402 protein-coding genes, 6 tRNA genes, 1 other RNA gene, 6 pseudogenes, 1 CRISPR repeat array and 1 riboswitch (1 of these 417 running past the window's edge) are annotated in these 461,373 nt (G+C 52.1%); of the genes and pseudogenes, 164 read left to right on the top strand and 251 right to left on the bottom strand.

Annotated elements, in window-relative coordinates; all coding sequences use genetic code 11:
• The 3 genes from hypF to OGW44_RS23830 form a co-directional block, all read right to left on the bottom strand.
• On the bottom strand, nt 1-1,213 hold the 5' portion of the coding sequence (gene hypF / locus OGW44_RS23840) for a carbamoyltransferase HypF (RefSeq protein ID WP_185654481.1). Its footprint begins 1,028 nt before the window's first position; the window shows 1,213 of its 2,241 coding nt (coding positions 1-1,213); it begins with the start codon at nt 1,211-1,213; its stop codon lies beyond the left edge, outside the window.
• 94 nt (nt 1,214-1,307) lie between these two features.
• Nucleotides 1,308-1,853 carry an electron transport protein HydN gene (hydN, locus tag OGW44_RS23835; RefSeq protein ID WP_003037366.1) on the bottom strand — a complete coding sequence of 182 codons (546 nt, stop codon included), beginning with the start codon at nt 1,851-1,853 and terminating at the stop codon, nt 1,308-1,310.
• 145 nt (nt 1,854-1,998) lie between these two features.
• Entirely contained in the window at nt 1,999-3,012 is a 1,014-nt protein-coding gene (locus OGW44_RS23830; RefSeq protein WP_185654480.1) for a LacI family DNA-binding transcriptional regulator, read from the bottom strand.
• A 264-nt stretch (nt 3,013-3,276) separates the two neighbouring features.
• Between OGW44_RS23830 and ascF the strand changes: the two genes are divergently transcribed.
• Together ascF and OGW44_RS23820 are read left to right on the top strand one after the other, a co-directional pair.
• Nucleotides 3,277-4,731 carry a PTS cellobiose/arbutin/salicin transporter subunit IIBC gene (gene ascF, locus OGW44_RS23825; protein ID WP_185654479.1) on the top strand — a complete coding sequence of 485 codons (1,455 nt, stop codon included), beginning with the start codon at nt 3,277-3,279 and terminating at the stop codon, nt 4,729-4,731.
• A 22-nt stretch (nt 4,732-4,753) separates the two neighbouring features.
• Nucleotides 4,754-6,178: a 6-phospho-beta-glucosidase gene (locus OGW44_RS23820; RefSeq protein WP_185654478.1), complete on the top strand. Its 1,425-nt coding sequence runs from the start codon at nt 4,754-4,756 to the stop codon at nt 6,176-6,178.
• An 83-nt stretch (nt 6,179-6,261) separates the two neighbouring features.
• On the opposite strand, the gene OGW44_RS23815 is transcribed toward OGW44_RS23820, so the two are convergent.
• Entirely contained in the window at nt 6,262-6,726 is a 465-nt protein-coding gene (locus OGW44_RS23815; RefSeq protein ID WP_016157319.1) for an OB-fold putative lipoprotein, read from the bottom strand.
• A 270-nt stretch (nt 6,727-6,996) separates the two neighbouring features.
• Between OGW44_RS23815 and OGW44_RS23810 the strand changes: the two genes are divergently transcribed.
• Nucleotides 6,997-7,236: a SymE family type I addiction module toxin gene (locus tag OGW44_RS23810; RefSeq protein ID WP_016154182.1), complete on the top strand. Its 240-nt coding sequence runs from the start codon at nt 6,997-6,999 to the stop codon at nt 7,234-7,236.
• Nucleotides 7,237-7,310: 74 nt separating this feature from the next.
• On the opposite strand, the gene hycI is transcribed toward OGW44_RS23810, so the two are convergent.
• The 9 genes from hycI to hycA form a co-directional block, all read right to left on the bottom strand.
• The gene (hycI, locus tag OGW44_RS23805) at nt 7,311-7,781 is read right to left on the bottom strand and encodes a hydrogenase maturation peptidase HycI (RefSeq protein WP_016154183.1); all 471 of its coding nucleotides are present in this window, start codon (nt 7,779-7,781) and stop codon (nt 7,311-7,313) included.
• Entirely contained in the window at nt 7,774-8,184 is a 411-nt protein-coding gene (locus tag OGW44_RS23800) for a formate hydrogenlyase maturation HycH family protein (RefSeq protein ID WP_003037385.1), read from the bottom strand. The genes hycI and OGW44_RS23800 overlap by 8 nt, the downstream gene beginning before the upstream one ends.
• Nucleotides 8,181-8,948 (bottom strand): formate hydrogenlyase subunit HycG, encoded by a 768-nt coding sequence (gene hycG, locus OGW44_RS23795; protein WP_049040387.1) that lies wholly within the window; start codon nt 8,946-8,948, stop codon nt 8,181-8,183. The genes OGW44_RS23800 and hycG overlap by 4 nt, the downstream gene beginning before the upstream one ends.
• On the bottom strand, nt 8,948-9,490 hold the full coding sequence (hycF, locus tag OGW44_RS23790; RefSeq protein ID WP_016154185.1) for a formate hydrogenlyase subunit HycF: 543 nt from the start codon (nt 9,488-9,490) through the stop codon (nt 8,948-8,950). Before hycF ends, hycG begins: the two co-directional genes overlap by 1 nt.
• 9 nt (nt 9,491-9,499) lie before the next feature.
• Nucleotides 9,500-11,209, bottom strand: coding sequence for a formate hydrogenlyase subunit HycE (gene hycE, locus OGW44_RS23785; protein ID WP_016154186.1), 1,710 nt, complete (start codon nt 11,207-11,209; stop codon nt 9,500-9,502).
• A 17-nt stretch (nt 11,210-11,226) separates the two neighbouring features.
• On the bottom strand, nt 11,227-12,150 hold the full coding sequence (locus OGW44_RS23780) for a respiratory chain complex I subunit 1 family protein (RefSeq protein ID WP_016157320.1): 924 nt from the start codon (nt 12,148-12,150) through the stop codon (nt 11,227-11,229).
• Between the two features lie 2 nt (nt 12,151-12,152).
• Nucleotides 12,153-13,979 (bottom strand): formate hydrogenlyase subunit 3, encoded by a 1,827-nt coding sequence (gene hycC, locus OGW44_RS23775; RefSeq protein ID WP_185654477.1) that lies wholly within the window; start codon nt 13,977-13,979, stop codon nt 12,153-12,155.
• Nucleotides 13,976-14,587, bottom strand: a complete 612-nt coding sequence (hycB, locus tag OGW44_RS23770; RefSeq protein ID WP_049040386.1) for a formate hydrogenlyase subunit HycB — start codon at nt 14,585-14,587, stop codon at nt 13,976-13,978. Before hycB ends, hycC begins: the two co-directional genes overlap by 4 nt.
• A gap of 141 nt (nt 14,588-14,728) precedes the next feature.
• Nucleotides 14,729-15,187, bottom strand: a complete 459-nt coding sequence (hycA, locus tag OGW44_RS23765; protein ID WP_016154190.1) for a formate hydrogenlyase regulator HycA — start codon at nt 15,185-15,187, stop codon at nt 14,729-14,731.
• A 198-nt stretch (nt 15,188-15,385) separates the two neighbouring features.
• Here hycA and hypA (OGW44_RS23760) point away from each other — a divergent pair, with 198 nt between their 5' ends.
• The 6 genes from hypA (OGW44_RS23760) to flhA all read left to right on the top strand — a co-directional run bounded on the left by hypA (OGW44_RS23760) (nt 15,386) and on the right by flhA (nt 21,359).
• A complete protein-coding gene (hypA, locus tag OGW44_RS23760) occupies nt 15,386-15,757 on the top strand; it encodes a hydrogenase maturation nickel metallochaperone HypA (RefSeq protein ID WP_019077546.1) in 372 nt (123 codons plus the stop codon).
• A 53-nt stretch (nt 15,758-15,810) separates the two neighbouring features.
• On the top strand, nt 15,811-16,683 hold the full coding sequence (hypB, locus tag OGW44_RS23755; RefSeq protein WP_016154192.1) for a hydrogenase nickel incorporation protein HypB: 873 nt from the start codon (nt 15,811-15,813) through the stop codon (nt 16,681-16,683).
• On the top strand, nt 16,674-16,946 hold the full coding sequence (hypC, locus tag OGW44_RS23750; RefSeq protein ID WP_003037411.1) for a hydrogenase 3 maturation protein HypC: 273 nt from the start codon (nt 16,674-16,676) through the stop codon (nt 16,944-16,946). The genes hypB and hypC overlap by 10 nt, the downstream gene beginning before the upstream one ends.
• Complete coding sequence (gene hypD / locus OGW44_RS23745; RefSeq protein WP_019077547.1) at nt 16,946-18,067, top strand: hydrogenase formation protein HypD; 1,122 nt, start codon at nt 16,946-16,948, stop codon at nt 18,065-18,067. The genes hypC and hypD overlap by 1 nt, the downstream gene beginning before the upstream one ends.
• The gene (gene hypE, locus OGW44_RS23740) at nt 18,064-19,074 is read left to right on the top strand and encodes a hydrogenase maturation carbamoyl dehydratase HypE (RefSeq protein WP_016157324.1); all 1,011 of its coding nucleotides are present in this window, start codon (nt 18,064-18,066) and stop codon (nt 19,072-19,074) included. Before hypD ends, hypE begins: the two co-directional genes overlap by 4 nt.
• Nucleotides 19,075-19,280: 206 nt before the next feature.
• Nucleotides 19,281-21,359, top strand: coding sequence for a formate hydrogenlyase transcriptional activator FlhA (gene flhA, locus OGW44_RS23735; protein ID WP_185654476.1), 2,079 nt, complete (start codon nt 19,281-19,283; stop codon nt 21,357-21,359).
• A 106-nt stretch (nt 21,360-21,465) separates the two neighbouring features.
• Here the strand turns inward: flhA and OGW44_RS23730 are convergent, their stop codons facing one another.
• Entirely contained in the window at nt 21,466-21,810 is a 345-nt protein-coding gene (locus tag OGW44_RS23730; protein ID WP_003825888.1) for a nitrous oxide-stimulated promoter family protein, read from the bottom strand.
• 188 nt (nt 21,811-21,998) lie between these two features.
• Between OGW44_RS23730 and OGW44_RS23725 the strand changes: the two genes are divergently transcribed.
• The 4 genes from OGW44_RS23725 to sitD are packed head-to-tail and all read left to right on the top strand — an operon-like array spanning nt 21,999 to nt 25,436.
• Nucleotides 21,999-22,916, top strand: a complete 918-nt coding sequence (locus OGW44_RS23725) for a metal ABC transporter substrate-binding protein (RefSeq protein ID WP_019077550.1) — start codon at nt 21,999-22,001, stop codon at nt 22,914-22,916.
• Nucleotides 22,913-23,728 (top strand): iron/manganese ABC transporter ATP-binding protein SitB, encoded by an 816-nt coding sequence (sitB, locus tag OGW44_RS23720; RefSeq protein ID WP_019077551.1) that lies wholly within the window; start codon nt 22,913-22,915, stop codon nt 23,726-23,728. Before OGW44_RS23725 ends, sitB begins: the two co-directional genes overlap by 4 nt.
• 2 nt (nt 23,729-23,730) lie before the next feature.
• On the top strand, nt 23,731-24,588 hold the full coding sequence (sitC, locus tag OGW44_RS23715) for an iron/manganese ABC transporter permease subunit SitC (RefSeq protein WP_016154199.1): 858 nt from the start codon (nt 23,731-23,733) through the stop codon (nt 24,586-24,588).
• Nucleotides 24,585-25,436: an iron/manganese ABC transporter permease subunit SitD gene (gene sitD / locus OGW44_RS23710; RefSeq protein WP_016154200.1), complete on the top strand. Its 852-nt coding sequence runs from the start codon at nt 24,585-24,587 to the stop codon at nt 25,434-25,436. The genes sitC and sitD overlap by 4 nt, the downstream gene beginning before the upstream one ends.
• 108 nt (nt 25,437-25,544) lie before the next feature.
• On the opposite strand, the gene OGW44_RS23705 is transcribed toward sitD, so the two are convergent.
• Together OGW44_RS23705 and OGW44_RS23700 are read right to left on the bottom strand one after the other, a co-directional pair.
• Entirely contained in the window at nt 25,545-26,342 is a 798-nt protein-coding gene (locus OGW44_RS23705) for an EAL domain-containing protein (protein ID WP_149381261.1), read from the bottom strand.
• 231 nt (nt 26,343-26,573) lie between these two features.
• Complete coding sequence (locus OGW44_RS23700; protein WP_185654475.1) at nt 26,574-27,176, bottom strand: helix-turn-helix domain-containing protein; 603 nt, start codon at nt 27,174-27,176, stop codon at nt 26,574-26,576.
• 456 nt (nt 27,177-27,632) lie between these two features.
• On the opposite strand from OGW44_RS23700, the gene OGW44_RS23695 reads away from it, so the two are divergent.
• The 12 genes from OGW44_RS23695 to mutS all read left to right on the top strand — a co-directional run bounded on the left by OGW44_RS23695 (nt 27,633) and on the right by mutS (nt 41,886).
• Nucleotides 27,633-28,418, top strand: coding sequence for a winged helix-turn-helix domain-containing protein (locus tag OGW44_RS23695; protein ID WP_137380304.1), 786 nt, complete (start codon nt 27,633-27,635; stop codon nt 28,416-28,418).
• Nucleotides 28,418-28,930 (top strand): YqeJ family protein, encoded by a 513-nt coding sequence (locus tag OGW44_RS23690; protein WP_016154204.1) that lies wholly within the window; start codon nt 28,418-28,420, stop codon nt 28,928-28,930. Before OGW44_RS23695 ends, OGW44_RS23690 begins: the two co-directional genes overlap by 1 nt.
• A 916-nt stretch (nt 28,931-29,846) precedes the next feature.
• Nucleotides 29,847-30,407 carry a fimbrial protein gene (locus tag OGW44_RS23685; protein WP_047357877.1) on the top strand — a complete coding sequence of 187 codons (561 nt, stop codon included), beginning with the start codon at nt 29,847-29,849 and terminating at the stop codon, nt 30,405-30,407.
• An 83-nt stretch (nt 30,408-30,490) separates the two neighbouring features.
• Nucleotides 30,491-31,156 carry a fimbrial biogenesis chaperone gene (locus tag OGW44_RS23680; protein ID WP_223952813.1) on the top strand — a complete coding sequence of 222 codons (666 nt, stop codon included), beginning with the start codon at nt 30,491-30,493 and terminating at the stop codon, nt 31,154-31,156.
• A gap of 33 nt (nt 31,157-31,189) precedes the next feature.
• A complete protein-coding gene (locus tag OGW44_RS23675; RefSeq protein WP_103928523.1) occupies nt 31,190-33,694 on the top strand; it encodes a fimbria/pilus outer membrane usher protein in 2,505 nt (834 codons plus the stop codon).
• A 29-nt stretch (nt 33,695-33,723) separates the two neighbouring features.
• Nucleotides 33,724-34,902: a fimbrial protein gene (locus tag OGW44_RS23670; protein WP_185654474.1), complete on the top strand. Its 1,179-nt coding sequence runs from the start codon at nt 33,724-33,726 to the stop codon at nt 34,900-34,902.
• A gap of 68 nt (nt 34,903-34,970) precedes the next feature.
• Nucleotides 34,971-36,158, top strand: coding sequence for an HD-GYP domain-containing protein (locus OGW44_RS23665; protein ID WP_047414275.1), 1,188 nt, complete (start codon nt 34,971-34,973; stop codon nt 36,156-36,158).
• 69 nt (nt 36,159-36,227) lie between these two features.
• Nucleotides 36,228-37,004: a winged helix-turn-helix domain-containing protein gene (locus tag OGW44_RS23660; RefSeq protein WP_047414277.1), complete on the top strand. Its 777-nt coding sequence runs from the start codon at nt 36,228-36,230 to the stop codon at nt 37,002-37,004.
• On the top strand, nt 37,001-37,474 hold the full coding sequence (locus OGW44_RS23655; RefSeq protein ID WP_047414279.1) for a FidL-like protein: 474 nt from the start codon (nt 37,001-37,003) through the stop codon (nt 37,472-37,474). The genes OGW44_RS23660 and OGW44_RS23655 overlap by 4 nt, the downstream gene beginning before the upstream one ends.
• Before the next feature lie 24 nt (nt 37,475-37,498).
• The gene (locus OGW44_RS23650; protein WP_047414281.1) at nt 37,499-38,173 is read left to right on the top strand and encodes a Crp/Fnr family transcriptional regulator; all 675 of its coding nucleotides are present in this window, start codon (nt 37,499-37,501) and stop codon (nt 38,171-38,173) included.
• Nucleotides 38,174-38,309: 136 nt separating this feature from the next.
• A complete protein-coding gene (locus OGW44_RS23645) occupies nt 38,310-38,915 on the top strand; it encodes a hypothetical protein (RefSeq protein WP_104651269.1) in 606 nt (201 codons plus the stop codon).
• 409 nt (nt 38,916-39,324) lie between these two features.
• Nucleotides 39,325-41,886, top strand: a complete 2,562-nt coding sequence (gene mutS, locus OGW44_RS23640) for a DNA mismatch repair protein MutS (protein WP_047414286.1) — start codon at nt 39,325-39,327, stop codon at nt 41,884-41,886.
• 79 nt (nt 41,887-41,965) lie between these two features.
• On the opposite strand, the gene rpoS is transcribed toward mutS, so the two are convergent.
• Both rpoS and nlpD read right to left on the bottom strand, forming a co-directional pair.
• Nucleotides 41,966-42,958: an RNA polymerase sigma factor RpoS gene (gene rpoS / locus OGW44_RS23635; protein ID WP_000081498.1), complete on the bottom strand. Its 993-nt coding sequence runs from the start codon at nt 42,956-42,958 to the stop codon at nt 41,966-41,968.
• Between the two features lie 62 nt (nt 42,959-43,020).
• The gene (nlpD, locus tag OGW44_RS23630) at nt 43,021-44,103 is read right to left on the bottom strand and encodes a murein hydrolase activator NlpD (protein ID WP_230330220.1); all 1,083 of its coding nucleotides are present in this window, start codon (nt 44,101-44,103) and stop codon (nt 43,021-43,023) included.
• Between nlpD and OGW44_RS23625 the strand changes: the two genes are divergently transcribed.
• On the top strand, nt 44,006-44,233 hold the full coding sequence (locus OGW44_RS23625; protein WP_225622947.1) for a hypothetical protein: 228 nt from the start codon (nt 44,006-44,008) through the stop codon (nt 44,231-44,233). The two genes, nlpD and OGW44_RS23625, sit on opposite strands and share 98 nt — an antisense overlap.
• Nucleotides 44,234-44,265: 32 nt before the next feature.
• On the opposite strand, the gene OGW44_RS23620 is transcribed toward OGW44_RS23625, so the two are convergent.
• From OGW44_RS23620 to cysD, 10 genes are all read right to left on the bottom strand, one after another.
• Entirely contained in the window at nt 44,266-44,892 is a 627-nt protein-coding gene (locus tag OGW44_RS23620) for a protein-L-isoaspartate(D-aspartate) O-methyltransferase (protein ID WP_003034172.1), read from the bottom strand.
• Nucleotides 44,886-45,647 (bottom strand): 5'/3'-nucleotidase SurE, encoded by a 762-nt coding sequence (gene surE, locus OGW44_RS23615; protein WP_016154207.1) that lies wholly within the window; start codon nt 45,645-45,647, stop codon nt 44,886-44,888. Before surE ends, OGW44_RS23620 begins: the two co-directional genes overlap by 7 nt.
• Nucleotides 45,628-46,677: a tRNA pseudouridine(13) synthase TruD gene (truD, locus tag OGW44_RS23610; RefSeq protein ID WP_185654473.1), complete on the bottom strand. Its 1,050-nt coding sequence runs from the start codon at nt 46,675-46,677 to the stop codon at nt 45,628-45,630. The genes surE and truD overlap by 20 nt, the downstream gene beginning before the upstream one ends.
• A complete protein-coding gene (gene ispF, locus OGW44_RS23605; protein ID WP_016154209.1) occupies nt 46,674-47,153 on the bottom strand; it encodes a 2-C-methyl-D-erythritol 2,4-cyclodiphosphate synthase in 480 nt (159 codons plus the stop codon). Before ispF ends, truD begins: the two co-directional genes overlap by 4 nt.
• Nucleotides 47,153-47,863 carry a 2-C-methyl-D-erythritol 4-phosphate cytidylyltransferase gene (gene ispD / locus OGW44_RS23600; protein ID WP_016154210.1) on the bottom strand — a complete coding sequence of 237 codons (711 nt, stop codon included), beginning with the start codon at nt 47,861-47,863 and terminating at the stop codon, nt 47,153-47,155. Before ispD ends, ispF begins: the two co-directional genes overlap by 1 nt.
• An 18-nt stretch (nt 47,864-47,881) precedes the next feature.
• A complete protein-coding gene (gene ftsB, locus OGW44_RS23595; protein WP_003034163.1) occupies nt 47,882-48,193 on the bottom strand; it encodes a cell division protein FtsB in 312 nt (103 codons plus the stop codon).
• A 215-nt stretch (nt 48,194-48,408) separates the two neighbouring features.
• Complete coding sequence (locus OGW44_RS23590) at nt 48,409-48,732, bottom strand: DUF3561 family protein (RefSeq protein ID WP_016154211.1); 324 nt, start codon at nt 48,730-48,732, stop codon at nt 48,409-48,411.
• A gap of 47 nt (nt 48,733-48,779) precedes the next feature.
• Entirely contained in the window at nt 48,780-49,385 is a 606-nt protein-coding gene (cysC, locus tag OGW44_RS23585) for an adenylyl-sulfate kinase (RefSeq protein WP_019077557.1), read from the bottom strand.
• Nucleotides 49,385-50,812 (bottom strand): sulfate adenylyltransferase subunit CysN, encoded by a 1,428-nt coding sequence (gene cysN / locus OGW44_RS23580; RefSeq protein WP_016154213.1) that lies wholly within the window; start codon nt 50,810-50,812, stop codon nt 49,385-49,387. Before cysN ends, cysC begins: the two co-directional genes overlap by 1 nt.
• 9 nt (nt 50,813-50,821) lie before the next feature.
• Nucleotides 50,822-51,730 (bottom strand): sulfate adenylyltransferase subunit CysD, encoded by a 909-nt coding sequence (gene cysD, locus OGW44_RS23575; RefSeq protein WP_003034152.1) that lies wholly within the window; start codon nt 51,728-51,730, stop codon nt 50,822-50,824.
• Nucleotides 51,731-51,984: 254 nt separating this feature from the next.
• On the opposite strand from cysD, the gene OGW44_RS23570 reads away from it, so the two are divergent.
• Complete coding sequence (locus tag OGW44_RS23570; protein ID WP_019077559.1) at nt 51,985-53,031, top strand: aminopeptidase; 1,047 nt, start codon at nt 51,985-51,987, stop codon at nt 53,029-53,031.
• Between the two features lie 34 nt (nt 53,032-53,065).
• Nucleotides 53,066-56,629: direct repeats of the CRISPR family, unit length 29 nt; unit sequence CGGTTTATCCCCGCTGGCGCGGGGAACAC.
• Between the two features lie 46 nt (nt 56,630-56,675).
• On the opposite strand, the pseudogene OGW44_RS23565 reads toward OGW44_RS23570, so the two are convergent.
• The 11 genes and pseudogenes from OGW44_RS23565 to cysJ form a co-directional block, all read right to left on the bottom strand.
• Nucleotides 56,676-56,729 (bottom strand): annotated as a pseudogene (locus tag OGW44_RS23565) (type I-E CRISPR-associated endoribonuclease Cas2e); the annotation flags it as partial.
• A 9-nt stretch (nt 56,730-56,738) separates the two neighbouring features.
• Nucleotides 56,739-57,653, bottom strand: coding sequence for a type I-E CRISPR-associated endonuclease Cas1e (gene cas1e, locus OGW44_RS23560; protein WP_185654472.1), 915 nt, complete (start codon nt 57,651-57,653; stop codon nt 56,739-56,741).
• On the bottom strand, nt 57,650-58,309 hold the full coding sequence (gene cas6e / locus OGW44_RS23555; protein WP_049268523.1) for a type I-E CRISPR-associated protein Cas6/Cse3/CasE: 660 nt from the start codon (nt 58,307-58,309) through the stop codon (nt 57,650-57,652). Before cas6e ends, cas1e begins: the two co-directional genes overlap by 4 nt.
• Nucleotides 58,309-59,031 carry a type I-E CRISPR-associated protein Cas5/CasD gene (cas5e, locus tag OGW44_RS23550; RefSeq protein WP_185654471.1) on the bottom strand — a complete coding sequence of 241 codons (723 nt, stop codon included), beginning with the start codon at nt 59,029-59,031 and terminating at the stop codon, nt 58,309-58,311. The genes cas6e and cas5e overlap by 1 nt, the downstream gene beginning before the upstream one ends.
• Before the next feature lie 9 nt (nt 59,032-59,040).
• Nucleotides 59,041-60,099 carry a type I-E CRISPR-associated protein Cas7/Cse4/CasC gene (gene cas7e, locus OGW44_RS23545; protein WP_049268521.1) on the bottom strand — a complete coding sequence of 353 codons (1,059 nt, stop codon included), beginning with the start codon at nt 60,097-60,099 and terminating at the stop codon, nt 59,041-59,043.
• A gap of 14 nt (nt 60,100-60,113) precedes the next feature.
• Nucleotides 60,114-60,719, bottom strand: coding sequence for a type I-E CRISPR-associated protein Cse2/CasB (gene casB / locus OGW44_RS23540; protein WP_053090388.1), 606 nt, complete (start codon nt 60,717-60,719; stop codon nt 60,114-60,116).
• A complete protein-coding gene (casA, locus tag OGW44_RS23535; RefSeq protein WP_185654470.1) occupies nt 60,712-62,274 on the bottom strand; it encodes a type I-E CRISPR-associated protein Cse1/CasA in 1,563 nt (520 codons plus the stop codon). Before casA ends, casB begins: the two co-directional genes overlap by 8 nt.
• Before the next feature lie 18 nt (nt 62,275-62,292).
• Nucleotides 62,293-64,980: a CRISPR-associated helicase Cas3' gene (gene cas3 / locus OGW44_RS23530; RefSeq protein WP_185654469.1), complete on the bottom strand. Its 2,688-nt coding sequence runs from the start codon at nt 64,978-64,980 to the stop codon at nt 62,293-62,295.
• A 191-nt stretch (nt 64,981-65,171) separates the two neighbouring features.
• Nucleotides 65,172-65,906 (bottom strand): phosphoadenosine phosphosulfate reductase, encoded by a 735-nt coding sequence (gene cysH, locus OGW44_RS23525; protein ID WP_185654468.1) that lies wholly within the window; start codon nt 65,904-65,906, stop codon nt 65,172-65,174.
• A gap of 15 nt (nt 65,907-65,921) precedes the next feature.
• Nucleotides 65,922-67,634: an assimilatory sulfite reductase (NADPH) hemoprotein subunit gene (gene cysI, locus OGW44_RS23520; protein WP_046274900.1), complete on the bottom strand. Its 1,713-nt coding sequence runs from the start codon at nt 67,632-67,634 to the stop codon at nt 65,922-65,924.
• Nucleotides 67,634-69,433, bottom strand: coding sequence for an NADPH-dependent assimilatory sulfite reductase flavoprotein subunit (cysJ, locus tag OGW44_RS23515; RefSeq protein WP_185654467.1), 1,800 nt, complete (start codon nt 69,431-69,433; stop codon nt 67,634-67,636). Before cysJ ends, cysI begins: the two co-directional genes overlap by 1 nt.
• Before the next feature lie 305 nt (nt 69,434-69,738).
• Between cysJ and queD the strand changes: the two genes are divergently transcribed.
• From queD to OGW44_RS23495, 4 genes are all read left to right on the top strand, one after another.
• Complete coding sequence (queD, locus tag OGW44_RS23510; RefSeq protein ID WP_016154218.1) at nt 69,739-70,101, top strand: 6-carboxytetrahydropterin synthase QueD; 363 nt, start codon at nt 69,739-69,741, stop codon at nt 70,099-70,101.
• An 81-nt stretch (nt 70,102-70,182) separates the two neighbouring features.
• Complete coding sequence (locus OGW44_RS23505) at nt 70,183-71,454, top strand: FAD-dependent oxidoreductase (RefSeq protein ID WP_185654466.1); 1,272 nt, start codon at nt 70,183-70,185, stop codon at nt 71,452-71,454.
• Nucleotides 71,445-71,705, top strand: coding sequence for a ferredoxin family protein (locus OGW44_RS23500; protein ID WP_075847512.1), 261 nt, complete (start codon nt 71,445-71,447; stop codon nt 71,703-71,705). The genes OGW44_RS23505 and OGW44_RS23500 overlap by 10 nt, the downstream gene beginning before the upstream one ends.
• Nucleotides 71,706-71,721: 16 nt before the next feature.
• Complete coding sequence (locus OGW44_RS23495) at nt 71,722-72,297, top strand: glycerol-3-phosphate responsive antiterminator (protein ID WP_016154221.1); 576 nt, start codon at nt 71,722-71,724, stop codon at nt 72,295-72,297.
• A 50-nt stretch (nt 72,298-72,347) separates the two neighbouring features.
• Here OGW44_RS23495 and OGW44_RS23490 read toward each other — a convergent pair whose 3' ends face one another.
• The 5 genes and pseudogenes from OGW44_RS23490 to OGW44_RS23470 all read right to left on the bottom strand — a co-directional run bounded on the left by OGW44_RS23490 (nt 72,348) and on the right by OGW44_RS23470 (nt 77,662).
• Nucleotides 72,348-73,202, bottom strand: a complete 855-nt coding sequence (locus tag OGW44_RS23490) for an electron transfer flavoprotein subunit alpha/FixB family protein (protein WP_016157339.1) — start codon at nt 73,200-73,202, stop codon at nt 72,348-72,350.
• Nucleotides 73,199-73,981 carry an adenine nucleotide alpha hydrolase family protein gene (locus tag OGW44_RS23485; protein WP_016157340.1) on the bottom strand — a complete coding sequence of 261 codons (783 nt, stop codon included), beginning with the start codon at nt 73,979-73,981 and terminating at the stop codon, nt 73,199-73,201. Before OGW44_RS23485 ends, OGW44_RS23490 begins: the two co-directional genes overlap by 4 nt.
• Nucleotides 73,959-75,317, bottom strand: a pseudogene (locus OGW44_RS23480) (MFS transporter); the annotation flags it as partial. The gene OGW44_RS23485 and the pseudogene OGW44_RS23480, both read right to left, overlap by 23 nt.
• Before the next feature lie 45 nt (nt 75,318-75,362).
• Entirely contained in the window at nt 75,363-76,817 is a 1,455-nt protein-coding gene (locus OGW44_RS23475) for an FAD-binding oxidoreductase (protein WP_185654465.1), read from the bottom strand.
• A 59-nt stretch (nt 76,818-76,876) separates the two neighbouring features.
• Complete coding sequence (locus tag OGW44_RS23470; RefSeq protein ID WP_016154226.1) at nt 76,877-77,662, bottom strand: SDR family oxidoreductase; 786 nt, start codon at nt 77,660-77,662, stop codon at nt 76,877-76,879.
• Nucleotides 77,663-77,980: 318 nt separating this feature from the next.
• On the opposite strand from OGW44_RS23470, the gene OGW44_RS23465 reads away from it, so the two are divergent.
• Together OGW44_RS23465 and OGW44_RS23460 are read left to right on the top strand one after the other, a co-directional pair.
• Nucleotides 77,981-79,279, top strand: coding sequence for an MFS transporter (locus tag OGW44_RS23465; RefSeq protein ID WP_103284164.1), 1,299 nt, complete (start codon nt 77,981-77,983; stop codon nt 79,277-79,279).
• A gap of 26 nt (nt 79,280-79,305) precedes the next feature.
• A complete protein-coding gene (locus OGW44_RS23460; protein WP_185654464.1) occupies nt 79,306-80,784 on the top strand; it encodes an FGGY-family carbohydrate kinase in 1,479 nt (492 codons plus the stop codon).
• Between the two features lie 52 nt (nt 80,785-80,836).
• On the opposite strand, the gene queE is transcribed toward OGW44_RS23460, so the two are convergent.
• The 3 genes from queE to OGW44_RS23445 form a co-directional block, all read right to left on the bottom strand.
• Complete coding sequence (queE, locus tag OGW44_RS23455; RefSeq protein WP_185654463.1) at nt 80,837-81,508, bottom strand: 7-carboxy-7-deazaguanine synthase QueE; 672 nt, start codon at nt 81,506-81,508, stop codon at nt 80,837-80,839.
• A gap of 71 nt (nt 81,509-81,579) precedes the next feature.
• Complete coding sequence (locus OGW44_RS23450) at nt 81,580-82,269, bottom strand: N-acetylmannosamine-6-phosphate 2-epimerase (RefSeq protein WP_016154230.1); 690 nt, start codon at nt 82,267-82,269, stop codon at nt 81,580-81,582.
• A complete protein-coding gene (locus OGW44_RS23445) occupies nt 82,269-83,825 on the bottom strand; it encodes a maltose/glucose-specific PTS transporter subunit IIC (protein WP_016157348.1) in 1,557 nt (518 codons plus the stop codon). The genes OGW44_RS23450 and OGW44_RS23445 overlap by 1 nt, the downstream gene beginning before the upstream one ends.
• A 165-nt stretch (nt 83,826-83,990) precedes the next feature.
• Between OGW44_RS23445 and OGW44_RS23440 the strand changes: the two genes are divergently transcribed.
• Nucleotides 83,991-84,815, top strand: coding sequence for a MurR/RpiR family transcriptional regulator (locus OGW44_RS23440; RefSeq protein ID WP_049040365.1), 825 nt, complete (start codon nt 83,991-83,993; stop codon nt 84,813-84,815).
• A gap of 60 nt (nt 84,816-84,875) precedes the next feature.
• On the opposite strand, the gene eno is transcribed toward OGW44_RS23440, so the two are convergent.
• From eno to rlmD, 5 genes are all read right to left on the bottom strand, one after another.
• Nucleotides 84,876-86,174, bottom strand: a complete 1,299-nt coding sequence (gene eno / locus OGW44_RS23435) for a phosphopyruvate hydratase (protein ID WP_003034129.1) — start codon at nt 86,172-86,174, stop codon at nt 84,876-84,878.
• Between the two features lie 87 nt (nt 86,175-86,261).
• Complete coding sequence (pyrG, locus tag OGW44_RS23430) at nt 86,262-87,899, bottom strand: glutamine hydrolyzing CTP synthase (protein ID WP_016154233.1); 1,638 nt, start codon at nt 87,897-87,899, stop codon at nt 86,262-86,264.
• Nucleotides 87,900-88,123: 224 nt separating this feature from the next.
• The gene (mazG, locus tag OGW44_RS23425; RefSeq protein ID WP_049040397.1) at nt 88,124-88,915 is read right to left on the bottom strand and encodes a nucleoside triphosphate pyrophosphohydrolase; all 792 of its coding nucleotides are present in this window, start codon (nt 88,913-88,915) and stop codon (nt 88,124-88,126) included.
• A gap of 130 nt (nt 88,916-89,045) precedes the next feature.
• Nucleotides 89,046-91,280, bottom strand: coding sequence for a GTP diphosphokinase (gene relA / locus OGW44_RS23420; protein ID WP_016154235.1), 2,235 nt, complete (start codon nt 91,278-91,280; stop codon nt 89,046-89,048).
• Between the two features lie 100 nt (nt 91,281-91,380).
• Nucleotides 91,381-92,679 (bottom strand): 23S rRNA (uracil(1939)-C(5))-methyltransferase RlmD, encoded by a 1,299-nt coding sequence (gene rlmD, locus OGW44_RS23415; RefSeq protein ID WP_016157350.1) that lies wholly within the window; start codon nt 92,677-92,679, stop codon nt 91,381-91,383.
• 57 nt (nt 92,680-92,736) lie between these two features.
• On the opposite strand from rlmD, the gene barA reads away from it, so the two are divergent.
• Nucleotides 92,737-95,484 (top strand): two-component sensor histidine kinase BarA, encoded by a 2,748-nt coding sequence (gene barA, locus OGW44_RS23410; protein ID WP_047357900.1) that lies wholly within the window; start codon nt 92,737-92,739, stop codon nt 95,482-95,484.
• A 59-nt stretch (nt 95,485-95,543) separates the two neighbouring features.
• On the opposite strand, the gene OGW44_RS23405 is transcribed toward barA, so the two are convergent.
• The 8 genes from OGW44_RS23405 to syd all read right to left on the bottom strand — a co-directional run bounded on the left by OGW44_RS23405 (nt 95,544) and on the right by syd (nt 103,947).
• On the bottom strand, nt 95,544-96,686 hold the full coding sequence (locus OGW44_RS23405; protein ID WP_016154238.1) for a glycerate kinase: 1,143 nt from the start codon (nt 96,684-96,686) through the stop codon (nt 95,544-95,546).
• A gap of 81 nt (nt 96,687-96,767) precedes the next feature.
• On the bottom strand, nt 96,768-98,108 hold the full coding sequence (gene gudD / locus OGW44_RS23400) for a glucarate dehydratase (RefSeq protein ID WP_016154239.1): 1,341 nt from the start codon (nt 98,106-98,108) through the stop codon (nt 96,768-96,770).
• A gap of 20 nt (nt 98,109-98,128) precedes the next feature.
• Nucleotides 98,129-99,469, bottom strand: a complete 1,341-nt coding sequence (locus OGW44_RS23395; protein WP_181627440.1) for an enolase C-terminal domain-like protein — start codon at nt 99,467-99,469, stop codon at nt 98,129-98,131.
• A gap of 2 nt (nt 99,470-99,471) precedes the next feature.
• Complete coding sequence (gene gudP, locus OGW44_RS23390) at nt 99,472-100,824, bottom strand: galactarate/glucarate/glycerate transporter GudP (RefSeq protein WP_016154241.1); 1,353 nt, start codon at nt 100,822-100,824, stop codon at nt 99,472-99,474.
• A gap of 365 nt (nt 100,825-101,189) precedes the next feature.
• Nucleotides 101,190-101,639, bottom strand: coding sequence for a flavodoxin (locus OGW44_RS23385; protein ID WP_047499385.1), 450 nt, complete (start codon nt 101,637-101,639; stop codon nt 101,190-101,192).
• A 19-nt stretch (nt 101,640-101,658) separates the two neighbouring features.
• Nucleotides 101,659-102,441 carry a tRNA pseudouridine(65) synthase TruC gene (gene truC, locus OGW44_RS23380; RefSeq protein WP_019077582.1) on the bottom strand — a complete coding sequence of 261 codons (783 nt, stop codon included), beginning with the start codon at nt 102,439-102,441 and terminating at the stop codon, nt 101,659-101,661.
• Nucleotides 102,441-102,770, bottom strand: a complete 330-nt coding sequence (locus tag OGW44_RS23375) for a YqcC family protein (RefSeq protein ID WP_016154244.1) — start codon at nt 102,768-102,770, stop codon at nt 102,441-102,443. Before OGW44_RS23375 ends, truC begins: the two co-directional genes overlap by 1 nt.
• Nucleotides 102,771-103,401: 631 nt before the next feature.
• Complete coding sequence (syd, locus tag OGW44_RS23370) at nt 103,402-103,947, bottom strand: SecY-interacting protein (RefSeq protein WP_016157357.1); 546 nt, start codon at nt 103,945-103,947, stop codon at nt 103,402-103,404.
• A 68-nt stretch (nt 103,948-104,015) separates the two neighbouring features.
• Here syd and queF point away from each other — a divergent pair, with 68 nt between their 5' ends.
• The 5 genes from queF (at nt 104,016) to xni (ending at nt 110,508) form a co-directional block, all read left to right on the top strand.
• Nucleotides 104,016-104,864: an NADPH-dependent 7-cyano-7-deazaguanine reductase QueF gene (gene queF, locus OGW44_RS23365; RefSeq protein ID WP_185654462.1), complete on the top strand. Its 849-nt coding sequence runs from the start codon at nt 104,016-104,018 to the stop codon at nt 104,862-104,864.
• Nucleotides 104,865-104,977: 113 nt separating this feature from the next.
• Nucleotides 104,978-106,342 (top strand): nucleotide 5'-monophosphate nucleosidase PpnN, encoded by a 1,365-nt coding sequence (gene ppnN / locus OGW44_RS23360; protein ID WP_003840366.1) that lies wholly within the window; start codon nt 104,978-104,980, stop codon nt 106,340-106,342.
• A 562-nt stretch (nt 106,343-106,904) separates the two neighbouring features.
• Nucleotides 106,905-108,194 carry an HAAAP family serine/threonine permease gene (locus tag OGW44_RS23355; protein WP_016154247.1) on the top strand — a complete coding sequence of 430 codons (1,290 nt, stop codon included), beginning with the start codon at nt 106,905-106,907 and terminating at the stop codon, nt 108,192-108,194.
• A gap of 53 nt (nt 108,195-108,247) precedes the next feature.
• Nucleotides 108,248-109,615 (top strand): L-serine ammonia-lyase, encoded by a 1,368-nt coding sequence (locus tag OGW44_RS23350; RefSeq protein WP_185654461.1) that lies wholly within the window; start codon nt 108,248-108,250, stop codon nt 109,613-109,615.
• Between the two features lie 137 nt (nt 109,616-109,752).
• Nucleotides 109,753-110,508 (top strand): flap endonuclease Xni, encoded by a 756-nt coding sequence (gene xni, locus OGW44_RS23345; RefSeq protein WP_016154249.1) that lies wholly within the window; start codon nt 109,753-109,755, stop codon nt 110,506-110,508.
• Nucleotides 110,509-110,599: 91 nt separating this feature from the next.
• Here the strand turns inward: xni and fucO are convergent, their stop codons facing one another.
• From fucO to OGW44_RS23310, 7 genes are all read right to left on the bottom strand, one after another.
• A complete protein-coding gene (gene fucO / locus OGW44_RS23340; RefSeq protein WP_046276144.1) occupies nt 110,600-111,748 on the bottom strand; it encodes a lactaldehyde reductase in 1,149 nt (382 codons plus the stop codon).
• 27 nt (nt 111,749-111,775) lie between these two features.
• On the bottom strand, nt 111,776-112,423 hold the full coding sequence (fucA, locus tag OGW44_RS23335; RefSeq protein ID WP_003034062.1) for an L-fuculose-phosphate aldolase: 648 nt from the start codon (nt 112,421-112,423) through the stop codon (nt 111,776-111,778).
• 141 nt (nt 112,424-112,564) lie between these two features.
• Nucleotides 112,565-113,563 (bottom strand): LacI family DNA-binding transcriptional regulator, encoded by a 999-nt coding sequence (locus OGW44_RS23330; protein ID WP_016154251.1) that lies wholly within the window; start codon nt 113,561-113,563, stop codon nt 112,565-112,567.
• 66 nt (nt 113,564-113,629) lie between these two features.
• Nucleotides 113,630-115,210, bottom strand: coding sequence for an FGGY-family carbohydrate kinase (locus tag OGW44_RS23325; RefSeq protein WP_016157360.1), 1,581 nt, complete (start codon nt 115,208-115,210; stop codon nt 113,630-113,632).
• A gap of 53 nt (nt 115,211-115,263) precedes the next feature.
• Nucleotides 115,264-116,214, bottom strand: coding sequence for an ABC transporter substrate-binding protein (locus OGW44_RS23320; protein ID WP_016157361.1), 951 nt, complete (start codon nt 116,212-116,214; stop codon nt 115,264-115,266).
• 73 nt (nt 116,215-116,287) lie between these two features.
• Entirely contained in the window at nt 116,288-117,271 is a 984-nt protein-coding gene (locus tag OGW44_RS23315; protein ID WP_003034055.1) for an ABC transporter permease, read from the bottom strand.
• Between the two features lie 3 nt (nt 117,272-117,274).
• Nucleotides 117,275-118,774 (bottom strand): sugar ABC transporter ATP-binding protein, encoded by a 1,500-nt coding sequence (locus tag OGW44_RS23310; protein WP_019077590.1) that lies wholly within the window; start codon nt 118,772-118,774, stop codon nt 117,275-117,277.
• A 463-nt stretch (nt 118,775-119,237) separates the two neighbouring features.
• Between OGW44_RS23310 and fucI the strand changes: the two genes are divergently transcribed.
• The 4 genes from fucI to fucR all read left to right on the top strand — a co-directional run bounded on the left by fucI (nt 119,238) and on the right by fucR (nt 123,741).
• Nucleotides 119,238-121,013: an L-fucose isomerase gene (fucI, locus tag OGW44_RS23305; RefSeq protein ID WP_075847504.1), complete on the top strand. Its 1,776-nt coding sequence runs from the start codon at nt 119,238-119,240 to the stop codon at nt 121,011-121,013.
• A gap of 99 nt (nt 121,014-121,112) precedes the next feature.
• Nucleotides 121,113-122,531, top strand: a complete 1,419-nt coding sequence (fucK, locus tag OGW44_RS23300) for an L-fuculokinase (RefSeq protein ID WP_185654460.1) — start codon at nt 121,113-121,115, stop codon at nt 122,529-122,531.
• Nucleotide 122,532: 1 nt separating this feature from the next.
• A complete protein-coding gene (fucU, locus tag OGW44_RS23295; RefSeq protein ID WP_103766718.1) occupies nt 122,533-122,955 on the top strand; it encodes an L-fucose mutarotase in 423 nt (140 codons plus the stop codon).
• A gap of 57 nt (nt 122,956-123,012) precedes the next feature.
• The gene (gene fucR / locus OGW44_RS23290; protein WP_185654459.1) at nt 123,013-123,741 is read left to right on the top strand and encodes an L-fucose operon activator; all 729 of its coding nucleotides are present in this window, start codon (nt 123,013-123,015) and stop codon (nt 123,739-123,741) included.
• A 35-nt stretch (nt 123,742-123,776) separates the two neighbouring features.
• Here fucR and rlmM read toward each other — a convergent pair whose 3' ends face one another.
• The 4 genes from rlmM to OGW44_RS23270 form a co-directional block, all read right to left on the bottom strand.
• Entirely contained in the window at nt 123,777-124,877 is a 1,101-nt protein-coding gene (gene rlmM, locus OGW44_RS23285) for a 23S rRNA (cytidine(2498)-2'-O)-methyltransferase RlmM (RefSeq protein WP_003034040.1), read from the bottom strand.
• Nucleotides 124,870-125,265 carry a DUF423 domain-containing protein gene (locus tag OGW44_RS23280; RefSeq protein ID WP_003034037.1) on the bottom strand — a complete coding sequence of 132 codons (396 nt, stop codon included), beginning with the start codon at nt 125,263-125,265 and terminating at the stop codon, nt 124,870-124,872. Before OGW44_RS23280 ends, rlmM begins: the two co-directional genes overlap by 8 nt.
• Nucleotides 125,266-125,283: 18 nt before the next feature.
• Nucleotides 125,284-126,201, bottom strand: coding sequence for a glycine cleavage system transcriptional regulator GcvA (gene gcvA / locus OGW44_RS23275; RefSeq protein WP_016154260.1), 918 nt, complete (start codon nt 126,199-126,201; stop codon nt 125,284-125,286).
• 363 nt (nt 126,202-126,564) lie between these two features.
• Nucleotides 126,565-126,792, bottom strand: a complete 228-nt coding sequence (locus tag OGW44_RS23270; protein ID WP_016154261.1) for a YgdI/YgdR family lipoprotein — start codon at nt 126,790-126,792, stop codon at nt 126,565-126,567.
• Nucleotides 126,793-126,984: 192 nt separating this feature from the next.
• Here OGW44_RS23270 and csdA point away from each other — a divergent pair, with 192 nt between their 5' ends.
• Together csdA and csdE are read left to right on the top strand one after the other, a co-directional pair.
• The gene (csdA, locus tag OGW44_RS23265) at nt 126,985-128,190 is read left to right on the top strand and encodes a cysteine desulfurase CsdA (RefSeq protein WP_101700181.1); all 1,206 of its coding nucleotides are present in this window, start codon (nt 126,985-126,987) and stop codon (nt 128,188-128,190) included.
• Complete coding sequence (gene csdE, locus OGW44_RS23260) at nt 128,190-128,633, top strand: cysteine desulfurase sulfur acceptor subunit CsdE (protein ID WP_016154263.1); 444 nt, start codon at nt 128,190-128,192, stop codon at nt 128,631-128,633. Before csdA ends, csdE begins: the two co-directional genes overlap by 1 nt.
• A gap of 45 nt (nt 128,634-128,678) precedes the next feature.
• On the opposite strand, the gene tcdA is transcribed toward csdE, so the two are convergent.
• Together tcdA and mltA are read right to left on the bottom strand one after the other, a co-directional pair.
• Nucleotides 128,679-129,485 (bottom strand): tRNA cyclic N6-threonylcarbamoyladenosine(37) synthase TcdA, encoded by an 807-nt coding sequence (tcdA, locus tag OGW44_RS23255; RefSeq protein ID WP_019077596.1) that lies wholly within the window; start codon nt 129,483-129,485, stop codon nt 128,679-128,681.
• Between the two features lie 39 nt (nt 129,486-129,524).
• Nucleotides 129,525-130,622: a murein transglycosylase A gene (gene mltA, locus OGW44_RS23250; RefSeq protein WP_019077597.1), complete on the bottom strand. Its 1,098-nt coding sequence runs from the start codon at nt 130,620-130,622 to the stop codon at nt 129,525-129,527.
• 205 nt (nt 130,623-130,827) lie between these two features.
• Here mltA and OGW44_RS23245 point away from each other — a divergent pair.
• From OGW44_RS23245 to OGW44_RS23235, 3 genes are all read left to right on the top strand, one after another.
• Nucleotides 130,828-130,904, top strand: a tRNA-Met gene (locus OGW44_RS23245).
• Nucleotides 130,905-130,939: 35 nt separating this feature from the next.
• Nucleotides 130,940-131,016, top strand: a tRNA-Met gene (locus OGW44_RS23240).
• A 34-nt stretch (nt 131,017-131,050) separates the two neighbouring features.
• Nucleotides 131,051-131,127 (top strand) — tRNA-Met (locus OGW44_RS23235).
• A 74-nt stretch (nt 131,128-131,201) separates the two neighbouring features.
• On the opposite strand, the gene amiC is transcribed toward OGW44_RS23235, so the two are convergent.
• Nucleotides 131,202-132,455 (bottom strand): N-acetylmuramoyl-L-alanine amidase AmiC, encoded by a 1,254-nt coding sequence (gene amiC, locus OGW44_RS23230; protein ID WP_016154266.1) that lies wholly within the window; start codon nt 132,453-132,455, stop codon nt 131,202-131,204.
• Between the two features lie 235 nt (nt 132,456-132,690).
• Here amiC and argA point away from each other — a divergent pair, with 235 nt between their 5' ends.
• Nucleotides 132,691-134,022, top strand: a complete 1,332-nt coding sequence (argA, locus tag OGW44_RS23225; RefSeq protein WP_008785703.1) for an amino-acid N-acetyltransferase — start codon at nt 132,691-132,693, stop codon at nt 134,020-134,022.
• Between the two features lie 46 nt (nt 134,023-134,068).
• On the opposite strand, the gene recD is transcribed toward argA, so the two are convergent.
• The 12 genes from recD to rppH all read right to left on the bottom strand — a co-directional run bounded on the left by recD (nt 134,069) and on the right by rppH (nt 152,423).
• Nucleotides 134,069-135,889: an exodeoxyribonuclease V subunit alpha gene (gene recD, locus OGW44_RS23220; protein WP_137379803.1), complete on the bottom strand. Its 1,821-nt coding sequence runs from the start codon at nt 135,887-135,889 to the stop codon at nt 134,069-134,071.
• The gene (gene recB, locus OGW44_RS23215) at nt 135,886-139,431 is read right to left on the bottom strand and encodes an exodeoxyribonuclease V subunit beta (protein ID WP_185654458.1); all 3,546 of its coding nucleotides are present in this window, start codon (nt 139,429-139,431) and stop codon (nt 135,886-135,888) included. The genes recD and recB overlap by 4 nt, the downstream gene beginning before the upstream one ends.
• The gene (ptrA, locus tag OGW44_RS23210; protein WP_053390052.1) at nt 139,424-142,312 is read right to left on the bottom strand and encodes a pitrilysin; all 2,889 of its coding nucleotides are present in this window, start codon (nt 142,310-142,312) and stop codon (nt 139,424-139,426) included. Before ptrA ends, recB begins: the two co-directional genes overlap by 8 nt.
• A 179-nt stretch (nt 142,313-142,491) precedes the next feature.
• Nucleotides 142,492-145,860 carry an exodeoxyribonuclease V subunit gamma gene (gene recC, locus OGW44_RS23205; RefSeq protein WP_185654457.1) on the bottom strand — a complete coding sequence of 1,123 codons (3,369 nt, stop codon included), beginning with the start codon at nt 145,858-145,860 and terminating at the stop codon, nt 142,492-142,494.
• Between the two features lie 12 nt (nt 145,861-145,872).
• A complete protein-coding gene (locus OGW44_RS23200; RefSeq protein WP_047359086.1) occupies nt 145,873-146,196 on the bottom strand; it encodes a prepilin-type N-terminal cleavage/methylation domain-containing protein in 324 nt (107 codons plus the stop codon).
• Nucleotides 146,181-146,588, bottom strand: a complete 408-nt coding sequence (locus tag OGW44_RS23195) for a DUF2509 family protein (protein ID WP_137367389.1) — start codon at nt 146,586-146,588, stop codon at nt 146,181-146,183. The genes OGW44_RS23200 and OGW44_RS23195 overlap by 16 nt, the downstream gene beginning before the upstream one ends.
• Nucleotides 146,585-147,148 carry a prepilin peptidase-dependent protein gene (locus OGW44_RS23190; protein WP_185654456.1) on the bottom strand — a complete coding sequence of 188 codons (564 nt, stop codon included), beginning with the start codon at nt 147,146-147,148 and terminating at the stop codon, nt 146,585-146,587. Before OGW44_RS23190 ends, OGW44_RS23195 begins: the two co-directional genes overlap by 4 nt.
• Nucleotides 147,139-147,609, bottom strand: coding sequence for a prepilin peptidase-dependent protein (locus tag OGW44_RS23185; protein ID WP_016157377.1), 471 nt, complete (start codon nt 147,607-147,609; stop codon nt 147,139-147,141). The genes OGW44_RS23190 and OGW44_RS23185 overlap by 10 nt, the downstream gene beginning before the upstream one ends.
• Nucleotides 147,610-147,792: 183 nt before the next feature.
• Nucleotides 147,793-148,587: a thymidylate synthase gene (gene thyA, locus OGW44_RS23180; protein ID WP_003033990.1), complete on the bottom strand. Its 795-nt coding sequence runs from the start codon at nt 148,585-148,587 to the stop codon at nt 147,793-147,795.
• 6 nt (nt 148,588-148,593) lie between these two features.
• Nucleotides 148,594-149,469: a prolipoprotein diacylglyceryl transferase gene (gene lgt / locus OGW44_RS23175; RefSeq protein ID WP_003825606.1), complete on the bottom strand. Its 876-nt coding sequence runs from the start codon at nt 149,467-149,469 to the stop codon at nt 148,594-148,596.
• A gap of 164 nt (nt 149,470-149,633) precedes the next feature.
• Nucleotides 149,634-151,880 (bottom strand): phosphoenolpyruvate--protein phosphotransferase, encoded by a 2,247-nt coding sequence (ptsP, locus tag OGW44_RS23170; protein WP_016157379.1) that lies wholly within the window; start codon nt 151,878-151,880, stop codon nt 149,634-149,636.
• Between the two features lie 12 nt (nt 151,881-151,892).
• The gene (gene rppH / locus OGW44_RS23165) at nt 151,893-152,423 is read right to left on the bottom strand and encodes an RNA pyrophosphohydrolase (protein ID WP_003825602.1); all 531 of its coding nucleotides are present in this window, start codon (nt 152,421-152,423) and stop codon (nt 151,893-151,895) included.
• 684 nt (nt 152,424-153,107) lie between these two features.
• Here rppH and mutH point away from each other — a divergent pair.
• From mutH to OGW44_RS23145, 4 genes are all read left to right on the top strand, one after another.
• Nucleotides 153,108-153,803 carry a DNA mismatch repair endonuclease MutH gene (mutH, locus tag OGW44_RS23160; protein ID WP_016157380.1) on the top strand — a complete coding sequence of 232 codons (696 nt, stop codon included), beginning with the start codon at nt 153,108-153,110 and terminating at the stop codon, nt 153,801-153,803.
• A gap of 75 nt (nt 153,804-153,878) precedes the next feature.
• On the top strand, nt 153,879-154,592 hold the full coding sequence (locus tag OGW44_RS23155; protein WP_016154277.1) for a TerC family protein: 714 nt from the start codon (nt 153,879-153,881) through the stop codon (nt 154,590-154,592).
• 144 nt (nt 154,593-154,736) lie between these two features.
• Nucleotides 154,737-154,955 carry a lipoprotein YgdR gene (gene ygdR, locus OGW44_RS23150; protein WP_000758660.1) on the top strand — a complete coding sequence of 73 codons (219 nt, stop codon included), beginning with the start codon at nt 154,737-154,739 and terminating at the stop codon, nt 154,953-154,955.
• Nucleotides 154,956-155,061: 106 nt separating this feature from the next.
• Nucleotides 155,062-156,102 (top strand): NADP(H)-dependent aldo-keto reductase, encoded by a 1,041-nt coding sequence (locus OGW44_RS23145; protein ID WP_185654455.1) that lies wholly within the window; start codon nt 155,062-155,064, stop codon nt 156,100-156,102.
• Between the two features lie 100 nt (nt 156,103-156,202).
• Here OGW44_RS23145 and lplT read toward each other — a convergent pair whose 3' ends face one another.
• Nucleotides 156,203-157,408 (bottom strand): lysophospholipid transporter LplT, encoded by a 1,206-nt coding sequence (lplT, locus tag OGW44_RS23140; protein WP_016154279.1) that lies wholly within the window; start codon nt 157,406-157,408, stop codon nt 156,203-156,205.
• Nucleotides 157,401-159,560 carry a bifunctional acyl-ACP--phospholipid O-acyltransferase/long-chain-fatty-acid--ACP ligase gene (gene aas, locus OGW44_RS23135; protein ID WP_016154280.1) on the bottom strand — a complete coding sequence of 720 codons (2,160 nt, stop codon included), beginning with the start codon at nt 159,558-159,560 and terminating at the stop codon, nt 157,401-157,403. The genes lplT and aas overlap by 8 nt, the downstream gene beginning before the upstream one ends.
• Before the next feature lie 597 nt (nt 159,561-160,157).
• Here aas and galR point away from each other — a divergent pair.
• On the top strand, nt 160,158-161,186 hold the full coding sequence (galR, locus tag OGW44_RS23130; RefSeq protein WP_016157382.1) for an HTH-type transcriptional regulator GalR: 1,029 nt from the start codon (nt 160,158-160,160) through the stop codon (nt 161,184-161,186).
• Between the two features lie 13 nt (nt 161,187-161,199).
• A complete protein-coding gene (locus OGW44_RS23125; protein WP_008785715.1) occupies nt 161,200-162,210 on the top strand; it encodes a LacI family DNA-binding transcriptional regulator in 1,011 nt (336 codons plus the stop codon).
• Between the two features lie 51 nt (nt 162,211-162,261).
• Here OGW44_RS23125 and lysA read toward each other — a convergent pair whose 3' ends face one another.
• A complete protein-coding gene (lysA, locus tag OGW44_RS23120) occupies nt 162,262-163,518 on the bottom strand; it encodes a diaminopimelate decarboxylase (RefSeq protein ID WP_016154282.1) in 1,257 nt (418 codons plus the stop codon).
• Between the two features lie 118 nt (nt 163,519-163,636).
• Here lysA and OGW44_RS23115 point away from each other — a divergent pair, with 118 nt between their 5' ends.
• On the top strand, nt 163,637-164,572 hold the full coding sequence (locus OGW44_RS23115; protein WP_016157385.1) for a LysR family transcriptional regulator: 936 nt from the start codon (nt 163,637-163,639) through the stop codon (nt 164,570-164,572).
• Here OGW44_RS23115 and OGW44_RS23110 read toward each other — a convergent pair.
• Nucleotides 164,544-165,251: an aspartate/glutamate racemase gene (locus OGW44_RS23110; protein WP_185654528.1), complete on the bottom strand. Its 708-nt coding sequence runs from the start codon at nt 165,249-165,251 to the stop codon at nt 164,544-164,546. The two genes, OGW44_RS23115 and OGW44_RS23110, sit on opposite strands and share 29 nt — an antisense overlap.
• 137 nt (nt 165,252-165,388) lie before the next feature.
• Here OGW44_RS23110 and OGW44_RS23105 point away from each other — a divergent pair, with 137 nt between their 5' ends.
• A complete protein-coding gene (locus OGW44_RS23105; RefSeq protein WP_065554331.1) occupies nt 165,389-165,715 on the top strand; it encodes a cupin domain-containing protein in 327 nt (108 codons plus the stop codon).
• 144 nt (nt 165,716-165,859) lie between these two features.
• On the opposite strand, the gene kduD is transcribed toward OGW44_RS23105, so the two are convergent.
• From kduD to OGW44_RS23085, 4 genes are all read right to left on the bottom strand, one after another.
• Nucleotides 165,860-166,621, bottom strand: a complete 762-nt coding sequence (kduD, locus tag OGW44_RS23100; RefSeq protein WP_046276126.1) for a 2-dehydro-3-deoxy-D-gluconate 5-dehydrogenase KduD — start codon at nt 166,619-166,621, stop codon at nt 165,860-165,862.
• Nucleotides 166,622-166,678: 57 nt separating this feature from the next.
• Nucleotides 166,679-167,515, bottom strand: coding sequence for a 5-dehydro-4-deoxy-D-glucuronate isomerase (gene kduI, locus OGW44_RS23095; protein WP_016154287.1), 837 nt, complete (start codon nt 167,513-167,515; stop codon nt 166,679-166,681).
• Nucleotides 167,516-167,999: 484 nt separating this feature from the next.
• Entirely contained in the window at nt 168,000-169,178 is a 1,179-nt protein-coding gene (locus tag OGW44_RS23090; RefSeq protein WP_016157388.1) for an acetyl-CoA C-acetyltransferase, read from the bottom strand.
• A 102-nt stretch (nt 169,179-169,280) separates the two neighbouring features.
• On the bottom strand, nt 169,281-170,165 hold the full coding sequence (locus OGW44_RS23085) for a LysR family transcriptional regulator (RefSeq protein WP_185654454.1): 885 nt from the start codon (nt 170,163-170,165) through the stop codon (nt 169,281-169,283).
• A gap of 101 nt (nt 170,166-170,266) precedes the next feature.
• On the opposite strand from OGW44_RS23085, the gene OGW44_RS23080 reads away from it, so the two are divergent.
• Together OGW44_RS23080 and OGW44_RS23075 are read left to right on the top strand one after the other, a co-directional pair.
• Nucleotides 170,267-170,722, top strand: coding sequence for a multidrug/biocide efflux PACE transporter (locus OGW44_RS23080; protein WP_016154290.1), 456 nt, complete (start codon nt 170,267-170,269; stop codon nt 170,720-170,722).
• 142 nt (nt 170,723-170,864) lie between these two features.
• Nucleotides 170,865-172,094, top strand: coding sequence for an amino acid permease (locus OGW44_RS23075; protein ID WP_016154291.1), 1,230 nt, complete (start codon nt 170,865-170,867; stop codon nt 172,092-172,094).
• Between the two features lie 53 nt (nt 172,095-172,147).
• On the opposite strand, the gene rcnR is transcribed toward OGW44_RS23075, so the two are convergent.
• Nucleotides 172,148-172,420, bottom strand: coding sequence for a Ni(II)/Co(II)-binding transcriptional repressor RcnR (gene rcnR, locus OGW44_RS23070; protein WP_003825567.1), 273 nt, complete (start codon nt 172,418-172,420; stop codon nt 172,148-172,150).
• A gap of 119 nt (nt 172,421-172,539) precedes the next feature.
• Between rcnR and OGW44_RS23065 the strand changes: the two genes are divergently transcribed.
• Entirely contained in the window at nt 172,540-173,421 is an 882-nt protein-coding gene (locus tag OGW44_RS23065; RefSeq protein WP_185654453.1) for a nickel/cobalt efflux protein RcnA, read from the top strand.
• Nucleotides 173,422-173,466: 45 nt separating this feature from the next.
• On the opposite strand, the gene OGW44_RS23060 is transcribed toward OGW44_RS23065, so the two are convergent.
• From OGW44_RS23060 to OGW44_RS23030, 7 genes are all read right to left on the bottom strand, one after another.
• Nucleotides 173,467-174,849 carry an amidohydrolase family protein gene (locus OGW44_RS23060; RefSeq protein ID WP_016157391.1) on the bottom strand — a complete coding sequence of 461 codons (1,383 nt, stop codon included), beginning with the start codon at nt 174,847-174,849 and terminating at the stop codon, nt 173,467-173,469.
• A 12-nt stretch (nt 174,850-174,861) separates the two neighbouring features.
• Nucleotides 174,862-175,812, bottom strand: a complete 951-nt coding sequence (locus tag OGW44_RS23055; protein ID WP_016154295.1) for a carbamate kinase family protein — start codon at nt 175,810-175,812, stop codon at nt 174,862-174,864.
• A gap of 26 nt (nt 175,813-175,838) precedes the next feature.
• Complete coding sequence (locus tag OGW44_RS23050; protein WP_016154296.1) at nt 175,839-177,389, bottom strand: permease family protein; 1,551 nt, start codon at nt 177,387-177,389, stop codon at nt 175,839-175,841.
• Nucleotides 177,390-177,506: 117 nt separating this feature from the next.
• Nucleotides 177,507-178,925, bottom strand: coding sequence for a YlbE family protein (locus tag OGW44_RS23045; RefSeq protein WP_016154297.1), 1,419 nt, complete (start codon nt 178,923-178,925; stop codon nt 177,507-177,509).
• Nucleotides 178,925-180,472, bottom strand: coding sequence for an acyl-CoA synthetase FdrA (gene fdrA / locus OGW44_RS23040; RefSeq protein WP_016157393.1), 1,548 nt, complete (start codon nt 180,470-180,472; stop codon nt 178,925-178,927). The genes OGW44_RS23045 and fdrA overlap by 1 nt, the downstream gene beginning before the upstream one ends.
• Nucleotides 180,450-181,349 carry an oxamate carbamoyltransferase subunit AllH family protein gene (locus tag OGW44_RS23035; RefSeq protein ID WP_488225890.1) on the bottom strand — a complete coding sequence of 300 codons (900 nt, stop codon included), beginning with the start codon at nt 181,347-181,349 and terminating at the stop codon, nt 180,450-180,452. Before OGW44_RS23035 ends, fdrA begins: the two co-directional genes overlap by 23 nt.
• A gap of 15 nt (nt 181,350-181,364) precedes the next feature.
• On the bottom strand, nt 181,365-181,970 hold the full coding sequence (locus OGW44_RS23030; RefSeq protein WP_016157395.1) for an ankyrin repeat domain-containing protein: 606 nt from the start codon (nt 181,968-181,970) through the stop codon (nt 181,365-181,367).
• A gap of 391 nt (nt 181,971-182,361) precedes the next feature.
• On the opposite strand from OGW44_RS23030, the gene OGW44_RS23025 reads away from it, so the two are divergent.
• Nucleotides 182,362-183,291, top strand: a complete 930-nt coding sequence (locus OGW44_RS23025) for a LysR substrate-binding domain-containing protein (protein WP_286454304.1) — start codon at nt 182,362-182,364, stop codon at nt 183,289-183,291.
• A 42-nt stretch (nt 183,292-183,333) separates the two neighbouring features.
• Here the strand turns inward: OGW44_RS23025 and OGW44_RS23020 are convergent, their stop codons facing one another.
• From OGW44_RS23020 to pgaA, 6 genes are all read right to left on the bottom strand, one after another.
• Nucleotides 183,334-183,606 carry a GNAT family N-acetyltransferase gene (locus OGW44_RS23020; RefSeq protein WP_016157396.1) on the bottom strand — a complete coding sequence of 91 codons (273 nt, stop codon included), beginning with the start codon at nt 183,604-183,606 and terminating at the stop codon, nt 183,334-183,336.
• Nucleotides 183,607-183,617: 11 nt separating this feature from the next.
• A complete protein-coding gene (gene yjdI, locus OGW44_RS23015; protein WP_016154303.1) occupies nt 183,618-183,848 on the bottom strand; it encodes a 4Fe-4S mono-cluster protein YjdI in 231 nt (76 codons plus the stop codon).
• Nucleotides 183,849-183,930: 82 nt separating this feature from the next.
• The gene (gene pgaD, locus OGW44_RS23010) at nt 183,931-184,437 is read right to left on the bottom strand and encodes a poly-beta-1,6-N-acetyl-D-glucosamine biosynthesis protein PgaD (RefSeq protein ID WP_016154304.1); all 507 of its coding nucleotides are present in this window, start codon (nt 184,435-184,437) and stop codon (nt 183,931-183,933) included.
• Nucleotides 184,434-185,768 (bottom strand): poly-beta-1,6-N-acetyl-D-glucosamine synthase, encoded by a 1,335-nt coding sequence (gene pgaC, locus OGW44_RS23005; RefSeq protein WP_075847468.1) that lies wholly within the window; start codon nt 185,766-185,768, stop codon nt 184,434-184,436. The genes pgaD and pgaC overlap by 4 nt, the downstream gene beginning before the upstream one ends.
• Entirely contained in the window at nt 185,765-187,786 is a 2,022-nt protein-coding gene (gene pgaB, locus OGW44_RS23000; RefSeq protein WP_016157399.1) for a poly-beta-1,6-N-acetyl-D-glucosamine N-deacetylase PgaB, read from the bottom strand. The genes pgaC and pgaB overlap by 4 nt, the downstream gene beginning before the upstream one ends.
• A 9-nt stretch (nt 187,787-187,795) precedes the next feature.
• Complete coding sequence (pgaA, locus tag OGW44_RS22995; protein WP_075847466.1) at nt 187,796-190,258, bottom strand: poly-beta-1,6 N-acetyl-D-glucosamine export porin PgaA; 2,463 nt, start codon at nt 190,256-190,258, stop codon at nt 187,796-187,798.
• Nucleotides 190,259-191,218: 960 nt separating this feature from the next.
• On the opposite strand from pgaA, the gene OGW44_RS22990 reads away from it, so the two are divergent.
• Complete coding sequence (locus OGW44_RS22990; RefSeq protein ID WP_185654452.1) at nt 191,219-191,755, top strand: GNAT family N-acetyltransferase; 537 nt, start codon at nt 191,219-191,221, stop codon at nt 191,753-191,755.
• Between the two features lie 228 nt (nt 191,756-191,983).
• Here OGW44_RS22990 and vexE read toward each other — a convergent pair whose 3' ends face one another.
• From vexE to actS, 12 genes are all read right to left on the bottom strand, one after another.
• Nucleotides 191,984-193,966, bottom strand: coding sequence for a Vi polysaccharide transport protein VexE (vexE, locus tag OGW44_RS22985; protein WP_185654451.1), 1,983 nt, complete (start codon nt 193,964-193,966; stop codon nt 191,984-191,986).
• Between the two features lie 19 nt (nt 193,967-193,985).
• Complete coding sequence (vexD, locus tag OGW44_RS22980; protein ID WP_016157402.1) at nt 193,986-195,290, bottom strand: Vi polysaccharide ABC transporter inner membrane protein VexD; 1,305 nt, start codon at nt 195,288-195,290, stop codon at nt 193,986-193,988.
• A 22-nt stretch (nt 195,291-195,312) separates the two neighbouring features.
• On the bottom strand, nt 195,313-196,008 hold the full coding sequence (gene vexC / locus OGW44_RS22975; protein ID WP_016157403.1) for a Vi polysaccharide ABC transporter ATP-binding protein VexC: 696 nt from the start codon (nt 196,006-196,008) through the stop codon (nt 195,313-195,315).
• 25 nt (nt 196,009-196,033) lie between these two features.
• Entirely contained in the window at nt 196,034-196,828 is a 795-nt protein-coding gene (vexB, locus tag OGW44_RS22970) for a Vi polysaccharide ABC transporter inner membrane protein VexB (RefSeq protein ID WP_185654450.1), read from the bottom strand.
• 9 nt (nt 196,829-196,837) lie between these two features.
• On the bottom strand, nt 196,838-197,905 hold the full coding sequence (vexA, locus tag OGW44_RS22965; RefSeq protein ID WP_016157405.1) for a Vi polysaccharide ABC transporter protein VexA: 1,068 nt from the start codon (nt 197,903-197,905) through the stop codon (nt 196,838-196,840).
• A gap of 45 nt (nt 197,906-197,950) precedes the next feature.
• Nucleotides 197,951-199,687 carry a Vi polysaccharide biosynthesis glycosyltransferase TviE gene (tviE, locus tag OGW44_RS22960; RefSeq protein WP_016154314.1) on the bottom strand — a complete coding sequence of 579 codons (1,737 nt, stop codon included), beginning with the start codon at nt 199,685-199,687 and terminating at the stop codon, nt 197,951-197,953.
• Entirely contained in the window at nt 199,687-202,182 is a 2,496-nt protein-coding gene (gene tviD / locus OGW44_RS22955) for a Vi polysaccharide biosynthesis protein TviD (protein ID WP_181547482.1), read from the bottom strand. Before tviD ends, tviE begins: the two co-directional genes overlap by 1 nt.
• A 29-nt stretch (nt 202,183-202,211) precedes the next feature.
• The gene (gene tviC, locus OGW44_RS22950) at nt 202,212-203,252 is read right to left on the bottom strand and encodes a Vi polysaccharide biosynthesis UDP-N-acetylglucosaminuronic acid C-4 epimerase TviC (protein ID WP_049041951.1); all 1,041 of its coding nucleotides are present in this window, start codon (nt 203,250-203,252) and stop codon (nt 202,212-202,214) included.
• A gap of 2 nt (nt 203,253-203,254) precedes the next feature.
• A complete protein-coding gene (gene tviB, locus OGW44_RS22945; protein WP_181547480.1) occupies nt 203,255-204,532 on the bottom strand; it encodes a Vi polysaccharide biosynthesis UDP-N-acetylglucosamine C-6 dehydrogenase TviB in 1,278 nt (425 codons plus the stop codon).
• Between the two features lie 256 nt (nt 204,533-204,788).
• Entirely contained in the window at nt 204,789-205,316 is a 528-nt protein-coding gene (locus OGW44_RS22940; RefSeq protein WP_046274927.1) for a Vi polysaccharide biosynthesis protein TviA, read from the bottom strand.
• 1,242 nt (nt 205,317-206,558) lie between these two features.
• Nucleotides 206,559-206,632: transfer RNA gene (locus tag OGW44_RS22935), tRNA-Gly, on the bottom strand.
• A 79-nt stretch (nt 206,633-206,711) separates the two neighbouring features.
• Entirely contained in the window at nt 206,712-207,470 is a 759-nt protein-coding gene (gene actS / locus OGW44_RS22930) for an amidase activator ActS (RefSeq protein WP_016157411.1), read from the bottom strand.
• A gap of 166 nt (nt 207,471-207,636) precedes the next feature.
• On the opposite strand from actS, the gene idi reads away from it, so the two are divergent.
• On the top strand, nt 207,637-208,185 hold the full coding sequence (gene idi, locus OGW44_RS22925; protein WP_019077626.1) for an isopentenyl-diphosphate Delta-isomerase: 549 nt from the start codon (nt 207,637-207,639) through the stop codon (nt 208,183-208,185).
• An 85-nt stretch (nt 208,186-208,270) separates the two neighbouring features.
• Here idi and lysS read toward each other — a convergent pair whose 3' ends face one another.
• The 5 genes from lysS to xerD all read right to left on the bottom strand — a co-directional run bounded on the left by lysS (nt 208,271) and on the right by xerD (nt 214,486).
• Nucleotides 208,271-209,788, bottom strand: a complete 1,518-nt coding sequence (gene lysS / locus OGW44_RS22920; protein ID WP_005123357.1) for a lysine--tRNA ligase — start codon at nt 209,786-209,788, stop codon at nt 208,271-208,273.
• 9 nt (nt 209,789-209,797) lie between these two features.
• Nucleotides 209,798-210,896, bottom strand: a protein-coding gene (gene prfB, locus OGW44_RS22915) for a peptide chain release factor 2 (protein WP_100250065.1) whose coding sequence is annotated in 2 segments (ribosomal slippage) — nt 209,798-210,820 and nt 210,822-210,896 — 1,098 coding nt in all. Because the reading frame shifts where the segments join, the coding sequence is not laid out codon by codon here.
• Between the two features lie 217 nt (nt 210,897-211,113).
• On the bottom strand, nt 211,114-212,847 hold the full coding sequence (gene recJ, locus OGW44_RS22910) for a single-stranded-DNA-specific exonuclease RecJ (RefSeq protein WP_016157413.1): 1,734 nt from the start codon (nt 212,845-212,847) through the stop codon (nt 211,114-211,116).
• A 5-nt stretch (nt 212,848-212,852) separates the two neighbouring features.
• A complete protein-coding gene (gene dsbC, locus OGW44_RS22905; RefSeq protein ID WP_047357820.1) occupies nt 212,853-213,566 on the bottom strand; it encodes a bifunctional protein-disulfide isomerase/oxidoreductase DsbC in 714 nt (237 codons plus the stop codon).
• Nucleotides 213,567-213,589: 23 nt separating this feature from the next.
• A complete protein-coding gene (gene xerD / locus OGW44_RS22900) occupies nt 213,590-214,486 on the bottom strand; it encodes a site-specific tyrosine recombinase XerD (protein ID WP_046274931.1) in 897 nt (298 codons plus the stop codon).
• A 113-nt stretch (nt 214,487-214,599) separates the two neighbouring features.
• Between xerD and fldB the strand changes: the two genes are divergently transcribed.
• Nucleotides 214,600-215,121 carry a flavodoxin FldB gene (gene fldB, locus OGW44_RS22895; RefSeq protein ID WP_016154347.1) on the top strand — a complete coding sequence of 174 codons (522 nt, stop codon included), beginning with the start codon at nt 214,600-214,602 and terminating at the stop codon, nt 215,119-215,121.
• Nucleotides 215,122-215,221: 100 nt separating this feature from the next.
• On the opposite strand, the gene OGW44_RS22890 is transcribed toward fldB, so the two are convergent.
• Together OGW44_RS22890 and sdhE are read right to left on the bottom strand one after the other, a co-directional pair.
• Nucleotides 215,222-215,629, bottom strand: a complete 408-nt coding sequence (locus tag OGW44_RS22890; protein ID WP_016154348.1) for a protein YgfX — start codon at nt 215,627-215,629, stop codon at nt 215,222-215,224.
• On the bottom strand, nt 215,610-215,876 hold the full coding sequence (gene sdhE, locus OGW44_RS22885; RefSeq protein ID WP_016154349.1) for an FAD assembly factor SdhE: 267 nt from the start codon (nt 215,874-215,876) through the stop codon (nt 215,610-215,612). The genes OGW44_RS22890 and sdhE overlap by 20 nt, the downstream gene beginning before the upstream one ends.
• Before the next feature lie 257 nt (nt 215,877-216,133).
• Here sdhE and ygfZ point away from each other — a divergent pair, with 257 nt between their 5' ends.
• Entirely contained in the window at nt 216,134-217,114 is a 981-nt protein-coding gene (gene ygfZ / locus OGW44_RS22880) for a tRNA-modifying protein YgfZ (protein ID WP_019077629.1), read from the top strand.
• A 79-nt stretch (nt 217,115-217,193) separates the two neighbouring features.
• Here ygfZ and trhA read toward each other — a convergent pair whose 3' ends face one another.
• Together trhA and yqfB are read right to left on the bottom strand one after the other, a co-directional pair.
• Nucleotides 217,194-217,853, bottom strand: coding sequence for a PAQR family membrane homeostasis protein TrhA (gene trhA / locus OGW44_RS22875; protein ID WP_016154351.1), 660 nt, complete (start codon nt 217,851-217,853; stop codon nt 217,194-217,196).
• A 163-nt stretch (nt 217,854-218,016) separates the two neighbouring features.
• A complete protein-coding gene (yqfB, locus tag OGW44_RS22870) occupies nt 218,017-218,328 on the bottom strand; it encodes a N(4)-acetylcytidine aminohydrolase (RefSeq protein ID WP_101700204.1) in 312 nt (103 codons plus the stop codon).
• 52 nt (nt 218,329-218,380) lie between these two features.
• Between yqfB and OGW44_RS22865 the strand changes: the two genes are divergently transcribed.
• The gene (locus OGW44_RS22865) at nt 218,381-219,109 is read left to right on the top strand and encodes a MurR/RpiR family transcriptional regulator (protein ID WP_003838265.1); all 729 of its coding nucleotides are present in this window, start codon (nt 218,381-218,383) and stop codon (nt 219,107-219,109) included.
• A 120-nt stretch (nt 219,110-219,229) separates the two neighbouring features.
• Nucleotides 219,230-220,663, top strand: coding sequence for a 6-phospho-beta-glucosidase BglA (gene bglA / locus OGW44_RS22860; RefSeq protein ID WP_185654449.1), 1,434 nt, complete (start codon nt 219,230-219,232; stop codon nt 220,661-220,663).
• 94 nt (nt 220,664-220,757) lie between these two features.
• Here the strand turns inward: bglA and OGW44_RS22855 are convergent, their stop codons facing one another.
• The 8 genes from OGW44_RS22855 to OGW44_RS22820 form a co-directional block, all read right to left on the bottom strand.
• Nucleotides 220,758-221,501, bottom strand: a complete 744-nt coding sequence (locus tag OGW44_RS22855) for an SDR family oxidoreductase (protein WP_046274935.1) — start codon at nt 221,499-221,501, stop codon at nt 220,758-220,760.
• A 61-nt stretch (nt 221,502-221,562) separates the two neighbouring features.
• Nucleotides 221,563-224,436 (bottom strand): aminomethyl-transferring glycine dehydrogenase, encoded by a 2,874-nt coding sequence (gene gcvP, locus OGW44_RS22850; protein WP_185654448.1) that lies wholly within the window; start codon nt 224,434-224,436, stop codon nt 221,563-221,565.
• A gap of 176 nt (nt 224,437-224,612) precedes the next feature.
• Nucleotides 224,613-225,002, bottom strand: a complete 390-nt coding sequence (gcvH, locus tag OGW44_RS22845; protein WP_003026965.1) for a glycine cleavage system protein GcvH — start codon at nt 225,000-225,002, stop codon at nt 224,613-224,615.
• Between the two features lie 25 nt (nt 225,003-225,027).
• Nucleotides 225,028-226,122, bottom strand: a complete 1,095-nt coding sequence (gene gcvT / locus OGW44_RS22840; RefSeq protein WP_016157417.1) for a glycine cleavage system aminomethyltransferase GcvT — start codon at nt 226,120-226,122, stop codon at nt 225,028-225,030.
• A 452-nt stretch (nt 226,123-226,574) separates the two neighbouring features.
• Nucleotides 226,575-227,777 carry an FAD-dependent 2-octaprenylphenol hydroxylase gene (ubiI, locus tag OGW44_RS22835; RefSeq protein WP_016154357.1) on the bottom strand — a complete coding sequence of 401 codons (1,203 nt, stop codon included), beginning with the start codon at nt 227,775-227,777 and terminating at the stop codon, nt 226,575-226,577.
• Nucleotides 227,778-227,916: 139 nt separating this feature from the next.
• Nucleotides 227,917-229,095, bottom strand: coding sequence for a 2-octaprenyl-6-methoxyphenyl hydroxylase (gene ubiH / locus OGW44_RS22830; RefSeq protein WP_016154358.1), 1,179 nt, complete (start codon nt 229,093-229,095; stop codon nt 227,917-227,919).
• Nucleotides 229,092-230,417 carry a Xaa-Pro aminopeptidase gene (gene pepP / locus OGW44_RS22825; RefSeq protein WP_185654447.1) on the bottom strand — a complete coding sequence of 442 codons (1,326 nt, stop codon included), beginning with the start codon at nt 230,415-230,417 and terminating at the stop codon, nt 229,092-229,094. The genes ubiH and pepP overlap by 4 nt, the downstream gene beginning before the upstream one ends.
• Nucleotides 230,418-230,441: 24 nt before the next feature.
• Nucleotides 230,442-231,020, bottom strand: a complete 579-nt coding sequence (locus OGW44_RS22820; RefSeq protein ID WP_016157420.1) for a YecA/YgfB family protein — start codon at nt 231,018-231,020, stop codon at nt 230,442-230,444.
• Nucleotides 231,021-231,187: 167 nt separating this feature from the next.
• On the opposite strand from OGW44_RS22820, the gene zapA reads away from it, so the two are divergent.
• From zapA to OGW44_RS22805, 3 genes are all read left to right on the top strand, one after another.
• Entirely contained in the window at nt 231,188-231,517 is a 330-nt protein-coding gene (zapA, locus tag OGW44_RS22815; RefSeq protein WP_006686880.1) for a cell division protein ZapA, read from the top strand.
• Nucleotides 231,518-231,558: 41 nt separating this feature from the next.
• A non-coding RNA gene (gene ssrS / locus OGW44_RS22810) (6S RNA) lies at nt 231,559-231,742 on the top strand.
• A gap of 19 nt (nt 231,743-231,761) precedes the next feature.
• The gene (locus OGW44_RS22805; protein ID WP_047414432.1) at nt 231,762-232,358 is read left to right on the top strand and encodes a 5-formyltetrahydrofolate cyclo-ligase; all 597 of its coding nucleotides are present in this window, start codon (nt 231,762-231,764) and stop codon (nt 232,356-232,358) included.
• Between the two features lie 382 nt (nt 232,359-232,740).
• Here OGW44_RS22805 and serA read toward each other — a convergent pair whose 3' ends face one another.
• Together serA and rpiA are read right to left on the bottom strand one after the other, a co-directional pair.
• A complete protein-coding gene (gene serA / locus OGW44_RS22800; RefSeq protein ID WP_016154363.1) occupies nt 232,741-233,973 on the bottom strand; it encodes a phosphoglycerate dehydrogenase in 1,233 nt (410 codons plus the stop codon).
• 270 nt (nt 233,974-234,243) lie between these two features.
• Nucleotides 234,244-234,903, bottom strand: coding sequence for a ribose-5-phosphate isomerase RpiA (rpiA, locus tag OGW44_RS22795; RefSeq protein WP_016154364.1), 660 nt, complete (start codon nt 234,901-234,903; stop codon nt 234,244-234,246).
• Nucleotides 234,904-235,073: 170 nt separating this feature from the next.
• On the opposite strand from rpiA, the gene argP reads away from it, so the two are divergent.
• The 5 genes from argP to scpC all read left to right on the top strand — a co-directional run bounded on the left by argP (nt 235,074) and on the right by scpC (nt 241,613).
• Complete coding sequence (gene argP, locus OGW44_RS22790; protein ID WP_003825477.1) at nt 235,074-235,967, top strand: DNA-binding transcriptional regulator ArgP; 894 nt, start codon at nt 235,074-235,076, stop codon at nt 235,965-235,967.
• Between the two features lie 226 nt (nt 235,968-236,193).
• Complete coding sequence (scpA, locus tag OGW44_RS22785) at nt 236,194-238,338, top strand: methylmalonyl-CoA mutase (protein WP_185654446.1); 2,145 nt, start codon at nt 236,194-236,196, stop codon at nt 238,336-238,338.
• The gene (gene meaB, locus OGW44_RS22780; protein ID WP_047357829.1) at nt 238,331-239,326 is read left to right on the top strand and encodes a methylmalonyl Co-A mutase-associated GTPase MeaB; all 996 of its coding nucleotides are present in this window, start codon (nt 238,331-238,333) and stop codon (nt 239,324-239,326) included. The genes scpA and meaB overlap by 8 nt, the downstream gene beginning before the upstream one ends.
• 10 nt (nt 239,327-239,336) lie before the next feature.
• The gene (gene scpB, locus OGW44_RS22775; protein WP_049041966.1) at nt 239,337-240,122 is read left to right on the top strand and encodes a methylmalonyl-CoA decarboxylase; all 786 of its coding nucleotides are present in this window, start codon (nt 239,337-239,339) and stop codon (nt 240,120-240,122) included.
• Between the two features lie 24 nt (nt 240,123-240,146).
• Nucleotides 240,147-241,613 carry a succinyl-CoA:acetate CoA-transferase ScpC gene (scpC, locus tag OGW44_RS22770; RefSeq protein ID WP_185654445.1) on the top strand — a complete coding sequence of 489 codons (1,467 nt, stop codon included), beginning with the start codon at nt 240,147-240,149 and terminating at the stop codon, nt 241,611-241,613.
• Here scpC and srsR read toward each other — a convergent pair.
• The 3 genes from srsR to argO form a co-directional block, all read right to left on the bottom strand.
• Entirely contained in the window at nt 241,610-242,506 is an 897-nt protein-coding gene (srsR, locus tag OGW44_RS22765) for a LysR family transcriptional regulator SrsR (protein WP_016154369.1), read from the bottom strand. The genes scpC and srsR overlap by 4 nt on opposite strands.
• Before the next feature lie 186 nt (nt 242,507-242,692).
• Nucleotides 242,693-243,415, bottom strand: a complete 723-nt coding sequence (locus tag OGW44_RS22760) for an oxidative stress defense protein (RefSeq protein ID WP_185654444.1) — start codon at nt 243,413-243,415, stop codon at nt 242,693-242,695.
• A gap of 93 nt (nt 243,416-243,508) precedes the next feature.
• Nucleotides 243,509-244,144 carry an arginine exporter ArgO gene (gene argO / locus OGW44_RS22755; protein ID WP_003027005.1) on the bottom strand — a complete coding sequence of 212 codons (636 nt, stop codon included), beginning with the start codon at nt 244,142-244,144 and terminating at the stop codon, nt 243,509-243,511.
• 200 nt (nt 244,145-244,344) lie between these two features.
• On the opposite strand from argO, the gene dctP reads away from it, so the two are divergent.
• Entirely contained in the window at nt 244,345-245,391 is a 1,047-nt protein-coding gene (dctP, locus tag OGW44_RS22750) for a TRAP transporter substrate-binding protein DctP (RefSeq protein ID WP_185654443.1), read from the top strand.
• A gap of 41 nt (nt 245,392-245,432) precedes the next feature.
• Here dctP and OGW44_RS22745 read toward each other — a convergent pair whose 3' ends face one another.
• From OGW44_RS22745 to tkt, 11 genes are all read right to left on the bottom strand, one after another.
• Entirely contained in the window at nt 245,433-246,293 is an 861-nt protein-coding gene (locus tag OGW44_RS22745; RefSeq protein WP_019077645.1) for a small-conductance mechanosensitive channel MscS, read from the bottom strand.
• A 191-nt stretch (nt 246,294-246,484) separates the two neighbouring features.
• Nucleotides 246,485-247,564, bottom strand: coding sequence for a class II fructose-bisphosphate aldolase (gene fbaA / locus OGW44_RS22740; RefSeq protein WP_003027029.1), 1,080 nt, complete (start codon nt 247,562-247,564; stop codon nt 246,485-246,487).
• 89 nt (nt 247,565-247,653) lie between these two features.
• On the bottom strand, nt 247,654-248,817 hold the full coding sequence (gene pgk / locus OGW44_RS22735; protein WP_003027032.1) for a phosphoglycerate kinase: 1,164 nt from the start codon (nt 248,815-248,817) through the stop codon (nt 247,654-247,656).
• A gap of 39 nt (nt 248,818-248,856) precedes the next feature.
• The gene (gene epd / locus OGW44_RS22730) at nt 248,857-249,885 is read right to left on the bottom strand and encodes an erythrose-4-phosphate dehydrogenase (protein ID WP_016154379.1); all 1,029 of its coding nucleotides are present in this window, start codon (nt 249,883-249,885) and stop codon (nt 248,857-248,859) included.
• A 287-nt stretch (nt 249,886-250,172) separates the two neighbouring features.
• Nucleotides 250,173-250,883 carry a nucleoside/nucleotide kinase family protein gene (locus OGW44_RS22725; protein ID WP_047414447.1) on the bottom strand — a complete coding sequence of 237 codons (711 nt, stop codon included), beginning with the start codon at nt 250,881-250,883 and terminating at the stop codon, nt 250,173-250,175.
• Nucleotides 250,880-251,389: an MltR family transcriptional regulator gene (locus OGW44_RS22720; RefSeq protein WP_016154381.1), complete on the bottom strand. Its 510-nt coding sequence runs from the start codon at nt 251,387-251,389 to the stop codon at nt 250,880-250,882. Before OGW44_RS22720 ends, OGW44_RS22725 begins: the two co-directional genes overlap by 4 nt.
• 15 nt (nt 251,390-251,404) lie before the next feature.
• On the bottom strand, nt 251,405-252,376 hold the full coding sequence (gene glpX, locus OGW44_RS22715) for a class II fructose-bisphosphatase (RefSeq protein WP_185654442.1): 972 nt from the start codon (nt 252,374-252,376) through the stop codon (nt 251,405-251,407).
• Entirely contained in the window at nt 252,373-253,650 is a 1,278-nt protein-coding gene (locus OGW44_RS22710; RefSeq protein ID WP_016154383.1) for a zinc-binding dehydrogenase, read from the bottom strand. The genes glpX and OGW44_RS22710 overlap by 4 nt, the downstream gene beginning before the upstream one ends.
• Nucleotides 253,651-253,674: 24 nt before the next feature.
• Nucleotides 253,675-255,054, bottom strand: a complete 1,380-nt coding sequence (locus OGW44_RS22705; protein ID WP_016154384.1) for a PTS mannitol transporter subunit IIBC — start codon at nt 255,052-255,054, stop codon at nt 253,675-253,677.
• A gap of 27 nt (nt 255,055-255,081) precedes the next feature.
• Nucleotides 255,082-255,525: a PTS mannitol transporter subunit IIA gene (gene cmtB, locus OGW44_RS22700; protein ID WP_016157436.1), complete on the bottom strand. Its 444-nt coding sequence runs from the start codon at nt 255,523-255,525 to the stop codon at nt 255,082-255,084.
• Nucleotides 255,526-255,840: 315 nt separating this feature from the next.
• Nucleotides 255,841-257,832 carry a transketolase gene (gene tkt, locus OGW44_RS22695; protein WP_016154386.1) on the bottom strand — a complete coding sequence of 664 codons (1,992 nt, stop codon included), beginning with the start codon at nt 257,830-257,832 and terminating at the stop codon, nt 255,841-255,843.
• Between the two features lie 279 nt (nt 257,833-258,111).
• On the opposite strand from tkt, the gene loiP reads away from it, so the two are divergent.
• Nucleotides 258,112-258,870, top strand: coding sequence for a metalloprotease LoiP (gene loiP, locus OGW44_RS22690; protein ID WP_016154387.1), 759 nt, complete (start codon nt 258,112-258,114; stop codon nt 258,868-258,870).
• 111 nt (nt 258,871-258,981) lie between these two features.
• Here loiP and speB read toward each other — a convergent pair whose 3' ends face one another.
• From speB to yqgG, 4 genes are all read right to left on the bottom strand, one after another.
• Nucleotides 258,982-259,902: an agmatinase gene (gene speB, locus OGW44_RS22685; protein WP_016154388.1), complete on the bottom strand. Its 921-nt coding sequence runs from the start codon at nt 259,900-259,902 to the stop codon at nt 258,982-258,984.
• Nucleotides 259,903-260,044: 142 nt separating this feature from the next.
• The gene (speA, locus tag OGW44_RS22680; protein WP_016154389.1) at nt 260,045-262,021 is read right to left on the bottom strand and encodes a biosynthetic arginine decarboxylase; all 1,977 of its coding nucleotides are present in this window, start codon (nt 262,019-262,021) and stop codon (nt 260,045-260,047) included.
• 8 nt (nt 262,022-262,029) lie between these two features.
• Complete coding sequence (gene yqgB, locus OGW44_RS22675) at nt 262,030-262,161, bottom strand: acid stress response protein YqgB (protein WP_049041971.1); 132 nt, start codon at nt 262,159-262,161, stop codon at nt 262,030-262,032.
• 91 nt (nt 262,162-262,252) lie between these two features.
• The gene (gene yqgG / locus OGW44_RS22670) at nt 262,253-262,390 is read right to left on the bottom strand and encodes a small protein YqgG (RefSeq protein WP_269149342.1); all 138 of its coding nucleotides are present in this window, start codon (nt 262,388-262,390) and stop codon (nt 262,253-262,255) included.
• 538 nt (nt 262,391-262,928) lie between these two features.
• On the opposite strand from yqgG, the gene metK reads away from it, so the two are divergent.
• From metK to ruvX, 8 genes are all read left to right on the top strand, one after another.
• Entirely contained in the window at nt 262,929-264,083 is a 1,155-nt protein-coding gene (metK, locus tag OGW44_RS22665) for a methionine adenosyltransferase (protein ID WP_003027071.1), read from the top strand.
• Between the two features lie 398 nt (nt 264,084-264,481).
• On the top strand, nt 264,482-265,876 hold the full coding sequence (gene galP / locus OGW44_RS22660; RefSeq protein ID WP_016154390.1) for a galactose/proton symporter: 1,395 nt from the start codon (nt 264,482-264,484) through the stop codon (nt 265,874-265,876).
• 77 nt (nt 265,877-265,953) lie between these two features.
• Nucleotides 265,954-266,451, top strand: a complete 498-nt coding sequence (locus tag OGW44_RS22655; protein ID WP_016157438.1) for a SprT family zinc-dependent metalloprotease — start codon at nt 265,954-265,956, stop codon at nt 266,449-266,451.
• Between the two features lie 94 nt (nt 266,452-266,545).
• Entirely contained in the window at nt 266,546-267,253 is a 708-nt protein-coding gene (endA, locus tag OGW44_RS22650) for a deoxyribonuclease I (protein ID WP_016154392.1), read from the top strand.
• A gap of 75 nt (nt 267,254-267,328) precedes the next feature.
• The gene (gene rsmE / locus OGW44_RS22645) at nt 267,329-268,060 is read left to right on the top strand and encodes a 16S rRNA (uracil(1498)-N(3))-methyltransferase (RefSeq protein WP_016154393.1); all 732 of its coding nucleotides are present in this window, start codon (nt 267,329-267,331) and stop codon (nt 268,058-268,060) included.
• 12 nt (nt 268,061-268,072) lie between these two features.
• On the top strand, nt 268,073-269,020 hold the full coding sequence (gene gshB, locus OGW44_RS22640) for a glutathione synthase (RefSeq protein ID WP_016154394.1): 948 nt from the start codon (nt 268,073-268,075) through the stop codon (nt 269,018-269,020).
• A gap of 176 nt (nt 269,021-269,196) precedes the next feature.
• The gene (locus OGW44_RS22635; protein WP_170975110.1) at nt 269,197-269,760 is read left to right on the top strand and encodes a YqgE/AlgH family protein; all 564 of its coding nucleotides are present in this window, start codon (nt 269,197-269,199) and stop codon (nt 269,758-269,760) included.
• On the top strand, nt 269,760-270,167 hold the full coding sequence (gene ruvX / locus OGW44_RS22630; protein WP_185654441.1) for a Holliday junction resolvase RuvX: 408 nt from the start codon (nt 269,760-269,762) through the stop codon (nt 270,165-270,167). Before OGW44_RS22635 ends, ruvX begins: the two co-directional genes overlap by 1 nt.
• A 5-nt stretch (nt 270,168-270,172) precedes the next feature.
• Here the strand turns inward: ruvX and OGW44_RS22625 are convergent, their stop codons facing one another.
• Nucleotides 270,173-271,153 (bottom strand): type IV pilus twitching motility protein PilT, encoded by a 981-nt coding sequence (locus OGW44_RS22625; protein WP_185654440.1) that lies wholly within the window; start codon nt 271,151-271,153, stop codon nt 270,173-270,175.
• A 17-nt stretch (nt 271,154-271,170) separates the two neighbouring features.
• Between OGW44_RS22625 and OGW44_RS22620 the strand changes: the two genes are divergently transcribed.
• The 5 genes from OGW44_RS22620 to hemW are packed head-to-tail and all read left to right on the top strand — an operon-like array spanning nt 271,171 to nt 274,477.
• On the top strand, nt 271,171-271,875 hold the full coding sequence (locus OGW44_RS22620; RefSeq protein WP_101700213.1) for a YggS family pyridoxal phosphate-dependent enzyme: 705 nt from the start codon (nt 271,171-271,173) through the stop codon (nt 271,873-271,875).
• Between the two features lie 18 nt (nt 271,876-271,893).
• A complete protein-coding gene (locus OGW44_RS22615) occupies nt 271,894-272,460 on the top strand; it encodes a YggT family protein (RefSeq protein ID WP_016154401.1) in 567 nt (188 codons plus the stop codon).
• Nucleotides 272,457-272,747, top strand: a complete 291-nt coding sequence (gene yggU / locus OGW44_RS22610; protein WP_005123286.1) for a DUF167 family protein YggU — start codon at nt 272,457-272,459, stop codon at nt 272,745-272,747. Before OGW44_RS22615 ends, yggU begins: the two co-directional genes overlap by 4 nt.
• Before the next feature lie 7 nt (nt 272,748-272,754).
• A complete protein-coding gene (locus OGW44_RS22605) occupies nt 272,755-273,348 on the top strand; it encodes an XTP/dITP diphosphatase (protein WP_185654439.1) in 594 nt (197 codons plus the stop codon).
• On the top strand, nt 273,341-274,477 hold the full coding sequence (gene hemW / locus OGW44_RS22600) for a radical SAM family heme chaperone HemW (protein ID WP_185654438.1): 1,137 nt from the start codon (nt 273,341-273,343) through the stop codon (nt 274,475-274,477). Before OGW44_RS22605 ends, hemW begins: the two co-directional genes overlap by 8 nt.
• 257 nt (nt 274,478-274,734) lie before the next feature.
• Here hemW and ansB read toward each other — a convergent pair whose 3' ends face one another.
• The 4 genes from ansB to trmB form a co-directional block, all read right to left on the bottom strand.
• Entirely contained in the window at nt 274,735-275,781 is a 1,047-nt protein-coding gene (gene ansB, locus OGW44_RS22595) for an L-asparaginase 2 (protein ID WP_016154404.1), read from the bottom strand.
• Between the two features lie 188 nt (nt 275,782-275,969).
• Complete coding sequence (locus OGW44_RS22590) at nt 275,970-276,689, bottom strand: YggN family protein (protein WP_016157447.1); 720 nt, start codon at nt 276,687-276,689, stop codon at nt 275,970-275,972.
• Between the two features lie 49 nt (nt 276,690-276,738).
• Nucleotides 276,739-277,065 (bottom strand): YggL family protein, encoded by a 327-nt coding sequence (locus OGW44_RS22585; protein ID WP_016154406.1) that lies wholly within the window; start codon nt 277,063-277,065, stop codon nt 276,739-276,741.
• Complete coding sequence (gene trmB / locus OGW44_RS22580) at nt 277,065-277,784, bottom strand: tRNA (guanosine(46)-N7)-methyltransferase TrmB (RefSeq protein ID WP_016154407.1); 720 nt, start codon at nt 277,782-277,784, stop codon at nt 277,065-277,067. The genes OGW44_RS22585 and trmB overlap by 1 nt, the downstream gene beginning before the upstream one ends.
• Before the next feature lie 160 nt (nt 277,785-277,944).
• Here trmB and mutY point away from each other — a divergent pair, with 160 nt between their 5' ends.
• From mutY to OGW44_RS22560, 4 genes are all read left to right on the top strand, one after another.
• A complete protein-coding gene (gene mutY / locus OGW44_RS22575; protein WP_032932009.1) occupies nt 277,945-278,997 on the top strand; it encodes an A/G-specific adenine glycosylase in 1,053 nt (350 codons plus the stop codon).
• Between the two features lie 27 nt (nt 278,998-279,024).
• Nucleotides 279,025-279,300 carry an oxidative damage protection protein gene (locus tag OGW44_RS22570; protein ID WP_016154409.1) on the top strand — a complete coding sequence of 92 codons (276 nt, stop codon included), beginning with the start codon at nt 279,025-279,027 and terminating at the stop codon, nt 279,298-279,300.
• Nucleotides 279,301-279,394: 94 nt separating this feature from the next.
• A complete protein-coding gene (mltC, locus tag OGW44_RS22565; RefSeq protein WP_016154410.1) occupies nt 279,395-280,480 on the top strand; it encodes a membrane-bound lytic murein transglycosylase MltC in 1,086 nt (361 codons plus the stop codon).
• A 210-nt stretch (nt 280,481-280,690) separates the two neighbouring features.
• Nucleotides 280,691-281,947: a nucleoside permease gene (locus OGW44_RS22560; protein WP_016157449.1), complete on the top strand. Its 1,257-nt coding sequence runs from the start codon at nt 280,691-280,693 to the stop codon at nt 281,945-281,947.
• Between the two features lie 55 nt (nt 281,948-282,002).
• On the opposite strand, the gene OGW44_RS22555 is transcribed toward OGW44_RS22560, so the two are convergent.
• Nucleotides 282,003-284,138, bottom strand: a complete 2,136-nt coding sequence (locus tag OGW44_RS22555) for an ornithine decarboxylase (RefSeq protein ID WP_185654437.1) — start codon at nt 284,136-284,138, stop codon at nt 282,003-282,005.
• A gap of 468 nt (nt 284,139-284,606) precedes the next feature.
• On the opposite strand from OGW44_RS22555, the gene OGW44_RS22550 reads away from it, so the two are divergent.
• The 4 genes from OGW44_RS22550 to OGW44_RS22535 all read left to right on the top strand — a co-directional run bounded on the left by OGW44_RS22550 (nt 284,607) and on the right by OGW44_RS22535 (nt 287,842).
• Nucleotides 284,607-285,314, top strand: a complete 708-nt coding sequence (locus tag OGW44_RS22550; protein WP_016157451.1) for a DUF554 domain-containing protein — start codon at nt 284,607-284,609, stop codon at nt 285,312-285,314.
• A gap of 105 nt (nt 285,315-285,419) precedes the next feature.
• Nucleotides 285,420-285,495: transfer RNA gene (locus OGW44_RS22545), tRNA-Phe, on the top strand.
• A gap of 625 nt (nt 285,496-286,120) precedes the next feature.
• A complete protein-coding gene (locus OGW44_RS22540) occupies nt 286,121-287,197 on the top strand; it encodes a methyl-accepting chemotaxis protein (RefSeq protein WP_137380011.1) in 1,077 nt (358 codons plus the stop codon).
• A gap of 48 nt (nt 287,198-287,245) precedes the next feature.
• A complete protein-coding gene (locus tag OGW44_RS22535) occupies nt 287,246-287,842 on the top strand; it encodes a dienelactone hydrolase family protein (RefSeq protein WP_101700269.1) in 597 nt (198 codons plus the stop codon).
• A 54-nt stretch (nt 287,843-287,896) separates the two neighbouring features.
• Here the strand turns inward: OGW44_RS22535 and OGW44_RS22530 are convergent, their stop codons facing one another.
• From OGW44_RS22530 to OGW44_RS22520, 3 genes and pseudogenes are all read right to left on the bottom strand, one after another.
• Nucleotides 287,897-288,064: a VasL domain-containing protein gene (locus tag OGW44_RS22530; RefSeq protein ID WP_019077655.1), complete on the bottom strand. Its 168-nt coding sequence runs from the start codon at nt 288,062-288,064 to the stop codon at nt 287,897-287,899.
• 162 nt (nt 288,065-288,226) lie between these two features.
• Nucleotides 288,227-288,400: pseudogene (locus OGW44_RS22525) on the bottom strand (IS3 family transposase); the annotation flags it as partial.
• A 111-nt stretch (nt 288,401-288,511) separates the two neighbouring features.
• Complete coding sequence (locus OGW44_RS22520; protein WP_049268881.1) at nt 288,512-289,099, bottom strand: MarR family winged helix-turn-helix transcriptional regulator; 588 nt, start codon at nt 289,097-289,099, stop codon at nt 288,512-288,514.
• Nucleotides 289,100-289,282: 183 nt separating this feature from the next.
• Between OGW44_RS22520 and OGW44_RS22515 the strand changes: the two genes are divergently transcribed.
• From OGW44_RS22515 to OGW44_RS22505, 3 genes are read left to right on the top strand one after another with little or no spacing between them, the layout of a single operon-like run.
• Entirely contained in the window at nt 289,283-289,522 is a 240-nt protein-coding gene (locus tag OGW44_RS22515) for a thioredoxin domain-containing protein (RefSeq protein WP_016154483.1), read from the top strand.
• 8 nt (nt 289,523-289,530) lie between these two features.
• Entirely contained in the window at nt 289,531-290,271 is a 741-nt protein-coding gene (locus OGW44_RS22510; RefSeq protein ID WP_049268884.1) for a hypothetical protein, read from the top strand.
• Nucleotides 290,272-290,312: 41 nt separating this feature from the next.
• Nucleotides 290,313-290,849 carry a redoxin domain-containing protein gene (locus tag OGW44_RS22505; protein ID WP_049268885.1) on the top strand — a complete coding sequence of 179 codons (537 nt, stop codon included), beginning with the start codon at nt 290,313-290,315 and terminating at the stop codon, nt 290,847-290,849.
• Nucleotides 290,850-291,008: 159 nt separating this feature from the next.
• Here the strand turns inward: OGW44_RS22505 and OGW44_RS22500 are convergent, their stop codons facing one another.
• From OGW44_RS22500 to OGW44_RS22385, 24 genes and pseudogenes are all read right to left on the bottom strand, one after another.
• On the bottom strand, nt 291,009-292,349 hold the full coding sequence (locus OGW44_RS22500) for a VasL domain-containing protein (RefSeq protein ID WP_185654436.1): 1,341 nt from the start codon (nt 292,347-292,349) through the stop codon (nt 291,009-291,011).
• A 1-nt stretch (nt 292,350) separates the two neighbouring features.
• Entirely contained in the window at nt 292,351-292,794 is a 444-nt protein-coding gene (gene tssE, locus OGW44_RS22495; protein ID WP_047414982.1) for a type VI secretion system baseplate subunit TssE, read from the bottom strand.
• Nucleotides 292,794-293,327 (bottom strand): type VI secretion system lipoprotein TssJ, encoded by a 534-nt coding sequence (gene tssJ / locus OGW44_RS22490; RefSeq protein WP_185654435.1) that lies wholly within the window; start codon nt 293,325-293,327, stop codon nt 292,794-292,796. Before tssJ ends, tssE begins: the two co-directional genes overlap by 1 nt.
• A complete protein-coding gene (gene tssG, locus OGW44_RS22485) occupies nt 293,302-294,390 on the bottom strand; it encodes a type VI secretion system baseplate subunit TssG (protein ID WP_185654434.1) in 1,089 nt (362 codons plus the stop codon). The genes tssJ and tssG overlap by 26 nt, the downstream gene beginning before the upstream one ends.
• Nucleotides 294,351-296,117 carry a type VI secretion system baseplate subunit TssF gene (gene tssF / locus OGW44_RS22480; RefSeq protein WP_185654433.1) on the bottom strand — a complete coding sequence of 589 codons (1,767 nt, stop codon included), beginning with the start codon at nt 296,115-296,117 and terminating at the stop codon, nt 294,351-294,353. The genes tssG and tssF overlap by 40 nt, the downstream gene beginning before the upstream one ends.
• Nucleotides 296,118-296,139: 22 nt before the next feature.
• Nucleotides 296,140-297,738: a type VI secretion system protein TssA gene (gene tssA, locus OGW44_RS22475; protein ID WP_185654432.1), complete on the bottom strand. Its 1,599-nt coding sequence runs from the start codon at nt 297,736-297,738 to the stop codon at nt 296,140-296,142.
• Nucleotides 297,735-301,151 (bottom strand): ImcF-related family protein, encoded by a 3,417-nt coding sequence (locus OGW44_RS22470; RefSeq protein ID WP_185654431.1) that lies wholly within the window; start codon nt 301,149-301,151, stop codon nt 297,735-297,737. The genes tssA and OGW44_RS22470 overlap by 4 nt, the downstream gene beginning before the upstream one ends.
• 4 nt (nt 301,152-301,155) lie before the next feature.
• Entirely contained in the window at nt 301,156-302,307 is a 1,152-nt protein-coding gene (locus tag OGW44_RS22465) for a KPHS_23130 family T6SS system protein (RefSeq protein ID WP_049268750.1), read from the bottom strand.
• Between the two features lie 6 nt (nt 302,308-302,313).
• A complete protein-coding gene (locus OGW44_RS22460; RefSeq protein ID WP_072034040.1) occupies nt 302,314-302,580 on the bottom strand; it encodes a PAAR domain-containing protein in 267 nt (88 codons plus the stop codon).
• Between the two features lie 162 nt (nt 302,581-302,742).
• Nucleotides 302,743-303,759: a putative type VI secretion system effector gene (locus tag OGW44_RS22455; RefSeq protein WP_075848605.1), complete on the bottom strand. Its 1,017-nt coding sequence runs from the start codon at nt 303,757-303,759 to the stop codon at nt 302,743-302,745.
• 20 nt (nt 303,760-303,779) lie between these two features.
• On the bottom strand, nt 303,780-306,563 hold the full coding sequence (locus OGW44_RS22450) for a T6SS effector BTH_I2691 family protein (RefSeq protein WP_075848603.1): 2,784 nt from the start codon (nt 306,561-306,563) through the stop codon (nt 303,780-303,782).
• 38 nt (nt 306,564-306,601) lie between these two features.
• Complete coding sequence (locus tag OGW44_RS22445; RefSeq protein ID WP_185654430.1) at nt 306,602-307,570, bottom strand: DUF4123 domain-containing protein; 969 nt, start codon at nt 307,568-307,570, stop codon at nt 306,602-306,604.
• Nucleotides 307,571-307,580: 10 nt separating this feature from the next.
• Nucleotides 307,581-309,953: a type VI secretion system Vgr family protein gene (locus OGW44_RS22440; RefSeq protein WP_075848600.1), complete on the bottom strand. Its 2,373-nt coding sequence runs from the start codon at nt 309,951-309,953 to the stop codon at nt 307,581-307,583.
• A 44-nt stretch (nt 309,954-309,997) separates the two neighbouring features.
• On the bottom strand, nt 309,998-310,450 hold the full coding sequence (locus OGW44_RS22435; RefSeq protein ID WP_077249795.1) for a putative T6SS immunity periplasmic lipoprotein: 453 nt from the start codon (nt 310,448-310,450) through the stop codon (nt 309,998-310,000).
• Nucleotides 310,447-310,977, bottom strand: coding sequence for a type IV secretion protein Rhs (locus tag OGW44_RS22430; RefSeq protein WP_077249794.1), 531 nt, complete (start codon nt 310,975-310,977; stop codon nt 310,447-310,449). The genes OGW44_RS22435 and OGW44_RS22430 overlap by 4 nt, the downstream gene beginning before the upstream one ends.
• Complete coding sequence (tssH, locus tag OGW44_RS22425; RefSeq protein WP_075848598.1) at nt 310,970-313,594, bottom strand: type VI secretion system ATPase TssH; 2,625 nt, start codon at nt 313,592-313,594, stop codon at nt 310,970-310,972. Before tssH ends, OGW44_RS22430 begins: the two co-directional genes overlap by 8 nt.
• A 162-nt stretch (nt 313,595-313,756) precedes the next feature.
• Nucleotides 313,757-314,248, bottom strand: a complete 492-nt coding sequence (gene tssD, locus OGW44_RS22420) for a type VI secretion system tube protein TssD (protein WP_003024437.1) — start codon at nt 314,246-314,248, stop codon at nt 313,757-313,759.
• A gap of 16 nt (nt 314,249-314,264) precedes the next feature.
• Complete coding sequence (locus OGW44_RS22415; protein WP_075848596.1) at nt 314,265-315,929, bottom strand: OmpA family protein; 1,665 nt, start codon at nt 315,927-315,929, stop codon at nt 314,265-314,267.
• Nucleotides 315,930-315,932: 3 nt separating this feature from the next.
• On the bottom strand, nt 315,933-316,574 hold the full coding sequence (gene tssL / locus OGW44_RS22410) for a type VI secretion system protein TssL, short form (protein WP_075848594.1): 642 nt from the start codon (nt 316,572-316,574) through the stop codon (nt 315,933-315,935).
• A gap of 5 nt (nt 316,575-316,579) precedes the next feature.
• Nucleotides 316,580-317,917, bottom strand: a pseudogene (tssK, locus tag OGW44_RS22405) (type VI secretion system baseplate subunit TssK).
• 23 nt (nt 317,918-317,940) lie between these two features.
• Nucleotides 317,941-319,470 carry a type VI secretion system contractile sheath large subunit gene (tssC, locus tag OGW44_RS22400; protein WP_016157464.1) on the bottom strand — a complete coding sequence of 510 codons (1,530 nt, stop codon included), beginning with the start codon at nt 319,468-319,470 and terminating at the stop codon, nt 317,941-317,943.
• A gap of 65 nt (nt 319,471-319,535) precedes the next feature.
• A complete protein-coding gene (gene tssB, locus OGW44_RS22395; protein WP_075848592.1) occupies nt 319,536-320,033 on the bottom strand; it encodes a type VI secretion system contractile sheath small subunit in 498 nt (165 codons plus the stop codon).
• Nucleotides 320,034-320,504: 471 nt separating this feature from the next.
• Nucleotides 320,505-322,367, bottom strand: a complete 1,863-nt coding sequence (gene gss / locus OGW44_RS22390; protein WP_075848635.1) for a bifunctional glutathionylspermidine amidase/synthase — start codon at nt 322,365-322,367, stop codon at nt 320,505-320,507.
• Between the two features lie 153 nt (nt 322,368-322,520).
• On the bottom strand, nt 322,521-324,809 hold the full coding sequence (locus OGW44_RS22385; RefSeq protein ID WP_131341419.1) for an FdhF/YdeP family oxidoreductase: 2,289 nt from the start codon (nt 324,807-324,809) through the stop codon (nt 322,521-322,523).
• A gap of 218 nt (nt 324,810-325,027) precedes the next feature.
• Here OGW44_RS22385 and yghU point away from each other — a divergent pair, with 218 nt between their 5' ends.
• The gene (yghU, locus tag OGW44_RS22380; RefSeq protein ID WP_075848590.1) at nt 325,028-325,894 is read left to right on the top strand and encodes a glutathione-dependent disulfide-bond oxidoreductase; all 867 of its coding nucleotides are present in this window, start codon (nt 325,028-325,030) and stop codon (nt 325,892-325,894) included.
• A 50-nt stretch (nt 325,895-325,944) separates the two neighbouring features.
• Here the strand turns inward: yghU and hybG are convergent, their stop codons facing one another.
• From hybG to yghX, 11 genes are all read right to left on the bottom strand, one after another.
• Nucleotides 325,945-326,193: a hydrogenase maturation factor HybG gene (gene hybG / locus OGW44_RS22375; RefSeq protein ID WP_003024459.1), complete on the bottom strand. Its 249-nt coding sequence runs from the start codon at nt 326,191-326,193 to the stop codon at nt 325,945-325,947.
• Nucleotides 326,194-326,223: 30 nt separating this feature from the next.
• Entirely contained in the window at nt 326,224-326,565 is a 342-nt protein-coding gene (hypA, locus tag OGW44_RS22370) for a hydrogenase maturation nickel metallochaperone HypA (RefSeq protein ID WP_016157467.1), read from the bottom strand.
• Nucleotides 326,558-327,046, bottom strand: coding sequence for a hydrogenase-2 assembly chaperone (hybE, locus tag OGW44_RS22365; RefSeq protein ID WP_016154490.1), 489 nt, complete (start codon nt 327,044-327,046; stop codon nt 326,558-326,560). The genes hypA (OGW44_RS22370) and hybE overlap by 8 nt, the downstream gene beginning before the upstream one ends.
• Complete coding sequence (locus OGW44_RS22360) at nt 327,039-327,533, bottom strand: HyaD/HybD family hydrogenase maturation endopeptidase (RefSeq protein ID WP_016154491.1); 495 nt, start codon at nt 327,531-327,533, stop codon at nt 327,039-327,041. Before OGW44_RS22360 ends, hybE begins: the two co-directional genes overlap by 8 nt.
• Complete coding sequence (gene hybC / locus OGW44_RS22355; protein ID WP_003024476.1) at nt 327,533-329,236, bottom strand: hydrogenase 2 large subunit; 1,704 nt, start codon at nt 329,234-329,236, stop codon at nt 327,533-327,535. Before hybC ends, OGW44_RS22360 begins: the two co-directional genes overlap by 1 nt.
• A complete protein-coding gene (gene hybB / locus OGW44_RS22350; RefSeq protein WP_016154492.1) occupies nt 329,233-330,411 on the bottom strand; it encodes a Ni/Fe-hydrogenase cytochrome b subunit in 1,179 nt (392 codons plus the stop codon). Before hybB ends, hybC begins: the two co-directional genes overlap by 4 nt.
• Nucleotides 330,401-331,387, bottom strand: coding sequence for a hydrogenase 2 operon protein HybA (gene hybA / locus OGW44_RS22345; RefSeq protein WP_003828357.1), 987 nt, complete (start codon nt 331,385-331,387; stop codon nt 330,401-330,403). Before hybA ends, hybB begins: the two co-directional genes overlap by 11 nt.
• A gap of 2 nt (nt 331,388-331,389) precedes the next feature.
• Entirely contained in the window at nt 331,390-332,508 is a 1,119-nt protein-coding gene (hybO, locus tag OGW44_RS22340) for a hydrogenase 2 small subunit (RefSeq protein WP_016154493.1), read from the bottom strand.
• A gap of 189 nt (nt 332,509-332,697) precedes the next feature.
• On the bottom strand, nt 332,698-332,985 hold the full coding sequence (locus OGW44_RS22335; RefSeq protein WP_016154494.1) for a DUF2623 family protein: 288 nt from the start codon (nt 332,983-332,985) through the stop codon (nt 332,698-332,700).
• An 85-nt stretch (nt 332,986-333,070) separates the two neighbouring features.
• Nucleotides 333,071-334,711 (bottom strand): methyl-accepting chemotaxis protein, encoded by a 1,641-nt coding sequence (locus OGW44_RS22330; protein ID WP_047499232.1) that lies wholly within the window; start codon nt 334,709-334,711, stop codon nt 333,071-333,073.
• A 214-nt stretch (nt 334,712-334,925) separates the two neighbouring features.
• Complete coding sequence (yghX, locus tag OGW44_RS22325) at nt 334,926-335,813, bottom strand: YghX family hydrolase (protein WP_075848588.1); 888 nt, start codon at nt 335,811-335,813, stop codon at nt 334,926-334,928.
• A gap of 155 nt (nt 335,814-335,968) precedes the next feature.
• Here yghX and OGW44_RS22320 point away from each other — a divergent pair, with 155 nt between their 5' ends.
• Nucleotides 335,969-337,009, top strand: coding sequence for an aldo/keto reductase (locus OGW44_RS22320; RefSeq protein ID WP_053388758.1), 1,041 nt, complete (start codon nt 335,969-335,971; stop codon nt 337,007-337,009).
• Between the two features lie 68 nt (nt 337,010-337,077).
• Here OGW44_RS22320 and OGW44_RS22315 read toward each other — a convergent pair whose 3' ends face one another.
• Nucleotides 337,078-337,581: an ESA_00282 family adhesion-associated protein gene (locus tag OGW44_RS22315; protein WP_016154498.1), complete on the bottom strand. Its 504-nt coding sequence runs from the start codon at nt 337,579-337,581 to the stop codon at nt 337,078-337,080.
• Between the two features lie 104 nt (nt 337,582-337,685).
• Here OGW44_RS22315 and OGW44_RS22310 point away from each other — a divergent pair, with 104 nt between their 5' ends.
• Nucleotides 337,686-338,090: a hypothetical protein gene (locus OGW44_RS22310; RefSeq protein WP_016154499.1), complete on the top strand. Its 405-nt coding sequence runs from the start codon at nt 337,686-337,688 to the stop codon at nt 338,088-338,090.
• A 1-nt stretch (nt 338,091) separates the two neighbouring features.
• Nucleotides 338,092-338,499 carry a hypothetical protein gene (locus tag OGW44_RS22305; protein ID WP_016154500.1) on the top strand — a complete coding sequence of 136 codons (408 nt, stop codon included), beginning with the start codon at nt 338,092-338,094 and terminating at the stop codon, nt 338,497-338,499.
• Nucleotides 338,500-338,570: 71 nt separating this feature from the next.
• Here the strand turns inward: OGW44_RS22305 and exbD are convergent, their stop codons facing one another.
• Entirely contained in the window at nt 338,571-338,996 is a 426-nt protein-coding gene (exbD, locus tag OGW44_RS22300; RefSeq protein WP_016154501.1) for a TonB system transport protein ExbD, read from the bottom strand.
• Between the two features lie 6 nt (nt 338,997-339,002).
• The gene (exbB, locus tag OGW44_RS22295; RefSeq protein WP_016154502.1) at nt 339,003-339,737 is read right to left on the bottom strand and encodes a tol-pal system-associated acyl-CoA thioesterase; all 735 of its coding nucleotides are present in this window, start codon (nt 339,735-339,737) and stop codon (nt 339,003-339,005) included.
• A 250-nt stretch (nt 339,738-339,987) separates the two neighbouring features.
• On the opposite strand from exbB, the gene metC reads away from it, so the two are divergent.
• Both metC and yghB read left to right on the top strand, forming a co-directional pair.
• Nucleotides 339,988-341,175: a cystathionine beta-lyase gene (metC, locus tag OGW44_RS22290; RefSeq protein WP_016157474.1), complete on the top strand. Its 1,188-nt coding sequence runs from the start codon at nt 339,988-339,990 to the stop codon at nt 341,173-341,175.
• A gap of 131 nt (nt 341,176-341,306) precedes the next feature.
• The gene (gene yghB, locus OGW44_RS22285) at nt 341,307-341,966 is read left to right on the top strand and encodes a DedA family general envelope maintenance protein YghB (RefSeq protein WP_016154504.1); all 660 of its coding nucleotides are present in this window, start codon (nt 341,307-341,309) and stop codon (nt 341,964-341,966) included.
• 77 nt (nt 341,967-342,043) lie between these two features.
• Here the strand turns inward: yghB and OGW44_RS22280 are convergent, their stop codons facing one another.
• Complete coding sequence (locus tag OGW44_RS22280; RefSeq protein WP_029139662.1) at nt 342,044-342,943, bottom strand: AraC family transcriptional regulator; 900 nt, start codon at nt 342,941-342,943, stop codon at nt 342,044-342,046.
• Between the two features lie 195 nt (nt 342,944-343,138).
• Here OGW44_RS22280 and yqhD point away from each other — a divergent pair, with 195 nt between their 5' ends.
• The 3 genes and pseudogenes from yqhD to OGW44_RS22265 form a co-directional block, all read left to right on the top strand.
• Nucleotides 343,139-344,302, top strand: coding sequence for an alcohol dehydrogenase (gene yqhD, locus OGW44_RS22275; RefSeq protein ID WP_104651870.1), 1,164 nt, complete (start codon nt 343,139-343,141; stop codon nt 344,300-344,302).
• Between the two features lie 306 nt (nt 344,303-344,608).
• Nucleotides 344,609-345,436 (top strand): 2,5-didehydrogluconate reductase DkgA, encoded by an 828-nt coding sequence (dkgA, locus tag OGW44_RS22270; protein ID WP_016154506.1) that lies wholly within the window; start codon nt 344,609-344,611, stop codon nt 345,434-345,436.
• Between the two features lie 88 nt (nt 345,437-345,524).
• A pseudogene (locus OGW44_RS22265) lies at nt 345,525-345,665 on the top strand (hypothetical protein); the annotation flags it as partial.
• An 85-nt stretch (nt 345,666-345,750) separates the two neighbouring features.
• On the opposite strand, the gene OGW44_RS22260 reads toward OGW44_RS22265, so the two are convergent.
• A complete protein-coding gene (locus OGW44_RS22260; protein ID WP_003024532.1) occupies nt 345,751-347,922 on the bottom strand; it encodes a YgiQ family radical SAM protein in 2,172 nt (723 codons plus the stop codon).
• 199 nt (nt 347,923-348,121) lie between these two features.
• On the opposite strand from OGW44_RS22260, the gene OGW44_RS22255 reads away from it, so the two are divergent.
• On the top strand, nt 348,122-349,597 hold the full coding sequence (locus tag OGW44_RS22255; protein WP_080859500.1) for a TrkH family potassium uptake protein: 1,476 nt from the start codon (nt 348,122-348,124) through the stop codon (nt 349,595-349,597).
• Between the two features lie 16 nt (nt 349,598-349,613).
• Here the strand turns inward: OGW44_RS22255 and ftsP are convergent, their stop codons facing one another.
• From ftsP to OGW44_RS22235, 4 genes are all read right to left on the bottom strand, one after another.
• Nucleotides 349,614-351,026, bottom strand: a complete 1,413-nt coding sequence (gene ftsP, locus OGW44_RS22250) for a cell division protein FtsP (RefSeq protein ID WP_016154508.1) — start codon at nt 351,024-351,026, stop codon at nt 349,614-349,616.
• A 71-nt stretch (nt 351,027-351,097) separates the two neighbouring features.
• Nucleotides 351,098-351,835 carry a 1-acylglycerol-3-phosphate O-acyltransferase gene (gene plsC, locus OGW44_RS22245; RefSeq protein ID WP_049268740.1) on the bottom strand — a complete coding sequence of 246 codons (738 nt, stop codon included), beginning with the start codon at nt 351,833-351,835 and terminating at the stop codon, nt 351,098-351,100.
• A 195-nt stretch (nt 351,836-352,030) separates the two neighbouring features.
• Nucleotides 352,031-354,289 carry a DNA topoisomerase IV subunit A gene (gene parC, locus OGW44_RS22240; protein ID WP_185654429.1) on the bottom strand — a complete coding sequence of 753 codons (2,259 nt, stop codon included), beginning with the start codon at nt 354,287-354,289 and terminating at the stop codon, nt 352,031-352,033.
• 118 nt (nt 354,290-354,407) lie between these two features.
• Nucleotides 354,408-354,803, bottom strand: a complete 396-nt coding sequence (locus tag OGW44_RS22235; RefSeq protein ID WP_016154511.1) for a YgiW/YdeI family stress tolerance OB fold protein — start codon at nt 354,801-354,803, stop codon at nt 354,408-354,410.
• Between the two features lie 152 nt (nt 354,804-354,955).
• Between OGW44_RS22235 and qseB the strand changes: the two genes are divergently transcribed.
• The 4 genes from qseB (at nt 354,956) to OGW44_RS22215 (ending at nt 357,997) form a co-directional block, all read left to right on the top strand.
• Nucleotides 354,956-355,615: a quorum sensing response regulator transcription factor QseB gene (gene qseB / locus OGW44_RS22230; RefSeq protein ID WP_047358644.1), complete on the top strand. Its 660-nt coding sequence runs from the start codon at nt 354,956-354,958 to the stop codon at nt 355,613-355,615.
• Nucleotides 355,612-356,961, top strand: a complete 1,350-nt coding sequence (gene qseC, locus OGW44_RS22225; RefSeq protein WP_053388755.1) for a quorum sensing histidine kinase QseC — start codon at nt 355,612-355,614, stop codon at nt 356,959-356,961. Before qseB ends, qseC begins: the two co-directional genes overlap by 4 nt.
• 109 nt (nt 356,962-357,070) lie before the next feature.
• On the top strand, nt 357,071-357,652 hold the full coding sequence (locus OGW44_RS22220) for an NAD(P)H-dependent oxidoreductase (protein WP_016154514.1): 582 nt from the start codon (nt 357,071-357,073) through the stop codon (nt 357,650-357,652).
• Nucleotides 357,653-357,682: 30 nt separating this feature from the next.
• The gene (locus OGW44_RS22215; RefSeq protein WP_016154515.1) at nt 357,683-357,997 is read left to right on the top strand and encodes a putative quinol monooxygenase; all 315 of its coding nucleotides are present in this window, start codon (nt 357,683-357,685) and stop codon (nt 357,995-357,997) included.
• A gap of 100 nt (nt 357,998-358,097) precedes the next feature.
• Here the strand turns inward: OGW44_RS22215 and parE are convergent, their stop codons facing one another.
• From parE to nudF, 5 genes are read right to left on the bottom strand one after another with little or no spacing between them, the layout of a single operon-like run.
• Complete coding sequence (parE, locus tag OGW44_RS22210) at nt 358,098-359,990, bottom strand: DNA topoisomerase IV subunit B (protein ID WP_003024571.1); 1,893 nt, start codon at nt 359,988-359,990, stop codon at nt 358,098-358,100.
• Between the two features lie 28 nt (nt 359,991-360,018).
• On the bottom strand, nt 360,019-360,600 hold the full coding sequence (gene yqiA / locus OGW44_RS22205) for an esterase YqiA (RefSeq protein ID WP_003024575.1): 582 nt from the start codon (nt 360,598-360,600) through the stop codon (nt 360,019-360,021).
• Nucleotides 360,600-361,427 carry a 3',5'-cyclic-AMP phosphodiesterase gene (gene cpdA, locus OGW44_RS22200; RefSeq protein ID WP_016154517.1) on the bottom strand — a complete coding sequence of 276 codons (828 nt, stop codon included), beginning with the start codon at nt 361,425-361,427 and terminating at the stop codon, nt 360,600-360,602. Before cpdA ends, yqiA begins: the two co-directional genes overlap by 1 nt.
• 24 nt (nt 361,428-361,451) lie before the next feature.
• The gene (locus OGW44_RS22195; RefSeq protein ID WP_016154518.1) at nt 361,452-361,874 is read right to left on the bottom strand and encodes a DUF1249 family protein; all 423 of its coding nucleotides are present in this window, start codon (nt 361,872-361,874) and stop codon (nt 361,452-361,454) included.
• Nucleotides 361,871-362,503, bottom strand: a complete 633-nt coding sequence (nudF, locus tag OGW44_RS22190) for an ADP-ribose diphosphatase (RefSeq protein WP_016154519.1) — start codon at nt 362,501-362,503, stop codon at nt 361,871-361,873. The genes OGW44_RS22195 and nudF overlap by 4 nt, the downstream gene beginning before the upstream one ends.
• Nucleotides 362,504-362,702: 199 nt before the next feature.
• Here nudF and tolC point away from each other — a divergent pair, with 199 nt between their 5' ends.
• The 3 genes from tolC (at nt 362,703) to OGW44_RS22175 (ending at nt 366,172) form a co-directional block, all read left to right on the top strand.
• Nucleotides 362,703-364,181 carry an outer membrane channel protein TolC gene (gene tolC / locus OGW44_RS22185; protein ID WP_088583064.1) on the top strand — a complete coding sequence of 493 codons (1,479 nt, stop codon included), beginning with the start codon at nt 362,703-362,705 and terminating at the stop codon, nt 364,179-364,181.
• A 147-nt stretch (nt 364,182-364,328) separates the two neighbouring features.
• Complete coding sequence (locus OGW44_RS22180; protein WP_016154521.1) at nt 364,329-365,006, top strand: DUF1190 family protein; 678 nt, start codon at nt 364,329-364,331, stop codon at nt 365,004-365,006.
• Between the two features lie 5 nt (nt 365,007-365,011).
• Nucleotides 365,012-366,172 carry a glutathionylspermidine synthase family protein gene (locus OGW44_RS22175; RefSeq protein WP_019077698.1) on the top strand — a complete coding sequence of 387 codons (1,161 nt, stop codon included), beginning with the start codon at nt 365,012-365,014 and terminating at the stop codon, nt 366,170-366,172.
• 85 nt (nt 366,173-366,257) lie between these two features.
• Here the strand turns inward: OGW44_RS22175 and ygiD are convergent, their stop codons facing one another.
• Nucleotides 366,258-367,046 carry a 4,5-DOPA-extradiol-dioxygenase gene (gene ygiD, locus OGW44_RS22170; RefSeq protein ID WP_185654428.1) on the bottom strand — a complete coding sequence of 263 codons (789 nt, stop codon included), beginning with the start codon at nt 367,044-367,046 and terminating at the stop codon, nt 366,258-366,260.
• Nucleotides 367,047-367,193: 147 nt separating this feature from the next.
• Here ygiD and zupT point away from each other — a divergent pair, with 147 nt between their 5' ends.
• Nucleotides 367,194-367,967: a zinc transporter ZupT gene (zupT, locus tag OGW44_RS22165; protein ID WP_016157488.1), complete on the top strand. Its 774-nt coding sequence runs from the start codon at nt 367,194-367,196 to the stop codon at nt 367,965-367,967.
• Nucleotides 367,968-368,032: 65 nt separating this feature from the next.
• On the opposite strand, the gene OGW44_RS22160 is transcribed toward zupT, so the two are convergent.
• Nucleotides 368,033-368,209, bottom strand: coding sequence for a hypothetical protein (locus tag OGW44_RS22160; RefSeq protein ID WP_016154525.1), 177 nt, complete (start codon nt 368,207-368,209; stop codon nt 368,033-368,035).
• 397 nt (nt 368,210-368,606) lie between these two features.
• Here OGW44_RS22160 and assT point away from each other — a divergent pair, with 397 nt between their 5' ends.
• The 3 genes from assT to dsbI are packed head-to-tail and all read left to right on the top strand — an operon-like array spanning nt 368,607 to nt 371,787.
• Nucleotides 368,607-370,403, top strand: coding sequence for an arylsulfate sulfotransferase AssT (assT, locus tag OGW44_RS22155; protein ID WP_016157489.1), 1,797 nt, complete (start codon nt 368,607-368,609; stop codon nt 370,401-370,403).
• 23 nt (nt 370,404-370,426) lie between these two features.
• Complete coding sequence (locus tag OGW44_RS22150; RefSeq protein ID WP_019077701.1) at nt 370,427-371,095, top strand: thiol:disulfide interchange protein DsbA/DsbL; 669 nt, start codon at nt 370,427-370,429, stop codon at nt 371,093-371,095.
• 14 nt (nt 371,096-371,109) lie between these two features.
• Nucleotides 371,110-371,787, top strand: coding sequence for a protein-disulfide oxidoreductase DsbI (gene dsbI / locus OGW44_RS22145; protein WP_185654427.1), 678 nt, complete (start codon nt 371,110-371,112; stop codon nt 371,785-371,787).
• 83 nt (nt 371,788-371,870) lie between these two features.
• On the opposite strand, the gene ribB is transcribed toward dsbI, so the two are convergent.
• Nucleotides 371,871-372,524, bottom strand: coding sequence for a 3,4-dihydroxy-2-butanone-4-phosphate synthase (gene ribB / locus OGW44_RS22140; RefSeq protein WP_016154529.1), 654 nt, complete (start codon nt 372,522-372,524; stop codon nt 371,871-371,873).
• A gap of 106 nt (nt 372,525-372,630) precedes the next feature.
• Nucleotides 372,631-372,780, bottom strand: a riboswitch (FMN riboswitch).
• A gap of 132 nt (nt 372,781-372,912) precedes the next feature.
• Here ribB and ubiK point away from each other — a divergent pair.
• Nucleotides 372,913-373,209: a ubiquinone biosynthesis accessory factor UbiK gene (gene ubiK / locus OGW44_RS22135; protein WP_003024618.1), complete on the top strand. Its 297-nt coding sequence runs from the start codon at nt 372,913-372,915 to the stop codon at nt 373,207-373,209.
• A 34-nt stretch (nt 373,210-373,243) separates the two neighbouring features.
• Here the strand turns inward: ubiK and glgS are convergent, their stop codons facing one another.
• The 4 genes from glgS to OGW44_RS22115 form a co-directional block, all read right to left on the bottom strand.
• Complete coding sequence (glgS, locus tag OGW44_RS22130) at nt 373,244-373,450, bottom strand: cell surface composition regulator GlgS (protein WP_019077704.1); 207 nt, start codon at nt 373,448-373,450, stop codon at nt 373,244-373,246.
• 307 nt (nt 373,451-373,757) lie between these two features.
• The gene (hldE, locus tag OGW44_RS22125) at nt 373,758-375,191 is read right to left on the bottom strand and encodes a bifunctional D-glycero-beta-D-manno-heptose-7-phosphate kinase/D-glycero-beta-D-manno-heptose 1-phosphate adenylyltransferase HldE (protein WP_016154530.1); all 1,434 of its coding nucleotides are present in this window, start codon (nt 375,189-375,191) and stop codon (nt 373,758-373,760) included.
• A 59-nt stretch (nt 375,192-375,250) separates the two neighbouring features.
• Complete coding sequence (gene glnE, locus OGW44_RS22120; protein ID WP_137380602.1) at nt 375,251-378,091, bottom strand: bifunctional [glutamate--ammonia ligase]-adenylyl-L-tyrosine phosphorylase/[glutamate--ammonia-ligase] adenylyltransferase; 2,841 nt, start codon at nt 378,089-378,091, stop codon at nt 375,251-375,253.
• Nucleotides 378,092-378,216: 125 nt separating this feature from the next.
• Entirely contained in the window at nt 378,217-379,518 is a 1,302-nt protein-coding gene (locus tag OGW44_RS22115) for a CYTH domain-containing protein (RefSeq protein WP_047414043.1), read from the bottom strand.
• A gap of 241 nt (nt 379,519-379,759) precedes the next feature.
• Here OGW44_RS22115 and OGW44_RS22110 point away from each other — a divergent pair, with 241 nt between their 5' ends.
• Together OGW44_RS22110 and OGW44_RS22105 are read left to right on the top strand one after the other, a co-directional pair.
• Nucleotides 379,760-380,380 (top strand): TIGR04211 family SH3 domain-containing protein, encoded by a 621-nt coding sequence (locus OGW44_RS22110; RefSeq protein ID WP_016154533.1) that lies wholly within the window; start codon nt 379,760-379,762, stop codon nt 380,378-380,380.
• A 61-nt stretch (nt 380,381-380,441) separates the two neighbouring features.
• Nucleotides 380,442-381,677 (top strand): multifunctional CCA addition/repair protein, encoded by a 1,236-nt coding sequence (locus tag OGW44_RS22105; protein ID WP_185654426.1) that lies wholly within the window; start codon nt 380,442-380,444, stop codon nt 381,675-381,677.
• Between the two features lie 52 nt (nt 381,678-381,729).
• Here OGW44_RS22105 and bacA read toward each other — a convergent pair whose 3' ends face one another.
• Nucleotides 381,730-382,548 carry an undecaprenyl-diphosphate phosphatase gene (gene bacA, locus OGW44_RS22100; protein WP_016154535.1) on the bottom strand — a complete coding sequence of 273 codons (819 nt, stop codon included), beginning with the start codon at nt 382,546-382,548 and terminating at the stop codon, nt 381,730-381,732.
• A gap of 86 nt (nt 382,549-382,634) precedes the next feature.
• The gene (gene folB, locus OGW44_RS22095; protein ID WP_003828442.1) at nt 382,635-383,003 is read right to left on the bottom strand and encodes a bifunctional dihydroneopterin aldolase/7,8-dihydroneopterin epimerase; all 369 of its coding nucleotides are present in this window, start codon (nt 383,001-383,003) and stop codon (nt 382,635-382,637) included.
• 106 nt (nt 383,004-383,109) lie between these two features.
• Here folB and plsY point away from each other — a divergent pair, with 106 nt between their 5' ends.
• Nucleotides 383,110-383,727 carry a glycerol-3-phosphate 1-O-acyltransferase PlsY gene (plsY, locus tag OGW44_RS22090; RefSeq protein WP_016154536.1) on the top strand — a complete coding sequence of 206 codons (618 nt, stop codon included), beginning with the start codon at nt 383,110-383,112 and terminating at the stop codon, nt 383,725-383,727.
• A gap of 31 nt (nt 383,728-383,758) precedes the next feature.
• Here plsY and ttdR read toward each other — a convergent pair whose 3' ends face one another.
• The gene (ttdR, locus tag OGW44_RS22085; protein ID WP_016154537.1) at nt 383,759-384,700 is read right to left on the bottom strand and encodes an L-tartrate utilization transcriptional activator TtdR; all 942 of its coding nucleotides are present in this window, start codon (nt 384,698-384,700) and stop codon (nt 383,759-383,761) included.
• A 212-nt stretch (nt 384,701-384,912) separates the two neighbouring features.
• On the opposite strand from ttdR, the gene ttdA reads away from it, so the two are divergent.
• The 10 genes from ttdA (at nt 384,913) to ureG (ending at nt 392,988) form a co-directional block, all read left to right on the top strand.
• Nucleotides 384,913-385,821, top strand: a complete 909-nt coding sequence (gene ttdA, locus OGW44_RS22080) for a L(+)-tartrate dehydratase subunit alpha (protein WP_016154538.1) — start codon at nt 384,913-384,915, stop codon at nt 385,819-385,821.
• Complete coding sequence (gene ttdB / locus OGW44_RS22075) at nt 385,818-386,423, top strand: L(+)-tartrate dehydratase subunit beta (protein ID WP_016154539.1); 606 nt, start codon at nt 385,818-385,820, stop codon at nt 386,421-386,423. Before ttdA ends, ttdB begins: the two co-directional genes overlap by 4 nt.
• Nucleotides 386,424-386,471: 48 nt before the next feature.
• On the top strand, nt 386,472-387,935 hold the full coding sequence (locus OGW44_RS22070; protein WP_049283285.1) for an anion permease: 1,464 nt from the start codon (nt 386,472-386,474) through the stop codon (nt 387,933-387,935).
• 123 nt (nt 387,936-388,058) lie between these two features.
• Nucleotides 388,059-388,883: an urease accessory protein UreD gene (locus OGW44_RS22065; RefSeq protein ID WP_200084175.1), complete on the top strand. Its 825-nt coding sequence runs from the start codon at nt 388,059-388,061 to the stop codon at nt 388,881-388,883.
• 10 nt (nt 388,884-388,893) lie between these two features.
• Nucleotides 388,894-389,196, top strand: coding sequence for an urease subunit gamma (locus tag OGW44_RS22060; RefSeq protein ID WP_016154542.1), 303 nt, complete (start codon nt 388,894-388,896; stop codon nt 389,194-389,196).
• A gap of 9 nt (nt 389,197-389,205) precedes the next feature.
• Complete coding sequence (locus OGW44_RS22055) at nt 389,206-389,526, top strand: urease subunit beta (RefSeq protein WP_016154543.1); 321 nt, start codon at nt 389,206-389,208, stop codon at nt 389,524-389,526.
• A complete protein-coding gene (ureC, locus tag OGW44_RS22050; RefSeq protein WP_019077710.1) occupies nt 389,519-391,222 on the top strand; it encodes an urease subunit alpha in 1,704 nt (567 codons plus the stop codon). The genes OGW44_RS22055 and ureC overlap by 8 nt, the downstream gene beginning before the upstream one ends.
• Before the next feature lie 9 nt (nt 391,223-391,231).
• The gene (gene ureE, locus OGW44_RS22045; RefSeq protein ID WP_016157501.1) at nt 391,232-391,690 is read left to right on the top strand and encodes an urease accessory protein UreE; all 459 of its coding nucleotides are present in this window, start codon (nt 391,232-391,234) and stop codon (nt 391,688-391,690) included.
• A complete protein-coding gene (locus OGW44_RS22040; protein WP_075848568.1) occupies nt 391,690-392,361 on the top strand; it encodes an urease accessory protein UreF in 672 nt (223 codons plus the stop codon). Before ureE ends, OGW44_RS22040 begins: the two co-directional genes overlap by 1 nt.
• A 9-nt stretch (nt 392,362-392,370) precedes the next feature.
• Nucleotides 392,371-392,988 carry an urease accessory protein UreG gene (gene ureG / locus OGW44_RS22035; RefSeq protein ID WP_016154547.1) on the top strand — a complete coding sequence of 206 codons (618 nt, stop codon included), beginning with the start codon at nt 392,371-392,373 and terminating at the stop codon, nt 392,986-392,988.
• Between the two features lie 48 nt (nt 392,989-393,036).
• Here ureG and tsaD read toward each other — a convergent pair whose 3' ends face one another.
• Nucleotides 393,037-394,050 carry a tRNA (adenosine(37)-N6)-threonylcarbamoyltransferase complex transferase subunit TsaD gene (gene tsaD, locus OGW44_RS22030; protein ID WP_003024694.1) on the bottom strand — a complete coding sequence of 338 codons (1,014 nt, stop codon included), beginning with the start codon at nt 394,048-394,050 and terminating at the stop codon, nt 393,037-393,039.
• Between the two features lie 235 nt (nt 394,051-394,285).
• On the opposite strand from tsaD, the gene rpsU reads away from it, so the two are divergent.
• The 3 genes from rpsU to rpoD all read left to right on the top strand — a co-directional run bounded on the left by rpsU (nt 394,286) and on the right by rpoD (nt 398,496).
• Nucleotides 394,286-394,501 carry a 30S ribosomal protein S21 gene (gene rpsU, locus OGW44_RS22025; protein ID WP_001144069.1) on the top strand — a complete coding sequence of 72 codons (216 nt, stop codon included), beginning with the start codon at nt 394,286-394,288 and terminating at the stop codon, nt 394,499-394,501.
• 240 nt (nt 394,502-394,741) lie between these two features.
• Nucleotides 394,742-396,487 carry a DNA primase gene (dnaG, locus tag OGW44_RS22020; protein ID WP_003828467.1) on the top strand — a complete coding sequence of 582 codons (1,746 nt, stop codon included), beginning with the start codon at nt 394,742-394,744 and terminating at the stop codon, nt 396,485-396,487.
• A 164-nt stretch (nt 396,488-396,651) separates the two neighbouring features.
• Nucleotides 396,652-398,496 (top strand): RNA polymerase sigma factor RpoD, encoded by a 1,845-nt coding sequence (rpoD, locus tag OGW44_RS22015; RefSeq protein ID WP_016154549.1) that lies wholly within the window; start codon nt 396,652-396,654, stop codon nt 398,494-398,496.
• 45 nt (nt 398,497-398,541) lie between these two features.
• On the opposite strand, the gene mug is transcribed toward rpoD, so the two are convergent.
• Nucleotides 398,542-399,048: a G/U mismatch-specific DNA glycosylase gene (mug, locus tag OGW44_RS22010; RefSeq protein ID WP_075848566.1), complete on the bottom strand. Its 507-nt coding sequence runs from the start codon at nt 399,046-399,048 to the stop codon at nt 398,542-398,544.
• Nucleotides 399,049-399,173: 125 nt separating this feature from the next.
• On the opposite strand from mug, the gene OGW44_RS22005 reads away from it, so the two are divergent.
• The 4 genes from OGW44_RS22005 (at nt 399,174) to OGW44_RS21990 (ending at nt 401,918) form a co-directional block, all read left to right on the top strand.
• Nucleotides 399,174-399,249: transfer RNA gene (locus OGW44_RS22005), tRNA-Ile, on the top strand.
• Nucleotides 399,250-399,365: 116 nt separating this feature from the next.
• On the top strand, nt 399,366-400,160 hold the full coding sequence (locus OGW44_RS22000; RefSeq protein WP_000008560.1) for a hypothetical protein: 795 nt from the start codon (nt 399,366-399,368) through the stop codon (nt 400,158-400,160).
• A gap of 114 nt (nt 400,161-400,274) precedes the next feature.
• A complete protein-coding gene (locus OGW44_RS21995; RefSeq protein ID WP_024199121.1) occupies nt 400,275-400,496 on the top strand; it encodes a helix-turn-helix transcriptional regulator in 222 nt (73 codons plus the stop codon).
• 105 nt (nt 400,497-400,601) lie between these two features.
• Nucleotides 400,602-401,918 carry a YagK/YfjJ domain-containing protein gene (locus OGW44_RS21990; protein ID WP_001817012.1) on the top strand — a complete coding sequence of 439 codons (1,317 nt, stop codon included), beginning with the start codon at nt 400,602-400,604 and terminating at the stop codon, nt 401,916-401,918.
• Nucleotides 401,919-402,505: 587 nt separating this feature from the next.
• On the opposite strand, the pseudogene OGW44_RS21985 reads toward OGW44_RS21990, so the two are convergent.
• From OGW44_RS21985 to OGW44_RS21960, 6 genes and pseudogenes are all read right to left on the bottom strand, one after another.
• Nucleotides 402,506-402,838: pseudogene (locus tag OGW44_RS21985) on the bottom strand (transcriptional regulator); the annotation flags it as partial.
• A gap of 404 nt (nt 402,839-403,242) precedes the next feature.
• A complete protein-coding gene (locus OGW44_RS21980) occupies nt 403,243-404,544 on the bottom strand; it encodes an McrC family protein (RefSeq protein ID WP_163424166.1) in 1,302 nt (433 codons plus the stop codon).
• The gene (locus OGW44_RS21975) at nt 404,541-406,523 is read right to left on the bottom strand and encodes a DUF8426 domain-containing protein (protein WP_001491271.1); all 1,983 of its coding nucleotides are present in this window, start codon (nt 406,521-406,523) and stop codon (nt 404,541-404,543) included. The genes OGW44_RS21980 and OGW44_RS21975 overlap by 4 nt, the downstream gene beginning before the upstream one ends.
• A gap of 29 nt (nt 406,524-406,552) precedes the next feature.
• Nucleotides 406,553-409,801, bottom strand: a complete 3,249-nt coding sequence (locus OGW44_RS21970) for a type I restriction endonuclease subunit R (RefSeq protein ID WP_000061339.1) — start codon at nt 409,799-409,801, stop codon at nt 406,553-406,555.
• Nucleotides 409,798-411,120: a restriction endonuclease subunit S gene (locus tag OGW44_RS21965; RefSeq protein WP_001151819.1), complete on the bottom strand. Its 1,323-nt coding sequence runs from the start codon at nt 411,118-411,120 to the stop codon at nt 409,798-409,800. Before OGW44_RS21965 ends, OGW44_RS21970 begins: the two co-directional genes overlap by 4 nt.
• Nucleotides 411,120-413,480 (bottom strand): type I restriction-modification system subunit M, encoded by a 2,361-nt coding sequence (locus tag OGW44_RS21960; protein ID WP_024199119.1) that lies wholly within the window; start codon nt 413,478-413,480, stop codon nt 411,120-411,122. Before OGW44_RS21960 ends, OGW44_RS21965 begins: the two co-directional genes overlap by 1 nt.
• Nucleotides 413,481-413,639: 159 nt before the next feature.
• Here OGW44_RS21960 and OGW44_RS21955 point away from each other — a divergent pair, with 159 nt between their 5' ends.
• Entirely contained in the window at nt 413,640-417,464 is a 3,825-nt protein-coding gene (locus tag OGW44_RS21955; protein ID WP_249219966.1) for an RNA-directed DNA polymerase, read from the top strand.
• Between the two features lie 112 nt (nt 417,465-417,576).
• On the top strand, nt 417,577-417,753 hold the full coding sequence (locus tag OGW44_RS21950; protein ID WP_163424167.1) for a hypothetical protein: 177 nt from the start codon (nt 417,577-417,579) through the stop codon (nt 417,751-417,753).
• 4 nt (nt 417,754-417,757) lie between these two features.
• Here the strand turns inward: OGW44_RS21950 and OGW44_RS21945 are convergent, their stop codons facing one another.
• From OGW44_RS21945 to OGW44_RS21920, 6 genes are all read right to left on the bottom strand, one after another.
• Nucleotides 417,758-419,065: a tyrosine-type recombinase/integrase gene (locus OGW44_RS21945; protein WP_000774774.1), complete on the bottom strand. Its 1,308-nt coding sequence runs from the start codon at nt 419,063-419,065 to the stop codon at nt 417,758-417,760.
• Between the two features lie 508 nt (nt 419,066-419,573).
• Nucleotides 419,574-419,897 carry a DUF1889 family protein gene (locus OGW44_RS21940; protein ID WP_071524484.1) on the bottom strand — a complete coding sequence of 108 codons (324 nt, stop codon included), beginning with the start codon at nt 419,895-419,897 and terminating at the stop codon, nt 419,574-419,576.
• A gap of 113 nt (nt 419,898-420,010) precedes the next feature.
• Complete coding sequence (locus OGW44_RS21935) at nt 420,011-421,822, bottom strand: diol dehydratase reactivase subunit alpha (protein ID WP_016157509.1); 1,812 nt, start codon at nt 421,820-421,822, stop codon at nt 420,011-420,013.
• Nucleotides 421,823-421,832: 10 nt separating this feature from the next.
• Nucleotides 421,833-422,261, bottom strand: coding sequence for a diol dehydratase small subunit (locus OGW44_RS21930; RefSeq protein ID WP_016154578.1), 429 nt, complete (start codon nt 422,259-422,261; stop codon nt 421,833-421,835).
• Nucleotides 422,262-422,263: 2 nt separating this feature from the next.
• On the bottom strand, nt 422,264-422,848 hold the full coding sequence (locus OGW44_RS21925; RefSeq protein ID WP_016154579.1) for a propanediol/glycerol family dehydratase medium subunit: 585 nt from the start codon (nt 422,846-422,848) through the stop codon (nt 422,264-422,266).
• An 11-nt stretch (nt 422,849-422,859) separates the two neighbouring features.
• Nucleotides 422,860-424,527, bottom strand: a complete 1,668-nt coding sequence (locus OGW44_RS21920) for a propanediol/glycerol family dehydratase large subunit (protein ID WP_016157510.1) — start codon at nt 424,525-424,527, stop codon at nt 422,860-422,862.
• A 391-nt stretch (nt 424,528-424,918) separates the two neighbouring features.
• Between OGW44_RS21920 and OGW44_RS21915 the strand changes: the two genes are divergently transcribed.
• From OGW44_RS21915 to OGW44_RS21900, 4 genes are read left to right on the top strand one after another with little or no spacing between them, the layout of a single operon-like run.
• Nucleotides 424,919-425,347, top strand: a complete 429-nt coding sequence (locus tag OGW44_RS21915) for a GlcG/HbpS family heme-binding protein (protein WP_003828504.1) — start codon at nt 424,919-424,921, stop codon at nt 425,345-425,347.
• A gap of 22 nt (nt 425,348-425,369) precedes the next feature.
• Nucleotides 425,370-426,533 carry a 1,3-propanediol dehydrogenase gene (gene dhaT, locus OGW44_RS21910; RefSeq protein WP_016157511.1) on the top strand — a complete coding sequence of 388 codons (1,164 nt, stop codon included), beginning with the start codon at nt 425,370-425,372 and terminating at the stop codon, nt 426,531-426,533.
• 16 nt (nt 426,534-426,549) lie between these two features.
• Complete coding sequence (locus OGW44_RS21905; protein WP_016157512.1) at nt 426,550-426,903, top strand: glycerol dehydratase reactivase beta/small subunit family protein; 354 nt, start codon at nt 426,550-426,552, stop codon at nt 426,901-426,903.
• The gene (locus OGW44_RS21900) at nt 426,904-427,434 is read left to right on the top strand and encodes a cob(I)yrinic acid a,c-diamide adenosyltransferase (RefSeq protein WP_016157513.1); all 531 of its coding nucleotides are present in this window, start codon (nt 426,904-426,906) and stop codon (nt 427,432-427,434) included. It begins immediately after the preceding gene.
• Here OGW44_RS21900 and dhaR read toward each other — a convergent pair.
• Together dhaR and OGW44_RS21890 are read right to left on the bottom strand one after the other, a co-directional pair.
• Nucleotides 427,412-429,337 carry a dihydroxyacetone kinase operon transcriptional regulator DhaR gene (dhaR, locus tag OGW44_RS21895; protein WP_016154585.1) on the bottom strand — a complete coding sequence of 642 codons (1,926 nt, stop codon included), beginning with the start codon at nt 429,335-429,337 and terminating at the stop codon, nt 427,412-427,414. The genes OGW44_RS21900 and dhaR overlap by 23 nt on opposite strands.
• 92 nt (nt 429,338-429,429) lie before the next feature.
• Entirely contained in the window at nt 429,430-430,527 is a 1,098-nt protein-coding gene (locus OGW44_RS21890) for a glycerol dehydrogenase (protein ID WP_016157514.1), read from the bottom strand.
• 561 nt (nt 430,528-431,088) lie between these two features.
• On the opposite strand from OGW44_RS21890, the gene OGW44_RS21885 reads away from it, so the two are divergent.
• A complete protein-coding gene (locus tag OGW44_RS21885; RefSeq protein WP_185654425.1) occupies nt 431,089-432,747 on the top strand; it encodes a glycerone kinase in 1,659 nt (552 codons plus the stop codon).
• 65 nt (nt 432,748-432,812) lie between these two features.
• On the opposite strand, the gene cfa is transcribed toward OGW44_RS21885, so the two are convergent.
• Entirely contained in the window at nt 432,813-433,967 is a 1,155-nt protein-coding gene (gene cfa / locus OGW44_RS21880) for a cyclopropane fatty acyl phospholipid synthase (RefSeq protein ID WP_032931831.1), read from the bottom strand.
• 67 nt (nt 433,968-434,034) lie between these two features.
• Here cfa and OGW44_RS21875 point away from each other — a divergent pair, with 67 nt between their 5' ends.
• The gene (locus OGW44_RS21875; protein ID WP_016157517.1) at nt 434,035-434,883 is read left to right on the top strand and encodes a helix-turn-helix domain-containing protein; all 849 of its coding nucleotides are present in this window, start codon (nt 434,035-434,037) and stop codon (nt 434,881-434,883) included.
• On the opposite strand, the gene OGW44_RS21870 is transcribed toward OGW44_RS21875, so the two are convergent.
• Nucleotides 434,884-435,657: a siderophore-interacting protein gene (locus OGW44_RS21870; RefSeq protein WP_088583066.1), complete on the bottom strand. Its 774-nt coding sequence runs from the start codon at nt 435,655-435,657 to the stop codon at nt 434,884-434,886.
• 234 nt (nt 435,658-435,891) lie between these two features.
• On the opposite strand from OGW44_RS21870, the gene OGW44_RS21865 reads away from it, so the two are divergent.
• Nucleotides 435,892-436,566 (top strand): PadR family transcriptional regulator, encoded by a 675-nt coding sequence (locus OGW44_RS21865; RefSeq protein ID WP_185654424.1) that lies wholly within the window; start codon nt 435,892-435,894, stop codon nt 436,564-436,566.
• A gap of 53 nt (nt 436,567-436,619) precedes the next feature.
• Here OGW44_RS21865 and OGW44_RS21860 read toward each other — a convergent pair whose 3' ends face one another.
• Nucleotides 436,620-438,140, bottom strand: a complete 1,521-nt coding sequence (locus tag OGW44_RS21860) for a methyl-accepting chemotaxis protein (RefSeq protein ID WP_016157520.1) — start codon at nt 438,138-438,140, stop codon at nt 436,620-436,622.
• Nucleotides 438,141-438,570: 430 nt separating this feature from the next.
• Between OGW44_RS21860 and ygjG the strand changes: the two genes are divergently transcribed.
• The gene (gene ygjG / locus OGW44_RS21855; protein WP_049259762.1) at nt 438,571-439,950 is read left to right on the top strand and encodes a putrescine aminotransferase; all 1,380 of its coding nucleotides are present in this window, start codon (nt 438,571-438,573) and stop codon (nt 439,948-439,950) included.
• 90 nt (nt 439,951-440,040) lie between these two features.
• Here the strand turns inward: ygjG and OGW44_RS21850 are convergent, their stop codons facing one another.
• Nucleotides 440,041-440,373 (bottom strand): tRNA-binding protein, encoded by a 333-nt coding sequence (locus OGW44_RS21850; protein ID WP_016157522.1) that lies wholly within the window; start codon nt 440,371-440,373, stop codon nt 440,041-440,043.
• Nucleotides 440,374-440,582: 209 nt separating this feature from the next.
• On the opposite strand from OGW44_RS21850, the gene ebgR reads away from it, so the two are divergent.
• The 4 genes from ebgR (at nt 440,583) to OGW44_RS21830 (ending at nt 446,810) form a co-directional block, all read left to right on the top strand.
• Nucleotides 440,583-441,566 (top strand): transcriptional regulator EbgR, encoded by a 984-nt coding sequence (gene ebgR / locus OGW44_RS21845; protein WP_016157523.1) that lies wholly within the window; start codon nt 440,583-440,585, stop codon nt 441,564-441,566.
• Between the two features lie 206 nt (nt 441,567-441,772).
• A complete protein-coding gene (gene ebgA, locus OGW44_RS21840; protein ID WP_104651988.1) occupies nt 441,773-444,865 on the top strand; it encodes a beta-galactosidase subunit alpha in 3,093 nt (1,030 codons plus the stop codon).
• The gene (locus OGW44_RS21835) at nt 444,862-445,311 is read left to right on the top strand and encodes a beta-galactosidase subunit beta (RefSeq protein WP_047358669.1); all 450 of its coding nucleotides are present in this window, start codon (nt 444,862-444,864) and stop codon (nt 445,309-445,311) included. Before ebgA ends, OGW44_RS21835 begins: the two co-directional genes overlap by 4 nt.
• A gap of 65 nt (nt 445,312-445,376) precedes the next feature.
• The gene (locus OGW44_RS21830) at nt 445,377-446,810 is read left to right on the top strand and encodes an amino acid permease (RefSeq protein ID WP_016154598.1); all 1,434 of its coding nucleotides are present in this window, start codon (nt 445,377-445,379) and stop codon (nt 446,808-446,810) included.
• Between the two features lie 210 nt (nt 446,811-447,020).
• Here OGW44_RS21830 and OGW44_RS21825 read toward each other — a convergent pair whose 3' ends face one another.
• From OGW44_RS21825 to OGW44_RS21805, 5 genes are read right to left on the bottom strand one after another with little or no spacing between them, the layout of a single operon-like run.
• Nucleotides 447,021-448,079, bottom strand: coding sequence for a glycoside hydrolase family 130 protein (locus OGW44_RS21825; RefSeq protein ID WP_075848545.1), 1,059 nt, complete (start codon nt 448,077-448,079; stop codon nt 447,021-447,023).
• A complete protein-coding gene (locus tag OGW44_RS21820) occupies nt 448,063-449,646 on the bottom strand; it encodes an alpha-glucosidase (RefSeq protein ID WP_075848543.1) in 1,584 nt (527 codons plus the stop codon). Before OGW44_RS21820 ends, OGW44_RS21825 begins: the two co-directional genes overlap by 17 nt.
• Before the next feature lie 11 nt (nt 449,647-449,657).
• Nucleotides 449,658-450,485, bottom strand: a complete 828-nt coding sequence (locus tag OGW44_RS21815) for a carbohydrate ABC transporter permease (RefSeq protein WP_016157527.1) — start codon at nt 450,483-450,485, stop codon at nt 449,658-449,660.
• Nucleotides 450,486-451,352: a carbohydrate ABC transporter permease gene (locus OGW44_RS21810; protein ID WP_016154602.1), complete on the bottom strand. Its 867-nt coding sequence runs from the start codon at nt 451,350-451,352 to the stop codon at nt 450,486-450,488.
• Nucleotides 451,353-451,361: 9 nt separating this feature from the next.
• Nucleotides 451,362-452,648 (bottom strand): ABC transporter substrate-binding protein, encoded by a 1,287-nt coding sequence (locus tag OGW44_RS21805; RefSeq protein ID WP_047358956.1) that lies wholly within the window; start codon nt 452,646-452,648, stop codon nt 451,362-451,364.
• 178 nt (nt 452,649-452,826) lie between these two features.
• Here OGW44_RS21805 and OGW44_RS21800 point away from each other — a divergent pair, with 178 nt between their 5' ends.
• The 4 genes from OGW44_RS21800 to OGW44_RS21785 all read left to right on the top strand — a co-directional run bounded on the left by OGW44_RS21800 (nt 452,827) and on the right by OGW44_RS21785 (nt 458,511).
• Nucleotides 452,827-453,873 carry a LacI family DNA-binding transcriptional regulator gene (locus tag OGW44_RS21800; RefSeq protein WP_185654423.1) on the top strand — a complete coding sequence of 349 codons (1,047 nt, stop codon included), beginning with the start codon at nt 452,827-452,829 and terminating at the stop codon, nt 453,871-453,873.
• 25 nt (nt 453,874-453,898) lie between these two features.
• Nucleotides 453,899-455,287 (top strand): phosphohexomutase domain-containing protein, encoded by a 1,389-nt coding sequence (locus OGW44_RS21795; protein WP_049040408.1) that lies wholly within the window; start codon nt 453,899-453,901, stop codon nt 455,285-455,287.
• Complete coding sequence (locus OGW44_RS21790) at nt 455,284-456,351, top strand: ABC transporter ATP-binding protein (protein WP_104651985.1); 1,068 nt, start codon at nt 455,284-455,286, stop codon at nt 456,349-456,351. Before OGW44_RS21795 ends, OGW44_RS21790 begins: the two co-directional genes overlap by 4 nt.
• Before the next feature lie 141 nt (nt 456,352-456,492).
• Nucleotides 456,493-458,511, top strand: a complete 2,019-nt coding sequence (locus tag OGW44_RS21785; RefSeq protein ID WP_049268718.1) for an oxidoreductase — start codon at nt 456,493-456,495, stop codon at nt 458,509-458,511.
• Between the two features lie 56 nt (nt 458,512-458,567).
• On the opposite strand, the gene rlmG is transcribed toward OGW44_RS21785, so the two are convergent.
• Complete coding sequence (gene rlmG / locus OGW44_RS21780; RefSeq protein ID WP_065554284.1) at nt 458,568-459,704, bottom strand: 23S rRNA (guanine(1835)-N(2))-methyltransferase RlmG; 1,137 nt, start codon at nt 459,702-459,704, stop codon at nt 458,568-458,570.
• Nucleotides 459,705-459,787: 83 nt separating this feature from the next.
• Between rlmG and OGW44_RS21775 the strand changes: the two genes are divergently transcribed.
• On the top strand, nt 459,788-460,288 hold the full coding sequence (locus OGW44_RS21775; protein ID WP_016154609.1) for a M48 metallopeptidase family protein: 501 nt from the start codon (nt 459,788-459,790) through the stop codon (nt 460,286-460,288).
• A gap of 72 nt (nt 460,289-460,360) precedes the next feature.
• The gene (locus OGW44_RS21770) at nt 460,361-461,359 is read left to right on the top strand and encodes a Gfo/Idh/MocA family protein (RefSeq protein ID WP_185654422.1); all 999 of its coding nucleotides are present in this window, start codon (nt 460,361-460,363) and stop codon (nt 461,357-461,359) included.
• Nucleotides 461,360-461,373: the final 14 nt, after the last annotated feature.

Below are 461,373 nucleotides of genomic sequence, written 5' to 3'. Positions count from 1 at the left end.
AGGTATTTTTCAGATCTGCGCCCAGGCAAAGCATCGGCGGCACGTCGTGAAATCCTGGCGGCAGCGCCACCGCATCCGGCACGTAACCCCGTGAACGACGCAGCATCTCCCCACTGTCGCGTACCACAGAGTCATCCATCCGCTGCACAATTTCGCGGTTATGCAACAGGAAACCATCGGCAATTTCGTGTAAATCTTCCAGCGCCTGCGCGTTGGTAATAGCGGGCGGTCTGCCGCTGAGATTGCCGGAGGTCATTACCAACGGACACTTCATCTCTTGTAAGAGCAAATGCTGCAACGGATTCGCTGGCAGCATGACGCCCACTTCCGTTAACCCTGGCGCAATGCCCTCGCTCAATGCTGCGATATAGCGTTTCTGCACCAACACGATCGGCGCGGCTGGGGTTGTCAGCAAACGATGAGCGGGTTCAGGCAGTCCGTCATCACCGGGCAGCATCACTGCCAGAGGTTTTGCCGGACGGTGTTTGCGCAGCCTGAGCAGCGCTACGGCGTCATCATTTTGTGCATCGCACACCAGATGAAACCCACCAATCCCTTTAACGGCCACAATACCGCCTGCTTTCAGGCGCGATACTGCCGCCTGCAACGCCTCTTCTTTCTCCGCCCGCTCACCCGCGCTAAACCATTCGAGGTGGGGACCGCATGCCGGACAGGCAACGGGCTGGGCATGGAAGCGACGGTCGTATGGATCACGATACTCTTTATCGCATTGCGCACAGAGTGGGAATGACGCCATCACGGTAAACGGGCGATCGTAGGGCATGGCGCGGATAATCGTAAAGCGCGGGCCACAGTGGGTGCAGTTGATAAAGGGATAACGATAGCGGCGTTCGCCGGGGGTGTTCATTTCAACCAGACATTCTGGACAGGTCGCGGCATCCGGAACGATTTGCGTATTCATCGTGCCGCCAGCACTTTGCCGAATCGAGAAATCGGCAGGCGGCTGCGTCCAGGCGAACGGTTCGCTCTCAACGCTGTCAATGCGCGCCAGCGGCGGGCAGTGTTGATGCAATTGCGCAATAAACTCTGCCGGATCTTCCTGTATACGCACAACCACACCGTCACCGTCGTTACACACATCGCCATGTAACTGTAACCGCTGCGCCAGTTGCCAGACGTAGGGGCGAAATCCGACGCCCTGTACCTTACCGCGAATACGCAGCTGTACGCCGGAGTGGTTGTTTATTGTCATGATGAATTCCCGCGGTATTGTATCCCTGAAATGTCCGTTTGCCGGATGGCGGCTTCGCCTTATCCGGCACGTATTTTACGCGGATTTTCAGATATCAGAACAGCAAAGATGCCGTGGAATCCAGCGCCGCGCGACGGCGTTTTTCAGCGCTCAGTTGCTCAAGCTTATTGCGATCCACATAAATCAGCGCGTGAGTCGGGCAGACTTCCATACAGGCAGGGCCGGCCTCACGATGGTGGCACAGGTCGCACTTATTGGCTTCGGCTTTTTCTGCCCGGACGTTCAGACCTGCCCCGCTGTTACGAACAACCGGACGCACGACCACTTCCATTGCGCCATAAGGGCAAGCCACAACGCAGGTTTTACACCCAATGCAGCGCTCCTGCATCACGTGAACAAAGCCTTTATCACGGCTGATTGCACCGTTCGGACAGACGTTAGCGCACGGCGCGTCTTCACACTGGCGGCACAGCGTCGCCGTGGAGACATTAACGCCTTTGATGACGTGAATGCGGGGTAAAAAGGTTTCAGGGGTCAGCGATGCGCAGTCCTGGTTATCCTGATGGGATACCACGCAGGCCACTTCACAGGTACGGCAACCAATGCATTTATTGGCGTCTGCAATGATGAAACGGTTCATCAATTTCTCCAGCAATGACAGATTATCTGCCGAAGCATTCATAAATCGTGCCAGAATTTAATTAACTGTTATTAAAGGTTTTTTATTTTGATGAATGCAGAGAAGCCGTGTCATCGTCACTAGTGACGATGACAAATGACAGCCGTCAGCGCAAAACGAGCGGCGCAACAGAGTCGCGTTGAATGAGTTCACCGGTGAAGGTTTTTGGCGGCGTAAACGCCCCGTCATCCAGCATAAAGATCAGGCGGCCTATCGTTTCCTGGATCATTTCCGTTACCGGGATTTTGACGCTGGAAAGCGCCGGAATAGTGTATGGCGCGATGGCGATATCGTCGAAGCCAATCACCGACACCTGAGCAGGGACGCTCACGCCATGCGCATGCAACTGCTTTATCGCACCGATCGCCATATCATCATTGCTGGCCACCAGCGCGGTAAAATTGACCTGACGCGAAAGCAAAGTATCGACTCCCGCTGCGCCGCAGGCTGGCGTCCATTTCCCTTTAACAATCAAATCATTATTAAGCGGAATGCCATGATGTGCCAGCGCGTCTTTATAGCCTGAAAGTCGCTCCACGCCGGTAGGCGAATCCATCGAGCCGGTAATAAAACCAATCTCTTTGTGCCCGGCGGCAATGAGCTGAGTAACGGCGTTAAAACTGGTTTGCTTTTGATCGCACCACACGCAGTGGCTGGTATTTTTCCGCAGCCGCCGATTAAGCACCATAATCGGCTGGGCGTGGGCGTCAATGATATCGTCTATCTCATCCACGCTAAGAAAACGCGGATAGATCATAATCGCGTCACAGCGCAGGTCGAGCAGGTACTGGATCGCCTGACGCTCTTCCTCTGCGCTGTGCTTACCGTCAGCCAGCAACAACTGGCGTCCCTTATCTTCCGCCATCCGCGCGGTATGAAACAGCAGTTCGCTGAAATAGACGCCGTGATAAAGGGTGTTAGTTACCACCAGACCAAGCGTCTGCGTGGTTTTCGCTGCCAGACTGCGTGCCAGCAAGTTAGGGCGGTAACCACTCTCTTCAATGGCCTTAAACACGCGGTCTCTGGTTTCCTGGCTGACATAGCCATTCCCGGAAAGCACCCGGGAAACCGTCGCTTTCGATACCCCGGCACGCTTCGCCACCTCCAGCATCGTGGTCATATTACTCATCCCTTTTCTCTCAATGTGACGCAGTGTACTGCACCGTTTCGCCGCTGTCCTTGCTGCTAAATTGCAAACGCTGACATCTGGTGATCGGAGTCACAATTATAAAAAACGATCAAAATTAAACCTTGCCCATTGAGTTTAATTTAAACATGATTTTGTGGAACCGGTTTCCTATCTGCGTTTCATCAACCCAGAAAAGCGACCAACGTGAACGGATAAAACATAACGTACTCTACTGATAAAACAGGATTAAATCCGATGTCCAAAAATTATGCAGCGCTGGCGCGCTCGGTTGTGACGGCTCTGGGAGGCGTGGACAACATCACAGCAGTGACCCACTGTATGACCCGTTTGCGTTTCGTTATCCAAGATGACTCGCAGGTCGACAGCACGACGCTGAAGACGCTCCCTGGCGTGCTCGGCGTGGTGCGCAGCGATAACCAGTGCCAGGTGATCATCGGCAACACCGTTTCGCAGGCGTATCGCGAGGTAGTCAGCCTGTTACCTGCCAATATGCAACCTGCAGAGCCGCAAACCAAACCTCGGCTGACGCTGAAGCGGATTGGCGCGGGGATCCTCGACGCGCTGATCGGCACAATGTCCCCGTTGATCCCGGCTATTATCGGCGGATCAATGCTCAAGCTGCTGGCAATGATCCTCGAAATGACCGGCGTGCTGGTAAAAGGATCGTCCACGCTCACTATTCTGACCGTAATCGGCGACGGCGCCTTCTTCTTCCTGCCACTGATGGTCGCCGCCTCAGCAGCCATAAAATTCAAAACCAACATGTCGCTGGCAATCGCCATCGCAGGCGTACTGGTGCATCCCAGCTTCATCGAACTGATGGCGAAGGCCGCGCAGGGTGAGCACGTTGAGTTTGCCCTGATCCCGGTGACGGCGGTGAAATACACCTACACGGTGATCCCGGCGCTGGTCATGACCTGGTGTCTGTCCTACATCGAACGCTGGGTCGATCGCATCACTCCGGCGGTAACCAAAAACTTCCTTAAACCGATGCTAATCGTGCTGATCGCCGCCCCACTCGCCATCGTCATCATTGGCCCGATCGGTATCTGGATCGGTAGTGCAATTTCAGCACTGGTTTATACCATTCACGGCTATCTCGGCTGGCTGTCGGTGGCCATTATGGGCGCATTGTGGCCGCTGCTGGTGATGACCGGTATGCACCGCGTCTTCACGCCAACCATTATTCAGACCATTGCCGAAACCGGAAAAGAAGGCATGGTGATGCCGTCAGAAATTGGCGCCAATTTGTCGCTGGGTGGTTCATCGCTGGCAGTGGCATGGAAAACCAAAAACCCGGAACTGCGTCAGACGGCGTTAGCGGCAGCCGCCTCGGCCATCATGGCAGGCATTTCCGAACCCGCGCTGTATGGCGTGGCGATCCGCCTGAAACGCCCACTGATTGCGAGTCTTATCAGCGGCTTTATCTGCGGTGCCGTTGCCGGAATGGCCGGACTGGCGAGCCACTCCATGGCGGCTCCAGGCTTGTTCACCAGCGTACAGTTTTTCGATCCAGCCAATCCGATGACCATCGTTTGGGTGTTTGGCGTGATGGCGCTGGCGGTCGTGCTTTCCTTTGTATTAACACTGCTCCTCGGCTTTGAAGATATTCCCGTCGAAGATGCAGCCGCGCAGGCCAGAAAAAACCAGGCCGCGCAACCAGGCAATATCAATAGAGCCAGCATTTGACTGGTATGAACTGAGGTTAACTATGTCTGTTTTTCCGCAAGGATTTTTATGGGGCGGCGCACTGGCCGCCAACCAGTCTGAAGGGGCATACCAGGAAGGCGGCAAAGGGCTGACCACCGTCGATATGATCCCCCACGGCACAAACCGCATGGCCGTCAAACTGGGTCAGGAAAAACGCTTTACACTGCGGGATGACGAATTTTATCCCAGCCATCAGGCAATCGACTTTTATCATCGCTATAAAGGAGATATCGCGCTGATGGCGGAAATGGGGTTTACGGTTTTTCGTACTTCCATCGCCTGGAGCCGTCTCTACCCCAACGGCGACGAGCTGACGCCTAATGAAGAGGGTATCGCGTTTTACCGGGCCGTGTTTGCCGAGTGTAAAAAATACGGTATTGAGCCGTTAGTTACGCTGTGTCACTTCGATGTGCCGATGCATCTGGTCAGCGAGTATGGCTCCTGGCGTAACCGCAAAATGGTGGAGTTCTTTACCCGCTATGCCCGTACCTGCTTCGAGGCCTTTGACGGTCTGGTGAAGTACTGGCTAACGTTCAACGAAATCAACATTATGCTGCACAGCCCTTTTTCTGGCGCCGGACTGGTGTTTGAAGAAGGAGAGAATCAGGATCAGGTGAAATATCAGTCCGCCCACCACGAACTGATTGCCAGCGCTCTGGCAACTAAAATAGCCCATGAAATTAATCCGCAAAACCAGGTCGGCTGTATGCTGGCGGGCGGTAATTTTTATCCTTATTCCTGTAAACCGGAAGATGTGTGGACCGCGCTGGAAAAAGACCGCGAAAACCTGTTCTTTATTGATGTGCAGGCGCGTGGGGCTTACCCCGCTTACTCTGCCCGTGTGTTTCGCGAAAAAGGCGTGGTGATAGAAAAAGCGGCGGGAGATGACGATATCCTGAAAAACACCGTCGATTTCGTCTCGTTTAGCTATTACGCATCGCGCTGCGCCTCCGCTGAAATGAATACTGGCAATACCAGCGCCGCTAACGTGGTGAAGTCGCTGCGTAATCCGTACATTGCCGCCAGCGAATGGGGCTGGGGCATCGACCCACTCGGCCTGCGCATCACCATGAATATGATGTATGACCGCTACCAGAAGCCGTTGTTTCTGGTGGAAAACGGGCTGGGGGCGAAAGATGAGAGCGATGCTAACGGCGAAATCAATGACGACTATCGCATTAGCTATTTACGCGAGCACATTCGCGCCATGGCAGATGCTATTGAGGATGGCGTGCCGCTGCTGGGCTACACCACCTGGGGCTGTATCGATCTGGTTTCAGCCTCAACCGGTGAGATGAGCAAACGCTACGGTTTTGTGTATGTGGACCGCGATGACGCGGGCAACGGCACGTTAGCGCGTAAACGCAAAAAATCGTTCTGGTGGTATAAGAAAGTGATTGCGAGCAACGGGACCGATCTGGAATAACAATGTTGCCGGATAACGGATGACGCCGCCATCCGGCAACACGTATTATTCAGAATATATATACCCGCTGTCTGTTATCATTTTTATTGTACAACTTTAGGATTTTGCAGCAGCGGCAAAGGCGCTTCGCCCAACGCGTGGACCTGACCAATAATTGTCGCGCTCCGGCCAATCTGTAATGACTCAACATTCGTACTATTATGGGAGCCAAACTGGAACTGAATCACGTTGTTCGTTTTATTATTTTCGTCTTTCAGGCTGACAAGATAAGAATAAGCATTGGAAATACCATTAACCTTACGAATATCAATGACCACGCCCCGCAGCTTCACCCATTCACCAAGATAGTCCTTATTGGCTTTAACAGGATTTAAGGTATAGGGCGCGACAAAATCAGCGACGGACAAGGTTGGCATTGACGCAGCTGATGACTCCCCCGGTTGAAATAATCGGTCTCCCGCAGAGAAGAACGCGTCAGCCGCCGTCTCGCACCCGCTAAGAAGAGAGGAAATAATAATTAAATTTACCAAACGTATACCTGAACGCATAAATAACTCCTGTATATTAATTTCCCATATATTCAAATTCTAAATAATTCGAGTATATAACCTCCCTGAACAACGCCGAAATATAATATAACTCCCGTATTAGTAAAAGAAGAGAATATTCCCCCCCAGCTATTATCAACTTCTCATCCGTTCATTATTTGCATTCTATTTTCTGGATCTGCCTTCCAGTTTCGGGTTTGCCCTCCCGCCTTTTTACTGGCATTTTATTCAGTAGTTTTCCATCTCTTTATTTGTAACAAGGGAGTGTTTATGTCTGGTAAAAATGGCAATGCAGAAGCGGTTATCAACAAGCCATTACGTCATTTTAAAGTCAGCTATGTCAGAGTTCGGCATGAAGATCGCAAGACCGGTTTTACACGACGTATAAGCCGTCATGCTTCACTCACGATGAACGGAGACTGGCTGGAACAGGCGGGGTTCCCAACGGGCACGTCAGTAAAAGTATCGGTTACGCAGGGGAAATTAATTATTGAACAAGCAGGTGAATAGTCTGTTTCGAGGGTGTCGACGTTATCCGGATGGTGGTAATGCGACACACCATCCGGTATTCAGTGCCCTCAGGCTCAGGCTTCCGGTGCCTCTAATTCAGCGAACCCACCGTGTCCTTCCCACCCGGCTAATCGCTGATAGACGGTATCTACCGCATCTTTGATCGGCTGTGTCATCGGGTAGTAAAAACCGACAATATCCGGCTGGATACCAAGGAAAATCACCTCGCCAACGTCGTCTTTCAGCTGATCGACCAGGTAGTTCAGCGGCATGTTGTGGGTGGTCATCATGAACATCTCGGCAATATCATCAGGATCGATAATGCGGATTTCACCCGGATTTAGCCCCATGTCGGTAGCATCCACAATCAACAGACGCTGCGGGCGCAACTCACGGATGGCGACGATGTCGTTTTCCGGCGCGCTACCGCCGTCGATGACAACCCATTGACCTTGAGGATTTGCAGCACACATTTCGGCCAACAGCGGCCCCGCGCCGTCATCGCCCATCATGCTGTTACCCACACATAATAAAACGTCAGTCACGATGTCTCCTCACCATCAGATAGATGGCGCTTTCCTGGTGGATATCGTGAAGCATGCTAAGCATCAGCTTGCTCCACTCCTGCTGCTGCGGAGTCTGCACGGCACGCGCATCATCGAACGCGCGCGCCAGCATCTGCACATGGTTGAAATCGATGACGATCTCGCCGTACTTCGGCACGCCTTCCATTTTCCGGCGGGCTTCACTGCCTTCGGCAAGCGTGGCAATCCACGCCAGATATTCATCCCACGGACAGGTTAACGCCGCTTCCAGGCAATCGATGATCCCAAGGTGGTGACCAATCGCCAGGCTGTAATAGACAACCTGCTGCGCCTCAGCGGGCGTTGCATCGTTCTCATCAATAAACTTACGGCTCAGTTGACTGAACACCACCGTTTCACTCATCGGATACGCGCCTCTTCGACAACATGATTAAGATGCGTGACGATCTCGGTCAGACGCGGATCGTTTTCCGCTTCCAGCCAGCGCGCCACCTGATGCTCGCCCTGCCCTAACTGCGTCATATAGTCATCAGCAATCTGGCGACCGTAACGGTAGCCCGCCAGACGGCGTGCTTCACGATCCACCTTCACGCGCAGCGGCTGAACCATGTTCGGATGCAGAATTTCAGCCGGCTGTTCGTCCAGTTCACCTGGCGCACGCGCGTGAATTTTTTGTTCCAGCAGACCCAGCGCCATTGCAAAACCGTACAGCGTAGCCGCAGGCGTTGGCGGACAGCCAGGAATATACACATCCACCGGTACGATTTTATCCGTGCCGCCCCATACGCAGTATAAGTCGTGGAAGATACCGCCGCTGTTACCGCAGGCACCGTAAGAGATACAAATTTTCGGATCTGGCGCAGACTGCCAGGCGCGCAGCGCCGGAGAGCGCATGGCACGCGTTACCGCGCCGGTAAACAGCAGGATATCCGCATGGCGCGGTGATGGTACAACTTTGATACCAAAACGTTCGGCATCAAACAGCGGAGAAAGCGTAGCGAAGATTTCGATTTCACAACCGTTGCAGCCGCCGCAGTCCACACGGTAAACGTACGCTGAACGCTTGATGCTTTTAAGCAGCGACGCTTTCATGCTGGCAATGGATTCATCCACCGTCATCGGTACCGGAATACCGTTGGCGTCACGTGGGCCTAATAAATTGCTCATCAGCTGGCCTCTTTCATATGGCGAGTCAGTTCAATACGGTCAGACGGCACCAGGCATTTCTGGCGCTTACAATCCGGGCAGGTCTCAAAGCTTTCACGGTGGTTTTCCGCACGGCTGTCGCCGTTGTGCTTAAGTAGCGCAATGGCGTAATCGATCTCTTTTTGTACCGCAAACGGGCGGTTACATACGCGACAATTACACAGCGCAAAGCGGGACTGCTGCAGGAAATCCTCTTTCTTCCACACCGCCAGTTCATACTCCTGCGACAGCTTGATTGCCGCCGTCGGGCAGACTTCTTCGCAGCGGGCGCAGAAGATGCAACGGCCGAGGTTGAACTGCCACGCCAGCTCATGGGTGACCAGATCGGTTTCTACCGTCAGCGCGTTCGACGGGCACGCATTCACACAGGCCGCACAGCCAATGCACTGCTGCGGATTGTGTTCCGGTTTGCCACGGAAGTTTTTATCGACCGCAATCGGCTCCAGCGGATACGACGATGTCGGCGCCCCGGTTTTGATGACTTTTTTGATAAAGGTAAACATGGCGATTCCTTATTTCAGCGGCGAGTTTTTACGCTCGATGCTGTAGCGCTCAAGTTCTTTGTACGGCACGACTTTGCTCTTCTTCTTACGCACATCGACCACGGTCATACGGTCGGTACAGGAGTAGCAAGGATCGAGGCTACCGATAATCAGCGGGGCATCGGAAACGGTGTTGCCACGCAGCATGTAGCGCAGCGTCGGCCAGTTGGCGTAAGTCGCCGCGCGACAGCGCCAGCGATACAGTTTCTGGTTGTCGCCAGTCATACTCCAGTGGATGTCATCCCCGCGCGGCGCTTCAGCAAAGCCCAGCGCAAAGCGGTGTGGAATGTAGGTAAAACCTTCCACAGCCAGCGGGCCGCCTGGCAGGTTGTCCAGACCAAAGTCGATCATATTCAGTGCGGTGTAGACTTCATTGATACGGACTTTCAGACGAGAAATAACGTCGCAACCCTGCTCACTGTGAACTTCCATCGGCAGCAGGCCATAGCCCACAAACGGGTGATCGGCGCGGGTGTCACGCGCATGGCCGCTGGCGCGTACCATCGGGCCGACGTTACTGAAGTCACGGGCAATCTCCGGATCCAGACGGCCAATACCTACGGTACGCTGTTCCATGTTCGGCGTGCTGAGCAGCATATCGACCAGTTCCTGCACGTCACGACGCATCTGCTGCGCCAGTTGACGGGTCTGGATCATATCCTCTTTCAGCAGATCACGACGAATACCGCCGATCAGGTTCAGACCGTAAGTTTTACGTGCCCCGGTGAGGATCTCCGCCATCTTCATGGAGGTTTCACGCACGCGGAAGAACTGCATAAAGCCGGAGTCAAAACCGGTAAAGTGACAGGCCAGGCCGAGGTTCAGCAGGTGCGAGTGCAGGCGTTCAACTTCCAGCAGAATGGCGCGGATCATCTGCGCACGTTCCGGCACGACGATGCCCATCGCGTTCTCGACGGAGGTGGTATAGGCGGTGCTGTGCGCAAAGCCGCAAATGCCGCACACGCGGTCGGACAAGAAGGTCACTTCGTTGTAACCCATGCGGGTTTCCGCCAGCTTCTCCATGCCGCGGTGGACATAGAACAGACGGTAGTCGGCGTCGATGATGTTCTCGCCGTCAACAAACAGACGGAAGTGACCGGGTTCATCAGAGGTGACGTGCAGTGGGCCAATCGGCACTACATTATTTTTCTTGTCTCCCAGTTCGTTGATGAACTCGTAGGTTTCAGCATCGGTAGTCGGCGCGGGGCGCTGGCGATAATCCATGCTGTCTTTACGCAGCGGGTAGAGTTCGTCCGGCCAGTCATCCGGCAGTACCAGACGACGCTCATCGGGCAAACCAACCGGGATCAAACCGTACATATCGCGCACTTCGCGCTCGCCCCAGACCGCAGCAGGCACGCGCGGCGTGACGGACGGGAACTCCAGCTTATTGGCATCGACTTCAACGCGCACGGTAATCCAGCACTTGGTACCCTGCTCCATCGACAGCACGTAGTAAACGGCATAATGACCGCACAGCTGACGTTCGTCGTTACCAAACAGCACGGACAACCAGCCGCCCTGTTTGTAGTACAGGAACTCCACCACTTCCGGCAGGTAGTTCACCTTGACGGTGATCGTCAGCTGATCTTTGGTCTGCCAGGCTTCATCCAGCACGACGCCCGGGAAGGCCTGGTGCAGCGCCGCGAGATATTGTTGACCTAATTTTTCTTCAGACATGCTCAAACTCTCTTAAATCACGCCACCAGCAAGGAGACGAACGCTAAAAACGCAAACCCAAAACCGGCCCAGGTCACGCGTGAAGTGGCGCAAAAACGCAGACGCGCCATGCTGTTTTCGAACAGGGCGATGACCAGCACGCCGAGAACCAGTTTGACGACGGCAATCACCAGCGCCAGCAGCAGCCCACCCAAGGTGAAGGTTTCCATCTGTCCCCACGGCAGGAACACGCCAACGAACATTTGCAGAACGACCAGTTGCTTAAGGCTAATGCCCCATTTCAGCACCGCAAAACCGCTGCCGCTGTATTCGGTCAATGGACCTTCCTGCAGCTCCTGCTCTGCCTCTGCCAGATCGAACGGAAGTTTGCCCATTTCGATAAAGGTGGCGAAAGCACAGGCGCACAGCGCCAGAATCAACGGAATGCTGCGTGCAGCTGGCCAGTGATAAATGGTATCGGCGATATTGCTGATATGCGTTGAGCCAGCAACCTGCGCCGCTACCCACAGACCCAGCAGCAGGATAGGTTCAACCAGCACGCCGAGCATCGCTTCGCGGCTGGCGCCAATAGCGGTAAACGGGCTACCGGTATCCAGGCCCGCGATAGAGAAGAAGAAGCGGGCGATGGCGAACAAGTAAATTAAGGTGATCAGATCGCCCAGTTGCGGCAGTGGTGAGCCAACGGTCACTACCGGCAACGCGGTGGCGATAGTCAGCATCACACCCACCATCACAAACGGCGTCAGGCGGAAAACCCAACTGGAATCTGCAGGCGCAATGCTCTGACGGCCCAGCAGTTTGATGATGTCGCGGTATTCCTGCAAAACGCCCGGACCGCGGCGATTGTGCAAACGCGCACGTGCCACGCGGGTAATACCGGACAGCAGCGGCGCAACGGCAAACAGCACCAGCGCCTGAATTAACGGATATAAAACACTCATTCTCAGGCTCCTCGTGAAACCACAATCACCACCAGTACCGCCAGCTCAATCAGCGCCAGGCGACGGAACAGCACCGGTGCAGCCGCATTCTGCCAGCCCGGAACCAGTGATACCGGATTCAGCCATTTGCGCAGTTTGAGTACCGGTGCAAAGGCTTCTTTCACCGGCATGGCAAAACCGTGTGCGGTAATGACCATTGACTGCTCGTGATCGTAACCACACACCCATGCCGCACCGCGTGAACGCGATGGCAGACGGTTGCCTTTGAAAATCGTCATGATGATGAACGGCAGCAGCGGACATGCGATCAGCAGCAGCGTGATCATTGGCTGAGAAACGGTGGTGTTCGCGGTTTCCAGCGGCAGCGGAACGGCAGCGGAGATCATCGGCAGCAGCCACGGCGCAGCAACGCCCCCAATCACGCAGCAGATAGCCAACGCGACTACGCTAACGCCCATCAGGATTGGCGCGCAGCAGGCATTTTCAGCTTCCTTCGTGCGCGGTGCGCCAAGGAACGTAACGCCATAGACTTTCGCCATACACATCACCGCCAGCGCGCCGGTAATCGCCAGTCCTACCGCCAGCAACGGTCCTAACAGACGACCGACAAACGCGCCGCTGTTGCCAAGCTTAAAGAAGGACTGGTAGATAACCCACTCACCGGCAAAACCGTTCAGCGGCGGCAGTGCGGCCATCGCCATCAGGCCAACCAGCATCGCCAGAGAGATAACCGGCATACGTTTACCGATACCGCCCAGTTTTTCGATATCACGATGACCGGTACGGAACCAGATGCTGCCTGCGCCCAGGAACAGAACGCTTTTGAACAGGCTGTGGTTTACCAGGTGGTACAGACCGCCGGTCAAACCCAGGGCAATCAGCGCAGGTTGATTCAGGGAAATTCCGGTTACGCCTGCGCCCAGACCCAGCAGAATAATGCCGATGTTTTCCAGCGTGTGGTATGCCAGCAGACGCTGAATGTTGTGTTCCATCAGCGCATACAGACCGCCGACAAATGCGGTGATCATTCCCAGCACCAGCAGCGTAATGCCCCACCACAGCGGCGCGTTACCGCCCAGCAGCGACAGGGAGAGAATACCCAGCAGACCCACCTTCATGACAACGGTAGAGAACAGCGCCGCAGCCGGTGCGCTGGCGTTGGCGTGTGCCTGTGGCACCCATCCGTGCAGCGGAATAATCCCGGCCAGCAGGCCAAAACCCGCCACGCCCAGCAGCCAGATATCAGACCCGAGCGGCAGCTCCTGAGTGCGCAGGTCAAGCAGGCGCAGCTCCAGGGTGCCGTAGCGTTGCCACACCAGGTAGCAGGCAATAGCCAGCAGTAGCGTGCCGACGCGGCCCAGCGCAAACCACAGTTTGCCCTCTTTGCTGCAGCCGGTGAGGAACACGGCACACAGCGCCATGATTTCCGCCATCACCACCAGCGTTCCGAGGTTGCTGGCAACCACCGCACATACCGCCGCGGCCATCAGCAGATTCACCAGCAGCCCGTTGGCTTTTACCTGCGGATGACGATGCCAGTCAATGTTGTACAGGCTGACAAACAGGCCGCACAGGCCCAGCGTAATCAGCCAGATAGCGTTCAACGGGGTAATTTGCACACTGTGACCAATAAATGGCATCACACCGCTTAAAGCCAGGGCATTAGTCAGTACGGTGAAACCCGCAGCCGCTGTACACAGGCTGCCAACCGCACCGCCAACCCCGGCAATCCAGCCGCTCAGCGGTTTATGAAATGAAAACAGAAATGCCAGAACCGCAGCCGCCGTAAACCAGGCTACGCCGCTGTTAATCAGTGAAATTGCGCTCATTTTGCATCCCCACTCTGAGCCTGCTGAAACAAGGTGAGATCGCCGAAGTCGGTATTGAAAGTCAGCTCACGCTTACGTTTGCTGGCGCGGGTAATATCCACGTTACTCACCAGGTGCAGGGCTTTGGTCGGGCACATGCGTACGCAGGCCGGACCAAGCTCGTCAAAACTACACAGATCGCATTTCACCGCGATGGCGCGAATACCCGGAACCCAGTCCAGCAACGTGCTTACGCGGGCAGGCGCTGGCGGAGCCGGAGGCGCTTTTGGCGTATTGGCGTTTGCCGGGATATGCAGCGGACGGCTACCGGAAAACTCAATCGCGCCAAACGGACAGGCGATCCCGCACAGTTTGCAGCTTACACACAGGCTTTCATTCAGCTGCACGGCACCATCAACGCGATTAATCGCATTAACCGGACAAACGGTGGCGCAAGGCGCATCTTCGCAATGGTGGCAAAGCTGCGGGGCGGATTCTTTTTCATTTAACATCACTTTCAGGCGCGGCATTGACTGCAGGCCATGCTGGCGATGTGTCTCTGAGCAGGCGGCTTCACAGGTGTGGCAGCCGATGCAAAGAGTGGAGTCAGCAATTACAAAACGATTCACCAGGCATTCCTCAGGTGATAGTCATTTTTGACGAAAACATGTCTGGAAAATGTCATTTCGACATTTTTCGACATGCCCATTCCCTAAACGTCGTGACGCAGTATGAAAGTGCATCATGACAAAAGTGGGCACACCCAAGGCTTAAGCCGGGCTATGTCCCTCAATCAGCTGGCTTAAATTCACCGGCATATTGTTTTCAACCGCGGTATAGAGGCTGTCGTAGACGGTGGCGATTTTTTCGAGATAGTGCTCCAGCACCTGCTCGCGATCGCGGTTGCTGATACGCTCATCGACTTTACCGTCGATGGTCAACTCAGCCTGTGCAATCAGTTGCTTATCATCACCGTCTTTCGTTTCAACGTAGTACTCGATGGTGTGGCTGTTAAAGCCGTCCGCCAGCGTGACGTAGATAGTGAAGTGTTCAAAAAGGACGAAGCAGAGATCCTTGTCCGGTGCGCAGCTCATTGCATGATGCAAACGCGCTTTTGACAGGGTGATCCCCTGAACCAGCGAGTTGCAGTAAATACGCCACTGGTCCTGTAGGCGACGATGCCGTTCAGCGATGTAATCGGCTTTTTCGCTTATTTCCCAAATAGTCATGTCAGGTTACCCGTTTAGCAGAGATGAACAGCTTTAAGCACATTTCATGCCAAAATTAAAAACCTTAATTTTCATATAGATAAAAAATCAAAAAGCGGTGACGACATGTCATTTCGTCATCGTCGTCATTGTCACGATCGAAAAAATTCAAGCTGGCATGTTTATTGCTTTTAATACGGCAACTTCATAGGAGGCGGTATGCACGAAATAACCCTCTGCCAACGGGCACTGGAATTGATTGAACAACAGGCCACGCAATACGGTGCACAGCGAGTAACTGGGGTCTGGCTCAAAATTGGCGCATTTTCTTGCGTAGAAACCAGCGCTCTCGCCTTTTGTTTTGATCTGGTATGCCGCGGGACCCTTGCAGAAGGTTGTAAACTCCACCTCGAAGAACAAGAAGCCGAATGTTGGTGCGAATCTTGTCAGCAATACGTCACCTTACTGACGCAACGCGTGCGCAGATGTCCGCAATGCAACAGCGATATGCTGAGAATTGTGGCCGATGACGGCTTACAGATTCGACGTATTGAAATAGATGAAACTCCAGCCTCGGATGCCGACGCCTAAGCGTCATCATCCGGCAACTGAAGTATCGCAAGTAATAAGATCAGGAGTGAGCGATGTGTACGACATGTGGTTGCGCTGAAGGCAACCTTTATATAGAGGGTGATGAGCATAATCCCCACTCGGCGTTTCGCAGCGCGCCATTTGCCCCGGCGGCTCGTCCGGCACTGAATATTACCGGGGTGAAGACCTCCAGTTTCACACCGAGCCAGACCGAAGAAGGCGATTTGCATTACGGTCACGGTGAAGCAGGCACCCACGCGCCAGGCATGAGTCAGCGCCGGATGCTGGAAGTGGAAATTGACGTGCTGGATAAAAACAACCGTCTGGCCGAGCGCAACCGCGCCCGCTTTGCTGCCCGTCAACATCTGGTATTAAACCTTGTCTCAAGCCCAGGCTCCGGTAAAACCACGCTGCTGACCGAAACGCTGATGAAGCTCAAAGACAGCGTGCCTTGCGCCGTCATTGAAGGCGACCAGCAGACGGTTAACGATGCCGCCCGTATTCGCGCCACAGGTACGCCCGCCATCCAGGTCAACACCGGTAAAGGTTGCCACCTTGACGCACAAATGATTGCTGACGCCGCGCCACGTTTGCCGCTTGAAGACAACGGCATCCTGTTCATTGAAAACGTCGGGAACCTGGTTTGCCCGGCTAGCTTCGACCTCGGCGAACGCCATAAAGTGGCGGTGCTTTCCGTCACCGAAGGCGAAGACAAGCCGCTGAAATACCCGCATATGTTTGCCGCCGCGTCGCTGATGCTGCTCAACAAAGTAGACCTACTGCCGTACCTCAATTTTGACGTAGAAAAGTGCATCGCCAGCGCCCGGGAAGTGAACCCGGAAATTGAGATTATCCTGATTTCCGCCACCAGTGGCGAAGGCATGGACCAATGGCTCTCCTGGCTGGAGACGCAGCGATGTGCATAGGTGTTCCGGGTCAAATCCGCACCATTGATGGCAACCAGGCCAAAGTCGACGTTTGCGGTATTCAGCGCGACGTCGACCTGACGCTGGTCGGAAGCTGCGATGAACACGGTCAACCCCGTCTGGGCCAGTGGGTACTGGTCCACGTCGGCTTTGCCATGAGCATCATTAATGAAGCTGAAGCGCGCGACACGCTCGACGCGCTGCAAAACATGTTTGACGTTGAGCCGGATGTCGGCGCGTTGTTGTATGGCGAGGAAAAATAATGCGTTTTGTTGACGAATACCGCGCACCAGAACAGGTGATGCAGTTGATAGAGCACCTGTGTGAACGTGCCGCACACCTCCCCTACACTGCTGAACGCCCGCTGCGCATCATGGAAGTGTGTGGTGGTCATACCCACGCTATCTTCAAGTTCGGTCTCGACCAATTGTTGCCCGACAACGTCGAGTTTATTCATGGCCCGGGCTGCCCGGTTTGCGTTCTGCCGATGGGCAGAATCGACAGCTGTGTGGAAATCGCCAGCCATCCGGAAGTGATTTTTTGCACCTTTGGCGATGCGATGCGTGTTCCGGGTAAACAAGGTTCTTTGCTACAAGCCAAAGCGCGCGGCGCGGATATCCGCATCGTCTATTCACCGATGGATGCGCTGAAGCTGGCGCAGGAAAACCCAACGCGTAAGGTTGTGTTCTTTGGCCTGGGTTTTGAAACCACAATGCCAACCACCGCCATCACCCTTCAGCAGGCAAAACAGCGTGACGTGCAGAACTTTTACTTTTTCTGCCAGCACATCACGCTTATCCCTACGCTGCGCAGCCTGCTGGAACAGCCGGACAACGGCATCGACGCCTTCTTAGCGCCGGGCCATGTCAGCATGGTGATTGGCACTGATGCCTATAATTTCATTGCTTCAGATTTCCATCGTCCGTTGGTGGTCGCCGGTTTCGAACCGCTCGATCTGTTGCAGGGCGTGGTGATGTTGATTGAACAGAAGATTGCCGCGCATAGCCAGGTCGAAAACCAGTATCGCCGCGTGGTGCCGGACGCCGGTAACCTGTTAGCGCAACAGGCCATCGCCGAAGTGTTCTGCGTCAATGGCGATAGCGAATGGCGCGGTCTGGGCGTCATTGAATCCTCTGGCGTTCACCTGACGCCAGACTATCAGCGCTTTGATGCCGAAGCGCATTTCCAGCCAGCGCCGCAGCAGGTGTATGACGATCCGCGCGCGCGTTGCGGCGAGGTATTGACCGGCAGATGCAAACCGCATCAGTGCCCGCTATTTGGCAAAACCTGTAACCCGGAGACCGCGTTTGGCGCCCTGATGGTCTCCTCAGAAGGCGCATGTGCCGCCTGGTATCAGTATCGTCAGCAGGAGTGTGAAGCATGAACAGCGTACAACTCGCCCACGGTAGCGGCGGTCAGGCTATGCAGCAGTTGATCAACAGTCTGTTTATGGAGGCTTTTGCTAATCCGTGGCTGGCGGAACAAGAAGATCAGGCCCGTCTGGATCTGGCGCAACTGGTTGCAGAAGGCGATCGTCTGGCGTTTTCAACCGACAGCTATGTTATCGATCCGTTGTTCTTCCCGGGTGGCAATATCGGCAAGCTGGCCATCTGCGGTACGGCTAACGACGTGGCGGTCAGCGGCGCGATCCCTCGCTACCTCTCCTGCGGTTTTATCCTCGAAGAGGGTTTGCCGATGGAGACGTTGAAAACCGTCGTCAACAGTATGGCGGCGACCGCGCGTGAAGCAGGCATCGCCATCGTGACCGGCGATACCAAAGTCGTGCAGCGCGGCGCTGCAGACAAGCTGTTCATCAACACGGCCGGAATGGGGGCGATCCCCGCCAACATTCACTGGGGCGCACAGACCCTCGGCCCAGGCGATGTGCTGCTGGTCAGCGGTACGCTTGGCGATCACGGCGCAACTATCCTTAACCTGCGCGAACAGCTGGGTCTTGATGGCGAACTGGTCAGCGACTGCGCGGTATTGACACCGCTTATCCAGACGCTGCGTGATATTCCCGGCGTGAAGGCGCTGCGTGACGCGACCCGTGGCGGCGTAAATGCGGTAACGCATGAATTTGCCGCCTCATGCGGGTTTGGTATTGAGCTGTCTGAAGCGGCCCTGCCCGTGAAGCCCGCGGTGCGTGGCGTTTGCGAACTGCTGGGTCTGGATGCGCTTAACTTTGCTAACGAAGGCAAGCTGGTGATTGCCGTTGAGCGTCAGGCTGCTGAAACGGTGCTTGCCGCGCTGCGCGCACATCCGTTAGGACGCGATGCCGCAATGATTGGTGAAGTGGTAGAACGCAAAGGTGTGCGTCTTGCCGGACTCTACGGCGTGAAACGCACTCTCGATTTACCACACGCCGAACCATTACCTCGTATATGCTAACAGCCGGTTGGCAGCAAGCTGTAGGCCGGGTAAGACGCATTTGCGTCGACATCCGGCCTTAACGCTGCAATATCACCTGATGGCGTTTTGCCGATCGGGTCTACGGTTCGTGTAGCAGGACCAGTCCGGCAATAATTTACGACTTATACCTATAATTCATTTACCGTTTTCGCACCGTTCTGCGGTGCTTTTCCTGGAAAAGCAATATGTCGTATACACCGATGAGTGACCTCGGACAGCAAGGCCTGTTCGATATTACTCGTATATTATTACAGCAGCCCGACCTGCCGTCTCTCAGCGAGGCGCTTTCGCAACTGGTCAAGCGTTCAGCGCTGGCCGACTGCGCGGCTATTGTCTTATGGCAGGCACAAACGCAGCGTGCGCGTTATTTTGCGACGCGTGAAAATGGTAACCCCATCGATTATGAAGACGAAACGGTGCTGGCGCATGGCCCGGTACGCCGTATTTTGTCTCGCCCCGATGCGCTGCACTGCAACTATCACGAGTTTAACGAAACCTGGCCACAGCTGGCCTCTGGCGGGCTGTATTCTAAATTTGGTCACTACTGCCTGCTGCCGCTGGCGGCAGATGGACGAATCTTTGGCGGTTGCGAATTTATCCGTAACGAAGACCAACCGTGGAGTGAAAAAGAGTACAACCGGCTGCAGACCTTCACCCAAATAGTCGGCGTCGTTGCTGAACAAATTCAAAGCCGGGTCAGCAACAATGTCGATTACGATCTCCTGTGCCGTGAGCGTGATAACTTTCGCATCCTGGTCGCCATCACCAATGCTGTGCTCTCCCGCCTGGATATTGATGAGCTGGTCAGCGAAGTCGCTAAAGAGATCCATCACTACTTCGACATTGATGCCATCAGCATCGTGTTACGCAGCGATCGCAAAAACAAGCTCAGCATTTATTCCACTCACTATCTGGATGAACATCATCCGGCACACGAACAAAGTGAAGTGGACGAAGCCGGCACGCTCTCTGAACGGGTCTTCAAAAGTAAAGAGATGCTGCTGATTAACCTGAGCGAACGCGATACCCTGGCCCCTTACGAAAGAATGTTGTTCGAAACCTGGGGCAACCAGCTACAGACTCTGTGCCTGCTGCCGCTGATGTCCGGCAATAATATGCTCGGCGTACTTAAGCTGGCGCAATGTGAAGAGAAAGTATTCACCACCGCCAATCTCAAACTGCTGCGCCAAATCGCAGAACGCGTGGCGATCGCCGTGGATAACGCCCTCGCCTACCAGGAGATCCACCGCCTGAAGGAGCGGCTGGTCGATGAAAACCTGGCGCTGACTGAACAACTCAACAACGTGGAAAGTGAGTTCGGAGAAATCATTGGCCGCAGCGAAGCGATGTACAGCGTACTCAAACAGGTCGAAATGGTGGCGCAAAGCGACAGCACTGTCCTGATTCTTGGTGAAACCGGGACGGGTAAGGAGCTGATTGCACGAGCAATTCACAACCTGAGCGGACGTAACGCCCGTCGGATGGTGAAAATGAACTGCGCGGCAATGCCTGCCGGATTGCTGGAAAGCGATCTGTTTGGCCATGAGCGTGGCGCATTTACCGGGGCCAGCACGCAGCGGATTGGACGCTTTGAACTGGCGGACAAAAGTTCGTTATTTCTCGATGAAGTTGGCGACATGCCGCTGGAGCTTCAGCCCAAGCTGCTGCGCGTTCTGCAGGAGCAGGAGTTTGAACGTCTGGGCAGCAATAAGCTGATCCAGACCGACGTTCGCTTGATCGCTGCCACTAACCGCGATCTGAAAAAGATGGTCGCCGATCGCGAGTTTCGTAACGATCTCTACTATCGACTGAACGTCTTCCCGATCCATCTACCGCCGCTGCGCGAGCGCCCGGAAGATATTCCGCTGCTGGTGAAAGCCTTCACCTTCAAAATTGCCCGCCGGATGGGGCGCAATATCGACAGCATTCCCGCCGAAGCCCTGCGTACGCTGAGCAACATGGAATGGCCGGGTAACGTGCGCGAGCTGGAAAACGTCGTAGAACGCGCGGTTCTGCTCACCCGGGGCAACGTGCTGCAACTGTCCTTGCCGGATGTAATCGCTATGGCGCCGTCTACGCCGCCGGTGGCGACCGAAGTCGCGCAGGATGGCGAAGATGAATACCAGCTGATAATGCGCGTTCTGAAAGAAACCAATGGCGTTGTCGCCGGTCCTAAAGGCGCGGCACAAAGACTGGGGTTGAAACGCACAACGTTACTCTCGCGCATGAAGCGCCTGGGCATTGATAAGGACGCACTGGTTTAACGGATTATTGCCCGATAGCGCTACGCTTATCGGGCCTACGCCACTGGTGCGTTTGTCTTTGTCGGCCGGAAAAGGCGCAGCCGCCACCCGGCATAGAATAGCTAAATCACTTCTTCCGCTGGTATTTCTCGGGTAACTCCGGCACCGGACGTTTGTCATCAATCAGATGACGCACGGTCAGGATCGGATGACGCCAGAGCATTCTGGGTCCAGCCCAACGCATAATTTGCTTCATCTCTTCGCGTTTAGCGGGCTGGTAACAGTGCACCGGACACTGTTTGCAGGCCGGTTTTTCCTCACCAAATACGCATTTATCCAGGCGCTTTTGCGCATAGGCAAACAACGCATCGTAATGCCCCGGTTCATCTGAAGCCTGCGGACACTGGCTCTCATACAGCGAGATCATTCTCTGGATCGTCATTTTCTCACGTGCAATACGTTTGCCGGACATGATGCCTCCACAATTAAGTTGCATAAATAATACACCTTAACTAAGCGCAGGACTATTCCCTGCCGGTGATACATTCCTTAGCACCCTACGCAAATAAGAATTATTTTCATTTGTTTATGCCATGTGCTATATAACATAGCAAAGGCTATATTCGATGATAAATTAACCACTTTGTTGTGAGGGATACTATGCCGCATCTGCCCCATCTGAAGTCATTTCTCCTTGCCAGCGTGTTAACGGCGCTTACGCTGTCACCTGCCTGGGCGAAAGAAAAGTTCAAAGTGATAACCACCTTTACGGTAATTGCCGATATGGCAAGCAACGTGGCAGGTGACGCGGCGGACGTCAGTTCCATCACCAAACCCGGGGCAGAAATTCACGAATATCAACCCACACCGGGGGATATTAAACGGGCGCAGGGCGCACAGCTTATTCTCTCCAACGGCCTTAATCTCGAACTATGGTTTGCCCGCTTCTACCAAAATTTGTCCGGCGTACCGGAGGTCATGGTCTCAAACGGCGTGCAGCCAATGGGTATCAGCGAAGGGCCATACAACGGCAAACCGAATCCGCATGCCTGGATGTCAGCGGAGAACGCGCTTATCTACGTGGATAACATTCGCGATGCGTTGATGAAATACGATCCCGACCATGCCGCAACCTACCAGAAAAATGCGGAGAATTATAAAGCGAAAATCCAGCAGACTCTGGCGCCACTGCATGCAGAACTGGCGAAGCTCCCTGCAGATAAACGCTGGCTGGTCACCAGCGAAGGCGCATTCTCTTACCTCGCGCGTGATAACGGCCTGAAAGAGCTGTATCTATGGCCGATCAATGCCGATCAGCAAGGCACGCCCAAGCAGGTACGCAAAGTGATCGATGCGATCAGAAAACATCAAATCCCTACCGTATTTAGCGAAAGCACCGTGTCCGACAAACCTGCGCGTCAGGTCGCCCGCGAGTCTGGCGCGTATTACGGCGGCGTGCTGTATGTCGATTCGCTCAGCGCTGCCGATGGTCCGGTACCGACCTATCTGGATTTACTACGCGTGACGACAGAAACCATCGTCAGCGGCATCAACGACGGGTTAAGGAGCCAAAAATGAGTCAATCTGCGATTACCGTGAATCAGGTTACGGTGACGTATCGCAACGGCCACACCGCGCTGCGGGATGCCACTTTTCAGGTTCCGGGCGGCTCAATTGCCGCTCTGGTCGGCGTAAACGGTTCGGGAAAATCAACGCTTTTTAAAGCGCTGATGGGTTTTGTCCGGTTGGCGAAAGGGGAAATATCGATTCTGCAACAACCGGTTAATAAGGCGCTCAAACAGAATCTTATCGCCTATGTCCCCCAGTCAGAAGAGGTGGACTGGTCGTTTCCGGTACTGGTGGAAGATGTAGTGATGATGGGCCGCTTTGGCCATATGGGGTGGCTGCGTCGACCAAAACAGATCGACCACGACTGCGTGGATGCGGCGCTGGCGCGGGTAGATATGCTGGACTATCGCCATCGCCAGATAGGTGAACTGTCCGGCGGGCAGAAAAAACGCGTTTTTCTGGCAAGAGCCATCGCACAGGACGGGCAGGTTATTTTACTGGATGAACCCTTCACCGGCGTGGATGTGAAAACCGAGGCCCGGATCATCGATCTGCTGCGTGAACTGCGTGATGAAGGCCGGACCATGCTGGTCTCTACCCATAATCTGGGATCCGTAACCGAATTTTGCGATTACACGGTGATGATTAAGGGCACGGTGCTGGCAAGTGGGCCAACCGAAACCACCTTTACCCACGAGAATCTCGAGCTGGCATTCAGCGGCGTTCTGCGTCACGTCGCGCTGAGCGGCGGTGAACAACACGTGATTACCGATGATGAACGTCCGTTTATTTCGCGACGCGCGGCAAGCGAGGGGGAGTAATCATGAACTGGCTGACGGAGCCGTTTGGCTACCAGTACATGCTCAACGCCATGTGGGTTTCGGCGATGGTCGGCGGCCTGTGCGCATTTCTCTCCTGCTATCTGATGCTCAAAGGCTGGTCGCTGATTGGCGATGCGCTGTCGCACTCGATCGTTCCAGGCGTGGCCGGAGCCTATATGTTAGGGCTTCCCTTTGCGCTGGGCGCATTTCTTTCCGGTGGACTGGCGGCGGGCAGCATGCTGTTTCTCAATCAGCGTTCACGCCTGAAGGAAGATGCCATTATCGGGCTGATTTTTTCGTCCTTTTTCGGTATCGGGCTGTTTATGGTGTCGCTTAATCCGATGTCGGTGAACATCCAGACCATTATTCTGGGTAACATCCTGGCGATTGCGCCGGAAGATATTCTGCAACTGGCGATCATCGGCGTGGTTTCGCTGACCATTTTGTTTTTGAAGTGGAAAGATCTGATGGTGGTCTTTTTTGATGAAAACCACGCTCGGTCTATCGGTCTGAATCCGGGTCGGCTGAAACTGTTGTTTTTTACGTTGCTCTCCGTTTCCACGATCGCCGCACTGCAAACCGTCGGCGCCTTTCTGGTGATTTGCCTGGTGGTTACGCCCGGTGCGACGGCCTGGCTGCTGACCGATCGTTTTCCTCGCTTGCTCACCATCGCCGTGGCGCTCGGCAGCCTGACCAGCTTTTTCGGCGCCTGGCTAAGCTACTGGCTGGACGGTGCAACCGGCGGAATTATCGTCGTTCTGCAAACGCTGCTGTTCCTGCTGGCATTTGTCTTCGCACCAAAACACGGTCTGCTGGCAAATCGCCGCCGCGCCCGTCTGGTGAACAAGGAGCAAGTATGATCTTAACAACGCTGCTGGAACCTTTTCAGTTTAGCTTTATGGTTAATGCGCTGGTCATCTCTACCATCGTCGCTGTGCCCTGCGCGCTGTTGTCGGTATTTTTAGTACTCAAAGGCTGGGCGTTGATGGGCGATGCCATGAGTCATGCCGTTTTCCCAGGGATTGTACTGGCGTGGATTGCGGGCATTCCGCTGGCAATTGGCGCGTTTATCGCCGGTCTGTTCTGCGCGGTGGCGACCGGATACCTCGACGATAACAGCCGCATTAAGCGCGACACCATCATGGGTATTGTTTTCTCCGGGATGTTTGGTGCGGGTCTGGTGCTGTACGTCTCTATCCAGTCAGAAGTCCATCTCGATCATATTCTGTTCGGCGACATGCTGGGCGTATCTTTAAGCGATATCATGCAAACCGCGGTTATTACTCTGGGGATCGCGCTTATCATCGGACTTAAATGGAAAGATTTGCTGCTGCATGCGTTCGACCCACATCAGGCAAAGGCCAGTGGGCTTAACACCGCACTGCTGCATTACGGCCTGTTGTGCATGATCGCCCTGACGATTGTCGCCACGCTAAAATCGGTAGGGATTATTTTGTCAATTTCATTACTGATTGCACCTGGCGCCATCGCGATTTTAATGACGCGGAAATTTTCCCACGCCTTATGGCTGGCGGTGGCGATGTCGGTCATTACCTCATTTATGGGCGTGTACCTGTCATTTTTCATCGACAGCGCGCCGGCTCCCACCATCGTCGTACTATTTTCCCTGCTGTTTGTGATTACCTTTATTTATGCAACCCTGCGCGATAGGCGTTTAGAGAATCAGCTTCAGCTGCAGGATCCGTAAATTATGGGTCAGCTAATGTTCTTGATATTAATATAGCCTCCGCCAGGAGGTTATATTATCGGCAGATTACAGCATCGTGATGATACGTTTAAATAAACGGATTATAGATTACTCTAACGTGAACAACGGTTGTGGCTTGCCAATGTGGTATCCCTGTAACCACCCGACATTCATGTGTTCCAGGTGCATCTGGATTTCGGCACTTTCAACAAACTCGGCGACAACCTGCATACCTTTCATTGCCGCAACCCGGCAGAAAGATTCGATGATATAGCGACTAACCTCACATTTTATAATCCCACGAACGAAAGACCCATCAATCTTCAAAATATCTGCTTCAATGTTCATCAGGCGTTCATAGCTTGCAAACCCGGCACCGAAGTCATCAATCGCGATCCGACATCCCAATTGACGTAGTAAGCGTAGTGTATCCGCCGTGTGTTCTTTATCTGACAGGGTATCAGCCTCGGTTATCTCAAAAATAATCCGTTGCGGAATCACCACATATTCCTGCAACAACGCAGTTATCTTTGCAACGATACCTGAACGACATAGCGTCACTGGCGCCAGGTTAATGGAAAAACAACTCAGCGGATGGTAGCGCATGTACTTCAGGGTGTTCTCAATAACCCAAAGATCGATATCGGGTGCTAACCCTGTGTCGCGTGCAACCGACAGAAAATGGTCAGGGGAAATAAACTCCCCGTGCTCATTGAGCATGCGGATCAATATCTCATGATAGGATTCATCACCACGAGTACTGACGATAGGCTGGGCCAGCAGGACAAAGGTATTGTGATCCAACGCGTTTTGCAGTGCAGCGCGAACATCCGTTGTATCGGTAGTAGGGTTGCCAAACAGTCGGCTATGCTGTGCCTCAAGGTTTTCCGGCCTGCCGTTGGTCATTGGCGATATGACTTTTGTTATTATTGGAGGGAACATCATATTCATATCAAATTAATAAATAAATACTAATTTATAGATAAAAATGGACATTCCGCGTAGCTGGCATCAGCGGTGAAGAAAAAGACAAAAACCAACATACTGATAATCAACAAAAATCACAAACCCAGTTTTTTCATTATCATTCCAGCTGAGTGCAAAAAAAAAACACGTCAGATGCTTTTAATGTTTACTTTAACATACAAAAAAAGAGAGTTTGCCTCGCTTCATAATTATTTTTCCGTCACTCACTAACTCCTGCAATACTTTGTGGATAGCACTGCGTGAGATATGATTTCGAGCGAGAATGAATGTATACACAGATGTGTTTTCACGCATCTCAGGCTCCATCGACCAAATATATTTCAGGTGCTCAATAATCAATTCACGGATAGTGCGATGCGATTGCAATTTTTCTCGCTGAAAATAGCGTTGCAGATGTAGCGTTAAAATATCAAATGCATGTTTCCAAAGATTCTTCGCAGTGAACAAAAGTTCGGCATTGGTTGCACTCATCGCCCACATTTCACAATCGGTATCACAACGTAAATAGTGTCCGGCAACTTCCGTACGCATTTGCGGCAAGCCGAGGATGGCCGGTGCAGATATACTTACCATCACTAAATCATTTTCCACACGATGAACAGAGATGGCCCCTTTCTCCAGAAACAAGATATTTCCATCACTCTTCAGATCAATACGCTGGCGTTTTTTGCGTAAGGACAGCCAGGCATTATCTGACTTTTTCATTTCATCACCAACAAGCACTACAGCATTTTCAATATCTTTCTGGAACATGGGACTCTCTACCGCAAATTATGGCTTTGTCAAAACGAGGGTGGATTTTTACTCAACACGAAAAATAAATGTCAGCTCACCAACAAGCTGACATTTATTCCCATCTACATCTACCACCGGCATTCCCTGGTGCCGTTGACGCGTTCAGACTCATGCTGTTTTCGCGTGGTGGCGCCAGGCAGTATATGACGCTGTCCATAAAGAATTAATGGCAATCATCTTTGTCGTTGTTATTTCATCTTTCTGTTCTTTTCAATGTAGCCAAAAAGATACAATACATTGATTTATATATAGTTTATTTTCATTAAAAAGTTATCATTGTTGTTATATTATGATACGAAATTGAAACACTTCGCGGTTCTCGCTGCAGGGTCGGGTCCATACTGGTGGTCTTTATGGACTAAGTGGTATCATGACTCGCCAACCGCCTGGCGCACCAGCAAGAGTAGAAACATCATGTCTGAGACTGGCAATGTCAGTTATCTGATTGAAAAAATAATAATATTTACGCCAGCTACACAATCTCTGGCGCGGATAGATCAACCCAATCAGCGGATAAAACTCAAACACTCGGCGTCATTATGTCTTTTATTACTTATTCAACATCGCGGGCAAGTGGTTTCCCAAAACGAACTACTGGAATTCGGCTGGGGTAAAAATCACCGCCAGGTGAGCTTCAACGCCTTTTATCAAAGCATTCTCTCTTTGCGCAAAAGTTTGCTGCAGCTGGAACTGGAGCAACCGCTTATCACCACAATCCCCCGCAAAGGGCTGATCATCCAGGAAGAGTTCAATATTCAGGTGATTGAAACTCCGGAGGAGAGCGTATCTTTTACAGCAGAACCCTTAGTGCCGGATGTCGCCATAGAAGAACGGTCAGATGACACAGCGCGCCAACCTTTGATCACCACTGCTGAAATGGTAATACTTGCTATTACCCTGATAATTTGTGTGCTTATAATGTATCCGTGGCAAACCAGTGATAACTATTTCTCCGGCTATATCACCGCAGACAAAGCCCCTACTGACTGTCAGTATTATTTTAATAATGATGCCAGTAATTTCTCCCGACATACGGCATTTATCAACAAAAATCCTGGGCTGTGTCAGAGCCATAAATTTATCTATATCACCACCTACCCTGAATCCAAAAAACTATCCGTGCTTGTATGTCGCTCACCGATGAAAAATAGGCAGGAAAACGCCTGTCAGTCGGTTTATTACCCACGGTATGATAGCTAATGAATTTTTATTCCCGAACGCCCCGCATCCAGACAGGTATTATCCTGTTGCTTTGTTTTGCTGCGCTAATTGTTACCGCCGTCTACCGGTACAGTAAAAACAATGGTCAGTTACATAATCTGACCTGTCGGTCTGCCATCGAGATTGTACGCAATACAAGCTCATTCCGAGGGATCATTGATATCAAAACCGGCGGCAGCAAAGGTATTGTGAATATTGATGGCATTATCAAAGATGCCGAAAATAATGAGCAGACCGTGCAACGCATGGTACTTTTTACACAATCCAGCTACGGCTCAAGCCCGGTTTGGATTTCGCAGAAAATCCAAATCTCCAATCGCGAAACAGCACCCGCCAGTCTCATTCAGGAACTCCTCCCCGACTTCTTCCTGACCAACACCAGCGTATCCAACGTCGATTTTTTTGCGCTGAATAGAGAGACGTATTTGATTACCAAAGAGGGGATCCCCTATCTGTACTGCCAGAATTATGCGTTGCCGGAAAATGAATAATCAGTAAGCGAAGATTAAAAAAAGCAAAAACGATTTGAAAGAGTCACTTGATACGGACTTCACGAACCACACGCCAATGATGTCTTGGTGTGTTAATGCTGATTCATAAAGATTATTTCCTCTCATAATATAAAAACCCTATTCTAACCTACACTACCATAACTCGCTGATTATGCGAACATTGTTACCCTGCTCGTCCAGCGTTATAACTCTCTGGTTTTCCAATAATCCCTTCCCTCTCTGACCGCCAGTAACAAATGTCACCGACAGTTGTATATTGATGCAACGATGATTTTATAGCTCGGGCGACTTTTCAGGCGCAGAGTTAGCGGTGAAATTTGACAGTGTGCCAAGCTGATATTCTGCAATGCGGCACAATCATCCGGTCAGACAGGTATTGAGCATGTTCATAACCCGATTGATTGCCCTGCCCGGGAGTCCACTTTAGCCCAGGGCCGACACAGCAATTGTATCTAACACGTTTATTTTATTAAGTTTTTGATAACAATTAGTTAATTAATTTATTCATTCGCCTATTCCGCTGTTCTGCAAAAACGTCATTTGCAGCTTTTGTCCATCATCTAACCAGTAATTACTTTCTTAACGCTAGCCTCTTCATCCCCTCGCTCATGATATAAATTTATAAAAAACATTAAAAATAGCGTTTTAATCTTAAAAAAATAATTTAATCGATATTTACATTTACCAAATATGCAAACAATGGTCTTATATTCCAACCTTACAGCGTGACGCGAAATGTTGTTCTGCAACCGAATGCGCCACTCCAGAGAAGGTGAAATGAATCATCAACATCTGTTCAGATGCCAGGGATGATGTAGCGCGAACCAGGGAGCAGGGAAAAAGTTTCACGCTACTGACAAAAGTAAATTTGATTATGAAAATGGGATATACACAAATGTTTAACAAAACATTCATCGTAGCGGCATTGATGGTTTCCAGCTCTGCATTTGCAGCTGAATCAACCGGCGTAGCGGGTGGCACTATTACCTTTAACGGTTCAGTGTCCGATACCACCTGTAACGTAGTGACCAATAACGGTTCAGACTTCACGGTAAACCTTTCCCCTATTGCTGTGGGTGATATGGGCACCACCGCCGGTGTTGTTAAAACCAACGCCAAAGACTTCACCATGAATCTGAAAAACTGCTCTGCGGCATCGGACGAAGCTAAAACGCTTAAAATCACTTTCAGCAGCAGCAACCTGTCGGATGATGCTAAATACCTGAAAAACTACAGCGACAATGGTGCCGAGGGTGTGGGTATTGCGCTAACCAAAGACGGTAACACTGCCGTACCGTTTGATACCGCTTTCGATACTGGTCTGAGTTCCGCTGACGCTGCCACCGAAGATGGCGTCACACTGACCATGTATGCCAACTACTACAACTACGGTGGCGCGGCCGTAACAACCGGTAAAGTGGTTACTGACGCAACTTATTCCTTCAGCTACGACTAACTCATTCAGCCGGGGTCTCCCCGGCTCTCCTCTACGACATTATGAAAACTCTGATATTTTTTCTTGCGGCTACGTTCATTTCCATGAATGCCAGCGCAAGCGTTGTGATCAACGAAACGCGTGTTATTTATCCGGCCAGCGCCAAATTTGTGTCGGTGCAACTGGTAAACGACAGCGAACAAACCCATCTGGTGCAGTCCTGGATTGACGAGGGCGATGCTTCCGCCGCGCCGGAGAAAGTCAAAGTGCCGTTTTCTCTGCTGCCTCCGGTCGTAAAAATGAGCGGACACGCCGGACAGGCTCTGAAAATCTCGGCGATGAACACCCATTCGCTGCCAAAAGACCGCGAAAGTGTGTTCTGGCTTAACGTTCTGGATGTCCCTCCCGTCCCTGAAGGGAGTGGAGATAGCTACCTACAAGTGGCCATTCGCAATCGTATAAAACTGTTCTATCGTCCGGATCAACTGAGCGATCTCGACAGCAGCGTGGCGGAGAAAATTACCGTTTCGACTTCTGGCGGTCACACTTGCCTGAAGAATAATTCGCCATATTACATGACCATCCCTCAGGTCGTGACCTGGCAGGGGGGCGAGCTAAAGCAAAGCCGAAAAGATAATTTACTGGCTGAGACTGCGTTTATACCGCCGTTTGGCTGCGCGCTGGTGTCCAGCAAAATTCAGTCCGGTGGGCAATATCGCCTTACCTGGCTTGATGATTATGGCGCAAAGAGATTCAGCACTATCCACTGATATCCCAGATAAATGACTCCAGGTTCAATTCTGATGAAAAACAGTTCTCTGTTTCGTATAAGTTTGCTAGTTCACTCTGTCAGCCTCGCGATATTTTCATACGGCGCGTTGGCGGAGGATTTTAATAGCAGCCTGCTGGTAGGTAATTCAGCAGATATGGACTGGAGTAATTCTCGGCTGGTTATGACGCCGGGGGCTTATGATTTGGATGTTTATGTGAATAACGTCTGGCGCGGGAAATTTAATATTTCCGTCGCTAATGACGATAAAGGTACTCTGCTTATTAATAAAGACGACGCATCTCTACTGGATATTCAGGGGCTGGATGATATTGTAAATAAAAGCACCGCTGAAAAGCTCGACGTTAATACCCTGCTACACGGAGGGAAAAGCGCCCTGATACCCGGCACACTGCGTCTGGATTTAGAAGTACCTCAGGCTTTCGTAAAAGAATATAGCCGTAACTGGGTGTCACCGCAAAAATGGGATCAGGGAATTAATGGCCTGTATACCAATTACAATTTCAACTATTACAATTTTCACGGCCTGCAGAATGGCTATAGTGACAGCGATAATCTGTATTTATCGCTGAACAGCGGACTAAACATGTATGGCTGGCATTTTCTCGATAGCTCATCGTGGATGCGCTACAGCGCAATGAACAAAGGTAGCTGGATAAATACCACGCGTTTTGTTGAAAAACCAATTGCGGCAATCGATTCGGTACTGCGCATTGGTCGAAGCTATACGACGTCTGATTATTTTGACACGGTCCGTTTTCGTGGGGTGACACTGAATAAAAGTCGTCAGATGTTACCGGACAGCGAAAACGTTTATATGCCAGTGATCGAAGGTGTTGCAACCAGTTCAGCGGTGGTCAGTATCTCCCAGGATGGTCATATCATCCACCAAATCAATGTCCCACCAGGCCCCTTTGCCATCCGCGATCTGATGCCTACCGGCTCACGCAGCGATTTATCCGTCGAGGTAAAAAACACCGGCGGCAACATTGAGCGCTTCATTGTGCCATTCTCCTCGATCCCGGATATGCAGCGCCCCGGCAGCAGCGACTATCAGATTAACGTCGGGGCGGTGGACATGCGCAACGTCGACGATAGCAGCCATTTTACCCAGGTGAGCTATTCACGTGGGGTGAATAACTACCTCACCGCGTCAGCGGGCGGGATCTGGAGCCAGAATTATCAGTCTCTGCTTCTGGGAGGAGCGGTTTCCATCCCCTACGCTGGGTCACTCTCGGCTTCCGTGGAGGAGTCGCAGTATCGTCTGCCTGGCGATAGCCGTCGCCACGGAGAAAAATACGCGCTGTCCTGGAGTAAATACTTCCCGACCCGCACCAATATTTCGCTGGCTTCGTATTATTACCGTACTCAGGATTACGCTTCTTTTAGCGATTATATCCTGACCAAATCCAATATTAAGGATTATGGCGGAACGGGCACCTCAACGATCAACAGCAAACAAGCCTTTAGCGCCAATATTAATCAGCCGCTGGGGGAACAATTTGGAAGACTGTCGCTTTCAGCCTACTGGCGCGATTACTGGCGCGGTCAGAAAAGTAGCCGTCAGTACAACCTGACCTGGAGCAATGCCAGTCACGGCGTCAACTACTCGGTTTCGCTGCGCCGCTCGGAGGTTACGCAGTCCTATTACGACTATGAAACCAATTATGAAGGCGACCTGGTGAGCGCGTTGCGTTCACGCGGTAAGACGGAAAACAACCTCTATTTTTCTGTCACGATACCGATGTCGATATTCGGCAGCGGCGGCAGCCTGTCTTCTCATGCCAGCGTGCAGAACGGCAAATATTCCTCTTCTGACGTCAGCATGAGCGGGAATATGCATGATGTTGACTACAGCCTGATGCTGAGCCACGACAGTGACAACGATTCGCGGGCAGCCGATCTCTACACCAGCTGGAAAAATGACTATACCAGCATGAACAGCGGCGCGACCCTGGCCCGTGAATATCGCCAGCTAAGCTTGGGTGCCAGCGGCAATCTGCTGGCATGGAAGGGTGGGCTGCTGGCGTCTCCTCATAACGGACGTAATTTTGTCATTATTGAAGCGCCAGGAGTGGTGAACGCGGTCGTTAACGGCGATACCTCCGCACACACCAACAGCAAAGGTATCGCCCTCATCACCAGCGCGACACCGTACCGACAGAATAATTTCCATCTGGAGCAGGATGGAACCCAAAAAAGCGACGTCGACCTTGAAGGTAATTTACTCAATGTGGCGCCGTACGAAGGCAGTATCAGCTGGCTGAAGTACAAAACTGACACGCGCAGACTCTTCACTTTTGATGTGCAAACCGCGGAAGGGGGTCAGTTGCCGTTTGGCGCGGTTGTCAGCGGTGCCGGGAATGAAGAAGTCGGCTATGTCGCACAGGGGAGTCAGATTTTTATTAAGTCAGAGACGCTTCCCGCCAGCCTGAAAGTGAATATCAGCAAAGGCAAAACTAAAAAATTCTGCACTATTTCCCAGCCTGCAGAGCATGCTGAAAATATTTGTCGCTAACTCAGTTTTCTCAGCTAACAGAATCAATCATGAAAAAATTATTTTATCTTATGGTTACGGCCATAATACTGACCGCACTCCCAATATTATCTGCACAAGCACAGTCGCAGGCTCAGTCTCGCGGTGTAACAGGCGATACCTGCCGTAATTCCGGCATACTTTTTACCAGCGTCGCAGAATCGGATAAGTCGCTAAATCTTTCATCGGCTTTCGTGAATTCAAACGTCGTTGAATATTCCTATACCACCAGTTGGTCGGGTAGTATGACCTGTACTTACGGGAATATTGGGATCGGTGGTCTGGCGCAAGACCACTTATATTATTTTACCGGTTTCAACGGTTCTCCTGTTTATTTGAATTTCAACAGTGCGGATGGTGAAAGTAGCTACTGGATAAAATTAACGGCCACCATTAGTGGCGATACCAAAGTGACTGTCAGCGGTATCGTGGGCATTCACTCTCTGTCATATCAGACACAATATACGCTGCGGGCGGAATTAATGTCGGCTCCGCCTGTGGGCATGGAAAGCTATACCAAAACCACAACCAGCGGCGCACTGTCGGTCATACCTGCGGTGATGAGCGGTACCGGAAGCGGCTCCAGCTCACCGTTCCTTTCCAGCAAAACATATGCTTATCGCGCCTGGTCCAATATGATGTCTGAAACCGCACGCAAAAGCTGGAATACCGATTATTTTATTGCTTATGAGAAGCTGACGATTCAGTTTGAGCCAAAAGAAACAACCTGCAATATGACGCGGGACATGAGCGTGAAATTACCCCCTGCTCCGTTTAGCGTCCTGAAAAAAAATGGAAAGGCAACTGGTGCCGATTTCACGATCCCGCTGAAGTGCGGCAACCTGGCCGGAATTAAAACATCTACCCGCAATGTTAAGGCCTGGTTATCCAGCAATGATTTAGTCAGTTCTGATACCAGCTACCAGATAATGGTCAACGATGAAACCACGGCGGGAGGGGTAGGTATTGCCATTCGTAGCCGGATGTTTATGGGTGACTATGATGAGGTGCAAATATCCAGTAGCAATAATATGGAACATGCTTCGCAAATATTAGATATCGCTAAAGATGATGATATAAGCAATACGCAATACATTTATCTTCATGCTTATTACAAAGTTTATAACGCATCAGCATTATCAACCGGTAGCGTGGTGGCGACTGCGCAGATAATGTTTGGCTACGATTAACCCCCCTATTTTACTGTGGCCCAGACGGGCTACAGTAAGTTTTTAATTTAATTCTCTTAAAGGATTTTATGAAAATATCTGTTCAAACCGTGCTTGATCTTTTGCACAGCATTATGCACCCGCTTTCTCCTGAACTGGTGCATCATTTGCAACGCACGGGTCTCATTTGCTGGTATCTCGGGAATCGAGCCGGTTTTGACAGTGCAGCCATCAATAACGCCTGGCTTGCGGGTATGTTGCACAATATCGGGGCGCTGAGCAAAGTGCACCCCTTCAGTGGCGCCCATGGTAAAGCCTTTATTGAAGAGCATGGACGACTTGGCGCCTCAATGATGTCCGGCGTACGTTTTTTACAGCCAGTGACCGCAATTCTTGAAACGCGCCACGCGGATGCCTTGGGTTACACGCAGAATACAATGCTAAATACCTGGCATCTGGTGCATCTGGCCGATGAGTTTGAGCTGTGGCTGCGCGGGATTGAAGGTGACTATGTGGCCCAACGGCATAATATTGTTTCCGGTTTTCTGGCCAGTAGCCCACTATGGCCATCGTGCCTGGTCGAGGCGCTACAGGATGCCAGCCATGAGGATGGTTTCTGGTTTCGCCTGAGTTCGCCCTCATTACAACAGGTGCTGCGCGTTATCAGCCCGCTCAATGATGTGGTGCTGGATCACCATGATTTTCTGGAGGTCTGCCTGCTGATTTCGAATATCGTCGATAAATACAGCAGCTTTACGCAGACTCACAGTACCAGCGTGGCTCACGTGGCGGCGAAGCTTGCGGAGCTGTACGGCTGCGATCGCTACACCCAGGATAAAATCCGCATCGCGGGGTACCTGCACGATATTGGCAAGCTGGGTATTCCACTGGAAATCCTCGAGAAGCAGGGAAAGCTGGAGCCGGACGAGTACGCGCAAATGAAGCGCCACAGCTATAAGACGCTGGAGATGCTACATCCCATTGAGGAGCTGGGTGAAATCGTACACTGGGCGGCAAGACATCATGAACGCCTCGACGGCAGCGGCTATCCTTTTCGCCTGGGTGCGGCTGCGCTGGATATCCCTTCGCGTATTATTGCTGTGGCTGATGTTTTCACCGCGATGACCGAGAACCGCCCCTATCGTCAGGGGATGTCCAGCGAAAAAGCATTGATTATTCTGGAGGAAGAGGCGTCAAATTTTCGTCTGGATCGGGACATTGTCGATCTGCTAAGCCATAATATTGCAGTGCTCAGACCTTTGGTTGCGATGTACTAAGCCAGGCATAACCCGAAATCGCAGCCGCGCAGAATGCATATTGTATAAATTTACCGAAAGAAAACGCGAATGAAATATTTGATAGCCAATAGAGTCATTTACGATAGCGAGAGCGGGGAACTTGTGGTCAAGGAACCCGGAAACGAGCAAAGTAAAAGGCTAACAAATACCGCTAACCGTATTCTTTCGTTACTGATTGCGTCGCCAGGCCGGGTACTTGAACGCGATTATCTTCTGGATAAAGTCTGGGAGGAAGCGGGCCATCCGGGTTCCAGTTCATCGCTGAGCCAGTACATTAGTATCCTCAGAAAAACATTAACATCCTTAATATTCATTGAGGAAATTATTGTAGCCGTACCCAAGGTGGGCTTTTACTTCTCACCAGAAATCGCCGTTGAACTGCAGAATGATGAAGAAATGGTGAGTACCACACCTCTTCCGGTATCCCTGCGTAAGGCGGCAACGAAGGATAAAAAAAACCTCTGGCTGATTGCGGCTATCGCGTTTTTGCTGCTGGCCAACCTTTGGATACTCAGCCAGAAACAGGGTTCACCGCGTTTTGCAGCCGAATACAGTATTGGTGAAATCGGGAACTGCAAATTTACTGCCTATGAAGATTTATCGGAGGAAGTTGACCCTCAGGTCATGAATATTATCCGTCAGCTACAGCCTGAACTTGAGCTAAAGTGCGCCCGGAAACCCGCGCAGATTATGGTTTATTTTCAACCCAGTGTTCTTTACGGTAGTCATGGTCGGTTTTTCTACTCTTATTGTCCAACAGATAAGGCAACAGCAAAAATTGTCTATTGTGAGAACCATTATGCTTTTAACTGGAAATTAAAATGAAGCTGATGACAACCTTAGTGCTGGCAGTGGTCGCGTTGATTTGTCTGTTAACATGGCAACTAAGCCTGCGATCGGGTGTTTATTTTGACAAACGCTGCTTTGCGAATATCACCTATGTTGACGCTTCGGATCACGCTCTCTTATTCAAAGGAAATATCACGTTTGAATTTAACAAGAACGAAACGGGCGTATTTAATCTTTCCGGCAACATTGACTATCAGGGGCGTCAATATCGATTGTCGCGTTATATAACATTTACCTATCATAACGTCAGTGGGAACCAGTATCGTATGAATACGACGACAAAAGATATCATGGCTCACGATAATGTGCCGGAAGACATTACCCTGCTGACAACAAAAATATTTGGGATGGAAGGGGAATACGTTATCTCCTTAGACAAAAAAGACAATAACTATATTACGATTGCAAATACCTTATCACCCTTAATGAACTGTGTGATTCAATAACAGGGATAGTGTTATACATTCACTATGAAAAGAAATAATTGTGTCAATTGTGAAGAGTGCGGTTTTGCAGAACTGTGCTCCGCCTATCTGTTCAGGCAGAAAGATCCATTGTTTATCCGCAATCTGGAGACAAAAAAGAAGATTGCCAGAGGTGAATATATTTATCGTCGGGGAGAGAAAATAGACGAGCTGTATGCCCTACGTAGCGGGGCCGCTAAGGTTTACGATGCGCGCGGGCAGCTGATGGGGATCGTTTTGCCAGGACAGGTGATGGGCGTGGAGGAGCTGCACATCGGGTACAGTCAGCAGGATATTCAAGCCGCAACGGAAATAGAAGTTTGCGTACTGAGAAGCGATCATTTCTACGAAATGAGCCAGCTGATGCCAGGGTTTACAGATTTTATTGTCAGGATCCTGTCACGTTCGGCGCAGGAAAAACAGCAATTTATTTCAGTATTGACCAAAAGTGATACCTTGCAGAAGGTTCAATATTTCCTGCAACTGTTGTCTCGCACTTATAAAGAGTATGGCTTTGAGCATCTCAACCTTGAGTTACCGATCAGTAAGAAAGAACTGGCCCAGGTTCTGGGCATTTCGATATCCACCTTGTCGCGTGCCCTGGATAGCCTGAAGGATCAGGGGATTATTTCCATGCTAAATAAAAAAGAGATAACGCTAATGGTGTCAGACAAAAAATAGCGTCTGAATGAGGATGTTCTTGTAATTTCTTAGTTTCATCTCAAAAAATCAGTAAATCATTTATTGTCCAGTGTATCCCTTTGAGGAAAGCACCGGACTCATTTTTCTTAAAAACAAAGAGTTAAGGTTTTTCCCAATGTCGTTTGTCGTATTCTCTGATGATATTTTTTTTACCCGGTCTGCGGGAGGGCTGATGCCAATAGATAGCCTGCGCGAAGAGAACTTATGTATTATTGATATTGAATCTTTCTTCAGCTTGCATGATATTAAACATCGTGTTTGCAATGAACTGACCGACGGCTATTCTATCATTTTTGTAAAAGGCCGTGGAATGTTATCAAAGGTGCTTTCATCACTGGAGGGTATCTCCAGAACCGCCTCTGTAACGGAGTTTATCCGGTATATTAATGAAGGCCGAAGATATACTGTCTATCATATACTCACCATAATTGATTCTTTGCGGGAGCTACGTAACCTTACCCATACCGAGATTTCCGTAGCCTGTGCGTTACGCCGACAAATAAATATTACTGCCACATCCCAACTTCTGCACTGCTCAACGAAAGCAGTGTATCAGCGGGTATCTGCCTTGGCTCAGAAAATGAACCTCAGATACGGTACTCAAATCCAGTATTTCTTGTACCGCGAATATACCATTGAGGAACTCCAGCAGATAAATTGCATGAAACATCGTCCTGATACCAGTGTATTCCAGAATAATGGATCGACCCCACATCTGTAAGCAGATTCGATCCTCACGACGAGGCCTGTCTAATGGCCTCCGGACTGAGGTATCGCCCCGGTTGTCGTACAGGTTGAATCACTACGGATTTAACAGACACCTCAGAGTCATTTATGGACTTATCTTTGTCGCCAGGCTTCATCATTTCTACCGCTTTAAACGAAAGTAGCTTTCCCTCTTGTTTTCCTGCCATAAAGACTCCGTTATCATGCACCTTATGCAGTCATGAACATCAAGGTAGGTTACTCTGTATATGCCCATATTTTACCCAGGTATAGGTTGGCAAGGCACACTTTAACCCACCTTTAAATGTAGGATTTCATGATATTCGATGAGACAACGTGAAACTTAACGATAACCAAAAAATCACTAACTCATTAAAAATTAAGAAAATGGACATCATAAACCAATGAGTACAATAGAAAACTTAGACTCCCACACCCCCATGATGCAGCAGTATCTCAAGCTGAAAGCTCAGCACCCGGAAATACTGCTGTTTTACCGCATGGGCGACTTTTACGAACTGTTTTATGACGATGCGAAACGCGCGTCTCAGTTGCTTGATATATCCCTGACCAAACGCGGCGCATCTGCAGGCGAGCCAATCCCGATGGCAGGCATTCCTCATCATGCGGTAGAAAACTACCTCGCCAAGCTGGTCAATCAGGGTGAGTCCGTTGCTATTTGTGAACAGATTGGCGATCCGGCGACCAGCAAAGGCCCGGTTGAGCGCAAAGTGGTACGTATTGTCACACCAGGCACCATCAGTGATGAAGCGTTGTTGCAGGAACGCCAGGACAACCTGCTGGCCGCCATCTGGCAAGACAGTAAAGGGTACGGCTACGCTACGCTGGATATCAGCTCCGGGCGTTTTCGTGTCAGTGAACCCGCTGACCGCGAAACCATGGCCGCGGAATTGCAGCGCACCAACCCCGCTGAATTGCTGTATGCCGAGGATTTTGCCGAAACCTCACTGATAGAAGGACGTCGCGGCCTGCGCCGTCGTCCGCTGTGGGAATTTGAAATTGATACCGCCCGTCAGCAGTTAAATCTGCAGTTCGGCACGCGGGATCTGATTGGCTTTGGCGTGGAAAACGCCCCACGCGGATTATGCGCTGCCGGCTGTCTGCTGCAATACGTAAAAGATACCCAACGCACCTCGCTGCCGCATATTCGTTCCATCACCATGGAGCGTCAGCAGGACAGCATCATTATGGACGCCGCCACACGCCGCAATCTGGAAATCACCCAGAACCTGGCGGGCGGGGTGGAAAACACGCTGGCTTCAGTACTCGACTGCACCGTGACACCGATGGGTAGCCGTATGCTCAAGCGCTGGCTGCATATGCCGGTCCGCGACACCAAAATCCTCATCGAGCGCCAACAGACCATCGGCGCGCTGCAGGATACCACCAGCGAATTACAACCCGTGCTGCGTCAGGTAGGCGATCTGGAACGTATTCTGGCGCGTCTGGCCCTGCGTACTGCGCGCCCGCGCGATCTGGCCCGTATGCGTCATGCCTTCCAGCAATTACCCGAACTGCGCGCACAACTGGAAAACGTAGACAGTGCCCCTGTGCAGATGCTGCGCGAGAAAATGGGTGAGTTTACTGAGCTGCGTGAACTGTTGGAACGTGCCGTCGTGGAAGCTCCGCCAGTGCTCGTACGTGACGGCGGCGTCATTGCCCCAGGCTACAATGAAGAGCTTGATGAGTGGCGAGCGCTGGCTGATGGCGCCACGGACTACCTCGACAGACTGGAAATCCGCGAACGCGAACGCACCGGTCTGGACACGCTGAAAGTAGGATTTAACGCCGTGCACGGCTACTACATTCAGATCAGCCGTGGGCAAAGTCATCTGGCGCCAATTAACTACGTACGCCGCCAGACATTGAAAAACGCCGAACGCTACATTATTCCGGAACTGAAAGAGTACGAAGACAAAGTTCTGACCTCAAAAGGCAAAGCGCTGGCGCTGGAAAAACAGCTGTATGACGAACTGTTCGACATGCTGCTGCCACACCTGGCTGATTTGCAACAGAGCGCCAGCGCGCTGGCGGAGTTGGACGTGCTGGTCAACCTCGCGGAGCGTGCTTATACCCTGAATTACACCTGTCCGATCTTCACCGATAAACCCGGTATTCGTATTACCGAGGGACGCCATCCGGTGGTTGAACAGGTGCTGACCGAGCCGTTTATCGCCAACCCGCTTAACCTCTCGCCTCAGCGACGGATGCTGATCATCACCGGCCCAAACATGGGGGGTAAAAGTACCTATATGCGCCAGACTGCGTTGATTGCGCTACTGGCCTATATCGGCAGCTACGTTCCGGCACAGAAAGTCGAGATCGGGCCTATCGATCGTATCTTTACCCGCGTGGGCGCGGCGGATGATCTGGCATCAGGTCGTTCCACCTTCATGGTAGAAATGACCGAAACCGCCAACATTCTGCATAACGCGACCGAGAACAGTCTGGTGCTGATGGATGAGATTGGACGCGGTACCTCCACCTACGACGGCCTGTCGCTGGCATGGGCATGCGCAGAAAATCTGGCAAATAAAATCAAAGCATTAACTTTATTTGCGACCCATTACTTCGAACTGACGCAGTTACCGGAGAAAATGGAGGGTGTCGCTAATGTGCATCTGGATGCGTTAGAGCACGGCGATACCATCGCCTTCATGCACAGCGTGCAGGATGGCGCGGCGAGCAAGAGCTATGGTCTGGCAGTCGCTGCCCTGGCTGGCGTACCGAAAGAGGTGATCAAACGCGCGCGGCAAAAACTGCGCGAACTGGAAAGCATCGCGCCAAATGTTGCCGCAACCCAGGTCGACGGTACGCAGATGTCACTGCTGTCAGTACCGGAAGAAACGTCACCCGCCGTTGATGCGCTGGAAAACCTCGACCCGGATTCGCTAACGCCTCGCCAGGCGCTTGAGTGGATCTACCGGTTGAAAAGTCTGGTGTAGTAAAAAGAGCCCGATAGCGTTAGCCCTAAAGAAAAAGGCCAGTCTCAATGAGACTGGCCTTTCTTGATAGAACTTGTGCTTACTCGCGGAAAAGCGCTTCGATATTCAGTCCCTGAGTCTGCAGAATTTCACGCAGACGACGCAGACCTTCAACCTGAATCTGGCGAACACGTTCACGAGTGAGACCAATTTCACGGCCCACATCTTCCAGTGTCGCAGCTTCGTACCCCAGCAGACCAAAACGACGTGCCAGCACTTCACGCTGTTTGGCGTTCAGTTCGAACAGCCATTTGACGATGCTCTGTTTCATATCATCGTCTTGCGTGGTGTCTTCCGGACCGTTTTCCTTTTCATCGGCCAGAATATCCAGCAACGCTTTTTCGGAATCGCCACCCAGCGGGGTGTCTACCGAGGTAATACGCTCGTTGAGTCGGAGCATACGGCTGACGTCATCAACCGGTTTATCCAGTTGTTCAGCAATCTCTTCTGCACTCGGTTCGTGGTCCAGTTTATGCGACAACTCACGCGCGGTACGCAGATAGACGTTCAGCTCTTTTACAATGTGAATCGGCAGTCGGATCGTACGGGTTTGGTTCATAATCGCCCGTTCGATCGTCTGGCGGATCCACCAGGTTGCGTATGTTGAGAAGCGGAACCCACGTTCCGGGTCAAACTTCTCGACGGCACGGATAAGCCCTAAATTGCCCTCTTCAATCAGGTCCAGCAATGCCAGACCACGATTGCCATAACGACGAGCAATTTTCACCACCAGACGCAGGTTACTTTCAATCATGCGACGGCGAGATGCGACATCTCCACGCAGTGCGCGACGCGCAAAATAAACTTCTTCTTCGGCTGTTAACAGTGGTGAATAACCAATCTCACCAAGGTAAAGCTGAGTCGCGTCCAACACACGCTGTGTGGCCCCCTGCGATAACAGCTCTTCTTCAGCCAGGTCGTTATCACTGGGTTCCTCTTCACTCAAGGCTTTTTCATCAAAAGCCTCTACTCCGTTCTCATCAAATTCCGCATCTTCATTTAAATCATGAACTTTCAGCGTATTCTGACTCATAAAGGTGGCTCCTACCCGTGATCCCTAACGGAACTAGCACGTGAAAGCCTGGTTCCGCCTAATTATCGCTGCGGTAAATAGCGCAGCGGGTTTACGGATTTCCCCTTGTAACGAATTTCAAAATGCAAGCGTGTTGAACTGGTTCCGGTGCTACCCATGGTAGCTATTTTCTGCCCCGCCTTGATTTCTTGTTGTTCCCGGACCAGCATTGTATCGTTATGGGCGTAGGCGCTCAGGTAATCATCGTTATGTTTGATGATAATAAGATTACCGTAACCACGCAGCGCATTACCGGCATAGACGACGCGTCCATCTGCGGTCGCGACAATAGCCTGTCCTTTGCTGCCTGCAATGTCGATCCCTTTATTGCCACCTTCGGTAGCCGCAAAGTTTTCGATCACTTTGCCGTCAGTCGGCCAGCGCCAGGTAGAGATTGGCGAGCTAGTCGACGTTGAGCTTGCAGTTGATTCGGTTGTGCTAACTGCTGGAGCCGTTACAGGCGCTGTGACCACAGTCCCAGCAGGCTTGTTGTTCGGCAACATTTTGTTAGCACTTTGTTCACCTGAATCCTCAGAATACGTAATTGTTGGTTTCGAAGCAACAGCAACGGTGGAATTTTGTGCAGGGTTGGTCACAACTCCTTGCTGTGCTGCATCCGCCTGGGTGATGGCATTGCCACCGGTAATCGGTGCACCAGACGCGTTGCCCACTTGCAGAGTTTGACCGACATTCAGGCCATACGGGGCCGGAACGTTATTGCGTTGTGCGAGGTCACGGAAATCGTTCCCGGTTATCCAGGCAATATAGAAAAGGGTATCGCCTTTCTTAACAGTATAGGTACTGCCGCCCGTGTAGCTACCTTTCGGAATATTCCCATACTTACGATTGTATACAATACGACCGTTTTCCATCTGCACAGGCTGTTGAGCAACAGGCTGGATTTGCGTTGGCTGTGTGGTTGGTTGCTGCACCGACTGGATCTGTGGCGTCTGCTGTACCGTCGACGTCGAGCCCATTTTAGGTGGAGGCGTAATCAGCATGCCAGAACTGGTGTTCGTTGATGCACTACCGTTAACCGAGCTGACCGGCGCTGGTGGATTCGAGGTGTTTGAACAACCTGCCAACCATAGTGAAACCAGTGACAATGCCGCAATGCGGCGAACGGTAAATTTGTGGCTTCCCGCGCTCATTTATCCCCCAGGAAAATTGGTTAAAACCAGTGACGTAATCACCGTGCAAGGCACCGTCACAATACGCTTACTCTTTCGAGAATAACCAGGAAAACTCCAGGTATTCAGCAGCGCTATCTACGCAAGCTCCCCTTTCACTAAGGGAACGAAACGTACGGCCTCCACGGTATCGATAATAAATTCGCCTCCCCGACGACGCACCCGCTTCAGAAACTGGTGCTCATCGCCCACGGGTAAGACGAGAATGCCGCCCTCATCCAGTTGCATCATCAATGCGGTGGGGATCTCGGGCGGCGCTGCCGTTACAATGATAGCGTCAAACGGAGCTCGCGCCTGCCAGCCTTGCCATCCATCACCATGACGGGTCGAAACATTATGTAAATCAAGCTGCTTCAGGCGGCGACGCGCCTGCCATTGCAAACCTTTAATGCGCTCAACGGAGCACACATGATGCACCAGGTGCGCCAGAATCGCCGTCTGGTAGCCAGAGCCAGTACCAATTTCCAGCACCCGAGACTGCGGCGTTAGCTCAAGCAGTTCGGTCATTCGCGCAACCATATAAGGCTGCGAAATCGTCTGCCCCTGACCAATCGGCAGGGCAATATTGTCCCAGGCCTTATGTTCAAACGCCTCATCAATGAATTTTTCACGCGGCACGGCGGCGAGCGCATCGAGGACAAGCTCATCTCTGATGCCCTGCGCACGTAATTGTTCAAGAAGAGTGTGTACGCGTCTGCTTACCATTGCGTGTCGACTCCCACGCTGTCTAACCAGTCAGAAACCACTTCATGCGCGCCGTATGCGGTTAAATCGACATGCAGCGGCGTGATAGAAACATAGCCTTCATCGACGGCTGCAAAATCCGTATCCGGCCCGGCGTCGCACTTTTCGCCCGGTGGCCCGATCCAGTACAGCGTATTACCGCGTGGGTCCTGCTGTGGAATAACCTGATCCGCCGGATGGCGACTGCCGCAGCGCGTGACGCGAATACCTTTAATCTGATCGAGCGGTAAATCCGGCACGTTGATATTCAAAATGCGACCGGTGCGCAGCGGTTCACGACTCAGCGCCCGTAAGATACGACAGGTTACTGCGGCAGCAGTATCGTAGTGTTTATGGCCATCAAGTGAGACAGCCAGCGCCGGGAACCCCAGATGACGACCTTCCATTGCCGCCGCAACGGTACCGGAATAGATAACATCATCACCCAGATTAGGACCCGCATTAATACCAGAAACGACAATGTCCGGACGCGGACGCATTAATGCGTTCACGCCCAGATAGACGCAGTCGGTGGGCGTACCCATTTGTACGGCGATATCGCCGTTATCATAGGTAAAGGTGCGAAGTGAGGATTCCAGCGTCAGCGAGTTAGACGCGCCACTGCGGTTACGATCCGGGGCAACCACCTGTACGTCAGCAAACTCACGCAGCGCTTTCGCCAGCGTTTGTATACCGGGTGCGTGGACCCCATCATCGTTACTCAGCAATATACGCATAATCACCCATTGTGTTAATAAGTTCCCTTACAACACTGGTGGCGAAGCTACCTGCCGGTAGCCAGAAGCGTAACTCGACGGTTACGTCATCCCACCAGTTCCAGCTTAATTGTTGTGGATACAGCAACATAGCGCGACGCGACGCGTCGACTTTCTCGCGCAATAACAGAGACTGCAGCGCGGTTTCATCAGCAACAGCGGCTTTTTCAAACGCCAGTGCGTCGCGCTGAGTTCCCCACTCACCGCTGCCCGGTAATGCCGCTGTGATCATCAATTCTTTCTCATCGACGCGACGCTGTAATTCAGTGTGTTCTTCATGTGTGGCGACAAACCAGCTTCCGCGTCCGGATAATTGTAGCGCATCGCCGTCAACAACTTGATTAAAGTCTGTTTTTTTCAAGCGTTCACTGACTATCTGATTAAACAACGCGCTACGGGCCGCCGACAACCAAAAACTGCGTTTATTGCGATCGCGCACCGGCGCATCGCTTTGTGCCCAGCGCAGCGCCCCTTGCAGGTTGCTGCCGCCGATACCAAAACGCTGAGCGCCAAAATAGTTAGGTACGCCGCGTTCGCTAATCGCCTGCAAACGCGCTTCAACGTCATTTCGCTCGCTCACTTCACGCAACACCAGCGTAAATTCGTTGCCTTTCAGCGCTCCTAAACGCAGCTTACGCTTGTGGCGCGCGTACTCCAGAACTTTACAGCCTTCGAGCTCAAATTTGCTTAGATCAGGCATTGCATTGCCCGGTACACGCGCGCACAGCCACTGTTCCGTGACCGCATGCTTATCTTTCTGCCCGGCAAAGCTCACTTCACGGGCGTGAATTTTCAGGAATTTCGCCAGCGCGTCAGCCACAAAACGGGTGTTACAACCGTTTTTCAGGATGCGCACCAAAACATGCTCGCCTTCGCCATCCGGTTCGAAGCCTAAATCTTCGACGACAACAAAATCTTCCGGATTCGCTTTCAGGACGCCATGGCCCAGAGGTTTGCCATGGAGATACGTCAGATCGTCAAACACTGTCATTTCGGTGCCTTAATGAGTAACGCCACCGCTTCACAGGCAATCCCTTCCCCACGCCCGGTAAAACCGAGTTTTTCCGTGGTGGTCGCTTTCACGTTAACATCATCCATATGGCAGCCGAGATCTTCGGCAATAAACACGCGCATTTGCGGAATGTGCGGCAGCATCTTCGGCGCCTGAGCAATAATCGTCACATCCACATTACCAAGCGTATAGCCTTTGGCCTGAATACGCCGCCAGGCTTCTCGCAATAATTCACGACTATCGGCACCTTTAAAGGTCGGGTCGGTGTCAGGGAAGAGTTTACCGATATCCCCCAGCGCAGCCGCGCCCAGCAGAGCATCGGTTAGCGCGTGTAACGCCACATCGCCATCAGAATGCGCCAGCAATCCTTTTTCATACGGGATGCGCACACCACCAATGATAATTGGGCCTTCTCCGCCAAAAGCGTGTACGTCGAAACCGTGTCCAATTCGCATTATGTCTTCTCCTGGTGGGTAGTCCGGGTCAGATAAAATTCGGCCAACGCCAAATCCTCTGGACGCGTTACTTTAATATTATCAGCCCGTCCTTCAACGAGCTGAGGATGTAAGCCGCAATATTCCAGCGCCGAGGCCTCATCCGTAATGGTTGCGCCTTCGTGGAGCGCACGGGTCAGGCAATCGTGCAACAGCTCGCGAGGGAAAAACTGCGGCGTCAACGCGTGCCATAAATCGGTGCGATCGACCGTATGGGCAATGTCTGTTCGGCCCGGCTCCGCGCGCTTCATCGTGTCGCGTACTGGTGCCGCCAGGATCCCGCCGGTGCGGCTGGTCTCACTGATTGCCAGCAAACGGGCTAAATCATCCTGGTGCAGACACGGACGCGCGGCGTCATGCACCAGTACCCAACTGGCCTCACCTGCGGCTTGCAAACCGGCAAGGACAGAATCGGCACGCTCGTTGCCGCCATCCACTACGGTAATTTGCGGATGCGCGGCGAGTGGAAGTTGGGCAAAGCGGCTGTCGCCTGGGCTGATAGCGATAACGACTCGCGTCACCCGGGGATGAGCCAGCAGCGCATCAACCGAGTGTTCAAGAATGGTTTTATTGCCAATAGAGAGGTACTGCTTAGGACACTCTGTTTGCATTCGGCGGCCAAACCCGGCAGCCGGCACCACGGCGCAAACGTCCAATAAAGTGGCTGCCATGTTAAATCCCTGGACGGTTTATCGATTGTTTTGCCCTGCAGTCTGAGCGCGTTTAGACGCGTCAGGCACCAGACGATAAAAGGTTTCGCCCGGCTTAGTCATACTGAGTTCGTTGCGCGCGCGCTCCTCAATAGCCTCTTGTCCGCCATTGAGATCGTCAATTTCGGCAAAGAGCTGATCGTTACGTGCTTTAAGTTTCGCGTTCGTAGCTTGCTGCGCAGCAACATCATCGTTGACGCGACTATAGTCATGTATGCCGTTCTTACCGAACCACAGCGAATACTGCAGCCAGACCAATAAAGCCAGCAACAGCAGCGTTAGTTTACCCATCCTGCCCCCTGAAAAACGGCATTAACATCCCATAACTTCCGCAGACAACTTTACATCAACGGTCGGGAATGCCGCGACAACGCGGGCAAATGTACCACATTTGCCCGTTGTTACGTATACCCCGTGTAAGGAGAACATAATCTCATTGTTGGTTACGGTTTGAATTATGACCAGAGAGTGAACAACATCAGCGATTGTTAAAAAAAGGCGTTTGCCTAACCCAACAACCACAGAAATAGCGCGCCAAACATCGCCCCAACCACCAGCAGGGTGCAGGTAATGCTCAACAACAACAGCCCCTTCAATAGGGAGTGCAGCGCAATACCCGCGACAATCGCCACGGGCAGCAATGCGAGGAAAAAGGGCCAGGTATAAATGAAGAAAAAGAGTGTGTTAGGGCCATAAATCAGAAACGGAATCCCCAGCGCCAACAGCCACGCGATAAAACCGACCACGGCACCCGGTAGTGACCAGGTGGTTTCATCGTCGGCGGCGAAGGTATCTGACTCTGTAATAGTAATGTTATGGCTGTTACGCATATCTAATCCTGTGACCGTGACTGACCGGGCATACAAGCTCGGGTGTCTCAGGATCTGATAATATCTTCCTGCCTCAGCAGGTCTAATAATTGGGGTACCAAATTTGTTACCAATTGTTCACCATCAAGGTGAATCTCTGGCGATTCAGGCGCTTCGTATACGGAATCAATTCCGGTGAAATTGCGCAACTCACCCGCCCGCGCTTTTTTATACAGCCCTTTTGGATCGCGTAATTCGCACGTTGCCAGCGGTGTATCCACAAAAACCTCAATAAAACGCCCTTCGCCAACGCGTTCACGGACCATTTTGCGTTCGGCGCGATGTGGAGAGATAAAGGCGGTCAACACCACAAGACCCGCATCCACCATCAGGTTAGCCACCTCGCCAACCCGACGAATATTCTCCTTACGATCGGCATCGCTAAACCCAAGATCGCTGCACAGGCCGTGGCGCACGTTATCGCCATCCAACAAATAGGTACTCACTCCCAGCTTGTGCAACGCCTCTTCCAGCGCCCCTGCTACCGTAGATTTACCGGAACCAGACAGCCCGGTAAACCACAGCACAACACCACGATGACCGTGGCGTTGTTCCCGCTGTTGCGGTGTAACAGGATGGGCATGCCAGACGACGTTTTCGTCATGCAGCGCCATTATTTTCCTCCCAGCAGATCGCGCGCGCCCCAGTGCGGGAAATGGCGACGCACCAACGCATTAAGCTCCAGCTCAAACGCGCTGAACTGAGAAGCCGCGGTGTGCTCCTGGACGATTGGCTCACGTACCAGCCCCGCGCCAACGGTAACGTTGGTCAGGCGGTCAATGATAATCAGCCCGCCCGTAACCGGATTCTGCTGATAGGTATCCAGCACCAGCGGCTCATCAAAAGTCAGATTAACCAGACCGATGCCGTTTAGCGGCAACGCTTCAACATCACGTTGGGTCAGGTTATTAATATCAATCTGGTACTGCACGTTATCAACGCGTGCGCGGGTCTTCTTACCGGCGACTTTGATGTCGTAGCTCTGCCCAGGCGACAACGGTTGTTCCGCCATCCACACCACATCAACGGCAGCGCTTTGTACCGCAGGTAACGCTTCACCGGCATCAAGTAGCAGGTCGCCACGGCTGATATCGATCTCATCTTTCAATACCAGGGTGATCGCTTCACCCGCATGCGCTTCCTGTAAATCGCCATCAAAGGTTACGATCCGCGCCACGCTCGACTCAACGCCGGATGGCAGCACTTTGACGCGTTGCCCTACCTTCACACTACCGGAGGCCAGCGTCCCGGCATAACCACGAAAATCCAGATTCGGTCGGTTCACATACTGCACCGGGAAGCGCATCGGCTGAGTATCAACTATGCGTTGGATCTCAACGGTTTCCAGTACTTCCAGTAGCGTCGGACCGCTGTACCACGACATGCTGGCGCTTTGTGAAGCCACGTTGTCGCCTTCCAGCGCAGAGAGCGGCACAAACCGGATATCCAGGTTGCCCGGCAACTGTTCAGCAAAAGTAAGATAGTCTTCGCGAATGCGGTTAAATGTCTCTTCGCTAAAGTTCACCAGATCCATTTTGTTGATCGCCACCACCAGGTGTTTGATCCCAAGTAGCGTGGAGATAAAGCTGTGACGACGGGTCTGATCCAGCACGCCTTTACGCGCATCGATCAGCAGGATCGCCAGGTCGCAGGTCGACGCACCGGTCGCCATGTTGCGAGTGTACTGCTCATGGCCGGGAGTATCCGCAATAATAAATTTACGCTTCTCGGTAGAGAAATAACGGTAAGCCACGTCGATGGTGATGCCCTGCTCGCGCTCGGCTTGCAAGCCGTCAACCAATAACGCCAAATCGAGCTTTTCGCCCTGAGTACCGTGACGTTTACTGTCGTTGTGCAGCGATGAAAGCTGGTCTTCATAAATCTGACGCGTGTCGTGCAGCAGGCGACCAATCAGGGTGCTTTTCCCGTCATCCACGCTACCGCAGGTTAAAAAACGCAGCAGGCTTTTGTGTTGCTGGGCGACCATCCAGGCTTCAACGCCGCCTTCATTAGCAATTTGTTGTGCAAGTGTCGTGTTCATGGCGGCTCCTTAGAAATACCCCTGACGTTTCTTCAGCTCCATGGAGCCCGCCTGGTCGCGGTCAATCACGCGGCCCTGACGTTCACTGGTGGTTGAGACCAGCATCTCTTCGATGATTTCCGGCAGCGTCTGCGCATTCGACTCCACCGCGCCTGTTAACGGCCAGCAGCCGAGCGTACGGAAACGCACCATGCGTTTTTTAATCACTTCACCCGGTTGCAGATCGATTCTGTCGTCATCAATCATCATCAGCATGCCGTCGCGTTCCAGCACCGGACGCTCCGCCGCCAGGTACAGCGGCACGATGTCGATATTTTCCAGCCAGATGTACTGCCAGATATCCTGTTCAGTCCAGTTGGAGAGCGGGAATACGCGAATGCTTTCGCCTTTGTTAATCTGTCCGTTGTAGTTATGCCACAGTTCCGGACGCTGATTTTTAGGGTCCCAGCGATGAAAACGATCGCGGAAAGAATAAATGCGCTCCTTGGCACGCGATTTCTCTTCGTCACGACGAGCGCCACCGAACGCGGCGTCGAAACCGTATTTGTTCAACGCCTGCTTCAACCCTTCGGTTTTCATAATATCGGTATGCTTGGCGCTACCGTGAACAAACGGGTTGATGCCCATCGCCACCCCTTCCGGGTTTTTATGCACCAGCAGTTCACAACCGTAGGCTTTCGCCGTGCGGTCACGAAACTCGTACATCTCGCTGAATTTCCAGCCGGTATCAACGTGCAGCAGAGGGAACGGCAACGTGCCAGGATAAAACGCTTTACGCGCCAGATGCAGCATTACGCTGGAATCTTTGCCGATGGAATACATCATCACCGGATTCGAAAACTCGGCGGCCACCTCACGAATAATATGGATGCTTTCCGCTTCCAGTTGCCGCAGGTGGGTAAGTCGTTTTTGATCCATAACCGTTCCTATGTAATGCCGTTATTTTGCTAACGATGCTCAGATAACCTGACTATAGGGAGGGCAAGAGGGCGAATGAAATTACGAATTGGAATGAGTAGTTCCTCAAAGGAATAACGATCCGGAAAAGCAAATATCAAAAAGTGCTTAAGCTACCGAATTTCGGGCATTTAGGAGCAAATGAAATTGTTTTACCTCGATCACGGTTTCATACTAGCGGCTAAAAATTTCTGCTTGGTATTTAAGGACTCATTATGTTTTCCGCAACGCGCCCCCTTCTTGCAATCCTGGCGCTCGGCGCGTGCTTTATCCTTCCCGCACAGGCAACATCTTCCAAACCTGGAGATATCGCAAATACCCAGGCTCGATATATCGCAACGTTTTTCCCAGGCCGCGTAACGGGCTCTCCGGCAGAAATGTTGTCTGCTGATTATATCCGTCAGCAATTTCAGCAGATGGGCTACAGCAGTGATATTCGAACGTTTAATAGCCGTTATGTTTATACCGCCAAAAATAACCGTAAAAACTGGCATAACGTCACGGGAAGTACCGTTATTGCCGCACATGAGGGTAAAGCGCCACAGCAGATTATTATCATGGCGCACCTCGACACCTACGCCGCGCAGAGCGACGCCGATTCCGATGCCAATCTGGGTGGATTGACCCTGCAAGGTATTGATGACAACGCCGCAGGACTTGGCGTGATGCTGGAACTGGCGGAAAAACTCAAAGACGTGCCGACGCAGTACGGCATTCGATTTATCGCCACCAGCGGCGAGGAAGAAGGCAAACTGGGCGCGGAGAACATCCTGAAGCGAATGAGCGCCGCCGAGAAGAAAAATACGCTGCTGGTTATCAACCTCGATAACCTGATCGTCGGCGATAAGCTCTATTTCAATAGCGGTAAGAAAACCCCGGAAGCGGTGCGAAAATTGACGCGTGACCGGGCGCTGGCCATCGCGCACAGCCGCGGTATCGTAGCCAGCACCAATCCGGGACTGAACAAAAACTATCCGAAAGGTACTGGATGTTGTAACGATGCAGAGGTCTTCGACGATGCGGGCATTGCCGTGCTCTCCGTTGAAGCAACCAACTGGAGTCTGGGCAAGAAAGATGGCTATCAACAGCGCGCCAAAAGCGCCTCGTTCCCGGCAGGCAACAGCTGGCACGATGTGCGACTGGATAACCAGCAGCATATCGATAAAGCCTTACCGGGCAGGATAGAGCACCGTAGCCGCGACGTGGTACGCATTATGCTCCCGCTGGTGAAAGAACTGGCAAAGGCGGGTAAATCCTCGTAACCCATCCAGCTCCATAATATTTCTGCTTTCAAAGTGGATTATCCCCGCTGGCGCGGGGAACACTCGATACTGTCCATAATGATGACCGGGTAATGCGGTTTATCCCCGCTGGCGCGGGGAACACTGATGGTTATTTTTGTCGGATGGGACCGTTTTCGGTTTATCCCCGCTAGCGCGGGGAACACCGCACGTATGCGTATTCATCCGCCGTAATCTGCGGTTTATCCCCGCTGGCGCGGGGAACACAATCTTTGAACGCTTCCCCTCTAGCTGAGCGACGGTTTATCCCCGCTGGCGCGGGGAACACGTGCTCGCTCCGTTACCTCGCTTTGTGCCTCGTGGTTTATCCCCGCTGGCGCGGGGAACACTGTGAATTACCGTGATATGACCATGGGATTAACGGTTTATCCCCGCTGGCGCGGGGAACACTGTGAATTACCGTGATATGACCATGGGATTAACGGTTTATCCCCGCTGGCGCGGGGAACACCCACCAACTCGGCGGCGCTCACTGTTCATAGCCGGTTTATCCCCGCTGGCGCGGGGAACACTTAGAGTCAAGTTTGACAGACTCGTTAATAAACGGTTTATCCCCGCTGGCGCGGGGAACACTGGGGAAAGGTCGGGCTGTTGTTGTTGTGGAACGGTTTATCCCCGCTGGCGCGGGGAACACATCACCACCGTAAAATTGAAGCCATTGGGGGACGGTTTATCCCCGCTGGCGCGGGGAACACCTCTCTGTGTTGCCAGCGGAAACGCGCGCGCGCGGTTTATCCCCGCTGGCGCGGGGAACACGCGAGATTGATAGTGGTTGTCATTTTAAATTCCGGTTTATCCCCGCTGGCGCGGGGAACACAGCGGCTGCCCACGGAAACAGTCGTATTTCCCCGGTTTATCCCCGCTGGCGCGGGGAACACTGATCAGCGCCATCAGCGTTAAAGCAATAAACCGGTTTATCCCCGCTGGCGCGGGGAACACACGATGCTCACGCTTGATTTCGATATCACCGGCGGTTTATCCCCGCTGGCGCGGGGAACACTCGTCGGTTTTTGTTTGCTCACTGTTTGTCTCCGGTTTATCCCCGCTGGCGCGGGGAACACTGGATGCAACCGCGACGGATTCAAGCCGCCTACGGTTTATCCCCGCTGGCGCGGGGAACACTCATTGGTCCCAATTAGCTCTTTTTGCAGCACCGGTTTATCCCCGCTGGCGCGGGGAACACGGTTAGCCGCTGACAGATAGCGCAATAGGTAGCGGTTTATCCCCGCTGGCGCGGGGAACACCGGCGTGGTTTGCTGCGTCAGAAATAAAATCCCGGTTTATCCCCGCTAGCGCGGGGAACACTGACGCCAGATACCTTTGGTAATGCCGAGTTTCGGTTTATCCCCGCTGGCGCGGGGAACACGGCCATAACCAGGCATGGATTGCCCGCCAGGGCGGTTTATCCCCGCTGGCGCGGGGAACACCAATGCAGTTTATGCTAAATCGGCGCGGGCGCCGGTTTATCCCCGCTGGCGCGGGGAACACCGTTAACAATAATGTTTATACTATTCATGCAGCGGTTTATCCCCGCTGGCGCGGGGAACACTTAAAACCAAGGGCATCGACTTTAATATTTTGCGGTTTATCCCCGCTGGCGCGGGGAACACCGGAACCGGTGGTAATGGAATGTTCGGCCAGCCGGTTTATCCCCGCTGGCGCGGGGAACACCCATCCACCACCAGCACGAGGAACCGCTCTTCCGGTTTATCCCCGCTGGCGCGGGGAACACACGGGGAGCGCCCGGGGCAATCACCTCGCGTGCGGTTTATCCCCGCTGGCGCGGGGAACACAACCAGGATGTTTTTATTTTATTTTCAGGTATCGGTTTATCCCCGCTGGCGCGGGGAACACGGTTACAAGCCCTGTCATCCGTAACGAGATCTCGGTTTATCCCCGCTGGCGCGGGGAACACACTGGCAGGTATCACCACGGCCAAACCACGCCCGGTTTATCCCCGCTGGCGCGGGGAACACGTGCGCGTAGGCTCAGTAAAAATAATACCGTCCGGTTTATCCCCGCTGGCGCGGGGAACACTTTACGAAGGCGTTTAAGAAATAAAGTGAGATCGGTTTATCCCCGCTGGCGCGGGGAACACTAACACCACCGCCTTTGTTATCGAAACTGGTTCGGTTTATCCCCGCTGGCGCGGGGAACACATCCGCAATACGCTCTAATGCATGCTGATAATCGGTTTATCCCCGCTGGCGCGGGGAACACGGCTATCCGCGTCGTGACGATGAATCCCGGCGCGGTTTATCCCCGCTGGCGCGGGGAACACCGCTATTAACGGAACGTGCGATGTAATAAATCCGGTTTATCCCCGCTGGCGCGGGGAACACTGATAGCCTCCCAATTTACGCGGTGTTTCGCCCGGTTTATCCCCGCTGGCGCGGGGAACACTGCCGGAAGGTTACAGCTATTCGCCCGAATCGCGGTTTATCCCCGCTGGCGCGGGGAACACGGTACAGGTTCGTTGCTCGCTCCGTTACCTCGCGGTTTATCCCCGCTGGCGCGGGGAACACCAATGCAGTTTATGCTAAATCGGCGCGGTCGCCGGTTTATCCCCGCTGGCGCGGGGAACACTTCGATGATTATTTATTTGGAGCGTTTTCGGTTTATCCCCGCTGGCGCGGGGAACACACAAAAAAACCAATAATCGAAATCACAGCAACCGGTTTATCCCCGCTGGCGCGGGGAACACAAATCGGTATTGCTATATCATTATTTTTAGGGCGGTTTATCCCCGCTGGCGCGGGGAACACTCGTTCCAGCTAACCAGCCCGTTTTGCTTGCCCGGTTTATCCCCGCTGGCGCGGGGAACACAGTATCTTTGGTGCTCGTGACGTTTGCTGGACCGGTTTATCCCCGCTGGCGCGGGGAACACATAGTTGTACCAGGTTAGGCCGCGTTGCGTTTCGGTTTATCCCCGCTGGCGCGGGGAACACAGCCCGTTCAATGGTGCCACGCAAACGGTGAGCGGTTTATCCCCGCTGGCGCGGGGAACACTTCTGCTTCTTGTTCTGTACCGGAAAAAAATTCGGTTTATCCCCGCTGGCGCGGGGAACACTTGAAAATCCCGGCTATTTGTGAACGATTCAGCGGTTTATCCCCGCTGGCGCGGGGAACACGCAAAAAACTAAAACCCGTCGTAGCAGCAGAATCGGTTTATCCCCGCTGGCGCGGGGAACACAAGACGATGAGCACCCCATACTGTTTTATCAACGGTTTATCCCCGCTGGCGCGGGGAACACATGCGTCTGCCTGGTGCGCCCCTGGCGTGATGCGGTTTATCCCCGCTGGCGCGGGGAACACTATGAGAGCGTGTAGCGCCCGGTTATGGCCTGCGGTTTATCCCCGCTGGCGCGGGGAACACTATTGACCAGACAGGCAAGATAACCGGAACGGCGGTTTATCCCCGCTGGCGCGGGGAACACTCATCCGCCATGCTCCTGATTTCGTCGAATGGCGGTTTATCCCCGCTGGCGCGGGGAACACACCGATTGCCTCTAACCAAATATCGGGATCGTCGGTTTATCCCCGCTGGCGCGGGGAAGTGAGGTATCGCCAACATAAACACCTGCGCGAACTTCTAATAACCAGACAGCCAGACGACCGCGCAAACGAGCAGGAATATTTTCGGTGACAACAACAAGCATACTCATGCGCTACCCCCTGTGACCTGCATCGCCCAATGAAACAGGCTCAGGGATCGCCGGAGGCTGGGCATCTGCAAAAGGTTTAGGGATTTCAATTTCCCCGGCAGCCAGTACTTCCTCAATCAATGGGATGATCCGCGCCAGCGTTTTCTGGCTGCGGAATATATCCCGACAGGCCAGACGAACCTCTTTATCTGGACTGACTGGCGCACGGGCAGCAATCTCGAAAGCAACCGGAACAACACCATCAAATTTGACGATATCAGCAATGTCATACACAAAAGAGAGCGGCTTACCGGAATGCACAAAACCAAAAGCAGGTGCGTAACCTGCGGCTAATACCGCGGCTTCGGTAATACCATAAAGGCAGGATGTGGCAGCACTAATACACTGATTAACCGTGTCGCCCTTTCCCCAGTCTTTAGGATCGTAACGTCGACCATGCCACTTCACACCGTAGCGCTCTGCCAGCAGAGCATAGCTCTGGCGTACCCGCGCGCCTTCGATGCCGCGGAGTTGTTCAACGGAGCGACGGCTGGGAGCAGGCTCACCAAAACGCAATTCGAACATTTTACGCACTACTTTCAGCCGGAGTTCTTCATCCAGCGCCAGCTTTGCCTGATACAACAGTCTGTCTGAACGCGCGCCTCCCGGCTGTCCGCAGGCGTAAAGTCGTACACCTGCTTCACCAACCCATACCAGTAAGGTACCTGTGGTTGCCGCCAGTCGCACCGCGGCATGAGAAACGCGCGTGCCTGGCTCCAGCATAATGCAGGCTATCGATCCCACCGGAATATGCGTTCGTATTCCCGTTTTGTCGATCAGCACGAACGCACCGTCGATCACATCAATCTGCCCGTATTGCAGAAAGATCATTGAGGTACGATCTTTCATTGGGATGGGGCTCAGCGGTAGCCAATTCATTGTTCCCCTCGCCGAATCAACATCAGACCGCAGCCTAGCGCTTTGCTTTTACCAAACCCATTCCTGAGAGCGTGAGAGAAACGCGTCACATCGTCTACCCGTAACAGTCCCGCAAAATCAACGCTACCAAAACTGATAGGACGTTCCCCGGTCAGTCGACTGAAACGTTGTTGCTGGTAACTCACCACGTAATCCTGCTTATCAGGAAGCATGAAACCATGCTGTTCCCCCTGACGGCGTAGCCAGTTATTCGCCGCGATGATTTGCAGTGGCCAGTGTTGTTCAGCAGGTATCCCTTTCTGCTTTGCCTGGTATTTGGCATCCATCATCACGTCGCTACGCTTACCGGATCGGGTGATAACGGGGTTCGCGCGTAGCGAAAAATACAGAAACATGCCTTTTGTCAGATGTGGCTGAAACGGTTTACTCTCTACGGCAAAAATATTATGCCCATCTAGAGGTGGAACATCCGACTGCACATAAAAACGCTCACCCCGTTCTGCAGACTCATGGCGAAACAGAAAACGGCGTTCATCCTGATGAGAAAAAAGCTGCCAAAGCCATTGATGACTGGCATAGGGGCTGGCGCTCTGCCACTTCTGCATCATTTCAGGCGTTAGCTTGCCGAGGTCCAGCGTTACGCGTGACAGAAACATTATTTTTCCTCCCTGAGCTGGCCTGCAAACTGACTACGCGTAGTAAACTGCCAGCGTACTTTACTGAGTGGCTGATCGCTTCTCTGAACGGAAATAGCAGGCACAACGCCCTGCGGCTCGCCTTCCCAATAGCAAAGATCGGACGCGGTAGTGATTGCCGCCAGTTCCGGGCAAATCAACGCCTGCTCTGCCTGGTAAAAAACGTGGGCCAACGTTCCGTCCAGTATCAGCGGCGCCAGCGGCAGGGCTGGAGGACAAGATTTTCGCCCCAGATACAGAGGAAATACAGGCTCCTCCAGCGCAGCTGCCAGTTTTTCCAAAACTATCGGTGCCCCTTCAGTTTCCTTAACAGCAATATGAAACAGCGCATCGCACCGATATTCGCGGGTGGTGATCATCGGATTGTTGAGATCTTCCTGCCCCAGAACCAGCTCATCACGCCGAGTGAAATAAATGCGCTTTCTGTTCTCTTTTGGTACTTCGACAGTGTGATAGTCACGCAGCCATTGCTCGCGGGAAGAAAACGGTCGTATGGCAAAATGGTAGTGTCGGTTAAACTCATCCAGATGAGCAGCCTCACGCCGGATACCACAGGCGGCAGCAAGCAATCCCAATAATGCTGAACGACTGGGCACAGCGTTGCTGTGCCTCACCTCGCCCACGGCGGCTTCGCCCCAGGACATCAACGGCGCGTAAAGTTGAAAAACAAGATAGCGGGACATCGCAACTCCTTACTGGCTGACAAACTCCAGCAGTTCCTGGAGCGAACCTTCGCCCGATTCCACATTCATCTCGTAGTGGCGCTCCCCCTCACGTGACCCGTAAGCGCGTTCAAACTTCTGCCGCTGCTCTTTCAGGCGTTGAATGGCCTGTGTCTGCTGATCTTCTCCACGAACAGGATTAAAGAAAGCGACTGAAAGCGCGCGAGGCTGCTGGCGTCCCATTTCCACCAGTGCGTAAGATGCGTAAGCACGCGAGGCAAAGCTGTTCTGATTTCCGGTTGGCGAGACGGTGAGCGCCGTTTCGGCCAGCGCCTTAAGGGTTCGCGCGACCAGGGCTTTATCACCATTGAGGTTTTCCAGTAACAGGTCGCGACTGATGCAAATATAAGAATAGAATAACGCAGAGGCGAAGCCCTTCTCACCCATATGCGCCGACCCGGCGTCATCCTCTTTACGGTTCAGATCGTCCACTGCCGTAAAGAAATCCTCTTCAACCGTAACGGCGCTGACGCCAAGAGCATGAGCCACCTGGCAAGCGGCTTCAACGTTAAACGCCGGGCTGGACGCCAGCATGCGACCAAACAGCGCGATATCAACGCCGCTGGCAGTTTCACGTAACAGCTTCAGCTCGCTCACTTCCGGTTCACGTTTATCCGCAATCAGCGTTTCAACCAGTTGGTTTATATGCCGGTATTCATCCGGACTGATATGCACCAGTTGTTCGATATTCAGGTTCTCTTCCGCCTTCGCATTTTTATCGGCTTTTAATTTGCCGAACTGGCTGGCTATTTTTCCAGCGGCGGAAAGCGCCATCTTTTCTGCAACTCCACCAGCCAGCAGATGTTTATAAATCTCACTGCCCAGACGGCGAGTACGGGTGCCAATATGTCCACTAAGAGCGCTTTCAAAAACTTCCGAGGTACGCCATGCGCGCTTGAGACTTTGTGAGGAGACCCGAAGACGCTCTACCCCGCCCATAATGGCGGTTTTCGGACGTCCGGTATCATCACGGTTCAGGTTAGCGGGGGCGTAAGCCGTCAGAATATGCAATTGAATAAATGTCGTCATGAGTGAAATCCTTTTTATTTGTTCCTGGGAGATTTTTCGCCAGCCTGCAGATATTCACTGGCCCAGCGTACGGAGAGGCGCTTAAAAGGGTTACTTTCAGCCGCCAGATGTGCTTCTTTCGCCTGCCATTCACGCATCCATAAGAAAACCCCGTCAGCCAGCGACACAAGGTTAACGCCCTGGTCACCGCGCAGTTTTACCGCACGAATCAGTTGACTGGAGAGTTCCGCCGGGGTTCTGACCGCCAACAGGCGATCGAAACGCTGACGTGAAAGGCAGGGGCCGCTTTTAATCTCTTCACCAAGCTGGCGGGCGAAAGAGCCGGTGGCGTTGTCGTGATGGGCATGGGCCGCAATGCCTGTAAAAATGGCTAATGCCAGTTTGTCGCTGGCCTGCTTTTCTACGTCCGTCAGCGCACGGTTCAGATGATGAAAAGCCTGGCTGGTGAGCGCCCCATACGGTAAAACCGCATGACGCAGCTCTGCTCGCCAGGCCCGACCATTGCCTGTAAAAGCAGCATCGACGCTATTGCGTTCCTGCAAACTCCGAAACCAACGGCGAATAATGCCAGGCGCACCGTCGATAATAATCAGCTCTTTTCCGGTGTTAGTTTCAAACATTCGCCTGCTCCTTATGTTCCATAGCGAGCTCCTTCAGTGTTTTCAGGCTGGTGAGTTTTTTGACATTCTTGATAAGACTGAGCCGGGCAGACAAAATTCGTTGCAAATCAGCCGTATTATCGGGGTTGGTAAAAGCGCTCTGGTCGAATATTTGTAGCAACCCGCGTTGCAGGTTCTCTCCCCACTCCCGCAGCGCGGCGCGCGCCTGAGGCTGAAGAGAAGAAGGATGTTGGCTTAACGTCTGCCATAGCTGACGAAATCCTGGCTCGGTCTGCTGCCAGAAGGCGATATCCACCATACTGAAATCCCCTTTCGCCTCTTTAGGACTCCCGAACCAGGCCTGTTTAAGCGCCTGAACGAGAAGAGGTCGAACGGAGATCGCCAGTTCGAGTGCAATTGAAAGCAGGTCTTTAAAGCTTTCCGCTTCATCGGCAAATAGCGCGATCAGAGGTAAACGATGCTCATACCAACAGCGCGCCTTGGCTTTATCCATATCAAAACCAAAGCACCATAATCCGGTAGCTCCCGGCTCTGGATTCTCGAGCACAACGCGTGCAGGGATCGTGCAATTCAGTTTATCTTCCGTCTTCATCGCCAGCCCCAGCCAGTCTTTATAGACCAGACCACCAGGTTGTCCCTTGAGCGCCAGCATCGATGACGCCGCGTCTTTCAGCGCTTTTCGATACGGTGAAAGCGGGTGAACCCAGCCGTCATACTGCACGCCGTAGTTTTTGCTGCGGATCTGGCTGAGCAATGCAGGATGAGGCTCACCGCACAAATCACACTCGCCGCTTTGCGTATGGCTGAAATCAATTTCCAGCCGTCGCGGCATGCCCCAATAGGCCTGGAGCGGATGTGCATTTTCGGGCGTCACCCTATTTTTTGACGTTTCACTACTGCGGGTTGCGGCCAGCCACGGGAAAATCAGAGCCAGTTGCTCATCCTGCCATTGCTGCTGCCCAGGCATAACATTCAGCCAAAGTTTGCGCCACAGCGGCTCATTTGGCTGAACTGGCATTAACAGCGTCGTCAGCGGTCCACCGCCGCGCATGCTGGTACGCCCCCCGGCTCCGTCCTCAGGGGAGTTGGTCTGAACGGTATAAAGCGCCATCACTGCACAGTGCGGGCAAAAATGCCGATAAATACGACGTTTTACGAAGTGATCTTTATTTAACTTAACAGTGTTGCCGCCGGGAGCATCAATCAATAACCTGGCGATTGCGCTATTTTTAACATCCAGCCCAGAAAAATCCTGCAAAAAAGCGGGTTTCTGTGGGCCAAACTGCATGGCAACCGCCACGCGTTCCAGCGCTTTTTGCCAGCGGTCCGGATCGATACCATCTTCCCAGATATCCTCCCACTGTTCTTCATCCTCCGGCGCGAATACCGTTTGTAGCAGGCCAATCAATAACTGATATGCCGCCCCCTGAAAATCTGCGCGCGGCCACGCCAGTTCGATAATGTCATTATCAGCCAACTCGCCTGGCGAAATTTTTCGCCGCTGCCCCTGCCTGTCGATAACCGGCAGCCAGGGCTCCGTGATAAGTGAAAACATGATTCCTCCTGAAATAAATTACTGCAAATGCTGGCTCGATAACCCCCACGCCTTGCTATAAACTGCCGACGCGTCCCCCTCTGTAAGTAGCAGCACCTGTGCATTCGGGTTGTGAATTTCGTGGCGAAAATGTTCGAGTTCTTCCCCCTGCAAACACGGCGCGTTAGCAGCAATTTTCTGCCATAGCGTTTCCCGCAACGAGAGGCGACTTTGTTGCCAGGAAAACGGTTCCAGCCGGGCGTAGGATTGCAGCGATCCTCCCTCTGCCCGCCAGGCAAGAAACAAATCGACGGTGGGCTCGCTTAATCGGGTGGAAAGTTCCACGTCGTCACTCCATCCCGCCATGCTTGCGGTACGGTGATAGCCTGTTTCCCAATCCAGAATGTTTTGCTTTGCGGCAGCCTTCACACTGAGATCTTTGCCGTAAACGTTATCCTCCTGAGCTTGCAGGCCAACGGGCGCGGCTATCCATGCTTCGTATACGCTTTCCACCAGTTCGCGCGCATCTTCCGGCATGCGAATCTCCCCTTTGTCGCGCAATATTGCCTGTGTCCGCCACAGGCAAGCGTGGTCTTCGTAGACATAGCCTGTACCTTTGAGATGTTCACCCAGCCAGCCACTTTCCGCTTCCGGTTGCCACTCCGGCGCCAGAATGTGCAACGCTGGAGACAGACGACCATCTGGCATCTGCCCGGTTAGCGCCCCGTGTCGATCGCGAATATGGCGCTGTAAACGTCCTGCGCGCTGAATCAATAAATCGACCGGGGCCAGGTCGCTAATCATGACGTCGATATCCAGATCCAAACTCTGTTCCACAACCTGTGTTGCGATCAGCACTTTGCCGCGCCGCAACGTTGGTGTGCTTGATTTTCCGAACCATTCCAGCGCCCGATTTTCTATTGCCATACGATCGATAAATGCAAAACGACTGTGGAACAACAGCAGGTTTTCTGGTGGAACAAGCCCGCTATCCAGCAACTGGCGATAGACGGTAATCGCGTCATCCACCGTGTTACGGATCCAGCAGATGCATTGCCCGCTTTCAACGGTGCGGAGGATCAGTTCGCGGGCGCTGTCCGGATCGTTGAGCCACTGCACCGCAACGCGACGAGCCACTTCAGGACGCGTGGGAATATAGCGTTCAGATACCCCCTGCGAACTGAGATGCGAAAGCCAGGGATAGCCTGCATTTTGATCGGCAATAACGGGAGCACCGTTAATACCGCGCTGGAAAGCATTCAGTAACGTATGGCGTAAAGACGAGGGCAGCGTGGCGCTCAGGATGATGACGCTACCGCCCTGAGCCGCATGAAAGGTCAGTAGCCCTTCCAGCAGACGCACCATATAGCTGTCATAAGCATGTACTTCGTCCAAAAGCAGGATCTTGCGATACAGCCCGAGCAAACGTAGAGACTGATGACGAAATGGCATGGCGGCCATTAATGCCTGATCGAGAGTTCCGACCCCCACCTCAGCCAGCAGCGATTTCTTGCGTGAATCAGCAAACCAGATATTGCAGGTACTGCTGGCAGCCTGTTCATCCGGTATATAGGCAGATTGTCCGGCATTCCGCGATGACCACAGGGAATGCGTGAAGGCCTCCGACATGCCGCTTGAGCCATGCGCCAGCACCAGCGACGGGCGTTGCTCTGCTACAAATAACGCGCGATAAGCCGTTGCCAGCCGTTGAAACATGGCGTTTGAGGTTGCCATAGTCGGCAGTCCAACGTACAGGCTGTCACCTTTCCCCTGAGCCATTAACCGCTGGGTGAGGATCAGCGCCGCTTCCGTTTTGCCTGCACCGGTCACATCCTCCAGTACAAAAAGTTGTGGGCCTTCGGCTGAAATCGCTATGTCCATAGCGCTTTGCTGAAGCGGCGTTAAGTGCTGAATAAACGGGAACAGATCGGCCGGATTACGGTGGGTATCTACCGAAGAAAGCTGAGGAAGTTGCGCCAGCGCGTGCGTGGCCTGTGCTAAGGCCCTCTGCCAGTACGCGCTATCTGGCATAACGGTACTGACCAGTGGAAAATCATGTTGGTTCGATCCCATCCAGTCCGCAAGCGTTGTCAGTCCAGCCAGCAGCCAGCTTTGTTGACAGAGTTTTTTACGCCAGATTTTGTCGCAAAACCGGTCGGGGAAATCAGTGACATTGAGGAGAGAAGAGAGCGCCGCCATCCATTCTTCGGCAGCCACTTTGTCTTCGGGGGTAAAAGCAACGCTTCCTTTGACATCCTTTAATGGCGGAAGACCATGATGACCGGTGACGACGTTGAGCCAGATATCCAGCGTTCTTTCACTTTCGCGTGTTAACGCAGGTAACGCATTGGGCCATGCTTTTCTCAACCCCTGCCAGAACCAGTATCCCAGCGAGTCGTGTCGTTCAGGATAGCCAATCCCGCTGATACCGGGCACCAAATCCGGGTAAGACGTCTTATTGAGCTGCTGAAAACCCCGCGCGAATTTCCCTATATCGTGGAGCCCCAGTATCCAGGCAAACCAGCGCGCAGCCTCTTCCCGGGAGAAACCTAATTCGGCAAAGATATCTGCCGCATGAAAGCGATTGCGCATCACCATTTGCCAACCGCAGGCCGCCACATCCAGACAGTGATAGGGCAGCAAATGGTATGCATCCCCCTGGTCGTGAATATTTTCCTTTTTACTGGTTTTTCCCCAGTAAGCAAAATAAGGTGCGTAATTAGCCATTTATTAATAACAAGTCCGAATCCAAATATATTAAGAGAATTACAGACTAAGAAATAATATCGGTGATCAGAATCACACCTTAACGCGCAAAATAAAGTATTTATGCAAGATAATAATAAATATGAATAAGATGAATTATATAAATAAGCACCAGAAATATTTCCCTCTATTTTCCGGTGCTGATGAGACTATCACCCCTCGTGCAATCCGCACTCGCGCTTCAATCCGAAGAACCGCGTCTCTTCTTCCGCCATACCCGGCTCCCATTTGCGGGTGGTATGGGTATCACCAACTGACAGATAGCCCTGATCCCACAGTGGATGGTATTTCAGGCCGTGCTTTTGCAGATACTGGTAAAGGGTACGGTTGTCCCAGTCGATGATCGGCAGCACTTTAAACACGCCGCGCTGGATAGCCAGCACCGGCAAATGCGCCCGACTGCCCGACTGTTCGCGGCGCAGACCGGCAAACCAGGTTTGCGCATTGAGTTCTTTAAGCGCGCGGTTCATCGGCTCGACTTTGTTGATCTCATTGTATTTCTCAATGCCTTCAACGCCCTGCTCCCACAGTTTGCCGTAGCGCGCTTCCTGCCAGGCCGCGCTCTCCTTCGCCCGGTAGACTTGCAGATTAAGCTTGAGCTTGTCCGTTAACTCATCAATAAACTGGTAGGTTTCCGGGAACAAATAGCCGGTATCGGTGAGGATCACCGGGATATCCGGGTGAATCTGATTCACCAGGTGCAGGCTTACTGCCGCCTGGATACCAAAGCTTGATGACAGTACATATTCACCAGGCAGGTTTTCCAGCGCCCACGCCACGCGCCCTTCGGCGTCCAGCTTTTCGAGCTGTGCGTTGGTTTCCGCCAGCGCCAGAATGCGGTCGACTTTTGGCAGGTCATTAAGGGCGTTTAGATCGAGTACGGACATAATTACCTCTCGTGGTTACTCCCAGAAATCCCGGGCGGGATCGAGCACCGGGCGAATGATGCCCGCACGCACCGTAAAATCACCGAAGCCTTCACCCGCTTCGCGCTCTTTCGCCCAGCGACCAACCAGTTCGTCAACGGAGTCGAGAATTTCCGATTCCGTAATATTTTCGCGATACATACGCGGAATGCGCGTGCCCATGCGGTTACCGCCAAGGTGTACGTTGTAGCGCCCCGGGGCTTTACCCACCAGGCCCAGTTCCGCCAGCATCGCGCGGCCGCAGCCGTTCGGGCAGCCTGTAACGCGCATCACGATATGCTCGTCAGGAATGCCGTGTTTTTCGAGAATAGCTTCCACTTTATCAGTGAACGATGGCAGGAAACGTTCGGCCTCCGCCATCGCCAGCGGACAGGTCGGGAACGACACGCAGGCCATCGAGTTTTCACGCTGCGGCTTCACCGCATTCATCAATCCGTGATCGCGCGCCAGCTTCTCGATCTTCGCTTTTTGGCTTTCCGGCACACCAGCAATGATCAGGTTCTGGTTGGCGGTGATGCGGAAATCCCCTTTGTGGATCTTCGCGATCTCCAGCAGGCCGGTTTTCAGCGGACGGCCCGGATAATCCAGGATACGGCCGTTTTCAATAAACAGCGTCAGGTGCCAGTTATTGTCGATCCCTTTTACCCAACCAATACGATCGCCGCGACCGGTGAACTCGTACGGGCGGATAGGCTCAAATTTAATACCCGCGCGACGCTCCACTTCCTTTTTGAACGTGTCGATACCAACGCGTTCAAGCGTGTATTTAGTTTTGGCGTTTTTACGATCGGTACGGTTACCCCAGTCGCGCTGCGTTGTCACCACAGCTTCTGCTACCGCCAGGGTGTGCTCCAGCGGCAGATAGCCGAACTCGCTCGCGGTGCGGGCGTAGGTTTTCTTATTGCCGTGCTCAATCGACAAACCACCGCCGACCAGCAGGTTAAAGCCCACCAGCTTGCCGTTTTCGGCAATCGCCACGAAGTTCATATCGTTGGCGTGCAGATCGATGTCGTTCTGCGGCGGGATTACGACCGTGGTTTTAAACTTACGCGGCAGATAGGTTTGGCCGAGGATCGGCTCTTCGTCGGTGGTCGCTACCTTCTCCTGATCCAGCCAAATTTCTGCATAGGCGCGAGTACGCGGCAGCAGATGTTCGGAGATCTTCTTCGCCCATTCATAGGCTTGGGCGTGCAGCTCGGACTCGTACGGGTTAGAGGTACACAGAACGTTACGGTTCATGTCGTTGGCGGTCGCCAGCGCGTCCAGCCCGACCGAATGCAGCATCTGGTGTACCGGCTTAACGTTCTTCTTCAGAATGCCGTGAAACTGGAAGGTCTGACGGTTGGTCAGACGAATGCTGCCGTAAATTGTGTTGTCATGGGCGAACGTGTCGATCGCCTGCCACTGTTTGGTGGTGATCACCCCACCCGGCAGACGGCAGCGCAGCAGCATCGCGTGACGCGGCTCCAGCTTTTGCTCGGCTCGTTCGGCGCGGATATCGCGGTCATCCTGCTGGTACATACCGTGAAAACGGATCAGCAGGAAGTTATCGCCTTTGAAGCCGCCGGTCAGGCCGTCGTTTAAATCTTCGGCAATCGTACCGCGCAGATAGTTGCTTTCCAGCTTCATACGCTCAGCGTCGGACAGCTTGCCTTCGACCACCAATGGTCCTGGGTATTTTTCGCTCATTAGTAGACATCTCGCTGATAACGGCGCTCAATGCGCAGCTCACTTAAAAATTCATCCGCCGCTTCGATATCCATAGCACCGAATTCGGCAATCACTTCCAACAAAGCCTGCTCAACGTCTTTCGCCATGCGATTAGCGTCGCCGCAGACATAAATGTGGGCACCGTCGTTTATCCAGCGCCACAGTTCCGCACCTTGTTGGCGCAGTTTATCTTGTACGTAGACTTTTTCTTTTTGATCGCGCGACCAGGCGAGATCGATGCGGCTCAGTACGCCCTCTTTGACGTAACGCTGCCATTCCACCTGGTACAGGAAATCTTCGGTAAAGTGTGGGTTGCCAAAAAACAGCCAGTTTTTGCCTTCGGCTCCGTCAGCCGCACGCTGCTGCATGAATGCACGGAACGGCGCAATCCCCGTGCCTGGTCCAATCATAATCACCGGTGTCTGCGGGTTAGCCGGCAGGCGGAAGTTATCGTTGTGTTCGATGAACACGCGCACCTCGCCCTCTTCTTCCACGCGATCGGCGAGGAAACTGGACGCGCCACCAGCACGGGCACGACCTTCAATGTCATAACGCACCACGCCCACGGTGACGTGCACTTCGCTTTCCACTTCCGCCTGGGAAGAGGCAATAGAATACAAACGCGGCGTCAGCGGGCGCAGAAGATCAACCAACGTTTGGGCATCCAGCTGCGCCGGAGAGAAACGCACCATATCGACGATTGGCGTGGTTGCGGCGTAATGCTGCAACTGTGCCTTATCACCCACCAGCGGCAGCAGGGATTCGCTACGGGTTAAAGTGGCATAGTTCTCGACGATATTGCCGGTGTTAACCGTCAGCTCGAAATGCCACTGCAGCGCTTCGGTGAGCGACAGGGTTTTGCCGTCAACCGTGACCGGCTCATCTCCTTTCAGCCACAGCAATTCAACCAGCTCTTTGACCAGCTCAGGATCGTTCTGATACCAGACTCCTAAGGCATCGCCCGGCTGGTAGCGCAGGCCGGAATCGCCGAGATCGATTTCAATATGGCGCACATCTTTTTCCGAGTCGCGACCAGTGATTTTCTGATTCACCGCAAGCGACGCCGTCAGTGGCGCTTCTTTGGTGTACGGGCTGGTGTGTACTTCGTTTACCGCACCGCTCGCAGCAACTTGCACAGACGATGCCGCAGGGGCACGCGCTTTCAGGACATCAACCAGACGGGCACGCCATTCGGCTGCCGCGCCCTGGTATTCGACGTCGGCATCCACGCGGTCAAGCAAGCGTTCACCGCCCAGCTCAGCCAGTTTTGCATCGAAGTCTTTTCCTGACTGACAGAAAAACTCGTAAGAAGTGTCACCAAGACCAAACACGGCAAAAGCGGTGTTATCAAGCTTCGGCGCTTTTTTCGAGAACAGGAATTTATGCAACGCTACGGCTTCTTCCGCCGGTTCACCTTCCCCTTGCGTCGACGCCACTACGATCAGCAATTTCTCATTGGCGATTTGTTTGAATTTATAGTCGCCAGCATTGGTGAGAGTGACGTTGAGCTTTGCAGCGATCAGATCATCGCGCAGGGCTTCCGCCACACGACGCGCATTACCGGTTTGCGAGGCGGAGATAAGCGTAATGCCAGGCATTTCAGCAGCAGGCGCAGGAGTCGCCGCATTGCTGCCTGGCTGCTGATTCAGCACGCCCCAAAAATAGCCAGAAACCCACGCAAGCTGTGCGGGAGTGAAATCGGTCGTGGCCGCCTGAAGGCGTGCCAGTTGCTCCGGGTTTAGCGGTAGCAGAGCGGAAGGTGGGGCCTGTGTCGTCATGCGTTGTCATGTTCCAGTAAGCAAAGCGGATTTAAGCAATAAAACCCAAACTGAAGATAAGGTTAACGGCGGGGATAGTAACAATTAAAGAAGGGATAGAAATAACAAATAACCAAATGAACTAACCTGTTTTAGTTATAGTTATTAACAGCAAAACAGATTGGATAACCATATGATATATCAATAATTATTAAATATTACCATCATGAATAGGTCGTTCTGATACTCAGCGCCCTTTTAACTAATGATAAAATTCGCTCTTTACGGTACCCTACGGCGGTTTTTCGCATTCTTGAGAGTAAAAAATGTCCACCACCTTGTTTAAAGATTTCACCTTCGAAGCCGCTCACCGCCTGCCGCATGTACCGGAAGGGCATAAGTGTGGCCGCCTGCATGGTCACTCATTTATGGTGCGTCTTGAAATTACCGGTGAAGTCGATCCGCATACCGGTTGGATCATGGATTTTTCTGAGTTAAAAGCCGCGTTTAAGCCAACTTACAACAGACTCGATCACTACTATCTGAACGATATTCCTGGCTTAGAAAACCCAACCAGTGAAGTACTGGCCAAATGGATTTGGGATCAGGTTAAACCGGTTGTCCCTCTGCTGAGTGCCGTAATGGTGAAAGAGACCTGCACAGCAGGCTGCGTGTATCGCGGGGAATGATTGTATCGTCTGTGGCAACGGTCAATTTTCCTTAACTAACACTCTGTTAGGGTTATGTGCTCTGGATATCTGGAGCACAACATGTCTGACGATTTCGATATTATTATTATCGGTGCAGGGATAGCGGGCACCGCTTGTGCTTTACGCTGCGTGCGAGCAGGACTGTCAGTTTTGCTTATTGAACGCGGCGAGCTTCCCGGCAGTAAAAACCTTTCCGGCGGGCGTCTGTATACTCACGCGCTCGGTGAACTTCTTCCCCACTTCCAACATTCAGCCCCACTTGAACGCCGAATTACCCAGGAAAATCTCTCGCTGTTAACTCGCGATGGCGCAACGACGTACTCCAGCCTGCAACCGGATGGAGACTCATGGAGCCTGCTGCGCGCCCGCTTCGACCCGTGGTTTGTCCCCCAGGCCGAGGCCGAAGGCGTACAGTTTATCAGCGGTGTGACGGTCGAGGCGCTCCATATCGAAGAGGGCAGAGTCTGCGGCGTTATTGCCGATAACGAGACGCTGCGCGCCCGTTATGTGGTACTGGCGGAAGGGGCAAACAGCGTACTGGCCGAGCGCTACGGATTCCTGCCGCGTCCCTCGACAACCGCAATGGCATTAGGCATTAAAGAGACTTTGGCGCTGGATAAATCGTTACTTGAGGAACGTTTCCGCTTATCCAATGACGAAGGCGCGGCAATGCTGTTCAGTGGCAATATTTGTGGCGAACTTCCCGGCGGCGCGTTTCTCTATACCAATCAGGAGACGCTCTCTCTGGGCGTGGTTTGTCCGCTCTCCTCTTTGGCACAAAGCGATGTCCCGGCGGCTGAACTGCTGGAGCGGCTCAAGACGCATCCGGCGTTACATCCGCTGCTCAGAGGCAGCGAAACGCTGGAATATGGTGCGCATCTGGTTCCAGAAGGCGGGTTGCACAGCCTGCCCGTACAATATGCAGGAGAAGGCTGGCTGCTGGTGGGCGATGCGCTGCGCAGCTGTGTGAATACCGGTTTCTCCGTTCGCGGCATGGATATGGCGCTCATTGGCGCTCAGGCGGCGGCGCAAACATTGATTAACGCCTGCCGGAAACGCGAGCCGCAAAATCTGTTTCCGGCTTATCACCACGACATCCAGCACAGCCTGCTGTGGGACGTTCTGCAACGTTACCGGGATGTTCCGGCGTTGCTCCAGCGCCCCGGATGGTATCGTCAATGGCCCATGCTGATGGAGGCTATTTCCCATGAAATCTGGCATCAGGGCGACCGCCCGGTAGCCCCGCTGCGCCAGATTGTCTGGCGTCAGTTTCGTCGTCACGGCCTGCGTCATCTGGCAGGCGATATCATCAGGAGCTTACGATGTCTGTAGCCCGTAACGTCTGGCGTCCCGCCGACATTTCACATATTGTTCCTGCGACCGTTGTTGACAGCGAAACGGCACAACGGCTGATCGCATCCTGCCCCGCCGGACTGTTTTCTCTTACGGCGGAAGGTGAGCTACGGGTCAGCTTTCGCGGCTGCCTGGAGTGCGGCACCTGTCGACTGCTGTGTGATGAAAAAACGCTGCAACAGTGGCGCTACCCCGCGTCCGGCTTTGGCATCACTTACCGATTTGGATAATTTAATAGGATAATTTATGCCCCTGTTACACCTGCTCCGCCAGAATCCTGTCATTGCCGCGGTGAAAGACAACGCCAGTCTGCAATTAGCCATCGATTCCGAATGCCAGTTCATCTCTGTTTTGTACGGCAATATCTGCACCATCAGCCATATCGTGAAGAAGATTAAAACTGCCGGTAAATACGCATTTATCCACGTTGATCTGCTGGAGGGCGCGTCTAATAAAGAGGTGGTGATCCAGTTTCTGAAGCTGGTCACCGAGGCCGACGGCATCATCAGTACCAAAGCGTCGATGCTGAAAGCGGCGCGGGCAGAGGGCTTTTTCTGTATTCATCGCCTGTTTATCGTCGACTCCATCTCCTTTCACAACATTGATAAGCAGGTCGCACAGTCGAACCCGGACTGTATTGAAATCCTGCCGGGATGCATGCCAAAAGTGCTGGGATGGGTGACGGAAAAAATACGCCAGCCGTTGATTGCCGGTGGTCTGGTTTGCGATGAAGAGGACGCTCGCAATGCGATGAAAGCTGGTGTAGCAGCGCTTTCAACTACCAACACCGACGTCTGGACGTTAGCGAAAAAGCTGCATTAACCCGAGCCGCCGGATAGCGGTGTAAACACCTGACCCGGCATCCCCCTGAATTAATTTTCTGCGATGGCTGCCAACGCCTCCAGCACCGGCAGCCAGTCATCCACAATCCCGACATCCGCCTGTGAAAAGACCGGCGCTCTGGCGTCACTGTTTATCGCCACCACAAACCGGCTCTGACGAACCCCGGCCATTAGCGCCGCCGCGCCGGATGCCCCCGCGACAATGCAGACATCCGGCGCAAGCAGATGCCCCGATATCCCAATCACGCGCTCAGCGTCAAAACCACCGTTCATCACCCGTGCACGGCTGTATCCCACTTCGGCACCAAACTCCTTACCAAGAGCGGTAATTTTTTCGGCATCGGCGTCACTTCTTCCCTGCCCTACCACCAGCACACGCCCGGCCTGCAACAAAGGATGAGCTGTAACACGGTCGATGCTTTCTACGCTATCCAGCCAGCCCGGAGGTGTGGTGGAGGCAATCCGGCGCTCCACCATCGCTGGCAGCGCGTTGCCCGACGCGCTCGTTTCCGGTTGTCGCGCCAGTGAAAGGCACAAGGGACGCGCGGTGATTTGTAGCCGGGCCGTCAGCGCATTCCCCCAGTGGGATTTCGTCACCAGCCCCTGTTGCGCATCCAGCGTCTGCACCTGGCAAACGCTGCCGCCGTGCAGACGCCAGGCCAGCCGCGTCGCAAGCTCATCCCCCAGCGCACCCGCCGGAAAAATCAGGATGTCGGCTGGCGTCAGCAACCACTGCGTCGCCAGCGCGTCCAGCACCTGCTCCGCCACGTCCGGCATCGGGTCTAGAGTCCAGCGTTCCAGTTCTGCTGCATTAAGCGCGTTTTCTGCAATCCAGCCTGCCAGTGCAGCGCATTCACCCGATTCCGTAATCACAACGATCTTCATGGCTGCATCCTCTGGCGCAAATAATCATTCCACAATATCCGCGCTTTTTCCTGCGCCGTCGCGCCGTCGATAAGCGTGGCGCTGCGCCGCTGCGCCGGTCGCGCCAGCTTCTGACATTGCACGTTCGGAGTTTCATCACTGGACGCTGGCTGACGTAAAATTGCCGCTTTTGCCGCCGCCAGACGCTGACGCATTCCGGGGACGGGAAGCGCAACTTCACCACATTGCCTGACGGCAATCACTGCCGGAAGCCGCACCCGGCAGCGGCGTAACCCGGTTGTCGTTCGCTGTTCGACAACAACAAAAGGCGGCGTCAGCGTAAAACGCTCCACCTGGGTAAAGCAGGGCCAGGCCAACATTTCAGCCATCAAAAATGGCGTTTGCCCGTTCTGCCCTTCGCTACTCTGACAGCCAGTGATAATCAAATCCGCGCCGTGATGACGCTGCCAGTCAGTTATTTGCCGGGCAATGAATTCCGGCGCAAAGCGCAGATCCGCCGTCGTTTCCAGCAACACCGGCTTATCAAAACCCAGCGCGGCAAAATAGCGCAACCAATGAATAGCACGCTCATCGCTAATGCTTAGCGCGGTTAACGTCATATCACAACCTTCACGACGTTGCGCCAGCAGTAATGCCGCAGCCGCCTGCTCATCGGCACCAGGAGAACAGCGCAGCAGCGCGGTGTCCGGGCCACGGGTATCTTCCGTCGCCGCCAGCCAGTCTTTTTCCGCCAACATGCCGGAGTCTGGTTCGGCCTTAAACGCGAACAGAATGTTCATTTGCTCCTCCCTGTCTTTTCTCCACGCTTCCGGCCGCCACCAACGGCAATGCCTTCGTTTCCGGTGCCCATAGCCAGGTCACCACAAATCCAATGAGGAGCACGCCAGCCAGCAGCAGCAACGTGACCTGCATCCCCCATTGCGCCAGCGTCCAGGGCAGCAGGCCGGTGCTGATTGCCGCGCCAAGTCTGCTCATCGACGTCGCAAAACCCACGCCCAGCGAGCGGATATCCGTCGGGAAGCTTTCAGCAGGCAGGATCCCTACCAGATTACTGACCGCAGAAATTGTGGTGCTGAACAGGACAAAAAGCAGCAAAGTTAACGAGCTACCGGACGGCAGAAAAGCCATCACCACCAGCGTGGCAGCCAACAGAAAAAAACTCCCAAGCAGAAACCGGCGGTGCGCCAGCAGATGTGTTAATACCAGCCCCAGCAGTGCGCCAACGATTAACAACGCATTCAGCAGCAGGCTGGCGGTGAGCGCATCCTCCAGGCCGAGGGTCCCGGCAATGGTAGGCAGCCAGGTGTAGATAACAAACCACGGGATCACCAGACAAACAAAAAACACGCTGTTAAACGCGGTTCGCCGCCAGTAGAGGGGGGAAAAGAGCGTTTTGATATGTTTCCCGGACGCCGCAGAAACCTCGTCGCCGAGCAATACGTGCGCCCCAAAATATCGGTGAACAATAGCGTGGGCTTCCGCGAAACGCCCCTGGCGCAGCAGCCAGCGAGGCGATTCCGGCGTCCCCCAGCGAAGCAGGGTAATCAATAGTGCGGGAAGCGCCGCCGACGCCAGCAGCCAGCGCCAGGCATCCGGGCTTTCGGTAATAAAATAGTGCCCCGCCAGGCTTGCCAGCACATAGCCGATGGTCCATACCACGCTAAAAGCCCCCAGCAACACTCCCCGGTGTCGTCGTGGAGAAAATTCGGCCAACAGAGTGTGCCCTACGGAATAATCGCCTCCCAGCCCAATCCCAATCAGAATACGTAACACAATGAGCTGCTCTGGCGAAGTGGCGAAAAGCTGTAAAAAAGAGGCGATGGTGATCAGCACAAAGCTGAAAGTGAAGATCTTCTGTCGACCAATGTGGTCTGAAATCCAGCCCAACACCAGACTACCGAGAAACAACCCGAGCAGCGCCGAGCCGCCAATCATCCCGGTCATAAACGGCGTGAGCTGCATGGCAGGTGTTAACTGAATAATGGCATAGCCGACAACACCAAGAACATAGCCGTCGGTAAGGTGAGCACCAAAGGTCAAGGCGGCAATACGACAGTGAAAACCGTTAAGCGGTAAATCGTCCATTCGCACCGGTGAAGTGTTCATTTCTACCCCTGTCCGGTAAAATTGTGGCTTCCCGATCAGGAAGCCAGCTGATGTTTATTTCTCAATCGGGTAGATCGTTCCCGTGTTCATAATGCCGTTTGGATCAAACTGACGTTTCAGACCTTCCAGCAGCGGCCACGCGCTGCCATGTTCCAGCTTGCTCCAGTGAACGCGGTGCTTACCAATGCCGTGGTGATGTACCATTGAGCCGCCAAGACGGATCGTCTCTTCGCAAATAATCTTGTTAAGCGGGTTGTGGTACTTATCAATCTCCTCTTCCGGCTTGCAGTCCACCACGTTGTAGTCATACACAAAGTACATGTTGGTACCGTTGATATAACTATGGGAAGAGTGACCGCCCAGCATGGTGATGTCATCCGCGTGTGGGAATTCAGTACGAATACGATGGATCACGTTTTCGTAAATTTGATGGATGCAGCTCCAGCTGCCGGAAACTTCCGTCGTAAAGCCCATATTGCCGGTTTTCAGGATCTGTACGCGTTCAGCAGCCACTTTTTCCGGGCCCCAGTTCAGATGGTTAAACCAGTTCTCAATCAGCTTGCTGTCCACACGCTTACACTGTGGATAACGCGCGACGATCTCCGCAATGCCCTCGCCAGTAGCTTGCGCCATTCGCGGATTGCCCTCAGCCATGAAGATCAACACGCATTTCCCGTCAGCGAAGTGAGTGAAGTGCTGGGTACCATCCTCGACGTCATACAGGCGTGCAATCGAAGGACGGTAGCCTTCCACCATCACTTCACGCAGGATGTCGAAACCGATTTTCATATCGTCCAGAATGTAGCCGTAAAAAAGGTTATTTTCCGGCGTGAACTTGAAGATTTTCACTGTTACTTCAGTGATATAGCACAGTGCGCCTTCGTTCCCAATGATGATGTGGCGAATGTCCGGCCCGGCAGCCCGGCGTGGCACGTTCTTGATGCGGGTTACCGTGCCGTCCGGCAGCACCGCCTCCAGCCCCACGACCATATCTTCAATGGCACCGTAAAGAGTGGAGAACTGCCCGATGCTGCGGGTTGCAACCAGGCCGCCCATCTGCGCCAGCGGCTTAGACTGCGGCGAATGCCCGGTGGTATATCCTTTTTCGCGCAATGCATTTTCCAGAATCTCAAGCGGCACGCCGCATTGAGCGGTCGCCTGCATATTTTCAATATCAATGCTTAGGATCTGGTTCATCCCTGTCCCGTCAAGGACCACAGAGTCTTTGACGACGGTTTCCAGACCCCCTTCCGTCGCGGATGCCCCGGTACGCGGAACCCCATTGATTTTATGTTGGTCCATAAACGCCAGAACGCGGGAAACCTGCTCTGTCGAACCGAGTTTTACCACTGCCGCCGGAATGGGCAGCGTGTAAACGCCGTGAATGTCGGCATATTTACGAAAGCGGTCAATACTGTTTTTCTTTAATACCGTTTCATCGGTAATTACGCGTTCGGACCCAACAATTTCTTTTAACTGGTCAACAATCGCTTCGCGAAATAAAGGCATAGCTATTCCTTCCTGATAATTAGCAGAACAATTAATAATACAGAAACTATAGGTAGATATTAGCGAACTAAATAACCGCCATCGACGACCAGTAAATGACCGTTAACATAATTAGAAGCCTGACTGGCAAGGAATATCGCAGCCCCCATTAAATCCTGGGTATCGCCCCAACGATTAGCCGGGATATGATCCAATACGCGCTGATTCGTTTCCGGATTGCTGCGCGTAGCCAGCGTAATATCCGTTGCATAATATCCCGGTGCGATACCGTTAACCTGAATATTATATTGCCCCAATTCATCGCAATACGCCTTGGTAAAACCAGCAAGCGCATGTTTTGTCGCTGAATAAGCCGGAGACCACTGTCCGCCAAGATAAGAGAACAAAGAACAGATATTTATAATTTTACCGCTGTTTTGCGGAATCATAATTTTTGCCGCTTCGTAGCTCAGTTCAAACGCCGCCGTCAGGTTGACGTCAATCATCGGATCCCAGTCCGCACGACCAAAGTCCAGTACCTTATTCAGCTTACAAATTCCGGCGTTGTTCACCAGAATATCAACGGTGCCAAAACGCTCGCAGCAGGCGGCAATAATCTTCTGCGGGGCACCTTTCTCGGTGATATCCACCTGCATGAATTCAACTTCAACACCCTGTTTCTCAATGATTTCCTTCGTTTCACCGTTATCTTTTACAAAACTTGGGATAAACAGATTCGCCCCGGCTTTCGCCAGCGCCATCGCAAAAGCCTGACCCAGACCGCTGTTGCCACCCGTTACGATCGCCGTTTTCCCTTTCAGGGAGAAAAAATTCATTGAGAATGCATTGAGAGATTCGATTGACATAGCTGGCTCCAAATTCCTTTAGGCAAAAAAAAAGAAAGGCAACTTCCCCCGCTAGAGGGAAGTCACCTTTCTCATTATCTCTGGTAACTGGAATGAATTTTTAGCATAACGAGAAAATATCTAACGTGATCAAAATCACAGATGTTTTGTTCATTCTGTATTGATGACTAAAAACAAGAAGCGTGATTATTCTCACACTATAACCCACACTTCCATGTTATTTCTAAGCGCAATTACTAGAGACCTGAGAAAAGTAATCCACCTGAAAGGGCGGTTTACTTTTCTCTTTTTTTTGTCTGCATAAAATGAGAGCCCGATATGCAACAATCCTCATATCGCCGTTGGATAACACTCGCCATTATTAGTTTCAGCGGTGGCGTTAGTTTTGATTTAGCCTATTTACGTTATATCTATCAAATTCCCATGGCAAAATTCATGGGATTTAGCAATACCGAAATTGGATTAATAATGAGTACCTTTGGCGTTGCCGCTATTATTCTGTATGCGCCCAGCGGCGTTATTGCCGATAAATTCTCCCATCGCAAAATGATCACTTCAGCCATGATAATTACCGGCTTGCTCGGTCTGCTGATGATGACCTATCCACCGCTGTGGGTCATGCTCTGTATTCAGGTCGCCTTTGCCATCACGACAATCCTGATGCTGTGGTCGGTATCAATTAAAGCCGCCTCGCTGCTGGGGGATCACAGTGAACAAGGGAAAATCATGGGCTGGATGGAAGGCCTGCGCGGTGTCGGCGTCATGTCGCTGGCGGTATTTACCATGTGGGTCTTTTCTCGCTTCGCACCGGATGACAGCAACAGCCTGAAGGCCGTGATCCTGATTTATAGCGTGGTTTACATCCTGTTGGGAATTTTGTGCTGGTTCTTCGTGAACGATGGCAACAGCCGCAGCCACGGTGCGAAAGAGGATAAGCAGGCGTTTCAGCTCAAAGATATCATCGCCGTGCTGCGTATCAGCACCACCTGGTATTGCAGCATGGTTATTTTTGGCGTCTTTACGATCTACGCCATTCTCAGCTACTCCACCAACTATCTGACTGAAATGTACGGCATGTCGCTGGTCGCGGCGAGCTACATGGGGATCGTCATCAACAAGATCTTCCGGGCTATCTGTGGGCCACTGGGCGGCATCATCACCACCTACAGCAAAATTAAGTCGCCAACGCGCGTGGTGCAACTGCTTTCAATTGTCGGCGCCGCTGCGCTGATTGCCCTGCTGGTGACGAACTCAAATCCGCAGTCCGTAGTTATGGGGATCGGCCTGATTCTGCTGCTGGGCTTCACCTGCTACGCCTCGCGCGGGCTTTACTGGGCCTGTCCCGGCGAGGCCAGAACCCCTTCTTACATCATGGGAACCACCGTAGGGATCTGCTCGGTGATCGGTTTTCTGCCCGACGTGTTCGTCTATCCGATTGTCGGCCACTGGCAGGATACGCTCCCAGCGGCACAAGCCTATCGCAATATGTGGCTGATGGGACTGGCGGCGCTGTGCATGGTCATCCTCTTCACGTTCTTATTGTTTCGCAAAATTCGCACCAACAACGCCGCACCGGAAAAGATAACCTCACTGGCCGCAGAAACCTCCGGCGAGTGAAGATGGAAAATTAAAGGAGAATGACAATGTCAAAGAAATACATCATTGGAATTGATGGCGGAAGTCAGAGTACCAAGGTTGTGATGTACGATCTGGAAGGTAACGTGGTGTGTGAAGGAAAAGGTCTCCTGCAACCGATGTTTACTCCCGACGCCGATACGGCAGAGCATCCGGACGACGATTTATGGGCTTCATTGTGTTTTGCTGGCAAAGACTTAATGAGCCAGTTCGCGGGAGATCCAAAAGACATTGTCGGGATTGGTCTGGGCTCCATTCGCTGCTGTCGCGCATTGCTCAAAGCAGACGGCACGCCCGCTGCGCCATTGATCAGCTGGCAGGACGCGCGCGTCACCCGCCCCTATGAGCACGCCAATCATGATGTGGCTTACGTCACCTCATTTTCAGGTTATTTGTCACATCGCTTAACCGGTGAATTTAAAGACAATATCGCCAACTACTTTGGTCAGTGGCCGGTGGATTACAAAACCTGGACATGGAGCGACGACCCGGAGGTGGTGAAGAAATTCAATATCCCGCGCAGGATGCTGTTCGAGGTGCAGATGCCGGGAACCGTGCTCGGGCACCTGACGGATGCAGCGGCGAAAGCGACCAGCTTCCCCGCCGGATTACCGGTGGTTTGCACCACCAGCGACAAACCGGTAGAGGCCCTGGGCGCAGGATTGCTGGACGACGAAACCGCGGTGATCTCATTAGGCACCTATATCGCCCTGATGATGAACGGCAAAGCGCTGCCCAAAGATCCAATCGCTTATTGGCCAATTATGTCTTCGATTCCGCAAACGCTGCTCTACGAAGGCTATGGCATTCGCAAAGGGATGTGGACGGTCAGTTGGCTGCGGGATATGTTGGGGGAATCACTAATCCAGGATGCGAAAGCACAGGATCTGTCGCCGGAAGATTTGCTGAATAAGAAAGCGGCCAGCGTACCACCCGGTTGCAATGGCCTGATGACCGTCCTGGACTGGCTGACCAACCCGTGGGAACCGTTCAAACGTGGGATCATGATTGGCTTTGACTCCAGCATGGACTACGCCTGGATTTACCGCTCTATTCTGGAGAGCGTTGCGCTGACGCTGAAAAACAATTACGACAATATGTGTAACGAAATGAATCACTTCGCTAAACAAGTTATCATTACGGGCGGCGGTTCAAACAGTGATCTATTCATGCAAATCTTTGCCGACGTGTTCAATCTTCCAGCAAGACGGAATGCCATTAACGGTTGCGCCAGCCTGGGCGCGGCAATTAACACGGCGGTAGGGCTTGGTCTCTATCCGAACTATGAGACCGCGATAGAAAAAATGGTTCGGGTGAAAGATGTATTCACACCAATAGAAAGCAACGCCAGACGCTATGACGCGCTGAACAAAGGGATTTTCCGCGATTTAACCCAGCACACCGATGTGATCCTGAAAAAGTCGTATGAAGTACTGCATGGCGGCCTGAATAACGTCAATTCGATTCAGAGCTGGTCTAACGCATAAGGTTATCCGGCCTGCATGTAGCACTCAATGCAGGCCGATAAACCCATTATCATCAGGCGATATTCAGATATTTATGGGTCTGCATCGACAGACGCCAGTTACGCGCGATACAGGTATCAATACACAAACGCGTAGCATCTTCTTTCTGGCTGATTGGCTGTAAGGCGATGATACGCGGTTTGTCGTCGCTCAACGTAGCCAGCAGTTCATCCAGCGCTTCAATATCGCGAACGCGACCAACCGGATGTTTGATTTCATTCGCACGCTCCAGCGCCTGCGACAGCACATCATAACCGCCGCGCATATTCACCTTCGGCGATACGGTCACCCAGGTATTCGGCGTACAGCGCACTTCGTGGGTACCGCTGGTTTCAATCTGGCAGCTAAAGCCGTTCTTTTCCAGCAGGTCTGTCAGCGGCACCAGGTCATGAATGCAGGGCTCGCCACCGGTTATCACCACGTGACGGGCGGTATAGCCCTGACGCACAATGACCGCCAGCAGATCCTCGCTGCTCGCCGCGCCCCATTTATCGCTCTCTTTGGTCTTAGCCAGGATGCTGTACAGGGAAACTTCCCGATCCTCAAGCTTATCCCAGGTGTGTTTGGTATCGCACCAGGCACAGCCAACCGGGCATCCCTGTAAACGAATAAAAATGGCGGGGACGCCGGTAAAGTAACCCTCACCTTGCAGGGTCTGGAACATCTCGTTAATCGGGTACTGCATAGCGCTCTCAATATGGGGATAAACGATAATTATCGCAGATCCCCGCCAAAGTATCATGCCCCATCGATGCTTTACGCGGCGATCGCCGCGGCAAAGCGTGCCGTAATCTGCTGCGGACGCGTGATAGCCCCTCCAACCACCACGGTATGGGCACCTAATGCCAGGCAACGTGCAGCACGTTCCGGGGTATCGACGTTTCCTTCCGCCACGACCGGTATGCTGACCGCAGCCAACACCTCACGTAAAAAACCGCAGTCGTTTTCCGCCAGCACATGCCCGACAGTGTCAGCGGTATAGCCGTAGAGCGTAGTGCCCACGCAGTCAAACCCCAGACGCTCGGCGGTCACCGCCTCGTCTACAGTGGCGATATCCGCCATCAGCAGTACGGACGGGTAGCGAGCGCGGACTTGTGCGACCAGTTCTTCCAGCGTTTGCCCACCAGGGCGCGGGCGCGCTGTCGCGTCCAGAGCAATAATTTCCGGCTCAACGGTCATCAACTCATCCACTTCCTGCAGGGTGGCCGTGATAAACACATCACTACCCGGATAATCGCGCTTGATAATCCCAATCACCGGCAGTGAGACGATCTCTTTGATAGCGCGAATATCCACCACGCTGTTCGCACGGATACCTACCGCACCGCCCTGTGCTGCCGCCAACGCCATACGCGACATAATAAATGGACTGTGCAGAGGCTCATTTTCCAGCGCCTGACAGGAGACGATTAATTTACCTTTCAGGCAATCCAGTACAGTTTTCATTACGATAAGATCTCTTCGACTTCGTTTTTAATGATGGTGACATGCGGGCCATAAATCACCTGAACACCTTTACCGCGAATAATAACGCCACGTGCTCCGGTCGCTTTCAGCGCCGCTTCATCTACCTTGCTGCTCTCTTTCACCGTCACGCGTAAGCGTGTGGCGCAACAGTCCACCTCTTCCAGATTCTCTTTGCCTCCCAGCCCAGAGATGACTGCCGCAGCGCGTTCACTTTGAGGCAGACCGGATTCAATTGGGGTTACGTTTTCACGCCCAGGTGTCAGCCAGCCAAAGCGGTTAATCAAATAGCGGAAGGTAAAGTAGTAAAGGAAGAACCACGGTATCCCCACCATGGGAACGTACATCCAGTTGGTTTTAGCTTCCCCTTGTAAGACGCCGAAGAGGAGGAAATCGATAAGCCCACCCGAAAAAGTTTGCCCAATAGTGATATGTAAAATATGAGCCATCATAAACGCCAGGCCATCGAAGAAGGCGTGAATGACATATAACACGGGAGCCACAAAGAGGAAGGAGAACTCGATAGGCTCAGTGATCCCCGTCAGGAAAGAGGTCAGGGCTGCCGACAACAGCAGGCCGGCGACAAGCTTTCTGTTCTCCGGCTTGGCAGTGTGGTACATCGCCAGGCATGCGCCAAGCAGGCCAAACATCATGGTAATGAATCGCCCGGACATAAAGCGCGAGGTGCCCGCATAGAACTGCTGCGTATTCGGATCGGCAAGTTGGGCAAAGAAAATCCGCTGCGTACCTTCAACCAACTGGCCGTTGACGATTTCGCTACCGCCAAGCGCCGTCGTCCAGAACGGCAAATAAAAGATATGGTGTAAACCCAGTGGGCCAAGCATACGCAGGATGAAGCCGTACAATAGTGTCCCCAGATAACCCGTCGCATCCACCAGACCACCCAGCCCAAAAATGAGTTTCTGGAAATGCGGCCAAACCACTGTCATGACAGCCCCCACGACAATCGCGGCAAGGGAGCTAATAATCGGTACAAAGCGCGAACCGCTGAAGAAACCAAGGAACTGAGGTAGTGAGACTTTATTGAAACGGCTATGCAGCGCGCAGGTGACAAGACCAATAACCACCCCACCAAACACGCCCGTTTCCAGCGTCTGAATACCCAGCGTCATCCCCTGGCCAACGGCACCCGGGTTCTCGTGCGCCAGTGTCCCGTTGAGGGTCAATAAGGCATTGATAGTGGCATTCATCACCAAAAATGCCAGCAATGCCGCCAGCCCGGCGGTACCTTTATCCGTTTTCGCCAGTCCTACAGCGACACCCACTGCGAACAACACCGAAAGATTGGCAAACACAATAGAACCGGCGCTGGTCATGATTGTGAAGATTGCCTGCAACCAGTCGACATCCAAAAACGGATAAGCCGTCAATGTGTTTGGATTCGACAGTGCGCCGCCAATCCCTAACAACAGTCCCGCGGCGGGCAATACCGCAATCGGCAGCATGAAGGATTTGCCGAAGCGCTGCGCTTTTTCAAACCATGCACCCGATGAGGCGCCGCTAAACATTTGCATCATTTTTTCATCTCCCCGACTAGTGATGAAAATTTTTACCATAATTATTTTTATAAATGAAAATCATCATCAAAAACCAGGAAGCCGATCATACTTTTTTAAAATGACTGGCATCTCTCCCCTGCTTTCCGCCACACTATCAGCAGAGAAACGCATTAAGGATTTTGCATGTCAGAAAATGAAAACCTGCTGCTGAGATTGCGCCAGAGCGTTGACGGATATAGCCGAACACAACAGAAGCTGGGAGAGTTTGTGCTAAGCGATCCGGCAAAAGTTGTCTACCTGACGATTACCGAACTGGCGCGTGAAAGCGACACCAGCGAAGCTAGCGTCACACGGCTGTGCCGTACGCTGGGGTGTAAGGGCTATAACGAGTTCAAAATGGCGCTGGCACTCGATCTCCAGCAAGAACAGCCGGTAGAGCACAGCGGGGATGAAATTGACAATGTGGTCAATGAATCCGTGCAAGCACTGCAGGACACCGCAAAATTACTCGACAGAGCATTACTTGAAGCAGCCGCTCTTGCGCTGCATCAGGCGCAGTCGGTACAGATTTATGGCGTAGCGGCCAGCGCCATTCTGGGGGAGTATTTACATTACAAACTCCTGCGCTTGGGCAAACCCGCACAAATGTTCAGCGATATGCATCGCGCAGCCATGAACGCCACAACGCTAAGCAAAGACACGCTCGTGGTGGCGATTTCCAGCTCAGGCTCCACGCGCGATCTGCTGCATGTCGTTAAACTGGCGCGTAAGCAAGGCGCGCGCGTACTGGCGTTGAGTAATACGCCGCGCAGTCCGTTGGCTTCGCTGAGTGATATTCAACTGGTCGCAGCCAAACCAGAAGGTCCGTTGAGTGCTGGTGCGCTAAACGCCAAGGTGGGAGTGATGCTGTTGGTAGAACTGCTCACCACGTCACTGATTGCTCTGGATGAAAAGTACAGTGATGTGAGCCAGAAAACCGCCAGTGCGACCTTACCGCTACTGCTTTAGTTTAGCGGCATAAAAAAACCCGCCGCAGCGGGTTTTTACGTTAAGAGTTAAAGAACAGGATTACGCCTGACCTTTGATCTCTTTACGACCGTTGTACGGCGCTTGTTCACCCAGAGCTTCTTCGATACGAATCAGCTGGTTGTACTTAGCAACGCGATCAGAACGGCTCATAGAACCGGTTTTGATCTGGCCTGCAGCGGTACCAACAGCCAGGTCAGCGATGGTAGCGTCTTCAGTTTCGCCAGAACGGTGAGAGATGACAGCGGTGTAGCCAGCGTCTTTCGCCATTTTGATCGCAGCCAGAGTTTCGGTCAGAGAACCGATCTGGTTGAATTTGATCAGGATGGAGTTAACGATGCCTTTTTCGATGCCTTCTTTCAGGATCTTGGTGTTGGTTACGAACAGATCGTCACCAACCAGCTGGATTTTGTCGCCCAGAACTTTAGTCTGGTATGCGAAACCGTCCCAGTCAGACTCGTCCAGACCATCTTCGATGGACACGATCGGGTACTGTTTGGTCAGTTCTTCCAGGAAGTGGGTGAATTCTTCGGAGGTGAATGCTTTGTTGCCTTCGCCAGCCAGAACGTATTTACCGTCTTTGTAGAATTCAGAAGCTGCACAGTCCATCGCCAGGGTGATGTCTTTGCCCAGCTCGTAGCCAGCTGCTTTAACCGCTTCAGCGATTACAGCCAGAGCTTCAGCGTTGGAACCCAGGTTCGGCGCGTAGCCGCCTTCGTCACCCACTGCAGTGTTCATACCTTTAGCTTTCAGAACTTTAGCCAGGTTGTGGAACACTTCAGAACCCATACGTACGGCTTCTTTCAGGGTTTTAGCGCCAACCGGCTGAATCATGAACTCCTGGATGTCAACGTTGTTGTCAGCGTGCTCACCACCGTTGATGATGTTCATCATCGGAACCGGCATGGAGTATTTGCCCGGAGTACCGTTCAGTTCAGCGATGTGTGCATACAGCGGCAGGCCTTTAGCAGCAGCAGCTGCTTTGGCGTTCGCCAGGGACACAGCCAGGATGGCGTTTGCACCGAAGTTGGATTTGTTTTCAGTACCGTCCAGATCGATCATGATCTTGTCGATGCCAGCCTGATCTTTAGCATCTTTACCCAGCAGAGCCTGAGCAATTGGGCCGTTAACAGCTGCAACAGCTTTCAGTACGCCTTTACCCATGAAACGGGATTTGTCGCCGTCGCGCAGTTCCAGTGCTTCGCGGGAACCAGTAGAAGCACCTGACGGAGCTGCTGCCATACCAACGAAACCACCTTCCAGGTGTACTTCGGCTTCAACAGTCGGGTTACCACGGGAGTCGATGATTTCACGACCGATGATTTTAACGATTTTGGACATTAGATTTTCCTCAGTACAAGTTAAACTAAAACTCCAGACAAACAATGCACCCGGATGGGTGCATTGCCGTTCTAACTTTTTTACTTCTTACTTCGCCTGACGCTTCTGATGTTCACTGGCGGCTTTCACAAAGCCGGCAAACAGCGGGTGCCCATCACGTGGCGTGGAAGTAAATTCCGGGTGGAACTGACAGGCCACGAACCACGGATGATTCGGTACCTCAATGATCTCGACCAACTGATCATCACCGGAACGGCCTGCAATACGCAGACCCGCAGCTTCAATCTGTTTCAACAGCATATTGTTGACTTCGTAACGGTGGCGATGGCGTTCAACAATTGTCGGCGCGCCGTACAGCTGACGAACCAGGCTATCGTCGCTCAACTGACACTGCTGGGCGCCAAGGCGCATTGTGCCGCCCAGATCGCTCTTCTCGGTACGGACTTCAACGTTGCCGTCTTCATCGCGCCATTCGGTAATCAGGGCCACCACCGGGTACTTACAGTCTGGCACAAATTCCGTGGAGTTGGCGTTATCCATACCCACTACGTTACGTGCAAACTCAATCAACGCAACCTGCATACCCAGGCAAATACCCAGATAAGGAACATTGTTTTCACGCGCAAAGCGCGCTGTCGCGATCTTACCTTCAACACCACGGTAGCCGAAGCCGCCAGGGATCAGGATTGCATCAAGACCTTTCAGGATCTCAACGCCGCGCGTTTCGACATCTTGCGAATCGATCAGCTTAATGTTGACGGTGACACGATTCTTCAGACCACCGTGCTTCAATGCTTCGATAACTGACTTATAGGCATCCGGCAGTTCAATATACTTGCCGACCATACCGATAGTCACTTCGCCTGCCGGATTCGCTTCTTCGTAGATAACCTGTTCCCATTCTGACAGATTAGCTTCCGGACAGTTCAAGCTGAATCGTTTACAAATATAATCGTCAAGGCCCTGGGATTTCAACAGGCCTGGAATTTTATAGATGGAATCGACATCTTTCATTGAAATAACGGCTTTTTCTGGCACGTTACAGAACAATGCAATTTTTGCACGTTCGTTGGCCGGAACCGCGCGATCGGAACGACAGATCAGAATGTCAGGCTGGATACCAATCGACAGCAACTCTTTTACCGAGTGCTGAGTCGGTTTAGTTTTGACTTCACCGGCAGCGGCCAGGTAAGGAACCAGAGTCAGGTGCATGAACAGCGCGTGTTCACGACCGATATCTACCGCTAATTGGCGAATCGCTTCCAGGAATGGCAGGGATTCGATATCACCGACCGTACCGCCGATTTCAACCAGAACGACGTCATGACCTTCGCCACCGGCAAGGACACGCTCTTTAATCGCGTTGGTGATGTGCGGGATAACCTGTACGGTTGCACCCAGATAGTCGCCACGGCGCTCTTTGCGCAGGACATCGGAGTAAATTCGACCGGTAGTGAAGTTATTGCGGCGAGTCATTTTGGTACGAATGAAACGCTCATAGTGACCCAGGTCCAGGTCGGTTTCAGCGCCGTCTTCAGTAACGAACACTTCCCCGTGTTGGATTGGACTCATAGTACCTGGATCGACGTTGATGTACGGATCCAGTTTCATCATGGTCACGTTGAGGCCACGAGCCTCAAGAATGGCTGCCAGGGAGGCTGCGGCAATGCCTTTACCCAGAGAGGATACGACCCCGCCGGTCACAAAAATATAGTTCGTTGTCATGCTGGACCTGAGAAGTTAGGGTGAAACGATGGAATTACCAAGACGGGAAAGTAGTATACCCGAACATGACGAGCGCCACAAACTTTCATTATTCCTCCTCTTCACCAGGCTCACATAAACATCGGGAGTGAGAAAATAGCCCCTTTGGGGTAAATGTTTTTGACGTAAATCAAGCGCTTGTTATTTAAAAAATCACACAAATCGCCCTTGACCGACGAAATCCCTTAGAGATCAATTTCCTGCCGTTTTACCTGTTGCCAGACTTCTTCCATAGTTTCCAGATCAACACCAGTCATTTCCAGACCCCGAGCCGCTACAATTCGCTCAACCTCACGAAAACGGCGCTCAAATTTCTCGTTCGCTTTTTGCAATGCGATCTCAGCTTTAGTGCCTAAATGCCGAGCCATATTGACCGTCGCAAACAACAGGTCGCCCATTTCCTCCTCCAGTTTAGCCTGGTCGACAACAGCCTGCTTCGCCTCAAACATGACTTCATCGATCTCTTCGTAAACCTTGTCGACAACCGGTCCTAATGTTTTCCAGTCGAAGCCAACATTAGAGCAGCGTTTCTGGATTTTTTGGGCGCGCATTAACGCCGGTAAACTACGGGGAATATCGTCGAGTGCGGAATGCTGCGCCTTCTGGGCGCGTTCTTCGCTTTTGATTTGCTCCCAGCGGGTCAACACCTCAGTGCTGTTACTGGCAGAAACATCAGCAAAAACATGTGGGTGGCGACGCTCAAGCTTATCGCTGATGGCGGCGCAAATATCATTGAAATCGAAACGTCCTTCTTCCTGCGCCATCTGGGCGTAAAACACCACCTGGAACAGCAAGTCACCCAGCTCTCCACGCAGGTCGTCGAAGTCTTCCCGCGCAATTGCGTCCAGCACTTCATAGGTTTCTTCGAGGGTGTAAGGGGCAATAGTGGCGAATGTCTGCTCTTTATCCCAGGGACAACCGTTTTCCGGGTCGCGCAGGCGCTGCATAATACCGAGCAGTCGGTCGATTTGATTCATTGGAATATCCTGAAATTTCAATACGCGAGGCCAGATAAGACGACAGCCGATATCCGGCAACATGGCAATGCCTGATGGCAACGCTAACGCGCCTCACCAGGCATGCAAACTTATCTGGCCTATAAAATAATTAATTACCGTGCAGACGACGTGCGTCGATCACATCCGGCACCTGGTTCAGCTTGCCAAGCACGCGCCCGAGCACCTGCAGGTTATAGATTTCGATGGTCATATCGATGGTAGCCAACTGCTGTTTGGTATCACTCCGGCTGGCAACCCCCAGCACGTTCACCTTCTCGTTGGCAAGAATCGTGGTGATATCACGTAATAAGCCGCTGCGATCGTTAGCCTGGACGCGAACCACCAGCGAATATCCTGCCGAGTAGCTTTCGCCCCAAACCGCATCAACAATACGTTCCGGCGCATGGGAGCGCAGCTCGGTCAACTGTTCGCAATCCGCCCGGTGCACGGAAATACCGCGGCCCTGAGTGATAAACCCGACAATTTCATCGCCTGGAATCGGCTGGCAGCAGCGCGCGATGTGGTGCATCAGGTTACCCACCCCTTCCACCACCACGCGACCATCGTCTTTACGGCGACTCTGCGGCGCCTGCGTTTTCTGCTGAAGCTGTTTCAGCGCGGCGGCATCCTGTTCGGCTGCGCTCGGCTTATTAAACTGCGCCTGCAGGAAGTTCACCATCTGGTTGAGGCGAATGTCCCCCCCACCAATCGCCGCCAGCAGCTCATCCAGCTCATTGAAGCTGTAGCGCGGCAGCAGGTGCTTTTCCGCTTCTTTCAGGCTAATGCCTAAATGCGCCAGCTCATCGTCGAGGATCTGGCGGCCAGCAAGGATGTTTTTGTCGCGGTCCTGTTTACGGAACCAGGCGTGGATCTTCGAACGCCCCCGACTGGTGGTGACATAGCCGAGGTTAGGGTTCAGCCAGTCGCGGCTTGGGTTGGGCTGTTTCTGGGTGATAATTTCAATTTGATCGCCCATCTGCAGCTGGTAGGTAAACGGTACGATGCGTCCGCCAATTTTCGCGCCAATGCAACGATGCCCCACATCACTGTGAATATGATAAGCAAAATCGAGCGGTGTGGAGCCCGCAGGTAAGTCCACAACGTCGCCTTTTGGCGTAAAGACGTACACTCGGTCATCAAAGACCTGGCTACGGACTTCATCCAGCATTTCGCCAGAGTCCGCCATCTCTTCCTGCCAGGCGATCAGCTTACGCAGCCATGCAATACGATCTTCATGACCAGAACGCGCCACGCCGGAAGCAGTGCCCTCTTTGTACTTCCAGTGTGCCGCAACGCCCAGTTCGGCATCTTCATGCATCTGTTTCGTACGGATCTGAATTTCAATGGTTTTGCCGCCCGGTCCCAGCACAACCGTATGAATTGACTGATAGCCGTTGGGTTTCGGGTTAGCGACATAGTCATCGAACTCATCCGGCAGATGGCGATAGTGAGTATGCACTATCCCGAGCGCGGCATAGCAGTCCTGTAAACGCTCCGCCACGATACGCACCGCGCGCACGTCGAAAAGTTCATCGAAGGCCAGCTGCTTTTTCTGCATTTTGCGCCAGATGCTGTAGATGTGTTTCGGACGTCCGTACACTTCGGCTTTGACGCCTTCCGTTTTCATCTCTGAGCGCAAATGACCGACGAACTCATCAATGTAATGCTCGCGATCGATGCGACGTTCGTGCAGCAGCTTGGCAATACGTTTGTATTCAGCCGGGTGCAGGTAACGGAAGCAGTAATCTTCCAGTTCCCATTTTAATTGCCCGATACCCAAACGGTTGGCCAGCGGCGCATAGATATTGGTGCACTCTTTTGCCGCCAGAACGCGTTCATCTTCCGGTGCGTCCTTCACTTCACGCAGATGTGCAATCCGCTCCGCCAGCTTGATGACCACACAGCGGAAATCATCCACCATTGCCAGCAGCATGCGGCGAACGTTATCGACCTGTTCGGAAGAGACTGAATCGGTATGAGTGGCCTTAAGCTGGCGTATTGCCGCCATATCCCGCACGCCGTGGATAAGATGAACAATGGATTTGCCCACGCTCTCGCGCAGGATGTCTTCACTGACCACGTTGGCATCTGCCAGAGGGAACAGCATTGCTGCGCGCAGCGTGTCGATATCCATGCTCAACATGGAGAGTATTTCAACCATCTCCACGCCACGCCACAGCAGCAGATCCGCATCCGGATGCCCCTGTGTCTGCTGCTGGCAGTACGCCCAGGTTTCGGCTAAGCGTTCACACGACTGCTGGCTGGAGATCCCCAGACTCGCGATCCATTTCTTTGGATCAAACTCACCAGCTTTATTTATATGTGCACTTCTTACCGCAACCATTGTCCTCTCCTTAAGGGGCCTGGCCTGTCGAAGTCGACAAGCCATACCCATTGTCTTTCACGCTGCATTACCACCCGAAATCCAATGGGTACAAAATTTATTACATACGCTCAAACAGGACCATTGATTCCAGGTGTCCAGTGTGCGGGAACATATCAAGCATCGCCAGTCGCCGTATGGCATATCCCGCGTTGAGCAAAGCGTCGCTGTCACGAGCCAGCGTTGCCGGGTTACAGGATACATAAACAACGCGTATAGGTTCTAATTTTATAATATGTTGCATCACACCTGCAGCCCCCGCACGCGCAGGATCGAGCAATACTTTGTCGAATCCGTTTTTCGCCCACGGCTGCCGGGTAACATCTTCCTCAAGGTTTTCATGAAAGAATGTCACATTGTGTAATCCGTTATTCAGCGCGTTTTCCCGGCCTTTTTCCACCAGCGCCGGTACCCCTTCCACCCCCACCACGTTTGCAGCCCGGGTTGCCAACGGCAGGGTAAAATTACCCATTCCACAGAACAGATCGAGAACGCGATCTTCAGGTTGCACATCCAGCCATTCGAGCGCACGGGCCACCATTTGTTGGTTTACCCCTTCATTGACCTGAATAAAATCACGCGGGCTGAAGGTTAACCGTAGTCCATTTGAGTCATACCAGGGCGACTCTTCTGATATTGATTCCAGTATCTCGCTTTGCGGGGCCAGAAACAAAGACAGCCCCTGAGAATGCGAAAAGCATTCCAGTTTTTCTTTATCCTGAACACTTAATGGCGCCGTGTGGCGCAAAATCATCAGGGTTCCGCTCCCCGCCTGCACCAGCTCGACATGACCAAGATGGCGTAACCCTTGCAGACTTTCCAGACACGCCCGGATGTGGGGCAAGAGCGCTTCAAGCTGGGGCACCAAAATAGGGCATTGTTTAACATCGATAATGTCGCTGGATGCGGATTTGCGAAACCCCATCTGCAATTTTTGTTCTTTTGGCCGATAATTCAGGCTCAACCTGGCGCGACGACGATAGCCCCACGGGGTATCAGCTATAACATCCGACACTTCACATTTCATTAAACGCGACAACGCCGCGCTTTTGCTACGCTGCTGCAACGAGATGCTGGCATGCTGCTGCTGGCAGCCGCCGCACACGCCAAAATGCGGGCAACGTGGCACTTCACGCTGCGGACTGTCGTTTAAACGTCGTTTTACTTGCGCGCGGGCGAACTGTTTTTTATCTTCGGTAATCACCACCTCGGCGCTTTCCTGAGGTAGCAATTCCGGTATAAACAACGCCTTTCCGTTATGGCGAGCAACGCCCTGGCCGAAAGGATCAAGGTCATTGACGGTAACGGTTATGATCTGACGCGTCGTCACGCGTCGTTTTGCAGAGTAGAATTGCGCCATCGACGAGATATTTCTCTATTTAACAGTGTGACCCTAATTGTCCCATAACGGAACTCCATGACCAACTACAGCCTGCGCGCACGCATGATGATTCTGATCCTGGCCCCGACCGTCCTGATTGGTTTGCTGCTCAGTATCTTTTTTGTTGTGCATCGCTATAACGACTTGCAGCGTCAACTGGAAGATGCTGGCGCCAGCATCATTGAGCCACTCGCGGTCTCCAGCGAATATGGCATGAATCTGCAAAACAGAGAATCCATCGGCCAACTTATCAGCGTGCTGCATCGTCGCCATTCCGATATCGTGCGGGCAATTTCTGTCTATGACGAGAATAACCGGCTGTTTGTCACATCCAATTTTCATCTCGATCCGTCTGAAATGCAGCTGGCAACCGGTTCACCATTTCCCCGTAAGCTGAGCGTCACCCGGCTCGGGGATATCATGATCCTGCGAACGCCAATTATATCGGAAAGCTATTCGCCGGATGAATCTGCCGTCAGCGACGCCAAAAATACGGAAAATATGCTGGGGTATGTGGCGCTTGAGCTGGACCTCAAGTCAGTAAGATTGCAGCAGTATAAAGAGATCTTTATCTCCAGCGTAATGATGTTGTTTTGTATCGGTATTGCGTTAATTTTTGGCTGGCGTCTGATGCGCGACGTGACTGGCCCGATTCGCAATATGGTAAATACCGTTGACCGAATACGTAGAGGACAGCTCGACAGCCGCGTCGAAGGTTTCATGTTGGGCGAGCTGGATATGCTCAAAAATGGCATCAACTCGATGGCGATGTCACTTGCGGCCTACCATGAAGAGATGCAGCACAACATCGACCAGGCCACCTCTGACCTGCGCGAAACGTTGGAGCAGATGGAAATCCAGAACGTCGAACTGGATCTGGCGAAGAAACGCGCCCAGGAAGCGGCGCGTATTAAGTCTGAGTTTCTGGCTAACATGTCGCATGAGCTGCGTACGCCGCTGAATGGCGTGATTGGCTTCACCCGCCTGACGCTTAAAACCGAGCTCAACACGACGCAGCGCGATCACCTGAATACGATTGAACGCTCGGCCAACAATCTGTTGGCCATCATCAATGATGTGCTCGACTTCTCCAAACTTGAGGCGGGCAAACTGATTCTGGAAAGCATCCCATTCCCGCTACGTAGCACGCTGGATGACGTCGTCACGCTGTTAGCGCACTCATCCCATGATAAAGGGCTTGAGCTGACGCTAAATATTAAGAATGACGTGCCGGACAACGTCATCGGGGACCCGCTGCGCTTACAGCAGGTAATCACTAATCTGGTTGGCAATGCCATCAAATTTACCGAAGGCGGCAATATCGACATTCTGGTCGAGAAACGCGCCCTCAGTAACACGAAAGTGCAAATTGAAGTGCAAATCCGCGATACCGGAATTGGCATCCCTGAGCGCGATCAGTCACGCCTGTTCCAGGCCTTCCGCCAGGCCGATGCCAGTATTTCCCGCCGCCACGGCGGGACCGGACTGGGCCTGGTCATTACGCAAAAGCTGGTCAATGAAATGGGCGGGGATATCTCCTTCCACAGCCAGCCGAACCGGGGCTCCACGTTCTGGTTCCATATCAGCCTCGATCTCAACCCTAACGTTCTCGTGGATCGCTCAACCACGCACTGTCTGGCCGGAAAGCGGCTGGCCTACGTTGAACCTAACGCCACAGCCGCGCAATGCACGTTAGATATCTTGAGTGAAACGCCGCTAGAGGTGATTTACAGCCCTTCATTCTCCGGGCTGCCGAAGGATCATTACGATATTCTGCTGCTTGGCATACCGGTCACTTTACGCGAACCGCTCACTATGCAGCATGAGCGGCTGGCAAGCGCAGCGGCGATGACCGACTTTTTGTTACTGGCTCTGCCTTGCCATGCGCAGATCAACGCTGAGAAATTAAAGCAGGGCGGCGCGGCGGCGTGCCTGTTGAAACCTCTTACCTCAACCCGCTTACTGCCAGCGTTGACAGAGTATTGTCAACTGAACCACAGCGCGGCTCCGCTACTGTTAGACGAGAGCAAAATTGCGATGACCGTCATGGCGGTGGACGACAACCCGGCGAACCTCAAGCTGATTGGCGCACTGCTGGAAGATAAAGTGCAGCACGTCGTGCTCTGCGACAGCGGACATCAGGCAGTGGATCGCGCCAAACAGATGCAGTTTGATCTCATCCTGATGGATATTCAGATGCCAGACATGGACGGTATTCGCGCCTGCGAACTGATCCACCAGCTTCCTCATCAACAACAGACGCCGGTCATTGCGGTCACCGCGCATGCCATGGCTGGGCAAAAAGAGAAGCTGCTCAGCGCCGGAATGAACGATTACCTGGCGAAGCCTATCGAAGAAGATAAGCTGCATAATCTGCTGTTACGCTACAAACCCGGCGCGAGCTCATCGCTGAGGGCGCTCGCTGTTGAACCGGTCGTCAATCCGAATACCACGCTCGACTGGCAACTGGCGTTAAGGCAAGCCGCCGGTAAAAACGATCTGGCGCGGGATATGCTGCAAATGCTGCTCGATTTTCTGCCCGAAGTGCGTAACAAAATTGAAGAACAGCTGGTAGGTGAAAACCCTGAAGGACTGGTGGATATGATCCATAAACTGCATGGCAGTTGCGGTTATAGCGGCGTTCCCCGCATGAAAAACCTGTGTCAGCTGATTGAGCAGCAATTACGTAGCGGGAGCAAAGAGGAAGAGCTGGAGCCTGAGTTTTTAGAGCTTCTGGATGAAATGGATAACGTTGCGCGCGAAGCGAAGAAGTTGTTAGGGTAAAGATCTGATTGCCGGATGACGACGCTCACGCGTCTTATCCGGCCTTCATGCCACATCATTCAACGTAATTGCTGACCCGCTTTCAGGGTCGCGGCCACGTTTCGCGCCGTCATTCGCACATTCTCACTCGCGTTCTTCAGCGCCTCATCCAGCGTGCAAACGGTATAAATAACGCTAAAAACCGCATCCAGCCCATGCTCGTGTACAACACCGACATCAGCCGTCAGGCTGCCGGCAATGCCAATAACCGGTTTGTTGTAACGCTTTGCCACCTTCGCCACGCCAACCGGAACCTTACCGTGAATGGTCTGGCTGTCGATACGTCCTTCACCCGTGACCACTAAATCCGCATCCGCAACGCAGTCGTCGAGGTGTAACGCATCCGTCACGACCTCAATACCGCAGCGTAACTGCGCACCGCAAAACGCATACAGTGCCGCCCCCATACCGCCAGCCGCGCCACCACCCGCCAGTTCCAGCACGTTGACGTCCAGATCGCGGGCAATGAGTTGCGCATAATGCGTGAGCGCCCGATCAAGACGAAGAATCATCTCCGGCGTCGCCCCCTTTTGCGGACCGAAGACCGCAGAGGCCCCCTCTTCACCGGTCAACGGATTAGTCACATCGCAGGCCACTTCAATACGGCACGCGGCAAGACGCGGGTCTAGCTGAGAAATATCAATCCGGGCGAGTGATTCAAGGCCAGTCCCGCCATGAGCAATATCGTTATTTTGCGCATCCAGTAATTTTGCTCCCAGCGCTTGCACCATCCCGGCACCGCCATCATTGGTGGCGCTGCCGCCAATGCCGATAATGATATGTTCAACGCCCGCGTCCAGCGCATGACGGATTAGCTCCCCGGTTCCCCAGGAGGTCGTTTTCAGCGGATCGCGTAAACCTGCGGGAACCTGCTCCAGTCCGCTGGCGGCCGCCATTTCGATAAACGCCGAACGCTCATCCCCGGATAAACCATAAAATGCCTGAATCGTTTTACCCAGAGGGCCGGTAACATCAACATGCACAAGGTGGCCTTGCGTTGCGGCAACCATCGCTTCGACCGTTCCCTCACCGCCATCCGCGACCGGGATCTTCACGTAATTCGCCTCAGGCCAGATCTCACGAAATCCCAGCTCAATAGCCGTTGCCACTTCAAGCGCACTCAAACTTTCCTTATAGGAATCCGGTGCGATTACTATTTTCATAAAGCATCCTTACGCATGTTGACTGTGTTAAGCATACACCAGGAGAAAAACCGCCCCTTTGTGGGAGCGGTCCCAGTTCGCTTAGCGTACCATGCACGGACGCTTATTATCAAACGTCCAGTTCGGGATCAGATACTGCATTCCCATGGCATCATCGCGCGCTCCCAGTCCATGTTGCTGATACAGCTCGTGAGCTTTCATAACCTGATCCATATCCAGCTCCACGCCCAGACCCGGCTTCGCCGGTACCTGCACCATGCCACCTTTGATTTCAAACGGCTCTTTAGTCAGGCGTTGATTGCCTTCCTGCCAGATCCAGTGGGTATCGATAGCGGTAATTTTGCCCGGCGCCGCCGCCGCAACATGAGTAAACATCGCCAGCGAAATATCAAAGTGGTTGTTAGAGTGCGAGCCCCAGGTCAGCCCAAACTCATGACACATCTGCGCAACGCGGACAGAACCCTGCATAGTCCAGAAGTGCGGATCCGCCAGCGGGATATCCACGGACTGCAACGACAGCGTATGTCCCATCTGACGCCAGTCGGTGGCGATCATGTTGGTGGCGGTCGGCAAACCGGTAGCACGACGGAATTCCGCCATGACTTCACGGCCTGAGAACCCCTGCTCGGCACCGCACGGATCTTCCGCATAAGCCAGCGATCCTTTCAGGTACTTACCAATTTTAATCGCTTCATTCAGCGACCACGCGCCATTGGGATCGAGCGTGACACGTGCCTGTGGAAAGCGTTTCGCCAGCGCCACAATAGATTCCGCTTCTTCTTCCCCGGCCAACACCCCGCCTTTCAGTTTGAAATCGTTGAAACCATATTTCTCATATGCCGCTTCCGCCAGGCGTACCACCGCATCCGGGGTCATCGCCTCTTCATGACGCAGGCGATACCAGTCGCATTTCTCATCCGGCTGGCTCTGATACGGCAGCGGCGTCGCGTTACGGTTACCGACGAAGAACAGGTAACCCAGCATTTCAACTTCGCTACGCTGCTGACCGTCGCCCAGCAGAGATGCGACGTTAACGCCCAGATGCTGACCCAGCAGATCCAACATGGCCGCTTCGATCCCGGTAACCACATGAATAGTGGTACGTAAATCGAAGGTCTGCAAACCACGGCCACCAGCATCACGATCGGCAAAGGTATTGCGGACCGCATTCAGTACGTTTTTGTATTCACCTAACGTTTTGCCCACCACCAGCGGAATGGCATCTTCCAGGGTCTGACGAATTTTTTCGCCGCCGGGAATCTCACCCACGCCGGTATGACCGGAGTTATCTTTGATAATCACAATATTACGCGTGAAGAACGGGGCATGTGCGCCGCTCAGATTCATCAGCATGCTGTCATGGCCCGCAACCGGGATCACCTGCATCGCGGTTACGACTGGGGTAGTAAATTGTGCGCTCATAATTAAGTCCTTATTCAAAATTAGTGGCGGCCGAAAACGGGACGTTTACGGTCAAAAGTCCATCCAGGGATCAGATACTGCATCGGGCCTGCGTCATTACGCGCGCCGCCGGGCAGCGCCTTATAGGCTTCATGCGCTTTCTGTACCTGATCCCAGTCCAGTTCCACGCCCAGGCCGGGCGCGTCGGGTACCGCAATTTTTCCGTGTGTAATCTCCAGCGGATTTTTGGTCAGGCGGCAATCGCCCTCCTGCCAGATCCAGTGGGTGTCGATCGCCGTTGGGTTGCCCGGCGCAGCGGCACCGACGTGGGTGAACATCGCCAGGGAAATATCAAAATGATTGTTAGAGTGGCAGCCCCAGGTCAGTCCCCAGTCATCGCATAACTGTGCCACGCGCACCGCGCCGGAAAGGGTCCAGAAGTGCGGATCGGCCAGTGGAATATCTACCGAGTTGAGCATCACCGCATGGCCCATCTCACGCCAGTTGGTGGCTATCATATTCGTTGCTACCGGCAGACCGGTTGCACGGCGAAACTCGGCCATCACTTCGCGGCCGGAAAAACCCTGTTCTGCGCCGCACGGATCTTCGGCGTAGGTCAGAACATCGTTCAGCCCTTTACACAAGGAGATAGCTTCATCCAGCAGCCAGGCACCGTTAGGATCGACCGTAATACGCGCATCCGGGAAGCATTGTTTCAACGCGCGAGCGGTGTCGATTTCCTGCTCGCCAGGCAGCACACCGCCTTTGAGTTTGAAATCTTTAAAGCCGTAGCGATCCTGCGAAGCCTGAGCCAGACGCACCACCGCCTCACTGTTCATCGCCTGCTGGTGACGCAGGTGATACCACTCATGGTTGCCCGGCGTGCTATCCAGATACGGCAGATCGGTTTTGCTGCGATCTCCCACGTAGAACAGATAGCCGAGCACGGTGACCGCATCGCGCTGCTTGCCTGGCCCTAACAGTTCGCAGACCGGCACGTTCAGCGCCTTGCCCAGCAGGTCGAGCAGTGCGGCTTCCAGCGCGGCCACCGCATTAACCCGCAGTTCAAAGGTCCAGGCACCTTTGCCAAAGGTGTCAAAATCAGCGGCCTGGTTGCCTTTATGCACCTGCTGAACCACCTTATTCAGGCGCGCGACTTCCTGGCCCAACACTTGTGGAATCGCGTCCACAAGCGTCTGATAAATCACTTCGCCGCCCGGTGCTTCACCGACGCCAGTATTTCCGGCGTTATCGGTGAGCACGACGATATTGCGGGTAAAGTATGCGTTATGCGCCCCGCCAATATTGAGCAGCATGCTGTCATGACCGGCCACCGGGATGACCTTCATATCGGTAATAATGGGACTCGATTGTGTTGTCATCATCATTGCCCTGCGACAGGTTTCAGTTCGATACGTTTAATATCACCCACCAGCACCAGATAGCTCACTACAGCAATCAGCGCATGCACCCCGACGTAAATCAACGCACCGTTAAACGAGCCAGTGGTACCTACGATGTAGCCGATAGCAATTGGCGTAACGATACCGGAGATGTTGCCAAACATATTGAACAGACCGCCGCTCAAACCGCTGATCTCTTTTGGCGCAGTATCGGCCATCACCGCCCATCCCAACGCACCGATACCTTTGCCGAAGAAGGCCAGCGCCATAAAGCCGATGATCATCCACTCCACGTTGACGTAGTTACAGAACACCATCACCATCGACAACAGCATACCCAGTACGATTGGCGTTTTACGGGCGATATTCAGCGAACCGGTACGGCGCATCAGCCAGTCGGAAATAATGCCGCCGAGCACGCCGCCTGCAAATCCGCAAATGGCCGGGACCGAGGCAACAAAACCGGCTTTCAAAATCGACATACCGCGTGCCTGTACCAGATAAACCGGGAACCAGGTGATAAAGAAGTAGGTCAGCGCGTTTATGCAGTATTGGCCGATATAAATACCGATCATCATCCGTGAGCCCAGCAGTTGCTTGATCTGCCCCCACTTCACGCTGAACGGCACTTTGGCTTTGGCTGCCGCCTGATCCATATTGATCAGCGCTCCGCCTTCGGCAATATAGTCCAGCTCTTTTTGGTTTACGCCCGGATGCTGGTTCGGTTCATGAATCACCTTCAGCCAGATAAAGCTGATAACAATCCCGAGACCGCCCATAAAGAAGAACACATGCGACCAGCCCACTTCGTGGGTCAACCAGCCCATGATTGGCGCGAAGATCACGGTGGCAAAGTACTGCGCCGAGTTAAAAATAGCGACCGCCGTGCCCCTTTCCTGCGCCGGGAACCACGCCGCCACAATACGACTGTTGCCAGGGAAGGATGGCGCTTCGGCTAACCCCACGAGGAAGCGCAGGGTAAACAGCGCAACGATAATGCCGAAGCCGCTGAAGATATCGACGAAGCCCTGCAGCAGGGTAAACATGGACCAGATAAAAATGGACCAGAAGTAAACACGTTTTGAACCGAAGCGGTCGAGCAGCCAGCCGCCGGGGATCTGACCGATAACATAGGCCCATGAAAAAGCGGAGAATACATACCCCATCCCTACCGCATCCAGACCAATATCTTTGGCCATCTCCGAGCCGGCGATGGATAAGGTGGCGCGATCGCCGTAGTTGAAGGATGTGACGATAAACAGCATCACCACTATCCAGTAGCGAGCGTTAGTGCGTTTTTCCGCGCTGCTCGCCGCCTGACTTAATGAACTCATTGTTGCACTCCTGAATCTTGGCTTTCGCCAGTTCATTCTGTACAGCACCTGTAGGGTGATCAGAATGAGAGGTTAGTGTGTGGCAGTTTTGGTACAGCTCAGGGCCGTTTTATTCTGACTCGCTGCCTTTTCGGGAACTGACGGGAAAAGTATATGAAGGAGTGCCTCTTACCCTCACCGTGCAAAAACACAACATTGCGGGAGGTGAATGAGGTTGTTTATGGCATAAGCCTAAGGGAATGGAAGATGCTTCACGAAATTGGCGTTTGGTGGGCGTTTTGTTGCCGGGTAGCAACGCCTTACCCGGCCTACGATCCAAAAGAGAGTAACAGGCCCGTGCAAGCAAAGTGCTGCCGGGCGCAAGGTTATTTAAGCAAGGTTCCCCAGTTTTCTACCCAGGGATTGGATTCGCTTTCCGGTTCAGGATGCTCGCTGGCGTCAATCAGCAGCATTTCCCCAACACGGTGGGCGCTTTGTTCCTGCAACAGTGCATCGAACTGCTTGCCGCCATTGCAGAAATTAACATAGCTACTGTCACCCAGCGCAATTACTCCGTAATGCAGATTTGGCTGGAAACCGAGATTATCTTTGATCCCCTGAAACAGCGGCACGATGCTATCCGGCAGATCGCCCTGCCCGGTCGTTGAGGTCACCACCAGCACATATTTTTCCTGATATGCCTGCCAGTCGCTGAGCTCGGGATCTTCGAACACCGTGGCTTTATGACCCTGCGCCGTCAAAATAGCTTCGGCCTCTTCGGCAACCAGCAACGCGTTTCCGTACATCGTGCCGACAAAAATTCCAATTTCCGCCATAACCGTAATCTCCTGGGACTTAAGAATCTATCTGCTCATCCTGACCTGACAGCCCGCTGAACTCAACCCTTTCATTCTCAGGGAGAAGTCCACGCCAGCCAAACTGTGATAGCGCCTGCATCCAGACATCATCCAGCCCGGCGCGAATAACCAGCGGTTCGCCGGTAAAAGGATGAGTCAGCGTAAGCTGGCTGGCATGAAGCATCAAACGCTGACAGCCAAAATGCTCAGCGGCGCTGCGGTTTTGCCGCAAATCACCGTGCTTACTGTCGCCGATAATCGGATGGCGTAAGTGCGCCAGATGGCGTCTGAGCTGGTGTTTTCGACCGGTTTTAGGATCCAGTTCCACCAATCCGTAACGGGTCGTCGGATAACGTCCGGTCGCTACCGGCATCTCAACCGTCGCCAAACCGCGATAATGGGTGACGGCAGGCTGCGGGCCTTTATCATCACGGGCAAATTTATCGGCGATCTTATCCAGTTCTTCGACCAGCGGGTAATCCAACACGGCATCATCCATCAGCCAGCCACGCACAATCGCATGATAGCGTTTCTGAATTTGATGATGTTCAAATTGCTGGGACAGCAACCGCCCGGCTTCGCTGGACAGTCCCATCAGCAGTACTCCGGAAGTCGGTCTGTCGAGTCGGTGGGCGGTAAAAACGTGCTGACCAATCTGGTCGCGTACCGTTTGCATCACCACCACTTTCTCATCCCGGTCGAGCCAACTGCGGTGAACCAACCAGCCCGAAGGTTTGTTAACTGCGACCAGCCATTCGTCCTGATACAGAATCTCCAGCATCAGGCGTTATCACTTGTAAACAGTGCATCCAATTCCTGCAATGCCGTCAGGAGAATTTCGCGTTGCGGGTGATCGGCTGCCAACGCCATTTCGTAATACGGTGCGACGGCAAAAGCCTGCGGAAGCGGCTGAGCGTTATCAATCAGCGTATGCATGCGGGGAATCAATACCCATTGCAGCCACTCAACCGGCTCCATGGTATCCATACAAAAAGGCTGCGTGCTGGTAAACAGATGCTCTGCAGGCTCATCCAACCGCCAGTGATTATGTTCACGCAGTAGCGCTTCAAGCGCGTGTAACTGCTGGCGCACACGGTCATGAGTCGTCATGAAATTAACCTCAATGATGAAAAATCTGGCGCGAAGAATAGCACTAGTGAAGGGAAATAAAAAAAGGGAGCACTGTAAAAACAGTGCTCCCGGTTCGTTTCGCAGCGTTCCAGCTACTTTTAGTGCTCCCTGCTCATCCGTGACAACTTTTCCTGTGGTCTTGCGACCTTGTTCATCCTGAACTTGTGCATCCTGCTCACATCACCCCGATGTGAAGACTTCATCCTGAAGTGTCCTGGCCATCCTGACCCGCCGAACATCCTGACCGGCTCTCATTCTCCATCCTGGAGGTGTCCCTTAACGCATCCAGCGCTTTCCGCTTCGCTTCATCCTGAAGCCTGTCCTTGTAACACCGTCCTGGTGTGTCCTGCCGAAGAGCCATCATCCTGATGTTCTCTTCGTTGTGCGACTCCTTGTCGACAGATATAGAATCGCCTGTTTCGCCTTGTCTTACAAGATGCTTACAGACACTCCCTTAAGATTATTTTCGTATGAAAGTTGACAATAAAACATTAACTTTATGAATAATAAGGAATAATTATTTTATCCGTTCATTAAGTCTTTACTTATTACCTGGCAATGTCCTACAGGGTTTGTAAGAGATCTCTCACAAGGTTCAGGGCAATCTGGATTACAGAACTGGCTTAAGCTGAGTGAGAAATTCCGCAAGTGAGTCCGCCAGCACCGTTCGTTTACGGGTTCCCAGCGTTTCTTTGCACACTTCACCGGAGAGATTGCACACCGAAATGACGTCAAGCTCATTGTCCTGGGTGGCAATAAAAAGCGTAGGCGACAGCTTGAGGCGCTTTTGCGTAACCAGGTGACCAATCAGGTTTTCCTGAACGCGCCTGAAGTCGTCTTCGCTCCAGGTTTGCAGCAGCGTTAGTTTTTCATCCGCAAACTGCGCGTGCATGTCCCCGGCAAACTGGGTGGTGTAAAAAGCGTGAACGGCTGGTTGTATCACGATATCAAAGGCGCGTTCAACCGCATTGAGGTTTTTTTCGCCGACAAAAGGCTGAGGTTGCCAGAATACCGCATCGTCTGTGGAAGAAATGATGCACGGAGAAGGTACGCCATACAGCTCTTCGCTGAGGGGCCAACTGTTGTTTTTTTCGTACCATGCGTCGCAATAACGTGTCGTAAAGGCTGTCAACGCCTGCGCTGTCAATTCGTCCACTGATTTCTCTCTTCACAAAAGCCAGGATACACTTGTCGCATAGTGTATCTGGTTTATGACGGTGAAACATGTCCTCTTATGAAAATCATCAGGCGCTTGACGGCCTGACTCTCGGTAAATCAACAGATTACCGTGACAATTACGATGCCAGCCTGCTGCAGGGCGTTCCACGCAGCCTGAACCGCGACCCGCTGGATTTACAGGCCGATAATCTGCCTTTTCACGGTGCCGATATCTGGACGCTATATGAACTGTCTTGGCTGAATGTCAACGGTTTACCGCAGGTAGCGGTCGGTCATGTAGAACTGGATTACACCAGCGTAAATCTGATCGAATCGAAAAGCTTTAAGCTTTACCTGAACAGTTTTAACCAGACGCGTTTTGATTCCTGGGATGCGGTACGCCAGACGCTGGAAAACGATCTGCGCGCTTGTGCTCAGGGTGATGTCAGCGTAGCGCTGTACCGTCTTGACGAACTGGAAGGACAACCGATAGCCCACTTTAACGGCACCTGTATCGACAATCAGGATATCGTCATCGATAACTACCAGTTCAGCACAGAGTATCTGGAAAATGCCGTTGGCGGTGAAAAAGCGGTGGAAGAGACGCTGGTCAGCCATCTGCTGAAGTCTAACTGCTTGATCACCCACCAGCCGGACTGGGGCTCCATACAGATTCAGTATCGCGGACGGAAAATCGATCGCGAGAAGCTGCTGCGTTATCTGGTCTCCTTCCGTCACCATAATGAGTTTCACGAGCAGTGCGTGGAACGCATTTTCAATGACATTCTGCGCTTCTGCCAACCGGAGAAACTGAGCGTTTACGCGCGCTACACGCGACGTGGCGGCCTGGACATTAACCCATGGCGCACCAACACCGATTTCACCCCAGCAACGGGGCGCTTGGTACGTCAGTAATCTTTTTTCTCAATTTTGCGTGCCGGATTCCGCGCGCAAGGTTGTGAAAGGTCATAAGCCAGGGCTATTGTAATCAACAGGGAATGACGTGTTGCGTCCCATAAGGAGTTTACTTGATTACACATATTAGCCCGCTTGGCTCAATGGACATGTTGTCGCAGCTGGAAGTCGATATGCTTAAACGCACGGCCAGCAGCGACCTGTATCAACTGTTTCGTAACTGTTCGCTTGCCGTTCTGAACTCCGGCAGTTTGACCGACAACAGCAAAGAGCTGCTGTCACGCTTTGAAAGTTTCGACATTAACGTGCTGCGCCGCGAACGGGGCGTGAAGCTGGAACTGATCAACCCGCCTGAAGATGCGTTTGTTGATGGACGCATTATTCGCGCACTGCAGGCCAACCTGTTTGCCGTGCTGCGCGACATTCTGTTCGTCAATGGCCAGATCCATAACGCCGGTCGCTTTCAGCATCTGGATCTTGAAAGCTCGGTGCATATTACCAACCTGGTATTCTCGATCCTGCGCAATGCCCGGGCGCTACACGTGGGTGAAGCGCCAAACATGGTCGTCTGCTGGGGGGGTCACTCAATCAACGAAAACGAGTACCTGTACGCCCGTCGCGTTGGTACCCAGTTGGGCCTGCGCGAACTGAACATCTGTACCGGCTGTGGTCCGGGGGCGATGGAAGCGCCAATGAAAGGCGCTGCGGTCGGTCACGCTCAGCAACGATACAAAGACAGCCGCTTTATCGGAATGACCGAACCGTCAATCATTGCCGCTGAGCCGCCTAACCCGCTGGTTAACGAACTGATCATCATGCCGGACATTGAAAAACGTCTGGAAGCGTTCGTGCGTATCGCCCACGGTATAATCATCTTCCCAGGCGGCGTAGGGACAGCAGAAGAACTGCTGTATCTGCTGGGGATCCTGATGAACCCGGCCAACAAAGATCAGGTTTTACCGCTGATCCTGACTGGACCAAAAGAGAGCGCCGATTACTTCCGCGTGCTGGACGAATTTATCGTGCACACGCTGGGGGAAGATGCGCGTCGCCACTATCGCATTATCATAGACGATGCAGCAGAAGTGGCTCGTCTGATGAAAAAAGCGATGCCGCTGGTGAAAGAGAACCGCCGTGACACCGGTGATGCCTACAGCTTTAACTGGTCGATTCGTATCGCGCCTGATTTGCAGATGCCGTTCGAGCCGTCCCATGAAAACATGGCTAACCTGAAGCTGTACCCGGATCAACCTGTGGAAGTACTGGCGGCAGACCTGCGCCGTGCGTTCTCGGGGATTGTAGCCGGTAACGTGAAGGAAGTCGGGATCCGCGCCATCGAAGAGTTTGGCCCGTACAAAATCCACGGTGACCGCGAAATGATGCGCCGCATGGACGATCTCCTGCAGGGCTTTGTTGCACAGCATCGTATGAAGTTACCTGGCTCCGCGTATATCCCTTGCTACGAGATTTGCGCCTAACCTCCAACAGCCGCCAGCAGACGCTATCGCGGTGACAGTTTTGTCCATATCAAAGCCGGGTTTGGCGCATCAGCCTCCCGGCTTTTTTTAGTGATACCAGTCACATAGCTCAGACGATCATATAAATACCGATGATGTTTCATTAAAAATAACGCGCTGCGCAAACGATTACCTTTAAAACCCAACCGTGATTTATCTTAGGAAATTATTATTAGTCGCCAAAATCCTCTAAAAACAACAGTTTTTACAGCGTAACGCTCGTATCTTCGCGCCTTCGCTTTCATGATATATGTCGTTAATGTTAGCCTTCGCGCCCGTAAATTCGCTTTGACTATTTTTTAACAGATTAATGGTCCAAATTTATCCACATAAAAGGTGGATTATTGCATTTGGGATCGCGATCACTGATACATTCATTACTAAAATGTATCTTTCCGCCCGCAAATTATTACGGCGAAAAATTATATAAAAAATCGCTCAACGAATTTCGATTTACAGTCGGGTATTTTCTCATTGGATTGACCCCAAACCCGACTTTTTAAGCTTCCTCCAGGAGAAATAGATGGAAAACACTCAAACCAGCACTATCGTTACGGGCCAGACCCGCAGCGCATGGCGCAAGACAGACACCATGTGGATGCTGGGCCTTTACGGCACGGCGATTGGCGCGGGTGTATTGTTCCTGCCGATTAACGCAGGCGTAGGCGGTATGATTCCGCTGATCATCATGGCGATCCTCGCTTTCCCAATGACCTTCTTTGCACACCGCGGCCTGACTCGCTTCGTGCTGTCCGGTAAAAATCCGGGTGAAGACATTACTGAAGTTGTAGAAGAACACTTTGGTGTAGGCGCAGGAAAACTGATTACCCTGCTCTACTTCTTCGCTATCTACCCAATTCTGTTGGTCTACAGCGTAGCAATCACCAACACCGTCGAAAGCTTCCTGACCCACCAGTTGGCAATTACGCCGCCGCCGCGCGCAATCCTGTCTCTGATCCTGATTGTCGGCATGATGACCATCGTGCGTTTCGGTGAGCAGATGATCGTGAAGGCGATGAGCATCCTGGTATTCCCGTTTGTTGCCGCCCTGATGCTGCTGGCGCTGTACCTGATCCCTCAGTGGAGCGGTGCAGTTCTGGAAACCCTGTCCTTTGACTCTGCAGCAACCACCGGCAACGGACTGCTGTTGACCCTGTGGCTGGCAATTCCGGTAATGGTGTTCTCCTTCAACCACTCACCAATCATCTCCTCCTTCGCCGTGGCGAAGCGTGAAGAATACGGTGATGAAGCTGAGAAGAAATGCTCTAAGATTCTGGCATTCGCTCACATCATGATGGTGCTGACCGTTATGTTCTTCGTCTTCAGCTGCGTATTTAGCCTGACCCCAGCGGATCTGGCTGCAGCGAAAGAGCAGAACATCTCTATCCTGTCTTACCTGGCAAACCACTTTAACGCGCCGATCATTGCCTGGATGGCACCGATCATCGCGATTATCGCTATCACCAAATCCTTCCTCGGCCACTACCTGGGCGCACGTGAAGGTTTCAACGGTATGGTGATTAAGTCTCTGCGCGGCAAAGGCAAAACCATCGAAATCAACAAACTGAACAAAATCACTGCGCTGTTCATGCTGGTAACCACCTGGATTGTGGCGACGCTGAACCCAAGTATCCTCGGTATGATTGAAACCCTGGGTGGCCCAATCATCGCGATGATTCTGTTCCTGATGCCGATGTATGCAATTCAGAAAGTACCGGCAATGCGTAAATACAGCGGCCATATCAGCAACGTCTTCGTTGTGATTATGGGCCTGATCGCTATCTCCGCTATTTTCTACTCTCTGTTCAGTTAATTCCCCTGCGCCGCTCCTCGGGGCGGCGCACCTCGATACACAATGGACGCCTCATGATTAGCGTATTCGATATTTTCAAAATCGGCATTGGCCCTTCCAGCTCCCACACTGTTGGCCCGATGAAAGCAGGCAAACAATTCACGGATGACCTGATTGCACGCGGAATTCTCACTGACGTAACCCGCGTAGTGGTTGATGTCTATGGCTCTTTGTCTCTGACGGGGAAAGGTCACCATACCGACATCGCTATTATTATGGGCCTGGCGGGTAATCTGCCGGATACCGTAGACATTGATGCCATCCCGGCCTTTATCCAGGATGTGAATACTCATGGACGTTTGCTGCTGGCGGACGGTCAACATGAGGTCGAGTTCCCGGTCGACAAGTGCATGAATTTCCATGCGGACAATCTGTCCCTGCACGAAAACGGGATGCGTATTACCGCACTGGCGGGCGAAAAAGCCATTTACAGCCAGACTTACTATTCCATTGGCGGTGGGTTCATCGTTGATGAAGAACATTTTGGTTTACCGAACAACTCTCCGGTAAACGTGCCGTATCCGTATAAATCTGCGGCTGATTTGCAACGTCATTGCCAGGAAACCGGCCTGTCACTTTCCGGTCTGATGATGCAAAACGAACTGGCGCTGCACAGCAAAGAAGAGCTGGAACAACACTTCGCCAACGTCTGGGACGTCATGCGCAGCGGGATTGAGCGCGGCATCACCACCGAAGGTGTATTGCCGGGCAAACTGCGCGTTCCACGTCGCGCGGCGGCGCTGCGTCGTATGCTGGTCAGCAGCGACAAAACCACCACTGATCCGATGGCGGTTGTTGACTGGATCAACATGTTCGCGCTGGCCGTGAACGAAGAAAACGCTGCCGGTGGACGCGTGGTTACGGCGCCAACTAATGGCGCATGCGGGATTGTTCCTGCCGTGCTGGCGTACTACGACAAGTTTATCCGCGAAGTGAATGCTAACTCGCTGGCACGCTACATGCTGGTCGCGAGCGCCATTGGTTCACTGTACAAGATGAACGCCTCTATCTCTGGCGCCGAAGTGGGCTGTCAGGGTGAAGTCGGCGTTGCCTGCTCCATGGCTGCGGCCGGTCTGGCTGAACTGCTGGGCGGTAGCCCAATGCAGGTGTGCATCGCGGCGGAAATCGGTATGGAACATAACCTGGGTCTGACCTGCGATCCGGTTGCCGGTCAGGTGCAGGTACCGTGCATTGAGCGTAACGCCATTGCTTCGGTTAAAGCAGTGAACGCCGCACGTATGGCGCTGCGCCGTATCAGCGAACCGCGCGTGTGCCTTGATAAAGTCATCGAGACCATGTACGAAACCGGTAAAGACATGAACGCCAAATACCGTGAAACATCTCGCGGCGGTCTGGCGATGAAGATTGTCACCTGCGATTAAGTCCCACCACGTTTCAGAGTCTGTAGGCCGGATAAGGCGCTCGCCGCCATCCGGTCTACGGATAACGCTATTTCGCAACACTCGCCTCCCCTCGCCGTGAATGTTACCCTACAAACTTATTTGTTAGGGAGAACACCGTGGCCGTCCACCTGCTCATTGTCGATGCACTGAACCTTATCCGCCGCATTCACGCCGTACAGGGCTCACCCTGCGTAGAGACGTGCCAGCACGCGCTCGATCAGTTGATTGTGCACAGTCAGCCTACGCACGCCGTGGCGGTATTCGATGATGAAGCGCGCAACAGCGGCTGGCGTCACCAACGGTTGCCTGACTACAAAGCAGGTCGCCCCCCGATGCCTGATGAATTGCACCAGGAAATGCCCGCCTTACGCGCCGCTTTTGAACAGCGCGGCGTCTGCTGTTGGGTCTCCAGCGGGAATGAAGCCGATGATTTAGCCGCAACCCTGGCGGTTAAAGTGAGCCAGGCGGGACATCAGGCTACCATCGTCTCAACCGATAAAGGCTATTGTCAGTTGCTCTCCCCGACGCTGCGTATTCGTGACTACTTCCAAAAACGCTGGCTGGATGCACCGTTTATTGAGAAAGAGTTTGGCGTGCTGCCGCAGCAGTTGCCTGATTACTGGGGACTGGCCGGGATCAGCAGTTCGAAAGTACCGGGGGTTGCAGGTATTGGTCCCAAAAGCGCCACGCAGCTGCTCGTACAGTTTCAACATCTAGAAGGCATTTACGCGCATCTTGATGAAGTACCGGACAAGTGGCGCAAAAAACTAGAGATGCACCAGGAGATGGCGTTTCTGTGTCGCGATATCGCACGGCTGCAAACGGACTTACATATCGACGGAAACCTGCAGCAATTACGGTTGGTGCGATAGGTCTGTTGCCAAATGGCGCTGTGCTTATCTGGCCTACACGTCGAACACCCCGGTAGGCCGGATAAGGCTTTCACGCCGTCACGCTGAAAAATTACCAGGCGGTGTGGTACAGCTCAACGATATCCCCAAGATTCGCTTCACGGGGATTTCCCCCGGTACAAACATCGTCAAATGCCGCCTGTGCCAGCGCAGGAATATCCTCTTTACGTACGCCAACATCGCGTAAATGCAGTGGGATCCCTACATCGCGGTTAAGGGCGAAGACGGCATCTACTGCCGCTTTACGTGCCTCTGCCAGCGTCAGTTCTTCAACCTTAACTCCCATCACCCGGGCGATATCGCGAAATTTTTCCCCGGTGAATTCGGCGTTATAGCGCATCACGTGCGGCAGCAAAATGGCATTTGCTACGCCGTGCGGCGTGTTATAAAACGCGCCTAACGGGTGTGCCATTCCATGCACTAATCCCAGACCAACGTTGGAAAAGCCCATCCCGGCCACGTACTGGCCCAGCGCCATCGCTTCCCCGGCCTGGGTATCGCCCGCAACGGAACCACGTAATGCCCCAGCTATCATTTCAATGGCTTTAATGTGCAGCGCATCGGTAAGCGCCCACGCCGCCCGCGTAATGTACCCCTCAATAGCATGGGTCAGGGCATCCACTCCGGTGGCGGCTTTTAGCGCCGCTGGCATGCCGTCCATCATGTCTGCATCGATGAACGCTACCTGTGGGATGTCATGGGGGTCGACACAAACAAACTTACGCCGATTTTCTTCGTCAGTGATCACGTAGTTAATGGTCACTTCCGCTGCCGTTCCCGCGGTGGTGGGGATAGCCATAACCGGCACGCTCGGGTTGCGCGTTGGCGATAACCCTTCAAGGCTGCGTACATCCGCAAACTCAGGGTTATTATTGATAATGCCAATCGCTTTACAGGTATCCTGAGGGGAGCCTCCGCCGATGGCGATCAGATAGTCTGCGCCGCTTTGCTGAAAGACACCCAACCCTTCCTGCACCACCGCAATGGTTGGGTTAGGAATAACGCCTGAATAGATTTCCCATGCCAGACCAGCAGCATCCATTCGGGAAGTCACCTTATCGACAACGCCGCACTGCACCAGATTTTTATCAGTCACAATCAACGCTTTGCGATAACCACGACGGATGACTTCATCGGTTAATGCACCAACAGCTCCCCGGCCAAACCATGCCGTTTCGTTCAGAATCATTCTGTTCGCCATCGTATTTCTCCTTTTCGCTATGCGAAATTACTCTTCAATGCGTAATCCGTAAGATTTGAATTTCTCCAGCACAATGGCGATCTCCTCGTCATCCAGCACCGGCACCGGGTCAACAATCGCCAGCGTGCTCAGATAAAGGCGGGCCAGAACTTCCACTTCATGCGCCAACCACAGTGCTTTTTCCAAATTCGCTTCACAAGCAATCAACCCATGGTGCTGTAAAAGCGTTGCCTTACGGTTTTTCAGGGCGACGCTCACATGCTCTGACAGCTCTCGTGTACCAAACGTCGCATAAGGCGCACACGGAATAGAGTTCCCCCCAGCCGCCGCAATCATGTAGTGAATTGCCGGGATAGGGCGATTAAGAATAGAAACGGCCGTGCAATGTACGGCATGGTTATGGACAACCGCATTGGCATCGGGACGCGTCTGGTATGCCGCCAGGTGAAAACGCCATTCACTGGAGGGTAATTGTCCTTTATCATATTTCCCGTCGTTATCTACATACACGATCATATTTTCAGTAAGTCTTTCGTAAGGAATACCGCTGGGCGTGATCAGCATCCCATTTTCATAACGCGCACTCACATTTCCCGCCGTCCCCTGATTCAATCCAAGGCTGGTCATTTCAAGGCAGGTTTCAATGATTTCTCGCGACAAACGCATTCTTTCCATAATGATTCTCCGGGTACAGTTTCCCCTCGTCTTTATTGCGAAAAATGCAGCCGCAGAGTAAGACGGGTCAGGTTTCAGATACAGGCAGCCACTGAACGTATATATTCAGGTTCAGTAGGCCGATTTATTTATAGCGGCGTATTAAGGTTGTCTTACGCGCTTAATAAGTTTCATCTCAACTTTTACAGTTTCTTTAATTGGCTGGTCATCAATAGCACTCATCATCATATCGAACGCTTTTTCCGCCCAAACATTTTCATCCTGCTGCATTGACCAGACATTATTGGCGAGGAATCCCAGCATTGGGTGTTCATCGAATGTCCCAATGTTAATTTCAGGTGGAATTGTGCCAAAACGATTACGAATAGCATTAATGGCCCCCTCCAGTACGGGTAATGATGAGGCGATAAATGCCTGTGGACAGCCCTGTTCGCCGATCAACTCATCCATCAGTCGATAACCACCCTCGGGCGTGTTGTCCGGCCCTTCGCGCACCCAATCGCTATGCAAAATACCATTATTGTTCAATGCATTAAGATAACCTTGCAAACGGTCGCCGATGCTGGGTAATCCGGTATCTCCCACCAAAAACCAGATCGGCGACTTTCCAGCGTCAAACAAACTTTGCGTCAATTTTTCGCCGCCCAAAATGTTATGGCTTTCTACCAGAGCGTTATCGGTATACTTAAAATCACGGTCAAGTAACACCATCGGTTTTCTGACCTGACGTAAATGGTGCTGCTGATTCTCTAATGTTGAGGGAACAATAAAAAGGCCATCGACATTGCGAGCTATTAACGCTTTAGTCAGTTTATTTTCGTAATCAACATCGTCATAGGTACAGCTAATCGTTAGCTGATAACCGGAACGACGACAGCGTTGCTCAAGTTTTTCTGCGAGTGTGGCAAAAAACACGTTGGAAATATTGGGCACAATCAATCCCAACGTATCCGTTTTATTCAATTTCAGGCTGCGTGCTGAATGGTTAATGACGTAACCATAGCGCTCGACATATTCATTAATACGCGTTTGGGTTTTGACACTGATTCGATATTGCTCTGCTTTCCCGTTCAGCACCAGTCGTACGGTCGTAACCGATAAATTCAGATCGCTGGCTATCTGTTCTACTGTTTTAGCCATTTATATGCCCCAGTTCACATCCAAAAACGTCAATCTACAATCATAAAAGTATTTTAAACTTTTGTCTTACTGCATAAGTTGGTTAATCGCCTGCTGCTGATCCCACATCATCAGATAAGCCTGATATTTGCGGTCATAGAAGTTCCGCCGTGCCGGGTTAGCCTTAATCACCTCGCCAGATCGAACCATCGCCTGGCATGCAGATGGAATATTTTCCCACGCGCCGCAGGCAACCGCGCCGGTGATGGCCGCACCTAACGTCACTGCATCCTCTTCCTGCATCAGATGAATATCGCATCCGGTGGCATCGGCATATTCTCGCAACCACAGTGGGTTATGCGTTGCGCCGCCGCACAGCGTCAGTCGGGAAATGGTGTGACCGTTTTCGCGCATCACTTCCATAATATGCCGCGTACCGCAGGCGATCGCCTGTAATGTCGCCAGGTACAGACGAGCAACCTGCATCTCGCCTCGCTCAAGAGTCAAACCGCAAACACTCCCCCGGGCATCGGGTCGCGCGCGCGGTGAACGATTGCCGTGATGATCGGCCAGCACATGCAAATAACGACCAGGCTCTGACTCCTGCGCCTCAAGTGCGGCAACCCATTCATTAACTAAAACGATGGGATGGCAACCCCGCGCCTCAGCCTTGTGAAATAGCGCCGCGCTGGCTCCTGACTCCTGAAGCGTCCAGTCGACTAACGCCCCAGCGGCACTTTGCCCCCCTTCTGTCAGCCAGTAGCCTGGCAGCATGGCTGACCAGTACGGCCCCCATACACCAGGTGTATGAATTTCCTGCTCGCTGCACAGCATATGGCAATTTGACGTTCCGCTGATCAACGCCAACGTCCCCTCAGGCTCAACACCGGCAAGCGCTACTCCGCCCGCATGGGCATCAATCATTCCGCTGGCGACGACCACTGCAGTCGTCAGCCCCAGCGCCTGGGCCGCATCGGTGCTAAGCGTTCCAACGGCGGCGCCTGGCGGCAGGATCCGCGACGGGATTTTGCCCAACAAATCCGTTAGCTCAACAGCGTCAAGCAAAGAGTGGCTAAAGCGTTGTTCATGTGCCAGATAGTTCCATTTACAGGTCAGCGTGCACAGACCAGCAACATCACAGGCGGTAGCTTTAGAGACCAGAAAGTCCGCCAGATCGTAGAAGCGATACGCACTCTGCCAGGTGGCTGGAAAATGGTTTTTCAACCACAGTACTTTAGGAAGCTCCATTTCGACGCTGACTTCACCGCCAACGTAGCGCAGAGCCGGATCCTGCGTGGCGTTTATACGTTGCGTCTCCTGCGCCGCACGATGATCCATCCACATGATGATGTTATGGTCTGATGGTTCGCCTGGTGAAACTGCCAGACCCCGCCCCTGCTCATCCAGTGCCACCAATGAACAGGTGGCATCAAATCCCAATGCGCGAATCTCCTCAATGCGAACCCCGGATGACGACACCGCCTCCTTCACTGCATGGCAAACCTGCTGCCAGATTTCTGCAGATGACTGCTCAACCCGCTCAGGACCGGGTCGAAACTGCGAGATGGCGTGTGTCGCAAAAGCCAGCCGTTTGCCACTGGCATCAAAGACACCAGCCCTGACGCTGGCGGAACCGACATCCACACCGAGGAAATATCCACTGCCCATAGTAACTCCCTGACGCTGGCGAATGATGGGGCGAGCACTTCGCCCCAACGGTGTTATTTTTTACCGAATGGGTGTAACAGCTTGTCAATTTCCGGGGTGTCAATGTTCTTCGCATTAACGAATTTAACCGGAATATCAATTTCTTTCGGTACAGACTGACCCGATACCGCTGCATTTAGTGTCTTGATACCCTGGTAGCCAATCTGATAAGCGTCCTGCACGACAAAGCCCTGAATGACCCCAGACTTCAGGAAAGCAATGATTGCCTCGGTGCTATCAAAACCAATCACTTTCACTTTACCTTTCAGGTTTTGACTATCAATGGCGTTTGCTACGCCCAGCGTTGAGCCTTCATTGGTGCCATAAATCCCTGCAATATCAGGGTTGGCCTGGATCATATCGATGGTTTTATCCATCGCTTTTTGCGGATCGCCATCGCTGTACTGGACCGGTAGCACCTGGATTTCCGGGTATTTCTCTTTCATGCGGGCAATAAACCCTTCCGAACGCTCAATCGCTGAGGAGGTCCCCGCTACGTGCGCAATAATGCCCACTTTACCTTTGCTGCCCACTTCCGCTGCCAGTGCATCCGCCGCTTCAGCACCGGCTTTACGGTTATTCGTGGCGACAAAGCTCACTGGGATATCGGAATTCACACCGGAGTCAAACGTCACAACTTTAATGCCGCGTGAATTTGCGGTCTCAACTAATGGCGCCAGCGCATTGGCATCTAACGCTGCCAGCAATAGCCCATTGGGTTTTTGCGCCATCGCGTTTTCAACTAGCTGAATCTGCTCGGCAATCTGAGTTTCATCCGCCGGGCCGACATAGCTGGTTTTATCACCCGACTCTTTTGCTGCCGCTTCCGTCCCCATTTTTACGGTTTGCCAGAATTCATGCTGGAAACCTTTACTGACCACCGGAAGGTTCATATCTTTAGCCAATACGCTGGATGTCATACAGGCCAGCAGGGATAACGCATAGACAAAATTCCTGGTTCTCATTGTTTTACTCCGTTCTGAGTGAGTCACCCTAAACGTCAGGGTTATGATGCCCCGTGACTTCCGGGAGCGTAAATCAACGAATTTTTTTGCGTAATGTATCGAGATAAACCGCAGCAATGACCACCACGCCCATGGCCACCATTTGCCAGAACTGGGAAACCCCCATCAGGTTCAGACCATTTTTCAACACGCTCATAATGAATGCGCCGATGATAGTCCCGCCGATGGTGCCAATTCCTCCCATCAGGCTCGTACCGCCAATAACAACCGCCGCGATGGCTTCCAGTTCATAACCCACGCCAACCGTTGGCTGACCAGAGTTCAGACGTGAGGCCAGAATAACCCCGGCGATCCCGGTCAGCAGACCGCAAAAGGCGTAGACGAAAATTTTGACGCGTTGAACTTTAATTCCGGAAAGGTGTGCGGCCACCTCATTGCTACCCACAGCGTAAACATAGCGACCAATCACCGTTTTCTTCAGGATGTAGGCGGCGATTAGCGCCACCACCACCAGGTAAAAAACGGGATAAGGCAACACATCGAACAAACGTCCCTGGGCCAGCATTTTGAAGGTGGGGTAATCAGCGAAATAAATCGCACGACCATCTGTCATCACCATATTGATGCCTCTGACGGACATCATCAGGCCCAGCGTGGCGATAAAAGGTGGGATAGTCATTTTGGTGACCAGCAGACCATTGATATAGCCGCATAATCCACCGGCCAGCACCCCGGCCAGAATACATACGGGCAGAGGCAATCCCAGCGTGGCGCTGATGCCTACCGCAACACCCGAAAAGGCCACCACCGAGCCAAGAGAAAGGTCGATTCCTGACGTGATAATGACGAAGGTAACGCCAATCGCCATAATGCCAATCACTGAAGTTTGCAGAGCGATTGTCATGATGTTTTCAGTGTTAAAGAAAAATGGCGAACCAAAGCTAAAAAATATTACTAAAATAATCAGACTCAAAAGCGGCGCAAGGCGCATTAAAAGTTCTTTGTTAATTTTTATTTTCTTATTATTGCTGTCTGAAGAGGTTACAGAGATAGTCATAAATTAGTCCTCTAACGTCGCATATTGCATGATTTTTTCTTGTGTGGCGTCATCAGAAGCTAACTCCCCGGTAATACGTCCATTACGCATCACTAAAATGCGATCGCACATACCCAGCACTTCCGGTAATTCAGAGGAGATCATGATAATTGACTTCCCTTTTGCCACCAGTCGATTCATTAATTCATAAATCTCAAGTTTGGCACCCACATCAATACCGCGAGTGGGTTCATCAAAGATGAGAATATCGGTGTCTTTACACACCCATCTGGCAATAATAATTTTCTGCTGATTACCACCACTTAAATTCAGAGCAGCCTGTTCTAAATGTGGTGTTTTAATGCGTAGGGCTTTCACCTGTTCTTCGCTGGTTTTCTGACAACGTTTGCTGTCCACGTTGCCATAACGATCGGAATACTCAGGATAATTGCCCAACATAATATTGCGCTCAACGGACAGTCCTAATGCCAGCCCCTCTTTTTTCCTGTCCTCGGTTAAATAGCTGATACCCTGTTTGATAGCATCAGGAATATCTTTAATTACCGTCACGTTACCGTTCAGCTTGAGGGTTCCGCCATCAATGGGATCCGCACCAAAAATCGCCCGCGCCAGCTCAGTACGTCCTGCCCCCATCAGACCGGCGAAGCCCAAAATTTCGCCCTGATACAGAGTGAAATCAATATTGTTCAATACGCCATTGCGCGTCAGACCGCTTACTTCCAACACCGGCTTGCGTTGAGCCAAAGGTTCGCGGCGAGGATAGATATTGCCAAGATCGCGCCCAACCATCATGGCAATCAGATCGCTAATTTTGACCGCATCATAATCCACAGTGGCAATAAACTGGCCATCCCGCATCACCGTCGCGCGATCGGCGATCAGCGCCAGTTCCTCTAACCTGTGCGAGATATAAACAATGCCCGTTCCCTGTTCTTTCAGCAAACGAGTTACCTGAAATAAGCTGTCAATTTCCGTTTCAGTTAGCGCTGCCGTCGGTTCATCCATAATAAGAATCTTGGCATTCACCGATATCGCTTTAGCAATCTCAACCATTTGTTGTTGCGCGACGGTCAGATCGGCCACCAGCGTTTCTGGAGAGATATTCAGGTTTAATTTTTGCAAAATATCGATAGCTGCCTGTCGCTGTTGTTTTTCATCCAGACGCCAGCGATTATTTTTGCAAAACTCCCTGCCAATAAATATATTATCTTCCACCGTGAGTTCAGGGAAAAGGTTAAACTCCTGGTGAATGATGGTGATACCTGCGCTTTGTGCACTCAACGGGTTCGCAAAAGTAACAGGTTGTCCCTCAAAAATAATATCCCCTTCATCAGGCTGATAAACACCGGATAAAATCTTCATCAACGTAGACTTTCCTGCGCCATTCTCACCCAGCAGCGCATGAACCTCTCCTTTGCGTAAAGCAAAATCCACATTACTCAACGCTAATACGCCGGGAAAACGTTTCGTAATATGACTCATCTGTAAAAATGTTTCAGACATTGCTGCTTTCCTCAATATACAGAAACTGCAATCAGTGAATCAGGCGCAAAACGTTGCCAGGAAGCCATCGTCACCGTTAATGCGAATACTACCTATAAGTTCATATGCGTTTTATCAATTATGCTAACTCGAGTTAGCGAAGTGCCTTTTAAAGCTATTTTAGCTACTCAAAATAGCCAAATCATTTGGTTTAAAACTGTGACGCTGAACAGACAATTTATTACAACCAATTAATTTAAAAAGGATTTATTGAAAATACCCGTCCTGGTTTATTTGACGCAGATCGAATTTTAACCACTTCTCGTGAAGCCTCTCACAGTTCCACAACAAAAAAGTTGTGCAAAAAACTCTCTAATACCTAAGCTAACTCGAGTTAGCAAAAATGGGTTATTCAGCCAACTGCGACGGTGGTGTTCAACATCCGCTTTTGCAGCACGGCATAAAGTGAGATGAGGAACCTCGAATGAACAAAAATAGCTTACCGAAAATTGGAATTCGTCCGGTGATTGATGGGCGCCGTATGGGTGTTCGTGAATCGCTCGAAGAGCAAACCATGAATATGGCCAAAGCCACTGCTGCGCTGATCACAGAGAAACTTCGTCACGCCAGTGGCGCACAAATTGAATGTGTGATTGCCGACACTTGCATTGCCGGGATGGCTGAATCTGCCGCCTGTGAAGAAAAATTCAGCAGCCTGAACGTAGGCGTGACGATTACTGTTACCCCATGCTGGTGCTACGGTAGCGAAACCATCGACATGGATCCGATGCGCCCGAAAGCTATCTGGGGCTTTAACGGAACAGAACGTCCCGGCGCAGTTTATCTGGCCGCAGCATTGGCTGCGCATAATCAAAAAGGACTTCCCGCCTTCTCTATTTACGGCCATGACGTACAGGATGCCGGCGATACCACGATCCCTGCCGATGTTGAAGAAAAATTGCTGCGCTTTGCCCGCGCGGGCCTGGCGGTTGCCAGTATGAAAGGCAAAAGCTACCTGTCCGTAGGCGGCGTTTCAATGGGCATTGCCGGCTCGATTGTCGATCATAACTTCTTTGAATCCTGGCTGGGAATGAAGGTTCAACCCGTTGATATGACCGAACTGCGCCGTCGCATCGACCAAAAAATCTATGACGAAGCTGAGCTGGAAATGGCGCTGGCGTGGGCGGATAAAAACTTCCGCTACGGTGAAGATCAGAACGCACAGCAATATAAGCGTAACGCAGAGCAGAGCCGTGCGGTGCTGAAAGAGAGCCTGCTGATGGCCATGTGTATTCGCGACATGATGCAGGGTAACCAGAAACTGGCAGACAAAGGTCGGGTTGAAGAGTCGCTGGGGTACAACGCGATTGCCGCAGGCTTCCAGGGCCAGCGTCACTGGACCGATCAATACCCGAATGGCGATACCGCCGAAGCACTGCTCAACAGCTCCTTTGACTGGAACGGCATTCGCGAACCGTTCGTTGTCGCCACCGAAAACGACAGCCTGAACGGCGTGGCGATGCTGTTTGGTCATCAACTCACCGGCACAGCGCAGGTCTTTGCCGATGTGCGCACCTACTGGTCGCCAGAGGCGGTTGAACGCGTCACGGGTAAACCGCTGACCGGCCTTGCTGAGCACGGTATTATTCACCTGATTAACTCCGGCTCGGCAGCGCTGGATGGCTCCTGCAAACAGCGCGACGGCGAAGGGAAACCGACCATGAAGCCGCACTGGGAAATCTCACAGAAAGAGGCGGATGATTGCCTGGCGGCTACCGAATGGTGTCCGGCTATTCACGAATACTTCCGCGGCGGCGGCTATTCTTCTCGCTTCCTGACCGAGGGCGGCGTGCCGTTCACCATGACCCGCATCAACATCATCAAAGGCCTGGGCCCGGTGCTGCAAATCGCGGAAGGCTGGAGCGTGGAATTGCCGAAAGAGATGCACGACCAGCTTGATGCGCGCACCAACTCCACCTGGCCAACCACCTGGTTTGCCCCGCGCTTAACCGGTAAAGGCCCGTTCAGCGATGTCTATTCCGTCATGGCTAACTGGGGCGCAAACCACGGCGTACTGACGATAGGTCACGTGGGCGCGGACTTTATTACGCTCGCCGCCATGCTGCGTATCCCGGTTTGTATGCACAACGTGGAAGACGAAAAAATTTACCGCCCTTCAGCCTGGGCAGCCCATGGTATGGATATGGAAGGCCAGGATTATCGCGCCTGCCAGAACTACGGCCCGCTGTATAAGCGTTAATGCGACTCTGGCCCGGTGGCGCAAGCTTACCGGGCCTGCGCAGTGAATTTTGTAGGCCGGGTAAGCGCTGCGCCATCCGGCTACGTTTGGGGAGCGATTATGAAACAAGACGTTATCCTGGTTCTCGACTGTGGCGCGACCAACGTGCGGGCTATCGCCGTTGACCGACAGGGAAAGATTGTCGCCCGCGCAGCAACCCCGAACGCCAGTGACATCGCAACAGAAAACAGTACCTGGCATCAATGGTCGCTGGAGTCCATTCTGCAACGCTTCGCCGATTGCTGTCAGCGCCTCTGCACGCAACTGGCCGCCTGCCATGTCCGCGGGATCGCCGTCACCACTTTTGGCGTAGACGGCGCGCTGGTTGATAAGAACGGCAAGCAGCTGTATCCGGTGATTAGCTGGAAATGTCCACGCACCGCAGCGGTGATGGAGAATATTCACCACTACATATCACCGCAGCAATTGCAGGAAATTTCCGGCGTCGGCGCATTTAGCTTCAACACGCTGTATAAACTGGTGTGGCTGCAAGAAAACCATCCGCAATTTCTGGAGCAAGCGCACGCCTGGTTGTTTATCTCGTCGCTTATCAACCACCGTTTAACCGGCGAGTTCACTACAGATATCACCATGGCGGGCACCAGCCAGTTGCTGGACATCCGGCAGCGCGATTTTAGTCATGACATTTTGCAGGCTACGGGCATACCGCGCCGTCTGTTCCCGCGCCTGGTTGAAGCAGGCGAACAGATTGGGGCTTTGCAACCAGAGGCTGCCAGCCTGCTCGGGCTTACGGCGGGAATTCCGGTCATCTCTGCCGGACACGACACGCAGTTTGCGCTATTTGGCGCTGGAGCCCAACCAGATGAACCGGTGCTCTCTTCCGGCACATGGGAAATTCTGATGGTGCGCAGTGCGCAGGTGGATACCTCCCAGCTCAGCCAATATGCGGGTTCCACTTGTGAGCTGGATAGCCAGGCTGGACTGAATAACCCCGGCATGCAGTGGCTGGCTTCCGGTGTACTTGAGTGGGTGCGTAAGCTGTTGTGGACTGCCGACACCCCCTGGCAGACGTTGATTGACGAAGCCAGGGCCATCCCGGCAGGCGCCGAAGGCGTGAAGATGCACTGCGACCTGCTGGCCTGTCAGAATGCGGGCTGGCAAGGGGTTACGCTCAATACCACCCGTGGGCACTTTTATCGCGCCGCGCTGGAAGGACTGACAGAACAGCTGCAGCGAAACCTCCATACGCTGGAAAAAATCGGTCATTTCCAGGCCACAGAACTGCTATTGGTTGGTGGGGGAAGCCGTAACGCGTTGTGGAATCAGATCAAAGCGAATGTTCTCGGGATACCTGTCAAAGTGCTGGATGACGCCGAAACCACCGTGGCAGGTGCCGCAATGTTTGCGTGGTCGGGCATTGGGGAATTTGCCTCACCGGAACAGGCACGCGGGCAGGTACGCTACCAGTACCGTTACTTCTATCCGCAAACCGAATCCGAACTAACAGGAGTCGAGTAACATGCTCAAAACAATATCTCCCTTAATTTCGCCCGACCTGCTGAAGGTGCTGGCTGAGATGGGCCACGGCGATGAGATTATATTTTCCGATGCCCACTTCCCGGCCCACAGCATGGGACCACAGGTTATCCGCGCCGACGGTCTATTGGTCAGCGACCTGCTACAGGCGATTATTCCGCTCTTTGAACTGGACAGCTATGCCCCATCGCTGGTGATGATGGCGGCTGTTGAAGGCGATGCCCTCGATCCTGACGTCGAGGCCCGCTATCGTCAGGCGCTTTCACTGCAAACCCCCTGCCCGGACATCACGCGTATTGACCGCTATGCCTTCTATGAACGCGCGCAACAGGCGTTTGCGATCGTTATCACAGGAGAGCGGGCAAAGTACGGGAATATTCTATTAAAAAAAGGAGTAACCCCGTAATCTCTGGTCTGAATGCCCGTCAGCTACGGGCATTCATCATAAAATGAGGATCAGAACATGAAAGCGGCGCGCCAGCAGGCGATCGTAGATCTGCTTACTAACCACAAAAATCTGACAACCGAAACCCTTGCTTTGCAACTTAAGGTCAGCAAAGAGACCATCCGCCGCGATCTCAGCGAGTTACAAGCCCAGGGAAAAGTGCTGCGCAATCACGGGCGGGCCAAAGTGATTCATCGGGAGAATCAGGACAGCGGCGACCCGTTTCATATACGACTCAAAAGCCACTATGCCCACAAAGCGAATATTGCCCGCGAAGCGCTGGCATGGATCGAAGAAGGTATGGTGATAGCCCTGGACGCCAGCTCAACGTGCTGGTACCTGGCGCGACAGTTACCGGACATCAACATTCACGTCTTTACCAACAGCCAGCCCATTTGCCAGGAATTGGCTAAACGCGAACACCTTCAGCTAATCAGCTCCGGCGGTCGCCTTGAGCGTAAATACGGTTGCTATGTTAACCCCTCGCTCATCTCGCAGCTCAAACCACTCGAGATCGATCTGTTTATTTTTTCCTGCGCAGGGATCGACAGCGACGGCGCACTCTGGGACTCTAACGCGACCAATGCCGACTTCAAGTCCATTCTGCTTAAGCGCGCAGCGCAGTCATTATTGCTGATCGATAAAAGTAAATTTAATCGTTCGGGAGAGGCCCGGATTGGGCATCTGGATGATGTGACCCATATTATTTCAGATACGCCGATGATTGAAACAATGCAGGCCGGATGAGACATTTACGCCTTCATCCGGCCTGCAATTTTACCTTATCGCTCGTCGCGACGACCACCAACAGCAGCCCACAGGCGACGGACGTGCACGGTGACTTCTTCACGGTCATGATACAGCTGACGCGCCTGAATCTGGGCATTTACGCCATGCTCGTCAAGCTGTGCCTGAATATAAGCCAGGTTTTGCGACACCTCTTCGTAGCGTTTTTTCATCGGCAGCTTGAGGTTGAAGATAGTCTCACGACACCAGCCGTTGACCAGCCACTGCGCCATCAGGGCGGCAACCTTCGCGGGCTTTTCCACCATGTCGCAAACCATCCACGAAATGTTATTGCGATTTGGCCGGTACTTAAATCCGTCTTCGCGCAGCCAGGTAACTTGTCCGGTATCCATCAGGCTTTGCGCCATCGGACCATTATCCACGGAGTAAACCCACATGTTGCGTTTAACCAGTTGATAGGTCCAACCGCCCGGGCATGCCCCTAAATCCACCGCATACATTCCGTTAGCCAGACGTTCATCCCACTCATCGGCAGGAATAAACACGTGCAGCGCTTCTTCCAGCTTCAGTGTTGAACGGCTCGGCGCATCGGCCGGGAACTTCAGACGCGGAATGCCCATGTAGAACGGGGAGTTATTGTCAGGCCAGGAATAGCCGGTATAGCAGCAGCCAGGTGCGATAAAGAACACATGAACCACCGGACGTTTTGGCGTTTCATACTTTGCCAGCACGCCCGCTTCCCGCAGCGCCGCGCGCAGCGGTACGGTAAACTTACGGCAAAATTTAACCAACTCTTTGCTTTCATTGGTATCAGCAACTTCAACGCGCAGATCGCCGCCTTTCTCTACCACGCCCTGCAACATGCCGACAATCGGCGTAATGCGGTCTTCCGGCGGTAAATATTGCAGCAGTTCGCCCACCACAAACATTTGACGGGCAAAAATCAGCGAGCTAAACGGCAACTCTTTCACTAACTTTTCGGCATCGTCCTGCTGATAGCATTCGAAGATGACGTAACCCGCATTGTCTTTCACGCGGGCAAAACCGAAGATTTCCCGGCGTCCTGCTTTATCCGTAATTTCTGCGGCGCACTCTTTTTCAAAACCTGGGCGACACAACAATACAACCTTATTCATGGCTAACGCCCTTACGTTTCAATCGAATAGCGCCCACTAACATCAGCGCCCAGCCCACAAGGAAGCTGAAACCACCGACAGGGGTAACAAACGCCCACAGGCGTAAATGCGAGAGCGCGAGGCAATACAGGCTGCCGCTAAACAGCACCGTTCCTAATGCCAAAAACACGCTACTCCAGTAAAACCAAATGCTAATACGCCGCTGCATGGCGACGGCCAGGCCAAATATAGCCAGCGTATGGAACGCCTGATACTCGAGGCCAGTCTGGATCCACCCCATCTCAACGACACCGAGGGTTTTACTCAGAACATGTGCCCCAAAGGCGCCCAACGCCACAAAGATAAAGCCACTTACGGCGGCAAAAATCAGCATAAAACGGCTGGTCATGTGAATACCCTACGTAAATTATTGTTCATAACGAAAGCGGAATTTTTCTTGTTCCGTGGCCGCTTTCGCCAGAATCCACTGACGGAAGGCGGCTATTTTACCCAGTTCTGCCTGACTGTCATGACAAACCAGATAAAATGCGTTTTTGCTGACCAGAACATCATTAAACGGACAGACCAGACGTCCGGCTTCTATTTCGGATTGCGCCATGACGTTATTAGCCAACGCAATTCCCTGTCCATGGATAGCAGCCTGGAGCACCATGGCGCTATGGCTGAAGATGGGTCCCTGCTGTACGTTGATATGATTCAGGCCAAGCTGGCGCGTATAGGCTTGCCAGTCACGGCGCGACGCATCGTGCAATAATGTGTGTTTCGCCAGATCTTCGGGCGTCTTTAGCGGTTTATCACCGGTGAGTAATAGCGGCGAGCAGACCGGCAATAAATATTCTGCGTACAATTTTTCAACGCGCAGACCCGGCCAGTTGCCGCGTCCGTAGAAAATCGCCACATCAACATCGTCAGCCAGTTTGTCTTCCTGACGGTCCACCGCCTGGATCCTGACATCGATTCCCGGATAAGCTGAGTTAAAGCTAGAGAGTCTGGGAACCATCCATTGGATTGCAAAACTGGGCAATAAACTCACGGTGAGCGCACCTTTTGCACTGCGTGCCTGAAGTTTACGCGTCGCGTCGGTTAATTGCGAAAAAATCTCTTTGATGTCGAGAAAGTAGCTTTGGCCTTCTTCCGTTAACAGCAAAGATCGATTGCGACGACGAAACAGCTTCAGCCCCAGGAAATCCTCAAGTGACTTGATTTGATGACTTACTGCGGCCTGCGTCACAAAAAGCTCTTCTGCTGCGCGAGTAAAGCTCAAATGACGCGCTGCAGCATCAAAAACACGCAACGCATTTAGGGGTGGTAATCGTTTTGACATGACTTTTAGGCTTTGATGTTAAATGAATTTAACAATTAACCAACAGGCTGTAACCTATTAGTTTTTTTTATCTGAGCCATTATAAATTGTCCGTTGAGGTTCTACCAGCAAATACCTATAGTGGCGGCACTTCCTGAAGCCGGAACGAAAAGTTTTATCGGAATGCGTGTTCTGGTGGGCTTTTGGCTTACGGTTGTGATGTTGTGTTGTTGTGTTTGCAATTGGTCTGCGATTCAGACCATGGTAGCAAAGCTACCCTTTTTCACTTCCTGTACATTTACCCTGTCTGTCCATAGTGATTAATGTAGCACCGCCAAATTGCGGTGCTTTTTTTTGTCCGACTCTTTGTCGATGGACGACCGGTTAGTTATCCAGTTCTACCATCTCTTTCACATCGGTACGGTTAATCTGCTGTTTGTTGCCGTTAGCGTCTTTATACGAAATCATCCCCGTTTCATTGTCGGTCTGTGGCTTACCATCAGATACGATTGATCGACCATCATTGGTGTGCATCACGTAATTCGAACCAGAACAGGCGCTCAGGGCAAAAGTCAGCATACAAGCAGAGATAATTGCGGCAGTCTTTTTCATCTTTTTCTCCTTAAAGCGATTTATGCTATTAAAAACACACTCCGTAACAGGCTAAATTGCTCGCCTAACGGTATATAGCATAAGACACTGCGTGGACTTTGCCAGGATATCCAGAGTATTCCGATGGTTAGCACACCCCTTGTATCAGCGCCCTTTTTGCGCCACGATCGGTTTACTGAACTGAGGAATACCATGAACGCTTTTAACCCCGCGCAGTTTCGCGCGCAATTTCCCGCACTCAACGATGCTGGCGTCTATCTCGACAGCGCTGCTACAGCACTGAAGCCGCAGGCAGTGATTGAGGCCACCCATCAGTTTTATAGCCTGAGCGCCGGGAACGTCCATCGCAGCCAGTTTGCCGAAGCACAGCGCCTGACCGCACGCTATGAAGCCGCGCGGGAAAAAGTCGCAAGCCTGATTAATGCGCCGGATGACAAAACAATCGTCTGGACCCGCGGTACGACGGAAGCGATCAACATGGTTGCCCAAAGCTATGCGCGACCGCGCTTACAACCGGGTGATGAGATTATCGTTAGCGCAGCAGAGCATCATGCCAACCTCGTGCCCTGGCTGATGGTGGCGGAGCAAACGGGGGCGAAGGTCGTCAGGCTGCCGCTTAACGCCCATTTATTGCCAGACGTTGAAAGCCTCGCGCAACTCATCACTCCACGCAGCCGCATTCTGGCGCTTGGGCAGATGTCGAACGTTACCGGCGGTTGCCCGGATTTAGCCCGCGCCATTACGCTCGCCCATGCGGCTGGCATGGTGGTGATGGTGGATGGTGCCCAGGGGATTGTCCATTTCCCCGCCGACGTACAGCAATTAGACATTGATTTCTATGCGTTCTCGGGCCACAAGCTGTATGGCCCCACCGGCATTGGCGTGCTGTACGGTAAACCGGAACTGCTGGATGCCATGTCTCCCTGGCTCGGTGGCGGTAAAATGATTAGCGAAGTCAGTTTTGACGGTTTCACCCCCCAGGCTGCTCCATGGAAGCTGGAGGCCGGTACGCCTAACGTTGCTGGCGTTATCGGACTAAGCGCGGCGCTCGAATGGCTGGCGGACGTTGACGTGGTGCAGGCCGAAAACTGGAGTCGGGGTCTGGCGACGTTGGCAGAAGATGCGCTGGCGAAACGCCCCGGCTTTCGCTCCTTCCGCTGCCAGGACTCCAGTCTGTTAGCCTTTGATTTCGCAGGGGTTCATCACAGCGACATGGTGACGTTGCTGGCCGAATATGGCATTGCACTGCGTGCAGGACAACACTGTGCGCAACCGCTGCTGGCAGAACTGGGCGTATCCGGGACGCTACGCGCCTCATTTGCACCTTATAATACGCAAAGTGATGTAGATGCGTTGGTCGCAGCCGTTGACCGCGCGCTGGAAATATTGGTGGATTAATGACAAGCCCTCTGTTCGCCGGACACCCGTTTGGCACAACCGTAACGGAAGAGACGTTACGCAATACCTTTACCCCGCTCACCCAGTGGGAAGATAAATATCGCCAGCTGATTCTGCTGGGTAAGCAGTTGCCAGCGCTTCCGGATTCGCTAAAGGCGCAGGCCAAAGAGATCGCGGGCTGCGAAAACCGCGTTTGGCTGGGGCATACCCTTCATGAGAATGGTACTTTGCATTTCTTCGGCGACAGCGAAGGTCGCATTGTACGCGGGCTGTTGGCGGTATTACTCACGGCGGTTGAAGGTAAAACCGCAGCCGAGTTACTGGCGCATTCGCCTATGGCATTATTTGACGAGCTAGGTTTACGCGCGCAGCTCAGCGCCTCGCGTACCCAGGGGCTGCATGCTCTGAACGAGGCGATTCTTGAGGCTGCCCGACAGGTTTGATGGTTGCCGGATGGCGACGCGAACGCGTCTTATCCGGCACAACACTCAACTCTGGCGCGCCGCTTTCGCCATCATCTTCTTCAGCGCGTGTGAGACGGCAACAAAGCCAAAGGTGGCGGTCACCATAGTGGCCGCGCCAAAACCGGATGCGCAATCCATGCGCTTCGGCCCTTCCGCCGTCGCCTTCATCGCACATACCGAGCCATCTGCCTGCGGGTAAACCAGCGCTTCGGTCGAGAACACACAGTCCACGCCCAGCTTGCCTTTGCTGTTTTTCACCACGCCAAAATCGCTTTTCAGCCGCTCGCGTAGCTTGGCTGCCAGCGGATCCTGGATAGTTTTTGCCAAATCAACGACCTGTATCTGCGTCGGGTCGATCTGCCCTCCCGCACCACCGGTGGTCACCAGCGGAATTTTGTTACGCCGACACCAGGCGATTAGTGCCGCTTTTGGGCGCACGCTATCAATCGCATCAATGACATACGAATAACCCGCACTCATATACTCAGCAACATTATCCGGCGTGACAAAATCATCGACCACGTTCACCCGGCACTCCGGGTTAATCTGACGGATACGTTCAGCCATCACTTCAGCTTTTGCCAGGCCGACGTTATCGCGCAGAGCATGGATCTGGCGGTTAGTATTGGTGACGCACACATCATCCATATCGATGAGCGTGATGGCGCCAATACCGGTACGCGCCAGCGCTTCCGCCGCCCACGACCCTACCCCGCCAATCCCGACCACACAAACATGCGATTGGGCAAACAACTGCAGCGCATTTTCGCCATACAGACGCGCCGTACCGCCAAAACGCTGGCGCCAGGCATCACTGATAACCACAGACATAACACCTCAAATTCATTAATATCGAGCGCCATCCGGCTATTAACCGCTGAACACGTTACCCGTACCCGGCGCTGTTTTCAGTACCCAGACGCGACCGTAGTGATTATACCACCCCGCACGGTGTCCGGCGTCAGCACCAATGCCCTGATAGATATCGAAGTGTTGCCCTTTAATAGCGCCACCCACATCTAACGCCACCATCAGGCGCAGTTCGTACTGGCCGGTAAACTTGCCGTTATTGTCCAGTAACGGGACTTCCGCCAGCAATGTTGTGCCCGCCGGAATGATACTGCGGTCAGAAGCCACAGACGCGCGGCCAATCAACGGTACCGCGCTGGCCCCTTTGACCGGTGCAAAAGATTGCGGTTTAAAGAAGACAAACGATGGGTTCTGCTCCAACAGCTCACGCACTTCGGCTTCGCTGTGCGTTTCACCCCAATGGCGAATAGCCTGCATCGACATATCTTCTTTTTTCACTTCGCCACGGTCGATAAGCACTTTACCGATGCTGCGATAGGCGTGGCCGTTTTTCCCGGAATAGCTAAAGAAGTTAAGCGGACTGCCATCGCCAAAATCGATGTAACCACTGCCCTGCACATCCATAATGAAGTTATCCATCAGGGAGTTGCTGTACGCCAGAATGTAGTTGTCGCTCAGCGCGCCCGCGTAAATCTCGGCACGGCTTGGTAAGCGCCCACGTTTTGGCGGCATGCGATAGATAGGATACTGAAACTCGCCCTGGCGCGTATGGCGCGCCTGAATAACCGGCGTGTAGTAACCGGTAAACTGGACGTTACCGTAGTTGTCCGCCCCTTCCATTTGCCAGGCATCAATACCAAACTGGCGCATACTGCGCGTATCACCGCCCGCACGTAACCACTGCTGGATAGCGTTGTAAACGTTGCTCTGGTTGCCGTACAAACGTGGCGAAGCGCTGCGAATTTGATTAACCTGCTCGGCGAAATCACCGGCATTGATTGGTGCGCCAACCGCATCAGGCTGGTTCACCAGTGAGAAAGGCTGGGTAAATTTCCCGTCTTTATACTGCTGCCCACGATCGGTGGGTTTTGAGGAACACGCGGCGAGCATCGCGACGACAGCTCCCGCAAGAAGATATTTTGCCCAACGTCCTTTCATTGTTCTCGTCTTATGTTGCCTGAATGCGAGACGAAGATAACAAACCCCCGAACCTAATGAAATGCGTATACATACCCGAACGCAAATTTTGAGCAAAAAACAATCCAGAATGCGTTGTTTTTGTTCATTTTCACCTTAAAAACGTGATCAAGGTGAAAAAAGGGTTGCATGAAAATGCGAGCAGAGTATAGTGCGCATCCACGGACGCGGGGTGGAGCAGCTTGGTAGCTCGTCGGGCTCATAACCCGAAGGTCGTCAGTTCAAATCTGGCCCCCGCAACCAATTAAAATTTGATAAAATATAAAGCAGTACGGTGACGCGGGGTGGAGCAGCCTGGTAGCTCGTCGGGCTCATAACCCGAAGGTCGTCGGTTCAAATCCGGCCCCCGCAACCAATCAAATTTGATAAAATATAAAGCAGTACGGTGACGCGGGGTGGAGCAGCCTGGTAGCTCGTCGGGCTCATAACCCGAAGGTCGTCGGTTCAAATCCGGCCCCCGCAACCAACATTATAAACACCCTAAAGGGTGTTTTTTTGTATCTGCGGTCCATAAAAAAAGCGCTTTTCAGCGCTTTTTTGTTATCCCCTTCTCGCCAGCGTCGCACCATCGGCAAAGTAGGCTTTGATCCCCGCCAGAATCGACTCTGCAACTTCCTGCTGGAAGGTCGCAGTTTTGAGCTTGCGCTCTTCCTCAACGTTACTGATAAATGCGGTTTCCACCAGAATAGACGGAATATCCGGCGCTTTTAGTACCGCAAACCCGGCTTGTTCAACCTGGTTCTTATGCAGATTGTTAACTTTACCGAGCTTATTCAATACCGCTTTACCAAACTTCAGGCTGTCGGCGATGGTCAGCGATTGCACCATGTCGAACATGGTATGGTCGACGTAGCGATCGCCGCTCTTGCTGACGCCGCCAATCAAATCCGAGGCGTTCTGAGTTTGCGCCAGATATTTCGCGGCGGTGCTGGTCGCCCCTTTGGTCGAGAGTGCAAACACCGACGAACCTCTGGGCTGTCGACTGGTAAATGCATCGGCGTGAATAGAGACAAACAGGTCTGCACGCTGCTTCTGCGCTTTCGCCACGCGGACTTTAAGCGGAATGAAGATATCTTCATTTCGCGTCATAAAGACCTTCATGTTGCCCTCTTTCTCTATGAGGGCTCGCAGGCGTCGGGCAATCTGCAGCACCACATCTTTTTCACGCGTCTTGTATTTCCCCACCGCACCGGAGTCCTCTCCGCCATGTCCTGGGTCGAGCATAATGACAATGGGACGATCGCGCCCCGCTTTACCCGGCTGCGGGCCACTTTGCGCAGGCGGCACCTGTTTGTCCAGATCGCCCTTGTTGTATTCTTCCAGCAACGCCAGCAGCGGATCCTGAACATCCTGGGCATTCGCAGGATAGAGATCCATCACCAGACGTTCTTTAAAGCCGGCCACCGGAGCCAGCGCAAAAAGTTGCGGCTTCACATTCTGTTTCAGCTCGAACACCATCCGCACGGTCTGTGGGTCAAACTGCCCGACGCGCGCCGATTTAATATACGGATCGTCAGGACGGATCTGCGCACCCATGCCCTTGAGCACCGAGTTCAAATTAACGCCTTCAATATCCACAACCACACGCTCAGGATTACTCAGGGCAAACTGTTTGTATTTCAGCAGACGGTTAGATTCTACCGTGACGCGGGTGTAGCTGGACGCTGGCCAGACACGTACGGCAACGACCTGACTCATGGCAGCCAGACCAACCTGGCTGACGCTCAAAAGCCACATAGCACCCGCACCTTTCAGTAAACGGCGGCGACTGATTGCTGAATTGGATCCCGACATGCTTCTCCCGAGCAAAAAGAAATCTTTATTGAGGTAATACGTAAAACGTCTGAATTGACCGGAAACTTTAGCGAATGACGCATAATCTGTCATCTATAAAAGGGTAAACATTCTTTTTATATTCACGGCATTACTGAGAAAAATCTTCGGCATGGGTAAAAATTACGCTTGCGCACAGCGTTAAAACAGAATAAAAATACATAAATTACGAATAATCATGCAATGAGGGTGTGCCGTGGTGAAGGAGCGTAGAACCGAACTGGTACAGGGATTCCGCCATTCTGTTCCCTATATCAATACCCATCGGGGAAAGACGTTTGTCATTATGCTGGGCGGCGAAGCCATCGAGCATGAAAACTTTTCCAGTATCGTCAATGACATTGGCCTTCTTCATAGCCTCGGCATCCGCCTTGTCGTGGTCTATGGCGCACGACCGCAGATTGATGCCAATCTTGCGGCGCATCATCATGAACCGGTGTACCACAAGAATACGCGCGTTACCGACGCTAAAACCCTGGAGCTGGTCAAACAGGCGGCAGGGTTACTTCAGCTTGATATTACCGCCCGCCTGTCAATGAGCCTGAATAATACGCCATTGCAGGGGGCGCACATCAATGTGGTCAGCGGTAATTTTATTATCTCCCAGCCGCTGGGCGTTGATGACGGCGTGGATTACTGCCATAGCGGACGTATTCGTCGTATTGATGAAGATGCCATTCACCGCCAGTTAGACAGTGGCGCGATTGTGCTGATGGGCCCGGTCGCCGTTTCCGTCACCGGTGAGAGCTTTAACCTGACTTCAGAAGAGGTCGCCACGCAGTTGGCTATCAAACTGAAGGCAGAGAAAATGATCGGCTTTTGCTCCTCTCAGGGCGTCACCAACGATGATGGCGATATTATTTCCGAGCTGTTTCCTAACGAAGCCCAGGCGCGCGTTGAGTTGCAGGAAGAGAAAGGCGATTACAGCTCCGGCACAGTGCGCTTCCTGCGTGGGGCAGTGAAAGCCTGTCGCAGTGGGGTACGGCGCTGCCATCTGATCAGCTATCAGGAAGATGGCGCATTGCTGCAGGAACTGTTCTCCCGTGACGGGATCGGTACGCAGATCGTAATGGAAAGCGCCGAGCAGATCCGCCGCGCTACCATTAACGATATCGGCGGGATTCTGGAGCTGATCCGCCCACTGGAGCAGCAAGGCATTCTGGTACGTCGCTCCCGCGAACAACTGGAAATGGAGATCGACAAATTCACGATTATTCAGCGCGATAACCTGACCATCGCCTGCGCCGCTCTGTACCCTTTCCCGGAGGAGAGAATTGGCGAAATGGCGTGCGTGGCGGTGCATCCGGACTACCGTAGCTCATCGCGCGGGGAAGTATTGCTGGAGCGGATCGCCGCGCAGGCCCGGCAAATGGGACTGAGCAAGCTGTTCGTGCTGACCACGCGCAGCATTCACTGGTTCCAGGAACGTGGTTTCACGCCGGTGGATATCGACCTGCTGCCGGAAAGCAAGAAAGAGATGTACAACTATCAGCGGCGGTCAAAGGTGCTGATGGCGGATTTGGGGTAGTAGTCGTTGCCGGATGCGGTATAAATGCCTTATCCGGCAACGAATTTTATTGATTAAACAACGCCGACAATCCGCTGCGACGTTCGGTGCGGGTGGCAATGGCGTTACTTAATATCCGCTCATCGGCATACAGTGACAGACGCCGGCGCGCGCGGGTGACGGCGGTATAGACCAGCTCGCGGGTAACCACGGGTGAATGCTGGCTGGGTAAAATCAACGCCGCATGGTCAAACTCAGATCCCTGCGATTTGTGCACGGTCATCGCCCAGGTGGTTTCATGTTCAGGTAAGCGACTGGGCTGGACTGATTTGATAGAACCGTCCGGCAGCGCAAACCACACCCTCAGGCCCTGTCCACGATCGAGGGCAATGCCGATATCACCGTTAAATAATCCCAGCGAACTGTCATTGCGCGCGATCATCACCGGCCTTCCCTCATACCAGCGGCTATGCGTCGAACGATGAATTTTACGTTTTTGCGCCATCACCTGCTCAAGGCGTTCATTCAAACCACCCACGCCAAACGGGCCTTCACGCAGGGCACACAACAGCTGATACTCATTGAAGGCCTGAATGACGGCATCCGGCTCAGCGCCCTCGCGCAGTAAATCCAGATAGTGCCCATAACCCGCCAGCGCCTCATCCAACATCGCGGCGTAATCTTCGCTGCTATGTAGCGTGCGTTTTTCGATGTCGCTAAACCCCTGCTGGAAGACCGTTTTGAGCGCGGCTTTGTCACCACGATTAATCGCAGCAGCCAACTGACCGATTCCGGAATCGCTACCGAAACGGTAACTCTTTTGCAGCAGACACAAACTGTCGCGCAAAGCGGCGGCCTGAGTTCCCAGACCTGCCGGAATAGCGCTTCCGGTCAGACGACTGAGCTGGCGGGCGCGTTCCGGGGTAAACCCGTCACCGACGAAAGCACAGATATCCCCCAGCACCGCCCCCGCTTCGACGGAAGCGAGCTGGTCACGATCGCCAAGAAAAATCACCCGCCCGTGCGGCGGCAGCGCATCGATAAGGCGCGACATCATCGGCAAATCAATCATCGAGGCTTCATCCACCACCAGCACATCCAGATGCAGCGGGTTTCCCGCATGATGGCGCAGGCGCTGACTGCCTGGCTGAGCGCCTAATAATCGATGCAACGTACTGGCGTCATCGGGAATGCGTTTCTTTTGCTCTTCGGTTAACGGCAGTTCTCGTAGCGCTGCGCCCAGCGAGGCAGTCAGGCGCGCTGCCGCCTTTCCAGTAGGAGCCGCCAGACGAATACGGCAGCGTTCTCCCTCCGCCATCTGAATCAACGCCGCCAGAAGCCTCGCAACTGTTGTCGTTTTTCCGGTCCCCGGCCCGCCGGAGATCACCGATATACGACGGGTCAACGCCACCGCAGCGGCCACTTTTTGCCAGTTAACACCTTCCGCTGGTGGAAACAACGCCGCCAGCGTGTGGGTCAGCCGTTGTTCATCCACCTCAATGGCGTGGTTAACTTCACTGAAAAAGCGAGCCACCGCCCGTTCGTTATGCCACATCCGGTTCAGATACAGGCGATCGCCGTGCAGCACCAGCGGCGTGGGTTGCTCACCGCGGCTTACCGCCCCGGAGGCCAGCAGACATTCCGTCCAGTCTTCTGGCTCCCCCACTTCAGCGAGCCAGGCGCTTAAAAGGGGATGGGCATCCTCGCTCAGGGATAACCGTGAAAGTGGTAAGCAGACGTGCCCTTCTCCTGCTTCACGACTGAGCAACGCCGCCGCCAGCGCAACGGCAGGGTTGTCATTTCCGGCAACCACCAGCGCAAACTGGGCATCCAGAGGCCGGAGCTGTTTTTGCTCCACAGCTTCCAGTAATCGTTTCTGGATTGTCATGACATCTCCTCCAGTGGCGCACCGACAAACATCTCGTCCATCAAGGCGATTAACTCCCCGTCAGGTCGGGTCGCGTAAATTCCCTGTTGCGGATTTTCACTGTCAATGCCACGCAAGAAGAGATAGATAACACCGCCAAAATGGCGTTCATAATCGTAATCAGCAATGCGATGGCGCAAGTAGCGATGCAGCGCCAGGGTATAAAGTTGATACTGCAGGTCGTAGCGATGCGCCTGCATGGCAGAGGCCATCGCCTGCTGCGTATACGCTGAGCTGTCTTCCCCCAGCCAGTTCGATTTGTAATCGAGAAGGTAATAACGCCCCTGGTGGCGGAAAACCAGGTCAATAAATCCTTTCAGCATGCCGCGTACCTGCATAAATTCCAACGCAGGGCACCCCGCGGAGAGCGGATCGTATTGGCGAATTAACGCATCAAGTTGGCTGGCCATCAGCGGCTGCGAAATCGGCAGGTAAAACTCCATCTCCACCTGTTTTTCACCCGCGGAAAGATGGCTCAAACTCACGCCCGTCTCGTTGAGAGGCGCCTGCAAAATGGCGTCCAGCCATTCGGTCAAAACCGGCGTCCAGTGCGCGTCATAACCGCCCAACGCCAGTTTTTCCTCGACCCAACTCGGATCTACCGGTTGAGTAAAGTCGAGATCTTCAAACAGGCTATGCAAGAATGTACCTGGCGAAGCGCCGCGCGGGAACTGATGCGGAGTAAGCCCTGACTCTTCAATAACCTCACCAACGCCTGCGGCATCAATATCCAGTCGCGGGATCAGATCCTGCGCGATTCCATGCCCACGCTGCTGCAGACCGGAATAACTGGTCACGCGCCAGCTATCGCCGGGCGTACGCTGCAGTATTTTCGCACTCAGTTCGCAGCTAACAGCCTGCGCAACTTGCCAGCGTTCACCGTCAGGCTGCGCAGGCGTCTGGCAGGCAATATCATCACTGCACAACGCTTCAATCGCACTACGCAGACCCGCGGCATCCATCGGCTCACCTTTTTGCAACAGGCGACCAAGGGCGCTGTGATGCACATCGGTATCCCCTTTTTTATCGCCCCGACGTCGCACCAACGGCGCCACGCCAAGGCTGCAGTGCCATACCGAACGGGTTAGCGCGACATAGAGCAAACGCAGGTCTTCCGCCAGACGCTCCGCTTCAGCCAGCTCAACGCTCTCTTCGGCATCGCTGAGATCCAGCATGGCTTCAAAAGAGCTGCGATCGTGGTAGAAAGCCTGATCCTGGACGCGGAAATTCGTGATAAACGGCAGCCAGACCAGCGGATACTCCAGCCCTTTAGATTTATGGATAGTGACGATTTTGACCAGATGCTTGTCGCTTTCCAGCCTGAGCTGCTGGCTGGACGCGTTGCTGTCGGGTTCAAGAATATGCTGGGAAAGCCAGCGCACCAGCGCATGCTCGCTTTCCAGCTGCGAGCCTGCTTCCTGCAACAGTTCGCTGATATGTAAAATATCGGTCAGGCGGCGTTCGCCCCCCGCCGTCGCCAGCAGGTTTTCCGCAATCTGGCGGGTTGTCATCAGCGCGCGCAGCATCGGCATCACGCCGCGTTTATGCCAGATCTGACGATAGCCATCAAACTCTTCGACCACCGCATCCCAGGCATTTTCGTCGTTATTTAACGCTTCAAGATCCTGCGCATTCAGCCCCATCATTGAGGTCGCCAGCGCGCTACGCAGCGTGTTCTCACGCTCCGGCGTCATCACCGCCTGCAGCACCCACAGCAACTCCCGCGCTTCCAGCGTTTCAAATACGCTGTCACGGTTGGAAAGGTAGACGGAGGGAATTGCCAGCTGTGTCAGCGCATCACGGACCAGTGCCGCCTCCTGGCGGCTACGAACCAGTACGCTGATGTCCGACGCGCGTACCGGACTGGATGTTTTACCACTGACCAGTTGCGCAGCGCCAGACTGCCCGGCCTTAAGCCAGTCGCGAATTTGCGTGGCGCACACCTGGGCCATGTAGTTCTGATAATCGCCTACGCCGCAGCTTTCCCCTTCCATCAGCCACATGCTCATGGCTGGCTGTGTCTCACCGTGTAAAACAAACCGAAACGACTGGTTTTTTTCTGCAAATTTTACCGGGCTAAAGGGGATTTCGCGGAACATAAAGGCGTCATCCATCTGGCTGAAAAGCGTATTTACGCTATTGACCATGCCGGGGGCCGAACGCCAGTTGGTATCGAGCGTATAGTGTGCGCTGACCTCGCTGCGCGCCTTCATATAGGTGAAGATATCCGCGCCGCGAAACGCGTAAATCGCCTGTTTTGGGTCGCCAATCAGCAGCAGTGCGGTATCCGGCTGATGCTGCCAGATCCGGCGAAAAATACGGTACTGCTGCGGATCGGTATCCTGAAATTCATCGATCATCGCGACCGGAAAACGGGTACGGATAGCCGTCGCCAGCGCATCGCCGCTTTCACTGCGCAACGCTGCATCCAGACGGCTGAGCATATCGTCAAAGCCTAGCTCACCGCGGCGTCGTTTCTCCTCGGCAACCGCTGAACGGATCTCCGCCAGCGCCCGGGTGATCACCAGATCGCGGAGAGTTAACGGTTCGCTAAGCAGTTCATCAATAGCGACAAACAGCGGGTGCTGAGGGGTTATTCCGCCCGCTTTGGTGCGTTCTTCCAGAAAACGCTGTGAGAATTTCTCCAGCGCGTCAGGAAGCTGATAACTTTGGGTTTCTTCTTGCGCCCATGCGCTGATCTTTTCGATCCACTTGCCCTGGTTACCACGATTAAATTTACGCCGGTCAATCCCGGAGGCTTCCAGCAGGCCATCCAGCTCATCAACGGAATCACGCCATTGCTGCTTGATCTGGTTAATGCGCGTGAGAATTTGTTCGTGCCGGGAAGCCAGCGTTTCGTCATCAGACGGCGGAGCCTTGATGACCGGCGCTTCCCCCTGCAGATAGCGATCGATGTCTCTCAGCAGAGCCTGCGGTCCTTTCCACGTTTCAAAAATCACCTGCGCAATGTCGCGGGGTAGTGGATAGCAGTGTCGACGCCAGAAGTCCGCACAGGCCTGATAGCGCAGCAGCGATTCATCTTCTATCAGTTGCTGTTCGAACAGCATGCCTGATTCAAAGGCGTTGAGACTGAGCATACGCTGACAAAAGCCGTGGATGGTAAACACCGCCGCTTCATCCATCTGTCTTTCAGCCAATAGCAGCCACTGAGCGGCCTGTTTTTTATCGGCGATTTCATCTAACAAACGGGCATATAGCGGGTTGTCGGTTGTTTCACGCAGGCAGGCAATTCGCAGTTCATGAATGTTGCTACGAATTCGACCACGCAACTCTTCGGTGGCCGCCTCGGTGAAGGTGACCACGAGCAGTTCTTCAACGGTCAGAGGACGAGGAAAGGCGGCAGAGCCGCCCAGTCCAAGCAGTAAACGTAAATACAGGGCGGCGATGGTAAAGGTTTTACCGGTGCCCGCAGAGGCTTCAATCAGGCGCTCACCCGTCAGGGGCAAGCGCAGTGGATCAAGGGACTCAGCGGCATCATTCATTCTTATCACTCATCAGGGGTAAGGTTTGCTGCAACGCGCTGACTGTCTGCCACACTTTCCAGCCTTCCGGGTGCACATATTCTGCTTTCCCGTTCTGACTGCCGGAAACCTGTGACAGTATCGCCATGCCTTGCGGCTCAACCACCGCCTGATGGAAGAAGTCGGCAAGTTTTTGCGGCGTCAGCAGTTTAATCTGAGCCACTATTTTATCACGTGAATCGAAGCGCATATTGCCGCGATCAAAATCTTTGCTTAACTGTGAGGCTTCTTCCCCCAGCGTTTGCGGCGCCTGCAGCATTTGCGCAATAATCGCCTGCTGAATTTGCGCAAACTCTTCAGGTTTCATCGCCCGCAGCTTCGCTTCCGCCGTCGGGAAAAACGCTTTATAACGCTCCCAAAGATAAGACGGCTGCTTATCATTGCTTTGCAGCAGGAACCCCATTCCCCACTGACGGCCGATACTCATCGGGAAAGCAAATACAGCGTAGCCTAACTGCTCTTCAGTACGCAGTTGATTGTAGAACCACGGCTGAACAATCTGCCCTAACATGGCGCTGTAGGCTGAACTGGCGTATTCATCGTATCCGGTTGGCACAAATACCGCCGCCAGCGCGGAGTCCGTGCTACTGCCTGCTTTTTCAAAGATGACGGACTGCTTCTTGTCCACAACCACATCTTTATTGCGACACCACTGTGACCCGTTAGCGCCAAGCTGTTGTTGGATATCCCGCGCCATGGTCGTCGCCTGAGCGGCGCTCATATTACCAATTACCAGGAATTCAGGCCGCGCACCGGTTTTTAAGGCGTCGCGGTACGTCATCACCTCTTTCAGGGTGATGGAAGGCAGTAGCTTACGGCGCTCATCGCGTGAGAAGTACGGCACCTGAGAAAGCATTTGCACTGGCATAATTGCCTGATCGTAGGCTTTACCCTTCTCTGCAGAATCCATCATCTGGGCATACCAGGATTTCGCCTGTTCCAGCTGTTCATCCGTTGAGGTGTAGCTGAAATAGCCGCTCAGCAGCGCCTGAAAAAGCTGCGGCAGACGTTGGGTGTAGCCGTTGGCGTTAAGCATTAACCCATTGTTAGCGTTGGTAGAGAAACCAATTCCACCTACCGACGCCTGGTTGCTTAACTGATCGAGCGCAATCCCCGCCAGGTAATCGTTAAGTGCGAATAATACCTGGTTGCGAGCGCTGTCCATGGCCTTCGGGTTACGCAGGATCACGCTGACGTCAGCCTTCGGCTCACTGGCAAAATACTGGCTCGGCGCATACACCACGCGTAGATCCGGCTCATCAACGATCAGTTCCGGGTGCGCGTATTTTTTATCCGTTTTAATCAGCGTGAAATCATCCGGAATGTAGGGGTTCAACTCCGGTAACGACAGCGCAATGCCCTGCGCTTTTTGCTGCCAGTCGGCAAAGGTTTTGTCGCTGATTTTATCCACCTGGTAAGGCGCATCGACAAAATAAGCGGTTTTATTATGCGGTTCTTTCGCACTGATATACCAGATACGCGCATTCTGTGGCGTCATCATTGCCAGGCGTTGCTCAACGGCTTTCACATCGTACTGGTCGGCAATATTCACCGCATCCAGCGTATGTTCGACAGGAACGCGGATCATGGTATCAGCCAGCCATTCCACGTAGTCCATATCACGGGTGATGGAGGGATAACGGAAATCGAGATCCAGTACGTGCGCCAGTTCGTCAAAATAGCGTTTATCGACACCTTTATCGCGTAACAGATTGAGATAACTGAAAATTGCCGCAACAACTTCATCGCGGTTCGCCAGCCCTTTGTCGGTTAACGTCGCGGAAATGGCTAACACGCCGCTGTTCCCATTGACCACCGGATCGGAATCCGCACGAATACCTTCAACCAGTCCCTGCTTTTGCAGCCAGTCAGACAACGTGCCAGGGCTACGATTACCAATCAGATAGGTCACCAGCTCATCGGTTTTACTGCGGAACTGCGCGCTGTTGTTATCGATACGAAACTCGACGCGCAGTACTTTACGCGGCATTGCCGGAACATAGTGGATGATGACGCCCTTTTGCGCGTCGGTGACTACCGGTACGGTAATTTCAGGCTTTGCGATATTTCTGTTCGGTACGCGTCCAAAGGTGTCAGCAGCTATCCGCGCCAGCTCTGGCAGCGGCTTATTGCTATAAATCACCGCCTTCATCAGGTTCGCGGAGTAGTACTTTTCATGAAATTTTTGTAATGCCTGCACCACCGGGTTTCCCGGTTTATCGCTTAATGTCTCGAGATTTCCGCCGGAGAAACGCGAGCCAGGGTGCGCCGGGTTGATGGTCTCAGCACTCACCTGCGCCATACGCATCCCGTCTCGGGTACGCGCCAGCGTCAGCTCGGAGTTAACCGCGTTACGCTCACGATCGGCATATTTTTTATCCAGCAACGGATCGGCAATAGCGTCCGCCAGGCGATCCACCGCCCCCACCAACGCGTCGTTTTCGACTTCAAGATAGAAGGCCGTACGGTAAGGCGCGGTGCTGGCATTGTGGCTGCCGCCGTGCATTTTCAGGAATTCAGCCAGACTGTCCGGCTGTGGGTATTTTTTCGAGCCCATCAGACACATGTGTTCGAGATAATGCGCCAGCCCCTGATGCTCGTCAGGATCTTCCAGCGAGCCCACGGGAACCACCAGTGCAGAAAGGGATTTCACGGCCTGAGGATCGGATACCAGCAACACGACCATGCCGTTATCAAGGCGCACGGCCTGATACTGGCGGGTGTCTTTATCGCTTTTACGGATGGTTTCAGCTAAAGGCTGCCAACCGGTATCTGCCTGACTTACGGGAACCCAAAGGGCGACGAACAACAGTAATGCGCTGAACCAGGTGCTGCGGGGCATTCACAAACCTCATCATTAACGTATTCACCTGTTCACAGCAAAGCACGCATAAATACGTGGTCTGAACAGGGCAAGACTATGTGCTGAACGAGCCAGCATCCTCTCTTTGTAAGAATCAGTCCGTGACAGAATGCGCATCATAGTGGAAGCCATCGAACTGCGCAATTTTTATACAATCATCATGACTGATTAAAGCGAAAAATCGGTAACAGGTAGCGCTGAGACTGTAAAACAATGGTCTCCAGCGTAGCCGCATCCAGCTGACGCCAAAGACGCTGATACCAGATATCATCACTTTCACCCCGTACCATCATGTTGCCTTCATAGGCCTGCAGAAACTTACTGCGCGCTTTTTGCAACGTTGCATCGTCATCTAACATGGCATCATTTACGGCGTCATAACAGGTTTTTATCCAGGCGCCGCCGCTTTCAGGCAATACCAGCAATGGTGACGACATGCCTTCCCGATACCCGTCAATGAGCTGCGACAGGTACAGCAGCGCCTGCTCTGCATCCAGTGGCGGAAAACGCCATTCCCCGTCTTTACGCAGGAACAACCGGCTCTCTCCCGTACCGCCACTGGCACAATAGACAAGATGTTCCAGCCAAAGTTGCACACCCTGCGCAATGCTTATCAAAGATGGGCGCCAGCGCAACAAACCGTCCTCTTGCACCTGTGGCAGCCAACCGGTGATTTGCACGCCGTTACAGTTAAGATCGATTTCCATACTCTGGCAGGGCTGAAGACAGGCGATAATGCGTTCAGCCAGCGACTGCATCTCCTGACGCTGCGTATCCCACAGAATTTCGCCAAATGGCCCATAGGGAAGCGTGCCCGCCGCACGAAAACGGCGAAACAGTTGTTCAGCATCCTTCTCTTCAACCAGCGTGTTAAGCAATTGCTGATTAAGCTGATAGCGGGTTAATCCTTCAAGAGTGAACGGTTCCGTTTCCGGGATCTCACTTTCTTCAGAGCGGAAGTTGACCCTCAGCCGCATCTGGAAAAAAGCCCTTACCGGATGAGCCCAAAATCGCTGCAGCGTTTCCAGCGTCAGCGCTTCAGGCATCTCAAAGGGAAGCGTCTGGACAAAATCCGTGTGCGCTTTTCCTGACAGGCTCGCCGCAGGCAGCCATTCCCGGGCATAGCTTTGCTGTTCGCCCGGTAGATAGTTTTGTGCATCAAAGGGCATACGGGTATGCAAACGGGTAATGTGTGCTTTTACCCGGGCTTCGCTTTGATCGCAGGTCAATGATTCATCGCCCGGCAGATAGTGGCTTTGCCCGATGTAGTCCATCAGTTCCTGCACCAGTACCGACGGGAAGCGCTCGCTGTTGTCCTGAATGGAGCGGCCAATGTAGCTGATGTAGAGCGTTTGCTGTGCTGAAATCAATGCTTCAAGAAACAGGTAGCGGTCATCATCGCGACGGCTGCGATCGCCCCTCATCGGTTTTTGACTCATCAAATCAAAGCCCAACGGCGCAAGCTGACGCGGATAAACGCCATCGTTCATACCCAGCAGGCAAACCACCTTGAAAGGAATAGAGCGCATCGGCATCAGCGTACAAATGTTAACTGGCCCCGCCAGGAAGCGCTGGCTAATGCGCTCCTGGTCAAGACGCTGAGCCAGCTCATCTCGCAATAGAGAAAGCGGTATGGCATCACCATACTCAGCCCCCAGACCTTCAGTGATAATGGCCTGCCACTGCTGTTCAATCAGTGTCATCGCCGCTTCGGTATCTGCATCCGGCAGGAAGAAATCATTAAGCATGTCCCGACAAACGGGCAGCCACTCTTCCAGCGGGCGCTCCTGCGCTAACCCTCTACGCCAGAGATTGAGCTGCATCAGCAACGAGGCCAGATGCCCTACCAACTCGGCAATCAAACCGTTGGACTCATCGTATGGCAATACCGATTGCCACTCGCCCTGCGCGCTTTCCATCGCGTAGCCGAGCAGCATGCGCGTTAAACCAAATTGCCAGGTATGCTGACCTGTAGGCGGAAGTTCCAGTTCACGCACGTTATCGTCGTCAATTCCCCAGCGAATCCCAGATTCATTGACCCATAACCGAAGATAGCGCAGCCCTTCTTCATCGATATTGAAACGCGCCGCCAGCACGGGCACATCCAGTAATGCCAGCACATCCTCTGAGACAAAACGGCTATCCGGCAGCGACAGCAGGCTAATAAAGGCCTGTAAGACAGGATGAGACTGGCGCGCCCGACGGTCGGAAATCGCATAAGGTAAGTAACGCTCAGCTGGCGCGCTGCCAAAGACCGACTGAATAAATGGGCTGTAGCTGTCGATATCCGCCACCATCACAATAATATCGCGCGGCGTCAGCGTGGGATCCGCTTCCAGCATTGCCAGCAGGCGGTCATGAAGAATTTCTACCTCGCGCTGTGGGCTATGACAAACATGGAAAGTCACGCTGGTGTCGTTTAGTTCAAGCCGTCGTTTATTGTCGCTACGCGAATACTCTTCCAGCGTAACGCCCGCCACGGCATGACTTTCAAGTTCCAGAATATCCGATTGAATATTATGCAAAAGATTGTCAGGTGTTATATCGACAAACGCATCCAGCTCCTGACTATTTTCCAGTTCTGAAAGCAGATAAATGTAATCGCGCCCCAGTTTGCCCCACGAGGCCAGCATCGGGTTGCCCACATCCTGTTCACCATCGCTGTTAAACACCCCTTCGGCTTTCTGACTATCGCGAAACAGCGGCAGATGGCGTTCTTCAAAGCTGTGCCGACGCTGACGCGCCATCAGCTTCGCCAGCCAGGCAGGATCTTTTATATCTCCCCAGTAGTAGCGACAAGGGTTGGTAAACAGCAGATGAATATCAATGTGCTTGCCCAGCGCCTGCAATGCCTGCAAATAAACCGGCGGCAGCGCCGAAATGCCGCAAATAAAGACGCGAGAAGGCAGTCCCTGCGGACACTCGGACGCACTTTCCAGAGTCTGAATAAATCGTTGGTATAAATTGGCGCGATGCCAGCGCGGCTGGCCCAATTCCTCGGTGTGTTCCACCAGCGCTTTCCACAACGGCGCCTGCCAGGCCTGAGACTCGCCGAGTCCCTCAACCAGTCGCCCGGCTTCCCACAGGGTCAACCACTCAGGGCGATAGACTAAATACTGGTCGAAGAGGTCAGCCGCGCGCGAGGAAAGCTGAAACAGCTTACGTTTATCGGTGTCGTCCGTCAGATAGTGGCGCAGCAATGCGAAGTCATCGCCATCCAGCAATTGCGGCAACAGCGTCATCAACTTCCAGCTCATGCTCTGTTTGCTGAACGCGCTCTCTTTCGGGATATCCGGCAGCACGCGCACAAACATATCCCAGATAAAACTCGCGGGCAGCGGAAAATCGATGTTGGCGGCAATACTAAACTTCTGTGCAAGGGTCATTTGTAGCCACTGTGCCATACCGGTACTTTGAACCAGGATCATCTCAGGTTCAAAGGGGTCGTCCAGCCGCTCGCGCTCAACGATAAATTCCATTAACGCTTCCAGCACATCCAGACGATTGGAGTGGTAGACCCTTAACATAGCGACTCCTGACTACTGACGATTCGGGCAATGCAGACGCGTCATCTGACCCTGCCTGCCCAAGGGTGAAGAAATTTTAACGTTGATGCTGACACATCCCGCGCTCGTTGTCTGCATTCGGTTAACCTGCCAGTTCAAAGGCGATGAAAACTGATACAGCTGGGTTTGCTGCCAGGCGTGACGCCAGAGTTGCTGATACTGGTTTCTGATGATAAAGCTGTTCATCAGCGCCCGCTGGTATCCTGACAGCGCGGTCACAATCATGATCATCAGCACCATTGCCAGCATCACTTCCGGCAGGCTAAAGCCACGCTGTCTGTTCAGGGGATCTGACATAGTGCCTGCTCCTTTAGCGGACAAAAATCGCTCCAGCCATGCACCGAATATTCGATATTGCCATCAATAATCGCCCCCTGCCGCCATAACGATACCCCTTCATAATGGACTATAAGCAGCACGAAATTATTAGTAAGCAGTCGCAGACAAACCGCGGCATCCTGCGTGGTATAACGCCGACACTGTGCGGCGAGTTGTAAGCGCCAGGGCTGCATACGCCCCCATTCCATCGCGGATTGCACCACCGCCTGGCGCTGCAGAGCCTGACTTTGCGTGACCACTCGCGAAGCAAAACGGGACTCCTGCCTGCTAACGCCTTGCAGCAGAAGGCTACCGAGCACTAATAGCAACAAGACCATCGCTAAAGATGAAACGCCCCGCTCACGGTTCACAGGTTGAATCCTGTCACGCTGTAGACTGCTTCAATAACCTTTTGTGGTTCGGCATTGTTCACTCCGCGCAAACGCAGCGTAAGGAGCGGGGAATATCCGCTGATATTCAGACGTTCGACCTGAAATGCCTCAATCTGTATCGTGGCTGGATCGGTCATTTTCTCCCACCCTTTTCCATTGCAGTCCGTTGCTCCCCGCAGGGTCTCCAGTACCTTGTCCTGTAAACGAAATCCAATCGTATCGGCCTCTTTCGCGGGACTGCTCTCCCAAATGCCGTTGCTATTGGCATCCCAGCGCGCAATGACACAGTCACCCTTAGCCGATATCACCAGCCCTTCTCCGACACAGTTTCCGCGGCAATACCCTGCCCGCTGAAGATGCTTCGCCACGGTGTATACCCGCTGCCATATTTCATCTTCCAGCGCTAACTGGCGCGTGTTGCGCAGGATCTCTCGCTGCAGCGCGGGTAAAAATCGCGCTGAGCTAAGCAATAAAACGCTGCTAATCGCCATAGCAATCAGCACCTCCAGGAGTGAAAAGCCCCGTTCATTTACTGACATAACCTGGCCTCATCTTTCTCGCAAAGCCTGATTCGCCCCCAGCCAGACACCACCACGCGCCATTCCCCTGTCGTATTTTTCAGGCGAATATGTCCAGCCCATGCCGTATTGCGCAGACCAAAAAAGGCCAGTGAAGGCGTTATCTCTGCCATTTCGACATCGTCCCAGGGCGGTGTAAAAACCAAGGGCGAAACGGGTAGACACGTGGTTTGCACAGCAGCAGAGCTGACAAAACACCAGGATGTGCCATCCCGAATCACGCTGATGACGTGATCGCGGTTACGCCAGTTAGCATCTTCACGCAGTTGCAGCAGGTAATCTCGCACCTGAATGGCGGTTTGCCATAGCCGCTGTTGCTGCTGCCAGCGCTGCCAACCATACAGCCCCGAGGCGCCAAGCGCCGCGACGATCAGCATCGCAATCAGGGTTTCGAGAAGCGTGTAGCCGTGTTGTTTTTTCATGTCGCCAGTATGGCGTGAGGAAAATGAATAACGAGCGGGAAATTCGGTTTCTACGGCGAGCTACGAGGAATATTTGTCGCGTTGCAGGTCGTTGCAATATTTCAGGAACCCACGCCGAAGAACGCGATTTGAGACAAAAAAAACCGACGCACACGGGCGTCGGTTGTGACAGCATGAGGCCGGTTAGATAGCCACTGGCGCTTTAATACCAGGATGCGGATCGTAGCCTTCAATTTCGAAATCTTCGAAGCGATAGTCAAAGATAGATTCAGGCTTACGTTTGATGACCAGCTTCGGCAGCGCGCGCGGTTCGCGGCTAAGCTGCAGATGCGTTTGATCCATATGATTGCTGTACAGGTGCGTGTCGCCACCGGTCCAGACAAAATCACCCACTTCCAGATCGCACTGCTGCGCCATCATGTGTACCAGCAAGGCGTAGCTGGCAATGTTAAACGGCAAACCGAGGAACACATCGCACGAACGCTGATACAGCTGGCAGGAGAGCTTGCCATCCGCCACGTAAAACTGGAAGAACGCGTGGCACGGCGCCAGCGCCATTTTATCCAGCTCACCGACGTTCCATGCAGAAACGATAATTCGGCGAGAGTCCGGGTCATTTTTGAGCTGGTTTAACACCGTGGTGATCTGGTCAATATGGCGACCATCTGGCGTAGGCCACGCACGCCACTGTTTGCCATAAACCGGCCCCAGATTACCGTTTTCATCCGCCCATTCGTCCCAGATTGAGACGTTGTTTTCATGCAGGTAGGCAACGTTGGTGTCGCCCTGCAAAAACCATAGCAGTTCATGAATGATCGAGCGTAAATGGCAGCGTTTAGTCGTAACCAGCGGGAACCCTTCCTGCAGATTAAAACGCATCTGATGACCAAAAATGGAAAGCGTTCCGGTTCCGGTACGGTCGTTTTTCTGTGTGCCTTCATCCAGCACTTTTTGCATCAGTTCTAAATACTGTTTCATGGTTCCTCAGGAAACGTGTTGCTGTGGGCTGCGGCGGTACGCCCAAACCATCATAATAATGCCTGCGACAATCATCGGGATTGAGAGGATCTGTCCCATGCTGATGTACTGTACCCAGGTGCCGGTAAACTGCGCATCCGGCTGGCGGAAGAATTCAACGATAATACGAAACGCGCCATAACCAATCAGGAACAGACCGGATACCGAACCCATCGGGCGCGGTTTACGAATGTACAGATTAAGAATGATAAACAACACAACGCCTTCCAGCGCCATCTCATAAAGCTGTGAGGCATGGCGCGGCAGCGAGCCGTAGGTATCAAAAATAGACTGCCATTGCGGGTTAGTTTGCAGCAGTAAAATGTCTTCGGTACGGGAGCCCGGGAACAGCATGGCGTACTTGAAATTCGGATCAACGCGTCCCCACAGCTCACCGTTGATAAAGTTGCCCAAACGCCCTGCGCCCAGACCAAACGGAATCAGCGGGGCAATGAAATCAGAAACCTGGAAGAATGAACGCTTGGTGCGTTTGGCGAAGATAATCATCACCAGGATCACACCAATAAGCCCACCGTGGAAGGACATCCCGCCGTCCCAGACGCGGAACAGATACAGTGGGTTATCGAGGAATAACGGGAAGTTATAGAACAGTACGTAACCAATACGTCCTCCGAGGAAAACCCCGAGGAAGCCCGCATACAGTAGATTTTCTACTTCATTTTTGGTCCAGCCACTGCCCGGACGATTAGCACGGCGCGTCGCCAGCCACATCGCAAAAATAAACCCCACCAAATACATTAAGCCGTACCAGTGAAGTGCGACGGGTCCGATTGAGAAAATGACCGGATCGAAATCCGGAAAATGCAGATAGCTACTGGTCATCTGTCACCACAAGTTCTTGTTATTTCGCTGAAGTCAGACAGCAATTGATAAGCGCGCCTGCATAATGCAGGCGCTCCAAAGGTGCGAATGATAGCACATGGGGATCGCAGCGGATGCCGATTACAGTTAAAAGATATGTATACCTACTGTTACCAGCCCCCGATTCACAATCCCCCGCGAATCAGTCCCCCCATGCCACGGCGTTCCATAAAAGCCGCCACCTGATGGCGTACTTCTGTCGCCATCTGCGCTTCCAGGCTGCGTTGCGCCAGCGTTTGCGCCTCATCAAAATCGATATGGCGCAGCAGATATTTAACGCGAGCCACGGAACGACCGTTCATCGACAAATGGCGAAAACCCAGGCCGATCAGAATGGCCACGCACATCGGGTCGCCCGCCATTTCACCGCACAATCGCAAATCGATACCGCTTCTTTCGGCTTCCTGCGCAATCATCGCCAGCACACGTAACATACCCGGATGCAGGCTGTCATAAATGCTGGCTACCCGTGTATTGTTACGATCGACAGCCAGAATGTACTGGGTGAGATCGTTGGTTCCGACCGAGATAAAGTCTATCCGGTTTATCAGATGCGGCAGCATAAACACCATCGACGGAACTTCCAGCATGATGCCAATGCGCGGTTTTGGGATCGCGTAGCCGATCATCTCTTCCACTTCGCGTCCGGCGCGTTCAATCAAACGTCGCGCTTCGTCCACTTCATCAATGCTGGTGACCATCGGCAGCAAAATGCTCAGGTTGCCGGTTGCCGCGTTGGCACGCAGCATGGCCCGAACCTGGATCAAAAAGATCTCCGGCTGATCGAGCGTTATGCGGATCCCACGCCAGCCAAGGCACGGGTTCTCTTCACTGATCGGCATGTAGGGCAGTTGTTTATCGGCGCCGACATCCAGCGTACGTAGGGTCACCGGCTTGTCGTTAAACATTTGCAGCATGCCCTGATACTGCGCAACCTGTTCTTCTTCCGAAGGAAAACCGCTTTGCAGCATGAACGGGATTTCGGTGCGATACAGGCCAATGCCGTCGATCCGGCTCCCCAGCTTCTCTTCATGCTCCGGGCTGAGGCCCGCATTGAGCATCACCTTCACGCGCTCGCCGCTTTTCAACTGTGCTGGCTGGTTGACGTCGTCTTCCGCCAGGCGGCTCAGCTCAATTTCTTCACTGATAAGACGCTGGTATTCCTGGATCAATACCGGTTCTGGATCGACCAGCAGTTCACCGCGATAACCGTCCACTACCAGCGTACGGCGGTGTAACACCGATGGCTGGATATCGGCCCCCATGACGGTAGGGATACCCAGCGCACGAACCATAATAGCCGCATGAGAGTTGGCCGCGCCGTCCCGGACAACCACACCGACTAAGCGGTCCTGAGGAAGTTCAGCCAACGTGGTGGCGGAAAGCTCATCCGCCACCAGCACAAAACGTTCCGGCCAGGTATTCGGCCCCTGGATTGAGTCGTCAAGATGGAACAGTAGACGCTGGCCCAGCGCGCGTAAATCTCCGGCCCGCTCTTTGAGGTAGTTATCACTCAGCGCGGCAAACTGTTCGGCAAACTTTTCAATGATCGTTTTAACGGCCCACTCGGCCACCGAACCGTTATCCACTTCCGCAAACAGCTCACGGCGCAGACGAGTATCGGAAAGCAAGTGTGAATAGAGATCAAAAATCGCCGCCGTTTCTTTTTGCGCCCCGGCGGTAAAGCGTTTGCTGTAGCGGCGGAATTCATTCGCCGCCTCTTCCAGCGCACCGGTGAGTCGCTCGCGCTCAAGCACCGGATCCAGCGTTGAAGCCTGATAGACCTGCTCCATCAGCGGCAGCGTCGCATCCTGCCAGCCTTCGGCTATTGCCACGCCAGGGGCGGCGGGCAATGCGCGGATGCGCGTTTGCCGGTATTGGCCGAACAGCGCGTTAAGCTGCGACTGCGAAAGAATCGCCGCCATTTGCGTAGCGAGCGTGACGAGGAAAGACTCTTCACTTTCATCGTACTGGCGCAATTCGCGCTGCTGGACCACCAGCACACCTAACAGCTGACGGCGCTGAATAATCGGTACGCCTAAGAACGCACGAAAGCGCTCTTCTTTTACCGAAGGGATGTATTTAAAGCTGGGATGTTTTTGCGCATCGGCGAGGTTGATAGGTTCCGCCAGCCTGCCAACCAGGCCAACGATACCTTCATCAAACGCGAGTGCGACAGTACGACCACGCGGTTTCTTCAGTCCCCGGGTCGCCATGAGGTAATAACAACGTCGATCGTGATCGGCCAAGTAAACCGAACAGACCTCTGTATCCATCGCAAGACAGATGTCGGTAACCAGAATATTCAGCGCTTCATTCAGACGCGGAGCACTGGCCACCTTTTCGACTATTTCGCGCAGGCGGGTGAGCATAATTTGCGTAGCTTAACCTCTTTTACGTCTGTACGCAGGTGCGCTTTGCGGCTTAGGAGTGCTCTCCTGAAGCGCCATGACAACACTTGCGAATTCTTTCATCACCCTGCGATAGACATCGCGTTTAAATGACACCACCTGTCGAACCGGATACCAGTAACTCACCCAGCGCCAGCCGTCGAACTCAGGTGTACTGCTGGTTTGCATATTGATTTCAGCATCGCTGCTGACCAATTGCAGAAGAAACCATTTTTGTTTCTGGCCGATACAAACCGGCTTCGTGTCCCAACGCACCAAACGTTTCGGTAACTTGTAACGCAACCAGTTACGAGTAGAAGCAAGGATCCGTACATCTTTACGACTGAGACCCACTTCTTCAAAGAGTTCCCGGTACATCGCCTGCTCTGCTGTCTCTCCTGCATTTATCCCACCTTGCGGGAATTGCCAGGAGTGCTGACCAAATCGCCGGGCCCACATGACCTGCCCCTGGCGGTTACAAATTACTATCCCTACATTCGGGCGGTAGCCATCGTCATCAATCACCGGACTACCTCAATATAAACCTTATATACAAACGATTGTTTCACACTCCAGAGAGGCGGTAAACCACTCTGTTAAGGGCGCGATACTCTAATAACAATTGAATAACTCACAGCTAAGGGCGGAGTTATAAACAGAAGAAGGGCAAGCAAGGCGATTTTATTCACCTTTTCTGTGGATATAGTTGTGAAGAAGTACGGAATTACTATGGGAAAACCCAGAACAGTCCGAATAAGACATTCGTCACATATCAAAAATAATCTTCTATATTCATAAAGTTAAAACCGTTCAGCGCAAATAAACCCATAGAAACGTGACGTATATCACGCACACGATCTTCAGGCTGATGAAAGATCGACCAGCGTTGGTTTTATCCACAGATTATGCCAATAAGTTAGGCACAATTTGTGTGAAAATTCGATTTTCGTCGCACGTCAAGGCTGTAAATTGAAACAGTAGTGGGGGTTTTTCACAGTTATCCCATCTTTCTGTGGATAACATGGTGTAAGATCCTGTTCATTGTCAGTGACCAGAATTGGAAAACCCGCTTCGCTGTTGCGCAACTCTGCGTATGTGAATCTAAAAACCAATATAAATCATAGAATTGAATAAAGCATGTGGAAAAAGATAAACTCTGTCCACACGGTATAAAATCTTTGCTCATTTTTTCACCTAAGGGTTAACCCGATGTCAGAACTCCATCCGCTGCTTTCTCCCCCTGAATCTGAAGCCCAGTTGTTGAGCCAGGCACAGCTGCTTTCGGGCTACGCGCTGGGAGAGTTGGCGGCAATGGCGGGACTCGTCGCCCCCAAGGATCTCAAGCGCGATAAAGGCTGGATTGGCGTGCTACTGGAAATCTGGCTCGGCGCCAGTGCGGGCAGCAAACCGGAGCAGGATTTTGCGGCGCTGGGCGTGGAGCTGAAAACAATCCCAGTGGATAGCCTTGGCAGACCGCTGGAAACCACCTTTGTGTGCGTGGCACCGTTAACCGGCAATACCGGCGTTACCTGGGAAACCAGCCATGTGCGGCACAAACTTAAACGCGTTCTGTGGATCCCGGTAGAAGGCGAACGCAGCATCCCGCTGGCAGAGCGCCGCGTCGGCTCTCCCCTGCTGTGGAGCCCGAATGAAGAAGAAGACCGGCAATTGCGTCTGGACTGGGAAGAGTTGATGGACATGATAGTGTTAGGCCACGTCGAACGCATCACTGCCCGCCATGGGGAAGTGCTACAGCTGCGTCCTAAAGCCGCCAACGCCCGAGCGCTTACCGAGGCCATTGGCGCCCATGGCGAACCCATCCTGACCCTACCACGCGGTTTTTACTTGAAAAAGAACTTCACGCGCGCATTGCTTGAGCGACATTTCTTGTTCCAGGCGCAATAGACACCGTCCGGTCTTTCACCCGCCGCGTTACGGGCCTATAATTACCGCTTCTTTTTTTTGGCAGGACTTTGTTCGATGTTATTTGCATGGATAACCGATCCTAACGCCTGGCTTGCGCTCGGTACGCTGACGCTGCTGGAGATCGTTCTTGGGATCGACAATATTATTTTCCTCTCTCTGGTTGTAGCCAAACTCCCGACAGCGCAACGCAATCATGCCCGACGTATTGGGCTTGCGGCGGCGATGATCATGCGTCTGGCACTGCTCGCCTCTATTGCCTGGGTAACGCGTCTGACAAACCCGCTATTCGAAGTGTTTGGCGAGGCAATATCAGCGCGCGACCTGATCCTTCTACTGGGGGGATTGTTCCTGATCTGGAAAGCCAGTAAGGAGATCCACGAATCCATTGAAGGTGAGGAAGAGGGGCTGAAAACCCGCGTTTCCTCTTTTCTGGGCGCGATTGTGCAGATCATGTTGTTAGACATTATCTTCAGCCTGGATTCCGTGATTACTGCGGTAGGCTTGTCCGATCATCTGTTTATCATGATGGCGGCAGTGGTGATTGCCGTGGGTGTGATGATGTTTGCTGCACGCCCGATTGGCGATTTTGTCGATCGCCATCCTTCGGTAAAAATGCTGGCGCTCTCGTTCCTGATTCTGGTCGGTTTCACGCTAATTCTGGAAAGTTTCGACGTCCACGTTCCGAAAGGATATATCTATTTCGCCATGTTCTTCTCTATTGCGGTAGAGACCCTGAACCTGTGGCGTAATAAAAAAAATCCGCTCTGATGAAATCCATCGCTCCCCGCACGGGGAGCGAATGCGCGCCACACCTACCTCTTCTCACAGTTTAAGATTTTACTGCTTTCGCCATGCACAACTTCGCGTTATTACTAAACTATTGTCAGATGCAGGCCATGTGAGGATAAGCAGATGAAAAAATGGGCAGTTTTGATTTCCGCCGTAGGACTGGCTTTTGCCGTTTCCGGATGCAGCAGTGATTATGTAATGGCGACAAAAGATGGTCGAATGATCCTGACCGATGGAAAACCAGAAATTGACGATGATACCGGTCTGGTGAGCTATCACGACCAGCAAGGCAATGCGATGCAGATTAATCGCGATGATGTGTCTCAAATCATTGAACGCTGATGGTTGAGGTCAGCAGCGCGCTGGCCTTAACAATTTTACTTCCCTTTTTCTCTTCCCTCAGCCATTTTTATAATCCTTATGTCGTGATTATAAAAAGGAAACGGCTATGCAATATCACCGTATACCCCACAGCTCGCTTGAAGTCAGTACACTGGGGCTGGGCACAATGACGTTTGGTGAACAAAACAGCGAAGCCGACGCACATGCACAGCTCGATTATGCCGTAGAACAAGGCATAAATTTGATCGACGTTGCCGAGATGTATCCGGTACCGCCGCGTCCTGAAACCCAGGGTCTCACCGAAACCTACGTAGGTAACTGGCTCGCCAAACACGGCAGCCGTGAAAAGCTAATCGTTGCTTCTAAGGTGAGTGGACCTTCACGTAACAACGACAGCGGTATTCGACCGAATCAGGCGCTGGACCGTAAAAATATCCGTGAAGCGCTGCACGACAGCCTGAAAAGACTGCAAACCGATTACCTGGATCTGTATCAGGTTCACTGGCCGCAGCGCCCGACCAACTGCTTTGGTAAGTTAGGCTACAGCTGGACGGACTCTTCGCCAGTCGTTTCGCTGCTGGATACGCTGGACGCGCTGGCAGAGTTTCAGCGCGCGGGGAAAATTCGCTACATCGGCGTGTCCAATGAAACCGCGTTTGGCGTGATGCGCTACCTGCACCTGGCGGACAAACACGATCTGCCGCGCATCGCCACCATCCAGAACCCCTACAGCCTGCTGAATCGCAGCTTTGAGGTTGGACTGGCGGAAGTGAGCCAGTATGAAGGCGTTGAACTGCTGGCCTACTCTTGCCTTGGCTTCGGTACATTAACCGGTAAATACCTGAACGGCGCGAAGCCTGCCGGTGCACGCAATACGCTGTTTAGCCGTTTCACGCGTTACAGCGGCGAGCAAACGCAAAAAGCCGTTGCGGCCTATGTGGATATCGCGAAACGCCATAATCTGGATCCTGCGCAAATGGCGTTGGCATTCGTGCGTCGTCAGCCGTTTGTCGCCAGCACCCTGCTGGGAGCCACGACGATGGAGCAGCTAAAAACCAACGTTGAAAGCCTGCATCTGGAGTTGAGCGAAGAAGTACTGGCAGAGATTGAAGCGGTGCATCAGGTGTATACCTATCCTGCACCGTGACGGTTAGTGCCTGATGGCGCTACGCTTATCAGACCTACAAATTGCTGCTCTCTGTAGGCCAGATAAGGCGACGCTGCCATCCGGCACATTCATTGTTCATTCATCTCGTACCAGGCTGGCGGCGCTGCCAAATCCACAGCGCCGCAATCGCCAGCGCAAACAGCGCACCGAATCCAATACCAATCGCTACCGCCGGGATCCCCACCAGCACTGCCAGTGAGTAAATCCCAAGCATCAGCAGCATCGCGCTGTTTTCGCCCAGGTTTTGCACCGCGATCGCATTACCCGCACCAACACTTTTCTTGCCCCGCTCCTGCAGCAACGCATTCAGCGGTACCACAAAGAAGCCACCTGACACGCCGATAAGCATCAGCAACGCGTAAGCCGGAAGCAGCGCATGCTGAAGTGAGAAAATCAGCACCACGACGCCAATCAGGATCCCCGCTGGCATACAGCGCGACACGGTTTCCAGCGTCACCAGCTTCGCTGCCGCCCCCGCGCCTACGACAATCCCAATCGCTACCATAGCATTGAGGTAGGTCGGCGTAGCGTTATCGGTGATGCCGAGCGCCACCGGAACCCACAGCACCAGCAGAAAACGCAGCGTGACGCCCGCGCCCCAAAAAAGGCTGGTTCCGACCAACGAAAAACGGGTTTCACCGTTGCGCCACAGCGAAGAGGCGGCGCAGAAGAAACTGCGCGTCATTTTCCCCAGATGCCAGGATTGGCCAGGACGAGCCGCGGCCAGTTTCGGGATGTACAGGTTAGCCACCACGGCGCCAGCATAGGCCAGCGCACAGGCAGAAAGCGCGGCAATCACATGCCAGTCGGCCAGAACGCCGCCGGCGACAGAACCGAGCAAAATCGCGGCGATGGTGGAGGCTTCCATCAGGCCGTTGGCTTTCACCAGTTTGTCACCGGTGGTCAATTCACCGAGAATGCCATACTTGGCCGGTGAGTACGCGGCCGCGCCAATCCCCACCAGCGTATACCCGAGAAACGGATTAATGCCGAAGCAAATACTCGCCGCGCCCAGCAGTTTCAGGGCGTTCGCGAACATCATCACTCTGCCTTTGGCAAAGCTATCCGCCACCTGTCCAACAAATGGCGCAAACAGGATGTAAGCGCCCACAAACACCATTTGCAGGATTGGCTGGCTCCAGTCCGGATAAAATTGTTCCTTCAGCAGCGCCAGCGTGGCGAACAGCAGTGCGTTATCGCCAAACGCCGACAGAAACTGCGCGGCGATGACGGACATCATCCCTTTGGACCAGATTGAAGTGTTAGTGTGCGCTGACTCAATCATGTTGTTTTTCCGGCTCATCGACCCAGCTTTTCAGCGTAACAAAATCCGGCTTACCGCTGCCGAGTAATGGGAGTTGCTTCAGGTGGCGAATATCACGCGGTACGGCAAGTTCAGGCACGCCATGCGCTCGCGCATACTGCTGTAGTTTCTCACGCGTGAGTTCGCTGTCGGTAGTGAACAGCACCAGCGCCTCACCTTTGCTGGCATCGCTCTTGATCGCCGTGGCGTGCATTTTGTCTGCAGATACCGCCAATGCCAGTTGCTCAACCATTTCCAGCGAGACCATCTCTCCGGCAATTTTAGCAAAACGCTTGGCGCGCCCCTGGATCTGTACAAAGCCGTTTTCATCAAAGCGGACGATGTCTCCGGTGTCATACCAGCCGCGCTCAATCTCACCCTGCGCATTTTCTGCCGTCGGCACTTCCAGCACGCCAGGTTTTTCGACGCGCAAATAGCCGCTCATAATATTCGGGCCTTTCAGTTGTAAACGCCCACCGTCCTCAATACCCGGAACAGCCAGCAGTCGGGCATCCATGCCAGGCAAGATGCGCCCTACCGTTCCTGATTTTGCCGCCATCGGTACATTGATCGACACAACCGGCGCACATTCCGTCACGCCATAGCCTTCAAGGACGCGCAGACCAAATTTCTCCTGCCATAGCTGCTTTGTGCTGTCTTGCAGTTTTTCCGCGCCTGCCACCACATAGCGCAGGCGGTGGAAATCGTACGGATGCGCGAAACGCGCATAGTTGCCGAGGAACGTTGAAGTACCAAACAACACGGTGCAGTTCCGGTCGTATACCAGCTCCGGCACAATGCGGTAATGAAGCGGGCTGGGATAAAGAAACACTTCCGCACCGGTCAGTAGCGGTGTGAATAATCCCACCGTCAGGCCAAAGGAGTGGAACAGCGGCAGTGCCGACATAAAGCGGTCATCGGCGGTGAAATCGGCAATCGTTTTAATCTGCTCAACGTTCGCCAGAATACTCTTGTGGCTGTGGACCACGCCTTTCGGATGGCCTTCCGAACCAGACGTAAAGAGGATCACCGCAGCCTCTTCCGGCTGCTGTTTCACCTGCGCCAGATGCGGTGCCAGCAGATGTGAGAAAATCCACAGCTTATCGCTCAACGTCACATCGGCTTTTAAATCTTCCAGATAAACCCAGCGTACCTGGGTGAGCTGTTCCGGTAGATGCCAGAGTTTGCCTTTATCGAGAAACTGTCGGGAAGTGAAGATCGTTTTGATTTCAGACGCAGTAATGGCGCTGGTTAACCCTTTCACGCCCGCCGTGTAGTTCATCATGGCCGGAATGCGTCGACGCGCAATGGCACCAAAAATGACCGCCGCGCTGATCCCCGCATTTGGCAGCATCAGGCCGATTTTTTCACCTTCGGCGCTGTATTTTTCCAGAATACGGGCCACAAAGAGCGTCTTAGTCAGCAGTTTGCGGTAGCTGTCCGGCGTAAAGTTAACATCTTCAATGCAGTTTTTGCCCGCGCCAAAACGGTATTTTGCCGCCAGCAGCGACTCGTATAGCGTTTCACGCGGGCGTACCGCCATGCGAGCTTCCATCATAATTTGATGTAGCATTTCACCGGCGATTTTGCGGCGATCGCGCGCTCGCGGGGCTTCCGGCATTGGCATTTGAGTCGGCGGTAAAATGTGCAGTTGGATACGCGGGAAGAATCGCTGTTTAACCAGACCTTTCAGGCGGCTGAAGTGGGAAAGCTCTGCCCCCTCAATGCGGACAGGAACGACCGTCGCTCCCGACTTCGCGGCGACAAACCCGGCACCGTCATATATTTTCATCAACGAACCGGTGGTCGAAATGCGTCCTTCGGGAAAAATCACCACCGGACGGCCCTGCTCGACCAGACGGACCAGATGCTTAATCGACATCGGTTTAGTTGGGTCTAACGGCACGAAGTCAATCAGCGGGGTTAGCCAGCGCATATACCATTGCTGGCTGATCGAGGTGTAAACGGCGAAGACGGGACGAATCGGTAAAAATAGCGCCAGTAGGATGCCGTCTATAAATGATACATGGTTGGGAGTGATTAGAACGCGTTCTCCCTGTAGCGCGCTGACATTGCCCGTGACGCGAACGCGGAAAAGCACGCGAAACAGATTACGAAAAAAGCCAAATAGCATCTCAACTCCCTGTGCCATTAATTATAGAAACATTAATGGTGGGAGAGTATACGAGTTGGGGAATGGGCGCGACAGGTAAACAGGTAAATACAGTCCGAAAAAAAACCTGCGCATCCGCGCAGGTCGGTGCAAGAGACAGGTACGAAGTGCGTACCGAATAATCTCACCAATCAATACCTCTGGGATCTTGATTGTGGTCGTCAGCAGCCAGATACGCCAGTACGAAAACGCAAAGGAATGAACCCAAATGCAACGAGTTGTGTAAATTATCGGTTACTGTTACAGATAGGCTGAAGGCAAAAAAAAACCTGCGCATCTGCGCAGGCTGGTGTAATTCTAGTGATCAACCCGAAAGTTGATTTCACCTATCAATACCTCTGGGACCCCAACTTTAGCAATCCGCTCAGTTCTCCCACCAGCGAACAATCGCAACAGCACATCGCAAAGTGTAAGCAAAAATTAGCATTTTCTATTTTCTGTCTTATCTTCGCTCGCGCGCTCACATTTGCGAGGTCCTGACGGGCAATCTGCTTGAACAGCCAGCCATTTTCCGTAACACTGACGGAATGTAAGCGTTTACCCACAACAGGTACTATCATGGCGACCATAAAGGATGTAGCCCGACTAGCTGGTGTATCAGTCGCCACCGTTTCTCGAGTGATCAATGATTCCCCCAAAGCCAGCGAAGCATCGCGTCTGGCCGTAACGAGTGCAATGGAATCACTCAGCTACCACCCCAATGCCAATGCGCGTGCACTGGCGCAACAATCCACTGAAACCATCGGCCTGGTCGTTGGTGATGTGTCCGATCCATTCTTCGGGGCAATGGTTAAAGCTGTCGAGCAGGTGGCCTATAACACCGGGAATTTTTTGCTGATTGGCAACGGCTACCATAATGAACAGAAGGAACGTCAGGCGATTGAACAGCTCATTCGCCACCGCTGCGCGGCCCTTGTTGTCCATGCCAAAATCATCCCGGATGCGGACTTGGCTTCATTAATGAAGCAAATCCCCGGCATGGTATTGATTAACCGAATTCTGCCGGGATTCGAACAACGCTGCGTTGCCCTCGATGACCGTTTCGGCGCATGGCTCGCTACCCGACACCTTATTCAACAGGGCCATACGCGCATTGGCTACCTGTGTTCCAATCACAGTATTTCTGATGCGGAAGATCGTCTGCAAGGCTATTACGACGCGCTGGCGGAGAGCAATATACCGGTAAGCGATCGACTGGTGACGTTCGGCGAACCGGATGAAAGCGGCGGTGAACAGGCCATGACCGAGTTACTTGGTCGTGGCAAAAACTTCACTGCGGTAGCCTGCTACAACGACTCAATGGCGGCTGGCGCCATGGGCGTATTGAATGATAACGGCATTGATGTGCCGGGAGAAATCTCGCTGATTGGCTTTGATGATGTGCTGATTTCCCGCTATGTGCGCCCACGTCTGACCACGGTACGCTATCCCATTGTGACGATGGCAACCCAGGCCGCCGAACTGGCGCTCGCGCTGGCGGAGAAGCGACCCGCACCTGAAATTACCCACGTCTTTAACCCAACTCTGGTGCGTCGCCATTCCGTTTCGGCGCTGACAGAGCCGGGGAACTCATCGTCAAACGATTAACCAGGATTGCGTCATGACTACGATGTTGGACGTTTCACGACACGCAGGCGTCTCAAAAGCGACCGTTTCGCGCGTACTCAATGGAACGGGTCAGGTAAAAGAGAGCACGCGCCAGAAAGTGTTCAAGGCCATGCAGGCACTCGATTATCGGCCCAACTTTTTAGCGCGCTCTTTAGCGAATCGCACCAGCAACAGCATTGGCCTGGTGGTTTCCACATTCGATGGATTCTACTTTGGCCGCCTGCTGCAACAGGCCTCGCGCCAGACGGAGTCTCACGGCAAGCAGTTGATCGTCACCGATGGTCACGACACGCCGGAGCGTGAGCAGGAAGCCGTGCAAATGCTGGCCGACAGGCAGTGCGACGCCATTATTCTCTATACCCGCTATATGAGTGAAAAGGCGATTATGTCGCTGATGAACAGCATTGCGATGCCCTTGCTGGTCATCAACCGTGATGTCAGTCAGGCCCGCGATCGCGCGATTTTCTTTGAGCAGGAAGACGCGGCGTATCAGGCGGTCAATTATCTGATCTCGCAGGGGCACAGCGATATTGCTTGCATCACCGTGCCAGGCCATACGCCTACCGGTAAATCCCGCCTGATGGGGTATCGTAAGGCTCTGGAAAAAAACGGTATTCCCTGGGATCCTGATAAGGTTAAATACGGCGACTCCACGATGACGCGAGGCTATGAAGCCTGTCGAGAACTGCTGGAGGAAGGGGTGAAATTCAGCGCCCTGTTCGCCTGTAACGATGACATGGCATTAGGTGCATCAAAAGCGTTACATCAGGCCGGACTGAGGATCCCGACGGACGTCTCGCTGTTTGGTTTTGATGATGCGCCCAGCGCCAAATGGCTGGAACCGGGGTTATCTACCGTTTATCTGCCGATTGATACCATGATAACCACGGCAATCGACCAGGCTATACGTCTGGCCAACGGTGAGAGCGTGGAGCCGATCCCTCCGTTTACCGGCAAACTGGTATTACGTGACTCAGTAACGCTCGGACCGTACTTTAAGTAATATGAAAAAGAGCCGGATGGCGACGCAAGCACCTTATCCGGCCAGCTTTACTCAGATTAATTCCAGCGCTAACAGCTCATCAATGGTCTGGCGACGACGAATCAGTCGTGCCACGCCGTTATCAAACAAGACCTCCGGCAGCAGCGGGCGGCTATTGTAGTTTGACGACATTGACGCTCCGTACGCCCCGGTATCATGCAAAACCAGATAATCACCCGGCACCACCGCAGGCAACAGACGGGTTTCCACATTTCCGCCTTCCTGCTGGGTAAACACGTCGCCTGATTCGCACAACGGTCCGGCCACCACGGTCTCCCGTTGAGGAGTTTGTTGCAGAGAACGACCATCTCCCGCCAGCGCGGAGATATGGTGATAGCTACCGTACATGGCCGGGCGCATCAGATCGTTGAAGCCCGCATCGATCAGCACAAAGTGACGGCTGCCCATCTCTTTTACGCTGCGCACCTGCGCCACCAACACACCAGCTTCCGCGACCAGGAAACGCCCTGGTTCGATCTCCAGTTTGACGGCATGACCCAGATGACGCGCAATACTATCGCGCGCGGCGTTCCACAATCCAAAATAGTGATCGGTGTCGATCGCCTCTTCACCTTCGCGATACGGGATTGATAAACCGCCGCCTGCGGAGATCGCCTCCAGATCCTGACCAAATTCCACTACCTGACGCACCATCGCGCCGCACACCTGCTCCAGATGCGCGTAGTCCACGCCAGAGCCGATATGCATATGGATACCTACCAGCTTCAGCTTATAGCGCTGAATTACCTCCAGCGCCGCCGGAAGATCGCTGTACCAGATACCGTGCTTGCTGTTTTCTCCCCCGGTATTGGTTTTCTGACTGTGTCCATGCCCAAAGCCAGGGTTTACGCGGAGCCAGACGCGATGGCCCGGCGAGAGCTGGCCCAGTTGTTCCAGCATATCGACCGACCCGGCATTTACCGGAATGCTCAATTCATGCACCCTTGCGAGCGTCGCTTCATCAATCATATCGGCGGTAAAGACAATCTCATCTTTGCCCGGTACAAAACCTGCCGCCAGCGCGCGTTCAATTTCGCCAAGCGAGACGGAATCGACCTTCACGCCCTGCTCGCGCATCAGGCGCAAAATATGAATATTCGAACATGCCTTCTGGGCAAAACGCACCACGTCAAACTGACTCAGTTTGGCAATCTGCGCGCGAATAATCTGCGCATCATAGACCCACACCGGGCAGCCGAATTCGGCAGGCAGGCGCAACAGGTTGTCGGCGGTCAGGTCAGTGTCTGTGTTGTTGAGTGGGCGTGGCATGGCGTGCTCCGGTATTGGCTTTTTTATGATTACGCCACAGCTCAAAAAGAATAAAAAATATCGTTTTATCTTGAGTCTATGCAAAAATGATATGGATTAGCTCATTCGAGGATTGCTTATGCCCGCGGTTAACCTGCGCCACATTGAAATTTTTCACGCCATCATGACCGCAGGCAATCTGACGGAGGCCGCGCGCATGCTACATACCTCGCAGCCCACCGTCAGCCGTGAACTGGCCCGATTCGAAAAAGTCCTGGGATTAACGCTGTTTGAACGCACGCGTGGCCGACTGCATCCAACCGTGCAAGGCTTACGTCTGTTTGAAGAGGTACAACGTTCGTGGTACGGCCTGGACAGAATTGTGAGCGCCGCCGAAAGCCTGCGCGAATTTCGTCAAGGTGAATTGTCGATTGTTTGCCTGCCGGTATTTTCACAGTCCTTTTTACCGCCGCTGCTGCAGCCATTTCTCGCGCGCTATCCGCAGGTCAACATTCAGATCGTGCCGCAGGAGTCACCACTGTTGGAAGAGTGGCTGTCGGCGCAGCGCCACGATCTGGGGTTAACGGAAACGCTGCATACGCCAGCCGGAACGAAACGCACCGAATTGCTGGCGCTGGATGAAGTGTGTGTACTGCCGCAGGGGCATCCGCTGACCGAGAAAGCGGTATTAACGCCGCAGGATTTTCAGGGAGAGAACTATATCAGCCTGTCGCGGACCGACAGTTACCGTCAGCTACTGGACACCCTGTTTAACGAACATCAGGTGAAGCGCCGCATGGTGATTGAAACCCACAGCGCCGCTTCAATTTGTGCAATGGTGCGGGCGGGCGTGGGGATCTCGGTGGTAAACCCACTGACCGCGCTGGATTATGCCAGCAGCGGAGTGGTTATCCGCCGCTTCAGTATTTCGGTACCCTTTACGGTCAGCCTGATCCACCCACTTCATCGCCCTGCCTCGGCGCTGGTCGATGCTTTTACGGCGCATCTGCAAGCCCATCTCCCGAGACTTATCGATCCGCTGGAGGCTATTTTGTATCCACAGACGAAAGCATAAACGCCACCGCATCTTGCGCATGGATTTCCGCGGTGTCGAAAACCGGTAATGGACTTAGCTCGGCTGGAACCAGCAGACCAATCTCGGTACAGCCAAAGATAACCCCTTGAGCGCCCTGTTTAGCCAACTGATCAATTACGCTCAGGTAGTAGTCGCGGGAAGCGTTGCTGAACTCACCGAGGCACAGCTCGTCGAAAATAATCTGGTTTATTTTCTGACGATCATCAGCCTCAGGAATAAGCGTGCTAATACCAAATTCAGTCTGTAGGCGCCCGCGGTAAAAATCCTGCTCCATGGTGTAGCGCGTACCCAGTAGCGCCACGTTGCTCATCTGCTGTTTTTGTATGGCCCGCCCCGTCGCATCGGCAATATGCAGGAACGGCACGTCACAGGCGGTTTCAATCGCCTCAGCAACTTTGTGCATGGTGTTGGTACACAACACAATCCCCTCCGCTCCGGCTTGCTGAAGCCCTGCGGCGGCCTGCGCGAGGATTTCCCCAGCCCGCTGCCAGTCACCGCCAGCCTGACAGGCTTCAATCTCGTGAAAATCTACGCTGTGCAACAGAATCTGTGCCGAGTGCAGGCCACCCAGACGCTGTTTTACCCCTTCATTAATGAGTCGATAATAAGGAATGGTGGATTCCCAGCTCATACCGCCTAACAGACCGATCGTTTTCATCATTTCCCCTGATTTGTTGTTATCTCTCCAGTGAACCAAAGATGTGATCAACTTTCCACATCTGTTGGCGTGCATTTCTTTTTTTAATTTTCTGATATAGGTTTAATGAAACATTGTTTTAATTACAGGAAGGCCGAATGTTTATTTTTCATAAAGAGACCACCCTTGAAGATCTGGGCAATGGCGTTACCCGACGCATTCTTGCTCACGACGGTAAAATGATGGCGGTTGAGGTGAACTTCGAGCAAGGCGCGATTGGTCCGATGCACAATCATCCGCATGAGCAGCTGACTTACGTTTTGTCTGGGGAGTTTGAATTTACCATCGGCGAAGAAATGCATGTCGTTAGGGCAGGCGATACCCTATATAAACAGCCCAACATTATGCATGGCTGCGTCTGTTTAAAACCGGGAACGCTACTGGATACCTTTACGCCCATGCGCGAAGATTTTCTGCCTGCGTAATTTTATCTGTTCGTAATCTGCCTGGCGGCATAATGTTGTTCCAGAGGGAATGAATATGTCGCCTCCGGTGTATTGCTACATTCACCTTATGTTTAACTGACAAAACCTGCCAAAGGGCAGGGTTTGTCAGTTCTGGAAAGCGGATTAACGCGCCAGCCAGCCGCCGTCTACCGCAACGGTATAGCCGTTGATATAGTCAGATGCGCTGGATGCCAGGAACACAATCGGCCCCATCAGGTCACTCGGCAGACCCCAACGACCCGCCGGGATACGATCGAGAATTTCTGCGCTACGCTGCTCATCAGCGCGCAGCTGTTGAGTGTTGTTTGTCGCCATGTAACCCGGCGCAATTGCGTTGACGTTGATGTTATGTTTGGCCCACTCGTTCGCCATCAGACGGGTGATGCCCATTACGCCGCTTTTAGACGCGGTGTAAGACGGCACGCGGATCCCGCCCTGGAAAGAAAGCATAGAGGCGATGTTGATAATTTTGCCGCCGTTACCCTGAGCGATAAAGTGCTTCGCCGCGGCCTGAGACATAAAGAACACGCTCTTAATGTTCAGGTTCATCACGTCGTCCCAGTCTTTTTCGCTGAAGTCGATCGCATCGTCACGACGGATAAGACCTGCGTTGTTGACCAGAATATCGATATGACCGAATTCTGCCACTGCGCGCTCCAGCAACGCCGGAATGCCGTCAATTTGACGCAGGTCGGCGGTCAGACTTAAAAAACGGCGCCCCAGTGCGGTCACGCGTTCGATAGTTTCCGTCGGTTCAACGATGTTGATCCCCACGATATCGCAGCCCGCTTCAGCCAAACCCAACGCCATACCCTGACCCAGGCCAGTGTCACAACCGGTCACAACGGCGACCTTACCTTCAAGAGAGAATGCATTCAAAATCATTGTAAATCCTTAATTTTTTATAATGCCCGCCGCAGCAGGCACGGCTATCGCCCGCAACTAGCGCAGATCTTTGACCGCTACATGGTCCATATCATCAAAGACCTGGTTTTCGCCGACCATGCCCCAAATGAACGTATAAGCTTTTGTGCCAACGCCGGAGTGAATTGACCAGCTCGGCGAAATCACCGCCTGCTCGTTGTGCATCACAATATGACGCGTTTCCTGAGGCTGCCCCATCATGTGGAAGACGCAGGTATCTTCTTCCATATTGAAATAGAAATAGACTTCCATACGACGTTCATGGGTATGACACGGCATGGTGTTCCACAGGTTACCCGGCGCCAGTTCGGTCAGACCCATGCTCAACTGGCAGGTTTCCAGCACATCCGGCACAAAATATTTGTTGATGGTACGACGGTTACTGGTGAGGTCATCGCCCAGCGTTACTGGCGCAACGTCTGCTGGCGTGACTTTTTTGGTTGGATAAGTCGTGTGGGCCGGCGCGCAGTTGTAGTAAAACTTCGCCGGTTTCGCCGTATCGATGCTGGCGAATACCACTTCTTTGGCCCCTTTCCCGACGTACAGCGCGTCACGATGACCAATTTCATAGCACTGGCCGTCAACGGTAATCGTGCCCGGGCCACCGATGTTAATCACCCCCAGCTCACGACGCTCGAGGAAGTAGGTTACGCCCAGCTGTTTGCCGACTTCGCCACCCACAGAGACGGTTTTGGCTACTGGCATAATGCCGCCAACAATGATGCGGTCAATGTGGCTGTAGACCATGGTGTATTCATCTGCGACAAACACTTCTTCGACCAAAAACTCATTACGCAGCTCCTGAGTGTCCAGGGTTTTCGCATGCGCACTATGGATGCTTTGTCTTACGTCCACATTTACCTCCAGTGATAAATTGACCGTGAATGCTTAAACGAATAGCAAAACGCTGTTCCGTTTTATCTTATGCGCTCATGATATCCCTCCCGGAATGGGTTTTCAATTACAAATAAAACAACGTTTCACTTTTTCTGCATCTTATTATCAAAAGTGTAATTGCGATCACGCTAGCGCATATAAATCGCGGGAATGGTTTCAATAAAATTATTTAAAACAATTAGATAGATAAAAATAAACAAGAGTAGTTCATGAGGGGTAGGGATAAGACATTGAAAATACAGCCAGCCTCACACGCCGTTCACACACCTTTTATAGCAAATTGCGCTGTTAATCACATGAAATGAAACGCCGTTTTGATACGTTGGCAGAGTTTAGAGTGTATGTTTCTGTAACTGGCCTTGCCCTCCTGTTGGAGGGCTTTTTTATAGATGCAGGGGATATACAGCGGGAAAGGCGTTTAAGCAGAGAAAACTACGGGTGGTTAATCTCGTTCGATAGCGAGCGCCACGCCCTGACCACCGCCGATACATAACGTTGCCAGGCCCTTGTGCGCCCGACGCTTCACCATTTCATGCACCAGTGAAACCAGAATACGGCAGCCAGATGCGCCAATCGGATGACCGAGCGCAATGGCTCCGCCGTTCACATTCACCCGCCGTTCATCCCACTCCAGCATTTTTCCAACGGACAATGCCTGTGCGGCAAAGGCTTCGTTGGCCTCGATAAGATCAACATCAGCCAGTTGCCAGCCCACACGCTCAAGGCAACGGCGCGTCGCGTACACCGGCGCAATTCCCATGAGCGCGGGATCGACCCCGACGCTGGCAAAGGCGCGGATGCGGGCCAGCACCGGCAAATTCAGCTCCAGGGCCTTGGCCTCGCTCATCATCATCACCGCAGCGGCGCCATCATTGATGGATGACGCGTTGCCCGCGGTTACTGAACCGAGCCTGTCGAAGGTCGGATCCAGACGCGCCAGCCCTTCTGCGCTGGCATCGGTGCGCGGCTGTTCGTCGGTATCCACCACGAACGATTGCCCATTACGCTGCGTTACCACCGGCACGATTTCATCTTTAAAGCGCCCGGCGTCAATTGCCATCCGCGCCTTGTGCTGCGAATGCAGTGCGTAGGCATCCTGCAGTTCACGGCTGATGCCATATTCCCGCGCCAGATTTTCCGCGGTAACGCCCATATGGTAATCGTTGAAAGCGTCCCACAGGCCGTCATGCACCAGGCTGTCGACCAGTTGACTGTTGCCCAACTGTGCGCCGGTACGGCTATCAGTAAGGACATGCGGCGCACGGCTCATATTCTCTTGTCCGCCCGCAATCACAATGTCGGCTTCGCCGCACTGGATAGCCTGGGTCGCCAGATGCAGCGCTTTCAGACCCGAGCCGCAGACATCGTTAATGGTGATGGCGGAGACGGTATTGGGTAGCCCACCATTGATGGCGGACTGACGCGCCGGGTTTTGCCCGGCACCTGCGGTAAGCACCTGTCCGAGGATCACTTCATCCACAGCGTGAACGTCCACGCCCGTGCGCTCCAGTAACGCCCTGACTACCATGCTACCTAATTCAACGGCAGAGTGGCGCGCCAGCGTCCCCTGGAAGCAGCCGATCGGTGTCCGTAACGCCCCGACTATCACAACCTCTTTCATCACCACCTCAGCGCAAAATAACACCGCAATAGTAGATGATTGTTAAAAAGAGTTATCAAGGTTGTTTAAAAACGGTGATTTTTATCACAAAGGAAATTCGTATCATTTATTGGTCATCTGAACGCCACTCTGCTGTAAATGGTCGCGCAGCCAACTTCCCGCCACGCCAGGCGGTGATTTCTTATTCCACAGCAGATCGATAGAGATAGCCTTTGGCCAGCCAGGCAGCATCAATTGAACCAGCGGTTTTTCTGCCGCAAACTCCTCCACCAGCGCACAAGGGAGCGCGCACCAGCCGAATCCCTGCACCGCCATACTCAGCAGCAACAAATAGTTAGGCGCCGACCAGACGGGGCCGCGCGCCACGTTAGTGCCGCTCTCCAGATAGGTATTCAGCCGCAGCTCTCGCCAGGTATGTAGCTGTTCCCACTGCATTTTTTCTTGAGTCGCCAGTGGATGTGATGCCGCAACGTATAATCCCATCCAGGTTTGCATCGGCAGACGCGTGACGCCCATGTCGGTCGGGTAATCCTCCCGCGCTTCGATCAACCCAACCTGAGCACGTCCTTTTTGCAGCAGATCGATAACGTCTTCATCTTCGCCAATCAGACATTCAAACTCGGTATGGGGAAACTTGTGGTCAAACTGCACCATCAATTCTTCCAGCACATCCGGATGCAGCGTGTCAGACAACACGAAGGTCAGACGCGCTTCCGTTTCACCCGACAGCGAAATCGCTGCCTCATCAAGACGTTCGCTGGCCGTCAAAATTGCCTGCACATAGCCCAGCACCCGCTTACCTTCTTCGGTTAGCGTCGGCTGACGTGATGAGCGGTCAAACAGCGCAAAACCGAGATCGGCTTCCAGATGCGCAATGGCCGTGCTGATGGTGGACTGACTTTTACGCAGCCGCCGGGCCGCAGCAGAAAATGAGCCGCAGGAAATGGTCTCCACAAATGCCGTTAACGCTTCAGGAGAGTAACGCATGAACTATCTACTTTATCGATGGATACTATCTTTTAGATATCACATAAAACGATAAAATTGCCACCATTCCGTTATCCGGGCATCAAAGAAGGTTTTAGATTATGCAACACGATACAGTCCAACGCCGCTCGTTACTGGAGCGAATTTTTCATGCCGTCTGCTTTGAAGGCATTGCCACCGCGATCCTCGCACCAACCACCGCATGGTTGATGCAGCGCTCGGTGCTGGAAATGGGCGGACTGACCATTCTTCTCGCCACGACGGCGATGATCTGGAATATCATTTATAACGCCCTGTTTGACCGACTGTGGCCGTCGCACCTGGTAAAACGTACGGCTAAAGTGCGGGCATTCCACGCCTTAGGCTTCGAGAGCGGTTTTATTGTCATCGGGGTGAGCATCGTGGCGTATGTGCTGAACGTCAGCCTGCTCCAGGCATTCACGCTGGAAATAGGTTTCTTCCTGTTCTTCCTGCCATACACCATGTTCTATAACTGGGCTTATGACACTTTACGCGAGCGCGTTATGAAGCGTCGCCAGCAGCGCGTTACTGCCTGATAATTCAAACAATAGCCGGAATCTTCTCGGTTCCGGCTTTTGATCCATTCACTCGCCCGCTTGTTGACACCTCCCCCAGCCCCTGCCATTTGTGGTAAATTGCGCTTCTTTTTGTTTATTTTATAGTTGATACGTTCAAATAATGTCGAAATTTTGGTCAAAAGAAGATACTCTCTGGAGCTTCGCACTATATGGGACTGCCGTCGGCGCAGGAACCCTCTTCCTCCCCATACAGCTGGGTTCTGCAGGCGCAGTGGTACTGTTTATCACCGCACTCGTCGCCTGGCCTTTAACCTACTGGCCGCACAAGGCGCTGTGCCAGTTTATCCTGTCCTCAAAAACCTCGGCAGGTGAAGGGATCACTGGTGCAGTTACGCACTACTACGGCAAAAAGATAGGCAGCCTGATCACGACCCTCTATTTTATTGCCTTCTTTGTGGTGGTGCTGATCTACGCCGTGGCGATAACCAATTCACTCACTGAACAACTGGCAAAACATATCGCCATCGATCTGCGTGTTCGCATGCTGGTCAGTCTTGGCGTGGTGCTGGTGCTGAACCTGATTTTTCTGATGGGCCGACAAGCAACCATTCGGGTAATGGGCTTTCTGGTGTTCCCGCTCATCGCGTACTTTTTGTTCCTTTCGCTCTACCTGACCGGAAGCTGGCAGCCAACGCTACTCACCGGCCAGATGTCTTTCGATCAGCACACACTTCATCAGGTTTGGATATCTATTCCCGTGATGGTTTTCGCTTTTAGCCATACGCCAATTATCTCGACGTTCGCCATCGACCGACGTGAGAAATACGGCGAGCAGGCCATGGGTAAATGCAAAAAAATCATGAAGGTAGCCTACGTCATCATCTGCCTGAGCGTGCTGTTTTTCGTCTTCAGCTGTTTGCTTTCAATTCCGACAAACTATATCGAGGACGCGAAAAATGAAGGGGTGACCATTCTGTCAGCGCTATCGATGATGCCAAACGCACCAGCATGGCTGTCGATTTCTGGGATCATTGTCGCCGTCGTGGCGATGTCAAAATCGTTCCTCGGCACCTACTTTGGCGTGATTGAAGGGGCAACCGAGGTGGTAAAAACATCGTTGCATCAGGTGGGAGTGAAGAAAAGCCGGGCCTTTAACCGCGCCCTGTCCATTATGCTGGTTTCGACCATTACGTTTATCATTTGCTGCATTAACCCTAATGCAATTTCAATGATTTACGCGATTAGCGGGCCGCTGATTGCCATGATTCTGTTTATCATGCCGACATTATCTACCTATCTGATCCCGGCGCTAAAGCCGTACCGTTCAGTGGGTAATCTGATCACCCTGATTGTCGGTCTGCTGTGCGTATCTGTGATGTTTTTTGGCTAGAACGTGTTTTTAACGGCTCATTCATCTGTATGTGGATGAGCCGTTAAACTGACTTATTTGATGTACGAATCGAGTACCTTCAAAACCACATCCAAATCTTCTTCGCGCTTAATTTCATCGCCCTGATGCACAATGTGCTCGGTCAGATGACCTTTAATCACCTCGCGCATTAACCCGTTTACCGCACCGCGGATCGCCGCTATTTGCTGCAATACCGCCGCGCATTCATGCGGTTCATCCAGCATGGTTTTCAACGCCGCTACCTGCCCCTGAATCTTACTGGTTCGGGCTTTCAGCTTTTGTTTGTCGCGGATCGTATGTGACATAGCAATACCTTTTCAACGTCTGGCTGGAGCGACAATACCATCGTCATTCTACTGGGGGGTAGTATTTAATACTGGGGGGAGTAGAATCTGGCAAAATTAAACAACGAAGAATCATTCTCATGGGTGAGTTTTCTACGCTTCTTCAGCAAGGCAACGCCTGGTTTTTCATTCCCAGCGCGATTCTATTAGGAGTGTTACACGGTCTGGAACCGGGGCATTCCAAGACGATGATGGCGGCCTTTATTATTGCCATTAAGGGGACCATCAAACAGGCGGTGATGCTGGGGCTGGCGGCAACGCTGTCGCATACCGCAGTGGTATGGCTGATTGCGCTCGGCGGGATGTATATCAGCAAAGCGTTTACTGCCCAGACCGTTGAGCCCTGGCTGCAGTTTGTCTCGGCGATTATTATTCTCGGGACCGCATTCTGGATGTTCTGGCGAACCTGGCAGGGAGAACAGAACTGGCTGACCCAGACGCATCATGACCACGATCATGAGCATCACCATGATCATGATGACCATCACCACCATCATAACCACGGTGAAGCTCACCATCATCATCACGAACATGATCATCACCATAGCGCCCTGGCCGGACTGAGCGAAGATTCAAAAGCGTATCAGGACGCCCACGAGCGGGCACATGCTAACGATATTCAGCGCCGCTTTGCAGGCAAAGAGGTCACCAACGGCCAAATATTATTGTTTGGTCTGACCGGCGGGTTGATCCCCTGCCCTGCCGCCATTACGGTACTGCTGATTTGCATCCAGCTCAAAGCCTTCACGCTGGGTGCCACTATGGTGCTGTGCTTCAGCCTCGGGCTGGCGCTAACGCTGGTAACGGTGGGCGTGGGAGCGGCAATCAGCGTGCAGCAGGCGGCCAAACGCTGGAACGGATTTAACACACTGGCACGCAAAGCCCCCTATTTTTCCAGCGCGCTTATCGCGATGGTCGGCTTATATATGGGGATTCACGGCTATATGGGGATCGTCGGTTAACGAACAGAGAGCGCAGCAGCGATTGCCGCTGCGCATCAAACCAGGCTAGCTTGCGACGTTCCCCCACACCAGTTGGCCTTTATGGAAGGTCGCGGTGCGTGGGGAGATTCGCGCGACCGCTTCCGCTGAGCAGGAGGCATCCACCAGTACAAAGCTGGCTTCATCCTGCGCCTTCGGCCAGACGCGCTCACCTTTATCGTTAAGCGGCAGCACATCGCCGGTGGCGAGGAACAGCGCCCGCGACAGGTTGAGTTCATTGGGACGAATATAGAGCTGCGCGTACAGATTCGCCTTCTCCAGCATGTCTCCAAGCCCGTACGGCGACCAATGGTCAATCACACTGTCGGTCCCGGTAATCACTTCCACGCCTTTGTCACGCAGCTGCTTGAGCGGCATATGCAAGGTACCGATCGGCACCGTCGAGGCAATGGTAATCTGCTGCGCCGCCATGCGGCTCGCCAGCGCATCCACCTGCTGTTCGTTCAGCGTCGCCAGCGCAAATGCGTGGCTGATGGTCAGTTTGCCCTTCAACTGCGGCGTTTTCTCCACCGTTTCCACCATGTAATTCACCGCCGCAACGCCCGCCGGGCTGGTTTCATGCAGATGGATATCCACGCCTTTATCGTAATCCAGCGCAATCTGGAACATGGTGTCGAGGGATTTTTCCATCGCCCCGTCCACGCTGGTTGGGTCCAGACCGCCGACGTAATGCGCCCCCGCTTGCATTGCTTCACGCATCAACGGTTCAGACTTCGATAACAGCAGGCCATGCTGCGGAAACGCCACGATTTCACAGGCAAAACCCGGCTGGCGACGCGCCAGCACCGCCTGCAGATTTTCCAGGTTTTTCAGCCCGGAAACCGGTTCGATATTGCAGTGGCTGCGGGCGATCGAGGTGCCCTTTGATTGCAGCAGATCGATGAGCTTTTCCGCGCGCTCCTGCGTGTAAGGCTGGAGTTCAGGCAGCAGTTTTTGCTCAAGGCGGATCATATCCTGAATGGTGGTGCCAGCCGGGCGATTCAGCGAACGCCAGGGACCGCCGTAAAAGGTTTTATCCAGATGGATGTGCATGTCGCGCATGGCGGGCAGCATCAGCTTTCCACCCGCATCGTAGTGCGGCAGCGTCGCATCCGGATGCTGCTTATTCTCACGCAGGGCAACAATTTTCCCGTCCTGAATTTCAACGGTTTGCAGCGCGGTACGGGTATGCACCACCACCGAGTTTTCGTAATCAAACCCCGCTTCCAGCAGGACGTTATCCAGGTAATAGTGCTTATCGTTAATCGTCATTGTGCTCTTCGCCCCGCAGGTGTTCCCGACAGGATTAGCAGCATACGCGACTGGAGCCACTGCGCCAAACAGCGCGGCAGCGGTCACCATTTTTCCGCTCTGACTTAAAAATTCACGGCGGCTGTTACTTTCCTTCATTCACATTTCCTCTCAGGAATGGACAATATGGGTGCCCGTTTCGCCGCGCAGTGCGGCCGGCAGGCATTCCGGCGTGGTGATGATCACTCGCTTACCGCCACGCGCCAGGAACGCCAGACTGGCAACGATTTTGGGTAACATGCTCCCCGGCGGGAAATGTCCCTCCTGCATGTAACGGGTCATCGTTGCGACATCCACCTTATCCAGCGCCTGCTGGTTGGGTTTGCCAAAATGAATACAGACCTGCTCGACGCCGGTGGTGATCACCAGAATGTCAGCGCGGATCTCCTGCGCCAGCAGAGCCGTGGAGAGATCTTTATCAATCACCGCATCCACGCTCTGATAATCCCCCTGATCGCTACGCACCACCGGGATCCCACCGCCACCCGCGCCAATCACCACAAAGCCTTGCTGGGTCAGCGTTTTGATCGCCTCCGCCTCGACAATACGCTTCGGTTCCGGAGAGGCGACGACCCGGCGGTAGCCGCGCCCCGAATCTTCAACAAAGCGCCAGCCCGGATTGACCCGCTGCAGTTCATCGCGCTGCGCTTCGCTAAAGAACGCGCCGATAGGCTTGGTCGGGTTAGCGAAGCCCGGATCGTTTTTGTCGACCTCCACCTGCGTGACCACCGTAACCGCCTTCTGCTCACCACGCCGCGCCAGGCGGTTGTTCAGCGCCTGTTGGATCAGATAGCCGATCCCGCCCTGCGTATCGGCGACGCAGTTTGCCAGCGGGGTGAGCGGCAACCCTTCACGCTCATGCGCGATTTCCGCACGCCGTAGATCCAGCCCCACCTGCGGCCCGTTTCCGTGCGTCAGCACAATGTTGTAGTCCGATGCCAACATCTCCAGCACCGTGTCCGCCACCGCTTTCACCGCTTCAGCCTGGTGCTCAATCGACTGGCTGGCGTTATCTTTGATAATGCTGTTGCCGCCAATGGCAACGACCACAAGTTCTTTCATAGTGTTATCTTCCGCTTACAGGCGATTCAGGTCGTTTTCGTCGGTTCCTGCTCAGGCGCAGTCACCGCTTCACGGCTATCAAGAACATGCTTGAGGACAAACATGCCGCTCATCATCAGGTAGGCCACAACAAACATCATCGAACTGCCTTCTGCAAAGCCAACCGCCGGAGAGTGAATCACACCAAACAGCGATAACAGCGCGCCAAAAGCTGCGGCAATCGCCCCACGCAGCGGCTTATTCATAATGGCGAAGATAGCGACGCAGCCCCACAGCATACTGGCCAGCGGCGCGCCGCTTCCCAGATGCACCAGCCCATCGTAATAGACACCTTTGCTGTGCAGCAGGTCGCTACCCAGTTTCCCCGCGGATGTTCCGGCGGCGCCCATTACGCTGTTGACGATGGTCAACGCCCAGTTAGCGATCCACGGGAACAAGCAGATAAAGATAACGGGAACCTCGACTTTGGGCGTCTCTCGCACCACCTGGTTGGCGGTCACCACGCCGATAAACACCAGAATCGGCACTATCGCAGTCATCGGAATAATCGCGAGCATAAACGCCCCCAGTCCAAACAGCGGTACCAGGAACATAGTGATGCCTGAAGCGAGGGTATAACCGATGCTGGCCCCCATCGCTTTCCAGCCCGCATGCCCAACATATACGGTCACCGGGAATGGGTTGCCCAGCATGCAGCCGAGCATGGAGGCAAAACCGTTCGCCATCATGACCTTACGGGTGTTGTACTCATCACCCGCCGCATGCGCACTTTCAATGTTCTCAAGGTCAAAAATGTAGTTCGCCAGACCCAGAGGAACCGCAGAAGCCAGGTACGGCAGCGCGTGCGGCAACCCCTGCAGGAAGCTGTCGACATGGATTTCCGGCGGATTGAAGCCAAAGGAAGACATCGAAGATTTAATGGCTTCCGGGCTTTGCAAACCGGAGATCCACGCCAACGCTGTACCGGCAATCAGCAGCAGCAAACCGGTGGGGATGCGGGCAAAAATCGGCTTCTTACCGAACCAGTTAATGAAGATCAACAACAAGACGATGAAAGAGACGGTCGGCGCTTCAAATGCCTGCAGCATCGGGTTCATCGCCAGCAGCAACAGTCCCAGACCGGACAGACAAGAAAGTAATACCGTACGCGGGATCATCTTGCGGATGGTCTCGCCCAGGAAGGAGCCGCCGACCAGGATCAACGCTTCCACAAAGCACCACACCAGGGCTATCTGGATAGCAAAGTTGGCATCTTTGGTTTGCTGATATACCGGCATTAGCACCAAGAAGGTCACGGTAAAAATTGACGGTGCGCTCGGCCCGGACGGCAGCGCCGTCACGTCTTTACGCCCGGTGTGCTTTGCCATCTGCAGGCCAAACCAGGCGTAGCAGACGCTGGCCACCAGCACCGCCAGACCAAAGGCAGGCGCAATGCGACCATAGACAATTTCGGTAGGGATCCCGACGACAAAAATGAGCAGCCCCATCATTGTCAGCAGGTTAGTCAGGTTGTTGGTCATCAGCCCAAAGTAAGCAGCCCAGTCACCACGTTTCCATTCTAGTTTTATGCTGTTCATGGAATATCCTTAACAGGTTAAGCATCGTTTGCGATCCCGGGGATCGCCCAGCCCTGCAGGTAAGCAACGTTTTTTGCTTCGCTACTGTGGGGCTAACAGCGTTAGCCCCGATTGTTGTTATTGGCAGTAGCGGTCGCGCCAGTTGAGGATCGCCTTTTCAAAACAGGCGAACGGCGGATGGACTATTCCGGCGCCGATCATGCCGATCCCCGCATCTTTGTGCGCAATTGCGGTGTTAATCACCGGCAGAATGCCGGTGCTACCCACGCGCGTAATGTCGATAGCGGTCGGTACGCCCATAAAACCAAGTAACGGAATGGTAACGTTGGGGTTTTCGCCGAGAGTGATTTCACGCATCTGGCGAGAGAAATCGACCGCCTCTTCAACCGTACCGCCCACCAGCGCCACGATGGCCGGTGCCGTGGCCATGGCAAAACCGCCGATGCCGTAGGTTTCGGTAATTGCGCTATCACCGATATCACGTCCGGAATCTTCGGGCTTATAGCCCGCAAACATTGGGCCAATCACCTGCTGCGCCGGACCGGTAAACCACTGACCCGGTAAGCCGCTGATGCGCAGACCGAATTCAACGCCGTTACGCGCCATCGTCGTGACTACGGTGCTGTATTCGATCCCGTGTGCGGCGTCCATTGCGGCTTTACACATCGCCATCCAGGTCGGTCCGGAGAAGTAATCGCTGCTGAGGACGAACTCGAATACCTCACGCTGCTGCTCAACCGGATAGCCAGTCTGAATAATCCACGGCGTCAGTGCCTGTATCAGTAGCGCCGTCCCGGCGTTATTGCGGTTATGACACTCATCGCCCATGTGCAGCGCCTGCGCCAGCATCAGGCGCAGATCGATTTCGCCCGCCAGCTTCATGGCGTCGCGCAGCATCGGTCCCATCACATCGCGCATCCAGTTCAGGCGATCGATAACGCTCTGATCGTTCGCGCCCATGCGCAGGATCTTCGCCATCTGCTCGCTCATATTGGTGTATGCGCGGTTGCCGTAGGTTTTGTTCTCGACGATGTGCATAAACATCGACGCCGACGTCACACCCGCCATCGAACCGACACAGTCATGCTCGTGGCACGGTGAGAAGATGATTTCACCCGAGGCGGCCAGGTCGGCGGCTTCATCCAGATCTTTCGCCAGCCCTTCAAACACCAAAGCCCCGGTGACCGCGCCCTTCATTGCGCCGCACATTTTTTCCCAGCAGATGGGCGGTCCGGCGTGCAGGATGGTGTTGCGGGTCATGCCCGGCACGACGTTGATCGCCTGGTCATAGCCAATCAGCACCGGATGCGACTGGATAATGCGTTCCAGCGCCTGCTGGTTAGCGGCAGCGATTTTGTCAGCCAGCGGCGAATCGGCAATTTCGTCCAGTGCGGCCACGACCTGCATGTTGCCCTGGCCCGGCGGCGTCCAGTCGAGCTGGGTCACGGGAACATTCTGCTTTTTCAGGTCATCGCTGAACATCGCGATGCCGACGTTAATCACGTTCAGCGGCTGGTTAAACAGTGTCTGGCTCATCAGGCTTCCTCCCCTTTACAGATAAATTCACGCGCCAGCAATCCGGTATTGGTGCTACTGCTCGCCCAGATCACGCCTGCATCGGTCAGCATCTGGCACTGTTTTTCCAGCGACGGCGTATCGAGATCGGTTCCCAGCACGTAGCCGAGGATCTCAAGCGGACGCCCCTCTGCGGCGGCGATCGCTTTGGCTTCGACGATCGCCTCGATCATCACGCCAACCGGATCTTCATGTGATCCATATCCAAGAACAAAGTCCATAACGATCACGCCGACTTCAGGATCGCGTGCTTCCTGCAACAGACGACTAATGCGGTTGGTTGGATCGATCATCGGGTGCGGTTTACCGTTGGTAAAATCGTCATCTCCGAAATCAAGGAAGGTATGTCCCACGCTGCGGTTGAGATCTGTCAGGCGAAAAGCCGGATCCGGATGAATGTTGCTGTAAACCTCCGCATGTTTTTCCATGGCAGCAAACATCGCCTCATCGCACAGCGTGCCGCCACAGAACAAGCCGCGAATGTACTTTTGCTGCGGGGTCAGGCGGGCGCGGACCTCTTCAATCAGCGGCCAGTTGAGCGGATGCAGATCCAGACTCTCTTTTTTCACGCCAGTCAGCAGTACCGCTTTCAGCGCCGCCTCTTTAGTGCCGCGTGCAAACAGCAGACCGTTTTCATCCGCAGGCGCGGCTTCACGTCCGAGGAAACACACCACGACGGGCTTATGGCAGGCGCGCGCACGTTCCAGCACTTTGCGCGCCACTGTTGGCGCAGGAGGTTTGGAGATAAGCGCGATGATCTCGGTTTGCGGATCGGCCTCCAGCATACCAATCGCGTCAAGCATCATCAGGCCGCCAATCTTTTCGCTCAGATCGCGTCCACCGGTGCCAATCAGTTGGGAAATCCCGCCGCCAAACTCGTGAATGCGTACGCTCAGCTCCTGGCTACCGGTACCGGAGGCGCCAACAATTCCGATGTTGCCGCGACGCACCGCATTGCCAAAACACAGCGCCGCGCCGTTAATAATGGCGGTTCCGCAATCGGGCCCCATCATCAGCAGCCCTTTTTCATGCGCCAGCTGCTTGAGCGCCAGTTCGTCTTCAAGAGAGACGTTGTCAGAGAACAGCATCACGTTGAGGTTATTTTGCAGCGCCTGACGCGCTTCACGCGCGGCAAACAGACCATTGACCGAGATCACCGCCAGGTTGCTGTCAGGAACATGCTTCTTCGCACTGGCAAGCGTGGCATAGCGCGCTTCATGCTGCCCCCCTTGCTCTTTATGCGTAAACAAGTCTTCAATCGCCACCAGCGTCTGATCGTTCGCCGCCTCGCTGGCACCTTTAATGACAATCATCAGGTCGCCACTTTTCGCCTCTTCAAGTTCAGGCGTGAGCAGACCGAGATTCTTAAGTACGCCCTTATTCATTTCTGTCGCCATAGCCACGAACGCCTGCTCAACGCCATCGAGCTTATTTGCGCGTGTGGAGATAGACATCAGTGAGACAGAATCAAAATACGTGTTCTTTTTAACAACTATCCTGATCGACATAATTCCCTCCGGACCTGTGGCTCAGGGCGCAGGCATCCGCCATGCCATACAGCATGTCGCAGCCAGAACTTGAGCCGATATTTTTAATGTCAGTAATATATTGCGTAGAAACGGGTTGTTGCTCTGTAATAATATGGTTCAGCAGCCGTCCGACGCTTTCCCGATAACGTTGATGAAAGGCTTCCTCTAGCGTTATTTTGCTGAGTAGCGTGGTATTATTTCCGGCACGTTGTAAAGCTGCTAAAAAATCATCACGATATTTCCCCAGCGGATGTCCAGGAATAAATAAAATAGTGCTTAAACCCACTAAATAGTCATCAGATGAGGGCGTCAGACCAATCCCCAGACCAATTAAATGGCTGACCGCTGTAGAGATATTTTCTCCTGTCTGCAACGCCGCCAGTAATGTTTGTCGGCGATTAAGTAATTGGCGGGTGATTTCCAGATAAAACGGGTTATCACCCTGGTACAGAAATAATGTGTCAGCGCTTCTTAGCTGTTGGCGGATAACCTCTTCCCAGCGCAGCCAGCGGATTGCAGCAAGGCTTATTGCATCAGGCCTCCACTGTGGTATGCGCCACGGCAGACAACCGGAAGTTTCTATCCATTTATCGTTGCCAACGGCTATCCCCGATTCGGTAAAACTGACTCTCTCACCGGGGTGAAACAGCTCTTCACAATGCGTCAGCGCCAGCCGACAGCTGTTAGGCGCGTTATCACAACCTTCACTCAGTAACGTCAGCAACCGCTGCTGTTCAGGTATCAACAGGTTTACCGCGCGGGAAAAAACCTGTTCAACCCGTCCCGTTCCCCGGAAAGCGAGAAACGCGCCGTCTGCGGTTAGCGCCCGTACGCATCGCCGTGATGGCGTAGCGATAGTAGCGCTCCTCTGTCAGGCTCCGGCCGCAATCAGCAGCTCGGCAATTTCGTGGTATCCTTTCTCCCGCGCCAGCTCCAGCGGGGTTTTACCGTATTTATCCGTCATGTGCGGGTTTGCGCCATGGTCGAGCAGCAGCTTGACGATTTCCTGCTGTTTCGCGCCGCCGTCATTAAGCACGATGGCTTCCAGTAACGGCGTCCAGCCGACAAAGTTGGTATGATTAACATTGATATCGGTACGCAGCAGCAGTTCGCGCACGATCTCTACATGACCTTTTTCGCTGGCTGGCGTAATACCGACGCCGCCAAAACGGCTCAGGCAATTAAGATCGGGATTGGCCGGTAATACGGTACGCAGCAGCGTTAAATCGTTAGTCAGACAGCTAATCAGGAATGGATTAAAACAGGTTTGATCCTGTTTATTAATATCGGCACCGGCGGCAATCAATAAAGAAACACAGTCATAATGTTTATTCAGGCTGGCAATAATTATGGCAGTGCGCCCCTGGCGGTTAGTGGCATTAATATCCACATTTTTTGCCAGGCAGGATTTTAATCCATCGGCATCACCCTGCTCTGCCGCCAGCAGAAATTCAGTAATGAGTTCTTTCTCTGACATAATCGCTCTCCTGCAGTTTTTTAGACTTTTTAAATATCCGATAAGCTGAGAATAGCAACAGAGTGCAGAGAATAATATCCGCTTAAATTTCATTCATCGTAAGCGTGTCGATTATTGAATCAAATTTAACAATGAGAACAAAACGTGCTGTAGTGCAATCTTTTCCTTATGACAGAGCCGCTTTTAGCCATTAATCAGTTGTCAGGAAAATCAGGCGTGATGCTACACGGATAGCGGCCTGCAATTAATATACAGAAGTGTGATTGCCTTCAAATCAATTGTAAAACTAGTGTTAAATTCTGTTCAAAACTGATTGCTCTGCATAAGGATTACAAATACATTCAACAATCATCGCGTCGCGGATGTGCGTTTGTCGCCGGAGGGGAGGAAGATGAATTCAATTTTTACCGAGGAAAACCTGCTGGCATTTACGATGGCAGCCCGCTACAGCAGCTTCAGCAAGGCGGCTGAGGAACTTGGCTTAACCACATCAGCAATTAGTTACACCATTAAGCGCATGGAGCTGGGGCTCGACGTGGTGCTGTTTACCCGCAGTACCCGCAGCATTGAGCTGACTGAGTCCGGACGCTATCTGTTTCGCAAGGCGACCGACCTGCTCAACGATTTCCACGCCATCAAGCGCAGTATTGATACCATTGCTCAGGGCATTGAAGCCCGGGTACGCATCTGTATTAATCAACTGTTGTATACCCCTCAACATACGGCACGACTGCTGCAGGTACTCAAGAAACAGTTTCCAACCTGCCAGATAACCGTCACCACCGAGGTGTATAACGGCGTCTGGGATTCGATCATTAACAACCTCGCCAACATCGCTATCGGCGCGCCGGATACGTTACTGGACGGCGGGGGGATTGATTACACCGAGATCGGCGCGATCCGTTGGTCGTTTGCGATTGCCCCGGATCATCCGCTGGCTTTTATGCCTGAACCGATTTCTGAGAGCCAGCTGCGCCTGCACCCGAACATCATGGTGGAAGACACCGCCCACACCATCAACAAGAAGGTCGGCTGGCTGTTACACGGACAGGAGTCGATTCTGGTTCCTGATTTTAATACCAAATGCCAGTGCCAGATCCTGGGTGAGGGCATCGGTTTTCTGCCGGACTATATGGTGCGCGAGGCGATGGAAAAGTCGTTGCTGGTCACGCGGCAGATCCACAACCCGCGTCAGGATTCACGGATGCTGCTGGCGACCCAGCATTCGGCCACCGGTCGTGTAACCCAATGGATTAAAAAAGAGTTTGGCCCACAAGGGGTATTGACGGGAATTTATCAGGATTTGCTGCATCGGGAGTGATGCGCCGGACGGCGGTCATGCCTTCCGGCGCACGTAAGATTATCAGGCGCGAATATCGTCGTACTCGCGGGTTTTATCAAACTCATGTTTGGCAAACGGGCACAGCGGAATAACTTTGCGGTTTTCGGCGCGCATTTTCTCCACCACCTTCGCCACCAGCAGTTTACCGACCCCCTGGCCTTTCAGGCTTGGGTCGACATCGGTATGTTCAATGATGCTCAGATGCTCACCCGTCGGCACGAAGACAATCTCGGCAACCTGATTGCCTTCGGCATCGTTAACATAAAATTTGTTGTGGCCTGCAAGAATTTCCATGGTCCCCTCACTCATTTCTGGCGATATTTCAGCGCACCGCTCGGACAGGTATCAATCACTTTAATGACCGTCGCGACATCCACTTCATCCGGAATGATCCACGGTTTACGCTTCAGGTTAAAAAGCGCTGCGCTTCCCCGCACGCAGTTGCCCGAATGTTGACATATCGCCGTATTGAAGTAGACGTCAATCTTCTCGCCGGTATAGGCCCGGTAACCGGCATCCAGTAGTTCCTTATCCACGACATTGCCTCGCATTTTTTTATTGTCTGGGTCTAATCATAGACCTGTGCGAGGCTGAAGGAAGCAACTGAAAGTAGAAATATCACTCAGGCCTTTTCTGCAACAACGGCTGCGGCTCTGGCGGCAAATACTCCAGCATCGCAGGCGTCGGCGGCGGTAGACGGTTATCGGCGATGTCCCTGTCCACATCGATATGACTGATTTCACCACTTTCATGATGGTGAACCGTCAGCACCCGCGCTTTGTTCAGCTCTGTCACCAGTTCCCGGGTAATACGTAAACTTTCCGCCAGCTCATGATCTTCCAGTCCGGGCCTGCGACTGCGACGCTCCACCCGAAAACGAAACTGGTTGTACTTCGCCCAACCAATCAGCACCAGTCCGTTGACCAGCGCGACAAGGATGTAAAACGTGACCGTATCCAGCGTGGTGAAAAAGGGTCGCACGCCTATATAAGGTGAGTGCGCCAGAGCGGTGATCAGCCCTTTATAAATCAAATATAAAAAACCAACCCAGGCAAAAAGCGTTAACAGCACGTCAATAATGCGCGGCAGCAAACGCTGCTCCGTAAAGATCAGCGGCTGGCTCATGATTCGATCCTCCCAATTCCACGATCGGGACTCACCCAACGCGCCCTGCCGCGTTTACGTTTGAGCATTACTTTCGGGAAAGCGACCAGCGTGGTGAACAGGCTTAACATCCAGTACACCACCGGGAACCAGATAATCCAGAACAACGACGCGCCAATGCCTTTTTCATAGCGCCGCTCAATCATCAGACTCACCGCAAACTGCAGCAAGCACACCACGCCGAGGATTAGCCCAGTAAAGGCCGGCGGGAACAGATGTTGTACATACAGCGAGTCCGGCATCGGGATCATCAGCCCTAACAGGAACAGCACGATACTGATCGCATAGGCAAACGCCCAGGAGGTAGAAAAACAGAACTCAAAAAACAGCGGCCACATACGGCGATATTCCCATGACCACAGGCGGCGCATGTTCACGATAAACACCTCCGCACCGCCTTGCGCCCAGCGCAGTCGTTGTTTCCATAACCCTCTTAACGTTTCAGGCATCAGGATCCAGCACAGTGCGCGCGGCTCAAAGAATATCGACCAGTGGCGCAATTGCAGCTTCCAACTGATATCGATGTCTTCGGTGATCATGTCCGGGCTCCAGTAACCGACCTCGGCCAGCGCGCGACGACGAAACGCAGCAACCACGCCGGAAACGGTAAAGATCTGCCCATAAACTCGCTGAGTACGCTTAATCAAGCCGATAATGGAAGAAAACTCCCCGACCTGCACCCGACCGATTAAGGTGGAGCGGGTTCGAATACGTGGGTTCCCGGTCACCGCACCGACGCGCGGGAACTGGATCAGCGGCGCCACAATATAGGCAACGGCATCACGGTCCAGTAACGCATCGCCATCAATACACACCAGGTAATCACTGCGCGCCGCTGCTGCCCCGGTCTTGAGCGCCAGCGCTTTGCCCTGGTTTTCAGCCAGATGAATCACCCGCAGACTGGGGTATTCCACCGCCAGTTGTTCCAGCACGTCGTGGGTGTCATCCGTTGAACCATCGTTGATGGCAATCACTTCAATATTTTTATATCGCTGCGCCAGCGCGGCCTCAATGGTTTCGCGCGCATTGATCCCTTCGTTAAAACAGGGGATCAGAATGGAAACCAGCGGATTCCCCTCCAGCGTCGGTGGCGGTGTGTCATCTCCCCATTTCCAGTGACGCTCACGGTAGAACCAGAAATAGACCCCGCCGCTTATCCACAAAGCAGACATAAACAAGGGCCAGAAGAAGACGAAGTTCAACATCACTTCACCTGTAAAGATGACCGCCACGCCAAACGGCAGGCTGAACATCAGGCAAAGTATCAGGAAAGCAATTATGCGATCGGTCATTTTTGCGGGTACCAGTATGAGGAGAACGTCGAGCGAATCTCTGACATCTCAGGTTTGTCGCTGATGAAATCATCCGGGTAATAGCCGTAGTTACCTGCACCGCTTAATTTCAGCTGGCGCATCCATTCGGCTATTTGTTTTCCGCTGATTTCAGCCTCGTCCCCGGATTTACGCCAGTCTCGTGCCTGTAGTTCAAACACGGTTTTGTCCAGCGCGCCGGGCGTTTGTGCAACGGCATTCACTAATCTGTCGAGCCAGGCGTTGGCATCATTAGCCGGGATCTGCTCCATGAAAGGCATCGCCATCGGTGCTGTCCAGTCATAGGTATTGAGGAAATCATTCAGGTTCTGCGCAAACCAGGCTTCACTCTCCGGCTCCAGTACCGGCATCGCGTAAATATTGCGCGCCGTTTGCACCTGCGGACCGCGAATATTACGTACCGCCTGAGTCAGTTGTTTGGTGAAGTCGATCAGCACCTTACTTTTCAGTCGCGTCCAGCGCTCGAACGCCTGTGGATTGCTACGGATTTGCTCAATGCTTCCGGGAAGCCCTGCGGCGCGGTAGGCAGCCAACGCCTCCGGTGACGCGTCTTCAAAGTCCGTCAGGAAAGCATCGTCATGGAACAAAATCCCTTTGAAGCTGGCGTGTTTGGCCAGGTCTTCATAGATTTCAGTGATGCGCTGACGCGCTTCGCTGCTCCAGGGGGACAGACGGACATAGTTCTCGCGGTTGATCGCTGTACGTCCCGTTTTCGGATCCCAGGCGGTTACGCGTGGGATGGAAGCGTCGAGATCGAAAGCCAGAACCGGCATCCAGGCATACACCGTCACCCCTGCCCGCGTTTGTAACTGCCAGGAGATATAGTTAAAGAGGTCGGCACGCATCGGCAGCCAGCGGTTAGGGAAATAGAGCTCGCGAATATTTCCGTCACCCTGCGGATCGGCGTAGGCCTGCAGGAAGACATGAGAAATACGCATGTCATAAACGCGCTGGATAAGCTTGTCGATGTTTCGCTTCTGCTGAGCAGGGTCCTTGTCATACACGTAATCCAGATCGACATGCATCACGCGCATCGTCTGCGGTTCACGTACCTGAGCGACCTGGCTGGCAAAGCGCTTAAGAGAGGGGTTATCAGAGATTAGCACGCGCGGGATGTCATCAAGAAACGCGGCATTCGCCAACCCTTCGTTGAGCGTGAAGGCCATCTTATAGCCATGCTCTTTAGCCAGGTTTAACGTTGTGCCGTTGGCTGCCCCGTAAGGCCAGACCCACGCGCGCGGTGATTTCCCGGTCACCGATTTGATCTTGTTGGTGATGAGAGAGATATCCGCGTTTATACGGCGCGTGTACTGTTCATCCGTTTCGTAAGTGCCGGTTTTCTTATCATACAGGCGGTTCGCCACCGCCGGTTCTTTACTTCCCTGCGGGTTGGCTTGTGCACCGAAATGCGAATTCCAGGTGTGCGCACCGACTTCCACCAACGGTGATTTGCCCATCTCTTCGACCATTTTCCAGGTGGCGAATTTATCTCGCGCCGTCATTAAGCCGCCAAAATCGACTTTTTTGTTGGCGGGAGCATCAACCCAACTCCCCACCGGCGCCCAAAGCGCAGGCCAGTTGTAGGCTTTCAGCAGCGGCCAGACGCGGGTATAAAAACTGCTATATCCGTCATCAAAGGTGAGTAATACCGCTTTTTCCGGCAACACGATTTTACCGTCATGGGCGTCCAGGATTTGCTGCACGCTGATCGGGTTATAGCCATTATCACGCAGCCAGGCCATTTGGTCGCTCAACGCGCTGGTGCGCACAGAAAGATAGCGTTGGTCGGCGGCACCATCCTCGACATCGTGGTAGCCGAGCACCAGGAAGCTATTTTTCGGCCACGGATGATCCGCCGTCAGCGGCGTTCTCTCTGCGGGAGGAACGTAGCGAGGCGTTGTATTGTGCGCGCTACTGCACGCGGTAATCATCAACCAGCCAGCGATTAATGCGCTAAGCCACAGGCATCTTTTCAGCATGAACAATCCTTAAAACCTGACATTTAAATCGAAAGCGAGGGAGATATTCCGCTCACGTTTACCGTCGTAGGGGCGTTTATCCCAAATCAGCATCACCCCGCCATCTACGACGTTGTTCCATTTGAGCCGTTGTCCGTATCCCACCTGAACGATGGCACCAGCGTCCTGGCCTTGCTGCCAATAGCCACCTACACCAGCCAGACCTTGCTGCGTCCACACGGTGTCATAATGGCGGTAAAGAACCTGCTCCGCGCTCAGAGCCGGTACCACGGAAAAATCACTCTTCGGGTTGTAATACGGCACATTCTCTTTGGTGTTGGTGCTCCCGCCGATGCCCGGGGTAAAGTCCAGGGTGAAGCGCGGCGTTGTCCACATGCGCTCTTTTCCGCTGAGTCCGTATTCGATGCGATCGTTACCATCTGAGAAATGTGATGCGGCAAACGACAGTTGATATTCACGTCGTTCGTTTTGATACCAGCGAACAAACATATCGCCGCCGTTGGCATACACGCCGCTACGCAGCGCGCGCAGTGGCGTATTACGCGACAAGCGCTCGGCCGAACCGCCTACGCGCCAGTTGTCATTGAAGTCATGCCAGCCGGAAAGACGACCGCCAATTTTCTGACCATCGCCATAATTTCGGCCAGAGACTTCCATTTCTGCCCAGTAGTCGCGGGAAGTCCATTCCGCCCCCGCCGCCAGATCGCGGCTGATGCCTTTACCTTCCTCAAATTCGCCGGTAGCAAAGTTGAATCCAGTAAACAAGCGCCAGTTGTCGTTAATTGGCGGACTGTAAATGGCAGTATTGATGTTGAAGTCATTCTTACCGCTGACCGGGCTATCGGACGAGATCCCTTGTGTGCCGCTAATGCGCACTTCCGACATTTTGTGGACATCACGAATACGCGCGAGGCGCAGCGTCGCTTCATCATCCGGGCTACGGGCGATGACGTCATCCGTCAGTTCATCGGCCTGCCTCCATTCCTGGAGATCCAACGCAACATAAGCCTGCTGACGTTCCAGTTCCAGGTTGCTTGGCTCAATCACTTCCGCCAGCTTCAGCTCTTTCTCCGCCGCATGCGGCAAGCCACGTGCTTCAAGAACGGAGGCATAAGATATGCGCAGCCCCTGGTTACCTGAACCTGTTCGCGCCAGATGCTCTGCGAGCTTTTCAGCCTCAGGTAGTTCATTGGCAGCAATATAATATTGCGTCAGCATCGACTGTCCGAGCAGCCAGTTATCGTTAGGCTGCGGCGTTGGCGAACCATAGATGCGTCGCAGGTACGGACTCTCTTTGATTAGGTTTTCGGCCTGTTTTTTAGCGGCATCAAAGTTTTCATTATCGATATGCGCGTAGAACAGATCCTGTTGATCCTCAGGACCAAGCGGCGTAACGGGAATCGGTCCATTCGGGTAGTAGATGCTCATCAGCATCGCTTCGGTTTTTTCTGGCTGGCGTTCGCTTAACCATGCCGATGCTACCCAGCGTTTTGCGTAGTTTGGCACTTCGCCGCTCGCAGAAAGCGATTCGTATTCCTTAATCACTTCAGACGTTCGCTTACGAACCAGCAAAGCGCCCATGCGGTCAATTCTCGCCCGACGGACATCATTCTGCGCGGATGGCTCATCCTTCCAGGCAGCCAGCAACTGGTCATAGCGGGCCAGCGCTTTATCCGCCACGATAAACCGCTCTTCTTCATTACGTGCGGACGTATAGGAGGAACGTACCATTTCGGCGGCCGCATCAAGCTCAAGGCGGCGCTTCACAGGATCTGCCGTAGGCACTACCTCCGCCATATTTAAGGCGGGCCCGGAAACACGGTTTGCTGACAGAGCAGACAGCAGCGTAGATTTTGCATTTTTGTTGCCAGGATCAACGTCATCCGCCTGGCTGGCAACCAACAGCGCGTCCCAGTTTTTTCCCTGAGAATGATATACGTAGGCAAGTAGTGCATCGGAGTCAGCACCCGGATGTGCCTGTGCCCATTTATTCGCTTCAGTAAGGGCTTGCTGATTGTAGCGAGCATCTGCCAACGTCATTATCCAGCCGGTGCGTACGTCAACGTTGTCAGGCTCTTCCTGTAAAACGCTTTCCCATACCGCCAATGAATCATTCCAGTTTTTCTGGTTACGGTACGCACGTGCAGCGGCGACTTTGCCGCGTGCAGGCACATCCATCTGCCCACGATAGCGCTGCCAGATTTCAATAGTGGCTTTATCGTTGTTATCAACCCAACTGGAAACTTGCAGCCAGTCGGCAACCTGATTTGGCGTTAGCGCGCTTTGCTTTCCCTGATCCTCTAGATAACGCAATAACGGTGCACTATTACCACCCCGCGCTTCAATAACCAAAGCGTCATAATCTGATGTCGCTGCAGAGATTTGCATAGGGAAAAGAACGCTTGCCGTAAATAAACAGCTTAAAGACTTAAAACGTTTAATGAAGTTGGCATGTCGACGCATACTTAACATATCTGCCCTTATAACTTACATCAGAGTAAAAATAAGCGTTTTCAATATATTACAGTCGGTTACTTACGATACCCGACCATGTAAGATGCACTGCCGCTTATTTTGCAATAGGGTTATGAAGCAATTAATTCTTTCGTCTTATTGACTACCCGCGCCTCGCCCTCTAATCGTGGGAAAGCAGGCGTAAACTCGAAAATTTTATCACTCAGCGTAGTTCGTGGCTATGCGATACGAAAACTCTTAGACAAAAAAGTATTTTAGACTAAATAATCCTAATACTCTTGGGATTGAATTCTGGATTTAGATTAAGTTTGCATGACGAAACCTTGTGACGATGATAACTATTGCTGGTTAGCATAGCTACACCGCGCAACTGTTTGCATGGTAACTATTTTATGCGGATAGAGAAAGTTCTGATAATAATGCCCCTGATAACAACAAAGATAACAATGTAAATAATATAACCTAATTTTAAGTTTCGAACAGGGTCGATAAAATGAAATTAAAGGTACAGTCATAAGCAGAACTAAGTACAGTAAAAAACAGTAAAAACCCAATAGAATCAAACAATTTCCTGATCCTATCATTGCAATCTACCAAAATTGGTATTTTGGTATCCGCCATAATACGTGCGCGGAGAATTGTGCATTGCTCAACTCGCTAAAGTATTTACCACTCTTGCGTATTATTGACAGTATCAACCCCACTCACTTTACCCTTACAATTTGAAAGCTTATTTACATTGAAAATAATTTATATACCCTAAATAATTCGAGTTACATGAAGGCGGCAAGTGAGTAAATCCCCAGGAGCATCGCGAACTATGTGACTGAAGTGCGCTAGCGTAGCCAACGCACATGCAGCTTAAAGAATGACGGGTATAGACGCATAATTTTTTGCACTTACCTTCTCTCCAGCCTTTGAGGTAATTTGGACAAAGATGCCAATGGGAGCTGGTCAATGAAAATCGTTAACGCTGAAAAAAAACACATCCCCGCCATACGCGATATCTACGCCCATCATGTTATTCACGGTACCGGCAGCTTTGAAACTGACCCGCCGGATACCCGCGAGATGCAGGAGCGTCTGGAAAAAATCCGCAGTCTGGGGCTGCCGTGGGTTGTCGCATTGCAAGAAGATAAGGTCATCGGGTATTGCTATCTCACCCGCTACCGCGAGCGTTATGCCTATCGCTATACCCTCGAAGATTCGATTTATATTGACCCGACGGCACAGCGTCAGGGGGGGGGAAAAGCGTTGCTACGCCATGTAATTGAGTGGGCTGAAACGCAGGGTTATCGGCAGTTGATCGCTATCGTCGGCGACAGCAATAATCAGGGATCGCTGAAAGTCCATCAGCAGGCCGGATTTACGAAAATAGGTACGCTGACGAACATTGGATTCAAGCATGGGCTCTGGCTTGATACGGTATTAATGCAACGCAGCCTGGGTACAGGTAACAGTACGCTACCAGCGGATTTCGATGCCGCTATTTAACATTGCTAAGGGATGACTTCAGGATACTGTCTTCTGGTAACCCTCAGACAAACAGAACCACAATCAGGTATAACGTAGTTATTAAATAATTCTCCATTTTTCAGCTCGTTAGAACGAAAAAAGCACCCGAACGTTAATGAACGGATGCTTTCTAAATAGAATAACTCAGTTTTACTTAGCGGGCGGCCCCGCCTGGTGCGCCAAAGGCATCGCGGGGCAAATGTCTTTTCAGCCCGAAGATGTTTCATCCCTGCGCGTGATATTTCGCCAAATCCCCCCCGACAGTCTCAGATTTTCAGGCCCGCTATTCAGGATTTGGGTTACACATTTCAGGTAATTGTCTTTCCAGCGCTCAATAAAAGAAGACTGGCTTTCGAACCTCTGCGGATCGACCATTTTCTCCAAAACAAAATGGATGCGCCCGTCTCGCCACACCGGAACACCAAATACGGTGGGTAAGTGCATTTTCCAGGCAAGTCGAGAGCAAAAGGTGGAGTAGGTAATCTGCTGGCCGAAAAAGTCGATAGTCGGCGCGCTCAAATTCAGCGCGCCGTCGATCGCCACAACAAGCGACTGCCCACTATGTAAGGTCTGTATGCAGGCCCTGACCACGTCCGCTTCGCTTTTGTCACTAACCGAAATCAACCGCTCACCGTAGCCCCCTTTGAGCACGCCAGGCGTGGAAGCCACCCATTTGCTGTTCATTTCCAGCAAGGAGAGGATCATCGGCCCGGCATACATTGCGCCCATATGAGCCGATACAACAATGCAACCACGCTTATCGAGCTGCAGCCGTTGGAAAAACTGCTCGACATGCGATATATCGGCCAACCGATACATCGGTTCGTCGGCCTGCTCTCCACGGCATTCAAGCCAGTCGAGGAGATAATTATCGGCAAGATACCCCCACTTCGCCCGGCGTTCCCATTCATCGCGCTCGATACCGGACTGTCTGCCGGCAACTTCCCATGCCCAGTCAAGGCGCTCAGGCGGTAGATTAACGGCAGATATTTGCCCATCAAGCGCCAGCAGCCCCTCTTCGAATGACTGAGGCAGATGGCTTGCTCTGGCCTGAATATAGTGCTCAAAGACGCTTTCCGCTTCGCTTGTTTTCCCCGCCTGTAACAACGCCGCCGCGGCATAACGGTTCCATTTACTGGTCGCCCCTTTTTCCCTTGCCAGTTGTACAAACTCATCGCTGGCAGCAGCGTATTGCCCAACCTGGCGCAGTGCTCGGGCATACATGGCTCTGACATAAGGAAGATCAGGATGAGTCGCGAGCGACTGCTGCAGTAACGGAATGGCTTTCTCATTCTGACCCGTTCTGATTAAGGCATCGGCATACAGGGTCACGCTCCGTAAATTATCAGGGTTAAATTGCAGGGCATGACGCCAATGCTCAGCGGCCTGAAGCTTCGCTTCCCGGCTGCGACCGGATTGATAGTAGGCAAGCCCCAGGCTACGACGCAGCGCCGCACCATCCAACCCACGGGCTAATGCGGACTCCCCAGTCTGAATGGCTTCCTGATATTTACCGACAGCGCACAGCGTATCAACCGCCAGCCCCGCCGACTCCTGGCTTTCTAACGCGAAGAAAGGGAGCAATGCGCGGGCCAGGTCATGATCTTCTGGTAGGCGGCTTTTATTTAAGAAACGGAGGCAGGTCTCAATCATATCTCCCCGCGGGGGAACTTCCTGCGCCTGTGTTCTGGCCAACGAGATTGCCTGTAACTCTTTATCCACCAGCGTCAGGCTGCGCAGATGGAGGGCAAAAATTTTGCTATTGCCCGAAAAAGCGAGCCATGCCCGCTCGGCTAAGTCAGCAACAGTCGCATATTGTTTACTCTTAAGCAGCACGCTTGCGACCAGCAGGACATCCTCCGGCTGGCACACATTCACCGCCAGCAGTTTGTTAACCACCTGTAGTACAGCGTCCCGATGATGTGATGCCAGCGGCGAAATAACCCAGCGTCGCAATAAATCACGGCTATTCTTTGCCGTCAGCACACGGTCGGACAACAAAGTCAGCGCGGCATCTGTTTCATCTTTACGCAAACACGCGATAGCGAAGAGAAGAATGTTTTGCTCATTTCCAGCACTATCTCGTACTTTTTCGGGATGCTGACCGAAATAGTGACATAGCCCCTCCCAATCCTCTTGTTTGAGCAGGGTGGTTGGCGATATTTTTTTACATGTAGAGTGCAAGCTCATCGTATTTCCTTACTCCGCCTTATTCACGCATCCGCCTGATGGTTATCAGGAGAGAAGTCACCAGGTACGCGATGCCCAGCAACACGAAGAACAGTAACCACTTTGTTCCATCGGCATAGCGAGTGGTGTCAGACACCACCATCGGTTGAGAAATGATCAGCAAATACCGTCTCTCACGTAGCGCTTGAAGCTTCCCTTGCTGTAAGGTCTGCAAGGCAGATTCCCAGCGTGTTTTGGCGATCTCACTCTGCAGGCGAAGATCTTCAAACAGGGACAGACTTTCTGAAGAACCTTGCGACCCTAACTTATTTGACAGGCGGTTACGTTGTTCGCCGATCTGCTTTTCCAGGACCTTGATTTTGGCCGACAGGCGAGGAATAAGGGGGTTCTGATCCAAACCATTAGCCATTAATTGCGCGTATTCCGCTTTCGCCTCCGCCAACTGCGTTTCAAAGCCAGCAATTAATTGATAAATCGCGGTCACGGTTTCCTGCGGTTCAATATCTTTTTGTATATGCTGTATTTTTAGCAATTCAAGCCGAGCGGCCCCCAGATTTTCCTGGGCCGATTTAACATCGTTTTCCAGCCATAAAATCCGTTCCTGCTGCATCCGCGCTGAAACGGTATTAACGTGTTGTTCAGCAAAAGCCAGAATGCGCTGGGCAAAAAACTCAGCCTGTTTCGCACTCCGCGCCTTGACGTTTAAACGCAGCATGCCCTGTTGAATATCGACAGCAACCGAGACTTTCGATAAATAGTAACGATAAGGATCATCATTAATACCCAGCGGCGCGTGGTAGCGGGAAAATAATGCGATATCGTCTTGCGCGAAATAAGATAAAAAACCGAGCTCTTTTTCCATCCGCTCCATCATTTCTTTCGAAAGTATAAACTCGCGAACCTGAAAGCCCTCCGACATCTCATTGCCTGCACCAAAGAAAGCTGTTCCAGAAAAATTATCCTGGCTGGCATCAGTTTGCACAATAAAGGTAGCATCCGCGCTATAAAAACGCGAAGTTAATAGCCACGACATAAGCATAATAACCAGCAGCGGCAAAGCAATATAAAGAAAGAGCCGACGTAGCGATTGTTTGGCTTGCTGAACACGTCGCTCTTTAATAACCAATGACGCTCTACGGACGGAATCAGCATCCGTCGCGGACCACCCGGCGTCTGGGCGATGATGACTTTTCGCATCGGCCGTTTTTTCCGTCTGGCGAAGGGCGCGTTCATTCTCTTTTTGTTGTAGTCGCGAGGCTCGGCTTTCTTCTGCTACCTTCGCCCTTTCCTCTTTCCATTTTTTAATACGTTCTGAATTTTCCACACTCTATCCGTATATTTTCTAATTATATATCAAAGGAATAATCATCAGTTTGAATCGTCGCCTGATTTGACTGATATTGTTCAAAAAGCGCAGATGCCTGTGCTAAATCTTCACACATCGTAATTTTTCCATGCAGCAGTACGCCAAACGCATGACAGTGTTCTTTAATAAGCCGAGGGTTGCGCGTTAGCACAATCAACCCTTTCTGTTGCAGCTCATAAGCTAGCGCCGCCTGCATACGCAACTGTGTGGCATTATCCCCGGTGTACAGCTTGTCATCGGCAATATAAAGGCGGCAGGGAAGCAGTAAATTAATGGCAAATGCCAGATGCGCTTTCATCGTGACAGAATATTCACTCACCCTGTCGGTATAGCGCTGTTCAAGCTGGGTCAATTGATAGCAGAAATGTGAAAATTCATCGCCATCCAGGCCATAAAGACTGGCCATCATGCGCGCATTCTCTTCGCCGGTTAACCCCGGCAGAACAAAAGCATTTGCCCCCAGTGGGAGCGCATCACCCCGTAGCCCAATAAAATCCCCTTCATCAGGAGCATCTATACCGCACAGCAATCGGGTTAGCGTCGTTTTGCCTGAACCAGGGGCCGCCAGAATACCGATATGCTCATGGTAATCCATGACAAAATCTGTTTTATCCAGGACCACCCGCGGGCCCTTATCAGACTCAAAATAGCGTGTACAACCTAATAAACCGAACACGAACGCGTCTCTCCTGAAGCTAAAGTCAGTGATTTTCAGTGTCACAAATCAGGTGAAAAATGATGCCCGCGAGGAATAACGTTGCGGAAAATGCCAGAGGGTAAAGAGGTTCAAGGTACAAGGAGTTATACCCCTCAAACATTCCTTCTCTGACTATCTCATTAGCATGAAGTAGAGGGTTCCAGCTGAATATGCTTAATAATGAATAGGGCAATTCATTCGCCGTATAAAAGACAGCTGAAATCAAAAACATCGGTCTTAGCACCACAGGAACGGCTTTGTAGACCAGCGGAAACCGTTCAGACAGTGCGTCACAAAAGTAACCAAACGATAATCCCAGAAGCCATGCGATAACCATCCCTTCAAAAATCAGGATCGGTTTCTGGGCTTCCCAACGGGAAAAGATAAGAAAGTTAATTAATGAAACAATAATATAAATGATAACCGCATTAACAAATTCGACTGCGGCAAGAGCAAAAATCACATGTCTTTTCTTAACCTGCGAGACAACCGCCAACGATGTAAAGAATGAACGGGTGCGCATGGTTGCGGTAATGGTATAACGAAATAACAGATACGGTAATATACCTGCAATAACAAAGCTGATATCGTCAGTGAATATTGGCACGGTGCGATTTAAATATTGAAAAGAAATAACGGTAATGGTTATCCATACCAATGGTACGGCCAGCACCATCATATAGTTTAGCAAATTACCGTTATAACGTGCTTTGATATCGCGTGACATTAACAAAATGATTAACTCACAGACGGTAATGAGTTTCATAAAATAATAAGTATTATTTTTCAAAATATTCATATGGCGACGTTAGAAAGAATTAGAGCCGCGGATCAAAAAGCTATCGAATGCGGCTTTCACCTTAGCGAAATCAGTCAAAGAGGCGTTCGAGATATAGATAACATCGCCGTCCTCCACCCGCATGGCCTGTGCTAAAAACACCGAGTCAGGTTGGCTCATATCGACATGATAGATATTCAGCTTACGCATCTGCTGTTTCGCCTGTTCCGCTTCGTCATGCTTGTACAGAAAAACCGCCTGCGGATCGGCAAGATTGTCGTTTAATCCTTTCGCCAGCGCCAAAGCATCCACTACGCTGGAATGACGCTGAACCAGAGCATGTTTCCCCTGAACACCCGCCGCGCCGAGCACATTAACATACTCGGTCACTTGACGCAGAGTGATACGGTCATCCGGCTGTAAGACAATATCCAACCCGGGATACTGATAAATATCTGACAGTCGCGCATTGAAATAATGCTGCTGGCGCGTCACGTGAACTTCCATCATCTCTGCGCTGGTATTTTCTACTGCCGCCGCCGTTGCCAAAAAATGACTAAGACGATTCATACTCTGTTCGAGAGGGTAACGACCTGTTTTCCCGCTGCCCTCGACCGTCACCATGGCTCCGGTGCGGGCGGTAAGCGTCACCAACACCTGAGGATTCAGGACAACGCGCGAAAGTCGCTTTCTGATCTCTTCAGCCAGTTGTGTCACATCCAGCCCGGTAACCGGAATGATCCCGGCATAAGGCACCTGAACGATATTACCGTCAGTAACAAGAATATTTTCAAAATCCGCCCGGTCGCCGCTCGCGTTATTGGATAAATACCCCGCCCCGCCCGAGGATAAAATAGTGATATGCAGCACATCGCCTTTAGCCAAAGAGGTCCAGTGCCAATTATTTTGGGCAAAGACCGGATCGACAATAGTTTTCGGCACAGTATCGGCATCACTCAGTTTTAATGTCGGCGTGACTTCGACCAGATGATAATGAGGATCGTCCTGATTAATCAGGCTGGATTTAAATACCGCCCTGGGAATAGTGCATCCCGAAAGCAGAAAAAACGTCGTTAATAATATAATAATTTTTTTCATAACTTATTTTATAAATGAAATAGCTGAAAAAATGCTGCCCATTAATTAACGAGGCTGAGAGGCAATGGTTTGTACAAACGTTCCCACCATATGTTCCACGGTGAAGCGTTCTTGTAAAAATGACTGCGTCTGTTGGCAAATACCGGTTCTGCTGCGCCATAAATTGACCAACTGTTCTGCATAGCGGCAAGCCTGGTCAAGATTGACCGTCTGTGCATCATCAAGAATGAAACCCGAAACACCCTCAATAAAGCATTCTGCCGATCCACCTGCAGGGGTTGAAATCACCGGCACCCCGACCATTTGTGCTTCAATGAGCACATTGGGTAGCCCTTCATAACGCGAAAACAAAATGAATACGTCCATTTTTTGCAGCCAATACCCCACGTCACGCGAGACGCCAACGAATAGTATTCTCTCCAGAATCCCCAACTGTTCGGCGCGTTTCTGCGCTTCAGCGCGCAAATCACCATCGCCTACCAGCACAAAGCGTGTGGCGGGGTGGTGCTGTAAATAGCGTGCTGCAAAATCAATCCATGCAAAAGGGTTCTTATCGCCTACAAAGCGGAAAACGCCACCAATAGTCGTGTCCGCATCCTGTGTTTTTTGCGTAAACTGCTGCCAGATTTTATGTGGCACCTCAGAAGAGGGTTCGGTAGATGGCGGTAAGACGCCGTTATATACAACCTGGAAGTGCTTCGCCTCCAACTTTAGCCAGTCGGCATAATGGCGGGTCACACAATGGTTGTTACTCATAAAATCAACGCCAGGCACGACCGCCAGCGCCTGGTAGAGAGGCTCATATTCCGGCTTGAACAGACGCTTTCTCACCACCGGCGGTAAGCCACGTAATCCCAGCTGAATTCTGGGCACGCCAGCAATCAGCGCTGCAAGCGCAATCATCAGACAAGCGCCATCCTGCCAAACGGAGAGATAATCCAGCTTGCGCTCGCATAAGTGGGGGACCAGATGCTTGATACCGTAGTTACACACCGGCGGCAGATGAGAGAGCAATAAGCGCAACTCCGGAGATTCTATTGTCGTATCGTCAAAGAAGTTTCCGGTAATCTTCGCGATTTCAAGCACCTCGACCTGTTCTTCCAGCACTTCTTTCAGGAAAAAGTCTTGCCTGAGTTCCGGTGCCAGGGAGCGAATAATGAGCTCTACCGGCTCTTCTACTTTCAGGCCGCCAATTTTCCCCTGTTGCCGATATTTTCTGGCGATCTCAATAGCCAGCCTGGAAATCTGACGCTCTGCACCGCCGCTACCTAGCGAGCCTGTACAGAGCGCAAGGCGACCAAAAGATCCGACGGGAAGCTGCCGCGGCTGACGATTTCGATAGAACAAGATGGCATGCTTCATTGCAATAATACGGGTGTTGGTCCCCACAGGGATCGCTTCCCCTTCAAGGCGTTCAAGCAAATCGCAGATCTTATTTATTTTGCCTAAATAATTGTTATATTTTTTCTGCACGCCGGTGCTAACCTTTTTAAGAATTAGCTGCGCATCTTTGGCTAGCCCCGTATTATATAAACGACGCGCATACTCATAACGTGCTTCATCATTGTTTTGTGCAATCAGCGTTTCGTAGAGCGCGTATGCACGCGCCGTTTCATTGAAATCATGAAGAAATTCTGCTTTTTTTAGCATCGCTAATGAAGTTAAAGCCTCAGCCGGTAATTCGCTGTCAATTAACGCAACAGCTTGCGCAAGTTTCTTCTCTTGTTTCAATGTTAAAAGCGTTTTCCCTAGCGCAGCTAACTTTTCTTCCTGCGTAATCATTACGACTTCCCTGATGTATTTTTTTGTAATGCGGTAATGCAGGTCGAGATCTGCCTTGTCACCGGCTCCGTTGGCCCATTCACTTTCTCCAGTCGCTGCCAATACTGCAAAGCCTGGGTGTAGTCGCGTAAATGCATTGCGTTTAATGCGGCATATTTCAAGGCATAGGCATTTTCGCTATCAAAAACGAGTAATTTTTTCGCATAATCTAGATGTTCATAAGACGCGATAGTGCTACCGCCATCCTTCAGTGACTCATTAAATAATCTGATAATTTGCTTATATTCACGCATCAGGCGAGAAACATCAGGATCAATTCGTTTCAGGCTAATCAATACAGACAATGCTTCATCCAAACGCCCTTCAGTTTTCTTCTGGCGTACATATTTAAGGGCTCTGGTTGCAACATTGCGACACTCTTTCTCAAACAGCTCGTTCATCGAGGCATTCTGGAATGATGGAGAAATGCTCATGACGTTAGCAATCAAATCAATGAGGAACGGAATGTCGTTAATATGACGTATACTGCGTAACATAATCGACTGCAGGCTGGTAATATTCGAATTACGAATCAAGGTCATATGGGCCAACGTGCACGCGTCTTTCCAGGCACCAAGATTCACCAGCGTTCTTGCACAATATACGGTGCTAACGGGGTCGAACTCCAGAAGTGGCCACACTATTTTCGCCCCTGCCAGGATATTTTCATAATCCTCACGCTCATACATTTCTCTTAATTTCTCGCGCCATGCCATTTTAACTTCATTATTAAAGCGAGAAATACGTGCATGGGGATAAACCATAAATGCAGAGTAGCTGTAGACCAGCGAAGTACTCAGTGAGACAAAATCATCAACCGAATGTAGCGACAGCGCAGTATTGTTCCATGCCTCAAAAACGTCGTGGAGTTTATCTTTATACGAGGTGCTAAGCGCCTGATGATAGCTCATATTCTTGATGCAGAAAGCTGTGCGGATAACGAGACCGGTATCATGAATCGTCGACAATACCGTCAGCGCAAATTCTGACTCATGGCGGAGTAGCTGCTCGAGTGCATGCATGAAAATCAATTCATCACTGAATTTGATTGCCAAAGATAACGCTGTTTCCATAAACGCATCATTTAGGCGCTGCGATTGAATGCCGGCATGGAAAGCTTCGGAGAATGCGTTGCCATCATTGAAATATTGCGTGCTGCTCAGGAAATTAACCCATCCGCTTTGGGTTTCAGGATTCAATAACAGTACACGTTTCCAGTATTGATATGACTTATCAAACAGCTGTAAAGCATCGGCTGAGCCGGCGGCAACGGTAAGGACTTCTTCATCTTCAATTTCATTGGAAAGCATCATCTCGGCCGTCGATAAGGCTTCCCGCCAACGCGCTAATCCATGTAGAGACCTCAGCCGACAACGTAATGTACTGTCCGTCGTACCGATAATTTTCTCAACATCACTAATATCCTGATAAGCCTGTTCATAATAACCTAAACGGCTGAAGATTACGGACCGAAGTTGGATTAGAACAGGCTCTTGCTGCTGATTTCTTAATGCGGCAAAAAGTTGCTGTGATGCAGCAATAATGTCGCCATCGGCAAGCAGCTTAGTGATCGACAGGGTAATCTCACGTATTTGGTCCTGTTTCTCTTGTCGCCCCTCATCAAGATGATGATTAGTATTATTGATCACTCCCTTAAAAATAGCCGCAACGATCGCATCACCAAACATGTCGGTATAATGAGTAAGATCGTCGCCATTTTTTTCCAGGGCTCGTTTCTGCCCCCACTTTTCCATCAAATTTGTCGGATTAACGCAGGGAATATCCATCCTGGTGGCGATGGTCTCGACATTTTTAATCAACCGACTGCGGGACTGAATGACGGTTCCAGCACGAGTCACGGCATCAACATGGGTCATAAACATAACGCGATCGCGACCAAGCAGCTGAACGATTTCCATCATATCCTGTTCGATAGCATGCTCATCCATCTGCTCGACATTGATATTGCTTAATAAGGCACGATCGTCTTCCGACATTCCGGCAAAACAGGGATCGTCTTTGAGATAGGCCAGCAGTTTGTGTTGATTTCCTTGCGTGGCCAGCGACCAGTACACACGCGCCCGCTCTGTTTGGCTAAAAAACTCATAGAAATGACGAGTTAAATAATTTATTTGTAAGCAGAACCCATAGGCCATAATCTTCTTCTGACTTGAAATCTCAACGATATAGAAATCAGAACGACTATGAACGTCGGTGTTTGAATAATTTACGGCAGGTCTAAAAATAAAAGGCCGGACCTTTTCAGGAATATCTATCAAGCCTAAAATAAAACGAACCTGCTGTAATGCCTCGCTGCTCGTATGCGTAAAACCATATATTCTTTTAAAATTAGCCTTGAAATTAAAATAAGGCTGAGCTCGTTTTACCGGACTCACAATACGGCAACTACCAATGGCTGTAAGCGTAAACATCCCTGACGATTTCATTAAATTCATCCACGTGAAAGGAAAGTGAGTAGTTTTACTCAGGAATACAAAGCAGTTTTTTTATCGATATACCATTTTAGAGTCTGCTTAAGTCCTTCTTTGATATCAAACTCAGGCTCATATGAAAGAAATGTTTTTATTCTGGTAATATCTGCCTGACTATGCTTAACGTCACCGTCACGAAAATCTTTATAAATTGGTTCAGCACTAATTTGTTCGTCCCGCCATAAATTCAACCCATCGCGGATGAGATAATAAAGCTCATTTAGCGAAGTTCTGTCTCCAACAGCCACATTATAGACTTTATTTTTTGAGTCTAAATCATTAGTCGTTGCTGATAATAAATTGGCCTGAATCACATTTTCTATATAGCAAAAATCGCGGCTTGTTGAACCATCGCCATTGATATAAATTGGTTCATCTTTAAGAAGCGATAGTATCCAGCGAGGAATGACTGCAGAGTATGCTCCGTTAGGGTTTTGGCGACGGCCAAATACATTAAAGTAGCGTAGGCCAATAGCGTTAAAATCATAGCTGCGAGCAAACACCTCGGCGTACAATTCATTGACGTATTTTGTAACCGCATACGGGCTTAATGGCCGGCCGATCCGTTCCTCAATTTTAGGCAAATCGGGATGGTCACCATAAGTACTACTGCTTGCGGCATAGGTGAAACCAGATACATGTGCATCTCTCGCCGCCGTCAACATATTTAAAAAACCATCAATGTTAGCGCTATTTGTCGTGATAGGATCCTGCAAGGAACGTGGTACGCTTCCCAGAGCGGCCTGATGTAAAACGTAATCGACATTCTCACAAACAGCCTGACAATCGGCAAACGACCGGATATCCCCATGAACAAAGGTAAACCGCGACCATTGTTCTTCACTGACAGCGGCACGCACATCCTCTAAATTATGTTGATAGCCAGTTGAAAAGTTATCCAACCCAATTACTGTTTGATTTAAATAGAGTAGTTCTTCTAATAATCCGGAGCCGATAAAACCTGCTACGCCAGTAATAAGCCAACGTTTTGGTTCAAGAACGAGTTGTATTTTTAATTCATCATAGGCTGTCATGATTATAACCTCACATCTGACTGCTCAGGCGAAAGGATATACTTCAAATCATAAAGCACATGTTTATCTTTTCCAAAGCCACGAATATCAGTACTCCCCATCTTCTTAAACTGCTCATGGCCAACGGCAACAATAATGGCATCATAAGAAGCCGCCTTGATTTCCGATACAGGTATAATCCCGTATTCCTCTTCGACTTCCTCAGCATCCACCCAAGGGTCAAAAATATCAACATTACAGCTGTAATTGCCCAACTCTTTTACAACATCGATAATGCGGGTATTCCTGATATCCGGGCAGTTTTCTTTAAAGGTGAACCCCAGAATCAGAACGTTAGAACCCTCAACATTAATCCCTTTTTTGATCATGGCTTTGATCAACTGTCCCGAAACATAGTTACCCATATTATCGTTCAGTCGACGACCCGCGAGGATAATTTCCGGATAGTAACCGATGCCCTGAGATTTATGAGTCAGATAATAGGGATCGACGCCAATGCAGTGACCACCAACCAGTCCAGGACGGAATGGCAGGAAGTTCCATTTACTTCCCGCTGCTCGCAGTACGGCTTCAGTGTCAATCTCTAATCGGTTAAAGATAATCGCCAATTCATTTACCAGCGCGATATTGAGATCGCGTTGGGTATTTTCAATCACCTTTGCCGCTTCCGCGATCTTAATGCTTTCCGTTTTGTACGTTCCTGCCGTGATGATCTGTCGATAGATCTCATCAACCAGACAGGCCGTTTCTGCAGTTGAACCTGAGGTAATTTTCTTGATAGTTGTCAGACGATATTTTTTATCGCCGGGATTGATGCGCTCTGGGCTATATCCGACAAAGAAGTCTTTGTTAAATGTCATCGCTGACATACGCTCAAGGATCGGCACGCATTCTTCTTCAGTACACCCTGGATATACCGTAGATTCATACACCACGATATCCCCCGACCTCAGTACTTTGCCAACAGTTTCACTTGCCATAATCAAAGGGGTGAGATCTGGTTGCTTATAATCGTTGATCGGCGTCGGGACGGTAATGATGTAAAAATTGCATTCTCTGATTTCATCAATTGATGAGGTAAACGTCAGATGGCGAGCATCACGTAGCTCTTCTTCTGTGGTTTCGAGATTGACATCGATCCCTTCTTTTAGCTCGAGTATACGTTTATGATTAACATCAAAACCAACCACCTGACGAATTTTCCCAAATTCAGCAGCCAATGGTAAGCCAACATACCCGAGTCCAATAATGGCAATTTTTACATCATCTTTGCTGATCATTACTGATAAGTCCCTTATTTAATAATTATTAACTTTAAATAAATCCCAGATGTTTTCTGGAACGCTACCGCCCCTGACGTTCTTAGCCAGCGTATCTATTCTTATCGAAATCACGACAGTTTCTAGTCTAAGCAAGGCTAGAAATTTTATATTTCCTAATTTTAGTTAAATGGAAGTCGTATGCAGTATCCGTTCTAAAACAACAATTAAAGATCGGATCTTTAATTGTAATTCTTAATGAGAAACGCATAGCATTTTATTCTGGCAATAGAAGATATCGAGGGTCTCGCACGCCAAATTTAAGGGCGATCTCTTTTCTCCAACGATACAATGTTGACGGCGAGTTCATAAATCTATCCTGAAGCTCCTCCATACCGCTTTCGGTTAAGAAGTACTTCATCTTCATGATATCTTTGTTGCTAATCTTAAAGTTACATTCCCTTCGTCCTGCCGTTATCTTGTCACCATTTCGTCGATATAGGCTTATTTTCTTAATCATCTCCGACACAGATGTTGAGGTATCGAAAACAGCAATAACATTTTTGATATTATCCAGCCAAAAAAGAGCCAAAGGCATCAACCGTGAGCTGGAAATGATGATTATGATTTTATTGATATTTTTATTCCGTGAGAAAAAAACCAAGGTGCTACGTAAGCTATATTGATTAAGATTCACGAATAAATAATTTCTTTCGTTTGTAATCAGTGACATTTCATCAATAACACTAGCGACACCACCCCCAAAGTAAATATCATTAGGTGGCCAGAAATGTTGATACTTCATGAAGCCTCCATAACCTCAAAAAACTCTATTTCATCCATGGAAAGGTAAGTGTGTACTTTTAAGCACACCGACCCTCTAAAAAATACCTAACAATCGAGTAATTGATTTTATTAATATTGCTAAATACATGAGATGAACTTTTACACAACAAGGATGTGATATCAACCCCTCGCCATTCATAGCTAAAAGCTATCAATCACTCATTCTTAGATTTAAATTACTAATGGATACCGGCATTTCAATACGATTATTGGTTGTATTATTAGCACCACCTGTGAAACCGCACTTTCATCTTTTATTCAAAATGAGAAAATTCTCAAAACACAATGAAACATTTTCTTACAAATTACCAGCATACATACTATGGTTAAAGGTAGCCTGACTGAATTGTCACCCATGTCTCTACCTTTAAATTCTTAGCTATACCGTGTGAGATTTTAATCAGTACAACTGAAGTCTATCTAACTATATTTGCTATATTTTTCAACAACAATGACAGAATATACACAAGGCTAACGAGCCCCCCGGCATAGCAAGCATTCAAAATGGTATAAAGTACTAAAGTAATTCGTATATTTTTGTGTATCTACATAATTTCGTTACCGGATAATGAGAACAAAACTAGTCACCTTAAGAAATTATTACTAATGATAAAACTCCTGAAGATATTTTTAACAAAATAGATGTCCACCATGTTTATCTAGGTAAAATCCTACCAAGTCTAAACCATTTAAAACCAGTTACTAACGATTAGAGAAAATTGACCTACGAAAAGGCCACATTACTTATTTATGAAGGATGACTAATCTTATATCGTGTTCAAAAAAAGATAACTATGGAATTATAATCTAACAATTAACTACGTGACCTGTATTAACGTTGATATATTTTCAGACAGACAATCAAACATACTCCTTAAAATTTCTTAAATAAATTCAATTGATTGATAGTTGATTTTTTGTACCACGGGGGAAATGCGATATTTAAGACACCAGTATCGCGAATTGAAAGGATTAACCAGCATATACAAAGCTCTACTATCCGAGAGCGTCAAAGATTTCTCTTTGGCCCCTGTGGATAGTTAGTTTCATATGAGGTATCTCCCGCCAGGGGGGCCTATCGTCTCCCACAATCGCTTTAGCCTGCATAGTCGTGCATTGAGTCTGTCTGACCGTTAAACAAAGAAACACATTGAGATTACGAAGGATAATTGAATCAGGAGAGTCAGTGAGAAGTAAGTCGTGGAGCGGGCGAAGGGAATCGAACCCTCGTATAGAGCTTGGGAAGCTCTCGTTCTACCATTGAACTACGCCCGCATTGGAGTGCGTAAGGGATTATAAACCTTACGCTCTTCTTGGCAAGGGACTAACTGACTGACTGGCGATTAATTCACCGTCAGCATTTTGGCTTACTGCCCTGCGGTGGCAAATAACGCAGCGGATCGATAGCCGTCGCCCGATAGCGGATCTGGAAATGCAGCCGCACCGTGGTCGCATCCGAGCTGCCCATCGTCGCGATCTTCTGCCCGGCTTTCACGTTTTGACCGTTGTTCACCAACATGGTGTCATTATGCGCATACGCAGTGATGTAGTCCTCACTGTGCTTAATCATAATGAGATTACCGTAGCCCCGTAGCTGATTACCGACATAAACCACCTTCCCGGCTCCGGCGGCATAAATCGGCGTACCGCGCGCAGCTGAGATATCAATGCCTTTATTGCCGCCGTCCGCGGTTGAATAAGGCAGAATCACTTTACCGCTGGCAGGCCACTGCCAGCAGCGCTGTCCTACCGGTGGCCAGGAGGACTGCGGTACGGACGAAGATGGTCTGACCGCCGCCGTTTTGGTTGAGGATTTCGTAGTTGTTTTGCCAGAGCCTGAACTGGTTTTCGCGCCGCCGCTGACCTTCAGCTTTTGCCCCACTTCAATGGTATAGGGCGGTGAAATATTATTCAGGCGTGCAAGCTCTTTTACGCTGGTCCCGGTGGCGCGCGAAATACGGTATAGCGTATCTCCCCGCTTCACGGTATACACGGAGCCGGAATAACTTCCTGTATCAGACGACTTGCTCCCGGAACAGCCTGCTAACAGCAGACCGACACACAGCAGCATCGCGATACTCAGGCCATTTTTCTTCAGGCGTCCTGCACTCAAAACAATACCTCGCAACATTTTCAGACGCTTTATCATAGCAGCCAGAAACCGGATGCCAAATCATATCGCGCAACGAAGCGTCGACTCTGGCATTTCACACCCTCTGTTAATCATTCTGACTTAATAGAGCATATAATGTGAATGCTTAAGATTGATGGTGGACGCTATGCGACAGGAACATGTCATTTTATTGAATGAGCAGGGCCAGCCCTGTGGAACACTGGAAAAATATGCGGCGCATACCGCCACAACCCCCCTGCACTCTGCTTTCTCATGCTGGATATTTAACGAGCAGGGTCAACTGCTGGTCACCCGCCGTTCGCTGCACAAAAAAGCCTGGCCAGGCGTCTGGACCAACTCTGTCTGCGGTCACCCGCAGTTGGGTGAAACCACCGAAGCCGCTATTAACCGCCGGGCTTGCTTCGAGCTGGGTGCAGACATCGACTCGCTCAGCCCCGTGTATACTGATTTTCGTTATTGCGCCACGGATCCGAGTGGAATAGTGGAAAACGAAGTATGCCCGGTTTATGCCGCACATATCGTCAGTGAGCTACAGCTAAACCCAGATGAAGTGATGGATTCCCAGTGGAGCAATCTTGAGGATGTATTGAGCGGGATTGACGCGACGCCGTGGGCTTTTAGCCCGTGGATGGTAATGCAGGTTTCAGACGTTAAGGCGCGAGAGTTACTGCGCAAGTTTGCCAACGGGAATTGATTGCCTGACGGGGCTACGCCCATCAAGCCTACATAACGCATCGTAGGCCTGATAAGGCATCAGCCGCCATCCGGCATTTCACATCTTACTTAACCGGGCGCATTGCCGGGAACAGGATTACGTCGCGGATAGTATGGCTGTTTGTGAACAGCATAACCATACGGTCGATACCAATGCCCAGGCCCGCAGTCGGCGGCAGACCATGTTCCAGAGCGGTAACATAGTCTTCGTCGTAGAACATCGCTTCGTCGTCACCTGCATCTTTGGCGTTAACCTGATCCTGGAAACGCTGCGCCTGATCTTCTGCATCGTTCAGCTCGCTGAAGCCGTTACCGATTTCACGTCCGCCAATGAAGAATTCGAAGCGATCGGTGATTTCCGGATTTTCATCATTACGACGCGCCAGCGGAGAAACTTCTGCCGGGTACTCGGTAATGAAGGTCGGTTGAATCAGGTGCGCTTCTGCAACTTCTTCAAAGATTTCGGTCACGATACGGCCCAGACCCCAGCTCTTCTCAACTTTGATGCCGATAGATTCCGCAATCGCTTTTGCAGAATCGAAGTTATCCAGATCGGCCATGTTGGTTTCCGGACGGTATTTCTGAATCGCTTCGCGCATCGTCAGTTTTTCGAACGGCTTACCAAAGTCAAAGACTTCTTCGCCGTAAGGCACTTCAGTCGTTCCCAGAACGTTCTGCGCCAGCGTACGGAACAGCGATTCGGTCAGTTCGATCAGATCTTTGTAGTCCGCATAAGCCATGTAGAGTTCCATCATGGTGAACTCTGGATTATGGCGAACAGAGATGCCTTCGTTACGGAAGTTACGGTTAATTTCGAATACGCGTTCGAAGCCGCCAACCACCAGGCGCTTGAGGTACAGTTCCGGCGCGATACGCAGGTACATGTCCAGATCCAGCGCGTTATGATGGGTGATAAACGGACGCGCTGCCGCCCCGCCAGGGATCACCTGCATCATCGGGGTTTCTACTTCCATAAAGCCACGACCAACCATGAACTGACGGATACCAGCCATAATCTGTGAACGCACTTTAAAGGTATTGCGGGATTCATCGTTAGAGATGAGGTCCAGGTAGCGTTGACGATAGCGCGCTTCCTGATCCTGCAGACCGTGGAATTTATCCGGCAATGGGCGCAACGCTTTCGTCAGCAGACGCAGCTCGGTGCAGTGGATAGACAGCTCACCGGTCTTGGTCTTGAACAACTTACCTTTCGCGCCGAGGATATCGCCCAGATCCCATTTTTTGAACTGCTCGTTGTAGACGCCTTCCGGCAGATCGTCGCGAGCAACGTACAGCTGAATACGGCCGCCAACATCCTGCAGCGTAACGAATGATGCTTTACCCATAATACGGCGGGTCATCATGCGGCCAGCAACGGATACCTCAATGTTCAGCGCTTCCAGCTCTTCGTTTTCTTTCGCGTCGAAGTCAGCATGCAGTTGGTCTGAGGTATGATCGCGACGGAAATCGTTCGGGAAGGGGATCCCCTGCTCGCGCAGGCTCGCCAGCTTCTCACGGCGCGTTTTCAGTTCATTGTTAAGGTCGGCTACCGCGTCAGCGCCCTGTACGTGTTGTTCAGACATGTTGGTTCCTCATAACCCTGCTTTCAAACTTGCTTCGATAAATTGATCCAGGCTGCCATCCAGCACCGCCTGCGTGTTGCGGGTTTCAACCCCAGTACGCAGATCTTTGATGCGGGAGTCATCAAGGACATAAGAACGAATCTGGCTACCCCAGCCGATATCTGATTTAGTATCTTCCATCGCCTGTTTCTCGGCATTCTTCTTCTGCATTTCCAGTTCATAAAGCTTCGCTTTCATCTGCTTCATGGCCTGGTCTTTGTTCTTGTGCTGGGAACGGTCGTTCTGACACTGCGTCACAATCCCGGTCGGGATGTGGGTGATACGCACCGCAGATTCGGTACGGTTAACGTGCTGACCGCCCGCACCAGAAGCGCGATAAACGTCAATACGCAGGTCCGCCGGGTTGATATCGATATCAATATCATCGTCAACTTCCGGGTAGACAAACGCTGAGCTGAACGACGTATGGCGACGACCGCCGGAGTCGAACGGGCTTTTACGCACCAGGCGGTGTACACCGGTTTCGGTACGCAGCCAACCGTAAGCATATTCGCCAGCAATTCTGATGGTCACGGATTTAATACCCGCCACTTCACCTTCAGATTCTTCAATAATTTCTGTCTTAAAGCCGCGCGCTTCGGCCCAACGCAGGTACATACGCATCAGCATGCTTGCCCAGTCCTGTGCTTCCGTACCGCCTGAGCCAGCCTGAATATCGAGATAGCAATCTGCGCTATCATATTCACCGGAGAACATACGACGGAATTCCAGCTGGGCCAGCTTATCTTCCAGCGTATCAAGTTCTGCTACGGCTTCGTTAAAGGTTTCTTCGTCGTCGGCTTCTACAGCCAGTTCCAGCAGGCCGGAGACATCTTCCAGGCCCTGGCTCATCTGATCAAGCGTATCAACGATGGCCTCAAGGGAGGAACGCTCTTTACCCAGCGCCTGCGCGCGTTCGGGTTCGTTCCATACGTCCGGCTGTTCCAGCTCGGCGTTTACTTCTTCCAGACGCTCTTTCTTGGCATCATAGTCAAAGATACCCCCTAAGAACGTTAGAGCGCTCCGTGAGGTCCTGAATGCGGTTATTTACCGGATTAATTTCAAACATTGTCTGATTTCTTTTATTGGACTAGTCAAAATGCGGTTATAAGAGCGGGATTGTAACTAATCCACACCCTTTTTTATAGCGAATATACACATCATCCTTCAAGCTGCCTCTTTGTTGGCTGCGCGATTTCGCCCCAGTCACGTACTACTCATACGCTCATGGAGACTCATCCACTTGCCGCCTCAATGCAGCTTGAATGATTTTGTGTAAAGTGACGCTAAAGTGGCCAGATATTATCGATTATAATCTGCAGGCTGCGGTTGCCGCGAAACTCATTAATATCCAGTTTGTAGGCAAGCTGAACTTCGCGAACACCGTTATCCGGCCAGCAGGTGGTATCAACGTTAAACGCAATACCGTCCAGCAACGGTCCACCACCGACGGGCTCCACCATCACCTTCAGATGACGCTCACCGACCAGACGCTGCTGGAGCAGACGGAAATGCCCGTCAAACAGCGGTTCCGGGAACATTTGTCCCCACGGTCCGGCATCACGCAGCATTTGCGCGACCTCCATGGTCATCTCCGCCGCGCTCAGAGCACCGTCTGACACCACTTCGCCCTGCAGTAAGGCAGGGTCCAGCCACTCGGTTACCAGTTCACCGAAACGCTGCTGGAAACGCTCAAACTGCGCCTCTTCCAGCGACAAACCCGCCGCCATAGCGTGACCGCCAAACTTGAGGATCATACCTGGATGAAGAGTGTCCAGGCGCTCCAGCGCATCGCGCATGTGCAACCCCTGAATCGAGCGCCCGGAGCCTTTCAGCGTACCGTCACCGGCCGGGGCAAACGCAATTACCGGACGGTGAAAGCGCTCTTTAATACGCGATGCCAGAATCCCAACCACTCCTTGATGCCACTCGGGATGATACATCGCCAGACCGCCCGGTAGCGTATCGCTACTGCGCTCCAGCTTTTCACACAGAGTCAGCGCTTCCGCCTGCATCCCCTGCTCGATCTCTTTGCGCGTCTGGTTGAGTGCGTCCAGCTCATTAGCCAGCACGCGTGCTTCACCAATGTTGTCGCACAGCAACAGCGCCACACCAACGGACATATCGTCCAGACGCCCCGCTGCATTCAGCCGTGGCCCGAGGGCAAAACCTAAATCACTGGCAGCCAATTTGAGTGGGTCGCGATTGGAAATCTCCAGCAGCGCTTTTATACCAGGGCGGCACTTTCCGGCACGAATACGGCTTAAGCCTTGCCACGTCAGAATGCGGTTATTGGCATCCAGCGGGACCACGTCGGCCACCGTACCAAGCGCAACCAGATCGAGCAAATCCGCCAGGTTCGGCGGCGCAATTCCTCGTTCATCAAACCAGCCTTTGTCACGCAGGAAGGTGCGCAGCGCCAGCATCAGATAGAAGGCCACGCCAACGCCAGCCAGCGATTTAGACGGGAATTCACAATCGTGCAGGTTAGGATTGATGATCGCTTCAGCGCCCGGCAGCGTGTCCCCTGGCAGATGGTGATCGGTCACAACGACCGGGATCCCCAGCGTTCTGGCATGTTCAACACCCGCGTGGGACGAGATGCCGTTGTCGACGGTGACAATCAACTGAGCGCCACGGGCATGGGCCTGATCAACGACTTCCGGGCTTAAGCCATAACCGTCTTCAAAACGATTAGGCACCAGGTAGTCCACGTTACTGCAGCCCAACGCGCGCATCGCCAGAATGCTGAGCGCGGTGCTGGTCGCGCCATCGGCGTCAAAATCGCCGACCACGATGATTCGGGTTCCTTCGCGAAAAGCGTTATAGAGGATTTCAACCGCTTTTTCGACACCGTTCAAATGCTGCCACGGCAGCATGCCTTTCACACTACGCTCAAGCTCCTGCGCGCTGCGCACGCCGCGGCTGGCGTATAAACGGCGCAGCAATGGCGGCAAGTCGGCAGGTAGCTCGGCGGTCTCGTCGGCTTCACGCCGACGAAGTTGTATCTGTTGTTTCACGCGAATTATTTACCGCTGGTTTGTTTTGCATGTGCGTCGAGGAATTCTTTCATCTCTTTCGGGCCCTGATAGCCAGGCACTACATAGCCATTGCTCAGCACAATCGCCGGCGTACCGCTGACGCCGAACTGTACGCCCAGCGCGTAGTGGTTAGCGATGTCCACATTACAGGTCGCTGGCTTCACATCTTTGCCAGCCATGGCGTCGTCAAAGGCTTTGTTTTTGTCCTTCGCACACCAGATAGATTTCATATCCTGCTCGGCCTGGCTTTCCAGTCCCTGACGAGGGAAGGCCAGATAGCGTACGGTAATCCCTAACGCATTGTAGTCTTTCATCTCTTCATGCAGCTTGTGGCAGTAGCCACAGGTGATGTCGGTGAAAACGGTAATGACGTGTTTTTCCTGCGGCGCTTTGTAGACGATCATCTCGTTTTCCAGCGCGTTCAAATGCTTCATCAGCAGTTGGTTGGTGACGTTTACCGGGCTTGCACCGCTCACGTCATACATCGGTCCCTGAATAATATGTTTACCGTCTTCGGTAACGTACAACACGCCGCTATTGGTCAGTACAGTTTTCATGCCCGCAACCGGAGCAGACTGAATCTCGGTACTCTTAACACCCAGCTTCGCTAATGACTGGCGAATCGCCGCATCGTCTGCATGTACCATGCCGGAAAACGCCGTCGCCAGCAGGGTGAACATCATAAAACGTTTTTTCATAACCTATCCTTTCCTGTCAGCACTCACGCTCGCGGGTGATGCTGTTGATGTAGTTGCCGCAAGCGCTCCGTTGCGACATGAGTATAAATCTGCGTTGTCGAGAGGTCGCTATGCCCCAGTAGCATCTGCACCACGCGCAGATCAGCGCCATGGTTGAGCAGATGCGTGGCAAACGCATGCCGCAGAACGTGCGGGGACAGCTTTTCGCTGTCGATTCCAGCCAACACAGCATAGTGTTTGATACGATGCCAGAAGGTTTGACGAGTCATCTGTTGCGCCCGCTGGCTGGGAAACAGCACATCTATTGATACACCGTTGAGCAACCACGGACGCCCATGCTCCAGGTACGTTTCCAGCCAGTACACCGCCTCCTCACCTAACGGGACAAGGCGCTCTTTATTACCTTTACCGATCACCCGAACCACGCCCTGACGCAGGCTGACGTCACTCATCGTCAGCCCCACCAGTTCAGACACGCGCAGGCCTGTGGCATACAATACTTCCAGCATGGCTTTGTCGCGAAGTTCCAGCGGTTGTTCTATCAGCGGCGCCTGCAGAAGTCGTTCGACCTGTGCTTCGCTGAGATCTTTGGGCAGACGCTGCGGAAGTTTAGGTGATGCAAGCGAGGCGCTGGGGTCATCTTCGCGATATTTTTCACGGTACAGATGCTGAAAAAAACGCCGCATTGCACTGAGCAAGCGTGCGGAACTGGTGGCTTTATATCCCCCATCCATCCGCTCAGCCAGCAATGCTTGCAGGTCATCACTCTGCGCGGTCGCAAGCGAGGCGCCGCGGTGATGTAGCCATTCGACAAGCATGATCAGATCGCGACGATACGCACTTAGCGTGTTTTCCGCCAGATTTCGTTCCAGCCACAGGGCATCAAGAAACTGCTCGATGCGCGCCAGATCCTGTTCCACTCGCGCCCCTTATTTCACTCTCATTTTTGATGCATTATGCCTCATTGTGCCGAGAATGCGGCGATTCTGTTACACTACCCGCAACGCTACAGCAGAATTGAGATGTTTACGTCATGAACATGGGTCTTTTTTACGGTTCCAGCACCTGCTATACCGAAATGGCAGCAGAAAAAATCCGCGATATCCTGGGTCCCGAACTGGTGACACTGCACAACCTCAAAGATGATTCCCCGACCTTAATGGAGCAGTATGACGTGCTCATTTTAGGCATCCCAACCTGGGATTTCGGTGAAATCCAAGAGGACTGGGAAGCGGTCTGGGAGCAACTGGACGACCTCAACCTGGAAGGCAAAATTGTTGCGCTTTACGGTATGGGCGATCAGTTGGGATACGGTGAATGGTTCCTGGATGCGCTGGGTATGCTGCACGATAAACTGGTCACCAAAGGCGTAAAATTTGTTGGTTACTGGCCAACCGAAGGGTATGAATTTACCAGCGATAAGCCCGTCATTGCCGATGGACAGCTGTTTGTTGGCCTGGCGCTGGATGAAACAAACCAGTACGATCTCAGCGATGAACGCATTCAGGCCTGGTGCGAGCAAATCCTTGGTGAAATGGCCGAACACTGGTCCTGATAACCATTTTGCCGGATGTAGGCGTAAACGCCATATCCGGCCTACATGCCGCACCGAACCGTAGACCTTAACGCTGCACGCCATCAGGCATTCATCAGCATTATCCCTGCTTCGCCTGTTGCAGTATTAACCGCCGCAAATCCCGCCACTCCGCGTCATCCATACTGTCTGCCGCCAGCCACAAATGCTGACGTTTTCCGGCATCGGAACGTAAACGCAGCATCATGCCTGTTTTGACCATCCAGGGTGCGCTAGCAATAGTCCACTCTTGCCCTTGCCAGCGCAGACGACCGTCCATCAACAGCCGAATCTCGCCCTGACAGGCATTGATTCGGCGCTGGCTACGGACGCTATCGAACACCACCAGAGAGAGCAGAACCAGCCATAATGGGGTGTAGCTCAATGGCCAGGGCATCAATAAAATAAATACCGCGACCAGCCCATGAATGAGCAGCGAAAGCCATTGCGCGCGCCATGAAACGCGTAAATCAGATTGCCACTGGACCACGTTCCCGATTCCGTGTCTGGATAAGTCGCACCATCTGCTCTAGCTGAGCATCAGCCGGTTTCCCATGATTCATCAACCAGTTAAATAAGTCTGGATCATCACATTCTAGCAGACGGATAAAGATACGTTTTTCTTCGTCACTTAAGCTGTCATATTCATGTTCGAAAAACGGCATGATCGAGATGTCCAGCTCACGCATACCGCGACGGCATGCCCAATGAATACGTGCTTTGTTGTTAATATCCATGTTCTTCTTCCTGTCTCGCGAAAACGAAGTATCCCGCTATTGTAACGTGTTTTTCCCTCATATTTACGGGAATATCAGCAAACGGAAGCGTGCTCGCTAAATAAAACCACATTAAGTCAAAGGATTCAGCATTTTTGGATGTCTCCTCGCAAAGCTTAATATATGGCACAAATAGCCTGTTTAAACCGCTTGCAATGGGCCATAGCTCTTTTACCATTAGTCATTATCACTGCGTTAAGCAAATCAGGACATTAATTATGGCTTTTATATCTTTTCCTCCTCGCCAGCCTTTCGCGTCAACGCGCTTGCCTCTGACGCTAATGACGCTCGATGAATGGGCGCTCGCCACCATCACCGGTGTCGACAGTGAGAAGTATATTCAGGGTCAGGTCACAGCGGATGTCAGCCAGATGACTGAGCATCAGCACGTGTTGGCAGCACATTGTGACGCCAAAGGTAAAATGTGGAGCAACCTGCGTCTGTTCCGCCAGGGTGACGGTTTTGCATGGCTTGAGCGCCGTAGTCTGCGCGATGCGCAGCTCACCGAACTGAAAAAATATGCGGTCTTCTCGAAGGTGGCGATTGCCCCGGACGACGAGCGCGTACTGCTGGGCGTCGCGGGATTCCAGGCGCGCGCAGCGCTGGCCAATCTCTTTAGCGAATTACCAAACAGCGATAAGCAGGTCATTACTGAAGGTTCTTCCACCATATTGTGGTTCGAACATCCCGCTGAGCGTTTCCTGCTGATCGTTGATATTGCAACGGCGGAAACCCTGGTAGAGAAGCTGCGCGGTGAAGCGGAGTTAAATAACAGCCAACAGTGGCTGGCGCTGGATATCGAAGCAGGTATTCCGGTGATTGATACTGCCAACAGCGCACAGTTTATTCCGCAAGCCACCAATCTGCAGGCTCTGGGCGGGATCAGCTTTAAAAAAGGCTGCTATACCGGTCAGGAAATGGTTGCTCGCGCAAAATTCCGCGGAGCCAACAAACGAGCCATGTGGACGCTGGCAGGGGCGGCCAGTCGGGTACCGGAAGCAGGTGAAGACCTGGAGCTGAAAATGGGTGAGAACTGGCGTCGTACCGGCACCGTACTCGCCGCAGTGCAACTGGCGGATGGACAGGTACTGGTGCAGGTTGTGATGAATAACGACATGGAAGCCGACAGCGTGTTCCGCGTTCGTGACGACGCGAAAACGCTGCATATCGTACCGCTGCCTTATTCGCTGGAAGAGTAAATCGCCGGGTGGTGACTTTATCTTACCGGGTCACGAGTTTTAAAGACCCGGTAAGCACAGCACCGCTGGGTAATAATAATTACGCCTGCCCCACGTACAGGTAGATCGCCAGGAAATGGCAAACGCTGCCACCCAGCACAAAGCCGTGCCAGATCGCATGGTTGTATGGAATGCGCTTACAGACGTAGAAAATAACGCCCAGCGAATACACCACACCACCAACTGCCAGCAACGTCACACCACCCACCGCCAGCTTAACCGCCAGTTGATACACCACAATCAGCGATAGCCAGCCCATCGCCAGGTAGGTTACCAGCGACAGGACCTTAAACCGGTGCGCGATGGTCAGTTTGAATAAAATACCGAGCAGCGCCAGGCTCCAGATAACAATCATCAGTCCACGTGCCAGCGGCGAATCCAGCCCCACCAGCAGAAATGGCGTGTAGGTCCCGGCAATCAGCAGATAAATCGCGCAGTGGTCGAACTTTTTCAGCCAGACTTTCGCTCTTTGATGGGGGATCGCGTGATATAAAGTTGAGGCGAGGAACAGCAGGATCATGCTGCCGCCATACAGGCTATAGCTGGTTATCGCCATGGCGCTGGCGTTGGTATCCACTGCCTGAACCAGCAACAATACCAGTCCGACAATCCCAAACACCAGCCCGATACCGTGACTGATGCTATTGGCTATTTCCTCTGCCAGCGAATATCCCTGCGCAATTAATGGCTTCTGAACCATATTTTACTCCCGAGAAACGAACACTATCGTGATTGCTCCTCTAGCGTAACTGAGAATGGTTCCAGTGAACACCTGTTAGCTAAAATATTTGCCAACTAAATAACAATCCATAAAAATCATGATGTTATATTTTAATATTCAGCTAACATGCGTACCTTTAGAATCAAAGGCATTTAAAATCAATCACATAAAATTGTGTTTGATCCGGGTAAATCTCGGCAATCACGTGTTTAAGTTCTTCTAGTGTCATGTTTTCCTGGTGAGCATGTTTCTCTGTCAGCGTATCCAGCGTGACGGTTGAGGTGCCAACAACCTCAATCGTGCAGAAGTACCCCTCATCTTCGAAGCGCCCAACCCGTAGAATGTCACCGGCTTTGAAGTGTGATTCGGACTCGTCACGAATCGTAATAGTTTTGCGTCCGGCCAGAATGTCATCCTGGAAACGCTGAAAAAAAGTGATGTCATTTGGCTGCATGTTATTATTCCCTGTAGATGAAGTCTGATGAGTGAGTTTTGCCATTGTGAGTATGTTCTCCCACGCTGCCATCGCCAGTCTCAACAATCTTGAGATGCTGGTCTACAACTATGTCATCAAAAACCGTGACAAAGTCATGTACATGACCATTCGCGAACTGGCTGATGCCGTGGGCGTTTCCACCACCACCGTACTGCGCTTTTGCCGCAAGCTTAAGTGTGAAGGTTACTCAGAATTTCGCGTACGCTTCAAATTATATTTAGAGCAGAATGAACCGCAACAGGCTAATTTCGGTGCCAGCGAAATTATCAGCTTCTTTAAAGGCGTCAATAACGACGAGTTCGACAAACTACTCGATCAGGCTGTTGATATTATATTATCTTCCGAGCGTATTATATTCGTCGGAGCGGGAACATCCGGAGCTCTGGCAAAATATGGCGCTCGTTTTTTCTCAAACGTCGGAAAATTTAGTAACCACATCGATGACCCTTATTTCCCGGTAACTAATGATATGGCCAGAAACGCGCTGGCGATCGTGCTTTCCGTTTCTGGAGAAACCGAAGAGATCCTACGCTTTGCCAGCCAGTTCAGTCTGCATAACTGTAAGGTTCTGTCGGTCACCAGCCATGAACATTCGCGCCTCGCGAAACTTGCCGACTTTAATCTCTCCTGGCACGTTCCACAGACACGCATTGCCGGGGTATACGATATAACCACGCAGATCCCCGTTATTTATATTCTGGAATCACTCGGTCGCAAGCTGGCGAAAAGAATAGCGTAAAAAAACAATATGTTTTTTTGATGTAACAAATCACATTAACGCTATTTTGTTATATCGTGACATTTATCTTTCCTTTGTTAGACTCAAAATCAGATTGTATTAATTTGAGACTGAGCGCAGATGAAAAAACTTACCTTACCAAACGATTTTTTATGGGGCGGCGCGGTTGCGGCGCATCAGGTTGAAGGCGGCTGGAATAAAGGTGGCAAAGGGCCCAGCATTTGCGACGTACTGACCGGGGGGGCACACGGCGTTCCGCGAGAAATCACTCAGAACGTCGTGCCAGGTAAGTACTACCCCAACCACGAAGCCGTCGATTTTTACGGACATTACAAAGAAGACATTAAGCTGTTTGCCGAGATGGGCTTCAAATGCTTCCGTACGTCAATTGCCTGGACCCGTATCTTCCCCAAAGGGGACGAAACCCAGCCAAACGAAGAAGGGCTAAAATTCTACGACGACATGTTTGATGAACTGCTGAAGTACAATATCGAACCGGTCATCACCCTTTCCCACTTCGAAATGCCTCTACACCTGGTTCAACAGTACGGTAGCTGGACCAATCGTAAAGTCGTCGATTTCTTTGTCCGTTTTGCTGAAGTGGTCTTTGAGCGCTACAAGCACAAGGTCAAATACTGGATGACCTTCAACGAAATCAACAACCAGCGTAACTGGCGTGCACCGCTGTTTGGCTATTGCTGCTCCGGCGTGGTGTATACCGAGCATGAAAACCCGGAAGAGACTATGTACCAAGTGCTGCACCACCAGTTCGTGGCCAGCGCTCTGGCGGTGAAAGCCGCACGTCGCATCAACCCTGAAATGAAAGTCGGCTGCATGCTGGCAATGGTCCCGCTATACCCGTACTCCTGTAAGCCTGAAGATGTGATGTTCGCGCAGGAATCGATGCGTGAACGCTATGTATTCACCGACGTTCAACTGCGCGGCTACTATCCATCTTATGTACTGAACGAGTGGGAGCGCCGCGAATTCAATATTCGAATGGAAGCTGGCGATGAACAAATCCTGCGTGAAGGTACCTGCGACTATCTCGGATTTAGCTACTACATGACCAACGCGGTAAAAGCGGAAGGTGGTAGCGGCGATGCAATTTCCGGTTTTGAGGGCAGCGTGCCGAACCCGCACGTCAAAGCATCCGACTGGGGCTGGCAGATTGATCCGGTCGGCCTGCGTTACGCCTTATGCGAACTGTACGAGCGTTATCAGAAGCCGTTGTTTATCGTTGAAAATGGATTTGGCGCTTACGACAAAGTGGAAGAAGACAGCAGCATCCACGACGACTACCGCATCGACTATCTGCGCGCCCACGTCGAAGAGATGATGAAAGCGGTAACGTATGACGGCGTAGATCTGATGGGCTACACGCCGTGGGGCTGCATCGACTGCGTCTCGTTCACCACCGGCCAGTACAGCAAACGCTACGGTTTTATCTACGTGAACAAACACGACGACGGCACCGGCGATATGTCGCGCTCGCGTAAGAAAAGTTTTGAGTGGTATAAAGCGGTGATTGCCAGCAACGGCGAGAATCTGTAATTTTTTGCCGGATGGCGCTGCGCTTATCCGGTTTACGGGAACTGAACCTGTAGACCAGAGCAGACATTTACGCCGCCATCCGGCAAGCAACGCATTACTTCCCGCCGGCCAGCTCCAAAAAACTGCCCGTGACGTAAGACGCCTTTTCACTCAGCAGCCAGGTAATCGCCTGCGCGACCTCTTCCGGCTGTCCGCCGCGCTGCATAGGCAACATGGATTTCACGCGATCGACCCTTCCCGGCTCACCGCCTGACGCATGCATTTCCGTGTAGATAAGACCGGGTCGCACGCAGTTCACGCGTATCCCCTGCGCCGCAACCTCCAACGCGAGGCCGGTGGTAAGCGTGTCCACCGCACCTTTTGAGGCTGCATAATCAACATATTCGAACGGGGCACCAAGCCGTGACGCCGCCGAAGAGACATTCACAATCGCCCCGCCCTGACCGCCGTGCTTAAACGACATGCGCTTTACCGCTTCCCGACAACACAGAAAATAGCCGGTAACATTAGTCGCCAGGACGCGATTAATACGCTCAGCGGTTAGGCTTTCCACCGTGCTCTGTTCAAACAAAATCCCGGCATTGTTCACCAGAGCAGTCAGCGGCTCGCCCTCGCGGTCAATGGACTCAAACATCGCCCCGACCTGGCTTTCATCGCTGATATCTGCCCGCAGAGCAAACGCCTTTCCTCCCGTAGCGGCGATATTGTTCACCACCTCCGTTGCCGCACGAATATTGTGATGAAAGTTAACGGCGACCGTGTAACCCTCTAGCGCTAACTGCAGCGCGGTTGCCCGGCCAATACCGCGACTGCCCCCCGTAACCAGTGCTATAGCCATCACTATTCTCCCCAAAAATAAAGGCGCCGAAGCGCCTTTAAAAGATAGCTGAATCAGTCGATTACTGATAATCGCTCAGCGGCACGCAGGAGCAGAACAGGTTACGGTCACCGTAAACGTCATCAAGGCGTTTCACGGTCGGCCAGTATTTGTTCGCTACGCCCGCCGGGAAGACGGCGATTTCGCGGCTGTAACCGTGATTCCACTCCGCGACCAGCTCATTTTGCGTGTGCGGGGAGTTAACCAGCGGGTTATCTGTAAGCGACCATTCACCGGCTTTCACGCGATCGATCTCTGCGCGAATTGCCAGCATCGCATTGATAAAGCGATCCAGTTCCACTTTGCTTTCCGATTCAGTCGGTTCCACCATCAGCGTACCCGCTACCGGGAACGACATGGTCGGCGCATGGAAACCGTAATCGATCAGACGCTTGGCAATATCCAGTTCGCTGATGCCGGTCTCTTCTTTCAGTGGGCGAATGTCGAGAATACATTCATGTGCCACGCGACCATCGCGACCGGTATACAGCACCGGATAGGCATCTTTCAGACGGCTGGCAATGTAGTTAGCGTTCAGGATCGCCACCTGGCTTGCCTGCTTCAGACCTTCTGAGCCCATCATACGGATGTACATCCAGCTGATCGGCAGAATGGATGCGCTACCGAACGGTGCTGCAGAAACCGCGCCCTGACGGGTGAGCATCCCTTCAATCTGTACTACGCTATGACCCGGCACGAACGGCGCCAGATGCGATTTAACACCGATTGGTCCCATACCTGGGCCGCCGCCGCCGTGCGGAATGCAGAATGTTTTATGCAGGTTAAGGTGTGAGACATCGGCACCGATAAAGCCCGGTGTGGTGATCCCAACCTGAGCATTCATGTTCGCGCCATCAAGATAAACCTGGCCGCCAAACTGGTGCACAACGTCGCACACTTCACGGATCGTTTCTTCATACACGCCATGAGTAGAGGGATAGGTCACCATGATGCAGGAGAGGTTTTCACCCGCCTGTGCCGCTTTTTCACGCAGATCGCCAAGATCGATGTTGCCGTTCTTATCACAGGCGACAACCACTACCTGCATACCCGCCATCTGTGCGGAGGCCGGGTTGGTACCGTGGGCAGAGGCCGGGATCAGACAGATATCGCGATGGCCTTCGTTACGGCTTTCGTGATAATGGCGAATCGCCAGCAGACCCGCATACTCGCCCTGCGCGCCGGAGTTCGGCTGCATGCAGACTGCGTCATAACCGGTCAGTTTTACCAGCCATTCGGAAAGCTGGCCGATCATCTGGTGATAACCTTCTGCCTGCTCTGGCGGGCAGAACGGATGCAGTTCAGCGAATTCCGGCCAAGTGATAGGGATCATCTCGGCGGCAGCGTTCAGCTTCATGGTGCAAGATCCCAGCGGGATCATTGCCTGGTTCAGGGCCAGATCTTTGCGCTCCAGCGAGTGCATGTAACGCATCATCTCGGTTTCGCTGTGATAGCGATTAAACACCGGATGGCTAAGGATCGCATCATCACGCAGCATGCTGTCCTGAATGGAACGGCTGTCGAGCGCCACGTCTTTGTCCAGCGTTTCGATGTTCAGACCGTGGCTGTCTCCCAGCAGAACATTGAACAACTGCACCACGTTTTCACGGGTGGTGGTTTCATCAAGCGTAATACCTACCGCGTTATGGATATCGCTACGCAGGTTGATTTCTGCCGCTTCAGCACGCGCCAGTACCGCAGCCTTATCGGCCACTTCAACACACAAAGTGTCAAAGTAGTGCGCATGACGCAGCTTTAATCCTTTTTGTTGCAGACCGGCTGCCAGAATATCGGTCAGACGATGGATGCGATTAGCGATGCGTTTCAGGCCAACCGGGCCATGATAAACGGCATACAGGCTGGCGATGTTGGCCAGCAGAACCTGCGAGGTACAAATGTTGGAGTTCGCTTTCTCGCGGCGGATATGCTGTTCGCGAGTCTGCATCGCCATGCGCAGGGCGGTATTACCCGCTGCATCTTTGGAGACGCCGATAATACGGCCTGGCATGGAGCGTTTGAATTCGTCTTTAGCGGCAAAGAATGCCGCGTGCGGGCCGCCGTAGCCCATCGGTACGCCGAAGCGTTGCGCAGAGCCGAAAACGATATCCGCGCCCTGTTTGCCCGGTGCAGTCAGCAGCACCAGCGCCATAAAGTCGGCAGCGACGCTGACCACTATTTTACGGGATTTCAGCTCAGCCATCAGGGCGCTGTAGTCGTGCACTTCACCGGTGGTGCCAACCTGCTGCAACAGCACGCCGAACACATCCTGATGATCCAATGCTTTTGCCGCGTCATCAACAATGACGTCAAAACCAAAAGTTTGCGCGCGAGTACGCACTACGTCCAGCGTTTGCGGATGAACATCAGCCGCCACAAAGAAACGGTTAGCATTTTTCAGTTTGCTGACGCGTTTGGCCATCGCCATGGCTTCAGCTGCAGCAGTAGCTTCATCCAGCAGAGAAGCGGAAGCCATGTCCAGGCCAGTCAGGTCCAGCGTCACCTGCTGGAAGTTCAGCAATGCTTCCAGACGGCCCTGGGAGACTTCCGGTTGATACGGGGTGTAGGCGGTGTACCAACCCGGGTTTTCCAGCATGTTACGCAGGATAACCGGTGGCAGCTGCACGGCGGTGTAGCCCATGCCAATGTAGGACGTGAAGCGCTTGTTACGCCCGGCGATGGCTTTTAATTCAGCCAGCGCAGCGTATTCGGTCGCCGCCTCGCCCACCTGTGGCGGGGTTGCGAGCTGAATGTCTTTCGGCACAATCTGGCCGATCAGCGCGTTTAACGACTCGGCGCCAACCGCATTCAGCATCTCTTGCTGCTGCGCGGCGTCCGGTCCGATGTGGCGTTCAATGAAAGCGCCGCTATTTTCAAGCTGGCTTAACGTCTGTGTCATGGGCGATGGTTCCTGAAACGTGCAGTGAATCGTAGGTGTCTCTACTTACCTGAATACGCAAAAAATTCGCGTTGCAGGAAGGCGGCGACGCAGCACATCCCCAGGAGCTTACATCAGTAAGTAACTGAGGTGTGCAAGAAAGCCAACACACCTGCAACGTGAAGAATGAAGCGTATTTATTCGTCTTCTAACAAAGCTTCATATGCAGTCGCATCCAGCAGCGATTCAATTTCGCTTTCATCGCTGGCTTTGATTTTGAAGATCCAGCCCCCTGCATACGGCTCGCTGTTGACCAGTTCCGGGGAGTCGCTGAGCGCGTCGTTAACCGCAACAATCTCACCGCCTACTGGCGCATAAATATCGGATGCCGCTTTTACGGATTCCGCAACGGCGCAGTCATCGCCCGCGCTGACGGTTGCGCCAACTTCGGGCAGGTCAACGAAAACCATGTCACCTAACAGCTCCTGAGCATGTTCGGTGATCCCAACGGTGTAAGAGCCGTCAGCTTCTTTGCGCAGCCATTCGTGTTCTTTGCTGTATTTCAGTTCTGCAGGTACGTTGCTCATCAATCAATCTCCAAAAAAGGATGAATTACGCGACGGCTTTGCCGTTACGCACAAAAACAGGTTTAGTCACTTTTACCGGCATTTCGCGGTTACGGATCTGTACGATCGCATTCTCACCAATACCCGCAGGGACACGCGCCAGCGCGATGCTGTAACCCAGGGTTGGGGAGAATGTCCCGCTGGTGATAATGCCTTCCTGCTGATTGCCGGAAGCATCGGTGAAACGCACCGGCAGTTCATTACGCAGTACGCCTTTCTCGGTCATCACCAGTCCGACCAACTGTTCGTGGCCTTTTTCACGCTGCATTTCCAGCGCTTCCCGACCGATAAAGTCGCGGTCAGTCGGTTCCCACGCGATGGTCCAGCCCATGTTGGCCGCCAGCGGAGAAATGCCTTCGTCCATCTCCTGACCGTACAGGTTCATGCCGGCTTCCAGACGCAGAGTGTCGCGCGCGCCAAGACCGCAAGGTTTGACACCTGCTTGTACCAGCGCACGCCAGAAGTCTGCCGCCTTTTCACTCGGCATGGCAATTTCATAGCCTGCTTCGCCGGTATAACCGGTGGTTGCGATAAACAAATCACCCGCCTGAACGCCGAAGAACGGCTTCATGCCTTCTACCGCCTGGCGCTGCTCGTCAGTAAACAATGTGGCTGCTTTTTCCTGCGCGTTTGGGCCCTGCACCGCAATCAGCGACAGATCATCTCGAACGGTGATGTCGATGGCGTAAGGTTCAGCGTGTTGGGTAATCCAGGAGAGGTCTTTTTCGCGGGTGGCGGAGTTTACAACGAGGCGGAAGAAATCTTCAGTGAAGTAGTAGACAATCAGGTCATCTATCACGCCGCCCGAAGCGTTGAGCATACCGGAGTAGAGGGCTTTACCCGTCTTCGTTAGCTTCGCGACGTCGTTTGCCAGCAGATAACGCAAGAACTCCCGGGTGCGGCTACCGCGCAGGTCGACGATGGTCATATGTGACACATCAAACATTCCGGCATCGGTGCGAACAGCATGGTGTTCATCAAGCTGAGAACCGTAATGCAGTGGCATCATCCAGCCATGGAAATCTACCATGCGCGCGCCACATAGCGTGTGTTGTTCGTACAAAGGAGTCTGTTGAGCCATCTTTTCCTCGTTGAATAAGCGGGGCTACCAACTCTTTCGCGGTGAAATTTTCGCCACGAAACCCAGCACCGCAGCCGCTCCAGGGGCCACGACGCAAACGTTCTCTTTGTCCTGAACTTACCACCGAAACAGACGCTAAACCATAAGGCAAAATTAACCATCACATTAGCTTATGGCCAAAAACAGCAAAATCACCGGCAGAACAAAACCCCATCTATACGGCAAATAATCAGAATAAAAAATAAATACAAGCTGGAATTAACAGCACCAACCAACATTAAATGTGGAAAAATTATCAAAAATGGCGTTATGAAAAAAACGTAATATTAAAAAAACTAATGCGAAAAAAGGCGTGGAATTAGATTATTTCAAATGAGAGAAGCACCCCGGCGCGCAGGCCGGGAGTGGAAAGTGTGACGGGTCTCAAACTCTTAAGATTGTCCTTACGGACGCTAGCGTAACCACTCAGGAAGATCGTTCAGTCCCATCGCCTGGCGGATGAGCTGTGGTTTTACGCCTGGCAGGGTATCGGCCAGTTTCAGACCAATATCACGCAGCAGTTTTTTCGCCGGATTCTCGCCTGCAAACAGTTCACGAAAGCCCTGCATACCGGCCAGCATCATCGCTGCGCTGTGCTTACGGCTGCGCTCGTAGCGGCGCAAATAGAGATACTGACCAATATCTTTGCCCTGACGCTGGAGCCGCTTCAGCTCATCGATCAGCTCCGCCGCATCCATAAATCCAAGGTTAACCCCCTGACCCGCCAGCGGGTGGATGGTATGCGCCGCATCCCCCACCAGCGCCAGACGATGAGCAGCGAACTGACGGGCATAGCGTCCCGTCAGCGGAAACGCCTGACGCTCGCTTTCAAGGCTGCACAGCCCCAGGCGATTATCAAAAGCGATATTCAGCGCCTGATTAAACTCGTCAACGCTTGCCTGCTGCATGCGTTCTGCTTCTTGCGGCGAAAGCGACCAGACGATAGAGCACAGGTGCGGGTCACTGAGCGGCAGGAACGCCAGGATCCCCTCACCGTGAAACGCCTGCCGCGCAACCGCGCCGTGAGCTTCCTGCGTACGGATAGTCGCCACCAGCGCATGATGACGGTAATCCCAGAAAGTGAGCGGAATATCCGCTTTGTTGCGCAGCCAGGAGTTAGCGCCATCGGCGCCGACCACCAGGCGAGCTGTCAGCATTGCGCCATCTTTCAGGGACAGAAATGCCTCATTCTCACCCCAGGCTACCTGCTGTAACTCTGCGGGTGCCATCAGCGTAATGTCCGCTGAACGCTGCGCTTTTTGCCAGAGTGCGTAATGGATCTCTGAGTTTTCAACGATGTGGCCTAAATGGCTGTAGCCCATGCTCTGGTCATCAAACGCAATACGCCCAAAGCTGTCTTTGTCCCAAACTTCCATGCCGTGGTAGCAACAAGCGCGACGGGCAACAATGTCGGACCAGACGCCCAGTCGGCTAAGCAGTTTTTCACTGGCGGCATTAATGGCCGATACGCGAAGCTGAGGAGGTGCATCCGCCGCCAAAGGCTGCGGAACATGTTGTTCTAACACTGCAACGCGCAACCCGCTGCCCTGCAAGCCGCAGGCAACCGCCAGCCCCACCATGCCGCCACCAACAATTGCTACATCAACACTTTGCACTGTTTGCTCCTGAAAATAGGACAATCAAAAACCGTAGGCCGGATAAGGCAAAGCCGCCATCCGGCATTACTTCCGCGACATTGCCTGATGGCGCTGCGCTAATCAGGCCTGCTTTTTTAATTCGGCCTACAGGTTATATCTATCGCGCAACCCAACCGAGGGTCCGCTCCGCCAGCGCATCGCGCGCAGGCGTGAATAATTCCATCGCCATCAGCCCGACATTACGCCCAACGACCAGCGGGGCCCAGCGATTGGCAAACAAATACACCAAATTGTTGGTCACACCAATCGTCGTTTCGCGATCGCGTTCGCGGCGCTGCTGATAGCGTGCCAGCACCGCATAATCACCGATATCTTCCGCGCAGTTTTGCGCCTGCGTCAACGTCTCAGCCAGGCTCATCACGTCGCGCAGACCAAGGTTGAAACCTTGTCCGGCAATGGGATGCAGCGTCTGTGCTGCGTTCCCCACCAGCACAGTACGATGGGTAATGGCTTTTTGCGCCGAGGTTAATGAAAGCGGATAGGCGTTGCGTTTACCGGCCTGGGTAATACGCCCCAACCGCCAGCCAAACGCAGTTTGCAGTTCGCGGCAAAATTGTTCGTCGGACCAGGCCATAATCTCATCACGCCGCTCCAGCGGATGGCACCATACCAGCGAGCAGCGACCATCAGACATCGGTAGCATTGCCAGCGGACCATATTGCGTGAAACGTTCGAACGCTCGCCCGTCATGCGCAACGGAGGTCGTGACGTTGGCAATCACCGCCAGTTGTTCATAGGGTTGTTGCTGCCAGTCAACGCCGCAGGCGGTAGCCAGCGCGGAGCGCGTGCCATCGGCGGCCACCAACAGGCGACCATTAATCATCTCGCCATTTTCCAGCGTAACCTCAACGCGTTCCTGCGTGCGTGACACGCTGGCTACACGGTCGGGGCAGTGCAGCGTGATGCCCGGCGCTTTACGCAGCAGCGCAAACAAACGCAGCCCGACATCGTGCAGTTCTACCACCTGGCCCAGCGCCGGAATACGGTATTCCTGCGCATCCAGCGTCACAAATCCGGCATGGCCGCGATCGCTGACGTGAACCGTTTTGATCGCCGTTGCGCAATCGGCAATCGCCTGCCATACGCCAATTCGCGCCAGCTGTTGGCAGGTCCCTGCCGCCAGCGCGATCGCCCGGGCGTCAAACCCTGGATGGCGGTCAGTTTCAGGTTCGCTCGCTTCTATCAGGTGAACAGGCAGAGTCCCGTGGCTGAGCTGAGAAATGGCCAGCGCCAGCGTCGCACCGACCATACCGCCACCAACGATAATCACGCTCATTGCAGTCGCGCCGCAGCCATTAAGGCTTCAATGTCATCCGCTTTCTTCACCACGCTGGCGGTCAGGTTCTCATTGCCGTCCTCGGTGATGAGGATGTCATCTTCAATACGAATGCCGATACCTCGATAAGCAGGCGGCACATCGGCGTCCGGCGCGATATACAGCCCCGGTTCGACAGTGAGTACCATTCCTGGCTCGAGAGTACGTGAGCGGTCCTGACCATAAACGCCAACGTCGTGCACATCCAGTCCCAGCCAATGGCTAAGACCATGCATAAAGAATGGGCGATGCGCATTTTCGGTAATCAGTTGGTCGATCTCGCCGTGCAAAATGCCAAGCTTCACCAGACCCGTAATCATGATGCGCACCACTTCGCCGGTGACTTCCTGGATGGACGTACCCGGGCGATACAGGCGCAGACTGGTCTCTAATGACTCCAGTACGATGTCGTAGATTTCACGCTGAGCAGGGGAAAATTTGCCGTTTACCGGGAAGGTACGCGTAATGTCGCCCGCATAACCTTTGTATTCACACCCGGCGTCAATTAACACCAGATCGCCATCGCGCATTTCACTTTCATTTTCGGTGTAATGGAGAATACAGCCGTTTTCGCCGCTGCCGACAATCGTGTTATAGGATGGGTAACGCGCACCATGGCGAGTAAACTCGTGGTGAATCTCCCCTTCCAACTGGTATTCAAACATTCCCGGACGGCATTTTTCCATCGCGCGGGTATGCGCCAGCGCACTGATCTCTCCGGCACGGCGCATGACCGCAATTTCTTCTGGTGATTTGACCAAGCGCATTTCATGCACCATTGGACGCCAGTCGATGATCGCGGCGGGTGCGTGCAGATTTTGTCTGGAGCCTTTACGCAGTTTATCCAACGCCGTGCACACAATCTCATCTGCCCAGGCATATTCGCCCTGCGCGTGGTACACCGCTTCCAGGCCATTGAGCAACAGGTGCAGCTGTTGGTTGATTTCACTGAAGGCCAGCGCCCGGTCAACGCCGAGTTTTGCCGGTGCGGCATCCTGGCCCAGACGACGGCCAAACCAGATCTCCGCCGTCAGATCGCGAACCCGATTAAACAAAACGCTGTGGTTATGAGTGTCATCACTTTTAATCAGCACCAGCACGGCTTCCGGTTCGTTAAAACCGGTGAAGTACCAGAAATCACTGCTTTGGCGGTACGGGTATTCACTGTCCGCGCTGCGCGTCGCTTCAGGCGCGGCAAAAATCAGCGCGGCGCTGCCGGACTGCATTTGTGCCAGTAAAGCCTGGCGACGACGCTGGAATTCTTGCTGAGATATCTCGCTCATCACACTCTCCTTTGCGTTTCGTTCTTAGTGCAGAGTCGGTTTACGGACTTCCGGCGCGGTCGGCTGCTGACGCGTAAACGTGTCATGACACAGCAAGGCGGCTACGCGCACGTATTCGATAATCTCTTCGAGCGACATTTCCAGCTCTTCCTGATCTTCGTCTTCGTCATATCCCAACTGAGCGATATTGCGCAGGTCGTCAATCGCTTCACCGGTTTCACCGGTCACTTTGTCGAGCTTTGGCTGCGTAACGCCAAGGCCCAGCAAAAAGTGGTTTACCCACCCCGCCAGCGCATCGGCACGATCAAACACGCTAACGTCGTCGCCTTCAGGCAGATAAAGCTGAAAAAGGAAACCGTCGTCCTCGAGGGCATCGCTGGTGGCTGAGTGCATTTTCATCAGTGCCTGAGCCAGCTCGTGACCGAAGGCCAAACCTTCGTTCGTCAGGTCGTGCAGCAGCGGCTGCCATGAGCTGTCGTTGTTGCCGCCGCAAATCATCCCGCTGATCAAGCCGTGCATTTCGGCCGGGGTTAATCCAGCCCCTTGTTGGTTCAAAAACTGGCTAACGTCGTTGTAGCCAGGCATTTCGTTCTGTATAGACATAAGCATTCGTCATCAAAGGGAGGAATATTCATGGTATGCTACCACTTTGGGCCCTGGTGGACCAGAAAAGGGCTTGTATCTTGATACCAGGGTAGCTATAGTGTCGCCCCTTCGCGGACCCAAGGTCTGGAGACGAAGGCAGCGCAGTCAATCAGCAGGAAGGTGGCATGTCTGCACAACCCGTCGATATCCAAATATTTGGCCGTTCACTGCGAGTGAATTGCCCGCCTGAACAAAGGGATGCGTTGAATCAGGCTGCGGACGATCTCAATCAGCGATTGCAAGATCTGAAAGTTCGCACTAGAGTCACAAATACTGAGCAGTTGGTTTTCATCGCCGCGTTGAACATCAGCTATGAATTAACTCAGGAAAAAGCGAAGACGCGTGACTACGCGGCGAGCATGGAACAACGTATTCGGATGCTACAACAGACCATCGAACAGGCGTTGCTTGATCAGGGTCGCATAACCGAAAAAACGGGCCAAAACTTTGAATAACACTTTTCGGTTTACTGTGGTAGAGTGACCGTGAAGACAAAATTTCTCTGAGATGTTTGCAAGCGGGCCAGTCCCCTGAGCCGATATTTCATACCACAAGAATGTGGCGCTCCATGGTTGGTGAGCATGCTCGGCCCGTCCGAGAAGCCTTAAAACTGTGACGACGCATTCACCTTGAACCAAGGGTTCAAGGGTTACAGCCTGCGGCGGCATCTCGGAGATTCCCTTCTACCTGGCAACAGCCATGACACTACTTTCTGAACTCCCTTTATCCCGGCAAGAAATTCGTCAACTGATTCGACAGCGTCGTCGCGCGCTGACCTCTGAACAGCAACGACACTACGGTCAGCAAGCCGCGACCCGAATGCTCAGTTTTCCCCCTGTTGTACTCGCGCATACTGTGGCGGTATTTCTCTCGTTCGATGGCGAACTCGATACCCAGCCGCTGATAGATCAACTGTGGCGAGCGGGCAAGCGCGTTTACCTTCCGGTTCTTCATCCCTTCAGTCCCGGTAATTTACTGTTCCTGCACTATCATCCGCGCAGCGACCTGGTGACCAATCGCTTAAAGATCCAGGAACCACGGCTTGATGTACGTGACGTATTGCCGCTGTCAAAGCTGGACGTACTGATTACGCCGTTAGTGGCATTTGATGAGGACGGGCAACGCCTGGGCATGGGCGGTGGATTTTACGACCGCACGCTACAAAACTGGCAGCAGCATAAGATCCAACCCGTGGGCTACGCGCATGACTGCCAGTTAGTAGAAAAATTGCCGGTTGAAGAGTGGGATATCCCGCTGCCAGCGGTGGTGACGCCGTCCAAAATCTGGGAGTGGTAGCCGTTTTTTGCCGATTGACAGCGCCGTTTTTTTGACCTAAATTCCTCGGTGAAGGGTGAGGGAGGCGAACCTCCCTCCTGCGTACTCTCTGTTAATATGCTGGGCAAGCGATGATTAACAGGATCAGCAGCATGATGACGTATCTCATCATCGTCCCTTTCCTTTTTAGAGCCCCTGCTTCGGTAGGGGCTTTCCCGTTTCAGCGCTATGCTGCGCCCCTATCGTAAATTCCTTTTATTGCTGTACAACACGCAACGCTGCCTTTAGTTGCCAACTGCGGCAAAGCTCGAAAAACAGAATGTATGCGTTACAGAAAGAGATTTTGAGGCAGGGAAATCAGAGGAAAGATGGGCAGGTCAACCGCCTGCCCATGTAGAGGAAATCAGTACAGCAGACGAGCGCGAATGGTTCCCGGAAGGGCTTTCATCGCCAGCAGCGCTTTCTCCGCCACATCTTCATCCGCTTCAATATCGATAACCACATAGCCTACCTGCGCTGAAGTCTGCAGATACTGCGCGGCAATGTTGACGCCCTGCTCGGCAAAAATCTGGTTCAGTGCCGTCAGTACGCCCGGACGGTTTTCGTGAATGTGCATCAGACGACGACCACCGTGCAGCGGCAGCGAAACTTCCGGGAAGTTTACCGCAGACAGCGTAGACCCGTTGTCGGAATACTTGGTCAGTTTCCCAGCTACTTCCAGACCGATGTTTTCCTGCGCTTCCAGCGTTGAACCACCAATGTGCGGCGTCAGGATCACGTTATCGAAATCACACAGCGGCGAAGTGAAAGGATCGCTGTTAGTTGCCGGTTCGGTTGGGAATACGTCGATTGCAGCCCCCGCCAGATGTTTAGTCGCTAACGCGTCGCACAACGCAGGAATATCAACAACCGTACCGCGTGCGGCGTTAATCAGCAGCGCACCCGGTTTCATCAGCGAAATCTCACGCGCGCCCATCAGGTTTTTGGTGGAGGCATTTTCCGGCACGTGCAGACTGACCACGTCGCTCATATTGAGCAGGTCGGAAAGATGCTGTACCTGCGTGGCATTGCCAAGCGGGAGTTTATTTTCAATATCATAGAAAAAGACATGCATCCCGAGCGATTCCGCCAGAATGCCCAACTGAGTACCAATGTGGCCGTAGCCGATGATCCCCAGTTTTTTACCACGCGCTTCAAAAGAGCCGGTAGCCAGTTTATTCCACACGCCGCGGTGCGCTTTGGCGTTCGCTTCGGGTACGCCACGTAGCAGTAGCAGCAGTTCGCCAATCACCAGCTCAGCAACGGAACGTGTGTTAGAGAATGGTGCGTTAAACACAGGGATCCCGCGCTTTGCCGCTGCACTTAGATCAACCTGGTTGGTGCCAATGCAGAAGCAGCCAATCGCGACCAGTTTCTCTGCGGCGTCAATCACATCTTCAGTCAGATGGGTACGGGATCGCAGGCCAATGAAGTGGGCATCACGGATGGACTCTTTCAGTTGTTCAGTGTCCAGAGCACCTTTGTGAAACTCGATGTTGGTATAACCTGCTGCACGAAGGCTTTCGAGTGCTTTTTGGTGCACGCCTTCAACCAGCAGAAATTTAATCTTATCTTTCTCCAGTGATACCTTTGCCATTTCCCCGACCCTGTCTTTTTTGTTCAAACTGATGTGTTGTGTGTGGGATTTTCATCCGTCTCTTCAACATATCAAAAAATAATATTGCGGCAATATGAACGTTTGCGTCGCCGTGCTGAAGAAATGTCATTCAACGGGAAATGTCAGAGGAAAATACTGGCGATAACTTTTTCTTTGGAGAGATCGGCAGGACAATATTATAAACGTGACACAAGTCACCAAATTTGCCCTGCCAAAATTTTTTTAACGGGAGAAGACGCTCCCGTCAGATCATTTTACGATAGTTTTCACGCCGTCAGGCGTACCGATCAGCGCGACATCCGCACCACGGTTGGCAAACAGGCCGACGGTTACCACACCTGGAATCGCATTGATGGCATTCTCCAGCGCGATGGCGTCGAGGATCTCCAGACCGTGCACATCGAGGATCACGTTGCCGTTGTCCGTCACGACGCCCTGACGGTATTCAGGACGACCGCCCAGCTTCACCAACTGGCGAGCCACAGCGCTGCGCGCCATTGGGATCACTTCGACCGGCAGCGGGAAGTTGCCGAGAATATCGACTTCTTTAGACGCATCCGCGATGCAGATAAATTTCTTCGCCACGGAAGCAATGATTTTTTCACGGGTCAACGCTGCGCCGCCGCCCTTGATCATCTGCATGTGACCGTTGATTTCATCCGCGCCGTCAACGTATACGCCGAGGCTGTCCACTTCGTTAAGATCGAACACGTGGATGCCAAGGCTTTTGAGTTTTTCAGTCGATGCGTCCGAACTGGATACCGCACCTTCAATCTGACCTTTCATTGTGCCCAGCGCATCAATAAAGTGTGCGGCTGTTGAACCTGTACCTACGCCCACAATGGTGCCGGGCTGTACATACTGAAGTGCCGCCCATCCTACTGCTTTTTTCAGTTCATCCTGCGTCATGATCGTTTCGCCTGTGGTGTGAATATGGTGGGAAAATTCACGCGCATTATAGAACATTGTGCAGAAAAATGTCCCCACACCCGCTCGCAAGCGGCGGATTTCGTCTTTACCCAATCAAAAATTGTGTCATAGTGCAGAACAAGCAAAAATTTCAGGAGTGCGTCAAAGCAATGAAACGTCCGGACTACAGAACACTACAAGCACTGGATGCGGTTATTCGTGAACGAGGATTTGAGCGCGCGGCGCAAAAGCTGTGCATCACGCAATCCGCGGTTTCACAGCGCATAAAACAGCTTGAGAATATGTTCGGACAACCGCTGCTGGTGCGCACCGTACCGCCGCGCCCAACGGAACAGGGACAGAAACTACTGGCGCTTCTGCGCCAGGTTGAACTGCTGGAAGATGAGTGGCTGGGCGATGAACAAACCGGCTCGACGCCGCTTCTGCTTTCGCTGGCGGTGAACGCCGACAGTCTGGCGACCTGGTTACTTCCGGCGCTGGCCCCGGTACTGGCTAATTCACCGATTCGACTGAACCTGCAGGTTGAAGATGAAACCCGAACCCAGGAACGTCTGCGTCGTGGTGAAGTAGTCGGTGCGGTGAGTATTCAACATCAGGCGCTGCCAAGCTGTCTGGTGGATAAACTGGGCGCGCTGGACTACCTGTTTGTTGGCTCTAAACCTTTCGCCGAGCGTTATTTCCCAAACGGCGTCACCCGTTCCGCCCTGCTGAAAGCCCCGGCGGTCGCGTTTGACCATCTTGATGATATGCACCAGGCGTTCTTGCAACAAAACTTCGACCTGCCGCCGGGCAGCGTACCGTGCCATATCGTTAACTCGTCTGAAGCCTTCGTCCAGTTAGCCCGTCAGGGAACAACCTGCTGCATGATCCCACACTTACAGATTGAGAAAGAGCTGGAAAGCGGTGAGCTTATCGACTTAACGCCAGGCCTGTTCCAGCGTCGAATGCTGTACTGGCACCGCTTTGCACCAGAAAGCCGCATGATGCGCAACGTCACCGACGCGCTGCTGGCCTATGGCCACAACGTACTGCGTCAGGATTAATTCCTCGAACAGAGGCCGGATAGCGGCGTAACGCCTTATCCGGCCTGCAAGCCTTTCCCCTCTTTTCATGCTATTCCCGCCACGTCTTTGAAATACATCACAAAATAAAACACGCCACGCGGCAAAAAAAGACGTCCTGTTGGCTATTTTTTGCTGGCGACAAGCCAAATGAAAAAGCACACCGTATTCGCAAAGATTCAACTTATTGCGTAATACGGAGCAAAAAATGGCAAACGTGCAGGAGTGGCAAACACTCGCCAATAAAGAACTCAGTCGACGGGAAAAAACCGTTGAGTCGCTGGAAAGACAGACGGCGGAAGGGATTGTCATCAAGCCGCTGTACACCGAAGCGGATCTCGATAATCTGGAAGTCACGGGCACCCTGCCCGGTCTGCCGCCTTACGTGCGTGGCCCGCGCGCCACTATGTATACCGCGCAGCCGTGGACTATTCGCCAATACGCCGGTTTCTCTACCGCCAAAGAGTCCAACGCCTTTTACCGCCGTAACCTCGCCGCTGGGCAAAAAGGGCTTTCCGTTGCCTTTGACCTTGCCACTCATCGTGGCTATGACTCAGACAACCCGCGCGTGGCGGGCGACGTCGGCAAAGCCGGCGTGGCGATCGATACCGTCGAAGATATGAAGGTGCTGTTCGACCAGATCCCGCTGGATAAGATGTCGGTATCGATGACCATGAACGGCGCGGTGCTGCCGGTACTGGCGTTTTATATCGTCGCGGCGCAGGAGCAAGGCGTGACGCCGGAACAGCTCACCGGGACCATTCAGAACGATATTCTGAAAGAGTACTTGTGCCGCAACACCTACATTTATCCGCCAAAACCCTCCATGCGCATTATCGCCGACATCATCGCCTGGTGCTCAGGCAACATGCCGCGCTTTAATACCATCAGCATCAGCGGCTATCACATGGGTGAAGCCGGGGCAAACTGCGTACAGCAGGTGGCGTTTACGCTGGCAGACGGTATTGAATACATCAAGGCCGCGCTTTCCGCCGGACTGAAAATTGATGACTTCGCCCCGCGCCTGTCATTCTTCTTCGGCATCGGCATGGATCTGTTTATGAATGTCGCCATGCTGCGCGCTGCACGGTATCTGTGGAGCGAAGCGGTCAGCAGTTTTGGCGCGACCAACCCGAAATCTCTCGCTCTGCGTACCCACTGCCAGACCTCAGGCTGGAGCCTGACCGAGCAGGACCCGTACAACAACGTGGTACGAACCACCATTGAAGCGCTCGGCGCTACGCTTGGCGGCACCCAGTCTCTGCATACCAACGCTTTTGATGAAGCGCTCGGTCTGCCCACCGATTTCTCCGCCCGTATTGCGCGTAATACGCAGATCATCATTCAGGAAGAATCAGAGATCTGCCGCACCGTCGATCCGCTGGCCGGATCGTATTACGTCGAATCACTCACCGATCAAATCGTGAAGCAGGCGCGCACGATCATCAAGCAGATTGATGAGGCAGGCGGCATGGCGAAGGCGATTGAAGCCGGGCTTCCTAAACGGATGATCGAAGAAGCGTCCGCGCGCGAACAGTCGCTGATCGACCAGGGTAAGCGCGTTATCGTCGGGGTGAACAAATACAAGCTGGATAAAGAAGACGACACGTCGGTGCTGGAGATCGACAACGTGAAGGTGCGCAACGAGCAGATTGCCTCACTGCAGCATATCCGCGCCACCCGCGACAATGATGCGGTTAAAGCCGCGCTATCCGCGCTGACCCACGCCGCGCAGCAGAATGAAAATCTGCTGGCCGCCGCCGTCAACGCCGCCCGCGTTCGCGCCACGCTCGGTGAAATCTCCGATGCGCTCGAGGCCGCCTTTGACCGTTATCTGGTTCCCAGCCAGTGCGTTACCGGGGTAATTGCACAAAGCTATCACCAGTCCGACAAATCCGCCGATGAGTTCGATGCCATTGTTGCGCAAACCGAACAGTTCCTCGCAGAAAATGGCCGCCGCCCGCGTATTCTGATCGCCAAGATGGGTCAGGACGGCCACGATCGCGGCGCAAAAGTGATCGCCAGCGCCTACTCCGATCTCGGCTTCGATGTCGATCTCAGCCCGATGTTCTCCACACCGGAGGAAATTGCCCGTCTGGCGGTAGAAAACGATGTGCATGTCATTGGCGCATCATCGCTGGCGGCGGGTCATAAGACATTGATCCCGGAGCTGGTCACCGCGCTCAAAGGCTGGGGACGCGAAGACATTTGCGTCGTCGCCGGCGGGGTTATTCCGCCACAGGATTACGCTTTTCTACACGAACATGGCGTGGCAGCCATTTATGGCCCCGGCACGCCGATGCTCGACAGCGTCCGCGATGTGTTAACCCGTATCAGTAAACATCATGATTAACGCCACCACGCTTGAGGATACCGTCCGCCGCTTGCGACTCGGTGAACGGGCTACGCTCGCCCAGGCGATGACGCTGGTCGAAAGCAATCACCCGCGCCACCAGCCGCTGAGTACGCAATTGCTGGACGCGATTATGCCGTTCACCGGTAACGCCCTGCGTCTGGGGATCACCGGCACGCCGGGCGCGGGTAAAAGCACCTTTCTGGAAGCATTCGGCATGCTGTTGATTCGCCGCGGGTTACGGGTAGCGGTGATCGCCGTCGATCCCAGCAGCCCGGTTAGCGGCGGCAGCATTCTGGGTGATAAAACCCGCATGACGGAACTGGCTCGCGCAGAATCTGCGTTTATACGTCCGGTTCCTTCCAGCGGTCATTTAGGCGGCGCCAGCCAGCGCGCCCGCGAATTAATGCTGCTGTGCGAGGCGGCTGGCTTCAACGTGGTGATTGTGGAAACCGTCGGCGTTGGGCAGTCGGAAACCGAAGTCGCAGGCATGGTGGATTGCTTTCTCTCACTGCAAATCGCCGGCGGTGGCGACGATTTGCAGGGCATCAAAAAAGGCCTGATGGAGATGGCGGATCTGGTCGTCATCAACAAGGACGACGGTGATAACCGTACCAGCGTTGCCATCGCCCGCCATATGTACGAATCCGCCCTGCATATTCTGCGCCGCAAATATGACGAGTGGCAGCCGCAGGTTCTGACCTGTAGCGCCCTGGAAAAACGCGGCATTGAGGAGGTTTGGCAGGCGATAACCGACTTTAAAACGTGCCTTACCGCCAGCGGTCGACTGGAAAAAGTCCGCCAGCAGCAGGCGGTGGAATGGCTACACAAGCAGGCTGAAGAAGAAGCCCTGCATCTGCTGTTTGCACGGGCTGATTTCGACCAGTATTTCCAGCAGACGCTGCTGGCCGTCAAAAACAATGATCTTTCGCCGCGCACCGGCCTGCGGCACATCAGCGAATTTATCCAGCATCATTACTTTCAATAAAGAGAACATTATGTCTTATCAATACGTCAACGTGGTCATCATCCAGAAAGTCGCGGTCATTGAGTTCAATTACGCCCGCAAGCTCAATGCCCTGAGTAAAGTGTTTATTGACGATCTGATGCAGGCGCTGAGCGACCTCAATCGTCCGGACATTCGCTGCATCATTCTGCGCGCCCCGAGCGGGGCCAAAGTGTTCTCTGCCGGGCATGATATTCATGAACTCCCCACCGGACGTCGCGATCCGCTCTCTTATGACGATCCGCTGCGTCAGATAACTCGTATGATCCAAAAATATCCGAAGCCGGTGATCTCCATGGTTGAAGGCAGCGTCTGGGGCGGCGCGTTTGAGATGATCATGAGTTCCGATCTGATCATCGCAGCCAGTACGTCTACCTTCTCCATGACCCCGGTCAACCTCGGCGTGCCCTATAACCTGGTGGGCATCCACAACCTGACCCGCGACGCTGGTTTTCACATCGTTAAGGAGCTGATTTTTACCGCCTCGCCCATCACCGCTCAACGCGCTATGGCGGTCGGGATCCTCAACCATGTCGTTCCAACCGAGGAACTGGAAGATTTCACCCTGCAAATGGCGCATCACATCTCGGAAAAAGCGCCGCTGGCAATCGCCGTCATCAAAGAAGAACTGCGCGTGTTGGGCGAAGCACACACCATGAACTCTGACGAATTCGAGCGCATTCAGGGCATGCGCCGCGCGGTGTATGACAGCGAGGATTATCAGGAAGGGATGAACGCGTTTATGGAAAAACGTAAACCTAATTTTGTTGGCCATTAATCACGTCCGACGAAGGAGACGGCCATGAAACGGATGAGCGCCGAACAGGCGGCAGAAATTATCCAGCACGATGATATGGTGGCGTTCAGCGGCTTTACCCCCGCGGGTTCGCCAAAAGCGTTACCCACCGCAATTGCCCAACGCGCCTGCGAACGGCATCAGGACGGGCAGCCTTTTCAGATCCGCCTGTTGACCGGGGCGTCAATTGGCGCCGCCGCTGATGATGCACTATCCGCGGCGGATGCCGTTTCCTGGCGTGCGCCTTATCAAACCTCATCTGGCCTGCGCGAGAAAATTAACCAGGGCCAGGTGAGGTTTGTCGATCTCCATTTGAGCGAAGTCGCGCAGATGGTTAATTACGGCTTTTTTGGCGATATCGATGTTGCCGTCATTGAAGCTTCCGCCATTGCGCCGGATGGCCGGATTTGGCTTTCCAGCGGTATTGGCAATGCACCCACCTGGCTGCTGCGGGCGAAAAAGGTGATTATCGAGTTGAATCATTACCATAATCCACGCGTGGCTGAGTTTGCCGACATCGTAATACCCGGCGCACCGCCGCGGCGTAACAGCGTGCCCATATTTCATACCATGGATCGCGTGGGCAGTCAGTGCGTGCAGATAGACCCCAGGAAAGTGGTAGCGGTGGTGGATACCGAGCAGCCCGATGCCGGGAATGCGTCGGATAAAACCAATCCGGTCAGCCAACAAATTGCCGATAACGTCGTCACTTTCCTACTGGCAGAAATGGCGCACAAACGCATTCCAGCAGAGTTTCTGCCCTTACAAAGCGGCGTGGGCAATATCAACAACGCGGTAATGGCGAGACTGGGAGAGAATCCGGATATCCCGCCCTTTATGATGTATTCAGAGGTGTTACAGGAATCGGTGGTGCATCTGCTGGAAACGGGCAAGATCACCGGTGCCAGCGCCTCCAGCCTGACCATCTCAGCCCCGTCGCTACAGAAGATTTACGACAACATGGACTTCTTCGTCAGCCGAATTGTGCTGCGCCCGCAGGAGATCTCCAATAACCCGGAAATCATCCGTCGGCTGGGGGTCATTGCACTCAACGTTGGGCTTGAGTTTGATATCTACGGCCATGCCAATTCCACGCACGTTGCGGGCGTGAACCTGATGAACGGTATCGGCGGCAGCGGGGATTTCGAGCGCAACGCCTATCTGTCTATCTTTATGGCGCCGTCGATTGCCAAAGGCGGGAAAATCTCAACCATCGTGCCGATGTGCAGCCATGTCGACCACAGCGAACATAGCGTTAAAGTGATCGTGACCGAACAAGGGATTGCCGATCTGCGTGGGTTATCTCCGATGCAGCGGGCGCACACGATTATCGATAACTGTGCGCATCCCCTTTACCGGGACTACCTGCACCGCTATCTGGAAAAAGCGCCCGGCGGGCATATCCATCACGATCTCAGCCATGCGTTCGATCTGCATCGCAACCTTCTCGAGACAGGATCGATGCTCGGTTAACTTGCCGTACCGTCACGATCTTCAGCAATATGCTGGAGCATGGTGCCGGTATAGCGATGATTTTTCAGCGAATAGAGAAACTCCTGCATATACATGGGGCTGCCGGGCGCGTCGAAATACTTTAGCGTCGACGGATTCACCAGCCGCCAGGCAAAATGAGGAATCACCGTCAAAAACTGCCCGCGCTCCACCGCGCTAATCTTGGCCATAAAGCTGTACGGACGGTAGATAATCGTCGGATTGATCCCGCAGGGCCGCATATAAGCATCCAGCATTGCCTCAAAGTTGGCGCGATTCTGGAAGCGCATTTGCAGCCAGGGTAGCTCGCGCAGCAGATCCTGCGGCTGTTTCTCTTCGTAGCGCCGGGAAACGAGAAACCCCAGACGCAGCGGAGACAGTTCGCTGATCGCCAAATTTTCCAACTCCTGTACGCGGGGGGAAACGTGCTGTGGCGAGATAATGAAATCCAGTTTGCGGTCGAACAGATTATCAATCACCCCATTCTCACTGAATTCAACGGCCTGGGCCGTCACGCCGTCATATTTATCGCCAAGGCTAATCAACTGGTCAAAAATAATCGTTGGATAAGTATTATCGATACCGATGACGATTTCCCGCGAGCGACAAGAGGCGTTATGGATTTCGTTATCAATGGCAGAGAGGCGCTGATAGACGGGAAACAGCTTCTGATACAGCTCCTGTCCGGCTTTATTCAGGCTGATGTTGTTATCTTTACGGGTAAACAGCGTATAGCCGATTTGATCTTCCAGTGCAGCAATGCTTTTACCGAAAGGCGATGCGGTCATATGTATTTTTTCTGCCGCTCTGGCGATGTTATTGGTTTGCGCCAGCAGAATGAAATTACGCATCTTTTTCGAGATAAAAATATCCATAGCGTCCCCTTAAAAATCGCTATGGCCTATCCTCATTACCACGAAAAAAAAGACTGAATGTGAGGTCTCATTTTTACAGTTGCTCACAGAAAAAACCGGCTGGAATGTTTTGTCGGCCTGATGAGACGCGTAAGCATCGCCATCAGGCTAAAATCTTGCCGGATGGCGACTTACGCCTTATCAAGACTACTTATTGGTTATTGTAGGCTCAATCTGGAAGACGACATCAACCTGATCGTCAAACTGAATAACCGGCTGTTCGTAGGTTTCCTGAGCGGAGGTTGCAGGCGCTGCATCTGCTTTCATCATCCGTACCATCGGGCTCGGTTGATAATTGGAAACGTGGTAACGCACACTGTAAACGGGACCCAGTTTGCTATTAAAGCCCGCGGCCAGCTGTTCAGCCTGATGAACAGCATCATCAATCGCCGCTTTACGCGCCCTGTCTTTGTAAGCATCCGGCTGGGCAACGCCCAGCGATACCGAACGAATCTCATTCAGACCGGCCTTCAGCGCGCCATCAAGCAGAGCGTTGAGTTTGTCCAACTGACGCAGCGTGACTTCAACGGTGCGCACTGCACGATAACCTTTGAGGATGCTTTTGCCGTTCTGGTAGTCGTAGTCCGGCTGCGTACGCAAGTTTGCAGCGCTAATGTCTTTCTTCGCTATCTGGTTCTGTTCAAGGAAAGACAGATATTGCGCCACGCGCTCATCGGCCTGCTTCTTCGCGGAAGCCGCATCCTTTGCAGCAACGTTCACTTCAATCGCCAGGGTGGCGATGTCTGGTGTTGCATCTACGCTTGCCGTTCCGGAAGTCACGATGTGCGGTCCATTTGGCAACTCATTTGCCTGTACCGATAGTGCGCTGAATCCGACTAATGCCGCCATGGCCATTATTTTGAACTTCACGGTCGTTCCTCCATGTTTCATTAATTACCCCAAAACTCAGGGCACATGCAGGCAAGCTTAGCCGATCTCGCTGCGTTGTCCATCAGACAACACTTAGTTGAACAGCGCATGAACGTGCGCAACACCTTCTTTTGCCAGCTGAAAAGCGATAAACCACATCACTAATCCTACCAGCGTATTGATGATGCGCTGTGCTTTCGCAGTTCGCAGACGCGGTGCCAGCCAGGCCGCCAGCAATGCCAGACCGAAGAACCACAGGAACGAAGCGCTGACGGTTCCCAGTGCAAACCAGCGTTTAGGCTCAACGTCCAGTTGTCCCCCCAGACTCCCGAGCACCACAAAAGTATCCAGGTAAACATGTGGGTTGAGCCATGTCACCGCCAGCATAGTGGCGATGATTTTCCAGCGCCCCTGCTTCATCACTTCGGCGCTGGCCAGTTCCAGATTACTGCTCATCGCCGTTTTTAGCGCACCGAATCCGTACCAGAGTAAAAATGCGACCCCGCCCCAGGTGACCAGCGCCATCAGCCATGGCGACTGCATCAGCAAGGCGCTACCGCCGAAGATACCCGCGCAAATCAGCACTAAATCACTGATAGCGCAGAGTAAAGCAATCATGATGTGATACTGACGACGGATCCCCTGATTCATCACGAAGGCATTTTGTGGACCAAGCGGAAGTATCATGGCTGCACCAAGCGCAAGCCCTTGAAAATAGTAGGATAACATGTAAAACATCTCACATAATTGTCTTGTGGGCAGACTATACTGCGCGGGATTCATTAGAGGAAATGGATAATATTAATCAGTAATTAGCATTATTAATAATACCGCGCACACTCCCCTCCATATTCAGTCTCTGACAATAGCGATTGTGCGTTACCCGAGGTATGCTGAAAGATAAATCTGTCTATACCAAAGGAATGGGTATGAAGCATAACGCGAACATTTTTCTCTTCTGTGCCTCGCTGATAGTTACCAGTTTGTGGCCCACTGTCGCCAGCGCAGACAGAACGCTGCGCTATACCGATCACGAGCCATATGGCAACATGCGTACCCGGCTCATAAAAGAGACTTTTTTTCGCGCGATCGAACAAGAGTCGCTTGGACGTTTGAAAATCGACGCTCACTGGAACGGCGAGCTGTCCACCAGCTATGACGCCTTAAAAACGATCGGCCAGGGCAGCGTGGCGGATATGGGGATCGTGGTCCCTGAGTACACGCCCGAACAACTGCCGCGACACCAGATTTTTAAGAGCTTTCCCCTCGGACCGGGTCGTGGTGAAGCGCAGGTTAACGCCTTTCAGCGGATTTTCCGCGAGTATCGCCAGTTTGGTCGCGAGCTGGAAAACAACAATCTGGTGAATCTTCAGTTTTTCCTCGGCTATCCGGTTGGATTTTTTACGACCAGGCCGAACGTCGATTTGGCACAGCTGAATGCAAGCCAATGGCGGACCGCCAGCTTTTGGCATCAATCATTTTTACGCAACGCGGGCGGCGTGCCGGTCAGCATGCCATGGAATGAAAAAATTACCGATGCGCTTCAGACCGGACAGCTTGACGGCCTGATGGTTAACCTCGACAGCGGAGATGATATCCATGCCCAGCGGGCGGCCCCCTATATTCAGCTCTCCCCTTCGCTCTGGCTCGGACACGTTTATCTTCTGGTGATGAATAAAGACGTCTGGGATAGCCTGGATGTGAAAGATCGCGCAGCCATCAATCGGGCCGCCGCCATGACGCAAAAGCGTATTGGCGCAGTGCAGGACGCAAGCCTGACCGCAATGGCGAAAAAGATGGCAAAAGAGGGCGCACGCGTTCACTACCTGACCAACAGCGAGCTGAATGCGTGGCAAGCCGCTACCGGTTATCAGCACGTTCAGGCCGAATGGATTGCCCAACAGGAAAGTAAAGGAATAAACGATGTTGGCGAGCTGATGCAGGGTGTCAGCGCAATTCTTAACAAGACGAGATAAATTAACGCCCGCCTCTCTCTGGCGGGCGTTTTTAGCTGAAGTTACTCGGTCGCGTTCTCTTTCACGCGTTTAAAGTTCACATCCATCTGCGGGTACGGGAAGCTGATACCGTTGGCGTCAAACTCGCGCTTAATGCGCTCCAGTACATCCCAGTAGACGCTTTGCAGATCGCTGCTGTTGCTCCAGACGCGTACGACGAAATTAATCGAGGAAGCGCCCAGCTCATTCAGGCGTACCGTCATTTCACGGTCTTTTAGGATGCGATCTTCAGACTGGATGATATCAGTGAGGATTTTTTTCACCTGATCGATATCGGAGTCGTAGGCCACGCCGATAATAAATTCGTTACGACGGACCGGCTCGCGAGAGAAGTTAATGATGTTCCCGGCAATGATTTTACCGTTTGGGATCACCACAATCTTACCGTCTACGGTACGCATAGTTGTGGAGAAAATCTGCACGTTAAGCACGGTTCCCGCAACGCCGCCAAGGTCTACATATTCACCCGCGCGGAACGGACGGAACATCACCAGCAGCACGCCTGCGGCGAGGTTGGACAGCGACCCTTGCAGCGCCAGACCGACAGCTAAACCTGCGGCACCGAGAACGGCGATCACGGAGGCAGTTTGCACCCCAACGCGACCCAGCGCGGCAATCAGCGTGAAAGCGATAATACCGTAGCGCACCAGTGCAGAAAGAAAGTCGGCAACGGTGGCATCAATTTTACGCGCCAGCATCAGGCGGTTAACGGTGTTTGATACGATACGCGCCACGATCATACCGATAATGACAATCGCGAGAGCCGCAACGATGTTGACGGCATAGCTCAACAGTAGCTCCTGATTGCGGACCAGCCAGGTGCCCGCACCGTTTATGCTGTCGACAACATTCAAATCTTCCATTCAATATTCCTTTTTTGCTTACCCAAACGGGAGAAATAAAGCCGCCCTAACGGGACTGGCAACCTGACAAGGGTAAACAATAAACTCAGATTTTGCCAAACAGATCACAGAATTCTCTGTCAGCAGCACATTGAAATGGCAATAAAAAAGGCCCGCATTTGCGGGCCTCATGTCACGTTGGACGGCGTAAATTACAGAACGTCAACCGCGTTCAGTTCTTTGAAAGCCTGTTCCAGACGGGTGATCATGGTTGCCTGACCAGCACGCAGCCATACGCGCGGATCGTAGTATTTCTTGTTCGGCTGATCTTCGCCTTTCGGGTTGCCCAACTGACCCTGCAGGTAAGCTTCGTTTGCTTTGTAGTAGTTCAGAACGCCTTCCCAGGTAGCCCATTGGGTATCGGTGTCGATGTTCATTTTCACTACGCCGTAGCTTACGGAGTCTTTGATTTCCTGAGCAGTAGAACCGGAACCACCGTGGAAGACGAAGTTCAGGCTGTTATGAGGCAGGTTATGTTTCTTAGAAACATAGTCCTGAGAGTCGCGCAGGATGGTCGGGGTCAGAACTACGTTACCCGGCTTGTAAACGCCGTGTACGTTACCGAAGGACGCTGCGATGGTGAAACGCGGGCTGATTTTGCTCAGCTCGGTGTATGCGTAGTCAACGTCTTCCGGTTGGGTGTACAGTGCAGAAGCGTCCATGTGGCTGTTGTCCACGCCGTCTTCTTCACCACCGGTGCAACCCAGTTCGATTTCCAGAGTCATGCCCATTTTGGACATGCGCGCCAGGTATTTGGAGCAGATTTCGATGTTCTCTTCCAGAGACTCTTCAGACAGGTCGATCATGTGAGAAGAGAATAGCGGTTTGCCAGTTGCTGCGAAGTGTTTTTCACCCGCGTCCAGCAGACCGTCGATCCACGGCAGCAGTTTCTTCGCGCAGTGGTCAGTGTGCAGGATAACCGGAACACCATAGTGTTCAGCCATCTGGTGAACGTGATGCGCACCAGAGATAGCACCCAGGATTGCAGCGCCCTGAGGAACGTCAGACTTCACGCCTTTACCCGCGATGAAAGAAGCACCACCGTTGGAGAACTGGACGATTACCGGCGCTTTAACTTTTGCAGCGGTTTCCAGAACGGCGTTGATGGAGTCGGTACCAACGCAGTTAACAGCTGGCAGAGCAAAGTTGTTTTCTTTAGCTACCTGGAAAACTTTCTGTACGTCATCACCAGTGATTACGCCTGGTTTTACGAAATCAAAAATTTTAGACATGTTGCGAGTCCTGTATCTTCGGCCTTGGAAAGGGGGGCGCGCTCGACAGCGCGCTAATAATTGGGCAGGTTTCCCTGCCCATCAATGTCTTACTTTTTAGCACGCTCTTCGAGCATGGCTACTGCTGGCAGTACTTTGCCTTCCACGAATTCGAGGAATGCGCCGCCGCCAGTAGAGATGTAGGAGATTTTGTCAGCAATGCCGAACAGGTCGATTGCTGCCAGGGTGTCACCGCCGCCTGCGATAGAGAATGCTTCGCTGTCTGCGATAGCATTAGCAACGATTTCAGTACCTTTGCGGAAGTTCGGGAATTCGAACACGCCAACCGGGCCGTTCCACAGAATGGTTTTCGCATTCTTCAGGATGTCAGCCAGCTGCTGTGCAGAAGCGTCGCCGATATCCAGGATCTGCTCGTCTTCTTTTACATCGCTAACGGATTTAAGCGTAGCCGGTGCAGTTTCAGAGAATTCAGTCGCTACGCGAACGTCAGTCGGGACCGGAATATCGCAAGTCGTCAGCAGACGCTTAGCTTCATCAACCAGGTCAGCTTCGTACAGGGATTTGCCGACGTTGTGGCCTTGAGCAGCAACGAAGGTGTTCGCGATACCACCACCAACGATCAGCTGGTCAGCGATTTTTGACAGAGAGTCCAGAACGGTCAGTTTGGTAGAAACTTTAGAACCACCAACGATAGCCACCATCGGACGAGCAGGTTCTTTCAGCGCTTTACCCAGCGCATCCAGCTCAGCAGCCAGCAGCGGACCTGCGCAAGCTACGTCGGCGAATTTACCGATACCGTGGGTAGAAGCCTGCGCACGGTGAGCGGTACCGAAAGCGTCCATTACGAATACGTCACACAGCGCAGCGTATTTTTTGGACAGTGCTTCGTCGTCTTTCTTCTCGCCTTTGTTGAAGCGAACGTTTTCCAGAACAACCAGTTCACCGGCAGCGACTTCAACGCCGTCCAGGTAATCTTTTACCAGGCGAACCGGAGCAGACAGTTTGTCTTTCAGGTAGTTAACAACCGGCAGCAGAGAGAATTCTTCGTTGTACTCGCCTTCGGTAGGACGACCCAGGTGGGAAGTTACCATCACTTTAGCACCCTGTTTCAGGGCCAGTTCGATGGTCGGCAGGGAAGCACGGATACGCGCATCGCTGGTTACTTTCCCTTCTTTAACTGGTACGTTCAGGTCCGCACGGATAAAAACGCGTTTACCAGCCAGATCCAGATCGGTCATCTTAATTACAGACATGGTGAATCCTCTCGTTGATTCATAAAGTTTTGTCGACGCTCAAGCGTCGAGCCTGAAACCAATAGCAGCCATCGCTAACGTTGTGTCGAGCATACGGTTAGCAAAGCCCCATTCATTATCACACCAGACCAGCGTTTTGATCAGGTGAGCGCCACTCACGCGCGTTTGCGTACCATCAACGATGGCGCTGTGCGGGTCGTGGTTAAAATCTACAGAGACCAACGGTAATTCCGTATAGTCAACTATACCATGAAATGCACCTTGTGCTGCTTTTTGCAGCAACTGGTTGACTTCACTGGCTTTTACTGGTTTTTTCACCGTCACGCTTAAGTCGATCGCCGTCACATTTATGGTCGGTACACGCACCGCAATCGCTTCAAAACGATCGTTAAACTGCGGGAAAATTCGCGTGATGCCCGCCGCCAGTTTGGTATCAACCGGAATAATAGACTGGCTGGCCGCTCGCGTGCGACGCAGGTCAGGATGATAGGCATCAATAACCTGCTGATCGTGCATCGCGGAGTGGATCGTGGTGACGGTACCAGACTCAATGCCGTAAGCATCATCCAGCAATTTAATGACGGGTATTATGCAATTCGTGGTGCAGGAGGCGTTGGAAACGATCCGGTGTTCAGCGCGCAGCTGATCCTGATTAACGCCATACACAACGGTTGCGTCGATGTCGTGACTACCAGGATGTGAAAAGAGCACTTTTTTTGCACCTGCGGCAATATGCGCCTCGCCGTGTTCGCGGTTGCCGAAGACCCCCGTACAATCCAGCACAACGTCGACACTCAGTTCGCGCCAGGGAAGCGCATCGAGCGTTCGCTCATGCAGAATGCGGATCGCGTCATCGCCAACGATGAGCTGGTCACGTTCCTGACGAACATCCCAGGCAAAACGTCCATGGCTGGTGTCATATTTCAACAAATGCGCCATGCCTGCAGCATCCGCCAGTTCGTTGATTGCCACCACGGTGATTTCCGCCCGACGCCCGGATTCATACAAAGCACGAACCACGTTGCGTCCGATGCGACCGAAACCATTAATCGCTACGCGTACGGTCATAGGTCTCCTGCAAGGATTTCTCAGAAACGATGTGGCAGACAGAGTAATGCAGCAAATCGCTCAGGGAAACCTTACCTGTCGCAAACTGCGACTAATTGGTTAATTGTCGAACATTTAATCGACTGAAACGCTTCAGCTAGAATAAGCGAAACGCGGAATAAAAGGAATGATTGTCCAGCCAAAGAAAACAGTTATCTGACGTACATCACATTTTTCCCGCTGAGACCGGGGGAAATTATTCCAGTAAACCGTAATAATCATTACGGCTTAACAGGAATAATTGGCCTTCACGCAATCCGATATTCACCAGATTCCAGCATCTCCAGCGTCAGGTCTCCAGGCAGACTCGCTTCCAGTACCCGACGAACATTCGGTCCGTCGGTACGCTCATAAAACGCCTCAGCGTCTGCTTGTGATAGTCCGCCCGCCAGTTTACGGCCTACCAGTCGTGTACGGAGCGCGTTGGCAGGTGCACGAATAAACAGCGAGTAATCACAAAACTCAGCTAACGCCCGCCACCTTTCATCATCGCGTAATAACCAGTTTCCTTCCACAATCACAATCGGCGCGGTCACTGTTATAGCCGCTTCTACCGGATCGTGTTTTTGCCGGTCGTACTGAGGCCAGGTGCCCTCCCCTTCCCTTATCAAACGTAGATTCTGTGCAAGCTTATCCACATCAAAGGTTTCCGGCGCACCTTTGTATGCTCGCAGGTTATGAGCATCCAGCCAGGTGTTGTAGTGATGGAAGCCATCCATCGGCAGCGTCTGGATCTCCGGCAGGCCAGGCTCCTGACGGGAGAGATATTCCCAGAAAGTGGTCAGCGTCGATTTACCCGTACCAGGCGGTGCGCTGAGAAAAACGATCGTTCGTCGCTGCGGGTGAGTGGCATGTATTTTTGCCAGCTGTTGTAATAACGGTTTGTGGACGTTCTCTATCTCATCATCACGGTAATGTGCTTCAACCTGTAGCCCATTCACCGTTAGTTTGATTTTCACGGCGTTAATTCCTTTAAAATCGCCGTCACTGCCAGCGTCATTGCCGTCTTGACCATTGCGCTAAAGCGCACTTCGGACCACGCAGCAAAGTCGGCAAATTTCATCGACTCCAGCGCACCGTAGAGCGTTGCGTTGCGGGTGATACTGTTCACGTTGCTGACAAAATCCCAGGTAATGTCATCGGCAAAACCAGGGATATTATCCTGCTCGTTCAGGTACTGATAAAACTGAGAGAAATGAGTGATGTCGGCATAAAGCCATTTATCCATTTTTCCCAACGCATAAATCAGACGTAACGCAACGTCGATATCGTCAAGCGGTCCACTCTGGGCGAGTAACGGCTTCACTGCATATTCCACGATCTCTTCATCGTTATTAACGAACAGCGACGGTAGAAAGCGCTTAATGCCCTGGAGCAAAATGTTATGTGCCGTCGTCATAAACGAGAGTAAATTATTTTGAGCATCCAGTTGCTCAAGCACATCGTCTTCTGTCAGCGTCGTCATTCGTTTCTCGATAAATCACCATGAATGCAGAGAGTCTATTATATTACACGTTCGATCCGCGCCGCCGATCAGTAAAGTTTGCGTGCGCACACCATTCGCAACCTGTTGGATCCCTTTCACAAGATCGCCGCACGTGACTCCTGTCGCGCTGAATAGGATCTTATTTCCCCCTACCAGTTCGTCCAGCGCGTAGATCCGGTTGATCTCAACGCCCATTTCCGCGCAGCGCTGATGTTCCTGTGCCGCAATCAGACGATTATCTGCGTTATTTCCTTTCGCTTCACAAAAATCAATCAGTTCAGCCTGCATATCGCCCCCCAGCGCTTTAACCGCACAGGCTGAAATAACCCCCTCAGGCGCGCCGCCAATGGTATACATCAGATCATAAGGATTCTCCTGCATACAGGCCAGCACGCTGGCGGCCACGTCACCATCGGGCAGAGCAAAGACCTTGACGCCAAGCCGTGTCGCCTCGGCAATCGCTGGTTGAAGGCGCGGCTTATCCAGCGTCACCATCCGCAGTCGCTCCAGCGGTTTACCCAACGCCTCTGCCACATTACGCAGATTATCTGCCAACGGCAGCGCCAGATTAATCGCCCCTTTCGCAAACCGATTAACAACCAGTTTTTTCATGTACATATCAGGAGCGTGTAACAAACTGCCGCGAGGGGCAAACGCCATGACGGCCAGCGCATTGCTTTGCCCCATAGCCACCATTCGGGTTCCTTCAATAGGATCAACGGCGATATCTACCTCAGGTCCGGTGCCGGTTCCCACTTCCTCACCAATCCACAGCATCGGGGCTTGATCAATCTCCCCTTCGCCAATAACGATGCGTCCGCGAATGGCAATACTGTTCAATGCTTCCCGCATTGCCGTCACAGCCAGACCATCAATCTTGTTTTTATCGCCGCACCCGGTTTGCGGCCAGGCTGCCAGTGCAGCCTGCTCCGTGATACGAAATAGCGGCCATGCCAGCGACATCATATCGCCGCCTCCCCTATATCAACGCCAAAGTGTGCCAAAAGGTATTTTTCTGCCTTTTCATTCCAGATACCGTGCGTCTCCTCCACCAGTAGCGCCAGTTCTTTGAATAATGGGTCAGTTTTCCCTTTCTCGGCAAAATCAGCAATGGCGGTTAGTGGCATGGTAACGCCGTTATATATCAGCTTCTTACCGCCGGGGATCGCCGGTAAATTCAAAACAGTTTCCGGAACTGCATCAAGGCCGCCAATGTGCGTCACCATAAACGACGGTTGCAGTTGGCCAGTTGCACTGAGCGCAATGGCCTCTTTCATATCATCCGTTGAACCACCGGATGTCCCGACAACGTGAGTGCTGTTGTAGTGCACGTTATAAAAATTAAACGGCACTTTGAAGTTACTGTCCGTAGGGCCGGCAAAAAAATTCAGGCAACCATCTTCCGCGAGTAAATCATCAGCCATCTCAACAACTGCAGGCACTGCCGCATACACAAAGACATCATCAAAACCTGCGTCATGAGTTAACGCTCGCAGCATCGCTGTCGGAGAATCCATGCCAGTAGTATTCACATAGATGAGCTCAATCCCCTTTTCAGCCGCCAACTCAACGGGCAACAGTTTTTTAGCCTGCGCCAGTCGTGCTTCGTCAATGTCGACCACCACCACGCGCGACGGCTGAATATTCCCGTTAATGGCATAATCTATTGCACCAATACCCATCGGCCCGGCGCAGGCCAGAAGCGCAATGTTCCCCCCTGGCTTAATCCCCATGCGATGCTCATAAACGTAAGGCGTGGTGTGAAAATTCGCGTTATACGCGCCAATAATGCAGCACATCGGTTCAGCCAATGAGGCGGCAGCAAAATAAGAGCCGTGGTAAGGCAAAACGCATCCGAGGTTAATCGCCACTTCCGGGATAATCATATATGTTGCATTGCCGCCAAAATATTCATAGCTGTATCCTGCTGAATATCCACTTGGCAATCCCATCGCGGGTTGCAACACAAAACGCTGACCTTTCTTATATTTATCCGTCAGGTTTTTTCCCACCTCAACAATGATACCAGCACATTCATGTCCGGTAATAACCGGATGATTTTCCAGATCGTCCGGTACGCGTTTATGATCGCTCCCCAATGCTGCTGCTTTCCAGGTGGACAAACAAACGCTATCGGATATTACGCTTACTAACAATTCATTATCTGTAATTGCAGGCAGTTCAAACTCGCGGATACGAATATCCTGCTTGCCATATATGGCAGCAACTTTCGTTTTCATATTCACTCCAAAAATAGAAGAAGGCTAGTTCGCAGTAATGCGTTTAAATAAATCATCCAACAATGGGTCACCAATATAGTTCTTAATCAGCACTAATGGCTTTTCACTTACACGTTTAACACGACCTTCAAGACTGGCATGGGTGACAATAATATCGGCATCTTGCGGAACGTTTTCGATAGCATAATGCGTCACAGTAATATTCAATCCCGCTTTCTCCAGACGCTTACGAAACGTGGTTGCCCCCATAGCACTGGAACCCATTCCTGCATCACAGACAAAAGCGACGCGTTTAATGTTTTTATAAGAGAATTTCCCTTCCTGCTTCATCGCTTTGACGGTTCTGGCTGATTCAGCAAAGTCATCTTCACTTTCTGTTTCAACGTTCTTTTCCATTTTCAGGATGACAGAGGTAATAACAAAAGTAACAACGGTTCCCGCGGTGACTCCTGCAATGGTCGCGAGGAAAGAACCTTTCGGCGTTAATGCCAGATAGGCGAATATAGATCCTGGGCTTGGCCCCGCAACTAACCCACCGTCCAGCAGGTGGAATACCCACGTCCCGGTCATTCCCCCGGCAATCATCGCGATCAGGGTCAGAGGCTTCATCAGCACATACGGGAAATACAGTTCATGAATACCACCGAGGAAGTGGATAATCATAGCGCCTGGCGCAGACTTTTTACTCATCCCTTTGCCAAAGATAGCAAAGCCGAGTAACAAACCTAATCCCGGCCCTGGGTTAGATGCCACCATGAAGAAAATCGATTTTCCCGTTTCAGAAGCTTGCTGCATCCCCAGCGGATAATACACCCCCTGATCGATGGCATTGTTCAGAAAGAGGATTTTTGCCGGTTCATTGATTACGGATAGCAACGGCAGATAGCCCGCATGAACCAACGCTTCAATACACTCCTTCACGAAATTATTGGCAATGAGAACCGCCGGGCCGATAACTTCAAACCCCAGCAAGCATAAGAGCATTCCCGCGATACCAAGAGAGAAATTATTGATAACCATCTCGAAGCCTGCAGGAATGCGTTTTTCCAGCAGACGGTCGATATGCTTAATCACCCAACCGCCAAGCGGCCCCATTACCATTGCGCCAAGGAACATCGGGATATCCGCGCCCACAATAACGCCAATAGAACCAATGCCCCCCATCACCGCACCGCGTTTCCCGCCAACCAGATGTCCCCCTGTGGAGCCAATCATGACGGGCAGTAAATAGGTAATCATCGGACCGACAATTTTGGCGAAATGCTCATTCGGCATCCAACCAGTAGGAATAAATAATGCGGTAATAAAACCCCAGGCAATAAACGCACCGATGTTGGGAATGACCATTGCAGTCAAAAACCCACCAAAAGCCTGGACTTTGGCACGAGCAGACTTGTTTTCCATAATAATGTCCTGAAAGGAAACCGTTAATTATGCTTGAGCGATAATATCCGCCAATTGTTTTTCTGATTTAGCCGCTAACAAAGCGGTTAGTGCTTCCTCTTCACATAATAATTCGCTTAAGGCCTGAATAGCGCCAATGTGTGAATCAGCATTAGCCGCCGACAATCCGATTAATAATCTGATACCTTCATCATCTTCGGCAAATTTCACTTCCTGTTTGAGAAGCGTTAATGACATACCGGTTTTTAACGCGCCACACTCCGGTCGAGCGTGCGGCATGGCGACGCCTGGCGCTAAAATATAATAAGGACCATTGTTAATCGTTGAGTCTTTAATGGCCTGAATATAATCTGAATTGACATAATGATTGGCAAGTAAGGATGACATAGAAAAGTCAATTGCCTCCTGCCAGTTCTTTGCTGAATTTTTTATTGAGATAGATGATTCGGGAAAGTAATCAATCAGCCGCATACATTTTCCTTATTTTATTTTTAGGGTACGAGTTAGCGTTAAAAATAAAATACGCGCACGGCGAAATGAAATCAATCGAGGAGAAAACTACATACAGCGCAGAATGTTTTTTGGTGATTCCTTTAAAAACAATGGATTGAGAAAAGAAATATAAAAATCAACAGTAATAATGTGATTCAAGTTGCAAATATAAAACATCGCTAAATATCATATTTGTGATGCAAATCTACATTTTCGGGTTGCGCACGATCAAATAAATTTACTTACTTTAAAAAACGGGCCGCATAAGCGACCCGTTTTCACCTGTAATCAAAATTACAGCAGTTCTTTTGCTTTCGCGACAACGTTGTCGACAGTGAAGCCAAACTCTTCAAACAGCAGCTCAGCCGGTGCAGACTCACCAAAGGTAGTCATACCAACGATAGCGCCGTTCAGGCCCACGTATTTGAACCAGTAGTCTGCGATACCCGCTTCCACTGCAACACGTGCGGAAACAGCTTTCGGCAGTACAGACTCGCGATAAGCGGCATCCTGTTTGTCGAACGCGTCGGTAGATGGCATGGAAACCACGCGCGCTTTAACGCCTTCAGCGGTCAGTTTGTCCCAGGCAGCCACAGCCAGCTCAACTTCAGAACCGGTAGCGATGAAGATCAGTTCCGGCTGACCGGCGCAATCTTTCAGCACGTAACCACCGCGCGCAATGTTCGCCAGTTGCTCTTCGGTACGTTCCTGCTGTGCCAGGTTCTGGCGGGAGAGGATCAGCGCGGTCGGACCGTCCTGACGCTCTACACCGTATTTCCATGCAACGGCAGATTCAACCTGGTCACACGGACGCCAGGTGCTCATGTTCGGGGTCACACGCAGCGAAGCTACCTGCTCTACCGGCTGGTGAGTCGGGCCATCTTCGCCCAGACCGATGGAGTCGTGGGTATAGACCATCACCTGACGCTGTTTCATCAGCGCAGCCATACGCACCGCGTTACGGGCATATTCCACAAACATCAGGAAGGTGGAGGTGTACGGCAGGAAGCCACCGTGCAGAGAGATACCGTTAGCGATAGCGGTCATACCGAATTCACGTACACCGTAATGGATGTAGTTACCGGCAGTATCTTCATTGATAGCTTTAGAACCAGACCACAGAGTCAGGTTACTTGGTGCCAGGTCAGCGGAGCCGCCGAGGAATTCAGGCAGCAGAGGACCAAACGCTTCAATCGCGTTCTGAGACGCTTTACGGCTGGCGATTTTCGCCGGGTTAGCCTGCAGCTTAGCAATGAACTCGTTCGCTTTTGCATCGAAGTCAGACGGCATTTCACCTTTCATACGACGGGTGAATTCAGCGGCTTCCTGCGGGAAGGCTTTCGCATAAGCAGCGAACTTCTCGTTCCATGCAGCTTCTTTTGCCTGGCCTGCTTCTTTCGCATCCCACTGCGCGTAGATTTCAGACGGAATTTCAAACGGCGCGTATTTCCAGCCCAGTTGTTCGCGGGTCAGTGCGATTTCTGCATCACCCAGCGGCGCACCGTGAGAGTCGTGGGTACCAGCTTTATTCGGGGAACCGAAACCGATGATGGTTTTGCACATCAGCAGGGACGGTTTGTCGGTCACAGCGCGAGCTTCTTCAACTGCGCGCTTAATCGCGTCAGCATCGTGACCATCAACGCCACGAACCACGTGCCAGCCGTAAGCTTCGAAACGCTTAGCGGTGTCATCGGTGAACCAGCCTTCAACGTGGCCATCGATAGAGATGCCGTTGTCATCGTAGAACGCTACCAGTTTACCCAGCTTCAGCGTACCGGCCAGGGAACATACCTCGTGAGAGATACCTTCCATCATGCAGCCGTCGCCCATGAAAGCATAGGTGAAGTGGTCAACGATGTCGTGACCAGGGCGGTTAAACTGCGCCGCCAGCGTTTTTTCGGCGATAGCCATACCCACAGCATTCGCAATGCCCTGACCCAGAGGACCGGTAGTGGTTTCAACACCCGCGGTGTAACCCACTTCCGGGTGACCCGGCGTTTTGGAATGCAGCTGACGGAAGTTCTGCAGCTCGGACATCGGCAGATCGTAGCCGGTGAGGTGCAGCAGGCTGTAAATCAGCATGGAGCCGTGGCCGTTGGACAGCACGAAGCGGTCACGGTCAGCCCAGGACGGGTTAGTCGGGTTGTGGTTCAGGAAATCACGCCACAGGACTTCGGCAATGTCAGCCATACCCATCGGGGCACCCGGGTGACCGGATTTGGCTTTCTGTACTGCGTCCATGCTCAGCGCACGAATAGCATTGGCAAGCTCTTTACGTGAGGACATTTTGACTCCAGATCGGATAATGAAGGCTGAGCCCTTAACGACTTGACGACAGCGCGTTTTGGGCTACGCCGGAAAAAAGTGCCAACAATGTAACCCAAGCCGCGTGTCATGTACATGGAGCATCCTTTTACCGCTTCAGAAATCTCTGGATCATGCGCGCAAGTTGCGCAATCTTCTCGCCCGCTGAATGTTCTTTTCTTTATACTAAGGCCGAGCGTCGGTTTACCTGCAAACGACGCATTTTTTAGAATAATCCTGACTTTGTGCGGAAGAGAAAAAATGAAAATTCGCGCTTTACTGCTTGCTACGAGCATGGCGGCGGCATTGACCGGCTGCCAGAACATGGACTCAAACGGACTGCTTTCTTCTGGCGCAGAGGCTTTTCAGGCCTATAGTCTGAGCGATACTCAGGTAAAAGCGCTGAGCGATCAGGCCTGTAAAGATATGGACAGCAAGGCTACTATCGCCCCTGCCAGCAGCGAGTATGCAACGCGTCTTGGCAAAATCGCCGCCGCGCTTGGCGACAACATTAATGGCCAGCCGGTGAACTACAAAGTCTATATGGCGAAAGATGTGAATGCCTTTGCCATGGCGAACGGTTGTATCCGCGTGTACAGCGGCCTGATGGATATGATGACCGATAACGAAGTCGAAGCGGTGATCGGCCACGAAATGGGCCACGTCGCGCTGGGTCATGTGAAAAAAGGCATGCAGGTCGCGCTGGGCACTAACGCCGTACGTGCAGCAGCGGCTTCCGCTGGCGGCATTGTCGGCAGCCTGTCGCAGTCGCAATTGGGCGATCTTGGCGAGAAACTGGTGAACTCGCAGTTCTCCCAGCGTCAGGAATCCGAAGCAGATGATTACTCGTATGATTTGTTGCGCAAACGTGGGATCAATCCGGCAGGACTGGCCACCAGCTTTGAGAAACTGGCTAAACTGGAAGCAGGACGCCAAAGCTCAATGTTTGACGATCACCCGGCATCTGCAGAACGTGCGCAACACATTCGCGATCGCATGAGCGCAGACGGGATAAAATAATCCTCGAACAGTGCCGGATGGCGGCGTGAGCGCCTTATCCGGCCTACAAATTCAGCAATAATGTAGGCCGGACTAGCGTCAGCGACATCCGGCAAAATAGTCCGAAACCCGTTATTCGCCTTTCTTCGCCGCCTGGATATACAGCATTTCCAGTGCCAGCGTAGCCGCCGCCAGCGCGGTGATCTCTGACTGATCGTAGGCCGGAGCTACTTCCACCACATCCATCCCGACGATATTCAGATCTTTCAGACCACGTACCAGCTTGATCGCGCGATCGGAAGTCAGACCGCCGATCACGGGCGTACCGGTTCCTGGAGCAAACGCCGGATCGAGGCAGTCGATATCAAAGGTCAGATACACCGGCATATCACCAACAATCTGCTTAACCTGGGCGATGATGTCATCTACGCCGCGATCGTTCACCTGGCAAGCATCCAGCACGGTAAAGCCGTTATCTTTGTCGAACTCTGTACGAATACCGATCTGCACAGAGTGATTCGGATCGATCAGACCTTCATTCGGCGCAGTGTAGAACATGGTACCGTGGTCGAATTCACAGCCGTTAGCGTAGGTGTCGGTGTGGGCATCAAAGTGCACCAGCGCCATTTTACCAAAGTGTTTAGCGTGCGCGCGCAGGAGCGGCAGCGTGACGAAGTGATCACCGCCGAAAGAGAGCATGCGCTTACCGGCAGAAAGCAACTTCTCAGCATGCGCCTGCAGTTTTTCACTCATTTCACGGGCATCACCGAACGCATAAACCAGATCGCCGCAGTCCACCACGTTCAGGCGCTCGCGCATATCGAAGTCCCACGGGAAGCGATTGTGTTCCCACGCCAGGTTAGTGGAAACCTGACGGATCGCAGCCGGACCATGACGACCGCCCGCGCGGCCAGACGTTGCCATATCAAACGGTACGCCGGTGATCACCCAATCGGCGTCGCTGTCGTACGGCATGAAGTTCATCGGCAGACGCAAAAAACCAAAGGCGTTAGAAACCAGGGAGTTGTCGTATTGATGACCTAAGGTGCTCATGTACTGACCTCTTTTAAAATCGGTGAAAAAAAATCCCCTCCGCGTCGTTAAGCCCGACGAGGAAGGGATTGATTTACGTGACTACTTGTATAGGCGAATTATCGCCGTTAATTTGCTCAGGTTCAAGCGAACCCCAACAGCATTACTCGTCTTCGAGATAGGTATATCCGTACAGTCCTGCCTCAAACTCTTCGAGGAACTGCTGCTGCAACTCGGTATCCAGATCGGTGTTTTTCACCTGGTCACGGAACTGAGTTAGCAGGGTGTTCGGATCCAACTGCACGTATTGCAGCATATCCGCCACGGTATCCCCTTCGTCAGACAGCTCAACTTCCACGCTGCCGTCAGGGAAGACGAACACGTCAACCGCTTCGGTATCACCGAACAGGTTGTGCATGTTGCCAAGGATCTCCTGGTACGCCCCCACCATAAAGAAGCCCAGCATCGGCGGGTTCTCAGGGTCGTATTCCGGCATCGGCATGGTGGTCGCAATGCCGTCACCATCAACATAGTGGTCGATAGCGCCATCAGAGTCACAAGTGATATCCAGCAGCACCGCACGGCGCTCAGGAGCCTTGTTCAGCCCTTCCAGCGGCATCACCGGGAACAGCTGATCGATCCCCCACGCATCCGGCATCGACTGGAACAGCGAGAAGTTGACGTAAATCTTATCCGCCATACGCTCCTGCAACTCGTCGATAATCGGACGGTGCGCGCGGTTGCTCGGGTCGAGTTGTTTTTGCACATCGTGACACATGTTCAGATAGAGCTGTTCTGCCCACGCGCGTTCCTGCAGGCTAAAGGTGCCTGAAGAGTACCCAACGTGAATATCGTGCAGATCCATCTGGCTGTCGTGCAGCCATTCACGCAGCGAACGACGGGTTCCCGGCTCATGCATCTCTTGCCAGGTTTCCCACATGCTTTGCAGGGCACGCGGCGCATCGTCAGCCGGAGGCGTTGCTTCGGTATGCTCGCTACGCTCAACGCCGATAATGTTAGACACCAGCACGGTATGATGCGCGGTAACAGCGCGACCGGATTCGGTAATTACCGTCGGGTGCGGCAGACCGTGCTCTTCACAGGCGTCGCCAATGGCCCAGATGATGTTGTTCGCGTATTCGTTCAGGCCGTAGTTTACGGAGCAGTCAGACTGCGAACGGGTACCTTCGTAGTCCACGCCCAGGCCACCGCCCACGTCGAAGCACTGGATATTTACGCCAAGCTTGTGCAGCTCAACGTAGAAACGCGCCGACTCACGTACGCCAGTGGCAATATCACGAATGTTCGCCATCTGTGAGCCGAGGTGGAAGTGCAGCAACTGAATACTGTCCAGACGACCGCGCTCGCGCAGCATTTCTACCAGTTGCAGCACCTGGTTTGCCGCCAGGCCGAATTTCGATTTCTCTCCGCCGGAGGACTGCCATTTGCCGGACCCTTGCGACGCCAGACGCGCACGCACGCCCAGACGCGGAACAACATTCAGTCGTTCAGCTTCATCCAGCACGATAGCGATTTCAGACATCTTCTCGATGACCAGATAGATCTTATGGCCCATCTTTTCGCCAATTAGCGCCAGGCGGATGTATTCGCGGTCTTTATAGCCGTTACACACGATCACGCTGCGGGTCATTCCGGCATGAGCCAGAACGGCCATCAGTTCAGCTTTAGAACCGGCTTCCAGCCCCAGCGGTTCGCCGGAGTGGATCAGCGATTCAATCACGCGACGGTGCTGGTTAACCTTGATCGGGTAAACGAGGAAATAGTCACCGTTGTAGCCGTAAGACTCACGGGCGCGCTTAAACGCGGCGTTAATCGAACGCAGACGGTGTTGCAGGATCTGCGGGAAGCAGAACAATGCAGGCAAACGCTGGCCCTGCGCTTCACGGGCTTTCACCAACTCAGCAAGGTCAACGCGCGCTTCTGGTACGTCGGGATCCGGGCACACGCTGATGTGGCCCAGTTCATTGACGTCATAGTAGTTATTACCCCACCAGGCAATATTGTAAGTACGCAGCATCTTGCTGGCTTCCTGGGAACTCATTGCAACCTCCTGCATGGAGCGTAGTACACCGTGTTCGCCTGCTGACGAAGGCGAACCCAAAGAAATGTCGTCAGACATAGCGAACCTCAAATTTTATTAACAAGTGTAAAACAGTTGACTACTATCGCAATCCGAAGACGCGATAACAACCCAAATACAGGCAGAATTTCCAGCAGATAGTGCTGACGCTCCGACTGTGCGACCGGTTTCTTTTTCATATCAATGTAAACACGTAACCGAACTTAATGCTGACGGTTCGGCGAAACCACGAGAAAACTCTTGTTTACCAAGAGCGCCCTTGTTCAGTTCTTAGTGACCGTTGCCGGCCCTGGAGTCCTGAGAAGCGCCGAGATGGGTATAACATCGGCAGGTATGCAAGATGCAGATTGCGGGGGACATATGTACACCAGAACGGTGCGACAGATTCAGCAGAATACAACGGTTCATTATCTCGTATCACCTCCACGGTTGCTCCTGACGGAACGAACCCACAAGCCAAAGCTAAAGTTTTAACCCGGCTGGAAGTGGCAACACGATGAAAACGTCGTGTGCTTTTTTGTCTATCCTCAATAAATCGAGTTGCGGGAAGGCGGCAACGCAGTGAATCCCCGGGCGCTTACAGGAGTAAGTGACTGGGCGAGTATTGCCAACGCACATGCAACTTGAAGTATGACGGATATGAGCCGCGCGCCGCGTTTTATACCGACAACAGTACGAAAAAGCAAAAGATAAATACGCGCATTGCCAGCACCGTCAGGAAAAATTTCCAGTTACATTTTCAGTACAATGCGAGCTCAATCAAAAAAAGCTGGAAATCAGGCGCAGAACCGACTTAAAATAGCCGTCCAGATGTTAATCCATCTATACCGATTAACACTCAGACTGCCAGTGTCCGTCATCTGCAGACTCATGGTAGAATCTTCTACACATGGCTATTCCACTCGACAGTTTGAGCTAACTACATTCTCCTTAGGTGAAATTAAATATGGCAAAACACCTTTTTACGTCCGAGTCCGTATCAGAAGGGCATCCTGACAAAATCGCTGACCAAATCTCTGATGCCGTGCTGGATGCAATCCTGGAGCAGGATCCGAAAGCACGCGTTGCCTGCGAAACCTACGTCAAAACCGGCATGGTTTTAGTTGGCGGTGAGATCACCACCAGCGCATGGGTTGATATCGAAGAGATCACCCGTAACACGGTTCGCGAAATTGGCTATGTGCATTCCGACATGGGCTTTGATGCCAACTCTTGTGCGGTACTGAGCGCGATTGGTAAACAGTCTCCGGACATCAACCAGGGTGTTGACCGTGCGGATCCGCTGGAACAGGGCGCAGGCGACCAGGGTCTGATGTTTGGTTATGCAACCAACGAAACCGACGTGCTGATGCCAGCCCCGATTACCTATGCTCACCGTCTGGTGCAGCGTCAGGCTGAAGTGCGTAAAAACGGCACCTTATCCTGGCTGCGCCCGGATGCAAAAAGCCAGGTAACCTTCCAGTATGACGACGGTAAAATCGTCGGTATTGATGCGGTTGTTCTGTCGACTCAGCACTCTGAAGATATCGATCAGAAATCGCTGCAAGAAGCCGTTATGGAAGAGATCATCAAGCCGGTACTGCCGACTGAATGGCTGACAGCTTCAACCAAGTTCTTCATCAACCCAACTGGTCGTTTCGTTATCGGCGGTCCAATGGGTGACTGCGGTCTGACGGGTCGTAAAATCATCGTTGATACCTACGGCGGCATGGCCCGTCACGGCGGCGGCGCATTTTCTGGTAAGGATCCGTCTAAAGTTGACCGTTCCGCAGCTTATGCAGCCCGCTACGTAGCGAAAAACATCGTTGCCGCTGGCCTGGCTGACCGTTGTGAGATTCAGGTTTCCTACGCAATCGGCGTGGCTGAACCGACCTCTATCATGGTGGAAACGTTCGGTACTGAAAAAGTGCCTTCAGAACAGCTGACCCTGCTGGTGCGTGAGTTCTTCGACCTGCGCCCGTATGGCCTGATTCAGATGCTGGATCTGCTGCACCCGATTTACAAAGAAACCGCCGCTTACGGTCACTTTGGTCGCGAACATTTCCCATGGGAAAAAACCGACAAAGCCGCCCTGCTGCGTGAAGCTGCCGGTCTGAAGTAATTCCCCGACGGCTCAATGCTTATGAAGACCAGCCTCGTGCTGGTCTTTTTTTATGTCATTTGCTCTCCCATCCCCCATCGCTATAACCACGCTAATTTCATTTGCTTCAATAACAAATGAAAGCGATTACATAGCACGGTATTTCTATCCACCTTGAATTCACATCTCTTCGTTACCAGCATTGCATCACTGTTACATCATATTTCAGCATTGTCTTAAAATCAGCCAATCAACTTTATTCTATAATAATAAATAATGTTAACTTTCAACTCATTAAACAATAATCCACATGAATGCTAGTGTAACCGATTACACTAATGTGATGTGATTCGCATTTTTTTACCCCGTACTCACCTACCCTTAACATCAACAAAACTAGCTACCCAACGGAGGGCATCATGCCTGACAATAAAAAAACGGGGCATTCCAACAAAGCCATGACATTTTTTGTCTGCTTCCTGGCAGCCCTGGCTGGATTACTTTTTGGCCTGGATATCGGTGTTATTGCCGGTGCTTTACCATTCATCACCGACGAGTTCCAAATTACCCCACACACTCAGGAATGGGTGGTGAGTTCCATGATGTTTGGTGCGGCAGTGGGCGCCGTCGGCAGCGGTTGGCTCTCCTTTAAGCTGGGGCGTAAAAAAAGCCTGATGATCGGCGCAATCCTGTTTGTTGCCGGTTCGCTGTTCTCCGCCGCAGCGCCAAACGTTGAAGTGCTGCTGGTTTCCCGCGTGCTGCTCGGCCTGGCAGTCGGCGTTGCGTCTTATACCGCACCGTTGTACTTGTCCGAAATCGCCCCGGAAAAAATTCGCGGCAGCATGATTTCTATGTATCAGTTAATGATAACCATCGGTATTTTAGGTGCGTATCTTTCCGATACGGCATTTAGCTACAGCGGCGCATGGCGCTGGATGCTGGGCGTGATCATCATCCCTGCCCTTTTACTGCTGGTTGGCGTCATCTTCCTGCCGGACAGCCCGCGTTGGTTTGCGGCTAAACGTCGTTTTGTCGATGCCGAACGCGTTCTGTTGCGTCTGCGTGACACCAGCGCTGAAGCCAAACGCGAGCTGGATGAAATTCGTGAAAGCCTGCAAGTGAAGCAGAGCGGCTGGGCGCTGTTTAAAGAAAACAGCAACTTCCGCCGCGCAGTTTTCCTTGGCGTCCTGTTACAGGTGATGCAGCAGTTCACCGGGATGAACGTCATTATGTATTACGCGCCAAAAATCTTTGAGCTGGCGGGTTACACCAACACCACCGAACAGATGTGGGGGACCGTTATTGTCGGTCTGACCAACGTGCTGGCAACCTTTATCGCCATTGGCCTAGTTGACCGCTGGGGCCGTAAACCTACGCTGATCCTCGGCTTTATCGTCATGGCCGTCGGTATGGGCGTGCTGGGTACAATGATGCACGTGGGTATTCACTCGCCAGCCGCACAATACTTCGCAGTGCTGATGCTGCTAATGTTTATCGTTGGCTTTGCGATGAGCGCCGGTCCGCTGATTTGGGTACTGTGCTCTGAAATCCAGCCGCTGAAAGGCCGCGATTTCGGCATCACCTGCTCTACCGCAACTAACTGGATTGCCAACATGATTGTCGGCGCAACCTTCCTGACGATGCTGAACTCGCTGGGCAGCGCCAACACCTTCTGGGTCTACGGTGGCCTGAACGTACTGTTCATCTTCCTGACCCTGTGGCTGATCCCTGAAACTAAAAACGTCTCTCTGGAACACATTGAACGTAACCTGATGAAAGGTCGTAAACTGCGCGAAATTGGCGCACACGACTAATCTCGTTAGGCTTCCTCCCCCGTGGGAGGGAGCCTTCCTCTTGCAGTCCCTTCCCTGTCGCACTATCCTCTGGCGTTATGAAAACCTCCCGTCTCCCGATCGCCATCCAGCAAGCCGTTATGCGCAGCCTGCGGGAAAAACTCGCTCAGGCCAATCTCAAGCTCGAACGCCAATACCCGGAACCAAAGCTGGTTTACCAACAGCGCGGAACCGCCGCGGGTACCGCGTGGCTACAAACCTACGAAATTCGTCTTAACCCAGTTTTGCTGATGGAGAATGTTGACGCGTTCGTTAACGAAGTGGTGCCCCATGAACTGGCGCATCTACTGGTGTGGAAACACTTTGGCCGCGTACCGCCGCACGGGAAAGAGTGGAAATGGATGATGGAGAGCGTGCTGGGCGTACCGGCCCGGCGCACGCATCAGTTTGAGCTGCAATCCGTGCAGCGTAAGACCTTTACATACCGCTGTAAGTGTCAGGAGCACCAACTGACCGTCCGCCGCCATAACCGCGTTGTACGCGGCGAAGCCACCTACCGCTGCGTTCACTGCGGTGAACCGCTGGTTGCAGAATAATCTTCAGAATTATCAGGAACTTTTCTGATCTAACTGATTGCATACAGGAATGACTTTCGCTACGTTGCGGGCTCGTTTTGACACGGAGTTCGTGATGTACCGTAATCTTTCTTTTGCTGCGGCCCTGTTAGCCGCTGCGTTTTCAGGCTCGGTTTTAGCCGAAGGCATCAACAGTTTTTCTCAGGCAAAAGCAGCGGGCGTTAAAGTTAACGCCGATGCGCCAGGCGATTTCTATTGCGGATGTAAAATTAATTGGCAAGGAAAAAAAGGGGTCGTTGACCTCGAATCCTGCGGCTATAAAGTGCGAAAAAATGAAAACCGCGCCAGTCGAATTGAATGGGAACACGTTGTCCCCGCCTGGCAATTTGGTCATCAGCGCCAGTGCTGGCAGGACGGAGGGCGTAAAAACTGCGCTAAAGATCCGGTCTATCGCAAAATGGAAAGCGATATGCATAACCTGCAGCCCGCGGTGGGTGAGGTCAATGGCGATCGCGCAAACTTTATGTACAGCCAGTGGAACGGTGGTGAAGGCCAATATGGACAATGCACCATGAAGGTTGACTTCAAAGAGAAAGTTGCCGAGCCGCCAGCCCGCGCCCGTGGCGCCATCGCGCGTACCTATTTTTACATGCGCGACCAATACAACCTGACGCTCTCCCGCCAGCAAACTCAGCTTTTTAATGCCTGGAATAAGCAGTATCCGGTCACCGATTGGGAGTGTGAGCGCGACGAACGCATTGCGAAGGTACAGGGGAACCATAACCCCTATGTGCAACGCGCTTGCCAGGCGCAAAAGAGCTAACCTACACTAGCAGCAATATTTTTTAACCATGCCCTGGCCTTTTGCAGCCCAGGGCCATGACGCGGATGTTTAACTATGCGCATTCCTCGCATTTATCACCCTGAGCCACTCACTTCCGGCAGCCAAATTTCACTGTGTGAAGACGCTGCCAACCATATCGGCCGCGTGCTACGTATGGGGCCAGGCCAGGCGCTACAGCTGTTTGATGGCAGCAATCAGGTATTCGACGCCGAAATCACCCACGCCAGTAAGAAAAGCGTGGACGTGAAGGTGCTTAACGCTGAACTCGACGATCGAGAATCGCCGCTGCACATCCACCTGGGCCAGGTGATGTCGCGGGGTGAAAAAATGGAATTTACTATCCAAAAATCGATTGAACTGGGTGTAAGCCTCATTACGCCACTTTTTTCTGAGCGCTGCGGCGTTAAACTGGACAGCGAACGCCTGAACAAGAAGCTCCAGCAGTGGCAGAAAATCGCCATTGCCGCCTGCGAACAGTGCGGTCGTAATCGGGTGCCTGAAATTCGCCCGGCGATGGATCTGGAAGCGTGGTGCGCCGAACAGGATGAAGGTCTGAAACTGAACCTGCATCCCCGCGCCAGCGCCAGCATCAATACGCTGCCGCTCCCGGTGGAACGCATCCGCTTGCTGATTGGCCCCGAAGGTGGGCTGTCGGCAGATGAAATTGCCATGACCGCACGATATCAATTTACTGATATTCTGTTAGGACCTCGCGTTCTGCGTACTGAGACAACTGCGCTCACCGCCATCACCGCGCTACAGGTGCGTTTTGGCGATCTGGGCTAACGGAGAAGAACAATGATCAAGCTCGGCATCGTGATGGATCCCATCGCAAGCATCAATATCAAGAAAGATTCCAGCTTCGCTATGCTGCTGGAAGCGCAACGTCGCGGTTACGAAATTCATTATATGGAAATGGCCGATCTCTATCTGATCAACGGTGAAGCCCGCGCCCGTACGCGTACCCTGAGCGTAGAGCAGAACTACGACAAATGGTATGAGTTCAATAGCGAGCAAGATCTCCCGCTGGCAGATCTGGACGTCATTCTGATGCGTAAGGATCCGCCGTTTGATACCGAGTTCATCTACGCAACCTATATTCTGGAACGTGCAGAGGAGAAAGGGACGCTAATCGTTAACAAACCGCAGAGCCTGCGCGATTGTAACGAGAAGCTGTTCACCGCATGGTTTGCCGACCTGACACCGGAAACGCTGGTCACGCGTAACAAAGCGCAGCTGAAAGCCTTCTGGCAAAAACACAGCGACATCATTCTCAAACCGCTGGACGGCATGGGCGGCGCATCTATTTTCCGCGTCAAGGAAGGCGATCCGAACCTTGGCGTTATTGCCGAAACACTGACCGAGCACGGTACCCGTTATTGCATGGCGCAGAACTATCTGCCGGCAATTAAAGACGGCGATAAACGCGTGCTGGTGGTCGATGGCGAACCCGTTCCGTACTGCCTGGCGCGTATTCCACAAGGCGGCGAAACCCGTGGCAACCTGGCAGCCGGCGGTCGTGGCGAGCCGCGTCCATTAACCGACAGCGACTGGGAAATTGCACGTCGCATTGGGCCAACGCTGAAAGCAAAAGGTTTGATTTTTGTCGGTCTGGATATTATTGGCGACCGTCTGACGGAAATTAACGTCACCAGCCCAACCTGTATTCGTGAAATTGAAGCGGAGTTCCCGGTTTCGATTACCGGTATGCTGATGGACGCCATCGAGGCACGTTTGCAGAAATAAATAAGTTGCCGGATGGCGATGCCTTCGCGTCTTATCCGGCCTACATTCGCACCCCGTAGGCCGGATAAGGCAAAGCCGCCATCCGGCAAAGCTATCTTCAGAGGGTGACATCTTCGCGCTTTGCCCACATACTGGGCTCTGTTGCTTTTTTGAACCAGGAAACAGAACCTCTGACAATGAATTTACAGCATCACTTTCTAATTGCCATGCCTGCTCTCCAGGATCCGATTTTCCGCCGTTCCGTGGTGTATATCTGTGAACACAATGAGAACGGAGCAATGGGGATTATCGTCAATAAGCCTCTGGAAAACTTACAAATTGAAGGGATTCTGGAAAAGCTGAAGATTACTCCAGAAGCACGCGATCCTGCCATTCGTCTGGACAAACCGGTGATGCTCGGCGGCCCGCTGGCGGAAGACCGTGGATTTATTCTACACACCCCGCCGTCACGCTTTGCCTCCAGTATTCGCATTTCAGATAACACGATCATCACCACCTCCCGCGATGTACTTGAAACCCTGGGTACGCAGGAGCAGCCATCCGAAGCGCTGGTTGCGCTGGGCTATTCATCATGGGAAAAAGGTCAACTGGAACAAGAGCTACTGGATAACGCCTGGCTCACTGCTCCCGCAGACCTCAACATCTTATTTAAAACGCCGATTGCCGACCGCTGGCGCGATGCGGCGAAGCTTATCGGGATTGATATTCAGACCATGCCTGGCGTGGCGGGACACGCCTGATGAGCGGAACATTACTCTCTTTTGATTTTGGTACGAAAAGTATCGGCGTCGCGGTTGGTCAACGCATTACCGGTACGGCGAGACCCTTGCCCGCCATCAAAGCACAGGACGGTACGCCAGACTGGAGTTTGATTGAACGCCTGCTAAAAGAGTGGCAGCCGGACGAAATCATTGTCGGCCTGCCGCTCAACATGGATGGCACTGAACAACCCCTTACTGCGCGCGCACGCAAATTCGCTAACCGCATTCACGGTCGCTTTGGCGTAACCGTAACGCTGCACGATGAACGTTTGAGCACCGTCGAAGCCCGCTCAGGCCTGTTTGAGCAAGGCGGATACCGGGCGTTAAATAAAGGCAAAGTAGATTCCGCTTCTGCCGTTATTATCCTTGAAAGCTATTTCGAGTAGGGCTACTAAAGTCGCCCCTGCGCCTGGCGCTGCTGCAGACTTTGTGCAAACGTCTGCATACCTGTCTGCTGCCCGGTTTGAATCACTCCGGGTAGCTGATGCGTTTTCCCTTCGCGGATCAAATTACCCACGGCGGGCGTGTTGACGAGCAGCTCGAATAGCGCCACGCGTCCTCCCTGCTTATCTTCCTCCAGCTTTTGCGAAAGTACCGCCCGCAGGCTGTCTGCCAGCTGGTTACGCACCGGATCTTTCTCCTGAGCGGGAAAGGTGTCCACCAGCCGCGCGATGGCCTGCGCCGCCCCTCGCGTATGTAAGGTTGCCAACACCAGATGCCCGGTCTCCGCTGCCGTTAAGGCCAAACGAATAGTTTCCACGTCGCGCAGCTCGCCCAGCAAAATGACGTCGGGATCTTCGCGTAACGCGCCGCGCAAACCGGCAGCAAAAGAAGCGCAGTGTACGCCCACCTCCCGCTGTTGAATAAGACAACGCAGGCTGGTGTAGCGATATTCAATCGGATCTTCCAGCGTCAGAATATGCCCCGCAATATGTTGATTAAGGTACTCCACCATCGCCGCCAGGGTGGTTGATTTACCGCTGCCGGTGGCTCCAGTGACCAGAACTAATCCATTTTCACCGTGCAGCAGTTCAGGTATGGCCTCCGGGGTCTGAAGATCGTCTAAACGAGGACATTCAAGCGGTAGCAATCTTAGCGCCAGCGAGGTTCCCTGCTGATGAGCAAATGCGCTGGCGCGTAGACGCCGGGAGTCCGCCAGCGTAAGGGCAAAATCAATCTGCCCCTGTTCCCGCCACTGTACCTGTTGTTGCTCACTGAGCCAGCACGTCAGCAGATTCTCCACGTCAGGGGGAGTAAATGGTGCTATTTCGACTTTTCCACCTATGCGCCAGCGCGCAGGCCATGCATTGCACAGGTGTAGATCCGACACGTTATGCTTTACACTAAGGGCCACTATTTCTTCCATATTCATATGAACATCCTCGGAAAATGAACGATATCGCGCATAACCTGGCACATGTCCGGGACAAAATCTCAGCCGCCGCGACGCGTTGCGGGCGGTCTTCAGAAGAAGTTATATTGCTTGCAGTCAGCAAAACCAAACCTGCGAGCGCCATCGAAGAAGCCATGACCGCAGGGCAGCGTGCCTTCGGTGAAAACTATGTCCAGGAAGGGGTGGATAAGATCCGCTACTTTCAGGAAAAAGGCGTTAACGATCTGCAGTGGCACTTTATCGGCCCGCTGCAGTCGAACAAAAGTCGTCTGGTCGCTGAACATTTTGACTGGTGCCATACGATTGATCGTCTGCGTATCGCTGCCCGTCTGAGCGAACAGCGCCCTGCGGAACTGCCGCCGCTCAATGTGTTGATTCAGATTAATATCAGCGATGAGAACAGTAAGTCAGGTATTCCGCTTGCAGAGCTTGACGCACTGGCCGCTGAAGTCGCCGCGCTGCCACGCATTACCCTGCGTGGTCTGATGGCGATTCCGGCGCCAGAGTCAGATTATGTAAGGCAGTTTGAAGTTGCACAGCAAATGGCGGTAGCATTTGCCGGGTTGAAAACACGTTACCCAAGTATCGACACGCTCTCACTGGGGATGTCTGATGATATGGATGCCGCCATTGCGGCGGGTAGCACGATGGTGCGCATCGGCACTGCCATTTTTGGTGCTCGTGATTACACTAAAAAATAAGGAAAACTAAGGAACACCATGAATACGTTGACCTTCCTGCTCTCAACGGTAATTGAGCTGTATACCATGGCGCTGCTGCTGCGCGTGTGGATGCAATGGTCTCGCTGCGATTTCTACAACCCGTTCTCGCAGTTTATTGTGAAAATCACTCAGCCCATTATTGGGCCGTTACGCCGTATCATTCCCCCGATGGGGCCAATTGACAGCGCATCGGCATTAGTTGCGCTCGTTCTGAGCTTTATCAAGGCCATCGTGCTGTTTAAGGTGGTTACGTTCCAGCCGATCATCTGGATCGCCGCCGTGCTGATTGTTCTGAAGACCATCGGACTGCTGATTTTCTGGGTTCTGCTGGTGATGGCGATTATGAGCTGGGTCAGCCAGGGCCGCAGCCCTGTGGAGTACGTGCTGATTCAACTGGCGGATCCGCTGCTGCGTCCTATTCGTCGCTTACTTCCAGGCATGGGCGGGATCGATTTCTCGCCAATGATCCTGGTTCTGCTGCTGTATGTCATTAATATGGGCATCGCAGAAGTATTACAGGCGACAGGTAACATGCTGCTGCCGGGGCTGTGGATGGCGCTATGAGTGCCGTTACCCCCTGCGATGACGGTCTGGTTTTACGGCTCTACATTCAGCCTAAAGCCAGCCGTGACAGTATTGTAGGTTTACATGGCGACGAACTAAAAGTCGCCATTACCGCCCCACCGGTTGATGGGCAAGCCAATAGCCATCTGGTGAAGTTTCTCGGCAAACAGTTCCGCGTGGCAAAAAGCCAGGTCGTCATTGAGAAGGGCGAGCTTGGTCGTCACAAACAGGTTAAAATCATTCATCCGCAACAGATCCCGCCCGAAATTGCGGCGCTAACTGATTAGGTATCCCATGCAAAAAGTTGTCCTCGCGACCGGCAACGCCGGTAAAGTGCGTGAACTCGCCTCTCTTCTGAGTGATTTCGGTCTTGATGTTGTCGCTCAAACGGATCTGGGTGTTGATTCTGCAGAAGAGACCGGGCTGACGTTTATTGAGAACGCCATTCTGAAGGCACGTCATGCCGCGCAAATTACCGGTTTACCCGCCATTGCTGATGACTCTGGTCTGGCGGTAAATGCCCTTGGCGGCGCGCCGGGCATCTATTCAGCCCGCTATTCCGGCGAAGATGCAACCGATCAGCAGAACCTGGAAAAACTGCTCCACACCCTGCAGGATGTTCCTGATGACAAGCGCCAGGCACAATTCCACTGCGTGCTGGTGTATATGCGCCATGCAGACGATCCAACACCTGTGGTTTGCCACGGACGCTGGCCGGGCGTTATTGCCCGTGAACCTGCCGGAAACGGTGGTTTTGGCTACGACCCAATCTTCTTTGTGCCCTCTGAAGGGAAAACCGCCGCCGAACTGACCCGCGAAGAAAAGAGCGCGATTTCTCACCGCGGACAAGCGCTGAAGCTGCTGCTGGATGCCCTGCGTAATGATTAAGCTTCCGCCGTTAAGTCTTTACATACACATCCCGTGGTGCGTGCAGAAATGCCCGTACTGCGACTTCAACTCGCATGCGCTTAAAGGCGAAGTCCCTCATGACGACTATGTGCAGCATCTGCTGAGCGATCTGGATTCTGAGGTGGCCCACGCCCAGGGCCGTGAGGTAAAGACGATTTTTATCGGTGGTGGTACGCCGAGCCTGCTTTCTGGCCCGGCAATGCAAACGCTGCTCGACGGCGTGCGCGCACGGCTGAATCTCGCCGCAGATGCAGAAATCACGATGGAGGCGAATCCCGGTACGGTGGAAGCCGATCGCTTTGTGGATTATCAACGTGCTGGCGTAAACCGTATCTCCATTGGTGTACAGAGCTTTAGCTCCGCCAAACTCGAACGTCTGGGACGTATTCACGGACCGGAAGAAGCCAAACGTGCAGCGCACCTGGCGAGCGGTCTGGGACTACGCAGCTTTAACCTCGACCTGATGCACGGTTTACCGGATCAGACGCTGGAAGAGGCGCTGAGCGATTTACAGCAGGCCATCGCGCTCAACCCGCCGCATCTTTCCTGGTATCAGTTGACCATCGAACCGAATACGCTGTTCGGGTCCCGACCACCGGTATTACCGGACGACGACGCGCTGTGGGATATTTTTGAGCAAGGCCACCAGTTGCTGACCGCCGCGGGGTATCAGCAGTACGAAACCTCAGCCTACGCCAGACCGGGTTATCAGTGTCAGCACAACCTAAATTACTGGCGTTTTGGCGACTATCTAGGCATTGGCTGCGGCGCGCACGGCAAAGTCACTTTCCCTGACGGTCGCATCCTGCGCACTACCAAAACGCGACATCCGCGCGGATACATGCAAGGACGTTATCTGGAAAGCCAGCGAGATGTCGCCGAGGCCGATAAGCCGTTTGAGTTCTTTATGAACCGTTTCCGGCTGCTGGAAGCCGCGCCTCGCGCGGAGTTCACGCAATATACCGGGCTTACCGAAGACGTTATTCGTCGACAGATCGATGAGGCCATTGCCCAGGGCTATCTGAGTGAATGCGATGAATACTGGCAGATTACCCAACACGGTAAGCTATTTTTGAATTCTCTGCTGGAGCTGTTTCTGGCGGAGTGATGCTCGATGCGCCCACGGCCACATTATTGACAGGAGTGTCTTTAGTGGCCAGCATGGCGGAAAACTTTACAGGATGGCCTTTCGTCCAGGTCTTTCAAAAAATGTACAATCCCCGACCATTCCCACTAAGGTGTATAAATATGCAAAATAACGATCGGCAATCATCATAACCACAAAAATGATGAGCGAATTAATCGTTACGCATATTCAGGAGATTTTGAGAAAACGCCCCAGTCGAATGACCGGGGCCGGAGTGATTAATACTGATTAAACATTTCCTGGATCTGCTTAGGATCCTTGGTTTGGGTCAGAGCCAGTTGCAGCAGAACACGCGCTTTTTGCGGGTTCAGAGAGCCTGAAGCCACAAATCCGTATTTCGCATCATCAACTTCAGCATCCTGGGTGGTGGCGCCCGTTGGTACACGGGATGAGCGCACCACAACAGTACCTTTATGCGCGGCAGTTGCCAGCGTATCGAAAATGGTTTTATACAGGTTACCGTTACCTACACCCGCACTGACGATCCCGGCGTAACCCGCGTCTACCAATGCTTTGGCTGGCAGATCGGAGGCGTTAGCGTAGTTGTAAACAATCCCAACTTTCGGCAGCTCGGTCAGCTTAGATACATCGAACGGCGTGGATGTGGTGTGTTTTCGCGCAGGCGTACGCTGGTAGTCGATTTTACCGTTATGGATATAACCCAGCGGACCATAGTTAACGGATTTGAAAGTAGCGACATCCGTAGTGTTAGTTTTGGTCACGTCGCGACCATCCATAACGGTGTCGTTCATCACCACCAGCACACCACGGTTGGCAGAGGCTTTGTCTGCGGCGGTTACCACGGCGTTATACAGGTTGAACGGGCCATCAGCGCTCATACCTGTAGACGGACGCATTGCGCCGACCAGCACCACCGGCTTGTTGCACTTGACGGTGAGATCGAGGAAATAGGCGGTTTCTTCCATGGTATCCGTACCATGTGTTACCACGAAGCCGTCAGTTTTATCACACTCGGTATTAATCTTTTTCGCCAGCGTTAGCCAGACTTCGTCATTCATATCCTGGGAGCCGATGTTTACCACCTGCTCGCCTTTCACAACGGCGATATCTTTCAACTGAGGTACGGCATCAACCAAATTTTCTACGCCGACTTTGCCTGCCGTGTAGTTAGATTTTGTTGCGGAGTCACCACCGCCGGCAATCGTCCCGCCGGTAGCTAAAATAGTGATGTTTGGCAGTGCAAGCGCCGCGCCGCTGAAACCCATAACCAGTGCGGCAAGTGCCGTTCTCTTGAAAAACTCCATGTTATTTCTCCAGTTACTTGAATTTGCAGCATTATGTCTATCTTACAGATGAATAATGTGACGCCATCCAATTAACCAGATTTATATCTCCATCAAATTGTTATTCTTAGAGATGGATATCAAAAAAACAGAAAAATACAAAATAAAACGACACAGAATGTTTCTGTGCCGTTAAAAAGAGGTGAAGATTATTTCAGAGTGCTAACCAGCGTTTTACGATCGTTTTCCAGCGTCACGACGCGGGCGCAGACATCTTTGCCAAACTGCTGGAAGTCTTGTTCCTGATTCTTCCATTCGTTCTGAATTGAGGTTTGCAAACCTCCGAGGCTTCCGAGCACGCCCTGCAGCGGATTACCACCGCCTTTGAGCACAGCTTTCGCCCCCATCTCGTTGATGCTGTCCTGCAAAATACCGCCCATCGCCTGATTGACCAGCTGTTGTCCATCCGCGCGGACCTGATCAATCGCCTTATAATGGAAGGTCAGGCCGTCAGTGCGATGCTCAATAATGCGGTTCATCTGCTCTTTCAATTGCGCATCCAGCTTAGTTAAGCGGCCACGCATGTTGCTGCTTTCGCCGACCTCTTTGGCGATGATTTTATCCAGCGCCACGCGACCTTTCTCCACGCGCGCTCTGGCACCTTCATCAATCCACGGCAGGCTGCTACGCAACGCCGCCTGATAATCTTTAGCCTGCTCACGCTGCGCGGCGTTCAGGTTGTACTGTTTACCGTTAAAGGTGACATCACCGGCCTGGGTAATGACCAGGTTGCCGTTCTCACCCTTCACCTGTACCGTTTGTGGACTCAAAATCACATCGTCACGCGGGGTGACGCTGCACTGATAATCAGCATGTGCGGCCATCGCCGTGAACGTTAGGACTGCCGCCAGCAGCGTTTTGCGCATCATATCTTTCCCTCAATACAAATTGGGCCGGCATTTGCCGACCCTTTGCTACTTAGTCCCACCAAATATCGAAAAGTTCGCTGGTGCGCACTTCTTCGAGTTTGTGCTCTTCCAGCCACTTACGCACGATAGCCTGATGTTCTTCGGTGCATTTGCCGATTTCCTGCAGACAGATCAGACCTTCCCAGGCCAGATAGCCGCTGCCGTCAAAGGCCAGCTTGTTCGGTTCGATAACTTCATTGATAAAATCATCAACGATTTGATCGACCTGCTCTCCAGATGTACCTTCCGGGAAACGCCATGCAACCGAAAATCCTACTTCCTGGAATTCGTCGATGTGCATTTTTTTACGCAGACGACGGCTACGGTTCTTTGCCATTATTTCACCCTCTCGAACATTAAGTCCCATACGCCGTGGCCAAGACGATGACCACGTTGTTCAAATTTGGTTACCGGGCGCGATTCCGGGCGCGGTACATAATCGTTACTCTCTGACTGGTTTTTATACCCGTCAATCGAGGACATCACTTCAAGCATGTGCTCCGCATAGGCTTCCCAGTCGGTTGCCATGTGGAACACGCCGCCCAGCTTCAGCTTGCTTAAGATATGCTCAGCAAACGGTACCTGAACGATACGGCGTTTATTATGACGTGCTTTATGCCACGGGTCAGGGAAAAACAGCTGAACCATAGATAAAGAATTGTCAGGAATCATTTTATGCAGGACTTCGACGGCATCATGGCACATGACACGCAGGTTCTCGACGCCCTCTTCATGAGCTGAAGCCAGACACGCGCCAACGCCCGGTGAGTGAACCTCAATGCCGAGGAAATTTTGCTCCGGACGCGCTTTCGCCATCGCCACCAGCGAAGCCCCCATACCAAAACCAATTTCAAGCGTGACTGGCGCATCGCGACCAAACAGCGCAGCGAAATCCACAGGTTCTTCGCTGAACTCAACGCCCATCACCGGCCAGTAGTTTTCCAGCGCGTGTTCCTGCCCTTTCGTCAGTCGCCCCTGGCGACGAACAAAACTACGAATCCGGCGCAGAGGGCGGCCGTTTTCATCAAATTCCGGTGAAATGACGTCGTTCTTCATAAAAGTTTAGTCTGCTGTGTTTGAGTTCTGAAAACGGGCATTATCCAAAGTTAGTTGCCGGATGCAAGTAAAGGAAGAAAGTGAGCAGCGGAAAGTTCCGGTTTACACCCCGTTGCCGCTGTGCTGCAATCTTGCCCCCGGCAATAATGAAACGGTAATCATGCAAGCGTCTCAATTCTCGGCTCAGGTTTTGAGCTGGTACGACAAATACGGGCGGAAAACGCTGCCCTGGCAAATTGATAAGACGCCTTACAAAGTATGGCTCTCTGAGGTGATGCTGCAACAAACTCAGGTTGCGACCGTTATCCCCTACTTTGAGCGCTTTATGGCGCGCTTCCCAACGGTAACGGATTTAGCCCATGCGCCGCTGGATGAAGTCCTGCATTTATGGACCGGGCTGGGCTATTACGCTCGAGCGCGTAATCTGCATAAAGCCGCGCAACAGGTTGTGACGCAGCACGGCGGCTCATTCCCGCAAACCTTTGATGAAGTGGCCGCCCTGCCAGGCGTCGGACGTTCAACTGCAGGCGCGATCCTTTCGCTCTCCCTGGGTCAGCATTTTCCGATTCTTGACGGTAACGTCAAACGTGTGCTGGCTCGCTGTTATGCTGTAAGCGGCTGGCCGGGTAAAAAAGAGGTCGAAAAGAAACTGTGGGAGTTGAGCGAGCAGGTTACGCCAGCCCATGGGGTTGAACGGTTTAATCAGGCGATGATGGATTTAGGCGCCATGGTCTGTACGCGCTCAAAACCCAAATGTTCCCTGTGTCCGTTGGAAAATGGCTGTGTGGCGAGCGCCAATGCAAGCTGGGCGCTGTACCCGGGTAAAAAGCCCAAACAGACATTACCAGAACGGACGGGCTATTTTTTACTGATGCAGCATGAAAACGAGGTGTTGCTCGCGCAGCGACCACCCAGCGGCTTATGGGGTGGCTTATACTGTTTTCCGCAGTTTGATGATGAGGATGGGCTACGCGACTGGCTGGCGCAACGGCAAATTAACGCAGATAATCTGACCCAACTTAATGCGTTTCGCCATACCTTTAGCCATTTCCACTTAGATATTGTGCCTATGTGGCTTCCCGTGTCCTCATTCACCTCATGCATGGATGAAGGCAACGCGCTCTGGTATAACTTAGCGCAACCGCCGTCGGTCGGACTGGCGGCCCCCGTGGAGCGTTTGTTACAGCAATTACGTGCCGGCACACAGGTTTAACGTACCGGTCGATAAAGAGGATTTTTTATGAGCAGAACGATTTTTTGTACTTTCCTGCAACGCGAAGCAGAAGGACAGGATTTTCAGCTGTACCCGGGCGATCTGGGAAAACGCATCTATAACGAGATTTCTAAAGAAGCATGGGCGCAATGGCAGCATAAACAAACCATGCTGATTAACGAGAAGAAACTCAATATGATGAACGTTGAACACCGTAAGTTACTGGAACAGGAGATGATTAACTTCCTGTTTGAAGGTAAGGATGTGCATATTGAAGGCTATACGCCTGAAGAAAAAAAATAAGCATCGCTTGCTGGCAATCTCGTAGGCCGGATAGGGTGCTTGCACCGCCATCCGGCAAAACGATACAACAACAAACACAACACGCACTCCCGGAATGATGAAAAAATTTCTCGCGCTTGCCGTTATCGCGCCGTTGCTCATCTCCTGTTCCAGTTCGACCAAAAAAGGCGATTCCTATAACGAAGCCTGGGTCAAGGATACCAACGGTTTTGATATTCTGATGGGGCAATTTGCCCATAACATTGAGAATCTGTGGGGATTTAAGGAAGTGCTGATTGCGGGTCCGAAGGACTACGTAAAGTATACCGATCAGTATCAAACCCGCAGCCATATCAATTTTGATGACGGTACGATAACCGTCGAGACCATTGCCGGGACAGATCCAGCCGGACATCTGCGTCTAGCGATTATCAAGACGTTGCTGATGGGTGATGATCCGGGTTCTATCGACCTCTATTCCGATGTCGACGACATTAAGATTTCCAAAGAGCCGTTCCTGTACGGGCAGGTAGTCGATAATACCGGCCAGCCTATTCGTTGGGAGGGACGTGCAACCAATTTTGCCAACTACCTGCTACAAACGCGACTGAAAAAGCGCAGCAATGGCTTGCGTATCATCTATAGCGTGACGATCAATCTGGTCCCGAACCACCTTGATAAGCGCGCGCATAAATACGTCGGCATGGTACGTCAGGCTTCACGTAAGTATGGCGTCGACGAGTCACTGATTCTGGCCATCATGCAAACCGAATCCTCGTTTAACCCGTATGCGGTCAGCCATGCCGATGCGCTGGGACTCATGCAGGTGGTACAACACAGCGCCGGAAAAGATGTGTTCCGTTCGCAGGGGCGCTCAGGCACGCCAAGCCGTAGCTTCTTGTTTGACCCGGCCAGCAACATTGATACCGGTACTGCCTATCTGGCAATGCTGAATAATGTCTATTTGGGCGGCATTGATAATCCGACCTCGCGTCGCTATGCGGTGATCACCGCGTATAACGGCGGCGCGGGCAGCGTGCTGCGCGTGTTCTCGAACGATAAAATACAGGCCGCAAACATCATTAACAGCATGTCCCCTGGGGACGTTTATCAAACGCTGACCACCCGACACCCATCTGCTGAATCACGCCGATATCTTTACAAGGTCAATTCCGCACAAAAATCATATCGTCGCCGCTAATGTATCCCTCTCTTGCCCCCTAAAACGGGGGCCTGAAGAGGGAAAAACGTTAACTCCATCACTCTTTTGCTTTGCAATCCGAAATTGTTTGCAAATATTTGTCACAGGTAACAAAAAAAGAGTGCCTCTCGTTGATAGAATCACATCATATAGCCACGGCAAATGTGCCTTTTAAAACATTCATCCGCATTACGGTGTGAGGAAATTAACATGAATCTTAAGCTGCAGCTGAAAGTTCTCTCGTTTCTGCAGTTCTGCTTATGGGGTAGTTGGCTCACTACCCTCGGCTCCTATATGTTTGTCACCCTTAAATTTGATGGTGCATCCATTGGCGCGGTGTACAGCTCGCTGGGGATCGCCGCCGTGTTTATGCCTACGCTGTTAGGGATCGTGGCTGACAAATGGATCAGTGCGAAATGGGTGTACACCATTTGTCACCTGGTCGGCGCAGCAACGCTGTTCGCCGCAGCGGAAGTCACCACGCCAGGCGCCATGTTCTTTGTGATCTTGCTTAACTCCCTGGCCTATATGCCAACGTTGGGGTTAATCAACACCATCTCTTACTATCGCCTGCAATCAGCCGGGATGGATATTGTTACAGACTTCCCGCCAATCCGTATCTGGGGCACCATCGGCTTTATTCTGGCGATGTGGGCGGTAAGCTTCTCCGGCTTTGAACTGAGCCATATGCAGCTGTATATCGGCGCGACGCTGTCCGTCGTATTGGCGCTGTTTACCCTGACGCTGCCGCATATCCCGGTCGCCAATCAGCAGAAAAACCAGAGCTGGTCTTCCATGTTGGGCCTGGATGCCTTCGCGCTATTTAAAAACAAGCGTATGGCGATTTTCTTCATCTTCTCTATGATGCTGGGCGCAGAGCTGCAAATTACCAATATGTTCGGTAATACCTTCCTGCACAGCTTCGATAACAATCCGCTGTTCTCCGGCAGCTTCATCGTTGAACACGCGTCAGTGATGATGTCGATTTCGCAGATCTCCGAGACGCTGTTTATCCTGACCATCCCGTTCTTCTTAAGCCGTTACGGTATTAAGAACGTGATGCTTATCAGTATCGTGGCGTGGATGCTGCGCTTTGGCCTGTTTGCCTACGGCGATCCAACACCGTTCGGTACCGTGCTGCTGGTTCTGTCGATGATTGTTTACGGCTGCGCCTTCGACTTCTTCAACATCTCTGGCTCCGTGTTTGTAGAGAAAGAAGTTCGCCCTGAAATCCGCGCCAGCGCACAAGGCATGTTCCTGATGATGACCAACGGCTTCGGTTGTATTCTGGGCGGTCTGGTGAGCGGTAAAGTAGTTGAACACTATACGCTGAACGGTATTACCGATTGGCAGACCGTGTGGCTGATCTTCGCAGGTTACTCGCTGGTTCTGGCTTTTGCCTTCGTTGCGCTGTTTAAATACAAACACGTACGCGTTCCGGCAGGCGCCCAGACTATCGCGCACTAATCTTTATTGATTAAATAGGGTCACCTGATGGTGGCCCTATTTGGTCAGATGACGCTTACTTCAGAACATATCCATACAGACGTTTAATACCGTCTGCATCCGTTTCACTGTAAACCCCTTGCAGCTCCGGCGAGAAGCCCGGCAGCAGGTTTATGCCCTCTTCCAATGCCAGGAAGTAACGTTGCACCGCCCCGCCCCATACTTCGCCCGGTACCACGCACAGGACGCCCGGAGGATAAGGCAGCGCGCCTTCTGCCGCAATGCGACCAGCGGCATCACAAATACGCACCAGTTCAACATCACCGCGGATAAAGGCGCTGTTAGCATCCTGCGGGTTCATCGCCACGGTAGGTAAACTCTCCTGACGGAACATCGCTTTTTGCAGATCTTTCACATCAAAGCTGACGTACAGTGAGTGCATCTCCTGACACAGTTCACGCAGCGTGTAATCCCGGTAACGTACCGGATACTTGTTGAAGATGGTGGGCAGCACGTTTGCCAGCGGCGTATCGTCTTCAATATGTTGTTCAAACTGCGCCAGCATCGCGACCAGTTGCGCCAGTTTCTCAGCGCTTTCTGCCGGGGTCAGCAGGAACAGAATCGAGTTAAGGTCGCATTTCTCCGGCACGATACCGTTTTCACGCAGATAATGCGCCAAAATCGTCGCCGGAATACCAAACTCAGTATATTGCCCGGTTTGCGCATCAATGCCCGGAGTGGTTAACAGCAGTTTGCAGGGATCGACAAAATACTGGTCGCGTGCATATCCAGAAAAACCATGCCATTTAGCACCAGGTTCAAAGCTAAAGAAGCGACGCTCGCTGGCAATCACCTGTGTCGGATAGCTTTCCCACGGTTTGCCATCCACTATCGGAGGAATAAACGGTTGAAGCAGCTTACAGCGGGTAATAATCGCTTTGCGGGCCTCGATCCCCAGCATCACACATTCCGCCCATAGCCGACGGCCGCTCTCGCCTTCATGGATTTTGGCGTTAACGTCCAGCGCCGCAAACAGCGGGTAAAACGGGCTGGTGGAAGCATGCAGCATAAACGCATTGTTCAGACGCTTATGCGGGCAGAACCGCGCCTGGCCGCGAATATGGTTATCCTTTTTATGGATCTGCGAGGTTTGCGAGAATCCGGCCTGCTGTTTGTGTACCGACTGAGTGACAAAGATCCCCGGATCGTTAGCATTGAGCTCTAGCAGCAGCGGCGACCCATCGGCCATCATCGGGATAAATTGCTCGTAACCGACCCATGCGGAATCAAACAGGATGTAATCGCACAGGTGACCGATCTTGTCGATCACCTGCCGGGCGTTGTAGATCGTACCGTCATAGGTACCCAACTGAATGATCGCCAGACGGAACGGGCGCGGTTGATCAGCCTTTTGCGGCGCAACTTCTCGAAGTTGCTGGCGCAGATACTCCTCATCAAAGCAGTGCTCATCAATGCCGCCAATAAAGCCAAACGGATTACGCGCCGCTTCCAGATAAACCGGCGTAGCACCCGCCTGGATCAGCGCCCCGTGGTGGTTCGATTTATGATTATTGCGGTCAAACAGCACCAGATCGCCGCGCGTCAGCAGCGCATTGGTGACCACTTTATTGGCCGCAGAGGTCCCATTCAGCACAAAGTAGGTTTTATCCGCGTGGAAAACTTTCGCGGCAAATTTCTGCGCATGTTTCGCTGATCCTTCATGAATCAACAGATCGCCAAGCTTAACGTCAGCGTTGCACATATCCGCGCGAAACAGATTCTCACCAAAGAACTCATAGAAATGTCGGCCCGCAGGATGCTTCTTAAAAAACTCACCGTGTTGGTGTCCCGGGCAGGCAAACGTGCTGTTCCCCATTTCGACATACTGGGTAAGCGTGTCATAGAACGGCGGCAGCAGCTCTTCCTCATACTGACAGGCAGCAGATTCCAGCTCCAGCCAGTCCTGAGCCTGACCGCGAATTACCGCATTAACGCCCGCAGGCATATCAACATCAGACTCTGCGAACAGAAACACAGGTAGATGAAAACCGGTGCGTTTCAGCAAAGCCAGGATCCCACTGCGGCTGTCCGCAACGGTAATGACGACTGCCGCAACGTCAGTAAAATCAGTACTGTCCAGCGACACCACCTGACGATGGCTGGACAGACGAGAAACCAGTTCACTACTGGCGGCAATTTTCATTGATTTCATAAGCGCAATAACCCGTTTCGGGAAAATCAAAAGTCCCGGACAACGCCGCATGGCTTTGCCCACGAAATGACAGGTCAAACTGGTTACCAGCCCCGCCCGCCAGACATCAGTAAAAGCAGATAGCCTCTGATTTTACTGTTATCCTGCAGTGAGCGTGCGCTGCCCTCACCGCATGGTGGGAGCGTAAAGATAAGTCGCGGGAAGGGGCAAACGTCGCGCAAAAAGGCGATGTTGAAGGCGATGTAGGGGGAGTAATATCATCCCAGGCAGCCCCATTCAGACAGAAGAAAATTCGCGCAATCATGGCACCTTTCACTTACAGGCGCAAGATAAAATCCTGTGCGAAAACCTTACAGATAAGCCAGTATTTCGTCTGAAAGTTGCGGCATAATAATGCAATCTGAAACATAATTTCACCCAGCTAATTGCCTTTAGTATCAAGACGATGATGGGTAAGCAGGAGCAAATGTGGTAATCGGACCCTTTATTAATGCCAGCGCTATTTTATTTGGTGGCATTCTCGGCGCGCTGCTCAGCCAGCATATACCAGAACGCATTCGGGTCTCCATGACCTCTATTTTCGGGCTGGCCTCGTTAGGGATTGGTATCTTGCTGGTTATCAAATGCGCCAATCTACCGGTGATGGTTCTGGCAACGCTCGTCGGCGCGTTAATTGGCGAGTTTTGTCATCTGGAAAAAGGGATCAATGCTGCGGTAGCCAAAGCGCAGCAGCTTTTCACCCGCTCGGACGCCAACGTAACGCACGAATCCTTTATTCAAAGCTATGTGGCTATCATTGTGCTGTTTTGCGCCAGCGGTACCGGGATCTTCGGTGCGATACATGAAGGGATGACCGGCGACCCGAATATTTTAATCGCCAAGTCATTTTTGGATTTCTTCACGGCCATCATTTTTGCCTGCTCATTAGGAATCGCGGTATCCGCCATTTGCATGCCGATGCTGGCAATCCAGTTAACGCTTGCCACCTGTGCAGCACTGATTTTACCCCTGACGACGCCAGCTATGATGGCCGATTTCAGCGCCGTAGGCGGTCTATTGCTGCTGGCAACCGGTTTGCGTATTTGCGGCATCAAGATGTTTGCGGTTGTGAATATGCTTCCTGCCCTGCTGCTGGCAATGCCGCTTTCCGCCGCCTGGACGGCATTTTTTGGCTGAGAATGCGTGCATTAGCAGCAATGTGGTGATAGATTGTGCAGTCTGCATTGATTTGAAGAAATTTCGTTGACGAAGCGAAGCGAATCGGGTTTAATGCGCCTCGTTGCCCGGATAGCTCAGTCGGTAGAGCAGGGGATTGAAAATCCCCGTGTCCTTGGTTCGATTCCGAGTCCGGGCACCACTATTTAAAGAACCCGCCCTAGAGGCGGGTTTTTGCTTTTGGAGAAACGGACTCTCCATCAAGCTCCGTTCGATTATTCGTCTCCAGCGGCTCACCCCTGCGGGGCCAGCGCGACAAGCGCGTTGTTCACCGCCTGCTGCGTTAGTCCGGATCCGGGCACCGCTGTTATTATAAATACATTAATAATGTTGCATTTTAACCGGCGGTTATCACATTCTCAATTTTGGTCATGTACTCGATATATAGTGATACATCTAACCACTCTCTGAATTTTTCAATGCACACATAAATGATGTAATCCAACTACACATCCAGGCTGGAGAGTGATATCACAGGAATATTTAGGTTAAGCTAAAATATAAAACTAACAGATGGAGATTTTAATACACTGAAACATCATTATCTGTAGTGTTCAACTGAAGTATAATCCTTATCTTAATAGATAACACGCGCATTTAAAAAACACCAGGCCATTTCTGTAAAATAATTCAACAAAACAATTATCAAGAAATTATAATACATCAAATAATACTAATTAAAAATATATTGACGTAATCTATAACATAGGCGATAAACTATTAAACCATTATTTTCTTAAACCTATTATCGAAAAAGGATTGATAAGATGATCAGGAAAATTATCGCTAAGATAGTTAAAAGAAATAGTAACTATAATTACAACACTTCTTCCGACCTCATCGAAGCTGACACCCCCATCGCTGAACAAAAAGCAGAAAACTACAATAAAATCATCTGCCATCATTTCACTTCTGGCATATCAACACTCAACCTGATCAGAACATCATTAATTTCAACTCATGAACAATTAAATACAGAAAAAGATAAAATAACAGAACTAAACGCACAAAATAATAAAGCAATGCATTCCCTTGAATCACTCGTTATTGAGATCAATGAGGCAGGCAAAGAATCAGCAGAAATTCAAAAACAAATGACTCATCTGAAGTTATCACTGACTGAAATTAATGATGCAATTAAAGACATACAAAAAATTGCCAATCATACAAATCTAATCGCAATAAATTCAGCGATTGAAGCTGCCCGAGTAGGTGAGGCGGGAAGAGGATTTAGCGTTATATCTAAAGAGGTTAGACAACTAGCTGAAAATGTTAAAATGTGCACTAACCATATATTTTTGCAAACGGAAATCCTCCAGAATAATGGTTCTACGGTTGATACATCCATCGAAGCACAGCTAGCAATAATCACGAAAATCACTCAGCATATGAATGAAGTTGTTTTTTCTATTAAAAGTGTAATTGAAAAATCAGCCGCAATGAAGGCAATTATTGACTACATATCAAATTTACTATTTTTAAGTATCATTAAAATGGATCATGTTATTTGGAAAATAGATCTATATAAAAAACTTACCGAGAATAAATTAGATGATACGTTGACATCATATAGTCAGTGCAGATTGGGGAAATGGTATTACGGTGATACTGGAAGATGTTTCGCTCATTTAACGGGATTTAAAAATCTGGAGGACCCTCACCAGATGTTACATAACTCCGGCGTTCTTGCAATCGAGTATTCGATTTCTGGCGACCATGAGCATATGTCCCTGGCGTTAAAAAGAATGGAACAGGCCAGTGATGAGGTAATGAATCAGCTCGAGATTCTTGGCAACGAGATTTTCAGAGAGGTTGTAAAATTTACGCCCGGTGATAACCCTTGACAAACTTTATTATTAGAATAGATAGTTAAAAACTACGGGAGACAGTTGATGTATACTCTATTATCTAAAAATGAAAATGCTGTGATAGTTTTACATGAAATTTATGGATTGAATAATCATATCAAGCAAGTATGTAAAGAACTGCACAATTCAGGACTTGATGTATATTGCCCCAATTTTTTGAACCGCGAAGAACCTTTCTCATACGATCAACATAGCCAGGCATACGATTATTTCATGAAGTTCTGCGGATTCGATACATCAATGATCTTCGATTTACTGATAAGAATACGTGATCATTATAAAAAAATAATAATCGTCGGATTCAGTGTTGGAGGGACATTAGCATGGCTTTGTTCGGAGAATACACAATGCGATGGTATCGTCAGTTTCTACGGAAGCCGTATACGTGATTATACTGATATAATGCCCAACAGCCCAACACTGGTTATCCAGGCGAAATATGAAGAAGCCTATGATCCTTACTTTCTCCAGCATAAACTCCGTCAGTATCCACTAGTATCGTTTCATATACTCAACAGCCGTCACGGATTTTGCGATCCTTATAATAAGGCATACAATCCGCCTGAATCAGCGAAAGCGCTGACTCTTTTGCATGATTTTATAACGAAGATCATTAACTAAGTTAATATAAACGTCTGACTCAGTTGATGATCTTTGGCTGGCTTATTTCCAGTGCTACCGCCCTCGAATGGCATTTTGTTTCAGCAGCGTATAACGATTAAGAAGCTGGTTAAGCCGCATATCGAGCTGCTGATACAAAGCGGGTGATACACTCCCCTGTTTTTTTAATTCCTCATCGATTTGACGCAACAATTCTTCTGTCGGTGGCGTTTTCAGCGTCATAATAATGCAGGGTTAAATCATTCATATTTATTCTGCTTAGTAAATTGCTGCGTGTTAAACACTGAAGCAGACTCCGGGAGTCTGGCACGGGTAAGGAAAGCGCCATACACGATGACAAATCGCCAGTCACAAGAAATTCAATCGGTGCAATCAGCTTGCCCTCATCCGGAAGCCTCTCAGCGTTGCCATGGTCACGATACTTCTTGCGCCAGCAAAACATGGTTGATGTTATGCAACGCCAGAACCTGACGGCGTAATACAGCCCGTCTGCCGTCTGGTTTTTCAGGGGGGTTAACTGCTGCGATGAACCCCGAACACGTGGCAGAGTGAGCATATCACCTATGTTCAGGTGGCCAAATTCAGTGTTCCACTACAAAATCCAGAGAATGCGCATACCATTTTCTGGATTTTTTTATGTCCGCACTTTACCCGTTCAAAAGCCAGTATCTAGCCCTTTCTCTCATTCTGAGCGCTAACGCTGCAACTATTTTCCGGCTCCTCAAATTCACGACAAATTAATGTGATACTTTCCATGGGAATCGGCTCTTCTGTTAGACCACACCAGGGATGCCCATTTATCGACTGATGAAAACGGCAAAAACGGCACTCACCAAACATTCTGGCCCCCTGATTTTTCTGCATACTCCGAAGATGGGCCAGAAAAACTGTTTTCAGCTGTTCCTCAGAAAAAGCTAATGAATCCCACGGCTCCTGCAGTGTCTCCTGCATGATGCTATGCATCACTTCACTCGCTTTGGATGTCAGAATCAGATGGACAACCCGTTTATCCTTACCGTCATTTTCTCTTCTAATCCAACCTTCACGCTCTAGTTTATTCAGGGACTGCGATACCGTGCCTTTAGTCAGCCCGAGGTATTCCGTGGTTGCAGCGGGCGTATTGGAATAACCATTGCATCGCGTTAAATAGAAAAGAATCTGAACCCATGTTGTGGGGAGTCCTTTCAGTTGCGGATGGCGATAAAAGCTGCCCATTTGCAGGCTCACCAGGCGTTCAAGAATATCAAAGAGTGTCACAGTTACCTGCCTCTGCTTGCCGGGATACGTGCTGGATAAACAAACGTCCAGACTTTCTAACGATAGGGATTTACTGTCATCAATAGTATCGATTCAAAACCATATTGACAATATTTTCAGTGTGTGTGTAATATCAAATGGTATCGATTCGATACCATTTGATATTACACAAGGAAAGTCATCATGAGTAAAACAGCCGTTTTCTTTCATGCAGGTTGCCCGGTATGCGTAGATGCAGAACACCAAATCGCACTGGCACTCGATCCCGCTCAATACACGGTAGAAATCGTTCATCTCGGAAATGATAAAACCCGACTGAATGAGGCCATCGAAGCTGGTGTGCAATCTGTTCCAGCCCTGGTACTGGATGGCGGTATCCCGCTTCACATCAACTTTGGTGCGTTTATTAAAGATCTGCTTTAAGGATAAAAATGAAACGTATTGCGATTGTATTAGCAATGGCTGTAGCCACCTCTGCCGGTGCACATGGCAATGAGCCTCATCAGGGCGGTATTAAAACCAGCGCCGACAAGGCTGTATTGGCTGAGTTTGATATTGTGCACACGAAAGTCACTACCGAAGGGAATGTTGCCACCTTCCATATGGCAGTTTCCGGCAAGGCAGGTAAAAGTAAGCCTGCAGTAACAGGTAAGCTGGCGGGAACGGAAATTTTCTCTTATGTCTGGCCGACAACGATCGATCCGTATGAAGTGGGATTTGAACATAAGGCCGGTATCCTGGCTCTGGCGGTAACATCCCATCCTGATCTGGATGATACGCCGCTGTATGATGAAAATGGCGATGGTAACCGCAACAATGATGGCGATCTGTGGCATACCCACTGGGTGGTGCTGAAGCCTAACGAGGTCTGCGGGCCTGGCGCACTGGCCGTAGTTGATATTCCTGAGGGACAAAAACCCAGGCTGCCAAAAACCTGGCCTGGCTTGCCGGTATTGTTGGACAGTCCGGGCTGGAATCCTACGCTGACAGGTGAAACTGTAGAAGTGAAAGTTCCGTTCGATAATATTGGCGTGGTCACTGCCAGCCAGTTTGATGGCGTAACTGCCGGGCTACGAGTTAATGCATCCGTTCATGCGCCGCTACTTTGCGTCGAGGATGTATTTAAAGTGGCCTCTGGCAAGCTGACGCTGCCGGGGAAAGTAAACCAGTAACAGAAATTAACCCGCACCACAGTGCGGGTTCTGGAGTTAACATGAATATCATTCGCCATCCGCGAGCACCAACATTGACAATTGAACGCTGGTTTAATACATCACAGCCGATAACCCTGGAATCATTACGCGGCAAGGTCGTGGTAATGGAATCATTTCAGATGCTGTGTCCTGGCTGTGTTTCCCATGGACTGCCGCAGGTTTCACGTGTGTACGCCACTTTTCCACCGGATAAGGTGGCCGTTATTGGCCTACATACGGTTTTTGAACATCATGAGGTAATGACCGCACAGGCACTGGAAACCTTTCTATCAGAATACCGCATCCCTTTCCCCGTCGGGGTGGATATGCCGTCTCCTGACAATGATGTCCCCCAGACCATGCTGTCCTACGCTATGCGCGGTACACCTACGTTGACGTTAATTGATCAGCAGGGATACCTACGCCAGCAATATTTTGGTCAGGTAGACGACCTCGCGCTGGGAGCAGAAATCGGGGCGTTATTAAATGAGTCGTTGTCTGTTTCCGAGGACGCGTCTATGGCATCAGGGTGCAGTGATGGGCAGTGTGCACTATAGAGGTCCCGATAGAGATCCTGGCGTTAACCTTTTAGGGCACTCAGTGATAATTCCTGATAAATATTATTAATTTTTCATGATTTTATAGCGGAGATCATCAACCAATTTTATATAACCAACTGAATCAGTTGATGATCTTTGGCTGGCTTATTTCCAGTGCTACCGCCCTCGAATGGCATTTTGTTTCAGCAGCGTATAACGATTAAGAAGCTGGTTAAGCCGTATATCGAGCTGCTGATACAAAGCGGGTGACACACTCCCCTGTTTTTTTAATTCCTCATCGATTTGACGCAACAATTCTTCTGTCGGCGGCGTTTGGTCAAGCTGGCGGCGGATAGTGAAAATGGCTGATTTCAACTCCGACCCCGTCAGATATTTACCCTTGCGTTCATCAAGCGCATTTAGCTGGGCGGTTAACGCTTCCAGCCCCTGCTGGGCATGATGCCAGTTTTGCAGAGCACTTTCCGGCAACGCTTCCGTAGTTAACTGTTTCTGTAAGCTGCTCGCGATTACTGTCGTCTGCGATTCTTCCGGCCACAGAGTGACTAACTGCTGCGCTAATGATGCAGCGTATTCCCGCGACCACAAAGGTGACAAGCGATGTAAAACGTCCAATTGCTCTTGCGTTGCAGCAATTATATCTTGCTTCTTCCCCTGCAAATCTGAGGACTGCTTCAATGTGGACAATTGTTCAGGCGTCGGCACCTGTGGCAATGGCTTAACCAGTTCATATCCGTCGGCTCGCATAGGGTTGATAGCAAGAAAAGCGCCGGTACTCACCACTGCTGTAACCATGACACCGATAGCAAACCCCAGCCACATGCGTCGGGTTCCATGATCGATTTTGGTCGCTAAAACCGCTGCGCTCGATTGCCCGGACGACGCTGGCTCATTAACCACAAAGACCAGTTGTGGCAAAGACGTCACAACGTTATTTGTTGCATCTGAAGCCGGTATCATCACAATGGCCGATCCCGAATCGGGTTCGGATTTCTCCAGACGCAAAGCTGCATTGTGCATCCAGGTCACGACAGCCTCCAGTTTACTAAGCACTTTCAACTCAAGCCGTTGCAGCACTTCGCAGGCATGTTTTAAACTCTGTTCAACCCGATACACCATGGATAAATCAGTATATGACAGCGTTAACGTACGCAATTCTTGCTGTAAGCGAACAGACAGCCATGCCAGGATCTCAACGCGGGCATGAGTTTGCTGTGGCCATATTGCATTCCAGTGGTGCGTCAGTAAGGCCTCCAGGAGTTCCGCGCATTCGGCAAGTCCCACCAGTCCCGCATTCCGTATTCTGGCGACGGTGTACCAGGACAGTGTTTGCAGTTCGACGCCGTTATGACGAAACAATGCCAGGCTTAACTGTTCAACTTTTTGCCAGTCAACGTCCGGGCGCGCGGGGTGAGTCAGCTTGCTGATTTCATCGCGTAACAACCCGAACTCCGTGAAAGCACGCGGGTCACCACCGGTGCTGATGCGATACTTATCCATGTCAGTACACTCCAGTCTCAAGCCAACCCTGCCTCTTAAGGTGACGGATAAGAACCCGCCCCTCAGGGGTAAAATCAGTACCATAGCGAACAATGCCAAGGTCTTGCAGTTCAGCATCAATGGAATAACGCAAATGCCCCGGCGTTTCCTGCTCCTGCATCGTTACCTGAATACCTTTTAGCCGCGGTTCATACTTCAACAAAACCTGAGAAAGCGTGCTGATAAGCTGATGTGCCGTACCTGGCATTCCCTGGAGGATTTTGGTCATATCCGGCAGACCGTAATCGGGTAAATGTTTGAGGCTACCGGCACGAGTATTCAAAATGCGCTGCATATTATCCAGGACGGATAAGATGACCTGCGTGTTTTCACTGACCGAGTGCAAAGGGAAACCACCGGAAAAATTACCCAGTAAGATGTCATAAAGAGACGGCTGCTTGACCATTACTCATCCTCCTGCGCCAGGAGTGCCAGAGTCCGGGTATTTAATTCAAGCACACGCGCCTTATCAGGATCGAGATCTTCACGGCGTAATACCACGCGCCATGAATCTTCAGATTGATCGGGAGAAATAAACATCCCCGCCACGGCAACATATTGCGCTTCCTTTTCGAGTGGAATATCGACAGTTACGCTTTCACCAGGACGTATCAAAACATCTTTCTGGGCCAGTAAATCTGTTTTCACCACCGTGCTATCTTGCACAAATAAAGACTGATAATTAGCCGAGTCAAACGCTTTACGATCTTTGAGTTGGTAAATACGCACAACCGTAGAAAGCGCTATGCCCTGCGCATTTTTATTAGCGCCTTCTCTGGCGGAAAGATCCAAATGCAGCGTTTTAACTTCCTTATAAAAAATAGACTTCGTTAATGACACCGTGCCTTCAGTTACTTTTTGTGTCAGACCACATCCAGTGACCACACTGGTCATTCCGGTTATTACGGCAAAATTAATAGCGATAATCGCCAGTCTCATCGGCTTCCCTCCGCTGATCATGTTGACTAAGGCTCTGCCAAAGCCCAAGTTTAATTGTTATAAATTGATTCTTAGCTTCCGGGTTATCCAGACGCAAAACGGCCGTGCGGCCAAGCTGTACTGCCCGTTCACATTTGTTACTGGTAAGTTGAGCATCCGGAAGCGCCGAGCGAGGAATGCGTAATTGCAGCCTTGCATTGACTCTGGCGCCTAAATACACGTGCATCAGCGCGAGAAAATCATGATAAAGCTGGCCGCCCGGTAACCAGTCGCGAACCTCATCGGGAACATCCGTTGTAAGAGTAATAAGCACCTGGCTGTTAATATCTACAGCGCTATGTCCCATCACCGGGCGAGAATGGAGGCTAACGGGTTGCCGCGTTCTCATTTTTAACGGCTTATCCTGCAGGATTAAGCGCTTATCATGAGGAGTCACGGTGATATTTGTTGTTGGCGATAATAAAGATACCAGCGCGGATATACCTTCCGCCGTACGCGTTGGCATTCTCATGATTCCCAACAGCGCCAAAAAACGCGATAACGGAGCCTCGGTTTGCGTGGCGCATCCCCGAATGCCCAACCCGGTCAACCCCAGTAAATATTGTGATGTTTCATCTGTAGCGCCTGGGCGGAAGGTCGCCGGATAGCTGTATTTACGCCAGATTCGATAAAACTGCGTAATTAAGCGATGGTTAAAAATATCCAGAAACTCAGCAGCAACGTCCGAACCTTCCTGACGCTGGGCAATATCATCCTGATAGGTTGTCGGCAGCGGCGATTCCACGCCATACAATCCCATAAAAGTGACACGAACCGTTGGTGGAAGTACGGATTGTAGCGGATCATATTCTGCATTTTTTAGCTCCCCCGCCGGGAACCCCATCCCGGGATGAGGACGAAAACGAATGGTATCGAAGCGCGGACTTTGTTGGCTTCCAGGACTTGGCGCTTGTGGATTCCACTGTTCCAACAACTGGCAGAAACGATAAAAATTAGTACGGGGTAGGTTTTCACCAAGGCTATTTAGCAGCCGGGTAGTCGCTGATTGTGATTCTCTTTCCATCGCAAGCTTTTCCCTGCCGGCTGTATGATTAAAGTAAGCTGATTAAATAAATGAATATCCGCATACAACGCAAAAAAGCGGTTAAGCATTTCACCAAACAGATGAATATCGCCCTCACCGGTAAATCCGTTCTCATCAAGCGTTATTTCGATATCCACACCACGGAGTAAAAATCCTTTTTCAAAGCGCTGTATTTCATGTTGCTGAACATCCATGATCGCATCCAGACGACGATAATTAAGCTCATCGTCCTGCCAGTTATAGAGGGACAACGTTCCTTTGAGCACTTCTGCGCTGGCCATCATATTCAGAAAGCTGGATCCCAGGTGGCTCAACACTCGCCAGTGAAAACGATCCTCTGCGGGAGGATAAGCAGGTAGTGTCGGCTTACACAGATTGCGCACGGCAATCGGCGTCTGGAGGATCTGCTCGCAGCGATTGAGCAACGAACTCTGCAAAGCTCGCCTGGGTAGTTGACCGTTTGTTCCGGTCACTTTTAATGACAAGGTTTCCTGCTCGGCAAGACGATCCCGCTCCCAGGCATCTCCTCCAAGGATCAACCATGTATCATATAATCCGGATACGCCGCGTCTGACGCGAGTATGGTAATAACGCTCTGGCGCGTTACGGCGCATCATGCCTCCCTTATGGCGAAAACTGGTGAAAGGAGCATAGACGGCATTATGCGTTCGCTGTGAACCTGAAACCGCATCGACTGCATAAATTTCCGTATGCCCATCCTGCAACCTGCGCGGACGCAGCAAATATTCGCTTTCTAGTCCATTAACCACCAGCGGATCGGCCTCCATAGTGAAGAGATTAATCACCGGAACGCAATGAAGACGAATATTTTCACTCCCCAGAGGAAGCTCAGAATTCCACTGTTGAGTCAGTACCACCTCTATTTCAAAGCAATCTATACCAGCAGGAAACGTTATCTTTTCCAGACCGTTAAGATGGACAAACATAAATTTTTCGCGGAACGTAAAATACTCAAGCAATAATTGCCAGCCGCCAAACGCCGTATCGCCTTTTGGCCATAAACTGTCTTCACTGGCAAATCCGCCAGGTGAAAAGTAACCATCCAGTCGAATACGCTCTACGCTTTTGGGGAGCCTCAGATAAAGAGAGGCCAGACGCTTTGTCAAAGCAAGGTGCAGCGCATGGGTCACCGGCGCATCACCACTCAGGTAAAAACTGAGGCGCGTCAGATCAGTTTGCGACCAGTCCATCTGTGGATTGCACTTTATTCGCATACGGATGACCGAGCGTCCGTCAGGTTCCGCATCGATATTCACCGCCGTGACAGACAGCGGATTGAGCGTGACGGGCTGCGTAGTACGATACTGACATACCGTTTTTTTAGGACCGACGGGCTGTGACAATACGCCAAACCTCGCGTTAATCCTCTCGCTCATTTTCAGCACATCAATATCAGGTAAAAGCTCGACAATACTTAAGGAAGGAATGGTACGTAAATAATGAGGCCACAGCAGACTCATCAAACCTTCGGTAAATTCAGGAAGATGATCGTCAATTTTGGCCCGCAATCGCCCCATCGAAAATGCAAAACCTTCAAATAATCGCTCCACATAGGGATCGGGAATACCAGCTTTATCCAGATCCAGCATGGCTGCACGATCCGGATGCGCCTGCGCAAACTCTTTTGCCGCTTCCCTTAAATAACGCATTTCCGCGTCATAATAACGCAGAGTTAAGTCTTCCATTTTACAGTTCACTTATTTTGTTTTAGCCACACAAGACGGCAGCTCTGGCAGGATCAATGGCTACCAGTCCGGACAACAGTAAGTCCATCTCTGGCATCAGACGCGCTTTGTCACTTTCACTGCGATTGGCTTTTAAACGCAGAAGTTTCAGCCGTCGCGCTTTTACTTCAAACAGCAGTTCAGGCTCCCATTGTTTGAGGGTGAGAGAGTGTGCTGTCGCATTCAACTCGCCAAGCAAATGCAGCGCGAGATCGTTGCGCCCACATTGTTCCGTCAGGCGAGCCATCAACAGTTGGCGTAACCAGCGTTGTCGACGTGAAATCACGCCGGGGCGAGCCTGAAGCCAGGCGAGCGCGGCTTCAACGCCTTCGCTATCCGCCAGCGTCAAGGCCTCGCTTTCAAGTAGCAGGATATCGTCGTCCGCCCCTGCGGTAGCCGCAGTGACTTTTTCCCTCTGCCAGTCACTTTCCTGCAGCACCTCACGGGCGATCCACTCACGCGTAACATCATCGGCAAAGGGCATTCCGTCGTTAAATGCCAGCGTTTCCAGACCCGGCATCCGATGCAGCAACATTTTCAGATCGCTGATGATAATCCCGGCATTTTTATCCCATGGCGATCCAGCCCTCATTAATGCCTGATGAAGGTACCACTGCACATCAAGCCAAAAATGATTCACTCCCTCAACAAATAAGCTGTCAGTTAACTCAATCAATTCAGTCCAGCTTTGCTGCAAATAAAGACGTTTAAGCTGCGCACGGTAATCACTCTTGGGCGGTTCCAGACGTGTACGTCCGGCGCCATCTGGCGGAGGAAGCTGGCTGACCGTATCGAGCCGCACGCTTTTCATCAAATGATGCGCCGCCAGCCAGCCATCTGGCTGATCGGCCAGATATTTCGCCAACACCCGTGCCTGCTCCAGTAACTCCCGGCCCGAGGCAATACTTTTGAGGACTGGAGTATCTGCGCTGTACCGAGCGGTTTGGGTGCTGATATTTTGTGGTACCAATGCCTGAGCACCGCCTGATTGGGCCAGACGGTTCTCCAGCGCGCTATACAGCGCTCCAAGCCCTGGGCGAATGCTCTCCTCTCGCTGATTAAATTGCTGGTCCAGCAACATCAGCGCACCGGCGATCCGTTGCGCGTCAGGTCGTGAAACTTCCGGGAATCGCGCCAGACTATCCAGCATCCGCCCGCCTGCTAACCATTCGAGGGCGGCTTTATGACTATTCGCTTTTAAGGGATGGAGAGTATCGCCATATTGCTGCATCAGGCCAGCCAGCAAAATCAGACCATCCGCCAGGCCGGCCTCACCATCCTGATGCAAACGCGCCCATGTGTAATAAGTGACAACACGGACATCCTTACAAGTGTTGATCAGGAGTTTTTCCGCAAGCTCAATGATGAGATCCGTTTGTGCGCCAGAAAGTTTATTCACCTCTTCCCGCATGCGCTGAAAATCATCGTCATAGCCCGGATCGTCACCCCCCGGGTTGGCTGCTGAAATTGGCAATAACCAGTTTTGCCATAGCGCAGTCTGCGTTTGTGCCTGTTCCATCAGTTGCTGTTGTTCATCTGTCGAATCCGCACTGGCGGCCAGTAGACGATTCAGAGCGCTCATTCTTCTTCCTCTGAGGAAAGCTTGCTGCTAACAATAAAAATTGCTTCGGGTAGTTCAAAATCGCGGAGTTTGAGTAATGCAAGGGGACCTTCACCCGCTTCCGTGCGCAGGGTATAGTTCAGCGGCAATCCATCTTGCGCAGTCCAGCGCAGGTTAAAACCGCTGCTCACGCCAGCATTATCAGTTATCTCCGCTTTCTCAAGCAGTCTTATCCAGCCCCAGGTACCGGGGTTATCTGAGTAGATTCGGGTTCCCGTACTCGTGCTCACCCAGCTTAGGGTTGCTCCTGACGCTTGCGTATCGGCAGGCCAGACAACGTTTTTCCACGTTGGCATCTGATTAACGTAGGTGAGTTTCTGGCCATCCAGCACGAGGTCTGTCTGCATCACATCTCGTGCCGTTCCAGGACGCAGTTCAAAACGAATCCCGGCTTCTCCACGAATAAAAGCGACATCCGCAATTTGACTGAGCTGGTCCATCGCCTCGAGGAACGCAGGATTAAATACCAGCCCCTGAGCATTCACCGTGTCGGCAACCCAGTGACTTCCCTGTTTATGCAGCACACCGCTTAAATGACTTTCGAGAAAATGCTGAATTCGGCCATTATCGCTTCGCAGATATTGCGCCAGCAGCGGCAGGGAAGCCTCGCTGCCGACATCACGGAACGGATAACGTCCACCGAATGCGCTGTTCCAGTCATTCACAATCAGCGCCTTCCATTGCGCATTCAGACCAGCCGCGGTTGGCTGCAACACCTGCTGCCATGACTGCTCCAGCGGCTGAACAAACATTGTTTGACCAAATCCACTCCATGCTTGCCCCAGACTGGCAGCCACCAGATTTCCATAGTCACGCGTGGTAGTGAGATCAACGGTTTTGCCCTGAAATACCGTCTGCGCCAGGGCCTGACTCATTCCCTGCGGATCGGCAGCGTTAGTAATCTGCTGGAGTTTCAGCCTGACCTGCGTTACCCGGGTCAGGTAGGTTTGCAGACTCAGATGGCTGATATCCTGCCCAGCCGATTGTTCATCCATCAATGCCAGGATTGGCGAGAAGGTACTCGCCATAGGACCTTCTTCCCGTGCATGCTGGTCAATGGTCTGTTTCTCTTTGGTGTTAAACAGATCCTTTGCCGACTTCACCAGTGAGTCCGACAACGCTTCCCCGGTTAACCCTGTACGTCCCTGAACGGCGAGCGTATTCATTAACGCAACCAGAGGAGACTGACGGATATCTGCAATCAACGTGAGTTGATCGATGGCATCACTCAGCGTTTGGGTGCGCTTCCAGCGAATACTGTTGAGAAAATCCAGCCAGTTGTCGGCAAAATCTATGAAGAAACGCTCGCTAAGACGCGCCTTTAACGCCTGTGGAGAGAGAGGGTCGCTTGCAGAGTGCGTTTCATCCCCCAGCACCTGATCCATCTCTTCCCGGCGGTTGCTTACGATTTTTTCTATGGCGGGCAAAACCTCCTCTTCCCAGGCTTGGCGGGTATACACGCCAGCAACCGAACTCCGGGTATAAAATACCTGGTCTGCCCGAGTATCGCCGGTCATGTCCTCCAGACGAAGATCGGTGTAATGCGGAGTCACCTGTTCAATGATTTTCTGATACAGGGCGGCTTCGCCATTGCGGATCCCCATCTGACGAATTAACAGCGTTCGCACCTGGCTAATAAGATTTTTATCGGCCGCTATTTTCCATTCAGGATGCGCCTGAAGGTTTTCTCCCCAGAATTGCCAGAGCCCCGGCCCAACGCCTTGCCATGATGCGCGCGAAATGCCTGCGCGCTCTGGCCAGTCTTGCATCAGCGCCTGACTAAAAAATGACGCCTCCATCTGTTCGGGCCGGGAGAGCATCAGATACATTTTCAACTGGTTGTAGGCGATCTTTGCCCGAGCTGCAAACTGCGGGCTATCCGGTGCCAGTCTCGTTAACGCCGTCAATTCCTGAGTGAGATGTTGTGCGGCTTCATCACGCAGTAGTGGAATAGCAATACGCGTATAACGCGGCCATAGGGCATCCAGCAGAGCATCATTTTGGCTCAAGCCAAAGCGGTAATACCACGGCACGCCATTCTGCTGACGCCAGCGAAGCATGCCCGGCGTTTGCTGAAGAGCGGATAGCGCCGTAAGACGCTCGGCGAGCGGTTTATCCGGACCGCCAGCCAGTCTCGCCTGGTCCAGGCTTTCGGTGATCATATTGCGATTAGCCAGGAAAGAAACCGCCATTCCCGCGCCCCATAGCAGCATCAAACCGGCTGTACCGACTGCCAGCACTCGAATTCCTGAACGGCCTGTGCGCTGTGCCTTTAGCTCCGCAGGTAACGCAGGGAGTGAATCAAGCAACGCGCGCCAACGCTCATCACGCGTCCAGGCATGCGCAACGCGCGATGGGGTACTTTCCGCATACTGGCTTAAGATTACCGCCGCCAGCGGCAGGGGCCGATGCGGGCTGAAAAAAGTGGTCAACGAGTCGCTGATGGCTTCTGCATTAGGCATCAGCAAATTAGCCATTTTCAGTAAGAAGTTATCGCGGAGATTTCGCGTAACCTGCTGCGTGCCCTGCTCTGCCATGTGCATTGCCAACGAGGTCAACTGCGAACGACATAAAGACGTGGTGCATTTTGAAGGGAACATACACGTCGCAGAGTGTAAGGTTACGTTATCCGGTACAAATTGAGCACCATGCAGCGACCAGAGGTATAACGGCACTCGCCAGCGAAGCGTGGTAAAAACAGCCAGAAGATGGCGGGCGGCCTCATCCATTTGCTGTGAAGTTAAGGGCACAACAGGGGCTGATTGAAGCAAGGCATCATGTTGCTGAAAAGTGTGGGTTACCCATACAACCCCATCCAGCGGGCGCCGATGCAGTTTGCGTATCGTATCAAACAGCGAGACATCTGGCGTTGCAGTGAGCTTGCCTCCCCAGATTAACACCACGCCATCCCCTTCAACCCAGCGCTGGGAGGTGAGTTCAGGTACCAGTTGATCAACCTGAAGGGCATCCCCCATCACCAGCAGGATACGCGTTTTGGCGCGCCAGCGGCGACCGTAGTTATCTTTAAGTGTAGAGTAGAAGTTAATGAATATATTGCTGTCCAATGTGGCTGCAGTATGATTTTCTACATTTGACTCATAAGCTGACTTCCATGGTAAAAGAAAATAAGCAATGGCTTTATATTTTAATAATGGTACATACGCTCCTAACACTGATTTCAACGCATTCACCTGCCATATTTTAAAAATATAACACAGTGCTAATAAAATCGATGTGATAACTATGACCCTGGTTGTTGGGGTTGTCACCCCGAAATACCCTCCGTAGTAATAAAGTACTACATAGCATATCAAACCAACAACAACCAAAATAAATAACAAACCACATAATCGCAACAAGCTAGACTTTTGCATATATCTATTCCCGACTTCTAATTTTTTTAACCCTCGACAATATAATATTTCCATCCGACTCTGAGAATATCAGATCAACAGCATCTATATCTTTTATATTTAATAAAGAAAACATTAACATCACCCAGATATCAAATTCTCCATGAATACCAACATATAATTCAGCATAATACTGCTCAAGATTTTTATTATGTTCGTTAAGAACAACAGCTGCCTTAGCTACATCTTTTTTATTGCTATTTTTTCCTATCAAAAAATTATCAACCATCCCGACACTGGCCTGATAAAAAATCAAATTATTAAGATCTTTGATCAGATTATCTTCATTTGTAGAAATAGATCTATATAGTCTTGCCTTCTCGGCAATATTATTCTGTTTAATTAAAATCGCTGGAGCAAAAAGAAAAGCACACATACCATCCCCCGTACCAGGATGTTTATTATTAATATCCGTTGACTTTTCCCCTACAATAATTAATCTAAATTTATCCTCCGTAACACTTAGCCATTCATCAATATTTAATACATAGTTGTGAAAGATAAATTCACTGCTATTAATTATAGCATCAGAGAGGCCAAGTTGTTTCCAGGCCAATAAAAAAGACTGCCATGTTGAAACCCCCGATACCTGACCAACAATAAAATTAATAATCAAACCATTTTCAGAAGTAACATCCATTAATCTAGCTCTTATGGGAGCTAATAACTCATGAAATAAAGCAGTATAGCCAATCGATTCTGGGAAATTTAACGCCCTGGCCCCAATTGCATTGAACTCATTTTCTTCAAGTAAATTTAGCATCTGAGAATCTTCGGGAAAGAGATAACTATAATCTACAACACTTAAATAATCAGAAGCCCATTCAGACCACTTACAATCAATATTAGAACCTTCCGTTAATATCATTTCATTTTTTTCAAGAGACAATCCTCGCTGAAATAATCGAAGACCTAAGTATATAATGAATGCTAAAAAAATAATTAAAGATATTACAAAAGCATAATAAAAAGACTCATTATTATGAGTAATGTAATATAATAAACTGAATAGCAGAACAACAGTTATTAACAATGAGAAAAAAATACCACTATCGCGGCCCCACCTAATAGAAGGTACAGGTTGTATTATCTTTTTATCTGGAATATTCCAACTCATTTTAACTTACCAGACCCCCGTACAGGGAAGCGTTGAAATAACATAACAACCACATTGGCAGATACATTTATGCACGGCTACTGGTTTTCCATCTGAGATCCACTCTGGAGAACCCTGGATTATTTTATTTACGCCATGAAATGGAATTGGGCATATAACAGTATCACCAAGCAGTGCAACACCTAAACCATCGATAATTATCGTTGACGAAACAGAAATCACTTTACCACCACTACTTAATGGATCATTGAGCCTGACCAAACCTTGAAACATAAACCCTCACTATAAAAATATAACTAGCGACATATAAACTTTCGAAAAAGATAAAAACACACTTTCCTACACATTTATACAATTAGATAAAGATCAGATAATATTAATATCTTTCCTGTCAAAAATATTAGCTTTAAAATTCAAAATTTAAATAATTGTCAACTAATAGTAAAAAAACCACCATCCTGATTTAAGTAATCGAACAGACCGCCCTTGCTTCTTAAATTCTTTTATATTTTTCTTGTCGAGTTTCCGAAGGTCAATATTCGTCACATTATCCCAGCCAGCAACAGTCAATATCTCCTCCGTCAACTGTTCTTTCGGAAAGGGGTGGCGTCGCCAGATTGCCCATATTGCAGGAAGGATATACAGAAAGGTTCCCATGGTCAGGAACATCGTTACCCCACTCACCATTTTTTCACTAACAATCCAGCCATCCTGATAAATAAACACTATCAACATAATAATAATTAATAAAATAACGACCGAAATGGGGACTTTCATCCCGTCAATTCGTGCCCGTCGTACTCCCTGGTAACACCACGGTGGCATAGTCAGCGAGCGCGCATGCGGCCGGACAAGGGCATAGACTAGGTACTCCTCTCCCACCGGCGCGGCAATCAGTTCCACTTCCTCACCTTCCCGACAATAGGGCGCTCCCAGCCACCCCGAAAACTGCCGACCGTTGATTTCTCCAGTAACGTACCACGCCGCAGCTGGAACCCTGTCTTCATTGCTCGCCACCATGCCCTGCGCTGTTGCCGCTGAGCCCATCGAGGCCAGCACCATCGCGGCAGACGCCATGTTCTCATCCTGCCTGCTGAAATACTCCCACGTCTGCGGATAGGCTTTGGTGTCAAAATAGTGCGTCAGGCAGCGCTGGTGATAGTTTTTCACCACTCCCCTGACCTTTATCAGCGGGGCTGGCGGGGGCAGTATCGGGTCCGGTGGCATATCAGTCAGCGCTTTTGCCAGCTGCTTTTCTTCACGATACAGTTCCGCCAGCCGTTTTTTATGCTTCTTCTTGCCTTCCGATTCATAGTACGCAATGGTTTGTCTTAATTTTATCCATTCCCTGCGCTCCCGGAGATAGTTTTCTTTCACATACCCTTTACCCTTCTCCAGCCCCCGGATATAGGCCCGGGGCATATCGGCGAACAGTTCATCATCTTCTGTCATAATATTTCGTTGCTCCAAAATTAAACCACAGCAGGGACTTCCGGCTCATCATAGATAATAAATGGCCAGTAAATTATTGGTTTTCCACGTTGTTGTTTTTTACCTGAAGATAATTGACGTGTGCTTTCTTGCAGTGAATTTCGGGCCTCATCAATAAACATATTTATTTTTTCCGGCGCATAACTATCGATATCAATCGAATTATCATCACCAAACAAACTATTCTCAATCCACGACTGTAACGCATCACGTGAATAATATTCAGTCAAAATATATTCAGCCACCATCAATAACAGGGCAACCTCCCACGAAGCCAACAACCCTACCCATTCGACACCTAATTTTGTTAATTGTGGTGCTGCAGCTTTTCCCAGCCATACGGCCAATCCCCCTCTAGCGGTATCCCAACCAAAGCGTTCAATCAACACCGACATCAATTTCCCTTCCGCTTTGGCAATAATGGCAACATCACTAAGAGTCTTAACTAAATATAAGCCGGTAAATGCCCATTTTTTACTGGAATTCGGTAAGCTAACTTTATTCAACAATGTGGAAAAATCTAATCCCAGCGAAAGGCCGGCACTTATCAGCGAGCATCCTGCGCCAGACATTTTCATGTAGTGGAGACTATTTTTCTCTTTAAGAATGACCTCCATTGCAGGTGTTGCAATATCAATAATCCCGCTTGCCGTTGCCGATATTGCGCTGACTACCTTGGCATAGTCAGAGGGTTTATCGTTAAAGTTATCGAGTTGGTTATACAGTTCGACCACATTGAAAAATAAAACAAAAATTCTAATACTGGTCACCGCATAACCAGAAGTTCCTGCAGGCTGGCGAAGATAATCTGCATACGCTTTTTCAAGTGCGGCATATTTATTACTCGCCACCCGGAGACGATCAGCCCGAATGGCTCTTTGCGTGCTGTAAAAAACAGTGTCAGTAATGTAAGCCCTACGCTCCGTTGCCCAACCAAAATATTTACTGAACAATATTTTTGTTTCTAACTCTGACTTTCCTGAAGATAGTGAAAAAAGAGTTCGAACTATAAGGTCATTCATGGTATTGAGCACAGGTCCAATCCGTGATACGGAAAAAAACCTGGTCCCCACGGTAACCATGTGCTGATCTATTTTATACAGCACTTTTTTCGAGAATACGGCATTGCTATCCAGAGGTTTTGAAATTTCACTCGTTGCTTTTTCAAAACCTTTAAATATTTTATTAAGTTTAGCGCCATTCTTCTCAAAAAAGTAGAGCACATCATTTTCAGAAACCGGAGATATGCTACACTGTTGCAAGCTAGCCAATAATGGCTCTGCATCTGCCATTATTTCTGGATTATTATAAAAATGTGTTCTCCAGACGAGATTAGTTTTACTTGCCGTGGTATATGCGTCGATCCAGTCATCCAGCAATTTTACACCTGATGGCGACTCATTAAGCCCAGCCATCGCGAATGCAGCAATTTCACGATAGTTTGCATTATCAACAGGGTCATTAGAGAAAAAATCCTGTAACATTGTTATAAATAAAGAAGTCTGTAACCATTCACAACGATAGATAATCAGTTTAGCGAGTTGCTCATCAATTTTTTGTGTAAGATCAGCACAACATTTATTAAAAGAATCCCATTTGCTCTGATTGATCATTCGAGCATATTTAGACCAATCATTAGCGACCTGGTGTTTTTTATAAACTTCGTTTTGTTTTCCCTTTATCTGTTTTTCGAACTCTTCGCGAGTTAGTATATCCTTCGGATCTGTTCCTTTAGATTTCTCATTCTGGACATACATGTAATAAGAATAATCCATTGCAGGAGGAGAGATAAATGTTTCCTGGGGTAATACAGAAAGCTGGGCTTCAACATTCTGTTCCGAGCTTTTGTTAACAATCTCCTTAACACCGTTTATCAGATTCTGGGTACAGAACTCCAGAGCGCGTTCATCACCGAATATCTTCGCCATCGCCAGGACATCGTTCGTCCATCCCGTCAGCTCATGCGTTATCCCTGTTGCATCATGCAGCGCCATCAGCAACGGTGTGACCGGGGAACCGTCTGGCTTCACACCCCGTTCCTTCATCTGCCGGACTGTGTTTCCGACCACTCCACTCTTCCACGGGTACAATGTCTCCTGCGGCCCCGGCTCTTTGACTATTGCATAGCGTTCATTCACACACTGGCTGACGCGTATTTTATTATGGGTGCCATAAGGTAACCGCATTCCCGGGCTCAGCATGCTGCCCTGCGCCGGAATGTAATCCAGAACACTGACAAGATTCGCTGTGGTTGCCTCCGTTATTTGCTGTGAAGCCTGTGGCGCCCTCCAGTTCGATGAACTCACACACTGCATTCTGCTCTGCCGTTGCACGCCATCGCTCGCGTAACGCTCCAGCGTATTTTCCGTCCACGGACACTGCGTGAATGCTATCCAGATGTCATTCTCCAGAACTTCATAGGGCAGCGTCAGAAAATCCTTTCCGCCATTACTGTAGGTTCCCTGCCGACAGTCAGGCTCTGCTTTCTCCAGGACATTTTTCGCCGAAAGCTGTTTCCACAAACTGCCGTCATCACATACCGACCACGCCTCCCAGTCCGTCAGATACGGATAGTAGATATAGATATATCCTCTGCGCATTGCGCGCAGCGCATAGTGGTAATTTTCGTTTTCCACCGGGTAAGCCGATACTCCTGATGTTGCCCACTCCGGTAACGGTTCTTTAATATATTCAGGAATCACCGCATAGCGTACGGGTAGTAATGCCGGTCCCTGTGACATACAGTCACATTTATGATTTTTCATCCCTGTTCTCCTGCATATTCTAACTGTAAACTTCTTAATTAATGCTCTTCACGAATTTCATTCCATTGCTGTTCTGTGACATGGGTCGTGATTTGAATAAAATTTCCTCTTTCACTTCGTTTATTTATTTCAAGCAGTTTTTTAATAACGCTATGGTTATAAAATTCCGGAGCTATATTAATTGAACACTCACCCCATTTAATAAGATCTTCTATATCAAAGAAAGCACACAACTCGGCTTTTTTAAGTGAATTTCTTAATACCTTAAACACCTCTACTTCCGAAAATCGTTCACTACTCAAATGCGCTAAGCGATAATTACAAACAATCTTATTCTTTATCCCTACAAAATTTATATCACGCCAATTGTCAGCACTCAGCGATAAAGTATATGAAAGTCGCACTTGATTATTAGATTTATTTATTTTATTGATAAACTGTCCATCGCCATCAATAAAACTCCACACTTCAACTGGTCCTAACAAACGTCGTTGTTGCCAATCATCCAGAATGGAGAAAAGAGAGATTATAATTGCGGGGTCATAATACCGAAGCAATACATCTTTGCCATCACGCTGTTGGATAGCGACTTTTCCCAGATAAGCAGCGAGATTTATAATATTTTCTGCACAAGTAAGCCAACCACAAATCATCCTGCCCTTACCCAGCAGTATCTCATTAGGTTCTATCTCTTTCAGAGCCTGCATAATACTTTCATGTAGTATATTACAATCAGCAGGTAAAGATAGATCCAGTGAAACCAAACAGGGTTCAAATTCAGCTGATAGATAACGAGTAGCAACAGGTACCCTTACAACATCCCTACTTTTTATTTTATCATAGAATGACGAATCTTTATTCCTCAGTCTTATAATTGCAGTATCAATCATTAATATGCAATTTCTATTTAACGTTATAAAATGATTAAATATTTGTTCACCAATGTCATCCCCTCGTTTTTGCATTGCCGGTAAGGAGTAATCATAAGTTATTAAAGATTCCTTCATTTGCCCTCCATTAACCCAGCGTCACGGTAGGGCTTTGCGTACCACCAGCAGCATCAATGGCTGTGGCGCAAGGATCCGGTAACTCTATGCTAGCATTCAATGTTGCAGGAGCCATTTTCTGAATTCCAATACTCTTTACGCGAACATTGCCTGGCGCCCCTACTTCTATTTCACCATCTTTAAGCCTGATATATGCACCGCCACAACTGAGTACTAACTCTGTCGCTGCGGTAATAATCACCTGCTCATCTTTGCTGGCTATACTCAACGTTTTCTTTGCCATGAGATCCATTGCATCTCCCTGAGCCTGAATCTCCACTTTTCCTTTGCCGGCAAAAATTTTAATCCCCATCCACTGAGCGAAAAGACTTATTGTTTCTTTCACACCAAGGCGGAATTTTTTAGCGACACTGACATCCGCGTCCGCTCCAGAGGTTACAATGATATTCTCACCTGATGAGAGTTGGATACTGGCGGGAGTCACCTGAGCGATACCGGCAGGAGCAGAAAAAAGTAAAGCCTGTTTCTTGAGGTCTGTCATAGACTCCATCAACAATGCTTTTTGCCTCTCGATATCAGCCAGTTCTGCTTTCGCTTTTTCTGCCGCAGAACGAATACCTTTCGCATCCTGAAGCGCAGCTTGTAAGTTCGCTACTGCTTCATGCATATCTAACTGCAAACCTCCAGCTAATTCCTGACGATCAGCGCTGATAAAAATCCCCTTCCCTGCCCGAATAGCTCCCCACTGGTCTGTACGTAGTTCAAAGCCCTCTCCCCGCAGCGCGCGCTGCGCATCCACGTTATGCCCCAGGTTCAGTTGCGTCTTCCCGCCGTACTCGGTGCTGAGCTTGATGTGTTCCTCGCCCCGTTTGTCCTCCATGCGCAGTTTGTTATTGGCGGGCGTGCGGATGACGTTACGGGTGTGGTTTGCCTCCGTCACGTGGTCAGGATGTCGGGAGTCATGCAGCGCATGGGCGATGTAGGGCCGGTCCGGATCCCCTTCATGGAACGCCACCGCCACTTCTGTGCCCTGTATCAGCGGGAAGTGAATACCGTAGGTGTCGCCGCCATAGGGTTTGGCAAGGCGCAGCAGCATGCTCTCGTAACCCTGCTGTTTGCTGTCCTGGTCGGCATCAAACTTCACACGATACAATCCCTCCGCCGTCTGATGCGCGTAGATATCCCCGCTCTTCGGGCTGCTGACCCGTGCCGTCAGGGTGCCGCTGACCTTTGGTCTTGCCTTCAGCGCCGGACGCCAGCACTGCGTCTCACTGTACGGTACCGCCGCCAGCGTCACCCTCAGCGCATCTTTCCTACTGCCGCTGAACCCGGTCCGGATGACCACCACCGGCTGCTGCAACACGCCCGGCAACGTCGATGGCACACTGTTGTCCGTTATCGTCAGCACCTGTCCTGGACGTAACCCCGCATCCGTGCTGACTCCCGTTATCAGCGTTTGCTCCGCCAGAAAACGCTCATGATCCAGTCGCGCCCAGAAGTTTCCGGTTTCCGGTGCCGAGCCGGATGCGTCACCCGTCTCAAGATGGCGTGGTTTGTAGTGATACACCTCGCCATAACGCATTTCCTCGCCTTCGCCACCGGTGATATCCGCCCTCGCCGACTGCAGCACCTTCTGCGCTTCGCGATGGTTATAGTCTTTTGTGGTCACTCCCGCCGGTGCCACCTGCTGCAGGATTTTCAGTCCCCAGACGGAGTCCGCCCCGCTGTCGCTCATTCCTGACGGGCTGTTCAGCGCCAGCCGTTTATCAAATTCATACGCGCTCTGCTGGTCTGCAAAATGCACCACTTCCGTCCGGGTGTCCGGCTGCAGCGTGAAGAAGTAAAATATCCCCACTTCCGCCAGCAGACGCTCAATAAACGCCAGATCGCTCTCCTGATACTGATTTATCTGCTCACGTTTCGGATAACTCTGCGTCAGCGTGAATTCATACTCCCAGCCGTGCAGGGCGTGCTCCTGCAGGATTTCACTCACCACTTCCGGAACTGATTTATTGATAAAAAAGCGGTGTGTGCGGAACTGTTTATCAAGCAGGGAAAGATAAGGCGTTAACGTAATATGATATCTTGATTCATCGGCAGAACCAGATAACCGCTGAAAATCAGTTATCACACCATGAACTATTTTTTGCGTCGTCATAGATGCCAGCTTGCCAGCATCCATCGTCAATGTTGCCATCTGACGCAAGAGCTGATTTGCCTGAATATTCTTATCCGCACTGGTAAATAAAATATCATAGTAATAATTCCGACTCAGTCCTTCAGAGCCACTGAAATCCTCTACATCCAGAGCAGAAGAGCAAGAAGAAATAGATAAAAAATATCGATTAAGCGTAGTTATCACTGCTTGCTGAGACTTATCCATAAGATTAACTCCTTTCAACACTCAATATTTCTCGATGTTAAAAATCACTTATCCATCGCAGAATAAGGTCTGGCTATTTCCATATCGGTAAGATGGATGTTAAAAATGCGACCATTAGAGAATTCAACCCCACTAACAATACTTCGCGGCCTGTCACTTGAATAAGGAATCCCTAACGTATACGTAACTACAAACTGCCCACTATCTGGAAAAATATAAACATCTGGTGTTATGCACCATTTATTTTCAAGAAGAATTAGTGGTGGGTTTAGCATAAATTTTTCGTTACCAAAATCAGCACCTCTACGTGTAACCGTAATGATACTTGGTTGGTATTTCTCAGAGTCCTTCACCCAGAAGCAGATATTATTTCCAATCACGCTAACCACGGCTTCCTCATCAGTAAATGCTCTGTCACCATATCCAGGGCAACCAGAAAGAATTACCAGGCAGCAACTCAGCAGACTGAAAGTAAAAAATGCTCTATTTTTTATCACCAAGGGAATCCTCGAAGGGTGTTTTTATAAGCGTCTCGGATCACGCTTTTATGAACATCCCCATCTAAAGTCACAATATGCTTCAAACGCATATTTAACCAAGCGTAGTACCCTGCATTTTGCAATATAAAATTGTCTGCAATGATTTGGGCCTGCTGTTCCATGGGATATTCACTTAGAAGCCGTCCATCCAATTTATACCGATAACTGACTAACCAACTCACCAATCCTCTACAGATAACATTCATGCCTTTTTCTCGTTGCCAGACATGACTCATTTCATGGATAAATAAGTGTTGATAATGGGGTAATGTCTGAGAAAAATCTTCACGATACTGTTCACGAAAGTAAATCTCACCGTCAGGAGCCATTGCCGTATTCGAATCCTGTAGATTAAAAGGCAAATAACTGTCCCTATGGATCCACACTTTATGATACTGGATAGTTGAAAAAAATACGGTCTTTGCTAGTTCAATCTCCCCAGGTGTAAGCGTTCTGAGTCCCCCTTCCTTAATATTTTTAGTCACTCTCAAACTCCATCATGATGCCCTTGGAGTCATCCCAGCTAAGGTGCAACGAGTATGCTTTTTGCTGCTGGGAAAGATACGTTAACAACTGCTGGCTGAGCACTGGCAAGATTTGTTGATTCAGCAGGCTATCAATATTCCTCGCCCCCGTATCCGGTAGCAGACAAGCGGCAGTCAGGGCATCAAAAAGGTTCTCGGATATCGTCGTAGTGATGCCGTAGTGACGCAGTAATCGCTGTCTAACTTGATCCAGTTTCATTTGTACAATCGTACGTAACGCAGGTTCACTGAGCGGATGGTAGATAATAGTCTGGAAGCGGGCCAGTAGCGCCGGCTGGAAATGATCGCGCAAGAGGGGGCGCAGCAGCTCGTGCAGATCGGACTCCGTGGTTTCCGGCTGTTCTTCCAGCATCTGCATCACAGCGTCGCCGCCAAGATTGGAAGTCATCAGAATAACGGTGTTGCGAAAATCAATTTCTCGGCCTTCACCATCTCGCATGAAACCGCGGTCAAATACCTGGTAAAACAGGTTTATGACGTCGCGATGCGCTTTTTCTACTTCATCCAGCAATACCACGCTATAGGGGCGTTTTCGCACGGCTTCAGTCAGGATCCCTCCCTGACCATAACCCACATACCCCGGAGGTGAGCCCTTGAGTTGGCTCACGGTGTGCGACTCCTGATACTCAGACAGATTAATCGTGATCAGCGACTTTTCACCGCCAAAGAGAATGTCAGCCAGGGCCAGCGCCGTCTCCGTTTTCCCGGTTCCGCTTGGTCCAGTTAGCAGAAAAACACCCTGTGGGCCGTTTTCCGGAGTAAGTCCTGTTTTTGATGCCCGCAACCGCTGTGCGATAGTATTTAGCGCGTAATCCTGCCCGACAACGCGGTTTCCCATCTGGGTTTCAAGCGTCAGCAAGTCTGTCTGGGAGTCCTTCATTAGTGAAGACAAAGGTACACCGGTCCAGTCGGCGATCACCGTAGCAACTGTGCGCGCGTCTACATCCGGAAACAGTAAAGGATGGCCCTGCTGAAGCACACTAAGCTGTTGCTGCAATTCAATCGTTTCCGCCTGACGAGAAATATCACGGCGGCTGGTCAGCAGTTGCTCAGTGAGCGCTATTTCCAGGCCATACTTGGTTTCCAGTTCATCAAGCTCGACAAGCAGGCGATTTTCATGCTGTTCAATGCTGGCCAGCCTTTCATCATGCTGACCATTTCCTACTGCGATGTCTGCAAGCAACGCCTGTTTTTCAATTTCAAGCGCGGTGATCTCCGACTTCAAGCGCGTAAGGGGTTCAGGAACGGTATCAAGGCACATCCGTACTCTTGCGCCTGCGGTATCCAGCAGGTCGACGGCTTTGTCGGGTAATTGCCGCCCGGTAAGATAGCGGCGAGAGAGCAGAACAGCAGCTTTAACCGCTTCGTCGGTGATGTGAACGCCATGGTGTTCTGCATAGCGTGATTTCAGACCACGCAGCATTAAACAGGCAGTGTCATCATCCGGTTCATCCACTTTAACCATCTGAAAACGCCGCTCCAGCGCAGCATCTCGCTCAAAATACTGTTTATATTCGCTCCATGTGGTCGCTGCGATGGTTCGCAATTCACCTCTAGCCAGAGCGGGTTTTAGCAGGTTGGCTGCATCAGCTCCCCCCGCCTGATTACCGGCCCCAATGATGGTGTGTGCTTCATCGATAAAGAGCAGAACAGGAGTTGGCGATTGCTGAACGGCATCAATGATATTTTTTAAACGCTGCTCAAACTCACCTTTCACTCCAGCACCTGCCTGCAACAGCCCAAGATCCAGCGTACGTAAGGTTACTGTTTTCAGGCTATCCGGCACGTTACCTTCAGCAATACGAAGCGCCAGTCCCTCCACCAAAGCGGTCTTGCCGACGCCGGGTTCCCCAACCAGAATTGGATTGTTTTTTCGACGACGAGATAGCACATCCACCATTTGCCGAATTTCATTATCACGACCAAATACCGGATCGATATCACCGGCACGCGCTTTCGCGGTCACGTCTAATGTAAATTTATCGAGCACACCTTGTAATGCGGGCGACAAAGTCGACTGGGCCAGATTTCGACCCGGTTCATCATCAGAGGTAAACTGCGCCAGAGCGGCCTCTTGCTGTCTTTCAGGACGTTCATCCGACTGAACATTTAATAGCGGCAGGAGCCGTTCCAGTTGAGTATGTCCTGCGCTCAGAAGAGGCCACAGGCCGTCACACTTCAGTAGCGAAGGCTTTCCCACCAGCGCCATCAGCAGATGCACACCACGTATCTGCGAATTTTCATCCGTTGCTGCACACAGCCACGCTTGTTGCATTAAAGAGAGGAGTACATCAGACAACTGCGGGCGGCTTTTTACGGAACGAGGCTGAACATCCAGATGCGCCAGCAGCGACTGCCAGAGATTGTCGATATCCCATTCATAACGACGTGCAATGACAGTAATATCTCCCTCCCCCTGTTCCAATAGCTTCAGTAACCAGTGTTCGGGAGTGATTTCTGCATGCGCACGCGTTTGGCATAACGATGCCGCCGCTTCAAGCGCCTGAGCACAATAGGGGTTGAGACGTCGTAATAACACTGCTGACTGGTGTTCCATTTGCTTCCTGACTCCCTGTATTCAGGCACGCTACCGCCCGTGGCCGTAACCCAATGCCCATAAGGTAATAGTGACGTTGATACTCTCTGCTAAATCCCCGCGCCGGATACTCAGCAGAGGGCATAAAAAAAACGGATGAGGAAATCCTCATCCGTTAGTGCGTTACGCGGTGGTACGCTCGTTCCAGGCGTCAGAATGGATAATGTTGCCATCCTTATACGTCCAGACGATCTTCTCGTAGCGCAGTTCAATCTGTTCCAGGTGGTTATGCTTCTCTTTAGCCGGATCTTTGATGTCGTACATCACAGGATTTACTTTCACCACTTTCACGTTGTGCAGAGTGGTGTTGAAGTATTCCACTTCCTGACCAGCATCATTGATGCGATACCATTTGAACTCTGCCTGACGCAGGGTCTGACCAGTGGTTACAGCCTTGTACAGATAAGGGCTGGAAGCATCGATTTCCTTAGTGAAAAGAAACGGGGTATGGATGCGCGTCCCGGTCAACTTACCGGTGTTGTTATCGGTAGGGATGTACAGGTTATGTTCCTGAGCCACTACTTCGATACTGCCCACACGGTCTTTCACATCAACAGAGCCCTTAATATCCGCACCGCCGTCGTCTTTCAGCCAAAGGTAGACTGGAATTGCCATAACTCTTTCTCCATTTTTACTTCGTTAATGCGTCACCGCCTTGCGGTGACGGTTCCTTCATGCCCGACACCCGACAGGCATCAGCCTGCGGTACCAGACTGATCTCTACACGGCGGTTGGCAGCCCTCCCCTCCGGCGTATCGTTGGTTTTGTAGGGACGTAATTCGCCGTAACCCTGAACAGCAAAACAGCTCTCCGCGACGTCACCGGTATCACGCATCCAGTCGCGAACAGATTCCGCGCGTTTGAGAGAGAGCTGCTGATTAGATTTATCGTCACCCACATCATCGGTATGCCCGGCGATGACTATCAGCCAACCGGGCTTGGCTTTGATATTGACCAAAGCTCGAATGAGTACTTTTGTTGAACCCGCTTTTAACGCCCATTCGCCCGTATCAAACAGCGACATACTGTCCAGTCGAACGGTATGCGGGGAGGTCACTTTCGGTTTTTCAGTTGGCAGCCAGTCGCTGATGGCGGCCTGCAAAGGCGGGATCAATCTCATCCCCTGATACAATCCCATTGAAAGAGAAAGGGGCTCACCACGCTGATACCAGCGATCAAGCCGCTGTGCATCACGACGAAGCTGTTCCTGGGCCTGAATCTTTGGCTCGGCAGGATTGCCAGTAAGATGGCGGTATAACATCAGATGATCGTTTGTGATCCTGATGAGATGTTGGTTATTGATAAAGCTGCACGTCATCGCCAGCCCGACAAAAATGCCGCATAGCAGACCGCTTACGCCCAGCGTTCGTTGAAATGCTGTCAGTGCCCGGCGGCGGGATAAAAAAGGCAACGCTAAATCAGGAAAAGGCAGCAGTACGGGCGCTGCTGATGCCGCAGGAGAAAGCGTTGTTTGAGCAGTGATATGCCGTTGCCACAGATTATTTTCGTAAACCGCTAATGAGGTGAAACACACAACCCGTAAAGCAGAGAAAAGAGGCGGAGCATGGCGTTCGGTATCGCCTTGCACCTTCTTCAGCAAGCCCAGTAAATTATCTAACCACACTGCATGTGTTAGATGAGAGTGGCGAGCCGGGCGCTCTTCCGAAGAGAAAGGTGCAAAGTCGTCTAATCCCGTAGCTGACTGCACCTCTGCATCCTGAGGGGTTCGAATAAACCAACGTACAGTCTCATTACATTGAGGAGAATTCAGCCAACAGCACAACCAAAACGGCGGTATACCTGATAACCAACGCCGACTCTGGGTTACCACACGCCGCCAACTAAGTAGCATATGCTTAAGCGCATCTTCATCTTTATGCCGTTCTGGGGTCAATGCCAGCATCACGGACACGCGCATTAGAAGCCCCGGACGCTGCACAGCTATCTGACGAACCAGAGCAATAAAATGTTCCGGGGACTGGACAGATAAATACCAGCCCTGCGAACTCTCGCAAGAATCGCTACGTCCGGCAAACAATGGCTCATTGTCGCCACACACCAGCACGACAGGCCCACTGAAACTCTCCGGAGGGAGCGCAACTTCACGAGCAGAATGCTCTGGCTTCAACCGACCATACTGACGCCAGCCATAAACGATCCCTGGAATGGAAAGCAATAAAACAATGACGGTAAGGCCGCCCCGGATACCCGCACTTACTGGGCTGAATCCCCAGACCAACAGTAAAGCCAGTACGGCCGCCAGCACATAGTTAACGATCCCTCGCAACTGGGCCATGTCTTAACCCTGCCCAATCAGCTGAGCAATCTGCCCTTGTAAGACATGAGAAAATGTTAGCCACAAAGCCCCCAACGCCAGCGCGCCAACAATCCATGCCAGCCACCAGCGGCGCTTACCGCCAGAGAAGCCTGACGCCCGCATGATTACTGGTGAATCGTGTTTTAACTTAAAAGGCATCGCCTGAGTTGACAGCGCTTCGAGAACATCTTCACGACGTTCATCACCCTGCTCACGATAGCGACCCACAAAACCAAGCGTGATTGCGCGATAAAAGCAGGTTAATACGGCGGTATCAGGAACGGGCTCGCGCAGTACGGTACGGATGCGCTCCCAGAGCTCTTCCCCGGCATTGGTGGTATTGAAATAGCGTGCCTGTAAGGGTGTCGCAAGCCAGGTGATATAACCGCTATCCTGCCGGTTACGGTTCAACACGCTTTCATCCAGTAACGCACATTGGGTGTAGAGCATATGTTCAACGCTGTGCTCGCTGTACCCCAGGTCACGCAATGCATTACGCGCAGAATCAACCCATTGGCAGGCCCGGCGATAAAAAGCAGCCCCATCGTCGACTTCCAACCCGCCACGTAGTTGGCTTACAGCAAGCCAGGTAGGCCAGAACACCTGATCAATATCCTTATTCATTTATTTCAATCCCTTAATACGGCGAATAACTCGAGTTGGATCTCTCCCAGCGTTCCCGGCACATAGAAGGCGCAATTACCAGCGTCCAGCATGGCCTGAGCTGCTGGATGATTAATCTCAAGAGCAAAGTATTGATTTTCCAGTCGTAACGGGATGGCTGCGGGTACATGCGTCAGCGGTTTTAACGGAATTCCGCTGAGTGCTACATTGACTACATCAGACACGTCTGCCCTGCTCCCCGCTTTACAGAGCTGTGGAAATTGCGTCAGTAGGACATGCGCAGGGAGATCTGAACGAACGGACAGGTAAAAATCAGCGCCTTCACGCAGTCGAGCATCCGACAGTGCACCATTCCAGAACTGTCTCTCCTGCGTCAGCTCAATAGCGACAACACGAGATGGCAGGCTGGCTTCCAGCAGTTCCACCAGCAATGCAAACAATGGAGGGAATACTTGCTGCGGATTTGCGTGCTGGTATGGCGGCACAACGCTGACATCATTTTCTAATGAAAAGGTCAGCAGGCTGCCCGCTAACCGCGCCAGTTCACGCCACAAAAGTTCGGGGTGACGGCCTGGGTTTTGCAGCATTTCTCTCAGTACAGGCTCCGAGCTATTAAGCGCATTCAGCAGCCAAAACAACGAAACATCTGCTACCGCAAAATCCGCCATTCGTTCGTTACTTTCACGACGCAAGGCCATCAGACGGCGACAACGGGCCTGGATGCGATGCACCAAATCACTGAGAGAATTGATTAATAAGGGGCTGGCTGAGAGTGAAAGCGATGGCGGTAAAAAATCGCGTCCCAGCTCCCATTGCCCCTGAGCATTACGAGTCAGGCAAGCTACCGGACAGGTCAGATAAGCGCTGTTATCATCGTGGGCATACCGGAGGGTGATAGCATGCCGCAGCACTGCCATATCAGTCCGTTCCTGGCCAGAGAGATCCTGCACTGGCAGCCATTCCTGCTGCCAGCGACACGGACGGCTAACGCCGTTGCCTGACGAAAGATTGCCGCCATTAGCCGAAAGCAGCGGCAACGCCAGGACGATATCAACGCTGCTGTAACCAGTAAGATGCGATAAATCACACGCCGGAGGCAGGTTATCTGAAATACCTGTATCCACTAACGTACCGTCAGGAAAACGCACAACCAGATTAACGGGATTCAAACGGGAAACCGTTAGCGCACTTTCATCAAACTCCGCGCTGATGACGCCTCACGGTGATGAAAGTGACATATGAGCCACAACGTCGGCTACATAGGCATCCCAACGTGTCTGTTGCTGAAACTGCTGGGGAGCCAGAAAGGCCCCCTCGCTCCATAACGGGCGATAGATCTTCATCGCACCTCCTGTGCATTGTGTCGTTAAGATTTCGACTTAGGCATTTGTGAAACTAACGACAAACTGACGTCCATACCTTCAACCTGAAAATGCGGAATGGCATACAGGCGCACGCGGAAGAAGCCTGGGTTATCCTCAATATCCTCCACCACAACACGCCCGTCACGAAGCGGGTGTGAAGCCTGCAAGTCATCGCCAGGATCGGTCATTTCGGTTACCAGACTGCGCAGCCAGTTGTTCAGTTCAAGTTCAAGCAGACGGCGATCTTTGGTCGTACCTATATTTTCTCGCTGCAGAATTTTCAGGTAGTGAGCGATACGAGAAAGCAGGAAGATATACGGTAGACGTGAGTTAATCCGGCTGTTAGCCGTCGCTTCCGCTGTATCAAACAGCGCAGGTTTTTGAGCCGAGTTAGCAGAAAAGAAGCAGGCGTAATCACGATTCTTATAATAAGAAAGCGGAATAAAGCCGAGGTTGGCGAATTCAAACTCCCGGGTTTCCGGAATCATCACCTCAGACGGGATCTTCACCTGATTACCTGTCCCCAGATCGTACAGATGGATAGGCAAGTCTTTAACCGCACCACCCGCCTGTGGTCCACGGATCTGGACGCACCAGCCATTCTTGATAAAACTTTTCACCATGTTCACAGCGAAAGAGAAAGAGGCGCTGGTCCACAGATATTTTTCATGATCCGGGCCCTTAACTTCTTCAACATAGTTAAAACTACGTACCGGCACGGTATCAGGACCATACGGCAGGCGACCCAGAACACGCGGCATAGTTAGTCCGATATAGCGTGAATCGTCGCTATCACGGAATGCTTTCCACTTGATGTATTCAGCTCGTTCGAAATAATCATTGATATCTTTTATGGCCGCGACTTCTTCCATATTTTCCTTCAGGAAGAATTTCGGACCAACGGAACCAATGAACGGCATATGACAGGCAGCCGACACCCCCGAAATATTGCGCAGCAGTGCAATATCCTGTGGGCTGTTATCAAATTCGTATGCTGAAATCATTGCCGCAATGGGTTCGCCGCCTGGCTGATCATATTCTTCAATATAAACATGGCGATATAACCCACTTTGGATAAGTTCCGGCGCGTCGTCAAAATCATCACGCAGCGCGTCCTTGCTGATATCCATCATTTCTACACGGACATTTTGGCGAAAATCGATACCGGTGATCATCGAGTGCACACCACGCCAGAGCGATTCTTGTTTTTGAAATTCAGCATGGTGCATAACTTCATTAACCTGGTCGCTAATCTGCTTGTCCAGACGAGCAATCTGCTCATCGAGCAGCGTTTTATCCAGGCGTTCTACTGGCTGCGCAGCATCCGCCAGACAAGAGACCAGAACCTGAATAGCGGCGGTCACGCGTTCAGCCGGAGCGGCATCAGAAAGCGCTTCATCGCTCTGCCATGCATCTACATTTTTTAATGTCGAAACCGGGGAAAGATTAATTTTGTCAAAGAGGGATTGATAAACGCTGCGTTCACTGGTCGTGGTGGTCGCGACTGAAGAGGTATGTTCCTGAACAGACATCAACATATTCCTTTTATGATCCTTTACTATTCCTGCCAATTAAGCGGAGGAAACCCTGTATAACGTTAAATCTCTTCTGGCATCATGGTTGCCAGTTCATCACGCAGTTCCTGACTCAGGTCTGGATTTTTGAGGATGATTTCCAGCTCGCGACGAAAAGCAGCGTTATCGAGTAAGTTAGATTTCAGGTCGCGCAGTAAGTTACGCATAGCCAAAAGAACGCGTAATTGTGGGATATTTCGTGCAACCTGCTCAGGTTCAAAATCGCGGATATTTTTAAAGGTAAGCTTAATATCGTCATTTCTGTCATCACCAGCTAACGTATTTTTAACACTCATATTTACCACTGGTGCGAACTTAGCTAACACATCATTGAAATTATTTTTATTAATATCAACCTTTTCTCGCTCGGATAATGGTCGTTGTTCTCTACCATTACTGAAATCACCCACAGCCAAAAGTTTTAACGGCAATTCAACCTTTTTCTGAACGCCTCCGGTATGTAAATCTAACTTAATATTAACACGTGCCGTCGGCACTTCATTCTGAAAACTGTCACCCATACGTCCCTCTCAGACCGGCGGTTCCTGCCGATATTTTACATTTCCTAACGGAGCATTTTCCAATCGCTCAACGTGTTTCTTACATCGTCATTTCTGCGGGCAGTCAACAACAACTGTTAATGACAATTAACGATTATAATTAGTATGCTAACGTAATCCGACATATTACCTGAGATAAAACATGATCAATATCACTAATACACCAAATAATACATTAGTATTATTCATCTAAAAACAAAATCAAGAAAGTATATTATCTAATACAAACAGAGGAAATTGATTAACGTTGAAAACATTCATAAAAAGAATGTTTTTGAGCTATAAAATATTAATTAAAGTAATAATTATCATTATATCCATATTCCATGTAACTTATTTAAACATATAATCAGCGTCAATTTAACTACAAACAGAAAAAAGCCGGAGATATACTCCGGCTTTTCGCATTTCAATCAAGAACTCGCAAAAAGATTACCCTTCCTTCACTACAATCAGCGGCTCGATATCGCTCTCTTTTTTAATCACCAGCGACTCATCACCGCGCAGGCAGGTCCCCCCATAGTTACCGCCTACGGTGAAGGTACAAACCTGAATATATTTACCGGCAATTTTTGGCAGACACCAAAGCTGCTGATAAATGTTCTTCTGCTCGGCAAACTTACCGCTGGTTTTATCCAGTAACTCTTCCTGATGGCTCACCAGATCGATGTTGCTGCCACAACGTCCTGCAATAGGTTTCACTGCATAACCGGTTTGCGCCAGCTCTTCATTAACAGTGAAATCAGTATCAAGCAGATAGCGGTGGTGTGGGAACAGTTGCCACAGGATCGGCAGAATCGCTTTATTACCAGGGATCACCGTCCACAGAGGTTCAAAGACCAGCACTTCCGGGCGCAGCAACACGTCGATTAAACGCACTTCCTGATTCGTATGCCCGGTACGAATTGGTACCGCAGCGTACTCCGTTTCACTGACCTCTCGCACCTGCTCAATTGCGGTTTCCCACGCCCAGGTTTTCCAGACGCAGTTCACCAGACGACCGTCCCCGTCAATCAGCTGACCAGCGTCATCCCAACGTAGCTCATCGAGGCCACGCAGAATTTTACTGTCAAACCCGGCCTGACGTAGCGCCTGCTGCATAAACTGAGCGTGGTAGTTTTCCTCTATATCTTTATCCTGCATGATGTGGACAAAAGGACGCGCGCGGCTGTGCTTCCAGGCCCCCGCCAGTTCGTTGATTAATCCTTCAGCTGGGTTGTGTCCCTGTCCTGTATAGCCCTGCTCGGCCCATCTTTCGAGGATCAAACCGGCTTCGGTATGGCACGATGCGGAATCGGCGTTGTACTCATACACCTTCAGTCCGCGTTCATCCATACAGAAATCCATACGTCCCGTAATCATATGATGCCGACGACGCTGCCAGGAAAGGCGCAGACGCGGCCAGAGGATTTTCGGGATATCGAACAGCGCCAGCAGGTTGTCATCTTTCAGCACTTTGTCGGTCGCGTGCAGATACATCAGGTGCAGCTCGTTGGTGGCTTTGATCAGCTCCTGCTCTGCACTCTCGGTAATGGTGAAGTACTGATGCGGATCCGGATTAATAACGTGGCCGTTCGCCAGCACGTAGGCTTTCTGCAGCGGATCCTGTTCATCAAGCCATTTACCGTCAAACTGACCATTATCTTCCAGTCGCGCGCCGCCAATTTTCAGCGAGTCATTGGCGATCTCCGGCTGCGGCAGGCTGTCACGCGTATCATCGGTCTGGATCATCCAGCCAAGGATGGTGGTGTCGTCAAAGGTATCACGCAGGGTGTAACAACCGTTTTCAACCACCATCTCCAGTTCGCGGGTCCACTGCTGTCCGGGAGGCAACGGCGTATGGAGCACGTTCTGTTCGGCAATACGGATTTTGTTTTCCAGCAACTGGGTAACGACCGCCACATGGCCGGTATCGTTAAACTCACCGCCTTTTTGCCAGATAAGCAGAGCACCGGCTACCGGCGCGCGGGGTGAACCATTCGGAAATGCCTGTAACGGCAGGATATTGTCATTCACCACTTCGCGCAGAAAGCGTAAGGAAAAGATCTCCCAGGCCATGCCTACATCGGTGAAGACCACGCCATAATTAAGGAAGAGAAAGCGGCGTGCGAACTCTACGCACTGCCATTTGTGGCCCATGTATTCGTCGTCGATATAGCTGCGAAATGCCGCATCATCGTCGTAGTCCCGTGGGTCGAGGGAGCTGTAATCTGAAGAGTAGATTGCTACGCCGCCTGGGGCGTAGCCCAATAATGTCCCGAATGGGGCATCCTGACTGGTCGTTCCTTTGCTCATGCACCTTACCTCAAAACAATACAGCCTGAGCAGGTTGGCGTGAATTTTTCGCTCTGATTGCCTGCTCTGCGACACTAACCGGACAGAGGTCGACATCATCATACACCTCAACGCAGCGGCTGGCGCTCAGAGGCGAAAAATTCGCAGCAGGAACTACGCTTTTGTCACGGTGACCGGTACGCTTTTATACGCCGGAGTCAAACTTTGTGTGTCCACCGCATCCAGCGAAAGCAGGACATTCGCTTCTGGCAGATAAGCGCCTATTGAGCCCACCGCCATGTTGTAAATCACCACCGTCAAGCCGCACATAATGCGATCCGCACAGGGCTGGCCGCTGTCGTCCAGCGCCTGAACGTTGACCACATCTCCCTGGCTCAGACCGCGAGTCGCCGCTTCTTCAGCGCTTAAAAACACCACATCCCGACGACCGGTAATGCCACGGTAGCGATCGTTCATACCATAAATAGTGGTGTTGTATTGATCGTGGCTGCGCAGCGTCGCCAGAACCAGTGCATCGGCAGGCTGATTTTCTCGCTCTACCGCCCGCTGATGGCTGACGATAAAATTGGCTTTACCATTCGCCGTACGCCATTCACGGCGCGAAGCGGGCGTATCCATACGAAATCCGCCCGGCTCGGCAATACGGGCATTGTAATCGTGGAACGCCGGGATCACGGCTTCAATGGCGTCACGGATCAGCGCGTAGTCCCCGGTTAACGCTTCCCAGTTGATCGGCGAAAGCGGCAGAGTGGCGTGTGCCATGCCCGCCACAATCGCGGGTTCCGATTTTAACCAGCGGGAAGCTGGCTTCAGCGCGCCGCAGGAAGCGTGGACCATCGACATCGAGTCTTCGACGGTCACCGACTGGATCCCCGTCGCCTGAATGTCGCGCTCCGTTCGACCTAATGCAGGCAGCAGATAATTATGCTTTGCCAGCAGCAAATGCGATCTGTTCAGCTTGGTCGCAACATGGACCTGCAGATCCAAATTTTTCATCGCCGCAAAGGTACGCTGCGGCTGCGGCATAGCCACCGCCAGATTGCCACCCATGCAAATGAGCGCTTTTGCCTCTCCCCGTTCGATGGCCCGAATACTCTCCACGCTGGAGCGGCCATGTGTACGCGGCACACGGATAGAAAAATGCGTCTCAAGGCGTTGCAGGAAGTCTTCGGATGCCGCTTCGTTGATCCCCACGGAACGGTCGCCCTGAACGTTAGAATGACCGCGCAACGGGCAGATCCCCGCCCCCGGCTTACCCATATTGCCTTTCAGTAGCAGCAGGTTTACCAGTTGCTGGACGTTCTCAGTACCGTTTTTATGCTGGGTGATGCCCAGCCCGTAACAAATAATAGTGGCACGAGATTTACTGTAGCTGTGTGCCAGGTCTTCCATCTGACTGCGCGTCAGGCCCGAGTCCTGTTCCAGCTCCGCCCAGTTATGCTGACGTAAGTCATCATACAGCGCTGCATATCCAGCGGTATGCTCATCGATAAACGCATGATCGAGTGTCGGTTGCTGATCCAGTAAGATCCGCGCTTCATCCATTTCGATCAGCGCCTTCATGATGCCTTTGAGCAGCGAGGCGTCACCGCCCATTTTTACCTGGTAGTAGTCGTTGCTCAGCTGCGTCGACTGACCGGTGAACATCTCTTTCGGGCTTTGCGGGAAACTAAAGCGCTCAAGCCCCCTTTCGTTCAGCGGATTGATAGAGATAATTTTAGCCCCGCGTTTGGCAACGTCGCGTAAGGTGGTCAGCATACGTGGATGATTTGTGCCAGGGTTATGCCCGATACAAATCACCAGATCGCAATGGTCAAAATCGTCAAGTTCAACGGTCCCTTTTCCAAGGCCAATGGCCGGCGTTAGCCCTGCGCTGGTCGGTCCGTGGCACATGTTTGAGCAATCAGGAAAGTTGCTGCTGCCATATTCGCGGGCAAATAGCTGATACAGGAACGCCGCTTCATTTGACGTTCTGCCGGAGGTGTAAAACTCAACCTGCTGGGGTGAATCATAGCTGCGCAGACGCTCGCCTATCTCCTGGAAGGTGATATCCCAATCCACCGCCTGCCAGGTATCTGATGCTGCATCGTATTTCATCGGATGCGTCAAACGACCGATATTTTCCAGCTCATAATCGCTGTAGTGCCAGAGTGTGGAAACCGGGTGACGGCTGAAAAATTCCGGTGACGCTTTTTTACTGGTTGTCTCCCAGGAGACCGCCTTAACGCCATTTTCGCACAGCTCCATTGGCGCACGGTGCCCTGGGTCCGGCCACGCACAGCCCGGACAGTCGAACCCTTTCACCTGGTTCATTTTGAACATCGCGATAATGTCGCGGGCAACAGCCTTTTGCGAAAACACCGAAGCAGTGACGGCTTTTACCGCGCCCCACCCACCCGCCGGGCCCTGATAACCGCTTACTCCTGGAACACCATTTTTCATTATTACTGCTTATTCACCGCCAATTTTTAATGGTGAATACGGTAGCAATTTCCGTCCAACATTGATTTCCTCTTCATGGAGTACGGAGCGGGTACAATGAACGGGTTGGATTTATCTTCCCCTTTCAGCACAAAGCGACATAAAGTCCCAATCTGTTAAATTGAGTTCTACCTAACTGCTACACTGCATCAACACAACCACTCAGAAGGCAGGTTAATATGTCAGACAATACCTATCAGCCCGCGAAAGTCTGGACGTGGGAAAAATCGAACGGGGGCGCATTCGCCAATATCAACCGCCCGGTTTCCGGTGCCACCCACGAGAAAACGCTGCCGGTTGGCAAACATCCGCTGCAGCTCTATTCGCTGGGTACGCCAAACGGGCAGAAAGTGACGATCATGCTGGAGGAGTTGCTGGCGCAGGGGGTGAAGGGCGCGGAATACGATGCCTGGATTATCCGCATTGGCGATGGCGATCAGTTTTCCAGCGGCTTTGTTGAGGTGAATCCGAACTCGAAGATCCCGGCGCTACGCGATCACTCGCAAAACCCACCAGTTCGCGTATTCGAATCTGGCGCAATCCTGCTCTATCTGGCGGAAAAATATGGTTATTTCCTGCCGCAGGATTTGGCAAAACGCACCGAAACGCTGAACTGGTTGTTCTGGTTACAAGGCGCAGCGCCGTTCCTCGGCGGAGGCTTTGGTCACTTCTATAACTATGCTCCGGTAAAAATTGAGTACGCTATCAATCGCTTCACCATGGAAGCCAAGCGCTTACTCGACGTGCTGGATAAACAATTGGCGCGACATCAGTTTGTGGCCGGAGATGAATACACCATTGCCGATATGGCGGTCTGGCCATGGTTTGGCAATGTGGTTCTGGGCAACGTCTACGACGCAGCAGAGTTCCTTGACGCAGGAAGCTACACGCACGTACAACGCTGGGCAAAAGAGATTGCAGCGCGTCCGGCGGTTAAGCGTGGTCGTATTGTAAACCGCACTAACGGACCGCTGAACGAGCAGCTTCATGAACGCCATGACGCCAGCGACTTCGATACCCATACCGAAGATAAGCGCCAGAACTAAAATAAATTGCCGGATGGCAACCGCTATCCGGCAATTTCATTCAGGATTTGTCACGCGCTGGTGACGTCGTACTCCATGCGGCGAAGTGCGTCTAACGTGGCTTTAGCTTCATCTTCATCAATGATGCTCATGGCGAACCCTACGTGCACCAGCACCCATTGCCCGACCAGCTCAGCTGTATCACCTTCACAAATCAGGGCAATATTGACATCACGTTTGATGCCGCACACTTCAACCTGCGCAAGCTGGTGAATATCTTCACCAACGGCCAGAACCTGACCAGGGACTCCAATACACATATCTGACTCCGCCCCATAGCAACCTATGGGTTATTCGACTTCAATACTTTTCACTTTCAGTGAATCGCCAGCATCAACCCGCAGACGATCGCCCTGACATTGTGGACACTGCGCATCATGCTGGGTGATTTCCACAACCTGACTGCAATCCCAGCACCATGCCTGGGCTGGCTTGTAATCAATATGCAGTTCACAACCCTGAGCCAGCGTCCCCTGACAGACGATGTCGAAACTGAAACGAACGGCGCTCTCTTCAACGCAGGAGAGAGCCCCGATTTCCAGCCAAACACCGGTTACACGTTTGACACCGTGCTGCTCTGCCTGCTGTTGAACAATCTCAACCGCGCTCTGACAAAGGGACAGCTCATGCATTTTCGCAGTTCCGACGACCCAGCAGCAACGCGCGGCGATTAAGCTGCGGCGCATTCGGATCGCTAACCGGCAGCGATAACAGCATTCGCGCGCAATCGTCAGTCAGACGCATGCCTTCTTGCGCCGACATACTGTGCGAAAGCGGCGACATCAGTGAGCAGGAAAGGTATTGCGATACGCCCTCCAGTTCACCAACGGTAAAGGTCATCTCGCCATACGGCAGACGCAGTCCGATTTTTTCGCTGACTTTACGCACCGGCCAGATCTGGTCCGGTCCGGGGAAAATCAGTGCGCTGAGCATCCAGGGCGTGATAACACACCCCGTCCACTGTCCTTCAAACAGCGTAAATTCAGAGACATATACCGGCATGTTCGGATGCAGGAAAGAGAGATCGTGCATTGAACGCCGGGCAACCTCTTCAAACGCTGCCTGAATTTGCATCTTCGGGGCCGTCTGAAAACCGACAAACTCCTCAGACATGAGCCGCCTCCCGCGGGATCGCTTCAACACCTGATTCGCGAAGCGCGGCAAGAACCTGCTCAAGCGCAGGTTCAATCATCGCTTCAACCGTTGGCGTTAGTCCGATATGCGGCTCCAGCGATTCCGGAATAACACCGACTAACGTCAGCTTTTTCGGAAACTCGCCGGTGAAACGCAGGGCCGACAATACGTCGGCCAGACCAAGCTGGTGCGGTGAGATTTTGTTGGTAAACAGCGCCGGGATCTCTTCATCCCGCAGGACCATCATCGTTCCTGGCGTGTTTTTCTTCGACACAATGGCGTCAGCAATGATCAGATGATCTCTGTTTGCCATATCACCGAGAAGCTCCATCCCAGCCGTACCACCGTCCAGAACATCAACAAAGTCTGGCAGGACGTACCGTTGTTCTAATGTTTCAACGATACGTACCCCGATGGCTTCGTCGGTCAGCAAAATATTGCCGACCCCTAAGACTAATATCCGCATTACAGAACCTTAACTGAGACCACTTCGTTCCCATCAACGTCCACCACATGCACCGCACATGACATACAAGGGTCGAAGGAGTGAATGGTACGAACCACTTCCAGCGGTTTGTTTGGATCGGCAATCGGCGTACCTACCAGCGAGCGCTCATACGGTCCCACTTCATCATTAAAGTTACGTGGGCCAGAGTTCCAGGTTGACGGTACTACCGCCTGGTAGTTGCTGATAATGCCATCTTTGATCACCATCCAGTGAGACAGCATACCGCGCGGCGCTTCGAGGAAACCGACACCTTTAAATTCACCCGTTGCCGGGATATCCGGTTTCACGAAGGTGGTGTGGTCGCCTTTGCCGATGTTCACAATCAGCGCGTTGTACTGATCCTGCAGAACGTTCTGCAGTTCACAGCAGTGAACGGTACGGCCAATAATACGGCCCAACGTAGAGTGCAGCTGTGACACTTCGATAGTTTTACCGGTCAGTTTGGTGTAAATCGCGATGATTTCATTCAGCTTGGCATGGGTAGACTCGCGTTTGGCCGCCAGTTTACACAGCATGTTGGCCAACGGACCCACTTCAACCGTTTTACCGTAGAAGGTCGGTGCTTTAACCCAGGAGTACTTGCCGTCATCTGACCAACCGGTGTAATCAGGAACCGTTGTGCCTTCCCACGGAGCCTGCGGCGCTTCGTCTTTGTACCACGCGTGTTTCGCACTCTCCTGAATCCCTTTGATCAGGTACTCATCGGAGTGAGAGGTGATCGGACGATAGGTCGACAGATCTTCATTGGTGATGTAACCACCCGGGAACAGGAAGCTGCCGTTTTTACCGTCAGTCGGGAATTCCGGTGCGCTCAGATAGTTAACCGCACCTTGACCACGTTCCAGCCACTCAGGGTAGAACGCAGCAATAACTGCGGTATCAACCTTGTAAACCTGCTCAACGAAGTCGCTCAGCTTATCGATAAAGGACTTGATATACATCAGGCGCTCAAGGTTCAGCACGCCAAGGCCGTCGAGGTTAATTGGGTTAGCAACCCCGCCTACCGCCAGGTTCTGAATGTGCGGCGTTTTACCGCCCAACAGCGCCACAACACGGTTAGCATCACGCTGGCATTCCAGCGCCTGCAGGTAGTGAGCGACCGCAATCAGGTTCACTTCTGGCGGCAGCTGCATCGCCGGGTGACCCCAGCAACCGTTGGCAAAAATGCCTAACTGACCGCTGGCAACAAGGTCTTTGATCTTGTTCTGAACCTTAGTGAACTCTTCTGCGCTGTTCAGGTGCCAGGAGGACACGCCGTTCAGCATGGCAGACGCTTTCGCTGGATCTGCTTTCAGTGCAGAGGTGATATCCACCCAGTCCAGCGCAGAGAGCTGATAGAAGTGAACAATGTGGTCATGCGTGGTGTGCGCGGCCAGAATGATGTTACGGATATACTGTGCGTTCACCGGAACATCAATATTCAGCGCGCTTTCTGCTGCACGAACGGAAGAGATAGCGTGAGTGGTAGTACAAACGCCACAGATACGCTGCACAATCATCCAGGCATCGCGCGGATCGCGGTTTTTCACGATCTCTTCCATGCCGCGCCACATGGTACCGGAAGCCCATGCTTTAGATACCACGCCATTTTCGATTTCGCAGTCGATGCGTAAATGACCCTCAATACGGGTTACCGGATCAATAGTAATTCTCTGGCTCATGCTTTGCTCGCCTCATGACGATTTTGATCGTTTTGTTTTAAAGGAGGAAGTATCGGCAGTAGACGAATGAGTACGATGTATGCACAAATCTCAATAGCCACAAAACCAATAGAAATCAACAGTTCTTCCCAGGTCGGGAAGTAGTGGTAGCCACCACCAGGATTGAACGCCACCAGCGAATAGGACAGACGCCATGTCGCACAACCCAGCAATGCGCTCAGCGCAGACAGATACAGCATGCGCGAGTCGTTACGCAGCTTAGTGACGCGCAGCACCACCAGCGGGAAGACCATCAGCACGACTTCAATCCAGAACATCAGGGAGTAAAGATCGCCTGAGAACGCATAGGACAGCTTGTCGCGATAGATCAGTTCGCCAAAGCGCAGAACCACGAAAATCGCCAACAGCACGCTGATGGTATTCGTCAGCTTGATGAACAAACTTTTCTCGTCCGGACCATTACCTTTCAGCCCGGCTTGTACCAACGAGCCTTCGAAGATGACGATCGAGAAGCCCATAATAAAAGCGGTTAATACGGAGAAAAGCGGCAACATTTCATAAGCTTGCCATAGCGGATGCACCTTATAGCCCGCAGAAATCATCAATGAACCCATTGAAGACTGGTGCATAGTTGGCAGCAGTGCGCCAAGTGCAATAATAAAGAACATCACTTTGTTCAAACGCTTGAGAGAGACTTTCCACCCCAGACGTTCAAACAGAGCCGGAGCAAATTCCAGCGCCATGATGCCGATATAGATGGTCATACAGACCGCCGTTTCGAACAGTACCGAGTTCACGTTGAAGTGGCCCGGAATGTAGAAATACGGCAGGTTCCAGTAACGACCGACGTCAATGGTGATCGACAGACCACCCAGCGAGTAGCCAAACAGGCTCGCCAACAGCGCCGGACGTACCAGTGGATGGTATTGTCCTCTGTTGAAAACATACACCGCCCACGCCAGCGCCCAGCCACCGCACGCGAAGCCGGTACCAATCAGCAGGTCAAACGCGATCCATACACCCCATGGGAAACCGCCGTTCAGATCGGAGACTGAGCCCAATCCGAAGACCAGACGTTTCACGATCAGGAGCATACACAGGACGATAAGCGGCCCAAAAATAATGACCGGTTTGCTGATTATTTTTCCGCCCAGCGGTTTAGGATCATGACTCATGATCGTCTCCTCCATCGTGATGGTCGTTTTTCGTGTTACGACGAACCAGCACGGTTAAGCCCGCCAGCGCAGCCAGGGGTAATATCATGCCCTTGTACAAGGAATGTTGAACATGTTCGGAACGCGCACCGGTTGAAAGATCATCCAGTTTCGGCAGATCCAAATCCTCGTAAGGAACGCCCGTCAGTACCATAACCTGTGTACCACCACCCTCTTTCTCGCCGTACAGATGGGGGTAATACTTCGGTACCGTATGCAGATAGGTATCGCCTGCTTTCACCGTCTGACGCGGATAGTGGTATTCGCTGCCAGGCTTCAGCGCGAGACGTTTTTTCGCCTCAGCCATCAGCTCTTCACGCGTACCAAAAATCACCGCACCGGCAGGGCACACTTCAACACAACCCGGTAAACCGCCTTTGTCCAGACGCTCAACACCTTTCTGGTTACACAGTTCACATTTGTGAAGCGCACCAAACGGGTTGTTGTAGTCATACTTAGGCACATTGTACGGGCAGGCGACCATGCAGTAACGACAGCCCGTGCAGACATCTTTGTCATAGTGGACGATGCCAGTTTTCGGATCTTTCTTCAGCGCGGAGACCGGGCAAACGGAGACGCAGTTCGGATCGACACAGTGCATGCACTGCTTCTTAATGTATGCGTAGCCGTTTTCTTCCTGGTCTTTGTTAACGCCTGTTCCGCTACGCCACACCTGGATGATGTTATTGGTATACGGTGACAGTTTGTCGTTGTTCGACCAGGTCTGCTCGCCTTCCGGGTTACGCGCCGGGAAGTTGATATCCTGACACTTGGTGACACAGGCCTGGCAGCCTACGCACAGCGTCGAGTCATAGAGCATCCCAAGAGAACCAGGGATCGGCGGACGGTTTTCTGCAGCCGCATGGCTGATGGACGGCGCAGCGCCCAACAGCAATGCCCCGCTGGAGGCTGCTTTAATAAAGTTACGTCTGTTCACGGTTATTCTCCCCGTGAGTCAGCGTTATCTTTCTTCTGCTGACGCCCCAGTTCACGAACCGCCATCACGCTGACACCGGCAACCAGTCCTACTACGCCACCAAGCAGCCCAATCGCCCCGGCAGAAATATTGCCGCCTTCTTTCATATTGACGTCAGGTTTCTCGGAACGCGGTGTTTGGTTTTCCACATGAGCAAGCTGGTGAATACCTTTATGGAAACCGACACCTTCTTCGTTACAGCCGTAGCAAGGGTGACCGATAGCCACCGGCCACACGCCGCCAACATCGCAGAATTGCAGCGTTGAGCAGTTGCCGTAGGTTTCTGGTCCTTTACAGCCCAGATGGTAGAGGCACCAGCCTTCACGGTGACCTTCATCGCCAAACTCTTTAGCAAAACGACCTGCATCGAAGTGCGGGCGACGTTCGCAGTGTTCGTGAATCAAACGACCATAGGCAAATGTCGGACGGTTTTTGGTATCCAGCTTCGGCGGCTTACCGTAAGTGATGATATGCGCGACCGTTGCAAGGAAGTTGTGCGGGTTCGGAGGACAGCCGGGGATGTTGATGATGGTTTTGCCTGGCAGAACTTCCTGCAAGCCGACGGCCCCCGTTGGGTTAACGCCAGCAGCAGCAACACCACCCCACGCGGCACAAGAGCCGATGGCAATGATAGCGGCAGCGCCTTCTGCGGCCCGGCGGATGTGATCTACGATCGGCTCACCGGCAACCATGCAGTAAATACCATTGTCTTTCAGTGGGATAGAACCATCTACAACCAAAACATATTGCCCTTTGTACTTCTCCAGAGCGTTATGTTTATTCTCTTCGACCTGGTGGCCGAAAGCGGCAGAGAGTACCTCATGGTATTCCAGAGAGATTGTCTCCAGAACGAGGTTTTCCACTGTAGGGTGTGTCGCGCGAAGTAGCGATTCAGTACAACCCGTACACTCCTGCGCACCAATCCAGATAACCGGTGGACGCTGAGGACGAGAAACTGATTCGGCCATTTCTGCGGCGGCTTTGCTACTGAGCCCCATGGTAGCGGCCAGTGCTGCACAAAGCTTCATGAAATCACGGCGATTGATGCCGTTCGAATTGATGAGAGAGTTATCTCCAGTCATTTTATAGTTATTCCGTTGCGAAGACCTGGCTTTTATTTTGCACCTTTCGCATGTTGCATATTGCGATCGGCGCGCCATTTACCACACTTTTTATATGGTTATGTGCATTATAATACTTCGGCGGAGCAACAAAACGAAGGCGTAGGTCAATAGTGTAATTAATTAAAGCAAGATAATACCCCTTTCGGATCAAGCTTCGAGACGATAGCCAGCCATGAAAAAACGAATTGTTGTACTGGACTGGTTCTCTTTAAAGAAATCCATAACCATCTCTTTATCCAGCCCATAGCGACGCGTGAGGATCCCCGCTTCCCACGCGCTGAGCTGTCGATCGCCCGTTTTTTCAAACATTCGATGAGAAAATCCCAGCACAAAACCGCGTTTATAATCAGCACAAAAATTGGCCGCCGTGCGTGCGCTATCCGCACTTGACGCGTTTAATCCGGCCATCAAGCCTTTTCCAAAATGGTTGTCCATGCATAACCTCCAATCGCTATATAATAAATTATATAGCGATTTTTTAAGCAAAGACCAGAGGTATCACGTACTTTTTTATGCCCGCTTAAAAGGACACCCATTCATCCTTTTTAGCGGCTGCAGACGTTTTGCTGTCTGCTGAAGGGGAAGCGGTACTAGCGGCGGCGTACTGCACATCGTTTGCTGAAAGGCGGAACTGTTGTACCGAGCGTTGCAGCTCTTCCGTTTGCCGTTCAAGCGCCACAGCCGCGGCGGAAACTTGCTCTACCAGCGCGGCGTTCTGTTGCGTTACGCTGTCCATCTGCGTGATCGCCACGCTCACCTGCGAGATGCCCTTATTCTGTTCTTCTGAGGCAGAAGCAATTTGCTTCATGATAACGGTCACTTCGGTGGCTCCGCGCAAAATCGCCTCCATGGTTAATCCCGTCTCTTTAACCAGTCGAGCGCCCTGATCGACGCGACGCGACGATTCGCCAATCAGCGTCTCAATCTCTTTCGCCGCCCCGGCGCTACGGCTGGCGAGGTTACGCACCTCACCGGCAACAACGGCAAAACCACGCCCCTGCTCACCTGCTCTGGCAGCTTCAACTGCCGCGTTCAGCGCCAGAATATTGGTCTGGAAGGCAATGCTATTAATAACAGACGTGATTTCCGCGATCTGTTTAGAGCTGGCGGCAATGCCGTCCATCGTCTCAACCACTTCTGAAACCAGGCTGCTCCCTTTACCTGCCGTCTCTGTCGCCGTATCGGCAAGCTGGCTGGCTTCACGCGCATTTTCGGCGTTCAGTTTTACCGTTGCGGTCAGTTGCTCCATGCTGGCAGCGGTCTCTTCCAGCGCCGCAGCCTGCTCCTCAGTACGCGATGAGAGATCGTTATTGCCGGTGGAAATTTCCGTAGCCCCTCGCCAGATGTTGTCACTACCTGAGCGAATTGTACTGACGGCTTCGCGCAGGCTGTCCTGCATCGCGCACAATAACGGCACCAGTTGGCCCACGCAGTTACGGCCAAAATCTTCGATTGGATGGCTGAGATCGCCCTGAGCAATCTGCTGGAACTGCTGGCGGATACGTCCCAGGGGTTTCACCATCATGGCGACGAGGTAACGATCTGTGAAGAACAGGAGAGCAATACCGAGGACCACGGCGGTAATAATTAGCGTCCGGATGATAGACGTTTTGCCATCGACCATGACACGCGTGGTATCAAGCCGCTCACCTGCCGTGGCGTTAAAACGTTCGGCACTGGCGCCAAATTCACGGCTCAGCGCTGGCGTAACGGTGCTGGCATGCTCCGCAAAGGCCGTAAGCGTGCCCTGCTGCGCCAGTTGCATTTGCGGAATCACCCCGTTATCCAGCAGCGCCTGCCACTTCGTCAGTACCGCCGCGGCAACATCCGGATCCATAGGCCCCGGAGACAACGTTTTCATCTCCTGGAGTTTTTTGCTCATATTCTCCAGGGACTGCTGCGCTGGTGCAAAATCAGGCGTTCCGCCGCTCATTTTGACATCCATGGCGCGACTTAAGCGCGTTACGAAGCGAAAATACTGATCGTTCCCCTGACTGAGTACCGTCATCTGATGGACAAGATGACGGTCAATATCATTGCCTTCAGATATTTTTGATAAAGAATGAAGACTGAATAAACCCACGCCCGACCAGAGCAGGCAAAAAAGTCCCAGTATTGCCAACATGACAATACGAATAGTGAAGTTTTTCAGCAAACGCATAATAATTTCCTTGCCGTTGATGAGGAATTCGCCATCAGGCGATACTTATCCTTGTTATCGGCAGGCAACAGAGAAGATATAATGCATTCTTTATTTTTTTACTTTCTTAAGTACATCCAATATTATTTACACTATATCAACATGAATGCTAATGAAATTAGCTAGCATTATTATTCAGATAATTAACCTGAAGCATTAAATAATCTCTTGTTTTCTATCGTAAATATTTGTTAAACCATGCAAGAGTACGCTCCCAGGCCAAATCAGCGGCAGCATTATCATAACGCGGAGTCGAGTCATTATGAAAACCATGATTAACGCCGGGATAGATATATGCCTCATAGACTTTCTTATTGGCTTTGAGCGCCGCTTCATAGGCAGGCCATCCCTCATTAATTCGGGTATCTAATTGCGCATAGTGCAGTAATAAAGGCGCTTTTATTTTAGGGACATCTGATGCAGGAACCTGACGCCCATAAAAAGGCACTGCGCAGGCCAGTTCAGGAAAAGCAACGGCTGCGGCATTCGATACGCCGCCACCGTAGCAAAATCCGGTGATACCCACCTTTCCCGTCGCGCCTGAATAACGCTGCATAAATTCAATGGAGGCAAAAAAGTCGTTCATCAGCTTTACGGGGTCCACCTGCTGCTGCAACTCCCGACCTTTATCATCATTGCCAGGATAGCCCCCCACTGAACTTAATCCATCAGGCGCGAGTGCAATATAGCCCGCCTTCGCCACCCGCCGTGCCACATCCTCAATATACGGATTCAGCCCACGATTCTCATGCACCACCACTACCGCCGGAACTTTCCCCGTCGCTTTCGCAGGTTTAACCAGATACCCACGCACATCACCATGCCCTTCAGGTGAAGGATAAGTCATGTATTCCGCCAGGATATCAGTATCGGTGAACTCCACCTGCGTTGCGAGGGCATAATTGGGTTTCAACACATTGAATAATGCCAGCGCCGTCATACCACCGACTGCATATTTCGCAGCAAGATTGAGAAACTCGCGTTTCGTTATTTTGCCATGAGCGTAATAGTCATAGTAGTCGAGCAATTCTTGCGGAAAGTCTTTGGCAGTTAGACGCGGCATGGCAGCACTCCGGATCGATGTTTTTTTAAGCAAAGCACAGTGGTCTGTTTTTGCCCAGTTTTTCATTCCAGTGTGACCTGGTGAACGGGATATTCATCATGAACCCGCTAGAATAGAAACGTTGTTTCGAAATTCACCTGCACTAAGGAGATCTCATGGACTGGTTTGCCAATCCTGAACGTTACGAGCAGATGCTCTATCGCTACTGCGGGCGCAGCGGTTTACGTTTACCCGCACTATCGCTGGGTTTGTGGCACAGTTTTGGGCACGTTCAGGCGCTGGATTCACAGCGCGCTCTGCTGCGTAAAGCATTTGATTTAGGCATCACGCATTTTGATTTAGCCAATAACTACGGGCCGCCTCCGGGCAGCGCAGAAGAGAATTTTGGCCGATTACTGCGCGAGGATTTTGCACACTATCGTGATGAACTGATCATCTCTACCAAGGCAGGCTATGACATGTGGCCAGGGCCATACGGTTCTGGCGGTTCGCGCAAATACCTGCTCGCCAGCCTCGACCAGAGCCTGAAACGCATGGGCCTCGACTATGTCGATATCTTCTACTCGCACCGCGTTGACGAAAATACGCCAATGGAAGAGACCGCCTCAGCGCTGGCCCATGCGGTGCAAAGCGGTAAAGCGCTGTATGTCGGCATCTCATCCTATTCCCCGGAGCGTACGCAGAAAATGGCCGAGCTGATGCGGGAATGGAAAATTCCGCTGCTGATCCACCAGCCTTCTTACAACCTGCTTAACCGTTGGGTAGACAGCAGCGGTCTGCTGGATACGCTGGAATCCAACGGCATGGGCTGCATCGCATTTACGCCGCTGGCCCAGGGGCTGCTGACGGGGAAATACCTCAACGGCATTCCGGAAGGTTCACGCATGCAGCGTGAAGGGAAAAAAGTTCGTGGGCTGACGGAAAATATGCTGACGGAAGAAAACCTTAACAGCCTGCGTTTGCTCAATGAGATGGCGCAACAGCGCGGACAGTCGATGGCGCAAATGGCCTTAAGCTGGCTGCTGAAAGACAATCGGGTAACGTCGGTATTAATTGGCGCCAGCCGACCGGAGCAACTGGAGGAGAACGTTCAGTCATTGGCTAACCTGACGTTCAGCGCCGAAGAACTGGCGCAGATCGATAAGCATGTCGCGGATGGTAAGCTGAACCTGTGGCAGGCCTCATCTGACAAATAGCCGTTTGTAACTCTGTGCCGGGAAGCGGCGTTAGCCTCCCCGGCACGTAACAGGGCCAGCCAATCCCTTCACACCTCTTCCGCTTTGATCTCTGGACGTTGAAATTCCGGCCACACCAGCGCGACAAGCGCAGGATAAGCCTCCAGACTGAACTCCCTGAAGCACTGGCGTAAGTTAAGCACATCCAGATCGGCATGCGGGACTTTCTCACCGCTCAGACAGCGCTTTTTTATATTGTCGTAATATTTATACACCGCAGAGTTGAGATCGCTACAACGCCGCTGTGCATCAAATAGCCCTGGCGTCTCATTTAGCTCTACCATTGTCATCCGCTTGATCGTTGAGTGGATAAAATCGATATATTCGTGATTAACGCGCCAATACCATACTGGGGTAATCGAATTCATCAGTACCGAAAAATGATCTTCCCCCTCTTCTTTACTCAGCATTTCCGGCTGGTTTTCAGAGTGCCCATTTTCTGCATATCGGTTTTTATTTGCACTGCGCATCAACAAAAGTACCCCGCAGGTAAGCAATAGCAGGGTAATAACAGAATAAAATATACTGTTCATATACTGGCTCCATTTTTTTTGATTTTAAAATTACGCCATGCTATTGTCAACGCAGCCTGGTTTATTTAGAACAACATATCATTGGCATCAAAGGATATTTCAACATGCTTCCCGAGCATCTTGTTCCCTCGCGTTTTCACTTATCCAGCTCATCTACTAATACCAGTTCCACAGATAATAGTGAAAATTTGACTCAGGGAAAGAGAACATTAAGCGATTACGAACCCGATATTTTGATTAGCTCTACCGCTAACGGCCAGGCGCGCAATATGTTATTTGAAGAGTGCGATCGCCATTTAAAAGAGCGCCTGTTTCGTGCCGCAAAAATTGAGTCCTTCACTCGCCTGCTCAATTCACTACAAGCGGAAGGCGACATTAACGCTCAAGAATTAAGTAAAATTTTATCGACAAAAACAGCCAGCGTAAATGAACAGGGCAATAAAATTTGGCTTAATTTAATTACGCGTGAGACCAGCGATCCTATTTTTTATTCTCTGGAAGAGAAATAAAATGAAAGATGTTGAGGATAATAATGTTTATTTGGCTTTAGATGACCATAAAAGCGATGAGTTTGTCTTAAAGCAAAATTTGGCCGTATTGATTGCCAATAAAAATGCGACGTTGGAAAGCGTTGCCCAGGAGATGGTCTCTATTCCCGCCGCGCTAGTGCGGATGAAATGGCAAAATCGTCGCGAAATTTATGCGCTACAGGCTAAAGAAGAGATCTATGGCGCCGCGATTGAAGCCATTATGGAGCAGCAACCAGAACTACGGGACAAAATCATGGCCCGGCTGGAGAGCACATACCAGCATATACTCAAGCGAGAAACAGCCACCTTACGCCTGACGCGTAAACTGTCTGAAGGGAACTACGAACCCACCAGGATAACGGCAGTCGCACTGGATGAGGACAGATAAGGGCGTGTGGGGAGAGCTGAATCAGGAGAGGAAGGCCGGGTAAGGCAACAACCATTACCCGGCAATCAGGATTACTTCGCTTTCACGGTCTCTTCACCGACCAGACCAATCTTCAGGAAACCCGCCTGATGCAGCGTATCCATAACTTTCATCATGGTTTCATAATCGACGGTTTTATCCGCACGGAAGAAAATCGTGGTGTCTTTCTTCCCATCGGTCAGCGTATTTAATTCGCTAATCATGGTGTCATCCGTCACCTGATTGTTGCCAATAAACATACTCTTATCGGCTTTAACAGACAGGTAAACCGGTTTTTCCGGACGCGGCTGCGGCGTGCTGGTGGAAGCCGGGAGATTCACCTTCACATCCACCGTTGCCAACGGTGCGGCCACCATAAAGATGATCAATAAAACCAACATAACATCGATAAACGGCGTCACGTTGATTTCATGCATTTCACCGTTATCGTCCAGGTTTTCATTAAAGCTCATTGCCATGGAACATTATCCTACACGTAATTTCTGCGCTGCACGTACCGGATGGGCAGAAGCGCTAGCGTTCAGGTCCAGATCGCGACTTTGCAGCAACAGTACCTGTGCCGCGACATCGCCCAGCATCGCTTTATAGCTGCCAATCTGACGTGCGAAAATGTTGTAGATAACGACCGCAGGAATTGCCGCGACCAGACCGATCGCCGTCGCTAACAGAGCTTCTGCGATACCCGGCGCAACAACGGCCAGGTTGGTCGTTTGGGTTTGTGCAATCCCGATGAAGCTATTCATGATGCCCCATACGGTACCGAACAGACCCACAAATGGAGAGATAGCCCCGATGGTGGCCAGGTAGCCGTTACCACGTCCCATATGACGACCTACCGCCGCCACACGACGCTCCAGACGGAAACCGGTACGCTCTTTAATACCTTCGTTGTCGTCGCTGCCTTCTGACAATTCCAGTTCGTTCTGCGCTTCGTAAATCAACTGTGCGCCTAGGCTTTTGCCATCAAATCCTGCAGCAATCTCATTTGCCTGGTCTAAAGAGCGGGCGTCCGCCAGCAGTTGCTGTTCACGCTTAAGGCGGCGTTTCTGAGTAAAGAACTCAAGGCTCTTACTAAAGAAGATAGCCCAGGTGACCACTGATGCCAAAATCAGCCCAATCATCACGCACTTAACCACGATATCGGCGTGCTGATACATACCCCAGACGGAAAGATCCGTCTGCATCAAATTATTACCCACTCTGTATCTCCAGGACGCAAATCACAAAATCTGAGCGTAATGATATCAAAACGACGTCGAATTGATAGTCGTTCTCATTACTATTTACATATTGCCGCACCTTTGGTTTCTTTTCCTTGCGCTTACGCAGTAAAAAAGTCACCAGAAGCATTTTGAGATTATTTTCTACTGTATGACCGTTCTGCAGGATGCGTCATCTTTGATTCATGGTAGTTTAGACATCCAGACGTATAAAAACAGGTAAGACGACATGGCAGATAAGCAACTTGAAACCAAACTCGTTCACGCAGGACGCAGTAAAAAGTACACGCTGGGCGCGGTAAATAGCGTGATCCAGCGCGCTTCTTCGCTAGTGTTTGACACCGTAGAGGCCAAAAAGCAGGCTACGCACAACCGTGCTAACGGTGCGCTTTTCTATGGACGTCGCGGAACCTTGACGCATTTTTCCCTGCAGGAGGCAATGTGTGAACTGGAAGGCGGCGCGGGTTGTGCGTTATTCCCCTGCGGCGCGGCGGCCGTTGCCAACACCATCCTCGCCTTTGTGGAACAAGGGGATCATGTGCTGATGACCAACACCGCCTATGAACCCAGCCAGGATTTCTGCACCAAAATTCTCGGCAAACTCGGCGTGTCCACCGGATGGTTCGATCCGCTGGTTGGTGCCGATATTGTGAAGCACATACAGCCGAACACTAAAGTCGTATTTCTGGAATCTCCCGGCTCTGTCACCATGGAAGTACATGATGTCCCTGCTATTGTTGCCGCCGTCAGAAGCGTCGCGCCGGATGCGATCATCATAATTGATAACACTTGGGCTGCCGGGGTGCTGTTCAAAGCGCTGGATTTTGGCATCGATATTTCTATTCAGGCTGGCACCAAATATCTGATTGGCCATTCCGACGCCATGGTCGGCACTGCGGTTGCTAATGCCCGTTGCTGGGATCAACTGCGCGAAAATGCCTATCTGATGGGGCAAATGCTGGACGCCGATACCGCCTATATGACCAGCCGCGGACTGCGTACGCTAAGCGTCCGCCTGCGCCAACATCATGAAAGCAGCTTAAAGGTCGCAGAGTGGCTGGCCAGTCATCCGCAGGTCGCCCGCGTGAACCACCCCGCGCTGCCCGGCAGTAAAGGCCACGAATTCTGGAAGCGTGATTTCACCGGCAGCAGCGGACTGTTCTCATTTGTATTGAATAAGAAACTAAATCATGAAGAGCTGGCCGCGTATCTGGACCACTTCAGCCTGTTCAGCATGGCCTACTCCTGGGGCGGTTTTGAGTCGCTGATTCTCGCTAATCAGCCGGAACACATTGCGGCAATCCGTCCGCAAGGCGAGGTGGACTTCAGCGGAACGCTCATCCGTTTGCATATCGGTTTAGAGAATGTTGACGATCTGATTGCCGATTTGGCCGCAGGATTTGCCCGAATCGAGTAAAATTGCCATAGATGGACATATATGCAGACACTTCTGGTGGAAAAGTCTGCAATTGTTGCGTCCGGGATCAAGGCATCCCGGACAATTCAGGAGTACAATCCACACATAAACGCTGTTCCACAGGAAAGTCCATGGTAGTCATTCAAGATATTGTCTCCGCGCTTTGGCAACACGATTTTGCCGCGTTGGCGGATCCGCACGTTGTGAGCGTGGTGTACTTCGTAATGTTCGCCACACTGTTTTTAGAAAATGGCCTGCTGCCTGCCTCCTTTTTACCCGGAGACAGCCTGTTATTGCTGGCAGGGGCGCTGATCGCTCAGGACGTGATGAGTTTTATACCTACCATAGCTATTCTGACTGCCGCAGCCAGTCTGGGCTGCTGGCTGAGCTACATTCAGGGACGCTGGCTGGGCAACACACGGACGGTAAAAGGCTGGCTGGCGCAATTACCTGATAAATATCATCAGCGCGCTACCTGCATGTTTGACCAACACGGGCTGATGGCACTGCTGGCTGGGCGTTTCCTGGCATTCGTTCGTACCTTGCTGCCAACAATGGCGGGAATTTCGGGTCTGCCAAACCGTCGGTTCCAGTTTTTTAACTGGCTGAGCGGTCTGCTGTGGGTCACCGTCGTCACCGGCTTTGGCTATGCGCTGAGCATGATCCCGTTCGTCAAACGCCATGAAGATCAGGTGATGACCTTTTTAATGATCCTGCCGATTGCCCTGTTAACCGCGGGTCTGTTGGGAACCCTGTTTGTCGTGATTAAAAAAAAATACTGTAGCGCCTGAGTATTAACCGTAGGCCGGGGTTCCCCCGGCATTTTCGCCTGATGACGTTTCGCTTATCAGGCCAGCGCTGAGTAAGTTTAACTCCCCTGCATCATTCGAATTCTGGCCGCATCCTCCCCCGGCGTTACGCCAAAGAAACGTTTGAATTCCCGACTGAATTGCGATGCGCTCTCATAGCCGACGCGCATGGCAGCCGCACTGGCCTTCATCCCGTCGTGGATCATCATCATCCGTGCTTTATGCAGACGATAGCTCTTCAGGTATTGCAGCGGCGACGTGCTGGTCACCGCTTTAAAATTATGATGAAACGCCGACACGCTCATGTTCGCTTCTGCCGCCAGCTGTTCGACATTGAGATTTTCGGTGTATTTGGTTTCAATGCGCTTCAGCACCCGGCTTATCAAACTGAAATGCGTCTGGCGGCTAACCAGCGCCAGTAATGCGCCGCCGCGCGGCCCGGTCAGCACATGGTAGAGGATCTCGCGAATAATCTGTTTCCCCAGAATACGCGCATCCAGCGGTCGCTCCATCACATCCAGCAGGCGCTCAGCGGCGCACAGTATTTCGTCAGAAAGCGTCGCGGAGTTGATCCCGCTGGCCGCCATGGCGGGCTGGAACAGCTCATCTTCCCCAATGTCCATCAACAGCTCCTGCAATTGCAGAATATCGACATTCAGGTAGATACCGGCCAGGGGAACCTCCGGCGTTGCATACGTTTCACATTCAAAGGGTAACGGTACGGTTAGCAACAGGTATTCGTTGGCGTCATAACGAAATACACGTTCATTGATATAACCAATTTTATGTCCCGAAAAGAGAAATATGATTCCTGGCTGATACATTACCGGTGTACGCGCTGCCGGCTCAGTGCCGTGCAGCAGGCGGACATCTGGCAGCAGTTCGCTGAGTTTATTTTCATTGTTTTTCAGCTGCTTAATTTTATCTGTCAGCAGAAGGCAGATCTCATCACGGTTCATAGAGCACCATTTCATCATCGGTTTGCAACCCTGACATAATGCGCAGATTTATCCGTTTTCTCCAGCAGTCTGTAGAAATGGGCAAGACATCGGCAGAAATGAGCATTGAGAGCAGCGCGGCTGACGACCACAATGTTCATCATCCGGCAGACACTCTCCTGCCCTCTTTTTTTTACCCACATAAGGGAACGAGCAATGAACAACTTTAATCTCCATACCCCAACCCGCATTCTGTTTGGTAAAGGTGCGATTGCTGAGCTGCGCGATCAAATCCCTCAGGATGCTCGCGTATTGGTTACCTATGGCGGCGGTAGCGTGAAAAAAACCGGTGTCCTGGCACAGGTTCAGGATGCGCTGAAAGGCCTGGACGTGCTGGAGTTTGGCGGTATTGAGCCGAACCCGTCTTATGAAACGCTGATGAACGCGGTAAAAATCGTGCGTGATGAGAAAGTGACGTTCCTGCTGGCGGTAGGCGGCGGTTCGGTGCTGGATGGCACCAAATTCATCGCGGCAGCGGCACAATACGTTGACGGCATCGATCCATGGCGCATTCTGGAAACCCACGGCAACGACGTAACAAGCGCTATCCCGATGGGCTCCGTATTAACCCTGCCAGCAACCGGCTCTGAATCTAACTCCGGCGCGGTCATTTCGCGTAAAACCACCGGCGATAAGCTGGCCTTTATGACCCCATTTGTGCAGCCGGTATTTGCCGTGCTGGATCCGGTTTACACCTATACCCTGCCGCCGCGTCAGGTTGCGAACGGCGTCGTAGATGCCTTCGTACATACCGTTGAGCAGTATGTGACTTATCCGGTAGACGGGAAAATTCAGGATCGCTTTGCCGAAGGTATTCTGCTTACGCTGGTAGAAGAAGGCCCGAAAGCATTGCAGGAGCCGGAAAATTACAACGTGCGTGCGAACGTTATGTGGGCGGCAACCCAGGCGCTGAACGGTCTGATTGGCGCAGGCGTACCACAAGACTGGGCAACGCATATGCTGGGCCACGAACTGACCGCAATGCACGGTCTGGATCATGCTCAAACATTGGCTATCGTTCTGCCAGCACTGTGGAATGAAAAACGCGATACCAAACGTGCCAAACTGTTGCAATACGCAGAGCGTATCTGGAATATCACTGAAGGTTCCGATGACCAACGCATCGACGCCGCTATTGCCGCAACCCGCGCTTTCTTCGAACAAATGGGCGTACCGACTCGTCTGTCTGACTACGGCCTGGACGGTAGCTCCATCCCGGCGCTACTGGAAAAACTGCAAGCGCACGGCGGTACAAAACTGGGCGAACATCAGGACATTACGCTCGAGGTCAGCCGTCGGATTTACGAAGCTGCCCGCTAAGGTTTTTTCACCTCCGCCTTTCATTTTTGGGTATTTATATTCTAAATATTTCGAGTTGCATAAAGGCGGCAAAGGAGAGAATCCCCAGGAGCTTACATAAGTCAGTGACTGGGGGTGAAACGACAAACCTGCCGGGAGCAGATTTGAACGCTGCTTGCAGCGGACCTGAAAGGGCGAGGCTCATGGATGGGCCGCGTAATAAAGCCAACGCATATGCAGCTTGAAGTATGACGAGGATAGGCCAGACTTAAGTCACACCTAACTTACCGGGGCTTGCCTCGGTAAACTCAATTCAGGGGAGGAATTATGACCGGTCCAACCATTATTAAACTACAGGATGGTAACGTCATGCCGCAGCTGGGCCTGGGGGTCTGGAAGGCAAGTAACGAAGAGGTCATCACCGCCATTCATAAAGCGCTGGAAGTGGGGTATCGCTCAATTGATACCGCTGCAGCGTACAAAAACGAAGAAGGTGTCGGCAAAGCAATACGCGATGCGGGCGTACCGCGGGAAGAGTTATTCATCACCACCAAGCTGTGGAATGATGACCAGAAACGCCCTCGGGAAGCCTTGCTCGAAAGCATGGAGAAACTCCAGCTCGATTACCTCGATCTTTATCTGATGCACTGGCCAGTGCCGGCGATCGACCACTACGTTGAAGCGTGGGAAAGCATGATCGATCTGCAAAAAGAAGGGCTGATTAAGAGCATCGGCGTGTGTAACTTTCAGATCAATCATCTCCAGCGACTGATGGATGAAACCGGCGTACCACCGGTGATTAACCAGATAGAACTTCATCCGCTTATGCAACAGCGCCAACTGCACGCCTGGAACGCAACGCATAAAATCCAGACCGAATCCTGGAGCCCGCTGGCGCAGGGCGGCAAAGACGTCTTTGATCAAAAGATTATCCGCGATCTCGCGGAGAAATATGGCAAATCACCGGCGCAGATTGTCATCCGCTGGCATCTGGATAGCGGCCTGGTGGTTATTCCGAAATCAGTCACCCCTGCGCGTATCGCAGAAAACTTTAACGTCTGGGACTTCCGCCTGGATAAAGATGAATTAGGCGAAATCGCAAAGCTCGATCAGGGCAAACGTCTGGGACCAGACCCGGACCAGTTCGGCGGTTAACCCCTTCTCTCCTGCCCGACCTCTCGTCGGGCCTTTACTGATTTGAATTTCGACGTAGACCACGTGCACAGCTAATTGAGTCCCATGCGATCTGCCCCACTGGAAGCCGATTGAATCGCAGCAGAACCAATTTTTCGAGCAGTATGAAGGATATCTGTCGTCACACGATCATGAACGGGCGGATGATGCAAAACTGGCCGCATTAGCGGCCAGAATTCGTGAGGCATAATTACTGAACACTTCCGCCAGATGGCACCTTATCCGGCCGACGGTCTTTCAGGCCCGGTAAACATTTCACTCCCGGGCAAGACAGATTAGCGCCCTGCTACTTTCCCACGTTTTTTGTTCGCGGCGGGCGTCTGGCGCTGATGCGCCACAGGCGTGTGCTTGGTCAACGCCGGACGGGTATGACGGTTCTGGCGACGCGCTTCGCGCATCTCTTCCAGCGTAGGCGCCGGAACCAGACATTCGCGACGACCACCGATCAGATGCTTTTTCCCCATATCTTCCAGCGCCTGGCGGATTAACGGCCAGTTAGCTGGGTCGTGGTAACGCAGCAGCGCTTTATGCAGACGACGCTGTTTATCACCTTTCGGCACCACCACGTCTTCACTCTTGTAACCAATTTTACCCAGCGGGTTTTTCCCGGTGTAATACATGGTTGTGGAGTTCGCCAATGGTGATGGATAGAAGTTCTGCACCTGATCCAGACGGAAACGACGTTGCTTCAGCCACAGCGCCAGATTCACCATATCCTCGTCACGCGTCCCAGGATGCGCAGAAATAAAGTACGGGATCAGGTACTGCTCTTTACCGGCCTGTTTAGAGTAAGTGTCAAACAATTCCTTGAAGCGATCGTAGCTGCCCATCCCCGGCTTCATCATCTTCGACAGCGGGCCTTCTTCAGTATGCTCTGGCGCAATCTTCAGATAGCCGCCCACGTGGTGAGTCGCCAGCTCTTTGATATAGCGCGGATCTTCAACCGCGATGTCATAGCGCACACCTGAAGCGATAAGGATCTTTTTAATGCCTTTCAAATCACGCGCACGGCGATAGAGGTTAATCGTCGGCTCGTGGTTGGTATCCATATGCGGACAGATATCCGGGTAGACGCATGACAAACGACGGCAGGTTTGCTCCGCACGCGGTGACTTACAGCGCAGCATATACATGTTCGCCGTTGGGCCGCCGAGATCGGAAATCACGCCGGTAAAGCCTGGAACGGTGTCGCGAATAGCTTCGATTTCATTGATGATCGAGTCTTCAGAGCGGCTCTGGATAATGCGGCCTTCGTGCTCGGTGATCGAACAGAACGAGCAGCCGCCAAAACAGCCACGCATAATGTTGATCGAGAAACGGATCATCTCATAGGCCGGAATGCGGCTGTCGCCATACGCCGGATGCGGCACGCGCTTGTACGGCAGCGCAAAGACGCTGTCCATTTCTTCGGTAGAGAGCGGAATGGCTGGCGGGTTGATCCAGATGTAGCGATCGCCATGCTTTTGCATCAGCGCGCGCGCACAGCCTGGGTTGGTTTCGTGGTGCAGGATACGCGACGCATGTGCATACAGCACTTTATCGCCCTTCACTTTTTCGAAGGACGGCAGCAGCACGTAGGTTTTTTCCCACGGTTTCGGGCGCGGCGGCTGTACAGTTACCGCTTTCGCTTCCTGCTTTTTCGGTGCGACAGGTTTGTTGTCGGCACACGGCAAATCCTCGCCGTATGGATGCGGGATCGGGTCAATTTTGCCCGGCGTGTCGAGACGCGTGGAATCCACCCCACTCCAGCCCGGCAGCGCTTCTTTAACCATAATCGCGGTGTTACGCACGTCGCGGATCTGATCGATAGTTTCACCCATCGCCAGACGATGCGCCACTTCCACCAGCGGACGTTCGCCGTTACCGAACATCAGCATGTCGGCTTTTGAATCCACCAGCACGGAGCGACGAACGGTATCAGACCAGTAGTCGTAGTGCGCGGTACGGCGCAGGCTGGCCTCAATACCGCCGAGAATAACCGGCACATCTTTCCATGCTTCCTTACAGCGCTGGGTATAGACCAGCGTCGCGCGGTCCGGGCGTTTGCCCGCCACGTTGTCTGGCGTATAAGCATCGTCATGGCGCAGTCGTCGATCGGCGGTATAACGGTTGATCATCGAATCCATGTTGCCTGCGGTTACACCAAAGAACAGGTTCGGTTTACCCAAACGCATAAAATCGTCTTTGTTGTTCCACTCCGGCTGGGCGATAATCCCAACACGAAAGCCCTGCGCTTCCAGCATACGGCCGCAAATTGCCATGCCAAAGCTGGGATGATCGACGTATGCATCGCCGGTAACCAGAATGATGTCGCAGCTATCCCAGCCAAGTTGGTCCATTTCGTCGCGTGACATCGGCAAAAATGGTGCCGGGCCAAAACAGGCAGCCCAGTACTGCGGCCAGGAGAAAAGGTCTCTGTCCGGCTGGATCAGGGATATTGCGCTCATAGTGCTTCCAAAAATGGTAAAAAAATAATCAAAGGCCGGGGATTATACGCTGTATGTCGGCAAGAAATGAAGTGGAGTCTGAGTCGGACAAGTAGAAAGTGATTTAAATTGTTAAATTTTACGACGCCCATTTTTATCATTCATAATTAACACCATGCCGGCCAGCTGAGATAACTCTTTTTCGGCGGGGGATTTTTCATTGCGACTCAACGATTCACTGCATATTTCCCAGTTACGGGTAGTTGTTCACCTGTGCGGATTTCTGGTTCTTCTCTACAGCTTCTCCATGCTGCCGCCGATGACCATTGCTCTGTTAAATAAAGAGCGGAGCTTTTTCGCTTTTTTCAGCACATTTATGACGTTCTTTACCCTCGGCGGTGGAGCGTGGCTGGCAACCAAACATGCAGGAATTCAACTACGAACCCGGGATGGCTTCGTCATTATCGTCCTGTTCTGGCTGCTGTTTTCGTTTATCAGCGCCATGCCGATGTGGATGGACGATGGCTTAAATCTCTCCTTTGCCGATGCCCTGTTCGAAGGGGTTTCCGGGATAACCACCACTGGCGCTACGGTAATTGACGACGTCAGCGCCTTGCCGAAATCGTATCTGTATTATCGGGCTCAGCTCAATTTTATTGGCGGCCTGGGGGTTATTGTCCTTGCCGTGGCGGTATTACCCCTGCTGGGTATTGGTGGTATGAAGCTGTATCAGTCTGAAATGCCAGGTCCCTTTAAAGAAGAACGCCTCACGCCAAGACTTGCTGATACCGCACGTACGCTGTGGCTGACTTACGTCATTCTCGGCCTTATTTGTACTCTGGCCTACTGGGTTGCCGGGATGTCGTTTTTCGATGCCTTATGCCACGGGCTGTCGACGGTCTCTCTCGGCGGATTTTCCACCCGTAGTGAGAGCATCGGCTTTTATAACAGCCACGCTATTGAGTTAGTCGCCGGACTGTTTTCACTGCTGTCTGCGTTTAACTTCACCCTCTGGTACGTAGCTATTGTGAAACGTACCTTTAAGCCCTTTCGTCGTAATGCCGAGCTGCGTTTCTTTCTGCTTATTGCGCTGGTTGTCACCCTGATCGCCACCTGGCAGGTCTGGCGGGCGGGTATGTACGGGATAACGGACAGCCTGGTGCATGCCTTTTTTCTGGCCAGCTCCATGCTGACAGATAATGGCCTGTCGACGGCGGATTATGCGCAGTGGCCTTCGCACACGATATTCATGCTGCTCAGCGCCAGTTTCTTCGGCGGTTGTATCGGCTCGACCTGCGGGGGGATTAAGGTGCTGCGTTTTTTGATTATGTTCAAGCAATGCCGTCAGGAGTTACACCAGCTCGCGCATCCTCGCGCCCTGCTGAATATCAAAGTGGGCAATAACGTGGTAAGCGACCGAGTAGTGCGTTCGGTATGGAGCTTTTTCTTTCTCTACGTTTTATTTACCAGCTTTTTTATCTGGGCGCTCAATCTGATGGGCTACGATCTCTTCTCCTCTTTCGCCACCGTTGCCGCCTGCATCAATAACATGGGCCTGGGGTTTGGCATCACCGCAACGACGTTTGGCACCTTAAACGAGGAGGCAAAACTTCTGATGTGCGCGGCCATGATCATGGGGCGTCTGGAGATTTACCCCATTCTGATCCTGTTCTCGCGCATGTTCTGGCGGGCGTAACGGAAACTCCGGCGCATTACGGCGCCGGGTTCACCAACATCTGTCCGATCGAACCACGATCCGCCATTTCCAGCGTCTGACTGTTAAAGTAGAACGGGAAATGAGCCCAGGAAGGTTGTCCGTAGTAGACCAGTAATTCAACCTGGCCGTCGACCCAGACGGTATCTTTCCAGCCCCGGTCTTCCGGGAACGGCATTGCGCCATTCACATTACGGATCAGGAACGAGACGCCTTCGATATGGAAAGACTGAGGCATATCCGCTCGTACCGTCCAGCGCTCCCAGGAGCCCTGCTGAGCGGTAATATCCATGCGGTTGACGTCCCACAGCTGACCGTTGATGCCGGGATCGTCATCCAGACTGATATCACGGCTGCGAATCGGTGAACCACTGAGGATTTCCGTTGGCAGCAGGCGCATTGGCAGACTGTCGGTCACCAGCGGCAGGAGACCGGTCGGGCGCAGCGTCAATACCAGCGTGGAGATGAGAATACTGGAAGGCTCAAAGAATCCGCGGATCCTGTCGACAATGCTGGCCGCCTCACCACAGGTGATAGAGACCTCATTTCCGTTAGTCATATCCACCAGGATCTCACGGCGCTCGCCAGGCGCCAGCGAGAGCTGCTTCACCGAAACGGGCGCAGGTAAAAAGCCCTGATCGCTGGAAATCACATGCAGCGCGCGGCCATCGCTCATTTGCAACTGGTAACGACGCGAGTTTGAAGCGTTCAGCAAACGCAAACGCACCCAGCCGCGAGAGACTTCGACATATGGGCTTTGCGCCCCGTTGACCAGCAGTGTATCACCGACAAAACCACCGCTGCCGGGTTCGCTATATTCCGGTGTACCAAAGTTGTCCAGACGCTTGTCCTGGATAATGATCGGAAAATCATCCACGCCGTAGTGGTTGGGAATAGACAGTGATTTACTCACTTCATCTTCAATCAACCACATCCCGGCAAGACCGTTATAAACCTGCTGGGCAGTACGATTTGGCGTATTGGCGTGATACCACAGCGTAGCGGCATTCTGGCGAATCGGCAGCACTGGTGCCCAGTCTGCATTAGGGGACATCATGCGCGCCGGGCCGCCCATCAGCGGGCCTGGCACCTGTAATCCAGCGACAGTCATCGAGACATTTTCAGTCAGACGGTTGCTGTAGATAAGCTTGACGTCATCCCCTTTCCAGACGCGGATCGTCGGTCCCAGGTAGCGACCGTTAATCCCCCAGACAGGTGCGCGCGTGCCTTGCGTGAAGGACCAGTGGGCGCGTTGCAGCGTCATAAATAACGGCTGCCCCCGACGGGACTCCAGCAGCGGAGGTACGGGTAACGGTTGTTGCTGACCGGCAGCATTAGCCTTCAGCGGAACAGCACCTGCACACAGTGCGATCCCCGATGCCTGAATGAACTGACGCCGACTGAATGACATATAAACTCCATGAAAAACTGGCGATTAACACGCAGGAAATCTTTTCCTGTAACAAACCCGAATTGCGCGGATTAAACCTTACCGGCGGCTTCCCGCTCAGCAACTTCTTTATCGAGTTCTGCGATTTTTTGTTCCATCAGCGTACGGCAATGCGCTGCCAGTTCACGAACCTGATCTTTCCCAAAGTGGCTAATATCTATCGGCGGCAACATCTCTACAATCGCCAGACCATTATTGAGTCGGTTGAGTTTTATCTTATTCGAGGTGGTTGAAACGCACACCGGAATAACCGGGACACCCGCCGCAATCGCCGCATGAAACGCGCCGGTTTTAAACGGCAGCAGACCGCGACCACGGCTACGCGTTCCTTCCGGGAACATCCAGATAGAAATACGACGTTTTTTGAAATGATTCACCACCGCCGCAATGGTGCTGTGCGCTTTGGTACGGTTGTTTCTGTCAATCAGCAGGTTGCCGGTTAACCAGTACAGCAGCCCGAAGAATGGGATCCACAACAGGCTTTTTTTGCCGACTGTCACCGTCGGCGGCTGAACGATATTCGCAGCGGTAACCATGTCATAGTTGTTCTGATGATTACAAATATAGATAGCATTACCATAGTTCTGCGCGTCTGCCGGCATGCGGCACTCAACCTTCAGGCCATAAAGGGGAGCCAGGCGGCCAAACATATGACCGAATGTTGCGACGTGTTTTGGATTTCGTGGGCTGAACAGACAGTATATGCAACCGAAAATACAGACCAGAACGCAGTAAATAACAGTAATGATTAAACGAAAAATATATAGCATAACAACCTCTGAGGCCTAAGAGCCTGGCATTTTACGTCACCTGATTCATCACGCAGTATCAGGTTAGGGCTTTGTTAAGGGCGGCTCTCTGGAAAAGCGTATTGTTAATCGCAACGCACGAATAAACAACGGTTTCACGGGAATTTTTAACGTTGGCTCTCCCCGGGCTAAAACAGGGAGAGCCGGACGGTAGCGTTATTCTTCGCTGTCGCCGTGACTGGCGCGTCGAGGCGAGTCAATGTCAATGCGATCGATACGCTGCAGACCACGCATTAGCGTACCGCGACGGCCACGCTCGCCGGTCACTTTCTGCAACTCTTCAGGACGCAGTTTAATTTTGCGCTTACCGACGTGGATAGTCAGCGTGCTTTGTGGCGGCAACACGTAGAGCTGCGCCAGGCCATCTTCACCTTTCGCCGCTTCCGCTGAAGGGATATTGATAATCTTGTTCCCTTTGCCTTTTGACAATTGCGGCAAATCGCTTACCGGGAACATCAACATGCGACCGGCTTGGGTGATTGCCAGCAGCATATCGGTTTCATCTTCAATCACAACCGGCGGCATAACGTGCGAATTTTCTGGCAGCGTAATCAATGCCTTACCAGCACGGTTACGAGCTACCAGGTCGTTGAAGGTGCAGACAAAACCGTAACCCGCATCGGATGCCATCAGCAGTTTCTGATCGTCGCCTTCCATCAGCATGTGCTCAACCGTCGCGCCCGGCGGCAGCGTGAGCTTCCCGGTCAGCGGTTCACCCTGTCCACGCGCCGACGGCAGCGTAATCGGGTCGATGGCGTAACTGCGTCCGGTCGAGTCCACGAACACCACTGGCTGGTTGCTCTTACCCTTCACCGCAGACTTAAAGCTGTCGCCCGCTTTATAGCTTAATCCCGGCGCATCAATGTCGTGGCCTTTCGCGCTACGCACCCAACCACTCTGGGACAGCACAATGGTCACTGGCTCTGACGGCAGCATGTCGTGCTCGCTCATCGCCTTCGCTTCTTCACGTTCCTGCAGCGGAGAGCGGCGTTCGTCGCCATAGGCCTCGGCATCAGCCTGCAGCTCTTTCTTCAGCAGGTTACTCATTTTACGCTCGGAAGCCAGAATGCCTTGCAGCTGATCGCGCTCTTTCGCCAGCTCATCCTGCTCGCCGCGGATTTTCATCTCTTCGAGTTTGGCAAGGTGGCGCAATTTCAGCTCAAGAATGGCTTCAGCCTGGGTTTCAGAAATGCCAAACCGCGACATCAGCTCGGGCTTAGGTTCATCCTCATGACGAATAATTTCGATCACTTCGTCAATGTTGAGGAACGCCACCAGCAAACCTTCAAGGATATGCAGGCGTTTAAGCACTTTTTCCAGACGATAGTTCAGGCGACGACGTACGGTATCGCGGCGAAACGCCAGCCATTCGGTGAGAATCTCCAGCAGATTTTTCACCGCCGGACGACCATCAAGACCGATCATATTCAGATTGATGCGGTAGCTTTTTTCCAGATCGGTGGTGGCAAACAGGTGGTTCATCACCTGCTCCATATCCACACGATTGGAGCGCGGGACAATCACCAGACGGGTCGGGTTTTCGTGATCCGATTCGTCGCGCAGGTCGTCTACCATCGGCAGCTTTTTATTGCGCATTTGAGCGGCGATCTGCTCCAGCACTTTTGCCCCGGAAACCTGATGCGGCAGTGCGGAAATCACCACCGCGCCGTCTTCTTTCGTCCATACCGCGCGCATACGTACGGAGCCACGTCCGTTTTCGTAAATCTTACGAATCTCCGCCCGCGAGGTAATGATCTCCGCTTCGGTCGGGTAATCCGGCCCCTGCACGATGTCCAGCAACTGATCCAGCGTTGTTTTCGGCTGCTCAATCAGGGTAATCGCCGCTTTCGCCACTTCACGCAGGTTGTGTGGCGGAATGTCCGTCGCCATACCAACGGCAATACCGGTCGTGCCGTTCAACAGAATATTTGGCAGACGCGCAGGCAGCATCTTCGGCTCCTGCATGGTGCCGTCGAAGTTTGGCACCCAGTCCGACGTTCCCTGGCCAAGTTCACCCAGCAGAACTTCCGCATATTTAGACAGGCGGGATTCGGTATAACGCATCGCCGCGAAGGATTTCGGATCGTCCGGCGCCCCCCAGTTCCCCTGCCCGTCGACCAACGGATAACGGTAAGAGAACGGCTGCGCCATCAGTACCATCGCTTCATAACAAGCGATGTCGCCGTGTGGGTGGTATTTACCCAGTACGTCACCGACGGTACGGGCGGATTTTTTAAATTTGGCGCTGGCATTCAGCCCCAGTTCGGACATCGCGTACACGATGCGACGCTGAACGGGTTTCAAACCATCGCCAATAAACGGCAACGCCCTGTCCATGATGACGTACATGGAGTAGTTCAGATAGGCGGTTTCCGTGAATTCATGCAGCGCCAGGCGCTCTGCCATATCGCTCATTAATCGTGGTTCCTCAACTTTGTACCCCTCTATTGAAGGGCAATATTGCCGCAGATACTACCCTATCTGGCGTGTTGAGTCACAAAGAAAAGGGCCACGAGTGCGGCCCTGATGGGGATTATTTGGCAACTTTGGTAATCTGTTTCACGTCGATTTCAACGGAGTTCCAGTCTTTATCCACTTCACCCTGGATTTCAACCACATCCTGCGGTGTGACGGTTACGCCGTTCCAGCGCTTGTGGTCGATATCCACATTCACCGTGCCAGTCGCATCTTTAAACACATACAGGTCGTCGGAAATACGCTCAACGATGTTCCCGCGCAGGGTAACCCAAGTGTCATCACGCAGTGATTTGGCGCTTTCTACCGTCGCGCTGCTACCATTCGGGCCGACAAATCCGCCATTTTGGCTTTGCGTGGTGGTTGTCGGTCCAGAGAAACCGCCCTGCTGCGCTGCCAGAACAGGTGCGGAACACAGTGCCATTACAGCAACCATTGCAGCTAATTTTTTCATCGTCATGTCTCCCTTTCATTTTGGTTTACGACTATTAAATAAGTTAATCCTTAACAAGTTCTTAAGGCAAAAAAAGATACTTTTTTTGCTGTACAGAGGCTGTAGTCACAAGGTTTACTGACGCTAATGAGAGCGGCTGCAGGGAAGAACATATGCGTATTTTACTGATCGAAGATGACACGTTGATCGGCGACGGCCTGAAAACAGGTCTGAGTAAAATGGGTTTCAGCATCGACTGGTTTACCGAGGGTCGCCAGGGGAAAGAAGCGCTCTACAGCGCCCCTTATGATGCGGTGATCCTCGACCTGACGCTGCCAGGCATCGACGGACGGGAGATCTTGCGCGAATGGCGAGCCAACGGGAAGCAGGAGCCAGTGCTGATTCTGACCGCTCGCGACGCGCTGGCGGAACGCGTTGAGGGTCTGCGTCTCGGCGCGGATGACTATCTGTGCAAACCCTTTGCGCTGATCGAAGTTGCCGCCAGGCTGGAGGCGCTGGTGCGCCGTGCCAGCGGCCAGGCGAGCAACATATTGCGCCATGGCCAGGTGACGCTTGATCCCGGCGCGCTGGTTGCCACGTCGGCAGATGAGCCTTTGTCTCTCAAACCCAAAGAGTTCGCGCTACTGGAGCTGCTGATGCGCAATAAGGGTCGCGTCCTGCCCCGCAAACTGATTCAAGAAAAACTGTATACCTGGGACGAAAACGTCTCCAGCAATGCGATTGAAGTACACGTCCATCACTTACGCCGTAAGCTCGGCAGCGACTTTATCCGTACCGTGCATGGCATTGGCTACACCCTGGGTGACGCATGAAACTCACACAACGCCTCAGCCTGCGCGTCAGGCTAACGCTTATTTTTCTGATTCTGGCATCAGCAACCTGGGCCGTTTCCAGCTTTGTAGCCTGGAAGCAGACCACCGACAATGTCGATGAGCTGTTTGATACCCAACTGATGCTGTTCGCCAAGCGGCTCAGTACGCTGGATATCAGCGACGTCACCACCTCAAGCAATATGGCTCGCACGCCGAAGAAGCTCAAGCACGGCCATATTGATGACGACGCGCTGACGTTTGCCATCTTCACCATCGACGGCAAAATGGTATTGCACGATGGCGACAACGGCCAGGATATTCCCTACAGCTACACCCACGAAGGCTTTACCGATGGCCAACTCAAGGGGGACAACGACGCATGGCGTTTTCTGTGGCTGAATTCCGCTGACGGCAAATACCGCATTGTGGTAGGCCAGGAGTGGGAGTATCGAGAGGATATGGCGCTGTCGATCGTCACCGCCCAGTTAACACCGTGGTTGATTGCGCTGCCGCTGATGTTGCTAATCCTGGTGGTCATGATTAGCCGTGAACTCAGGCCGCTGAAAAAACTGGCGCAGGCTCTGCGCTGGCGCTCACCGGAATCGGAGGAGCCGCTCGACCCGAAAGGTGTGCCAAGCGAAGTGCGCCCGTTGGTTGAATCGCTCAATCAGTTGTTTACCCGCACCCATTCCATGATGGTCCGCGAACGGCGCTTCACTTCTGATGCTGCCCACGAGCTGCGCAGCCCGTTGACCGCGCTGAAAGTACAAACAGAAGTGGTGCAACTGTCAGACGACGACCCGCAAACGCGGGAAAAAGCGCTGGTACAGTTGCATGCGGGAATTGAACGCGCCACCAGGCTGGTCGATCAGTTACTGACGCTTTCACGCCTCGACTCCCTCGACAATCTTCAGGATGTGGCGGAAATCTCGCTGGAGGAGCTTTTGCAATCCGCGGTGATGGATATCTACCATCCAGCCCAGCAGGCGCACATCGACGTGCGTTTGCAGATTAACGCGCATAACATCATGCGCACAGGACAGCCGCTGTTACTGAGCCTGATGGTACGAAATCTGCTGGATAATGCGATCCGTTACAGCCCGCGGGGTAGCATTGTGGAAGTGACGCTCAACGCCCGTAATTTTAGCGTCAAGGATAATGGTCCTGGCGTTGCGCCAGAGGTCCTGACGCACATCGGGGAACGCTTTTATCGTCCACCGGGACAAAGCGTGACCGGCAGCGGTCTTGGCCTATCGATTGTCCGCCGTATCGCAATATTGCATGGAATGTCAGCCTCGTTTGGCAACGCTCCGCAAGGTGGCTTTGAAGCGAAGGTCAGTTGGTAATTGCGTTATTATTGCTCAAATAGCAAAAGACTTTGCACATTTTGCTAATTTCACCGCGTCGCTGGTAGGGGTAAAATCGTCTTCAAACGTATTTCCCTGAGGACACAAAATGAGCAACATTCTGATTATCAATGGTGCGAAAAAATTCGCCCACTCCAACGGTCAGTTAAACGACACCCTGACCGAGGTCGCGGATGGCCTTCTGCGCGACCTCGGGCATGATGTTAAAATCGTGCGCGCCGACAGCGACTATGACATTTCTGATGAAGTACAGAACTTCGTCTGGGCCGATGTGGTTATCTGGCAAATGCCTGGCTGGTGGATGGGTGCGCCGTGGACTGTGAAAAAATACATTGATGACGTGTTTACCGAAGGTCACGGTACGCTGTATGCCAGCGATGGTCGCACGCGTTCAGATGCGTCTAAAAAATACGGCTCCGGTGGGCTGATTCAGGGCAAAAAATACATGCTGTCACTGACCTGGAACGCACCGATGGAAGCTTTTACTGAAAAAGATCAGTTCTTCCATGGCGTTGGCGTTGATGGCGTTTATCTCCCGTTCCATAAAGCAAACCAGTTCCTGGGAATGGAAGCGCTGCCGACCTTTATCACCAATGACGTGATTAAAATGCCGGACGTCCCGCGTTATATCGCAGAATATCGCAAGCATCTGAGTGAAATTTTTGGTTAACTGGTAACCTGGAATTAGAAGGAGTTAACCATGCTTACCGTTATTGCAGAAATCCGTACACGTCCAGGTCAACATCACCGCCAGGCGGTACTGGATCAATTCGCTAAAATCGTTCCAACCGTACTGAAAGAGGAAGGCTGCCACGGCTACGCGCCGATGGTCGATCATGCAGCTGGCGTTAGTTTTCAGACCACAGCCCCGGACTCAATCGTGATGGTTGAACAGTGGGAAAGCATTGCGCATCTTGAAGCGCATTTGCAGACACCGCATATGAAAGCCTATAGCGAAGCCGTGAAAGGCGACGTGCTGGACATGAGTATTCGTATTCTGGAGTCTGGCATTTAAGATTGTCGATTTGCCGGATAACGCCATAAACAGACGTATCCGGCTTATATTGCAATCCTCAGGCCTGGTAAGCCCAGCGCCATCCGGCATTCACGGTCAATTACCCTTCGAGATCCGCCAGGTCGCCTTTCTCCTGCAACCAGTTACGGCGATCTTCAGAACGCTTCTTGGCCAGCAGCATATCCATCATTGCGTTGGTACGCTGATCGTCTTCGTCATCGATGATGAGCTGCACCAGGCGGCGGGTATTCGGATCCAGCGTGGTTTCACGCAGCTGCATCGGGTTCATTTCACCCAGACCTTTAAAGCGCTGCACGTTCGGCTTGCCTTTCTTGCGTTTTAACTGCTCCAGCACGCCCGCTTTCTCTTCTTCCGTCAGCGCGTAATACACCTCTTTACCGAGGTCGATACGGTATAACGGCGGCAGCGCCACATAGACGTGACCGTGTTTCACCAGCGTACGGAAGTGTTTCACAAACAGCGCGCACAGCAGCGTGGCAATGTGCAAACCATCGGAATCCGCATCCGCCAGAATACAGATCTTACCGTAGCGCAGCTGGCTCAGATCATCACTGTCCGGATCGATACCGATCGCCACCGAAATATCGTGAACTTCCTGCGAGGCCAACACTTCATCGGAAGAGACTTCCCAGGTGTTGAGGATCTTACCTTTCAGCGGCATGATCGCCTGATATTCACGATCGCGCGCCTGTTTAGCCGATCCGCCCGCCGAGTCACCTTCGACGAGGAACAGTTCGGTGCGATTAAGATCCTGTGCGGTGCAGTCCGCCAGTTTCCCCGGCAACGCCGGACCGCTGGTCAACTTCTTACGCACCACTTTTTTCGCCGCACGCAGACGACGCTGGGCGCTGGAAATCGCCATCTCAGCCAGCAGTTCGGCTGATTGCACGTTCTGGTTCAGCCACAGGCTGAAAGCATCTTTCACTACGCCAGAGACGAATGCCGCGCACTGCCGCGAAGAGAGGCGCTCTTTGGTTTGTCCGGCAAACTGCGGATCCTGCATTTTTACCGACAGCACGTAAGCACAGCGATCCCAGATATCTTCCGCCGACAGCTTCACGCCGCGCGGCAGAATATTGCGGTATTCACAGAACTCGCGCATTGCATCCAGCAGACCCTGGCGCAGGCCGTTAACGTGCGTACCGCCCTGCATGGTTGGGATCAGGTTCACATAGCTTTCAGTCAGCAGCTCGCCGCCTTCCGGCAGCCAGAGCAGCGCCCAGTCCACGGTTTCTGTTTCACCGCTGAAATTACCGATAAACGGTTTTTCCGGCAGCGTCGGCAGGCCATTCACCGCTTCGCTCAGATAGTCATTCAGGCCATCCTGGTAGCACCAGCGCTGTTCACTGTTATTGACCTCGTCCTTAAAGGTGATCTCAACGCCTGGGCACAGCACCGCTTTGGCTTTCAGTACGTGCGTTAAGCGCGAAACGGAAAAACGCGGGCTGTCAAAGAAGCTTTCATCCGGCCAGAAGTGCACGCTGGTTCCGGTATTGCGTTTACCGCAGGTACCGACAACCTGTAAATCTTGCACCTTATCGCCGTTCTCAAACGCGATGTTGTACACCTGCCCGTCGCGGCGCACGTTCACTTCCACACGCTTCGACAGGGCGTTGACCACGGAGATCCCCACCCCATGTAAACCACCAGAGAACTGATAGTTTTTGTTGGAGAACTTACCGCCTGCGTGCAGACGACAGAGGATCAGCTCTACCGCCGGAACGCCCTCTTCAGGGTGAATGTCTACCGGCATGCCGCGGCCATCATCAATAACTTCCAGAGACTGGTCGGCATGTAAAATCACGTCCACGCGTTTTGCGTGGCCCGCCAGTGCTTCATCCACACTGTTATCAATCACTTCCTGTCCAAGATGGTTCGGACGGGTTGTATCGGTGTACATCCCCGGGCGACGGCGTACCGGCTCAAGCCCAGTGAGTACCTCAATGGCATCAGCGTTATAAGTTTGCGTCATGGTTTAAATAAGCAATTCGAATTGATCGTCAGAAACTGTGCAGTCCAAGGAAATCGACAATCGGGTTGAAATAATCTTCGAAGCCCGTGAATGCGTGGTTTCCGCCCTCAATAACTGTCTGGCGGCAGGAGGCGTAATACGCCACCGCCTGGCGGTAGTCCAACACTTCATCGCCCGTTTGTTGAAGCAGCCAGATCAAATCCGGCGCTTCCAGCGGGTCAATCTGCATGACTTTAAGATCGTAAATATGGCGTGACTCTAGCACATATTGCTGCCCCGTGTAGGGGTTCTCGTTTTGACCGAGATAGTCGACCAGCAGTTCATAAGGTCGGACAGCAGGGTTCACCACCACCGCGGGCAGCATAAAACATTGCGACAGCCAGGTGGCGTAATAGCCTCCTAGTGAGGAACCGACAATTCCCAGCGACTCTCCGCCATGTTCAAGAATGATCGATTCCAGCATCTCTGCGGCCTGGGCCGGATACGGTGGCAGTTGGGGTACGATCATCTCAACGTGCGGGTGATGCTCCGCCAGCCAGTTTTTCAGCAAACATGCCTTCGCCGAACGAGGAGAACTATTAAATCCGTGAAGATAAAGAAGCGTAGACATCAGTAGCCTTCTGAAGCGGTATCAGGGTGGAACCGATTACCCTGCAGACGGCGTACCTGCGTCTGCAACGTCCCGTCAGCAAAAAGCTCCAGCGTCCGCCAGCCTGGGCTGATGGTATCTAACGTGAAGTTGGAACAGTGTGGCTTAAACTGCACACAGGTCGACGGCGTCGCCAGCAGGCGGCGTCCGTTCCAGTCCAAATCCAGTTCCTGATGAATATGCCCACACAACAAATACTTGGCACGAGGATAATTCACCAGCACGTTATCCAGCTCTGCGGCATTACGCAGGCTATGCTGATCGAGCCAGCTACAGCCTGCTGGCAGAGGATGATGATGCAGAAGCAGCAAAGTATTGCGCTCAGGCGCATCGGCAAGTTTACGTTCCAGCCATTCGAGCTGAAATTCGCTTAATTCACCGTGGGGAACGCCGAACACCTGGCTGTCCAGCAACAGGATTTGCCACTGTTCACCAATAAAGACGCGTTTAGCGGGTGAGATCCCCGCGTCCTGTAGCGCGCTGTACATTGCCGGCTGAAAATCGTGATTGCCCGGTAGCCAAACGCAGGGCGCACGAAAGCTTGCGATGCCCTCAGCAAAATGCTGATAGGCCGCAGCGGATTGGTCCTGCGCCAAATCACCAGTCGCGACGATCAGATCGTATTCAGGCGACTCTGCATGTATTGCATCCAGTACGGATTGATAGCTGTCCCAGGTGTTTACACCCAGCAGCGTTTCATGCTTTTCGGCAAACAGGTGAGTGTCTGTAATTTGTAAGATCCTGACTCTGGCCTCACCAGCCAAAGGAAGGGTTAACAGGCTTTCCAAATGGTGTCCTTAGGTTTCACGACGCTAATAAACCGGAATCGCCATCGCTCCATGTGCTAAACAGTACCGTAACCAGTCGGCCAGAAACTGATTAATTTGATGCTTTTCGTCGCGTTGATGCAACTTTTTATTTGGATAATCATACCGCGCTTTGAAGCGAAAGATCTGCTGACTCGAACACACTTCGGCCACCCTCGCGTCATGATACAGGCGGACTGTCAATGACGGCAGGCTCCAGTAAGTGACCGCGGGTGCCGTTTGTTCGATCGCGACAAGCGTAGTGTATCGGGTCGATTCAACGATCGTTAACCGATATTGTGCGTTTGCGACCTGATAGCTCACTGTTTCATCGGCTGCGTCATTACGCGGCAGCAGACGGCGCAATTGCGAATAGTTGGTTTCGCACAGGCGCATCATTTCAGGGAAGTCAGGTGTGTAACGCTTCATTTTTTCCACTCAGTTTTTAACTCTTGATAGTGCAGCTGTAACCATTGCAAGGCGATGACAGAAGCCGCGTTGTCGATTTTCCCCTCTTCAACCCATTGATAAGCCTGCTCCCGGCTCACCACATGAACACGAATATCTTCGTTTTCATCAGCCAGACCGTGGATCCCGCTCGCGGTCGTGGCGTCCACTTCGCCAACTAAAATAGACAGGCGCTCACTGGTGCCGCCAGGGCTTGCCAGATAGCTCAGAACGGGCTTGGTACGTTTAACTTCCAGCCCGGCCTCTTCCATCGCTTCACGACGAGCCACATCCTCAACGGTTTCGCCCTCTTCAATCATTCCGGCCACCATTTCCAGGAGCCACGGGCTTTCGCTGGTATCAAACGCCGCGATACGGATCTGCTCGACCAGAACAACTTCGTCCCGCTCAGGGTCAAAGGGTAGCAAGACTGCCGCGTGTCCGCGCTCAAAAATTTCGCGCTTTACCTCACCGCTCATACCGCCGTTAAACAGGCGATGGCGGAACCGATAAAGATCCAGTGAAAAAAAACCGCGGTATAGCGTTTCTCGTGCAATAATTTCTACATCATTTTTAGTGAAAGTCATTGGCAAGTTGTCTGGTTTACGCATTGTGCTGTCCTGAAACCAATAGTGATTAAAATGTGAATTTCAAGGTCGTTTGACTGATGTTTGAACGCCCTTGTGTTAAATTGATGCAAATTAACGCCGTATGGCACGTAACGCCAACTTTTTGAAGTGGCGGATTCTGCTAGAATCAGCAAATATTTTTACAATTTGATCAGCGCTAAATACTGCTTCACAACAAGGAATGCAAATGAAGAAATTGCTCCCCATCCTTATCGGCCTGAGCCTGTCGGGGTTCACTACTTTGAGCCAGGCAGAAAACCTGATGCAGGTTTATCAGCAAGCACGCCTGAGCAACCCGGAATTGCGTAAATCCGCCGCCGATCGCGATGCTGCATTCGAAAAAATTAACGAAGCGCGTAGCCCATTACTGCCGCAACTAGGTTTAGGTGCCGATTACACCTACAGCAATGGCTACCGTGATGCAAATGGCGTCAACTCCAACGCAACCAGCGCGTCATTACAATTGACTCAGACGCTGTTCGACATGTCTAAATGGCGTGCCCTGACGCTGCAAGAAAAAGCAGCAGGCATCCAGGACGTAACGTATCAGACCGATCAGCAAACGCTGATCCTGAATACCGCTACCGCTTATTTTAACGTACTGAACGCGATTGACGTGCTGTCTTACACTCAGGCACAGAAAGATGCGGTCTATCGTCAGTTAGATCAGACCACACAGCGTTTTAACGTGGGCCTGGTCGCCATCACTGACGTACAGAACGCCCGTTCACAATACGATACCGTACTGGCGAACGAAGTTACCGCGCGTAACAATCTCGACAACGCGGTAGAACAGCTGCGCCAGGTGACCGGTAACTACTACCCGGAACTGGCTTCGCTGAACGTTGATGGCTTTAAAACCAACAAACCGCAGGCGGTGAACGCGCTGCTGAAAGAAGCAGAAAACCGCAACCTCTCATTATTGCAGGCGCGTTTGAGCCAGGATCTGGCGCGTGAACAGATTCGTCTGGCGCAGGATGGTCACTTACCGACGCTGGGTTTGACCGCCTCTACCGGCGTTTCTGACACCTCCTACAACGGGTCGAAAACCAACACCTCCCAGTATGACGACAGCAACATGGGCCAGAACAAAATCGGTCTGAACTTCTCGCTGCCGCTGTACCAGGGTGGGATGGTTAACTCGCAGGTGAAACAAGCGCAGTACAACTTTGTTGGCGCGAGCGAACAACTGGAAAGCGCGCACCGCAGCGTGGTGCAAACCGTGCGTTCTTCGTTCAACAACATTAATGCTTCTATCAGTAGCATTAACGCGTACAAACAAGCGGTTGTCTCTGCCCAAAGCTCTTTAGATGCGATGGAAGCAGGCTATTCCGTAGGTACCCGTACCATCGTGGATGTGTTGGATGCCACCACCACGCTGTACAACGCCAAGCAGCAACTGGCGAATGCGCGTTATACCTATCTTATCAACCAGCTTAACGTCAAATCTGCGCTCGGTACGCTGAACGAGCAGGATCTGGTGGCGCTGAATAATACGCTGGGTAAACCGATCCCGACTTCTCCGGATAACGTAGCGCCGCAAAATCCGCAGCAAGATGCCGCTGTGAATGACTTTAACAGCAACGGCAATATGCCTGCGGCTCAACCAACGGCTGCACGTTCAACCAGCAGCAACGGTAACAACCCGTTCCGTAACTGATGCTGATGACGGGGCTTCGGCCCCGTCTGAACGTAAGGCAACGTAAAGATCCGCCCCTTCTTCCGCATTCTCGCCTCTTCCCGCTTCAATTTCGACCAGTCATCCTCTATTCTGAGCAGAGTTACCACTGGGTCCTGGAAGACATAAATGAAACGGACAAAATCTATACATCACGCCTCGTTCCGCAAAAGCTGGAGCGCGCGCCACCTGACTCCTGTCGCTCTGGCAGTTACCGCTGTTTTTATGCTCGCGGGCTGTGAAAAGAGTGACGAAACGGTTTCGCTTTATCAGAACGCGGACGACTGCTCTGCAGCTAATCCGGGTAAAAGCGCCGAATGTACCACCGCGTTTAACAATGCGCTGAAAGAAGCTGAACGCACCGCGCCAAAATACGCCACTCGCGAAGACTGTATCGCTGAATTCGGCGAAGGCCAGTGCCAACAGGCACCTGCACAAGCGGGCATGGCGCCGACCGGTGAAGGCCAGGCTCAGGCGCAGAATCAAAGCAGCGGCAGCTTCTGGATGCCGCTGATGGCAGGCTATATGATGGGCCGCATGATGGGTGGCGGTATGGGCGCTCAGCAGCCGCTGTTCAGCTCGAAAAATCCGGCCAGCCCGGCATACGGCAAATATACGGATGCCGGCGGCAAAAACTACGGCGCCGCAACGCCAGGTCGCACCATGACCGTACCGAAAACCGCCATGGCGCCGAAACCGGCTACCACCTCTACCGTAACCCGCGGCGGATTTGGCGAATCTGTGGCTAAACAGAGCACCATGCAGCGTAGCGCAAGCGGTACTACCACTCGTTCAATGGGCGGCTGATCGTCATGGAAAGAGTCAGTATTGTTGAGCGCCCGGACTGGCGCGATAAAGCCACCGAATACGGTTTCAACTTTCACACTATGTACGGCGAGCCGTACTGGTGTGAGGATGCGTATTATAAGCTCACGCTTGCTCAGGTCGAAAAGCTGGAAGAGGTCACCGCAGAGCTGCATCAAATGTGTCTCAAAGTGGTGGAAAGGGTCATCGCCAGCGATGAGCTGATGACCAAGTTTCGCATTCCGAAGCATACCTGGGGCTTTGTCCGCCAGTCCTGGCTGACACAGCAGCCGTCGCTCTATTCGCGTCTCGATCTGGCGTGGGACGGCACGGGCGAGCCTAAGCTGTTAGAAAACAACGCCGATACGCCAACCTCTCTGTACGAAGCTGCGTTTTTCCAGTGGATCTGGCTGGAGGACCAACTCAATGCAGGCAACCTGCCGGAAGGCAGCGATCAATTCAACAGTCTGCAGGAAAAGCTGATCGAGCGTTTCGCCGAGCTGCGTGAGCAGTATGGTTTTCAGTTGCTACATCTGACCTGTTGTCGCGATACGGTGGAAGATCGCGGAACGATCCAGTATCTGCAGGATTGCGCTGCCGAAGCTGAAATCGCCACTGAATTCCTCTATGTCGAAGATATTGGTCTTGGTGAAAAGGGTCAGTTCACGGATATGCAAGATCAGGTCATAGCTAACCTGTTCAAGCTCTATCCGTGGGAATTCATGCTGCGCGAAATGTTCTCCACTAAGCTGGAAGACGCTGGCGTTCGCTGGCTGGAACCAGCCTGGAAGAGCATTATCTCTAACAAAGCGTTATTACCGCTGTTGTGGGAAATGTTCCCGGATCATCCGAATCTGCTGCCTGCGTATTTCGCCGAAGATGACTATCCTCAGATGGATAAATTCGTCGTAAAGCCGATCTTCTCACGTGAAGGCGCGAACGTTTCCATTATCGAAAACGGTAAAACGATCGAAGCAGTGGAAGGGCCGTACGGCGAAGAAGGTATGATCGTGCAGCAGTTCCATCAGCTACCGAAGTTTGGCGACAGCTATATGTTGATCGGCAGCTGGCTAATCAACGATCAACCAGCTGGCATTGGCATTCGCGAAGACCGCGCGTTGATCACGCAGGATCTCTCGCGTTTCTATCCGCATATTTTTGTCGAATGACTGAGAGTGCCGGGTGGTGGCTGCGTCTTACCCGGCCTACAGCATGAACTGTAGGCTCGATAAGCGCAGCGCCATCGGACATTTATCATCCGACCTGCACCGACAACATACTCAAACTTCCCATCTCAATCCCGTCAACAGGAATAATCACCGGCTCTTTGCCATCCCAGGCACCTAATACATACAGCAGCGGCAGATAGTGATCCGGTGTCGGGTTCGATAACGATCCCCCTTCATGATCGAGATAGTTCACCAGCGGGTGCTGTTCAACCGGTCCCTGCCATGTCAGGTTTGCTTTAACATATTCGTTGAATGAGGTCGCCCACGGATATGGCGTGTCCTCTCCGTGCCAACGCGCAGTGCGCAGGTTATGCACCACGTTACCGCTGGCTACCAGCATAATGCCCTCATCACGCAGTGCCGCCAGCTTGCGGCCAATTTCAAAATGCCAGGCCGCAGGTTTGGTACTGTCAATGCTCAGCTGCACCATCGGAATATCCGCATGCGGGTACATCTTGATCAGCACGCCCCATGAACCGTGGTCAAAACCCCACGCCTCTTTGTCTAAGGTAACGGGCACCGGGGCCAGCAAGTCAACCAGATGCTGCGCCAGTTCCGGTGATCCAGGAGCCGGGTAATGGGTGTCATACAGCGCCTGCGGAAAACCGCCAAAATCGTGGATCGTTTTAGGCGCTTCCATCGCCGTCACGCCCGTGCCACGAGTGAACCAATGCGCCGAGACCACCACAATGGCTTTCGGGCGCGGCAACGTTTCCCCCAGTTGCTGCCAGGCGCGGGTATAAACGTTATCTTCCAGAACATTCATCGGGCTACCGTGACCCAAAAACAATGCTGGCATACGAGTTGAAGACATGATGATATCCTTACTGAGGGAGTCATTTTGATACCACCACAATACGCTTATTCGGCTGATGAAGAACTCAGATAACCATGATGAAGATCATCAGTTATTTTGACGATCCAACCCGGACAGCAGATTGATAAGGAGTTTTATTTGTCGATGTCAGTACCTTTACTTCTGACTTTACTGGCAGGCGCCGCCACGTTTATCGGCGCATTTCTCGGCGTGTTAGGGCAAAAACCCTCCAACCGCGTACTCGCCTTTTCTTTAGGCTTCGCCGCAGGGATTATGTTACTGATCTCACTGATGGAGATGCTCCCAGCCGCACTGGCTGCTGAAGGTATGTCGCCGGTATTGGGCTACGGAATGTTTATCGTTGGCTTACTGGGATACTTTGGCCTGGACCGCCTATTGCCGCATGCGCACCCTCAGGATCTGGTACAGAAAACCACGCGGCCTCTGCCCGGCTCCATTAAACGTACCGCGATTTTATTAACGCTCGGCATTAGCCTGCACAACTTCCCGGAAGGGATAGCGACGTTTGTTACCGCCAGCAGCAACCTCGAGCTGGGCTTTGGTATTGCCCTTGCCGTCGCATTACACAATATTCCTGAAGGATTAGCCGTTGCGGGTCCAGTCTATGCAGCCACGGGCTCCAAACGTACGGCGATATTCTGGGCCGGGATCTCGGGCATGGCGGAAATCCTGGGCGGCGTACTGGCGTGGTTAATTCTGGGGAGCCTGATCTCACCGGTAGTGATGGCGGCAATAATGGCAGCAGTCGCAGGAATTATGGTGGCGCTGTCCGTCGATGAGCTAATGCCGTTGGCAAAAGAGATCGACCCGAATAATAATCCCAGCTATGGGGTACTTTGTGGAATGTCGGTGATGGGGTTAAGTCTTGTCATCCTCCAGTCCATGGGGATCGGCTAATTCAGAGGGCGGATGCCACCCTGCTAATTTACAGCATCCGCTCATCCATAGCAGAACGTGAAGGACTATTCCTGTTCCTTAACCGCGCTGTTATCTTCGCCAGAACGACGAAAGAGTTTGTTTCGCGCCTCGAGTAATGCATCCCGGTCTTGCCGAAATGCCCGACAATAACGCTTCATATGGCAATAATAACCAACTGCAACGAGTGCAATTAATACAATCCAGTACCAGGCGATAAACATTCTTTTACCCTTAAAATTTAACATCATTAAACATTTAACGTTAAAATTTTACACAACCTTATTCTGACATACTCCTATAGTGGCATATTCCAGAAACAAATATATGATTTCGATCATATAAACCAGCAGCTATGCAAATAGTTAACACCGTTATAAAAAATAAAACAATGTCGACAAGATCACACTGCGCAATAATAAATATTGCCCTTAAAATAACGCACTCATACCATCCAAAAAATAATAAAAATTAGCACCTGCAAAATAATACATTTCATCAATATTAATATATTCACCATAAAAGTAGCATCAGCAATACCATTTTTTATTATATTCACATCGTAAAAACATAATATATTCAGCACTGTTATATTTAAAGATAATATAAGGAGATATATCCATGTTTACACAGTACCGAAAAACACTTCTAGCCGGAACGCTTGCACTGACGTTTGGCTTTGCCGCAGGGAATTCATTTGCCGCGGGTTTCCAACCAGCCCAGCCCGCAGGAAAATTGGGTGCGATAGTCGTTGACCCATACGGAAACGCCCCTCTTACCGCACTGGTTGAATTAGATAGTCACGTTATTTCGGATGTTAAAGTCACCGTTCATGGTAAAGGTGAAAAAGGAGTCCCAATTACCTATACCGTCGGCAAAGAATCCCTCGCCACCTACGATGGGGTTCCTATTTTTGGCCTTTATCAAAAGTTCGCTAATAAGGTCACCGTTGAATATAAAGAAAATGGCAAGGCCATCAAGGAAGATTACGTGGTGCAAACATCTGCCATCGTTAATCACTACATGGATAACCGTTCTATTTCCGATTTACAGCAAACAAACGTTATTAAGGTCGCACCTGGCTTTGAAGACCGTCTCTATCTGGTGAATACCCACACCTTTACCGCGCAGGGCGCAGAATTCCACTGGCATGGTGAAAAAGATAAAAATGCCGGTATCCTGGATGCAGGTCCGGCCGGTGGCGCATTACCCTTTGATATCGCACCCTTTACCTTTGTCGTTGATACGGAAGGCGAATATCGTTGGTGGCTGGATCAGGACACTTTCTATGACGGTCATGACATGGATATCAACAAGCGCGGTTACCTGATGGGCATACGGGAGACACCGCGCGGCACCTTCACCGCCGTACAGGGCCAGCACTGGTATGAGTTCGATATGATGGGCCAGATTCTGGCCGACCATAAGCTGCCGCGCGGATTCCTCGACGCATCGCATGAGTCCGTCGAAACGGTGAACGGCACCGTACTGCTTCGCGTGGGTAAACGGGACTATCGCAAGGAAGATGGCATTCACGTACAAACTATCCGCGACCAGATTATTGAAGTCGACAAATCCGGTCGTGTTGTTGACGTGTGGGATCTGACAAAAATTCTCGATCCGATGCGTGATGCACTGCTGGGTGCGTTGGATGCGGGCGCGGTATGCGTCAACGTGGACCTCGCTCATGCCGGCCAGCAGGCAAAACTGGAGCCAGATACCCCCTACGGTGATGCCCTCGGAGTGGGTGCAGGTCGTAACTGGGCGCACGTTAACTCTATCGCCTTTGATGCCAAAGATGACGCCATCATTATCTCTTCCCGCCATCAGGGGGTTGTCAAAATCGGTCGCGATAAACAGGTTAAGTGGATCCTTGCACCGTCTAAAGGCTGGAATAAGGCGCTGGCAAGCAAGCTGTTAAAACCGGTTGATGATAAAGGCAACGCACTGAAATGTGATGAAAATGGCAAGTGCGAGAATACCGATTTTGATTTTACCTACACTCAACACACCGCATGGCTCTCCAGCAAAGGAACGCTTACCATTTTTGACAACGGCGATGGCCGTGGACTCGAACAACCGGCGTTACCAACAATGAAATACTCCCGTTTCGTAGAATATAAAATTGACGAGAAAAAAGGGACCGTCCAGCAAATTTGGGAGTACGGAAAAGAGCGCGGTTATGATTTTTATAGCCCTATCACCTCGGTTATCGAATATCAAAAAGATCGCGACACCATGTTTGGCTTTGGTGGTTCGATTAATTTATTTGACGTTGGACAGCCAACCATCGGCAAAATCAACGAAATTGACTACAAAACAAAAGAAGTCAAAGTCGAAATTAATGTCCTGTCCGATAAGCCAAATCAAACTCACTACCGTGCATTGCTGGTTCATCCACGCCAAATGTTTAAATAATTACGTTAGATTAAGGATTAATTATGTCATCTAAATGGATCACTTCATTATTTAAAAGCGTGGTATTAACCGCCGCGCTTGCCTCACCGTTTGCAGCATCAGCGTTTACTGAAGGCACTGATTATATGGTTCTGGAAAAACCAATTCCCAATGCCGATAAGACGTTGATCAAAGTATTCAGTTACGCCTGCCCATTTTGCTACAAATATGATAAAGCCGTGACAGGGCCCGTGTCAGACAAAGTCGCCGATGTCGTTACTTTCACTCCGTTTCATCTGGAAACCAAAGGGGAATACGGTAAGCAGGCCAGTGAAATCTTTGCCGTAATGATTGCCAGGGACATGGCTGCAGGTATTTCATTGTTTGACGCCAAATCACAGTTTAAAAAAGCCAAGTTCGCTTATTACGCCGCCTACCACGATAAGAAAGAGCGCTGGTCAGAGGGTAAAGATCCCGCCTCATTCATCAAAACAGGGTTGGATGCAGCGGGCATGAGCCAGGCTGATTTTGACGCGGCATTGAAGGATCCAGCCGTCCAGCAAACGCTGGAGAAATGGAAAGCAGCATATGATGTCGCCAAAATCCAGGGCGTTCCGGCTTACGTCGTCAATGGTAAATACCTGATCTACACCAAAAATATCAAATCTATTGATTCCATGGCTGAGCTTGTCAGAGAGCTCGCGAAAAAATAAACAGGGACCCGGCTATGGCTTTCATAAAAGGATCGTGGCGAGACTTACGCAATACACCGGTTGATACCCTGGTGAGATGGCAGGAACAGCGCTTTCTGTGGCTGTTGATGGCTTGCGCAATGGGTGGATTGATTATTCTGGCGCACTCGTTCTTCCAAATCTATCTCTACATGGCCCCCTGCGAGCAATGTGTCTACATTCGTTTTGCCATGCTGGTGATGGTTTTTGGCGGATTGATTGCGGCAATCAACCCCAAAAATGTTGTTCTGAAGCTCATCGGTTGTATCGCGGCATTTTACGGCAGCATCCTGGGCATTAAGTTCTCCATCAAACTTAACAGCATTCATTATGCTGTACATAACCCGGACCCGGATTCGCTGTTTGGCGTACAGGGATGTTCCACCGATCCGACATTCCCTTTTAATTTGCCTCTGGCCAACTGGGCACCGGAGTGGTTTAAACCCACAGGAGATTGCGGCTATGACGCTCCCATTGTTCCCGACGGCGTGGCGCTCAGCAGTACGCAAAAGTGGTTTGTCGATCTGTACCAGCAGTCAGAAGGCTGGTATCTGATCCCGCCTTGGCATTTTATGAACATGGCGCAGGCCTGTTTGTTGGCCTTTAGTTTGTGCTTACTGTTGCTCGTCATTATGAGCGGCGCATGGGCATTACAGCGGGTGAGAACCAAATAATCGGAGCAAGAAACAAAAAAACCGAAGCCTGGAAGATGGCTTCGGTTTTTTATACTTACCGCGACTAACGTGGTAATTTGCGATTAGCTGGCTTTGCGCTCATGCGCCTGACGGTAAGCCACCAGGTCTTCGATAGTAACTACCGCCATATTATGCTTGCCGGCAAATTCGATACATTCTGGCGCACGCGCCATGGTGCCATCGTCATTGGTCAGTTCGCACAGCACGCCTGCCGGTTTAAACCCTGCCAGCGTCATCAGGTCGATGGTTGCTTCAGTGTGACCACCGCGGGTCAACACGCCACCTGCCTGAGCACGCAGCGGGAAAACGTGCCCCGGACGGTTAAGATCGGAAGGTTTAGCGCCATCCTGAATTGCCGCACGCACCGTAGTAACACGGTCCGCAGCGGAAACGCCGGTGGTCACGCCTTCTGCGGCTTCAATGGTGACGGTAAAACCGGTACCGTAAGCGCTGGTGTTATTTTCCACCATCATTGGCAGATCGAGCTGTTTGCGTCGGTCTTCAGTGATGCACAGGCATACAATACCGCTGCCGTGACGAATGGTCAGAGCCATCTGTTCAACGGTCATGGTTTCTGCTGGGAAAATCATATCGCCTTCGTTTTCACGATCTTCGTCGTCAAGCACCATCACACCGCGTCCTTCACGCAGCGCAGACAGCGCAAGTTCAACACGTTCGAAAGGCGTACCAAAAGAGGAAAGTAGCGTCTGATTCATGGTAAAAAAACCTCACTAAAATTATGGTTACCAGAATCAGGGCAGTCTTAGGAGTACCGTCTAAGCGGCAAAAAAATAACGTGAGCGGGTCCATGCCCGACTGGATCGTTACTCTCTCCCATCCGGACTCTAACCGTCGGCCCCGGAATTACACCGGATCTGCTGACCTTTGAGTTTGCACCCAAAGCGCTCGCGGGCTTTCAACCTGAGTTGATTTACCGCCGGTGGGGAATTTCGCCCCGCCCTGAGAATAAGCGGGTTAACTATAACGCTATTGATTACCTTCATCAACGCCTTTGCTCGTCTTAGCTTCACACAATTCTGGTTTATGCCTGTGCCAGTTCGCACTACAATAGGCAACAACACGTACCAGTTCAGGGAAACCACAATGATTGACCCGAAAAAAATTGAGCAGATTGCTCGTCAGGTTCACGAGTCGATGCCGAAAGGGATCCGCGAGTTTGGCGAAGACGTCGAGAAGAAAATTCGTCAAACGCTGCAGTCACAGCTGACCCGTCTGGATCTGGTAAGCCGTGAAGAGTTTGATGTACAGACTCAGGTTTTGCTGCGTACCCGTGAAAAGCTGGCGCTACTTGAGCAACGTCTGACTGAGCTGGAATCGCGTGAAAAAACGGCAGAAGTTAAACCTGCTCCCGCGATCCCGTCAGTCGATCCGCAAGAGTAAAAACGACAACGGGCCGCAAGGCCCGTTTTTTCTGTTAGTGTTCCAGTTCTAGCTTCCTGGCCTCCGTCGCCTGCTGGCAGTACAGCGCATAGCGTTTGCAAAACCAGCTACGATGTTCTTCATCCATATTCCCAGTTATCGCCTGGATATCTACGGGATGGCCCTCAGCTTGCATCCTGGCAAAACTACGGGCCAGGAAATCGAAATTGTTCATTGAATACATATTGCTGTTCATGAGCATACCCTCCAGTTATTGAATATCTGTTAAGGCCATATGCTTTTTCTAATTTCAGTATTTCCCTGGATGCGAAGTTATTCTGTACATATTGTGCGCAAACCCACTGCGCTGGTTCACAGTTTCCCACGAAATCTAAGAGGGGTCGGATTTAAGGTCAGCGTGACGCACGCTGATTGTAACGTCATGTAAAAGTAAATCGGGGGGAGAAATCCCCTCTCCCCTTATTCCTTTACTCTGGGTTGAAGAAAACAGCAGCATCAATAGCAAGAAACGTATTGCATCCAAAAGTTCGATACGTTTCCAGCATTTGTTATTTATCGCTGTCTTTTTGGATCTTCTTGATGATATTGGTCGTTGAGCAGCCATCTTCAAAGTTCAGCACCAGCACTTCACCGCCGTTCGCCCACACTTCTTTGCTGCCCGCAATATCTTCCGGCTTATAGTCGCCGCCTTTTACCAGCAGATCCGGCAGGATGCCGGCAATCAGACGCTGTGGTGTGTCTTCTTCAAAAGAGACCACCCAGTCGACGGCTTCCAGCGCGCCCAGCACGATCATGCGCTGTTCCAGCGGGTTGACCGGACGCGTTTCGCCTTTCAGACGTTTGGTCGAAGCATCGCTGTTTACCGCCACGATCAGACGATCGCCCAGCTTGCGCGCATTCGCCAGATAGGAAACGTGGCCCGCATGCAGGATGTCGAACACGCCGTTGGTCATCACCACTTTCTCACCGCGCTTGCGGGCGCTGGCTACGGCCTGTTTCAGCTCAGACTCGCTCATCACGCCAAAGCCAGTGTCGGCCCGACCGCGCACGGCGTTTTCCAGTTCAATCGGGGAAACGGTGGAAGTCCCCAGTTTACCGACGACAACACCCGCTGCGGCATTAGCAAAATAGCACGCCTCTTCCAGAGTGTTCCCCGCCGCCAGCGTCGCTGCCAGCACACCGATCACCGTATCGCCCGCCCCCGTCACGTCATACACTTCCTGCGCCTGCGTCGGCATATGCAGTGGCGATTTGCCCGGTTGCAGCAGCGTCATACCCTGTTCGGAACGCGTGATCAGCAGCGCGGAAAGGTCGAAATCTGCAATCACTTTCATGCCGCGCTCAACCAGTTCATCTTCGCTTTTGCACTTACCGGCCACCGCTTCAAATTCAGACAAATTCGGCGTCAGCAGCGTTGCGCCACGATAGCGTTCAAAATCGGTCCCTTTCGGATCGATAAGCACCGGCACCCCAGCCTTACGCGCCAGAGCAATCATCTGCTGCACGCTTGCCAGCGCGCCTTTGGCGTAATCAGAGAGCACCAAAGCGCCAATGGAGCCCAGAGCCTGGTTAATACGCTCATGCAGCGGCTGCGGATCCACGCCTTCAAAACCTTCTTCGAAATCCAGGCGAATCAGTTGCTGGTTGCGGGAAAGCACGCGCAGTTTGGTGATCGTCGGATGAGTTGGCACAGAAACGAAGTCACATTTTACGTTCACATCCGCCAGCGTTTTGCTCAGCGCACGCGCCGCGTCGTCAATCCCAGTCAGGCCAACCAGACGCGAATTCGCTCCCAGAGAGGCAATGTTCATCGCCACGTTTGCTGCGCCACCGGGACGTTCTTCAATGGTATCAACCTTCACCACCGGAACCGGCGCTTCAGGTGAAATACGGCTGGTAGGACCGTACCAGTAGCGATCTAGCATCACATCACCGACAACCATGACTCCTGCACGTTCAAACTCTGGCAGCGTTACTTTCATTCCTGTCTCCTGAGAGATTCTCTGAGGGTCTTAAAATTTGCGCGCGATAATAGCACACTTCACTCGGCAACCAGCCACTTCTGCCAGCTGTCACGCACCAGCGTACGTTCAGCGTCGAAGTGCTCCGGCGCCACATGGCCCGGAAGTTCCTGCAATGCAAGATGATGAAGTTCATCGCGCAGCGTCGTATAAGCACGGGTAAGCGCCAGCGCTTCCTGCTCATCCATAATGTCGTTTTGCGCCAGTAACTCCAGAATGCGCACGTTATCCGACCAGCGCGTCAGCTTCGGTTTTTCATGCGCATAGCGCAGCACCAGGTATTGCGTAATAAACTCAATGTCGGTGATGCCGCCTTCATCCGCTTTGATATCAAAACGATCGCGATGCTTATTGCCCAAATGGGCCCGCATTTTCTCACGCATTTCGCGCACATCGGTCTGCAAGGTTTTCGCATCGCGGACGAGGGTCATGATATCGCGACGAATCGCATCAAACTGAGAGGTCAACCGTGGGTCGCCGTACACCACTCGAGCGCGCACCAGCGCTTGATGCTCCCACGTCCAGGCTTCGTTGCGCTGGTAATCAGCGAAAGCCTCGGTTGATGTCACCAGCATTCCCGCCGCGCCGGACGGACGCAGCCGCGCATCCACTTCATATAAAATACCGGATGAGGTGCGGGTGCTGAAAAGGTGCATAATGCGCTGCGACAGACGCAGATAGAACTGTCGCCCGTCAATCTCACGCTCACCATCCGTCATCACGTCCATAGGACAGTCATGCAGGAAGATCAAATCAAGATCCGAACTGTAGCCCAGCTCCCAGCCGCCCAGTTTGCCATACCCGACGACGGCAAAACCGCGCCCCTCACGCTCGTCAAGATGAGTGGGTTGCCCGTAGCGAGCGACCATCTGCATCCACGCCTGCTGGACTACCGCATCAATAATAGCTTCCGCCAGCCAGGTTAAGTGGTCGCTCACCTTCATCACCGGCAGCGTACCAGCGATATCTGCCGCGGCAATGCGCAACAGCTGCGTTTGCTTAAACTGACGCAGCGCTTCCAACTGCTGCTCTTCGTCATCTTCCGGCACGCGCAGCAAATACTGGCGCAGTTCATCACGGTAGGCATCCGTCGCGGTGGGTTGATACAGGGTATTCGGATCCAGCAGTTCATCGAGCAACAGCGGATACCGCGCCAGCTGGCTGGCGATCATCGGCGAAGCGGCACATAACGAAATCAGATGCTTAAGCGCTCCGGGGAATTCACTCAGCAGCTCCAGATAGGTCGTACGGGTCACAATGCCTACCAGCAGCGGTGTGATGCGCGACAGTGGGACTGAGGCGTCGTCACGCGAACAGACATCGCTCAGCAGATGCGGCATTAAGTGATCCAGCACCTGGCGTCCGCGTGGGCCAATGGTGCGTTTATCCAGCTCTTTGCGAAAATCGGCAATCAGAGACAGCACGCGCCGGCGATCGTCATCCGCCAGATGCGTCAGCACCGGCGTGGTGTCATCTTCCTGTAATGCGTCCTGCCACAGTTCACGCCACTGTTCTGAGAGCGACTCTTCCTGGGTTTCTGCTTCGTCATCGCCAATCAACTCGTTAAACACCCGGCGCACGTTGTCCATATGACTGGCCAGCACATCGGTTAGCTGCTGCCAGTCATCGACGTTCATCCCCCACGCCAGCCGCGCGCGGTTCAGTTCATCGCCTGGCAACGTCTGGGTCTGCTCATCATTGATACTTTGCAGCAGGTTCTCCAGACGACGTAAATAGAGATAGGCTGCGCGCAGTTGTTCCGCGTCGGTGTCTGACAGCAGGTGCAACGCATTGATGGCGCTGAGCGTGGGTAACAGCGAGCGGGATTGCAATGACGGCTCGCGCCCACCGCGAATAAGCTGGAATACCTGCACGATAAATTCGATTTCACGAATACCGCCCGCGCCCAACTTAATGTTGTCTTTCAGACCACGGCGGCGCACTTCGCGGGCAATCATTCCTTTCATGTTACGCAGAGACTGGATCACGCTGAAATCAATATAGCGGCGGAAAACAAAAGGCCGCAGCATAGCGCGAAGCTCACTGACGTAGGTACCGTCGCAATCGCCCATAATGCGGGCCTTGACCATCGCATAGCGTTCCCAGTCGCGCCCTTGTTCCTGGTAATAATCCTCCAGCGCGGAGAAGCTCAGCACCAGCGGGCCGCTGTCGCCAAACGGGCGTAAACGCATATCCACCCGATAGACAAATCCATCCATTGTGGGCTGATCCAGCACTTTGATGAGCCGCTGGCCCATACGGGTAAAGAACTGCGCATTATCCAGCTCGCGACGTCCACCCTGCGTACTGCCGTGCTCCGGCCAGGCAAAAATCAGATCGATATCAGAGGAAAAATTCAGTTCGCCGCCGCCCAGTTTCCCCATGCCTAAAATCAGCAGCGGTTGCGCAACACCTTGTGGATTACAGGGCGTACCCCATTCACGACAGCAGGCGGCGTATAACCAGTCACGCGCGGCGACGATCAACGTTTCAGCCAAATGGCTTAGCTGCTGCAAGATACTCTCTTCCGTCACCAGCGACAGCGTCTGCGCCCAGGCGATACGCACCATTATGCGACGGCGAAACAGGCGCAGCTCACGCATCAGCGTGTTTTCATCGCTAACGTCGACCAATGCTTGCTGTAACCAATCAGCATAGTGTTGCCATTCATCCGCCCCGGGTGGCGTGCTTTCCAGTTCGACCAGCCATTCGGGATGGGCAATAATGCTGTCGCGAAAAAAATCACTGAATGTAAGCACTGACTTCGCCTGAATACTAAGCGAGGACTCAGATATTGCTGCTGGCAGCCGCTCAACAACGGTCGGCCAGTACTGCTGTAACGGTGAAGAGAGCTGCTTCATTTATGGATTATCCTTTGAATAGTACCGGGCAGCGGCATGTTGCCTTATCCAGCCTGCATGACGCTTCCGCCCATCGCGTAGGCCTGATAAGCACAGCGCCATCAGGCATCCCGGCCTCACCCTGATTATCGTTTTCCGCTGTGCAACCAGAACGGTTCCAAAGCGATCGCCTCGTTGCGGAAGTGTTCAATTTCAATGTATTGGTTGGCCGCAATGGCGTGACGTAAACCCTGCCAGGTGGCGATCCATTCCGATGCGACCTTTTCGTCGTAGTATCCCGCCAGCATCAGCATGCTATCAATGTTGCGCGTCAGGCGCGGAAGTTGATCGGCGTACTGATCGCCCAGCGGCTGAGCAAAAGCTGTTTTCAGTTCAGCAGCATGGCGCGAGAGATGGGTATCTGAGAAACGCTTAAAGGAGTCGGCTATTTTACCCTGCGCCTTCGCATCAAGGAACGGCTGCCACCCTTTGGTCACCAGCCATTCGGTCAGCGCCAGCTTGGCCATCGCCGTTTGCGTGCTGTAAACCGCGGAAACGGCAGAAACGTCAGACGCAATGATCGCTTCCGACTGGGTCAGCAAATCACGTAAGTGAGCACTCGCTTTTCGCGGCACATTACCGCCAAACAGCATCAGAATGTGACGCACCAGGCCCATCGCAGCCAGCACCTCGGCTTTCGCCCCTTTGACGCCACGCACCCACAGCTCTTCATGGTACTGCCACTGTGATAATGCCAGCTCCAGCGCCGCTTCCAGCCCTTGCTCAATACTCGCTTTTGCCGGAACCTTCAAAATGCGCGTCGGTTTGAGTTCACGCGGCGCATTCCCCTGAGCCAGATGATAGCCGCGCGCCGCTTTACTCAGGCTGCCCTGGCGTAAACCGGTTTGCGATACCAGCTGGTTTGCCAGCTTCAATACCGCACGGGTATCGCCGCTTAACAACTCCAGTTCAAGCTCACAGATAGGTTCAGCCAACTCGCCCGCTTTCACTTCCCCGAGATCGAGGGCCATTTCAATGCGGCTACCGTCGATATCAAGGTGCCATTTCTCACGGTAAAAATCGGTGCTGAAGAGCGGCTGTACCTGAGAGGCAAGTTCAGCGGGCAGTTCGCCATCAGGCCAGACTTCCGTTGGAAACAGGGAGAGATCCAACTCTGGCGCGTTCAGCGCAACGTTAAACTCCGGCCGCTGATGCAGGCCACCCGTCACTCGCCCGGCAATTTTCATGGTCATTTCGTAATGACCGTTCTCACCGCGAATACGCAGCCCCATATCGTGACCACGCAGCCACGCATCCGGCGTTTCGTAGTAGATATTCAGCAACTGGCTGGGCGCATGATGCTCTCCCCCCAGCGTATTCAGACGTTCACGTAGCGCATCTACAGCGTCACTATTGACGATAAATTTTAATTCGATTTCCTGGGCCATGGTCTTGTACTTATGGGTTATGTCACAGTTGAGAAAACTGACTGCGAACTAAGCTCGTTCTTTATTGTCAGTAGATAGTATTTTGCGCCAAATTGCCATGCAACGAGCAATTTGACGGGCGTAAAAGTTTCGAGTGGTGGCAAAAAGGACACAGATGATTCCGATTGATGTCGAATGCTTTGCGTAGAGACACTGATGCCACTACTATCGTTCCACTTTCTATGACAATAACGACAGCCTGATGCCAAAATTACGCCTGATTGGATTAACTTTACTCGCACTTAGCGCCACTGCAGTCTCTCATGCCGAAGAAAAGCGCTATGTTTCTGACGAACTGAACACCTGGGTCCGCAGCGGTCCGGGAGATAATTATCGCCTCGTGGGTACGGTTAACGCCGGCGAGGAAGTCACGCTATTACAGACCGATGCCAACACTAACTATGCCCAGGTGAAAGACAGCACCGGACGTACCGCCTGGATCCCACTGAAAGAGCTGAACAGTACGCCGAGCCTGCGTACCCGCGTTCCCGATCTGGAAAACCAGGTTAAGACCTTGACCGATAAGCTCAATAATATCGACACCACGTGGAATCAGCGCACCGCCGATATGCAGCAAAAAGTGTCGCAAAGCGACAGCGTAATCGACGGGCTGAAACAAGAAAACCAGAAGCTGAGGAACGAGCTTATCGTGGCGCAAAAGAAGGTCAGCGCAGCCAACCTTCAGCTTGATGACAAACAGCGCACCATCATCATGCAGTGGTTTATGTACGGCGGCGGCGTGCTGGGTCTTGGTTTGTTGCTCGGCCTGGTTCTGCCACACATGATCCCCAGCCGTAAACGCAAAGATCGCTGGATGAACTGAATCGCCTTCTCCGCCACACTGACATATGATTAAGGGATCATAATTTCAAAAGGAAAGTGGCGTGAAGATTTATCTGGTCGGTGGTGCTGTTCGGGATGCGTTATTAGGGCTACCGATTAAAGATAAAGATTGGGTTGTTGTCGGTGCCACGCCGCAAGAGATGCTCGACGCGGGCTACCAGCAGGTAGGCCGCGATTTTCCCGTGTTTCTGCATCCGCAAACCCGGGAAGAGTATGCGCTGGCGCGTACCGAACGCAAATCAGGCTCGGGGTATACCGGATTCACCTGTTACGCCGCGCCGGATGTAACGCTGGAGGCCGATCTTCAGCGTCGCGATCTGACCATCAACGCAATGGCCCGCGATGACGACGGCGAGATTATCGATCCGTATAACGGACGCGACGATCTGGAAAACCGTCTGCTACGCCATGTGTCCCCCGCCTTTAGCGAAGATCCATTGCGCGTGCTGCGCGTGGCGCGCTTTGCTGCCCGCTATGCGCACCTCGGTTTTCGTATCGCTGAAGAAACCATGACGCTGATGCGCAATATGAACGCCGCAGGGGAACTGGAGCACCTGACGCCAGAGCGGGTGTGGAAAGAAACAGAAGGTGCTTTAACCACCCGTAACCCACAGGTATTTTTTCAGGTCCTGCGCGACTGCGGCGCACTGCACGTCCTGTTTCCGGAAGTAGATGCTCTGTTTGGCGTTCCCGCGCCCGCGCAATGGCACCCGGAAATTGATACCGGTATTCACACGCTGATGACGCTGTCGATGGCGGCCATGTTAAGTCCGGAGGTCGACGTGCGTTTTGCCACGCTGTGCCACGATCTTGGCAAGGCATTGACGCCAAAAGCGCTGTGGCCACGCCACCACGGTCACGGTCCGGCTGGCGTTAAGCTGGTCGAGCAACTGTGCCAACGCCTGCGCGTGCCGAATGACATCCGTGATTTAGCCAAACTGGTAGCCGAGTTCCACGACCTCATTCATACCTTCCCGATCCTGCAGCCGAAAACCATCGTTAAGCTGTTTGATTCCATCGATGCCTGGCGCAAACCGCAGCGCGTGGAGCAAATCGCCCTGACCAGCGAGGCCGACGTGCGTGGGCGAACCGGTTTTGAAGCGGCGGATTATCCGCAAGGCAGGCTGTTGCGTGAAGCCTGGCAGGTTGCGCAGGCGGTACCAACGAAAGACGTCGTTGAGGCGGGATTCAAAGGTCAGGCTATTCGCGAGGAACTGACCCGGCGTCGGATCGCGGCGGTGGCCGCCTGGAAAGAACAACGTTGCCCAAAAGCATAGACAGTGCATTGCCGGATAAGCGTTAACGCCGCTATCCGGCAAGCTAGCAAAATCAGAAGAACACGACGTAAACGGCTGCCGCCACAATAAAGCGGTAAATCGCAAACGGAATAAACGAGATGCGCTTAATCAGCTGCAGGAAGGTTTTGATCGCCACCAACGCCACGATAAACGCCGTCACGAAACCAACTGCAAACATCGGAATATCTGATGCGCTGAGGAACGTCCAGCTTTTGTAGAGATCCAGCGCCGTTGCGCCCATCATCATCGGCACGGCCAGCAGGAAGGAGAATTCGGAGGCCGCGTAACGGCTTACTCCCATCAGCATACCGCCAGAAATCGTCGCCCCGGAACGAGAAAAACCCGGCCACAGCGCCAGACACTGGAAACAGCCAATCATAAACGCCTGGCGATAGGTCATATCATCCAGACCCGGCGCACGCGGCTCTTTCGGCTTCAGGCATTCTGCGGCAATCAGCAGCACGCCCCCTACCACCAGCGCATACATCACGTTGATCGGGTTAAACAGCGATTTGATGATGTCGTGGAAAATCAGTCCCAGTACGACGGCAGGAACCATCCCCAACAGGATATGGCCCAGCGTCAGCCGACCTTTGCCAGTGCCTTCATGTGGGACCTTACCGAAGTGAATGCCAATCAGGCCAAACAGACGTCGCCAGAACATCACCACGACCGCCAGGATAGAGCCCAACTGGATAACCACCTCAAATGTTTTTGCGGTGTCACCCTCAAAACCCAGCAAGTGGCCAACAATAATCATATGGCCGGTACTGGAAACGGGTAAAAACTCCGTCAATCCTTCGACCACACCCAAAATTGCCGCCACCAGCAGCGAGTGCATATCACTCATTAATGAACCTCTAGATAGATAAACCACGGCGAAAACGAGCCGACATAAAGACCCTTTTATACCCGTTTGGTTTAGATATTATTATTTTAATTATTTTCTTTCAGATTATTGCCACGCTCAATGATAACCCCGACGTTGGCCGCACGGGCTACCGCGCCAGGTTTACTGAGTTTGATCCGCACCCATGGAGAATTAAAACGGCTCAGCAGCAGATCCGCCACCTCTTCCGCCACGCGTTCGACCAGCGCAAAGCGCCCGCCTTCCACATGATTAACAACCGTTTGAGCAATATCAGCATAGCTCAGGCAATCAGCCACATCATCGCTTTTAGCCGATTTACGGTTGTCCCACGCCATTTCGATATCGAACACCAACTGTTGTTCGATCGTTTGTTCCCAGTCGTAAACACCAATAGTGGTGATTACAGAAAGTTGCTCTATAAATACAATATCCATCACGACCTGCCTGCTTTTTGGCTAACCCGGATACCACTTCCGGCGAAATATGCGTATTATCCACAGAAGTAGCGTTTTACACGACATTTTCAAAACGGAACAGCTTATGAGTGCAATCGCGCCTGGAATGATTATCTTCGCGTACCTCTGTGGCTCAATTTCCAGTGCTATTCTGGTATGCCGCCTTGCTGGATTACCGGACCCGCGTGACAGCGGATCTGGGAATCCGGGCGCGACAAACGTATTGCGCATCGGTGGCAAAGGAGCCGCCGTCGCGGTGCTGATTTTCGACGTCCTGAAAGGTATGTTACCCGTCTGGGGTGCCTATGCGCTAGGCATTAGCCCCTTCTGGCTGGGATTGATCGCGATCGCCGCCTGTCTGGGTCACATTTGGCCGGTCTTCTTCGGCTTTAAAGGTGGGAAAGGCGTTGCCACCGCCTTTGGCGCAATTGCGCCGATTGGTTGGGATTTAACCGGCGTGATGGCCGGAACCTGGCTGCTGACCGTCTTATTAAGCGGCTATTCATCACTAGGCGCTATCGTCAGCGCGCTGATCGCCCCCTTTTACGTCTGGTGGTTCAATCCCCAGTTCACTTTCCCGGTGTCCATGCTGTCGTGCTTAATTCTGTTACGCCACCATGACAACATTCAGCGTCTGTGGCGTCGTCAGGAGCCAAAGATCTGGACCAAGCTGAAGAAAAAACGCGAAAGAGACCCAGAGTGATTTTAATGTCGGATAGCGACGCAACAGCGTCTTATCCGGCGTGGGGAATGTGATACCCCTCTACCGGTTTGCCTAATCGGTGCTGGCACCACGTCGCCAGAAACTCCACGCACACCCGAAGCTTCACGCTGCGATACAGCGGCTCCTGATAAACCGCCCAGATATTGGCGCTTTGCGCATAGTCCGGCAGCACGCGCACCAGTTCACCGCTTGCCAAAAACGGCTGCAGGTCCCATTCGGAACGCAGCATAATCCCTTTTCCCTGTAGCGCCCACTGCAACACAATCTCGCCGCTGTTAGAGGAAAGATGTCCCGCCACCTTGACCGACTTTTTCTCCTGGCCGTTATCCAGCTCCCACACCCCGTGGGTCATATCGCGTTCTTTAGTGACCAGGCAATCATGACGACTTAATTCCTGCAGCGTTGTCGGCTCACCGTATTTTTGTAAATACGTCGGCGCTGCACATAATATTCTTCTATTTTTCGTTAACAAATGCGCAATATAATAATCCGGAATTTCGTCATTAATACGAATATCCAAATCGATATTATCCTGCGCCAAATCAATTTGCCGATCGTAAAGTTCAAAATGCACCTGTAATTCAGGATAGCTATGCATCAGTTCGGTAATAGCCGGTGCAATATAACTGCGCCCAAAGCCAAAGCTACAGCCGATACGAATCATCCCTGCCGGGCGCGTTTTGAGTTGCGTGACGTCATCGACCAGATGCTGATAGCCCGCAAGAATAGCCTGCGCATGTTCATAACAACGTTGACCACTCTCCGTGAGTGTCACGCCGCGCGCGGAGCGGCTTAGCAGCGTCGTCCCCAGCGTGGACTCAAGGATCTGAATGCGTTTCGTCACAAACGCGGGCGTTTGGCCGAGCGCCGCGGCGGCGGCACTGAAGCTGCCGCTATGAACAATTTCAACCAGGACCTGCAGGTCTTTCGCGAGGGGATACGTGTTCAGCATGATCGGTATATCCGTAAAGTTGTTAACCGCAGTGTAATTCCCTCATGCGTATTAAACCCTGCCTTTGCGCAATTTTTATTGCTTATCTGAACATCATTCACGATCTGTTAATTGGATATTCACAGTGACAAATAATATAAACCCACATTTTTAGTGGTAGTTTGTGGCGGAGAATTTATTTCCAGATAAATAAAAGAACTGGAGTTAACAAGATGAGCAATCAAAATAACCAAAATGCGATAACTACGCTGACAAACATTGTCGCCGATTTTACCGCCATGATTTCTACCCGCATGCCTGACGATGTCGTAGATAAATTAAAACAGCTGCGTGAAGGCGAAACTTCGCCGATGGGTAAAATCATCTACCACACCATGTTTGACAACATGCAGAAAGCTATCGACCTGAACCGTCCGGCCTGTCAGGACACCGGCGAGATTATGTTCTTTGTGAAGGTCGGCTCCCGTTTTCCGCTGCTGGGCGAATTGCAAAGCATCCTGAAACAGGCCGTTGAAGACGCCACGGTAAAAGCGCCGCTGCGCCATAACGCGGTCGAGATTTTTGACGAAGTGAATACCGGCAAAAATACCGGTACCGGTGTGCCGTGGGTCACCTGGGACATCATCCCTGATAACGACGACGCGGAAATCGAAGTCTACATGGCAGGCGGCGGTTGTACGCTGCCGGGACGTTCGAAAGTGTTAATGCCTTCTGAAGGCTACGAGGGCGTGGTGAAATTTGTCTTCGAAAATATCTCCACGTTAGCAGTCAACGCTTGCCCGCCGGTGCTGGTGGGCGTAGGTATTGCCACCTCCGTGGAAACCGCCGCCGTACTTTCTCGTAAAGCGGTGCTACGTCCTATCGGATCACGTCATCCGAATCCAAAAGCGGCCGAACTGGAACTGCGTCTGGAAGAAGGGCTGAACCGTCTGGGCATTGGCCCGCAAGGGTTGACCGGGAATAGCTCGGTGATGGGCGTGCATATCGAATCCGCCGCACGCCATCCGTCGACTATCGGCGTTGCCGTTTCTACCGGCTGCTGGGCACACCGTCGCGGCACGCTGTTGGTTCATGCTGACCTCTCCTTCGAAAACCTGTCTCACACCCGGAGCGCGTTATGAAAAAGATCCTCACAACCCCGATCAAAGCCGAAGATCTGGCCGACATTCGCGTTGGCGATGTCATCTACCTGACCGGTACGCTGGTGACCTGCCGTGACGTGTGTCACCGCCGCCTGATCGAACTGAAGCGCCCGATTCCTTATGACCTGAACGGCAAAGCCATTTTCCACGCGGGGCCCATCGTACGTAAGAACGGTGAAAAATGGGAGATGGTCTCCGTTGGCCCAACCACCAGCATGCGTATGGAAGCGTTTGAGAAAGACTTTATCGAGCAGACGGGCGTCAAACTGGTGGTCGGCAAGGGCGGCATGGGACCGCTAACGGAAGCAGGCTGCAAACAGTTTAAAGCGCTGCACGTAATCTTCCCGGCAGGTTGTGCGGTCGTGGCGGCAACCCAGGTTGAAGAGATCGAAGAGGTACACTGGACCGAACTTGGCATGCCGGAATCCCTGTGGGTATGTCGGGTTAAAGAGTTCGGCCCGCTGATCGTTTCCATCGATACCCACGGCAATAACCTGATCGCCGAAAACAAAAAGCTGTTCGCTGAACGTCGCGATCCTATCGTCGATGAAATCTGCGAGCACGTGCACTACATCAAATAACCCTCCCGGAGAGGCGCTGCGCCTCTCCCTTTTCGTAGGGATACAACAATGGCACCTTTAGCTGGTTGGTGGCGATACCTGGCTCCGCTGGTGGTCATCGCCATTATTGCTGTACTGCCCGTCCCCAACGGCCTTGAGAGCCACACCTGGCTCTATTTTGCCGTTTTTACCGGTGTGATTGTGGGCCTTATTCTGGAACCTGTACCGGGCGCGGTGGTAGCGATGATTGGCATTTCGATCATCGCCGTCCTTTCACCGTGGCTGCTGTTCAGCCCGGAGCAACTCGCGCAGGACGGTTTTAAATTTACCGCCAAATCGCTGTCATGGGCGGTATCAGGTTTTTCAAACTCGGTAATCTGGCTTATCTTCGCGGCCTTTATGTTTGGTACCGGCTATGAGAAAACCGGGCTCGGTCGACGTATCGCGCTGATGCTGGTGAAAAAGATGGGGCACCGGACGCTGTTTCTCGGCTATGCGGTGATGTTCTCTGAACTTATCCTCGCTCCCGTCACGCCATCCAACTCCGCGCGCGGGGCCGGAATAATCTACCCGATTATCCGCAACCTGCCGCCGCTGTATAACTCGCAGCCCAATAGCGCCAGTTCTCGCTCCATTGGCTCGTACATTATGTGGATGGGCATTGTCGCCGACTGCGTCACCAGCGCCATTTTCTTAACGGCGATGGCGCCGAACCTGCTGTTAATCGGCCTGATGAAAGGCGCGTCCCACACGGCGCTGAGCTGGGGCGACTGGTTCTTAGGCATGCTGCCGCTGAGTATTTTACTGGTGCTGATTGTGCCCTGGCTGGCGTACGTGTTGTATCCACCGGTACTGAAATCCGGCGATCAGGTTCCGCGCTGGGCGGATACAGAGCTAAAAGCAATGGGACCGCTCTGCGCACGCGAGAAAAAGATGTTGGTGCTGATGGTCGGCGCACTGGTGCTGTGGATCTTCGGCGGCGATTACATTGACGCTGCGATGGTCGGATACAGCGTAGTGGCGTTGATGCTGGTACTGCGCATCATTAGCTGGGATGACATCGTCAGTAATAAAGCCGCGTGGAACGTCTTTTTCTGGCTGGCCTCGCTGATAACGCTGGCGACCGGGCTCAATAACACCGGTTTTATTACCTGGTTCGGCAAGCTGCTGGCAAACGGGTTGAGCGGTTATTCGCCGATGATGGTGATGGTGGCGCTCATTGTGGTGTTCTATTTGCTGCGCTACTTCTTTGCCAGCGCCACGGCGTATACCTCCGCCCTGGCGCCGATGATGATTGCCGCCGCACTGGCAATGCCGGAAATTCCACTTCCGGTCTTCTGCCTGATGGTCGGCGCAGCCATTGGTCTCGGCAGCATTCTGACCCCGTATGCCACCGGTCCTAGCCCTATCTACTACGGCAGCGGCTATTTGCCTACGGTGGATTACTGGCGACTCGGTGCTATTTTTGGCCTGATTTTCCTTGTGCTGCTGGTGATTACCGGTCTGGTCTGGATGCCCCTCGTTTTACTGTAAAACCCCATTGGGGCGGCATATTGTCGCCCCTTTATCCATAAGCTTCTCATATGATCGATTTCCCGATGCGCTGAGGCATACTTTTTTGTATGCAAACACCCTCATGCTGATAAGGGAAACGCTCTGGACACGGTTGCGCACGAGACACTCACACGGGGCTGGCAGGCCGAACTGGATCTGCATTTCACCCGCACTGGGCACAACACGGTGCTCGCCTCGGCGCGTCATCAGGGTCCATTGACGGTTCAGCGCCCGTTTTACCCGGAAGAGGACGTCTGCCACCTCTATTTGCTTCATCCACCCGCGGGGATCGTCGGCGGGGATGAACTACACATTGCCGTAACTCTCAACGAAAACAGTCATGCGTTAATCACCCAGCCCGGCGCGGGAAAGTTTTATCGCAGCGGTGGCCCGCAGGCGTTGCTGCGCCAACATTTCACGCTCGCCCCGCACGCCACGCTGGAGTGGCTCCCCCAGGATACGATCCTCTTTCCTGGCGCCAACGCCACTATCCAGTCCGTCTTTCACATCGCGTCGGAGAGTCGACTGCTGGCCTGGGATCTGCTGTGCCTCGGGCGACCAGTTATGCAGGAGTCCTTCAGCCACGGCTCGCTGCAAAACCGTCTGGAAGTGTGGCGAAATGGGCAGCCGCTGCTGATAGAGCGCTTGCAGTTGCAGAAGGGGGAGCTGAGCGGCGTCGCGCACCATCCGTGGGTCGGCACGTTGCTGTGTTATCCGGCCACTGAAAACATGCTGGAAGGCACGCGCGAGCGGCTGACGCCGCTTGGCGATTACGCCGGGGCAACGCTTAACGACTCACTGCTGACGATCCGCTTTCTTGCCGACGACAACCTGATTGTTCAGCGCGTTATGCGAGACATTTGGCAATTTCTGCGCCCGCTTTTGACACACAAACCGCCCGTACTACCGCGAATCTGGCAAACCTAAGAGACCCCGTATGGAACTAACCCCCAGAGAAAAAGACAAGCTGTTGCTGTTTACCGCCGCGCTGGTGGCAGAACGTCGCCTGGCCCGCGGGCTGAAGCTGAACTATCCGGAATCGGTGGCGCTAATTAGCGCTTTCATCATGGAAGGGGCACGCGATGGTCAAACTGTGGCCTCGCTGATGGAAGACGGGCGTCACGTCCTGCGCCGCGATCAGGTGATGGAAGGCGTGCCGGAGATGATCCCAGATATTCAGGTTGAAGCGACGTTTCCGGACGGATCAAAGCTGGTCACCGTCCACAATCCGATCGTTTAAGGAGCGGCAATGATCCCAGGTGAATATCAGATAGCCAAAGGCAATATCGCGCTCAATCAGGGGCGGGAAACCTGTACGATCGTGGTGGAAAATCATGGCGACAGACCCATCCAGGTGGGATCGCACTATCACTTTTCCGAGGTGAACCCGGCGCTGCGCTTTGACAGGCGGGCTGCACGCGGCTTTCGTCTAAACATTCCTGCGGGCACAGCGGTACGTTTTGAGCCGGGACAAAAACGCGAAGTCGAACTGGTGCGCGTCGCTGGCGCACAAAGGATCGTGGGTTTTCGCAGCGAAGTGATGGGCGCACTGGAGGCAAATGATGAGTGAAATTTCACGGCAGGCGTACGCCGACATGTTTGGCCCAACCACCGGCGATAAGGTACGCCTGGCGGATACCGACCTGTGGATTGAGGTGGAAAAAGACTTCACCACCTACGGCGAAGAGGTCAAATTCGGCGGAGGGAAAGTGATCCGCGACGGCATGGGTCAGGGACAAATGCGCGCGCAAGCGTGTGTGGATCTGGTGATAACCAACGCCCTGATCGTCGATCACTGGGGGATCGTGAAAGCGGATATCGGCATCAAGGACGCCAGGATCTTCGCCATCGGCAAAGCGGGTAATCCTGATATTCAGCCCGACGTTACGATCCCGATAGGCGTGGGCACTGAAGTCATCGCCGGGGAAGGCAAGATCGTCACCGCGGGCGGCGTGGATACGCATATTCACTGGATCTGTCCACAGCAGGCACAGGAGGCGCTGGTTTCCGGCGTAACGACGATGATCGGCGGCGGTACCGGCCCGGCAGCAGGTACTAACGCCACCACCTGCACGCCGGGTCCGTGGTACATCGCGCGCATGCTGCAGGCGGCAGACGCCTTGCCGGTTAACATCGGTTTGCTGGGTAAAGGCAACGGCTCAAACCCTGACGCCCTGCGCGAGCAAATCACCGCGGGCGCCATTGGCCTGAAAATCCATGAAGATTGGGGCGCTACGCCAGCCGCCATCAACTGTTCCCTGGAAGTGGCAGAGGAGATGGATATCCAGGTGGCGCTGCACAGCGATACGCTCAATGAGTCCGGTTTCGTTGAAGATACGCTGGCGGCGATTGGCGATCGCACCATTCATACTTTCCACACCGAAGGCGCGGGCGGCGGCCATGCGCCGGATATCATCACCGCCTGCGCGCATCCAAATATTCTGCCCTCCTCCACTAACCCGACGCTGCCCTATACCGTCAACACCATCGACGAGCATCTCGACATGCTGATGGTTTGCCACCACCTCGATCCGGATATCGCCGAAGACGTGGCCTTTGCCGAATCACGCATTCGCCGGGAAACGATCGCTGCCGAAGATGTGCTGCATGACATTGGCGCGTTTTCCCTGACCTCGTCCGATTCACAGGCGATGGGGCGCGTGGGCGAAGTGATCCTGCGCACCTGGCAGGTGGCGCACCGCATGAAGGTTCAGCGTGGTCCGCTGGCAGAAGAAACAGGCGACAACGACAACCAGCGCGTTAAACGCTACGTCGCCAAATACACGATCAACCCGGCGCTAACCCACGGCATCGCCCACGAAGTTGGCTCCGTTGAGCCTGGCAAACTGGCCGATCTGGTGCTGTGGTCCCCAGCCTTTTTTGGCGTAAAACCAGCGACGATCGTAAAGGGCGGGATGATCGCCTGTGCGCCGATGGGCGATATCAACGCCTCGATCCCCACCCCGCAGCCGGTGCATTACCGCATGATGTTCGGTGCACTTGGCGCGGCGCGGCATCGTACTCGGCTGACCTTTATTTCGCAGGCCGCTAACGCGCAAAACATCCCGCAGCAGCTCAATTTGCAAAGCGCCATCGCCGTCGTCAAAGGCTGTCGGACGGTGAAAAAGGCCGACATGATCCACAACGGCCTGCAACCCAATATCACCGTCGATGCTCAGACTTATGAGGTGCGCATTGATGGCGAACTTATCACCAGCGAACCGGCAGACGTTTTGCCGATGGCGCAACGCTATTTCCTGTTTTGAGGAGTGACGATGATCTACCTGACCCAACGCCTTGACCACGCCCACCGCGTCACCGCAAGCGTCACGCTACCCATTGATATTCGAGTAAAAAGCCGTGCCAGAGTGACGCTGAACGACGGTCGCGAAGCCGGGCTAATGCTTCCGCGCGGTTTGCTGTTACGCAGTGGTGATCTGCTGACCACCGAAGATGGCAGCGAGGTGATCGAAGTGATCGCCGCGCCGGAGTCGGTTTCCGTGGTGCGCTGCGCCGATCCTTTCCTGCTCGCCAAAGCCTGTTATCACCTCGGCAATCGCCACGTTCCGCTGCAAATTCTGCCGGATGAGTTGCGCTACCATCACGATCATGTGCTGGACGCCATGTTGCGCCAGTTCAGCCTGGAGGTGACGTTCGCTCAACTACCGTTTGAACCGGAAGCAGGCGCTTATGCCAGTGAATCACACGGGCATCATCACGCCCATGCGCACTGATGCATAACATCCAACAGCTGCGTCTGATGCAGCTTGCCAGCAGCGCTCTCCCGGTGGGGTCGTTTACCTGGTCCCAGGGTCTGGAGTGGGCGGTTGAAATCGGCTGGGTGAAAAGCGCCGATGACTTCTCTGACTGGCAAATCCAGCAGATGGAGCAGAACTTCTTTACCGTCGACCTACCGCTACTGGCGAGACTGTATCGCGCCTGCGAGCAGGACGATCTGGCTGCAGCACGCCGCTGGAGCGCTTACCTGTTGGCCTGTCGGGAAACCCGCGAACTACGGGATGAAGAACGCAGTCGGGGCGCGGCGTTTACGCGGCTGGTCATCGACTGGGAAGCTGATTGCTCGCGGGAGTGGCGCGCGCTCTTTGTCGACAGCCAACTCTGCGGTATGGCCTGGCTGGGCGTGCGCTGGAAAATCCCCCTGACGGAGCTGGCATTAAGCCTCGGCTACAGCTGGATTGAGAGCGCAGTGATGGCTGGCGTCAAACTGGTCCCTTTTGGGCAGCAGGCGGCCCAGCGTTTGATCATTGCGCTCTGCAATCGGTATGCGCAAGGTCTGGCACAGGCGCTGGCGTGTCCTGACGCCAGCCTCGGCTCAGCAACGCCGTTGGCGGCCATCGCATCTGCCCGGCATGAAACCCAATATTCCCGATTATTCCGCTCCTGAGGAGAAAAAATGAGTAACAACAAGCATCCCCTGCGCGTGGGCGTTGGCGGCCCGGTTGGCTCCGGCAAAACGGCGCTGCTGGAAGCGTTATGCAAATCCATGCGCAGCAGCTATCAACTGGCGGTGGTGACCAACGATATCTATACCAAAGAAGATCAGCGCATTCTCACCGAGGCTGGCGCACTGGAGCCAGACAGGATCGTCGGCGTGGAAACCGGCGGTTGCCCGCACACCGCTATCCGTGAAGATGCGTCGATGAATCTGGCCGCCGTAGAGGCGCTGAGCGAGAAATTCGGCAATCTGGATCTGATTTTTGTGGAAAGCGGCGGCGATAACCTGAGCGCCACCTTCAGCCCGGAATTAGCGGATCTGACGATCTATGTGATCGACGTTGCCGAAGGTGAGAAGATCCCGCGTAAAGGTGGCCCGGGGATCACCAAATCTGATTTTCTGGTGATCAATAAAACCGATCTGGCCCCTTACGTGGGCGCCTCGCTGGAGGTGATGGAGCGCGATACCCTACGCATGCGCGGCGAGCGTCCGTGGACGTTTAGTAATTTAAAATCCGGAGAGGGTCTGGAAAAAATTATCGCGTTTCTGGAAGAGAAAGGGATGCTGCGGGAGTAGAGTATTGCCCGGTGGCGCTACGCTTACCGGGCCTACAATATTATGTGCTTATGCCGCCGGTAATTCCGCCAGCGGCCAGCGAGGACGCACGGTCACGCCAAGATCCGCCGTTGCACCCGCTTTAAAACGCACCATGCCCGCGTAGGCGATCATCGCCCCGTTATCGGTGCAAAATTCCGGACGCGCGTAAAACACTTCGCCACGACGCTTTTGCATCATCTCGGCCAGTTTTGCGCGCAGCGTACGGTTAGCGCTCACGCCCCCCGCCATCACCAGACGTTTAAAACCGGTTTGATCCAGCGCGCGTTTACACTTGATCATCAGCGTATCAACCACAGCATCTTCAAACGCACGGGCGATATCTGCACGCGTCTGATCGTCATTTTCGTTATTACGAATGGTATTCGCGGCGAAAGTTTTCAGGCCGGAGAAGCTGAAATCCAGACCCGGACGGTCGGTCATCGGGCGCGGGAAGACAAAGCGTTTTTCAACGCCTTGCGATGCAAGCTTTGACAGCATTGGGCCGCCAGGATAATCCAGCCCCAGCAGCTTGGCCGTTTTATCGAACGCTTCACCAGCGGCATCATCTATCGATTCACCCAGCAATTCATACTGCCCAATACCGGTGACGCTGATCAGTTGCGTGTGACCGCCGGAAACCAGCAGCGCAACGAACGGGAAAGCAGGGGGATTATCTTCCAGCATTGGCGCCAGCAGATGCCCTTCCATATGGTGCACAGGAATTGCCGGTACGCCCCAGGCGAACGCCAGCGAACGTCCTACGGTTGCGCCGACCAGCAGCGCGCCAACCAGACCAGGACCTGCGGTATACGCCACCGCATCAATCTCTTTTGCCGTCAGTCCCGCTTCTTTCAGCGCGGCCTGGATCAGCGGTACGGTTTTACGTACGTGATCGCGCGAGGCCAGTTCTGGCACTACGCCGCCGTAGTCAGCGTGTAATTTCACCTGACTATACAATTGGTTGGCTAAAAGACCTTTTTCATCGTCGTAAATGGCGATGCCGGTTTCATCGCAGGATGTTTCAATACCCAGTACACGCATGACTTGTTTTACCTCGCTCTATTACCGCGCAGTGTAGGACCAATGCGGGTTGATGTAAAACTTTGTTCGCCCCAGGAGTTCCGCTCGTGTATACTCCTTATCCTTATAAAAGTCCCTTTCAAAATCGCGTCGGTGCTTTACAAAGCAGCAGCAATTGCAGTAAAATTCCGCACCATTTTGAAATAAGCTGGCGTTGATGCCAGCGGCAAACCGAATTTATAAAGGTGAGAGTTACATGCCGGTAATTAAAGTACGTGAAAACGAGCCGTTCGACGTAGCACTGCGTCGCTTCAAGCGTTCATGCGAAAAAGCAGGTGTTCTGGCGGAAGTTCGTCGTCGTGAGTTCTATGAAAAACCGACTACTGAACGTAAGCGCGCTAAAGCTTCTGCTGTGAAACGTCACGCGAAGAAACTGGCTCGCGAAAACGCACGCCGTACTCGTCTGTACTAATCCATTGAGAGCCAAGGCTCTCAATTCAGACAGAGTTGTAGTTGTAAGGCCGTGCTTCCGGAAGGAATGCGCGGCTTGTTTTCGTTTATACGCGTCATCATTCAAGCTGCCTCTGCGTTGGCTGCAGTCGTTCCCTCCAGTCACGTACTGATGTACGCTCCTGAGGATTCGCTCCCTTGCCGTCTTGATGCATCTTGAATGATTTTGTGTATATAAGTCATAAAAAAATAAACGGGGCATATGGCTGGACGAATTCCACGCGTATTTATAAATGACCTGCTGGCAAGAACCGACATTGTCGATCTCATCGACGCGCGGGTAAAGCTGAAGAAGCAGGGCAAAAATTATCACGCGTGCTGTCCGTTCCATAACGAAAAAACCCCCTCTTTCACCGTAAACGGTGAGAAACAGTTTTATCACTGCTTTGGGTGTGGCGCACATGGCAACGCCGTCGACTTTCTCATGAACTACGACAAGCTCGAGTTTGTGGAAACCGTCGAAGAACTGGCCGCAATGCACAACCTTGAAGTGCCCTATGAAGCAGGCAGTGGCCCTAGTCAGATAGAGCGCCATCAACGGCAAAGCCTTTATCAATTGATGGACGGCCTGAACACTTTTTATCAACAGTCTTTGATGCAACCCGCCGCTACCCCCGCGCGCCAGTATCTGGAAAAGCGAGGATTAAGTAGCGACGTTATCACCCGTTTTGCTATTGGTTTTGCGCCCCCCGGCTGGGACAACGTCCTGAAACGGTTTGGCGGCAATGCTGAGAATCGTAAATCGCTGGTCGATGCGGGAATGTTGGTCACCAACGATCAGGGACGCAGTTACGATCGCTTCCGCGAACGGGTGATGTTCCCCATCCGCGACAAACGTGGTCGAGTCATTGGTTTTGGTGGACGCGTGCTGGGCGATGCCTTGCCGAAGTATCTCAACTCCCCGGAAACCGATATTTTCCATAAAGGTCGCCAACTGTATGGCCTTTATGAAGCCCAGCAGGATAACGCCGATCCGCAGCGCCTGTTAGTGGTAGAAGGCTATATGGATGTGGTGGCGCTGGCGCAATACGGCATTAACTACGCTGTGGCATCCCTTGGGACGTCAACCACCGCCGATCACATCCAGTTGTTGTTCCGCGCGACGAACAACGTAATTTGCTGTTACGACGGTGACCGTGCCGGACGCGACGCAGCATGGCGCGCGCTGGAAACCGCACTGCCCTATATGACAGACGGACGCCAGCTACGCTTTATGTTTTTACCTGACGGCGAAGACCCCGATACGCTGGTGCGTAAAGAAGGGAAAGAGGCCTTTGAAGCCCGGATGGAGCAGGCGCTGCCGCTCTCCGCGTTTTTATTTAACAGCCTGTTGCCGCAGGTGGATTTGAGTACCCCGGACGGACGCGCACAGCTCAGCACGCTGGCATTACCGCTGATTACTCAGGTACCAGGCGAAACGTTACGCATTTATCTGCGACAGGAGTTGGGAAACAAGCTCGGCATTCTGGATGACAGTCAGCTTGAACGTTTAATGCCAAAACTGGCAGAAAATGGGGCTTCCCGCCCTGTTCCACAGCTAAAACGTACGACCATGCGTATACTTATAGGGTTGCTGGTACAGAACCCGGGTCTCGCCCCGCTGGTTCCGCCGTTAGGCGCACTGGATAGCAATAAGCTGCCTGGACTTGGCTTATTCAGAGAACTGGTCAACACTTGTCTGGCTCAGCCAGGTCTGACCACCGGACAACTTTTAGAACACTATCGTGGCACAAATGATGCTGCGACCCTTGAAAAACTGTCGATGTGGGACGATATAGCAGATAAAGATATCGCAGAAAAAACCTTCACCGACTCACTCAACCATATGTTTGATTCGATGCTTGAGCTGCGCCAGGAAGAGTTGATAGCTCGTGAGCGCACACACGGTTTAAGCAGCGAAGAACGCCGGGAACTCTGGACGCTGAACCAGGAACTGGCCAAGAAATAACAGAAAGACAAAAGTATTTAACGGCTTAACTGCCGAATATCGCTCGGGAAGCCCCCGACAGCCGCACGGAGAGGCAGCGGCAAAATATAAGTATGCCCTCGTTTTGCCGTTGGCGGTTTTACCGCCCAACACCAATCAAACGAATTAAGTGTGGATACCGTCTTATGGAGCAAAACCCGCAGTCACAGCTGAAGCTACTTGTCCAACGTGGTAAGGAGCAAGGCTATCTGACCTATGCCGAGGTCAATGACCATCTGCCGGAAGATATCGTCGATTCAGATCAAATCGAAGACATCATCCAAATGATCAATGACATGGGTATTCAGGTGATGGAAGAAGCACCTGATGCCGATGATCTGCTGCTTGCTGAAACCTCCAACAGCACCGATGAAGACGCGGAAGAAGCGGCTGCCCAGGTTCTGTCCAGCGTTGAGTCTGAAATCGGTCGTACAACTGATCCGGTCCGCATGTACATGCGTGAAATGGGTACCGTTGAACTGTTAACCCGTGAAGGCGAAATCGACATCGCTAAACGCATCGAAGACGGGATTAACCAGGTTCAATGCTCCGTTGCCGAATACCCGGAAGCCATCACCTACCTGCTTGAGCAATACGATCGTGTAGAAGCTGAAGAAGCGCGTCTTTCCGATCTGATCACCGGCTTTGTCGATCCGAACGCGGAAGAAGACATGGCGCCAACGGCGACACACGTCGGTTCTGAGCTCTCTCAGGAAGAGATGGATGACGATGCAGACGAAGATGAAGAAGATGACGACGACAGCAGCGATGACGACAACAGCATCGACCCTGAATTAGCGCGTGAAAAATTCGGTGAACTGCGTACTCAGTACGAAATCACTCGCGATACCATCAAAGCGAAAGGCCGCAGCCATGCTGCCGCGCAGGAAGAAATTCAGAAGCTGTCTGAAGTGTTCAAACAGTTCCGCCTGGTGCCGAAGCAGTTCGACTACCTGGTAAACAGCATGCGCGTCATGATGGACCGCGTGCGTACTCAGGAACGTCTGATCATGAAGCTCTGCGTTGAGCAGTGCAAAATGCCGAAGAAAAACTTCATCACCCTGTTCACTGGCAACGAAACCAGCGAAACCTGGTTCAACGCGGCAATCGCGATGAACAAACCGTGGTCTGAAAAACTGCACGACGTGGCAGATGATGTTCACCGCGGACTGCAGAAACTGCAGCAGATTGAAGAAGAAACCGGCCTGACCATCGAGCAGGTTAAAGACATCAACCGTCGCATGTCCATCGGTGAAGCGAAAGCCCGCCGTGCGAAAAAAGAGATGGTTGAAGCGAACTTACGTCTGGTTATCTCTATCGCCAAGAAATACACCAACCGTGGTCTGCAGTTCCTGGATTTGATTCAGGAAGGTAACATCGGTCTGATGAAAGCGGTTGATAAGTTTGAATACCGTCGTGGTTACAAGTTCTCTACCTATGCAACCTGGTGGATCCGTCAGGCGATCACCCGCTCGATCGCGGATCAGGCACGTACCATCCGTATCCCGGTACATATGATTGAGACCATCAACAAGCTCAACCGTATCTCCCGTCAGATGCTGCAAGAGATGGGCCGCGAGCCGACGCCGGAAGAGCTGGCTGAACGCATGCTGATGCCGGAAGACAAGATCCGTAAAGTGCTGAAGATCGCTAAAGAGCCTATCTCCATGGAAACGCCGATCGGCGACGATGAAGATTCGCATCTGGGTGATTTCATCGAGGATACCACCCTCGAGCTGCCGCTGGATTCTGCTACCACCGAGAGCCTGCGTGCCGCAACGCACGACGTTCTGGCTGGCCTGACCGCCCGTGAAGCGAAAGTTCTGCGTATGCGTTTCGGTATCGATATGAATACCGACCACACGCTGGAAGAAGTCGGTAAACAGTTCGACGTTACCCGCGAACGTATCCGTCAGATCGAAGCGAAAGCGCTGCGTAAACTGCGGCACCCGAGCCGCTCTGAAGTGCTGCGTAGCTTCCTCGACGATTAATCTCGCCGCATAAGCATAAACGCCACCGCAAGGTGGCGTTTTTCTTTATAGTCCCCGCCTGGCCAGGGCGTCATTCACTTCCCGATACGCCTCCACCAGTTTATCCAACGTAATCCGGCTTAACCCGCTGGGATTCGGCAAAACCCATATTTGCGTCGCGCCAATAGTCAGCGTTTGTTTTCCCCACTGCGCCCCACGCTGGCTGAGGCCCTGCTCAAATGCCTGCTTCCCAAGGATTGCGAGTGCAGCAGGCTGATACTCTTCTATTTTCTCAATGAGCTTACGACCGCCGTTGCGCATCTCCTGTAGCTTCACTTCATTGGCTTGCACCGTCGGTCTGTCGACAAATTTAGTCACCCCGCAACGGTAGTCCAACAGGTGTTGTGCCTCTTCGGGTTTGAGCTGGCGATCGGTAAATCCCGCCTGATGGATGACCTTCCAGAAGCGATTAGCGGGATGTGCAAAGGGGAATCCTGTACCTGCGGAAGACAACCCCGGATTGATGCCGCAAAACACCACCCGCAGCCCCGGCGCCAGTATGTCCTTAACCATAATTACTCCCATCAATACATCAGAGGAACAAGTATAACGGACTGAAAATACATTGTTTATAAAAACAGCATCCGTACGCTTATGTCTGGATTGCAACGCGGAGTTACTTTATAATCCACCGCCACGGCCCCTTAGCTCAGTGGTTAGAGCAGGCGACTCATAATCGCTTGGTCGCTGGTTCAAGTCCAGCAGGGGCCACCAAATAAAACAAGGACTTAGACAGGAAACTGGCTAAGTCCTTTTTGTTTTGTTTCAATCTGGGTGACGTAATGGGTGACGTAACTCAACTATAGGTGCCGTAGTCAGGGAGATTTAGCATGAGCTTTAAGGATAAAGTTGAAGAGAAAAAAATGCGCCGTATGGCCCGTCCCCCTGAGTTAACGGTAAAGGACTGGATTAGCCTTTATGATCTTCTTCGTTCAGCCAAAGCTCAAGACTCAGAAGCCATGTACGAAGACTTCGCCTCTGTGCTGTTAACTACCCTGTCGGTTGAGCATCATCCGGAACTATACCGCCTGGACGGAAACAAACTAAACGCTGTTGCCGATGACCATTTTGCCTGGGACCTACTATCCGCCCCAATGAAAGGGAAAATGTCCCCTGAAGAATTGGCGAAGCGCCCGAAGACCCTTTCCCAACTTCTTTGTATCTACGATGAAGATATCAGTAACGACGAGTCACTTCGTACACATGGCTTCTTGCGTGACGCTATTGCCCCTATCCTCGATTTCGAGCTTCTGGATAGCATCGAAGATGAGCCTGACTACAAAGAAAAATATTTCGAGTTGCTAGCAGCGCAAAAGCACTCGACTCCCCCGCCACTAAGAGGGGAAAGTTATGCTATCAAACGAGAAGAGTTGCTGATCACAGCCCTTGCGGTTATCTCTCAAAATCAAAGAGACGCTAATAAAAAGGTCGTCCCAACAGTTACTGAACTTCTGAATCAGATAGAAAAACATGCCTCTGCGTTCTGGCCTCACAGTAAACAACTTCCGATGTCTCGTGAGAATGCTTCTAAAGAGCTAGGCTTCGCCTTACATCTTTTAGAACAACCAAATCAGAATATTGAATTTCTTCGGGAAGCCAAAAAAGCAAAAAGAAAAAGTGCATAAAAAGAAATAGTTACAAAAGGTACCCAGTAATCTTCAGGAAGGTACACGAGAAATATACCGTTCAGTTTGATTAACTCCGTTCAGTTTCAGCTTTCACCACCAGGAGTTATTCAATTGAAAAATAAACCAACCATGTCTGATAAGGTTGTCGCCCTTCATCAGCCCCAACGTCTGATTCGCATTGATACAATGCTTCAGCTCCTCGATTGCAGTCGCACCACCCTCTACCGCTGGGTTAAAGCTGGCATTTTCCCACAGCCGATAATGCATGAGGGCCGAACCGTAGGATGGCCAGCCAATACGTATCAATGCTGGCTTGAGCAAAATAACAAGTAATTCTGTTTGTTAAAGGGCTGAAATATTCAGCCCTTTCTTCATCTGACAATGAAACAAACTGGAACAAAAACGATTATTTTCACCTATTCTGCGACATGCTAAAACATGAGTAACTCTCTGATTAATCAAGTAACAAAGCCCTCACCTGGTCAGGAACTCACCTCGGTATTTAATACTATTACGCCCGATAAGCCTGGCAACCTTGTTGAATATCAGCCAAAGGGAACGTTTGTTTTCAAAGAAGTGATGTGGTCTGTGCTGCCAGAGAAACGCAACCAGGACACGAAGATCATGAAAAGAATCTTCGGGGCAGTTGACAAGGTATCAGCGATGTCTCGCTTTCTTGCGGTCAGATATGATTTTCGGCTCCCGACCTACAGTGCGGATAATCGCATAATGGATGATTTCCATAATTTACTTTTCCGCCAGTTAAGTAAGAACTACCCAAAATCGTTTATCAGCTATCTTTGGGTAAGAGAGCAGGGCTCAGGGGAAGCACAGCATTATCACTATTTGTTGATGCTGGATGGCAACTATATCCGTTATCCAAATAAGCTGAATACGATTGTCCGACATTGCTGGGAACAGGTTGCTGGTGGTTCGGTATGGTTCCCGGAAAACGGTTATTACTTTGTGAGCGAAAATGATCTCAAGACCTATACCGAATTGATGCTGAGAGTTAGCTATCTGGGTAAGCGCCGTACTAAAGAGTCAATTGATAAAGGTATCAAACTTTTTGGCTCAGGCATGCGCAAACCGAAACCTGTCGCGCCTTCACGCCAAAAGTCTGCAATAACACCCTGCAAGCCAATCAACCAAAAAGCGGAGACGAAAACCAACGATCAGGATATGACGTTGAAATCCACCTACTCAGGAATGTTGGACAAATATTTTCTGGGCAAAGCCCGATTACCCGCCGTTCTGCGTAAACGTTCATCCTATGAACTTTATGACGAAAATAAATGGTGGTGTAATTCACCACGTTGGTCCGGCCATCGTCATAACTACGTGTTAGAGGCTCTGATTACTGGGATCAGCCTTTCTGATTACGCACGCAAGTACAAGTTGAATCCAGTACGGGTATATGCAAACTGTCGCCGTGTTGGGGGGCAAAGCCTTAAAATTATTCACTGGGCATGGCATCGCTATTGCTTCCAGAAAAGCAAATCCACACAGGATGACTACATTAACAATCACCGGCTGAATCATAAAACAGCTAAAAAGCAGTTACGGCGTAAACCAATGAGCTCTCACTGGAGCCAGCACTTTGATCGATATTATCAAAAGTACTGGCCGAAAGGCTGGACTGTGGCCGACTACTGCCGTGAACACAATCTGGTCGCCAGCACTGCCAGACGTTATATAGTCGATTTTCCATTTATAGGCCTGATAGACCCGTTCTTGTTGAAACCATGGTTATAGAGATGAAAACACCATAACAGTGTCACCTGGTATACTTACTGAGCGCGGCGTAACTTAAATATAAACACTTAGCCGCCATCAGTAAGCAGAGCCTTATCAACACTACCAGGGAATTATTGTGCAGCATGATAGCTGAGGTACCTCTCAATTCTTGACGGACATTAACGCACAGACAACGCTGATTACCTCCTGTAAGCCAATTTATATCTGCTTGCTGCCACATATCCGCTGGGACTAATCCCCTTTAAACACCTTTTACTTCAAAAAAATGTTTTCCTTCTGATTTATCCCATACGCGAAATAATGAAGATTTTATTTTAATTACTAATACTTTCAATGAGATAAGATGCATACATTCTTACACTCATATGATCACTTTTATTTTTCTTTTAATATCAACACGTTATGAATTGATCAGCACAAAAGTCACTGCAGGGGGTTAGCTGATTGAACGTTTCAGTTCGTTTCTAATGGCCACATATAGATTCACATCAAGAACTAGTGATCACTGTAGGGTAACGGTATGCCCAGATCAGCCTGCAGGGTATTCGCTGCGGATGACATGAAAAACAAAGACAGGGGATTGCTTACGGGTCAACAAACACACTGATGGGGAGGTTAAACCGGCGCGCAAGTGCTCGCTTGTGATCCAGTGTTAATGTGCAATCCCCTTTCAGGATGCGACTCACCAGAGATTTATTACCAATCTCTTCTTCAAAATCGCTCTGAGTCAGTTTGTGCTGATCCATCAGTACGCGCAGTAAGGCAACACCCGTTGGGACCGCTGCAATACGGCTATTAAATTCAGCAAACTCCGGCGCTTCATCTTCATACTGACCGATTTTCGCAACCAGAATATCCACCAGCGGATGGTCCGGCTCGTGTTCAATCAGATACTCGACCAGAGCCAGTGCATCTTCACTGTGGAAGCGTACGACTGATGTATAGGTAACATTTTGTTCAGTAATATATTTCATGGCTGCCAGTAAGTAGGAAGCTTTGAAAGTCACGTCCTGATAGTCCTTAGCTAACAAACTCCCATTCTCTTCAAACCGTTCAACAAATGCTGCAACTTCTTTTGGATCGATACGGCTGGTTTTATCTTTTCCGTTTCGAACAAACAGCTTTTGTTCTTCAGTATATAGCGTAAAAGGTACCTTCCTTGCCCCAGTAGACAGTTCAACTGGTTGGGAAAAAGACTCCAACATTAAATGATAGAAATCTTTATAAGTCATGATTACTACTCCCTCATCATTTTAGCACTCAAGAAAATACATGATGTGGTTGATTATCCGGTTGATAATTATGAATCGTCATCGTCTCATTACGGGGAAAACAGGGGGAAGGACGATTGCCACTCACCTTCCACTAATGCCCCTGATTCAAGCTCGAAGGGCACACACCAGAGCGATAAATGTTTATCAAAATGGAACACTGGCAACGGAGTATCAAAAAACTGATGACGTGGATATATCAGCATCATATTCCCCTTCCCTTGCAGATATTTTTGCCCATAAGCGAACATCTGATACAGATCAGCCTGGTTAATTTCATACTTTCTCAGGCTGTTATCAGCTCGGCTGTCTAACAGCTTCCATTTGGCATCCAGTACCATTACCTGCTCACCTGTGATGAGAAAGTCAGGTTTAAGCATGAACCATTGTTGAGGAGCCCTTTCGCCAGCAGGTACATGATCTAACAAATAATGACGTTTTGCCTGCTCAATAAGCTGATAATCCCTCAGCAAAGATAAAGCCAAACTGCGCCCCACCCAGCATTCATATAATTTTTCCATCGGGAACAACAGCGAGATCCCCTGATGCAACCCATGCTGAAAATCTGGATTCAGTTTTTCCAGAATAAGTTGGCACCATGGCTTGATGGCACGATAAGCATAGAGATATTTACCGTTGCTCCATTGCGCCAGAGGCTGCGTTGTACTGCCACAAATTGGCTCTATACCGTCCAGTTGGTGGCTCAACGTGTTCGCCTGTCGCCAGCTCTGCCCCTCTTTGGTCATTTTAAGCACCCAATTCAGGGCCGTACGTAACAGACGGTTTTCAACTCGCTGAGGTGAAAACTCCGCATAACGCACATGAAAGCGAGCATCTCTACCAGGAGGCTGTCTCATTTGTGCCGTGATGTTCAACTGACCACGGATAAAAGCGCTGTGCTCATCCTCAACAAGGTGGTAGTCGAACCGCAACCCTTTGTGTACCAGTTCGGTAAGATGCCGCAAGAACTCGCTGAAAATCCACTCATGCATCGGCTGGTTGCTCCGCTGCAATGCAGCCTGATTAACTTCTCGGGGTGTAATCCCCAATGAAGCGCTGAGCATTCGACGTAAAAGCTGACGCAGGGGGATTATCTCAGTTGGCGCTTCAAATGTGGTTTTGGGCAGAATTTCAATTGACTCGCCATTCGGGGATTGTAGATAACCGACATAGCTTCCCAAACGCAAAAACCGCTTCCCTTCTCGGCTGAGAATTTGAGAGGTACCACTCCACTTTTGTTGCAATTGCTCAAGCCAGGAAAAGGTTGCCTCAGAGACAATTCCCAAATCCATACTGGCTGTTTGAGAACTATCACAAGTCAGCAGAGCATATTCCCGGACCTGGATCATCATGTGACAATACCCTGATAAGCTTCTACCGACGCGAAAGCACGTTCATTGATGCGAAAACGCCTGTCAGACAAGCTATCCGCAATATCTTTCGGGAATAGTTCAGAGAATGACGGTAATTGTGCTGACTGTTGCAACAGGATAAAACGGTTTTCTTTCGCTTTTACCGAATCATTAAGCACCCAACCAATGCGCTCATAATCATCAAAGAAATACTCTCTCAGCAATGGAATGATTTTGTTCTGGAAGATGCTGGCCAGACAGGCTTCGCGGTCGGCATTATTTTCTAATTTTTTTAGTGGCATAAAGTAAGCATGGCCAATCATATGTTCACTATCCAGCAGCGCTTCGATCCGCTGATTAATACGCGTTAACAACGTTTCGACATCAACACCGAACGCAGTGACCCCAGCTAACAGCTCCGGTCGTGCGGGCATTTCGGTAAAGCTAAAGCGTCGTCTTAGCGCCAAGTCCATTTGGATGAGTGATTTATCCGCAGTATTCATCGTCCCAATGACATAAACATTTTGCGGTACTGAGAATGCTTGCTTTGAATAAGGGAGCATCAGCGACCGCTCATCATCGGCCCCTTGACGTTTGTCCGGCTCAAGAAGAGTAATAAGCTCACCAAAGATACGTGCTATATTACCGCGGTTGATTTCATCTATTATCAGTACATGTGGTAGATCCTGACTATCGGCATTCTCAACAGGAGCCAGCAACTGAGTTAATTTTTCACGATCAATCGTCGTATCCTGCAACTCATATAGGGTCATCTGAGATAGTGACTTGATGAAAATTTGCTCTTTAGGAAGGCTTGGGGTGTATGTTCTTAACCATTTAACTGAACGCATTTGATGGTAATACTCACGTTCATCATTGGGTAAATAACTATACTCACCTGTAATCTCAGCTATTGCACGGAACTTATGATTTCCATCAGAGACGACGACTAAATCGCCATTCTTAATAATATTTTTAAAGGTATTCACGGCAACAGCCATATAATTACTGGTGCCTTCCAATGACTGTTTTTCTGATGCAATCCGAGCTTTGACTGACTCATAGGTAGAGCAGTTACTAAAATCGATATCTTCTCCCCAACCTAGCAGGACATAATTGTTTGCCAGGCAGTCCTCATACACATCCTCTTCTCCGCCCATGGTATTACCCAGAGACATCTTCCAGATCCGCCGACCTTTGAGTGAGATAGATTGTGTTGCACTCCCCTGAACTTTAACCCTGGCATTCAGGCACAGCTGTTTAAAAATACCATCCACAACTTCGTAGCGAAGCGCGCCCGATTTTTCATCAGTAGTTGCGCGAATCCCTTCGATAAAATCTTCATAGGAGAAGCTCTGATGGAAGGTGGTAAACATAATGCGCTGCTTTTCTACCAACGCCTTATAGCGTTCATTTACCAACTCCCGTAAGTCATTGCCATGATGTTCGAGCGTAGCCTGTTGGTACCACGTATTATCGGCAATTTTGACCGCCATTTCGGTGGTACTGTAGGTTTTACCCGTGCCGGGTGGTCCAAAGAGAATTTGGTTTAAGGGATACATTAACGATTGTTCCTTATTTTCGTTGTCTCTTTTTAGTCTGGGTTGGGTAGTTATAGATGGTTTACCACCCAGCAAAGCCACCAGCGTCTGCAACGCTTCAACGGATTCAACATCAGCCGCGAAACCATATTGGGATGTACCGTTATCTTTCGGATAACGGCGGTAGCTGGTGCTTTTTACTTTTTCCCAAAGGCAGTGGATACCCGAAATGCGATCAATTTCCGCTTTTACGGCAAGGGTTTCAGGTGCAAGAACCAATGGACTCTTTTTAACCACGCCGTCCCGGCTGCGTTTGACATACAGATACTTTCCATTCCCGAGCGCATGTTCGGATGCATAGCTTGGCTCGAATTTTCCCGCCTCAAGCCGGTAACCCAATTCATTCAACGCCTGGTATATCTCGAAAGAATTCAGCATTTCCTACACCACTCCTTGATGAAAAAGCGTTAAGCCCCTTTCAACATATCAAACACCACGCGGGCAAAGCCCTTCGCCAGTTCAGGATTAGAGAGGTATTGCACCATCATCTCCTGCTGGGCGTCGTTGCTGTCCATCACGGCATCATCAATGGCTTTCGGGAAATCGCCCAGCATCGCCTGCTCACGCGTATTGTTCGCAATCTGGGTCATCACCGCCTGGTTTTCTGACAGCTTGTCGCGCACCGCGAAGGCATAATTGATCATGTCTTTATCGGTCAGATTATCGGTGACGAACAGCTCGTTCAGGCGCGCCAGGATATTCGACAGAAACTCTTCTTTCTTGTCTTTCGGCTTCGCCGTACCGACATCATTCCCCGGTGTGATTTTGTATTCTGCCGCATCTTCCTGCAGCTTCAGATGCTGTTCGTGGAGTTTCGACAGGCGATAATGGCTCATCTCCACGTTGCTTAAATCAATCTCATCTTCTTCGATACGCTGTTCATGCAGTAACGGGCGCAGGTGGCGGGCAAATAGGCTCAGTTTTTCCAGGTTCTTGTCGTCGTAATCGACGATTTGCGACATAAACTCGTAAAAGCGGACAAAGCTGCCGAGGTCTTTCTTGAAGATATCCAGCTTACTTTTTTCTTTCTCGCACTCTTTGAAGCTGTTTTCCGCATTGGTGATCAGCACAACATCGCCGGTCTTCTTAGTACGTTCGAAGATCGCTTTGGCCTTTACATACTCGTCAATCGCCGAGGTGTAACGCTGTTTCCAGCGCTGCACCGCTGGTTTGCAGATATTACTAATGGCCGCGTTGGATTTGTTTTTGCTGAAGAACGCTTCGCAGAACTGCTCCACTTCGTTCCACAGGAAAATACCGCTGGTACGCAGCTTTTCAAAGAGCTCAAAGACCTGTTGCGGGTCGCTGACATCCGTCAGTTCTGCTGTCTGGTAGTACGGCTGGAAAGCCCCCAAAATCTCGTCGGGCTCGTTGTAGAAATCGAGCACAAAGGTGCCTGACTGCGCCTTCCCCGGATAGGTACGGTTCAGGCGTGACAGCGTCTGTACACACTCCACGCCGCCAAGCTTTTTATCCACATACATGGCACACAGCTTGGGTTGGTCAAAACCGGTCTGGAATTTGTTGGCCACCAGCATCACCTGGTAGTCGTCGGTATCAAACGCTTTGCGCATATCCCGGCCTTTCAGGCCTGGGTTCATATTGATTTCGGTGAACTTCTGGTTAAGCAATGCAAGGCTATTGTGGTCATCTTCATGGAACTCAACTTCACCGGAGAACGCCACCATTGCGCTGATCTTGTCGTATTTTTGCTCGGCGATGTATTTATCGAATGCCAGCTTATAGCGCACCGCTGCTTTACGCGAACTGGTCACCACCATCGCTTTCGCCTGACCAGCCAGTAAGTGCATCACATGCTTGCGGAAGTGCTCAACAATCACCTTCACTTTCTGCGACACGTTATGATCGTGCAGCGATACCCACTGGTTGAGTTTGATCTTGGCTTTCTTGCTGTCTACTTCCCGGTCAGGATCGTCCAGCTTTTGCAGCAGCTTGTACGCCACCTTGTAGTTGGTGTAGTTCTTCAGCACATCAAGTATGAAGCCTTCTTCGATGGCCTGACGCATTGAGTAAACGTGAAACGCTTCCGGTTTGTTCGTTTTCGACGCCGGTTCCTGCGGATTAGGACGACGGCCAAACAGCTCCAGCGTTTTGGCTTTCGGCGTGGCGGTAAAGGCGTAATAGTTGAGATTGTTGCTGCCTTTACGTGCGGCGACGGTGGCATCCAGAATATCTTCTGAAGACATCTCCACATCGTCATCCGCTTCTTCGGTCATAAGCACTTCTTTCAGCTGACGCGCCGTAGAACCACTCTGCGAGGAGTGCGCTTCATCGGCAATCACCGCGTATTTGCGCTGCTTGAGGCTGACGCTGTTTTCAATCGCCTTCAGGACAAACGGGAACGTCTGGATAGTGACGATAATGATCGGCTGCGAGTTTTCCAGCGCGCTGGCCAGCTTCTCCGATTTAGAACCGTCGCCTTCTTTGTTATTGATCCGCCCGACCACGCCATCCTGATGCTCAAACTGATAGATGGTGTCCTGCAGCTGATCGTCAAGCACGGTGCGGTCCGTCACCACAATCACCGAATGGAACTGCTTCTCGCCATTTTCATCATACAGGCGGGAAAGCTGATGGGCCGTCCAGGCGATAGAGTTAGATTTGCCCGACCCGGCACTGTGCTGAATCAGGTATTTATTGCCGGTGCCTTCCACTGTGGCGGCGGTGATCAGTTTATTCACCACATCCCACTGGTGATAGCGTGGGAAAATCAGGCTCTCACTTTTGTACTTCAGGCCAATGGCATCTTCTTTTTCTACGATTTGCAGATGCACGAAGCTCGCGAGAATTTTCAGCAGATTGTCCGGCAGTAGCACCTCATTCCACAGGTAGCTGGTGGCGTAGTCGTTGGCATCTTCCGGGATATCGTTCCCCGCACCGCCGTCATGGGTGCCTTTGTTAAACGGCAGGAAGAAGGTTTTATCGCCCTCGAGTTTGGTCGCCATAAACACTTCGTACTGGCTGACGGCAAAGTGCACCAGCGCGCCGCGTTTAAAGGTCAGCAGCGGCTCGGGTTTATTAGTGCCTGGGTCCTTTGGCAAACGCGTTTTCTTATATTGCGTAATGGCGTTTTGCACCGTCTGCTTAAATTCAGACTTCAGTTCCAGGGTCGCTATCGGCAGGCCATTAACGAACAATACCAGGTCGATACGCCATTTCTTCGCTTTTATACCGGTATCTTCAAATGCGGCGTTCGATGCATGCGGGCTGTAAACCAGCTCCGGCACGATGCGGCAGATATTCTGTTTATAACGAGCCAGTGTTTCCGGATTGAGGTTATGTTCCGGCTTAAACTGGCACAGAGAAAAACGCGCGTTATGGCTTTTGATACCATGTCGCAGCACGCCTAAAGTGCCATAGGTGCGCGAAAGCATATCAGTAGCGTTGATGTCCGCTTTTTTCAGCTGCGCCACCAGCGCATCGAGGAAATGACGTTCGGTATCGGTAGGGTAAATTTTGGCAAACTTCTCCCACTCCTGCGGCTGTGTGGTCTGCACAAAGGTCAGCACATCCTGGGAATACAGCGCACGTTCGCGATCATAGCCGTCAGTTTTGCCACAAATCCAGCCTTTTGCTTTCATCTGAGCAATCATTTCGTTCTGGAAGATAAGCTCTTTGGTGCTGTCCATGCTCATGCGGTGGCCTCCTGTGGCTCCTCAGCGTCCTGCGTGTCAGGTGCTACCCAATCACGGACGTCGATTTTTCCGGTGACGGCAGCGGAGATCAGGGCGGTACGGCGTTCCTGGAGAATTTGAATAGTCTGCTCGACCATTTCTTGAGTTATTTGTATTTTGTCTATCTTTTCCAGTACTTTTTTTGCCAGATAAACCTGATCATCAAAAGGAATATCTCTCACGTAAAAATTACTAATTTGCTCTGGACTAATATGCGGCACACTAACACCAGTCAAGTCTATTTCAGCATATTCTCTGAATTCATTGCTACTAAGACATAATTTAATAAATGGTTGATATGATTTTATATTTGACCTTATCCTTGCAACTCGCTGCAATAAGAGGCAAGGTAAATCCTGCTCTTTAATTTCTGAAACCCTTGCTCCAGAACTAATCCATGGTCTATCCATACCAAAAACAATATCGCCAGCCGCTAATAAATAATCACTGAGCCTATCGAGTGTTCTAACATCCCAATATACAACGTCATCCCATTTTATGCTGTCAACACCGACATTAACCCCTCGTAAAAGAGGAATACTATTATCAGGTGAAAATTTAAATTTTGTACTTGAAAATGGATAGCCAGTTTGAATACTAACTAAGTTTTTTAGCTTAGTTTTCCTCTCATTACTACGTATACTGGCGACACTTGAGATCACGGCCTGACGCTTTTCTTTAAGTAGTTCAATTAGTTGCTGTTGCTTCTCGATCAGGTTATCGATTTTTGCAGTTTCGTGATCGAGGAAACTGTATATTTTTTCCTGCTCAGTCTTGTCTGGAAGCAGCAGCTCAATATTTCTAAATTCATCAGGATCCAGATCCCATTGATTGACTCGTATCCCCTTGGAGCGGCTCAGATATTGAGTAACGTAAATCGGGTTGCGAAGTAAATAATGCACATACCTTGGATGTGCCAGTTCAAAAAGGACATTGTTGGGTTTATAGACAAAATATGCCGGACTAACTATCCCTTCATACTCTGAAATTGCGATTGAACCTTGCCAGGCTTTCATCTTATTCATAACCAAATCATTTGGCTCAACCAATTGATAGGGGGACAAATCCTCTGAAGGCTTATTATTGTTATCATCTCTGCTTGATTTTGGTATAACACCATAGTCCCGATATACGGAAAGCAATTCTTTCTCTGTATATCCGGTCCGCTTGATCCTGGAAAACAATCTGGATATGGATACGGTTTTCCAGTGATTCGGAATCTCCCCCAACCACTCAACCCCAGAATCCTTATACTCCGGATACATCTTATACTTCGCCATCAGGAATGTACCTCCCGCAGCAGCTTCATAATCTCGGTACTGACTGCATCCAGATCGGCATCAATCTCTTCCAGTGGGCGCGGCGGCTGATAGACGTAGAAATGGCGGTTAAACGGAATCTCATAACCGACAATTCCCACCTCACCATCTTTCGCATCACGCTTATCGGCGTTGATCCACGCATCATTTACATGCGGCAGCACTTCTGCTTTGAAGTAGTTTTCGATCAGGTCGCTGGTCGACATTGCCGGGTTCAGCGGCACGTTTTCGTTATCGCGCAGCTCGCCGTCCTGTTCGAACTCAACAACCTTGCCTTTGTACTCAAACGCACCGTACAGCGGCTGAGCGGCTTCTTTCAGCACCTTCTTCACCACCGGCTCGGCATCCGGGTTTTTCGTGGTAATGGCATCGATAAACTGCTTGTTCTCTTTCGCATCCAGCTTCACGCCAGCCGTTTTGATGGCCCCTTTCAGGGTCAGTTGGAACTGATTGAAGTCATTGCTCACCCGCGTTTTGCCACCCGCCTGCGCACCCAATACCACCTGAATCTGCTGTGCTTTTTCCATGAACTCGCGCTGTGCCAGCCACAATTTGCTGTCGAGCAGGTCTTTAATCTGCTTCTCTTTCAGCTCTGCAAATTCGGCTTTGATGATGGCGCGCGCTTCGGCTTCCAGTTCGGAGAAATCACCATAGCTGTCCTCCCTCCACTGGGATGCGAACTCTTCATACAGGCGTTCCATTGGCGCGTTAAACGGCTTCGGCGCAAAGCGCAGAGTCGCAATCGCTTCATCAGTCACCTGTGCAGATAACCGCAGCGGGCGCTCAATGGTCAGGCGGCGATAGCCAAAGTCGGTGCTGTTAAAGATTTTGCTGGCGAAGGTTTTCGGCGCTTCGGTTTTGGCCATGGCAGGCTGACGGCCACGGTTGGATTTTTGCTCGGCGGCTTTTTCCAGACCCAGTTCTTCCAGGGCTGTGACATCCACCACCTGAAAATCACCGAAGGTCTGCGTGATCAGTTTGATATCGTCTTCGCCCATCAGGTTGCGCTTGGAACCCAGCGATTTACGCATTTTGCCGCACAGGTTAGTGCCATCAATCAGCTGTACTTTTCCTTTACGCTCAGGCGCTTTCTTGTTGGAGAGGATCCAGACGTAGGTGGCAATACCGGTGTTGTAGAACATATCTGTTGGCAGCGCGACGATGCCTTCCAGCAAATCGGCTTCCAGAATGTAGCGACGGATTTCGCTCTCACCGCTGCCCGCACCACCAGTAAACAGTGGAGAGCCGTTAAGGATAATCCCGATACGTCCGCCGTTGCTCACGGTGCCATCCACATTGTGGTTGTCGCGCATTTTGCTGATCAGGTGCATCAGGAACAGCAGCGAGCCGTCGGAAACACGCGGCAGGCCCGGGCCAAAGCGACCGTTAAAGCCCTTTTGCGTATGTTCGTCGTTAATCTCGCCCTCAATCTTCTTCCAGTCCACGCCAAACGGTGGGTTAGACAGCATGTAGTCGAATTGATCCAGCGGTAACTGGTCGTTAGAGAGGGTGTTACCCAGCTTAATGCGGCTGACGTCCTGACCTTTGATCAGCATGTCGGCTTTACAGATAGCGTAGGATTCCGGATTCAGCTCCTGACCAAAAGCGCGCATCACCGCGTTAGGGTTCAGCTCGTGCACATATTCCATGCCCGAAGAGAGGAAACCACCCGTCCCGGCCGTCGGGTCATAAATGGTGCGGATGATACCAGGCTGCGTCAGGGCTTCATCATCTTCCATAAACACCAGTGAAGTGGTCAGACGCACGATATCGCGTGGGGTGAAGTGCTCACCGGCGGTCTCGTTAGAACTTTCCGCGAAACGACGGATAAGTTCTTCAAACACCAGGCCCATCTCATAGTTGGAAATCGCTTTCGGGCTGAGATCGGTGGTGGCGAATTTCTTCACTACTTTGAACAGCAAGTTGGCGTCTTCCAGCAGGCCGACGAACTCACTGAATTTAAAATGCTCGAAGATTTCACGCGCATCGGGCGAGAACGACTGGACGTAATTCTCCAGGTTGGCTTTGATGTCGTTCTGCCCCATCTTGCCAAGATCCATCTTCGAGGTGTTGAAGAAGGAAAGCTCGCTGGCGCGCAGCAGAAACTTCTCTTTGGCATCTTCCGGCAGCGTGCTGGTTTTTAATTCATCATATTTCGCCACCACCGCATCTTTGGTCTCCGCCAACACACACTCAAGACGGCGCAGCAGCGTAAAGGGCAGGATCACGCGCCCGTACTGAGACTGTTTGAAATCACCGCGCAGTAGATCGGCCACCGACCATATAAACGCAGCCGTTTGAGAAAAGTTAGTGTTAGTCATAAGCGACACCCAAAAAAATGGCATAAAAAAGTGGCAAGATTATACCCCATCAGGCATAAGATGCTTTGACTTATAACGCATCAGTTTGAAACACAATGGTGATGGGGGTCACAGGGGCTGACATGTACTTTTAAGATTAAAAAGCATTAACATCTACTTTTGAAGAAAACAGAAAAAAACAATCACAAACCTTTAAAAACAAAAACTATGCCAATTATTAATAAAAAGTATCAAGAGCTTCAGTTAACAGATGAGTACATTACCGATCCACTGCTCATGGCCCTAGCCTGGAAGAAAAGCCATCACTACATACGTACCACAAATTGGTATGCTGACAACTTTGAACTAGACCTGTCGGCTTTGGACCTAATGCAGCACTGTAAAGATTGGGTCAAGAGAATGCAGGACAAAAAAGAATTTAAATTTTCAGAGCTACAACTTGTTCCTGTACCAAAAGCCTGTAAATGGGAGTTTAAGACTGTCGAAAATAAGGTTCTATGGCAACCTTGTGATGAAAAAGAACTTACCCTACGCCCCCTTGCCCATATACCCATAGCTGAACAAACCATCATGACATTAGTCATGATGTGCCTAGCCAATACAATAGAAACCAAGCAAGGAAACCCAGACACCAGCTATGACATCGTCCACCAGAAAGGTATCGTCAATTACGGAAATAGACTTTATTGTCAGTATATTGACGATAAAGCAGAGCACAGCTTCGGTGCAACAGTGACATATAGTAAATACTTCACTGATTATCGGAAATTTTTAAATAGGCCTTATCATTTTGCGTCAAAAGCGCAAGGTGAAATTTCGCCGGACGAAGCCGTTTACATCATAGAACTAGATCTTGCGAAGTTTTTCGATTTAGTAAACAGGAAGACTCTAATTCAAAAGATAAAAAACCATATCAGTGAGTCAATAAACAATAAAGAAAACCCACTCGCCAATCATTTATTTAAATGTTTTGCAAACTGGGACTGGACTGCATCTAGCATAAAAAATTATGACATATGCAAGTCAGACGAAGTAACAGAAATACCAAAAGGCATCCCTCAAGGATTGGTTGCAGCAGGGTTTCTATCAAATATTTACTTACTTGAATTAGATCAATTCTTGCATAATAAAATTAACACAGACATAACTGATGACATTAAATTTGTTGATTACTGTCGATATGTCGATGACATGCGATTTGTGGTTAAGGTTAAAAAATCAAAAAATAATAATACCGCATTCATAAATGATGTAATAACCAATCTTCTTAAAAATGAGATAGATAATCTTGGACTGATAATTAATCCTAAAAAAACAAAAGTAGAAATTTTTAGAGGCAAATCCGCAGGCATCTCGCGTAGCTTGGAAAACATCCAGACCAGATTAAGCGGCCCAATATCAATGGATAGCGCCAACGAACAACTTGGGCATCTTGAGTCATTATTAAGTCTGACAAAAACCGATTTTGAACCACCGAAAAATGGTAAATCAAATAGATTAGCTGAGATTGAAAAAGACCGTTTCGATGTCAGGGAGGACACTCTTAAGCGCTTTTCTGCCAATAAAATCAGTAAGATACTAAAAGAGTTAAGACATTTCATCTCGCAGGATATAGATACTGATGGGGAGGTTATTGCCGGGGAATGGGATTATCTGCAAGAACGTTTGGCACGGCGTTTTATTGTCTGTTGGAGCCATGACCCGTCACTGGCACTGCTACTCAAGAAAGGGCTGGAACTTTTCCCTGATCCTAAGCTATTAGACCCTATACTTGAACAGCTTTGCTCACTCATTGAAAGCGATAATGAAAAACAAAGTGCAGTAGCTACTTATTGCCTTGCTGAAATATTTCGACATTCAGCAATGACTATTCATAAAAAAGACACCTATGCATTCCCTGCACAAGCCAATGTGGATGGGTACTTTGAAAAAATACAACATTGCGCCGCGACATTCATTAATAAGCGCAGCGCCTCTGACAACGAAACTTGGAACCTGTTAATTAATCAGGCTAGTTTTCTGTTGCTTGTGCGTTTAGATAATACATTAGAAAAAAATGGCACTGATGCCAGGCATGATCTTATCTTAAAACTGGCATCAGGCTTTAGAACAATTACACTTCCCACTAAAATGGATAGCAAGACTATAGCCTCATGTATTTTGTTGGCTAGTCAATTAGTTAAAGATAACAAACCATTTATTCGCTCCTGCGCTTCTTTGTGCGAAAGAATTTATGACAAAGAACACGTCATAAAATTGAAGAAAATAGTTAGCATAATATCACATCAAAACTTATCATTGTTTAAATCCTTAGTTTATCATTCACGACCTTTACAACAGAAGTGGCTAAACTCAGACTCCGTGAAAATAATAATTAATGAATGCCATATAGATATACAACCTTTGGCGACTTCTTTAGGCATGATAAAAAGTAGTCACTCATTACTTAGAATCATATCAAGACCTGATAACCCATTTGCCAATGAGATAATGGCATTAAAACTGATGCAAGCCCTTTTATTGGACAGGATTGTTTGCCTGGATAATAAAAAAGATTATCAAATAAGTGTAGCAAACACCAAAGTGACGTTTCATAACTACTCCAACCCTCCAACATCGAATGTCTTCGATGCAGGAATGGATATGGATGCAAAATTATTCAAATCATCGGGATGGGTCGATTCTATTTTCACGGATGATGCAGACACTCAAATATTGTATAGAGTTGCCATGTGCATCCGTTCAGTACTACTCGGCAAACAAGACTGGACAGATTTTGGTCAAGCAATTTCCCCCAAACAGGGTTATCGGGGTATTAAAACTAGTAGAGACAAACGTCAATTGGGGATGATGACAACACCTGAGTCCATTGCCGGTGAGAACTCTCAGGTTTCTGGTTGGCTTACCACACTCTTATCCAAGTTGCTTGCCTGGCCGGGAATTTCAGTGGGTGATAATGGATATCAATGGCCAGCAATTTTTACAGTAGATGCTGTCAGAAAACTAGTTGATGCTCGGCTGAGTAAACTTAAGCAGGATTACTGCAAACTATCAGGAACTCCGGGACTTACAGAAAAAATACAGTTCAACTGGTCTGACTCGAAAAAAGCCCTAACAGTTGCTATGGTCCAGTCAAAACTGCCTGCAACGAAAGATTTTGTCAGCCATGGACTTCTTTTAAACTCCGCAAAGTATAGAGTGATTCATCGCAGACATGTTGCTGAAGTGGCTGATTTAGTTGTAAAACACACGCTTGCACAAAAAACAACTCAACGAACTCATGGTGAAAAAATAGAGAACATTGATTTAATAGTATGGCCTGAGCTCGCTGTACATAGTGACGATTTGGATGTACTCATCGCCTTATCTAGAAAAACGAATGCAATCATATACTCGGGCCTGACATTTATTGAGCAACCTGGAATCAAAGGACCAAATAATTGTGCCGTTTGGATTGTCCCACCTAAAAGCAATAGCAGCCAGAAAGAAATGATAAGACTTCAAGGCAAGCATAATATGATGGAAGATGAGAAAGGCCGGGTTGAACCCTGGAGACCATACCAATTGATGCTTGAACTTGTTCACCCCCAATTTACTGATAAAAAAGGATTTGTTCTCACAGGCTCCATTTGTTATGACGCAACCGACATCGCGCTAAGTGCAGATCTCAGGGATAAATCAAATGCTTATCTTGTAGCAGCATTAAACAGGGATGTTAATACATTCGATTCCATGGTTGAAGCACTGCATTATCATATGTACCAGCATGTTGTGCTCGTTAACTCAGGGGAATTCGGAGGATCTTACGCTAAAGCACCTTACAAGGAGCCGTTTAATCGTTTGATTGCTCATGTTCATGGCAATGATCAGGTAGCTATAAGTACGTTTGAAATGAACATGTTTGATTTCCGTCGTGATAATGTAGGAAAAAGTATGCAATCCGGGTTAGATAAAAAAACTGCTCCTGCAGGAATCATAATGTAATAAATATTAGATATTTTTATATTAGAGGTGAGGAGATGGCGTCACCTCTAATATTTTCGCTGATTGTATTTAGCATCAAATAATAAAGGTACAATTAATTTAAGTGACTATCATGAAAAAATTAGTTCCGCCATATCAAGTAACCCCGGCACAAATCTATCGTTCCGTTGCCAGTTCTACAGCCATTGAAACCGGAAAACCCGTGCAAGAAATTGAGCGACAGCTCAAACGTAACCGAACGCTGGCGAAGAACGTCGGCCTCGCCAGCAAATCCAGAGATCCGATTTAAGCCTCTATCTCTGCCCAAACAGGTTAACGACATTGTTTTCCTGCTGTTGCTGGTGGTTATTCACCCGAGACTCCCAGATCTCGAGAGCCTTACGCTTTTCAACCAGGTAATCGTAACGATCGTAGTGTTTAGAACTCACATCCTGTAGAGCATGGTTCTGAATGCGGTCACGCAGGTCTTTAGCAATACCCGCTTCGCCCATCAGGGTCTTACAGGTACGACGAATATCACGCGCAATAAAAGATGGGCTCAACGCAAAGTGTTGCCGGTAATAAATGATGGCTTGTGCAAAGCTGTCTGTGCGTAGATGCTGTTCCGGTTTAATACGCTGCGGGAAGATGTAAGGACTCTGACTATGATTCTCAGCTTTCAACTTTTCGAGTATCTCAATGGCTGACTCAGTCAAAGGCACCAGATGATCCCTTTTATTTTTCGACACATCCGCCACTATCAATAACGTTTTTTCTTCCCAGTTAACGGCATCCCAACGGCTGGAAACCAGTTCATGAGGCCGCTGGCCACCCGTATAGACACACAAGTTAAGCAATTGGCTGATTAACGGGCCGACCTTTGGTGCTTTAGGGAAATCCCCCATCAGTTGCTGCAACTCATCCAGCTTCAGCCAGTTTGTCCCTGCCTTCTCCGCTGCAGATTGTTTGGGTATGACACTCACTGGGTTCATTTGAAGCCCAAACATCACGTTCTGCTGGTGGTTTGCCGGATCGTTGTCAGCCTTCAACCCATAATTGAATGCTGCCATCAGATAAGAGCGAACACGATTTGCTTCAACTGATGCGCCACGTTTAATAATGGTGGCCAGAATTTGTTTGATATGAGCGGGGATAACGTCACGCGCTTTCGTCGCTTTAGGTATAAATGGATAGGTTTCTTTTTCCAGCCGGTACAAAACCTGTTGCCAGGTGCGTTTACCGTCTTCACGCATTTTGGTGGTGTAACCCAAAATGAGTTGCTCAATGCTGCCTTTGAGCTGGTCTTCACGTTGTTGTTGTTCGGCAGAGAAAAGCTGCTCTGCGATTTCAGCTTTGGGGTCTTTCCCTTCTTTAAGAAGACCCGCATGTTCTTTACATTGCTGTCTTGCCTGCGCGAGTGACAACTCTGGGAAACGGCCAAGCAGAATGAATTGCCGTTTTCCTTGCCAAAAATAACGATAGTAAAATACTCGCTGACCCGATGGCTCAACTTTCACCCCTAATCGCCCTGCCCCACGCTCACCACTTTTATCCCATTCATAATAAGCAGTAGTCTTCGGCTTCAAGCCACTAATCATTGAGACAGTTAAATTATCAGCCATAGTATTTTTCAGTCCTTTGTTCGTTACGTCACCCAGTCTGATTCTGGGTGACGTAGTGGGTGACGTAAGGATGATACTGAAGGTAAAAACGCAGAACAACATGAAACAACAACCAGCAAATAACCTACTGTTATTTATTAAATTTAATCTAACGTGAAAAAAGATGCAAAATCATGAAACATGGATTTCATATGACTCATAATCGCTTGGTCGCTGGTTCAAGTCCAGCAGGGGCCACCAAACACAGCAAGGGCTGGCGAGAAATCGCAGGTCCTTTTTTTTGGGGTTCTTCCGTAGATGTTGGCACGAGCCAAAAGGATTCCTGCTGGAACAAATCAATATCTGTTCGCACCAGAATGTGAAATAAGAGCCGGGAAGAATACGGCAGGCGGGGCCTGAAGATATATTACGGGATGCCTCTGTCCAGCAACAAGCTGGTCACTGTCCCCCTCTGGACGTCGCCATCCAGAGATGGAAACGTCCGTTAGAGTTTGATTCGATAGTCAGCTCAAACTAGCTCTTTGAGCTGCTCCTGCATATAGGTTGAAAAATACTCTGGGTTCTTGATAAGGATGCGGTTACCGGAGGCCACTTTTTCTGCCCATCCGGCCACTTTTTTCGTGAACTCGGGATTCCATCCCTCCTGCTCACCCCGTGCCATCACAGCTTCCGGACTTGCTGGCACACCTAAGTCATGCAAATACTTTAAGATTCCCTTAGCGGTACTTTCATCCATTGAATGGGGTACTGACGCCGAAGTGTTCATACCACCAATAAAATCCAATGCTTTCTCAATTGCTGTTGGCATGCTCTTATCCTTAAAATTAACCACGTGAGAGACACATTTATACTATGTACCCAACTCCGCCGGGATATCAAAGAGAACATCACCTTTATTTGATTTACCCCGCAGCTAAACGCTTGCGGCGGCTGTTTTCTGCACGATTAATTCGCTATCCCGGCCAAAACCAGCCCGGTCGCTACCGCATTACGCGGCCCTTCGGTACCACGGATGTTGCCCTGTCCGGCAACCACGCCGTAATGCGCCAGCGCGTCGGTGATCATCTGCGGGATTTCGAAATCCAGCGAGGAGCCGCCCACCAGCACCACAAAAGTCATATCGCGAATAGAGCCGCCGGGTGACACCTGGCGTAAAGCGCGCAGGCAGTTGGTCACAAAAACTTTCTCTTTGGCCTGTCGGCGCACCAACCGAATTTTTTCCAGCGAGGTCTGGTTATCTACGGGGATCAGCTCGCCGTTTTTCAGATAAACGACTTTGGCAAACACTGACGGACTGAGCGGTTCGCGAAAAAACTCCACCGCGCCGTTCTCGTGGCGAATGCTGAACAGGCTCTCCACTTTTGCCAGCGGGTATTTTTTAATTTCCTCCGCCAGAAACGGATCGCTTAAGCCCAGCTCGGTTTGAATCAACAGGCTGACCATATTTCCCGCGCCAGCCAGATGGACCGCTTTCACAACGCCATCGCTATTGATAATGGCGGCATCGGTGGAGCCTGCGCCTAAATCGAGGATCGCCAGCGGTGCAGCACATCCGGGCGTTGTTAACGCACCGGCGACAGCCATGTTGGCCTCCACGCCGCCGACTTCAACCGGGATGTTTAACCGGACGCTCAGCTCACTGGCGATGGCCTGCATCTGTAAGCGATCGGATTTCACCATCGCCGCAATGCCAACGGCGTTCTCCATTGAACACTCCCCGGCAATACCGCCCTGCACCTTGCGGGGAATAAACGTATCCACCGCCAACAGATCCTGAATATACACCGCGTTCATGTCGTGACCGGTCAGCGAGGCCATCACCTTACGCACTCGCTCCAGCATGCCGCCTGCATGCGTACCTGCTTCACCACGAATATCGCACACGGGCGCACAGGTGCTCATCGCCTGCATAATGGCCTGTGCGCCTTGCGCTACGTCGGCTTCACCGCCACGCTTTTCGCCGCGGATAAAGATCTTACCCGCCGGGATCACCCTTGAGCGCACATCACCCTGCGGGGTTTTCAGCACCACGGCGGAACGGTTGCCAATTAGCGCCCTGGCGATGGGGACGATGGTTTGCGTTTCCTCGGGCGTCAGGGTAAAGAAGGTCGCGATGCCGTAAGGATTCGACAGCACACGCACCACCTGTCCTGGGGCCGCCACTTCCACCGCCGCCAGCACACCTTCCGGCACCTTCTCCAGCAGGGTGACTTCATCTACCACCGGCATTGTTCGACGCAGGCGATTGTTCACCAGCACGCCATCATCTTTTTTCAGGATCGCCGCCACCACGTTGACCCCGCGATCCAGCGCCTCATTGATATACCAAACCGCCTCGAGGAAATCCCTCTCCTCACCGACCAGCGGGATCCAGCCCTGGGTAAACCGATCTTCACTCAACGCCGCCAGCTTCTCCACGGCGATGGTGGTTCCCATTCCCACGCCAACGCCGCCGGGCGTTTGCGGGTTATGCCCAATCATTGTTGATTCGGTAATGATGGTTTCAGTGATGGTTTCCATCGCCACATCGCCAATCACCGGTGCTGCCTCGTTGATGCAGATTTTCGCCACGTCCTGAAGCGACCACGGGGTGTTATTCAGCGCCTGCTGCAGGGAGGCCACCACCCCGGCAATATTGTCCCGTGTACCTTTCATACCGGTCGTGGCGACAATCCCGCTGGCGATAAACCGGCCATGCTGCGCCAACGCCACTTCGGTGGTGGCGTTGCCGATATCAATCCCTGCAATTAACGGCATACAACCTCCGTCACTGGCTGCCTTTACGCAGCTTGTTTCTCTGCTGATACACCTCTGCCGACTCGCGGACAAACCCGGCGTTCACCGTGGCATGCCAGGTATGTTCCAGTTCATCGGCAATGGCCTGAAGCTCGGCGAACGAAGAACGAAACGGCCGCAGCGCGTTGTAAATTTCAAGAATACGGGCATCCGGGATTGCTATAAGCTCCGCCGCACGACGGAAATTACGCGCCACGGCGTGACGCTGCATCTGTTCGGCAATCTGCGCCTGGTACTCCAGCGTTTGCTGAGAAATACGCACATCCTGCGGACCTACACGGCCCGCCAGCACATTCTCAAGGGTAATCTCGGTTAGCGGTTTGCCGGTAGGAGTCTGGATTTTCTCCGGGCAGCGGGTCGCTAATGGATAATCCTGCGCGGTCATGATGTTGTCGTTCATGGTCATTCCCTTACGAGTGCAATATGCAGCGTGACAGGCGCAGCATCCTGCACCACGTGTTTGGTTTCTTTGATATGAAACAGCGCGGCCTTGGCCATAAATTTGGGGCGTACCATCTGGTCATTAACCACTGGCACTGGCGAAGGCGACTCTTTACGTGCATAGCGCGCGGCGTTTTTACCAATCTGGCGATAGGTTTCCAGCGTCAGCAGCGGAGCCTGAGAGAACAGCTCAAGGTTGCTCAGAGGCAGCAGATCGCGCTGATGAATCACCGTGGTTCCTTTCGACTGGATACCAATCCCGATGCCAGAACCGCTGAGATTTGCCGCATCCCATGCCATAAATGAAACATCCGAGGTGCGCAGAATCCTCACCACCCGAGCATGCAGGCCCTCTTCTTCAATGCCGGCAACCAGTTCTTTCAAAATCGCTTTGTGCGGCATATCAATCAATGTTTTGTGCTGATACTTATCAAAGGCCGGGCCGACGCCTATCACGACTTCATCCACGCGTTCGTCCGCTTTAGCCGCCTCGCCTTCGCTCACCTGCAAGGTGAAAACCGGCTTACGTTCAGTTGTGCATTCCACTGTGTACCGCCTTATTCGATCGAGCCGGGCTGAACCACGCCCGCAATATTTTTAATTTCCGCCCAACGTTCGGCAGAGATGCGATAGCCGGTGCCGGGTCCCTGATAATCGTTGATGTCATTAACGGCGCTGACGACGTCGAACTGACGATCCAGAATGGCCGACGTTTGCAGATAATCACCAGTAACACGCTGCCTCAGCATGTTGAGGATATTACTGGCGATGTCTTCGAAGCCGCTGGAACTCAACGCGCCGACGATATCCAGCCCGGTGATATTGCTTTTCATCATCTCTTCCACGGCAGCCAAATCTTCCACCACATTGCGCGCGGGCATATCTTTGCTGCCGTGAGCGTAAGTGGCGGCGTCCACCTCTTCATCGCTAATCAGCGGCAGGCCCAGTTCGCGGAACACCGCCTGAATGGCGCGCGCGGCCTTATTGCGGATGGCGATTGTCTCCTCTTCCGTGACCGGACGCAGGCCCCCGTCAACCATCAGATCGCGTTGCAGAATGTTGTAATCATCGAAGTCTTCAGCGTCGAAGTTCGACCCGGCAAACATGTTGTCGTAGTTCGGTACCGCGCTATAGCCGGAGAAGATAAAGTCGGTGCCCGGCAGCATCTGCATCAGGGTGCGGGCAGTACGACGAATATCGGAGTGGGAAAAGGTCTGGTCATTGGCGGAGGCCACTTCAAGGTCGAGCATCGAGGCAATCAGGTTTTCCGCCAGCACCGCGCGAATCCCCGACGGCACAGCGCCGGTCATGCCGATACAGCTGACCGCACCGTTTTGTAACCCCTGTACGCCCGCGCCTTTGGTGATAAAAATGCAACGCGACTCCAGATAAAGCATCGATTTACTTTCGGAATAGCCCATCAGCGCTTCCGAACCGGTGCCGGAGGTGTAGCGCATCTTCAGACCACGAGAAGCATACGCCGAGGCAAGAAACGCTTTTGACCACGGCGTATCATCGCCATCGGTAAACACCGACTCCGTGCCATATACCGACACCGTTTCGGCGTAGCTGGTTAGCCCGCGCATTCCCAGTTCCAGTTCCGTGGCCTCTTCAACGGAGCATTGCGTCAGCACGCCGGGGCGACCGCATTGGGACCCCACCAGCAGCGCCAGGGCGTTAAACGGCGCATAGCGGGCGATCCCGACCGTTGTTTCCTGTTCGGAAAAACCACGGATCCCCGCTTCAGCAGCGTCGGCAGCAATCTGTACCGGGTTATCTTTCAGGTTGGTCACGTGGCACTGATTGGAGGGGGTGCGTCTGGCGCGCATTTTTTGCAGCGCCATCATCATCTCCACCACGTTCATTTGCGCCATCACCTCCACCGCTTTCGCCGGGGTGATGGCAGTCGTAATGGCAATGATCTCTTCCCGACTGACGTGGATATCCACCAGCATTCTGGCGATCTCCAGCGCGTCGAGCTGCATGGCGCGCTCGGCCTCGGGCACGTTAATCGCGTAATCGGCAATGAACCGGTCAATCATGTCGAACTCGGCGCGGCTCTTGCCGTCCAGCTCAACAATACGACCATTTTCCACCTTCACCGACGAAGCCGGATCGTAAGGGCTTTCCATTGCGATCAGCCCCTCTTCAGGCCATTCGCCAATTAGCCCATCCTGATTTACAGGCCGCTGGGCAAGCACTTCGAATCGTTTTGATCTTCTCATAGTTTATGGACTCAAAAGATAAAAAATAGGGACGCCGGGCCGTATTGCCGGGGACACAACACCCGGCATTCGCCTTTCATCAGCAATAGCCGAACTCTAAATGAGCAGGACAATAAAAAAATAAAAATAATTTCGTTCCAATTTGGTACGTAATAAAAACCCATCGTTTCATATTGAAACGCGGCTCAGGAATATTCACCGTGAATTGTGACGAGGTTAAATGATCATTATCAATAAACGCCACAACAGGAAACTGAACGTAATATTTTTGAAATCCCTACCCTATTGACTTAATAACGCGGGGCGAGAAAATAAGATAAAGCCAATGATAAAAATAGCTGTTGCGCGATATTTTCGTGACCTCAGCCCTACAACCTTTTCAGGAGAGAATGTGAATAAGAGCCAACAAATCGCCACCATTACGCTGGCGGCTGCAAAGAAAATGGCGCAGGCCGTCGAGGCTAAAGCGCTTGAAATCAACGTTCCGGTGGTATTTTCCGTGGTGGATCACGGCGGGAACACGCTGCTAATGCAACGTATGGACGACGCGTTTGTCACCAGCTGTGATATCTCTCTTAATAAAGCTTATACCGCCTGCTGCCTGCGACAGGGTACCCATGAAATTACCGATGCGGTACAACCAGGTGCCTCTCTATATGGCTTGCAGCTCACCAATCAACAACGAATTGTTATTTTTGGCGGCGGTTTACCTGTCATATTAAACGGCAAATTAATCGGTGCCGTTGGCGTAAGTGGCGGTACCGTCGAACAAGACAGATTATTAGCAGAAACCGCATTGAATTGTTTCTCTGAATTATAATTTAAATCTAAGAAGGTATATTATGAGCTATCGTATGTTTGATTACCTGGTGCCAAATGTGAACTTCTTTGGCCCCAATGCTATTTCCGTGGTCGGCGAACGCTGTAAACTGTTGGGCGGTAAAAAAGCGCTGCTGGTCACTGATAAAGGTCTGCGGGCGATTAAAGACGGCGCGGTAGATAAAACCCTCACACATCTGCGTGAAGCCGGTATTGACGTCGTGGTTTTTGACGGCGTTGAGCCAAACCCCAAAGACACCAACGTGCGCGACGGCCTGGAGGTCTTTCGGAAAGAGCATTGCGACATCATCGTTACCGTTGGCGGCGGTAGCCCGCATGACTGCGGTAAAGGCATCGGTATCGCCGCGACTCACGAAGGGGATCTCTACAGCTATGCCGGGATTGAAACCCTGACCAACCCGCTGCCGCCGATCGTTGCGGTGAATACCACCGCCGGGACCGCCAGCGAAGTCACCCGCCACTGCGTGCTGACCAATACCAAAACCAAAGTGAAGTTTGTGATTGTCAGCTGGCGCAACCTGCCGTCGGTCTCTATTAACGATCCGCTGCTGATGCTCGGCAAGCCAGCCCCACTGACTGCGGCCACCGGGATGGACGCCCTGACCCACGCCGTGGAAGCCTACATTTCCAAAGATGCCAACCCGGTCACCGACGCTGCCGCTATCCAGGCGATCCGCCTGATCGCCCGTAACTTGCGTCAGGCCGTGGCGCTGGGCAGCAACCTGAAAGCTCGCGAGAACATGGCCTACGCCTCCCTGCTGGCGGGTATGGCCTTCAACAACGCCAACCTCGGCTACGTTCACGCGATGGCGCATCAGCTTGGCGGTCTTTACGACATGCCGCACGGCGTGGCGAATGCCGTACTGCTGCCGCACGTGGCACGCTATAACCTGATCGCTAACCCGGAAAAATTTGCCGACATCGCAGAGTTTATGGGCGAGAACACGGACGGACTCTCCACCATGGATGCCGCCGAGCTGGCCATTCATGCTATTGCCCGCCTCTCCGCCGACATCGGTATTCCGCAGCATCTGCGCGATCTGGGCGTCAAAGAAGCCGATTTCCCGTATATGGCGGAAATGGCACTGAAGGACGGTAACGCCTTCTCCAACCCGCGCAAAGGGAACGAGAAAGAAATTGCCGAGATCTTCCGTCAGGCATTCTGATAACGCAGGGTGCGCAATGTTACTTTCATCACCGGGCGTACACCTGTTTTATCACTCACGCTGGCAGGGTACTCGCGTGCTTGACGAGTTGTGCTGGGGGCTGGAAGAGCAAGGCGTTCCCTGCCGGGCAATCTGTTGCGACGATCATGACTGCGCGCTGGCGCTCGGCAAACTGGCGGCCAAAAGTTCGGCGCTGCGCGTGGGTCTCGGTCTCAACGCCACCGGTGATATTGCCTTAACCCATGCCCAGTTGCCCGAGGATCGGGCGCTGGTCTGCGGGCATACCCGCGCCGGGACAGCACAGATCCGCACGCTCGGCGCCAATGCCGGTCAACTGGTTAAAGTTCTTCCCTTCAGCGAGATAAAATAAATGTACCGCATCTATACCCGAACCGGTGATAACGGCACGACCGCGCTGTTTGGCGGCAGCCGTATCGATAAAGACGACATCCGCGTTGAGGCCTACGGCACGGTGGATGAACTGATTTCCCAGCTTGGCGTCTGCTATGCCAGCACGCGGCAGGCCGAGCTACGCCAGGAATTGCACGCTATGCAGAAGATGCTGTTCGTACTGGGGGCGGAACTCGCCAGCGATCAGAAAGGACTCACACGCTTAAAACAGCGTATTGGCGAAGAGGATATTCAGGCGCTGGAGCAGCTTATTGACCGCAATATGGCGCAAAGCGGCCCGCTCAAAGAGTTTGTTATTCCGGGGAAAAATCTGGCATCGGCACAGCTGCACGTTGCGCGAACCCTGACGCGTCGGCTGGAGCGGATCCTCATCGCGATGGGCAGAACGCTGACGTTACGCGATGAGGCCAGGCGCTATATCAACCGGCTGTCGGATGCGCTGTTCTCGATGGCCAGAATCGAAGAAACTACTCCAGATGTTTGCGCTTAAACTGGCTGGCATCAATGTCGTACTGCTTCATCTTACGCCACAAGGTGGTGCGACCAATATTCAGCAGTTGCGACATCTCCTGAACACGCCCACTGGTCACGCGGGCGGCATGGATAATCGCCTCTTTCTCGATGGCGGTAAAGGTCAGGCTGGCGGGCAGCAGTGAAGATGCCGTCTCCAGACCCGGGCGTTCGGCAAACAGATAATCCGGCAGATTGCTCAGCCGAATATGGCCGTTATCGCTGCTGATGGCGATGTTTTCAATAATGCTGTTCAGCTCAAAATCATTACCCGGCCACGAATAGGCCACCAGTTGTGCCAACGCGTCGTCGTCGATCTTCAGGCTGGATGAAAAGCGTTTTTTCAGGCTATTCAACCGCGTATAAATCAGCGATGGAATACTGTTACGCCGCGCCCGCAGCGGCGGGATTACGATCTCAAAAGAGTGCAGCGCGTAATACAACTGACGGCTAAAGCGGTTTTGCTCCACCAGATTCGCGAGATCAACCGTGGTGGTGGCGATCACTTTGACATCCACCGGAATCAGCCGCCGGGCATCCAGGCGGGTTAAAACGCCCTGCTTGATCACCTGCAGCAGCGCGGATTGTAACTCCGGCGCCAGATATTCAATTTTTTCCAGAAACAGCGTGCCGCCGTTCGCCAGTTCAAGACGGCTCAGCCGCCCGTTTTCATCATCAGTGGGCGCACTGCCCATAAAATCCTGCCCCAGTACGCTGTTGGCATACAGCTGGCAGTTCACGGCGATATACGGCCCGCTGGCGCGTTCGCTTTCATTGTGAATGGCCTGACTCAGTAGCTCTTTACCGACGCCCTCTTCCCCGCACAGCAGGATCGGGAAACTTCCCCTCGCCGCCTGACGACCAAAGTGGATCAAACGTCGGGTTTCTGGATCGTCTGTCGACATCTGCTCAAAGGTGTGGCTCACCTTGCCGAGCTGGCTGGTCATCAGTTGACGCATTTGCTCCACCGGATGCAGCAGCAGGATAAAGCTGTTGCCCTGCTCTTCAACAATCGGTTTCAGGGTGATGACGGCATCAACAAACTGGTGCTGGCTTTCAAAGGTGACTTCGACATGATTCAGGCCGCGGGCATGTTTGATCGCCCGACGCAGCAGCATGGGGAGATTGAGCAGGTCGTTAATATTCTTCCCCTGGCTGGCCTGCGCGTCGAGATGCAAAAGCAGCGCCGCGCGCGCATTGAGGAACTGCAATACGCCCTGTTCGTTCCAGGCCATCACGCCATCATCCATACTCTCCAGCAGCCCGTACATCTGGTTCAGATGGCGGTTGGATTCAGCCAGCAGGCTGTCAGTCAGCAATGAGTTGCCGACTTCTCTGGCAATCGCCAGCGTCAGGGATAAATCAGAAACGCACTCATGCTCTACCAGACAGCACAGCGAGATGGAGCCAAACAGTCGACCATGGTTATCGAATACTGGCGTAGAGCAGAACGACCACGGATGCAACGCCTGTTTAAAGTGCTGATCGCCAGAGGTTTTTGTCGGTTGCCCCGGCATCGTCGCCAGCGACAACGCGCAGCTGCCAATAATGCTTTCCGCACAGTAACTGCCGTCGCGAAAACCGAGCTCCGCCAGTTGCTCCACCGTCTGCGGATCGCCGCAACGGCTGAGAATACAGGCCGATTCATCCAGAATTAACAGCGCGCACGGACGGCCGTCCATAAACTCCCAGGCATCTTCCAGCGCGGCCTGAGCAATCGTCAGCAGCGCTGTTTTGCGACGACAGATCGACTCAAAGGTCAGGCCCTGCGCCTGATGCGGCGCCTGCCAGGTTTCCCGCTGCATAAACTTGCTGCAACGATGCCATGACTGGGCAATGACCGAAGAGACTTCCTTCCCAATGTCCTGAGTGTGCGTCGTCATATCCCTTTCCGCTGTTTTACCATAGACAACCCCTCCGGCAGAGACTGTCAGAGGGGGGAGAAGATGCCGGATAAAAACTTACCGACGACTGATTAACGCGCCAGCCACTGCTGTCCCAGCAGGTCTGCCGTCAGTATCGCGGCATGTACGCTTTCAGGCGTCACCGAGAACGGCATATTGTGGATGGTTTCACCTTCTGCGCAGGTCGCTTTGGCCACGGCCATGATCTTGCCGTCAATGTCGTCTTTCACGCCCATTTCCGCTAACGTTACCGGCAGGCCTACTTTCTGACAGAAATTCAGCACGGTTTCGATCTCTTCCATCGGGCTGTTTTGCAGCACCAGCTGCGCCAGCGTACCAAAGGCGACTTTTTCACCGTGGTACAAATGGTGACACTCTTCCAGAATCGTAAAACCGTTGTGGATAGCATGCGCCCCTGCAAGACCGCTGCTTTCAAAGCCGATGCCGCTGAGGTAAGTGTTCGCTTCGACAATACGCTCCAGCGCATCAGTCACCACGCCAGCCTGCGCGGCAAAGCGTGCCTTTTCGCCTTCCGCCAGCAGGGTATCATAGCACAGGCGCGCCAGGCTCAGCGCCGCTACGGTGGACTGTCCGCCCGCCATGCTGGTCGCTCTGGCGTCATAACAGGCTTTCGCTTCAAACCAGGTTGAGAGCGCATCGCCCATCCCGGCCACCAGCAGGCGTACCGGCGCTTTGGCAATGATTGCGGTGTCCATCACCACCATATCCGGGTTTTTCGGGTAGATCAGATACTCTTCAAACTCACCGGCTTCGGTATAGATAACGGACAGCGCGCTGGTTGGCGCATCGGTAGAGGCGATAGTAGGGATCACCACCACCGGTAGCTTCTGGTAGTAACCAATCGCTTTGGCGGTATCCAACGTTTTCCCGCCGCCAATCCCAACCACGCCGCGGCAACCGTGCTGTTTCAGAATGGCAATCAGGCGATTAATTTCAATATGGCTGCATTCACCGTTGAAGCGTTCCGCGTGGCAGCTAATGTCGTGGCTGTGCAGGCCATTGAGTACCTTCTCTCCCGCCAGCTTCATCACGAAGTCATCCGCAATCACGAAAAAGCTGTCCGCCAGATTTTTAGCGTATTGACCAAATAAGGTGGAAGCGTCAGGGCCCTGGAGATATTTGGCTGGAGATTGAATAACTTTTAGCATTCCTTTCATCCTCAAATAAGTACATGTTTTTACATGGTGAGCCCTGGCGTTAACCTGTTTGGCCTGTTGCTGTCGGCAAAAACAGGTGGTACCGGAGCGATGCAATAACTGTATGGCGAGGCGTGAACAAAAAAATCTTTCGTCATTTTGTTCTGATATGAAACAGATAAAAACGACGCACGTTCCATTCTGGAACACTTATCCACAAAAATGATAAGGTTTGCGATCCCGATCCGTTCATTTACCCCCAAATCTCCGGCAAACACGAAGCTCAGTTCCTCTTTTACTCATGCAGTTGAATTAAAACCGGCAAAAAAAGGCTGGCTGCGCCGTATGAGCGGCGCTGATCGCAGGAGAAAAAAGTCGAGCGAGCTCGCATTATGATCATTCCCCGCTTTTTTAAGTTTCATTTCGGAACAAAAAACAGCATCAACGTTCCGTAATGAAACTCATTTTAGCGTTGTTTTTTTCCACGCTGACTTCGCCAGAATCTCTTCATTGCCTCCGCACCATGATCCTACATTCGGGGGTTTGTCTTTCACTCAACCTCGAGGAGCCGTTATGTCTCAATTCTTTTTTAACCAACGCACCCATCTCGTGAGCGACGTCATCGACGGGGCGATTATCGCCAGCCCATGGAATAACCTGGCGCGTCTGGAAAGCGATCCGGCCATTCGCATCGTGGTCCGTCGTGACCTTAATAAAAATAACGTAGCGGTCATTTCCGGCGGCGGTTCGGGACACGAACCCGCGCACGTTGGGTTTATCGGTAAAGGCATGCTAACCGCTGCGGTCTGCGGCGACGTTTTCGCCTCCCCGAGCGTGGATGCAGTACTGACCGCCATTCAGGCGGTGACCGGTGAGGCTGGCTGTTTGTTGATTGTGAAAAACTACACCGGTGACCGTCTTAATTTCGGTCTCGCCGCCGAGAAGGCGCGTCGCCTTGGCTATAACGTTGAAATGCTGATTGTCGGCGACGACATCTCCCTGCCGGATAACAAACACCCACGTGGCATTGCGGGAACTATCCTGGTGCATAAAATCGCAGGCTATTTTGCCGAACGCGGCTATAACCTCGCCACCGTCCTGCGTGAAGCGCAGTACGCAGCCAGCAACACCTTTAGCCTGGGCGTAGCTCTTTCCAGCTGTCATCTGCCGCAAGAAACCGACGCAGCCCCTCGTCATCATCCGGGTCATGCGGAGCTGGGTATGGGCATTCACGGCGAACCAGGCGCATCGGTTATCGACACCCAAAACAGTGCGCAAGTGGTGAACCTGATGGTGGATAAACTGCTGGCCGCCCTGCCTGAAACCGGTCGTCTGGCGGTGATGATTAATAATCTTGGCGGCGTTTCCGTGGCCGAAATGGCCATCATCACCCGCGAACTCGCCAGCAGCCCGCTGCACTCGCGTATCGACTGGCTAATTGGCCCGGCCTCGCTGGTCACTGCGCTGGATATGAAAGGCTTCTCACTGACGGCCATCGTGCTGGAAGAGAGCATCGAAAAAGCACTGCTCACCGAAGTGGAAACCAGCAACTGGCCGACGCCGGTCCCACCGCGTGAAATCAGCTGCGTAGCGTCATCTCAGCGTAGCGCCCGCGTGGAATTCCAGCCTTCGGCAAACGCCCTGGTGGCCGGGGTTGTGGAGCTGGTCACCGCAACCCTTTCCGATCTGGAGACTCATCTGAATGCGCTGGACGCCAAAGTCGGCGATGGCGATACCGGTTCGACCTTTGCCGCCGGCGCGCGTGAAATTGCCAGCATGCTGAATCGCCAGCAGCTGCCGCTGGATAACCTTGCCACGCTGTTCGCGCTGATTGGCGAACGTCTGACCGTGGTGATGGGCGGTTCCAGCGGTGTGCTGATGTCAATCTTCTTTACCGCCGCCGGGCAGAAACTGGAACAGGGCGCTAACGTTGTCGAAGCGCTAAATACGGGGCTGGCGCAGATGAAGTTCTACGGCGGCGCAGACGAAGGCAATCGCACGATGATTGATGCGCTGCAACCGGCCCTGACTTCGCTGCTCACACAGCCGAAAAATCTGCAGGCCGCATTCGACGCCGCGCAAGCGGGAGCCGAACGAACCTGTTTGTCGAGCAAAGCCAATGCGGGTCGCGCATCGTATCTGAGCAGCGAAAGCCTGCTCGGAAACATGGACCCCGGCGCGCACGCCGTAGCGATGGTGTTTAAAGCGCTGGCAGAGAGTGAGCTGGGCTAAGATGTAACAAGGAGCGCTTCTCAGGTATTTACTGCCTGATGGCGCTTCGCTTATCAGGCAGAACGTTAACGATAAACGCGGATCCCGCCCTCTACGCCGCGACTAAACAGCACCTGCCAAAGTTCAATATCTCTGGCGCGGAAAGCCCCGGCGCAGGCGCATAAATAGTAGTTAAACATTCTTCTGAAGGTGGCGGAATAACGTGATGACAGCTCCGGCCACGCTTGATTAAAGCGCTCGTGCCACGCCATCAGCGTTTTATCGTAATCGCTGCCAAAGTTATGCCAGTCTTCCATCACAAACCGTGATTCGCTGGCTTCGGCAATATGGGAGATCGCCGGTAAGCAGCCGTTCGGGAAAATGTATTTATTGATCCACGGATCGACGCTCATCCCTTTTTTATTGCTACCAATGGTGTGTAGCAGGAACAGTCCGTCCGGTTTTAAACAACGGTCGGCGATGCTGAAATAGGTGTCGTAGTTTTTTGGCCCGACGTGTTCAAACATCCCCACGGAGACAATGCGATCGTAGTGTTTATCGAGGTCGCGATAATCCTGCAGCAGAATCTTAACGTCCAGTCCTTCACAGCGCTGCTGCGCCATTTTTTGCTGCTCTTTGGAAATGGTGACGCCTTCCACCGCCACGCCATAATGACGCGCCGCATATTCCGCCAGCCCGCCCCAGCCACAACCAATATCGAGTAAACGCATGCCCGGTTTCAGTTGTAGCTTCTCACAGATCATTTTTAATTTGGCATTTTGCGCATCGTCTAGTGTGGTTGCGTCTTTCCAGTAAGCGCAGGAATATTGCATATGCGGATCAAGCATCAGTGCAAAGAGATCGTTACCAATATCATAATGTTCTTTGCCAACAATCCACGCGCGGCTCCGCGACTGCAAATTAAACAGGCGTGCGCTGGCAATACGTAAAATATCTTTCAGGTTACCCGGCATCTGCTGGTCAAGTTTTGCTTTCAGGATTTTGCAGAACAGAATATCGAGTCGCTCGCAGTCCCACCAGCCTTCCATATAGCTTTCACCAAGCCCTAACGAGCCTTGTTGCAGTACCCGTTTAAAGAAACCGGCATGATGAAGTTGAATGTCCCAGGTACGGGAGCCATTAATCCTGATATCCGCTTGCGAAAGCAGCTCTTTTCCCATTCGGGTCCAGTTATCATTTGTTTCATTGACGATGACAGCATCTGAACAAAGCGAGTTCATGGTATTTACCAAAGGTGGGCTAAAAATTCTTACGCAAGATTATTATGGAAAAAAGAGTGTATGTATTATGATCCGCGGACAAGATCTATCGAGCAGCGGACACACCATCGGGAGCATTGACGATCTATTTATGGAAACTCTCGTGCAAAAACAGTGGAACTCCTTCCCGGATAACTCCATGACGGAACTGCCGCAGGATGTTTACTTTCGCTCGTATGTCCTGGAAGCCAATCATCATGTTCCACAGCATTCACACTCTTTTATGCAGTTTCATTTCGCCCGCAAAGGCAGTATGCGTATTGATGTTGCCGGCAAGTGCTGGATAATCCCGGCGCATTATGGCATCTGGATCCCGAATCATACGGAGCATGCGGTTTGGGCATTGGATGATGTGTATTTAGAGAATCTGGATATTAAACCGAGCTTTCTTGAAGAGAGCATCAATGAATGTAAAGTGGTGGCTATCAGTGATTTCGCCAGAGAGTTTATTCATTACGCCACGAATTTAATTTCGGGCCATTATGATAGCCAGTCAAAAGAGGGCAAGCTGGTTAGCGTCCTGGTCGACATTATTCTGCAGCTTCCGGAAGTCGCTTTTGTATTACCCTGGCCGCAGGATCGCGAATTAACCAAAGTTTGCCGAACAATACAAGAATCCCCGGCGCTGGAGCATTCGGTTGAATACTGGGCGCAGCATCTGGGTATGTCTGCCCGTACCTTTTCACGCCATTTCAAAAAAGAAACCGGATTGCCTTTCAGCGTCTGGAAGCAAAAAATGCGTATTCTGGAATCCGTATTAATGCTGAAGAAAAATAAAAGCGTGACCGCCGTGGCGCTCGACGTAGGGTATTCAAGCACCGCGGCATTTAGCTACGCATTCCGCCAGGCGTTTGGCGTGCCGCCATCTAATTACTGATTAACGACGCTGATGCCAGTAAGCCGCTGCGCGAACAAGTTGCTGATCGAACGCCTCGCTTTCAAAGCGAGCACTCAGGTTTTTGACCACCTTACCTTCGCCGGTAATCCAGATGTAGTAATCATCTGCAGGTACGCTTAGCTGCGATAAGTGTTCATTCACCGCCTGTTCGTCATGGCCGATAAACCACTGAATAGTAAATCCGTCGAGATGAGCAAAATAGTCCTGGTACGCGGCATCCTGCACACTTACCAGCGCCGTGACGTTCGGACGTACCGCTAAACGGCTGAGCGACTCCAGGCGTCGGCGCAGCGCAGGCATTCCCGATTCATCACACACGTAAAGCTGATACGCGTAGTCTTCTGGCACCACCAAAGAACCGCGCGGTCCGCCTACCGTCAGCTTGTCACCCTCGCGGGCATTCATCGCCCACGTACTTGCCACGCCACCGTCATGAATATAGAAATCCAGTGCCAGCTCATGGCGTGCTTCGTCATACAACGGCGTGTAATCACGGGATATCGGACGCACGCCGTCAGCCCAGACAATACCTTCATCGGTGACAACCGGCGGCACAAAGTGGCTGCCCGGTTCAGGGAAAAAGACCTTGGTATGGTCATCAAAGCCGTGTGAGCTAAAACCATCCAGAGCGTCACCGCCCAGTACAATGCGCTGAAATCCCGCGCTAATACGTTCGACGCGCAGGACGGTAAGTTCCCGAAAACGCAGTTCATTGCGAACGCGCTGCGGGTAGCGTGAGGTGTTTTTTGTCATTTTTTCGCCTTCGGAAGATAATACGATATATCTAATTTAATTTTTAAATGATAATGATTGCTAATCAGAAAGATTGCAAGCACTTTTTTGATATAGTCGCCTTCTGACTAAACGGCTAACACACACCTTTAAAAAAGATAAAAATCATAAAGTTAAACAAAAAACATTTTATAGTCTTGCACCAAAACAATATTTAGATATAAATTAGATATATCTAAAACACATCAGGAGACGATGATGCAAAACCATCATGAAGGTTGCTGCAAGCATACAGAGCACCAACACGAAGGCTGCTGCAAGGGTGAAGGGCATCACCACGAAGGCCGCCACAACGAACACCATGCAGGTTGCTGCAAAGGTGAAGAACATCGCCATGAAGGCTGCAACAAAGAACATCACCACGAACAGGGTTGTGGACACCGCCACGGTCGCAGCGGCGGTCGTCGCCAGCGCTTCTTCGGTCACGGAGAATTACGCCTGGTCATTCTGGATATCCTGACCCGCGACGCCAGCCACGGCTATGAGCTGATTAAAGCGATTGAAACCCTGACTCAGGGCAACTATACCCCGAGCCCGGGCGTCGTCTATCCGACGCTGGATTTCTTGCAGGATCAAGAGCTGATCACCATCAGCGACGAGGAAGGCGGGCGTAAACAGATTGCGATCACAACCCAGGGCCAGCAGTGGCTGGATGAAAACCGTGAGCATCTGGAACATATCCACGAACGTATTAAAGCCCGCTGCGTGGGTTTTGAATTACGCAAGAACCCGCAGATGAAACGCGCGCTGGAGAACTTCAAAGCCGTGCTGGACCTACGGGTCAATCATGGTGATACCAGCGATGCGCAGATCAAAAAAATCATCGGTATTATCGATCGCGCTGCGCTGGATATTACTCAACTGGATTAATCTACAGAGCAGGCGGAACGCGTTCACCCTGCGTTCCGCCTTTATCGTTAATATTAATGCAGCACCGTAACCGCATCTTCCAGACGACCAGCGCGATGTTTCACCATCGCGGAAATCTGGGCGCTCTCTTCAACCAGTTCGGCGTTTTTCTGCGTAATGTTGCTTAATTCATTCACTGCGCGAGTCAGGCTCGAAAGACCATCTGACTGTTCCAGCGTTGAGTGACTGATTTGGGCGATCAACTGCGTCACGTTTTGCACCTGCGCCACAATATCATCCATCGTGCGCCCTGCGGCGTGAACCTGGTCGGATCCGGACTGCACCTTATCGGCGCTGGCATCAATCAGCTTGCGGATATCATTGGCTGCACTGGCGCTGCGGCTGGCAAGATGACGCACTTCTCCCGCCACCACGGCGAACCCTTTCCCCTGCTCACCCGCCCGTGCGGCTTCAACAGCGGCGTTCAGGGCCAGAATATTAGTCTGGAAAGCAATATCGTTAATCAGCGTGGTAATGGTGCCGATCCGCTGGGTGCTGTTGGCGATATCGTCCATAGTTTTGATGACGGTATCCATCGCCTCGCCGCCGTGCGTCGCCGCGCTGCTGGCTGCAATGGAGAGCTTGTCGGCCGCGGCGGCGGTCTCTGAGTTTTGCTTCACCGATGCCGCCATCTGATTCATAGTGGTCACCGTTTCCTGCACGTTCTCTACGGTCTGCTGCGTATGCTTGTTTAAATCATCGCTGCCCTTCGCCAGCGTTTCGCTGTCGCTGCGCACACAGCTCACCTGACTGGAGACATCATGGATGAGCCAACGGCACATTAGCCCCAGTTGCCCAACCGCTCGCAGCATCAGGCCCAGTTCATCACTGCGGTTAAGATGCGACACGCTGTTTCGTTCACCGGTCGCCACTTTTAGCGCCTGACGAGCGACATTCTCAATAGGACGCACAATCTGCCATTCGAAAATAGCCGTTCCCAGCATCATCACCAGCGCGCTTATCAGCAGTAACGGCCATTCGGCGCCCATTTGCTGCAATGCGGCCGCCAGTACGATAAACATAATTGCCATTACGCTGCGCACTCGCCAGCAAATCGGCAGCGCCGGGAGTTTACCCAGCCAGCCTTTGCGTACCACCAGTCCTTTATGGATACGTCGGTTGCAACGCCCTTCATTTAGCGCTTTATATAAAGGCTCTACCGCCGCAATCTCCTCGTCAGTGGCCCGGGTACGAATCGACATATATCCGGTGACACGACCTTCCCGTACCATCGGCACCGCATTGGCCCTTACCCAGTAGTGATCGCCATTCTTACGCCGGTTTTTCACAATCCCGCTCCATGGCTCGCCCTGTTTCAGGGTGTACCACATATCCGCAAACGCCGCTTTTGGCATATCCGGATGACGAACCAGATTGTGCGGCTTATCGAGCAATTCATTCAGTTGATAGCCACTGACCTGGACAAAGGTATCGTTCGCGTGGGTGATATAGCTTTGTAAATCGGTGGTCGACATGAGGGTGATATCATCATCCAGCGGTGTATTTTGCTGACTAACGTAGGGATGAGAAGACATGATTGCGTCCTGTGCAGGTTATCTGGTTGTTAACTCTTTCGGCTTATGTTATTTCGGCGATAATTTTTTTATCTTTAGTTGTTAAATTTGATTTAGATCGCAATTTGCGATTAAACCTCAAAATCTGTACGCATTCTAATCCATTGATTTAAAATACTTTCATCCAGTAACTATTCAACTACACTTCTACCAACGCACCGTCACAGTGCAAATATTGCTCACTTTTAGCGCAGAAAAGTGCTTTTCCGATCTGTTTTCGCGGTCTTAACCTGGGCAAAATGCCAGTAAATGTTAAACATCAGCATTAAATGTTGCGTGAATGAGATGTTTCCTGGTGTTTATCCCGATTTTTGCTAAGCGCGCCGGAATGGCGCAATCACTGCAATACTTAAATCAGTATCATGTGATACGCGAGCTCCGGGAGCATATTTTGAACAGGTTACCTTCCAGCGCATCGGCCCTGGCCTGCAGCGCACACGCACTGAATCTCATCGAAAAGCGCACGCTTGATCATGAGGAAATGAAATCATTAAACCGAGAGGTGATTGAATACTTCAAGGAGCATGTCAATCCGGGGTTCTTAGAGTATCGAAAATCTGTAACTGCAGGCGGGGATTACGGAGCCGTAGAGTGGCAAGCGGGAAGCCTGAATACGCTTGTCGACACCCAGGGGCAGGAGTTCGTCGATTGCCTGGGTGGATTTGGAATTTTCAACGTGGGGCACCGTAATCCAGTCGTGGTTTCCGCCGTACAGAATCAACTCGCGAAACAACCTCTGCACAGCCAGGAGCTACTTGACCCTCTGCGGGCCATGCTGGCAAAAACCCTCGCCGCGCTGGCGCCAGGTAAACTGAAATACAGTTTTTTCTGTAACAGCGGGACCGAGTCGGTTGAAGCCGCTCTGAAGCTGGCGAAAGCGTATCAATCGCCGCGCGGTAAATTTACGTTCATTGCCACCAGCGGCGCATTCCACGGCAAATCACTGGGAGCACTGTCCGCCACGGCTAAATCAACCTTCCGCAAACCGTTTATGCCGCTGCTGCCTGGTTTCCGCCATGTGCCGTTTGGCGATATTAACGCGATGCGCACCATGCTCAGCGAGTGTAAAAAGACTGGTGACGACGTTGCAGCCGTGATCCTCGAACCTATCCAGGGTGAAGGGGGCGTGATCCTGCCACCGCAAGGGTATTTGCCCGCCGTGCGTAAACTTTGCGATGAGTTTGGCGCGCTGATGATCCTTGATGAAGTGCAGACCGGCATGGGTCGTACCGGCAAAATGTTCGCCTGCGAGCACGAAAACGTGCAGCCCGACATTATGTGTCTGGCCAAAGCGCTGGGCGGCGGCGTGATGCCAATTGGCGCAACTATTGCCACTGAAGAGGTGTTTTCCGTTCTGTTCGACAATCCCTTCTTGCATACCACCACGTTTGGCGGCAACCCGCTCGCTTGTGCGGCTGCGTTAGCCACCATTAACGTCCTGCTGGAGCAAAATTTACCGGCTCAGGCGGAGCAGAAAGGCGATATGTTGCTGGATGGTTTCCGCCAGCTTGCGCGGGAGTACCCAGACCTGGTGCATGATGTACGCGGTAAAGGCATGCTGATGGCAATTGAGTTTGTCGATAATGAAATCGGCTACAACTTTGCCAGTGAGATGTTCCGCCAGCGGGTACTGGTTGCCGGCACGCTCAACAATGCAAAGACGATCCGTATCGAACCGCCGTTAACGTTAACGATCGAGCAATGCGATCTGGTATTGCGATCGACGCGCAAAGCCCTGGCAGCATTACGGGTGAGCGTGGAGCAGGTGTAATACATGTCGGATGGCGCTGCGCATCTCAGGCTTACGGGATCAAATGTAGGTCGGATAAAAGCGTAGCGGCCATCCGGCAATTAGCACAACTTAAACAATCCGCACACCCGCAGGCATAAGGCGTTCTGGCGTCAGCAGCACGCTTTCGCTGCCATCGTCCGTCTCAGCGCACAGCAACATGCATTCTGACGTTTCCCCGCGCATTTTGGCCTTTTGCAGATTACACAGCACCACCACCGTTTTCCCCATCAATTCCTCTTCGCTGTAATAAGGCACCAGGCTGGTCACGGTTTGCAGCGTACGCTCTCCCACATCCACCTGCACGATATACAGCTTATCAGCATTGTCATGGCGCTTTACCTGTGCGATTTTTCCAACACGTATTTCCATTCGGGCAAAATCAGCAAATGCGACGGTATCCATTGTGTTCTCCTTTGGTAAAACTTTACTAAATAATAGCAAAATATTTTCCGGGGATGGTTCTCAAAAGCGGGAAAATGACGTAGTCATCACACTCTGAAAGCCCAGTTTTACCCCAGGCATGTCAATTAAACGTACTTTTTTTACTGAAAACAGATGAATAGATAAGCACTTCATTTACAATGCGCAGGTAACTCAGGGAAAAGGCAAACATGGCAACACTTAAAGACATCGCAATCGAAGCTGGCGTGTCCCTGGCGACAGTGTCCCGGGTTTTAAACGATGACCCCACGCTGAATGTAAAAGAAGAGACCAAGCATCGCATTCTGGAGATCGCGGAAAAACTGGAGTACAAAACCAGCAGTGCTCGTAAAAACCAGACCAGCGCGCTCGGCCCCCAGCATATTCTGGCGCTCTACAGCTACCAGCAGGATTTGGAAATCAACGATCCTTACTATCTCGCGATCCGTCACGGAATAGAAACCCAGTGTGAGAAGCTGGGGATCGAACTGACCAACTGCTATGAGCACAGTGGGCTACCGGAGAGCAAAAACATTACCGGCATTCTTATTGTCGGCAAGCCTTCTTCGGCTTTGCGTAATGCAGCAGCAGCGCTTACCGACAACATCTGCTTTATCGATTTCCATGAACCCGGCAGCGAATATGACGCCGTCGATATCGATTTGGCCCGCATCAGTAAAGAGAGTATCGACTACTTCATCGCCCAGGGCGTCACTCGCATTGGCTTCATCGGCGGTGAAGACGAACCCGGCAAGGCAGATATCCGTGAAGCCGCGTTTGTCGAATACGGTCGTCTGCAGCAGGTCGTTTCTGAACAGGACATCTATCGCGGCGGTTTCTCCAGTTCATCAGGGTATGAACTGGCAAAAAAAATGCTGGCGAAAGCCGACTATCCCGGTGCCCTGTTTGTGGCTTCAGACTCGATTGCTATTGGCGTTCTGCGCGCCATTCACGAGCGTGGCCTGAACATTCCGCAGGACATTTCGCTGATTAGCGTTAATGATATCCCGACAGCGCGCTTCACCTTTCCTCCGCTTTCCACCGTTCGCATCCATTCAGAAATGATGGGCAGTCAGGGCGTCAACCTGCTGTTTGAGAAAGCCCGCGATGGGCGTGCGCTTCCTCTGCTGGTTTTTGTTCCCAGCAAGCTGAAACTGCGCGGCACCACCCGCTAAAATCCCCAGTAAACACGCCCGGTTTCTTCTGATGCCGGGCGCGCATTGTCATGCATTATTTTCTGCGCCCCATTATTTTCGTGATCCAGTTAAAGTAAATCACCTTACTCGCTATATTTTAGTAAAACTTTTACTAAAATCACCATCAATTACACTTACTCACCATTAAAATGAATGGTTCCGATTTTTCTCCACCGGGAGGCCTTATGAATCGCTGGGAAAACATTCAGCTCACCCACGAAAATCGACTGGCGCCACGCGCATATTTTTTCTCTTATGACTCCGTTGCGCAGGCTCGCTCGTTTGCCCGTGAAACCAGCAGCCTCTTTCAGTTGCTAAGCGGTCAGTGGAATTTTCAGTTCTTTGAGCATCCGCTGCAGGTGCCGGAAATCTTTACGTCGCAGTTTATGAATGACTGGGGCAGCATCACCGTCCCAGGCATGTGGCAGATGGAAGGACACGGCAAACTGCAGTATACCGACGAAGGTTTTCCTTTCCCGATTGATGTCCCCTACGTTCCGACCAATAACCCCACCGGAGCCTACCAGCGCATTTTCTCCCTCAGCGAAGGCTGGCAGGGCAAACAAACGCTGATTAAATTTGATGGCGTAGAAACCTACTTCGAAGTTTACGTGAATGGTCAGTACGTTGGTTTCAGCAAAGGCAGCCGCCTGACGGCTGAATTTGATATCAGCGCGGTGGTAAAGACCGGTGACAACCTGCTGTGCGTTCGCGTAATGCAATGGGCTGATTCCACTTACGTTGAAGACCAGGACATGTGGTGGTCGGCGGGAATTTTCCGCGACGTCTATCTGGTAGGCAAACAGGCGACCCATATTCAGGATTTTACCGTTCGCACCGAGTTCGATGATGACTATCGCGACGCCACCCTCACCTGCGACATTGCGCTGGAAAACCTGGCTGCCACGCCAGCGATGGCGTCGCTCGAATACACCTTGTTTGACGGTGAGCAGGCGCTGCATAGCGGTGTGATTAACAATCTGGCAGTGGATCAACACACCCGCACCGCTTTTAATTTCAAGGTTAGCGCGCCGCAGCAGTGGTCAGCGGAATCGCCGTATCTTTATCATCTGGTGATGACGCTGAAAGATGCCAACGGCAATCTCCTTGAGGTCGTGCCACAGCGGGTCGGATTCCGCGATATCAAAGTTCGCGACGGTCTGTTTTACATCAATAACCGCTACGTGATGCTGCATGGCGTTAACCGCCACGACAACGATCATCTAAAAGGCCGTGCGGTTGGCATGGATCGCGTTGAAAAAGATCTGCTGTTAATGAAGCAGCACAACATCAATTCCGTGCGTACCGCCCATTACCCGAACGATCCGCGCTTCTATGAATTGTGCGATATCTACGGTCTGTTCGTGATGGCCGAAACCGACGTTGAATCTCACGGCTTCGCCAATATCGGCGATATCAGCCGGATAACCGACGATCCGCTGTGGGAAAACGTCTACGTTGAGCGCATCGTGCGCCACATCCATGCACAAAAAAACCACCCGTCGATCGTCATCTGGTCGCTCGGCAACGAATCCGGATACGGCTGTAACATCCGCGCCATGTATCACGCCGCGAAAGCGCTGGATGACACGCGTCTGATCCATTACGAAGAAGATCGTGACGCCGAAGTGGTGGATATCATCTCCACCATGTACACCCGTGTGCCGCTAATGAATGAGTTTGGCGAATATCCACATCCTAAGCCGCGCATCATCTGCGAATATGCTCACGCCATGGGCAACGGTCCCGGCGGGCTTACGGAATATCAGAACGTCTTTTATCAGCATGACTGCATTCAGGGACACTATGTCTGGGAGTGGTGCGATCACGGGATTCAGGCCAAAGATGACGACGGCAACGTCTGGTACAAATATGGCGGCGACTACGGCGACTATCCGAACAACTACAACTTCTGCCTTGATGGCCTGATTTATTCCGATCAAACCCCGGGGCCGGGTCTGCAGGAATACAAGCAGGTGATTGCGCCAGTAAAAGTACGCGCACAGGATCTGGCTCGCGGCGAGCTACGGGTAGAAAACAAACTGTGGTTTACCACGCTTGACGACTACACCTTGCATATTGAGGTTCGCGCCGAGGGAGATACGCTTTCTGCTCAGCAGATAAAACTGCGCGACGTCCCTCCTGACAGCGATACCCTCGTGCAATGCACACTGCCGGAGCTGGATGCGCGCGAAGCGTTCCTCAACGTCATCGTGACGAAAGATTCCCGCACGTTATACAGCGAATCCGGGCACCACATCGCGACTTATCAGTTCCCGCTGAAGGCCAGAACGGCGGCTGCCGTACCGTTTAGCCTGAAAAACGCTATTCCTCTGACGCTGGAAGACAGCCGCCAGAGCTGCACCATACGCGGTTATAACTTCCATCTGACCTTCTCAAAACTGAACGGTAAGCCCATTAGCTGGACCGTTAACGGTGAGGAGCTGATTACCCGCGAGCCGAAGATTAATTTCTTCAAACCAACCATTGATAACCACAAACAAGAGTTCGAAGGCCTTTGGCAACCAAATCATTTACAGATTATGCAGGAACATCTGCGCGATTTTGCCATTGAGCAAACCGATGACGCGCTGTTGATAACCAGCCAGACGATTATCGCCCCGCCGGTATTTGATTTCGGTATGCGCTGTACCTACCGCTGGCGGATTGCCGCAGACGGTCAGTTGAACGTGGAGCTTTCCGGCCAGCCTTACGGCGAGTACCGGGACATTATTCCGTGCATCGGCTTCACGATGGGCATCAACGGCGATTTGGGGCAGGTGGCGTATTACGGACGTGGTCCCGGTGAAAACTATGCCGATAGCCAGCAGGCCAACATCATCGATATCTGGCGCAGCAGCGTGGATGAGATGTTCGAAAACTATCCGTTCCCGCAAAACAACGGCAATCGTCAGGACGTGCGCTGGGCAACGCTAACCAACCGCCACGGCAACGGTCTGCTGGTGATTCCGCAGCGCCCTGTCAACCTGAGCGCCTGGCGCTATACGCCAGAAAATATCTTTGCCGCACAGCACTGTAATGCGCTGCAGCGCAGCGATGACATCACCCTGAATCTGGACCACCAGGTGCTGGGCTTAGGCTCCAACTCCTGGGGAAGCGAGGTGCTTGATTCCTGGCGCGTCTGGTTCCGTTCGTTCAGCTACGGCTTCACGTTGTTGCCGGTTTCCGGTAGCGAATCTAGCGCTCAAACCGCCGCCAGCCGCGTCTTTGGTACCGGGTTCTTTTCCACGAATTTGCACAGTGAGAATACAAAATGAGGATCATCGACAACTTAGCGCAGTTCCAACAAATTTACGCATCCGGGAAGAAGTGGCAGCGCTGCGTCGAAGCGATTGAAAATATTGATAATATTCAACCAGGCGTCGCCCACTCTATCGGTGATTCCCTGAGCTATCGCGTGGAGACAGACTCCGCGACCGATGCACTGTTTACCGGTTATCGTCGTTATTTTGAGATCCATTACTACCTGCAAGGACAGCAAAAAATAGAGTATGCCGCCAAAGAGGATCTCCAGGTGGTTGAATATTATCGCGATGAAACCGATCGCGAATATCTGAAAGGCTGTGGAAAAACCGTAGAAGTGCGCGAAGGACAAATGGTTATTTGTGACAACCATGAAGCCTATCGTTTTATTTGTAATAACGCAGTGAAAAAAGTCGTACTCAAAGTCACCATCGAAGATGGTTATTTTCATAATAAATAAAAACACAGGCGGCGCCGACGTTGCGCCGCCAGTACCCTATAATAATCAGGAATCGGAGATGTGCTATGTCTGATACCAAACGTAATACCATCGGCAAGTTCGGCTTACTTTCACTCACCTTTGCCGCGGTTTATAGTTTTAATAACGTTATCAACAATAATATTGAGCTGGGTCTAGCATCCGCACCGATGTTTTTCCTCGCGACGATCTTCTACTTTATTCCGTTCTGCTTAATCATCGCTGAATTTGTTTCGCTGAATAAAAACTCCGAAGCCGGTGTCTATGCATGGGTGAAAAGTTCGCTGGGCGGACGTTGGGCATTTATTACCGCCTATACCTATTGGTTCGTTAACCTGTTCTTTTTTACCTCGCTGTTACCCCGTGTTATCGCCTACGCCTCATATGCTTTTTTAGGCTACGAATACATTCTGACGCCGTTCGCAACCACTGTGTTAAGTATGGTGCTGTTTGCCTTCTCCACCTGGGTTTCGACCAACGGCGCAAAAATGTTAGGACCAATTACTTCGGTCACCTCCACATTGATGCTGCTGCTGACCCTGTCCTACATCCTGCTGGCGGGTACTGCGCTGGTTGGCGGCGTACAGCCTGCTGACCCTATCACCGTAGACGCAATGATCCCGAATTTTAACTGGGCCTTCCTCGGTATCACCACCTGGATCTTTATGGCGGCAGGCGGTGCGGAGTCGGTGGCAGTGTACGTCAACGACGTCAAGGGCGGGTCCAAATCGTTCGTGAAGGTCATTATCATTGCCGGGATTTTTATCGGCGTGCTCTATTCCATCTCCTCGGTACTGATCAACGTCTTCGTGAGCAGCAAAGAGCTGAAATTTACCGGTGGTTCGGTACAGGTATTCCACGGTCTGGCGGCATACTTTGGCCTGCCGGAACTGATCGTTAACCGCTTTGTTGGCCTGGTCTCCTTTACCGCGATGTTCGGCTCTCTGCTGATGTGGACCGCAACGCCGGTGAAAATTTTCTTCTCTGAAATTCCGGCGGGTATTTTCGGTAAAAAAACCGTCGAACTGAATGAAAATGGCGTTCCGGCCCGCGCAGCCTGGATTCAGTTCCTGATTGTTATCCCGCTGATGATTATCCCAACACTCGGCTCCAATACCGTGCAGGATTTAATGAACACTATCATCAACATGACCGCCGCCGCATCAATGCTGCCGCCGCTGTTTATTATGCTGGCTTACCTGAATCTGCGCGCAAAACTGGACCACTTACCGCGCGACTTCCGTATGGGTTCGCAAAAAACCGGCATTATTGTGGTATCGATGCTGATTGTCCTTTTCACCATCGGGTTTATTGCCTCGACCTTCCCGACCGGCGGTAACATCATGACCATTATATTCTATAACGTCGGGGGGATTGTTATTTTCCTCGGTTTTGCCTGGTGGAAATACAGTAAATACATCAAAGGGCTAACCAAAGAAGAAAAAGCTATTGAGGCGGCCCCCGCGTCAGATATTAATTAAAATATTAATAACGATAAGCGCAATCTGTTTTCTTGCGCACCTGAAATACAATGTGACATTAAATATACAGAAGAGCAGGGCATTTATTGCCCTGCTCTTCTGTTGTGTATTTTCATTATTTGCAGAAAAGATTCGTCCACCAGCGGCCGCAACGTGTGAATCGCCCCCGTGCCAGAAGGAGGTTTAGCAACCCAGGACGCTCTGCGGCATTTATTTAACCCCCAGATGCCGCCACAGTTTGTCCAGCGGCATTGTCGCCAGCGCCACACACTCATCGGCGGCGCCATACCAGACGTGCAGCGTCTCATCGCGGATCAGCGCCCCACAGGTGAACACCACGTTGCCGAAGAAGCCTTCGCGCTCGTAGGGCGCATCTGGCTCCAGCAACGGTACCGGTGATTTCGCCAGAATACGGGTCGGCTCGTTGAGATCCAGCAGCAGCGCGCCAAGGCAGTAGCGCTGATCGGCATCCACACCGTGGTAGATCTCCAGCCAGCCGCGATCGGTTTTTAATACCGGCGCGCCGCCGCCTGATTTACGGCAGTCCCAGGCATCGCCGGACCGTCCCAGCAGGTGGCGATGGTTGCCCCAGTGCAACATATCCGGCGACTCGCAGATCCAGATTTCCGGATGACCGAAGTGGCACGGGGCCGGACGGGTCAGGGCGTGATATTTACCGGCGATCTTTTCCGGGAAAAAGCAGACGTCACGGTTGTCCGGGCAGAGGATCAACCCTTTTTTCTCCACCGTGACAAAATCTTTGGTCACCGCTAACGCGGTAGAGATCCCCAGCGACGACACCGCCGAGTAGTTGATGTACGCGGTATCATCGATGCGGGTGATCCGCGCATCTTCGCAGCCGAACTCTTCATATTGCGTATCGGCGATGATAAACGGCTGGCTGTCAATCCGGAAGTTCACCCCGTCGCGACTGCGCGCCAGACGCAGATGCGACATAGAGGTCAGCCACACCCGCGCCGGATCGCTTTTCAGCACGATCACCCGCGGATCGCTGAAATCATAGCGTTCATCGCGACGATCGAAACTCGCGGTGGCCTGTACCCAGCCCGTATCGGTTTTTTCCAACAGCGGTACGACACGCTGCTGCGGGTCGGAATTGATCACGCTTTCCGCCACCCGCAGCAGCAAAACGATCTCCCCGTCACACTCCGTTACGCCAGCATTGAAAACACAATCGACCTTCCTGCCGGGCAGTGAAGGCGTCACGTCCGCCGGGGTAATCAACGGGTTTTTACTGTGCCTGTCCATGTACTCTCCTTTTGATCAAACATTGATTCTTGCCAATCCATTGCGCGTCCTCTCCGTACAGCACTTCAGCCTCAATCTCCTGCCACGGATTGCGAACAGGCGCACCAAAGTTGATGGCGATCCAGACCTGCTCCTCCGCCGTCGAACGGGTAAACCAGACGCATTCGTCAGTGAGGTCGAGCGAGTCCTGCTGTCCCTGATGCAGCGCCGCAACGCGGCGGCGCAGGGCGATAAGCTGTCGGTACTGATGCCAGAACGATGTCTCATCCTGCTGCTGGCGCTCCGCGTTAATCAGGGTGATATCGCCGCCGACGGGCATCCACGGTGCGACGGAGGAAAATCCGCCAAAGGGGGCGTCGCGCCAGGGCAGCGGCGCGCGCGAACCATCCCGCGAATGTTCAATAGCCAGCGCCAGCGCCTGCTGTGGGCTGCTGCCTGCGGCAAGGGCGGTGCGGTAATGGGTTTTTCCCTGAATATCAAAAAGCTGCTCTGCCGTTTGCGGACGGTAGTCGGTCACCCCCAGCTCTTCTCCCTGGAAGATAAACGGCACGCCGCTCACCGTTAGCTGAAGCGCCAACACCGCCAGCGCCCGCCCGGTATCGCGCTCGTTTTCGCCAAAGCGGCTGATCATCCGCGACATATCATGGCTGGAGAAAAACAGCGTCGGTAAACCCGACTGCGCAGCCAGCGTGGTTTTTAACTGGCTGAAAAGACGGGAAACATCAAAGTTTTTCTGGCTACCGATATTGAAATTAAACACCACGTCCATCAGCTGCGGGCTTTGATAGCGGCTGAGCACGTCAGGGTCTTCGCTGCCGATTTCGCCAATCAGGAAATAGTCACCCTGCGCCCGAACATGGGCACACAGCCGTTGCAGCGTCTCCGGGAGTCGCGGCTGATTAACGTCAAATTCATGGCGCTGCTCGCCGTTCTCTTCCGGGTTATCAGGCCCAATGCCGTCGGTAGTAAGAAAGTTGATGACGTCAAAGCGAAAACCGTCCACCCCCTGCGTAACCCAGAAATCCACTACCCGGTAAATTTCCTGTTCCACCGCCGGGTTGGCCCAGTTGAGATCCACCTGGCCGGGCGCGAATTTATGGTAATAAAACTCGCCGGTGTCTGGCTCAGCGGTCCACGCGCTGCCGGAAAAGAAAGAACGCCAGTTATTCGGCTGGCGGCGAAAAAGGAAATAATCACGATAGCGGCTGCCCGGATTATTCCACGCATCGCGAAACCAGGGATGTTCTGAGGAGACGTGATTGACCACCAGATCGATAATCACCCGAATGCCTCTGGCGTGGCAGCCGTCAACCACCCGGCGGAAATCGTCGAGAGTGCCGAAACGGGCGTCAACGGCGCAGTAATCGCTGATATCGTAGCCGTTATCCACCAGCGGAGAGGGATAAAACGGCGTGATCCACACCGCGCCGATGCCCAGCGCCTGCAAATAATCCAGCCGGGAAATCAGGCCCGGAAAATCGCCCAGCCCGTCGTTATTGCCGTCGCAAAACGAAGGCAGATAAATTTGATAACAGGTACACGCCTGCCACCACGGTTGCTTTTTCACCGTCACGTTCCTTATTTCAGTGATAACGACATGCCTTCGAGGAAGTATTTTCTGAACAGAATAAACAGGACAACGATTGGCAGCATCTGCACCACCGACCCCGCCAGCACCGGTCCCAGGTAGATGCCGTAGGATTTGCTGAAGGTGGCGAGCAGCACCGAAAACGGCATTTTGTCCACTTCGCGCATCACGATCAGCGGCCAGAGGAAGTTGTCCCATGAGCTGGAAAAGGTGAACAGTGCGACAATCGCCAGAATGGATTTATTCAGCGGCATCATCACATGCCGCAAGATCCCCCACAGGCTGGCGTGATCGAGCCTTGCGGCGTACAGGTAATCATTCGGCGTGCCTTTAAAGCTCTGCGAAACCATAAAAATGCCCCAGGCGCTCATCGCATACGGCAGGATCATCGCCCCGTAGCTGTTGATCAGCCCCAGTTCACGCATCAGGACAAACTGTGGAATGATGAACATAAAGACCGGGAAAACCATCTGCACAATCAACAGGTTGCGAAACGCATTTTTGCCGCGAAACTCGGTTTTCGCGACGGCATATCCCACCAGCATTGAGGTCAGCGTGACGCAGACGGTAATGGTGAGCGACACGAACAGCGAGTTAACCAGGGTGCGCAAAAAAGGTTTGTCCGCCCGGTTGCTGTTATCGAACAGAAAAGCGTAATTCTCCAGCGTCAGATGACCGGAAAACAGCCCGGTCGTGTAGATTTGCGCCGTCGGTTTCAACGAGGAGATCACCATCCAGATAAAAGGATAAAGCCAGGTGAGCGCCAGCAAAAACATCACGGCGTGAATGAGCAGCGTTAAGGGAGTCATTTTCTTCATTCACACAATCTCGATATGTTTTTCGAATACTTTGCGGAAGACCCAGATTGCGAGGAAACTGCATGCCGCAACGATAATCGACATGGTCGCCGCCCAGGTTGGCTTCATTTTCTGGAACGCCACTTCATACATCACCACCATCGGACTGGTGGTGCTGTTGAGCGGCCCGCCGCCGGTGATAAGATACGGCTCGGTAAAGATGCTGAACGCCACGGTAATCGCCAGCACCATCACCATCACGATTTGCGCGTTCATCATCGGCAGGGTAATCGCCCAACTTTGCTTAAACTTCCCGGTTTTATCCAACTGCGCCGCGCTGTAAATATCCGCGGGGATCGCCACCATCCCGGAATAGAGAATCAGCCCGTAATAACCGACGAATTTCCAGGTGACAATTAACGCAATGGATAACATGGCGCAGTCAGGGTTGGTAAACCAGGGCACAGAGATGCCGAAACTGGCCTGTAAAAATTGATTGACCGGCCCGTATTCGCTGAACAGTTTTGCAAAGACGATGGAATAGGCCACCCCCGAAGAGATATTCGCCAGTAAAAAGCTCAGGGCAATAAAACTTTTCCCGTACTTAATTTTTCGTAATCCCGCGGCAAACAGCAGCGAGGCAAGAAAGACAATCGGGATATACCACATTAAAAAACGGCACACGTTCCACATCGATTGCCAGAATAACGCGTCATGAAACACGCCAATGATATTCTGTAATCCGCTAAACGTCGGCGTGCCAATAAATTGCCAGTTCGTCACGCTAAGCACGACCAGCCAGCACAGCGGATAAAACCAGAACAGCAACGAATAACCGATCCACGTGGAGGCCAACAGGCCTCCGGTGCGGGATTCATATCCAGCCATTTTTTCCCCTTATTTCGCCAGCAATGTGTTAATTTCCTGCGCGGATTTATCGAGGGTGGCTGCCGGATCGGCGTGGTTGAAAATGACCTGCTCCAGCATCTGCGTCATGCTGCGCTGAATCTCCGTGGTTTGCGTAGTGGCCGCTGGCGGCAGCGCGACGTCCACGTAAGAAGCGATCGCCTTCTCCAGCGGGTTTTTCTCAAAGTAATTCACAAACAGCGGATTACTCATTAAATCACTGCGTGCTGGCGGCATACCGGTCAGCTCCAGCCAGCTCCGGTCGTGCTCGGCGTTGTTAAAGACCCACTGAATAAACGCCCACGCCTGCGCTTTGCGCTTGCTGGAACTGAAGATCACCACCCCTTTGCTGTCGCCGAACGTATACGGGTGCGCGTCGCCTTTCTCGGTGAGCATCGGCCCAATTTGCAGCGTTTTGAGGATCTCCGGATACTGCTTGTGATAGCGAGCGATATCCCACGGACCGCGCGCGGACGCCAGCACCTGCCCGGTCGCTAACGGATCGTCGGCGGCGGTGAAGTCGTAGCTGCTCCACTTGCTGTTAAAGACTTTCCCCATAAAGGTCAGTACCGCCTGTCCGGCAGGATCGGCAAACGTCGCCTGATGACCCGCGAGGTAAGGTTTACCGCCGTTTTGCGCATAATAAAGCGGAATAAAATCGAACCAGCGTTCCCACCAGTTTTTCCCGGCGGTCATCTGGATAACATAGCCGTTATTATCCGCCGCCCGGCGCTCTGCCAACTGATAAAGCTCATCATAACGGGTCGGAACATGATCAAAACCATACTGCTTGAGTAAATCGCCCCGCCACCACCAGACGATAGGATTAATATAGATTGGCAGAACGTGTTGCTCGCCGTTTAATTGCCAGGCAGGAATAATTTTGCCCATCTGTCGGTTATTAACGAGTTCATTAAAACCACTCATTTTAGACAGGTCTTCAAGCTGACCAATTTCCACCAACTGGCTGGCAAAACCGATAAAGATATTACTGGAAATATCGGGTTCCGTGCCGGAAGCCAGCGCGTTCATTATTGCCTCTTCAGAACTGCTGGCGGCAGGAATGGGCGTAAATTCGACCGGGGTATGCGCCGGGTCTTTATTCCATTCTTTAACCATAGTATTCCAGAAGGCTTCTTCATTTTCGTTTGGTGCCACCCACATTTTAATTGGCGTTTTTGCTGTCTCTGCGGATTTTTTATCATCCGGACCGCAGCCAGAAATACAAAACGCGAATAGTACACAGGCTGTTAATTTAGCTAATATTACAATTCTCACGATAATTCTCCATTTACTTTCAATAAGTATTGATTTACCGCTACCCAGCTATTGAATGGAGCTTAAATTAACACCCCCTTTTTATGTTTAACGTTAAACTTTGCATCAACGTTCAACGCAATGGACGATAGAAATAAATAATTCACGCCAATATATAAACCCAGCAAATATATCAAACATGAAAATAAACGTTAATGATAATAAAGATAAGAAACGTATTACGATAAAATCATTGGCCAAGATTATGGGTATTTCCCATACCACGGTGTCGAACGCATGGAATAATCCGGAAAAATTATCTCCGGAGCTGCGCCAGCGAATTTTGCAATATGCCAGCGAGCTTGGCTTTCAGGGACCGGACAAGCTGGCGCGCGCGCTGCGTACCGGTAAATCTGACACCATCGGCGTGATATTCAACGACTCTATGAGTTACGTGTTTATCGATCCCCACGACATTGCGCTGATGCGGGGGATCGCCGTCCAGTGTGAAGAACAAAACGTCAATCTGGTCTTGATCCCTTTGCGTAAGCGGCAACAGACGCCGCTCAACACCCTGGTTGATGGCTATATTCTCAACGCCACGCATAACAATGCGGCCATGATCCAGCACGCGCTGGCTCATGGGCGTCCGGTGGTCACGCTCGATTTTCAGTTTCCCGACCACAGCAGCGTCTCCATCGATAACGCCTGCGCCATGCGCGATATTGCCCGTTATCTGGCCGATAAAGGTCATCGACATTTCGGCATCATCGCCTTTCCGTCACAGCCCTCGGCACAGGGAATGTGCGATCTGACCGCCCCCGTCACCGGCGACAACCTGCTGATGCTCTCCCGCGTGAATGCCTGCCGGGAGGTTTTCCAGCGGCGCGGCTTCGCCCTTGATACGTGCTGGCTGTATCAAACCCGACACGATGAAGAACACGGCGAACAGGCGTCCAAAGCGTTACTGGAAACCCATCCGGAGATCACTGCGCTTATCTGCCTTTCCGATCGCTTCGCCGTCGGCGCGATCCACTACTGCCAACGGCAGCAGCTGGCGGTTCCGCAGCGGGTTGCCGTTACCGGTTTCGATAATCTCGCCGTTGAGGTGGCGGGAATACGCCTGACCACCATCGCGCAAGATGCGGAAAAGAAAGGGGAAATGGCCGTCAAATTGCTGCTCACCAGAGGACCGGTGACCCACTATGAATTGCCTTACCAGCTCATCATTCGGGAGTCAGCCTGACTCATTAATTACAGAAGAGTAGATTATGGATGAACTAACCTGTTTTAAAGCCTACGACATTCGCGGTGAGGTTGGCGTCAACCTGACGCCGGATATCGCCTTTCGCATCGGTCGCGCTTACGCCGCCTGGCGCCATCCGCGCCGGGTAGTGATCGGCGCCGACATTCGCCTTAGCTCGGAATCGTTAAAATCCGCCGTGACCGACGGGCTGATTTCCAGCGGCGTGGATGTTATCGACATTGGTCTGTCAGGCACCGAAGAGATCTATTTCGCCACCCGGGAACTGCGTGCCGACGGCGGCATTCAGATTACCGCCAGCCATAACCCGGCGCAGTACAATGGTATGAAACTGGTGCGCGAAGAGGCGCGTCCGATCAGTAACGACAACGGCCTGCTGGAGATAAAAGCGCTGGCGGAGCGCAATGACTTTGCTCCGATCGTCCATCGTGGCAGCCTCATCCCTTATGATAATCGCCCCGCCTGGATTGCCTGCCTGCTGCGCTTCCTTCAGCATCCGCCGACTCGCCCGCTACGTATTGTGACCAACGCCGGACATGGCACCGTCGGGCCTGCGCTTGACGCGATCGCCGACGGACTGGCCCGTGCGGGCGTTCAGATTGAGTTTATCCGCCTGCACCATCAGCCGGACGGTCATTTCCCGGCGGGCGTGCCGAATCCGATGCTGACGGAAAACCGCCTCATCACCCAGCAGGCGGTTATCGAGAATCAGGCTGATTTCGGCATCGCCTGGGACGGCGATTTCGATCGCTGCTTCTTCTTTGATGAGTGTGGCCGCTTTATTGAGAGCTACTACCTGGTTGGCCTGTTTGCCGAGCACTTCCTGCAACGCTCCGCAGGCAGTCACATCATTCTCGACCCGCGCCTGACGTGGAATACGCTGGACGTTGTAACTCGCTGCGGCGGAATCCCGGTCATCAGCAAAACCGGGCACGCCTTTATCAAAGCGCGGATGCGCGAAGAGGACGCGGTCTACGGTGGAGAAATGAGCGGCCACCACTACTTCCGCGATTTTGGCTATTGCGACAGCGGGATGATCCCACTGGTATTGCTGCTGCAAATTATCGGCAGCGACAGCCGTCCGCTGTCGGCGTATATCAAACACGCCCAGGTGCGCTTTCCGGTTTCCGGCGAAATCAATCTGACGGTGGCCGATCCGCAATCGGTCATGCAATCCATCGCCGCTCACTATCTGCAAGCCGGCGGCCTGCGTGACGATTGCGATGGGTTGAGCATCGACTTCGTTGACTGGCGCTTCAACTTACGCGCCTCCAACACCGAGCCGCTGCTGCGCCTGAACGTGGAAACCCGCGCGGATACGGCACTGCTGGCGCGCAAAACCGATGAAATTTTAACGCTGATTGCAGCCTGGGATTCTGACAAGGAGAGGTTATGACCGCGCTAAGCCTGAGCAATATTCATAAAGCATGGGGCAAGAACACCATCATTGAAAATCTGTCGCTGGAGATCGCCTCCGGGGAGTTCATTGTGCTGGTTGGCCCTTCCGGATGCGGGAAATCCACGCTGCTGCGGATCATCGCCGGACTGGAAATCCCCGACGGCGGTAAACTGTTGATGGGGGGAAAAGAGGTCACCAGGCTTGCGGCGGGCAAACGCAACCTGTCGATGGTGTTTCAGTCCTACGCCCTCTACCCGCATATGACCGTCAGGGAAAATCTGTCATTCGGTTTACGTAATATCAACACGCCCGCCGCCGAGATTGATAAGCGGGTCGCTCACGCCGCCAGCATGCTGAAGCTGGAAGAGATGCTGGACAGGCTGCCGCAGAATCTGTCCGGCGGGCAGCGCCAACGTGTGGCGATCGGGCGTTCTATTGTCCAGCAACCGGAACTGTTTCTGTTTGATGAACCGCTGTCTAACCTGGATGCCGCGTTGCGGGTCGGGATGCGCCAGGAGATCCAGCAGCTGCATAACACCCTGAAAAACACCATGATCTATGTAACGCACGATCAGGTGGAGGCGATGACGCTGGCCGATCGCATCGTGGTGCTTTACAAGGGAAAAATTGAGCAGGTGGGCACGCCGCTGGAGCTGTATAACACCCCGGCAAACCTGTTCGTCGCTGAGTTTATCGGCACGCCGAAAATCAATGTTCTGCCAGCGGTATGGCGTGAAGGCGCACTGCATATCGCCGATAACCTCGTCTTCCGCCTCACCCGTCAGCCCGCAGGCGTTAGCGACGGGGACAAACTGTTTGTCGCCATCCGCCCGGAGCATATGCAGTACCAGCAGACCGGGGATTTCACATTGCAAGGTCGTACCCGGCTGTGTGAATTACAGGGCGACTCCACGCTGGTGTGGTTGGATTTAGCCGGCCACCCCGTGTGCCTGAAGTCTTTTCAACAGCTTAGCTTCATGCCGGATACACCGCTTACGCTCACCGTACAAGAGTCGCACCTGCACCTCTTTGACGGTCTGGGTAAACGACTGGCGTTCTGACTCACTTGCCCTTGCGTCCGCAGGGGCATTTTTTGAATCCCATCACAATCACGGCATTCCCCTTTTCCCTTTTACGCGGCGACGGCTAAATTATTAACTCATCCGACCACATAACAATAATTTTACATACTGGACACCTTTATGAGCTATCCGTCGCTGTTCGCCCCGCTCGATTTAGGCTTCACCACGCTTAAAAACCGCGTGCTGATGGGTTCAATGCATACCGGGCTGGAGGAGTATCCCGACGGTGCAGAACGGCTGGCCGCGTTCTACGCCGAACGCGCCCGTCACGGCGTAGCGTTAATTGTGAGCGGAGGTATTGCGCCTGCGCTTTCCGGCGTGGGGATGGAAGGCGGCGCGATGCTGAACGACACCAGCCAGCTTGCACATCATCGCGTCATTACCGACGCCGTGCATGACGAAGGCGGCAAAATCGCCTTGCAAATCCTGCATACCGGGCGTTACAGCTACCAGCCGCATCTGGTGGCACCTTCTGCCATTCAGGCGCCAATCAACCGCTTTACGCCGCATGAGCTGACGCACGATGAGGTGCTGCAGTTGATTGAAGATTTCGCCCACTGCGCTCAACTGGCGCGGGAAGCGGGCTATGATGGCGTCGAAGTGATGGGCTCGGAAGGCTATCTCATCAACGAATTCCTGACTCTGCGCACCAATCAGCGCAATGACGAATGGGGCGGCGAGTATGCCAACCGCATGCGTTTTGCCGTGGAAGTGGTGCGCGCGGTACGCCAGCGTGCCGGAAATGACTTTATTATTATCTTCCGCCTGTCGATGCTCGATCTGGTGGAAAACGGCGGAACCTTCGACGAAACCGTCCAGCTGGCGCAGGCGATAGAAGCCGCAGGGGCGACCATTATTAACACCGGTATTGGCTGGCATGAGGCGCGTATTCCCACTATCGCCACCCCGGTGCCGCGCGGTGCGTTTAGTTGGGTGACACGTAAGCTGAAAGGGCATGTGACGATCCCACTGGTCACCACCAACCGCATTAACGATCCTCAAGTCGCCGATGACATTCTGGCCCGTGGCGATGCCGATATGGTGTCGATGGCCCGTCCGTTCCTCGCCGATGCCGAACTGCTGTCAAAAGCGCAAACCGGGCGAGCGGATGAGATCAATACCTGTATCGGCTGTAACCAGGCCTGCCTGGATCAGATCTTCGTCGGCAAAGTCACCTCTTGCCTGGTGAATCCGCGCGCCTGCCATGAGACCAAAATGCCGATCGTTGCCGCCACTGCGCCGAAAAATCTGGCGGTTGTCGGAGCAGGTCCTGCAGGCCTCGCCTTCGCCATTAATGCCGCCGCACGCGGTCATCACGTGACGTTGTTTGACGCGCATAGCGAGATTGGCGGGCAGTTTAATATCGCTAAGCAGATCCCCGGCAAAGAAGAATTTTATGAAACCCTGCGCTACTACCGCCGGATGATCGATGTGACTGGCGTGTCGCTGAAGCTGAATCACGTTGTCAGCGCACGCGATCTGTACCCCTTCGATGAAGTGATCCTCGCCAGCGGGATCGAGCCACGTATGCCACCGATCGAGGGGATCGCGCATCCTAAAGTGCTGAGCTATCTCGACGTCCTGCGCGATAAAATGCCGGTGGGCAAACGCGTAGCGATCGTTGGCTGCGGCGGGATCGGTTTTGATACCGCCATGTATTTGAGCCAGCCCGGTGAGCCCACCAGCCAAAACATTGCGGAATTCTGCGTGGAATGGGGGATCGACACCAGCCTGCAACAGCCTGGCGGCTTACGCCTGGAAGGCCCGCACTTATCCCGCAGCCCGCGCCAGATAGTGATGTTACAGCGCAAAGCCAGCAAACCGGGACAAGGTTTAGGGAAAACGACGGGCTGGATCCATCGCGCCACCCTGCTCTCACGCGGCGTGAAAATGATCCCGGCAGTTAGCTATCAGAAAATTGATGATGATGGGTTACACGTCGTGTTGAACGGCGAACCGTTGATCTTTAACGTGGATAACGTGGTGATTTGCGCCGGACAAGAGCCGCGCCGTGAACTGGTTGATCCACTCCACGCGGCAGGTAAAACGGTGCATCTGATCGGCGGCTGCGATGTGGCGATGGAGCTGGATGCCCGACGCGCTATTGCCCAAGGGACGACGCTGGCGCTGGAAATTTAACAGTATGTATTTCGTAGGCCGGATAAGGCGGTCACGCCGCCATCCGGCACACACGATTAGCGGCGGCGACCGGTTTTGACCGCTTTTAGCACCACGAATTTATTATTGGTGGCGATGGTCACGCAGTTGCCGAAAATCTTCTTCAGCTTGTGGAAGTAGTCAAGGTGACGGTTAGCCACAATGTACAGCTCACCGTTGATTTTCAGGCAGCGGCGAGCGTGGTGGAACATCTCCCAGGCAATGTTATCCGTCAGCGCGTGCTTCTGGTGGAACGGTGGGTTACACAGCACGGCGTTAAAGCGGAACGGTTCGACACCCGACAGCGCGTTGTTGATCATAAACTCACAGCGATCCAGCGCTTCAGGCATGTTACTTTCCACGTTCAAGCGGCTTGAAGCCACCGCCATCGGCGATTCATCAACAAATACCACGCTGGCTTCCGGGTTCTTCGCCAGCAGCGTCATACCGATGACGCCGTTACCACAGCCGAGGTCAACAATCTCCCCTTCGAGGTTTTCCGGCAGATGCTCGATAAAAAAGCGCGCGCCGATATCCAGTCCGGTACGGGAGAAGACGTTGGCGTGGTTATGGATAGTCCATTCGGTACCTTCCAGCTTCCAGCTTAGCGTTTGCGAGGCAGCGGCCAGCTCAGGTTTGCTGAACGTACAGTTGATTAAACGGGCTTTTTTCCACGCCAGCGTCGTGGTGGTTGGACCCAATACTTTTTCAAACAGCTCCAGCGTCGAGGTATGCACATCACGCGCTTTTGCCCCGGCGATGATACGCGTTTGCGGCGTTACCACTTCGCGCAGTGCGCGCAGTTGCTGCTCCAGCAGCGCCATGGTTTTTGGCAGCTTAATCAGCACCACGCCCGGCGCCTGCGGGTAGTCAGCCGTACTGTCGAGGAACTTGACGCTCGACTCGGCAATTTCGTTATGACGCAGGTTCTCGCGTGTGGCAAGCTCGCTGAGATAGGAGTCGCCAATGCTGTACGGCGCATGTTGCGCCAGCGCACAGCCCAGCGCGCCAAAGGTATCATTCAGGATTAGCACCGGGCCGCTAATCTCGGTATCGTCCAACTGTTGCAGCAGATATTCATCTGCCGCTTCCCACGCCAGCAGCGGGTTAACGTCATCCGTTTCCGGGAAACGTTTAAGTGACAGCGAACGGAAACCGTTGTCTATGTGGCTCATCGGCCCTCCTGAATGGTAAAATTTCGGCGTATCCCTGAAAAGGGTGCGTGAGTATACACTTTTTATGATTGGCATGGGCAAAGATGAACCAACTAACTTACCTCCAGGGCTACCCGGAACATTTGCTTTCTCAGGTGAGAACGCTGATTGCTGAACAGCGTCTGGGCGCAGTGCTGGAGAAGCGCTATCCGGGAACGCATGATTTCGCGACCGACAAAGCGCTCTGGCAATATACTCAGGACCTGAAAAATCAGTTCCTGCGTAATGCCCCGCCGCTGAATAAAGTCATGTATGACAGCAAGATACACGTTCTGAAGAATGCGCTGGGGCTGCATACCGCCGTATCTCGCGTGCAGGGCGGTAAGCTAAAAGCCAAAGCGGAGATCCGCGTTGCCACCGTGTTTCGCAATGCCCCTGAACCTTTTTTACGCATGATCGTCGTTCATGAACTGGCGCATCTGAAAGAAAAAGAGCACGACAAAGCGTTTTACCAGCTGTGCTGTCATATGGAGCCTCAGTATCATCAACTGGAGTTCGATACCCGCCTGTGGTTAACGCAACAATCGTTAAAGCAAACTGCGTAGTTGCGCACTGGCTTTGTCTTCAGGGCATGCTAAATTGACGAAAGGATCCCTTTTCGCAGCCTGAAGGCCATTATGATACGTTTCGCAGTAATTGGCACAAACTGGATCACCCGCCAGTTTGTCGATGCCGCCCATGAAACCGGCAAATATAAGTTAACCGCGGTCTATTCCCGTAGCCTTGAACAGGCGCAGACCTTCGCCAACGATTACCCCGTCGAGCATCTGTTTACCTCACTGGAAGCGATGGCGCAAAGCGAGGCGATCGACGCCGTCTACATCGCCAGTCCAAACTCCCTGCACTTCCCGCAGACCGAGCTGTTTTTGCGGCACAAAAAGCATGTTATTTGCGAAAAGCCGCTGGCCTCAAACCTGGCGCAAGCCGAAGCCGCTATCGCCTGCGCGCGCGAAAATCAGGTCGTGCTGATTGAAGCGTTTAAGACCGCCAGCTTGCCTAACTTCCTGCTGTTGCAGCAATCTCTACCCAAAGTCGGAAGAATCAGGAAAGCGTTTATTAATTACTGCCAGTACTCCTCGCGTTATCAGCGCTATCTGGACGGTGAAAATCCGAACACGTTTAATCCGGCGTTCTCAAATGGCTCGATCATGGATATCGGTTTTTACTGCCTGGCCTCAGCGGTTGCGCTGTGGGGTGAGCCGCAAAGCGTTCAGGCCAGCGCCAGTCTGCTGGAAAGCGGCGTAGATGCCCACGGCGTGGTGGTGATGAATTACGGTGATTTCAGCGTCACACTCCAGCACTCAAAAGTAAGCGACTCGGTGTTAGCCAGTGAAATTCAGGGCGAGCAGGGATCGCTGGTGATCGAGCATATCTCCGAGTGTCAGAAAGTGTGCTTCGTTCCTCGCGGGGGGAAAACCCAGGATCTGACGACGCCTCAGCACATCAATACTATGCTGTATGAGGCAGAGGCTTTTGCTCATTTGGTTGAATCCGGCGAAGTGGATCACCCCGCACTGGCCGTCAGCCGTATCACCGCCAAACTGCAAACAGAGATTCGCCGCCAGACCGGCGTGATTTTCCCGGCAGATGAAGCGGTAACATCGCTGACTGCGTAAAGGTATGTAAAACG

Source organism: Citrobacter sp. Cb023 (assembly GCF_030336805.1).
GTDB lineage: Bacteria > Pseudomonadota > Gammaproteobacteria > Enterobacterales > Enterobacteriaceae > Citrobacter > Citrobacter braakii.
This window is presented reverse-complemented; position numbering and strand designations above follow the sequence as displayed.

Bases quoted from the DNA above. Each gene is read 5' to 3' on its own strand.
- hydN (WP_003037366.1), bottom strand. From the start codon at position 1,853: ATGAACCGTTTCATCATTGCAGACGCCAATAAATGCATTGGTTGCCGT.
- OGW44_RS23830 (WP_185654480.1), bottom strand. From the start codon at position 3,012: ATGACCACGATGCTGGAGGTGGCGAAGCGTGCCGGGGTATCGAAAGCG.
- ascF (WP_185654479.1), top strand. From the start codon at position 3,277: ATGTCCAAAAATTATGCAGCGCTGGCGCGCTCGGTTGTGACGGCTCTG.
- OGW44_RS23820 (WP_185654478.1), top strand. From the start codon at position 4,754: ATGTCTGTTTTTCCGCAAGGATTTTTATGGGGCGGCGCACTGGCCGCC.
- OGW44_RS23815 (WP_016157319.1), bottom strand. From the start codon at position 6,726: ATGCGTTCAGGTATACGTTTGGTAAATTTAATTATTATTTCCTCTCTT.
- OGW44_RS23810 (WP_016154182.1), top strand. From the start codon at position 6,997: ATGTCTGGTAAAAATGGCAATGCAGAAGCGGTTATCAACAAGCCATTA.
- OGW44_RS23800 (WP_003037385.1), bottom strand. From the start codon at position 8,184: ATGAGTGAAACGGTGGTGTTCAGTCAACTGAGCCGTAAGTTTATTGAT.
- hycG (WP_049040387.1), bottom strand. From the start codon at position 8,948: ATGAGCAATTTATTAGGCCCACGTGACGCCAACGGTATTCCGGTACCG.
- hycF (WP_016154185.1), bottom strand. From the start codon at position 9,490: ATGTTTACCTTTATCAAAAAAGTCATCAAAACCGGGGCGCCGACATCG.
- hycE (WP_016154186.1), bottom strand. From the start codon at position 11,209: ATGTCTGAAGAAAAATTAGGTCAACAATATCTCGCGGCGCTGCACCAG.
- OGW44_RS23780 (WP_016157320.1), bottom strand. From the start codon at position 12,150: ATGAGTGTTTTATATCCGTTAATTCAGGCGCTGGTGCTGTTTGCCGTT.
- hycC (WP_185654477.1), bottom strand. From the start codon at position 13,979: ATGAGCGCAATTTCACTGATTAACAGCGGCGTAGCCTGGTTTACGGCG.
- hycA (WP_016154190.1), bottom strand. From the start codon at position 15,187: ATGACTATTTGGGAAATAAGCGAAAAAGCCGATTACATCGCTGAACGG.
- hypA (WP_019077546.1), top strand. From the start codon at position 15,386: ATGCACGAAATAACCCTCTGCCAACGGGCACTGGAATTGATTGAACAA.
- hypB (WP_016154192.1), top strand. From the start codon at position 15,811: ATGTGTACGACATGTGGTTGCGCTGAAGGCAACCTTTATATAGAGGGT.
- hypC (WP_003037411.1), top strand. From the start codon at position 16,674: ATGTGCATAGGTGTTCCGGGTCAAATCCGCACCATTGATGGCAACCAG.
- hypD (WP_019077547.1), top strand. From the start codon at position 16,946: ATGCGTTTTGTTGACGAATACCGCGCACCAGAACAGGTGATGCAGTTG.
- hypE (WP_016157324.1), top strand. From the start codon at position 18,064: ATGAACAGCGTACAACTCGCCCACGGTAGCGGCGGTCAGGCTATGCAG.
- flhA (WP_185654476.1), top strand. From the start codon at position 19,281: ATGTCGTATACACCGATGAGTGACCTCGGACAGCAAGGCCTGTTCGAT.
- OGW44_RS23730 (WP_003825888.1), bottom strand. From the start codon at position 21,810: ATGTCCGGCAAACGTATTGCACGTGAGAAAATGACGATCCAGAGAATG.
- OGW44_RS23725 (WP_019077550.1), top strand. From the start codon at position 21,999: ATGCCGCATCTGCCCCATCTGAAGTCATTTCTCCTTGCCAGCGTGTTA.
- sitB (WP_019077551.1), top strand. From the start codon at position 22,913: ATGAGTCAATCTGCGATTACCGTGAATCAGGTTACGGTGACGTATCGC.
- sitC (WP_016154199.1), top strand. From the start codon at position 23,731: ATGAACTGGCTGACGGAGCCGTTTGGCTACCAGTACATGCTCAACGCC.
- sitD (WP_016154200.1), top strand. From the start codon at position 24,585: ATGATCTTAACAACGCTGCTGGAACCTTTTCAGTTTAGCTTTATGGTT.
- OGW44_RS23705 (WP_149381261.1), bottom strand. From the start codon at position 26,342: ATGACCAACGGCAGGCCGGAAAACCTTGAGGCACAGCATAGCCGACTG.
- OGW44_RS23700 (WP_185654475.1), bottom strand. From the start codon at position 27,176: ATGTTCCAGAAAGATATTGAAAATGCTGTAGTGCTTGTTGGTGATGAA.
- OGW44_RS23695 (WP_137380304.1), top strand. From the start codon at position 27,633: ATGTCTGAGACTGGCAATGTCAGTTATCTGATTGAAAAAATAATAATA.
- OGW44_RS23690 (WP_016154204.1), top strand. From the start codon at position 28,418: ATGAATTTTTATTCCCGAACGCCCCGCATCCAGACAGGTATTATCCTG.
- OGW44_RS23685 (WP_047357877.1), top strand. From the start codon at position 29,847: ATGTTTAACAAAACATTCATCGTAGCGGCATTGATGGTTTCCAGCTCT.
- OGW44_RS23680 (WP_223952813.1), top strand. From the start codon at position 30,491: ATGAATGCCAGCGCAAGCGTTGTGATCAACGAAACGCGTGTTATTTAT.
- OGW44_RS23675 (WP_103928523.1), top strand. From the start codon at position 31,190: ATGAAAAACAGTTCTCTGTTTCGTATAAGTTTGCTAGTTCACTCTGTC.
- OGW44_RS23670 (WP_185654474.1), top strand. From the start codon at position 33,724: ATGAAAAAATTATTTTATCTTATGGTTACGGCCATAATACTGACCGCA.
- OGW44_RS23665 (WP_047414275.1), top strand. From the start codon at position 34,971: ATGAAAATATCTGTTCAAACCGTGCTTGATCTTTTGCACAGCATTATG.
- OGW44_RS23660 (WP_047414277.1), top strand. From the start codon at position 36,228: ATGAAATATTTGATAGCCAATAGAGTCATTTACGATAGCGAGAGCGGG.
- OGW44_RS23655 (WP_047414279.1), top strand. From the start codon at position 37,001: ATGAAGCTGATGACAACCTTAGTGCTGGCAGTGGTCGCGTTGATTTGT.
- OGW44_RS23650 (WP_047414281.1), top strand. From the start codon at position 37,499: ATGAAAAGAAATAATTGTGTCAATTGTGAAGAGTGCGGTTTTGCAGAA.
- OGW44_RS23645 (WP_104651269.1), top strand. From the start codon at position 38,310: ATGTCGTTTGTCGTATTCTCTGATGATATTTTTTTTACCCGGTCTGCG.
- mutS (WP_047414286.1), top strand. From the start codon at position 39,325: ATGAGTACAATAGAAAACTTAGACTCCCACACCCCCATGATGCAGCAG.
- rpoS (WP_000081498.1), bottom strand. From the start codon at position 42,958: ATGAGTCAGAATACGCTGAAAGTTCATGATTTAAATGAAGATGCGGAA.
- OGW44_RS23620 (WP_003034172.1), bottom strand. From the start codon at position 44,892: ATGGTAAGCAGACGCGTACACACTCTTCTTGAACAATTACGTGCGCAG.
- surE (WP_016154207.1), bottom strand. From the start codon at position 45,647: ATGCGTATATTGCTGAGTAACGATGATGGGGTCCACGCACCCGGTATA.
- truD (WP_185654473.1), bottom strand. From the start codon at position 46,677: ATGACAGTGTTTGACGATCTGACGTATCTCCATGGCAAACCTCTGGGC.
- ispF (WP_016154209.1), bottom strand. From the start codon at position 47,153: ATGCGAATTGGACACGGTTTCGACGTACACGCTTTTGGCGGAGAAGGC.
- ispD (WP_016154210.1), bottom strand. From the start codon at position 47,863: ATGGCAGCCACTTTATTGGACGTTTGCGCCGTGGTGCCGGCTGCCGGG.
- ftsB (WP_003034163.1), bottom strand. From the start codon at position 48,193: ATGGGTAAACTAACGCTGCTGTTGCTGGCTTTATTGGTCTGGCTGCAG.
- OGW44_RS23590 (WP_016154211.1), bottom strand. From the start codon at position 48,732: ATGCGTAACAGCCATAACATTACTATTACAGAGTCAGATACCTTCGCC.
- cysC (WP_019077557.1), bottom strand. From the start codon at position 49,385: ATGGCGCTGCATGACGAAAACGTCGTCTGGCATGCCCATCCTGTTACA.
- cysN (WP_016154213.1), bottom strand. From the start codon at position 50,812: ATGAACACGACACTTGCACAACAAATTGCTAATGAAGGCGGCGTTGAA.
- cysD (WP_003034152.1), bottom strand. From the start codon at position 51,730: ATGGATCAAAAACGACTTACCCACCTGCGGCAACTGGAAGCGGAAAGC.
- OGW44_RS23570 (WP_019077559.1), top strand. From the start codon at position 51,985: ATGTTTTCCGCAACGCGCCCCCTTCTTGCAATCCTGGCGCTCGGCGCG.
- cas1e (WP_185654472.1), bottom strand. From the start codon at position 57,653: ATGAATTGGCTACCGCTGAGCCCCATCCCAATGAAAGATCGTACCTCA.
- cas6e (WP_049268523.1), bottom strand. From the start codon at position 58,309: ATGTTTCTGTCACGCGTAACGCTGGACCTCGGCAAGCTAACGCCTGAA.
- cas5e (WP_185654471.1), bottom strand. From the start codon at position 59,031: ATGTCCCGCTATCTTGTTTTTCAACTTTACGCGCCGTTGATGTCCTGG.
- cas7e (WP_049268521.1), bottom strand. From the start codon at position 60,099: ATGACGACATTTATTCAATTGCATATTCTGACGGCTTACGCCCCCGCT.
- casB (WP_053090388.1), bottom strand. From the start codon at position 60,719: ATGTTTGAAACTAACACCGGAAAAGAGCTGATTATTATCGACGGTGCG.
- casA (WP_185654470.1), bottom strand. From the start codon at position 62,274: ATGTTTTCACTTATCACGGAGCCCTGGCTGCCGGTTATCGACAGGCAG.
- cas3 (WP_185654469.1), bottom strand. From the start codon at position 64,980: ATGGCTAATTACGCACCTTATTTTGCTTACTGGGGAAAAACCAGTAAA.
- cysH (WP_185654468.1), bottom strand. From the start codon at position 65,906: ATGTCCGTACTCGATCTAAACGCCCTTAATGACCTGCCAAAAGTCGAC.
- cysI (WP_046274900.1), bottom strand. From the start codon at position 67,634: ATGAGCGAAAAATACCCAGGACCATTGGTGGTCGAAGGCAAGCTGTCC.
- cysJ (WP_185654467.1), bottom strand. From the start codon at position 69,433: ATGACGACACAGGCCCCACCTTCCGCTCTGCTACCGCTAAACCCGGAG.
- queD (WP_016154218.1), top strand. From the start codon at position 69,739: ATGTCCACCACCTTGTTTAAAGATTTCACCTTCGAAGCCGCTCACCGC.
- OGW44_RS23505 (WP_185654466.1), top strand. From the start codon at position 70,183: ATGTCTGACGATTTCGATATTATTATTATCGGTGCAGGGATAGCGGGC.
- OGW44_RS23500 (WP_075847512.1), top strand. From the start codon at position 71,445: ATGTCTGTAGCCCGTAACGTCTGGCGTCCCGCCGACATTTCACATATT.
- OGW44_RS23495 (WP_016154221.1), top strand. From the start codon at position 71,722: ATGCCCCTGTTACACCTGCTCCGCCAGAATCCTGTCATTGCCGCGGTG.
- OGW44_RS23490 (WP_016157339.1), bottom strand. From the start codon at position 73,202: ATGAAGATCGTTGTGATTACGGAATCGGGTGAATGCGCTGCACTGGCA.
- OGW44_RS23485 (WP_016157340.1), bottom strand. From the start codon at position 73,981: ATGAACATTCTGTTCGCGTTTAAGGCCGAACCAGACTCCGGCATGTTG.
- OGW44_RS23475 (WP_185654465.1), bottom strand. From the start codon at position 76,817: ATGCCTTTATTTCGCGAAGCGATTGTTGACCAGTTAAAAGAAATTGTT.
- OGW44_RS23470 (WP_016154226.1), bottom strand. From the start codon at position 77,662: ATGTCAATCGAATCTCTCAATGCATTCTCAATGAATTTTTTCTCCCTG.
- OGW44_RS23465 (WP_103284164.1), top strand. From the start codon at position 77,981: ATGCAACAATCCTCATATCGCCGTTGGATAACACTCGCCATTATTAGT.
- OGW44_RS23460 (WP_185654464.1), top strand. From the start codon at position 79,306: ATGTCAAAGAAATACATCATTGGAATTGATGGCGGAAGTCAGAGTACC.
- queE (WP_185654463.1), bottom strand. From the start codon at position 81,508: ATGCAGTACCCGATTAACGAGATGTTCCAGACCCTGCAAGGTGAGGGT.
- OGW44_RS23450 (WP_016154230.1), bottom strand. From the start codon at position 82,269: ATGAAAACTGTACTGGATTGCCTGAAAGGTAAATTAATCGTCTCCTGT.
- OGW44_RS23445 (WP_016157348.1), bottom strand. From the start codon at position 83,825: ATGATGCAAATGTTTAGCGGCGCCTCATCGGGTGCATGGTTTGAAAAA.
- OGW44_RS23440 (WP_049040365.1), top strand. From the start codon at position 83,991: ATGTCAGAAAATGAAAACCTGCTGCTGAGATTGCGCCAGAGCGTTGAC.
- eno (WP_003034129.1), bottom strand. From the start codon at position 86,174: ATGTCCAAAATCGTTAAAATCATCGGTCGTGAAATCATCGACTCCCGT.
- pyrG (WP_016154233.1), bottom strand. From the start codon at position 87,899: ATGACAACGAACTATATTTTTGTGACCGGCGGGGTCGTATCCTCTCTG.
- mazG (WP_049040397.1), bottom strand. From the start codon at position 88,915: ATGAATCAAATCGACCGACTGCTCGGTATTATGCAGCGCCTGCGCGAC.
- relA (WP_016154235.1), bottom strand. From the start codon at position 91,280: ATGGTTGCGGTAAGAAGTGCACATATAAATAAAGCTGGTGAGTTTGAT.
- rlmD (WP_016157350.1), bottom strand. From the start codon at position 92,679: ATGGCGCAATTCTACTCTGCAAAACGACGCGTGACGACGCGTCAGATC.
- barA (WP_047357900.1), top strand. From the start codon at position 92,737: ATGACCAACTACAGCCTGCGCGCACGCATGATGATTCTGATCCTGGCC.
- OGW44_RS23405 (WP_016154238.1), bottom strand. From the start codon at position 96,686: ATGAAAATAGTAATCGCACCGGATTCCTATAAGGAAAGTTTGAGTGCG.
- gudD (WP_016154239.1), bottom strand. From the start codon at position 98,108: ATGAGCGCACAATTTACTACCCCAGTCGTAACCGCGATGCAGGTGATC.
- OGW44_RS23395 (WP_181627440.1), bottom strand. From the start codon at position 99,469: ATGACAACACAATCGAGTCCCATTATTACCGATATGAAGGTCATCCCG.
- gudP (WP_016154241.1), bottom strand. From the start codon at position 100,824: ATGAGTTCATTAAGTCAGGCGGCGAGCAGCGCGGAAAAACGCACTAAC.
- OGW44_RS23385 (WP_047499385.1), bottom strand. From the start codon at position 101,639: ATGGCGGAAATTGGAATTTTTGTCGGCACGATGTACGGAAACGCGTTG.
- truC (WP_019077582.1), bottom strand. From the start codon at position 102,441: ATGCTGGAGATTCTGTATCAGGACGAATGGCTGGTCGCAGTTAACAAA.
- OGW44_RS23375 (WP_016154244.1), bottom strand. From the start codon at position 102,770: ATGACGACTCATGACCGTGTGCGCCAGCAGTTACACGCGCTTGAAGCG.
- queF (WP_185654462.1), top strand. From the start codon at position 104,016: ATGTCCTCTTATGAAAATCATCAGGCGCTTGACGGCCTGACTCTCGGT.
- OGW44_RS23355 (WP_016154247.1), top strand. From the start codon at position 106,905: ATGGAAAACACTCAAACCAGCACTATCGTTACGGGCCAGACCCGCAGC.
- OGW44_RS23350 (WP_185654461.1), top strand. From the start codon at position 108,248: ATGATTAGCGTATTCGATATTTTCAAAATCGGCATTGGCCCTTCCAGC.
- fucO (WP_046276144.1), bottom strand. From the start codon at position 111,748: ATGGCGAACAGAATGATTCTGAACGAAACGGCATGGTTTGGCCGGGGA.
- fucA (WP_003034062.1), bottom strand. From the start codon at position 112,423: ATGGAAAGAATGCGTTTGTCGCGAGAAATCATTGAAACCTGCCTTGAA.
- OGW44_RS23330 (WP_016154251.1), bottom strand. From the start codon at position 113,563: ATGGCTAAAACAGTAGAACAGATAGCCAGCGATCTGAATTTATCGGTT.
- OGW44_RS23325 (WP_016157360.1), bottom strand. From the start codon at position 115,210: ATGGGCAGTGGATATTTCCTCGGTGTGGATGTCGGTTCCGCCAGCGTC.
- OGW44_RS23320 (WP_016157361.1), bottom strand. From the start codon at position 116,214: ATGAGAACCAGGAATTTTGTCTATGCGTTATCCCTGCTGGCCTGTATG.
- OGW44_RS23315 (WP_003034055.1), bottom strand. From the start codon at position 117,271: ATGACTATCTCTGTAACCTCTTCAGACAGCAATAATAAGAAAATAAAA.
- OGW44_RS23310 (WP_019077590.1), bottom strand. From the start codon at position 118,774: ATGTCTGAAACATTTTTACAGATGAGTCATATTACGAAACGTTTTCCC.
- fucI (WP_075847504.1), top strand. From the start codon at position 119,238: ATGAACAAAAATAGCTTACCGAAAATTGGAATTCGTCCGGTGATTGAT.
- fucK (WP_185654460.1), top strand. From the start codon at position 121,113: ATGAAACAAGACGTTATCCTGGTTCTCGACTGTGGCGCGACCAACGTG.
- fucU (WP_103766718.1), top strand. From the start codon at position 122,533: ATGCTCAAAACAATATCTCCCTTAATTTCGCCCGACCTGCTGAAGGTG.
- fucR (WP_185654459.1), top strand. From the start codon at position 123,013: ATGAAAGCGGCGCGCCAGCAGGCGATCGTAGATCTGCTTACTAACCAC.
- rlmM (WP_003034040.1), bottom strand. From the start codon at position 124,877: ATGAATAAGGTTGTATTGTTGTGTCGCCCAGGTTTTGAAAAAGAGTGC.
- OGW44_RS23280 (WP_003034037.1), bottom strand. From the start codon at position 125,265: ATGACCAGCCGTTTTATGCTGATTTTTGCCGCCGTAAGTGGCTTTATC.
- gcvA (WP_016154260.1), bottom strand. From the start codon at position 126,201: ATGTCAAAACGATTACCACCCCTAAATGCGTTGCGTGTTTTTGATGCT.
- OGW44_RS23270 (WP_016154261.1), bottom strand. From the start codon at position 126,792: ATGAAAAAGACTGCCGCAATTATCTCTGCTTGTATGCTGACTTTTGCC.
- csdA (WP_101700181.1), top strand. From the start codon at position 126,985: ATGAACGCTTTTAACCCCGCGCAGTTTCGCGCGCAATTTCCCGCACTC.
- csdE (WP_016154263.1), top strand. From the start codon at position 128,190: ATGACAAGCCCTCTGTTCGCCGGACACCCGTTTGGCACAACCGTAACG.
- tcdA (WP_019077596.1), bottom strand. From the start codon at position 129,485: ATGTCTGTGGTTATCAGTGATGCCTGGCGCCAGCGTTTTGGCGGTACG.
- mltA (WP_019077597.1), bottom strand. From the start codon at position 130,622: ATGAAAGGACGTTGGGCAAAATATCTTCTTGCGGGAGCTGTCGTCGCG.
- amiC (WP_016154266.1), bottom strand. From the start codon at position 132,455: ATGTCGGGATCCAATTCAGCAATCAGTCGCCGCCGTTTACTGAAAGGT.
- recD (WP_137379803.1), bottom strand. From the start codon at position 135,889: ATGACAATCCAGAAACGATTACTGGAAGCTGTGGAGCAAAAACAGCTC.
- recB (WP_185654458.1), bottom strand. From the start codon at position 139,431: ATGAATGATGCCGCTGAGTCCCTTGATCCACTGCGCTTGCCCCTGACG.
- ptrA (WP_053390052.1), bottom strand. From the start codon at position 142,312: ATGCCCCGCAGCACCTGGTTCAGCGCATTACTGTTGTTCGTCGCCCTT.
- recC (WP_185654457.1), bottom strand. From the start codon at position 145,860: ATGTTAAGGGTCTACCACTCCAATCGTCTGGATGTGCTGGAAGCGTTA.
- OGW44_RS23200 (WP_047359086.1), bottom strand. From the start codon at position 146,196: ATGTCAGATCCCCTGAACAGACAGCGTGGCTTTAGCCTGCCGGAAGTG.
- OGW44_RS23190 (WP_185654456.1), bottom strand. From the start codon at position 147,148: ATGTCAGTAAATGAACGGGGCTTTTCACTCCTGGAGGTGCTGATTGCT.
- OGW44_RS23185 (WP_016157377.1), bottom strand. From the start codon at position 147,609: ATGAAAAAACAACACGGCTACACGCTTCTCGAAACCCTGATTGCGATG.
- thyA (WP_003033990.1), bottom strand. From the start codon at position 148,587: ATGAAACAGTATTTAGAACTGATGCAAAAAGTGCTGGATGAAGGCACA.
- lgt (WP_003825606.1), bottom strand. From the start codon at position 149,469: ATGACCAGTAGCTATCTGCATTTTCCGGATTTCGATCCGGTCATTTTC.
- ptsP (WP_016157379.1), bottom strand. From the start codon at position 151,880: ATGCTCACCCGCCTGCGCGAAATAGTCGAAAAGGTGGCCAGTGCTCCG.
- mutH (WP_016157380.1), top strand. From the start codon at position 153,108: ATGTCAGAACTCCATCCGCTGCTTTCTCCCCCTGAATCTGAAGCCCAG.
- OGW44_RS23155 (WP_016154277.1), top strand. From the start codon at position 153,879: ATGTTATTTGCATGGATAACCGATCCTAACGCCTGGCTTGCGCTCGGT.
- ygdR (WP_000758660.1), top strand. From the start codon at position 154,737: ATGAAAAAATGGGCAGTTTTGATTTCCGCCGTAGGACTGGCTTTTGCC.
- OGW44_RS23145 (WP_185654455.1), top strand. From the start codon at position 155,062: ATGCAATATCACCGTATACCCCACAGCTCGCTTGAAGTCAGTACACTG.
- lplT (WP_016154279.1), bottom strand. From the start codon at position 157,408: ATGATTGAGTCAGCGCACACTAACACTTCAATCTGGTCCAAAGGGATG.
- aas (WP_016154280.1), bottom strand. From the start codon at position 159,560: ATGCTATTTGGCTTTTTTCGTAATCTGTTTCGCGTGCTTTTCCGCGTT.
- galR (WP_016157382.1), top strand. From the start codon at position 160,158: ATGGCGACCATAAAGGATGTAGCCCGACTAGCTGGTGTATCAGTCGCC.
- OGW44_RS23125 (WP_008785715.1), top strand. From the start codon at position 161,200: ATGACTACGATGTTGGACGTTTCACGACACGCAGGCGTCTCAAAAGCG.
- lysA (WP_016154282.1), bottom strand. From the start codon at position 163,518: ATGCCACGCCCACTCAACAACACAGACACTGACCTGACCGCCGACAAC.
- OGW44_RS23115 (WP_016157385.1), top strand. From the start codon at position 163,637: ATGCCCGCGGTTAACCTGCGCCACATTGAAATTTTTCACGCCATCATG.
- OGW44_RS23110 (WP_185654528.1), bottom strand. From the start codon at position 165,251: ATGAAAACGATCGGTCTGTTAGGCGGTATGAGCTGGGAATCCACCATT.
- OGW44_RS23105 (WP_065554331.1), top strand. From the start codon at position 165,389: ATGTTTATTTTTCATAAAGAGACCACCCTTGAAGATCTGGGCAATGGC.
- kduD (WP_046276126.1), bottom strand. From the start codon at position 166,621: ATGATTTTGAATGCATTCTCTCTTGAAGGTAAGGTCGCCGTTGTGACC.
- OGW44_RS23090 (WP_016157388.1), bottom strand. From the start codon at position 169,178: ATGAAAGAGGTTGTGATAGTCGGGGCGTTACGGACACCGATCGGCTGC.
- OGW44_RS23085 (WP_185654454.1), bottom strand. From the start codon at position 170,165: ATGCGTTACTCTCCTGAAGCGTTAACGGCATTTGTGGAGACCATTTCC.
- OGW44_RS23080 (WP_016154290.1), top strand. From the start codon at position 170,267: ATGCAACACGATACAGTCCAACGCCGCTCGTTACTGGAGCGAATTTTT.
- OGW44_RS23075 (WP_016154291.1), top strand. From the start codon at position 170,865: ATGTCGAAATTTTGGTCAAAAGAAGATACTCTCTGGAGCTTCGCACTA.
- rcnR (WP_003825567.1), bottom strand. From the start codon at position 172,420: ATGTCACATACGATCCGCGACAAACAAAAGCTGAAAGCCCGAACCAGT.
- OGW44_RS23065 (WP_185654453.1), top strand. From the start codon at position 172,540: ATGGGTGAGTTTTCTACGCTTCTTCAGCAAGGCAACGCCTGGTTTTTC.
- OGW44_RS23060 (WP_016157391.1), bottom strand. From the start codon at position 174,849: ATGAAGGAAAGTAACAGCCGCCGTGAATTTTTAAGTCAGAGCGGAAAA.
- OGW44_RS23055 (WP_016154295.1), bottom strand. From the start codon at position 175,812: ATGAAAGAACTTGTGGTCGTTGCCATTGGCGGCAACAGCATTATCAAA.
- OGW44_RS23050 (WP_016154296.1), bottom strand. From the start codon at position 177,389: ATGAACAGCATAAAACTAGAATGGAAACGTGGTGACTGGGCTGCTTAC.
- OGW44_RS23045 (WP_016154297.1), bottom strand. From the start codon at position 178,925: ATGAGCCAGACACTGTTTAACCAGCCGCTGAACGTGATTAACGTCGGC.
- fdrA (WP_016157393.1), bottom strand. From the start codon at position 180,472: ATGTCGATCAGGATAGTTGTTAAAAAGAACACGTATTTTGATTCTGTC.
- OGW44_RS23030 (WP_016157395.1), bottom strand. From the start codon at position 181,970: ATGTCAGAGAAAGAACTCATTACTGAATTTCTGCTGGCGGCAGAGCAG.
- OGW44_RS23025 (WP_286454304.1), top strand. From the start codon at position 182,362: ATGAATTCAATTTTTACCGAGGAAAACCTGCTGGCATTTACGATGGCA.
- OGW44_RS23020 (WP_016157396.1), bottom strand. From the start codon at position 183,606: ATGGAAATTCTTGCAGGCCACAACAAATTTTATGTTAACGATGCCGAA.
- pgaD (WP_016154304.1), bottom strand. From the start codon at position 184,437: ATGAGCCAGCCGCTGATCTTTACGGAGCAGCGTTTGCTGCCGCGCATT.
- pgaC (WP_075847468.1), bottom strand. From the start codon at position 185,768: ATGACCGATCGCATAATTGCTTTCCTGATACTTTGCCTGATGTTCAGC.
- pgaB (WP_016157399.1), bottom strand. From the start codon at position 187,786: ATGCTGAAAAGATGCCTGTGGCTTAGCGCATTAATCGCTGGCTGGTTG.
- pgaA (WP_075847466.1), bottom strand. From the start codon at position 190,258: ATGTTAAGTATGCGTCGACATGCCAACTTCATTAAACGTTTTAAGTCT.
- OGW44_RS22990 (WP_185654452.1), top strand. From the start codon at position 191,219: ATGAAAATCGTTAACGCTGAAAAAAAACACATCCCCGCCATACGCGAT.
- vexE (WP_185654451.1), bottom strand. From the start codon at position 193,966: ATGAGCTTGCACTCTACATGTAAAAAAATATCGCCAACCACCCTGCTC.
- vexB (WP_185654450.1), bottom strand. From the start codon at position 196,828: ATGAATATTTTGAAAAATAATACTTATTATTTTATGAAACTCATTACC.
- vexA (WP_016157405.1), bottom strand. From the start codon at position 197,905: ATGAAAAAAATTATTATATTATTAACGACGTTTTTTCTGCTTTCGGGA.
- tviE (WP_016154314.1), bottom strand. From the start codon at position 199,687: ATGATTACGCAGGAAGAAAAGTTAGCTGCGCTAGGGAAAACGCTTTTA.
- tviD (WP_181547482.1), bottom strand. From the start codon at position 202,182: ATGAATTTAATGAAATCGTCAGGGATGTTTACGCTTACAGCCATTGGT.
- tviC (WP_049041951.1), bottom strand. From the start codon at position 203,252: ATGACAGCCTATGATGAATTAAAAATACAACTCGTTCTTGAACCAAAA.
- tviB (WP_181547480.1), bottom strand. From the start codon at position 204,532: ATGATCAGCAAAGATGATGTAAAAATTGCCATTATTGGACTCGGGTAT.
- OGW44_RS22940 (WP_046274927.1), bottom strand. From the start codon at position 205,316: ATGAAGTATCAACATTTCTGGCCACCTAATGATATTTACTTTGGGGGT.
- idi (WP_019077626.1), top strand. From the start codon at position 207,637: ATGCGACAGGAACATGTCATTTTATTGAATGAGCAGGGCCAGCCCTGT.
- lysS (WP_005123357.1), bottom strand. From the start codon at position 209,788: ATGTCTGAACAACACGTACAGGGCGCTGACGCGGTAGCCGACCTTAAC.
- dsbC (WP_047357820.1), bottom strand. From the start codon at position 213,566: ATGAAAAAACGTTTTATGATGTTCACCCTGCTGGCGACGGCGTTTTCC.
- fldB (WP_016154347.1), top strand. From the start codon at position 214,600: ATGAACATGGGTCTTTTTTACGGTTCCAGCACCTGCTATACCGAAATG.
- sdhE (WP_016154349.1), bottom strand. From the start codon at position 215,876: ATGGATATTAACAACAAAGCACGTATTCATTGGGCATGCCGTCGCGGT.
- ygfZ (WP_019077629.1), top strand. From the start codon at position 216,134: ATGGCTTTTATATCTTTTCCTCCTCGCCAGCCTTTCGCGTCAACGCGC.
- trhA (WP_016154351.1), bottom strand. From the start codon at position 217,853: ATGGTTCAGAAGCCATTAATTGCGCAGGGATATTCGCTGGCAGAGGAA.
- yqfB (WP_101700204.1), bottom strand. From the start codon at position 218,328: ATGCAGCCAAATGACATCACTTTTTTTCAGCGTTTCCAGGATGACATT.
- OGW44_RS22865 (WP_003838265.1), top strand. From the start codon at position 218,381: ATGTTCTCCCACGCTGCCATCGCCAGTCTCAACAATCTTGAGATGCTG.
- bglA (WP_185654449.1), top strand. From the start codon at position 219,230: ATGAAAAAACTTACCTTACCAAACGATTTTTTATGGGGCGGCGCGGTT.
- OGW44_RS22855 (WP_046274935.1), bottom strand. From the start codon at position 221,501: ATGGCTATAGCACTGGTTACGGGGGGCAGTCGCGGTATTGGCCGGGCA.
- gcvP (WP_185654448.1), bottom strand. From the start codon at position 224,436: ATGACACAGACGTTAAGCCAGCTTGAAAATAGCGGCGCTTTCATTGAA.
- gcvH (WP_003026965.1), bottom strand. From the start codon at position 225,002: ATGAGCAACGTACCTGCAGAACTGAAATACAGCAAAGAACACGAATGG.
- gcvT (WP_016157417.1), bottom strand. From the start codon at position 226,122: ATGGCTCAACAGACTCCTTTGTACGAACAACACACGCTATGTGGCGCG.
- ubiH (WP_016154358.1), bottom strand. From the start codon at position 229,095: ATGAGCGTGATTATCGTTGGTGGCGGTATGGTCGGTGCGACGCTGGCG.
- pepP (WP_185654447.1), bottom strand. From the start codon at position 230,417: ATGAGCGAGATATCTCAGCAAGAATTCCAGCGTCGTCGCCAGGCTTTA.
- OGW44_RS22820 (WP_016157420.1), bottom strand. From the start codon at position 231,020: ATGTCTATACAGAACGAAATGCCTGGCTACAACGACGTTAGCCAGTTT.
- zapA (WP_006686880.1), top strand. From the start codon at position 231,188: ATGTCTGCACAACCCGTCGATATCCAAATATTTGGCCGTTCACTGCGA.
- OGW44_RS22805 (WP_047414432.1), top strand. From the start codon at position 231,762: ATGACACTACTTTCTGAACTCCCTTTATCCCGGCAAGAAATTCGTCAA.
- serA (WP_016154363.1), bottom strand. From the start codon at position 233,973: ATGGCAAAGGTATCACTGGAGAAAGATAAGATTAAATTTCTGCTGGTT.
- rpiA (WP_016154364.1), bottom strand. From the start codon at position 234,903: ATGACGCAGGATGAACTGAAAAAAGCAGTAGGATGGGCGGCACTTCAG.
- argP (WP_003825477.1), top strand. From the start codon at position 235,074: ATGAAACGTCCGGACTACAGAACACTACAAGCACTGGATGCGGTTATT.
- scpA (WP_185654446.1), top strand. From the start codon at position 236,194: ATGGCAAACGTGCAGGAGTGGCAAACACTCGCCAATAAAGAACTCAGT.
- meaB (WP_047357829.1), top strand. From the start codon at position 238,331: ATGATTAACGCCACCACGCTTGAGGATACCGTCCGCCGCTTGCGACTC.
- scpB (WP_049041966.1), top strand. From the start codon at position 239,337: ATGTCTTATCAATACGTCAACGTGGTCATCATCCAGAAAGTCGCGGTC.
- scpC (WP_185654445.1), top strand. From the start codon at position 240,147: ATGAAACGGATGAGCGCCGAACAGGCGGCAGAAATTATCCAGCACGAT.
- srsR (WP_016154369.1), bottom strand. From the start codon at position 242,506: ATGGATATTTTTATCTCGAAAAAGATGCGTAATTTCATTCTGCTGGCG.
- argO (WP_003027005.1), bottom strand. From the start codon at position 244,144: ATGTTATCCTACTATTTTCAAGGGCTTGCGCTTGGTGCAGCCATGATA.
- dctP (WP_185654443.1), top strand. From the start codon at position 244,345: ATGAAGCATAACGCGAACATTTTTCTCTTCTGTGCCTCGCTGATAGTT.
- OGW44_RS22745 (WP_019077645.1), bottom strand. From the start codon at position 246,293: ATGGAAGATTTGAATGTTGTCGACAGCATAAACGGTGCGGGCACCTGG.
- fbaA (WP_003027029.1), bottom strand. From the start codon at position 247,564: ATGTCTAAAATTTTTGATTTCGTAAAACCAGGCGTAATCACTGGTGAT.
- pgk (WP_003027032.1), bottom strand. From the start codon at position 248,817: ATGTCTGTAATTAAGATGACCGATCTGGATCTGGCTGGTAAACGCGTT.
- epd (WP_016154379.1), bottom strand. From the start codon at position 249,885: ATGACCGTACGCGTAGCGATTAATGGTTTCGGTCGCATCGGACGCAAC.
- OGW44_RS22720 (WP_016154381.1), bottom strand. From the start codon at position 251,389: ATGACGACGCTGACAGAAGACGATGTGCTTGAGCAACTGGATGCTCAA.
- glpX (WP_185654442.1), bottom strand. From the start codon at position 252,376: ATGATGTCGCTGGCATGGCCGCTATTTCGTATCACGGAGCAGGCTGCA.
- OGW44_RS22710 (WP_016154383.1), bottom strand. From the start codon at position 253,650: ATGAAAACGAAAGTTGCTGCCATATATGGCAAGCAGGATATTCGTATC.
- OGW44_RS22705 (WP_016154384.1), bottom strand. From the start codon at position 255,054: ATGGAAAACAAGTCTGCTCGTGCCAAAGTCCAGGCTTTTGGTGGGTTT.
- cmtB (WP_016157436.1), bottom strand. From the start codon at position 255,525: ATGCGGCTGATTGATTACTTTCCCGAATCATCTATCTCAATAAAAAAT.
- tkt (WP_016154386.1), bottom strand. From the start codon at position 257,832: ATGTCCTCACGTAAAGAGCTTGCCAATGCTATTCGTGCGCTGAGCATG.
- loiP (WP_016154387.1), top strand. From the start codon at position 258,112: ATGAAAATTCGCGCTTTACTGCTTGCTACGAGCATGGCGGCGGCATTG.
- speB (WP_016154388.1), bottom strand. From the start codon at position 259,902: ATGAGCACCTTAGGTCATCAATACGACAACTCCCTGGTTTCTAACGCC.
- speA (WP_016154389.1), bottom strand. From the start codon at position 262,021: ATGTCTGACGACATTTCTTTGGGTTCGCCTTCGTCAGCAGGCGAACAC.
- yqgB (WP_049041971.1), bottom strand. From the start codon at position 262,161: ATGAAAAAGAAACCGGTCGCACAGTCGGAGCGTCAGCACTATCTGCTG.
- yqgG (WP_269149342.1), bottom strand. From the start codon at position 262,390: ATGAACCGTTGTATTCTGCTGAATCTGTCGCACCGTTCTGGTGTACAT.
- metK (WP_003027071.1), top strand. From the start codon at position 262,929: ATGGCAAAACACCTTTTTACGTCCGAGTCCGTATCAGAAGGGCATCCT.
- galP (WP_016154390.1), top strand. From the start codon at position 264,482: ATGCCTGACAATAAAAAAACGGGGCATTCCAACAAAGCCATGACATTT.
- OGW44_RS22655 (WP_016157438.1), top strand. From the start codon at position 265,954: ATGAAAACCTCCCGTCTCCCGATCGCCATCCAGCAAGCCGTTATGCGC.
- endA (WP_016154392.1), top strand. From the start codon at position 266,546: ATGTACCGTAATCTTTCTTTTGCTGCGGCCCTGTTAGCCGCTGCGTTT.
- rsmE (WP_016154393.1), top strand. From the start codon at position 267,329: ATGCGCATTCCTCGCATTTATCACCCTGAGCCACTCACTTCCGGCAGC.
- gshB (WP_016154394.1), top strand. From the start codon at position 268,073: ATGATCAAGCTCGGCATCGTGATGGATCCCATCGCAAGCATCAATATC.
- OGW44_RS22635 (WP_170975110.1), top strand. From the start codon at position 269,197: ATGAATTTACAGCATCACTTTCTAATTGCCATGCCTGCTCTCCAGGAT.
- ruvX (WP_185654441.1), top strand. From the start codon at position 269,760: ATGAGCGGAACATTACTCTCTTTTGATTTTGGTACGAAAAGTATCGGC.
- OGW44_RS22625 (WP_185654440.1), bottom strand. From the start codon at position 271,153: ATGAATATGGAAGAAATAGTGGCCCTTAGTGTAAAGCATAACGTGTCG.
- OGW44_RS22620 (WP_101700213.1), top strand. From the start codon at position 271,171: ATGAACGATATCGCGCATAACCTGGCACATGTCCGGGACAAAATCTCA.
- OGW44_RS22615 (WP_016154401.1), top strand. From the start codon at position 271,894: ATGAATACGTTGACCTTCCTGCTCTCAACGGTAATTGAGCTGTATACC.
- yggU (WP_005123286.1), top strand. From the start codon at position 272,457: ATGAGTGCCGTTACCCCCTGCGATGACGGTCTGGTTTTACGGCTCTAC.
- OGW44_RS22605 (WP_185654439.1), top strand. From the start codon at position 272,755: ATGCAAAAAGTTGTCCTCGCGACCGGCAACGCCGGTAAAGTGCGTGAA.
- hemW (WP_185654438.1), top strand. From the start codon at position 273,341: ATGATTAAGCTTCCGCCGTTAAGTCTTTACATACACATCCCGTGGTGC.
- ansB (WP_016154404.1), bottom strand. From the start codon at position 275,781: ATGGAGTTTTTCAAGAGAACGGCACTTGCCGCACTGGTTATGGGTTTC.
- OGW44_RS22590 (WP_016157447.1), bottom strand. From the start codon at position 276,689: ATGATGCGCAAAACGCTGCTGGCGGCAGTCCTAACGTTCACGGCGATG.
- OGW44_RS22585 (WP_016154406.1), bottom strand. From the start codon at position 277,065: ATGGCAAAGAACCGTAGCCGTCGTCTGCGTAAAAAAATGCACATCGAC.
- trmB (WP_016154407.1), bottom strand. From the start codon at position 277,784: ATGAAGAACGACGTCATTTCACCGGAATTTGATGAAAACGGCCGCCCT.
- mutY (WP_032932009.1), top strand. From the start codon at position 277,945: ATGCAAGCGTCTCAATTCTCGGCTCAGGTTTTGAGCTGGTACGACAAA.
- OGW44_RS22570 (WP_016154409.1), top strand. From the start codon at position 279,025: ATGAGCAGAACGATTTTTTGTACTTTCCTGCAACGCGAAGCAGAAGGA.
- mltC (WP_016154410.1), top strand. From the start codon at position 279,395: ATGATGAAAAAATTTCTCGCGCTTGCCGTTATCGCGCCGTTGCTCATC.
- OGW44_RS22560 (WP_016157449.1), top strand. From the start codon at position 280,691: ATGAATCTTAAGCTGCAGCTGAAAGTTCTCTCGTTTCTGCAGTTCTGC.
- OGW44_RS22555 (WP_185654437.1), bottom strand. From the start codon at position 284,138: ATGAAATCAATGAAAATTGCCGCCAGTAGTGAACTGGTTTCTCGTCTG.
- OGW44_RS22540 (WP_137380011.1), top strand. From the start codon at position 286,121: ATGATCAGGAAAATTATCGCTAAGATAGTTAAAAGAAATAGTAACTAT.
- OGW44_RS22535 (WP_101700269.1), top strand. From the start codon at position 287,246: ATGTATACTCTATTATCTAAAAATGAAAATGCTGTGATAGTTTTACAT.
- OGW44_RS22530 (WP_019077655.1), bottom strand. From the start codon at position 288,064: ATGACGCTGAAAACGCCACCGACAGAAGAATTGTTGCGTCAAATCGAT.
- OGW44_RS22515 (WP_016154483.1), top strand. From the start codon at position 289,283: ATGAGTAAAACAGCCGTTTTCTTTCATGCAGGTTGCCCGGTATGCGTA.
- OGW44_RS22510 (WP_049268884.1), top strand. From the start codon at position 289,531: ATGAAACGTATTGCGATTGTATTAGCAATGGCTGTAGCCACCTCTGCC.
- OGW44_RS22505 (WP_049268885.1), top strand. From the start codon at position 290,313: ATGAATATCATTCGCCATCCGCGAGCACCAACATTGACAATTGAACGC.
- OGW44_RS22500 (WP_185654436.1), bottom strand. From the start codon at position 292,349: ATGGATAAGTATCGCATCAGCACCGGTGGTGACCCGCGTGCTTTCACG.
- tssE (WP_047414982.1), bottom strand. From the start codon at position 292,794: ATGGTCAAGCAGCCGTCTCTTTATGACATCTTACTGGGTAATTTTTCC.
- tssJ (WP_185654435.1), bottom strand. From the start codon at position 293,327: ATGAGACTGGCGATTATCGCTATTAATTTTGCCGTAATAACCGGAATG.
- tssG (WP_185654434.1), bottom strand. From the start codon at position 294,390: ATGGAAAGAGAATCACAATCAGCGACTACCCGGCTGCTAAATAGCCTT.
- tssF (WP_185654433.1), bottom strand. From the start codon at position 296,117: ATGGAAGACTTAACTCTGCGTTATTATGACGCGGAAATGCGTTATTTA.
- tssA (WP_185654432.1), bottom strand. From the start codon at position 297,738: ATGAGCGCTCTGAATCGTCTACTGGCCGCCAGTGCGGATTCGACAGAT.
- OGW44_RS22470 (WP_185654431.1), bottom strand. From the start codon at position 301,151: ATGCAAAAGTCTAGCTTGTTGCGATTATGTGGTTTGTTATTTATTTTG.
- OGW44_RS22465 (WP_049268750.1), bottom strand. From the start codon at position 302,307: ATGAGTTGGAATATTCCAGATAAAAAGATAATACAACCTGTACCTTCT.
- OGW44_RS22460 (WP_072034040.1), bottom strand. From the start codon at position 302,580: ATGTTTCAAGGTTTGGTCAGGCTCAATGATCCATTAAGTAGTGGTGGT.
- OGW44_RS22455 (WP_075848605.1), bottom strand. From the start codon at position 303,759: ATGACAGAAGATGATGAACTGTTCGCCGATATGCCCCGGGCCTATATC.
- OGW44_RS22450 (WP_075848603.1), bottom strand. From the start codon at position 306,563: ATGAAAAATCATAAATGTGACTGTATGTCACAGGGACCGGCATTACTA.
- OGW44_RS22445 (WP_185654430.1), bottom strand. From the start codon at position 307,570: ATGAAGGAATCTTTAATAACTTATGATTACTCCTTACCGGCAATGCAA.
- OGW44_RS22440 (WP_075848600.1), bottom strand. From the start codon at position 309,953: ATGGATAAGTCTCAGCAAGCAGTGATAACTACGCTTAATCGATATTTT.
- tssH (WP_075848598.1), bottom strand. From the start codon at position 313,594: ATGGAACACCAGTCAGCAGTGTTATTACGACGTCTCAACCCCTATTGT.
- tssD (WP_003024437.1), bottom strand. From the start codon at position 314,248: ATGGCAATTCCAGTCTACCTTTGGCTGAAAGACGACGGCGGTGCGGAT.
- OGW44_RS22415 (WP_075848596.1), bottom strand. From the start codon at position 315,929: ATGGCCCAGTTGCGAGGGATCGTTAACTATGTGCTGGCGGCCGTACTG.
- tssL (WP_075848594.1), bottom strand. From the start codon at position 316,574: ATGAATAAGGATATTGATCAGGTGTTCTGGCCTACCTGGCTTGCTGTA.
- tssC (WP_016157464.1), bottom strand. From the start codon at position 319,470: ATGTCTGTTCAGGAACATACCTCTTCAGTCGCGACCACCACGACCAGT.
- tssB (WP_075848592.1), bottom strand. From the start codon at position 320,033: ATGGGTGACAGTTTTCAGAATGAAGTGCCGACGGCACGTGTTAATATT.
- gss (WP_075848635.1), bottom strand. From the start codon at position 322,367: ATGAGCAAAGGAACGACCAGTCAGGATGCCCCATTCGGGACATTATTG.
- OGW44_RS22385 (WP_131341419.1), bottom strand. From the start codon at position 324,809: ATGAAAAATGGTGTTCCAGGAGTAAGCGGTTATCAGGGCCCGGCGGGT.
- yghU (WP_075848590.1), top strand. From the start codon at position 325,028: ATGTCAGACAATACCTATCAGCCCGCGAAAGTCTGGACGTGGGAAAAA.
- hybG (WP_003024459.1), bottom strand. From the start codon at position 326,193: ATGTGTATTGGAGTCCCTGGTCAGGTTCTGGCCGTTGGTGAAGATATT.
- hypA (WP_016157467.1), bottom strand. From the start codon at position 326,565: ATGCATGAGCTGTCCCTTTGTCAGAGCGCGGTTGAGATTGTTCAACAG.
- hybE (WP_016154490.1), bottom strand. From the start codon at position 327,046: ATGTCTGAGGAGTTTGTCGGTTTTCAGACGGCCCCGAAGATGCAAATT.
- OGW44_RS22360 (WP_016154491.1), bottom strand. From the start codon at position 327,533: ATGCGGATATTAGTCTTAGGGGTCGGCAATATTTTGCTGACCGACGAA.
- hybC (WP_003024476.1), bottom strand. From the start codon at position 329,236: ATGAGCCAGAGAATTACTATTGATCCGGTAACCCGTATTGAGGGTCAT.
- hybB (WP_016154492.1), bottom strand. From the start codon at position 330,411: ATGAGTCATGATCCTAAACCGCTGGGCGGAAAAATAATCAGCAAACCG.
- hybO (WP_016154493.1), bottom strand. From the start codon at position 332,508: ATGACTGGAGATAACTCTCTCATCAATTCGAACGGCATCAATCGCCGT.
- OGW44_RS22335 (WP_016154494.1), bottom strand. From the start codon at position 332,985: ATGGACAACCATTTTGGAAAAGGCTTGATGGCCGGATTAAACGCGTCA.
- OGW44_RS22330 (WP_047499232.1), bottom strand. From the start codon at position 334,711: ATGCGTTTGCTGAAAAACTTCACTATTCGTATTGTCATGTTGGCAATA.
- yghX (WP_075848588.1), bottom strand. From the start codon at position 335,813: ATGCCGCGTCTAACTGCCAAAGACTTTCCGCAAGAATTGCTCGACTAC.
- OGW44_RS22320 (WP_053388758.1), top strand. From the start codon at position 335,969: ATGGACTGGTTTGCCAATCCTGAACGTTACGAGCAGATGCTCTATCGC.
- OGW44_RS22315 (WP_016154498.1), bottom strand. From the start codon at position 337,581: ATGAACAGTATATTTTATTCTGTTATTACCCTGCTATTGCTTACCTGC.
- OGW44_RS22310 (WP_016154499.1), top strand. From the start codon at position 337,686: ATGCTTCCCGAGCATCTTGTTCCCTCGCGTTTTCACTTATCCAGCTCA.
- OGW44_RS22305 (WP_016154500.1), top strand. From the start codon at position 338,092: ATGAAAGATGTTGAGGATAATAATGTTTATTTGGCTTTAGATGACCAT.
- exbD (WP_016154501.1), bottom strand. From the start codon at position 338,996: ATGGCAATGAGCTTTAATGAAAACCTGGACGATAACGGTGAAATGCAT.
- metC (WP_016157474.1), top strand. From the start codon at position 339,988: ATGGCAGATAAGCAACTTGAAACCAAACTCGTTCACGCAGGACGCAGT.
- yghB (WP_016154504.1), top strand. From the start codon at position 341,307: ATGGTAGTCATTCAAGATATTGTCTCCGCGCTTTGGCAACACGATTTT.
- OGW44_RS22280 (WP_029139662.1), bottom strand. From the start codon at position 342,943: ATGAACCGTGATGAGATCTGCCTTCTGCTGACAGATAAAATTAAGCAG.
- yqhD (WP_104651870.1), top strand. From the start codon at position 343,139: ATGAACAACTTTAATCTCCATACCCCAACCCGCATTCTGTTTGGTAAA.
- dkgA (WP_016154506.1), top strand. From the start codon at position 344,609: ATGACCGGTCCAACCATTATTAAACTACAGGATGGTAACGTCATGCCG.
- OGW44_RS22260 (WP_003024532.1), bottom strand. From the start codon at position 347,922: ATGAGCGCAATATCCCTGATCCAGCCGGACAGAGACCTTTTCTCCTGG.
- ftsP (WP_016154508.1), bottom strand. From the start codon at position 351,026: ATGTCATTCAGTCGGCGTCAGTTCATTCAGGCATCGGGGATCGCACTG.
- plsC (WP_049268740.1), bottom strand. From the start codon at position 351,835: ATGCTATATATTTTTCGTTTAATCATTACTGTTATTTACTGCGTTCTG.
- parC (WP_185654429.1), bottom strand. From the start codon at position 354,289: ATGAGCGATATGGCAGAGCGCCTGGCGCTGCATGAATTCACGGAAACC.
- OGW44_RS22235 (WP_016154511.1), bottom strand. From the start codon at position 354,803: ATGAAAAAATTAGCTGCAATGGTTGCTGTAATGGCACTGTGTTCCGCA.
- qseB (WP_047358644.1), top strand. From the start codon at position 354,956: ATGCGTATTTTACTGATCGAAGATGACACGTTGATCGGCGACGGCCTG.
- qseC (WP_053388755.1), top strand. From the start codon at position 355,612: ATGAAACTCACACAACGCCTCAGCCTGCGCGTCAGGCTAACGCTTATT.
- OGW44_RS22220 (WP_016154514.1), top strand. From the start codon at position 357,071: ATGAGCAACATTCTGATTATCAATGGTGCGAAAAAATTCGCCCACTCC.
- OGW44_RS22215 (WP_016154515.1), top strand. From the start codon at position 357,683: ATGCTTACCGTTATTGCAGAAATCCGTACACGTCCAGGTCAACATCAC.
- parE (WP_003024571.1), bottom strand. From the start codon at position 359,990: ATGACGCAAACTTATAACGCTGATGCCATTGAGGTACTCACTGGGCTT.
- yqiA (WP_003024575.1), bottom strand. From the start codon at position 360,600: ATGTCTACGCTTCTTTATCTTCACGGATTTAATAGTTCTCCTCGTTCG.
- OGW44_RS22195 (WP_016154518.1), bottom strand. From the start codon at position 361,874: ATGAAGCGTTACACACCTGACTTCCCTGAAATGATGCGCCTGTGCGAA.
- nudF (WP_016154519.1), bottom strand. From the start codon at position 362,503: ATGCGTAAACCAGACAACTTGCCAATGACTTTCACTAAAAATGATGTA.
- tolC (WP_088583064.1), top strand. From the start codon at position 362,703: ATGCAAATGAAGAAATTGCTCCCCATCCTTATCGGCCTGAGCCTGTCG.
- OGW44_RS22180 (WP_016154521.1), top strand. From the start codon at position 364,329: ATGAAACGGACAAAATCTATACATCACGCCTCGTTCCGCAAAAGCTGG.
- OGW44_RS22175 (WP_019077698.1), top strand. From the start codon at position 365,012: ATGGAAAGAGTCAGTATTGTTGAGCGCCCGGACTGGCGCGATAAAGCC.
- ygiD (WP_185654428.1), bottom strand. From the start codon at position 367,046: ATGTCTTCAACTCGTATGCCAGCATTGTTTTTGGGTCACGGTAGCCCG.
- zupT (WP_016157488.1), top strand. From the start codon at position 367,194: ATGTCAGTACCTTTACTTCTGACTTTACTGGCAGGCGCCGCCACGTTT.
- OGW44_RS22160 (WP_016154525.1), bottom strand. From the start codon at position 368,209: ATGTTTATCGCCTGGTACTGGATTGTATTAATTGCACTCGTTGCAGTT.
- assT (WP_016157489.1), top strand. From the start codon at position 368,607: ATGTTTACACAGTACCGAAAAACACTTCTAGCCGGAACGCTTGCACTG.
- OGW44_RS22150 (WP_019077701.1), top strand. From the start codon at position 370,427: ATGTCATCTAAATGGATCACTTCATTATTTAAAAGCGTGGTATTAACC.
- dsbI (WP_185654427.1), top strand. From the start codon at position 371,110: ATGGCTTTCATAAAAGGATCGTGGCGAGACTTACGCAATACACCGGTT.
- ribB (WP_016154529.1), bottom strand. From the start codon at position 372,524: ATGAATCAGACGCTACTTTCCTCTTTTGGTACGCCTTTCGAACGTGTT.
- ubiK (WP_003024618.1), top strand. From the start codon at position 372,913: ATGATTGACCCGAAAAAAATTGAGCAGATTGCTCGTCAGGTTCACGAG.
- glgS (WP_019077704.1), bottom strand. From the start codon at position 373,450: ATGCTCATGAACAGCAATATGTATTCAATGAACAATTTCGATTTCCTG.
- hldE (WP_016154530.1), bottom strand. From the start codon at position 375,191: ATGAAAGTAACGCTGCCAGAGTTTGAACGTGCAGGAGTCATGGTTGTC.
- glnE (WP_137380602.1), bottom strand. From the start codon at position 378,091: ATGAAGCAGCTCTCTTCACCGTTACAGCAGTACTGGCCGACCGTTGTT.
- OGW44_RS22115 (WP_047414043.1), bottom strand. From the start codon at position 379,518: ATGGCCCAGGAAATCGAATTAAAATTTATCGTCAATAGTGACGCTGTA.
- OGW44_RS22110 (WP_016154533.1), top strand. From the start codon at position 379,760: ATGCCAAAATTACGCCTGATTGGATTAACTTTACTCGCACTTAGCGCC.
- bacA (WP_016154535.1), bottom strand. From the start codon at position 382,548: ATGAGTGATATGCACTCGCTGCTGGTGGCGGCAATTTTGGGTGTGGTC.
- folB (WP_003828442.1), bottom strand. From the start codon at position 383,003: ATGGATATTGTATTTATAGAGCAACTTTCTGTAATCACCACTATTGGT.
- plsY (WP_016154536.1), top strand. From the start codon at position 383,110: ATGAGTGCAATCGCGCCTGGAATGATTATCTTCGCGTACCTCTGTGGC.
- ttdR (WP_016154537.1), bottom strand. From the start codon at position 384,700: ATGCTGAACACGTATCCCCTCGCGAAAGACCTGCAGGTCCTGGTTGAA.
- ttdA (WP_016154538.1), top strand. From the start codon at position 384,913: ATGAGCAATCAAAATAACCAAAATGCGATAACTACGCTGACAAACATT.
- ttdB (WP_016154539.1), top strand. From the start codon at position 385,818: ATGAAAAAGATCCTCACAACCCCGATCAAAGCCGAAGATCTGGCCGAC.
- OGW44_RS22070 (WP_049283285.1), top strand. From the start codon at position 386,472: ATGGCACCTTTAGCTGGTTGGTGGCGATACCTGGCTCCGCTGGTGGTC.
- OGW44_RS22060 (WP_016154542.1), top strand. From the start codon at position 388,894: ATGGAACTAACCCCCAGAGAAAAAGACAAGCTGTTGCTGTTTACCGCC.
- OGW44_RS22055 (WP_016154543.1), top strand. From the start codon at position 389,206: ATGATCCCAGGTGAATATCAGATAGCCAAAGGCAATATCGCGCTCAAT.
- ureC (WP_019077710.1), top strand. From the start codon at position 389,519: ATGAGTGAAATTTCACGGCAGGCGTACGCCGACATGTTTGGCCCAACC.
- ureE (WP_016157501.1), top strand. From the start codon at position 391,232: ATGATCTACCTGACCCAACGCCTTGACCACGCCCACCGCGTCACCGCA.
- OGW44_RS22040 (WP_075848568.1), top strand. From the start codon at position 391,690: ATGCATAACATCCAACAGCTGCGTCTGATGCAGCTTGCCAGCAGCGCT.
- ureG (WP_016154547.1), top strand. From the start codon at position 392,371: ATGAGTAACAACAAGCATCCCCTGCGCGTGGGCGTTGGCGGCCCGGTT.
- tsaD (WP_003024694.1), bottom strand. From the start codon at position 394,050: ATGCGTGTACTGGGTATTGAAACATCCTGCGATGAAACCGGCATCGCC.
- rpsU (WP_001144069.1), top strand. From the start codon at position 394,286: ATGCCGGTAATTAAAGTACGTGAAAACGAGCCGTTCGACGTAGCACTG.
- dnaG (WP_003828467.1), top strand. From the start codon at position 394,742: ATGGCTGGACGAATTCCACGCGTATTTATAAATGACCTGCTGGCAAGA.
- rpoD (WP_016154549.1), top strand. From the start codon at position 396,652: ATGGAGCAAAACCCGCAGTCACAGCTGAAGCTACTTGTCCAACGTGGT.
- mug (WP_075848566.1), bottom strand. From the start codon at position 399,048: ATGGTTAAGGACATACTGGCGCCGGGGCTGCGGGTGGTGTTTTGCGGC.
- OGW44_RS22000 (WP_000008560.1), top strand. From the start codon at position 399,366: ATGAGCTTTAAGGATAAAGTTGAAGAGAAAAAAATGCGCCGTATGGCC.
- OGW44_RS21990 (WP_001817012.1), top strand. From the start codon at position 400,602: ATGAGTAACTCTCTGATTAATCAAGTAACAAAGCCCTCACCTGGTCAG.
- OGW44_RS21980 (WP_163424166.1), bottom strand. From the start codon at position 404,544: ATGATGATCCAGGTCCGGGAATATGCTCTGCTGACTTGTGATAGTTCT.
- OGW44_RS21975 (WP_001491271.1), bottom strand. From the start codon at position 406,523: ATGCTGAATTCTTTCGAGATATACCAGGCGTTGAATGAATTGGGTTAC.
- OGW44_RS21970 (WP_000061339.1), bottom strand. From the start codon at position 409,801: ATGAGCATGGACAGCACCAAAGAGCTTATCTTCCAGAACGAAATGATT.
- OGW44_RS21965 (WP_001151819.1), bottom strand. From the start codon at position 411,120: ATGGCGAAGTATAAGATGTATCCGGAGTATAAGGATTCTGGGGTTGAG.
- OGW44_RS21960 (WP_024199119.1), bottom strand. From the start codon at position 413,480: ATGACTAACACTAACTTTTCTCAAACGGCTGCGTTTATATGGTCGGTG.
- OGW44_RS21950 (WP_163424167.1), top strand. From the start codon at position 417,577: ATGAAAAAATTAGTTCCGCCATATCAAGTAACCCCGGCACAAATCTAT.
- OGW44_RS21945 (WP_000774774.1), bottom strand. From the start codon at position 419,065: ATGGCTGATAATTTAACTGTCTCAATGATTAGTGGCTTGAAGCCGAAG.
- OGW44_RS21935 (WP_016157509.1), bottom strand. From the start codon at position 421,822: ATGCCGTTAATTGCAGGGATTGATATCGGCAACGCCACCACCGAAGTG.
- OGW44_RS21930 (WP_016154578.1), bottom strand. From the start codon at position 422,261: ATGAACGACAACATCATGACCGCGCAGGATTATCCATTAGCGACCCGC.
- OGW44_RS21920 (WP_016157510.1), bottom strand. From the start codon at position 424,527: ATGAGAAGATCAAAACGATTCGAAGTGCTTGCCCAGCGGCCTGTAAAT.
- dhaT (WP_016157511.1), top strand. From the start codon at position 425,370: ATGAGCTATCGTATGTTTGATTACCTGGTGCCAAATGTGAACTTCTTT.
- OGW44_RS21905 (WP_016157512.1), top strand. From the start codon at position 426,550: ATGTTACTTTCATCACCGGGCGTACACCTGTTTTATCACTCACGCTGG.
- OGW44_RS21900 (WP_016157513.1), top strand. From the start codon at position 426,904: ATGTACCGCATCTATACCCGAACCGGTGATAACGGCACGACCGCGCTG.
- dhaR (WP_016154585.1), bottom strand. From the start codon at position 429,337: ATGACGACGCACACTCAGGACATTGGGAAGGAAGTCTCTTCGGTCATT.
- OGW44_RS21890 (WP_016157514.1), bottom strand. From the start codon at position 430,527: ATGCTAAAAGTTATTCAATCTCCAGCCAAATATCTCCAGGGCCCTGAC.
- OGW44_RS21885 (WP_185654425.1), top strand. From the start codon at position 431,089: ATGTCTCAATTCTTTTTTAACCAACGCACCCATCTCGTGAGCGACGTC.
- cfa (WP_032931831.1), bottom strand. From the start codon at position 433,967: ATGAACTCGCTTTGTTCAGATGCTGTCATCGTCAATGAAACAAATGAT.
- OGW44_RS21875 (WP_016157517.1), top strand. From the start codon at position 434,035: ATGATCCGCGGACAAGATCTATCGAGCAGCGGACACACCATCGGGAGC.
- OGW44_RS21870 (WP_088583066.1), bottom strand. From the start codon at position 435,657: ATGACAAAAAACACCTCACGCTACCCGCAGCGCGTTCGCAATGAACTG.
- OGW44_RS21865 (WP_185654424.1), top strand. From the start codon at position 435,892: ATGATGCAAAACCATCATGAAGGTTGCTGCAAGCATACAGAGCACCAA.
- OGW44_RS21860 (WP_016157520.1), bottom strand. From the start codon at position 438,140: ATGTCTTCTCATCCCTACGTTAGTCAGCAAAATACACCGCTGGATGAT.
- OGW44_RS21850 (WP_016157522.1), bottom strand. From the start codon at position 440,373: ATGGATACCGTCGCATTTGCTGATTTTGCCCGAATGGAAATACGTGTT.
- ebgR (WP_016157523.1), top strand. From the start codon at position 440,583: ATGGCAACACTTAAAGACATCGCAATCGAAGCTGGCGTGTCCCTGGCG.
- ebgA (WP_104651988.1), top strand. From the start codon at position 441,773: ATGAATCGCTGGGAAAACATTCAGCTCACCCACGAAAATCGACTGGCG.
- OGW44_RS21835 (WP_047358669.1), top strand. From the start codon at position 444,862: ATGAGGATCATCGACAACTTAGCGCAGTTCCAACAAATTTACGCATCC.
- OGW44_RS21830 (WP_016154598.1), top strand. From the start codon at position 445,377: ATGTCTGATACCAAACGTAATACCATCGGCAAGTTCGGCTTACTTTCA.
- OGW44_RS21825 (WP_075848545.1), bottom strand. From the start codon at position 448,079: ATGGACAGGCACAGTAAAAACCCGTTGATTACCCCGGCGGACGTGACG.
- OGW44_RS21815 (WP_016157527.1), bottom strand. From the start codon at position 450,485: ATGAAGAAAATGACTCCCTTAACGCTGCTCATTCACGCCGTGATGTTT.
- OGW44_RS21810 (WP_016154602.1), bottom strand. From the start codon at position 451,352: ATGGCTGGATATGAATCCCGCACCGGAGGCCTGTTGGCCTCCACGTGG.
- OGW44_RS21800 (WP_185654423.1), top strand. From the start codon at position 452,827: ATGAAAATAAACGTTAATGATAATAAAGATAAGAAACGTATTACGATA.
- OGW44_RS21795 (WP_049040408.1), top strand. From the start codon at position 453,899: ATGGATGAACTAACCTGTTTTAAAGCCTACGACATTCGCGGTGAGGTT.
- OGW44_RS21790 (WP_104651985.1), top strand. From the start codon at position 455,284: ATGACCGCGCTAAGCCTGAGCAATATTCATAAAGCATGGGGCAAGAAC.
- OGW44_RS21785 (WP_049268718.1), top strand. From the start codon at position 456,493: ATGAGCTATCCGTCGCTGTTCGCCCCGCTCGATTTAGGCTTCACCACG.
- rlmG (WP_065554284.1), bottom strand. From the start codon at position 459,704: ATGAGCCACATAGACAACGGTTTCCGTTCGCTGTCACTTAAACGTTTC.
- OGW44_RS21775 (WP_016154609.1), top strand. From the start codon at position 459,788: ATGAACCAACTAACTTACCTCCAGGGCTACCCGGAACATTTGCTTTCT.
- OGW44_RS21770 (WP_185654422.1), top strand. From the start codon at position 460,361: ATGATACGTTTCGCAGTAATTGGCACAAACTGGATCACCCGCCAGTTT.